The organism is Bordetella sp. 2513F2 (assembly GCF_054642735.1).
Window position 1 is genome coordinate 2664092 of the sequence record NZ_CM137755.1, and the last position, 453206, is coordinate 3117297.

General features: G+C 68.9%; 400 protein-coding genes, 10 tRNA genes, 3 rRNA genes and 4 pseudogenes (2 of these 417 running past the window's edge). 170 read left to right on the top strand and 247 right to left on the bottom strand.

Features of this window, described 5'->3' with window-relative positions:
* From ACYBYQ_RS12690 to metE, 10 genes are all read right to left on the bottom strand, one after another.
* Window positions 1-141 carry the start of a uroporphyrinogen-III C-methyltransferase gene (locus ACYBYQ_RS12690; RefSeq protein WP_459614542.1) on the bottom strand. Its footprint begins 1050 nt before the window's first position, so only the first 141 of its 1191 coding nucleotides appear in the window; it begins with the start codon at window positions 139-141; its stop codon lies beyond the left edge, outside the window.
* Between the two features lie 37 nt (window positions 142-178).
* Window positions 179-967 (bottom strand): uroporphyrinogen-III synthase, encoded by a 789-nt coding sequence (locus tag ACYBYQ_RS12695; protein WP_459614543.1) that lies wholly within the window; start codon window positions 965-967, stop codon window positions 179-181.
* A 15-nt stretch (window positions 968-982) separates the two neighbouring features.
* The gene (hemC, locus tag ACYBYQ_RS12700; protein WP_459614544.1) at window positions 983-1936 is read right to left on the bottom strand and encodes a hydroxymethylbilane synthase; all 954 of its coding nucleotides are present in this window, start codon (window positions 1934-1936) and stop codon (window positions 983-985) included.
* A gap of 5 nt (window positions 1937-1941) precedes the next feature.
* Window positions 1942-2064, bottom strand: a complete 123-nt coding sequence (locus ACYBYQ_RS12705; protein ID WP_459614545.1) for a hypothetical protein — start codon at window positions 2062-2064, stop codon at window positions 1942-1944.
* Window positions 2051-2770 (bottom strand): TerC family protein, encoded by a 720-nt coding sequence (locus ACYBYQ_RS12710; RefSeq protein ID WP_459614546.1) that lies wholly within the window; start codon window positions 2768-2770, stop codon window positions 2051-2053. The genes ACYBYQ_RS12705 and ACYBYQ_RS12710 overlap by 14 nt, the downstream gene beginning before the upstream one ends.
* A 102-nt stretch (window positions 2771-2872) precedes the next feature.
* Window positions 2873-3568 (bottom strand): TerC family protein, encoded by a 696-nt coding sequence (locus ACYBYQ_RS12715; RefSeq protein ID WP_459614547.1) that lies wholly within the window; start codon window positions 3566-3568, stop codon window positions 2873-2875.
* Window positions 3569-3849: 281 nt separating this feature from the next.
* Window positions 3850-4731 carry a succinate--CoA ligase subunit alpha gene (gene sucD, locus ACYBYQ_RS12720; RefSeq protein WP_459614548.1) on the bottom strand — a complete coding sequence of 294 codons (882 nt, stop codon included), beginning with the start codon at window positions 4729-4731 and terminating at the stop codon, window positions 3850-3852.
* A 20-nt stretch (window positions 4732-4751) separates the two neighbouring features.
* Window positions 4752-5912, bottom strand: coding sequence for an ADP-forming succinate--CoA ligase subunit beta (sucC, locus tag ACYBYQ_RS12725; RefSeq protein ID WP_459614549.1), 1161 nt, complete (start codon window positions 5910-5912; stop codon window positions 4752-4754).
* A 10-nt stretch (window positions 5913-5922) separates the two neighbouring features.
* Window positions 5923-6549, bottom strand: coding sequence for a DUF2889 domain-containing protein (locus ACYBYQ_RS12730; RefSeq protein WP_459614550.1), 627 nt, complete (start codon window positions 6547-6549; stop codon window positions 5923-5925).
* Between the two features lie 205 nt (window positions 6550-6754).
* Complete coding sequence (gene metE, locus ACYBYQ_RS12735; RefSeq protein WP_459614551.1) at window positions 6755-9052, bottom strand: 5-methyltetrahydropteroyltriglutamate--homocysteine S-methyltransferase; 2298 nt, start codon at window positions 9050-9052, stop codon at window positions 6755-6757.
* Window positions 9053-9193: 141 nt separating this feature from the next.
* On the opposite strand from metE, the gene ACYBYQ_RS12740 reads away from it, so the two are divergent.
* Window positions 9194-10114, top strand: coding sequence for a LysR family transcriptional regulator (locus tag ACYBYQ_RS12740; protein WP_459614552.1), 921 nt, complete (start codon window positions 9194-9196; stop codon window positions 10112-10114).
* An 85-nt stretch (window positions 10115-10199) separates the two neighbouring features.
* Here the strand turns inward: ACYBYQ_RS12740 and recX are convergent, their stop codons facing one another.
* On the bottom strand, window positions 10200-10727 hold the full coding sequence (recX, locus tag ACYBYQ_RS12745; RefSeq protein WP_459618780.1) for a recombination regulator RecX: 528 nt from the start codon (window positions 10725-10727) through the stop codon (window positions 10200-10202).
* An 87-nt stretch (window positions 10728-10814) separates the two neighbouring features.
* Entirely contained in the window at window positions 10815-11879 is a 1065-nt protein-coding gene (recA, locus tag ACYBYQ_RS12750; RefSeq protein ID WP_459614553.1) for a recombinase RecA, read from the bottom strand.
* Window positions 11880-12174: 295 nt separating this feature from the next.
* Here recA and ACYBYQ_RS12755 point away from each other — a divergent pair, with 295 nt between their 5' ends.
* The 3 genes from ACYBYQ_RS12755 (at window position 12175) to ACYBYQ_RS12765 (ending at window position 16173) form a co-directional block, all read left to right on the top strand.
* Window positions 12175-12864 carry a response regulator transcription factor gene (locus tag ACYBYQ_RS12755; protein ID WP_459614554.1) on the top strand — a complete coding sequence of 230 codons (690 nt, stop codon included), beginning with the start codon at window positions 12175-12177 and terminating at the stop codon, window positions 12862-12864.
* Window positions 12842-14338: a sensor histidine kinase N-terminal domain-containing protein gene (locus tag ACYBYQ_RS12760; RefSeq protein ID WP_510677851.1), complete on the top strand. Its 1497-nt coding sequence runs from the start codon at window positions 12842-12844 to the stop codon at window positions 14336-14338. Before ACYBYQ_RS12755 ends, ACYBYQ_RS12760 begins: the two co-directional genes overlap by 23 nt.
* Window positions 14339-14493: 155 nt before the next feature.
* Entirely contained in the window at window positions 14494-16173 is a 1680-nt protein-coding gene (locus tag ACYBYQ_RS12765) for an MFS transporter (RefSeq protein ID WP_459614555.1), read from the top strand.
* Window positions 16174-16588: 415 nt separating this feature from the next.
* Here ACYBYQ_RS12765 and ACYBYQ_RS12770 read toward each other — a convergent pair whose 3' ends face one another.
* Window positions 16589-16807: a hypothetical protein gene (locus tag ACYBYQ_RS12770; RefSeq protein WP_459614556.1), complete on the bottom strand. Its 219-nt coding sequence runs from the start codon at window positions 16805-16807 to the stop codon at window positions 16589-16591.
* Window positions 16808-16959: 152 nt separating this feature from the next.
* Here ACYBYQ_RS12770 and ACYBYQ_RS12775 point away from each other — a divergent pair, with 152 nt between their 5' ends.
* On the top strand, window positions 16960-17859 hold the full coding sequence (locus ACYBYQ_RS12775; protein WP_459618782.1) for a recombination-associated protein RdgC: 900 nt from the start codon (window positions 16960-16962) through the stop codon (window positions 17857-17859).
* 71 nt (window positions 17860-17930) lie between these two features.
* Here ACYBYQ_RS12775 and ACYBYQ_RS12780 read toward each other — a convergent pair whose 3' ends face one another.
* The 4 genes from ACYBYQ_RS12780 to ACYBYQ_RS12795 form a co-directional block, all read right to left on the bottom strand.
* Window positions 17931-19223, bottom strand: a complete 1293-nt coding sequence (locus ACYBYQ_RS12780) for an aspartate carbamoyltransferase (protein ID WP_459614557.1) — start codon at window positions 19221-19223, stop codon at window positions 17931-17933.
* Between the two features lie 74 nt (window positions 19224-19297).
* Complete coding sequence (locus ACYBYQ_RS12785; protein WP_459614558.1) at window positions 19298-19711, bottom strand: hypothetical protein; 414 nt, start codon at window positions 19709-19711, stop codon at window positions 19298-19300.
* On the bottom strand, window positions 19712-20137 hold the full coding sequence (locus tag ACYBYQ_RS12790) for a BPTD_2524 family lipoprotein (RefSeq protein ID WP_459614559.1): 426 nt from the start codon (window positions 20135-20137) through the stop codon (window positions 19712-19714). It abuts the gene before it with no gap.
* Window positions 20138-20264: 127 nt separating this feature from the next.
* Window positions 20265-20393, bottom strand: coding sequence for an entericidin A/B family lipoprotein (locus tag ACYBYQ_RS12795; protein WP_459614560.1), 129 nt, complete (start codon window positions 20391-20393; stop codon window positions 20265-20267).
* 174 nt (window positions 20394-20567) lie between these two features.
* Here ACYBYQ_RS12795 and ACYBYQ_RS12800 point away from each other — a divergent pair, with 174 nt between their 5' ends.
* The 6 genes from ACYBYQ_RS12800 to ACYBYQ_RS12825 all read left to right on the top strand — a co-directional run bounded on the left by ACYBYQ_RS12800 (window position 20568) and on the right by ACYBYQ_RS12825 (window position 26192).
* Window positions 20568-21323: an endonuclease gene (locus tag ACYBYQ_RS12800; RefSeq protein WP_459614561.1), complete on the top strand. Its 756-nt coding sequence runs from the start codon at window positions 20568-20570 to the stop codon at window positions 21321-21323.
* Between the two features lie 148 nt (window positions 21324-21471).
* A complete protein-coding gene (locus ACYBYQ_RS12805; protein WP_459614562.1) occupies window positions 21472-22302 on the top strand; it encodes an NAD-dependent epimerase/dehydratase family protein in 831 nt (276 codons plus the stop codon).
* Between the two features lie 67 nt (window positions 22303-22369).
* A complete protein-coding gene (locus tag ACYBYQ_RS12810; protein ID WP_459614563.1) occupies window positions 22370-23272 on the top strand; it encodes an SMP-30/gluconolactonase/LRE family protein in 903 nt (300 codons plus the stop codon).
* A 95-nt stretch (window positions 23273-23367) separates the two neighbouring features.
* Window positions 23368-24351, top strand: a complete 984-nt coding sequence (locus ACYBYQ_RS12815; RefSeq protein ID WP_459614564.1) for a TRAP transporter substrate-binding protein — start codon at window positions 23368-23370, stop codon at window positions 24349-24351.
* Window positions 24352-24360: 9 nt separating this feature from the next.
* Window positions 24361-24918 carry a TRAP transporter small permease gene (locus ACYBYQ_RS12820; protein ID WP_459614565.1) on the top strand — a complete coding sequence of 186 codons (558 nt, stop codon included), beginning with the start codon at window positions 24361-24363 and terminating at the stop codon, window positions 24916-24918.
* Complete coding sequence (locus ACYBYQ_RS12825; RefSeq protein ID WP_459614566.1) at window positions 24909-26192, top strand: TRAP transporter large permease; 1284 nt, start codon at window positions 24909-24911, stop codon at window positions 26190-26192. Before ACYBYQ_RS12820 ends, ACYBYQ_RS12825 begins: the two co-directional genes overlap by 10 nt.
* 14 nt (window positions 26193-26206) lie before the next feature.
* Here the strand turns inward: ACYBYQ_RS12825 and ACYBYQ_RS12830 are convergent, their stop codons facing one another.
* The 7 genes from ACYBYQ_RS12830 to ACYBYQ_RS12860 all read right to left on the bottom strand — a co-directional run bounded on the left by ACYBYQ_RS12830 (window position 26207) and on the right by ACYBYQ_RS12860 (window position 32845).
* On the bottom strand, window positions 26207-26965 hold the full coding sequence (locus ACYBYQ_RS12830; protein ID WP_459614567.1) for an SDR family NAD(P)-dependent oxidoreductase: 759 nt from the start codon (window positions 26963-26965) through the stop codon (window positions 26207-26209).
* A 20-nt stretch (window positions 26966-26985) separates the two neighbouring features.
* The gene (locus ACYBYQ_RS12835) at window positions 26986-27969 is read right to left on the bottom strand and encodes an ABC transporter ATP-binding protein (RefSeq protein WP_459614568.1); all 984 of its coding nucleotides are present in this window, start codon (window positions 27967-27969) and stop codon (window positions 26986-26988) included.
* Window positions 27966-28955: an ABC transporter ATP-binding protein gene (locus ACYBYQ_RS12840; protein ID WP_459614569.1), complete on the bottom strand. Its 990-nt coding sequence runs from the start codon at window positions 28953-28955 to the stop codon at window positions 27966-27968. The genes ACYBYQ_RS12835 and ACYBYQ_RS12840 overlap by 4 nt, the downstream gene beginning before the upstream one ends.
* On the bottom strand, window positions 28952-29926 hold the full coding sequence (locus ACYBYQ_RS12845; protein ID WP_459614570.1) for an ABC transporter permease: 975 nt from the start codon (window positions 29924-29926) through the stop codon (window positions 28952-28954). The genes ACYBYQ_RS12840 and ACYBYQ_RS12845 overlap by 4 nt, the downstream gene beginning before the upstream one ends.
* Window positions 29926-30846, bottom strand: coding sequence for an ABC transporter permease (locus tag ACYBYQ_RS12850; protein WP_459614571.1), 921 nt, complete (start codon window positions 30844-30846; stop codon window positions 29926-29928). The genes ACYBYQ_RS12845 and ACYBYQ_RS12850 overlap by 1 nt, the downstream gene beginning before the upstream one ends.
* Window positions 30847-30925: 79 nt before the next feature.
* Entirely contained in the window at window positions 30926-32413 is a 1488-nt protein-coding gene (locus ACYBYQ_RS12855; protein ID WP_459614572.1) for an ABC transporter substrate-binding protein, read from the bottom strand.
* A gap of 355 nt (window positions 32414-32768) precedes the next feature.
* A tRNA-Met gene (locus ACYBYQ_RS12860) sits at window positions 32769-32845 on the bottom strand.
* A gap of 513 nt (window positions 32846-33358) precedes the next feature.
* On the opposite strand from ACYBYQ_RS12860, the gene ACYBYQ_RS12865 reads away from it, so the two are divergent.
* Window positions 33359-34816, top strand: coding sequence for an aminotransferase-like domain-containing protein (locus ACYBYQ_RS12865; protein WP_459614573.1), 1458 nt, complete (start codon window positions 33359-33361; stop codon window positions 34814-34816).
* A gap of 129 nt (window positions 34817-34945) precedes the next feature.
* Here ACYBYQ_RS12865 and ACYBYQ_RS12870 read toward each other — a convergent pair whose 3' ends face one another.
* Window positions 34946-35197: a hypothetical protein gene (locus ACYBYQ_RS12870; RefSeq protein ID WP_459614574.1), complete on the bottom strand. Its 252-nt coding sequence runs from the start codon at window positions 35195-35197 to the stop codon at window positions 34946-34948.
* Window positions 35198-35368: 171 nt separating this feature from the next.
* On the opposite strand from ACYBYQ_RS12870, the gene ACYBYQ_RS12875 reads away from it, so the two are divergent.
* Entirely contained in the window at window positions 35369-35623 is a 255-nt protein-coding gene (locus ACYBYQ_RS12875; RefSeq protein WP_459618783.1) for a hypothetical protein, read from the top strand.
* A 21-nt stretch (window positions 35624-35644) separates the two neighbouring features.
* Here the strand turns inward: ACYBYQ_RS12875 and ACYBYQ_RS12880 are convergent.
* The 4 genes and pseudogenes from ACYBYQ_RS12880 to ACYBYQ_RS12895 form a co-directional block, all read right to left on the bottom strand.
* A pseudogene (locus ACYBYQ_RS12880) lies at window positions 35645-36385 on the bottom strand (YoaK family protein); the annotation flags it as partial.
* A 90-nt stretch (window positions 36386-36475) separates the two neighbouring features.
* Complete coding sequence (locus tag ACYBYQ_RS12885; RefSeq protein WP_459614575.1) at window positions 36476-36667, bottom strand: hypothetical protein; 192 nt, start codon at window positions 36665-36667, stop codon at window positions 36476-36478.
* A 29-nt stretch (window positions 36668-36696) separates the two neighbouring features.
* Window positions 36697-36888, bottom strand: a complete 192-nt coding sequence (locus tag ACYBYQ_RS12890; RefSeq protein ID WP_459614576.1) for a hypothetical protein — start codon at window positions 36886-36888, stop codon at window positions 36697-36699.
* Between the two features lie 55 nt (window positions 36889-36943).
* Window positions 36944-37192: a hypothetical protein gene (locus ACYBYQ_RS12895; protein WP_459614577.1), complete on the bottom strand. Its 249-nt coding sequence runs from the start codon at window positions 37190-37192 to the stop codon at window positions 36944-36946.
* A 253-nt stretch (window positions 37193-37445) separates the two neighbouring features.
* Between ACYBYQ_RS12895 and ACYBYQ_RS12900 the strand changes: the two genes are divergently transcribed.
* Window positions 37446-37649, top strand: coding sequence for a cold-shock protein (locus tag ACYBYQ_RS12900; RefSeq protein WP_459614578.1), 204 nt, complete (start codon window positions 37446-37448; stop codon window positions 37647-37649).
* An 80-nt stretch (window positions 37650-37729) separates the two neighbouring features.
* Here the strand turns inward: ACYBYQ_RS12900 and ACYBYQ_RS12905 are convergent, their stop codons facing one another.
* Window positions 37730-38014, bottom strand: coding sequence for an EamA family transporter (locus tag ACYBYQ_RS12905; protein WP_459614579.1), 285 nt, complete (start codon window positions 38012-38014; stop codon window positions 37730-37732).
* A 384-nt stretch (window positions 38015-38398) separates the two neighbouring features.
* On the opposite strand from ACYBYQ_RS12905, the gene ACYBYQ_RS12910 reads away from it, so the two are divergent.
* The 4 genes from ACYBYQ_RS12910 (at window position 38399) to ACYBYQ_RS12925 (ending at window position 41732) form a co-directional block, all read left to right on the top strand.
* Window positions 38399-40198: an EAL domain-containing protein gene (locus ACYBYQ_RS12910; RefSeq protein WP_459614580.1), complete on the top strand. Its 1800-nt coding sequence runs from the start codon at window positions 38399-38401 to the stop codon at window positions 40196-40198.
* Window positions 40199-40224: 26 nt separating this feature from the next.
* The gene (locus tag ACYBYQ_RS12915; RefSeq protein WP_459614581.1) at window positions 40225-40947 is read left to right on the top strand and encodes a flagellar brake protein; all 723 of its coding nucleotides are present in this window, start codon (window positions 40225-40227) and stop codon (window positions 40945-40947) included.
* A 134-nt stretch (window positions 40948-41081) separates the two neighbouring features.
* Window positions 41082-41255, top strand: coding sequence for a hypothetical protein (locus ACYBYQ_RS12920; RefSeq protein WP_459614582.1), 174 nt, complete (start codon window positions 41082-41084; stop codon window positions 41253-41255).
* A gap of 96 nt (window positions 41256-41351) precedes the next feature.
* Window positions 41352-41732: a hypothetical protein gene (locus ACYBYQ_RS12925; protein ID WP_459614583.1), complete on the top strand. Its 381-nt coding sequence runs from the start codon at window positions 41352-41354 to the stop codon at window positions 41730-41732.
* A gap of 116 nt (window positions 41733-41848) precedes the next feature.
* Here ACYBYQ_RS12925 and ACYBYQ_RS12930 read toward each other — a convergent pair.
* The 20 genes from ACYBYQ_RS12930 to ndk all read right to left on the bottom strand — a co-directional run bounded on the left by ACYBYQ_RS12930 (window position 41849) and on the right by ndk (window position 63328).
* Window positions 41849-41927, bottom strand: a tRNA-Ile gene (locus tag ACYBYQ_RS12930).
* 52 nt (window positions 41928-41979) lie between these two features.
* The gene (gene rpoD, locus ACYBYQ_RS12935) at window positions 41980-44232 is read right to left on the bottom strand and encodes an RNA polymerase sigma factor RpoD (RefSeq protein WP_459614584.1); all 2253 of its coding nucleotides are present in this window, start codon (window positions 44230-44232) and stop codon (window positions 41980-41982) included.
* 612 nt (window positions 44233-44844) lie between these two features.
* Window positions 44845-46875: a DNA primase gene (gene dnaG / locus ACYBYQ_RS12940; protein WP_459614585.1), complete on the bottom strand. Its 2031-nt coding sequence runs from the start codon at window positions 46873-46875 to the stop codon at window positions 44845-44847.
* A 36-nt stretch (window positions 46876-46911) separates the two neighbouring features.
* Window positions 46912-47124, bottom strand: a complete 213-nt coding sequence (rpsU, locus tag ACYBYQ_RS12945) for a 30S ribosomal protein S21 (RefSeq protein WP_006218592.1) — start codon at window positions 47122-47124, stop codon at window positions 46912-46914.
* Window positions 47125-47246: 122 nt separating this feature from the next.
* A complete protein-coding gene (locus ACYBYQ_RS12950) occupies window positions 47247-47783 on the bottom strand; it encodes a phosphoribosyltransferase (RefSeq protein ID WP_459614586.1) in 537 nt (178 codons plus the stop codon).
* Window positions 47784-47885: 102 nt separating this feature from the next.
* Window positions 47886-49181 (bottom strand): adenylosuccinate synthase, encoded by a 1296-nt coding sequence (locus tag ACYBYQ_RS12955; RefSeq protein WP_459614587.1) that lies wholly within the window; start codon window positions 49179-49181, stop codon window positions 47886-47888.
* A 76-nt stretch (window positions 49182-49257) separates the two neighbouring features.
* Window positions 49258-50406, bottom strand: coding sequence for an ATP phosphoribosyltransferase regulatory subunit (locus tag ACYBYQ_RS12960; protein ID WP_459614588.1), 1149 nt, complete (start codon window positions 50404-50406; stop codon window positions 49258-49260).
* A gap of 173 nt (window positions 50407-50579) precedes the next feature.
* Window positions 50580-51482 (bottom strand): protease modulator HflC, encoded by a 903-nt coding sequence (gene hflC / locus ACYBYQ_RS12965; protein ID WP_459614589.1) that lies wholly within the window; start codon window positions 51480-51482, stop codon window positions 50580-50582.
* A 17-nt stretch (window positions 51483-51499) separates the two neighbouring features.
* Window positions 51500-52789 (bottom strand): FtsH protease activity modulator HflK, encoded by a 1290-nt coding sequence (hflK, locus tag ACYBYQ_RS12970; protein ID WP_459614590.1) that lies wholly within the window; start codon window positions 52787-52789, stop codon window positions 51500-51502.
* On the bottom strand, window positions 52755-53861 hold the full coding sequence (hflX, locus tag ACYBYQ_RS12975) for a GTPase HflX (protein WP_459614591.1): 1107 nt from the start codon (window positions 53859-53861) through the stop codon (window positions 52755-52757). Before hflX ends, hflK begins: the two co-directional genes overlap by 35 nt.
* 116 nt (window positions 53862-53977) lie before the next feature.
* Window positions 53978-54214, bottom strand: a complete 237-nt coding sequence (hfq, locus tag ACYBYQ_RS12980; RefSeq protein WP_003810707.1) for an RNA chaperone Hfq — start codon at window positions 54212-54214, stop codon at window positions 53978-53980.
* A gap of 133 nt (window positions 54215-54347) precedes the next feature.
* A complete protein-coding gene (hisC, locus tag ACYBYQ_RS12985) occupies window positions 54348-55421 on the bottom strand; it encodes a histidinol-phosphate transaminase (RefSeq protein ID WP_459614592.1) in 1074 nt (357 codons plus the stop codon).
* A gap of 2 nt (window positions 55422-55423) precedes the next feature.
* Entirely contained in the window at window positions 55424-56779 is a 1356-nt protein-coding gene (der, locus tag ACYBYQ_RS12990) for a ribosome biogenesis GTPase Der (protein WP_459614593.1), read from the bottom strand.
* Window positions 56780-56804: 25 nt separating this feature from the next.
* Complete coding sequence (bamB, locus tag ACYBYQ_RS12995; protein ID WP_459614594.1) at window positions 56805-57962, bottom strand: outer membrane protein assembly factor BamB; 1158 nt, start codon at window positions 57960-57962, stop codon at window positions 56805-56807.
* A 6-nt stretch (window positions 57963-57968) separates the two neighbouring features.
* Complete coding sequence (locus ACYBYQ_RS13000; protein WP_459614595.1) at window positions 57969-58607, bottom strand: YfgM family protein; 639 nt, start codon at window positions 58605-58607, stop codon at window positions 57969-57971.
* 2 nt (window positions 58608-58609) lie between these two features.
* A complete protein-coding gene (hisS, locus tag ACYBYQ_RS13005; protein ID WP_459614596.1) occupies window positions 58610-59905 on the bottom strand; it encodes a histidine--tRNA ligase in 1296 nt (431 codons plus the stop codon).
* 58 nt (window positions 59906-59963) lie between these two features.
* Complete coding sequence (gene ispG / locus ACYBYQ_RS13010; protein ID WP_459614597.1) at window positions 59964-61247, bottom strand: flavodoxin-dependent (E)-4-hydroxy-3-methylbut-2-enyl-diphosphate synthase; 1284 nt, start codon at window positions 61245-61247, stop codon at window positions 59964-59966.
* Between the two features lie 14 nt (window positions 61248-61261).
* Window positions 61262-61756, bottom strand: coding sequence for a helix-turn-helix domain-containing protein (locus tag ACYBYQ_RS13015; protein WP_459614598.1), 495 nt, complete (start codon window positions 61754-61756; stop codon window positions 61262-61264).
* On the bottom strand, window positions 61753-62898 hold the full coding sequence (gene rlmN / locus ACYBYQ_RS13020; protein ID WP_459614599.1) for a dual-specificity RNA methyltransferase RlmN: 1146 nt from the start codon (window positions 62896-62898) through the stop codon (window positions 61753-61755). The genes ACYBYQ_RS13015 and rlmN overlap by 4 nt, the downstream gene beginning before the upstream one ends.
* 4 nt (window positions 62899-62902) lie before the next feature.
* Window positions 62903-63328: a nucleoside-diphosphate kinase gene (gene ndk / locus ACYBYQ_RS13025; protein WP_459614600.1), complete on the bottom strand. Its 426-nt coding sequence runs from the start codon at window positions 63326-63328 to the stop codon at window positions 62903-62905.
* 451 nt (window positions 63329-63779) lie between these two features.
* On the opposite strand from ndk, the gene ACYBYQ_RS13030 reads away from it, so the two are divergent.
* The gene (locus ACYBYQ_RS13030) at window positions 63780-66668 is read left to right on the top strand and encodes a valine--tRNA ligase (protein ID WP_459614601.1); all 2889 of its coding nucleotides are present in this window, start codon (window positions 63780-63782) and stop codon (window positions 66666-66668) included.
* A 38-nt stretch (window positions 66669-66706) separates the two neighbouring features.
* Here ACYBYQ_RS13030 and ACYBYQ_RS13035 read toward each other — a convergent pair whose 3' ends face one another.
* Window positions 66707-67468 carry a MipA/OmpV family protein gene (locus tag ACYBYQ_RS13035; protein ID WP_459614602.1) on the bottom strand — a complete coding sequence of 254 codons (762 nt, stop codon included), beginning with the start codon at window positions 67466-67468 and terminating at the stop codon, window positions 66707-66709.
* A 129-nt stretch (window positions 67469-67597) separates the two neighbouring features.
* On the opposite strand from ACYBYQ_RS13035, the gene ACYBYQ_RS13040 reads away from it, so the two are divergent.
* Together ACYBYQ_RS13040 and ACYBYQ_RS13045 are read left to right on the top strand one after the other, a co-directional pair.
* The gene (locus ACYBYQ_RS13040) at window positions 67598-68266 is read left to right on the top strand and encodes a response regulator transcription factor (protein ID WP_459614603.1); all 669 of its coding nucleotides are present in this window, start codon (window positions 67598-67600) and stop codon (window positions 68264-68266) included.
* Complete coding sequence (locus tag ACYBYQ_RS13045; RefSeq protein ID WP_459614604.1) at window positions 68263-69627, top strand: ATP-binding protein; 1365 nt, start codon at window positions 68263-68265, stop codon at window positions 69625-69627. The genes ACYBYQ_RS13040 and ACYBYQ_RS13045 overlap by 4 nt, the downstream gene beginning before the upstream one ends.
* 52 nt (window positions 69628-69679) lie before the next feature.
* Here the strand turns inward: ACYBYQ_RS13045 and ACYBYQ_RS13050 are convergent, their stop codons facing one another.
* The 18 genes from ACYBYQ_RS13050 to ACYBYQ_RS13135 form a co-directional block, all read right to left on the bottom strand.
* The gene (locus ACYBYQ_RS13050; protein WP_459614605.1) at window positions 69680-70972 is read right to left on the bottom strand and encodes an NAD(P)/FAD-dependent oxidoreductase; all 1293 of its coding nucleotides are present in this window, start codon (window positions 70970-70972) and stop codon (window positions 69680-69682) included.
* A 7-nt stretch (window positions 70973-70979) separates the two neighbouring features.
* Window positions 70980-71711 (bottom strand): amino acid ABC transporter ATP-binding protein, encoded by a 732-nt coding sequence (locus ACYBYQ_RS13055; protein ID WP_459614606.1) that lies wholly within the window; start codon window positions 71709-71711, stop codon window positions 70980-70982.
* On the bottom strand, window positions 71708-72361 hold the full coding sequence (locus tag ACYBYQ_RS13060; protein ID WP_459614607.1) for an amino acid ABC transporter permease: 654 nt from the start codon (window positions 72359-72361) through the stop codon (window positions 71708-71710). Before ACYBYQ_RS13060 ends, ACYBYQ_RS13055 begins: the two co-directional genes overlap by 4 nt.
* A gap of 101 nt (window positions 72362-72462) precedes the next feature.
* A complete protein-coding gene (locus ACYBYQ_RS13065; RefSeq protein ID WP_459614608.1) occupies window positions 72463-73212 on the bottom strand; it encodes an ABC transporter substrate-binding protein in 750 nt (249 codons plus the stop codon).
* Window positions 73213-73293: 81 nt separating this feature from the next.
* Window positions 73294-73887 (bottom strand): helix-turn-helix domain-containing protein, encoded by a 594-nt coding sequence (locus ACYBYQ_RS13070; protein WP_459614609.1) that lies wholly within the window; start codon window positions 73885-73887, stop codon window positions 73294-73296.
* A 147-nt stretch (window positions 73888-74034) separates the two neighbouring features.
* On the bottom strand, window positions 74035-74820 hold the full coding sequence (trmD, locus tag ACYBYQ_RS13075; protein ID WP_459614610.1) for a tRNA (guanosine(37)-N1)-methyltransferase TrmD: 786 nt from the start codon (window positions 74818-74820) through the stop codon (window positions 74035-74037).
* Window positions 74820-75431, bottom strand: a complete 612-nt coding sequence (gene rimM / locus ACYBYQ_RS13080) for a ribosome maturation factor RimM (RefSeq protein WP_459618784.1) — start codon at window positions 75429-75431, stop codon at window positions 74820-74822. Before rimM ends, trmD begins: the two co-directional genes overlap by 1 nt.
* 145 nt (window positions 75432-75576) lie before the next feature.
* Entirely contained in the window at window positions 75577-75837 is a 261-nt protein-coding gene (gene rpsP / locus ACYBYQ_RS13085; RefSeq protein ID WP_459614611.1) for a 30S ribosomal protein S16, read from the bottom strand.
* 74 nt (window positions 75838-75911) lie between these two features.
* Window positions 75912-76187, bottom strand: a complete 276-nt coding sequence (locus ACYBYQ_RS13090; RefSeq protein ID WP_459614612.1) for a sulfurtransferase TusA family protein — start codon at window positions 76185-76187, stop codon at window positions 75912-75914.
* Window positions 76174-78792, bottom strand: coding sequence for an alanine--tRNA ligase (gene alaS, locus ACYBYQ_RS13095; protein WP_459614613.1), 2619 nt, complete (start codon window positions 78790-78792; stop codon window positions 76174-76176). Before alaS ends, ACYBYQ_RS13090 begins: the two co-directional genes overlap by 14 nt.
* Window positions 78793-78869: 77 nt before the next feature.
* The gene (locus tag ACYBYQ_RS13100) at window positions 78870-79904 is read right to left on the bottom strand and encodes a prepilin-type N-terminal cleavage/methylation domain-containing protein (protein ID WP_459614614.1); all 1035 of its coding nucleotides are present in this window, start codon (window positions 79902-79904) and stop codon (window positions 78870-78872) included.
* Window positions 79901-80521: a type 4 pilus major pilin gene (locus ACYBYQ_RS13105; protein WP_459614615.1), complete on the bottom strand. Its 621-nt coding sequence runs from the start codon at window positions 80519-80521 to the stop codon at window positions 79901-79903. The genes ACYBYQ_RS13100 and ACYBYQ_RS13105 overlap by 4 nt, the downstream gene beginning before the upstream one ends.
* Window positions 80522-80585: 64 nt before the next feature.
* Complete coding sequence (locus ACYBYQ_RS13110; RefSeq protein ID WP_459614616.1) at window positions 80586-81731, bottom strand: hypothetical protein; 1146 nt, start codon at window positions 81729-81731, stop codon at window positions 80586-80588.
* A gap of 138 nt (window positions 81732-81869) precedes the next feature.
* The gene (locus ACYBYQ_RS13115; protein ID WP_459614617.1) at window positions 81870-83600 is read right to left on the bottom strand and encodes a GspE/PulE family protein; all 1731 of its coding nucleotides are present in this window, start codon (window positions 83598-83600) and stop codon (window positions 81870-81872) included.
* Window positions 83593-84171: a hypothetical protein gene (locus ACYBYQ_RS13120; protein ID WP_459614618.1), complete on the bottom strand. Its 579-nt coding sequence runs from the start codon at window positions 84169-84171 to the stop codon at window positions 83593-83595. The genes ACYBYQ_RS13115 and ACYBYQ_RS13120 overlap by 8 nt, the downstream gene beginning before the upstream one ends.
* A complete protein-coding gene (locus tag ACYBYQ_RS13125; RefSeq protein ID WP_459614619.1) occupies window positions 84158-85435 on the bottom strand; it encodes a hypothetical protein in 1278 nt (425 codons plus the stop codon). Before ACYBYQ_RS13125 ends, ACYBYQ_RS13120 begins: the two co-directional genes overlap by 14 nt.
* A gap of 9 nt (window positions 85436-85444) precedes the next feature.
* A complete protein-coding gene (locus ACYBYQ_RS13130) occupies window positions 85445-87046 on the bottom strand; it encodes a hypothetical protein (RefSeq protein WP_459614620.1) in 1602 nt (533 codons plus the stop codon).
* Window positions 87043-87843 (bottom strand): TrbG/VirB9 family P-type conjugative transfer protein, encoded by an 801-nt coding sequence (locus ACYBYQ_RS13135; protein WP_459614621.1) that lies wholly within the window; start codon window positions 87841-87843, stop codon window positions 87043-87045. Before ACYBYQ_RS13135 ends, ACYBYQ_RS13130 begins: the two co-directional genes overlap by 4 nt.
* A 435-nt stretch (window positions 87844-88278) precedes the next feature.
* Here ACYBYQ_RS13135 and ACYBYQ_RS13140 point away from each other — a divergent pair, with 435 nt between their 5' ends.
* Window positions 88279-89133 carry a DMT family transporter gene (locus ACYBYQ_RS13140; protein WP_459614622.1) on the top strand — a complete coding sequence of 285 codons (855 nt, stop codon included), beginning with the start codon at window positions 88279-88281 and terminating at the stop codon, window positions 89131-89133.
* Between the two features lie 105 nt (window positions 89134-89238).
* Here the strand turns inward: ACYBYQ_RS13140 and ACYBYQ_RS13145 are convergent, their stop codons facing one another.
* The 3 genes from ACYBYQ_RS13145 to ACYBYQ_RS13155 all read right to left on the bottom strand — a co-directional run bounded on the left by ACYBYQ_RS13145 (window position 89239) and on the right by ACYBYQ_RS13155 (window position 93120).
* Window positions 89239-90570 (bottom strand): extracellular solute-binding protein, encoded by a 1332-nt coding sequence (locus ACYBYQ_RS13145; RefSeq protein ID WP_459614623.1) that lies wholly within the window; start codon window positions 90568-90570, stop codon window positions 89239-89241.
* Between the two features lie 5 nt (window positions 90571-90575).
* On the bottom strand, window positions 90576-91832 hold the full coding sequence (locus ACYBYQ_RS13150) for a D-amino acid dehydrogenase (protein WP_459614624.1): 1257 nt from the start codon (window positions 91830-91832) through the stop codon (window positions 90576-90578).
* Between the two features lie 241 nt (window positions 91833-92073).
* Window positions 92074-93120: a CDP-6-deoxy-delta-3,4-glucoseen reductase gene (locus ACYBYQ_RS13155; RefSeq protein ID WP_459614625.1), complete on the bottom strand. Its 1047-nt coding sequence runs from the start codon at window positions 93118-93120 to the stop codon at window positions 92074-92076.
* Between the two features lie 182 nt (window positions 93121-93302).
* Between ACYBYQ_RS13155 and sugE the strand changes: the two genes are divergently transcribed.
* Window positions 93303-93620, top strand: a complete 318-nt coding sequence (gene sugE, locus ACYBYQ_RS13160) for a quaternary ammonium compound efflux SMR transporter SugE (protein WP_459614626.1) — start codon at window positions 93303-93305, stop codon at window positions 93618-93620.
* Window positions 93621-93639: 19 nt separating this feature from the next.
* Here the strand turns inward: sugE and ACYBYQ_RS13165 are convergent, their stop codons facing one another.
* The 15 genes from ACYBYQ_RS13165 to ACYBYQ_RS13235 all read right to left on the bottom strand — a co-directional run bounded on the left by ACYBYQ_RS13165 (window position 93640) and on the right by ACYBYQ_RS13235 (window position 107648).
* The gene (locus ACYBYQ_RS13165) at window positions 93640-94512 is read right to left on the bottom strand and encodes an MOSC domain-containing protein (protein ID WP_459614627.1); all 873 of its coding nucleotides are present in this window, start codon (window positions 94510-94512) and stop codon (window positions 93640-93642) included.
* Window positions 94513-94576: 64 nt separating this feature from the next.
* Window positions 94577-95464 carry a GntR family transcriptional regulator gene (locus ACYBYQ_RS13170; protein ID WP_459614628.1) on the bottom strand — a complete coding sequence of 296 codons (888 nt, stop codon included), beginning with the start codon at window positions 95462-95464 and terminating at the stop codon, window positions 94577-94579.
* A 5-nt stretch (window positions 95465-95469) separates the two neighbouring features.
* Window positions 95470-96525 (bottom strand): 4-hydroxythreonine-4-phosphate dehydrogenase PdxA, encoded by a 1056-nt coding sequence (gene pdxA, locus ACYBYQ_RS13175; protein ID WP_459614629.1) that lies wholly within the window; start codon window positions 96523-96525, stop codon window positions 95470-95472.
* On the bottom strand, window positions 96522-97739 hold the full coding sequence (gene dtnK / locus ACYBYQ_RS13180; protein ID WP_459614630.1) for a D-threonate kinase: 1218 nt from the start codon (window positions 97737-97739) through the stop codon (window positions 96522-96524). The genes pdxA and dtnK overlap by 4 nt, the downstream gene beginning before the upstream one ends.
* Window positions 97740-98771: a 2-keto-3-deoxygluconate permease gene (locus ACYBYQ_RS13185; protein WP_459614631.1), complete on the bottom strand. Its 1032-nt coding sequence runs from the start codon at window positions 98769-98771 to the stop codon at window positions 97740-97742.
* Window positions 98772-98968: 197 nt separating this feature from the next.
* Window positions 98969-99889, bottom strand: a complete 921-nt coding sequence (gene thpD / locus ACYBYQ_RS13190) for an ectoine hydroxylase (protein WP_459614632.1) — start codon at window positions 99887-99889, stop codon at window positions 98969-98971.
* A 17-nt stretch (window positions 99890-99906) separates the two neighbouring features.
* Complete coding sequence (locus ACYBYQ_RS13195) at window positions 99907-100302, bottom strand: ectoine synthase (protein ID WP_459614633.1); 396 nt, start codon at window positions 100300-100302, stop codon at window positions 99907-99909.
* A complete protein-coding gene (ectB, locus tag ACYBYQ_RS13200; protein WP_459614634.1) occupies window positions 100299-101606 on the bottom strand; it encodes a diaminobutyrate--2-oxoglutarate transaminase in 1308 nt (435 codons plus the stop codon). Before ectB ends, ACYBYQ_RS13195 begins: the two co-directional genes overlap by 4 nt.
* Window positions 101607-101705: 99 nt before the next feature.
* On the bottom strand, window positions 101706-102245 hold the full coding sequence (ectA, locus tag ACYBYQ_RS13205; protein ID WP_459614635.1) for a diaminobutyrate acetyltransferase: 540 nt from the start codon (window positions 102243-102245) through the stop codon (window positions 101706-101708).
* Complete coding sequence (locus ACYBYQ_RS13210) at window positions 102242-102781, bottom strand: MarR family winged helix-turn-helix transcriptional regulator (protein ID WP_459614636.1); 540 nt, start codon at window positions 102779-102781, stop codon at window positions 102242-102244. Before ACYBYQ_RS13210 ends, ectA begins: the two co-directional genes overlap by 4 nt.
* A 197-nt stretch (window positions 102782-102978) precedes the next feature.
* The gene (locus tag ACYBYQ_RS13215) at window positions 102979-104259 is read right to left on the bottom strand and encodes a TRAP transporter large permease (RefSeq protein WP_459614637.1); all 1281 of its coding nucleotides are present in this window, start codon (window positions 104257-104259) and stop codon (window positions 102979-102981) included.
* 10 nt (window positions 104260-104269) lie between these two features.
* Window positions 104270-104752, bottom strand: coding sequence for a TRAP transporter small permease (locus ACYBYQ_RS13220; protein WP_459614638.1), 483 nt, complete (start codon window positions 104750-104752; stop codon window positions 104270-104272).
* A 22-nt stretch (window positions 104753-104774) separates the two neighbouring features.
* Window positions 104775-105764: a C4-dicarboxylate TRAP transporter substrate-binding protein gene (locus ACYBYQ_RS13225; protein ID WP_459614639.1), complete on the bottom strand. Its 990-nt coding sequence runs from the start codon at window positions 105762-105764 to the stop codon at window positions 104775-104777.
* 13 nt (window positions 105765-105777) lie between these two features.
* Window positions 105778-106908, bottom strand: coding sequence for an Ldh family oxidoreductase (locus ACYBYQ_RS13230; protein WP_459614640.1), 1131 nt, complete (start codon window positions 106906-106908; stop codon window positions 105778-105780).
* Window positions 106905-107648 carry an SDR family oxidoreductase gene (locus tag ACYBYQ_RS13235; RefSeq protein ID WP_459614641.1) on the bottom strand — a complete coding sequence of 248 codons (744 nt, stop codon included), beginning with the start codon at window positions 107646-107648 and terminating at the stop codon, window positions 106905-106907. Before ACYBYQ_RS13235 ends, ACYBYQ_RS13230 begins: the two co-directional genes overlap by 4 nt.
* Before the next feature lie 172 nt (window positions 107649-107820).
* Between ACYBYQ_RS13235 and ACYBYQ_RS13240 the strand changes: the two genes are divergently transcribed.
* A complete protein-coding gene (locus ACYBYQ_RS13240) occupies window positions 107821-108798 on the top strand; it encodes a GntR family transcriptional regulator (protein WP_459614642.1) in 978 nt (325 codons plus the stop codon).
* 47 nt (window positions 108799-108845) lie between these two features.
* On the opposite strand, the gene parC is transcribed toward ACYBYQ_RS13240, so the two are convergent.
* From parC to parE, 3 genes are read right to left on the bottom strand one after another with little or no spacing between them, the layout of a single operon-like run.
* A complete protein-coding gene (gene parC / locus ACYBYQ_RS13245; protein WP_459614643.1) occupies window positions 108846-111170 on the bottom strand; it encodes a DNA topoisomerase IV subunit A in 2325 nt (774 codons plus the stop codon).
* A gap of 7 nt (window positions 111171-111177) precedes the next feature.
* Entirely contained in the window at window positions 111178-111786 is a 609-nt protein-coding gene (locus ACYBYQ_RS13250) for a YcxB family protein (RefSeq protein WP_459614644.1), read from the bottom strand.
* Window positions 111786-113747, bottom strand: a complete 1962-nt coding sequence (gene parE / locus ACYBYQ_RS13255; protein ID WP_459614645.1) for a DNA topoisomerase IV subunit B — start codon at window positions 113745-113747, stop codon at window positions 111786-111788. Before parE ends, ACYBYQ_RS13250 begins: the two co-directional genes overlap by 1 nt.
* 402 nt (window positions 113748-114149) lie before the next feature.
* Between parE and trxA the strand changes: the two genes are divergently transcribed.
* Window positions 114150-114476: a thioredoxin TrxA gene (trxA, locus tag ACYBYQ_RS13260; protein WP_459614646.1), complete on the top strand. Its 327-nt coding sequence runs from the start codon at window positions 114150-114152 to the stop codon at window positions 114474-114476.
* A 116-nt stretch (window positions 114477-114592) separates the two neighbouring features.
* Window positions 114593-115849, top strand: a complete 1257-nt coding sequence (gene rho / locus ACYBYQ_RS13265) for a transcription termination factor Rho (RefSeq protein ID WP_459614647.1) — start codon at window positions 114593-114595, stop codon at window positions 115847-115849.
* Window positions 115850-115958: 109 nt separating this feature from the next.
* On the opposite strand, the gene ACYBYQ_RS13270 is transcribed toward rho, so the two are convergent.
* Window positions 115959-119633, bottom strand: a complete 3675-nt coding sequence (locus ACYBYQ_RS13270) for a YhdP family protein (RefSeq protein WP_459614648.1) — start codon at window positions 119631-119633, stop codon at window positions 115959-115961.
* 29 nt (window positions 119634-119662) lie between these two features.
* Here ACYBYQ_RS13270 and glnE point away from each other — a divergent pair, with 29 nt between their 5' ends.
* Both glnE and ACYBYQ_RS13280 read left to right on the top strand, forming a co-directional pair.
* The gene (gene glnE / locus ACYBYQ_RS13275) at window positions 119663-122458 is read left to right on the top strand and encodes a bifunctional [glutamate--ammonia ligase]-adenylyl-L-tyrosine phosphorylase/[glutamate--ammonia-ligase] adenylyltransferase (protein WP_459614649.1); all 2796 of its coding nucleotides are present in this window, start codon (window positions 119663-119665) and stop codon (window positions 122456-122458) included.
* A 50-nt stretch (window positions 122459-122508) separates the two neighbouring features.
* Entirely contained in the window at window positions 122509-123183 is a 675-nt protein-coding gene (locus tag ACYBYQ_RS13280) for an epoxyqueuosine reductase QueH (RefSeq protein ID WP_459614650.1), read from the top strand.
* Window positions 123184-123195: 12 nt separating this feature from the next.
* Here ACYBYQ_RS13280 and ACYBYQ_RS13285 read toward each other — a convergent pair whose 3' ends face one another.
* Window positions 123196-124587 (bottom strand): L-serine ammonia-lyase, encoded by a 1392-nt coding sequence (locus tag ACYBYQ_RS13285; protein WP_459614651.1) that lies wholly within the window; start codon window positions 124585-124587, stop codon window positions 123196-123198.
* A 148-nt stretch (window positions 124588-124735) separates the two neighbouring features.
* Between ACYBYQ_RS13285 and ACYBYQ_RS13290 the strand changes: the two genes are divergently transcribed.
* Entirely contained in the window at window positions 124736-126397 is a 1662-nt protein-coding gene (locus ACYBYQ_RS13290) for a Na/Pi cotransporter family protein (protein ID WP_459614652.1), read from the top strand.
* A gap of 21 nt (window positions 126398-126418) precedes the next feature.
* On the opposite strand, the gene ACYBYQ_RS13295 is transcribed toward ACYBYQ_RS13290, so the two are convergent.
* Window positions 126419-127282 carry a ZIP family metal transporter gene (locus ACYBYQ_RS13295; protein ID WP_459614653.1) on the bottom strand — a complete coding sequence of 288 codons (864 nt, stop codon included), beginning with the start codon at window positions 127280-127282 and terminating at the stop codon, window positions 126419-126421.
* Between the two features lie 154 nt (window positions 127283-127436).
* The gene (polA, locus tag ACYBYQ_RS13300) at window positions 127437-130154 is read right to left on the bottom strand and encodes a DNA polymerase I (protein WP_459614654.1); all 2718 of its coding nucleotides are present in this window, start codon (window positions 130152-130154) and stop codon (window positions 127437-127439) included.
* Between polA and ACYBYQ_RS13305 the strand changes: the two genes are divergently transcribed.
* From ACYBYQ_RS13305 to ACYBYQ_RS13315, 3 genes are all read left to right on the top strand, one after another.
* Window positions 130153-130836 carry an LOG family protein gene (locus ACYBYQ_RS13305; protein WP_459614655.1) on the top strand — a complete coding sequence of 228 codons (684 nt, stop codon included), beginning with the start codon at window positions 130153-130155 and terminating at the stop codon, window positions 130834-130836. The two genes, polA and ACYBYQ_RS13305, sit on opposite strands and share 2 nt — an antisense overlap.
* Before the next feature lie 172 nt (window positions 130837-131008).
* The gene (locus ACYBYQ_RS13310) at window positions 131009-133093 is read left to right on the top strand and encodes a TonB-dependent receptor domain-containing protein (protein ID WP_459614656.1); all 2085 of its coding nucleotides are present in this window, start codon (window positions 131009-131011) and stop codon (window positions 133091-133093) included.
* Entirely contained in the window at window positions 133066-133950 is an 885-nt protein-coding gene (locus tag ACYBYQ_RS13315; protein WP_459614657.1) for an alpha/beta hydrolase, read from the top strand. The genes ACYBYQ_RS13310 and ACYBYQ_RS13315 overlap by 28 nt, the downstream gene beginning before the upstream one ends.
* Window positions 133951-134020: 70 nt before the next feature.
* Here ACYBYQ_RS13315 and typA read toward each other — a convergent pair whose 3' ends face one another.
* The 8 genes from typA to scpB all read right to left on the bottom strand — a co-directional run bounded on the left by typA (window position 134021) and on the right by scpB (window position 145055).
* Window positions 134021-135841, bottom strand: coding sequence for a translational GTPase TypA (gene typA, locus ACYBYQ_RS13320; protein WP_459614658.1), 1821 nt, complete (start codon window positions 135839-135841; stop codon window positions 134021-134023).
* A gap of 13 nt (window positions 135842-135854) precedes the next feature.
* Window positions 135855-136589 carry a tRNA pseudouridine(55) synthase TruB gene (gene truB / locus ACYBYQ_RS13325; protein ID WP_459614659.1) on the bottom strand — a complete coding sequence of 245 codons (735 nt, stop codon included), beginning with the start codon at window positions 136587-136589 and terminating at the stop codon, window positions 135855-135857.
* A gap of 33 nt (window positions 136590-136622) precedes the next feature.
* Window positions 136623-137027, bottom strand: coding sequence for a 30S ribosome-binding factor RbfA (gene rbfA / locus ACYBYQ_RS13330; protein ID WP_459614660.1), 405 nt, complete (start codon window positions 137025-137027; stop codon window positions 136623-136625).
* Window positions 137028-137051: 24 nt separating this feature from the next.
* Complete coding sequence (gene infB, locus ACYBYQ_RS13335; protein ID WP_459614661.1) at window positions 137052-140072, bottom strand: translation initiation factor IF-2; 3021 nt, start codon at window positions 140070-140072, stop codon at window positions 137052-137054.
* 77 nt (window positions 140073-140149) lie between these two features.
* Window positions 140150-141628 (bottom strand): transcription termination factor NusA, encoded by a 1479-nt coding sequence (gene nusA, locus ACYBYQ_RS13340; RefSeq protein WP_459614662.1) that lies wholly within the window; start codon window positions 141626-141628, stop codon window positions 140150-140152.
* A complete protein-coding gene (gene rimP, locus ACYBYQ_RS13345) occupies window positions 141625-142134 on the bottom strand; it encodes a ribosome maturation factor RimP (RefSeq protein WP_459618785.1) in 510 nt (169 codons plus the stop codon). The genes nusA and rimP overlap by 4 nt, the downstream gene beginning before the upstream one ends.
* A 267-nt stretch (window positions 142135-142401) precedes the next feature.
* Window positions 142402-144045 carry a 23S rRNA pseudouridine(2605) synthase RluB gene (gene rluB / locus ACYBYQ_RS13350; RefSeq protein WP_459614663.1) on the bottom strand — a complete coding sequence of 548 codons (1644 nt, stop codon included), beginning with the start codon at window positions 144043-144045 and terminating at the stop codon, window positions 142402-142404.
* Window positions 144046-144080: 35 nt separating this feature from the next.
* Window positions 144081-145055: an SMC-Scp complex subunit ScpB gene (gene scpB / locus ACYBYQ_RS13355; protein WP_459614664.1), complete on the bottom strand. Its 975-nt coding sequence runs from the start codon at window positions 145053-145055 to the stop codon at window positions 144081-144083.
* 71 nt (window positions 145056-145126) lie between these two features.
* On the opposite strand from scpB, the gene ACYBYQ_RS13360 reads away from it, so the two are divergent.
* Window positions 145127-145203 (top strand) — tRNA-Met (locus tag ACYBYQ_RS13360).
* Window positions 145204-146146: 943 nt separating this feature from the next.
* Here the strand turns inward: ACYBYQ_RS13360 and ACYBYQ_RS13365 are convergent.
* The 3 genes from ACYBYQ_RS13365 to ACYBYQ_RS13375 form a co-directional block, all read right to left on the bottom strand.
* On the bottom strand, window positions 146147-147136 hold the full coding sequence (locus ACYBYQ_RS13365; RefSeq protein WP_459614665.1) for a CobW family GTP-binding protein: 990 nt from the start codon (window positions 147134-147136) through the stop codon (window positions 146147-146149).
* Between the two features lie 311 nt (window positions 147137-147447).
* Window positions 147448-147523, bottom strand: a tRNA-Asn gene (locus tag ACYBYQ_RS13370).
* A 98-nt stretch (window positions 147524-147621) separates the two neighbouring features.
* Window positions 147622-149040, bottom strand: a complete 1419-nt coding sequence (locus tag ACYBYQ_RS13375) for a short-chain fatty acid transporter (protein ID WP_459614666.1) — start codon at window positions 149038-149040, stop codon at window positions 147622-147624.
* A 204-nt stretch (window positions 149041-149244) separates the two neighbouring features.
* Here ACYBYQ_RS13375 and ACYBYQ_RS13380 point away from each other — a divergent pair.
* Window positions 149245-149320 (top strand) — tRNA-Thr (locus ACYBYQ_RS13380).
* 87 nt (window positions 149321-149407) lie between these two features.
* Here ACYBYQ_RS13380 and maiA read toward each other — a convergent pair.
* From maiA to ACYBYQ_RS13395, 3 genes are all read right to left on the bottom strand, one after another.
* Window positions 149408-150052 carry a maleylacetoacetate isomerase gene (gene maiA, locus ACYBYQ_RS13385; protein ID WP_459614667.1) on the bottom strand — a complete coding sequence of 215 codons (645 nt, stop codon included), beginning with the start codon at window positions 150050-150052 and terminating at the stop codon, window positions 149408-149410.
* An 86-nt stretch (window positions 150053-150138) separates the two neighbouring features.
* On the bottom strand, window positions 150139-151119 hold the full coding sequence (gene ispH, locus ACYBYQ_RS13390; RefSeq protein WP_459614668.1) for a 4-hydroxy-3-methylbut-2-enyl diphosphate reductase: 981 nt from the start codon (window positions 151117-151119) through the stop codon (window positions 150139-150141).
* Window positions 151119-151595 carry an FKBP-type peptidyl-prolyl cis-trans isomerase gene (locus tag ACYBYQ_RS13395; protein ID WP_459614669.1) on the bottom strand — a complete coding sequence of 159 codons (477 nt, stop codon included), beginning with the start codon at window positions 151593-151595 and terminating at the stop codon, window positions 151119-151121. The genes ispH and ACYBYQ_RS13395 overlap by 1 nt, the downstream gene beginning before the upstream one ends.
* 49 nt (window positions 151596-151644) lie before the next feature.
* Between ACYBYQ_RS13395 and radC the strand changes: the two genes are divergently transcribed.
* From radC to ACYBYQ_RS13430, 7 genes are all read left to right on the top strand, one after another.
* Window positions 151645-152322, top strand: coding sequence for a RadC family protein (gene radC / locus ACYBYQ_RS13400; RefSeq protein ID WP_459614670.1), 678 nt, complete (start codon window positions 151645-151647; stop codon window positions 152320-152322).
* A 53-nt stretch (window positions 152323-152375) separates the two neighbouring features.
* Window positions 152376-153005: an arylformamidase gene (gene kynB, locus ACYBYQ_RS13405; RefSeq protein WP_459614671.1), complete on the top strand. Its 630-nt coding sequence runs from the start codon at window positions 152376-152378 to the stop codon at window positions 153003-153005.
* 30 nt (window positions 153006-153035) lie between these two features.
* Entirely contained in the window at window positions 153036-154292 is a 1257-nt protein-coding gene (kynU, locus tag ACYBYQ_RS13410) for a kynureninase (protein WP_459614672.1), read from the top strand.
* 10 nt (window positions 154293-154302) lie between these two features.
* Window positions 154303-155154 carry a tryptophan 2,3-dioxygenase gene (gene kynA / locus ACYBYQ_RS13415; protein ID WP_459614673.1) on the top strand — a complete coding sequence of 284 codons (852 nt, stop codon included), beginning with the start codon at window positions 154303-154305 and terminating at the stop codon, window positions 155152-155154.
* A 171-nt stretch (window positions 155155-155325) separates the two neighbouring features.
* Window positions 155326-155592: a type B 50S ribosomal protein L31 gene (locus tag ACYBYQ_RS13420; protein WP_459614674.1), complete on the top strand. Its 267-nt coding sequence runs from the start codon at window positions 155326-155328 to the stop codon at window positions 155590-155592.
* Window positions 155593-155789: 197 nt separating this feature from the next.
* A complete protein-coding gene (locus ACYBYQ_RS13425) occupies window positions 155790-157523 on the top strand; it encodes an ArnT family glycosyltransferase (RefSeq protein ID WP_459614675.1) in 1734 nt (577 codons plus the stop codon).
* The gene (locus ACYBYQ_RS13430) at window positions 157520-158932 is read left to right on the top strand and encodes an MATE family efflux transporter (protein ID WP_459614676.1); all 1413 of its coding nucleotides are present in this window, start codon (window positions 157520-157522) and stop codon (window positions 158930-158932) included. Before ACYBYQ_RS13425 ends, ACYBYQ_RS13430 begins: the two co-directional genes overlap by 4 nt.
* A 103-nt stretch (window positions 158933-159035) precedes the next feature.
* On the opposite strand, the gene ACYBYQ_RS13435 is transcribed toward ACYBYQ_RS13430, so the two are convergent.
* The 3 genes from ACYBYQ_RS13435 to radA all read right to left on the bottom strand — a co-directional run bounded on the left by ACYBYQ_RS13435 (window position 159036) and on the right by radA (window position 161543).
* Window positions 159036-159239 (bottom strand): hypothetical protein, encoded by a 204-nt coding sequence (locus tag ACYBYQ_RS13435; RefSeq protein ID WP_459614677.1) that lies wholly within the window; start codon window positions 159237-159239, stop codon window positions 159036-159038.
* Between the two features lie 169 nt (window positions 159240-159408).
* Window positions 159409-160185 (bottom strand): sulfite exporter TauE/SafE family protein, encoded by a 777-nt coding sequence (locus ACYBYQ_RS13440; protein ID WP_459614678.1) that lies wholly within the window; start codon window positions 160183-160185, stop codon window positions 159409-159411.
* A complete protein-coding gene (gene radA, locus ACYBYQ_RS13445) occupies window positions 160182-161543 on the bottom strand; it encodes a DNA repair protein RadA (RefSeq protein ID WP_459614679.1) in 1362 nt (453 codons plus the stop codon). Before radA ends, ACYBYQ_RS13440 begins: the two co-directional genes overlap by 4 nt.
* Window positions 161544-161645: 102 nt before the next feature.
* Between radA and ACYBYQ_RS13450 the strand changes: the two genes are divergently transcribed.
* Window positions 161646-162032 carry a hypothetical protein gene (locus ACYBYQ_RS13450; protein ID WP_459614680.1) on the top strand — a complete coding sequence of 129 codons (387 nt, stop codon included), beginning with the start codon at window positions 161646-161648 and terminating at the stop codon, window positions 162030-162032.
* A gap of 9 nt (window positions 162033-162041) precedes the next feature.
* A complete protein-coding gene (gene hpaI / locus ACYBYQ_RS13455) occupies window positions 162042-162839 on the top strand; it encodes a 4-hydroxy-2-oxoheptanedioate aldolase (protein ID WP_459614681.1) in 798 nt (265 codons plus the stop codon).
* 23 nt (window positions 162840-162862) lie between these two features.
* Here the strand turns inward: hpaI and ACYBYQ_RS13460 are convergent, their stop codons facing one another.
* Together ACYBYQ_RS13460 and alr are read right to left on the bottom strand one after the other, a co-directional pair.
* Window positions 162863-163579 (bottom strand): SDR family oxidoreductase, encoded by a 717-nt coding sequence (locus ACYBYQ_RS13460; RefSeq protein ID WP_459614682.1) that lies wholly within the window; start codon window positions 163577-163579, stop codon window positions 162863-162865.
* A gap of 122 nt (window positions 163580-163701) precedes the next feature.
* Window positions 163702-164826, bottom strand: coding sequence for an alanine racemase (gene alr / locus ACYBYQ_RS13465; protein ID WP_459614683.1), 1125 nt, complete (start codon window positions 164824-164826; stop codon window positions 163702-163704).
* A 144-nt stretch (window positions 164827-164970) separates the two neighbouring features.
* On the opposite strand from alr, the gene hpnC reads away from it, so the two are divergent.
* From hpnC to hpnE, 3 genes are all read left to right on the top strand, one after another.
* Window positions 164971-165798, top strand: a complete 828-nt coding sequence (hpnC, locus tag ACYBYQ_RS13470) for a squalene synthase HpnC (RefSeq protein WP_459614684.1) — start codon at window positions 164971-164973, stop codon at window positions 165796-165798.
* Between the two features lie 69 nt (window positions 165799-165867).
* Entirely contained in the window at window positions 165868-166731 is an 864-nt protein-coding gene (hpnD, locus tag ACYBYQ_RS13475; RefSeq protein ID WP_459614685.1) for a presqualene diphosphate synthase HpnD, read from the top strand.
* Window positions 166728-168047 carry a hydroxysqualene dehydroxylase HpnE gene (gene hpnE, locus ACYBYQ_RS13480; RefSeq protein ID WP_459614686.1) on the top strand — a complete coding sequence of 440 codons (1320 nt, stop codon included), beginning with the start codon at window positions 166728-166730 and terminating at the stop codon, window positions 168045-168047. The genes hpnD and hpnE overlap by 4 nt, the downstream gene beginning before the upstream one ends.
* An 11-nt stretch (window positions 168048-168058) precedes the next feature.
* Here hpnE and crcB read toward each other — a convergent pair whose 3' ends face one another.
* Window positions 168059-168442, bottom strand: a complete 384-nt coding sequence (gene crcB, locus ACYBYQ_RS13485) for a fluoride efflux transporter CrcB (protein ID WP_459614687.1) — start codon at window positions 168440-168442, stop codon at window positions 168059-168061.
* 228 nt (window positions 168443-168670) lie between these two features.
* Between crcB and ACYBYQ_RS13490 the strand changes: the two genes are divergently transcribed.
* From ACYBYQ_RS13490 to ACYBYQ_RS13510, 5 genes and pseudogenes are all read left to right on the top strand, one after another.
* Window positions 168671-169297, top strand: a complete 627-nt coding sequence (locus ACYBYQ_RS13490; protein WP_459614688.1) for a PepSY-associated TM helix domain-containing protein — start codon at window positions 168671-168673, stop codon at window positions 169295-169297.
* A gap of 27 nt (window positions 169298-169324) precedes the next feature.
* A complete protein-coding gene (locus tag ACYBYQ_RS13495) occupies window positions 169325-169840 on the top strand; it encodes a DUF2271 domain-containing protein (protein WP_459614689.1) in 516 nt (171 codons plus the stop codon).
* A gap of 32 nt (window positions 169841-169872) precedes the next feature.
* Window positions 169873-170673, top strand: coding sequence for a DUF4198 domain-containing protein (locus tag ACYBYQ_RS13500; protein WP_459614690.1), 801 nt, complete (start codon window positions 169873-169875; stop codon window positions 170671-170673).
* 4 nt (window positions 170674-170677) lie between these two features.
* On the top strand, window positions 170678-171727 hold the full coding sequence (locus tag ACYBYQ_RS13505) for an FAD:protein FMN transferase (protein ID WP_459614691.1): 1050 nt from the start codon (window positions 170678-170680) through the stop codon (window positions 171725-171727).
* A 4-nt stretch (window positions 171728-171731) separates the two neighbouring features.
* A pseudogene (locus tag ACYBYQ_RS13510) lies at window positions 171732-173102 on the top strand (sulfite reductase subunit alpha).
* Between the two features lie 22 nt (window positions 173103-173124).
* Here the strand turns inward: ACYBYQ_RS13510 and ACYBYQ_RS13515 are convergent.
* From ACYBYQ_RS13515 to ACYBYQ_RS13525, 3 genes are read right to left on the bottom strand one after another with little or no spacing between them, the layout of a single operon-like run.
* Window positions 173125-173568, bottom strand: coding sequence for an SRPBCC family protein (locus tag ACYBYQ_RS13515; protein ID WP_459614692.1), 444 nt, complete (start codon window positions 173566-173568; stop codon window positions 173125-173127).
* A 10-nt stretch (window positions 173569-173578) separates the two neighbouring features.
* On the bottom strand, window positions 173579-174409 hold the full coding sequence (locus tag ACYBYQ_RS13520; RefSeq protein ID WP_459614693.1) for a phosphoenolpyruvate hydrolase family protein: 831 nt from the start codon (window positions 174407-174409) through the stop codon (window positions 173579-173581).
* A gap of 11 nt (window positions 174410-174420) precedes the next feature.
* Window positions 174421-175638 carry a Tm-1-like ATP-binding domain-containing protein gene (locus ACYBYQ_RS13525; RefSeq protein ID WP_459614694.1) on the bottom strand — a complete coding sequence of 406 codons (1218 nt, stop codon included), beginning with the start codon at window positions 175636-175638 and terminating at the stop codon, window positions 174421-174423.
* Window positions 175639-175805: 167 nt separating this feature from the next.
* On the opposite strand from ACYBYQ_RS13525, the gene ACYBYQ_RS13530 reads away from it, so the two are divergent.
* Window positions 175806-176450 carry a TetR/AcrR family transcriptional regulator gene (locus tag ACYBYQ_RS13530; protein ID WP_459618786.1) on the top strand — a complete coding sequence of 215 codons (645 nt, stop codon included), beginning with the start codon at window positions 175806-175808 and terminating at the stop codon, window positions 176448-176450.
* A 69-nt stretch (window positions 176451-176519) separates the two neighbouring features.
* Here the strand turns inward: ACYBYQ_RS13530 and clpB are convergent, their stop codons facing one another.
* Entirely contained in the window at window positions 176520-179120 is a 2601-nt protein-coding gene (clpB, locus tag ACYBYQ_RS13535; RefSeq protein ID WP_459614695.1) for an ATP-dependent chaperone ClpB, read from the bottom strand.
* A 134-nt stretch (window positions 179121-179254) separates the two neighbouring features.
* On the opposite strand from clpB, the gene ACYBYQ_RS13540 reads away from it, so the two are divergent.
* The 4 genes from ACYBYQ_RS13540 (at window position 179255) to ACYBYQ_RS13555 (ending at window position 182807) form a co-directional block, all read left to right on the top strand.
* Window positions 179255-179677 carry a gamma-glutamylcyclotransferase family protein gene (locus tag ACYBYQ_RS13540; protein WP_459614696.1) on the top strand — a complete coding sequence of 141 codons (423 nt, stop codon included), beginning with the start codon at window positions 179255-179257 and terminating at the stop codon, window positions 179675-179677.
* An 18-nt stretch (window positions 179678-179695) separates the two neighbouring features.
* On the top strand, window positions 179696-180871 hold the full coding sequence (locus tag ACYBYQ_RS13545) for an alanine racemase (RefSeq protein ID WP_459614697.1): 1176 nt from the start codon (window positions 179696-179698) through the stop codon (window positions 180869-180871).
* 71 nt (window positions 180872-180942) lie between these two features.
* Window positions 180943-181671, top strand: coding sequence for a helix-turn-helix domain-containing protein (locus tag ACYBYQ_RS13550; RefSeq protein ID WP_459614698.1), 729 nt, complete (start codon window positions 180943-180945; stop codon window positions 181669-181671).
* Entirely contained in the window at window positions 181671-182807 is a 1137-nt protein-coding gene (locus ACYBYQ_RS13555; protein ID WP_459614699.1) for a hypothetical protein, read from the top strand. The genes ACYBYQ_RS13550 and ACYBYQ_RS13555 overlap by 1 nt, the downstream gene beginning before the upstream one ends.
* Here the strand turns inward: ACYBYQ_RS13555 and ACYBYQ_RS13560 are convergent.
* The 3 genes from ACYBYQ_RS13560 to ACYBYQ_RS13570 form a co-directional block, all read right to left on the bottom strand.
* On the bottom strand, window positions 182804-183130 hold the full coding sequence (locus ACYBYQ_RS13560; RefSeq protein ID WP_459614700.1) for a 2Fe-2S iron-sulfur cluster-binding protein: 327 nt from the start codon (window positions 183128-183130) through the stop codon (window positions 182804-182806). The genes ACYBYQ_RS13555 and ACYBYQ_RS13560 overlap by 4 nt on opposite strands.
* 24 nt (window positions 183131-183154) lie before the next feature.
* Entirely contained in the window at window positions 183155-183748 is a 594-nt protein-coding gene (locus ACYBYQ_RS13565; protein ID WP_459614701.1) for an NUDIX domain-containing protein, read from the bottom strand.
* An 86-nt stretch (window positions 183749-183834) separates the two neighbouring features.
* Complete coding sequence (locus ACYBYQ_RS13570; RefSeq protein WP_459614702.1) at window positions 183835-184599, bottom strand: sulfite exporter TauE/SafE family protein; 765 nt, start codon at window positions 184597-184599, stop codon at window positions 183835-183837.
* Window positions 184600-184681: 82 nt separating this feature from the next.
* On the opposite strand from ACYBYQ_RS13570, the gene ACYBYQ_RS13575 reads away from it, so the two are divergent.
* Window positions 184682-185563: a LysR family transcriptional regulator gene (locus ACYBYQ_RS13575; protein ID WP_459614703.1), complete on the top strand. Its 882-nt coding sequence runs from the start codon at window positions 184682-184684 to the stop codon at window positions 185561-185563.
* 10 nt (window positions 185564-185573) lie between these two features.
* On the opposite strand, the gene ACYBYQ_RS13580 is transcribed toward ACYBYQ_RS13575, so the two are convergent.
* Complete coding sequence (locus tag ACYBYQ_RS13580; protein WP_459614704.1) at window positions 185574-185888, bottom strand: hypothetical protein; 315 nt, start codon at window positions 185886-185888, stop codon at window positions 185574-185576.
* Between the two features lie 167 nt (window positions 185889-186055).
* On the opposite strand from ACYBYQ_RS13580, the gene ACYBYQ_RS13585 reads away from it, so the two are divergent.
* The 5 genes from ACYBYQ_RS13585 (at window position 186056) to ACYBYQ_RS13605 (ending at window position 191518) form a co-directional block, all read left to right on the top strand.
* Window positions 186056-187831: a M14 family metallopeptidase gene (locus ACYBYQ_RS13585; RefSeq protein ID WP_459614705.1), complete on the top strand. Its 1776-nt coding sequence runs from the start codon at window positions 186056-186058 to the stop codon at window positions 187829-187831.
* Window positions 187832-187978: 147 nt separating this feature from the next.
* Window positions 187979-190180: an ATP-binding protein gene (locus ACYBYQ_RS13590; protein ID WP_459614706.1), complete on the top strand. Its 2202-nt coding sequence runs from the start codon at window positions 187979-187981 to the stop codon at window positions 190178-190180.
* On the top strand, window positions 190177-190545 hold the full coding sequence (locus ACYBYQ_RS13595; RefSeq protein ID WP_459614707.1) for a response regulator: 369 nt from the start codon (window positions 190177-190179) through the stop codon (window positions 190543-190545). The genes ACYBYQ_RS13590 and ACYBYQ_RS13595 overlap by 4 nt, the downstream gene beginning before the upstream one ends.
* 6 nt (window positions 190546-190551) lie before the next feature.
* Complete coding sequence (locus ACYBYQ_RS13600) at window positions 190552-191190, top strand: hypothetical protein (protein WP_459614708.1); 639 nt, start codon at window positions 190552-190554, stop codon at window positions 191188-191190.
* A 115-nt stretch (window positions 191191-191305) separates the two neighbouring features.
* Window positions 191306-191518: an HP1242/YdcH family protein gene (locus tag ACYBYQ_RS13605; RefSeq protein ID WP_459614709.1), complete on the top strand. Its 213-nt coding sequence runs from the start codon at window positions 191306-191308 to the stop codon at window positions 191516-191518.
* A gap of 107 nt (window positions 191519-191625) precedes the next feature.
* Here ACYBYQ_RS13605 and ACYBYQ_RS13610 read toward each other — a convergent pair whose 3' ends face one another.
* Window positions 191626-192915 (bottom strand): MFS transporter, encoded by a 1290-nt coding sequence (locus ACYBYQ_RS13610; protein WP_459614710.1) that lies wholly within the window; start codon window positions 192913-192915, stop codon window positions 191626-191628.
* A 96-nt stretch (window positions 192916-193011) separates the two neighbouring features.
* Here ACYBYQ_RS13610 and ACYBYQ_RS13615 point away from each other — a divergent pair, with 96 nt between their 5' ends.
* The 4 genes from ACYBYQ_RS13615 to ACYBYQ_RS13630 all read left to right on the top strand — a co-directional run bounded on the left by ACYBYQ_RS13615 (window position 193012) and on the right by ACYBYQ_RS13630 (window position 197042).
* Window positions 193012-193908, top strand: a complete 897-nt coding sequence (locus ACYBYQ_RS13615) for a LysR family transcriptional regulator (protein WP_459614711.1) — start codon at window positions 193012-193014, stop codon at window positions 193906-193908.
* 235 nt (window positions 193909-194143) lie between these two features.
* Window positions 194144-195124: a Bug family tripartite tricarboxylate transporter substrate binding protein gene (locus tag ACYBYQ_RS13620; protein ID WP_459614712.1), complete on the top strand. Its 981-nt coding sequence runs from the start codon at window positions 194144-194146 to the stop codon at window positions 195122-195124.
* An 18-nt stretch (window positions 195125-195142) separates the two neighbouring features.
* Window positions 195143-196171: a LysR substrate-binding domain-containing protein gene (locus ACYBYQ_RS13625; protein WP_459614713.1), complete on the top strand. Its 1029-nt coding sequence runs from the start codon at window positions 195143-195145 to the stop codon at window positions 196169-196171.
* A gap of 64 nt (window positions 196172-196235) precedes the next feature.
* Window positions 196236-197042 (top strand): aspartate dehydrogenase, encoded by an 807-nt coding sequence (locus ACYBYQ_RS13630; protein WP_459614714.1) that lies wholly within the window; start codon window positions 196236-196238, stop codon window positions 197040-197042.
* A gap of 14 nt (window positions 197043-197056) precedes the next feature.
* Here the strand turns inward: ACYBYQ_RS13630 and ACYBYQ_RS13635 are convergent, their stop codons facing one another.
* Window positions 197057-198013: a LysR family transcriptional regulator gene (locus ACYBYQ_RS13635; protein ID WP_459614715.1), complete on the bottom strand. Its 957-nt coding sequence runs from the start codon at window positions 198011-198013 to the stop codon at window positions 197057-197059.
* A 180-nt stretch (window positions 198014-198193) separates the two neighbouring features.
* Between ACYBYQ_RS13635 and ACYBYQ_RS13640 the strand changes: the two genes are divergently transcribed.
* The 10 genes from ACYBYQ_RS13640 to ACYBYQ_RS13685 all read left to right on the top strand — a co-directional run bounded on the left by ACYBYQ_RS13640 (window position 198194) and on the right by ACYBYQ_RS13685 (window position 207853).
* On the top strand, window positions 198194-198913 hold the full coding sequence (locus tag ACYBYQ_RS13640) for an enoyl-CoA hydratase/isomerase family protein (RefSeq protein ID WP_459614716.1): 720 nt from the start codon (window positions 198194-198196) through the stop codon (window positions 198911-198913).
* A gap of 41 nt (window positions 198914-198954) precedes the next feature.
* Entirely contained in the window at window positions 198955-199914 is a 960-nt protein-coding gene (locus tag ACYBYQ_RS13645) for a Bug family tripartite tricarboxylate transporter substrate binding protein (RefSeq protein WP_459614717.1), read from the top strand.
* A complete protein-coding gene (locus tag ACYBYQ_RS13650) occupies window positions 199898-201124 on the top strand; it encodes a CaiB/BaiF CoA transferase family protein (protein WP_459614718.1) in 1227 nt (408 codons plus the stop codon). Before ACYBYQ_RS13645 ends, ACYBYQ_RS13650 begins: the two co-directional genes overlap by 17 nt.
* A 359-nt stretch (window positions 201125-201483) precedes the next feature.
* The gene (locus ACYBYQ_RS13655; protein ID WP_459614719.1) at window positions 201484-202224 is read left to right on the top strand and encodes a GntR family transcriptional regulator; all 741 of its coding nucleotides are present in this window, start codon (window positions 201484-201486) and stop codon (window positions 202222-202224) included.
* Window positions 202221-203015, top strand: a complete 795-nt coding sequence (locus ACYBYQ_RS13660; protein ID WP_459614720.1) for an ABC transporter ATP-binding protein — start codon at window positions 202221-202223, stop codon at window positions 203013-203015. Before ACYBYQ_RS13655 ends, ACYBYQ_RS13660 begins: the two co-directional genes overlap by 4 nt.
* Window positions 203012-203782, top strand: coding sequence for an ABC transporter permease (locus tag ACYBYQ_RS13665; protein WP_459614721.1), 771 nt, complete (start codon window positions 203012-203014; stop codon window positions 203780-203782). The genes ACYBYQ_RS13660 and ACYBYQ_RS13665 overlap by 4 nt, the downstream gene beginning before the upstream one ends.
* A 20-nt stretch (window positions 203783-203802) precedes the next feature.
* A complete protein-coding gene (locus ACYBYQ_RS13670; protein ID WP_459614722.1) occupies window positions 203803-204789 on the top strand; it encodes an ABC transporter substrate-binding protein in 987 nt (328 codons plus the stop codon).
* A 31-nt stretch (window positions 204790-204820) separates the two neighbouring features.
* Window positions 204821-205825, top strand: a complete 1005-nt coding sequence (locus ACYBYQ_RS13675) for a zinc-binding dehydrogenase (RefSeq protein ID WP_459618787.1) — start codon at window positions 204821-204823, stop codon at window positions 205823-205825.
* A gap of 54 nt (window positions 205826-205879) precedes the next feature.
* The gene (locus ACYBYQ_RS13680; RefSeq protein WP_459614723.1) at window positions 205880-206305 is read left to right on the top strand and encodes a PaaI family thioesterase; all 426 of its coding nucleotides are present in this window, start codon (window positions 205880-205882) and stop codon (window positions 206303-206305) included.
* Between the two features lie 36 nt (window positions 206306-206341).
* On the top strand, window positions 206342-207853 hold the full coding sequence (locus ACYBYQ_RS13685) for a class I adenylate-forming enzyme family protein (protein WP_459614724.1): 1512 nt from the start codon (window positions 206342-206344) through the stop codon (window positions 207851-207853).
* Between the two features lie 54 nt (window positions 207854-207907).
* On the opposite strand, the gene ACYBYQ_RS13690 is transcribed toward ACYBYQ_RS13685, so the two are convergent.
* From ACYBYQ_RS13690 to ACYBYQ_RS13700, 3 genes are all read right to left on the bottom strand, one after another.
* A complete protein-coding gene (locus ACYBYQ_RS13690; RefSeq protein ID WP_459614725.1) occupies window positions 207908-209794 on the bottom strand; it encodes an ABC transporter ATP-binding protein/permease in 1887 nt (628 codons plus the stop codon).
* 87 nt (window positions 209795-209881) lie between these two features.
* Window positions 209882-210631 carry a molybdate ABC transporter substrate-binding protein gene (gene modA / locus ACYBYQ_RS13695; RefSeq protein WP_459614726.1) on the bottom strand — a complete coding sequence of 250 codons (750 nt, stop codon included), beginning with the start codon at window positions 210629-210631 and terminating at the stop codon, window positions 209882-209884.
* 80 nt (window positions 210632-210711) lie between these two features.
* Complete coding sequence (locus ACYBYQ_RS13700) at window positions 210712-211680, bottom strand: GlxA family transcriptional regulator (RefSeq protein WP_459614727.1); 969 nt, start codon at window positions 211678-211680, stop codon at window positions 210712-210714.
* 126 nt (window positions 211681-211806) lie between these two features.
* On the opposite strand from ACYBYQ_RS13700, the gene ACYBYQ_RS13705 reads away from it, so the two are divergent.
* The 4 genes from ACYBYQ_RS13705 to ACYBYQ_RS13720 all read left to right on the top strand — a co-directional run bounded on the left by ACYBYQ_RS13705 (window position 211807) and on the right by ACYBYQ_RS13720 (window position 213757).
* Window positions 211807-212160 carry a DUF1428 domain-containing protein gene (locus ACYBYQ_RS13705; protein ID WP_459614728.1) on the top strand — a complete coding sequence of 118 codons (354 nt, stop codon included), beginning with the start codon at window positions 211807-211809 and terminating at the stop codon, window positions 212158-212160.
* Between the two features lie 26 nt (window positions 212161-212186).
* The gene (locus ACYBYQ_RS13710) at window positions 212187-212666 is read left to right on the top strand and encodes a VOC family protein (RefSeq protein ID WP_459614729.1); all 480 of its coding nucleotides are present in this window, start codon (window positions 212187-212189) and stop codon (window positions 212664-212666) included.
* On the top strand, window positions 212663-213154 hold the full coding sequence (locus ACYBYQ_RS13715; RefSeq protein ID WP_459614730.1) for a VOC family protein: 492 nt from the start codon (window positions 212663-212665) through the stop codon (window positions 213152-213154). The genes ACYBYQ_RS13710 and ACYBYQ_RS13715 overlap by 4 nt, the downstream gene beginning before the upstream one ends.
* A 126-nt stretch (window positions 213155-213280) precedes the next feature.
* The gene (locus tag ACYBYQ_RS13720) at window positions 213281-213757 is read left to right on the top strand and encodes a GFA family protein (RefSeq protein ID WP_459614731.1); all 477 of its coding nucleotides are present in this window, start codon (window positions 213281-213283) and stop codon (window positions 213755-213757) included.
* A gap of 11 nt (window positions 213758-213768) precedes the next feature.
* Here ACYBYQ_RS13720 and ACYBYQ_RS13725 read toward each other — a convergent pair whose 3' ends face one another.
* The gene (locus ACYBYQ_RS13725) at window positions 213769-216054 is read right to left on the bottom strand and encodes a molybdopterin-dependent oxidoreductase (protein WP_459614732.1); all 2286 of its coding nucleotides are present in this window, start codon (window positions 216052-216054) and stop codon (window positions 213769-213771) included.
* Window positions 216055-216209: 155 nt separating this feature from the next.
* Here ACYBYQ_RS13725 and ACYBYQ_RS13730 point away from each other — a divergent pair, with 155 nt between their 5' ends.
* The 4 genes from ACYBYQ_RS13730 (at window position 216210) to ACYBYQ_RS13745 (ending at window position 218388) form a co-directional block, all read left to right on the top strand.
* Complete coding sequence (locus ACYBYQ_RS13730) at window positions 216210-216530, top strand: hypothetical protein (RefSeq protein ID WP_459614733.1); 321 nt, start codon at window positions 216210-216212, stop codon at window positions 216528-216530.
* A 57-nt stretch (window positions 216531-216587) separates the two neighbouring features.
* Window positions 216588-217310 (top strand): haloacid dehalogenase type II, encoded by a 723-nt coding sequence (locus tag ACYBYQ_RS13735; RefSeq protein ID WP_459614734.1) that lies wholly within the window; start codon window positions 216588-216590, stop codon window positions 217308-217310.
* 26 nt (window positions 217311-217336) lie between these two features.
* The gene (locus ACYBYQ_RS13740; RefSeq protein ID WP_459614735.1) at window positions 217337-217579 is read left to right on the top strand and encodes a SlyX family protein; all 243 of its coding nucleotides are present in this window, start codon (window positions 217337-217339) and stop codon (window positions 217577-217579) included.
* A 110-nt stretch (window positions 217580-217689) separates the two neighbouring features.
* Window positions 217690-218388 carry a glutathione S-transferase family protein gene (locus tag ACYBYQ_RS13745; RefSeq protein WP_459614736.1) on the top strand — a complete coding sequence of 233 codons (699 nt, stop codon included), beginning with the start codon at window positions 217690-217692 and terminating at the stop codon, window positions 218386-218388.
* Between the two features lie 9 nt (window positions 218389-218397).
* Here the strand turns inward: ACYBYQ_RS13745 and ACYBYQ_RS13750 are convergent, their stop codons facing one another.
* From ACYBYQ_RS13750 to ACYBYQ_RS13765, 4 genes are all read right to left on the bottom strand, one after another.
* Window positions 218398-219159, bottom strand: a complete 762-nt coding sequence (locus tag ACYBYQ_RS13750) for an ABC transporter permease (protein WP_459614737.1) — start codon at window positions 219157-219159, stop codon at window positions 218398-218400.
* Window positions 219156-220085, bottom strand: a complete 930-nt coding sequence (locus ACYBYQ_RS13755; RefSeq protein WP_459614738.1) for an ABC transporter ATP-binding protein — start codon at window positions 220083-220085, stop codon at window positions 219156-219158. Before ACYBYQ_RS13755 ends, ACYBYQ_RS13750 begins: the two co-directional genes overlap by 4 nt.
* Window positions 220086-220215: 130 nt before the next feature.
* Window positions 220216-220641 (bottom strand): organic hydroperoxide resistance protein, encoded by a 426-nt coding sequence (locus ACYBYQ_RS13760; RefSeq protein WP_459614739.1) that lies wholly within the window; start codon window positions 220639-220641, stop codon window positions 220216-220218.
* 92 nt (window positions 220642-220733) lie between these two features.
* The gene (locus tag ACYBYQ_RS13765; protein WP_459614740.1) at window positions 220734-221210 is read right to left on the bottom strand and encodes a MarR family winged helix-turn-helix transcriptional regulator; all 477 of its coding nucleotides are present in this window, start codon (window positions 221208-221210) and stop codon (window positions 220734-220736) included.
* Window positions 221211-221329: 119 nt separating this feature from the next.
* Between ACYBYQ_RS13765 and ACYBYQ_RS13770 the strand changes: the two genes are divergently transcribed.
* Both ACYBYQ_RS13770 and ACYBYQ_RS13775 read left to right on the top strand, forming a co-directional pair.
* Window positions 221330-221680 (top strand): CidA/LrgA family protein, encoded by a 351-nt coding sequence (locus ACYBYQ_RS13770; protein WP_459614741.1) that lies wholly within the window; start codon window positions 221330-221332, stop codon window positions 221678-221680.
* A complete protein-coding gene (locus ACYBYQ_RS13775; protein ID WP_459614742.1) occupies window positions 221673-222410 on the top strand; it encodes an LrgB family protein in 738 nt (245 codons plus the stop codon). The genes ACYBYQ_RS13770 and ACYBYQ_RS13775 overlap by 8 nt, the downstream gene beginning before the upstream one ends.
* 73 nt (window positions 222411-222483) lie before the next feature.
* Here the strand turns inward: ACYBYQ_RS13775 and aceA are convergent, their stop codons facing one another.
* On the bottom strand, window positions 222484-223809 hold the full coding sequence (gene aceA, locus ACYBYQ_RS13780; protein WP_459614743.1) for an isocitrate lyase: 1326 nt from the start codon (window positions 223807-223809) through the stop codon (window positions 222484-222486).
* Window positions 223810-224132: 323 nt separating this feature from the next.
* On the opposite strand from aceA, the gene queF reads away from it, so the two are divergent.
* Window positions 224133-224957 (top strand): NADPH-dependent 7-cyano-7-deazaguanine reductase QueF, encoded by an 825-nt coding sequence (gene queF, locus ACYBYQ_RS13785; RefSeq protein WP_459614744.1) that lies wholly within the window; start codon window positions 224133-224135, stop codon window positions 224955-224957.
* Between the two features lie 21 nt (window positions 224958-224978).
* Here the strand turns inward: queF and ACYBYQ_RS13790 are convergent, their stop codons facing one another.
* The 33 genes from ACYBYQ_RS13790 to ACYBYQ_RS13950 form a co-directional block, all read right to left on the bottom strand.
* Window positions 224979-226259, bottom strand: coding sequence for an MFS transporter (locus ACYBYQ_RS13790; RefSeq protein ID WP_459614745.1), 1281 nt, complete (start codon window positions 226257-226259; stop codon window positions 224979-224981).
* 52 nt (window positions 226260-226311) lie between these two features.
* A complete protein-coding gene (gene pgsA / locus ACYBYQ_RS13795; protein WP_459614746.1) occupies window positions 226312-226884 on the bottom strand; it encodes a CDP-diacylglycerol--glycerol-3-phosphate 3-phosphatidyltransferase in 573 nt (190 codons plus the stop codon).
* A gap of 67 nt (window positions 226885-226951) precedes the next feature.
* A complete protein-coding gene (uvrC, locus tag ACYBYQ_RS13800) occupies window positions 226952-228781 on the bottom strand; it encodes an excinuclease ABC subunit UvrC (RefSeq protein ID WP_459614747.1) in 1830 nt (609 codons plus the stop codon).
* Window positions 228744-229808: a beta-N-acetylhexosaminidase gene (nagZ, locus tag ACYBYQ_RS13805; protein WP_459614748.1), complete on the bottom strand. Its 1065-nt coding sequence runs from the start codon at window positions 229806-229808 to the stop codon at window positions 228744-228746. Before nagZ ends, uvrC begins: the two co-directional genes overlap by 38 nt.
* Window positions 229795-230274, bottom strand: a complete 480-nt coding sequence (gene acpS / locus ACYBYQ_RS13810; protein ID WP_459614749.1) for a holo-ACP synthase — start codon at window positions 230272-230274, stop codon at window positions 229795-229797. The genes nagZ and acpS overlap by 14 nt, the downstream gene beginning before the upstream one ends.
* 104 nt (window positions 230275-230378) lie before the next feature.
* A complete protein-coding gene (locus tag ACYBYQ_RS13815; protein ID WP_459614750.1) occupies window positions 230379-231077 on the bottom strand; it encodes a GntR family transcriptional regulator in 699 nt (232 codons plus the stop codon).
* Between the two features lie 20 nt (window positions 231078-231097).
* A complete protein-coding gene (pdxJ, locus tag ACYBYQ_RS13820; RefSeq protein WP_459614751.1) occupies window positions 231098-231844 on the bottom strand; it encodes a pyridoxine 5'-phosphate synthase in 747 nt (248 codons plus the stop codon).
* Window positions 231841-233352: an efflux transporter outer membrane subunit gene (locus ACYBYQ_RS13825; RefSeq protein ID WP_459614752.1), complete on the bottom strand. Its 1512-nt coding sequence runs from the start codon at window positions 233350-233352 to the stop codon at window positions 231841-231843. Before ACYBYQ_RS13825 ends, pdxJ begins: the two co-directional genes overlap by 4 nt.
* Window positions 233349-236534: a multidrug efflux RND transporter permease subunit gene (locus ACYBYQ_RS13830; RefSeq protein WP_459614753.1), complete on the bottom strand. Its 3186-nt coding sequence runs from the start codon at window positions 236532-236534 to the stop codon at window positions 233349-233351. The genes ACYBYQ_RS13825 and ACYBYQ_RS13830 overlap by 4 nt, the downstream gene beginning before the upstream one ends.
* A gap of 64 nt (window positions 236535-236598) precedes the next feature.
* Window positions 236599-237861, bottom strand: a complete 1263-nt coding sequence (locus ACYBYQ_RS13835) for an efflux RND transporter periplasmic adaptor subunit (protein WP_459614754.1) — start codon at window positions 237859-237861, stop codon at window positions 236599-236601.
* Window positions 237862-238055: 194 nt separating this feature from the next.
* Window positions 238056-239231 carry a DUF3734 domain-containing protein gene (locus ACYBYQ_RS13840; RefSeq protein ID WP_459614755.1) on the bottom strand — a complete coding sequence of 392 codons (1176 nt, stop codon included), beginning with the start codon at window positions 239229-239231 and terminating at the stop codon, window positions 238056-238058.
* A 2-nt stretch (window positions 239232-239233) separates the two neighbouring features.
* A complete protein-coding gene (locus ACYBYQ_RS13845; RefSeq protein WP_459614756.1) occupies window positions 239234-239818 on the bottom strand; it encodes a DUF4136 domain-containing protein in 585 nt (194 codons plus the stop codon).
* Window positions 239819-239898: 80 nt separating this feature from the next.
* Window positions 239899-240549, bottom strand: a complete 651-nt coding sequence (locus ACYBYQ_RS13850) for a GntR family transcriptional regulator (RefSeq protein WP_459614757.1) — start codon at window positions 240547-240549, stop codon at window positions 239899-239901.
* Between the two features lie 122 nt (window positions 240550-240671).
* On the bottom strand, window positions 240672-241991 hold the full coding sequence (locus ACYBYQ_RS13855; RefSeq protein ID WP_459614758.1) for a TRAP transporter large permease: 1320 nt from the start codon (window positions 241989-241991) through the stop codon (window positions 240672-240674).
* Window positions 241988-242506, bottom strand: a complete 519-nt coding sequence (locus ACYBYQ_RS13860) for a TRAP transporter small permease subunit (RefSeq protein WP_459614759.1) — start codon at window positions 242504-242506, stop codon at window positions 241988-241990. The genes ACYBYQ_RS13855 and ACYBYQ_RS13860 overlap by 4 nt, the downstream gene beginning before the upstream one ends.
* Before the next feature lie 20 nt (window positions 242507-242526).
* Complete coding sequence (gene dctP / locus ACYBYQ_RS13865) at window positions 242527-243582, bottom strand: TRAP transporter substrate-binding protein DctP (RefSeq protein ID WP_459614761.1); 1056 nt, start codon at window positions 243580-243582, stop codon at window positions 242527-242529.
* A gap of 82 nt (window positions 243583-243664) precedes the next feature.
* A complete protein-coding gene (locus ACYBYQ_RS13870) occupies window positions 243665-244576 on the bottom strand; it encodes a dihydrodipicolinate synthase family protein (RefSeq protein ID WP_459614762.1) in 912 nt (303 codons plus the stop codon).
* A 183-nt stretch (window positions 244577-244759) separates the two neighbouring features.
* On the bottom strand, window positions 244760-245554 hold the full coding sequence (locus ACYBYQ_RS13875; protein ID WP_459614764.1) for an ABC transporter ATP-binding protein: 795 nt from the start codon (window positions 245552-245554) through the stop codon (window positions 244760-244762).
* 1 nt (window position 245555) lies between these two features.
* Complete coding sequence (locus ACYBYQ_RS13880) at window positions 245556-246446, bottom strand: ABC transporter permease (protein ID WP_459614766.1); 891 nt, start codon at window positions 246444-246446, stop codon at window positions 245556-245558.
* A 103-nt stretch (window positions 246447-246549) separates the two neighbouring features.
* Window positions 246550-247524: an ABC transporter substrate-binding protein gene (locus tag ACYBYQ_RS13885; RefSeq protein WP_459614768.1), complete on the bottom strand. Its 975-nt coding sequence runs from the start codon at window positions 247522-247524 to the stop codon at window positions 246550-246552.
* 212 nt (window positions 247525-247736) lie between these two features.
* Window positions 247737-248255, bottom strand: coding sequence for a superoxide dismutase [Cu-Zn] SodC (sodC, locus tag ACYBYQ_RS13890; RefSeq protein WP_459614770.1), 519 nt, complete (start codon window positions 248253-248255; stop codon window positions 247737-247739).
* Between the two features lie 114 nt (window positions 248256-248369).
* Window positions 248370-249344 carry a Bug family tripartite tricarboxylate transporter substrate binding protein gene (locus ACYBYQ_RS13895; RefSeq protein ID WP_459614771.1) on the bottom strand — a complete coding sequence of 325 codons (975 nt, stop codon included), beginning with the start codon at window positions 249342-249344 and terminating at the stop codon, window positions 248370-248372.
* A 175-nt stretch (window positions 249345-249519) separates the two neighbouring features.
* Entirely contained in the window at window positions 249520-251061 is a 1542-nt protein-coding gene (locus tag ACYBYQ_RS13900) for a malonate--CoA ligase (protein WP_459614772.1), read from the bottom strand.
* A gap of 5 nt (window positions 251062-251066) precedes the next feature.
* On the bottom strand, window positions 251067-251849 hold the full coding sequence (locus ACYBYQ_RS13905) for an enoyl-CoA hydratase/isomerase family protein (protein ID WP_459614773.1): 783 nt from the start codon (window positions 251847-251849) through the stop codon (window positions 251067-251069).
* 10 nt (window positions 251850-251859) lie between these two features.
* Window positions 251860-253161, bottom strand: coding sequence for a malonyl-CoA decarboxylase domain-containing protein (locus ACYBYQ_RS13910; protein WP_459614774.1), 1302 nt, complete (start codon window positions 253159-253161; stop codon window positions 251860-251862).
* Entirely contained in the window at window positions 253112-253873 is a 762-nt protein-coding gene (locus tag ACYBYQ_RS13915) for a GntR family transcriptional regulator (RefSeq protein WP_459614776.1), read from the bottom strand. Before ACYBYQ_RS13915 ends, ACYBYQ_RS13910 begins: the two co-directional genes overlap by 50 nt.
* A 151-nt stretch (window positions 253874-254024) precedes the next feature.
* Window positions 254025-254810 carry a class I SAM-dependent methyltransferase gene (locus ACYBYQ_RS13920; protein WP_459614777.1) on the bottom strand — a complete coding sequence of 262 codons (786 nt, stop codon included), beginning with the start codon at window positions 254808-254810 and terminating at the stop codon, window positions 254025-254027.
* Between the two features lie 36 nt (window positions 254811-254846).
* Window positions 254847-256028, bottom strand: coding sequence for an acetyl-CoA C-acyltransferase family protein (locus ACYBYQ_RS13925; RefSeq protein WP_459614778.1), 1182 nt, complete (start codon window positions 256026-256028; stop codon window positions 254847-254849).
* Window positions 256029-256113: 85 nt separating this feature from the next.
* Window positions 256114-256488, bottom strand: coding sequence for a tautomerase family protein (locus ACYBYQ_RS13930; RefSeq protein WP_459614779.1), 375 nt, complete (start codon window positions 256486-256488; stop codon window positions 256114-256116).
* An 80-nt stretch (window positions 256489-256568) separates the two neighbouring features.
* The gene (locus ACYBYQ_RS13935) at window positions 256569-257792 is read right to left on the bottom strand and encodes a quaternary amine ABC transporter ATP-binding protein (protein WP_459614780.1); all 1224 of its coding nucleotides are present in this window, start codon (window positions 257790-257792) and stop codon (window positions 256569-256571) included.
* Window positions 257789-258646 (bottom strand): ABC transporter permease, encoded by an 858-nt coding sequence (locus ACYBYQ_RS13940; protein WP_459614782.1) that lies wholly within the window; start codon window positions 258644-258646, stop codon window positions 257789-257791. Before ACYBYQ_RS13940 ends, ACYBYQ_RS13935 begins: the two co-directional genes overlap by 4 nt.
* 154 nt (window positions 258647-258800) lie before the next feature.
* A complete protein-coding gene (locus tag ACYBYQ_RS13945) occupies window positions 258801-259802 on the bottom strand; it encodes an ABC transporter substrate-binding protein (RefSeq protein ID WP_459614783.1) in 1002 nt (333 codons plus the stop codon).
* Between the two features lie 428 nt (window positions 259803-260230).
* Window positions 260231-261517 carry a class I SAM-dependent methyltransferase gene (locus ACYBYQ_RS13950; RefSeq protein ID WP_459614784.1) on the bottom strand — a complete coding sequence of 429 codons (1287 nt, stop codon included), beginning with the start codon at window positions 261515-261517 and terminating at the stop codon, window positions 260231-260233.
* A gap of 147 nt (window positions 261518-261664) precedes the next feature.
* Between ACYBYQ_RS13950 and ACYBYQ_RS13955 the strand changes: the two genes are divergently transcribed.
* The 4 genes from ACYBYQ_RS13955 (at window position 261665) to ACYBYQ_RS13970 (ending at window position 265035) form a co-directional block, all read left to right on the top strand.
* Complete coding sequence (locus ACYBYQ_RS13955) at window positions 261665-262882, top strand: Bcr/CflA family multidrug efflux MFS transporter (RefSeq protein ID WP_459614785.1); 1218 nt, start codon at window positions 261665-261667, stop codon at window positions 262880-262882.
* 279 nt (window positions 262883-263161) lie between these two features.
* The gene (gene rpmB, locus ACYBYQ_RS13960; RefSeq protein ID WP_094827437.1) at window positions 263162-263398 is read left to right on the top strand and encodes a 50S ribosomal protein L28; all 237 of its coding nucleotides are present in this window, start codon (window positions 263162-263164) and stop codon (window positions 263396-263398) included.
* Window positions 263399-263454: 56 nt separating this feature from the next.
* On the top strand, window positions 263455-263622 hold the full coding sequence (rpmG, locus tag ACYBYQ_RS13965; RefSeq protein WP_459614787.1) for a 50S ribosomal protein L33: 168 nt from the start codon (window positions 263455-263457) through the stop codon (window positions 263620-263622).
* 135 nt (window positions 263623-263757) lie between these two features.
* A complete protein-coding gene (locus ACYBYQ_RS13970) occupies window positions 263758-265035 on the top strand; it encodes an ABC transporter substrate-binding protein (protein WP_459614788.1) in 1278 nt (425 codons plus the stop codon).
* A gap of 7 nt (window positions 265036-265042) precedes the next feature.
* Here ACYBYQ_RS13970 and ACYBYQ_RS13975 read toward each other — a convergent pair whose 3' ends face one another.
* A complete protein-coding gene (locus tag ACYBYQ_RS13975; protein WP_459618788.1) occupies window positions 265043-266869 on the bottom strand; it encodes a SulP family inorganic anion transporter in 1827 nt (608 codons plus the stop codon).
* A 275-nt stretch (window positions 266870-267144) separates the two neighbouring features.
* On the opposite strand from ACYBYQ_RS13975, the gene ACYBYQ_RS13980 reads away from it, so the two are divergent.
* From ACYBYQ_RS13980 to ACYBYQ_RS14025, 10 genes are all read left to right on the top strand, one after another.
* Window positions 267145-267570, top strand: a complete 426-nt coding sequence (locus ACYBYQ_RS13980; protein WP_459614789.1) for an HU family DNA-binding protein — start codon at window positions 267145-267147, stop codon at window positions 267568-267570.
* 132 nt (window positions 267571-267702) lie between these two features.
* The gene (locus ACYBYQ_RS13985; RefSeq protein ID WP_459618789.1) at window positions 267703-268224 is read left to right on the top strand and encodes a MarR family winged helix-turn-helix transcriptional regulator; all 522 of its coding nucleotides are present in this window, start codon (window positions 267703-267705) and stop codon (window positions 268222-268224) included.
* Window positions 268221-269426 carry an MFS transporter gene (locus ACYBYQ_RS13990; RefSeq protein WP_459614790.1) on the top strand — a complete coding sequence of 402 codons (1206 nt, stop codon included), beginning with the start codon at window positions 268221-268223 and terminating at the stop codon, window positions 269424-269426. Before ACYBYQ_RS13985 ends, ACYBYQ_RS13990 begins: the two co-directional genes overlap by 4 nt.
* An 80-nt stretch (window positions 269427-269506) precedes the next feature.
* Window positions 269507-272164, top strand: a complete 2658-nt coding sequence (gene leuS, locus ACYBYQ_RS13995) for a leucine--tRNA ligase (RefSeq protein WP_459614791.1) — start codon at window positions 269507-269509, stop codon at window positions 272162-272164.
* A gap of 11 nt (window positions 272165-272175) precedes the next feature.
* Window positions 272176-272838: an LPS-assembly lipoprotein LptE gene (locus ACYBYQ_RS14000; RefSeq protein WP_459614792.1), complete on the top strand. Its 663-nt coding sequence runs from the start codon at window positions 272176-272178 to the stop codon at window positions 272836-272838.
* 3 nt (window positions 272839-272841) lie between these two features.
* Window positions 272842-273900: a DNA polymerase III subunit delta gene (gene holA / locus ACYBYQ_RS14005; protein ID WP_459614793.1), complete on the top strand. Its 1059-nt coding sequence runs from the start codon at window positions 272842-272844 to the stop codon at window positions 273898-273900.
* 84 nt (window positions 273901-273984) lie between these two features.
* Window positions 273985-275247: a glutamate-5-semialdehyde dehydrogenase gene (locus tag ACYBYQ_RS14010; protein ID WP_459614794.1), complete on the top strand. Its 1263-nt coding sequence runs from the start codon at window positions 273985-273987 to the stop codon at window positions 275245-275247.
* Complete coding sequence (locus tag ACYBYQ_RS14015) at window positions 275244-275636, top strand: hypothetical protein (RefSeq protein WP_459614796.1); 393 nt, start codon at window positions 275244-275246, stop codon at window positions 275634-275636. Before ACYBYQ_RS14010 ends, ACYBYQ_RS14015 begins: the two co-directional genes overlap by 4 nt.
* A 43-nt stretch (window positions 275637-275679) precedes the next feature.
* Entirely contained in the window at window positions 275680-275952 is a 273-nt protein-coding gene (locus ACYBYQ_RS14020) for a GNAT family N-acetyltransferase (RefSeq protein WP_459614798.1), read from the top strand.
* Window positions 275953-275992: 40 nt separating this feature from the next.
* Window positions 275993-276412, top strand: a complete 420-nt coding sequence (locus tag ACYBYQ_RS14025; protein WP_459614800.1) for a YchJ family protein — start codon at window positions 275993-275995, stop codon at window positions 276410-276412.
* A gap of 18 nt (window positions 276413-276430) precedes the next feature.
* Here the strand turns inward: ACYBYQ_RS14025 and ACYBYQ_RS14030 are convergent, their stop codons facing one another.
* From ACYBYQ_RS14030 to ACYBYQ_RS14055, 6 genes are all read right to left on the bottom strand, one after another.
* Entirely contained in the window at window positions 276431-277324 is an 894-nt protein-coding gene (locus tag ACYBYQ_RS14030; RefSeq protein ID WP_459614801.1) for a glycosyltransferase family 9 protein, read from the bottom strand.
* Window positions 277325-277595: 271 nt separating this feature from the next.
* Window positions 277596-277708: ribosomal RNA gene (gene rrf / locus ACYBYQ_RS14035) — 5S ribosomal RNA — on the bottom strand.
* A gap of 187 nt (window positions 277709-277895) precedes the next feature.
* Window positions 277896-280776: ribosomal RNA gene (locus ACYBYQ_RS14040) — 23S ribosomal RNA — on the bottom strand.
* Window positions 280777-281118: 342 nt separating this feature from the next.
* Window positions 281119-281194 (bottom strand) — tRNA-Ala (locus ACYBYQ_RS14045).
* Between the two features lie 43 nt (window positions 281195-281237).
* A tRNA-Ile gene (locus tag ACYBYQ_RS14050) sits at window positions 281238-281314 on the bottom strand.
* Window positions 281315-281418: 104 nt separating this feature from the next.
* Window positions 281419-282949 (bottom strand): 16S ribosomal RNA (locus ACYBYQ_RS14055).
* Together the 16S, 23S and 5S rRNA genes with 2 tRNA genes alongside form the textbook arrangement of a ribosomal RNA operon.
* 747 nt (window positions 282950-283696) lie before the next feature.
* On the opposite strand from ACYBYQ_RS14055, the gene rng reads away from it, so the two are divergent.
* Window positions 283697-285160 (top strand): ribonuclease G, encoded by a 1464-nt coding sequence (gene rng, locus ACYBYQ_RS14060; RefSeq protein ID WP_459614802.1) that lies wholly within the window; start codon window positions 283697-283699, stop codon window positions 285158-285160.
* Window positions 285161-285221: 61 nt separating this feature from the next.
* On the opposite strand, the gene msbA is transcribed toward rng, so the two are convergent.
* Complete coding sequence (gene msbA / locus ACYBYQ_RS14065; protein WP_459614803.1) at window positions 285222-286997, bottom strand: lipid A export permease/ATP-binding protein MsbA; 1776 nt, start codon at window positions 286995-286997, stop codon at window positions 285222-285224.
* A gap of 116 nt (window positions 286998-287113) precedes the next feature.
* Here msbA and ACYBYQ_RS14070 point away from each other — a divergent pair, with 116 nt between their 5' ends.
* The 3 genes from ACYBYQ_RS14070 to ACYBYQ_RS14080 are packed head-to-tail and all read left to right on the top strand — an operon-like array spanning window position 287114 to window position 289135.
* Window positions 287114-288079 (top strand): glycosyltransferase family 9 protein, encoded by a 966-nt coding sequence (locus ACYBYQ_RS14070; RefSeq protein ID WP_459618790.1) that lies wholly within the window; start codon window positions 287114-287116, stop codon window positions 288077-288079.
* A gap of 13 nt (window positions 288080-288092) precedes the next feature.
* Window positions 288093-288857, top strand: coding sequence for a YdcF family protein (locus ACYBYQ_RS14075; RefSeq protein ID WP_459614804.1), 765 nt, complete (start codon window positions 288093-288095; stop codon window positions 288855-288857).
* A 17-nt stretch (window positions 288858-288874) separates the two neighbouring features.
* Window positions 288875-289135, top strand: a complete 261-nt coding sequence (locus tag ACYBYQ_RS14080; RefSeq protein WP_459618791.1) for a YkgJ family cysteine cluster protein — start codon at window positions 288875-288877, stop codon at window positions 289133-289135.
* A gap of 25 nt (window positions 289136-289160) precedes the next feature.
* On the opposite strand, the gene ACYBYQ_RS14085 is transcribed toward ACYBYQ_RS14080, so the two are convergent.
* From ACYBYQ_RS14085 to ACYBYQ_RS14120, 8 genes are all read right to left on the bottom strand, one after another.
* Window positions 289161-290291: a glycosyltransferase gene (locus ACYBYQ_RS14085; protein ID WP_459614805.1), complete on the bottom strand. Its 1131-nt coding sequence runs from the start codon at window positions 290289-290291 to the stop codon at window positions 289161-289163.
* A gap of 11 nt (window positions 290292-290302) precedes the next feature.
* On the bottom strand, window positions 290303-291055 hold the full coding sequence (locus ACYBYQ_RS14090) for a glycosyltransferase family 2 protein (protein WP_459614806.1): 753 nt from the start codon (window positions 291053-291055) through the stop codon (window positions 290303-290305).
* The gene (locus ACYBYQ_RS14095) at window positions 291052-291903 is read right to left on the bottom strand and encodes a polysaccharide deacetylase family protein (protein ID WP_459614808.1); all 852 of its coding nucleotides are present in this window, start codon (window positions 291901-291903) and stop codon (window positions 291052-291054) included. Before ACYBYQ_RS14095 ends, ACYBYQ_RS14090 begins: the two co-directional genes overlap by 4 nt.
* Window positions 291900-293003: a glycosyltransferase family 4 protein gene (locus ACYBYQ_RS14100; protein ID WP_459614809.1), complete on the bottom strand. Its 1104-nt coding sequence runs from the start codon at window positions 293001-293003 to the stop codon at window positions 291900-291902. Before ACYBYQ_RS14100 ends, ACYBYQ_RS14095 begins: the two co-directional genes overlap by 4 nt.
* Entirely contained in the window at window positions 293003-296494 is a 3492-nt protein-coding gene (dnaE, locus tag ACYBYQ_RS14105; RefSeq protein ID WP_459614811.1) for a DNA polymerase III subunit alpha, read from the bottom strand. Before dnaE ends, ACYBYQ_RS14100 begins: the two co-directional genes overlap by 1 nt.
* A gap of 59 nt (window positions 296495-296553) precedes the next feature.
* Window positions 296554-297051, bottom strand: coding sequence for a GAF domain-containing protein (locus ACYBYQ_RS14110; RefSeq protein ID WP_459614813.1), 498 nt, complete (start codon window positions 297049-297051; stop codon window positions 296554-296556).
* Entirely contained in the window at window positions 297051-297989 is a 939-nt protein-coding gene (locus tag ACYBYQ_RS14115; RefSeq protein ID WP_459618792.1) for a Bug family tripartite tricarboxylate transporter substrate binding protein, read from the bottom strand. Before ACYBYQ_RS14115 ends, ACYBYQ_RS14110 begins: the two co-directional genes overlap by 1 nt.
* 94 nt (window positions 297990-298083) lie before the next feature.
* Window positions 298084-299913 (bottom strand): gamma-glutamyltransferase family protein, encoded by a 1830-nt coding sequence (locus tag ACYBYQ_RS14120; protein ID WP_459614815.1) that lies wholly within the window; start codon window positions 299911-299913, stop codon window positions 298084-298086.
* Between the two features lie 105 nt (window positions 299914-300018).
* Between ACYBYQ_RS14120 and ACYBYQ_RS14125 the strand changes: the two genes are divergently transcribed.
* From ACYBYQ_RS14125 to ACYBYQ_RS14140, 4 genes are read left to right on the top strand one after another with little or no spacing between them, the layout of a single operon-like run.
* On the top strand, window positions 300019-300981 hold the full coding sequence (locus tag ACYBYQ_RS14125) for a LysR family transcriptional regulator (protein WP_459614816.1): 963 nt from the start codon (window positions 300019-300021) through the stop codon (window positions 300979-300981).
* 51 nt (window positions 300982-301032) lie between these two features.
* A complete protein-coding gene (gene lpxO, locus ACYBYQ_RS14130) occupies window positions 301033-301932 on the top strand; it encodes a lipid A hydroxylase LpxO (protein WP_459614818.1) in 900 nt (299 codons plus the stop codon).
* Window positions 301933-301955: 23 nt separating this feature from the next.
* Window positions 301956-302732 carry a hypothetical protein gene (locus tag ACYBYQ_RS14135; protein ID WP_459614819.1) on the top strand — a complete coding sequence of 259 codons (777 nt, stop codon included), beginning with the start codon at window positions 301956-301958 and terminating at the stop codon, window positions 302730-302732.
* 24 nt (window positions 302733-302756) lie between these two features.
* Complete coding sequence (locus ACYBYQ_RS14140) at window positions 302757-303299, top strand: GNAT family N-acetyltransferase (RefSeq protein WP_459614821.1); 543 nt, start codon at window positions 302757-302759, stop codon at window positions 303297-303299.
* A gap of 10 nt (window positions 303300-303309) precedes the next feature.
* Here ACYBYQ_RS14140 and hrpA read toward each other — a convergent pair whose 3' ends face one another.
* The 3 genes from hrpA to ACYBYQ_RS14155 form a co-directional block, all read right to left on the bottom strand.
* Window positions 303310-307191, bottom strand: a complete 3882-nt coding sequence (hrpA, locus tag ACYBYQ_RS14145) for an ATP-dependent RNA helicase HrpA (protein ID WP_459614822.1) — start codon at window positions 307189-307191, stop codon at window positions 303310-303312.
* Between the two features lie 74 nt (window positions 307192-307265).
* Window positions 307266-308675, bottom strand: coding sequence for an FAD-binding oxidoreductase (locus ACYBYQ_RS14150; RefSeq protein ID WP_459614824.1), 1410 nt, complete (start codon window positions 308673-308675; stop codon window positions 307266-307268).
* Complete coding sequence (locus tag ACYBYQ_RS14155; RefSeq protein ID WP_459614825.1) at window positions 308672-309364, bottom strand: aspartate/glutamate racemase family protein; 693 nt, start codon at window positions 309362-309364, stop codon at window positions 308672-308674. The genes ACYBYQ_RS14150 and ACYBYQ_RS14155 overlap by 4 nt, the downstream gene beginning before the upstream one ends.
* A 156-nt stretch (window positions 309365-309520) precedes the next feature.
* Here ACYBYQ_RS14155 and ACYBYQ_RS14160 point away from each other — a divergent pair, with 156 nt between their 5' ends.
* The 11 genes from ACYBYQ_RS14160 (at window position 309521) to ACYBYQ_RS14210 (ending at window position 319653) form a co-directional block, all read left to right on the top strand.
* Window positions 309521-310426, top strand: a complete 906-nt coding sequence (locus ACYBYQ_RS14160) for a LysR substrate-binding domain-containing protein (RefSeq protein WP_459614827.1) — start codon at window positions 309521-309523, stop codon at window positions 310424-310426.
* Between the two features lie 200 nt (window positions 310427-310626).
* Window positions 310627-311562, top strand: a complete 936-nt coding sequence (locus tag ACYBYQ_RS14165) for a dihydrodipicolinate synthase family protein (protein WP_459614828.1) — start codon at window positions 310627-310629, stop codon at window positions 311560-311562.
* Window positions 311563-311578: 16 nt separating this feature from the next.
* Window positions 311579-312358, top strand: coding sequence for an SDR family oxidoreductase (locus ACYBYQ_RS14170; RefSeq protein ID WP_459614830.1), 780 nt, complete (start codon window positions 311579-311581; stop codon window positions 312356-312358).
* An 8-nt stretch (window positions 312359-312366) separates the two neighbouring features.
* Entirely contained in the window at window positions 312367-313836 is a 1470-nt protein-coding gene (gene hydA / locus ACYBYQ_RS14175; RefSeq protein ID WP_459614832.1) for a dihydropyrimidinase, read from the top strand.
* 4 nt (window positions 313837-313840) lie between these two features.
* Window positions 313841-314791, top strand: a complete 951-nt coding sequence (locus ACYBYQ_RS14180) for an N-carbamoyl-D-amino-acid hydrolase (RefSeq protein ID WP_459614834.1) — start codon at window positions 313841-313843, stop codon at window positions 314789-314791.
* Between the two features lie 10 nt (window positions 314792-314801).
* Complete coding sequence (locus ACYBYQ_RS14185; protein ID WP_459614835.1) at window positions 314802-315650, top strand: transporter substrate-binding domain-containing protein; 849 nt, start codon at window positions 314802-314804, stop codon at window positions 315648-315650.
* A 67-nt stretch (window positions 315651-315717) separates the two neighbouring features.
* Window positions 315718-316464, top strand: a complete 747-nt coding sequence (locus ACYBYQ_RS14190) for an amino acid ABC transporter ATP-binding protein (RefSeq protein WP_459614837.1) — start codon at window positions 315718-315720, stop codon at window positions 316462-316464.
* Window positions 316461-317138, top strand: a complete 678-nt coding sequence (locus ACYBYQ_RS14195; protein ID WP_459614839.1) for an amino acid ABC transporter permease — start codon at window positions 316461-316463, stop codon at window positions 317136-317138. The genes ACYBYQ_RS14190 and ACYBYQ_RS14195 overlap by 4 nt, the downstream gene beginning before the upstream one ends.
* A gap of 6 nt (window positions 317139-317144) precedes the next feature.
* Window positions 317145-317819: an amino acid ABC transporter permease gene (locus ACYBYQ_RS14200; protein ID WP_459614841.1), complete on the top strand. Its 675-nt coding sequence runs from the start codon at window positions 317145-317147 to the stop codon at window positions 317817-317819.
* A gap of 159 nt (window positions 317820-317978) precedes the next feature.
* Complete coding sequence (gene argA / locus ACYBYQ_RS14205) at window positions 317979-319334, top strand: amino-acid N-acetyltransferase (RefSeq protein WP_459614843.1); 1356 nt, start codon at window positions 317979-317981, stop codon at window positions 319332-319334.
* A gap of 46 nt (window positions 319335-319380) precedes the next feature.
* A complete protein-coding gene (locus ACYBYQ_RS14210) occupies window positions 319381-319653 on the top strand; it encodes an oxidative damage protection protein (RefSeq protein WP_459614844.1) in 273 nt (90 codons plus the stop codon).
* Window positions 319654-319690: 37 nt separating this feature from the next.
* On the opposite strand, the gene ACYBYQ_RS14215 is transcribed toward ACYBYQ_RS14210, so the two are convergent.
* The 3 genes from ACYBYQ_RS14215 to ACYBYQ_RS14225 all read right to left on the bottom strand — a co-directional run bounded on the left by ACYBYQ_RS14215 (window position 319691) and on the right by ACYBYQ_RS14225 (window position 323016).
* Window positions 319691-320977 (bottom strand): M28 family peptidase, encoded by a 1287-nt coding sequence (locus ACYBYQ_RS14215; protein ID WP_459614846.1) that lies wholly within the window; start codon window positions 320975-320977, stop codon window positions 319691-319693.
* A gap of 38 nt (window positions 320978-321015) precedes the next feature.
* Window positions 321016-321990, bottom strand: coding sequence for a Bug family tripartite tricarboxylate transporter substrate binding protein (locus ACYBYQ_RS14220; protein ID WP_459614847.1), 975 nt, complete (start codon window positions 321988-321990; stop codon window positions 321016-321018).
* A gap of 105 nt (window positions 321991-322095) precedes the next feature.
* Window positions 322096-323016 carry a LysR family transcriptional regulator gene (locus ACYBYQ_RS14225; RefSeq protein ID WP_459614848.1) on the bottom strand — a complete coding sequence of 307 codons (921 nt, stop codon included), beginning with the start codon at window positions 323014-323016 and terminating at the stop codon, window positions 322096-322098.
* A gap of 136 nt (window positions 323017-323152) precedes the next feature.
* Here ACYBYQ_RS14225 and ACYBYQ_RS14230 point away from each other — a divergent pair, with 136 nt between their 5' ends.
* From ACYBYQ_RS14230 to acnA, 3 genes are all read left to right on the top strand, one after another.
* Window positions 323153-323767, top strand: coding sequence for a transglycosylase SLT domain-containing protein (locus ACYBYQ_RS14230; protein ID WP_459618793.1), 615 nt, complete (start codon window positions 323153-323155; stop codon window positions 323765-323767).
* Window positions 323768-323816: 49 nt separating this feature from the next.
* A complete protein-coding gene (locus ACYBYQ_RS14235) occupies window positions 323817-327389 on the top strand; it encodes an ABC transporter ATP-binding protein/permease (RefSeq protein ID WP_459614849.1) in 3573 nt (1190 codons plus the stop codon).
* Between the two features lie 198 nt (window positions 327390-327587).
* Window positions 327588-330293: an aconitate hydratase AcnA gene (acnA, locus tag ACYBYQ_RS14240; protein WP_459614850.1), complete on the top strand. Its 2706-nt coding sequence runs from the start codon at window positions 327588-327590 to the stop codon at window positions 330291-330293.
* Window positions 330294-330359: 66 nt separating this feature from the next.
* Here acnA and ACYBYQ_RS14245 read toward each other — a convergent pair whose 3' ends face one another.
* On the bottom strand, window positions 330360-331232 hold the full coding sequence (locus tag ACYBYQ_RS14245) for a LysR substrate-binding domain-containing protein (protein ID WP_459614851.1): 873 nt from the start codon (window positions 331230-331232) through the stop codon (window positions 330360-330362).
* 152 nt (window positions 331233-331384) lie between these two features.
* On the opposite strand from ACYBYQ_RS14245, the gene ACYBYQ_RS14250 reads away from it, so the two are divergent.
* The 4 genes from ACYBYQ_RS14250 (at window position 331385) to ACYBYQ_RS14265 (ending at window position 335856) form a co-directional block, all read left to right on the top strand.
* A complete protein-coding gene (locus ACYBYQ_RS14250; RefSeq protein WP_459614852.1) occupies window positions 331385-332386 on the top strand; it encodes a Bug family tripartite tricarboxylate transporter substrate binding protein in 1002 nt (333 codons plus the stop codon).
* Window positions 332387-332412: 26 nt separating this feature from the next.
* Window positions 332413-333840: an MmgE/PrpD family protein gene (locus ACYBYQ_RS14255; protein ID WP_459614854.1), complete on the top strand. Its 1428-nt coding sequence runs from the start codon at window positions 332413-332415 to the stop codon at window positions 333838-333840.
* 67 nt (window positions 333841-333907) lie between these two features.
* Window positions 333908-334903 (top strand): Bug family tripartite tricarboxylate transporter substrate binding protein, encoded by a 996-nt coding sequence (locus tag ACYBYQ_RS14260; protein WP_459614856.1) that lies wholly within the window; start codon window positions 333908-333910, stop codon window positions 334901-334903.
* A gap of 44 nt (window positions 334904-334947) precedes the next feature.
* On the top strand, window positions 334948-335856 hold the full coding sequence (locus ACYBYQ_RS14265) for an NAD(P)-dependent oxidoreductase (RefSeq protein WP_459614858.1): 909 nt from the start codon (window positions 334948-334950) through the stop codon (window positions 335854-335856).
* Window positions 335857-335867: 11 nt separating this feature from the next.
* Here the strand turns inward: ACYBYQ_RS14265 and ACYBYQ_RS14270 are convergent, their stop codons facing one another.
* A complete protein-coding gene (locus tag ACYBYQ_RS14270) occupies window positions 335868-336659 on the bottom strand; it encodes a DODA-type extradiol aromatic ring-opening family dioxygenase (RefSeq protein ID WP_459614859.1) in 792 nt (263 codons plus the stop codon).
* 166 nt (window positions 336660-336825) lie between these two features.
* Between ACYBYQ_RS14270 and ACYBYQ_RS14275 the strand changes: the two genes are divergently transcribed.
* From ACYBYQ_RS14275 to ACYBYQ_RS14300, 6 genes are all read left to right on the top strand, one after another.
* A complete protein-coding gene (locus ACYBYQ_RS14275; protein WP_459614861.1) occupies window positions 336826-338028 on the top strand; it encodes a DUF2863 family protein in 1203 nt (400 codons plus the stop codon).
* A gap of 22 nt (window positions 338029-338050) precedes the next feature.
* Window positions 338051-339160, top strand: a complete 1110-nt coding sequence (gene earP, locus ACYBYQ_RS14280) for an elongation factor P maturation arginine rhamnosyltransferase EarP (protein WP_459614862.1) — start codon at window positions 338051-338053, stop codon at window positions 339158-339160.
* A gap of 181 nt (window positions 339161-339341) precedes the next feature.
* A complete protein-coding gene (gene efp, locus ACYBYQ_RS14285; RefSeq protein WP_459614864.1) occupies window positions 339342-339899 on the top strand; it encodes an elongation factor P in 558 nt (185 codons plus the stop codon).
* Window positions 339900-340285: 386 nt separating this feature from the next.
* Entirely contained in the window at window positions 340286-341548 is a 1263-nt protein-coding gene (locus ACYBYQ_RS14290) for a Hint domain-containing protein (RefSeq protein WP_459614865.1), read from the top strand.
* Between the two features lie 128 nt (window positions 341549-341676).
* Window positions 341677-344580 (top strand): tetratricopeptide repeat protein, encoded by a 2904-nt coding sequence (locus tag ACYBYQ_RS14295; protein ID WP_459614866.1) that lies wholly within the window; start codon window positions 341677-341679, stop codon window positions 344578-344580.
* A 477-nt stretch (window positions 344581-345057) separates the two neighbouring features.
* On the top strand, window positions 345058-345660 hold the full coding sequence (locus tag ACYBYQ_RS14300) for a MarR family winged helix-turn-helix transcriptional regulator (RefSeq protein ID WP_459614868.1): 603 nt from the start codon (window positions 345058-345060) through the stop codon (window positions 345658-345660).
* A gap of 12 nt (window positions 345661-345672) precedes the next feature.
* Here ACYBYQ_RS14300 and ACYBYQ_RS14305 read toward each other — a convergent pair whose 3' ends face one another.
* From ACYBYQ_RS14305 to ACYBYQ_RS14385, 17 genes are all read right to left on the bottom strand, one after another.
* The gene (locus ACYBYQ_RS14305; protein WP_459614870.1) at window positions 345673-346125 is read right to left on the bottom strand and encodes a DUF1178 family protein; all 453 of its coding nucleotides are present in this window, start codon (window positions 346123-346125) and stop codon (window positions 345673-345675) included.
* Between the two features lie 64 nt (window positions 346126-346189).
* Window positions 346190-346933: a DUF2968 domain-containing protein gene (locus tag ACYBYQ_RS14310; protein WP_459614871.1), complete on the bottom strand. Its 744-nt coding sequence runs from the start codon at window positions 346931-346933 to the stop codon at window positions 346190-346192.
* 27 nt (window positions 346934-346960) lie between these two features.
* Window positions 346961-348388 carry a sigma 54-interacting transcriptional regulator gene (locus ACYBYQ_RS14315; protein ID WP_459618794.1) on the bottom strand — a complete coding sequence of 476 codons (1428 nt, stop codon included), beginning with the start codon at window positions 348386-348388 and terminating at the stop codon, window positions 346961-346963.
* A 31-nt stretch (window positions 348389-348419) separates the two neighbouring features.
* Entirely contained in the window at window positions 348420-350600 is a 2181-nt protein-coding gene (locus tag ACYBYQ_RS14320; RefSeq protein WP_459614872.1) for a pilus assembly protein TadG-related protein, read from the bottom strand.
* A gap of 12 nt (window positions 350601-350612) precedes the next feature.
* Window positions 350613-351005 (bottom strand): DUF3613 domain-containing protein, encoded by a 393-nt coding sequence (locus tag ACYBYQ_RS14325; RefSeq protein WP_459614874.1) that lies wholly within the window; start codon window positions 351003-351005, stop codon window positions 350613-350615.
* A 28-nt stretch (window positions 351006-351033) separates the two neighbouring features.
* Window positions 351034-351921, bottom strand: a complete 888-nt coding sequence (locus ACYBYQ_RS14330; RefSeq protein WP_459614876.1) for a tetratricopeptide repeat protein — start codon at window positions 351919-351921, stop codon at window positions 351034-351036.
* Window positions 351918-352916: a type II secretion system F family protein gene (locus ACYBYQ_RS14335; RefSeq protein WP_459614877.1), complete on the bottom strand. Its 999-nt coding sequence runs from the start codon at window positions 352914-352916 to the stop codon at window positions 351918-351920. Before ACYBYQ_RS14335 ends, ACYBYQ_RS14330 begins: the two co-directional genes overlap by 4 nt.
* Before the next feature lie 10 nt (window positions 352917-352926).
* Window positions 352927-353847 (bottom strand): type II secretion system F family protein, encoded by a 921-nt coding sequence (locus ACYBYQ_RS14340; RefSeq protein WP_459618795.1) that lies wholly within the window; start codon window positions 353845-353847, stop codon window positions 352927-352929.
* Window positions 353844-355196, bottom strand: coding sequence for a TadA family conjugal transfer-associated ATPase (locus ACYBYQ_RS14345; protein WP_459614878.1), 1353 nt, complete (start codon window positions 355194-355196; stop codon window positions 353844-353846). The genes ACYBYQ_RS14340 and ACYBYQ_RS14345 overlap by 4 nt, the downstream gene beginning before the upstream one ends.
* Window positions 355197-355208: 12 nt before the next feature.
* Window positions 355209-356549, bottom strand: coding sequence for a P-loop NTPase family protein (locus ACYBYQ_RS14350; RefSeq protein WP_459614879.1), 1341 nt, complete (start codon window positions 356547-356549; stop codon window positions 355209-355211).
* On the bottom strand, window positions 356546-357913 hold the full coding sequence (locus ACYBYQ_RS14355) for a type II and III secretion system protein family protein (protein ID WP_459614880.1): 1368 nt from the start codon (window positions 357911-357913) through the stop codon (window positions 356546-356548). Before ACYBYQ_RS14355 ends, ACYBYQ_RS14350 begins: the two co-directional genes overlap by 4 nt.
* A 52-nt stretch (window positions 357914-357965) precedes the next feature.
* A complete protein-coding gene (gene cpaB / locus ACYBYQ_RS14360) occupies window positions 357966-358880 on the bottom strand; it encodes a Flp pilus assembly protein CpaB (RefSeq protein WP_459614881.1) in 915 nt (304 codons plus the stop codon).
* A 23-nt stretch (window positions 358881-358903) separates the two neighbouring features.
* The gene (locus ACYBYQ_RS14365; protein ID WP_459614882.1) at window positions 358904-359398 is read right to left on the bottom strand and encodes a TadE/TadG family type IV pilus assembly protein; all 495 of its coding nucleotides are present in this window, start codon (window positions 359396-359398) and stop codon (window positions 358904-358906) included.
* Between the two features lie 8 nt (window positions 359399-359406).
* The gene (locus tag ACYBYQ_RS14370; RefSeq protein ID WP_459614883.1) at window positions 359407-359853 is read right to left on the bottom strand and encodes a TadE/TadG family type IV pilus assembly protein; all 447 of its coding nucleotides are present in this window, start codon (window positions 359851-359853) and stop codon (window positions 359407-359409) included.
* Window positions 359814-360323, bottom strand: coding sequence for an A24 family peptidase (locus tag ACYBYQ_RS14375; protein ID WP_459614884.1), 510 nt, complete (start codon window positions 360321-360323; stop codon window positions 359814-359816). Before ACYBYQ_RS14375 ends, ACYBYQ_RS14370 begins: the two co-directional genes overlap by 40 nt.
* 19 nt (window positions 360324-360342) lie before the next feature.
* A complete protein-coding gene (locus tag ACYBYQ_RS14380) occupies window positions 360343-360534 on the bottom strand; it encodes a Flp family type IVb pilin (RefSeq protein WP_459614885.1) in 192 nt (63 codons plus the stop codon).
* A gap of 113 nt (window positions 360535-360647) precedes the next feature.
* The gene (locus ACYBYQ_RS14385; RefSeq protein ID WP_459614887.1) at window positions 360648-361454 is read right to left on the bottom strand and encodes an MHYT domain-containing protein; all 807 of its coding nucleotides are present in this window, start codon (window positions 361452-361454) and stop codon (window positions 360648-360650) included.
* 411 nt (window positions 361455-361865) lie between these two features.
* Here ACYBYQ_RS14385 and ACYBYQ_RS14390 point away from each other — a divergent pair, with 411 nt between their 5' ends.
* The 3 genes from ACYBYQ_RS14390 (at window position 361866) to ACYBYQ_RS14400 (ending at window position 366036) form a co-directional block, all read left to right on the top strand.
* Window positions 361866-363578 (top strand): ShlB/FhaC/HecB family hemolysin secretion/activation protein, encoded by a 1713-nt coding sequence (locus ACYBYQ_RS14390; protein ID WP_459614888.1) that lies wholly within the window; start codon window positions 361866-361868, stop codon window positions 363576-363578.
* 335 nt (window positions 363579-363913) lie between these two features.
* Entirely contained in the window at window positions 363914-365464 is a 1551-nt protein-coding gene (locus ACYBYQ_RS14395; protein ID WP_459614890.1) for a collagen-like triple helix repeat-containing protein, read from the top strand.
* A 29-nt stretch (window positions 365465-365493) separates the two neighbouring features.
* Window positions 365494-366036: a MarR family winged helix-turn-helix transcriptional regulator gene (locus ACYBYQ_RS14400; RefSeq protein ID WP_459614891.1), complete on the top strand. Its 543-nt coding sequence runs from the start codon at window positions 365494-365496 to the stop codon at window positions 366034-366036.
* 36 nt (window positions 366037-366072) lie between these two features.
* On the opposite strand, the gene ACYBYQ_RS14405 is transcribed toward ACYBYQ_RS14400, so the two are convergent.
* The 7 genes from ACYBYQ_RS14405 to ACYBYQ_RS14435 form a co-directional block, all read right to left on the bottom strand.
* The gene (locus ACYBYQ_RS14405; RefSeq protein WP_459614892.1) at window positions 366073-367752 is read right to left on the bottom strand and encodes an ABC transporter ATP-binding protein; all 1680 of its coding nucleotides are present in this window, start codon (window positions 367750-367752) and stop codon (window positions 366073-366075) included.
* On the bottom strand, window positions 367749-369194 hold the full coding sequence (locus tag ACYBYQ_RS14410) for an ABC transporter permease (RefSeq protein ID WP_459614893.1): 1446 nt from the start codon (window positions 369192-369194) through the stop codon (window positions 367749-367751). The genes ACYBYQ_RS14405 and ACYBYQ_RS14410 overlap by 4 nt, the downstream gene beginning before the upstream one ends.
* Before the next feature lie 5 nt (window positions 369195-369199).
* A complete protein-coding gene (locus ACYBYQ_RS14415) occupies window positions 369200-370177 on the bottom strand; it encodes an ABC transporter permease (RefSeq protein WP_459614894.1) in 978 nt (325 codons plus the stop codon).
* Entirely contained in the window at window positions 370174-372417 is a 2244-nt protein-coding gene (locus tag ACYBYQ_RS14420) for an ABC transporter substrate-binding protein (RefSeq protein ID WP_459614895.1), read from the bottom strand. The genes ACYBYQ_RS14415 and ACYBYQ_RS14420 overlap by 4 nt, the downstream gene beginning before the upstream one ends.
* A gap of 89 nt (window positions 372418-372506) precedes the next feature.
* Window positions 372507-373199 carry a thermonuclease family protein gene (locus tag ACYBYQ_RS14425; RefSeq protein ID WP_459614896.1) on the bottom strand — a complete coding sequence of 231 codons (693 nt, stop codon included), beginning with the start codon at window positions 373197-373199 and terminating at the stop codon, window positions 372507-372509.
* A gap of 146 nt (window positions 373200-373345) precedes the next feature.
* A complete protein-coding gene (locus tag ACYBYQ_RS14430) occupies window positions 373346-374308 on the bottom strand; it encodes a 2-hydroxyacid dehydrogenase (RefSeq protein WP_459614898.1) in 963 nt (320 codons plus the stop codon).
* A 31-nt stretch (window positions 374309-374339) separates the two neighbouring features.
* A complete protein-coding gene (locus ACYBYQ_RS14435; protein WP_459614899.1) occupies window positions 374340-375332 on the bottom strand; it encodes a Bug family tripartite tricarboxylate transporter substrate binding protein in 993 nt (330 codons plus the stop codon).
* 152 nt (window positions 375333-375484) lie between these two features.
* On the opposite strand from ACYBYQ_RS14435, the gene ACYBYQ_RS14440 reads away from it, so the two are divergent.
* On the top strand, window positions 375485-376414 hold the full coding sequence (locus ACYBYQ_RS14440) for a LysR family transcriptional regulator (RefSeq protein ID WP_459614900.1): 930 nt from the start codon (window positions 375485-375487) through the stop codon (window positions 376412-376414).
* Here the strand turns inward: ACYBYQ_RS14440 and ACYBYQ_RS14445 are convergent.
* From ACYBYQ_RS14445 to ACYBYQ_RS14455, 3 genes are all read right to left on the bottom strand, one after another.
* Complete coding sequence (locus tag ACYBYQ_RS14445) at window positions 376400-377983, bottom strand: aldehyde dehydrogenase (NADP(+)) (protein WP_459614902.1); 1584 nt, start codon at window positions 377981-377983, stop codon at window positions 376400-376402. The genes ACYBYQ_RS14440 and ACYBYQ_RS14445 overlap by 15 nt on opposite strands.
* Window positions 377984-378129: 146 nt before the next feature.
* The gene (locus ACYBYQ_RS14450; RefSeq protein ID WP_459614903.1) at window positions 378130-379125 is read right to left on the bottom strand and encodes a magnesium and cobalt transport protein CorA; all 996 of its coding nucleotides are present in this window, start codon (window positions 379123-379125) and stop codon (window positions 378130-378132) included.
* 222 nt (window positions 379126-379347) lie between these two features.
* Window positions 379348-381438 carry an ATP-dependent helicase gene (locus ACYBYQ_RS14455; RefSeq protein ID WP_459614905.1) on the bottom strand — a complete coding sequence of 697 codons (2091 nt, stop codon included), beginning with the start codon at window positions 381436-381438 and terminating at the stop codon, window positions 379348-379350.
* Between the two features lie 96 nt (window positions 381439-381534).
* Here ACYBYQ_RS14455 and ACYBYQ_RS14460 point away from each other — a divergent pair, with 96 nt between their 5' ends.
* Window positions 381535-382428, top strand: coding sequence for a DUF72 domain-containing protein (locus tag ACYBYQ_RS14460; RefSeq protein ID WP_459614906.1), 894 nt, complete (start codon window positions 381535-381537; stop codon window positions 382426-382428).
* Between the two features lie 51 nt (window positions 382429-382479).
* On the opposite strand, the gene pdxR is transcribed toward ACYBYQ_RS14460, so the two are convergent.
* A complete protein-coding gene (gene pdxR, locus ACYBYQ_RS14465; protein WP_459614908.1) occupies window positions 382480-383979 on the bottom strand; it encodes a MocR-like pyridoxine biosynthesis transcription factor PdxR in 1500 nt (499 codons plus the stop codon).
* Window positions 383980-384120: 141 nt separating this feature from the next.
* Between pdxR and ACYBYQ_RS14470 the strand changes: the two genes are divergently transcribed.
* From ACYBYQ_RS14470 to ACYBYQ_RS14480, 3 genes are all read left to right on the top strand, one after another.
* Window positions 384121-385386, top strand: coding sequence for a 4-aminobutyrate--2-oxoglutarate transaminase (locus ACYBYQ_RS14470; protein WP_459614910.1), 1266 nt, complete (start codon window positions 384121-384123; stop codon window positions 385384-385386).
* 129 nt (window positions 385387-385515) lie between these two features.
* The gene (locus ACYBYQ_RS14475) at window positions 385516-386991 is read left to right on the top strand and encodes an NAD-dependent succinate-semialdehyde dehydrogenase (RefSeq protein WP_459614912.1); all 1476 of its coding nucleotides are present in this window, start codon (window positions 385516-385518) and stop codon (window positions 386989-386991) included.
* Between the two features lie 1061 nt (window positions 386992-388052).
* Window positions 388053-388901 (top strand): inositol monophosphatase family protein, encoded by an 849-nt coding sequence (locus ACYBYQ_RS14480; protein ID WP_459614914.1) that lies wholly within the window; start codon window positions 388053-388055, stop codon window positions 388899-388901.
* 10 nt (window positions 388902-388911) lie between these two features.
* Here the strand turns inward: ACYBYQ_RS14480 and ACYBYQ_RS14485 are convergent, their stop codons facing one another.
* Together ACYBYQ_RS14485 and epsC are read right to left on the bottom strand one after the other, a co-directional pair.
* On the bottom strand, window positions 388912-389760 hold the full coding sequence (locus ACYBYQ_RS14485) for an NAD-dependent protein deacetylase (protein WP_459614916.1): 849 nt from the start codon (window positions 389758-389760) through the stop codon (window positions 388912-388914).
* Complete coding sequence (gene epsC / locus ACYBYQ_RS14490) at window positions 389744-390688, bottom strand: serine O-acetyltransferase EpsC (RefSeq protein ID WP_459614918.1); 945 nt, start codon at window positions 390686-390688, stop codon at window positions 389744-389746. The genes ACYBYQ_RS14485 and epsC overlap by 17 nt, the downstream gene beginning before the upstream one ends.
* Before the next feature lie 321 nt (window positions 390689-391009).
* Here epsC and ACYBYQ_RS14495 point away from each other — a divergent pair, with 321 nt between their 5' ends.
* The 12 genes and pseudogenes from ACYBYQ_RS14495 (at window position 391010) to bcsC (ending at window position 408573) form a co-directional block, all read left to right on the top strand.
* Window positions 391010-392368 (top strand): acetyl-CoA C-acetyltransferase, encoded by a 1359-nt coding sequence (locus ACYBYQ_RS14495; protein ID WP_459614919.1) that lies wholly within the window; start codon window positions 391010-391012, stop codon window positions 392366-392368.
* Entirely contained in the window at window positions 392365-394326 is a 1962-nt protein-coding gene (locus ACYBYQ_RS14500; RefSeq protein ID WP_459614920.1) for a 3-hydroxyacyl-CoA dehydrogenase NAD-binding domain-containing protein, read from the top strand. Before ACYBYQ_RS14495 ends, ACYBYQ_RS14500 begins: the two co-directional genes overlap by 4 nt.
* Before the next feature lie 334 nt (window positions 394327-394660).
* Window positions 394661-396283 (top strand): cellulose biosynthesis protein BcsE, encoded by a 1623-nt coding sequence (gene bcsE / locus ACYBYQ_RS14505; protein WP_459614921.1) that lies wholly within the window; start codon window positions 394661-394663, stop codon window positions 396281-396283.
* Window positions 396280-396474 (top strand): cellulose biosynthesis protein BcsF, encoded by a 195-nt coding sequence (gene bcsF / locus ACYBYQ_RS14510; RefSeq protein WP_459614922.1) that lies wholly within the window; start codon window positions 396280-396282, stop codon window positions 396472-396474. Before bcsE ends, bcsF begins: the two co-directional genes overlap by 4 nt.
* Window positions 396475-396590: 116 nt before the next feature.
* A pseudogene (bcsG, locus tag ACYBYQ_RS14515) lies at window positions 396591-398123 on the top strand (cellulose biosynthesis protein BcsG).
* Window positions 398120-398314: a cellulose biosynthesis protein BcsR gene (gene bcsR, locus ACYBYQ_RS14520; protein WP_459614923.1), complete on the top strand. Its 195-nt coding sequence runs from the start codon at window positions 398120-398122 to the stop codon at window positions 398312-398314. The pseudogene bcsG and the gene bcsR overlap by 4 nt, the downstream one beginning before the upstream one ends.
* Entirely contained in the window at window positions 398307-399014 is a 708-nt protein-coding gene (bcsQ, locus tag ACYBYQ_RS14525; RefSeq protein ID WP_459614924.1) for a cellulose biosynthesis protein BcsQ, read from the top strand. Before bcsR ends, bcsQ begins: the two co-directional genes overlap by 8 nt.
* Window positions 399011-401662 carry a UDP-forming cellulose synthase catalytic subunit gene (bcsA, locus tag ACYBYQ_RS14530; protein ID WP_459614925.1) on the top strand — a complete coding sequence of 884 codons (2652 nt, stop codon included), beginning with the start codon at window positions 399011-399013 and terminating at the stop codon, window positions 401660-401662. Before bcsQ ends, bcsA begins: the two co-directional genes overlap by 4 nt.
* Complete coding sequence (bcsB, locus tag ACYBYQ_RS14535) at window positions 401659-403986, top strand: cellulose biosynthesis cyclic di-GMP-binding regulatory protein BcsB (protein WP_459614926.1); 2328 nt, start codon at window positions 401659-401661, stop codon at window positions 403984-403986. The genes bcsA and bcsB overlap by 4 nt, the downstream gene beginning before the upstream one ends.
* Window positions 403987-403988: 2 nt before the next feature.
* Window positions 403989-404063, top strand: a pseudogene (locus tag ACYBYQ_RS14540) (hypothetical protein); the annotation flags it as partial.
* A gap of 116 nt (window positions 404064-404179) precedes the next feature.
* Entirely contained in the window at window positions 404180-405088 is a 909-nt protein-coding gene (gene bcsZ / locus ACYBYQ_RS14545; protein ID WP_459614927.1) for a cellulose synthase complex periplasmic endoglucanase BcsZ, read from the top strand.
* Window positions 405076-408573 (top strand): cellulose synthase complex outer membrane protein BcsC, encoded by a 3498-nt coding sequence (gene bcsC / locus ACYBYQ_RS14550; protein ID WP_459614928.1) that lies wholly within the window; start codon window positions 405076-405078, stop codon window positions 408571-408573. The genes bcsZ and bcsC overlap by 13 nt, the downstream gene beginning before the upstream one ends.
* Before the next feature lie 6 nt (window positions 408574-408579).
* Here the strand turns inward: bcsC and bglX are convergent, their stop codons facing one another.
* Together bglX and ACYBYQ_RS14560 are read right to left on the bottom strand one after the other, a co-directional pair.
* Window positions 408580-410925: a beta-glucosidase BglX gene (gene bglX, locus ACYBYQ_RS14555; protein WP_459614929.1), complete on the bottom strand. Its 2346-nt coding sequence runs from the start codon at window positions 410923-410925 to the stop codon at window positions 408580-408582.
* Window positions 410926-411128: 203 nt separating this feature from the next.
* Window positions 411129-411205: transfer RNA gene (locus tag ACYBYQ_RS14560), tRNA-Arg, on the bottom strand.
* A gap of 223 nt (window positions 411206-411428) precedes the next feature.
* Between ACYBYQ_RS14560 and ftsH the strand changes: the two genes are divergently transcribed.
* Entirely contained in the window at window positions 411429-413420 is a 1992-nt protein-coding gene (ftsH, locus tag ACYBYQ_RS14565; RefSeq protein ID WP_459614931.1) for an ATP-dependent zinc metalloprotease FtsH, read from the top strand.
* 89 nt (window positions 413421-413509) lie between these two features.
* Here the strand turns inward: ftsH and ACYBYQ_RS14570 are convergent.
* From ACYBYQ_RS14570 to ACYBYQ_RS14585, 4 genes are all read right to left on the bottom strand, one after another.
* Window positions 413510-413586, bottom strand: a tRNA-Arg gene (locus ACYBYQ_RS14570).
* A gap of 88 nt (window positions 413587-413674) precedes the next feature.
* Window positions 413675-414328, bottom strand: coding sequence for a YiaD family glycine zipper/OmpA-like lipoprotein (locus tag ACYBYQ_RS14575; RefSeq protein WP_459614932.1), 654 nt, complete (start codon window positions 414326-414328; stop codon window positions 413675-413677).
* A gap of 211 nt (window positions 414329-414539) precedes the next feature.
* Complete coding sequence (locus ACYBYQ_RS14580) at window positions 414540-415652, bottom strand: alkene reductase (protein WP_459614934.1); 1113 nt, start codon at window positions 415650-415652, stop codon at window positions 414540-414542.
* A 46-nt stretch (window positions 415653-415698) separates the two neighbouring features.
* Window positions 415699-415992 (bottom strand): ArsR/SmtB family transcription factor, encoded by a 294-nt coding sequence (locus tag ACYBYQ_RS14585; RefSeq protein ID WP_459614936.1) that lies wholly within the window; start codon window positions 415990-415992, stop codon window positions 415699-415701.
* Window positions 415993-416146: 154 nt separating this feature from the next.
* Here ACYBYQ_RS14585 and ACYBYQ_RS14590 point away from each other — a divergent pair, with 154 nt between their 5' ends.
* The gene (locus tag ACYBYQ_RS14590; protein WP_459614938.1) at window positions 416147-417196 is read left to right on the top strand and encodes an NADP(H)-dependent aldo-keto reductase; all 1050 of its coding nucleotides are present in this window, start codon (window positions 416147-416149) and stop codon (window positions 417194-417196) included.
* 45 nt (window positions 417197-417241) lie between these two features.
* Here ACYBYQ_RS14590 and ACYBYQ_RS14595 read toward each other — a convergent pair whose 3' ends face one another.
* Complete coding sequence (locus ACYBYQ_RS14595) at window positions 417242-418804, bottom strand: sodium:solute symporter family transporter (RefSeq protein ID WP_459614940.1); 1563 nt, start codon at window positions 418802-418804, stop codon at window positions 417242-417244.
* Window positions 418805-419058: 254 nt separating this feature from the next.
* Here ACYBYQ_RS14595 and ACYBYQ_RS14600 point away from each other — a divergent pair, with 254 nt between their 5' ends.
* From ACYBYQ_RS14600 to ACYBYQ_RS14625, 6 genes are all read left to right on the top strand, one after another.
* Window positions 419059-420108: a LacI family DNA-binding transcriptional regulator gene (locus tag ACYBYQ_RS14600; RefSeq protein WP_459614941.1), complete on the top strand. Its 1050-nt coding sequence runs from the start codon at window positions 419059-419061 to the stop codon at window positions 420106-420108.
* A gap of 93 nt (window positions 420109-420201) precedes the next feature.
* Complete coding sequence (garD, locus tag ACYBYQ_RS14605) at window positions 420202-421782, top strand: galactarate dehydratase (protein ID WP_459614943.1); 1581 nt, start codon at window positions 420202-420204, stop codon at window positions 421780-421782.
* Between the two features lie 85 nt (window positions 421783-421867).
* A complete protein-coding gene (locus ACYBYQ_RS14610; protein ID WP_459614945.1) occupies window positions 421868-423247 on the top strand; it encodes an ethanolamine ammonia-lyase subunit EutB in 1380 nt (459 codons plus the stop codon).
* 4 nt (window positions 423248-423251) lie between these two features.
* Window positions 423252-424037 (top strand): ethanolamine ammonia-lyase subunit EutC, encoded by a 786-nt coding sequence (gene eutC, locus ACYBYQ_RS14615; protein ID WP_459614947.1) that lies wholly within the window; start codon window positions 423252-423254, stop codon window positions 424035-424037.
* A gap of 38 nt (window positions 424038-424075) precedes the next feature.
* Window positions 424076-425026 (top strand): aldo/keto reductase, encoded by a 951-nt coding sequence (locus ACYBYQ_RS14620; RefSeq protein ID WP_459614948.1) that lies wholly within the window; start codon window positions 424076-424078, stop codon window positions 425024-425026.
* Between the two features lie 25 nt (window positions 425027-425051).
* On the top strand, window positions 425052-425495 hold the full coding sequence (locus tag ACYBYQ_RS14625) for an acyl-CoA thioesterase (RefSeq protein ID WP_459614950.1): 444 nt from the start codon (window positions 425052-425054) through the stop codon (window positions 425493-425495).
* Window positions 425496-425503: 8 nt separating this feature from the next.
* On the opposite strand, the gene ACYBYQ_RS14630 is transcribed toward ACYBYQ_RS14625, so the two are convergent.
* On the bottom strand, window positions 425504-426973 hold the full coding sequence (locus tag ACYBYQ_RS14630) for a methyl-accepting chemotaxis protein (RefSeq protein ID WP_459614951.1): 1470 nt from the start codon (window positions 426971-426973) through the stop codon (window positions 425504-425506).
* A 291-nt stretch (window positions 426974-427264) separates the two neighbouring features.
* On the opposite strand from ACYBYQ_RS14630, the gene ACYBYQ_RS14635 reads away from it, so the two are divergent.
* Entirely contained in the window at window positions 427265-428356 is a 1092-nt protein-coding gene (locus ACYBYQ_RS14635) for a permease (protein ID WP_459614952.1), read from the top strand.
* Here ACYBYQ_RS14635 and ACYBYQ_RS14640 read toward each other — a convergent pair.
* The gene (locus ACYBYQ_RS14640) at window positions 428291-428962 is read right to left on the bottom strand and encodes a DUF4232 domain-containing protein (RefSeq protein ID WP_459614953.1); all 672 of its coding nucleotides are present in this window, start codon (window positions 428960-428962) and stop codon (window positions 428291-428293) included. The two genes, ACYBYQ_RS14635 and ACYBYQ_RS14640, sit on opposite strands and share 66 nt — an antisense overlap.
* A gap of 192 nt (window positions 428963-429154) precedes the next feature.
* Here ACYBYQ_RS14640 and ACYBYQ_RS14645 point away from each other — a divergent pair, with 192 nt between their 5' ends.
* The 3 genes from ACYBYQ_RS14645 to ACYBYQ_RS14655 all read left to right on the top strand — a co-directional run bounded on the left by ACYBYQ_RS14645 (window position 429155) and on the right by ACYBYQ_RS14655 (window position 432141).
* On the top strand, window positions 429155-431269 hold the full coding sequence (locus tag ACYBYQ_RS14645) for a TonB-dependent siderophore receptor (protein ID WP_459614955.1): 2115 nt from the start codon (window positions 429155-429157) through the stop codon (window positions 431267-431269).
* A 152-nt stretch (window positions 431270-431421) separates the two neighbouring features.
* Window positions 431422-431694: a DUF4258 domain-containing protein gene (locus ACYBYQ_RS14650; protein WP_459614956.1), complete on the top strand. Its 273-nt coding sequence runs from the start codon at window positions 431422-431424 to the stop codon at window positions 431692-431694.
* 15 nt (window positions 431695-431709) lie between these two features.
* A complete protein-coding gene (locus tag ACYBYQ_RS14655) occupies window positions 431710-432141 on the top strand; it encodes a helix-turn-helix domain-containing protein (RefSeq protein WP_459614957.1) in 432 nt (143 codons plus the stop codon).
* A 199-nt stretch (window positions 432142-432340) separates the two neighbouring features.
* On the opposite strand, the gene ACYBYQ_RS14660 is transcribed toward ACYBYQ_RS14655, so the two are convergent.
* The 6 genes from ACYBYQ_RS14660 to cysS all read right to left on the bottom strand — a co-directional run bounded on the left by ACYBYQ_RS14660 (window position 432341) and on the right by cysS (window position 438070).
* Window positions 432341-432434: transfer RNA gene (locus ACYBYQ_RS14660), tRNA-Ser, on the bottom strand.
* 63 nt (window positions 432435-432497) lie between these two features.
* A complete protein-coding gene (locus tag ACYBYQ_RS14665) occupies window positions 432498-433763 on the bottom strand; it encodes an aspartate kinase (protein ID WP_459614958.1) in 1266 nt (421 codons plus the stop codon).
* Window positions 433764-433856: 93 nt separating this feature from the next.
* Window positions 433857-434888 carry a tRNA lysidine(34) synthetase TilS gene (gene tilS / locus ACYBYQ_RS14670; protein WP_459614959.1) on the bottom strand — a complete coding sequence of 344 codons (1032 nt, stop codon included), beginning with the start codon at window positions 434886-434888 and terminating at the stop codon, window positions 433857-433859.
* Window positions 434889-434946: 58 nt separating this feature from the next.
* Window positions 434947-435912 carry an acetyl-CoA carboxylase carboxyltransferase subunit alpha gene (locus ACYBYQ_RS14675; RefSeq protein WP_459614960.1) on the bottom strand — a complete coding sequence of 322 codons (966 nt, stop codon included), beginning with the start codon at window positions 435910-435912 and terminating at the stop codon, window positions 434947-434949.
* A 41-nt stretch (window positions 435913-435953) separates the two neighbouring features.
* Window positions 435954-436616: a DNA-3-methyladenine glycosylase family protein gene (locus ACYBYQ_RS14680; protein WP_459614961.1), complete on the bottom strand. Its 663-nt coding sequence runs from the start codon at window positions 436614-436616 to the stop codon at window positions 435954-435956.
* Complete coding sequence (gene cysS, locus ACYBYQ_RS14685) at window positions 436613-438070, bottom strand: cysteine--tRNA ligase (RefSeq protein ID WP_459614962.1); 1458 nt, start codon at window positions 438068-438070, stop codon at window positions 436613-436615. The genes ACYBYQ_RS14680 and cysS overlap by 4 nt, the downstream gene beginning before the upstream one ends.
* Before the next feature lie 305 nt (window positions 438071-438375).
* On the opposite strand from cysS, the gene ACYBYQ_RS14690 reads away from it, so the two are divergent.
* The 3 genes from ACYBYQ_RS14690 to ACYBYQ_RS14700 all read left to right on the top strand — a co-directional run bounded on the left by ACYBYQ_RS14690 (window position 438376) and on the right by ACYBYQ_RS14700 (window position 440466).
* Window positions 438376-439059, top strand: a complete 684-nt coding sequence (locus tag ACYBYQ_RS14690) for a tetratricopeptide repeat protein (RefSeq protein ID WP_459614964.1) — start codon at window positions 438376-438378, stop codon at window positions 439057-439059.
* A gap of 131 nt (window positions 439060-439190) precedes the next feature.
* Entirely contained in the window at window positions 439191-439700 is a 510-nt protein-coding gene (locus ACYBYQ_RS14695; protein WP_459618796.1) for a peptidylprolyl isomerase, read from the top strand.
* A complete protein-coding gene (locus ACYBYQ_RS14700) occupies window positions 439693-440466 on the top strand; it encodes a UDP-2,3-diacylglucosamine diphosphatase (RefSeq protein WP_459614966.1) in 774 nt (257 codons plus the stop codon). The genes ACYBYQ_RS14695 and ACYBYQ_RS14700 overlap by 8 nt, the downstream gene beginning before the upstream one ends.
* 50 nt (window positions 440467-440516) lie before the next feature.
* Here ACYBYQ_RS14700 and ACYBYQ_RS14705 read toward each other — a convergent pair whose 3' ends face one another.
* From ACYBYQ_RS14705 to ACYBYQ_RS14750, 10 genes are all read right to left on the bottom strand, one after another.
* Complete coding sequence (locus ACYBYQ_RS14705; protein ID WP_459614967.1) at window positions 440517-441440, bottom strand: LysR family transcriptional regulator; 924 nt, start codon at window positions 441438-441440, stop codon at window positions 440517-440519.
* A gap of 62 nt (window positions 441441-441502) precedes the next feature.
* Window positions 441503-442240, bottom strand: a complete 738-nt coding sequence (locus ACYBYQ_RS14710) for an amino acid ABC transporter ATP-binding protein (protein ID WP_459614969.1) — start codon at window positions 442238-442240, stop codon at window positions 441503-441505.
* Between the two features lie 19 nt (window positions 442241-442259).
* A complete protein-coding gene (locus ACYBYQ_RS14715) occupies window positions 442260-442952 on the bottom strand; it encodes an amino acid ABC transporter permease (protein WP_459614971.1) in 693 nt (230 codons plus the stop codon).
* Complete coding sequence (locus ACYBYQ_RS14720) at window positions 442945-443634, bottom strand: amino acid ABC transporter permease (protein ID WP_459614972.1); 690 nt, start codon at window positions 443632-443634, stop codon at window positions 442945-442947. The genes ACYBYQ_RS14715 and ACYBYQ_RS14720 overlap by 8 nt, the downstream gene beginning before the upstream one ends.
* A gap of 49 nt (window positions 443635-443683) precedes the next feature.
* On the bottom strand, window positions 443684-444490 hold the full coding sequence (locus tag ACYBYQ_RS14725) for an ABC transporter substrate-binding protein (RefSeq protein ID WP_459614974.1): 807 nt from the start codon (window positions 444488-444490) through the stop codon (window positions 443684-443686).
* A 55-nt stretch (window positions 444491-444545) separates the two neighbouring features.
* On the bottom strand, window positions 444546-445748 hold the full coding sequence (locus tag ACYBYQ_RS14730) for an aminotransferase class I/II-fold pyridoxal phosphate-dependent enzyme (protein WP_459614975.1): 1203 nt from the start codon (window positions 445746-445748) through the stop codon (window positions 444546-444548).
* Window positions 445745-446425 carry an RraA family protein gene (locus tag ACYBYQ_RS14735; protein WP_459614976.1) on the bottom strand — a complete coding sequence of 227 codons (681 nt, stop codon included), beginning with the start codon at window positions 446423-446425 and terminating at the stop codon, window positions 445745-445747. The genes ACYBYQ_RS14730 and ACYBYQ_RS14735 overlap by 4 nt, the downstream gene beginning before the upstream one ends.
* 138 nt (window positions 446426-446563) lie before the next feature.
* Complete coding sequence (locus ACYBYQ_RS14740) at window positions 446564-447430, bottom strand: undecaprenyl-diphosphate phosphatase (RefSeq protein ID WP_459614978.1); 867 nt, start codon at window positions 447428-447430, stop codon at window positions 446564-446566.
* An 18-nt stretch (window positions 447431-447448) separates the two neighbouring features.
* The gene (locus tag ACYBYQ_RS14745) at window positions 447449-449041 is read right to left on the bottom strand and encodes a TerC family protein (protein ID WP_459614980.1); all 1593 of its coding nucleotides are present in this window, start codon (window positions 449039-449041) and stop codon (window positions 447449-447451) included.
* 163 nt (window positions 449042-449204) lie between these two features.
* Complete coding sequence (locus ACYBYQ_RS14750; protein ID WP_459614982.1) at window positions 449205-449987, bottom strand: inositol monophosphatase family protein; 783 nt, start codon at window positions 449985-449987, stop codon at window positions 449205-449207.
* Between the two features lie 143 nt (window positions 449988-450130).
* Here ACYBYQ_RS14750 and ACYBYQ_RS14755 point away from each other — a divergent pair, with 143 nt between their 5' ends.
* Window positions 450131-450916 (top strand): RNA methyltransferase, encoded by a 786-nt coding sequence (locus tag ACYBYQ_RS14755; RefSeq protein ID WP_459614984.1) that lies wholly within the window; start codon window positions 450131-450133, stop codon window positions 450914-450916.
* Between the two features lie 64 nt (window positions 450917-450980).
* Here the strand turns inward: ACYBYQ_RS14755 and ACYBYQ_RS14760 are convergent, their stop codons facing one another.
* Window positions 450981-451973 (bottom strand): Bug family tripartite tricarboxylate transporter substrate binding protein, encoded by a 993-nt coding sequence (locus ACYBYQ_RS14760; protein ID WP_459614985.1) that lies wholly within the window; start codon window positions 451971-451973, stop codon window positions 450981-450983.
* A 160-nt stretch (window positions 451974-452133) separates the two neighbouring features.
* Between ACYBYQ_RS14760 and ACYBYQ_RS14765 the strand changes: the two genes are divergently transcribed.
* A complete protein-coding gene (locus ACYBYQ_RS14765; RefSeq protein WP_459614987.1) occupies window positions 452134-452892 on the top strand; it encodes an IclR family transcriptional regulator in 759 nt (252 codons plus the stop codon).
* Between the two features lie 19 nt (window positions 452893-452911).
* Here ACYBYQ_RS14765 and ACYBYQ_RS14770 read toward each other — a convergent pair whose 3' ends face one another.
* Window positions 452912-453206, bottom strand: the end of a protein-coding gene (locus ACYBYQ_RS14770; RefSeq protein ID WP_459614988.1) for a mechanosensitive ion channel family protein. It continues 551 nt past the right edge of the window; the window shows 295 of its 846 coding nt (coding positions 552-846); its start codon lies beyond the right edge, outside the window; its stop codon occupies window positions 452912-452914.

Genomic DNA, 453206 nt, shown 5'->3' on the forward strand with positions numbered 1-453206 from the left:
CAGCACGATGACCAGGATGGGGAGCAGCGAACCGCCACGGCGGCTGCGCGGCGGCGGGGCAGGCGGCTCGGACCGCGCAGCGGCGCTCGAACCGGTGGCCGGCGGGGTGGCCGGCGAAGTATCGGCATGGGTGTCTGTCATGACGCGATTGTATTCGTTGGAAGCTTGCAACGACGATTCAAGCGGCAACCAGGGCCTCGAAGATCGCCTCATCGGCAGGCATGGACTCTTTTACCATTGCCGCCCCGTGCTCGTCACCGAGCGCGGCCTGCAGCAGGCCGCGCAGGCGGGGATGCGTGACCACGAAGCGCCCTTGGCGCCACCATTGCAGCAGCCCCTCGCTGCGCATCTGCGCCGCCACCGCGTCGATGCTTTCGCCGCTGGTGAGCAGCCAGGCGGGCTGCCTGCCCTCCCCGGCCCAGGCATGCAGGCGTGCGCGGGCCTCGGCGGGCCACACGGCGGGGCAGCGGCGGTATGCGGCATGCCGGACGACCTGCGCGCCGGCTTCCTCCAGGCGCTCGGCCAGCCAGTCGCGGCCTTGCGTGCCCCGTACCAGCAGTACCCGCCCCGGCAGGGGCCTGGCGCGCAGCAGCGCCCAGAGCGCTTCGGAATCGTGGGTGGGCGCCGAAGCGGGCGGATGCAGCACTGTTGCATCCATGCCAAACCCCGGCGCCGCCCGCAGCGCCTCGGCAGTGGCCGGCCCCACCGTGGCGGCCTGGGTCCCGGCGGGCCAGCGTGCCCCGGGATCGCTGCGCTGCAGGGCCTCGAGATAGAGGCGCGCGGCATTGCCGCTGACGAATACGACGAGGTCGTAGTCGCGCGGATGCGGCGGCGTCGTGTCGTGCAGCGGCTCGATCGCCAGGGCCGGCAGCGCCAGCACTTCCCAGCCCGCGGCTTGCAGGCGCCGGGCCAGCGCTTCGTTGCGCCCGTCGGGCCGCGTGAGGATGGCCGTGCTGGGCCAGGGCATGGCCTGGATTCCCGGTCAGGCGGGCGATGCGCCCGCCGACGGCGCCTGCAGGGCAGCCAGGATGTCGCGCGCGCCAGCGTCGAGCAGCTGGCGTGCCACCGCGACGCCGACCTGCTCCGCATCGGCAGCCGGGCCACTGTGCGCCGCGCGCACCACCTGCGTGCCATCGGGCGAGGCCACCAGCGCCCGCAGATGCACCGTGCCGGATTCCAGCGTGGCATGGGCTGCCAGGGGCACCTGACAGGAGCCGCCCAGCACGCGGGACACCGCGCGCTCTGCCGTGACGCAGGCGGCCGTGACCGGATCGGCCATCGGCGCCAGCCATGCGCGCATGTCGTGGCGATCGTCGCGGATCTCGATGCCGAGCGCGCCTTGGCCGGCCGCCGGCAGGCTGTCCTGCGGATCGAGCAGGGAACGGATGCGCGCCTGCAGGCCCAGCCGCTGCAGGCCGGCCGCGGCCAGAATGATGGCGTCGTACTCGCCACGATCGAGCTTGGCCAGGCGGGTGTCGAGATTGCCGCGCAGCGGCTTCACCACCAGGTGGGGGTGGCGCTCGCGTATCTGGGATTCGCGCCGCAGGCTGGACGTGCCCACCACCGCCCCGGGCGGCAGCTCGGCCAGCGCGTCGTGGTGCGTGGAGACGAAGGCGTCGCGCGGATCTGCGCGCTCGAGTATGGCGCACAGTTCGAACGGCGCCTGCAGGTCCACGGGCACGTCCTTGAGGGAATGCACGGCGAGGTCGGCCCTGCCGTCGAGCAGCGCGGCCTCGAGCTCTTTCACGAACAAGCCCTTGCCGCCCACCTTGGAGAGCGTGCGGTCCAGGATCTGGTCGCCCCGCGTGGTGAGGGTGAGGAGTTCGACTGCGCACGCGGGATAGCGCGCGCGCAGTCTGTCCCGCACGTGCTCGGCCTGCCAGAGGGCAAGCCGGCTGGCGCGGGTGGCGATGACCAGCCGTTGCGGGTCTGCCACGGGCGTCAGGCGAACTGCGAGAGGACGACCGCGGCGATGGCGCCGAGAATGGCCAGTACGAGCAGCCCCTGCAGCAGGCTCAGGCCCGACCGGGATTGCTCGGGATTGCCAGTCTTACGCAGACTCATGAGATGTTTCCTTGGACACGGTTTTACGCCGGGCCAGCCAACGTCCCACGAGTATGACGATCAGCGCACCGGCGACTTCAGCGGCGATTTTAACCGTGGCCGGCTGCGGGCCGAATTGATTCACCACAAAGACATCGGTGACGACCATGCCGCCAGCGATCCAGCCCAGCAGGCCGGCGCCGAACGTGACGACGAGCGGAAAGCGGTCGATCAGCTTGAGCACCAGGGTGCTGCCCCAGACGATGATGGGAACGCTGATCACCAGGCCGAAGATCACCAGGCCCAGCTGATGACCTTCGTGCGCATTCTGCGCCGCGCCCGCGATGGCGATGACGTTGTCCAGGCTCATGACGAAGTCGGCCACGATGATGGTCTTGATGGCGGCCATGACCGACCCGCCGCCTTCGATCTTGCCATGGGCGTCGTCTTCGGGAACCAGCAGCTTGATGCCGATCCAGAGCAACAGCAGGCCGCCCACGATCTTGAGGAACGGGATGCTCAGGAGGGTGAGCGCGAACGCGATGAGGACCACGCGCAGGAAGATGGCGCCGGCCGTGCCCCACAGAATCCCCTGCATGCGCTGCTTGGGCTGCAGATTGCGGCATGCCAGCGCGATCACGACGGCATTGTCGCCACCCAGAAGGATGTCGATCATGATGATCTGGAAAACCGCTGCCCAACTCAGCGTCTGTAGAAACTCAAGCACGTGGAACCCCCAAGGCGTTATCGAAGAAAATCATGCGGGGCGCCCCCGCCGACCGCGATTCGGCTCTGGGGACACAACCCGCCATTGTAGTTCAGCTTTGCGTCAGGGCCTTTGCCGCGTCACAAAAAATTTGCCCAATGCCAGCACCAGCAAGGCACCCGCAGCCCCCGCCACGAGCGCGAACTGGTGATGCGTCATGCCGAGCGCGACATCGATGCGCTCGATGGGATCGTGCAGCGCGGGATCGCCCACCAGCAGCTCTCCGGCGATGAAGCCCAGCAGCGCGGCGCCCACCCACACGATCACGGGGAAGCGCTCGATCACCTTGAGCAGCAGCGTGCTGCCGAAGATGACCAGCGGGATGCTGATGGCCAGCCCCACCACCAGCAGCGTGGTGTCGCCCATGGCGGCCGCAGCCACGGCCACGACGTTGTCCAGGCTCATGACCAGGTCGGCGATCATGATGGTGCGGATGGCCGAGAGCAAGGTACCGTGCGCCTTGTCGTCGCCGCCCTCCTCGCCCTCGGGCATGAGCAGGGACACGCCGATGTAGACCAGCAGCAGTGCGCCGATCAGCTTGAGCCAGGGCAGCAGCAGCAGCTTGGCCGCCACCAGCGTGAGCACGATGCGCATCACGATGGCCGCCGCCGACCCTATCACGATGGCGCGTTTCTGCTGCTGTGGCGGCAGGGAACGCGCGGCCAGCGCGATCACGACGGCGTTATCGCCCGACAGCAGTATGTTGACCCAAATGATCTGGAGCAAAGCGATCCAGAATGCCGCAGAACTCAGTTCCATTGCCTCTCTTTCCTGGATCCCCGGTGTTGTGGATACGCGCTCGTGCGAAGAATGTGCTGGTGCTCTGCCCGTAGGTTGCCCAGCGATGCGCTAGGCACGCGGGCAGCTTTCGGGACAGGACACGAGGCCGCTTTGCCCCCGGATGGAGCGGCTCTGGTCGTGGCGCACGAGTTGCGCCCGTCATTATAGGGGCAGCCCCTGCCCTGCCCCGCGCGCCGGCGGGAAAACAGAACGGCCCGCTTGCGCGGGCCGTTCGATCTTGCGGCGGAACCTGGAGCGGCTTAGAGAACCGACTTCAGCAGCTTGCCCATTTCGGACGGGTTGCGCGTGGTCTTGATGCCGCAGGCTTCCATGACTTCCAGCTTGGCGTCGGCCGTGTCGGCACCGCCCGAGATCAGCGCGCCGGCGTGGCCCATGCGCTTGCCCGGAGGCGCGGTGACGCCTGCGATGAAGCCCACGACCGGCTTCTTCATGTTGTCCTTGGCCCACTGCGCGGCAGCGACTTCGTCGGGGCCGCCGATCTCGCCGATCATGATGACGGCATCGGTGTCGGGATCGTCATTGAAGAGCTTCAGCACGTCGACGTGCTTCAGGCCGTTGATGGGATCGCCGCCGATGCCGACGGCGCTGGACTGGCCCAGGCCGAGTTCGGTGACCTGCGCGACGGCTTCGTACGTCAGGGTGCCCGAGCGGCTCACGATGCCGATGCGGCCCTTGCGATGGATGTGGCCGGGCATGATGCCGATCTTGATCTCATCGGGGGTGATGAGGCCGGGGCAGTTGGGGCCCAGCAGCAGCGTCTTGCTGTTCTTGGCCTTCATGCGGTTCTTGACTTCCAGCATGTCGCGCACGGGGATGCCTTCGGTGATGCAGACCACCAGGTCGAGCTCGGCCTCGACGGCTTCCCAGATGGCGGCGGCTGCGCCCGCCGGCGGCACGTAGATCACCGAGACCGTTGCGCCGGTGGAGTCCTTGGCATCCTTGACGGAAGCGTAGATGGGGATGCCTTCAAAGTCCTCGCCCGCCTTCTTCGGGTTCACGCCGGCCACGAAGGCGGCCTTGCCATTGGCGTAGTCACGGCACATGCGGGTGTGGAACTGCCCCGTCTTGCCCGTGATGCCCTGGGTGATGACTTTGGTGTCCTTGTTGATCAGAATCGACATTTGTGAATCCTTGGCAATTTTTACTTAGCGGCGGCGACGACCTTGGTCGCGGCTTCGGCCATGGTGTCGGCGCTGATGATGGGCAGGCCGGATTCGGCCAGCATCTTCTTGCCGAGTTCTTCGTTGGTACCCTTCATGCGCACGACCAGCGGCACATTGAGGTTGACGGCCTTGCATGCGGTGATCACGCCTTCGGCGATGACGTCGCAGCGCATGATGCCGCCGAAGATGTTGACCAGGATGGCCTTCACGCCCTTGTTCTTGAGCATGATCTTGAAGGCCTCGGTGACCTTCTCGGCCGTGGCGCCGCCGCCGACGTCCAGGAAGTTGGCCGGCTCGCCGCCGAACAGCTTGATGGTGTCCATGGTGGCCATGGCCAGGCCGGCGCCGTTCACCAGGCAGCCGATGTTGCCGTCGAGCTGGATGTAGGCGAGGTCGAACTTGGAAGCCTCGATCTCGGCCGGATCCTCTTCGTCCAGGTCGCGGTAGGCGACGATTTCCGGATGACGGAACAGGGCATTGGAGTCGAAGTTGAACTTGGCGTCCAGGGCGATGATGTTGCCCTTGCTGTCGCGGTTCAGCGGGTTGATCTCGACCAGCGAAGCGTCGGTGTCCATGTAGCACTGGTAGAGCTTCTTGAACACGTCCACGGCCTGCGCGGTGGAGTCGGCCGGCAGGCCGATCGCGTCGGCGATCTTCTTGGCCTGCTCGTCGCCCAGGCCGGTGAGCGGGTCGATGAATTCGGTGATGATCTTCTCGGGCGAGGAGTGGGCCACTTCCTCGATGTCCATGCCGCCCTCGCTGGACGCGATGAAGGCCACTTTCTGGGTGCCGCGGTCGGTGACCACCGACACGTAGTATTCCTTCTGGATGTCGGCGCCTTCCTCGATGTAGAGGCGGTTGACCTTCTGGCCTTCCGCACCGGTCTGGTGCGTGACCAGCTGCATGCCCAGGATCTGCGAAGCCAGGGTGCGGACTTCGTCGATCGAGCGGGCGAGCTTCACGCCGCCGCCCTTGCCGCGGCCGCCCGCGTGGATCTGCGCCTTGACCACCCAGACCGGTCCACCGAGCTTCTCAGCGGCAGCCACGGCCTCGTCGACGGAAAAAGCGGGAATCCCGCGCGGCACGGGGACGCCAAATTGCTTCAGCAGTTCCTTGCCTTGATACTCGTGGATTTTCATGTGTTACCTGTCAGGACGTATGAGAAAAAGAAGGCGTATTCGTGGCTGCCGGAGCGTCGGCAGGATCGGACGACCCTGCCGGCGTTTCCTTGCGGCTCCCCGTATACCACCTGGGGTAGTGCTCGCGCACCACCGGCCCGTCGGTGCGCAGGGCATGGCAGCCGTCGAGCTGAAACGGACGCTGGTCGGGCGCGGGATTCTGGCGGCGCCGGTTCGCCATGGTCTGCACCGCCGCAGTGGGCAGCACCTGGGAAAGCTCGGTGAGATGGGTGCAGCCCTGGACGCGGCCGAAGCGCTCCTTGACCCGGGCACGGAACCCCTTGAGCAGGTTCATGCCGACCAGGCCAGTATAGGCTTCCTCGATGGCAGTGCAATGGCCGCCGTATGGCGCCGCATCATAGGCGGCCTGCGCGGCGACGATGGTATACGCCTCGTCGATGGTGACGCGCAGGTGCATGTGGTGGATGTGCTGGCCGGCCTTGAAGATCTCGCCGTCGCCGCGGGGGAAGTCGTAGCCCTTGTAGTCGATGAGTTCGGCCTCGACGTCCCAGAGGCCGTCGTCGCGCTCATAGGACTGCACGCGTATGTTACGCGTGTGCAGCGGCTGGCGAGGACGATCCGGCGGTGGCAGGGGCATTGTCGGGTGGCCCCGGAGGGCCTGGCTTCGAACGGCGCGCCCGCCGCGCGGACCGGCGAGCTCCAGCGGGCGGGACGCCCGGGAGAAGCCGGCCTCCGGTGATGGGCGACCCGTTTCAACGATTTTGACGCAAGGCAGCAAAACGGTCGAAGTATAGCGCAGGCCCGGCGCGCCGCCAGCCCGGCCGGCCATCGGCCGGCCGGTTTCAGGCCGCTGCGCGCAGGCGCTGCGCAGCCTGCACCATGCCTGCCAGCGCCGCTTCCGTCTCGGGCCAGCCGCGGGTCTTCAGCCCGCAGTCGGGATTGACCCACAGGCGCTCCCGGGGCAGCCGCGCGGCCGCCCGCTCCATCAGGGCCACCATGGCGTCGACCTCGGGCACGTTGGGCGAGTGGATGTCGTACACGCCCGGGCCGATGTCGTTGGGATAGCGGAACCCCTCGAACGCCGAGAGCAGTTCCATGTTGGAGCGCGAGGTTTCGATGGTGATCACGTCCGCGTCCATGGCGGCGATGGAATCGATGATGTCGTTGAACTCCGAATAGCACATGTGGGTGTGGATCTGGGTCTCGGCACGCACGCCCGAAGTCGCGAGCCGGAAGCAGTCCACGGCCCAGTCCAGGTAGGCCTGCCAGTCGGCCCGGCGCAGCGGCAGGCCTTCTCGGATGGCGGGCTCGTCGATCTGGATCACGCCGATGCCGGCCGCCTCGAGGTCCGTGACCTCGTCGCGCAGCGCCAGGGCAAGTTGCCGGCAGGTCTGCTCGCGCGGCTGGTCGTCCCGCACGAAGGACCACTGCAGGATGGTGACCGGCCCGGTCAGCATGCCCTTCACCGGCTTGTCGGTGAGCGACTGGGCATAGGTGGACCAGGCCACCGTCATGGGCGCCGGGCGGGCCACGTCGCCATAGATGACCGGCGGCTTGACGCAGCGCGAGCCATAGCTCTGGACCCAGCCGTTGCGCGTGAAGGCGAAGCCGGCGAGCAGTTCGCCGAAATACTCCACCATGTCGTTGCGCTCCGGTTCCCCATGCACCAGCACGTCCAGGCCGATACGTTCCTGGAAGCGGATGACGGCCTCGATCTCCTTGCGGATCGCGGCCGTATAGGCGGCGTCGCCCAGCACGCCGGCCTTCCAGTCGCGGCGCAGCGCGCGGATCTCGGGGGTTTGCGGGAATGAACCGATGGTGGTGGTGGGAAACGCGGGCAGGCGCAGCCGCGCCTGCTGGGCGGCGATGCGCCGGGCAAAGGGCTCGCGCTGCCGCGAGGCCTCGGCGATGCGGGCCATGCGGCGTCCCACGGCCGGATTGTGGATGCGCGGCGATGCGCGGCGGGCCTCGAGGGCGGCACGCTGCTGGGCCAGCGCCTGTTGCACCGCGGGCGCGCCGGGCTGGTCCAGCGCCTGGCCCAGCAGCTTGAGTTCACCGAGCTTCTGCACCGCGAAGGAAAGCCAGCTGGCCAGTTCGGCGTCGAGTTCGGTTTCACCGGCCAGGTCCACGGGCACGTGCAGCAGCGAGCAGGACGGCGCCAGCCACAGCCGCTCGCCCAGTGTGTCATGCAGGGGCTGCAGGATCCGCAAGGCGGCGTCCAGGTCCGAACGCCAGATGTTGCGGCCGTCGACCACGCCGGCCGACAGGACCTGGCCTTCGCGCAGGCCGGCGGCCACCGCCTGCAATTGCCCCGGCGCGCGCACCAGGTCCACGTGCAGGCCGGCCACCGGCAGGCCCTGCACGGTGGCCAGATTGTCGTCCAGGCCGCCAAAGTACGTGGCCAGCAGCAGTTTGACGGGCGCCTGGGCCAGGGCCGTGTAGACGTCCCGGAACGCATCGCGCCAAGCTTGCGGCAGATCCAGGACCAGGATGGGCTCGTCGATCTGCACCCACTCCACGCCCTGCTCCGCGAGCCGGCGCAGCACCTCCGCATAGACCGGCAGCAGGGCCTGCAGCTGCTGCAACTTGCCGGCATCCGCGGCCCCGCCGGGATAGGCATCGCCCTTGCCCAGGTAGAGCCAGGTCAGCGGACCGGGGACCACCGGCTTGGGCGCGTAACCCAGCGCCTGGGCCTCGCGCACCTGCTCGAACAGGGATTCGCGGGCGATGCGGTACGCCTGGCCGGGCGCGAGTTCGGGCACGATGTAGTGGTAGTTGGTATCGAACCACTTGGTCATCTCGCAGGCGGCGGCGGGCTTGCCGGTGGGCGCGCGCCCGCGTCCCATGCGGAACAGCGTGTCCAGCGCCACGGCTTCGCCAGCCGGCTGGCCGAAACGCGCCGGTACCGCGCCGATCAGCGTGGTCCATTCCAGGATGTGGTCGTACCAGGCGAAGTCGCCCACGGGCACATAGCGCAATCCGGCGCCGGCCTGGGCCTTCCAGTGCGCCGCACGCAGCTGCCGGCCGGTTTCCAGCAGGCTGTCAAGATCGTCGCGGCCGGCCCAATAGGCCTCCAGCGCCCGCTTGAGTTCGCGCTGCGCGCCAATGCGGGGAAAGCCAAGATTATGAATTATGGTCATGGTGATACCTGTTTGAGCGAATTACATTCAAGCAGGTGTATTCTGAGGCCAGCCCCTCCTGAGTCAAAATCAATCTCTACATCTATTGATTGAGAAATCCTCATATAAACTCGGCGCTTTGTCGCACACGAGGGCCCGCCCATGCTGGAAATCCGCCACCTGGAAACACTGTCGGCCATCCGCGATGGCGGAAGCCTGCAGGAAGCCGCCGAACGGCTGCACCTGACCCAGTCCGCGCTGTCCCACCAGCTGCGCGATCTCGAGACCCGCCTGGGCACCCCGCTGCTCAACCGGCGTACCCGGCCTGCCCGGCTCACCACGGCAGGGTTGCGCGTGCTGGCCTTGGCCGACGACATACTGCCCAAGCTGCGCGCCACGGAGCGGGACCTGCAGCGCCTGGCCGCAGGGCGTACCGGCAGGCTGCATCTCGCCATCGACTGCCATTCGTGCTTCCAGTGGCTGATGCCCGCCCTGGACGCGTTCCGGGCCCAATGGCCGGACGTGGCCCTGGACCTGTCGGCGGCCTTCTCGTTCGCCCCGCTGCCCGCGCTGGTACGCGGCGACCTCGACCTGGTCATCACATCGGACCCCCAGCCGCTGGAAGCGGTGGCCTACCGGCCGCTGTTCAAGTACGAACTCGTGCTGGCCGTGGCGGAATCGAATCCCCTCGCTGCGGAGAAGTACGTGGTGGCGGAACAGCTGATCGACCAGACGCTGATCACCTACCCCGTGGATCGCCAGCGGCTTGATGTCTTCACCGCCTTCCTGGACCCGGCGGATGTGGAGCCGGCCGCCCTGCGCCGCGCCGAACTTACCCCCATCATCGTGCAGCTGGTTGCCAGCAACCGCGGCGTGGCCGCCCTGCCCAACTGGGCCCTGACCGAATACCTGGGCCAGGGATGGCTGAGGGTGTGCCGCCTGGGCCCTCAGGGCGTGTGGCGCACGCTATACGCTGCGGTACGCACCGAAGACAGCGAAACGTCGTATATCGACGAGTTCCTTACCTTGGCGCGCGAAACGTGCTTCAAGACCCTGAGCGGCATCAAGACAGCACGCCAGTAAGACAGCCCTTCCGTAACAGCCCGCCCATGGCAGGGAAGAGAATCGGGAGAGCCGGGCCGCACGGCAGCACGCGGGGCGGTGCGGGTCAGTCGTCGTCGTGTGCGCCGCCCAGGATGCGGCGGATGACGTCGTGGGCGAAGCCGCGGCCGGCCAGGAAGCGGGCCTGCCGGGCATATCCGGTGCGGTCGGCAGGCGGGGCGTCGAAGCGCTTGCGCCAGACTTCCAGCGCACGCTGGTATTCGGTGGCACGCAGGGTATCGCGCAATTCGGACACCTGCTGCTCGTCGAGGCCGTGCTGGCGCAGTTCCTGGACGATGCGCGCCGTACCCTGGCGTGGCGCGCGCCGGTGGGCCAGGCTTTGCGCGAAGCGCGCATTGCTCAGCCAACCCTCGCGCTGCAGGGCATCGAGCACGGATTCGAGCTCGTGCGGGTCGTCGGCATAGGGCCGCAGCTTGCGTGCCAGTTCCGTGCGGGAATGTTCCCGGCGCGAAAGATAGCCTACCGCCCGGGCCTTGAGCGAAGGACCGGTGCGTGGCGTCCGGGTTGGAGCAGCTTCGGACCCGTCATCGGCCGGAGCGGCCGGCGCGAGGGTTTCGAAATCGTCATCGGGCATGCGGCGCGCCCGCCCGCCCTGGCCGCCGGTGCGGCTGGCAGCGCGACTGACACCGTAGGCGGGTTTACGCAGCATGCCCGGCCGCCATCATTCCTCGGTGGCGTCTTCGACTTCGCTGGCGGCGAAGCTGGCGGCACGGCTGACCACGCCCTGGTTCTCGCGCACCCGGTTCTCGATCTCGAAGGCGAGCTCGGGATGTTCCTTGAGGTATTCGCGCGCGTTGTCCTTGCCCTGGCCGATGCGGTTGCCGTTGTAGCTATACCAGGAGCCGGACTTGTCGACCACGCCCGCCTGCACGCCGAGATCGATGATCTCGCCCTCGCGCGAGATGCCCTGGCCGTACATGATGTCGAATTCGGCCTGCTTGAACGGCGGCGAGACCTTGTTCTTGACGACCTTGACGCGGGTTTCGTTGCCGATGACCTCGTCGCCCTTCTTGATGGAGCCGCCACGGCGGATGTCGAGGCGCACCGAGGCATAGAACTTGAGCGCGTTGCCGCCCGTGGTGGTTTCGGGGCTGCCGAACATCACGCCGATCTTCATGCGGATCTGGTTGATGAAGATGACCATGCAGTTGGTGCGCTTGATGGTGGCAGTGAGCTTGCGCAGCGCCTGGCTCATCAGGCGGGCCTGCAGGCCGGGCAGCGAATCGCCCATCTCGCCCTCGATTTCGGCCTTGGGCACGAGCGCGGCCACCGAGTCGATGACGATGAGGTCGACCGAACCCGAGCGCACCAGCGCATCGGTGATCTCGAGGGCCTGCTCGCCCGTGTCGGGTTGGGAAATCAGCAGGTCGGTGAGGTTCACGCCCAGCTTGGACGCGTATTGCACATCGAGGGCGTGCTCGGCGTCGATGAAGGCGCAGGTGCCACCCACCTTCTGCATTTCGGCGATGACCTGCAGGGTGAGCGTGGTCTTGCCGGAGGATTCGGGGCCGTAGATCTCGATCACGCGGCCGCGCGGCAGGCCGCCCACGCCCAGGGCGATGTCGAGCCCGAGGGAGCCCGTGGACACCACCTGGATGTCGTGCTCGACCTCGTTGTCGCCGTAGCGCATGACGGAGCCCTTGCCAAACTGCTTCTCGATCTGCGAGAGCGCCGCGGCCAGTGCCTTGGCTTTTTCCGATGCGGCCTTGCTGGTTTTGTCGTCCATATGGTGTCCTGTGTGGAGCAGGCCGGGCGTGCCGGCCAGGGGTATCGCGGGGTATGGCGCGCTGGATTGAAATACGCTGCGGTGGCCCAGGGCGGCCACCATCACAGCAGACAGCAGCGGCCCGGGTGCCGATTATTGCATTGGATTGTACTGGACAAAAACCCAGTATGCCAAGAATTTCCACGTAATCCCGCAGTAGCAAGCGAGGGGCGGCTGTGACAGAATCCGCCACACGACCGCAGCCAGGCCGTACCGCCGGGGTGCGGTCCGCTTCCGCCACTCCTCACGGCTACGCATGCGCATCCTCATCGCCGAAGACGACAGCATCCTGGCCGACGGGCTGTCCCGCTCGCTGCGCCACAACGGCTACGCCGTCGACACCGTGCGCGACGGCCTGGCAGCCGACTCCGCCCTGTGCGCCCAGCCCTTCGACCTGCTCATCCTGGACCTGGGCCTGCCGCACATGCCCGGGCTGGAGGTGCTGCGGCGCCTGCGCGCGCGCAATTCCGTGCTGCCGGTGCTCATCCTCACCGCGGCCGACAGCGTGGAACAGCGGGTCGAGGGCCTGGACCTCGGCGCCGACGACTACATGGCCAAACCCTTCGCCCTGTCGGAACTCGAGGCCCGGGTGCGCGCCCTCACCCGCCGCGGCGCGGGCGGCGGCGCCACCATGATCCGCCACGGACGGCTGGCGTTCGACCAGACCGGCCGCGTGGCCCTGGTCGACGGCCAGACCCTCGACCTCTCCGCCCGCGAGGTCAGCCTGCTGGAGATCCTCCTGGCGCGCAGCGGCCGCATGGTCAGCAAGACCCAGCTGGTCGACCACCTCTGCGAATGGGGCGAGGAAGTCAGCACCAACGCCATCGAGGTCTACGTGCACCGGCTGCGCAAGAAGCTCGAACCCAGCGGCGTCAAGATCATCACCGTGCGCGGCCTGGGCTATTGCGTGGAACGCGAGCAGGGTGTCCCCTCCTACACCCACTGAAGCGGCTCCCGGCGAACCCCTCAACCAGGAGGCGCTGGACGCCCTGCGCAGCGGTGCGCAGGGGCCGAGCTACGCCCCGCCGCAGCGCTCGCTGCTGGGCGAGATCCTCGACTGGATGCTCGCGCCGCTGTTCCTGCTGTGGCCCATGAGCGTGGCCATCACCTACGTGGTGGCCCAGAACATCGCCGACGTCCCCTACGACCGCGCCCTCGCCAATGCGCTGCACGTGCTCACCCGCCAGGTGCAGGTCGAAGACGGCCGGGCGGTGCTGCGCATGAGCGATGCGGCGCGCGAAGTGCTGCGCGCCGACGAGACCGAAAGCGTGTTCTGGCTGGCGTTGGGCGGAGACGGCGAATACCTGGGCGGAGACCGCGCCCTGCCCCTGCCGGTGCCGCTGGGCGCCCCGCAGCCCGGCGTCGTGCGCTATGCCGACGAGGCCCTGCGCGGCTTCGGCGTACGGCTAGCCTACACCTGGATAGACCTCGACCTGGCCTCCGGCCAGCCGGCCCTGGTGGCCGTGGCCGAGACGGTCGAGAAGCGCGCACAGCTGGCCAACGACATCATCAAGGGCGTCATCATTCCCCAGTTCGTCGTGCTCCCGGTGGCCGTGCTGCTGGTCTGGTTCGGGCTCACGCGCGGCGTCGCCCCCCTCAATGCCCTGCAGCAGCATCTGCGCGCGCGCAGGCCCGACGACCTCTCGCCCATCGACGAGCGGGCGGCCCCTTCAGAAATCGCCCCGCTGGTCGGCGCCATGAACGAGCTGCTCGACCGGCTGGCCGCCAACGTGGAGGCACAGCGCCGTTTCGTGGCCGACGCGGCGCACCAGCTCAAGACGCCGCTGGCCGGGCTGCGCACCCAGGCCGAGCTGGCCCTGCGCGACGCCAGCCCCGACGAGATGCAATCCAGCCTGCGCCAGCTCGTCACCGGTTCCGAACGTGCCACCCGCCTGGTGAACCAGCTGCTGCTGCTGGCTCGGGCCGAGCATCCGGATTCGGCCGGATTGGCGCGCACCGACCTCAATGCCGTGGCACACGAGCAGACCATGCAGTGGGTGCCGCAGGCCCTGAGCCTGAACACCGACCTGGGCTTCGAAGGCGCCGACGGTCCCCTGCCCATCAACGGCAATCCCATCCTCCTGGCTGAACTGCTCAACAACCTGATCGACAACGCGCTGCGTTACACGCCGCGGGGCGGGCACATCACCGTGCGCGTGCGCACCCTCGCCGGCCGCCCCCGCATCGAGGTGGAAGACTCCGGGCCCGGCATCCCGCCGGACGAGCGCAGCCGGGTGTTCGACCGCTTCTATCGCGTGCTGGGCACGCAGTCGGACGGCAGCGGCCTGGGCCTGGCCATCGTCAGGGAAATCGCGCAAAGGCACCAGGCCGAAGTCGGCATCGAGGACAACCCCTCGCCCGGGTCGGACCTTCCGGGCACGCGCATCAGTATCACCTTCCCGCCGGCCAAAGTTACCTAATTTTACAAAATTAAGATTCAAGTCAGGGTTTCGTCAGAACCCCGTCAGTCTCGCTGCCTACCTTTGCGGATAACCCCGGAAGGCCGGTTCCTGCAACCGGGGAACATGCACGGTGGACCGGACCACCGGCCTACATAATCAGTAAAGGAGACATCATGAGCACAACCACCCTGGCGGGGGGCAGCCCCTCGGCAAAACCGCGCCCCATGTCGCGGGAAGAACGCCGTGTCATTTTCGCGTCGTCGCTCGGCACCGTGTTCGAGTGGTACGACTTCTATCTGTACGGTTCGCTGGCTGCGATCATCGCGCAGCACTTCTTTTCCGGCGTCAACCCCACCGCGGCCTTCATCTTCGCCCTGCTGGCCTTCGCCGCAGGCTTCGCGGTGCGGCCCTTCGGCGCGCTGGTGTTTGGCCGCCTGGGCGACCTGGTCGGCCGCAAGTACACCTTCCTGGTCACTATCGTGATCATGGGCCTGTCGACCTTCCTGGTCGGCGTGCTGCCCAGCTATGCCAGCATCGGCATCGCCGCCCCGGCCATCCTCATCGTGCTGCGCCTGGCGCAGGGCCTGGCGCTGGGTGGCGAATACGGCGGCGCAGCCACCTACGTGGCCGAGCATGCGCCCCAGGGCCGGCGCGGCTTCTACACCAGCTGGATCCAGACCACGGCCACGCTGGGCCTGTTCCTGTCGCTGCTGGTGATCCTCGGCATACGCAGCGCCATGGGCGAGGAAGCCTTCCGCGACTGGGGCTGGCGCATCCCGTTCCTGATTTCCGTGATCCTGCTGGGCATCTCGGTATGGATCCGGCTGCAGCTCAACGAATCTCCCACCTTCCAGCGCATGAAGGACGAGGGCAAGGGATCCAAGGCGCCCCTCACCGAATCGTTCGGCCAATGGAAGAACCTCAAGATCGTGCTGCTGGCGCTGCTGGGCCTCACCGCCGGCCAGGCCGTGGTCTGGTACACGGGGCAGTTCTATTCGCTGTTCTTCCTCACCCAGACGCTCAAGGTGGATGCCAACACGGCCAACATCATGATCGCGGTCGCGCTGCTCATCGCCACGCCGTTCTTCGTGATCTTCGGCGGCCTGTCCGACCGCATCGGCCGCAAGCCCATCATCATGGCCGGCTGCCTGATCGCCGCCCTGACCTACTTCCCGATCTTCAAGGCCATCACCCACTACGCGAACCCGGCGCTCGAGCAGGCCCAGGCTTCGGCCCCGGTCACGGTCATCGCCGATCCCGCCACCTGCTCGTTCCAGTTCAACCCCGTGGGAACCGCCGCGTTCACCAGCTCCTGCGACGTGCTCAAGTCGTTCCTGGCACGCAACTCGGTGAATTACGAGAACCAGGCGGCGCCCGCCGGCTCGCTGGCCATGGTGCGCATCGGCAACCAGGAATTCAGCGCGTTCGAGGGCGCCTCGCTGGCGCCGGCGGAGTTCAAGGCGCGCACCGCCGAGCTCGACAAGGCCCTGACCGCCGCCATCCGCGAGCACGGCTATCCCGCCAAGGCCGATCCCGCCCAGATCAACCATGTCATGGTGGTGCTGCTGCTCACCCTGCTGGTCATCTACGTGACCATGGTCTACGGCCCGATCGCTGCCATGCTGGTGGAGATGTTCCCCACGCGCATCCGCTACACCTCCATGAGCCTGCCCTATCACATCGGCAATGGCTGGTTCGGAGGCTTCCTGCCCACGGTGGCCTTCGCCATGGTCGCGGCAACCGGCAACATCTACGACGGCCTGTGGTATCCCATCATCATTGCCGCCATGACGCTGGTAATCGGCACGCTGTTCGTCCGCGAGTCGAAAGACAACGACCTCAACGCCGGCTGAGCGCTTTCCCCCGCCGGGCGGGACCGCTGCGCCTACCCGGCCTTGTACAAGCTCCCCGCGGGGAGCTTTTTTTTATGGATGGCCGGCAAGGCACCCGCTGCATGCCCCGGTTCAGGGTCATGTCAGCCCCATGGACGTAGACTGGCGGCTCAGACGACGGCCCTGCAACACTTCTACTGGCAATCGATCCCCTGTCCGTCGAAGGCAGGGCCAGACTCTGACGCCGACAGCGTGTCCCCCGCGAGCCTTATCGACACGCTGCCGTGTGCCCCGTACAGGCCCGGCGCCCAGGTGCCGGGCCTTTTTTTGCCCATTGTTCACAACGCAACAGCCCCTCCCGGGGCTGTTGCGAGGCGCACCTCACGGGGCGCCGAACGGATCCGCGCCCAAACGCCATGGACGGGCGCGAAGGCGTTCAGCGGCGCATGCCCACGCCTATCACGAGCACGCCGGCCACGATGGCGGCGATGCCGGCCCAGCCGGGTATGGACACGGTCTTTTCCGTTTCGGCGGTGGCCTTCACCGACCCCACCTGCAGCACCGTCTCTTCCGATGTGTAGTTGAAGCCTTTGTAGACCAGTGCCGCCGCACCGATCGCGATCAGCACGGCGCCGACGATAGTCGAACCTTTCATTGTTCTCACCTCTCGAGGTGGTTGAGGATGGGGCGCAAGATACCGGAACGCCTCCAGGCTGTCAGTGACAGAACGTGTCGCGGCAACATCACAGATGCCCGCCCACCTGGCCGCGATGGGCTCGTATAGAATCACCCCTTTTGCCCGACGCCATGTGGTTCAAGAATCTCAAGATATACCGGCTGTCCGCGCCTTGGACTCTCTCGGCGGAACAACTCGAAGACAGCCTCGCCCGCCATGCCTACCAGGCCGGCAACAACCTCGAAATGCAGAGCATGGGCTGGATACCGCCGCGCGAAGGCGGCACGCTCGCCCATACGGTGAACAAGCAGATCCTGCTTACGCTGCGTGCTGAAAAGAAGTTGCTGCCCAGCACCGTCATCAACCAGGTGGCCAAGGCGCGCGCCCAGGAAATCGAGGAGCAGCAGGGCTACAAGCCCGGCCGCAAGCAGATGAAGGAAATCAAGGAGCGCGTCACCGACGAACTGCTGCCCCGCGCCTTCAGCATCTACCGCGACACGCGCGTCTGGATCGACACGGTGAACCACTGGCTGGTGATCGATGCGGCAGCCTCGGCCAAGGCGGACGAAGTCATCGGCCTGCTGGTCAAGAGCATCGATCCGCTGCCCCTGGAAAACCTCTATGTGGCGCAGTCTCCGGCGGCCGCCATGACGGGCTGGCTCGCCGCCGACGAACCGCCGTCCAATTTCACGGTGGACCAGGACACCGAGTTGCGTTCCTCGGGCGAGAGCCGCGCCGCCATCCGCTATGTGAAGCACTCGATCGACGCGGAGGACGTACGCCGCCACATCCAGTCGGGCAAGCAATGCACCCGCCTGGCCATGACGTGGGCCGATCGCGTGTCGTTCGTGCTGACCGAGACGCTGGACGTGAAGCGCTTGGCGCCGCTGGACGTGCTGAAGGAAGGCAACGATACCGTCATGCAGAACGACGACGAGAAGTTCGATTCCGACATGACGTTGATGACGGGCGAGCTGGCCAAGCTGCTGGCCGACCTGGTGGAAGCGCTGGGCGGCGAAAAGCGCGACTGAGCGCAAGCGGCCCTGCGAGCCGGGGCGCCGCCGCGCGCAGCGCCCCGCCGGACTGCCGCCCGGGGCCGGGCTCAGTCCAGTCCGTGGAATACCGAGTCGTCAGGGCCGATGTGCGACGGATGCTTCCAGGTGACGTCGCGCATCGAATGCTGCACCAGCCCTTCCACGCCCAGCAGCACCGCGAAGATCGCCATGCGGATGGGAATGCCGTTGTCGGTCTGGCGGAAGATCGCCAGCCGCGGGTCGTGGTTGAGGTCCACGCTGAGGTCGTTGGCACCCGGACGGCTATCGCGCGGCAAAGGGTGCATCACGATGGTGTCCGGCGAGCAATGGGCATCGATCGTGGCCCGGCTGATCTGGAAATCGGGCGTGTAGCCTTCGCTCTCTTCGGTGGCGAAGCGCTCTTTCTGGACGCGGGTGGCGTAGATCACGTCGGCGCCCGGCAGGCCCTCGGCCAGCGTGGCCTTCTGCTCGATCACATTGCCGTTGCGCGCGGCCTGCTCGATGATGCTGGCCGGCATCTCCAGGCCCGGCGGCGAGATCAGCGTGAACTTCACCCCCTTGTACAGCGCCAGCAGCTTGATCAGCGAATGCACGGTGCGCCCGTACTTGAGATCGCCCACCATGGCGATGTGCGCGCCGTCGAGCAGCTTGCCCAGGCGCGAGAACTCGGTGAGGATGGTGTAGAGATCGAGCAGGGCCTGGCTGGGATGCTCGCCCGGGCCGTCCCCCCCGTTGACCACCGGGATGTTGGTGGCCTGGGCGAACTCGGCCACGGAGCCCTGCTCGGGATGGCGGATCACCATGGCGTCGACATAGCCGCTCATGACACGGCTGGTGTCATAGATGGATTCGCCCTTGGCCATGGAAGAGAAGGTGAAGCCGGTGGTGTCGCACACCGAACCGCCCAGCCGGCAGAAAGCAGCGCCGAAGCTCACCCGCGTACGCGTACTGGCCTCGAAGAACAGGTTGCCCAGCACCGCTCCCTCGAGCACGCGCGAGACCTTCTGGCGCCGGGCGATGGGCTGCATCATGTCGGCCACGCGGAACAGGTCTTCCACCGACTCACGGGTGAACTGGTCCACGGACAGCAATTGCGGCTTGCCATCCACCGCGATACGGTCTCGCAAGGGGCCAGCCTGTACGCTTTGCGTATATTTTTCGAGCAGATATGGATTCTGGACAATTTCGCTGACGAAGCGCTCCACCACTTCCGGCATGGTGCGATATTCCTGGGAGCCTTCGGGAAGGAGCCACGTGTCGAGGGCACGTCGCTTGACGCCGATGCGTGCGGCGAAGACGTCGCGGGTCAGGTTGAGGCGACGCATCGCGTCGCGCAGAAAAGCTTGCTGGGAGATGGACATGAGGGCGCCCCGGTGGATGTTTATATACGCATTGCGCATATTAATTCAGGGCGGCTCGTATCGTCCAGCGTATTCTACGCAGGAGGCGTTCGCGCTGCGCGGCCCTCGATCAGGACGTAGGCAGCCGGCATGGCCGATTCTTCATCGCTTGCCTGCTGTCCCTCGACGAGGCTGATCCAGCAGCCTGCCCCGAATGCCGCCAGCCCGAGCAGGAAGGCCAGCATCGCCAGCAGGAGCACGCCGCGCTGGCCGCCCGACGCGGGCCGGCGTTCCGCAACCGCATGCGCCAGCACGGCAAAGACGGCGGCACAACCGCTGGCGGCCATGCCGGCCAGGTAGCAGACCAGGGCGACCCGCAAATCGGGCGGCGCCACATCGCCGCCCACCACCCCCACCATGAAGGCGGCCAGCATCAGCGCGGCCAGCCCATTGAGCCAGAGGCCCACGCGGGCGAGCGCCGCCAGGGCCGTATACGGGCTACCCGCCATTCAGCGCTCGGCCCGGCACACGGGCGTGGCGGACTGGATGGACTGCCGGGCGGCGTCGATTTCGGCCTGGTCCCACTTGCCCTCGCCCAGCACGGTCACGGTGACGCGCGACGAGGACGGCGTATTGGCGGCCGACTGGATGATGGCGAGGACCTTGGCCGGCTCGGTGGTCTTGTAGATCTGGATCTGGTGAGGCGCGTCGCGCACGCCCAGCTCGCGCCGGGAGGCGTAGGTCGCGCCATACGGATGCGCCCGCTCTTCGTGGCAGATTCGCACGTACTCCCCGGCGCGGCGATACGCAGCCTGGTAGTCGGCGGAGACGTCGAAGGCCTGAGACAGCCCCTGGCGTTCTTTCAGGCCCGTGCTGGCGCAGCCGCCCACGGCTACCGCCGCGGCCAGCAACCCCAGCATTGAACGGATGCGCATTGCGTACTCCTGGCTATGCTTGGCAATGACGCGATTATGCATCAGCCTGCCGGCAGGCCGAGCCGCACGCCCCAGGACACGGCGCGCGGCCCGGGCGCGGGTCGGCCCGGGCCGACGCCGCTAGGGCTCATTGCGTGGAACGCTGGATGGCCTCGCCGCCATGCTCGATATCCTTGCCGGCGCCGGCAACCGTATTGCATCCCGCGGTAATCGCGGCCATGGCGACCAGCATGACGATCAGGGCTTTGTTCCTCATGGCATCTCCTTGCTGTGGGCAGAATGGACTATCGAAAGGCGGCCAGGCCTTGAGGCCCGGACCCAAGCAGATTACCGCAGTCGGCGCCGGCCTGCATCCCCCGCCCCGATGGCGTCGAACAGGCAGGCTGCCCCCGGACATCGCATCACGGCTGCGCCCGTACAATGCGGGCCCATGAAATATGCTGTACTGCTGTCGGCCTGTCTGCTGGCCGCGGCGCCCGCGCTTGCGCGCGACGCCTTTCCGGTCTCTTCCCCCTCCGCCATCGGCCCCCGTACCTACGCCCAGGCCAAGCGCGTGCTGCCCCGCGTGTACCAGGGGCTGGAAGAAGACTTCTATTGCGGCTGCCCCTATCGCGGCAAGCGGGTCGACCTGCAGGCCTGCGGCTATCACGCACGCAAGCAGCCCCGCCGCGCCGAACGCATCGAATGGGAACACGTGGTGCCGGCCTGGACGCTCGGCCACCAGCGCCAGTGCTGGCAACAGCGGATCGACGGCAAACCGGGCGGGCGCAGCCATTGCGCCCGCACCGACCCGCTCTATGCCCAGGCTGAAGGCGACCTGGTCAACCTGGTGCCCGCCATCGGCGAGATCAACGGCGATCGGCAGAATTTCCGCTATGCCGTCTGGGCGGACCGGCCGCCGGCCATGTATGGCCGCTGCGAAAGCGTGATCGACTTCCCGGGCCGGCGCATGCAGCCGCGCAAGGCCGTGCGTGGCCGCATCGCCCGCATCCAGTTCTACATGGCGGAGCGCTACGGCCTGAAACTCGCGCGCAACGACCTGCGCACGCTGTGCGTCTGGGCAGGCGCCTATCCGGTCGACGCCTGGGAGCGCGCCCGCGACGCGCGCATCCGCGCCTTGCAGGGCAGCGGCAATCCGTACGTGAGCGAACCCGGACGGATTGCCGCATTCTGTCGTCCGGCCTGAGCTCGCGCGGGCAGCCGCACCGGGAGCCGCCACCCGGGATATCCCTTCCCTTGCGTGCTTGACGTCGAATTTTCGGGATCCGTATACTGCCTCCGACAGGTTGTACGATAACGTACCTTTCGTTGTTCCTGCTCCTGAAGCCGCCTGCATGCCCCCTACCGGCCAAGTTTCTCCCGACACCCTCCGCTGTCATCGCCTGCTCATCACCGGCGCAGCCGGCGGACTGGGCAGCGTGCTGCGCCAAAGGCTGCGCCCTCATGCCGACATCCTGCGCCTGTCCGACATCGCGCCGCTGTCGCCCCCCGGGCCTGGCGAGGAGCTGCTGCCCTGCGACCTGGCCGACGGTCCGGCCGTCATGGAGCTGGTGCGGGGCACCGATGCCATCGTGCACCTGGGCGGGATCTCGGTCGAGCGCCCTTTCGAGGAGATCCTCCCCGCCAACATCCAGGGCACTTACCACATCTATGAAGCCGCCCGCGTGCATGGCGTGCGGCGCGTGGTGTTCGCCAGTTCGAACCACGTGATCGGCTTCTACCCGCAGGGCCAGGTGCTGGATGCCAACGTGCCGCTGCGGCCCGACGGCTACTACGGCCTGAGCAAGGCCTTCGGCGAGAACCTATCGCGCTTCTATTACGACCGCTACGGCACCGAGACCGTCTGCCTGCGCATCGGCTCATCGTTTCCCGAAGCGCGCGACCGCCGCATGCTGGTCACCTGGCTGAGCTACGACGACCTGACGCAGCTGGTCGTGCGCTCCCTCTTCACCCCCGGGGTCGGCCACACGATCGTCTACGGCGCCTCCGCCAACCGCGACAGCTGGTGGGACAATCGCGAAGCCCGGCACCTGGGCTTCGAGCCCAAGGATTCCTCCGAGCCCTTCCGCGCCGCCGTCGAATCCCAGCCCCAGCCCGACCCCGACGACCCCGCCACCCGCTTCCAGGGCGGCGCCTTCGTCAAGGCAGGACCGTTCCGCCCATGAGCCCGCAGAACCGCTTCAAGGGCGAATTCCCCCTCGGGGGGACGGCGCGCAGCGCCAAGGGGGCGCCATGACCCCGCAGAACCGCTTCAAGGGCGACGTCGAACGCGTCGGCGACATGCTCTGCGAGGTCGGGGAAAGCCCGGTCTGGCATGCCGCCGAACAGGCGCTCTACTGGACCGACATTCCGGCACGCCGTCTGTGGCGTCACGATCCCGCCAGCGGCAGCGCCAGCCACTGGGACCTGCCCGAGATGACGGGCTGCATGGCGAGGCACGGAGCCGGCTGGCTCCTGGCCATGGAAAGCGGCCTGCATGCCCTGCCCCGGCTCGTGCCGGGCCAGCCCGCGCCGGCGCCCACGCTGCTGGCGCCGGTGGCCCATGCGATGCCGCGCATGCGCTTCAACGACGGCCGCTGCGACCGCCAGGGCCGCTTCTGGGCAGGCACGATGGCGCTGGACATGGCCGGCGGCCTGGATGCCGGCCGCCTGTATCGCTATGCCGCAGGCCAGTTCAGCCAGCCCCTGCCGCAGGCCTTCATCGTGCCCAACGGCATGGCCTTCAGCCCTGACGGCCGCGCCATGTACCTGTCGGACTCGCACCCCAGCCGCCAGACCGTATGGGCCTACGATTACGACATCGATACCGGTCTGCCCTACAACCAGCGGGTCTTCATCGCGCGCCTGCCGTCCGGCCGGCCGGACGGCGCCGCCGTGGACCAGGACGGCTGCTACTGGATCTGCGGCAACGACGCAGGCGTGGTGCACCGCTACACCCCCGACGGCAGGCTGGACCGCAGCCTGCCCGTGCCGGCCGCCAAGCCCGCCATGTGCGCCTTCGGCGGACCGGGGCTGGACACCCTGTTCGTCACGACGATCCGGCCGGCGGGCGTGCCCGCCGATGCCCTGGACGGCGCCGTCTTCGCGCTGCGCCCCGGCACCCGCGGACTGGAGGAACCGGCTTATATCGGTTAGCCGCCCCGGGCCACCACCCCCGGCCCATCCTGCAGTGATGCTGAGATTTCCACAAGAGCCTCAAAACGCCGTACTCCCAACCTGGAGGTAGACAAATGCGCATCACCCTCAAGCGCGCCGTGCTTACATTGCCGGCGGCCATGCTGCTGTCCGCGGGGCTGCTTCCCGCAAAGGCCGAGACCCTGCGTTCGGCCGACATCCATCCCGACGACTACCCGACCGTGCAGGCGGTGCGCCACATGGGCGAGCTGGTGCAGCAACGCACCGACGGCCGCATCACCATCAAGGTCTACGCGGGCAGCTCGCTGGGCCGCGAAGAAGACTCCATCGAGCAGGTGAAGATGGGCGCGCTCAGCATGGCCCGCGTCAGCAGCGCCGCCATGCACAACATCTGCCAGGCCACCCGCGTGCCCTCGCTGCCATTCCTGTTCCGGTCGAAGGAGCACCTGCACAAGGTCCTGGACAGCGAGATCGGCGAACAGATCCTCCGCTCGTGCGAAAGCGCAGGCTTCGTGGGCCTGGCGTGGTACGACAGCGGCGCCCGCTCGATGTACACGCGCAACAAGCCCATCAAGACGGTGGAAGACATGCGCGGCATGAAGATCCGCGTACAACAGTCCGACCTGTCGGTGGCCATGGTCGAGGCGCTGGGGGCCAACGCCACGCCCATGTCGATGGGCGAGGTCTATACCGCGCTCAAGACCGGCCTGGTCGATGCGGCCGAGAACAATTTCCCCAGCTACGAAAGCGCGCACCACTACGAGGTGGCCAAGTACTACTCCCTTACCGAGCACACCATGACGCCCGAGATCCTGCTGTTCTCCAAGCGCCAATGGGACAAGCTCCCGGAGGCAGACCGCAAGATCATCCGCGACGCGGCGCGCGAGTCGGTGCCCTACATGCGCAAGCTGTGGGATGAGCGCGAGAACAAGTCGCGCGGCGTGGTCGAGAAGGCGGGATCGCAGATCGCCGAGCCGGAGAAGGCCTCGTTCCAGGCGGTGATGAAGCCGGTATACGACCGCTACGTCACCACGCCCGAGATGAAGGACCTGGTTTCCCGCATCCAGGCCGTCAAGTAGGGCCAGCCCATGTCCGCCCGAGTCATACGATCGTCCGGGGCTGCCGCGCCGGGCGGCGGCGTCGCCCGTGCGCTGGATGGCTACGCGCACGGCTGCGCGCTGCTGGCCCGCCTGTGCATGATGCTCAGCGTTCTCGGCCTGGTCTGCCTGCTCGTCGCAGTCAGCTACCAGATATTCGGCCGCCACGTGCTCAACAGCACGCCCACCTGGGCCGAGAGCCTCTCGCTGCTCCTGGTGCTGTACGTCACCATGATGGGCGCCGCGGTGGGGGTGCGCGAAGCGGGCCACATCGGCTTCGAGTCGCTGGCCGAACTGCTGCCGCCCGCCGGACGCCGCCGGCTGCGGCTGCTCGTGCACCTGCTGGTGCTGCTGTTCGGCGCATTGATGGCATGGCAATGCGGCGGGCTGGCGCAGTCCGTGCTCGACTACAAGATTCCCAACCTGGGCGTGTCGGAGGGCTGGAAATATGCCCCCGCGACGATCTCGGGCGTACTCATCGTGCTGTTCTCGCTCGAGCACATCATCGCGCTGCTGCGCAACCAGGAGGTGGTTCCGGCATGGCACTGACTCTGCTTTCCGTGACGTTCATGGGCTTCCTGGTGATCGGCGTGCCGGTGGCCTTCGCCATCGGGCTCGCCTCGATCTCGGCCATCCTGTACGAAGACCTGCCCATCGCGGTGGCCTTCCAGCAGATGACCTCCGGCATGAACGCCTTCTCGTTCCTGGCCATCCCCTTCTTCATCTTCACCGGCGAACTGATGCTCTACGGCGGCATCGCCGACCGCATCGTGGCCTTCGCCAAATCGGTGGTGGGCCACGTGCGCGGCGGCCTGGGCATGTCCAACGTGCTGGCCTGCACGCTGTTCGGCGGCGTGTCGGGCTCGCCCGTGGCCGACGTGTCGGCGATGGGCTCGGTGATGATCCCGATGATGAAGCGCGAGGGCTACCATGCCGACTACGCCGTCAACGTGACCACCCATGCGGCGCTGGTGGGCGCCCTGATGCCCACCAGCCACAACATCATCATCTATACGCTGGCCGCCGGCGGCAAGGTATCCATTGCGGCGCTCATCGCCGCCTGCATCGTGCCCGCCGCAATCCTCACCCTGTGCAACCTGGCGGCGGCCTACCTGGTGGCCCGCAGGCGGGGCTATCCGGCCGGCACGTTCCCCGGCTGGCACGTGGTGTTCCGGTCGATGGCGGCAGCCATGCCGGGCCTCTTTGTGATCGTGCTCATCATCGCCGGCATCCTCAGCGGCGTGTTCACGGCTACGGAATCCGCCGCCGTGGCCGTGCTGTACGCGCTGGCGCTGACGGTGCTGGTCTACCGCTCCCTGACCCGGGAACAGTTCGTGCGTGCGGCGGCGAAGGCCGTCAAGACCACCGGGGTGGTGCTGCTGCTCATCGGCATATCGGCCACGTTCGGCTACCTGATCGGCTTCTACAGCGTGGCCGAGCGGACCGGCGAGTTCATGGCCGCGATATCGGACGACCCCTGGGCCATCTTCCTGATGGTGAACATCGCACTGTTCGTGCTGGGCACCTTCCTGGACATGGCCGCAACCATCCTGATCTGCACGCCCATCTTCCTGCCCATCTGCATGCAGTACGGCATGAGCCCGGTGCAGTTCGGCGTGGTCATGCTGCTGAACTGCGCGCTGGGCCTGAACACGCCGCCGGTGGGCACGACGCAGTTCGTGGGCTGCGCCATCGGCAAGGTCGCGGTCGGCACCGTGATGCGCACCATATGGCCGTTCTACGGCGCGCTGATCGCGGCGCTGGCGCTGGTCACCTATGTGCCGGCGTTCTCGTCCTGGCTGCCGGACCTGCTGTTCAGGTAGCGGGCGGCGGCCTCTCAGGGCAGCAGCAGCCCGCCGTCGACGTGCACCACCTGGCCGGTTACGTGGCTCGCCGCGGGAGACAGCAGGAACCGCACCATCTCGGCGATGTCCGCAGGTTCGCCCAGGCGGCCGTTGGGAGTGACCGAGCGCGCGCTGTCCATCGCAGCGCTGCTCGTGGCGGCGTGGCCGCCGGCATCCTTGCGCACGAAGCCCGGCGCGATGCAGTTCACCGTGACCCCGTCCGGGCCGAGCTGCACCGCCAGCGACTTCGCCAGCGCCTCGAGCGCCGCCTTGGCCGCGCTGGTGGCCGGGAACAGCATGCCGTTGGTGCCGAAGCCGTGCGCCACGAAGGAACTGATGGCCACCACCCTGCCCTGCTCCGAGCCGCGCAGGTCGTCCAGGGCCGCATCCACCAACCGGAAGAAGGCCATCGGCATCGCGGCGAAGGCCGATTCGAGGTCGTCCGCGGCCATCTCCCCGAAACGCGTCCGCTGCGCGCGCCCGGCATTCGACACGATCTGGTCGACCCGGCCGAAGGCCGCCCGCGCCGCCGCCACCAGGGCGGCCGCTGTGTCCGGCCGGGACAGGTCGCCGAGCTCGGTTGCCACCTCGGCGCCGCCGGCCCGGGCATCCCGCGCTACAGCCTCGAGGCCCGCCGCATTGTGGCCGGTATGCAGCAGCAGCTTGACGCCGGGCGCGGCAAGCCGGCGCGCGGTCGCCGCCCCGATGCCGGTGGCTGCGCCCGTGATCAGAATGGCAGGTGCCGTCGTCATGTTTCCAACTCCGTGATCAGTCATGGATTCCTGTTCCAGCAGGCGGCGAAATGTTCCTCGGCTTTCAGCACCAGGTGCGGGGCCTCGTTGCGGCAGCGCTCGGTCGCCAGCGGGCAGCGCGGGTGGAAGCGGCAGCCCTTGGGCGGATCGGCGATGTCCACGGGTTCGCCGGGATGGACGATGCGCCGCCGCAGCCGCTGTTCGCGCGGATTGGCCACCGGCACGGCGGACAGCAGCGCCTCGGTGTAGGGATGGATGGGCCGCTCGTAGATGGCATCGCGCGGCGCGATCTCGACGATGCGGCCGGCATACATGATGGCCACGCGGTGCGATATGTGCCGGACGATCGCCAGGTCGTGGGCGATGAACAGGAAGGCGATGCCCAGGTCCCGCTGCAGCTCCTGCATCAGGTTGACGACCTGCGCGCGCACCGAGACGTCGAGCGCCGAGACCGGCTCGTCGGCCACGATCAGCGCAGGCTTCAGCGCCAGGGCGCGCGCGATGCCGATGCGCTGGCGCTGGCCGCCCGAGAAGCTGTGCGGGTAGCGATCGGCGGCGTCGGCCGGCATGCCCACCCGGTCCAGCAGTTCGCGCACCGCGGCGCGCGCCTGCTCGCGCGTGGCGACCAGGCCATGCACGATCAGCGGCTCGGCCACGATGTCGGCGATCTGCATGCGCGGATTGAGCGAGGTGTAGGGATCCTGCAGCACGAGCTGCATCCGCGCCCGCAGCTTGCGCAGCGCTTCTCCGCGCATGCGGGTGATGTCCTGCCCCTCGAACACGATACGCCCGGCCGTGGCATCGATGCGCCGCAGGACGGCGCGCCCCACCGTGGTCTTGCCCGAGCCGGACTCGCCCACCAGGCCGAGGGTCTCGCCCGGCGCGATGTCGAAGCCCACGTCGGCCACGGCGTTCACGGCGCGCCGGCGCCGGAACAGCCCGCCCGCCGCGGTTTCGTAGTCCACCGACAGGCCGGCCACCGACAGCGTCTTGACTGCGTTCATGGCGCCGCCTCCGTCCAGGCATCGGTGCCCGCCTTGCGACAGGCCACCATTGCCGCGCCATGGCTGCGCAACACCTGCGCACTGCGGCAGCCTTCGTCCCCGATGGGGCAGCGCGCCAGGAAGGCGCAGCCCTCGGGCGGCTGGCGCAAACCCGGCGGCGCGCCCTGGATCGACACCAGGCGCTCCCCGGATACATCGAGGCGCGGCGTGGACCGGATCAGCCCCTGCGTGTAGGGATGCGCCGGATTCCCGAAGATGGCGTCGACCGGACCGCTCTCGACGATCTGGCCTGCGTACATCACCGCCACCCGGTGGCAAAGCCCGGCGACGATGCCGAGATCATGCGTGATGAGCATGATGGACAGGCCCAGCTGCTGCTGCAGCCCGGCCAGCAGCTCGAGGATCTGTGCCTGGATGGTCACGTCCAGTGCGGTGGTGGGCTCGTCCGCAATCAGCAGCCTGGGCTGGCAGGCGATGGCCATCGCGATCATCACCCGCTGGCGCATGCCGCCCGAGAATTCGTGCGGATAATGGTCCAGCCGGCGCCTGGCTCCGGCGATCCCCACCGCAGCCAGCAGCTCCGCCGCCCGCTCGCGCGCCGCGGCGGCGCCCAGCCCCATGTGCAGGCGGAGCACCTCCGCCAGCTGAGCGCCGATGGTCATCAGGGGATTCAGCGAAGTCATGGGGTTCTGGAAGATCATCGTGACCTCCTTGCCCCAGACGCCGCGCGGGCGAGCCGACACGCCGGCGCCGACCAGCGGCTTGCCGCACCAGCGCACGGCGCCGCCCGCGATGCGGCCGGGCACGTCGATCAGGCCCATGATGGCCTGCGCCGTCACGCTCTTGCCCGAGCCGGACTCGCCCACGAGGCCCAGCGTCTCGCCTCGTTCCAGTGCCAGGCTGACGCCGCGCACGGCATGCACGGTGCCGGCACGCGTGTCGAACGCCACCTGGAGCCCGTCGACCTCGAGCAGCGGCGCGTTCATGCGCTTCTCCCTGGCGCCGCGCGCCGCGCCAGGCGCCGGCGCTGCGCGGCCAGCGTCCGGGCAAAACGCTTCTCGCGCTCCTCGGGATCGGTCGTGACGCGCAGCCAGTTGGCGAACAGGTTGATGGAAAGCACGGTGGCAGCAATGGCGAGCCCGGGGAAGGTCACCAGCCACCAGGCAATGAACAGATAGTCGCGGCCCGACGCGACGTCCAGCCCCCAGGAGGTGTCGGGCGGCTGCACGCCGAAACCGAGGAAAGACACCGCTGCCTCGGCCAGCACGATGTTGGTGAACTCTAGGATCAGCAGCGTCAGCAGCGGCGAGACGAGATTGGGCAGGATGTGCAGGAAGATCACCCGGCGCGGACGGCAGCCGATCACTTCGGCCGCCTCCACGTAGGGCGTCTGGCGGGTGGCCGAGACGATGCCGCGCACCAGGCGTGCATAGACCATCCAGTTCGTCACCGAGAGCACTGCCACCAGCGTCCAGACGCCTGGCCCCAGGACGCCCACGACCAGCAGGATCAGCAGGATGCCCGGGAACGACACCTGGATGTCAACCAGGCGCATCAGCACCGAATCCGTCCGTCCGCCGACGAAGCCCGCCCAGAGCCCCACGGCGGTGCCGATGGCTGCCGCGATCAGGCAGGTGGCCGCGCCTATCGTCAAGGTGGCGCGCGCGCCCCAGACCACGCGCGAGAACACGTCGCGCCCGAGGTTGTCGGTGCCCAGGATGTGCTGCCAGCTGCCGCGCTCCATCCAGACCGGCGGCATCAAACGCCGGGTCAGCGACTGGGCTGCCGGCTCATACGGCGCGATCAGCGGCGCGAAGATCGCCGCCAGCACCACCAGCACGATCACGGCCAGCCCGATGGCCGCTGCCTTGTCCTGCCAGAGTTCGAGGAAAAAACGGCGCACCGCCGCGCGCGCAGCGGTGCGGTCAGGGGAAGCGGGAACGGCGGACGTAGCCATCAATTCAACTCGATCCGGGGATCGACCGCCTTCGACAGGATGTCGAGCACGATGCCGATCAGCACGATCAGCGCGGCGATCACGAAGACGATGGCCTGCATGAGGAAGAGGTCGCCGCGCTTGATCGCCTGCACGGCGGTCATGCCCAGGCCCGGCCAGCTGAAGACGGTCTCGACCACCACCGTGTAGCCGGACAGCGTGGCGATCAGTTCCCAGCCCGATATGGAAAGAAACGGGACCAGGATGTTGCGCAGCGTGTGCACCCGCAGGATGCGCAGCAGCCCCAGCCCCTTCGCCCTGGCGGTCTTTACGTAGGGCTTGTTGAGCTCGTCTATCATCGCGGCGCGGACCATCATGGTGAAGCGTGCCAGCGGCGTGAGCGCCAGCGTGATCGCCGGCAGGACGAGATGGGCGGGTGTGCCGAACCCCGAAGTGGGCAGCCATTTCAGCTTCACGGCGAACACCATGATGGCCATCAGGCCCAGCCAGAACTGCGGCATCGCCAGCCCGAGCAGCCCGGCAGATGTCGTCAGCCGGTCGACCAGCCCGCCGGGACGCAGGGCCGCGACGGCCCCCAGCGGAATCGACAGCACGATGGCTCCGCCCAGGCCGGCCGCGATCAGCAGCGCGGTGTTCGGCAGGCGGTCGAACACCACGTCGATCGCGGGACGCCGCTGCCACAGGCTGTTGCCGAAATCCAGCGTGACGATGTCCTGGACGAAACGCAGGAACTGCACTCCCAGGGGCTGGTCCAGGCCGATCTGGGCTGCGAAGGCGGCGCGCTGCGCCTCGGTGGCGCTGAGCGGCAGCATCAGGGCGACCGGGTCGCCGACGACCCGCGTGACCACGAATACCGTCGCGGTCACCCCGAAGACGACCAGCAGGCCCTGGAACAGGCGGCGGATGATGAAATCGCTCACGAATGGCTTCCCGGCTGTGCAGCCGGGCCGGCCGCGCGGGCCAGCCCGTGCCCCGGAGGCACGCTCCGGGGCGATGCGCCTATTCGGCCACCTTCATTTCGCTGATGATGAGCTTGGCGTCGGTCCGCGGCTGCCACACCATGCGCTGCGACATGCCGTAGATATCCTGGAGGTTGAAGAGCGGCACGGTGTAGTTCAGGTCGTGGCCCTTCTGCTGGATCTCGTCGTACAGCGCCTTGCGCCTGGCCACGTCGGTCTCGACCCGCGCCGCCTCGATCTTCGCCGCCATCTCGGCATCCGAGTTGGAGGCGGCTGCCCCGTCCTTGTGGTAGATGAAAGACATCTCGCGGTCTGCGTCGAGCAACTCGTTGGAGTTGGCGATGAAGATCGCATCGGGGCGCGGCCCGTTGCCCATCAGGCTGTCGAGATACTGCGAGAATTCCTGGATCTCGGTGGTGACGGCCAGCCCGGTTTCGGCCCAGTACGCCGCGACCGCCTCGATCTGCTCGCGGTCTTTCAGCCAGCGGCCCGATTCTCCGATCACCACCAGCGGCTTGCCCTCGGCCCCGGCTTCGCGTATGAGCTCGCGCGCGCGCACCGGATCGTAGCGGTAGGGCTGCAGCTTCTCGTTGAAGCCGAAGGCGGCGGGATTGATGTGCACGCCCTTGGCGATCGTGGCGTAGCCCATGAACAGGTTGTCGACCATGGCCTTGCGGTCGATGGCCAGGTTCAGTGCCTCGCGCACCTTGGGGTTCTTCGTGATCGGGTTATCCGTGCCCAGCACGAATACGGAGGTTTCCAGGCCCGGCACCGCGGCGAACTTGGGCACGCTGGTGGTGAATTCCGGCAGGAGCGCCGTGACGACGTCGAACTCGCCCGCCATCAGCCCGGACAGCCGCGTGCCCGGCTCGGTCACGAAGCGGTACGTCACCTCGTCGATCTGCGGTGCGCCGCCCCAATAGCCGGCATTGGCCACCAGTTTCAGGTCGCTGCCGCGATTCCAGCCGTCGAACTTGTAGGGTCCGGTACCTACCGGTACGGCCGCGAGATCGCCCTTGGCCGCGTGGGCCGGCGGGATCATCTTCATCCAGTACATGCGCGAGGGCAGGATCGGGTCGGGTCCGGTCGTCTGGATGTTCACGGTGAGATCGTCGACCTTCTCGGCGCCCTTGATCGTGCCGAAGTAGGCCATCTGCTCGGAATTGTTGGCCGGGTCGATCACGCGCTTCACGGAGGCCACCACGGAATCGGCATTGAAAGGCTCGCCGTTGTGGAAAGCCACGCCCTGGCGCAGCGTGAACTGCCACGTGGTGGCATCGACCTGCCGCGGCGGGGCGGCGGCGAGCCCGGGAACGAGTTCGCCCTTGGGCGTGCGCGCCATCAAGGCTTCGTAGATGTTGTCGTTGACCTGCCGCTCGCCGCCGTCGTCGCGCAGCTGCGGATCCAGCGTCGAGGGTTCCGAGCCGATCGCGATAGTGATCGACTGTGCCCACACCGGAGCGCCCGCCGCACCCGTGAGCAACAAGGCGGCAAGACCGGCGCTGCGCGCCAGATTTTTGATTTTCATCGTTTCCCCTGTCATGCACGACCTGTGCGCCGTCGCATCACACCCCGTATTGCGGATGCATCGGCCTGGGCCACGCCCGTCTTCGTCGAATCGGCATGATAGCAATAGTCGCGAGCGCGACAACCGTCTGCCGCGCACCGGGCGCAATGGATGTCTCTTTGAGATCACGGCCGGGGCAGCATCGCGGGTTTCCCCGGGTTTTGTTTCTTCGGGTTTTCTCCACCCTTCCGGTTTTTCCGTCTCGCAGCCGCGCCGGCAAGGCAGAGGGTTTCCTGCCCCTTATTTTCCTGACCTTTTTTCCCGTCCCCAAAAGCAAAAACCTCCGCGGCGCGAGCCGAGGAGGTTCTGCAAGATCTGGTTGCGGGGGCAGGATTTGAACCTACGACCTTCGGGTTATGAGCCCGACGAGCTGCCAGACTGCTCCACCCCGCGTCTGGAAGAAATAAGTATAGCGCATTTCCGCAGGGCGTGCATCCCCGCCCGCCCAAGCCGGCGCAGCAGCCCGGCGCGGGCCGGCAGCAGGACCGCCCCTGCGCCGTGGCGGCTGGACAGCGCCAATGGGCCGCTGTCTTCGAGATGCCAGGATTCTCCCGCATGCAGCAAGGCCACGCGCGGACGGGGAACCAGCGCCACGACGCCGTCGGCCAGTGCGGGCAGCGCCAGCTCGAGCGCGCCCTCGGTGCAAACAATGACGGTGCCGGCGTTGCCGTACACCCGGGCGCCCTGCCCGGCCTGCAGGCGCAGGCGCTTGCCGGAAATGGGGTCTTGCATGGGAATTTCCAATGTCGACGCAACAACCCCAGGCTACGCTGCGCCCCGCAGGCACAACAGGCACACGACCCGGCTTTCTGTAGCGCAACAGTTGCTCTCCCGGGCGTCTGTTATGGCCGCTTTTGCCGTAATCTGTGCCTGTACGCCGCCCCTGCACTGAGGCACGATTCCGCCATGGAGCCCCAACCCCTCTACCAGCGCCTGGCCGGCCACTATCGCCGCGCCATCCTCGCCGGCGTGCTGCCTCCGGGCGCACGCATGCCATCGGTACGCGCCCTGATGGCCACGCATCAGGTCAGCCTGTCCACGGCGCTGCAGGCCTGCCGCAGCCTGGAGGAAGAAGGCTTGCTGCAGGCGCGCCCCCGCTCGGGCTATTTCGTGCAGCGGCCGCGGCGCAGCTCCCTGTCTCCCCTGCCCGAGCCCGACGCCGGCGTGCCGCCCGACCCGGCCCAGTACGTCGGCATCCACGATCGCGTGTCGGCGTTCGTGGCGCAGTGCGAGGAGCACCCCGACTGCGTCAACTTCGCCATGGCTGCCCCTCCTGCCGGGTATTTTCCCGTGGCCGACATCCAGCGCGCCATGGCGCGCATGCTGCGGCACCACCCCGAGATGCTGTGCAGCCGCGTGCCGCCGCTGGGCCATCCGGCGCTGCGCACGGTGCTGGCGCGGCGGGCACTGGATATCGGCATCGCGGCACGCCCGGAAGACGTGCTGGTCACCCACGGCTGCATCGAGGCCGTCAATCTGGCGCTGAGGGCGGTGGCCCGCCCCGGCGACACCATTGCCGTGGAATCGCCCACTTATTTCGGACTGCTGCAGATACTCGAGAGCCTGGGCATGCGCGCCCTCGAGATTCCTACCAGCCCGCAGCACGGCCTGTCCGTGGACGCGCTGGACCTGGCGCTGCAGACCTACCCCGACATCCGGGCCGTGGTCACCGTACCCAACCACCACAATCCGCTGGGCTGCGTCATGCCCGATGCGGAGAAGGCCCGGCTCGCGCGGCTGTGCGCGCGCCAGGGCGTGGCATTGATCGAGGACGACACCTACGGCGCCCTGGGCGATGGCGGCGCGCCGCGCGCCGTTAAGGCCTGGGACATGAGCGGCAACGTGATCTATTGCGCTTCGCTGCACAAGACCCTGGCGCCCGGCATGCGGCTGGGCTGGATGCTGGGCGGACGCTGGAGCCGCCGCCTGGAGATGCTGAAGTTCGTGCAGAGCCGGCCAAATGAACCGCTGGCGCAGGCCGCCGCAGCCGATGTGCTCGATGCCCGCGCCTACGACCGGCACCTGGCCCGGCTGCGCCTGCGCCTCAAGGCGCAACGCGAAGACATGGCGGACGCCATCGCGCGCCATTTCCCTGCCGGCACGCGCCTGAACGCGCCGCCAGGCGGCATGCTGCTGTGGGTGGAGCTACCCTCGGGCACTGACGGCCATGATGTGTTCGAGCGCGCCCTGGCCGAGGGCGTACGCGTCGCACCAGGCAGCATCTTCTCGAACTCGGCCCGCTACGACGGCTACCTGCGCGTGAGCTGCGGCGAGGCCTGGAACGACGCCACCGCCGAGGCCGTGCGGCGCCTGGCGCGCGCCGTCATGGCCGCCGCGCCGCCTGCGGCCCGGGCCGCCGCCTGACGCGCCGGGATTGACCACATCCCGCAAGTGCTTGAGCCACAAGGCGATTCGGCAGCTGTTCTACAACTATCCCAAGGCTTGTCCACAGAAGCTGTGAATTACCTGCCCGCCTGCCGCGGCCGATGCGGCCTATTGCTGTTTCAGCGCCGCCACCACGGTATCGCGCACGCTTTCGAAGCCCGCCACATACTGCGGATTTTCCGAGCGCGCGAGCAGGTTGGCATATTGTTGCTCCAGTTGCGCCTCCACGGCCTCGCGCAGCTGCGGCGTGGCTTTGGCCAGATGCAGCATCGACGCCAGCGTGGCATTGAGCGCGTCGATGCGCCCGCCCTGGTGGGAGATCGTGTGCACGATGACGGCTATCTGTTCCTGCATGTCCATGGCTGACCTCGCGATGAATTGGTGCGGGGGCATCCTAGCACGCCGGTCACGGCGCCCGTCTTCCCGCGCGGTTTCGGTAAACTCGGGCTTGTCGATGTCCGGGAACGTATCGTGAAAGCCTTTAGTTTGACACTGCTGCCGCCCGTCCTGCTGCTATGCGCCTGCTCCAGCATGAGCGAGGTCGCGCCGGCGGATGAGGGCCGGTACCGCGTGTCGTACGACGCCGGCATGCGCGCCCAGACCTGGGTCGAGATCAAGAACATCACGCGCGACCGGGCCCGCGCATTCTGCGCCGCCCGCGGCGCACGCATGGTCCAGCCGGAAGTCACGTCCAACCATGCCACCGGGCTCATGCCCAAGAAGGCAACCGTCACGTTTGCCTGCGAGCCCCTGCCCGCCCCTTCCGGACAGCAGCAGCGGCAATAGCAATCAGGCTCGCCCGCGGCCGCGCAGGCGCACGTCGTCCACCAGCGGCACCGCCGCCAGCAGCATCAGCAGCCCGGCCAGCGGCACCGTGGCGACGAAACCGGTATGCGCAAAGCCCAGCGCCCCGGCCACGCCCCCCACGAAGAACAGCGACACCAGCAGCACGAGGATCCTGAGCCGCGCGCGGTTCGCACGCACGAACAGGCGGGGGTCGTCCCGGTCGATGAGGTTCCAGTAGAACAGCTTGCCCAGCTCGATGCCCACGTCGGTCACCATGCCGGTGATGTGGGTGGTGCGTATCTCGGCATTGGAGACCTTGGTGACGATGGCGTTCTGCAGGCCCATGATGAAGCACAGCAGCATCACGGTGGCCGGCACGAACAGCCAGCGCATCTGGCCGAGGTGCCCGCCCAGCAGGCCGAAGCCCATCAGCAGCGCGGCCTCCAGCAGCAACGGCAGCGCGTATTCGCTGCGCAGGTGCGCGCGCCGCGCCATGTTGATGATGATCGCGGCGCAGGCGGATCCCGCAACAAACGATACGAGCGCACCCAGACCCTGCAGGAACAGCGCTGCCGCGCCGAGCGCCAGGTGGTCTGCCATCTCGGACACGATGCCCGACATGTGGGAGGTGTATTGCTGCACCGCCAGGAAGCCCCCGGCATTGGCGGCGCCCGCCACGAACGTCAGGTAGCAGGCCAACTGCCGATTGGCTTCGGGGCAGCGGACGTTGCCGGTGAGACGGCGCAGGTAGGAAACGGGCATGGCGGCTGAGCGGGCGCGAACGGCCCATTCTACGCCCGCTCGCGGCCCGATCGCATCCATCGCCGGCACGCCCCCCCCCCCGGCGGGGCCTCAGGAGTCCCTGAGCGACTCCAGGGCGCGCTGTCCCGCTGCGCGGGCCTCGGCCTCCGTGGCGTAGGCAATGCGCGAGCGGTGCTCGCTCGGCAAGGTGGTCAGCGGCCCTTCCACCGCCGTGATGACCCACTCATACTGGCCGTTGGCATTGCGCTCCACGTTCAGTGCAGCTCTCAACTTGTCCGGCATGTCCATGCCTCCCTTCACTTACCTGCGCATCATTTGCCACGTCGCGAAGAATCGGCCTGCTGTTCCTGCCGGCGCGGGTCTTCGTTCTTGAAGCCGCCGTAGCTGCTCTGGCCGGGATCGTCGCTGCGGCTGCGCAGCGGATCCCCCTGCTTCTTGTCATGCGCGCCGGTATCGGGCCGCGCGAGATGCCGTGGATCGGGTTGCTTGCGGTTTTCGGTCATGGATGCCTCCTGTAAGACGCCACAGCTGGCAGCAAACCCCATGCCCGCACCCCTCTCAGCCCTGCCGGTCCAGGCGCTTGCGGGCCCGCGCCTCCGCGGCCCGGCACGCAGCCTCGATGCCCAGGTGGATGCTCTGGTGATTACGCTCCAGCACGGTCTCCGGCCCCGCGCTACCATCGGCCTGGAGTGGCCGGCACACGATGGTGGCGAGGTAGATGCCGGTGGAACTCTCGGTATCGGCCTCGCGCACGTGCAGCGCGATCTGGCAGTTCCTGTAAGGAAATTCCCAGGTACGTTCCATCATTTCCCCTCGAGTCCGAAGCGCAGATAACGCCCCCATATGAAACAGCATATGTCAAGCTCCCCGGTACAAGGAGCCTGGGCACAAAACCTTTGTTGACATCCACCTGATAAAGGTCCACAGTGGGTGCAGATCTTCAAGTGTTGCGATTCCGTTCGGTTGCGTACCAGCAAAAGTTATACGCCATCATTGCCATGGTCCTACCTTGATCATCTCTGTTCTGGACATGCGTCCACATCTTCATCAAGGAAATATCATGGAAACCGGTATCGTCAAGTGGTTCAACGCCGACAAGGGCTTTGGCTTCATCATGCCCGACAACGGCGGCAAGGATCTGTTCGCCCATTTCTCCGAAATCCAGGGCGACGGCTACAAGTCCCTGCAAGAGAACCAGCGCGTCAGCTACACCGCTGGCCAGGGTGCCAAGGGCCCCCAGGCCACCAAGATCAGCGTGCTGTAACGTCGCTGCCTGCCCTGCGGGGCAGGTTCGATCCCACAAGCCCTCGCCAGAGGGCTTGTTGCTTTTCAGGCCGGTGCCGGCTAGTGATCCGGCCCCACGATGAGGCACACGGCAATGAGGGCCAACCCTAGGCCGGCCCATTGCGGCCGCGACAGACGCTCGCGCAGCCAGAGTACGGCCAGCATTACGGGAACCACGGGATAGAGCGAGGCCAGGACCACCGCCACGGCAAGCGGCATGGTGCGTGTTACCACGAGATACAGGACCAGCGACAGCGACGCCAATATCCCCAGCCCCGCGGCAGGCGGCAGATGCCGACGCGGCGGCCACGTTGCGACGCCCGCGGCGCACGCCCAGCCATCCAACCCCTATCGACGCCAGCCGGTTGACGGCGATGGGCCACATTCCCGCATCGTCGGACGCCTGCGCCAATGCCGCATATTGCAGCGCCACGCCCGACCCGGCATACACCGCACAACGGCCGGCAGGGCCATTGCGGCCGCCGCTTGCCCCCTGGGGCGTGCGCATGATCAGCCAGACTGCGGGCGGCAAAATCCACGAAACCATACAGAATGGCCGAAGCCAATGCGAACAGCGGACCCATGCCACCTCCAGCGCGCCATGCGCAAGAAGCATGCCGCTGCGGCCCGCCGCCTTGTCAAGTTAAGACTAAATTAAACTTTTTATAACAATCATGAAGCAATCCGGGCTCAACATGGCGGGGTCTACGATTCGGTATTCCAACCCCCATGCTCACCGCCCCCGCTTGCGACAATGCCCAGCCGGACCTGGTCCGCATCCTGCAGGAGCATTGGCTGAAGCCCTGGTTCCAGCCGGTTGCCGACCTGTTCCATGGCCAGATATATGGCTATGAAAGCCTGATACGCGGACCGACGGACTGCGCGTTGCACATGCCGTTCGCGCTGTTCCAGGAGGCGCGCCGCTGCAGCATGAGCCAGCAGCTGGAGCTGGCGAGCCTGCGCGCCGGGATGGCAGGATTTCCCGCCCTCGGCGGCGAAGGGAAGCTGTTCCTGAACCTGTCGGGCGGCGTACTGCTGGCCTGCTGGCACAAATGGGCCACCGATCTGCCGGTGCGCCTGCTGGGCGAGGACGGCCCGCCGCTGGAGAACGTCGTGCTGGAGCTCACCGAGCACGATCCGCTGCAAGACGACCTGCCGGAACTGGCGCGGGCGGTGGCCTGCCTGCGCACCCGGGGGGTGCGGATCGCACTGGACGATTACGGGTCGGGCTACAGCAGCCTGAAGGTATGGACGGAGCTGCGCCCGGACATCATCAAGATGGACCGCTATTTCGTGAACGGCATCGGCGCCGACATTACGCGGCAGAAGATGATGCGGGCCATGATCGCCATGGCCAACAGCCTGGATGCCGTCCTGCTGGCCGAAGGCGTGGAAACCGAAGCCGACCTCGCCATGGTGTGCGAGCTCGGCATCCGCTATGCGCAAGGCTGGGTGCTGGGGCGGCCGCAAGCCGAACTCGCCACTGTCTTGCCCGAGAATGCCCTCAAGGCGATCCGGCTGGAGCGGCCGGTTTCGGATTTCTCGGGCGCGGCAGTCAATACGGTGGCTTCGCTGGGGCTGGCAGCCCCGGCGCTGAAACAGGGCGAGCACACGAACGACGATGCCCATGGATTATTCCGCGCCCACCCCGAGCTGCATGCGCTCGCCGTCGTCAATGAGGAGAACCACCCGGTCGGCCTGGTGAACCGCCGCGATTTCCTGGAGCAGTATGCGCGCCCCTACATGCGCGATCTCTACGGACGCCATTCCTGCAGCACCTTCATGAACCCGGCCCCGTTGCTGGTCGACGTGGCGACCACGGTGGACAGGCTCGGGCCGGTGCTCATTTCCGGCGACCAGCGCTACCTGCAGGATGGCTTCATCCTGACCGACGGCGGGCGCTACGCCGGCCTGGGCACGGGCGAATCCCTGGTGCGGGCGGTAACCGAATTGCGCATCGAGGCCGCGCGCTACGCCAATCCCCTGACTGCCCTGCCCGGCAACGTCCCGATCAGCCGGCATATGGACCAGCTGCTGGAAGGGCCTGAGGAATTCACGGTCTGCTACGGCGACCTCGACAACTTCAAGCCCTACAACGACGTCTACGGCTACTGGCGCGGCGACGACATGATTCTGCTGTGCGCGGACGTCCTCAAGCGGCATTGCCAGGCCCAGCGCGACTTCGTGGGACACGTGGGAGGCGACGATTTCGTGTTGCTGCTGCGCAGCGCCGACTGGCGAGCCCGTATCGAGGCAGCCATCCAGGAATTCAACGACCGCGCGCGCGCCATGTACGACGAGGCCGACCGCCTGAAGGGGGGCATCGAGGCCGAGGACCGCTACGGCGTGCCCCGGTTCTTCTCCTTCGTGACGCTCAGCGTGGGCGCCCTGCGCGTGCGGCCGGCGCAATCCCAGCGGATACGCCCGCATGAGATCGCCAGCGCGGCGGCCCGCATCAAGCGCAAGGTCAAGCATGGGTGCTCCCCGCTGATGATAGAAGACTACGCCACGGCTGCAGCCATCTGCTGAGCCCGCGCACGACAATCCGGACTGCCATGAGCGAACGACACGACGACCAATATGCACTGAGCGATCCCCGGGAAATCGCCCATCTGCTGCAGACTGCCCGCGACGGCCGGGTGCTCGTCCTGGTGCGGACGCCGCAGCGCCCCACGACCTGCGTCACCATCATCCTGCACGTCGATGCGGCGCGGGAAGAACTCGTCATCGACGCGGCCCAGGTGCCCAGGCTGAACGAGCTCCTGGCCCAGGAGGAGGCGCTGCTGTTCGATTGCTCGCTGGAGAATGTGCACGTCTCGTTCGAGACCACGCCGCTGCGGCTGGCAACCCATGAGGGCCAGCCGGCCCTCTACGTGCGCCTGCCCGCGGAGGTTTCGCGCCTGCAGCGCCGGGATGCATTTCGTGTCGAGGTACCCGTGCTGGACCCCGCGACCTGCCACGTGCTGCTGTCCGGCCAGAAACGCAGATTCGCGATCCGCGACATCAACGCCAACGGCATCGCCCTGCTGGATCCGGAGAAACTGCTGGAAACCGAGCCGGGCGTGGCCTACCAGGGGTATGTGGACCTGCCCGGCATCGGCTCTTTTCCGCTGGAGCTCGAGGTCGTCCACCACCGCGACGACCTGCTACCCAAGGGCGGGACGGCGCGGCGCGTGGGCTGCAAGTTCGTGCGCATGCCCGGACCTACGCGCATCCGCCTGCAGTCCTATATCAACATGCTGGAGCGCGCCCAGATCGCGCGGCGCCGCGGGCTGTAGGCGGCCGCTTTTACCCGGGGTCAAACCCTCCCGATCTGCCGAAAAACGACACTTTTTATTTCTTGACTCACTTTTTGGAAGATTCGTGATACTGATAGAGGCCTGAGCAATCGCAGTCAATGCCGAGGTCCATCATGCACGGAAAGCTTCCCCAGCCCCTGGCAACTTCGACAACCGGCACCGGCGCCGCGCCTCGCCCGACGCACGACAGCACCGAGCAGCAGCTGCGGGCCTACATGCGCGAACTGCGTACGAGGTCGTATGGCCACGCCCCCGCGGTGCTGGCAGCGCGGCAGGGCCGTTCCTGACCCTCGGTTGCATCAGGCCCGACCCCAGGTCGCCCCGCAGAGGGCGCCGCAGGCATGCGCTTCCGGGCCATGCTTTCATTACTACAGGAGACAAAAATGGCAATCCTCGACAATAGCCAGCCCAGGGCCGCCATCAACATCGAGAGTGGCATGAGCGCAGTCATGCACTCCGACTCCCTCTACGGGTATGACCGGGCAGCCAGCCTGGCCAGTGTCGGCCTGGCAACGGGCGCGCATGATCCCGCAACGGATCCCGAAGTCTCCGGCCTGTTTGCCAGCCTCGACCAGCAGATCATGTCGCTCTCGATCGCCGACGCGAAGCGATTCGAGTTGCTGGCGCTTTCGCGGGAGATGCATCAACAGGTGGGTCAGCCCGGCTTCGCCACGAAGCAGGCGCAATTCATGACCAGCGCCTGCGACCACATCGCGGCGCTGGAACCTGCCCTCTCGCAGATCGCCCGGTTCCTTTCCCGTTAGGAGTGCACGCAAGCCGACGGCCGCTGCGCGACAGGCCGCGGCGGCTCATCGGCACAGAATCCCCACCAAAGAAAAAGCGCGGGTTGCGGAGAGTGTCCGCAACCCGCGCCACGACTTGGTAGCCCCCCTCGGAGTCGAACCGAGCACCAACGGATTATGAGTCCGCTGCTCTAACCAGGCATGAGCTAGAGGGCCGGAAACCTGCTTCGCCCCGGAACCGCACAGGCGGTTCCGCGACAAGCCGATGTCATTGCCCTTCGAGGAAGCTCTTGAGCTTGTCGGCGCGGCTGGGATGACGCAGCTTGCGCAAGGCCTTGGCTTCTATCTGCCGGATGCGCTCGCGCGTGACGTCGAACTGCTTGCCGACCTCTTCCAGCGTCTGGTCCGTGCTCATTTCGATGCCGAAGCGCATGCGCAGGACCTTGGCTTCCCGAGGGGTCAGAGAGTCTAGCACTTCTTTGACCACATCGCGCATGGAACCATGCAAGGCCGCATCGGAAGGCGCCAGCGTGGAGGTGTCCTCGATGAAGTCGCCCAGGTGCGAGTCGTCGTCGTCGCCGATCGGCGTCTCCATGGAGATGGGCTCCTTGGCGATCTTGAGGATCTTGCGGATCTTGTCCTCGGGCATGTCCATCTTCTGCGCCAGGGTCGCGGGATCCGGCTCGGCGCCGGTTTCCTGCAGGATCTGGCGGCTGATCCGGTTCATCTTGTTGATCGTTTCGATCATGTGGACCGGGATGCGGATGGTGCGGGCCTGGTCGGCGATGGAACGCGTGATGGCCTGGCGGATCCACCACGTGGCATACGTGGAGAACTTGTAGCCACGACGATACTCGAACTTGTCCACGGCCTTCATCAGGCCGATGTTGCCTTCCTGGATCAGGTCGAGGAACTGCAGGCCGCGGTTCGTGTACTTCTTGGCGATGGAGATCACCAGGCGCAGGTTGGCCTCGGTCATTTCGCGCTTGGCCTTGCGGGCCTTGGCTTCGCCGGTGGCCATGCGCTTGTTGACGTCCTTCAGGTCCTTCAGGGGCAGCACCACGCGGGTCTGCAGGTCGATGAGCTTCTGCTGCAGTTCCTGCACGGCCGGGATCTGGCGCTCCAGCGTCTCGGAGTACGGATGGCCGGCGGCCACTTCGTCCACGACCCACTGGAGGTTGGTCTCGTTGCCGGGGAAGGACTTGATGAAGTGCAGGCGCGGCATGCCGGCGCGATCCACGCAGGTGTGCAGCACCGCGCGTTCGAGCTGGCGCACTTCCTCGACCTGGTTGCGCAGGGTGTCGGCCAGCTTCTCGACCATCTTGGCCGTGAAGCGGATGCCCATCAGTTCGTTCTGGATGGCTTCCTGGGCGCTGATGTAGGCCTCGGACTTGTAGCCGTTCTTCTCGTACGACTCCCGCATCCTGTCGAACTGGCGCGCGACCTCGTCGAACTTGGCCAGGGCCTTGACGCGCAGATCCTCGAGCTGCTTGCTCGACATGCCGCCGGCCGGACCCTCGTCGTTCTCGTCGTCGTCGTTGCTCACGCCGGCGCCGGCGTATTCGGCGCCATCCTCGGGATCGACCAGGCCGTCGACCACTTCGTCGATCTGCGCCTGTCCCTCACGCACGCGCGCGACGTGCGAGAGGATCTCGTTGATGGTGGTGGGGCATGCCGAGATGGCCATCACCATGTGCTTCAGGCCGTCCTCGATGCGCTTGGCGATCTCGATCTCGCCCTCGCGCGTGAGCAGCTCCACCGAGCCCATCTCGCGCATGTACATGCGCACGGGGTCGGTGGTGCGGCCGAAGTCGGAGTCCACGGTGGTGAGCGCTGCCTCGGCCTCGTCCTCGACGTCGTCGTCGTTGGAGGCGACCGGCGCGTTCTCGCTCATCAGCAGGGTTTCGGCGTCGGGCGCCTGGTCGTAGACCGAGATCCCCATGTCGCTGAAGGTGCTGATGATGCCGTCGATGGCCTCGGCATCGACGAGGTCGTCGGGCAGGTGGTCGTTGATCTCGCCGTAGGTGAGATAGCCGCGATCCTTGCCGAGCTTGATCAGCTGCTTGAGCCGGTTGCGGCGGGCCTCGTATTCCTCGGGCGACACCGGGCCGCGGGCCAGCAGCTCCTTGGGATCACCCTTGCCACGCTTGCCGCCGCGCTTGGCCGGCTTGAAATCGGGCACGACCTCGCCTTCGCCGTCCATGGGATCGTCGAAGCTGTCGTTGTCGTTGTTGGCGTTCTTGGCCGGCCGGCCGGGGCGGCGGCCGGTGGGGCGCGCAGCGCCCACCAGGTCGGCGAGCTTGTCCTCGGCCTTCTTGGCGCGCACGGTCTTCTCGGTCTTGGCGCTTTCGGCCTTGGCGGTGGTCTTCTTGGCCGCCGTCTTGGTTGCCGACTTCGCGACCTTCACCGACGCCTTGGCAGGCGCTTTCTCCGCCGCCATGCTGACGGCGCGCTTGGCCGTCTTGGACTGCGTTTGATCCATATCGATTGCAGAGAGGGGTTTGCCTGTGGATTTGGTCATAGTCGCTTCCGTGGTCGTCGCAACCCGTCTTGGGAGGCGGAGTGCGCCATGCAGGCGTATGGAAACCGGCCCAGCGCCATGCATGGGTAAAACCGGCAGATGTGGCTGAGATCGCGCGTCCGCGTTGGTCGCGGGCTGGCTGCCGCCCCGTCCCGTCTGGCCCGCACCGGGCCCGGGGACATGGGGTCTCGCAATCTCGTCTCGCGGGGCCTTCCGGACATCGGCGAAGCTGTCGTGCCTGCTACAGGCCGGGCAAGCTTGACGGGCATGTCGCCCACAGCCGCTCCACGAAATCCAGCTTCCTGCCTCGATGCCTCGGGCCAGGCCTGCGCGAAAGCGCCCTACCTGCCGTATGGCTATACTGTTTGATACCTACCGCTTACTGTAGATCCATAGCTCCAGATCTGTCACTGATTTAGCCCGCGATCCAGGGCCGGGATTATGTATCCGTTTATTTCCCTGGATGCCGCGGCCTCTGCTCAGGATTCCGTCCGGCTCCTGCCCTCCTGGGCCATGCATCTTGTCGCTCCGTCCGCAGCCATTTCCCACATCGTGCCGCCAGCAGTGGGCGCACGTTCCGGGCATGGGCGAAAACCCTAAATCTTACCTCAATTACCGGAACCCTGTACTCTTTAAGACAGCCATGCGCCGCGCCAGTTCCTGATAGCGGCGCCGCGCTTCGTCGGTGGCCAGGCCCTCGCGCGCCAGCGCCGCCATCTCGCTGCCGGCGGCGTCGTATTCGATGCGGCGCAGGGCGTCGTTCCATTCCTCCTGGGGCGCGGGCAGATCTTCCTGGCTGAGCACGTCGGCGCGCAACCCCTTGAGCACCACCGCAAGGTCGGAATCCGGCTCGGCTGCCTCCAGCAGCGCCCCAACATGGCGCGCGCCGCTGGACTGCGCCAGCACGATCAGATCCCGCACCAGGCCGAGATTCGGGTCGCGGTCGATGACCTCGAGCTGTTCGTCGCCCATGGTGTCGACCAGTTCCGGATGCGCCAGCAGGAGGGACAGAAGCCGCTTGGCAAGCGAAGGCATGACGCGGCGGCCGACATGGCCGGCATCTTCGCGGCGCCGGCCGTCGTCGCGCCCCCGCCCCTTCCAGTCGGAGCGTCCGCCCCCGCGGCGCCATTGCGGCTCGCCCTGCCTGCCGCGCCCCGGCCGGAACGCCTGCCCCTCGCCCGCGGGCTCGTCTCCGGCATGAAAGCCGCCACCCGGCTCATAGGCGTCGTAGGGCTCCAGCGGCTCGCCGTCGAACACGGCCTCGTGCTGCCAGACCGGCGGATCCTGGGCCGCCGGCGCAGCACCTGCCGGCGTGGCGACGCCGCCCCCAGGCGGCTGGGGGGCCCTGGCCTGGTCGCGGACCAATACCTGGGCCATCTCTTCGGGCGTCAGCATGATCTGGCGGGCCAGCTCGCGCTCGATCTGCAGCCGCAGGGCGCATTCCGGCATGGCCGCCAGCAGCGGCCTGGCCTCGTGCAGACAGGCGGCGCGACCCTCGGCCTCGCCCAGGTTGTGCCGCGCCGCCAGTTCGTCGAGCAGGAAGCGCGAAAGGGCCGGCGCCTCCCCCAGGCGGGCGCGGAATGCCTCGGCACCGAGCTCGCGCACGTAGGAGTCGGGATCGTGATCTTCGGGCAGGAACAGGAAGCGGATGCTGATGTCGTCGCGCAGCACCGGCAGGCAGGCCTGCAGCGCGCGCCAGGCAGCGCGCCGCCCGGCGCCATCGCCATCGAAGCTGAACACCACCTTGTCGCTGGCGCGCAACAGCTTTTTCACATGCTCGGGCGTGGTGGAAGTGCCGAGCGTGGCCACGGCGTTGGCGATGCCCTGCTGGGCCAGGCCCACCACGTCCATATAGCCTTCCACCACGATCACCATGCCCTCCTGGCGGATCGCCTGGCGGGCCTCCCACATGCCATAGAGCTCCTGGCCCTTGGAAAATATGGGGGTCTCGGGGGAATTCAGGTATTTGGGCTCGCCCTTGCCTATGACACGCCCGCCGAATCCCACCAGCGAGCCGCGCGCGTTGCGGATCGGGAACATGATCCGCTCGCGAAAGCGGTCGTAGCGCCGGCCATCCTCGGATTCGATGACCAGCCCGGCCTCCACCAGCACCGGATCGTCGTATTTGGGAAAAACCTGCGACAAGCCGTGGCGGTCCGTGCCGGACCAGCCCAGGCCGAAATGCGCCGCGATCGCACCCGTCAGGCCGCGCTGCTTGAGATAGGCGATGGCCTGCGGCGATCCGCGCAGCAGGCGCAGGTAGTGCGCCTGCGCAGCGTCGAGCACCTGGGTGTGGCGCGACACCTCCGCCTTGCGCTTGGCCGACTCGGCCTGCTGCCTGGGACTGCGGGGCTCTTCGGGAACCGTCATGCCCACCGAGGCCGCCAGGCTGCGGACCGCCTCGGGAAAGCTCGTGCCGGTATGCTCCATCAGGAAGGTGATGGCGCTGCCATGCGCACCGCAACCGAAGCAGTGATAGAACTGCTTGGTGGGGCTGACGGTGAAGGAGGGACTTTTCTCGTTGTGGAAGGGGCAAAGGCCAAGCAGATTGGCCCCACCCTTGCGCAGCTGCACATATCGCCCGACTACGTCGACGACGTCGACCCGGGCGAGCAGATCCTGGATGAATGATTCAGGGATCAATCGATTCGAGAACCCGCGATCGGCAGATCGCTGCGATCAGTACAGGCGGGGCGGCAGCTGCTGGCTACGAATCCGCTTGTAGTGGCGCTTCACCGCGGCGGCGTGCTTGCGCTTGCGCTCGGCCGTGGGCTTCTCGTAGAACTCGCGCGAACGCAGTTCGGTGAGCAAGCCGGTTTTTTCGATGGTGCGCTTGAAGCGACGCAGCGCGGCTTCAAACGGTTCGTTTTCCTTCAGTCGAACGATAGGCATATGGTGTCGGGCCCACTTGTAACAGATATACGGAATTGGCAAAAGCAAAGACCCCACAAAGGGTCAGTGATAACCAGCGATTCTAGCACGGATACGCGGAAAAATACCAGGCATGCAACGATTCAGGCCGAGCCCTTGCGTATCCACGCCTCAAGTTGGTGGGGATGCAGCGTATCGTAGTCTTCGAACGGCTGGTGTATCCACGGGTTGGTGGGCAGCTTCTCGACGTAGTAGTCGGGTATGGCCTGGGAATGGCCCTTCCACCACAGCACCGCGCTGCGCAGCTCGGTGATCTCGGGGAACTGCGTCTTGAGGTGTTCGCGCACGCGGTTGAAGGTCAGGCCGGTGTCGACCATGTCGTCCACCAGCAGCACCTTGCCCCGGGGCGCGCCGCGCGTGATGGTGATGAATCGGGCGATGTCCAGGTCGCCCTGCTTGGTGCCCGCCGCCTCGCGGTAGCTGCTGGTGGCCAGGATGCCCAGCGGCACGTCGAAGATGCGCGACAGCACGTCGCCCACCCGGACGCCGCCGCGCGCCAGGCACAGGATCACGTCGAACTTCCAGTCGGACTGGTACACCTGCAGCGCCAGGCGCTCGATCAGGCGGTGGTATTCGTCCCAGTTGACCCAGAGATGGCTGTCGTCGCTGGCGGGGCTCATGTGATTCTCCTCGGGATGCGAAAGGCCGCCCGCGGATCACCGCGGGCGGCCTGGTAGATCATAACCCGGCGGCCGCCGCTGGCGGGCCGCCGGCGGGCGGCCTCAGCCCTTCAGCGGGTGGCGCAGCACGATGGTTTCGTTGCGGTCGGGGCCGGTGGACACGAGGTCGATGGGCACGCCGCAGACTTCGGCCACGCGCTCGAGGTAGCGGCGGGCATTGGCGGGAAGCTTGGCGTATTCGGTGATGCCGACGGTGGATTCGCTCCAGCCGGGCAGCTCCTCGAATACCGGCTGCGCCTGCGCCACGGCGTGGGCGCCGTAGGGCAGCACGTCGCGGAAGTCTTCGCCCACGCGGTAGCCCACGCCGAGGCGGATGGTTTCGAGGCCGTCGAGCACGTCGAGCTTGGTGATGCACAGGCCGGAGATGCCGTTCAGGCGGACCGAACGCTTGAGCGCCGCGCCGTCGAACCAGCCGCAGCGGCGGGGACGGCCGGTGACCGAACCGAATTCCTTGCCGATGGTGGCCAGGCGGGTGCCGATCTCGTCGACCAGTTCGGTGGGGAACGGGCCGGATCCCACGCGCGTGGTGTAGGCCTTGGTGATGCCCAGCACGTAATGCAGCGACTGCGGACCCACGCCGGCGCCGGCCGAGGCGGCGCCCGCCAGGCAATTGCTGCTGGTGACGAACGGGTAGGTGCCGTGGTCCACGTCGAGCAGCGCGCCCTGCGCGCCTTCGAACAGCAGGCTCTTGCCTTCCTGCTGGAGCGCATACAGGTTGCTGGACACGTCCTTGACCATGGGCGCGATGGCCGGCGCCAGCGCCATGGCCTGGTCGCGCACTTCGTTGGCGGACACGGCTTCGGCGCCCAGGTACTGGGTGAGCACGAAGTTGTGGTAGTCGAGCACCTCGGCGAGCTTCTCGTCGAAGAGCTGGGGATTGAAGAGATCCTGGACGCGGATGGCGCGGCGCGCCACCTTGTCTTCGTAGGCCGGGCCGATGCCGCGTCCGGTGGTGCCGATCTTGGCCTCACCCTTGCGGTTCTCGCGCGCCTTGTCCACGGCCACGTGGTACGGCAGGATCAGGGGGCAGACTTCGGAGACCTGCAGGCGCGAACGCACGTCCAGGCCGGCCGCCTCGAGTTCCTCGATTTCCTTGAGCAGCGCCTCGGGCGACAGCACGACGCCGTTGCCGATGTAGCACGTGACGCCCGGATGCATGATGCCCGACGGGATCAGCCGCAGGATGGTTTTCTTGCCGTTGATCCACAGGGTGTGGCCGGCATTGTGGCCACCCTGGAAGCGCACGACGCCCTGTACGGACTCAGCCAGCCAATCGACGATCTTGCCTTTGCCCTCGTCACCCCACTGGGTGCCGATCACGACTACGTTCTTGCTCATTTTCGAATCAAATCTCGAGTTTCTCGGGAAATCCGGAAATCTCCCCGCGGCCCGTCCGTTGCCGGACGGGAGTTAGTCAGATTGGTGTTACTACCCAGGCGCCATCCCGCAGCGCCAGTTCGCGGTCGAACACGAACTCGTCCTGGTCGTGCTCGTGGCCCGGCAGGACCTGCACGACGATCTCGCCCGAGCGGCGCAGCTTGCGCACGGCCTCGGCGAGCGAGGCATCCTGCCCCCAGGGCGCGCGCACGGCGCCCGCGCGCCCGGCCGGCGACAGGCCGGCGGCCAGCTTGCGCAGGTCCAGGCTGAAGCCGGTGGCGGGCCTGGCGCGGCCGAAGGCCCGGCTCACGTCGTCGTACCGGCCGCCGCGCACCAGCGCGTCGTGCCAGCCTTCGGCGTACACCGAAAACGTGACACCCGAATGGTAACCATAGCCGCCCACGTCGGCGAGGTCCACACTGAGCGGCACCTGGGGCAGCGCGTCGACGAGGATCTGCAGCGCGTCGAGCGCCGCGCCCACGCCGGCATGGGCAGACAGCTGCTGGCGGGCCTGGGCGATGATTTCCGGGCCGCCGTAGAGGTCGGGCAAGGCGCGCAGCGCCTGCAGGGTGTCGGCCCGCACGTCTGCGCCCAGCGCGCCCAGGCCGGGGACGTCTTTTTCGCGCAGCAGCATGATGATGTTCTCGGCCTGCGCCGCCGCAGCGGGGTCGGACTCGAGGATGGCCCGCAACACCCCGGGATGGCAGAGGTCGAGCCGGGGTTCGCGCACGCCGGCGATATCGAGGGTTTCGAGCACCAGCTGGACGATCTCGAGGTCGGCCTCGAAGCCGGCGTGCCCGTATATCTCGGCGCCGATCTGCAGCAGCTCGCGGCTGGACAGCAGGTCGGCCGGCCGGGCATGCAGCACATGGCCGCAGTAGCACAGCCGCGTGACGCCGGCGCGATTGAGCAGGTGGGCGTCGATGCGCGTGACCTGCGCCGTCATGTCGGCACGCACGCCCAGCGTGCGGCCGGACAATTGGTCGATCAGCTTGCAGGTGCGCAGGTTCAGGTCGGAGCCGGTGCCGGAGAGCAGCGAGTCGATGTACTCCACCAGCGGCGGCGCGACCAGCTCGAAGCCGTAGGTGCGATACAGGTCGAGCAGCTTGCGGCGCAATTCCTCGATGCGCCGAGCCTCGGCCGGCAGGACGTCGGCAAAGCCTTCGGGCAGCAACCAGTTACCCATGAAATCCACCAGAATAACGCCCGGCACTGGCCGGGCGTTGCCCAAACGAAAAGCGGCCGAGGGGCGTAAGCCCGCTCAGCCGCATGCGGAATGTTTTGTAGCTTACGCGGTATTGTACATGGATCCGGGCGGGGGAGCCTAGGCTGCCCCGCCCGGCCGCCCGGGACGCCGCGTCAGCGTTCGGCGCTGGGCGCCGGGGCGGGCACGCCGCCGCGGGGGTCCTTGAAGTAGTCGAAGAACTCGGAGCTGGGATCCACCACCAGCACGTCGCCAGGCTTGGAGAAGGCGTGGCGGTAGGCCTCCAGGCTCTTGTAGTACTGGTAGAACTCCGGATTCCGGCCGAATGCCTCGGCGTAGATCCGGCTGGCTTCGGCATCGCCCTCGCCCATGGTGGCCTGTGCCTTGGCGTAGGCCTGGGCCACGATCACCTCGCGCTGGCGATCGGCTTCGGCGCGGATCCGCTCGCTTTCGGCCGCGCCGAGCGAACGCAGTTCATTGGCCACCCGGGTGCGCTCGGCCTCCATGCGGCGATACACCGATTCGGAGATCTCGGGCGCAAACTCGATGCGGCGCAGCCGCACGTCGACCACCTGCACGCCCAGGGGCTCGGCGCGCCGCTGCACGTTGGAGAGGATCTCGGTCATGATCTTGTCGCGCTCGAGCGAGACCACGTCCTTGACGGTGCGCACGTTGACCGAGGCGTTGAGGGCGTCGCGGATCTGGGCCTGCAGGCGCTCCTGGGCGGCACGCTCGTTGCCGCCGAAGGTGATGTAGTAGAGCCGCGGATCGGCGATGCGCCACTTGACGTAGGAATCGATCAGCAGGTTCTTCTTCTCGGACGTCTGGATGCGCTCGGCATCGGTGGACTCGATGGTGAGGATGCGCTTGTCGAGCGTGACGATGTTCTGGAACGGCGGCGGAGCCTTGAAGTACAACCCGGGTTCGCTGATGACCTTGCGCACTTCGCCCAGCGAGAACACCAGGGCGTAGTCGCGCTCGCGCACCACGAACACGCAGGAAGACAGAGCGGCCAGGACGATGAGCAGGCCGACCAGGATGGGCATGAGACGTTGCATGATGTGAATTCCTCCGGTTAGCGCGACGAGCGATCGCGGGTCAGCGTGCTGTCGCTGCCGTTCGCGGCGTTCGAGCCCGACGGACGGGCCGGAGGTTGGGGAATGGACGGCTGGCTGGCGCCGGGCAGGCCCAGGCTGCTGCCCGGCTGGGCGGGCCTGGAGGCTTCCCTGGCCGTCTGCTGCATGATCTTGTCGAGCGGCAGGTAGAGCATGTTGTTGTTGCTCTTGGAGTCGACCATGACCTTGCTGGCGTTGGTGAAGATCTCCTGCATGGTTTCGAGGTACATGCGCTCGCGCATGATCTGCGGCGCCTTCTCGTATTCGGCCAGGATGGAGCTGAAGCGCGCGGCGTTACCCTGGGCGTCGCCCACCACCTTGGCCTTGTAGCCTTCGGCCTGCTCGACCATGCGCGACGCCTGGCCGGCTGCCAGCGGCACGACCTGGTTGGCGTAGGCCTCGCCCTCGTTGATCTGGCGCTCGCGGTCCTGGCCGGCCTTGACGGCGTCGTCGAAGGCGGCCTGCACCTGCTCGGGCGGCTGCACGTTCTGGATGGCCACGGTGCTGAGCTGGATGCCCGCCGAATAGCGGTCGAGGATCTGCTGCATGAGCGCCTGCACCTCGGCTGCGACCTCGGTGCGGCCCTCGTAGAGCACGAAGTCCATGGGCTTCCTGCCCACGATCTCGCGCATGGCGGTTTCGGCGGCCTGGCGCACGGCGTCGTCCGGGTCGCGCATCTTGAAGAGGTAGTCGGGCGCGCCGTCGGGGCCCAGGCGATACTGCACCACGAACTGCATGTCGACGATGTTCTCGTCGGTGGTCAGCATCAGCGCCTCGGGCAGCACCTTGTTGCGCGCGTTGCCCCGGAAGCCCACTTCGAAGGTGCGCAGCTGCGAGATGTTGACCATCTCGTGGCTCTGGATGGGATACGGCATGCGCCACTGGAAGCCGGCCGGCGCAGTGGCCTTGTATTTGCCGAACTGGGTGACCACCGCCACCTGGCCTTCCTGGACGATGAAGAAGCCGCTGGCCAGCCACAGCGCCACGGCCACGCCCACGATGAGGCCCAGGCCGATGCGCGCCCCGCGAGGCGACGGCGGAGTGAGGCCGCCGCGGCCGGGACGATTGCCGCCGCCCCCGCCCTTGCGGCCGAACAGCGAGCCTATGCGGTTGTTGAAATCGCGCCAGACCTCGTCGAGATCGGGCGGGCCACCGTCGTTCTTGGGACGTCGTGGCGGTTCGGAACCGTTGCTGTTGCCGCGGCCCCAGCCTGGGTCATTCAGATTGAAGAGTTTGGTGATTCGAGGCATTGTTTCCCACAACCCGACCGATCTCTGCAATTGCCCCGCGCAACGCATCCAGACCGGCGCGCTCGGCAGCGCTGACAAATATTCGCGCAATCGTACCATGTGCATCACGGTCGACCCGGGGGGCAAGACCGGCGCGATCGATCTTGTTGTAAACCAGGATAGTGGGGATGCCGGCAGCACCGATCTCGGCCAGCACCTTGTCGACCTCGGCCACCTGCTCGTCGCGCTGCGGACTGGCGGCATCCACCACGTGCAACAGCAGATCGGCATGCACCGTTTCCTCGAGCGTGGCGCGGAAGGCCGCGATGAGGTTGGGCGGCAGGTCGCGGATGAAGCCCACCGTATCCGACAGCACCACCGAGCCCGCCCCTTCGATCCAGATCCGGCGCGTGGTGGTATCCAGGGTGGCGAACAGCTGGTCGGCAGCGTAGGCGCCCGCGCGAGTCAGCGCATTGAACAGCGTGGACTTGCCGGCGTTGGTATAGCCCACCAGCGAAACTGACAGCGCGCCGCCACGGGCGCGCGCCCTGCGCTGCGTGACCCGCTGGCGCTCGACGCGGTCGAGCCGTTCTCGCAGGATCTTGACCTTGGCGCCGATCATGCGACGGTCCATCTCGAGCTGGGATTCGCCCGGGCCGCGCATGCCGATGCCGCCGCGCTGGCGCTCGAGGTGGGTCCAGAGCCGCGTGAGCCGCGTGGCCAGGTGCTGCAGCTGGGCGAGCTCGACCTGCAGCTTGCCCTCATGGCTCTTGGCCCGCAGGGCGAAGATGTCCAGGATCAGGGCCACGCGATCAACGACGCGCAGGTTGAACTCGCGCTCGAGATTGCGCTGCTGCGCCGGCGAAAGAGGCTGGTCGAACAGCACGATGTCGGCCAGCTGGGCGCCTGCCATGGCCACGCCCTCCTCGACCTTGCCCGAGCCGATGTAGAACTTGGCGTCGGGACGGTCGCGCCGCACTTCCAGCGTGCCCACGATCTCCGCGCCGGCGCCGCGCGCCAGCATGGCGAATTCCTCCGCATGGGCGGCGTGGTCGGGGTTGCCGGAGTCGACGCTGATGATCAGTGCGCGCATGAGTGCACCATTATGGAACCGAGGCTTTTCAATCTGGAGGGTGCCCTGAGGTGAAAATGCCCGCCGGCGCAACGCGCTCGGCGGGCAATAAAGGTACTACGACCGGAGCCTGGTGCTTACTCAGCGGGGACTTCCACCTGGAAATTGACGGCCCGGGCCGGGACGACGGTGGAAATGGCATGCTTGTACACCATCTGGGTGACGGTGTTGCGCAGCAGGACTACATACTGGTCGAACGATTCGATTTGCCCTTGGAGTTTGATGCCGTTCACGAGATAGATGGACACGGGCACATGTTCTTTGCGCAGCGTGTTCAGGAACGGATCTTGCAGAGTTTGCCCTTTATTGCTCATAGGCCAGGCTCCTTTTCTTCTGGTAAATGGTGGCAGACGCCGGAATCAGTACTCTACCGGGTTTTCCCGGCCCGTGCCACTTGGGGCACGGAGCAATATGACACCAGAGTTTTCAATAAGATCCCGGGAAATCTCAGTTTTTCGATAATTCCTGCAAGGCCTGCACCAGCATGTCGCATTGCGTGTCGGTGCCGACGGTTATGCGCAGGAATTGGTCGATGCGCGGCTGGCGGAAATGGCGCACGATGATGCCGCGCTCGCGCAGCCCCGCCGCCAGTCCGGCGGCGTCATGCGCGGGGTGGCGGGCGAAGACGAAATTGGCCGACGACGGCAGCACCTCGAAGCCCAGCGCCTGCAGCGAACGGGACAGCCGTTCGCGGCTGGCCACCACGGCGCCGCGGGTCTGCTCGAAATACGCCGTGTCGCGCATCGCCGCCGCCGCTCCGGCCTCGGCCACGCGGTCGACGGGGTAGGAGTTGAAGCTGTTCTTCACGCGCTGCAGGCCGTCCACCAGCTCGGGCCCGCCTATGGCATAGCCCACCCGCAGCCCGGCGAGCGAGCGCGACTTCGACAGGGTGTGCACCACCAGCAGGTTGCCGTGCTCGGCCACCAGCGGCACGGCCGACTCGGCCCCGAAATCCACGTAGGCCTCGTCGACCACCACCACGGCATCCGGGTTCGCGGCCGCGATGCGGGCCACGTCGCCGCGCGCCAGGGCCCGGCCGGTTGGCGCATTGGGATTGGGGAAGATGATGCCGCCGGCCGGACCGGCCGCGCCGGGCAGGTAGTCGGCCGGATCGATGCGGAAGTCGGCGGTGAGCGGTATGGCCTGGTACGGCACGCCGTACAGGCCGCAGTACACCGGGTAGAAGCTGTAGGTGATGTCGGGAAAGCGCAGCGGCCGCTCTTTCTGGAAGAACGCGTGGAAAACGTGCGCCAGCACCTCGTCGGAGCCATTGCCCACGAACACCTGCCCGGGCGCCACGCCGTAGGTGTCGGCCACGGCTTCGCGCAGCCGGTCGGACGACGGATCGGGATACAGGCGCAGCGCCTCGTCGCAGGCCGAACGCATGGCCTCGAGCGCGCGGGGCGATGGGCCGTACGGATTCTCGTTGGTGTTGAGCTTGACGAGGTTCTGCAGCTTGGGCTGCTCGCCCGGCACATAGGGGCTCAGCGCCCCGACGACGGGGCTCCAGTAGCGGCTCATGGTCAGCTTTCCTGCGTGTACGGATTGCGCGAGGACTTGAATTCGATGCGCAGCGGCGTGCCGGCAAGGTCGAAGGCATTGCGGAAACGCGTCTCGAGGTAGCGCCGATAGGAATCGGGCACCGCATCCAGTGCGTTGCCGTGGATGATCACCAGAGGTGGATTCTGCCCGCCCTGGTGCGCGTAGCGCATCTTGGGCCGGAAGATGCCCTTGCGCGGCGGCGGCTGCTGCTCGACGGCGACGTGCAGTTCGCGCGTCAGGCGCGGCGTGGAGAGCTTGGCGAAGGCCGCTGCATGGGCCGCGTTGACGGACTTGAGCAGCGGCTTGATGCCCTGGCCCTTCAGGGCCGAAATGGTATGCATGCGCGCAAACGACAGGAAGCGCAGCTTGCGCTGGAATTCGCGCTCGATGCGCTCGCGCTGCTCGCTGTCCAGGCCGTCCCATTTGTTGATGGCGACCACGACCGCACGGCCCGTCTCGAGCACGAAGCCGGCAATGTGCGCATCCTGCTCGGAGATCTCGGCCTGGGCGTCGAGCATCAGCAGCACCACGTTGCTGGCCTCGATGGCCTGCAGGGTCTTGATGACCGAGAATTTCTCGACCGCCTCGAACACCTTGCCGCGCTTGCGCAGCCCGGCGGTGTCGATGAGCGTGTACTTGCGGCCGTCGCGTTCGAACTCGATCTCGATGGCGTCGCGCGTGGTGCCGGGCAGGTCGAAGGCAATGACGCGCTCCTCGCCCAGCAGCGTATTGATCAGGGTGGACTTGCCCACGTTCGGCCGGCCCACGATGGCCAGCTTGATGCGATGGTCGGGCGCTTCGCCCTCGCTGGCCTCGGCCAGTTCCTCGACGGGAGGCACCAGGCCGCTGAGCGCGGTCTCGATCAGGTCCACGATGCCGTCGCCGTGGGCGGCCGAGATCGGCTGGGGCTGGCCCAGGCCGAGCTCGTGGAACTCGCCGGTGGCGCTGCCCGTGCCCATGCCTTCGGCCTTGTTGACCGCCAGCACCACGCGCTGCTGCCCGGACTTGCGCAGCAGCCGCGCGATCTCGTGGTCGTGCGCATTGACGCCGGCGCGCGCATCGACGAGGAACACCACCACGTCGGCCTCGGCGATGGCCTGGCGCGTCTGCCGGGCCATTTCCATGAGGATGCCGCTCTTGGCCACGGGCTCGAAACCGCCGGTGTCGACCACGATGAAGGGCGTATCCCCCACCCTGCCCTCGCCGTAGTGCCGGTCGCGCGTGAGGCCGGAATAGTCGGCCACCAGCGCGGCGCGCGAGCGCGTCAGGCGGTTGAAGAGGGTCGACTTGCCCACATTGGGGCGGCCGACCAGGGCTACGACAGGCTTGAAGGACACGGTGTGAGGTTCGTCGTCAGGAGGTTCAATTGTTGCCGACCAGCACCAGGTCGCCGTCGCCGGTCTGCACCAGCACGCCCTGCGACGTGGTCTGCGGCGGCGTCACGATGGCATCGCCGCCGACCGAGAGGCGGGCCAGCAGGCGGCCGTCGTCGCGCGACAGGAAATGCACGTAGCCTTCCAGGTCGCCCACGGCCAGTGCGCCCGACAGCAGGGCCGGCGCGGTGACGTTGCGGTTGCGCAGCGCCGACTGCTTCCAGACGTTGGCGCCGCTGTCGATGGCGAAGGCATTGACCACGCTGTTCTGGTCTGCGGCGTAGACCCGGGCGTCGTCCAGGACCAGGCCGGTGGAGCTGGAGAAGTCGTGGCTCCACAGCGGGCGGCCGCCGGCCGCCACGTCGAAGCACACGATGCGGCCCTGGTAGGCGACGGCACACAGCAGGCGGCCCGCCACGCGCGGCACGCCCACCACGTCGGTGAGCCGCTCGAGGTCGGTGGCGCCGCGCGGCGTGGCCACGGTGCCTTCCCATTGCACGTTGCCGCTGGCCGCGTTGATGGCGAGCAGCTTGCCCCCCGGCAGGCCGGTGATGACCAGGCCTTCGACCATGACCATCTGCGCGACGCTGCGCAGCGCCAGGGCGGGGCCCGGCCGCTGCAGGCTCCAGAGCCGGTCGCCGGTCTGGGCATCGAATGCCTGGATGCGGTAGTCGCCGCTGCGCACCACCACGGCCCCGAACCCCACCACGGGCGGTATCGCCACATCGCTGGTGGCCCGGGCCTTCCACTTGATCTTGCCGGTGTCGTCGAACGCGATGACCTCGCCCGAGGGCGTGGCCACGGCAGTCGTGGTGCCGTCGCTGCCCGCGCCGGCCGACAGGTCGGCGTCGGCCGAGGCCTTCCACAGCGCGCGGCCGCTGAGCAGGTCGAACTTGCCCACCGAACCGTCGGGCGTGGCGGCGTATACCGCATCGCCCAGCACGGTGGGCGCGAAGCCCAGGCCCGAGCCGCTGCCCACTTCGGCCGTCCACAACACGCGCACCGACATGCCCGGAGCGTATTCGGTGAGTTCCGCCGGCGCGTAGCGATCGTCGTCGCCGGAAAACAGGGAGCAGCCGGCAAGGGCAAACAGTGCGCCGGCAAACAGGGCGCCACGCCAAGCGCGGCCGGGACGGGAAATACGCATGGGGAATCAGGCTCCGCTCAGGGCATCGAGTTTGAGTTGCACGACCTGCGTCAGGGGATGGCCGGCACCCAGCGCCTCGAGCGCCTGCTGCCATGCCTTGCGGGCCTCGTCGGCCTTGCCCTGCGCAGCCAGGATGTCGCCGCGGCGGTCGGCGTACAGCGCGGTGAACGCCGCAGGCGGATTGTCGAGCTGCTTGAGCGCCTCGTCGTACTGTTGCTGGTCGAGCAGCAGGCCGGCAAGGCGCAGGCGAGCCACCGGCTGCAGCGCGGGCTGGTTCTTGCGGCCGGCCAGCCATTGCAGTTGCTCGCGCGCGCCGTCGACATCCTTCTGGGCGGCCAGCGCCTCGGCGGCCACCAGGGCCCCGCGGGCGGCATAGCCGGTGCCGGCATAGTCGGTGCGCAGGGTTTCGGCCGCCGCCTTGATGCGCACCGCGGAATCGGCGCCGCCCAGTCGGGCGGCGTCTTCGAGCGCCTCGAAGTAGCCCATGGCCTGGTTGGCGCGATAGTTGTGATAGGCCTTCCAGCCCCACCAGCCGGCCAGGGCCAGGGCCACCACGACCGCCAGCGTGACCACCATGACGCCGTAGCGCGCCCACCACGCCTTGATGGCGTCGAGTTTTTCCTGTTCTTCGAGATCGTATGCCATGCTCAAGCCTTGGTCTTGGTATTCAGGAATGCTGCCAGCTGGTCCAGCGCCACCTGCTGCTGGGCGCCCTCGCCCGCCTGGTCGTCGGCCCGCAGGAACTTGACGCTGGCGCTGCGGCTGGCGACTTCATCGCCGCCAAGAATAACCGCAACGCGCGCGCCGCTGGCGTCAGCCCGCTTGAACTGGGCCTTGAAGCTCGCGGCTCCGGCATGCACGATGACGTCCAGGCCGGCGTCGCGGAGGTCCTCGGCCACGCGGGCGGCCAGGCGCTGGGCCTCTTCGCCCTGGTGCACCATGTAGACCTCGCATTCGGACGGCGATTCCAGCTCGGTGCTCTGCTCCCAGAGGTCGAGCAGCCGCTCCATGCCGATGGCAAAGCCCACCGCGGGCGCCGGCCGGCCGCCGAGCAGCTCGATCAGGCCATCATAGCGGCCGCCGCCGCACACCGTGCCCTGCGCGCCCAGCCGGTCGGTGACCCACTCGAACACGGTGAGGTTGTAGTAGTCGAGGCCGCGCACCAGCCGCGGATTGAGACGGAAGGCGATGCCGGCATCTTCCAGCCTGGCGCACAGGCCGTCGAAATGGGCGCGCGACTCGGCGCCGAGGAAGTCGAACAGGCGCGGGGCGCTGTCGGCCATTTCCTGCATGGCCGGGTTCTTGGTGTCCAGCACGCGCAGCGGATTGGTGTACAGGCGACGCTTGCCGTCCTCGTCGAGGATGTCCTGGTGGCGCTCCAGGTGCTCGATCAGGGCGGCGCGATGTGCGGCGCGTTCGGCGGGCTGGCCCAGCGAATTGAGTTCCAGGCGCACGTCCTGCAGGCCCAGCAGCTTCCACAGCCGCGCCAGCATGAGGATCATCTCGGCGTCCACGTCGGGGCCGGCAAAGCCCAGCGCCTCCACGTCGATCTGGTGGAACTGGCGATAGCGCCCGCGCTGCGGCCGCTCGTGGCGGAACACCGGCCCGATCGAATATACGCGCTGGGGCCGGTCGTAGAGCAGGTTGTGCTCGATGCTGGCGCGCACGATGCCGGCCGTCATCTCGGGCCGCATGGTGAGCGAGTCGCCGTTGAGCGCATCGGTGAACGTATACATTTCCTTCTCGACGATGTCGGTGACCTCGCCGATGCCCCGCGCGAACAGCCGGGTGTGCTCCAGCACGGGCGTGCGCACATTGCGGTAGCCATAGCTGCGCAGCCAGCCGCGCACGATGTCCTCGAACCGTTCCCAGCGCGCGCTGGCGCCGGGCAACACGTCGTTCATGCCGCGGATCGCGGAGACTTTCTGGAATGCTTGCGTCATCTGTGTGGTGCCGCGGGCCGGCGCACGGCGCGGCGCCCGGCGGCGGATTCCTCTGTACTCAATGGGAAGCCTGGGCGCCGTAGCGGCGCGCCACGTAATCCTCGACGATGGCCTGGAACTCTTCGGCGATGCGTTCGCCTTTCAGCGTGACGGTACGCTCGCCATCGATGAAGACGGGCGCGGCGGGCACCTCGCCGGTGCCCGGCAGGCTGATGCCGATGTCGGCGTGGCGGCTCTCGCCGGGGCCGTTGACCACGCAGCCCATGACCGCGACGTTCATGGACTCGACGCCGGGATAGCGGGTGCGCCAGACGGGCATCTGCCGGCGCAGGTAGGACTGGATGCTGTCGGCCAGTTCCTGGAAGTAGGTGCTGCTGGTGCGGCCGCAACCCGGGCAGGCCACCACCATGGGCGTGAAGGCGCGCAGGCCCATGGTCTGCAGGATCTCCTGCGCCACGATGGCCTCGCGCGTGCGGTCGCCGCCCGGCTCGGGGGTGAGCGAGATGCGGATGGTGTCGCCGATGCCTTCCTGCAGCAGCACGGCCAGCGCGGCCGTGGAGGCGACGATGCCCTTGCTGCCCATGCCGGCCTCGGTGAGCCCCAGGTGCAGGGGATAGTCGCAACGCACGGAGAGGTCGCGGTAGACGGCGATGAGGTCCTGCACGTGGCTGACCTTGCACGAGAGGATGATGGCGTCGCCCGGCAGGCCGAGTTCCTCGGCGCGCTGCGCATTGCTGATGGCCGAGACCACCAGCGCATCGCGCATGACGGCCTGGGCTTCCCAAGGCTGGGCCCGGCGGCTGTTCTCGTCCATCTTGCGCGCCATCAGCTCGTGGTCCAGGCTGCCCCAGTTCACGCCGATGCGCACCGGCTTGCCGTGGCGGCAGGCCACCTCGATCATCTGGGCGAAGTTGTCGTCGCGGCGCTTGCCGCCGCCCATGTTGCCGGGGTTGATGCGGTACTTGGACAGGGCCTGGGCGCACTCGGGGAACTGCGTGAGCAGCTTGTGCCCGTTGTAGTGGAAGTCGCCCACCAGCGGCACCGACACGCCCATGCGATCGAGCTGCTCGCGGATCGCGGCCACCTCGCGGGCGGCCTCGGGCGTGTTGACCGTGATGCGCACGACCTCGGAACCGGCCTGGGCCAATTCCTTGACCTGTATGGCGGTGGCGATGGCATCGGCCGTGTCGGTGTTGGTCATGGACTGGACCACCACCGGGGCGCCCCCGCCCACCGTGACCACGCGGTCCTGCCAGCTTATCTTGACGGCGCGCGTAAGGCGGCGGGCCGAAGGGCCGACGGGCGGCGGCGCGACATGGGTAGTGGAAGGCGTAGCTTGCATGAGCGACATCCCGTCTAGTGCGACGCCGGCAGTATCCACTGGAACGCCAGCCATTCCTGGGGCAGCCAGCCCTGCCAGAAGGCATAGCCCACCGCGATGGCCACCACCGCCAGGATGGCCAGCAGCCAGCCCCATGGGCCGCCGCGGTCTTCCTCGACCGGCACCCCGGCCGAGACCGCCGAGCCCAGCGTACGCCGGGGCGCCGCCTGCGTGGCCGCAGGCGCCCTGGCGGGCGCTTCGACGGCGGCGGCGATGGTCTCGCCATCGGCGCCCAGCAATCGCGCATAGTTGCGGATCAGGCCGCGCAGCGGCATGCCGGTAGGCAGGTCGTTCCAGCGCTCTTCTTCCAGCGCCTGGATCTGGCGCGGCGAGAACTTGATGCGGCTGGACACCTCGTCGAGGGACCAGCCCCGGGCGGTGCGCAGGGCGCGCAGCGCGCTGCCCACGGAGGCCGGTTCGTCGGCCGGAGCGGCGGCGGCAGTCATGGGCGTGGTGGAATCCTGCGTCATGCGGACACCTGTGCGATCGGGATGGTGCGGGCCGCGTTGCGGGCCGTGATGCGGGTGCGGTCCTGGACTTCGCCGGCGAGCTGCCCGCAGGCGGCGGCGATGTCGTCGCCGCGCGTCTTGCGCACCGTGGTGATGATGCCCGCGTCCATCAGGCGCTGGGCGAACAGCTTGACGCGCGCGGCGGACGAGCGCTTCAGGCCCGAAGCCGGGAACGGATTGAACGGAATCAGGTTCAGCTTGCAGCGCACCTGGCGGGCAAGCTGGATCAATTCCTGCGCATGCTGGTCGGTATCGTTGATGCCGTCGAGCATGCAGTATTCGAAAGTGATGAAGTCGCGTGGCGCGTAGGCAAGATAGCGTTCGCACGCCGCCAGCAGCTCCTTCAGCGGGTATTTCCTGTTGAGCGGCACCAGCTCGTCGCGCAGGGCGTCGTTGGGCGCATGCAGGGAGACGGCCATCGCCACGGGACAATCCTGCGAAAGGCGATCCATCATGGGCACGACGCCCGAGGTGGACACCGTGACGCGGCGCCGCGACAGGCCGTAGGCATTGTCGTCGAGCATCAGCCTCAGGGCCGGCACGAGCTGGTCGTAGTTGAGCAGCGGTTCGCCCATGCCCATCATGACCACATTGCTGATCACGCGCGCATCTTCGCCGGCCTTGCCGCCGGCGAGCCGCGCAGCGGGCGCATCGGCCTCGAGCACGCGCTTGGCCCACCACAGCTGCCCGATGATCTCGGCGGTGGTGAGATTGCGGTTGAAGCCCTGGTGGCCCGTGGAACAGAAGCGGCAGTTCACCACGCAGCCGGCCTGGCTGGACACGCACAGCGTGCCGCGGTCATCCTCGGGAATGAACACGGTCTCGATGGCGTTGCCCTGCCCCACGTCGAACAGCCACTTGCGCGTGCCGTCGGCCGAACGCTGCTCGGCGCTGACCGGCAGCGCCTGGATGCAGCCGCGCTCGGCCAGCGTGGCGCGGAAATCCCGCGCCAGGTCGGTCATGTCGTCGAACGCGTCGGCGCCGCGCTGGTGTATCCAGCGCTGCAGCTGCCGGGCACGGAACGGCTTGCCGCCCCACTGCCCGACTTGCTCGGACAGCGCGGCGGCATCCAGCCCCAGCAGGTTGATGCGTTCGGTCGTCATGGAATCAACGGCTGTGGATGTTGATCTCGGGGAAGAAGAAGGCGATCTCGGTGGCAGCCGTTTCGGGCGCGTCGGAGCCGTGCACGGCGTTGGCGTCGATGCTGTCGGCGAAATCGGCACGGATGGTGCCCTTCTCGGCCTTCTTGGGATCGGTGGCGCCCATCAGGTCGCGGTTCTTCTGGATGGCGTTCTCGCCTTCGAGCACCTGGACGAACACCGGGCCGGAGACCATGAAGTCGACCAGATCCTTGAAGAAGGGACGCTCCTTGTGCACGGCGTAGAAACGCTCGGCGTCGGTGCGCGACAGCTGCTGCATGCGGGCGGCGATCACCTTCAGCCCGGCTTGTTCGAAGCGGGCCACGATCTGGCCGATGACGTTCTTGGCCACGGCATCGGGCTTGATGATCGAGAGGGTGCGTTGGATGGACATGAAAACTCCAGAACTGAGCGTATCGAAAAAAGTGAGAGGAAAGCGACGCGCGAGCCTTCGGCCCGGCGGGCGTCGCAAGGCGCCTTACTCCCGGTGCTCCGTCGCGCGTGCATCGAAATGCGGCGCGCCGGCGGGTGCTTCCGGTGTGGGCGACTGCTGGGCTGGGCCCGGCCCGGAACTCCCGATCTCGGAACCTGCGATCCTGGAACCTGCGATCTTGGAACTGATCAGGAACCCCTGGCCCGGAACCCGGCCCCCGGGCCGCCTCTACAGCCCGGCACGACATCCCGGCACTGCAAACCCGCTAGATTTCCCAATAAAAACAGATACTTCTAAAAGGTTTACAGTAACCCGGCATTCTAGCACGCCGGCGCGAACAGATTACATCTTAAAATCAACGGTTTTCCCGCCGCCCGTACGGCAGGAATCCCCGTTTGCCGGAACCTGAGCAATGACCCAAGCTGCCGACCCGAAATCCCCCGTTGCCGAAACCCCTGAACTCTCGAAGAGCTTCGAACCCGCCGAGATCGAATCCCGCTGGTACGCCGAATGGGATCGCCGCGGCTACTTCAAGGGCGGACGGCACGTGGAAACCGGGTCGGATCCGCAGCCCTACGTGATCCAGTTCCCGCCGCCGAACGTCACCGGCACGCTGCACATGGGCCACGCCTTCAACCAGACCATCATGGACGGCCTCGTGCGCTATCACCGCATGCGCGGCGACGACACGGTATTCGTGCCCGGCACCGACCACGCGGGCATAGCCACCCAGATCGTGGTGGAACGCCAGCTCGATGCGCAGAAGGTCTCCCGCCACGACCTGGGCCGCGAAAAATTCACGGAGAAGGTCTGGGAGTGGAAGGAGAAGTCCGGCAACACCATCACCAGCCAGGTCCGGCGCCTGGGCGCTTCGGCCGACTGGGCACGCGAATATTTCACCATGGACGAGCGCATGTCGCGCGGCGTGGTGGAGACTTTCGTCCAGCTCTATCGCCAGGGCCTGATCTATCGCGGCAAGCGCCTGGTCAACTGGGACCCCAAGCTGCTGACGGCAGTGTCGGACCTGGAGGTGCAGTCCGAGGAAGTCGACGGCCACATGTGGCACATCCTCTACCCGTTCGTCGACGGGCCCCAGACCATCACCGACAAGGACGGCAACACGGTCACGCTGCGCGGCATGACCATCGCCACCACGCGGCCCGAGACCATGCTGGCCGACGGCGCGCTGTGCGTGCATCCCGACGACCCGCGCTACCGGCACCTGGTGGGCAAGCAGGTAGAGCTGCCGCTGTGCGACCGCAACATCCCGATCATCGCCGACGATTTCGTCGACCCCGAATTCGGCACGGGCTGCGTGAAGATCACGGGCGCCCACGACTTCAACGACTACGCCTGCGCGCAGCGCCACGGCCTGCCGATGATCGTGATCTTCACGCCGGATGCGCACATCAACGAGAACGGCCCCCGGCAGTTCCAGGGCCTGGAGCGCTACGAGGCCCGCAAGGCCGTGGTGGCCGAACTCGAGAACCAGGGCTACCTGGTGAAGGTCGAGCCGCATCGCATGATGCAGCCCAAGGGCGACCGCACGGGCGTCGTGCTCGAGCCCATGCTGACCGACCAGTGGTTCGTGGCCATGAGCAAGCCTGCGCCCGAGGGCACGCTGCATCCGGGCAAGAGCATCACGGAAGCGGCGCTGGAAGCCGTCGCCGACGGCCGCATCCAGTTCTTCCCCGAGAACTGGACCACCATCTACAACCAATGGCTGGAGAACATCCAGGACTGGTGCATCTCGCGCCAGCTGTGGTGGGGCCACCAGATTCCCGCCTGGTATTCCGAGGACGGCCAGGTCTTCGTGGCGCACTCCGAGGAAGAGGCTATCGCCCAGGCGCGCGCGGCCGGCGTCAGCGGCCCCCTGCGCCGCGACGAGGACGTGCTGGACACCTGGTTCTCGTCGGCCCTGGTGCCCTTCACCACCTTCGGCTGGCCCGAGGACACGCCCGACTACCAGCGCTACCTGCCGTCCAGCGTGCTGGTCACGGGATTCGACATCATCTTCTTCTGGGTGGCGCGCATGGTCATGATGACCCTGCACATGACCGGCCGGGTGCCGTTCCGGCACGTGTACGTGCACGGCCTGATCCGCGACGCCGACGGCCAGAAGATGAGCAAGTCCAAGGGCAACACGCTGGATCCGGTGGACCTGATCGACGGCATCGACCTGGAATCGCTGGTTGCCAAGCGCACCTTCGGGCTGATGAATCCCAAGCAGGCGGGCACCATCGAGAAGACCACGCGGCGCCAGTATCCGGACGGCATCCCGGCGTTCGGCACCGACGCGCTGCGCTTCACCATGGCAGCCTACGCCACGCTGGGCCGCAACATCAACTTCGACCTGAAGCGCTGCGAGGGCTACCGCAATTTCTGCAACAAGCTCTGGAATGCCACGCGCTTCGTGCTGATGAATACCGAGGGCCACGCCCTGCACGGTAGCGAGGCTGCCGAGACTTCCTTCGCCGACCGCTGGATCGTCAGCCAGCTGCAGGCCCTGGAGGCCGACGTGGCCAAGGGTTATGCCGACTACCGCTTCGACAACATCGCCAACGCCCTGTATCGCTATGTCTGGGACGAATACTGCGACTGGTACCTCGAACTGGCCAAGGTGCAGATCCAGACGGGCACGCCGGCCCAGCAGCTGGCCACGCGCCGCACGCTGATCCGCGTACTGGAAGCGGTGCTGCGCCTGGCCCACCCGGTGATTCCCTTCATCACAGAGGAACTCTGGCAGAAGGTGTCGGTGGTGGCAGGCAAGCGGGCGCCCGGCGAGGCCGCCAGCGTCAGCGTCCAGCCCTATCCCGAGGCCGACCCCGGCGCCGTCGATCCCGCAGCCGAGGCCGACGTGGCGCAGCTCAAGGCCCAGGTCGAGGCCGTGCGGGCGCTGCGCGGCGAGATGGGCCTGTCGCCGGCCCAGCGCGTGCCGCTCTACGCCGAAGGCAACGCCGCGATGCTGTCGCGCAATGCACCCTACCTCGCCGCCCTGGCCAAGCTGAGCCAGGTGGACGTGGTGGCGGCCCTGCCCGACGCCGGCGCGCCGGTGCAGGTGGTGGGCGACGTGCGGCTGATGCTGCGCGTGGAAATCGACGTGGCTGCGGAATGCGCCCGCCTCGACAAGGAAATCGCCCGCCTCGAGGGCGAGATCGCCAAGGCCAACGGCAAGCTGGGCAATGCCAGCTTCGTGGAGCGCGCCCCGGCGGCCGTGGTGGAACAGGAAAAGCAGAGGCTGGCGCAGTTCGGCGAGACGCTGGAGAAAGTGCGCAGCCAGCGCGCCAAGCTGGGCGCCTAGCCGCGCGATACGGGGCAGGCCGTGCCTGCCCCGGCGCTTCAGAATGCGTAGGTGAACCCCACTCCGCCGTAGACGCTGGTCCTGCGCTCCACGATCGGGCTGTCGCGCGCATCGCCCAGGAGGGTGCGGACGCCGGCGGTCGTGATGACGCTCCAGCGGTCGTCGAGCCGGTGCGCCCAGTTGGCCGACAGCCGCGCGCTCTGGAAGCCGGAGCCGGCATCATAGGATTCCAGGCGGCCGTCGCTGCGGGCCGACTGCGTGGGGGAAACACCGAACCACGTCTGCATCGACGCGCTGTTGGCCCACGTGGTGCTCAGCCCGACGGTGACGACGTCGCGCTGCGCGCGCAACAGCTGGTAGGAAGCGCCCAGCTCCAGCATGCCGCCGTAACCGCTGCGGGCAGCCTGCCGCCATGCTGCCGAGAATTCGTAGCGGCCGGGAGACCACGCCGCGTACACGCCATACAACGCATGGAAATCGATGTCGCCCATCCCGTCCAGGTGGTCGTCGTCGTTTTCGTCGCGGCCCATCTCCATGCCCAGGAACACGCCGGCCGAGACGTCGGTCAGCGGCGAGAATTTGAGGCCCAGGGCCGGCAGGCCGGCACGCGGCGACACGAAGAAGTGCCGGGTTTCGTAGTTGATCAGCGGCACGGGCCGCAACCGGTATTCATCGGAGCCCTCGTAGCGCGGCATCGCCACGCCTGCCACGCCGATGTAGTTCTGCTGCGCCCAGGCCTGCGAAATCCCCATCGCCGCAGGCAACGCAAGGCCCACGGCCAGAGACCGGCATGATTTCATGGCTATTTCCTTTAGAGTGGCACGGGTCGCCGCGCGACCGTCTGCAGCCATTCTGGCGCACGAGGTTTAAATTCTTTTAAATCGCCCGGGGCACAATACCGGCACCGCAACCCTCATAGCGAGAACACGATGCAGATCCTGCTCGTGGAAGACGACCCCATGCTGGGAGACGCCATGCAGGCCGGCCTGGCGCGCGGCCTGCAGGCGCGCGTCGACTGGGCGCGCGACGCCGCGGCCGCACGGCTGCTGCTGGTCGACCATCCCTACCAGGCCGTGCTGCTCGACGTAGGATTGCCCGGCGACTCGGGCCTGAGCGTGCTGCAGGGGATGCGCGGGGCCTACGACCCCACGCCCGTGCTGCTCGTGACGGCGCGCGACCAGCTCAGCGACCGCATCCGGGGGCTGGACGCCGGCGCCGATGACTACATCGTCAAGCCCTTCCAGCTGGAAGAACTGCAGGCCCGGCTGCGCGCCGTGGTCCGCCGCAGCAGCAACCAGGTGACCCCCCTCATCCGGCACGGCGACCTCGCCATCGACCCCGCGCAGCGGCAGGTGCGGCGTGCCGGTGTGCCGGTGACGCTGAGCGCCAGCGAATTCCGCACACTGATGGCGCTGCTGGAGCGGCGCGGACGCCCGGTGACGCGGGAACAGCTCGAGGACGCCGTATACGGCGGCCACGGCACGATAGAGAGCAACACCATCGCCGTCTATGTGCACCAGCTGCGGCGCAAGCTCGGGGATGCCCTGGTCGAGACCGTCCATGGCTACGGCTACCGCATTCCCGAGCCCGCCGCATGAACTCGCTCAAGACGCGCCTGTTTGCGGCGCTGCTGGCCACCGTGCTGCTGAGCTGGATCGGCTGGTTCGGATTGCAGATGGTGGAGATGGGACGCCGCCAGACGGGCCTCTGGGATGCCAAGCTCGAGGATATCGCGCAGAAGACGCTGCTGACCCTGCCCGGGCCCATCACGCCGATGGCAGGCGAGGCCTTCCACCTGCCCAGCCACATGGAGAGGAACGAAGACGGGCAGGCGCTGCAGGTATGGCAGCGCGACGCAGGCCAGTGGCGGCTGGCCCTGCGTTCGCCCGAGGCGCCTGCCACCCCGCTCGACCCGGCCTTCACCGCCGGCTACACCGACGCCGAGCACGGCGGCCAGGCATGGCGGGTGTACACGCTCAACGACCGCGACGCGCGCGTGCTGATACAGGTCGGCCATACCCGCGCGCAGCGCCATGCGCAGTTCCGCGCCTGGCTGGCGGAGAGCCTGAAAGCCACGGCGCTGCTGCTCGCGTTCCTGGTCGTCACGGTGTTCTGCGTCCTCGATCGCGGGCTGAAACGAATAGATCGTGCGCGCGCGCTCATGCAGCAGCGCGACCCTTTCGACCTCGCCCCGCTGCCGATGAACGGCGTGCCCGATGAGCTGCACCCCCTGATGCAGTCCGTGAACCAGCTGCTCGGCCGGCTGGACACCGCGCTTGCCCGCGAGCGGAGGCTGATCGGCGACGCGGCCCACGAGCTGCGCACGCCGCTTGCGGCCATCACGACCCAGGCGGAACTGGCGCGCGGCGCCACGCAACCCGAGGACAGGCAGTCCGCGCTCGACAAGCTGCTGCAGGCGGCACGGCGCGCCACGCGCCTGTCGGAGCAATTGCTGGACCAGGCCCGCCTGGATGCCATGGAGCGATTGCCGACAGCCCTGGTGGAGCTGGCGCCGGTCGTGGCCATGGTGGTCCGGGACTACGAGTCCTATGCACGGGAAAAAGGCCAGCACATCCGCCTGGACGTGCAGCGCTGCCAGGTGCAGGGCGACGTCGATGCGCTCGGCATGCTGGTCCGGAACCTGGTCGACAACGCCGTGCGCTACACGCCCGAGCGGGGGCAGATCACCGTGCGCTGCGGCCCGCAGGGCGACGGACGCGGCGCCGTGCTGACCGTATCGGACGACGGTCCCGGAGTGCCCGACGGCGAGCGCGCGCGGATCTTCGAGCGCTTCTACCGGATCCAGGGCAGCGGCGTGCCGGGCAGCGGCATCGGCCTGTCGCTGGTGTCGCAGATCGCCCGCCTGCACGGGGCATACGTCGCATGCACGCCGGGCGACGGCGGCGACGGTCTGCGCGTCACCGTGCGTTTCGATGCGCCGCCGTCGGAGCAGACCTGAAACCCGCCACGCCCGCCCGGCGGGGCGGGGCCGCGCACAGGCGCATTGTCCGTCACAGCCCGCCGTCGTTCAGACGGTACCAGGTCACGACCGCGTTCACGTAGAGGCGGCGCAACGGATACAGCGGAAACGGCCTGATGGGCGTGACGGGCACGGGCAAGGCGCGGGCATCGCCGGTGGCCACGTATTCGGCCATGGCCTGCCCCATCGCCGTCTGCAGCCCGACGCCGCGGCCCTGGCAGCCCAGGTCCACCAGCAAGCCGGGCTCGGGCTCGTGCAGGTGGGGCAGGTAGTCGCGCGTGACCGCCACGCGGCCGCACCAGCGGTATTCGAACGGTACGCCGGCCGCCTGCGGAAACAGCTTGGCCACCACCCGTTCCAGGTGCGCCCAGTCTTGCGGGCCGCGGGGTTCCCGGAACGGACCGCGCCCGCCCATGAGCAGGCGGCCCTGGTGGTCGAGCCGGAAATACAGCAATAGATTGCGGGTGTCCGAGCAGACGTGGCCCTGCGGCATCAGGGTGTCCCGCAGCGGCTGCGGCAAGGGCTGCGTGGCCACCTGGAACGTCTGGACGTCGATGATGGACTGCCGCAGCCCCGGCCACAGCCCGCCCCCGTATGCATTGGTGCACATGACGACCCGCTCGGCGCGCACGCGCGTGCCGAGCGCGGTGGTGGCCACCCAGCGGCCGTCCTCGCGCGCCAGGCGGGCCACGGGCGTGTCGGTATGGATGCGGGCGCCGGCGTGCAAGGCGGCGCGCGCCAGTCCGCGCGCGTAGCTCAACGGCTGGATGCAGCCGGCCCGCTCGTCCACCCAGCCTCCCAGGTATCGCTGCGTGCCCAGCAGCTCGGCCACTTCGCCGCGATCGAGCTGGCGTACCGCCGCCCCCAGCCGCGCCCATTGCGCGGCGCGCCCGTGTGCGACGGCCAGGGCCGCGGGCGTATGCGCGCCCTGTATCCAGCCGGCGCGCCGGCGCGGCACGTCCATGCCATGGCGCTCGATCAGGCCGAAGACCAGGTCCGCAGTCTGACCGGCAAACCGCACGAGGCGCTCGCCGTGCTCGGCTCCGTACATGCGCATCAATTCGTTCGGGTCGTGCTTGAGGCCGGGTATCACCTGGCCGCCGTTGCGGCCGGATCCGCCGAAACCGATCTCGCGGGCCTCGAGCAGCAGCGGCCGGACGCCCCGCTCTGCCAGGTGCAGCGCGGTGCTCAGGCCGGCGTACCCGCCGCCGATGACGAGCACCTCGGCGTCGACGGATTCAGCCAGGGGCTGCGTATCGGGCGGCGGCGAGGCGGTGGCGGCCCACAGGGAAGGAGACAGCGGGAAAGGCGTGGCTTGCGGCATGAGGGTCCTACACGGGATGGAGTACGCGACGCAGGAAATCCTGGGTACGCGGATGTTGCGGATGATTCAGCAGGTCGCGGGCGGCGCCCTGCTCCACGATCACGCCGCCGTCGATGAACAGCACGCGGTCGGCGACTTCCCGGGCGAACGCCATCTCGTGCGTGACCACGACCATGGTCATGCCATCGTCGGCCAGCTTGCGCATGACGCCGAGTACGTCGCCCACCAGCTCCGGATCCAGGGCCGAGGTAGGTTCGTCGAAGAGGATGGCCTTCGGCTGCATGGCCAGTGCGCGCGCGATCGCCACGCGCTGCTGCTGCCCGCCGGAAAGCTCGGGCGGATGTGCCTGTTCCTTGTCGGCCAGGCCCACGCTGGCCAGCAGTTCGCGGCCGCGCTCCAGCGCCTGGGCACGCGGCTCTTTCTTGACGTAGACCGGCCCCTCCACGACGTTCTCCAGTGCGGTGCGGTGCGGAAAGAGGTTGAAGCGCTGGAACACCATCGCCACCTGCGTGCGGATCGACACGATGGACGCCGCATCGCAATCGACACGCTGGCCGTCGATCGTGATGCTGCCTTCCTCGTAGCGTTCCAGCCCGTTGATGCAGCGCAGGATGGTGGACTTGCCCGAGCCCGAGGGGCCGATCACGCACACCACCTCGCCCTTGCGGACGCTGGCATCGATGCCCTTGAGCACCTCGAGCGCGCCGAAACGCTTGCGTACGCCCTGCAGTTCGATCATTTCCTTGCCCTTTTTTTCTCGAAGTGGCGCACCAGGAGGATCAGCGGCACGCACATCACCAGGTACATCAGGGCGACCAGCGTGAAGACGGTGGCGTTCTTGAAGGTGGAGGTCGCGATCAGCTTGCCCTGCAAGGCAAGCTCGGCCACCGTGATGGTGGAGGCCTGGGATGAATCCTTGAGCATCATGATCATGATGTTGCCGTAGGGCGGCAGCATGATCTTCACGGCCTGCGGCAGCACCACCCGGCGCATGGTCAGGCTCCAGCTCATGCCGATGGCCATGGCCGCCTCGATCTGGCCGCGGTCTATCGCCTCGATGCCGGCCCGGAAGTTCTCGGCCTGGTAGGCGGAGTAGGCGATGCCCAGCCCGATGATGGCCGCCTGCACGGCGGTCATGGCTATCCCGACGTCGGGCATGACGAAATAGATGTAGAACAGCAGCACGATGATGGGAATGCCACGCAGCACGTTGATCAGCGCGGCGCTGAACTTGGCCAGTGCGGGTATGCCCGATACGCGCATCAGCGCCCACACCAGCCCCAGTATCGTGGACAGCAGCAACGAACCCAGGGTGACAACAATGGTGAGCTTGGCACCCTGCATGAGTATCGGCAGGTACTCCGCCGCATCATTGAAGAATTCCGTCATCGGTACTCCGTGGTGAAGCTAGGCGCCGGAGGAACAGGCGGGCCGCGGGACGCGACGCCCGCCGGCCCGGCAGGCGGCCGTCGCGTCGCCCGCGCGCGGGCTCAGGCCAGCCCCCATTTCTTCAGGATGGCGTCGATGGTGCCATCGGACTTGAGCTTGTCCAGCGCCTTGTCGATGCGCCCCAGCAGCTCCGTGTCGTCCTTGCGGGTGGCCAGGCCGAGGCTGCCCATGACGGTAGGCTCGTAGCTCTTGGCCATCTTCAGGTTGGGATAGCTGCCCTGCGAGATGATGTAGGCCGCGATGGGGAAATCCATGAAGCCCGCCTGGATGCGCCCCGCGTTGGCGTCGCGCATCATGTCGGGAGGGTTGTCGTAGATCTTGACTTCCTTGAAGAGCCCGCTCTTCTGCACCGGCTCGACGAACGCCGTGCCGACCTGCACGCCCACGGTCATGCCCTTCATGTCGGCGAAGGACTTGTACGGCTTGTCGTCGCTCTTGGCCACCATCAGGCCCTCGCCGTAGCGGTACACCGGCTGCGAGAAGCTCACGACCTTCTGGCGCTCGGGCGTGATGAACATGGCAGCGGAGATGATGTCGATGCGCTTGGAAGTCAGCGAGCCGATCAGGGCCGAGAAGGCCATGGGCTCGATCCGAACCTCGAAGCCGGCCTCCTTGCCGACTGCCGTCACGATGTCGACCATCACACCCTGGATGGTGTTGGTCTTGGTATCGAGGAACGTGAAGGGGCTGCCCGTGGGCGTGGACCCGACCTTCAGCACGGTCTGCGCATGACCCGGCGCGCTCAGGGCCATGGCGGTGACCAGGGAAACTGCCAGGAAGCTGGATTTCATGGAATTCTCCTGCAAGGTGGCAAAGCGGACGGATCGTCCGGTGGAGGGCGCCCGGGTTCCAATCCGGGGCTGGCAGGCCGTTCACGGCACGCCGCTGGATTGCGGCAGCCGGGCGATGGCCCAGATGACTTCGGTCGTGACGTTGCCGGGATTGCACCAGCGGCGCTGCATATTGCCCGAATAGCAGAAGCTGTCGCCCGTCTCCAGCCGCACGACATGGTTTTCCATCCACAATTCGAGCTCGCCCTGCAGGATCATCCCTACCTGTTCGCCGCTGGAAGTGACGAAGAACTCCTCGCCGGTTGACCCTCCCGGCGCTATCGATGCACGCCACAGGTCCAGCCCCTGGCTGGCGGGCGGCGTGTACATCTCCTTGCGTATGCCTTTCTCGTCCATGCGGATCAGCTTGTGCGTGCCGGCCCGTGCCACCCTGCCCTGGACCTCTCCATCGGCGGGCTCGGCGTTGCGCAGCAGCGAGTCGGCCTGCACGCCGAACTCGCGCGCCAGCCTGTGCAGGCCGGTGACCGACAGCGAACTGAGCCCGCGCTCGACCTGGCTCAGCAGGCCGACCGACATGCCGCAGGCCGCTGCCACGTCGGCCAGCGAACGGCTTTGGCGCTTGCGCAGCTGGCGCAGTTGTTGCCCGAGCCAGAGATCCACGAACGAGCGCGGCACGGCAGGCGATGCCTGGCCCTGTTCAGATCCGGAGTAAGCGGGGCGCCCCTGCATGGACTGAAATTTTCATGAATCTGGAATTTTCAATCGTAGGTGCGCACGTGCCATGGCAACAACCTGGGGCCTACCCTAGCCCGGGTACGGCGCTCAGGCTGTGCGGGAGGGAGGCGCGGAGGGCAGGGATGCCAGGAACCGCTCGTCGGCGTCGGTGAGCCAGCCACGCCGGCGGGCGGCCTCTATCAGGTCGGGGCGGCGCGCGAGTGTGATGCGCAGCGATTGCTCGCGGCGCCAGCGCATGATGTGGGCATGGTGCCCCGACAGCAGCACCGGCGGCACCGGCTGGCCGTCGTGGACCTCCGGCCGCGTGTAGTGGGGGCTGTCAAGCAGGCCCGACAGGGTGGCGTTGAAGGAGTCCTGCAAGGCCGAATCGCCGTCGTTGAGCACGCCGGGAAGCAGGCGCACCACCGCGTCCATGATGGCCAGTGCGCCGATCTCCCCGCCCGAGAGCACGAAGTCGCCCAGGGAGATCTCGTCGGTGACGCGGCGCTCGATGAAGCGTTGATCCACGCCTTCGTAGCGCCCGCAGACCAGCACGGCCCCCGGGCCGGCCGCCATGGACTCGGCCACGCCCTGGTCGAAACGCCGTCCGGTGGGCGACAGCAGGACCACCGGGGCGGGCTGTGTGGATCCCGCCGCCGCGCGCGCGGCCTGGGCGGCGTCCACCGTGGCCTCCAGCGGCTCGGCCATCATGACCATGCCAGGCCCCCCGCCATAGGGCCGGTCATCCACGGTACGGTGCGCGTCATGGGTGTAGTCGCGCGGATTCCAGGCATGCAGCGCCCAGCGCCCATGCGCATGGGCCCGCCCGGTGACGCCCAGGTCGCGCACCACGGAAAACATGTCGGGGAACAGCGTGATGACGTCGAAGCGCATCAGTAGTCGGCCGGCCAGTCGCTGTCGATGCGCCGGGCCGCCAGGTCCACGCCCTGGACGTGGGCGCCGACGAACGGCACCAGGATTTCCTGATCACGGCCCTTGGCGTCGCGCAGCGGCTGGGGCTCGCCGCCTTCGGCGGGCGCCTGAAGGCGCACCACCTTGAGCACGGCATGCGCGCCATTGTCGAAAACCTCGTCGACCCGGCCCAGCAATTGCGCAGGCCCGTCGGCGTTGGTGTAGACCAGGCAGCCGATCAGGTCGACCCAGTAGTACTCATCCTCGGCGGCAGCCGGGAAATCGCGGCGCGAGACCCATACCGTGCAACCGCGCAGCGCTTCCGCCTGGTCGCGGTCGAGGATGCCCTCGAGCTGGGCCACCACCGTGGCGCCCTGCGCACGCGCCTGCAGCACGCGGTATGTGCTGGGCGCAGACGTGACAACGCCCCGGGTCGCGTGCGACACGGGGCGAGCCAGCCACCACGCCTTGACGGCGCGCAGCGTTTCGGCCTGCGCAGAATGCGGCTGGACCTTGACCCAGCCTTTCACGCCGTAGGCCGCCGTGACGCGGCCCAGCTCGACGAGATCCGCCGGCGGCTGGCCTGGGGCCAGGCCCGCTTCCGACGCACCTGCCGCTTTTGGCGTCGCTTTTGGCGCTTCTGCACTCACGCTGCGCACCTGTTTCGATGTCCACCCGGCGCCCTTCCGGACCGGATACCCGGGATCAGGCATGGGCGATCAGGCAAGACGCGCGCAATCAGGCTGCGGCGGAAACCTTGGCCGAGTATTCCTTCACCAGGCGCTCGACGGCGGGCGAGAGCAGCGCGCCATTGCTGGTCCAGTGCTGCACGCGATCGAGCGCAATGCGCAGGTTCTCGGTGCCTTCCGCTGCGACCGGGTTGTAAAAGCCCACGCGTTCGATGAAGCGACCGTCGCGGCGGTTGCGCGAATCGGTAGCCACGAGGTTATAGAACGGACGCTTTTTCGAGCCGCCACGGGCCAGACGAATCACCACCATAGGTAATCCCTTGAATTAGTTGTGAAAAACGGAAGATTGTAGCATTTAAACCAGAACCCAGGCAAGCAGCGCGTTCAGCGCCGGCGCAGGAAGTGCCGTACCCGGCCCTCCTGCTGCAATTGTGCAACCAGGACGTTGCCCGTCTGGCGGGCAAAAGCCTGGAAGTCGCGCACCGCATTGGGGTCGGTGGTGACGACGCGCAGCACCTCCCCGCTGGCCATCTGGGCCAGGGCCTTCTTGGCCTTGAGGATGGGCAGCGGGCAGTTCAAGCCGGCGGCGTCCACCTCATGCTGGAAATCCGGTTCGGCGGCGGCGTCCGCCGGGACGCCTTGCGGTTCAGAGGCGCTCATCGACCCACTTCCGTACGCTGTCTATGGCCGCGGGCAGCGCCTGCACGTCGGTGCCGCCGCCCATGGCCATGTCGGGGCGGCCGCCCCCCTTGCCGCCGACCTGCCCGGCCACGTAGCCGACGAGATCGCCGGCCTTCACGCGGTCGGTGAGATCGGCGGTGACGCCGCCCACCAAGCTGATCTTGTCGCCGGCACCGGCAGCCAGCAGCACCACCGCCGACTTCAGCTTGTCCTTCAGGCTGTCGGCCATGCCGCGCAGCGCCTTGGGATCGACGTCGCCCAGGCTGGCGGCCACCAGCTTGACGCCCTTGACCTCGACGGCATTGCCGGCCAGGTCGTTGCCCGCGCTGGCGGCCAGCTTGCTGCGGGCCTGGGCCAGGTCTTTCTCGAGGGCCTTGACCTGGTCTTGCACCTGCGCGATGCGCTCGGGCAAGTCGGCCACCGTGCTGCGCAGCAGGGCTGCCGAACGCTGCAGCAGCGCATTCTGGTTCTGCACCCAGACCAGGGCGTTGTCGCCCGTGATGGCCTCGATGCGGCGCACGCCGGCCGCCACGCCGCCTTCCGAAACCACCTTGAACAGGCCGATGTCGCCGGTGCGGGCCACATGGGTGCCGCCGCACAGCTCGCGCGAAAAGCCGATGTCGAGGACGCGCACGGTATCGCCGTACTTCTCGCCGAACAGCGCCATGGCGCCGCTCTGCACGGCCTCGTCATAGGCCATGACGCGGGCCTGGGTGGGCTGGTTGGCCAGCACCTCGGCGTTGACGATGGCCTCGACCTGCGCGATCTGCTCGGGCGTCATGGGCGCGTCGTGCGCGAAGTCGAAGCGGGTCTTGTCGGGATCCACCAGGGAGCCGCGCTGCTGGACATGCGCCCCCAGCACCTGGCGCAGCGCCTTGTGCATCAGGTGCGTGGCCGAATGGTTGCGCACGGTGCGCGCGCGGCGCACCGCGTCGACACGCGCGAGCAGCGTATCGCCGACGGCCAGGCTGCCGCTTTCGAGGCGCCCGTGATGGCCGGACACGCCGGCCTGGATCTTGAGGGTATCGGCCACCGCGAAGCGCACGCCATCGGCCTCGAGCAGGCCGGTGTCGCCCACCTGGCCGCCGGACTCGGCGTAGAACGGCGTGGCATCGAGCACCACCACGGCATCCTGGCCCGCCTCGACGCGCTCGACCTGCGTGCCGCCCACGTACAGTGCCACGACCTTCGCGCCGCTGAGCTCGAGGTGCTCGTAGCCTTCGAAACGCGTCTGCGCGCCTTCGTAGCTCAGGCCCTCGGCCATCTTGAACTTGCCCGCCGCGCGGGCCTGCTCGCGCTGGCGCTCCATGGCCGCCTCGAAGCCGGGCATGTCGATTTCCACGCCGCGCTCGCGGCAGATGTCGGCGGTGAGGTCCACCGGGAAACCGTAGGTGTCGTAGAGCGTGAACAGCGTGGTGCCGTCGAGCTGGCCGCCCTCGGGCACGCCCGCCATGGCGGCATCGAGGATCTTCATGCCGTGCTCCAGCGTCTCGCCGAAGCGCTCCTCTTCCTGCCTGAGGACCTGCTCGACCCGGGGCGCGGCCTGCGCCAGCTCGGGATAGGCCTCGCCCATCTCGGCCACGAGGTCCTTGACCAGGCGGTGGAAGAAGGGCTGGGTCTGGCCCAGCTTGTAGCCGTGGCGCAGCGCGCGGCGCACGATGCGGCGCAGCACGTAGCCGCGGCCTTCGTTGCTGGGAATCACGCCGTCGACGATCAGGAAGGAGCAGGCGCGGATGTGGTCCGCGATGACCTTGAGCGAGTTGTCGGCCAGGTCGGAGACGCCCGTTTCGCGGGCCGCGGCGCGGATCAGGTTCTGGAAGAGGTCGATCTCGTAGTTGGAATGCACGTGCTGCAGCACGGCGGCGATGCGCTCCAGGCCCATGCCGGTATCGACACAGGGCTTGGGCAGCGGCGTGAGGTTGCCGGCAGCGTCGCGCTCGAACTGCATGAACACCAGGTTCCAGATCTCGATGTAGCGGTCGCCGTCTTCTTCGGGAGATCCCGGAGGGCCGCCCCAGACCTCGGGGCCGTGGTCGTAGAAGATTTCCGAGCAGGGGCCGCAGGGGCCGGTGTCGGCCATCTGCCAGAAGTTGTCGGACGCATAGCGCGCGCCCTTGTTGTCGCCGATGCGGATGATGCGCTCGGCCGGCACCCCGACTTCCTTGGCCCAGATGTCGTAGGCCTCGTCGTCTTCCTGGTACACCGTGACCCACAGCTTGTCTGCCGGCAGCCGGTAGACCGTGGTGAGGAGCTCCCAGGCGTACTGGATGGCGTCGCGCTTGAAATAATCGCCGAAGCTGAAGTTGCCCAGCATCTCGAAGAAGGTGTGGTGCCGGGCGGTGTAGCCCACGTTCTCCAGGTCGTTGTGCTTGCCGCCTGCGCGCACGCTGCGCTGCGCCGACGTGGCGCGGGTGTAGGCGCGCGATTCCTTGCCGGTGAAGACGTCCTTGAACTGCACCATGCCCGAGTTGGTGAAGAGCAGCGTCGGATCGTTGGCGGGGACCAGCGACGAGGACGGCACGATGGTGTGCCCCTTGGACTGGAAGAACTGCAGGAACTTCTGGCGAATCTCGGAGGATTTCATCGTGGATGAATCGGGGATTTAGGCGAATCTCCCATTATAGGGGCTAGGACCGGGGGCCGACCGCCGCGCCGCCCGGATCAGCGGACGCAGACGTAGCCGGTGGTCCAGCCTTCGGTCTCGGTCCATTTGCCGCCGGCTGACACGATGACTGGCTGGAAGCCCGCCGGGCAGGAGCAGTCGCCGGTGCGGGGGTTGGCCGTGGACTGTCCCGTCCAGTGCCCGCAGCCGTAGCGGTTGTTGGTGGCGTAGGCGCCGCCGAAGCCGCTGTCCGACTCCGTCCAGCGGCCCTCCCTGCAGCTCACCAGGCGCCCGTCGGGCGTGCGGCTGATCTCGCCCACGGAGTCGCAGCCCGCGCCGGGGTTCGCATGGCCGATCAGTTCCAGGTACTCGCCGACGCGCACGCGGCCGGCGGCCGAGACCGTGCCGTTGACGGTCAAGGGCCCGCGCAGCAGCGGATCCCGTCCGTCCTGGCGCCGCACGTAACGGCTCGCGGTGGCCAGATCGTGGCCGGCCCATACCATCGGCGTGCCCGCAGCTAGGCGCGCCATCCCGGGCGCCGCCGGGTTGGGGAAGTCGAACGCCGGGCCGCGCAGCCGATCCTGCGGGCCGGCCGTGGCGTGGCCGCCATGGCCGGCGGCCGCCTCGGCGAATGCCGCCAGCCGCATCAGGTCGGGCGATCCGTCGGCATGGGTCCAGGCGGCACGGAGGTAGGCCAGGCCGTCGAGCCGGCAGGTGTCGTCCGGGCATGCGCCCGAACGCCACAAGCGCAGCGTCGCGGCACCGGCGGGGCCCTCGTCCGGAAAGCCGGAGGGCAGCAGGCCCTGCGCCTTCAGCTCGGCCACCGTGGGCGCCATGGGGTCGGCGTAGAGCATGCCGCCATCCGCGCCGCGCGGCGGCTCGCCGGCAGCCAGGCTGTCGAAATGGCGCTCCATCATGCGCGCCATCGCGTGGCGCAGCTCGAGCAGCCATGCGCCGGCCGCCCGAGCCTGCGCATCGTCGGCGCGTCGCATCAGCGCGGCCGTGCCCCAGACGAGCAGCAGAGTGGCGATCAGCAGCGCGATGGACAGTTCGATGAGGGCGAAGCCGCCGTGGCGGCGCGTGGCGGGCCTCACCGCGTGGTGAACACGAAGGTGTTGTTGTCGCCCGTGGCGCATTGCGCCTCGGCCCGCGTGGCGAGGTACGCCAGGGGCGGCGCGGCGGTGCTGTCCTTCACGACCACCGCCCCGCCCTGCCCCTGCACCGAGATGATGTCGGCCGCCCGCTGCATCACCGAGGCCAGCCCCGGGCAGGCCGCGTGGCTGACGCGGTTCAGCGTCAGGGCGAAGCCCGAGCCCATCGCGCCGGAGGCGAAGGCCACCGGCTCGACCGTGATGGTGCCGTTGCCCGTGGTGCCGTTGCCGCCCAGCCCGTGCACGACCAGCGCCGCGGCGCCGGTGCCCTGCACCGAGACCGCGCTGGCATCGCGCAGCGCGTTGGCCAGCGTCACCGTATCGATGTCGGCATAGGGCGCGGGCCCGCTGCCCTGGGCGTTGGCCTTGATGCGCGCGACGAAACGCTGCAGTTCTTCGCCCACCTTGGGCACGCGGTTCTCGACGACGTAGCTGCCGATGGCCGGAATGCCGACGATGGCCGCCAGCAGCACGATGGCGGTGACGATGGAGACTTCCACCAGGGAAAAGCCGCGCTGGCAGCGCGCTGCCGCAAGGGGCTGGAACAGGGGACGGGACATAGGGGCTCCGTGAAAGGGAAGAGGGGTGCGGCGGGCGGCCCGCGGACAAGGCCCTGAAGCAAATTCAGCGGCTGGCATGGAAGTGCGCCAGCGCACGGCGGAGCTCATCGATGGCGGCGTAGTGCCACAGCGCAAGGCCCAGCACGGCTCCGACCGCCGCCAGCAGCAGGCCCCAGCGCAGCCCCACCGCGTGGCGCCGCACCCGGGCGGCCGTATGGGACTCGATGCGCAGGCGCGCCTGCTGCAGGCCGCCCACCAGCCCGTGTGCCAGCGCCATGTCGGACAGGAACCACCACAGCTCGCGATCGAACAGCCCGGTATCCAGGCTTTCCGGGCCGACGATGCCTTCATCGATGCGCGCCAGCATGGCGGCGACGTGGTGGGCTAGCCAGGGGCGCGCATTCCAGGCCAGCGCAGCGAGGGCCTCGCGCAGCCGCGTATCGATATTGCCCCGCCGGCGCAACAGCACGCACAGCATCGCGAGAAAGCGGATGGCATGGAAATCGCGATACAGCCGCCAGCCGGCGCGCCGGTCCAGCCAGCCCCGGCACCGGCCCACGAAGCGCGGCAAGGCCCACGCCATGGCCGCCAGCGCCGCCGGTACGGCCAGCAGCAGGAACGGCAGGCCTGCCGCCACGGCGTCGGCGAAGGCGTACAGGCTGCGGGCCAGCCGGCCGGTGAACTCGGCAGGCACTTCGTGGAAGACCTGCTGCAGGCGCGGCACGGTGTAGAACGGCACCGCCGCCATCAGGACCAGCGCCACCACCATGGCCGCCAGCCCCGCGGCCGTGGTCATGAGCAGGTCGTCGCGCACCTGGCGCACCAGCCGGGCTGCGTGGGCGAGGTCGAGCAGGACCTCCGGCAGCACGCCCCCGCCAGCCCGCTGCGCGGAGGCCACGAGCATGCATTCATCGTCGGGCAGCGTGCCTTGCCAGGCTTCGGCCAGGTCCCCTCCTCCCTGCTCATAGCGCCGGGCCCAACGCCCCGCCAGCCGCCCGCGCACCGTGGCGGGCCCGTAGCGCAGGGCATCGTCCTCGAAATGGTCGAGCAGGGTCTTGCGCCCCTGCATGGCCTCGAGCAGGCCGGCCAGATAGGCGTAGTAGTCGGCCCTGACGGGGGCGAAACGCCAGCGGTCGAACCTTGCGCCCGCGTCCGCGGCCAGGCCCGACAGCAAGGCGGCCAGCGACGGCCGGGCCTGCAGTTCCCTCATGGCGCCCCCTTGGCGCTGCGCGCCGTCCCCCCGAGGGGGAATTCGCCCTTGAAGCGGTTCTGTGGGCTCATGGCGCCCCCTTGGCGCTGCGCGCCGTCCCCCCGAGGGGGAATTCGCCCTTGAAGCGGTTCTGCGGGCTCATGGCGCCTCCCCGCAGGCCGCGGGCAGCGGCATGGCCGTCGGACACACGCCGAAACGCCGCGCCACGGTGCGCGCGTCGATCTCCCCCTGCAGCGCCTTGTAGAGCGCACACAACGCCACCGGCTTGTCGCGCATGTCAGGGTCGGCCACGCCGGCATGCGGGCGGGCCGACAGGTGGCGCGACAGGGCCGGGTTGTCGCCCCGCCGTATGCAATCGAGCAACACGCCGTCGTCCTCGGGCGCGAGCATTTCCGCCACCACCGTGCGCCCGGTGCAGCCGGCCTGCCACCCCGACCTTTCCGCTGACGCGCCGCCGCAGGCCGGACACCCGGCGGGATTGCGCACGCGCAGGGCGGCCGGATCCACCCCATGGGATCGGCGCAGCGCCTCGGCCCAGGCCTGCCACCCCGCCCCCGGCGCAGCGGCGCCGCCGGCGCGCCACAAGGCCTCGAGCGGCAGGGCGCAATGCCCGCACAGGCGCGGCACCAGCGCCTGGTAGACGAGCAGCTTGAGCACGCCGGGCGTAGCCAGGAAGTCGCGCGAGATACCGATGAAATCGGAAGCCAGCCGTTCCGGGATCATCAGGGCCGAACCGGTGTGCGTGGTGGTGTACACATTCATGCCGCTGCCCGCCAGGTCCATGAAGGCGCGCCCCGTTTCCCGGTCGCGCACCTCGCCGATCAGGAGATCGTTCATGGCCGAGCGCTTGATGGTGCGCAGCTTGGCATCGAAGGGCGTGGCTTCGCCGGTTTCCAGGGCGCGGCCCACGGTATTCTGCAGGGCATTCTCGATCAGGTATTCCACCGGATCCTCCAGCGTGACCACCTTGCGCTGCATCGGGATGCCGCGCATCAGCGTGGCCAGCGTGGTGGACTTCCCGGACCCCACGATGCCCGCCAGCACGATGGCGCCGCCCTCGCGCTCGCGGGCCAGCTCCAGCGCCGCCACCTGCGTGGGCAGGTAGCCCAGGCTCTCCAGCGAGGCACGTTCGGCGCGGGCATCCAGCCGCAGGATGCGCAGGCACACCGACGGCCCGGCATCCGCCGCCAGCGAGGCCCAGCGCAGCATCAGCGGCACGCCGTCGATCTGCATGGCGATGCGCCCCTGCTGTTCGATGCGGGCGTCGAATACCGCACCGTTGCCGCCCCGCACCTCCATCCATGCCACGGCCAGCACCTCGCGCAGCGTGGCCGCGGCGATCCCCGCGAAACACTCGGGCGCCACATAGGCGCCGTGTATGGTGTAGCGCACCTGCGAGCGCTCGCTGCGTTCGTCGACATTGATGTGCAGGTCGCTGGCGCCCGCATGCACGGCCCAACGCACGAACTCGGTGAACATGGCTGCCAGGGCGGAACGATCGGTGCGGCCTGCCTGGCCGCCATCCGGGCGTACCGGGCCGCGCAGCAGCTGGCCCCGCGCCACCGCCAGCAGCAACGCCGAGGGCATGACATAGCGGCCGGGCTCCGCCATGCGGTAGCCGCGCCGACGCAGCAGACGCTCGAGCTCGTCGGCCTGGTCCCCCGCGGCGTACTCGGCCAGCCCGAACACGGCGGCCCGGCCGTCTTCGAACATCACCGGACACAGCCGGCCAGCCATCGCCGCCAGGTCGAACTCGTCGCCCAGGGAACGGGCGAAACGCGGCACCAGCGCGGCGAGATCTTCCGCAGCGTCGAGCCGGGGCAGATTGCGCCTCGGCGGCGCAAGCACCCGCAACAGCGGCTCATTCATGGCCTGCCTCCGCGCGCAGGCAGGCCACGCGCAGCGCCTCCTGCTTGCGCAGGCGCACGCAGGGCAGCACGATGGCCTGCAGTCCGTAGCCCGGATGGCCCTCCACGCCGGCGGTACCCAGCGGCCAGGGGCTGCCCTGCCGATAGCGCCATATGGCGCCATTGACCGAGACGTCGGCGTGCAGGGCGCGGCCCACGCCGTAGATCGCCAGCAGCTCGACCTGCTCGTCGCGCTGCATGGCCGGCATGCCGGCCGCCGGCCCAGCCGCCGGGCCTTGAACGTTTGCCGGCAGCCACGCCGGGGCATGCTGGAAGCGCTGCGCCGCGGCCGCCGCCCGTGCGTCGGCCCGCAACAGATCCAGCACCGTATCGCTTTCGGGCCAGCCTACGGTATTGGCCCGGGCCTCGCCGGCTTCCTGGGCCCAGGCCATGGAGGGCAGAGCCAGGATCAGGTACAGCAGGGCAATTGCGGTGTAACGCAGCATGGCGCGCATCAGGAGGGCCGGCGGCAGGGACGGTGGGTTGGCAGGCTGGTTGGTCGGAGGAAGCCGGCCGGGCTCAATGGGGTTCATAGAGGGTTCCTTCGAGTTGCAGCTGCAGCACGCTGCCGGACAGGGCCGCAGGCCGGCCAGGCGACAGACGCAGCTGCAGGGAAGTCCAGGTGGCCAGGGTCTCGTGCAGGGCCAGCACCGCCAGCGAACGCAGCGGCCCCTCGAGCGTGATGCGGCGAGCCTGCAGCGACGCCGGAGACTGCCCTGGCGGCGGCGCCAGCGGCTGGCCGTCGGATCCGCGTGGCGTGGGCATGGTCAGAGGTTCGGCGGGGCCCAGCCGCAGGTCGGTGAAGGCCTGCGCCACACGCTGCAGGGCGCTGGGGAAATGCGCCTGCGCGGCACCGGCCTGCGCGGGCCCGGGCGCGGCGGCCAGCGTGAGCCCGCGGCCGGGAATCCGCCAATGCAGCACGCTGCGGTCCAGGCCGGTGAACTCGGCATGCCAGCCGGGCGGCACGGCTCGCGCCAGATGCAGGTAGGTGGCAGTGGGCAGGTCGCGCCGGAACTCCGCGGCGCAGCGCCATGCCCCGGCCTCGGACGTGCAGCGCGCCAGCTCCAGCGTCCACCCCTGCACTGCCAGCGGCATGGCATACAGCGACTGGACCACCTGGCGCAGCTCCTCAGGCGGATGGATCCTGATGCCTCGCCGCCATGTGTCGGCCGCAGCCTGCCAGGCCGCCCTGGCCTGCTCCGGATCGGATGCCGCAGGCGGCGCCGCTTGCTTGTGCTGCCATGCCAGCGCGCCTGCAATCGCGGCCCCGCATCCGAGCACCGAAGCGCGCAGGGGCCAGGCCGCTCCGACGGGCTGCAGGCGCGAATGCGCGTCCAGCGCGCCGGCCAGGCGGGCCAGCACCGGGCTGCCGTCGTGCGTGCGCAGCTCCGGCCGCAGCGACTGCAAGGCGTCGAGCGCCTGGACGGCCTGCTCCGCGTTGTCGTAGATGCGGTCACCGCGGGTGATCACGGCGCCGTCCTGGGCCGCCACCAGCCAGTAACGTCCATCCGGCAAGGGCGCGACGCAGGCATAGGCGCCATCGGCATACAGATGGGCATAGGCCTGGGCGGCTGCGTGCAGCGCGCGGCGCCGCTGGCGCCGTTCGATTCGGACACAGCCGCCCGCCGATGCCCGCATGCCCCCGGCCACATAGTGCGATGCGCCGAGCTGCCGGGCGCGGGCCCGAGCCATTGCCGTCACCTGGCTGCCCACCAGCGCGTACCAGCTCAAGCCGAACACCAGGGCGCCGGCGCCGTCCGGGCGAGGCAGTATCAGGATGGGTTGGGTTGCCTGCATGCCGGCTCCTCAGACGCCATCCTCGACCTGCGCCGTGATCATCACGATGGTGGTGAGGCGGTCACGCGCGCTGCGGTCCTGCCCTCCTGCCAGCAGCGGCGCATCGGGCAGGACGCGGCGGCGCTCGTACTCGTCTTGGCGGCGATCGAAGCCGGACAGGATGACCGGCATGCCGGGCTGCAATTCCACCTGCTGCACCGTGCCGTTGCCGTCCAGCTCGATCTGCTGCACCTGCAGCTGATTCCCTGCCTCGCCGAAAGTGACTGACCGGAGCGGCTGCGCCACGGTGTTGTCGTAGGAAACGGAGAGCAGGATGCTGCCGTCATCCTGCGCGTCGGGGACCAGCGTGAGCAGCGTGCCCACGGTTTCCTGCTTCTGCGAGACGGAGACCGAGGGCAAGGCCGCCGAGACGCCGCCCGCCGACGAGGCCACGGCCACGCTCTGCACCTGGTCTATGTAGGAGAAGGTGGAGCGCACTGCATGCGTGACCGGCCTGCGGTTGAGCGTGAGCAGCGGCACGCTGGAATGCCGCAGCACCGCCCCGGTCTGGCTCAGCGCCGAGATCACCGCGCGCGAACCGGCGAACGGCCCGGCGGAAACCGCCACGTCGAGTGCGGCGGCGGACGCGTCGGCCGCGGCGGGCACGGTGAACGCCGCGGCGCTGCGCACGCTGTCGTATACGGCGCCCCAGTCGATGCCGCCTTCCGACGCATCGTTCACCAGCACGGTGATCTCCTCGAACACCAGCCGCACGCGCCGGGTGAGCGTGCGGTTCTCGCGCTCGATGAAGGCCGCGATGCGCGACAGCACCTCGGGCGTGTCGGTGATGACCAGCGACGTTCCACCGCTGTCGATCTCGGCGATGCGGCCGGCCCGGGTGAGGAAGGGTTCGAGGCGGTCGCGCACCGCAGCCAACGGCTGCTGGTCGCCGGACGTGAGCACGGTATTGGAACGGCTTTCGAAGCCGCCGGGCTGCGGGTCGGCCGCCCGCCCCAGCCGCGCCTCGACGCGGCTCGCCAGGGTGAGCGCACGCACGTCGAACACGCGTGTCTGGGTGCGATAGAACTCGATGGCGCCATCGTGGTAGCGCCAATGCACGTACAGGTGGGCAGCCAAGGCGTCGAGGGTGTCGGGCAGCGGCCTCGGGCCGGACCGGACCTCGAGATGCGTGGCCGCCGGCGTGGCCAGCTGTGTTGCGTCCTGCAGGCGCGGCAGGAAATATTCCTGCGGCAGCAGTGCGTCGGGATGCACGCGCACCGGTATGCCCGTGGCGCGCTGCAGGCGTTCCGCGATGCCCGGGAGGTCGGCCCTGCCGGAGAACAGCAGCGTGGTGTCGACGTCGGCGCGCAAGGCGGGCGGCAGCAGCACCTCGCGCGCCAGCGGCTGGGCCGGACCGGCCAGCCAGGGCTTGGCCACATCCTGGGCGGCCCGCCTGGCGCCGGCATCGCCGAGCTGCTGCTTGAAGCCCTGCTGGCGCGCCTGCAGTTCCTGCTGGGCGCCCAGCACCCTGTCGCGCAGGCTGCGCAATTGCTCGGACACCGCGCAGCCCGCCAGCACGCCCGGCAGGGATGCCGCCAGCATGGCGATTGCGCCGGCACGGCGCGCGTTCATGACGACGCTCCGGTGCGCGCCATGGTGCGGTCGCATGCCTGGGTGTGCGGCACCACGCGCAACACGCGGTTGGCATAGAAGCAGGGCTGCACCGGCCTGTCGGTGAGCTCGGTGGAGGACAGCAGCGCGCGCACCGCATCGCGGAATTCGCCGGGGAAATCGGCGCTGCCCGCCAGGGGAATGTCGACGTCCACGCTCCAGTGCTGTGCCTGGAAGGTCCAGCCCGCGGCGCCGGCCCAGCGCGAGAGCACCGCGCGCAGCGTGGTGTCGGGTGGCGCGGCGCGATAGATCGGGGAGGCGGAGTCGGGCGCGGATCCGGCCGGTGAGGCGGCGACCGGCGCAAGCGCCGGGCCCGCCGCCAAGGCTGCCTCGGGAACGAGGCGCGCGTGCCCGGACTGGGGTAGCGGAGCGGACGGCGCCGTCGGGCCGGCCGGCGCGCTCCCGGGCGACACGCCGGCCCGCGTGACCTGGGCGGCGTAGCGTCCGCCGCGCAGCGTCAGGCGGGGCCAGTTGCCCTCGACGATGACATAGGGCTCCTGCCGCCGGTACGACAGCGGGCGGTCGCCCTGCGGCGTGCTGGCGAACAGCGCCGGGATCGGCTGCCCCGCGTCGAACTGGAGCCAGATCTCGCGGTCGGTGCCGAACACCTGCAGCGGCGCGACGGCCGCATCGCCCGACAACTGCCAGTTGAAATCGAATACGCCCGCCGTGGCGCCGCCGCCCCAGGCCGGCCGCCCATGGGACAGGGCGCAACCGGCCAGCGGCAGCACAAGCGAAATACAGATGAACCGCAACATGGACACCCCCGCAACGCAGCAGACTGCGACAGGCATGCATGGTGATCCGCGCGCCGGGAAGCGCCTAGACAGACATGTACGCATGGAACAATCGGTCCATGCGGCCGCGACCGCGCGGCGATCCGGGAAGCCCCGCCGCGTGGTATATTTTTTGCCTTCCGGCAATACGCATACTTCGCAAGCGCCACTCTCCTTCATGAAGCCCGTCGCACACTCCGGCTTGCACGCGCCCGCATCGCGGGTCGCGCACTGGCGTGCGCGCGCGGCGACTCCCCCTCTTTCGTCTGTCTCACCGCCGGTCAACGGCAGCGCGCCGCCGCCGCACGTGGCCGCCGCGGCCTGATCGGGCCGCCTTCCCGACCCCGCTCCCATTCGTGATCGGCGCCCTCGCGCCGGGGATCGGGGTGGTCCAAATCCAGACAGACGAGTTTCGACATGACATTCCGATATGCCTCATGGGCCGCCCATGGCTCCATGACCCTGTTCGTTCTTTTGTGGGGCAGCGCCGCCATCTTCACCCGCTGGGGCCTCGACCACGGCTCCCCCCTGGCCCTGCTCGCCCTGCGCTTCGTGCTGGCCCTGGCCGTCCTGACCGCCGCAGCCTGGCATCGTGGGCGCTGGCTGCCTGCAGCCGGCACGGCCCCGCGGGTGGCCGCGACGGGGCTGCTGCTGATAGGCAGCTACGCGCTCTGCTACTTCCAGGCCATGGCCCATGGCATGACGCCGGGGCTGCTGGCGACCCTGCTGGGCGCGCAGCCCATCCTCACCCTGCTGCTCACTGAACGGCGCTATCCGCTGCACCGGCTGGCCGGCCTGCTGCTGGCCCTGGCCGGACTTGCCCTGGTGGTGTGGCAGAGTCTGGCCATCGCACGGCTGTCTGCGGCCGGCGTGCTCTACGGCGTGGGAGCGCTGGCCTGCATGACGGTGGGTGCGATGATGCAGAAACGGGTGCTGCAGGCGCCGGCCGAAGTCCTGCCCCTGCAGTATGCCGCCAGCCTGGTGCTCTGCCTGCTGTTCGTGCCGTTCCAGCCCTTCACGATCGACTGGAGCTGGGGCTTCGTCATTCCCGTGGTGTGGCTGGGGCTGGTGATTTCGGTCGCGGCGCAGTTGCTGCTGTACCGGATGATCCGCTCGGGCAACCTGGTGAACGTCACCAGCCTGTTCTACCTGGTGCCGGGGGTGACGGCCTTGCTGGACTACCTGGTGCTGGGCAATGCGCTGCCCTACGTGGCCATGGCGGGCATGGCAGCCATACTCGGGGGGCTGGCGCTGGTGTTCCGGCGCCACTGACCAGGCCCGCACGCCCGACGCGGCCAGCAAAAAGCCCGGCAGGGATGCCGGGCTGCATGCGACGCCGGCGCCAGGCGCGCAAGGCGCCGGCGCCGGGGTGCGGGTTCAGCGCTGCTGAGCCAGCGTCTTGGCCTGCGCGGCCGCGTTGTTCAGCGCGGCCATCGGCGGCGTCTGGCCGGCGAGCGCCGCATCGAGCTGGCTGTTGAGCACCGGCGCGATGCGATCGTAGTTGGCCATGCGGAAGCCGCGGTTGTTGGGCGCGGGCTGGCCGCGCATGGACGCGACCACTTGCTGCGCGCCGGGCACGCGGCTGTAGAACGAGACGTCGGAAGCGCGGAACGCCGCTTCGGTGAGCGGCAGGTAGCCGGTGTGCTGGTGCCAGGCCGCGGCGACCACGGGCTTGGACAGCCAGGCCAGGAACTGCACCGTGGCCTTGTCCTGCTCGGCGGGATGGCCCTCCAGCGCCCACAGGGCCGAACCGCTTACGAAGGGCCGGCCGCCGCTGGGGGTGGCCTGGTCGTAGTACGGCAGCGGCGCCACGCCGAAGGACAGCGACTTCGTCGCCATGAACTGGCCCAGCGCGCCTGACCCCGAGGTCAGGACGGCGCACTGCCCCTTGGCGAACAGCGCATCATTGGTGCGGTCGCCGGAGCTGGCCGTGTACAGCAGGGAACGCTTCCAGCTGACCATGAGCGAGAGGTGGCGCATGTACAGCGTGTCGAACTTCATGGTGGGCGCGGTGCGGCCGCCATCCAGGCCATTGTTGTTGGTGGTGTAGGCCTGGTTGTTGATGGGCGCGAGGTTCTCGAGATGCACTGCCACCTGGTCGCTGGAGGCGTACGGGCATTCGATGTTGGCCACGTCGCGCAGCTTCAGGAGGTCGCCCTGCAGGGCAGCCCAGGTGCGCGCCGGCTGGTTCGGGTCGAGCCCGGCCTTCTTGTAGTAGGCGGTGTTGTAGAACATCACCGGGATCTCGGCCATCCACGGGAAGGCCAGCAGCCGGCCGCGGCTGTCGCGGATGAAGCTGGTGGTGGACGGCAGGAACCAGTCGAGGTCCTTGATGGGGTACTTGGCCAGCAGCTGATGCAGCGGCAGCACGGCCTTGTGCTCGGCCACGACTTCGGGCGAGTGGTTGTCGTCGAGCTGCACCAGGTTGGGGGCCTTCTTGGCGCGCACGGCCGCCGTGGCCTCCTGCTGCAACGCCTGCGCGGAGGGGAAGGCGCGCAGCTCGACCTCGACCTCGGCCTGCGACTTGTTGAACTCCTTGGCCAGTTTCTCGAATTCGGCCTTGTTGGCCCCGTCGAGCTTGTGCCAGACCTGGATCTCGACCGGCGCCGCGTGCGCGGCCCCGATGGCCGAAATGGCGACACCGAACAAGCACACGCGCCGGATGGCGCGCATCGCGCGGGGCAGGCCCGCGAGTTGCAGTTTCTTCATGGGTTTCACAAACCAAGAAAAGGAAATTCGGGCTCCGGCCGGCGCCCGCTCAGCAGGTCGGCCAGAGCCCGTCCAGAACCGACCCCCATCGTCCACCCCAGCGTGCCGTGCCCTGTATTGAGATACAGGTTGGATACGCGGGTGCGGCCGATGAGCGGTACGTTCGACGGCGTGGACGGGCGCAGGCCCGACCAGTAGGCGACGCCCTCGAAATCGAGGGCGTCGGGAAAGAGCTCGCGTGCGAGGCGCGTCATGGCTTCGCAGCGCGCGGCGTTGAGGTCGCGCGTATATCCCGACAGCTCGGCGGTGCCGGCCATGCGCAGGCGGTTGCCCAGGCGGGAAAAAACCACCTTGTGGCTGCTGTCGGTAAGGCTGACGCTGGGCGCGCGCTCGGGCGCCAGGATGGGGAACGTGGCCGAATAGCCCTTGGCCGGATACACGTTGCACGGCACGCCCAGCGGACGCACCAGCGCGGGGCTGTAGCTGCCGAGCGCCACCACGTAGGCGTCGGCGACCAGGCGTCCGTAGCTGCCGTCGGGCTGGATCAGCTCGGCGCCCTGCACCTGCCCTCCCACGCTCAAGAGCCGGGTGACCTGGGTGCCGTAGCGGAACTCGACGCCGGCCGTCTCGCAGTGGCGCGCCAGCGCGGCGGCGAAGAGGTGGACGTCGCCGCTCTCGTCTTCCGGCGTGTAGTCGCCGCCCACGATGGTGCCGCGATGGGGGGCCAGCGCGGGCTCTATGGCCACCACCTCGTCCGGCCCGACCACGCGGCGCTCGACGCCGAAGTCGCGCATCACGCCGGCGGCGCGCTGGGAGGCCTCGAATTCGTGCGGGTCGCGGTAGAAATTGAGGATGCCGCGCTCGAGGTGATCGTATTCGATGCCAAGCTCGGCGCGCATGCCGCGCAAGGTGGCGCGGCTGTATTCGGCCAGCCGCACCATGGCGCGGATGTTGGGCGCCAGGCGCGACGGCAGGCATTCACGCAGGAATGCCAGGCCCCAGGCCCACTGGCGCAGGTCGAGCTGCGGCCGGAACAACAGCGGCGCGTCGTCGCGGAACATCCACTTGAGCAGCTTGAGCGGCGCCTGCGGATTGGCCCAGGGTTCGGCATACGAGACGGATATCTGCGCGCCGTTGGCCAGGCTGGTTTCCCGGGCCGGGCCGGCGCACCGGTCGACGACCACGACATCATGGCCGGATTGCCTGAGCCACCACGCCGTGGAAATGCCGATGATGCCGCTGCCCAATACCGCTATCTTCATGCGCGCTGTGCTCCGTGGATGCTGGCTGGTTTCCCGGGGAGGCCGGCCGGGGCCGCCCACCCTCCGGCCATGGCCGCCCGCCCGCCGGCCATGGCCACCCGCCCCATATGGGACCACTTCCCGGGTATTCCCGGGGCCTTGGTCCGGTTCGCGGCAGTGTACCCCGCCGCCGGACCCGCGCCTACGCCACGGATCCCGGCCTGGATCCCCTGCCCTGCGGCAATCCGGGCCATGCCGTTCTTCACGCCGCGGCGGGGGCCAGGTCGGCCTGCGAAGTGAAGGAGTCGGCGTAGAACTCGTCTGCCGGCAGCCCGCATTGCGCACTGAATTCGCGCCGCGCGGCATCCACCATCACCGGCGCGCCGCAGGCGTAGACCTGGTATCCCGAGAGGTCGGGCAGGTCCTGCATGACGGCCTCGTGGACGAAACCGGTGCGTCCCGTCCAGGCATCTTCCTCGAGCGCGTCGGACACCACCGGCACGTAGCGGAAGCCCGGCAGCGCTTCCGTCCAGGAGCGCGCCAGCGCATCGAAATAGAGGTCGCGCGGACGGCGGCCGCCCCAATAGAGCACCGCCGGACGGCGGATCTGCTGGTGGATCATGTGCTCGACGATGGCTTTCACGGGCGCGAAGCCGGTGCCGCTGGCCAGCAGCACGATGGGCTTGTCGCTGTCCTCGCGCAGGAAGAACGAGCCGAACGGCCCCTCCAGGCGCAGGATCTCGCGCTCCTTCATCTGCGTGGCGCCGGCGCCGAACACATGATCGGTGAACACGCCGCCGGGCATGTGCCGGATGTGCAATTCCAGCGGGCTGCCCGTGTGGGGCGCGTTCGCCATCGAATAGCTGCGGCGCTTGCCGTCGCGCAGGATGATTTCGACGTACTGCCCTGCGTAGTAGCGGAACTGTTCGGACGCCGGCAGCTGCAGCCGCAGCACGGCCACGTCGGGCGCCACGCGCTCGATGGCCTGCACGCGCGACGGCAGCTTGCGGATCTGGATGTCGGAAGCGAGCCGCACCTCGGTGGATTCGAGCACCAGGTCGGACTGCGGCCTGGCCTGGCAGAACAGCGTATAGCCCTGCGACAGTTCCTCGGGCGCGAGGATCTGCGCCGGATACGGGCCGGCATCGACCTGGCCGGACACGACCCGGCCCTTGCAGGTGGAGCACGCCCCCGTACGGCAGCTGTAGGGCAGCACGATTCCGGCGGCCAGCGCGGCCTCCAGGACGGTCTGGCCGGACTCGACCTGGAATTGATGCTGGCTGGGCTGGATAGTGACCTGGAAGCTCATGGCGGATATGAAAACGGTATGGAACGACGCGCCGGCGGCCGGACGGCGGCCCGGGCAGCGGACAATTTCCCATTCTATAATTTTTGACGCCCCGGGACGGCCCGGGGCCCGGACTCCGGGCCAGGCAGGGCCGGAGCGGCAACTGAACCCGGGGACGACCCCGAACGCATGGGATCGTCGTCATGACCTGGATACTCCTCATCGTGGCCGGACTGCTCGAAGTCGTCTGGGCCGTCGGACTCAAATACACCCAGGGCTTCACCCGCCTGGTGCCCAGCCTGGTCACGGGGGCCAGCATGGTCGGCAGCTTCTGGCTGTTGTCGCTGGCCATGAAGCAGCTGCCGCTGGGCACGGCCTACGCCGTCTGGGTCGGCATAGGCACGGTGGGCGCCTTCGTGGCCGGCATCGTGCTGTTCGGCGAATCGGCCACGCCGGCGCGCGTGGCCAGCGTGCTGCTCATCGTGGCCGGCCTGGCGGGGCTGAAGCTGTCGGCGGGCTGAGGCCCGCCCGCTGCTCGCTTCAGAAATCCAGCTCGACCTGCACCGGATCGCCCACGCGCAGATGCGCCGAGGCTTCGGCGACGATGGCGTTCTGGCCGAACACGACCCCGATGTCCAGGCTGCGGTAGGCCGCCAGCGTGCGGCCGGGTTCCGTGCCCGGCACGCCGGTGGCCTGGTCGATGTCGGGTATCGTGCAGCGCGTGCAGGGCTTGACGAGCGCCAGCCGCGCGCCGCCGACCGTGATCATGGCGGTATGGTCTTCTTCATAGGCGGCCCAGTCCTCGCCCTGCACCACGATGTTGGGCCGGAAGCGGTCCATCGGCACGGGCGCCACGCCCTTGGCCGCCAGCCTGGCGTTGAGCTCCTCCAGCGAAGCCTGGTTCGCCACCAGCAGCGGAAAGCCGTCGGCGAAGCCGAAATGATGGTCTCCCGCGAAGGGCCCGGCCAGGTCGGGATGGCGTTCGCGCCAGCGGGCCACCCACTCCTGCTTGGCATCGCGCCGCGCCTGCGCGTCGACCTTCAGCAGCCGGCACGGCAGGCCCAGGAACGCGCTGAGCCACGCGGCGGCCCGCGGATGTTCCGCGCGGGCGGGCACCGTGTCGCGCCAGACGCCAACCTGCTCCACATCCCCTGCCAGTTCGCTGCCGTCCAGGGGCACGCGCAGCGGCTCGCGGCCGGGCGCGTCCAGGCGCAGGCAGCCGTCCTCGATGGCCGTGCCGATCCGGGCCATGGCGGCGTGCTGCCGCTGGGTCATGAAGCGCCCTTCCCCGTCGACCAGCATCCAGCGGCGGTCGTGGGCCAGCCCGGCGCGATCGAGCGCCGATTCGGCCAGGTCGATGCCGGCGCAGGATTTGACGGGATAGACGTGCAGGCTGAGAAGGCGGGCGGACATGGGCAGTTGGCGCGTGCATGCGGGGGACGGCCAGCATAGCAGACCGCCGCGCCCGGCGGCGGTCTCAGCCTCGCAGCGCGCGTATCGCGGCCAGGGCCTGCAGCAGGGCCTGTTCCGCATCTTCCAGCGGGGCGCCGGCCGGCTGCGCGTCTGCGGCGGCTGCCGCAGCCCCTGCCTCGACCCGCAGCGAGGCCTGGACGTGCTCGCGCGCCGGCCCCACGTCCACGTCGAAGACCAGGTTCTCCGGGCGATGCCAGGTCGTGAACCATTCCAGCGGCCGCTGCGCCTGGTCCATGCCCTGCCCCTCCAGCATCAGCAACGGGCTGCCCTTGGGCACCTCCAGCAGCTGCGCCAGGCGGGGATCGGCCGCCACCGCGCGGATGCGGTTGCGTCCGCGTCCTGGATGCAGGCCGTAGCGTTCGCCCAGCACCCGGTGCAAGGACGCATCGCGCAGGTGCTCGGCGCGCAGGCCCGGCACCGCCGCATTGGGCAACCAGGTGCGCACATAGGCCAGGAGCTTGCCCTCGACGCTGCGCAGGCGCTCGAGCAGCAGCGCGTCCTCGGTCTGCAGGAACGCCGCCACCTCGGCAGGCGGCCGCGCCGGCGCGCAGACCAGCACTTCCGTGCTCAGCGCCACGCCCAGCTGCGCGAACTGCTCGAACAGGCCGGTGGAGCGCTGCACGAGGCGGCGATGCTCGCGCGGGGCGGTCACCACCGGCGGGCGGCCGGGATCGCGCTGGATCAGCCCCTCGGCCACCAGGGCGGCCAGGGCCTGGCGCACCACGCTGCGCGCCACGCCGAACTGCCGGCACAGCGCCGCCTCGCTGGGCAGCACCGTGCCCGCGGCCAGGCGGCGTCCGCGGATGTCGTCACGCAGGTGGTGGGCCACCTGCACATGCAGCGGGATCGCGCCGGAGCGGTCCAGATCCGCGGCCCCCGCGCTCGGCACCATGGGGCTCAGCCCCCGGTGGTGGTGCGGGCGGTTTCCCATACATGGCCCCAGCCCGGGGCCAGCTGGGCGGCGCGCTCTGCCGCCAGGACCAGGCTGTCCTCGCGGGCGATGCCCTTGCCCGCGATGTCGAAGGCCGTGCCGTGATCCACCGACACGCGCACCACGGGCAGCCCCACGGTGATGTTGACGCCATCGTCGCCGTACACCGACTTGAACGGCGCATGGCCCTGGTCGTGGTAGCAGGCGATCACGAACTTCCACTTGCCGCGCACCGCCTGCGGGAACAGCGCGTCGGCCGGGATGGGGCCCGCGGCCAGGATGCCGGCGGCATTGGCCTCGGCCACGGCTGGCGCCAGGATCTCGGCGTCCTCGGTGCCGAAGATGCCATTCTCGCCCGCATGCGGGTTGAGGCCGGCCACGGCCACGGGCTGGTCGGCGCGGCCCAGGGCCTGGGCGAAGGCGCCGGCCAGGCGCAGCACGGCCCGCATGCGCTGCGGATTCACGTCTTCGATGGCCTGGCGCAGCGATACGTGCGTGGTGGCATGGAAGATGTATAGGTCGCCGGCCGACAGCACCAGCGAGAACGTCTTGACGCCGAACTCATGGGCCAGCAGTTCGGTATGGCCCGGCCACTTGTGGCCGCCCAGGTGCATGGCGGCCTTGTTCAGCGGCGCGGTGACGATGCCGTCAATGCGGCCTTCGCGCGCCAGCGCGCACGCCGTGATCACGAAGCGGGCCGAGCCGGCGCCCGCATCGGCATCGAGTTCGCCCGGCTTCACGTGGGCCAGCGACGGGCCCGCCTGGATCACTTCGATGGTGCCGGGCTCGTTGGTGGCCTCTTCGGGCGAGCCGATGGTGCGCACCTTCGACGCATCGGCGCCCAGGGCCTGGGCGGCTTTCAGCAGCGAGGCGCTGTCGCCGACCACCACGAAGCGGGCGCGCTGGCGCAGATCGTCGTGGCCCAGCAGCATCTTGGCCGTGATCTCGGGGCCGATGCCGGCGGCATCGCCCATGGTGACCGCCAACAGGGGCAGCTTGGGGGAAGTATCAGCTTGCGTCATCGTTTGAATCTCCGTTCCCGGATCGCCTGCGCGGCCCGGATCAATACATCGTCATCGCCGAAGCCGCCTGCCTTGGTGACTATCGGCAGGCCGGCGGCGCGACCGCCGGTGAGCGTACCCAGCGGCACGCCTCCCGTCACTTCGTCGACCAGCGCGATCCCGCTGGCCTGCAGGGCCGTGAGCACCTGGCTGGCGCCATCGCCGCCGGTGGCGATCACGCCCGAGACCGGGCAGCCCAGGATCAGCCGCGACGCCAGCTCGCCCAGACGCTGGGCCACACGATCGGAATCCAGGCCCGCGCGGCGCCCTTCGGGCGCGAGCAGCAGCCAGACTCCCGCGTCCGGCAGCCCCGTGGCCTGGTCGCACACCTGCGCCGACCAGCGCTGCCACTGGCCATCGTCGGCCAGCTCGTCGAGCGTGGGCGCCCAGACCTGCGCGCCGTGGTCGCTCAAGGCGCGGGCCTGGCGGCGCGAGGCGCTGTGCTGCGAGGTGACCACCGCGAGCACCGCGCCGCGCGCGTCGGCGCCGGCCCAGACCCGTGCCAGCGGCTGGGCCAGCCCGCCTGCGCCCACCGGCAGCGCGCGCTCGCCCAGCAGGGCCACGGCCCGGGCCAGGCGCGCCATGTCGGCGTCGGTGGCGGCGTCGACCACCACCACCGGGCCGGCCTCGGCCAGGCGCCGTGCCAGCGCCTCGGGCGCCTCGTCGGCGCCCGGGCTCACCAGCGCGCAGTCCAGCAGCGTGGGCACGTGGCTTTGCGTAACGGGCGTGACCGGATCCGTGGCCGCGGAGGTTTCGGTGACCGGCACGTCGCCCACGTAGAGCACGCCCTGGCGCAGCGTGCGGCCCGTGGCCGGGAACGCCGGGCACACCACGGCCACGGCATCGTCATGCCAGGCCAAGCGCGCCGCCTCGATCTCGGCGCGGAATGCGCCGCGCAGCGTGGAATCCACTTTCTTGTACATCCGCCGCACGCCGGCGGCGCGCAGCAGGCCGACTTCATGGCGCACCACGTCGGCGGCCTGCGCGGCAGCCAGCGGACGGCTGTGCGTGGTGATGGCCAGCACCTCGGCGTCGCGCACGGCGGGATCGGCCAGGGCCTGGGCCGCGCCGCCCACCGACAACTGGGTGGACCAGCCTGCGCGCACGAACTGGACGGCCGTGTCGCCCGACCCGGTGAGGTCGTCGGCGACGATGGCGATGAAGGGCGCGCTCACTCAGACACCCGTTCCACGGGCGGCCTGCAGCGACTCCGCGCCGTCGGGCAGCACGCCCTCTTCCACCGGCTTGAGTTCCCCGGCGCGCTTGAGGAAGTACGACGCCAGCATGGGCGCGAGGATGGAGCTGATCAGCACGCAGGCCGCCACTTGCGCCGTGGCGGTGGCCACGTAGGGCTGGAAGGTCGGGTCGGCCGCCGCCACCACGGCGGGCGTGGCGATGGCGTTGCCCGCGGTGGTGCCGGCCGCGAAACCCAGGCCGCTCTTGCCGCCGCGGCGCAGGATGCAGCGATAGCCCAGGTACACCAGCGCGCCGGTGATGGGGCTGATCAGCAGGCCCAGCACGATGCCCGTCATGCCGCCCGAAACCACGGCGCCCAGGTTGATGCCCGTGCCGAGCGCGAAAGCGAAGAACGGGATGACGATGTTGGGCACGGGCTTGAGCACGTTGCGCCACTGCACGTCGAGGTTGCCCACGATCACGCCCAGGATGAACGGCACCAGCGCCGCCACCAGGGCGATCACCGGGATGTCGGCCAGGCCCGAGCCGCCGAGGAACAGCAGGCTGAAGAACGGACCGTCGTTGACCGCGCTGGCCACATAGGCGCCGCGGTCGCGGCTGTCGCCGTACTGGCCGGTATAGGCCAGCCACAGGCCGCCGTTGCTGTTGTCGAAGGCAGCGAGCATGGCCAGGATGGACACGCCCAGCACGCCGTCGATGCCCACCATGGTGCCCAGCAGGACGATGAGCGTGGCGGGGATCAGCGTCTTGGTCAGCAGGATGGTGCCCGCCGTGGCCAGGATGGGCCCGCCGGTGCGCATGTTGACCTGGGTGCCGGTGGCGAAGATGAGCAGTGCGATGAAGGGCAGCGCGCTGTTCTTGAACAGCGCGGTGGTGAATCCGCCTATGCCGAGCGCATCGGGCGCGAAAGTGCCGATGATGGCCCCCAGGATCAGGGGGATGAGCATGAGGCCGCCGGGCACTTTCATCATCGTGCCGAACATGGGGAAGCGGGAAACTTCGGTTGTCATGGGTGTCTCCAGGGTTTCTGGGTATGGATGTGGAGAAGCGGAGTCCGGCGGCCGGCTCCGGGCGGGAAAACCGCTAGTTTAAACCGATACGTACAGCCTGTACGTACAAGCTCGCCCGAGATGCGTCCCCAGTTGGACAGCGCCATGGCGTAAAAAACCCGGGATGCAATCCCGGGTTCGGTGGCCGCCTGGGCCGCCTACACCAACCTGAGCGTATCCAGCGGCGTGACGGCCTTGAAGGCCTTGCGCGTGGCGATGTGCTCCGGACGGGGATCCAGGCCGTACTTGGGCGCGTTCAGCGTATTCTCCATGCTGTTGTAGACCATGAAGACGTTGGCGCGCGGCCACGGCGAGATGTTGCTGTTGGAGCCGTGCATGGTGTTGCAGTCGAAGAACACCACCGAGCCGGCACGGGCCGTCATGGTGCGGATGCCGCCCTGCTCCGCCAGCAATTGAAGGCTCACCGGGTCGGGCACGCCGTACTCCTGCTTCTTGAGCGACTCCTTGTAGTGCTCCTTGGGCGTCTCGCCCACGCACGAGATGAAGTGGCGATGCGAGCCCGGCACCAGCATCAGCGGGCCGTTGGCCTCGTTGTTGTCGGTCAGCAGCACCGAGCAGCTCAGCGCGCGCATGGACGGCATGCCGTCCTCGACGTGCCAGGTCTCGAAATCGGAATGCCAGTAGAACTCCTTGCCCTTGAAGCCCGGCTTCATGTTGGCACGGGTCTGGTGCAGGTAGACCTCGGAACCCAGGATCTGGCGCGCCACGTTGGCCAGGCGCGGATCGCGCGCCAGGCGCGCCATCACCGGGCTCAGCACGTGCACCATGAAGATCGAGCGCACGGCGTTGCTGCCGCGTTCGGTGATCGCTTCTTCGCGCCGGATGATGGCGGGGTCGCGCGCCATGCGTTCCACTTCGGCCAGCAGCGCTGCCACTTCGGACTCGGAAAACAGGTCTTCGAGCAACAGGAAACCATCGCGCTCGTAGGACGCCAGCTGGTCCGGCGGGAGCGCCTCGACGTACTTGCCGTCGCCATAGACCACGGGGTCCTGGCGGGCGATGATGGCGGCGCCGCGGTCGGTACGCGACGCGTACGGATCCTTTGCAGGACTGATCATGTCATGCCTCCTCGTTTTCAGGCTGCTTCGTCGACCAGGGCGTAGACCCCTTCGGCATCATGCACTTCCTGGCCGGTGAGCGGCGGGTTGAACACGCAGATCACGCGCAGCGGCTCCTTGCCGCCGCACAGCCAATGCTCGTCGTGTTCGTTCAGCGCGTAGACCACGCCCGGGCCGAGCTCGTACGTCTTGCCGTCGGCCACGACCTCGATCGAGCCGTCGCCTTCGATGCACCAGACTGCCTCGAGGTGGTTCTTGTAGTGGATGTGGGTACGGGTGCCGGGAAAGATCGTGGTCTCGTGAAACGAGAAGCCCATGCCGTCCTTCCTGAGCAGCACGCGGCGGCTCATCCAGGTGTCGGTGACGACTTCGTCCTTGGTCCCGATCACATCTTTCACGTTGCGTACGATCATCGGCGTTTACCTCCAAAGTTGAGAACACGGGCAGGCTGGGCATCCTCGGCCAGCACTTCGGCCACGCTGGCCTCGATCGCATCGAGGCCGCGGGTCAGCAGCTCGTCTTCGATGGTGAGCGCAGGCAGCAGCTTGAGGACTTCGTCGTGCGCTCCCGAGGTCTCGATGACCACGCCGCGCTCGAACGCCTTGCGCGCGATGCGGTTGGCCTGTTCGGGATTGCCGGCGGTGACCAGCCCCTGGATCAGCCCGCGGCCGCGCACGGCCAGGCCGGCGTTGGGATAGCTGTGTGCCAGGTTCTCGAGCCAGTCGCGCACCAGGCGCTCCTTGCGCTGCACTTCGTTGGCGAAGGCGTCGCTGGACCAGTAGCTCTCCAGGGCCTGGGTGGCGGTGACGAAGGCCAGGTTGTTGCCGCGGAACGTGCCGCTGTGCGCACCGGGCTTCCAGATGTCGAGTTCGGGCTTCATCAGCACCAGCGACATGGGCAGGCCGTAGCCGGACAGCGACTTGGACAACGTGATGATGTCGGGGCGGATGCCGGCGGACTCGAAGCTGAAGAAGCTGCCGGTGCGGCCGCAGCCCACCTGGATGTCATCGACGATCAGCAGCATGTCGTGGCGGCGGCAGAGCTTCTCGAGTTCCTTCAGCCAGCGCAGCGTGGCGACGTTGACGCCGCCCTCGCCCTGCACGGTCTCGACGATGACGCCGGCGGGCTTGTCCAGGCCGCTGCTGGGATCATCGAGCATGCGTTCCAGGTAGGCGATGGTGTCCACGTCCGGGCCGAAATAACCGTCGTACGGCATGAAGGTGGTATTGCCCAGGGCGTAGCCGGCGGCATCGCGGAACTTCATGTTGGCCGTGGCCGCCAGGGAACCGCCGCTCACGCCGTGGAAACCGTGCGTGAACGAGATGATGTTCGGCCTGTCCTTGACCTGGCGCGCGATCTTCAGCGCGGCTTCCACGGCATTGGTGCCCGTCGGGCCGGTGAACTGCAGCGTGTACTGCCAGTTGCGCGGCTTGAGCAGCACGCGATCCACGGTTTCAAGGAAACGCTTCTTGGCGCTGGTGGCCATGTCCAGGCCGTGCACCACGCCGTCGGATTGCAGGTACTCGACCAGCTTTTCCTTGAAAACGGGATTGTTGTGGCCGTAGTTGAGCGTGCCGGCGCCGCTGAAGAAGTCGATGTACTCGTTATGGTCTTCGTCGATGAGCACGGAGCCGCGGGCCTGGCTGAATATCACCGGAAAAGACCGGATGTAGCCTCGCACCTCCGACTCCATCCGGTCGAAAATTTTCAAGTCCATGGATTTTTCCTCCCTTCTGTTTGGTTGAAAGACGCCTTGCCCCGGCCGGCGTGCGCAAGGCTGCGCCAGCCCGGAACAGGGTCCCGGTTATGAGGGTCCTCAGGCGCGCCCGGCGGGGCGTGCACAGAGCGGACCCATCCTCAACAACATCTCGTCGTCGTGATCCGCGCCGCCGAAAAGCTGCCGGTCGAAGAACGGCTGCTCGGCGATGTGGGCGCCCAGTTCGCCGGCCAGCCCGGCGAACGTGCGGCGCGAAGCCTGGTTGTCAGGCCCCACCGTGGTTTCGAGATGACGAACATGCGCGAGCTCCGGACGTTCGAGGAGTTCTCGCAGCATGGTGCGGCCCAACCGGTGGCCGCGTGCACGGGAATGCACCGCCACCTGCCACACGAAGACCACGTCGGGCCGGTTCGGGGGCAGATAGGCGGAAATGAAACCGTCGATGCGTCCGCCGGGAGATTCGGCGACGACGCAGGTGTCGGCGTAGTGCTCGCACAGCAGCAGATACGCGTACAGGGAATTGAGATCGAGCGGCGGGCACTCGGCGATGAGCCGGTGGATGGCCGCCCCATCGGTGCGCCGCGGCTTGCGCAGCGCATAGGCCGCGGAAACGGGGAGATGGTGTTCGCTGCCCTTCATACGACCAGGCCCGATTCGGGAGGCGCCCCGCCGGTGGGGACCTCGAGGATGGGCGAGGCGACATCGCTGGCCTCGGCGGCGTGACCCTTCTGTTCCATGAGGGCGACGATGCGCTCCAGGGACAGGGTGATGGTGGCCTGCTCGAGTTCCGGCAGTTCGTTGAGCGCATCGGCCAGGTGCTTCTGCAGCGGCGACGGCGCCTCCAGCGCCAGCGCGCGCCCGGCCTCGGTGGCCGACACGAAGACGATGCGGCGATCCTCGCGGCCGCGCTCGCGGCGGATCAGCCCCTTGTCTTCGAGGCGGTCCAGGATGCCTACCACGGTGCTCGGGCTGACATGGATCTCCCGGCTGATGGCGGTGGCCGTCATGGGCCCGCTGGCAATCACCGTGCGCAGGCACAGCAGCTGCGGAGCCGTGATGTGGCTCACCGCTGCCAGCTGGCGCGAATGCAGCGCGATCGAGCGCGTGATGCGGCGCAGGGCCCGCAGGATGCGCAGATCGTATTGCTGCGAGGGATCCGTGGATGAGCTATTCATGAGTGATAGAAAGACTTCAACAAAATTGATTTCTACACAAATGATATGGACTCAGGCAATCCACGTCAAATCCAATTGCCGGCAAGATGTAAAAAAATGGCCGCCTGTTTCCACAAGATGACAAAACATAGCGCGTATCGCCTGGTCCCGCGCGGCGCGGCCAGGAGATACATCCAGTTTCATGAAGGGGCTGCGCCCTAGCGGAACAGCCAGTCCGGTACGAGCAGCACCAGATCGGGCACGAAGATGAGTACCAGGGTGGCCAGCGCCACCGCCACGAGCAGCGGCACGGATTCGCGGGCGTATTCGCCCACCGGGCACTTCAGCACCGAACACACCGCGAACATCGCGGCGCCGACGGGCGGCGTGAAATTGCCGATGGTGGCGGCGATGACGAACACCACGCCGAAATGGACCGGGTCGCCGCCCAGGCTCTCCACCAGCGGCAGGAAGATCGGCGTCAGCATGATGATCAGCACGGTGGCGTCGACGAAGAATCCGCAGACCAGCAGGAAAGCCACGATCAGCGCCATGGTGCCGTTCAGGCTGTCGGTGAGCCCCAGCATCGTGTCGGAAACCAGTTCAGGCACCCGGTCCAGCACGATGCCGTAGCTGAAGACTCCCGACAGCGCGATGAGGAACATGACGGCTCCCACGTCCGCCAGCGTGCCCTGCATGGCCTGCGCGAACGAGCCGCCATCGAGCTTGCGGTAGGCCAGCACGCCGATCACGACGGCGTACGCCACGGCGAAGGCGCCGATCTCCGAAGGCGTGAACACGCCCAGGCGCAGCCCCACCAGCAGGATCACGGGAAACAGCAGGGCCCATATGCCGCCGCGCAGCGCCCGCAGCGTCTCGGGCAGGCCGGCGCGATGCGGCCTCGCCGCAGGGTAGCCGCGCCGCCGGGCGGTGAGGGAGACGGCGGCCGCCAGCACGGCCCACAGCAGCAATGCCGGCAACAGCCCGGCGGCGAACAGGCGCCCTATCGACACCTGGCCTATCGTGCCGTAGATGATGAAGCCCAGGCCCGGAGGGATCACCGGCGTGAGCAGCGAGCCGAACGACAGCACGCCGGCGGTGAATCCCCTGGACATGCCGCGCGACATCATTTCGCTTCCCAGCATGCGGCTCTGCATGGCGGCGTCGGCGATGGCCGATCCGGACACGCCTCCCATCAGCACCGACAGCACCAGCGACACCTGCGCCAGGCCGCCCCGCAGCCGGCCGGCGATCACGGAGGCCAGGTCGAGCAGCCGCCCCGTGATGCCGGATGCGTTCATCAGGTTGCCCGCCATGATGAACAATGGAATGGCCAGCAGCGCAAAATTCTGCGTCTGCGAGACCGTCTGCTGGATCGGGATGGTGGCGGGCAGCTCTGGATGCTGGACGAAGTACAGCGCCCCGGCTATGCCGATGGAGAACGCCACGGGCATGCCCATGAAAAGCAGGATCAGGAAGGCGAGGACGACGAGCAGCATGCGGCATGCCTCATGCGGTGGGTTGGAGCGCGCCCGCGCGCCGCAGGCGGGACAGCTTCACGAGGGTGGTGGCCAGCAGCAGCATCGCCCCCACCGGCAGGCTGGCCGTGACCCAGGAGTAGCTGACGCCGGGTATGCCCTGGAAACTGCGTCCGCGGCTGGTCCATGCAAGGCTGAAGCCTGCATAGACCAGATAGCAGAGAAACGCCAGCAGGATCACATAGTTGCAGGCGAGCAGGATGCGCTGGCCGCGCGGGCCCAGGCGCGCGGTGACCAGGTCGATGGACATGAGCGCGTCGCGCCGCCAGGCGATGTCGGCGCACAGGAAGCAGGCCCATGAGAAAAAGCAGGTGGCCAGGTCCATGGTCCAGTTCAGCGGGTACGCCGCCAGCCTGGCCATGCCCCCCAGCAGTATCAGCAAGACCATGGCGACCAGCAATGCGCCGGCCACCACCGCTTCCCATCGTCCGATCGACTCGTAGATCCTGTGCATCCCGCCCTCCTTCATCAGGTGGCTAGCGGCCCAGGTCGGCCTGCACCTGCTGCCTGGCCTGCGCGAGGCCGAGCGCGTCGTAGGCCTTGGCGCCGGCTTCGCGGAACGCGGCGACGTCGACGTCCTCCACGATCTGCATGCCGCGCTTGCGCAGGTCCTGCTTGATCTTGTCGTTCATCTGCGCCAGGTCTTCGGACGTCTGGCGGCCTACCGCCCGGCACTCTTCCGTGAGCGCGGCCTGGTACGCCTGGGGCAGCTTGTCGAACCATTGCGCGCTGACCACTTCGAAGTTGATCAGCAGGATGTGCGAGGTCTCGTTGGCATACTTCAGCACTTCATAGAACCGCCCACCCGGGATGTTGGCGTACACCAGCTCCACGCCGTCGATGGCGCGCTGCTGCAGGCCGGGGTACATGTCGCCGAAGGCCATGGAGGTGGGCGCAGCGCCCAGCGCGCGGACCGATTCCTGCCAGATGGGGGCCGGCGGGGTGCGGATGCGCAGGCCGCTCAGGTCCGCGGGCTTGCGCACGGGTTTGTTGGTGAAGAAATGCCGGAAACCCTGCACCCAATCGAAGCACACCACCTTGATGCCCTGCTGCTTCGCCAGCTCGTCCAGCCATTTCTGCACCGTGGCGGACTCCGACAGCCGCCAGACATCGTCGAGCGAGGAGACCAGATAAGGCCCGTTCATCACGGCCAGGGGCGCCAGATAGTTGCCCAGGCGCGCCGAGTCGGTGTTCTGGCCGATGTTGGCGCCCTGCCGTATCTGTTCGATGATGTCTTCCTCCACGCCGAGCTGCGCGCTATGGAACACGTCGATCTTCAGGCCTCCCTGGGTGCGCTCCTCGACGCGCCTGGCCCACTCGCGAAAGCCCTTGTGGAACGGTTCGTTCGGACCCAGCACGTGATTGAAGCGCAGGACGTATTTTTCCTGCGCAGCGGCGGGCTGTGCCAGCCCTGCGAGGCCCAGTGCCGCCAGGATTGCTGCAAGGATTCTCGATGGGTGCGCCATGATGTGCTCCTTCCTAGGTTGCGGGCTGCCCGGATGCGGGCCCCGCGGGACGGTCGCCCGGCCGGCCGAACGGCAGGTCCAGGCGATATTGGTCGGCCAGCTGCCTGAACGCCGCCTCGGTATCGGGATCGATCTCCACGCCTTGCGCGTCGCGCTGTCTTGCGACCTCCCACTCGCGGTCGCCGGGCGCCATCACGCGCATGCCGGCCCGCGGCGGCGAAGCGCGCAGGGCCTCGAGGTAATGCCGCATGGCGGCGTCGAAAGCGCCGCGCGGCAGGAATGCCTCGGGCCGCAGCGCCATCACGAAAGCGCCCAGGCCGCGCGGCGTGGAAAAATCCGGGCCAGCCATGGGAGCAAGATCGAAACTGTGCTTCATGCCCGTCAGCGCGGTGCTCAGGATCTCGGCCAGGCCGGCCAGGGCGGCGCCCTTGAAGCCGAACTCCCCGCCGAGCGGCGCCAGCATCTCGACCTGCGCGGCGTCGGTCACGTCCACGCCCGCGGCGTCGGACGCCACGGCGGCGGGCAGCGGCTTGCCCAGGCTCTGGTAGAGCTTGACCCGGTTGTAGGGTATGGCGCTGGTGGCCATGTCGAGCAGCCACGGGTCGCCCCCGGCAACCGGCACCGCGCAGGCGATGGGATTGGTGCCGTGAAAGCGCGCCGCGCCGTCATGCAGGCGCACGAAGCTGTCCGAATTGCAGAACGCCAGCCCGATGCAGCCGCCCTGCGCGGCATGCAGGGCGTAGGCGCCGGCCGGCCCGAAATGCGAGGAATTGCGGATCGCGACGGCGCCCAGGCCGGCCTTGGCCGCCAGGGACATGGCCTCTTCCATCGCGCGGTAGGTGGCCAGGGCGCCATGGCCGTGGTCGGCGTCGAGCGTGGCCACCGCGCTGGCGTTGACCTGGACGGTGATCCGCGGCCGCCCGTTGAGGCGCCCGCCGGCCAGGGCCTTTGCATAGTGCGGCAGCAACCTGACGCCGTGGCTGTCTATGCCCAGCCGCGTGCCATGCATGAGCGCCCGCGCGGCTGCGGCCGCGCTGGCCTGGTCGGCGCCCGCTGCCTGCAGCACGCCCAGGCAGAACCCATGCAGCGCAGGCAGGCCGGCCACCGGCCCGGCGGTTGCGGAACCGTTCGGCGACGGCGTCATAGCGTCTGGCCTCCATCTATCACAAGCACGCTGCCCGTCATGAACGCGGTTTCGTCGCTGGCCAGGTACACGGCAGCGGCCGCCATTTCCTCGGGGGTTCCCAGCCGCCCCATGGGCTGCCGCGCCACGAAGGCGCGGCGCGCCGCTTCGGGGTCTGCGCTGGCCTGGATGCGGGATTCCAGCGACGGCGTGTACGTGGTGCCGGGACACAGCGCATTGCAGCGCACCCCCTGGTCGATCACGTCGCGGGCGATGGCCTTGGTGAGCCCGATGATCGCCGCCTTGCTGGCGCCATAGGCGGCCCGGTTGGCAACGCCCGACACGCTGGACGCCACCGAGGCGACGTTGACGATGGAACCCCGCCGCCGGCGCAGCATGCCCGGCAGCGCCGCCCGCGCCATGAGGAAGACGCCGGTGGCGTTGTGATCCATGCTGCGGCGCCAGTCATGCAGCGTGCACTCGAGTATGGAGCCGTTGAGCACGAGGCCGGCGCAGTTGACGAGCACGTCGAGATCACCCGCCGCCTGCACCGTGCGCGCCACCGCCTGCTCGTCGGTGACATCCAGCGCGCAGGTGTCGATGGACGCGTGCAGCGCGGGAAGATCCGCCAGCTTGGAGGCGGTGCGGCTGGTTGCGAGGACCTGTGCGCCTTCGCGCGCCATGGCCAGCGCGATGGCGCGGCCGATGCCCTGCCCCGCCCCGGTGATCAGGGCGCGTTTGCCGTCGAGACGACCTGACACGTTTGTCTCCTTGGCGCCCTGGCGGGCGCCGGGTGTGTGCGGTGCCGCGTGTTGCGGCGATTCTTGTTGCCACCCAAAACGTATGATGCGTACACTAAACATTAATTCGCAGGAACGCAATCTTTTATTCCAGGGTCCGGGCCCGTGCGCCAGGATCCGGCAAAAGGACGGGATGAGCACAGGAGCGGCGGCACGACTGCACGAAAAGGCATTCGACATCCTGGCGGGCGAGATCCGGTCCGGGGCGCTGTCGTCGGGAACCCGGCTGCTGGAGTCCGCCGTTGCCGCCCGGTTCGGCATCAGCCGCGCGCCGGCGCGCCAGGCGCTGGAATCGCTGCACAGCGAGGGGCTGCTCGAGAAGCTGCCCGGGCGGGGCTACGCGGTGGCCCACGGCGGGGCGCCGCAAGGCCACGCCCGCGCCGGGCGGCAAGGCGCCGCCGAGCCGGCCATGCGGCTGCAGGCCCAGTCCAGCTGGGAAAGAATCTATGCGGAGGTCGAGGCCGAGATCACGGCGCGCACCTCGTTCGCCGGCTGGCAGGTCAACGAGGCGATACTGGCCAGGCACTACCGCGTCAGCCGCACCGTTGCCCGTGACGTGATCGGCCGGCTGCAGCAGCGCGGCCTGGTGCGCAAGGACGAGAGATCACGCTGGCATGCGCCGGCGCTCACCGCGGACCACGTCAGCCAGCTGTACGAGCTGCGCAGCCTGATAGAGCCGGCCGTGCTGCGCAAGGCCTATGAACACCTGCCTCCCGGCCTGCTCGAGGGCATGCGGCAGCGGCTGCAGGCCGCCATTGCCCGCCCCGACACCATCGAGGGGCCCATGCTCGACCAGCTCGAGGAAGAACTGCACGTCACCGTGCTGTCGTATTGCGGCAAGCAGACCATGATGCAGGCCCTGGCCCTGCCCCAGTCGCTGCTGATCGCGCACCGGTTCCTGTACAACTGGATGCCCAGGCTCTATCCCACCGAGCCTTTCCTGGCCGAGCACCTGGAGATCGTGGAATGCCTGCGGGCGCGCCGCCCGAGGGCGGCGGCCCGGCTGCTCGAGGCCCATCTCGACGGCTCGAAGGGCCGAGCCATCCAGCGCATCGAAGCGTTCGCGGGGCAGTTCGAACCGGACGACCTGCCCTACCTGAAGCGGATGTAGGCCCCGGGCGCGCATGGCCCGCCCGGCTTGGGGCCGGACGCGCGCCGTCAGGCCGGGGGCAGCACGGGCGACAGCACCGGCTGCCTGGGCCGCACATCGAGCTGCCGCCCCTTGCGGGCGCGCTTGCCGACGTAGGCGGCCAGGGCCTCGCCCGCCAGGATGTCTTCGGTGGGCTTGTTGCGGTAGATGCCCACCGCGCGTAGTCCGCCCGGGCCCACCGGCACCACCTGGGCCAGCTTGTCGGCAGCGTCCAGCCCCATCAGGATGGTGCCTCGTCCGCCGCCCGACAGCGTCTTGACTTCGTCGAGGCCGAATACCAGGAACTTGCCCTTGGCCGAGAGCAGCGCCAGCTGGGTGGCGCCCGCGAAGAGCGGCACCGGACGCAGCAGTTCGTCGCCCGCTTCCAGCGTGACGAACTGCTTGCCGCCGCGCTGGCGGCTGGTCATGTCGGACAGGCGTGTGGCGAAGCCGAAGCCGCCGCGCGTGGTGAGCAGCCAGCGCGTGTCGGGCGCCGCGGCCAGCATGTGTACGATGCGCGTACCTGGCTCCAGGTCGATCATGGTGGTCACGGGCTGGCCGTCGCCGCGGGCGGACGGCAGCGCGGCCACCGCCACGGAATAGACACGGCCGCTGTCGCCCACGGCGATCAGCGTATCGGTGGTGCGGCACTCGAACGCGCCGTAGAGCTCGTCGCCCTGCTTGAAATTGAACTGGCCGGGATCGTGGCCGTGGCCCTGGCGGGCCCGCAGCCAGCCCTTCTGCGACACGATGACGGTGACGGGTTCGTCGACCACGCGGGTCTCGAGCACGGCGCGCTCGGCCGTCTCGATGAGCGTGCGGCGCTCGTCGCCGTACTGCTTGGCGTCGGCCTCGATCTCCTTGATCAGCAGGCGCTTGAGCGAGGCGGGATTGTCGAGGAGGTCCTGCAGCCGCTCCAGCTCGGCGCGGCGCTCGGACAGCTCCTGCTCGATCTTGATGCCTTCGAGGCGGGCGAGTTGGCGCAGGCGCATCTCGAGGATGTCCTCGGCCTGGCGCTCGCTGAGCCCGAAGCGCGCCATCAGGGCGGGGCGCGGCTCGTCGGACTCGCGGATGGTCTGGATGACCTCGTCCACGTTGAGATAGACCACCATGCGGCCCTCGAGCACATGGATGCGGTCGGTGACCTTGTCCCGGCGATGGCGCGTACGCCGCACCACGGTGTCGGTGCGGAACGCCAGCCATTCCTCGAGGATCTCGCGCAGCCCCTTCTGGCGCGGCCGGCCGTCGGTGCCGATGCACACCAGGTTGACCGGGACGTTGCTCTCCATGCTGGTCTGGGCGAGCAGCGTGTTGACGAACTCGTCGCGATCCACCTTGGACGTCTTGGGCTCGAACACCAGCCGCACGGCGGCATCCTTGCCGGATTCGTCGCGCACGGCATCCAGCAGGCCCAGCATCACGGCCTTGGCCTGCTGCTGTTCGGCGGTGAGGCTCTTCTTGCCTGCCCTGACCTTGGGATTGGTGATCTCCTCGATCTCCTCCAGCACCCTCTGGCAGGACGTGCCCGGGGGCAGCTCGTGCACCACCAGCTGCCACTGCCCGCGCGCGAGTTCCTCGAACTGCCAGCGGGCGCGCGCCTTGAGCGATCCGCGGCCGGTGGCATAAATGCCGGCGATGTCCTGCGGGGCGGTGATGATCTGCCCGCCGCCTGCGAAGTCCGGTCCCGGCACCAGTGCATGGAGTTCCTCGTCGCTCAGCCGGGGCTGCTTGATCAACGCCACGCAGGCCTGGGCCACCTCGCGCAGATTGTGCGACGGGATTTCCGTGGCCATGCCCACGGCAATGCCGGAGGCGCCGTTGAGCAGCATCACCGGCAGGCGCGCAGGCAGCTGCTGCGGCTCCTGCTGGCTGCCGTCGTAGTTGGGCACGAAGTCGACCGTGCCCTCTTCAAGCTCGTCGAGCAGCAGCTTCGCGAAGGGCGTGAGGCGCGCCTCGGTATAGCGCATCGCCGCGGCGTTGTCGCCATCGCGCGAGCCGAAGTTGCCGTGGCCGTCGATGAGCGGGTAGCGCAGCGTGAACTGCTGCGCCATGCGCACCATGGCGTCGTAGGCAGCCTGGTCGCCGTGAGGATGGTACTTGCCCAGCACGTCGCCGACCACGCGGGCCGACTTGACCGGCTTGGCCCCCGCGCCCAGGCCCATGGCCTGCATGGCGTAGAGGATGCGCCGCTGCACCGGCTTCTGGCCGTCGCCCACGTCAGGCAGCGCGCGCCCACGCACCACGGAAACGGCGTAATCGAGATAGGCCTGCTCGGCATAGCGGCCCAGGGTGATGGCCGCATCGTCGTCGGAAGGAGCGCCGTCGAAGAGGCCAGGCTGTTGCGTATCGGTCATGGTGTGTTCAATGCTCGGAATTCGGGTTCGATGCCGACCCGGCGGCAAGGCGCGCGCCGGGCACGTGGGCAGCCAGCACGGCGCGGACGGCGGCCAGGGTGGCGGCAGGCTGGCCGCGCTTGGGTATGACGAGCCCCTGCGTGCTGTCCTGCATCACGTACCAGTGCTGGGCGGTTTCGTCGATGCGGCTGACTGCGTCCCAGGGCAGGCGGCCCGAGGCCTGCCCGGCGGTGTCGGTGATGCCGTCGGGACCGAAATCCAGCCGGTGCCGGCCCAGGAACAGCGGATCCGGATGCCGCTGCAGCATGCGGCGCGTGCTGCGGCGCACCAGCGCTGGCAGAAGGCGCTCGTGCAGCATGGCCAGCCCGGCCAGCGCGGCCAGGCCCAGGAATGCGGATGCGGCGTACACCGGCAGCAGCGCGGCCCAGTCCACGCTGCCGCCATCCCAGGCACGGGCCAGCAGCAGCACCAGCAACCCGAGCAGCAGGATGACGGCGAAGCGCTTGTGGCTGGCCATGCGCCGGCGGCGGGCCTCGGGCTGCACGCAGGCGTGCGCCGTGAAGTCGGCATAGTCGTCGACCTGCAGGTCTATCGTCATGCTCGGGGCCTGGGTCATCAGACGTCGAGCTCCGCGAGGTTGCCCTTTTCCTCGATCCAGGCGCGCCGCTGCGCGGATTCCCCCTTGCCCATGAGCATGTCGAACATGCGCGTGGTGTCCTGCGGGGTGAGGTCGCCATAGCCCACCGGCAGCAGCCGGCGGGTGTCGGGATTCATGGTGGTCTCCCAGAGCTGCTCGGGATTCATCTCGCCCAGGCCCTTGAAGCGGCTGATGCTCCAGGCCCCTTCGCGCACGCCCTCCTTGCGCAGCTTGTCCTGCGCCGCCTCGAGCTCGCCTTCATCGAGGCAATAGAGCTTGCGCGCCGGCCGCTTGCCCTGCGCCGGCACGTCGACGCGGAACAGCGGCGGCCGCGCCACGTAGACGTTGCCCGCCTCGACCAGCTTGGGGAAATGGCGGTAGAACAGCGTCAGCAGCAGCACCTGGATGTGCGAGCCATCGACGTCGGCGTCCGAGAGGATGCAGATGCGGCCGTAGCGCAGGCCGGAGAGGTCCGGCGTGTCGTCCGGGCCATGCGGATCCACGCCGATGGCCACCGAGATGTCGTGGATCTCGTTGTTGGCGAACAGGCGGTCACGCTCGACCTCCCATGCGTTCAGCACCTTGCCGCGCAACGGCAGGATGGCCTGGAATTCCTTGTCCCGCCCCATCTTGGCGGAACCGCCGGCGGAATCGCCCTCGACCAGGAAGATCTCGGTGCGGCTGGCATCGCTGCTTTCGCAGTCCGTGAGCTTGCCGGGCAGCACCGCCACGCCCGAGCTCTTGCGCTTCTCGACTTTCTGCGCCGAGCGCGCACGCGCCTGTGCCTGGCGTATGGCGAGTTCGGCCAGCTTCTTGCCAAACTCCACGTTGCTGTGCAGCCAGAGATCCAGGGCGCCGCGGGCGAACCCGCCCACGAGGCGCACGGCATCGCGGCTGTTCAGGCGCTCCTTGATCTGCCCCTGGAACTGCGGATCCAGCACCTTGGCCGACAGCACGAAGCTGGCCCGGGCAAAGACGTCCTCGGGCAGCAGCTTCACTCCCTTGGGCAGCAGGCCGTGCAGCTCGGCGAAGCTCTTGACGGCGCCGAACAGGCCTTCGCGCAGGCCCGATTCGTGGGTGCCGCCGGCCGGCGTGGGGATCAGGTTGACGTAGGACTCGCGCACCACGTTGCCGTCTTCGGTCCAGGCCACGACCCACTGCGCCCCCTCGCCCTGGGCGAAGGTCTCGTGGTCGGCGCCGGCATACTGTTCGCCCTCGAAGAACGGGATCATCAGCTCGGCATCCCCCAGCGCCTCGGCCAGATAGCCGCGCAGGCCCTCGGCGTACTGCCAGGTCCTGGTGTCGCCGGTCTTTTCGTTGACCAGCGAGACTTTCACGCCCGGCAGCAGCACGGCCTTGCTGCGCAGCAGGTGCGTCAGCTCGCCCATCGGGATATGAGGGCTGTCGAAGTACTTGGGATCGGGCCAGACGCGCACCCGGGTGCCGGCCTTCTTGCGCACGCCCGCGTCGAACGGCGCCAGGGGCTCGGCCACTTCGCCGCCCTTGAACACGAGTCGGTGCACGCCGCCGTCGCGCCACACCACCACCTCGAGCCGCGAGGCCAGCGCGTTGGTGACCGAGACGCCCACGCCGTGCAGGCCGCCGGAGAACGCATAGGCGCCGCCGGCGGCCTTGTCGAACTTGCCGCCGGCATGCAGGCGGGTGAACACCAGTTCGACCACCGGCGCGTGCTCTTCGGGATGCATGCCCACCGGAATGCCGCGGCCGTCGTCCTCCACCGAGATGCTGCCGTCGGCGTGCAGCACCACCTGGATCTGCCGGCCATGGCCGGCCAGGGCTTCGTCGGCCGCGTTGTCGATGACTTCCTGCACGATGTGCAGCGGGTTCTCGGTGCGCGTATACATGCCCGGGCGCTGCCGCACGGGTTCCAGCCCTTTCAGGACTCGGATCGAAGCTTCGGTGTAACGTGGTGTGGCCAAGTTATCCCCAACATCTGTGGAAAAAAACCGACATTTTACGGACAGGCCCTGATTTGGCGCGGCTCCGGGTAGGATGCGCACGCGCTGAGCAGCCGGGAATTCGGTAGGATGACGGATTGCGCGCGGCCTGGGTTTTGTCGATGTCGGCCGTCGCGCCGCAACATCCTACACAAAACCGGGAAACGCTGTCTTTATCGACAGTGGTATGCTTTAATCCTTCCGGAAGCCGCTGACCCGAAATCACAGGCCCGAGGCCATCCGCCCCGGCGCCAGTGGTCCGGCGCCATCGGCGAAGACCCACAAGCGTCATCCCGAACAAGTCCCCGACATACAAGTCATCGACATACCGTCACCGACCGGCTGCCTGGTGCAGCCCGCCGCCGAATCCCGAGAATCATCACCATGAGCGAGCAAATCAAGAACGTCAGCGACGCCAGCTTCGAAGGCGACGTGCTCCAATCCGACCAGCCCGTGCTGGTGGACTACTGGGCAGCCTGGTGTGGACCGTGCAAGATGATCGCCCCCATCCTCGAGGAAGTCGCCACCGAGTATGCGGGCCGTCTTACCGTAGCCAAGCTCAATGTCGACGAAAACCAGGAAACGGCCGCGAAGTACGGCATCCGTGGCATCCCCACGCTGATGCTGTTCAAGAACGGCCAGGCCGCCGCAACCAAGGTGGGCGCCCTGTCGAAGTCGCAATTGACGGCATTCCTGGACAGCGCGTTGTAAACTGGCACCAGCCAGCGCGCCGGCAGTCAGTCGTCCGGCGCGCATCGCGAGTCCCGCGCGGGCGCGTCCGCCGCCCGCCGCCCTAGCCCATCTCTCATCTCCCCCAATTCACCGCGATGCACCTCAATGAACTGAAGGCGCTGCACGTATCGCAGCTGCTGGAAATGGCCGCTGGCCTGGAAATCGAGAACGCCAACCGCCTGCGCAAGCAGGAGCTCATGTTCGCCATCATGAAGCGGCGCGCCAAGCAAGGCGAGCAGATCTTCGGCGACGGCGTGCTGGAAGTCCTGCCCGACGGCTTCGGCTTCCTGCGCTCGCCGGAAACCTCGTACCTCGCCAGTACCGACGACATCTACATCTCGCCGTCGCAGATCCGCCGCTTCAATCTGCACACCGGCGACTCGATCGAGGGCGAAGTGCGCACGCCGAAAGACGGCGAACGCTATTTCGCGCTGGTGAAGGTGGACAAGATCAACGGTGCGCCGCCCGAGGCGGTCAAGCACCGCATCATGTTCGAGAACCTGACGCCGCTGCATCCCGACAAGCCGATGCGCCTCGAGCGTGACATCAAGAGCGAGGAGAACCTCACCGGCCGCATCATGGACATCTTCGCCCCGATCGGCAAGGGCCAGCGCGGCCTGATCGTGGCCCCGCCCAAGTCGGGCAAGACCGTGATGATGCAGCACATCGCGCACGCCATCACCACCAACTACCCCGACGCCGTCATGATCGTGCTGCTGGTCGACGAGCGGCCCGAGGAAGTCACCGAGATGCAGCGCACGGTGCGCGGCGAGGTGGTCGCGTCCACCTTCGACGAGCCGGCCACGCGTCACGTGCAGGTGGCCGAGATGGTGATCGAGAAGGCCAAGCGGCTGGTCGAGATGAAGAAGGACGTCGTGATCCTGCTCGACTCCATCACCCGCCTGGCGCGCGCCTACAACACGGTCGTGCCCGCCTCCGGCAAGGTGCTCACCGGCGGCGTGGACGCCAATGCCCTGCAGCGTCCCAAGCGCTTCTTCGGCGCGGCGCGCAATCTCGAGGAAGGCGGCTCGCTCACCATCCTGGGCACCGCGCTGGTCGAGACCGGCAGCCGCATGGACGAGGTGATCTACGAAGAGTTCAAGGGCACCGGCAACTCCGAAGTCCACCTCGAGCGCCGCCTGGCCGAGAAGCGCGTCTACCCGGCCATCAACCTGAACAAGTCGGGCACCCGCCGCGAAGAGCTGCTGATCCGCCCCGACCTGCTGCAGAAGATCTGGGTGCTGCGCAAGTTCATCCACGACATGGACGAGATCCAGTCGATGGAGTTCATCCTCGACAAGATGCGCGCCACCAAGACCAACGCCGAGTTCTTCGACATGATGAAGAAGTAGGCCTCCCCCGAAGCGCTGCCCGCTTCCCCCGGGGGCGACGCTGCGGACCGGCGGAGCCGGATCCGCGCGTCTCCGGTCGGAGGGATCCCCGTTTGCCCCTCCCGCCGGCTCAATGCTCGATATGCTCCTCGACCGATTTCGGCATGGGCGTGGACTGCGGCTCGACCGGCGCCAGCTTGGGGTCGTCCCATGATCCGGTCACCGTATATTCCATGGTCATGGCGCGGGCCAGCGGCTGCTTGAGCAGCCACTGGGTCAGGAAGGCGCCCAGCCCGATCAGCGGGTTGACGGCCAGCGCGGTGGCCACGGCCGCGCCGCTGGCGTCGAGATTGGGTATCACCACCGCCTGCAGGTCCCAGCGCTCGGCCACGATATCGCTGGTGCCGCCCAGCACGATGGCCGCCACGGGCCCGTTGATCTTGTAGCCATCGGTGCTCACCACGCCTTTGGACACGCTCACGTCGCCGCGCACCGTATCGAAGGGAAAGCCCTCCCGCAGGACACCGGCCGGGTCCATCTCGAGCCTGGCCAGCCGCTGCAGCGACTGCAGCGACAGCAATTCCAGCAGGCGCGCCGTGCGCGAATTCACGTGCACGAAGCGGCCCTTGTCCAGGCTCACCCGGGCATGGCCCTGCAGTTCGGTGAGGTCGCGGCGCCAGGGCAGGTCGCGCCAGCTGAGCTTGCCCCGGACCGTGCCGCTGCCGCCGCTGACGACCTGGCCCAGCCCCATGTCTTCCAGGTAGGCCCCCAGGTCGCGGAAGTCGGCCGAGGCATCCACCGTCAGGCCGCGATCGGCGCCCTTGAGCTTCCAGGTGCCGGTTGCCTGCAGCGTGGCGGCATCGTTGCCCAGGGTGAGCTTGTCCAGCCGCCACAGCCCGCCCCGCTCGAGGTTGGTGCCCAGCAGCTCCAGACGCCCGAGCTCGTGGCCGTACAGGTTGAAGGACTGTGCCTGCAGATCGATGGCGGGGATGTCGGAAAATCCCTCCCCCGCCTGGTCCACAGCCTGGGCGGCAGCCTGGCGCGCATCGTCTTCCTCCGCGCCGATGGCCAGCCGCGACAAGCGGGCCACGACCTTGCCGGCCACCGTGCCGGCGGCCTCGGTCCATTCCAGCGTGCCGGCGGCCTGGCGTGCATCGAGCTGCACCCGCCATTGGGTGGGCGTCGGACGCCGGGCCTGCAGCTTCACCGCATCGAAACGGTGGCCGGCCACGGTGAGTGCCTCGGTGTCCAGGCTGATTTCGTCCAGGCGCGGCAGCACGCTTCCCTCCGCACCGGCCGGGCGCTTGCCTTCCTGCTCGTCTGCGGCAGCAACACCGTCGGCCACCCGTTCCCAGGCATCCAGGTCGAAGGCCGCCACGCTGCCGGCGATGCGCATGCCGCGCAGCGGCAGCGTGGCAGCCCGGCCGGCACCCAGCGCACCGCGCGAGAAAAAAGTGCCGGCCCGATCGTCGGGGTCATGCTCGAGCAGCAGATTGACGTCCGTGCCCAGGCCGCCGGAAAGCCAGCGCCGACCCGGCGTGCCGGCATCGCTGGCCGGCTCCCATTCCAGATGCAGCGGCCGTTCGGTACCGGCAGGCTTGCCCAGCGGCGCGGGCAGGTCCACGGCCAGGCCGGTCAGCGGACTGCGCACGGTGACCGAAAGCGCCTTGCCGCGCCCGTACGACAGGCTTCCCTCGTAGGAGGTCTTGCCGGAGAAGCGCTCCAGCAGTGGAGTGCGCGCCAGTTCCTGCAGGCCTGACGCGGGCAGCGTGCCGGAAAACTGCAGGGCCTGGCCCGAACCGTCGAGCCGCCCCGAGATGCGCGCCGGCCCGCCCAGGAACACGCCCTGGATGTCCTGGGCCTGCAGCCCGGTCTCGGAAAACGCCAGCGTGCCCGACAGGCGGCTCAGGCTGGGCATGCCGTCCGAGAAGCGGAACCGGTTGTCCTGGAATGCGATGCGGCCGTCGACGCGGGCATCGCGCACCCGCATCAGCGGGATCTGCAGCTTCAGCGGCACGCGCCACTGGCCGGAACCTTGCGCATCGGACAGCGCGCCGTGCAGCATCCGGCCCAGCGGTGAATTGCGGACCAGGGCGAGGTAGGCGGACACATCGCCGCTGCTGTCGCCGTCGACCGTGAGCTGGGCGTCGTGCTCCATATCCGGAATGGTCGCCTGCAGCGGCCCCAGGTCGATCCTCTGCTGTGCCCCGGTTTCGATGTAGCCGCCCGCGCTGGTGAGCGCCAGCGCGGTCTTGTCCACCACGAAGCTGCCGGACAGGCCCTGCAGCCGCGGCCAGCCCTGGCGTCCGGGCCGTGCGGGCGCGTAGTCCACGACCCCATCGTCATAGGCGCCGGAAACCCGGAATTCGCCCTGCCTGCCCTGCGTATAGGGGAAATCGGCGAGATCGCCCTTGAGGGTGAGCGCCGCGTCGCGCGCCTCGCCGGCCTGCAGCCCCTGAGCCAGCCAGCGGCGCGCCATCGGGCTCACGACGGCAGGCAGGTAGCGGTGTATGGCGGGCATCGAAGCGCGCGAGAGCGTGCCGCGCAGATCGGCCGTGCCGGCCGCTGTGCGGCCTTCTCCGCGCCAGGCTCCGTACAGCCGCAGGTCCAGGTCGGCATTGCTCAGGTGCAGCTGCCGCAGGTCCAGCGTTGCCGCTTGTCCCTGCGGCCGGCGCAGCCGGCCATCCAGCGTCAGCGCGTCGACCACCAGCTCGGGGGTCTCGAAGAGATGGGGCAACCCGACCTGCAGTCCTGCTGCCTCGCCCGCAAGGCGCAGGCCATGTGCGGCATCGCCCCCGCGCAGCGGCAAGCCGCGCCGCTGCAGCAGATCGCCGGGCTCGCCTTCCAGCCGCGCCCGGGCCGTCGCCACGGCCACCGAGCCGGCGCCGTCGGGCAGGCGCCAGCGCAGTCCGCGCAGCGCCGTATCCAGCGTCAGGTCCTGCACCGCGCCGTCGGCCAGGCGCAGCCAGCCGCGCGCGGCCACCCGGCCCTCCAGTGCGGGCAGCGCCAGCCAGGGCGCCCAGGCGGCCGGCTCGGCATCATCGACCTGCGCATAGAGCTGGCCATTCCAGCGCGACGGGGCCTGCACCGGCGCAAACAGGCCGCGGTCGATCTCGCCCCGCAGTTCGATCCCGGCTGCCAGCGCCGCCGGCGGCCGGGCGCTCAGCGCGAAGCGGTGCGCCAGCGTGCCATTGCGCACCAGCAGGTTCACGTTGGAGAGCACCAGCTCGGGCGCCTGGCGCTGTGCGTCGTGCCAGCGCACGGTGAGGTCGTACAGGCCGATCTGCCGCTGGCGCAACAGCCACGCCAGCCATGGCGAATCGCCTCCCGCGCCGGCCTTGGGGTCGAGCGACCGGCCGGCCACCCGGATCGTGCCGTCCGGATCGCGGCGCACATCGAGATCGGCGCCTTCGATGCGCAGACTCAGGAAACGCGGCGCCAGCCGCAGCACGCTCGACCAGCCCAGCACCGCAGCCACGCGGGGCAGCGTCACCACCGGATCGGACTGGCCGGGCTCGTAGACGTGCACCGTGGACAGGCGCAGGCGCGGGTTGAGGCCGCTCCAGTCGGCGCTCACGGCGCCGATGCGCACCTGGGCGCCCAGGACCTCGCTGGCCTGCCGCTCGATCTGCGGACGCCATTGGTCTATGCGGGGCAGCACCGCATAGCGCAGCCCCAGCACCCCCACGACCACCGCCGCGTAAACAGCCAGGACGCCCCAGTACAGGCAGCGCAGGAACTTGGTGGAAACGGACACGGGCAGATCGGCAGGAAGGGGCGCGTTGATGTATCGTCCCTTATACATGAAACCCGCTTGGACGTGTGTTCCCAGCCATGCCCGAATCCGATCTGCTCTCGCCCGCCCTGGCCTGGTCCGGACACCTGCGCCGCCGCCTCGATGCCCGCCCCGATCTGCGTGCCTGGCTGCAGGATCAGGCGGCCCGCCCCGTGACCGCGCAATCGCTGTCGGACTGGCTGGCCGAACTGGCCGGACCCGACTCCGGCGAGCCCATGCCCGTGGCCCGCTGCCGCAGCGTATTGCGGCGCCTGCGCGAACGCGTGTTCTCCCTGCTCATGGTGCGCGACCTGGGCGGGGTGGCGGACCTCGAGGAAGTGGTGGGGGCCATGACCGCCCTGGCGGACCTCGCCGTGAGCGCCGCCTACCGCAGCGTGACGGCCGAGCTCAACGAGGTGCACGGCATCGCGCGCGACCCGGCCAGCGGGGCGCCCCAGGAGATGCTGATCGTCGGCATGGGAAAGCTGGGCGGATGCGAACTGAATGTGTCGTCCGACATAGACCTGGTGATGCTGTACGGCGAGGAGGGTGAAACCGACGGCCGCCGCAGCATCAGCAACCATGAGTTCTACGGGCGGCTCACGCGCCGCATGATGCCCGTGCTGTCGGAGGTCGATGCCGACGGGCAGGTGTTCCGCACCGACCTGCGGCTGCGCCCCGACGGCGACGCCGGCCCGCTGGCCTGGAGCCTCGATGCGCTGGAGCATTACCTGATCGCGCAGGGCCGCGAATGGGAACGCTACGCCTGGCTCAAGGCGCGCCTCATGCCCGCGCGCGCCCATGCCGACAGCCTGCCCGAGGCGCAGGCCCGCCAGCTCGAGAGCCTGCGCGTGCCCTTCGTCTACCGCAAGTACTTCGACTTCGACGCGCTGGCCGCGTTGCGGGCGCTGCGCGAGCGCATCCGCCAGGACTGGCAGCGGCGCGCCCTGGCGCGCAACGGCATCGACTTTGCCCACAACATCAAGCTGGGCGACGGCGGCATCCGCGAGATCGAATTCATCGTGCAGCTGTCGCAGCTCATCCGCGGCGGCCGCATGCCCGGACTGCAGCGCCGCGGCCTGATCGAGGCGCTGCATGCAGAGCGCGACGCCGGGCTGCTGCCCGCGGACGCCGCCGGGCGCCTGGAACAGGCCTACCGCTTCCTGCGCCGAACCGAGCACGCGCTGCAATACCGGGAAGACGAGCAGACGCACCTGCTTCCCGGCGATCCCGAGCGGCGCGCCGGGCTGGCCGCGGCGCTGGGCTACGACACCGACCGCTTCGAACGCGAGCTGGCCGAGCATCGCGCCTTCGTCGCCGAATCGTTCCGCGACGCCTTCCGGCTGGCCGGCGTGGGCGACATCGATGCCGACGGCGACGGCCGGCCCGACAGCCCCCCGCCCGTGCCCGCGGATGGCGAGACCGCCCTGGCCGCCCAGATCCGCGAGCAATACGGTGAACACGCGGAAGACCTGCTGCGCCGCACCGAGTCGCTGCTGGAGAGCCATCGGGTGCGCAGCCTGCCCGACGGCAGCCGGCGACGGCTGGAAGCGCTGCTGCCCCAGGCCCTGCAGGCCGCCAGCCGGACGCCGGCGCCGCGCGACGCGGCCGTGCGGCTGCTGGATCTCATCGAGACCATCGCCCAGCGCAGCGCCTATCTCGCGCTGCTGGCGGAATATCCCGACACGCTGGCGCGCGTGGCGCGCATGATGGCGGCCAGCCCCTGGGCCGCCCAATACCTCACCCAGCATCCGCTGCTGCTGGACAGCCTGATCGACTGGCGCACGCTGTTCGAGCCGCTGGACTTCGCCCAGATCGGCCGGCAACTGGCCGCCGACCTGGACGCCTGCGTGCTGCCCGACGGCGAACCCGACATCGAGCGGCAGATGAACCTGATGCGCGACGTGCAGCGCCAGGCCAGCTTCCAGCTGCTGGCCCAGGATCTGGAAGGCGAGCTCACCGTGGAGAAGCTCGCCGACCAGTTGTCCGCCCTGGCCGACCTGCTGCTCGCGGAAACCATGCGCCGCGTCTGGCCGCTGGTGAATCGCCAGCCCGGCGCCGAACCGCGCTTCGCCGTGATCGCCTACGGCAAGCTGGGCGGCAAGGAGCTGGGCTACGCCTCCGACCTGGACCTGGTGTACCTGTTCGACGACCCGCGCGAGGATGCCGGCGAAGTCTATGCCAAGCTGGGACGGCGCATGACCTCGTGGCTGTCCACCATGACGTCCTCGGGCCGGCTCTACGACGTGGACCTGCGCCTGCGGCCGGATGGCGATGCCGGACTGCTGGCCGTCAGCGTCGAAGCCTTCGAGGCATACCAGCGCAAGCACGCCTGGCCGTGGGAGCACCAGGCGCTGACCCGCGCCCGGCATGCCGCCGGGGATCCCGCCGTGGGCGCAAGATTCGAGCGCATCCGCGCCGAGATCCTGGTCGCTCCGCGAGACCAGGCCACCCTGCGGGCGCAAGTACTGGCCATGCGCGACAAGATCAGCGCGGGGCATCCGAATTCCAGCGGGCTGTTCGACCTCAAGCACGACCGCGGCGGCATGGTCGACGTGGAATTCGTGACCCAGTACCTGGTGTTGAGCCACGCGGCCGCGCATCCCGCCCTGGTGGCCAACCTGGGGAACATCGCGCTCCTGCGGCTGGCCGGCGAGGCCGGACTGATTCCCGCCGAACTGGCCCGGCGGGCCGGCGACGCCTATCGCACGCTGCGCCGGGCCCAGCACGCGCTGCGCCTGCAAGGGGTCGAGAAGGCGCGCGTGCCCGACGAGCAGCTGCGCGACGAGCGTGCCGCGGTCACCGCCCTGTGGCAGGCCGTGCTGGGCCCTGAAGGCGGCGCAGACCCGCAGTAAAATAGGTTTTTCGCCATTTTCACGTGCGCCTGCGCGGCCACGCCTGTGCCATGTCCGAACTCGTGCGCCCCAAACTCGAACTGCCCGCCGGCCGCCGCAAGGTGCTGCTGCACTCCTGCTGCGCGCCCTGTTCCGGCGAGGTCATGGAAGCCATGACCGCCTCGGGCATCGACTACGCGATCTTCTTCTACAACCCGAACATCCATCCGGTAAAGGAATACGAGATCCGCAAGAACGAGAACATCCGCTTTGCCCGGCAGCACGGCATCGAGTTCATCGATGCCGACTACGACATGGACAACTGGTTCGAGCGGGTCAAGGGCCTGGAGAACGAGCCCGAGCGCGGCGAGCGCTGCACCGTGTGCTTCGACATGCGCTTCGAGCGCACCGCGCTGTATGCCCACGAGCACGGCTTCGACACCATCACGAGCTCGCTGGGCATCTCGCGCTGGAAAGACATGAACCAGATCAATGGCTGCGGCGAACGCGCCGCCGCGCGCTACGACGACCTGGTCTACTGGACTTACAACTGGCGCAAGGGCGGCGGGTCGCAGCGCATGATCGAGATCAGCAAGCGCGAGAACTTCTATCAGCAGGAATACTGCGGCTGCGTGTATTCGCTGCGCGACACCAACCGCCACCGCCGCGCCCAGGGGCGCGACCGCATCCACATCGGCGTGAAGTTCTACGGCAAGGAAGGCCTGCTCAAGGAAGAGAACCTCTGAGTCTGCCGCGCCTCAGCACTCCACGATGTTCACCGCCAGGCCGCCGCGTGCCGTCTCCTTGTATTTGGTCTTCATGTCGGCCCCGGTCTCGCGCATGGTCTTGATCACGGAGTCCAGCGACACATAGTGCTGGCCGTCGCCGCGCAGCGCCATGCGGGCCGCGTTCACCGCCTTCACCGAGGCCATGGCATTGCGCTCGATGCACGGAATCTGCACCAGGCCGCCCACCGGGTCGCAGGTGAGCCCCAGGTTGTGCTCCATGCCTATCTCGGCGGCGTTCTCCACCTGCTCCACCGAGCCGCCCAGCACGGCCGCCAGCGCGCCGGCCGCCATCGAACAGGCCACCCCCACCTCGCCCTGGCACCCGACTTCCGCCCCCGAGATGGAAGCGTTGTATTTGTAGAGCAGGCCGATGGCGCCGGCCGTGAGCAGGAACTCGCGTACGCCCGCCGGGCTGGCCCCGGGCACGAAGCGGTCGTAGTAATGCAGCACCGCCGGGATGATGCCGGCCGCCCCGTTGGTGGGCGCGGTGACCACGCGGCCCCCGGCCGCGTTCTCTTCGTTGACGGCCATGGCGTACAGGTTGACCCAGTCCATGACGGACAGCGGATCCGAAAGGGTGCGTTCGGCGCGCTGCGTGAGGCGGCGATAGAGTTCCGGCGCGCGCCGCCGCACCCGCAGCGGACCGGGCAGGACGCCGTCGGCGTCGGGATGGCCGATGCCGCAGCCCCGCGCCACGCATTCCTGCATGACCTGCCAGATGCGGTCGAGGCCGGACTCGATCTCCTCGCGGCCGCGCCACACGAGCTCATTGTCGAGCATCAGGGCGGCCACCGGCTTGCCCAGCTCGCGGCAACGCTGCACCAGCTCGCGCGCGTGGCGGAAGGGATGGGGCAGTCTGTCGTGCGCGGCCATCACCTGTGTGTTCGCAGCGCCGGCAGTGACCACGAAGCCGCCGCCCACCGACAGGTAGCGCGACTCGCGCAACAACCCGCCCGCCGCATCGTAGGCATGGAATTTCATGCCGTTGGGATGCTCGGCCATGGCCTCGCGGCGATAGAACACCAGGTGGGATTTCTCGATGAACAGCACCGGGTGACGGCCCAGCAGCGGCAGGCGCTGGGCGGCGCGCACGTCTGCCAGCAGGGCATCGATGGCGCCGGGGTCGACCGTGTCCGGCGACTGGCCCATCAGTCCCAGCATCACGCCCTTGTCGGTACCGTGGCCCTTGCCGGTCGCGCCCAGCGAACCGTAGAGCTCGACGCGCAGCTGGGCCACGTGCGGCAGGAGGCCGTCGCGCTCCAGTCCCTGCGCATACAGCAGCGCTGCGCGCATCGGGCCCACGGTATGCGAGCTGGACGGCCCGATGCCGATCTTGAAGAGGTCGAATACGGAAACGGCCACGGCGCGGCTTCCTGTGTCTGCGATTGCGGGCCCCTATCATAGGACAGGACCGGCAGCCGGCCCGTGCGGTTTGACGCCGGCCCCGTACGTGAGATCATGACGTGATTGTTTCACGTCATGGACGGCCTTGCGCCGCACGGGATTCGCCATGTCTGGATTGTTGCTCCTGCTGGACTTCGCCGGCTATGCCGCCCTGCTGCTGTGGGGCGTGCACATGGTGCGCACCGGCGTGCAGCGCGCCTTCGGCGCCGCGCTGGGAGCCGCCCTGGGACGTGCGCTGGGCACACGCCTGCGCGCCTTCGCGGCGGGGCTGGGCATCACGGCCGTCCTGCAGAGCAGCACCGCCACCGGCCTGATGATCACCGGCTTTGCCGCGGGCGGCGTGGTGGCGCTGACCCCCGCGCTCGCGGCCATGCTGGGCGCGAACGTCGGCACTACGCTGATCGTCCAGTTGCTGTCCTTCGACCTCACGGCCCTGGCGCCCATCCTCATCCTGGCCGGCGTATGGATGTTCCGCCGCAACGTGCCGGGCCGCACGCGCGACCTGGGCCGCGTATTCATCGGCCTGGGCCTGCTGCTGCTCTCGCTGCACCAGCTGGTGCAGCTGTTCCAGCCGCTGGAGCACGCCCCGCTGCTGGGGGTTCTGCTGAAGGCACTGGGCTCCCAGCCCGCGGTCGCCATGCTGGTCGCGGCCCTGCTCACCTGGGCGGCCCATTCCAGCGTGGCGGTGGTGGTGCTGCTGATGTCGCTCGTGGGCCACGGACTCGTCACGCCGTCGCTGGCCTACGCCATGGTGCTGGGCGCCAACCTGGGCACCGCGATCAACCCCATGATCGAAGGCGTGACGGGCGACGACCCGGCCGCCCGGCGCCTGCCGCTGGGCAACCTGCTGACGCGCGTGGCGGGCGTGCTGGCCGGGCTGGTAGTGCTGCCCTGGCTGCCCGGATGGCTGGCCCTGCTGGACGACAGCCCGGCCCGCGCCGTGGCGAACTTCCATACGCTCTTCAACGTGGTGGTGGCGCTGGCGTTCCTGCCGGTGCTCGCGCCCTATGCCCGCCTGCTGACGCGCTGGCTGCCCAAGCGCAGCGATCCCAACGACCCGGCACGCCCGCAGTACCTGGACGAATGGGCCCACGACGTGCCTGCCGTGGCGCTGGGCAATGCGGCGCGCGAAGCGCTGCGGATGGCCGACATGCTGCAGACACTGCTGCTCTATGCGCGGGCCGGCTTCCGGCGCGACAACCGGCATCGCATGGTGCACGCCCGCCAGCTCGACAACGCCATGGACAAGCTCGAAGGCGCCATCATCACCTACGTCGCCACGCTGGACCAGGACAACATGACGCGCGAAGACCTGCAGCGGCGCGACGGCATCCTGGCCTTCGCGAGCAACATCGGCCACGCCGGCGACATCGCCTACCACGGCCTCCTGGGACACGCGAACAAGCTGCGCAAGCAGGGGTGGAGCCTCTCGGCCGCGCAGCGCGCCGAACTGGACGAAATGCTGGCCGCCCTGATCGCCAACCAGCGCCAGGCGGCCGCCCTGTTCGTCAATGACGACCTGCGCCAGGCCCGGGCCCTGGCAAACGAAAAAGCACGCTTTCGCCACATGGAGGCGCGCGCATCCGAGACGCACCTGGAGCAGATCAAGGCCGGCGAGATCGACGCCGCCGAAGTGGGCGCGCTCTACCTCGACATCCTGCGCGACATGAAGAGCATCAACTCGCACCTGGTGGGCGCGGCCGCCTATCCGCTGCTGGCCCGCCACGGCGAGCTCCTGCCCAGCCGCCTGCGCGAATCCGCGACCTGAACGCCGGACGGCGCAGCGCGCTCAGTGCGCGTGGCCGTGTTCGCCGTGGTGCCCCGTCTCGTGGGCCGCATGTTCGTGCCCATGCTCGTGCCCATGCCCGTGCTCGTGGCCATGATGCATCATCGTGGTCACGCCATAGATCAGCGCCACGCCCGCGCCCACCAGCGCCAGCTGCGGCACCGCGTCGGCCAGCCGTACGCGCTCGTGCATCTGGGGCATCAGGTCGGCCACCGAGATATACAGGAAGCTGCTGGCGGCGATCACCAGCACATAAGGCACCCAGGCCTGGGCGACATCCAGCACGTAATAGCCCAGCAGGCCGCCCAGCGCGGAACACAGGCTGGAGAACAGGATCAGCGAGAATGCCCTGCGCCGCCCCAGCCCGGCATTGAGCAGCACCACGAAGTCCCCCAGCTTGTGCGGCACCTCGTGCACGATGATGGAGGCCGCGGTGAGCACCCCCAGCAGCGGATCGGCCACGAATGCCGCCGCCACGAGCACGCCGTCGCACAGGTTGTGGAGCGAGCTGCCGATCAGGATGAGCGCGCCGCCGCGGCCCGCCTCGTGCCTGTCGTGCCCTTTGTGATGGTGGTGCCCGTCGCCCTCATGGTGATGGCTGTGGCGCAGCAGCGCGATCTTCTCCAGCACGAAGAACCCGATCAGCGCGGCCAGCATCAGCCCGAACAGCGCATGCGCGTCCGCCACGCCGGTCTCGAAGGCCTCGGGCAGCAGGTGCAGCAGCGCCACCGACAGCAGCACCCCCACCGACAGGCTCACCATGTGGTGCAGGTATTGGGCAAAGACGCGATAGGCCAGCCAGCTGGCGATGACGACGGCAATCAGGCCGCCGGCGACGGTGGCCAGCAGGATCCAGGGTAGCAGCATGTTCGGGAGGGAGACCGGGAAACGGGCAACGAGAAGCGGGAAACGGGAAGCGGCGGCGAACGGCGCGTCGCCGAAAGTTCGAAATATTATATCGTTTCGTCCGCAGCCGGCCGCGGGGGCGGTCCCGGCCGGCATGGCGCCGGCCCGGCCGACCTCAGTGCGCCTGCTCCCAGTTCCGGCCCGCGCCCACTTCGGCCACCAGCGGCACGCGCAGCTCCGCCACGCCGCACATCAACCCGGGCAAGGCCTCGCGCACCGCCTCGACTTCGTCAGCGGGCGCCTCGAGCACGAGCTCGTCGTGCACCTGCATGATCATGCGGGTGCGCATTCCTTCGTCGTCGAGCCAGCGCTGTACCGCCACCATGGCCATCTTGATCAGGTCGGCCGCCGTGCCCTGCATGGGCGCGTTGATGGCGGCGCGCTCGGCGCCCTGGCGCCGCGGACCGGAGCCGGCCTTGATGTCGGGCAGCTGCAGGCGGCGGCCGAACACGGTTTCCACGTAGCCCTGCTGGCGAGCCAGCTGGCGGGTGCTTTCCATGTATTGCGCCACGCCTGGATAACGGGCGAAGTAGCGGTCGATGTAGGCCTGGGCGGCATCGCGCGTGATGCCCAGGTTCGAGGCCAGGCCGAACACCCCCATGCCGTAGATCAGGCCGAAGTTGATGGCCTTGGCGGCGCGCCGCTGTTCGCTGTTGACCTCGGCCAGCGGCACCCCGAAGACCTCCGCGGCGGTGGCGCGATGGATGTCCTCGCCGGCGGAGAAGGCGCGCTGCAGGTTGGCGTCGTCGGACACGTGCGCCATGATGCGCAGTTCGATCTGCGAATAGTCGGCCGACAGCAGCATGCCGTGCTCGGCCACGAAAGCCTCGCGCACCCGCCGGCCGGCTTCGGTGCGCACGGGAATGTTCTGCAGGTTGGGATCCGACGAGGCCAGGCGTCCGGTGATCACCGCGGCTTGCGAATAATGCGTATGCACCCGGCCGGTGTCGGCGTTGATCATGCGCGGCAGCTTGTCGGTATAGGTGGACTTGAGCTTGGACAGGCCGCGGTATTCCAGCAGCACCTGCGGCAAGGGATAGTCCTGCGCCAGCCGGCTCAGCACTTCCTCGTCGGTGGAGGGTGCGCCGCCGGCCGTCTTGCGCACCACCGGCAGCTGCATGCGCCCGAACAGGATCTCGCCCAGTTGCTTCGGCGAGTTCAGGTTGAAGGGCTGCCCGGCCAGCTCGTAGGCCCGCTGCTCCAGGGCCAGCATTTCCTGGCCCAGCTGGTGGCTCTGGCGGGCCAGCTCCGCGGCATCGACCTTGACGCCGTTGCGCTCGATGGTCACGAGCACGCCCGAGACCTGCATCTCCAGCGTGTAGATGCGTTCCAGCCCGGCCTCGGCGGCCACGCGCGGGCGCAGCGCCCGATGCAGCTGCAAGGTGAAATCGGCGTCCTCGCAGGCATAGTGGCCCGCCTTGTCGACGTCCACCTCGTCGAAGCCGATCTGCTTGGCGCCCTTGCCGCACAGTTGCTCGTAGGTGACGCCGCTGCGGCCCAGGTAGCGCTGCGCCAGGTCGTCCAGGCTCACCGCGCGGTGCGACTCCAGCACGTAGGCCTGCAGCATGGTGTCGTCGGTGATGCCGGACAGCCGGATGCCTTCGTTGGCGAACACGTGGGTGTCGTACTTGGCGTGGTGCAGCAGCTTGCAGCGGGAGGCGTCCTCCAGCCAGCCGCGCAGCCGCGCCAGCACTTCGTCCTTGGGCAGTTGCTCGGCCGCGTCGGGCCCCCGGTGCGCCAGGGGGATGTAGCGCGCCACGCCCGGCTCCACCGCCATCGAGATGCCGACCAGCCGCGCATGCATTTCCGACAGCGAGGTGGTCTCGGTGTCCAGCGCCACCAGCTCGGCGGACTGCAGGCGCTGCATCCATTCGTCGAATGCCGGCCAGGACGCGATCACCTGGTAATCGAGCTCGGCCGGCGCGCCCGGCGCTTCGGCCACCACGCGGGCGTCGCCCGCGGGAACGCGCTGCGCATCGCCGGTGAGCTCGCGCAGCCAGCTGCGAAAGCCGTAGTGGTCGTACAGCGCGATCAGGGCCTCGGTATCGGGCTGGCGCGGCGTGAGGTCATCGAGGCCGCGGATGTGCGCGCTGAGGTCGCAATCGCACTTCACGGTGAGCAGCTGGCGCGTGAGCGCGAAGTTGGGGATGGCCTCGCGCAGGTTGCTGCCCGCCACGCCCTTGATCGCGTCGGCGTGGGCCACCAGCGCCTCGATGGAGCCGTACTCGCCCAGCCATTTGGCGGCGGTCTTGGGCCCGACCTTGGTCACGCCGGGCACGTTGTCGACCGCATCGCCCACCAGCATCAGGTAATCGACGATGCGCGCCGGAGGAACGCCGAACTTGGCCTGCACGCCCGCTTCGTCCAGCGTTTCGCCGCTCATGGTGTTGACCAGCGTGACGTGCGGATCGACCAGCTGGGCGAGGTCCTTGTCGCCGGTGGAGACGATGGCGTGTATGCCCTGCTGCGCCGCCTGGCGCGCCAGGGTGCCGATGATATCGTCGGCCTCCACGCCCTCGATGCTGAGCACCGGCCAGCCCAGAGCGCGCACGGTCTGGTGGATGGGCTCGATCTGCGCGGCGAGGTCTTCGGGCATGGGGGGGCGATGCGACTTGTAGTCGGGATACAGGTCGTCGCGAAACGTCTTGCCACGCGCGTCGAAGATGCATGCGGCATACTCTGCCTTATGATCCGACACGAGCTTGCGCAGCATGTTCACCACGCCATAGAGGGCGCCGGTGGGTTCGCCCTGCGCATTGCGCAGATCCGGCATGGCATGGAAGGCGCGATACAGGTAGCTCGACCCATCTACCAGCAACAAGGTTTTTTTCATGGTTACAAAGGCAGCGCAGGAAACCCCGGCCAGCAAGCAAATTCCGGTGATTATCTCAGAGATAGCCACGGCGGCCGAAAAACTGGCCGGCATCGGCCCTGCCGTGAGCGTGTTCGGCAGCGCCCGCATCGCGCCCGACTCGCCCGACTACGCCACGAGCCGCGCCATCGGGGCCGGGCTGGCGCGGGCGGGCTTTGCCGTCATCGCGGGCGGGGGCCCGGGCGTCATGGAGGCGGCCAACCGCGGCGCCTATGAAGCCGGCGGAACCAGCGTGGGGCTCAACATCCGCCTGCCCAACGAAGCGCACAACAACGCCTACCAGACCATCAGCCTGTCGTTCGAGTACTTCTACTCGCGCAAGGCCACGTTCTTCATGCACAGCTTCGCCTACATCTCGCTGCCGGGCGGGTTCGGCACCATGGACGAGCTGTTCGAGGCGCTGACCCTCATCCAGACCGGCAAGGTGCCGCCGGCCCCCATCATCCTGGTGGGCCGCGACTACTGGACGGGCCTGGTGGAATGGATGGCCGGGCAGATGCAGGCCCGGGGCATGATAGGCCCGCTGGACCTGGACCTGTTCCTCATCGAAGACGACCCCGAGCGGGTCGTGCGGCATGTGGTGGAATTCCACAACCGCTTCCAGGACGACGCCGACTTCGTCCCCTCGCTGCCCGCCGACTGAATCCGGGCGCGCCGCAACGCGGCGCCAGCGCCTGCCGATGCGGGCCCCGCGCGCCCATGAGCCCCAAAAAGGTCGGAGCGCAAAAAAAACTCGTGCTGGCGCAAAGCCGGGACGGATGGCTCTGTGCCACCATCAGCTCCCTCCGCCATCTAGTTGGGAATCAGACTCATTCATGGAAGCGACCCGCCAGCCCCTGCGCCACATCCGGCGCCTCACGCCCCTGGTGGCGGCGCTTGCCGCCTGCCAAGGCGCCAGCGCCCAGACCGCCGCCGATTCGGCCGACCGCATCGAGGCCTCCACGCTCAGCGCCATCACCGTGACGGCGACAGGCTATGAGCAGTCGGTGGCCGACGCGCCGGCCAGCGTCACCGTGCTCACGCACGACGAGATCGCGAGCCGGCCCTATGCCAACCTGCAGGATGCGCTGAACGACATCGAGGGCGTCAGCGTGGTGGGCGCCAGCGCCAACAAGCAGGACATCTCCATCCGCGGCATGCCGGGCAAGTACACGCTGATCCTGGTCGACGGCGTGCGCCAGGGCACGCGCGAACTGCTCAACCGGGAAGAACTGGGCATGGTGCAGGGCAGCCAGATCCCGCCGCTGTCGGCCATCGAGCGCATCGAGGTGATCCGCGGCCCGATGTCCTCGCTGTACGGCTCGGACGCGCTGGGCGGCGTGGTCAACGTCATCACGCGCAAGGTGCCGGACAAATGGACCGGCAACGTCAATCTGGGCGCGGAACTGCAGCAGCACAGCGAGCTGGGCAACAGCCGCCAGGCCGACTTCTACCTTGCCGGCCCGATCGCAGACGAGCGCATCGGACTGCAGATCTTCGGCAAGGCGAACAACCATTCCGAAGCCGACGTACAGGACGGCTCGTACGGCATCCGCGACCGCGGCGTGACGGCCCGCCTGAACATCAGGCCCACGGCCAACCAGGACGTGGCCCTGGAGGCCGGCCAGGACGAATACAAGCGCTACGGCACCGTGGGCAAGTCGCTGGCCGACTCCGAAACCGGCGACTACCGCCTGAACACGCGCTATACGCATTTCCGCCTGGGCCATACCGGCCGCTGGGACTGGGGCACCACCGACGTGTCGCTGTCGCGCCAGATCGGCAAGACCAGCAACACCATCGCCGGCGACGACACCACCTCATACCCGGACACGCGCCTGAGCACCACCGTGCTCGACGCCAAGACCACCCTGCCCCTGTCGAACCACATTCTCACCCTGGGCGGGCAATACACCGACAGCCGCCTCACGGGCACGCGCAACGAGGCCGCCTCCACCGGCAGCATGAACACGGTGAGCAAACTGAGCGCCCGCACCTGGGCCCTCTTCGGCGAGGACGAATGGGCCCTCACCGACCAGCTGGCGCTCACCGGCGGCCTGCGCATGGACGACCACGAGCGCTACGGACAGCACTGGAGTCCGCGCGGCTACCTGGTGTATCACCTGAACGACAGCTGGTCGGTCAAGGGCGGCGTGGCGCGCGGCTTCCGCGCCCCCGAACTGCGCCAGTCGTCCGCCGACTACTACCAGGCCACTGGCGGCGCCGTCGGCGCGCCGCGCGGCACCATCGCAGGCAATCCCGACCTCGAGCCCGAGACCAGCACCAACATCGAACTGGGCCTGCACTATGCCGACCCCCAGGGCATGGAAGCCGGGATCACCTACTTCCACAACGATTTCAAGAACAAGATCTACAGCCAGTGCGTGTCCGGCTGCTCGGGCAGCTCCGGCGCCACGTACGAATGGGGCAACATCGGCCGGGCCACGCTGCAGGGCGTGGAGACCACGCTGAGCATCCCCCTCAGCGAAACCGTGGAGCTCAGCGGCAACTACACCTACACCTCGTCCAAGCGCAAGACCGACGACGAGACTGCGTACGACGGCTCGTCGCTCAAGGGCAAGCCGCTGGACCGCACGCCCCGCCACGTGCTGAACGTGCGCGCCGACTGGCAGGCCACGCCGGCGCTGTCGGTCTATGCCGCTGCCCATGTGCAGAGCGAGCAATACTGGGCCAATTACCGCAACGGCTCGACCACCACGCGCCGCCGGCCCGGCGCCACCACCTTCGACCTCGGCGCCAGCTACGAGCTCAACAGGAGCGTCACGCTGCGCCTGGCGATGCTCAACATCACCGACAAGCGCGTTCCGGTGGATTACCGGGGCCGCACCGATGGCCTGGAAGGCAACTGGCTGGTCGACGACGGACGACGCATTTGGCTGAATACCTCCGTCTCGTTCTGAGCGCCGCGGTTCCTGGCGCGGGGGCCGCGCCGCGTGGCGCGGGCCTGCCGCCGCAGCCGGCGGACCTGGCCGTCGGCGTGCCGACCGGGCAGGTCGACTGCTGGCATCTCGAGCGCGAGGGCGGCGCGCCTGCCGACGAGATCCTGGTCTACCGGCCCGCGGAGCCGGCGCCCCCGGCCGGCTATCCGGTGATCTGCATGCTGGATGGCAGGGCCGTGTTCGAGAGCCTGGCGCAGTACGCCCATGCGCGGCCCGCGCCACGCGCGCTGGTGGTGGGCCTGGGCTATGCCGGCCCGGACCGCTACCACGCCGGAGCCCGCTCCTACGACTACACCCCGCCCTCTCCCGGCGATGCGCAGCCGGCGGGCTCGCCGCGCGATCCGGCGGCGCGGGGCTGGGCCCTGCCTGGCGGCGGCGCCGACCGCTTCCTGGAGCGCCTGCAGGAACGCATCCTGCCCTTCATCGCGGGGCGCTATCCGATGGATCCCCACCGGCAGACCCTCTGGGGCCACTCCTACGGGGGCCTGTTCGCCCTGCACGTGGCGCTGACGGCGCCGGGTTCCTTCAGCCGCTACATGGCCGCCAGCCCCTCCCTGTGGTGGAACAGCCACTACCTGTTCGACGAGATTGCCCGCATTGCCGCCGGTGCGGCGGACTGCGCGGCGGACCTCACCATACTGAGCGAAACCCCGGCGCCGGCCGCCGGCCGTCCGGCGGCCCCGCACAGCCTCGATGCCGCCATCGAGCGCCTGGGCGCCATCCCCGGACTGCGCCTGACCGACGTGCGTTATCCGGGGCACAGCCACGGCCAGATGCTCACCATCGCGCTGGCGCATGCCCTCGGCCCGCAGCGGTGAAGCCGGCGCGCAAACCGCTCCCCTGAAAAGCAGGAACCCGGCCGCAGCCGGGTTCCTGTAGGCGAGCCGCTTACGCGTTTTCGCGCGCGGCGCGGCGGCGCTCGTGTTCCTGCAGGTGGCGCTTGCGCAGGCGGATCGACTTGGGCGTGATCTCGACCAGCTCGTCGTCGTCGATGAACTCCACGGCGTACTCCAGCGTGATCTGGATGGGCGGCACCAGGCGCACCGCCTCGTCCGTGCCCGAGGCCCGGACGTTGGTCAGCTGCTTGCCCTTGATGGGATTGACCACGAGGTCGTTGTCACGGCTGTGGATGCCGATGATCATGCCCTCGTACAGCGCCTCGCCGGGGCTGACGAACATGCGGCCGCGGTCCTGCAGCTTCCACAGGGCGTAGGCCACGGCATCGCCGTTGTCCTGGCTGATCAGCACGCCGTTGCGGCGCTCGCCGATGGAGCCTTCGCGCACGGGCGCGTACTCGTGGAAGGTATGGCTCATCAGGCCGGTGCCGCGCGTGAGCGTGAGGAACTCGTTCTGGAAACCGATCAGGCCGCGCGCCGGAATGATGTACTCCAGGCGCGTACGGCCGCGGCCGTCGGGCTGCATGTCCTGCAGGTCGCCCTTGCGGCGGCCCAGCTCTTCCATCACCCCGCCCTGGTGCGCGTCCTCGACGTCGACCGTGAGGGCCTCGAAGGGCTCGCACTTCACGCCGTCGATCTCCTTGAACACCACGCGCGGCCGCGACACGGCCAGCTCATAGCCTTCACGGCGCATGGTCTCGAGCAGGATGGTCAGGTGCAGCTCGCCCCGCCCCGCCACCTCGAACACGGTGTCGTCGCCGGTATCGCGCACGCGCAGCGCCACGTTCGACTTGAGCTCGCGCTCCAGGCGATCGCGCAGCTGGCGGCTGGTGACGAACTTGCCTTCCCGGCCGGCCAGCGGCGAGGTGTTGACCATGAAGTTCATGGTCAGGGTGGGCTCGTCGACACGCAGCATGGGCAGGCCCTCGGGCGTGTCGGTGGCCGTCACGGTGGTGCCGATGTTGAGGTCTTCGATGCCGTTGATGAGCACGATGTCGCCGGCCTGGGCCTCCTCGACCTGCTCGCGCTCCAGGCCCTGGAAGGTCAGCACCTGGTTGATGCGGCCGCGCCGCACGGCGCCGTCAGGGCCGTCGCGGAACGCCACGTCCATGCCGGGGCGCATGCGCCCGCGGTTGATCCGGCCGATGCCGATCTTGCCCACGTAGCTGTTGTAGTCGAGCGAGGTGATCTGCATCTGCAGCGGACCGTCGGGGTCGTCGTTGCGCTGGGGCACGTACTTCAGTATGGCCTCGAACAGCGGCCGCATGTCGCCCTCGCGCACGTCCTCGGTAAGGCCGGCATAGCCCGCCAGGCCCGAGGCATAGACCACCGGGAAATCCAGCTGCTCCTCGGTGGCGCCGAGCTTGTCGAACAGTTCGAAGGTGGCGTTGATGACGAAATCCGGACGCGCGCCGGGGCGGTCGATCTTGTTGACGACCACGATGGGCTTCAGGCCCAGCGCCAGCGCCTTGCGCGTCACGAAGATGGTCTGGGGCATGGGCCCCTCCACCGCGTCCACCAGCAGCAGCACGCCGTCCACCATGGACAGCACGCGCTCGACCTCGCCGCCGAAGTCGGCGTGTCCCGGGGTGTCGACGATGTTGATGTGCGTGCCCTCGTATTCCACGGCACAGTTCTTGGACAGGATGGTGATGCCGCGCTCTTTTTCCAGGTCGTTCGAGTCCATGACCCGTTCGACCATGGCCTGGTTCTCGCGGAAGGTGCCCGACTGGCGCAGCAGTTGGTCGACCAGGGTGGTCTTGCCATGGTCCACGTGGGCGATGATGGCGACGTTGCGCAGGGCGCGGGTCATAACGGAAATCCTCTCAGGTTCGGGCGGGCATCAGGCCCGCCGGCAATTCGTTCAGGTCAAGCAGGGCCTGCTTGGGATCGGACATCGCCTGCAGCGAGTCCAGCGTCGTGGCGCAGTCCAGCGAAAAAGGCCCGACGTGCGTGCGCCGCAGCGCCGCCAGGTGGGCATAACAGCCCAGCGCCCGCCCGATGTCCTGGGCGAGCGTACGTATGTAGGTGCCTTTGCTGCACGCCACGTCGATCTCGGCGCGCGAGCCCTCGCACCACAGCAGCTCGATCCGGTGGATGGTGATCTGCCGCGGCGCCCGCTCGAGCTCGATGCCCTGGCGGGCGTATTCGTACAGCGCCTTGCCGTCGCGCTTGAGCGCGGAGTACATCGGCGGCACCTGCTCGATGGTGCCCTGGAATCGTGACAGCACGTCGCGCAGCGCCGCCGCATCGATCTCGCACGGACCGTCGGCGCGTGCCACCACGTTGCCGGTGAGGTCGCCGCTGTCGGTCTCCTCGCCGAACTGCAGGGTGGCGCGATAGGCCTTGTCGGCATTGAGCATCGCGCCGGATATCTTGGTTGCCCGCCCCAGGCAGCACACCAGCAGGCCCGTGGCGAACGGGTCCAGCGTGCCGGTATGCCCGGCCTTGGCGGCATCCAGCGTGCGCCGCGCACGCTGCAAGGCGTGGTTGCTCGACAACCCCACGGGTTTGTCGAGCAGCAGCACACCGTCGAGCGCAAGCCCGCGTCTCTTGGCCATCGTCGCAATCCGGAAAAAAGTGACGAAGGCCGCTCAGGAGCGGTCGTCGGGCTCGTCGTCGGGTTCGGCCGCAGCCGGGCCGCCGCGGTTGGCGCGGTCGATCAGCGCCGACATCTCGATGCCGCGCTCGATCTGCGGATCATGATAGAAGCGCAGCGTCGGCACGGTATGGATGTGCAGCATCTTGTACAGCTGCGAGTGCAGCCAGCCGGCCTTCTCGTTGAGCACGGCGGCGGCCGCGTCGGGTTCGGCCCCGAGCACGGTGAAATACACCTTCGCGTGCGCGTAGTCGGGCGAGAGCTCGACGCCGGACAGCGTGATCAGCCCCGCGCGCGCGACGTCGATCTCGCGCTGGATCAGGCCGGCCAGATCCTTCTGGATCTGGTCGGCCAGCCGCAGGTTGCGGCCGGGGATGGATTTGGACTTGTGGCGGCTCATGGAATGGGTACTGCCTTGCACGCTTTACAGCGTACGTGCGACTTCCTTGATCTCGAAGACTTCCAGCTGGTCGCCCACCTGGATGTCGTTGTTGCCGCGCAGCGTGAGACCGCAGTCGAAGCCGGCCTTGACCTCCTTGACGTCGTCCTTGAAGCGGCGCAGCGAATCGAGCTGGCCAGTCCATTGGACCACATTGTTGCGCAGCAGGCGCACTTGCGCGTCGCGCTTGACCAGGCCGTCGAGCACCATGCAGCCGGCGATGTTGCCCACGCGGGACACGGTGAAGACTTCGCGGATCTCGACCAGGCCCACGATCTCTTCGCGCTTCTCCGGCGCCAGCATGCCCGACATGGCGGCCTTCACCTCGTCCACGGCGTCGTAGATGATGTTGTAGTAGCGCAGGTCGATGCCATTGGCCTCGGCCAGCTTCTTGGCGCTCTGGTCGGCACGGACGTTGAAGCCGATGACCACCGCGTTGGACGCGATGGCAAGGTTGACGTCGCTTTCCGAGATGCCGCCCACGGCGGCGTGGACCACCTGCACCCGCACCTCGTCGGTGGAGAGCTTGGTGAGCGAGGCCACCAGGGCTTCCTGGGAGCCCTGCACATCGGTCTTGACGATGAGCGGCAGAGTCTGGTGGGCGCCTTCGCCCATGTTCTCGAACATGGACTCGAGCTTGGCCGCCTGCTGGCGGGCCAGCTTGACGTCGCGGAACTTGCCCTGGCGGAACAGCGCGATCTCGCGCGCCTTGCGCTCGTCGGCCAGCACCATGAGCTCGTCGCCCGCGGCCGGGACCTCGGTGAGGCCCTGGATCTCCACGGGGATGGACGGACCGGCGTCCTGGATCTGCTTGCCGTTCTCGTCGAGCATGGCGCGCACGCGGCCATGGCTGGCGCCGGCCAGCACGATGTCGCCCCGATGCAGCGTGCCGCTCTGCACCAGGATGGTGGCAACCGGGCCCCGGCCCTTGTCGAGGCGGGCTTCGATGACCAGGCCCTTGGCCGGCGCATCGACCGCAGCCTTGAGCTCCAGCACTTCGGCCTGCAGCAGCACGTTCTCGAGCAGGTCGTCGATGCCCGCGCCGGTCTTGGCCGACACCGGCACGAACGGCACGTCGCCGCCGTATTCCTCAGGCACGACTTCCTCGGCGACCAGCTCCTGCTTGACCCGGTCGGGGTTGGCATCGGGCTTGTCGATCTTGTTGATCGCCACCACCAGGGGCACGTTGGCCGCCTTCGCATGGTGGATGGCCTCGCGGGTCTGCGGCATGACGCCGTCGTCGGCGGCCACCACCAGGATCACGATGTCGGTGGCCTGGGCGCCGCGCGCACGCATGGCGGTGAAGGCCTCGTGGCCCGGGGTGTCGAGGAAGGTGACCATGCCACGCTCGGTTTCCACGTGGTAGGCGCCGATGTGCTGCGTGATGCCGCCCGCCTCGCCGGCCGCCACCTTGGCGCGCCGGATGTAGTCGAGCAGCGAGGTCTTGCCGTGGTCGACGTGACCCATGACGGTGACCACCGGCGCGCGCGGCAGCTGTTCGGCCTCGGACACCGTGGCGGTTTCGTCGAGGAAGGCTTCCGGATCGTCCAGCTTGGCCGCGATGGCGACGTGGCCGAGCTCCTCGACCACGATCATGGCGGTTTCCTGGTCCAGGACCTGGTTGATGGTGACCATCTGGCCCAGCTTCATCAGCTGCTTGATGACCTCGGCGGCCTTGACCGACATCTTGTGGGCCAGGTCGGCCACGCTGATGGTCTCGGGTACGTGGATCTCGCGGGCGATGAACTCCTGGGCGGCGGGTTCGTTGCGGCGGTCGGCCTGCTGATTGCGGCCGCCCCGGCCGCTCTTGCCGCCCTTGCCGCCGGCGCGCCAGCCGTCGCGCGTGGGCGCGGAGGGCTTGTCGGCCGGCTTCTTGCGCGCGCTGTCGTCGGTCCAGGTGGAGGCCACCTCGGCCGTCTTGATGGTTTTCTTGGTGCCCGGCGCGCCCGGCTTGGCGTCTTTCTTGGGGGCTGCCGCGCCGGGCTTGCCGGCCGGCTTGTGCAGCGTGCCCGACAGGGCGTTGGCGGGCTGCGCCTCGGGCTCGGGAGCGCGCAGCACCTTGCGCGGACGGTTCAGCATCTCGCGCAGGGCGGCCGCCTCGGCCTCGGCGGCCCGGCGGGCTTCTTCACGGGCCTGGTCGGAGGCCGGCGCGGCCGCTGGGGCGGCGCGGCGTATCTCGCCGGGGCGCGCATTGCGGGCGGACGCCGGCTTGCCGGCCGGCGCCGCGGATTTGGCTTCGTTGGAGGACGGGATTTGCGCAACAGGCGCGGACGCCGGCGGAGTCAGTTCTTTCTGGGCTTGCACAACGGGTTCCGGCGCGGCCTTCTTTTCGGCCGTGGGCTCGGTAGCGGGTTCTTGCTGGGCGTCGGTTTTCTCGGCCGGCGTGTCGGCGGGCGCCTGTTCGGGCGCGGGCGTTTCTGCGGCAGGCTCGGCAGCGGCGACAGCAGGCGCCTCGGCCGGGTTCTGGGGTTGCGCAGGCGCTTCCTGCTCGGGCTCGGCCGGCGGCGTCGCCTCCACAACGGGCTCGGCGGGACGCTGCTCCGGGGCCTGCGCGGCAGGCGCCTCGGGCGCGGGCGCAGGGGAAGATGCAGCCACGTCGGCGGCCGGCGTGACGGGAGCCTCGACGGCGGGCGCGGCGGGCGCAGCCTCGAGCGGCGCCTGCGGCGCGTCTTCAGTGGGACGCGTGACGGCTTCGGCGGCCAGCTCGGCGGGATCGCGCTTCACGAAGACACGCTTCTTGCGCACCTCGACCTGGATGGTGCGCGAGCGCCCCGACGCATCGGCCTGGCGGATTTCCGAGGTCTGGCGCCGGGTCAGCGTGATCTTCTTGCCCTCGCTCGCGCCGTGGGCACGACGCAGCGATTCGAGCAATTTCGCCTTGTCGCTGTCGGTGACGGCATCGTCAACCGATTTGAGGTCAACGCCGGCCGCACGCAGCTGCTCCAGCAGTACGTTGGCAGGCATTTTCAGCTCGGTAGCGAACTGGGCGACGGTATTACTCGACATTAGGCTCTCTTCCCTATGCAGCGGTCTATCTCATTCCATGAATCCGAGGCAGCCCCGGCAGGCGCTCCGTTCCATGGCTATTCTTCGTCGAACCAGTGGGCCCGCGCGCGCATGATGAGCTCGCTGGCCTGCTGTTCGTCCAATCCGGCAACGCCGGCCAGCTCATCGGTGGCCAGCTCCGCCAGCTCGTCGCGGGTATGGACCCCGCGCTCGGCCAGCGCGGCTGCCAGCTCGGGGGTCATGCCCTCGAGCTCCAGCAGATCCTGGGCCGTCTCGATGCGCTCTTCCTGGGCGATGGCCTCCGTGAGCAACGCATTGCGCGCACGGGCGCGCAGTTCGTTGATCGTGTCTTCGTCCAGGGCTTCGATCTCCAGCAGCTCCTGCATCGGCACGTAGGCGATTTCCTCGATGCCGGTGAAGCCTTCGTCGATCAGGATGTCGGCGACTTCCTCGTCGACGTCGAGCTTGTTCATGAACGCCTGGCGCAACGCAGTGCGTTCGGCCTCCTGGCGGTTCAGGCTTTCTTCCGGCGTCATGATGTTGATCTGCCAGCCGGTGAGCTCGGAAGCCAGGCGGACGTTCTGCCCCCGGGCGCCGATGGCCTTGGGCAGGTTCTCCTCGTCGACCACGACGTCCATGGCGTGCTTGTCTTCGTCGACCACGATGGATTCGACGTTGGCCGGGGCCAGGGCGCCGATCACGAACTGGGCCGGATCCTCCGACCACAGCACGATGTCGACCTGTTCGCCGCCCAGCTCGTTGCGCACCGCGGTGACGCGCGAACCGCGCATGCCGACGCAGGTGCCGATGGGATCGATACGCTTATCGTAAGCGATCACGGCGATCTTTGCGCGCACGCCCGGATCGCGCGCAGCCGCCTTGATCTCGAGCAGGCCCTGCTCGATCTCGGGCACTTCGTTCTCGAAGAGCTGGCGGATGAACTCGGGCGAGGTGCGCGAGAGGATGACCTGCTGGCCGCGGGCGGCGTGGTCCACGCGCAACACGAAGGCGCGGATGCGGTCGCCGACGCGCAGGTTCTCCTTGGGAATCATCTCGGAGCGCGGCAGGCGGGCCTCGATCTTGCCCGTCTCGATGATCACATCGCCCTTGTCCATGCGCTTGATCGTGCCGGAGACGATGGTTTCACCGCGCTCGAGGAAGTCGTTGAGCACCTGCTCGCGCTCGGCGTCGCGGATCTTCTGCAGGATGGCCTGCTTGGCGGCCTGCGCGCCGATGCGGCCGAACTCGACCGGCTCGAGCGGCTCCTCGATGTAGTCGCCGACCTGGATGTCCGGGTCGATTTCGCGTGCATCCGACAGCAGCTCCTGCTTGTCGGGTTCCTGGAGGCCGGCTTCGTCGGGCACCACCTGCCACCGCCGGAAGCCTTCGTGGCTGCCGGTTTCGCGGTCGATGGAAACGCGGATCTCGGCGTCTTCCTTGAAGCGCTTTTTCATGGCCGAGGCCAACGCGCTCTCGAGCGCGCCGAATACAACGTCGCGCGTGACGTTCTTTTCACGCGCCAGAGCATCGACCAACAGAAGAATTTCGCGACTCATCGCTTTTTGCCCTTGAAATCCAGAACGGGATCCAGCTTGGCACGCTCGACGTCATCGAGCGTGAAGCGCAAGACCTGGATATCGTTCTTCTTTGCCTCAAATTCAAGACCGAACACGGGCCGGTCCGCCCCGGATGCCTGCGCGCCTTCCGGCGCATCCCCGACATCCTCGGGCGCCCGCAGCGTTCCCGAAAAAACCTTGCGCCCGTCCAGGGCCTCGCGCAGCTTGATCTCGATGCGTTCGCCCGCGAAACGGCGGAATTCCGCCTCGTTGCGCAATGGCCGATCCACGCCGGGAGACCCCACCTCGAGCCGCTTGTAGTCGATGTTCTCGACCTCATAGACCCGCGACAGATGCCGCGAGACCTGCTCGCAATCCTCGATGCGCACCCCGCCGACCTTGTCGATCGTGACGCGCAGGAGCCCCATGGCGGCACGCTCGACGTCGACGAGTTCGACGTCCATGCCGGCCAGCGCTTCTTCGGTCAATGCGAATAAATCTGCCATACACTCAAAAAAAATGGGCTGTATGCCCAGCCCACCGTGTCGCTCGAGACCCGGCGCAGGGCACATGAAACGCGCCGGATCCCGGCACGCCAAGCCAACTGCCACCGGGCTCGCGCCCCAAATGAATCTGGCGCCGTGCACACCATCCGCGCACCCGGAGCTCTTCCCCGGACGCACGCCGACACGCCGCGCCATGAAAACCAGTGATTTTACCAGATACTGGTGAAATTTTCCTGATACCTCACGGGTTTACGCACAGGGGCAGATTCACCGCCCGCCCCGTCCGCGGTTGCCGCCCAGGAATCCCAGGCGCGATTCATGCGCGGCAGCGCCCTGCGGCTGCCAGTCGTCCCCGCGCCCGCCCTGGCGACGCGCCTTGGGCTTGGCCGCTGCGGCCTTGGGCTTGGCCGCGGCCTTCTTGGCGGCGGGGTTGCCGTTTGCCGCACGCGGCACGCCATCCTTCTTGGGACGACGCCCCGCCGCCGGCTTGGACGCCCCGCCATTCGGCTTGGAAGCAGCCCCGCCGGGCGCGCCCGCAGCCGCACTCTTGCGGCCGGCGCCGGACGGCCGCGCCTTGCCGGCACCCTTGCCCTTGCCGCCCGGCTTGCCTGCGCCCGGCTTGCCCTTGGCATCCGCGCCCAGCGGATGACCGTTGGCATAGCCACCCGTGAACATCAGCCCGGTGCCGAACGGATCCGAGGGAAAGACCTGACCCGTGACCGCGGACGCGGGGCGACCGCCCTGCAGCTTTCCGCGGCGGCCCATGCGGGCGCCGTTCATGCCGTTGCGCTCGAGCGTGCCGAAGCCGGGAGGCAGGGCGTTCTCGTGGGATTCCGGCTGCTTCGAGCGACGCCGGCCGCCCTCTTCCGGATCGCGCAGCAGGCCCAGCTGCACCATCAGCGCCGAGACCAGGGTGCTGTCGACTTCTTCCCAGCGGCCGCGGCGCAGGTTGCGCGGCAGGACGATATCGCCGAAGCGCGTGCGGATCAGCCGGCTGACCGTGACGCCCACGGCCTCGAACATCCGCCGCACCTCGCGGTTGCGGCCTTCCTGCAGCGTCACGCGGTACCAGCGGTTGCTGCCTTCGCCACCGAGATAATCGAGCGCGCCGAACGCCGCCTTGCCGTCCTCGAGCTCTATGCCCTCGACCAGCGAACGCCGCTGGTCTTCGTCCATCTCGCCCAGGACGCGCACCGCGTACTCGCGCTCGGTACCGTAGCGCGGATGCATGATGCGATTGGCCATGTCTCCGGATGTGGTGAAGATCAGCAGCCCTTCCGTATTCAGGTCGAGACGCCCGACCGAAAGCCACTTGCCCGTGCGCAGCTTGGGCAGCCGCGCAAACACGCTGGCCCGCCCGCCGGGATCATCATGGCTGACGATCTCCCCGGCCGGCTTGTGATACAGGATGACGCGCGGCGGCTTCTTGGCATTGGGCCGCTGGATCGGCTTGCCATTGACCCGCACCTGGTCGTTGGGCCCCACGCGCTGGCCGATATGGGCCGGTTCGCCATTGACCGATACGCGGCCCGCCACGATGAGTTCTTCCATCTCGCGGCGCGAGCCGATGCCTGCGTCCGCCAGCACCTTGTGCAGCTTGGGCATGACCGCCTCGCTGTTCAGGTACTTGCCCAGCCGCTGCTCGGTGCGCTCGCCGGCCTCCAGATAGGCCAGGGCCTGCTCGGCCTCGCGCTCGGCCACCTTCGGGTCTTCATCGGGCAAGGGCGCCGCCTCATCCGCAGGCGCGGCCCCGGCCGCCGCGTCGCCGCGACGGCGCCGGAAAGGCGTGCGCAGCTTGCGGCCGCGAGGACGATTCTCGGTGGATTCGGCGGCATCAGCCCCTTCGGGGCGGGCAACAGCGGGTTCGGCGGCCTCGGCGGCCTGGCCTGCATGAGAAGTGTCTTCCTGCATCGTTGTATTCGTTGTCACTGAGACAGCTCCAGATATCAAACTTGGGACGGCCGGCGTCCGGCAGATTCCTCGTCCTCGCCAGGGCGGGAGGGAACCTCGGGACCCGGGTCGGGCGTGGGTTCGGGCGCCGGCGGAGTGACCCCCGGCTGCGGTTCGGCCGGAACGATCTCCGGTCCGGGTTCGGCCGGAACGATCTCCGGCCCGCGCTCCGGCGGCGCAATCTCGGGTTCGGACGCCGGCGGCGCGATCTCCGGCGTCGTGGACGGCGGCTCGACCTCACCGGGCCCGGGCGGCGGAACATGGTCGCCGGCCGCTACGGCGATGCCGGCAACGGGGACGCCCGCAGGAATGCCGTCGCCCGCCACGGCTTGCGCAATGCCATCCTGTGGCGCCTCGCCGGAGCCGGCGGCGTCGGCCGGGGAGGCTGCGCCCTCGGCAGCCTGGGCCGTCTCGGCGCCGCCCAGGTCCAGGCCTGCCAGCACGGCAGCGGCCTCGGTGGATTCCAGCGGCGGCAATTCATCCAGGGCCCGCAGCCCGAGGTCATCGAGGAACTGGCGCGTCGTGCCGAACAGGGCGGGACGCCCCGGGGCGTCACGGTGGCCGATGACTTCGATCCAGCCGCGGTCCTCCAGCGTCTTGACGATCTGCGACGAGACCGTGACGCCGCGTATGTCTTCGATGTCGCCCCGGGTGACCGGCTGGCGCCATGCAATGATGGCCAGCGTCTCGAGGACGGCGCGCGAATACTTGGGCGGCTTCTCGGGATTGAGCCGCTCGAGGTAGCGCTGCATCTGCGGCCGGCTCTGGAAACGCCAGCCCGAAGCCAGCTGCACCAGCTCCAGCCCGCGGCCGGCCCATTGTTCCTGCAGCCCCGAGAGCCAGCGCTGCAGCGCGGCGGAATCGAGCTCGGGATCCTCGCCGAACAGCTTGCGCAGCTCAGCCGGCGGCAGGGGTTGGGACGCGCACAGCAACGCGGTCTCCAGGACGAGTATTGCCTCGCTGTCGTTCATCTATGGTCGGGATTCCAGGTTACGCAAACTTGCGCAGAAGTCGAAAAAAGTCTATTATTTTTGATTCCAGACGCGGGGTGGAGCAGTCTGGCAGCTCGTCGGGCTCATAACCCGAAGGTCGTAGGTTCAAATCCTGCCCCCGCAACCAGGTTCTGCAAAACCCGATCTTGCAAAACCCGATCGTATAAAACCCCCCTGGCCCGTGCCGCGGGGGTTTTTGCTTTTGGGGCGCCGGCAACGCGGCGAGGAAACGCCGGGCGCGGCCAGGGGCGCGACCGGAACGCCGAGGCCAGGCACGTCCAGGACACCGGGCCTCGTTGTTTGCCAGGGGTGCAGCCGACGCGGATGCCGTTGCAGCGGCCAGCACTACGGCGCGGGCGGCGCGGGCGGCGGTGCCCTGCCCCGGTTCGGGCGTATACATGGACACGCTTGCATGCCGCGCGGCACTGCATGACGTACAGAACGTACTGGACAAACTGTTTCCCGTGTTGAAATTGCCGGAGGACCGGCATCAAGCCTTGCGCAGCCTATGCGCGCCCGTGCAGGCGAATGACGCAACCCCGGCCAGGCCCGAGCCACGCCGGAACACTGAACCGCCGCGTCGCCGGCCCAAGCCGTGAAAACAACGCAAGCCGCGAAACAGCGCCTGAAAGCCAAGCGCTTGCACGAGTTCCGGCCTGAAGGCCGGGCGATTCGTAGAATTATCTGGACGACACTGATCTGGACGACACTGCCGTTGCCCGGAGCCTGGGGCCGGCCAGGCCGCGAGGCCCGGACACGCAGCCCGAAGACGGTACCGGGTCACGGCACAACGCCCACCTGCAGGAGGACGTTTGAAACGCCGGTTTGGGAGTGAACCTGACGACGTCTGGTTTGCTGCCCGGCCGCCTGGGGCGACCGCCATGTTCGATCATGCCGGTTATGCCGCACGGCTTGCCTGCCGGCGCAGCACATTGCCTGCTGCATCGCCTGAGCGTGCCGACGCGTTTGGCTGACACATCTAGGCTGACACATCTGCCATGCACGCAGCCGACCGCGGGCATGAATGAAATTATACGCCCAATGCCTCGCGGTACAAAGCCGGCGTGCAATCAGGCCGAACACTGGCGCAGCGCCTGCCGGATGCCGGCCTGCGCTTCGTCGCGATCCGCCCCACGCAAGATGAACACCAATTGGGAGTCGCGCCGGTCGGTGGGCCATTCGGGCAGGGACTCGAGCGGATACAGCTGCTGGTGAACGCCATGTACGGCGCACGGCAGCGCCTCGCCCTCGAAGCAGATCAGGCCCTTGACCCGCAGCAGCGACTCGCCGTAACGCGACTGCAGCGTATCCATGCCGGCCAGGAACAAGCCGCGGCTGATGGGCGCCGAAAGCGTGACGCCGACCACGCACAGATCCGGATGCGGGACCGCGCTGCGACGGGTATAGGCTCCCAGCCAGTGCTGCACGTCGACGGCGCGTCGCGACGCCCCGCCGGCCAGCAGCGCAGCATCCGTGGGCTGGCCGGGATCCAGCACGAAGACGGGCGCTGCCGGATTCACCTGGAGCAGGCCCTGCCTGGCCTGCTCCAGCACCTGGGGGCTGCACAGGTCGGCCTTGCTCAGTGCCACCACGTCGGCCAGCGCGATCTGCTGCACCGCCTCGGGCTGCGACAGCAGTTGCCGGCCCACGTGCAGGGCATCGGCCACTGCGATGGTGCCCGCATAGCGGAAGCGCTCGGCCAGGAAGGGATCATGGCGCAACGTGAAGAGAATGGGCGCGGGGCTGGCCAGGCCGGAGGTTTCGACCAGCACATGGCCGAACGGGCGGATCTGCCGGCGCAGGGCCAGCATGAAGAGATCGCGCAGCGTCTCGACCAGGCTGCCGCTTGCGGCGCAACAGATGCAGCCGCTCTCGAGCAGCACGATGCGGTCGTCGCCCGCCCGCACCAGATGGTGATCGATCCCGATCTCGCCGAATTCATTGATGATGACCGCAGCATCCGCGTAGTCGGGCAGCCGCACCAGGCGATTGAGCAAGGTGGTCTTGCCGCTGCCCAGGAAGCCGGTGAGCACGGTGAGGGCGATGCGCTTGTCTGTCATGGAGGAGCCATCCGATGCCGCCACGCGTGCAGCGCAGCGCCGCGATCCCCGATCTCCGTGGCGGATCCGTCATTTTTTGAGTTGCAGCGGGTTGACACAACCAGGAGCGCGCCGCCATCTGCCTGCCAGCTGGGCAGCCCCCGCGGAGCGGCCATAGCCGAGCCGCCATAGTATTACAGCCACCGGCATTCCAGCCATCGGAAATGCTGCTGCACGCGGCCGGTGGCAGGGAAAGCACCAAAAGCCTGCGCCAAGAGCCAGTGCCAAAACCAAAAAGCCCGCTCACTGATGACGTGAGCGGGCTGAATTCTTGGCTCCCCGAGCTGGGCTCGAACCAGCGACCTGCGGATTAACAGTCCGTCGCTCTACCGACTGAGCTATCGGGGAAAAGCGAAGAAGTGAGATTATGCATGGTTTTCAGGCACCATGCAAATCCGCACCTCCCCTGCCTGCGCGGGCCGCGGGCTTGCCGCGGCCGGATGCCGTCAGGGCTGGATCGGCGGGAAGTAGGCCAGCGTCTGGCCCAGCGCCCACAGCAGGAACAGCACCAGCGGGATGTGGACGATCAGCTGCACGAAGGTGAAGCCGATCAGGTCGCGCGCCTTCAGGCCCAGCACGCCCAGCAGCGGCAGCATGTAGAAGGGATTGATCAGGTTGGGCAGCGCCTCGGCCGCGTTGTAGATCTGCACGGCCCAGCCCAGGTGGTAATGCAGTTCGTTGGCCACCTGCATCACATAGGGCGCCTCGATGATCCACTTGCCTCCGCCCGACGGGATGAAGAAGCCGAGCACGGCAGAGTACACGCCCATCAGCAGCGCGTAGGTATCGTGCGTGGCGATCTGCATGAAGAACGCGGAGATGTGGTGGGCGATGGTCTCGCCGCCCGAGCCCTGGACCTGCGTCATGATGGCCGCGATCGAGCCATACAGCGGGAACTGGATCAGCACCCCGGTCGTGGTGGGCACGGCGCGCGCCACGGCGTCGAGGAAGCTGCGCGGACGCCAGTGCAGCAGCGCGCCCAACATGATGAAGATCAGGTTGTAGGTGTTCAGGCCCGAGATCGCCAGGATGGCGGGCTTGGTCGAGAATTCCTGGATCAGCCAGCCGGCTGCCAGCGCCACCAGCACCAGGATCAGCAGGGGGCTGTGCTCGAGCCATTCGCCGGGACGCGTGGGTTTGGCCACGGGCGACGCGGTGAAGGCGGGATCGACGCCGCAATCCCTGGCATCGCGCGCAGACGCAGCACCGGGCGCCGTGACGTACGCGATGATCCAGGACACGATCACCAGGACCAGCAGCATCAGGCCCGACTGCCACAGGAAGATGGTTTCGGTGAACGGAATGACGCCCGTGATGGCCAGGATGGACGGGGGCAGGCTGGCCGGGTTGGCCTGCAGCTGCGCAGCCGACGAGGACAGGCCCAGCGCCCACACCGCGCCCAGGCCCAGGTAGGCCGCGGCGCCGGCGGCGCGATAGTCCATCTTCAAGTCGGTGCGGCGCGCCATGGCGCGCACCAGCAGGCCGCCGAACACCAGGCTCAGGCCCCAGTTCAGCAGCGAGGCCGTCATCGAGATCAGCGCCACCCAGCCCACGGCCGAACGGCCGTTCCTGGGCAGCATGGCCAGCCTGTCGATCAGCCTGGACGCGGGACCCGACGTGGCCACCACGTAGCCGCCGATGACCACGAAGGCCATCTGCATGGTGAAGGGAATCAGGCTCCAGAACCCGTCGCCGAATGCCTTGGCCGTGCTGGCGGGACTGGCGCCGATGGCGAGCGCCGCCACGGCGATGATCAGGACGCCAACCGTGGCGAAAACCCAGGAATCCGGAAACCAGCGCTCGGCCCAGGCCGCGCAACGCATGGCGAATCGCGCCGACCGACTTTCTTCCAATGATGCTGCCATATCCTCATGACCTCTGTTCTTTGATTCGATGGAATGCGCGCGCGGGCGCCCATGGCGCCCACGCGAGGCCCGGCGATGGTAGCGTGTAAATGTGAGGGCGTGGAGACCGCCAAGGGAAGAGGAAGACGATTCAGGACGACGCACAAGTCGAGCCGTCCCTGTTTGTATAGCCTGAAGATATCTGCTAATATTTTGGTCTTTGCCGCCGGCATAGCTCAGTTGGTAGAGCAGCGCATTCGTAATGCGAAGGTCGTAGGTTCGACTCCTATTGCCGGCACCACCCGATTCAAGCAAAAGGCCAGCTCCATGGAGCTGGCCTTTTCTTTTTCGGCTGACAAAAACCGATAAAAGGCCGCCAGGATCAGGATCAGGCGGCGTCGGGCTGGCGCTCCGGCGCGGCATCGGCGAAGGCGGGCAGCGCCAGGCAGGCGGCATCGATGCGCACCAGCGTGGGGAATGCCGAGAGGTCGCACTCGAAACGGCGGGCGTTGTAGATCTGGGGCACCAGGCACAGGTCTGCCAGCGTGGGCGCATCCCCATGGCAGTGGCGGCCGGTCTGCGCGTCGGCCGCGAGCATCTGCTCCAGGCTTTCCAGCCCCAGCATGACCCAGTGGCGATACCAGGCATTCTTCGCCTCCTCTTCCACCTTGAGCTCGTGCTTGAGGTACTTGAGCACCCGCAGATTGTTCAGCGGGTGGATGTCGCACGCGATGGCCTGCGCAATGGCGCGCACGCGGGCGCGCCCCGCCGGATCCGCCGGCAGCAGGGCCGGCTCGGGATGGGTTTCATCGAGGTATTCGATGATGGCCATGGACTGGCCCAGCGAGAGGTCGCCGTCGACCAGCGTGGGCACCAGGGCAGCCGGATTGACCCTGCGATAGTCGGGCGCGAGCTGTTGCCCGCCATCCTTGAGGAGGTGCACCGGCACGTACTCGTAGGGCAGGCCTTTCAGGTTGAGCGCGATGCGGACGCGGTAGGCGGCCGAGCTGCGGAAGTAGCTGTACAACTGCATGGTCTCTGTCTCTCCTCGGGGGGCCGGCCTTGCCGGCCGGTGGCGGATGGGAACGGCAATGGCGGGCGGCCGCAGCTGCGGCGCCTTCAGCCCTGCTGGGCGGCGTCGCTGGCCGTCTTGCGCGACAGCCCCTTGGGCAAGGGAAACGCCACGCTTTCTTCCAGCCCCGGCATGGTGCGCACGGACACGGCCCCCAGCGCCTTGACGCGCTCCACCACCTGCTGGACCAGCACCTCGGGCGCAGAGGCGCCGGCGGTGATGCCGATGCGCTGCCGCCCCTGCAGCCAGGCCGGATCGATGGCCGAGGCGCCGTCGACCAGGTAGGCCGGCACGCCCTTGCGCTCGGCCACCTCGCGCAGGCGGTTGGAGTTGGAGCTGTTGGTGCTGCCCACCACCAGGACCAGGTCGCACTCGGGCGCGAGCAGCTTGACCGCGTCCTGGCGGTTCTGCGTGGCGTAGCAGATGTCGCTCTTCTTGGGCTCGACGATGGAAGGGAAGCGCGCCTTCAAGGCGCCCGCCACCGCGGCCGCGTCGTCCACCGACAGCGTGGTCTGGGTGACGTAGGCGAGATTGTCGGGATCGGTGACTTCCAGCGCCGCCACGTCCTCGACGGTTTCCACCAGGTACATGCCGCCTTCGGCCTGGCCCAGGGTGCCTTCCACCTCGGGGTGGCCCTTGTGGCCGATCATGACGATCTCGCGCCCGGCCGCGCGCATGCGCGCCACCTCGACGTGCACCTTGGTGACGAGCGGACACGTGGCGTCGAAGACCTGCAGGCCGCGCGCCTGGGCTTCGGCGCGCACGGCCTTGGGCACGCCATGGGCCGAGAACACCACGATGGCGCCGGCCGGCGCTTCGTGGAGTTCGTCGATGAAGATGGCGCCCTGCTCGCGCAGGTTGGTGACCACGTAGCGGTTGTGCACGATCTCGTGGCGCACATAGATGGGAGCGCCGTGGATCTCGAGGGCGCGCTCGACGATCTCGATGGCGCGGTCCACGCCCGCGCAGAAGCCGCGCGGCTGGGCGAGCACGACCTCTGCGCCGGGTGCGGTGGCGGCCTGGCTCATCAGAGCACCCCCAGGATGGCGACGTCGACCCGCAGCGCCGTGCCGGCCAGCGGGTGGTTGAAGTCGAACAGCGCCCAGTCGTCGTTGATTTCCTTCAGCACGCCGGAATAGCGGCCGCCGTTGGGCGCGGTGAATTCGACCAGGTCGCCCGGGTCGAAGGTGGCATCGCTGCCCGCATGCTCGGCCAGCATGGCGCGCGTGACGCGCTGGATGAGCTCGGGGTTGCGGTCGCCGTAGGCATCGGCGGGAGCCAGCGTGACGCTGAAGCGCTCGCCTTCGGCATGGCCGAGCAGCGCCGCTTCCAGCCCGGGGGCCCACTGGCCCGCCCCCATCTGCAGCGTGGCCGGACGGCCATCGAAGGTATCGGCGAACACCGACCCCTCGGCCGGGCCGGAGGCCAGCACGATGCGGTAGTGCAGGGTCAGGTAGGAGTCCGGACGGACCGGAACATTCACTTCGGGAGTTGGGGCGCTCAAGATCTGCCACCGTAGAGGACGTCGTAAAACCCGATTTTAGAGCCTTCCCATGAAGCTGTCCGAAAGCGTGCCGGAACACGAGCGCCCGCGCGAACGCCTGATGCGCCACGGCGCGGCTTCGCTGCAGGATTCCGAACTGCTGGCGGTGGCGCTGCGCACCGGCACCCGTGGCCAGAATGCCGTCGAGCTCGGCCGCACCCTGATGACACGGTTCGGCGGGCTGCGCGGCCTGTTCGCGGCCGATCCTCAGGTCCTGCGGTCCGTGCCCGGGCTGGGCGCGGCCAAGGCCTGCTCGCTGGCCGCCGTGCTGGAGCTCGCGCGGCGCGCCATCGAAGAAGACATGATCCAGCGCGAAACCCTCGCCCAGGCCGACAGCGTCAAGGCCTATTGCCGCACGGCGCTGTCGCACCGCACGGTGGAGCACTGCCTGGCCCTGTACCTGGACAACCGCCTCAACCTCATCGCCACGGGGGAACTGGCGCGCGGCACGCTCGCCCAGGCCTCGGTCTACCCGCGCGAAGTCGTGCGCGAGGCGCTGCGCCATCACGCGGCGGCCCTGATCCTGGCCCACAACCACCCTTCCGGGCTGGCCCAGGCCAGCGAGGCCGACCGCGAGCTCACCCGCCGCCTCAAGGCAGCCCTGGCCCTGGTCGACATCCGGCTGCTCGACCACATCATCGTGGCCGGCGGACGCGTGCTGTCGATGGCCGAGCTCGGCCTGATGTAGTGTCGCGCGCAACCGACACCACGGCCGCGGGAATTCACCTAGACTGTTTTCCCATGAAGCGTCTCTGGGACATCTCCCCGCCGGTATCGGAAGCCTCGCCCGTGTTCCCGGGCGACACGCCATACCGCCAGCAATGGAAATGGTCGCTGGCGCCCGGCTGCCCCGTCAACGTGAGCGAGATCACGCTGTCGCCGCACGTGGGTGCGCATGCCGACGCGCCGCTGCACTACCGCAACGGCGCGCCGGCGGTGGGCGCGCTGGCGCTGGAACCCTATCTGGGGCCATGCCGCGTGATCCATGCCATCGATTGCGGCCCGCTGATCCAGCCGGAGCACCTGCGCCACGCCGCGGACGGCCTGCCGCCCCGCGTGCTGGTGCGCACCGCCAGGCACGCGGCGCTCGAATGGTGGACCGACGACTTTTCCGCTTACGCGCCCCATACGATCGAATGGCTGGCCGACCGCGGAGTGATGCTGATCGGCCTGGACACGCCCAGCATCGATCCCGCGTCCAGCAAGACCCTGGACAGCCACCACGTCATCCTGCGGCGGGACCTGCGGGTGCTCGAGAACCTGCTGCTCGACGACGTGCCCGAGGGGGACTACGAGCTCATCGCCCTGCCCCTGGCGCTGGCCCAGGCAGACGCCAGCCCGGTGCGCGCCATCCTGCGCGCGCTGGACTGACCTCCACAACCCGGAATAGCGAGACACACCATGCAAGACCGCAACGCCTGCCTGGCGCTGGACGCCCGCGACCCGCTGGCTGCGCTGCGCGACCAGTTCCTGCTCAACGACGGCGAGATCTACCTCGACGGCAATTCGCTGGGCATGCTGCCGCGCGCCACGCCGCAACGGGTGCGGCAAGTGGTCGAGGAGGAATGGGGCCGCGACCTGATCCGCAGCTGGAACACCGCCGGCTGGATCGACATGCCCCAGCGCCTGGGCAACAAGATTGCGCGCCTGGTCGGCGCAGGGGAGGACGAGCTGGTCGTGGCCGACTCCACCTCGGTGAACCTGTACAAGGTGCTGGCCGCCGCGCTGGAGATGGTGCGCGCCGACGCCCCGGAGCGCACCCGCATCGTCAGCGAACGCAGCAACTTCCCCACCGACCTCTACATAGCGGAGGGCCTGGCGCGCCAGTACGGCATGACGCTGGAACTGGTGGAGCCCGACGGGATCGAGGCGGCCTGCGACGAGCGGCTGGCGGTGCTGATGCTCACGCACGTCAACTATCGCACCGGCCGCATGCACGACATGGCGGCGCTGACCCGCACGGCGCACCAGGCCGGCGCCATCGCCATCTGGGACCTGGCCCATTCGGCCGGCGCCGTGCCGGTGGACCTGAGCGGCGCGCAGGCCGACTTTGCGGTCGGCTGCGGCTACAAGTACCTGAACGGCGGGCCCGGTGCGCCCGCCTTCGTGTGGGCCAATCCGGCCCATGCCGGCCGTTCCCGGCAGCCGCTGTCGGGCTGGATGGGCCACGCCGCGCCGTTCCAGTTCACCACCGGCTATACGCCCGCCGCCGGCATCGCCAGCTACCTGTGCGGCACGCCGCCGCTGATTTCGCTGGCCGCCCTGGAATGCGGCGTCGACACGGTGCTGGCAGCCGAGCCGCTGGGCGGGATGGCGGCGCTGCGCGCGAAGTCCGTGGCGCTGACGTCCCTGTTCATCGAGCTGGTGGAAACGCGCTGCGCCGGACACGGCCTGGCCCTCGTCAGCCCCCGCGAGCCCGCCCTGCGCGGCAGCCAGGTATGTTTCGCCCGCGACGAAGGCGCCTACGCCATCGTGCAGGCCCTGATCGCCCGCGGGGTGGTGGGCGATTTCCGCGCCCCCGACGTGCTGCGCTTCGGCTTCACGCCCCTGTACATGCGCTACGTCGACGTCTGGGACGCCGTGGAGCAGCTGGCGCAGGTGCTGGAACGCGGCGAATGGCGCGAGGCACGCTTCCAGCGCCAGGCGGCGGTGACCTGAGGAGCCCGCCATGAACGATCCCGCCAAGCGCCCCGAGGACATCGTGCGTGCCGAGGGCGCCCAGCTCGATTACGCCGGCGACATGAGCTACGGCGACTACCTGCACCTCGACGCGCTGCTGGGCGCCCAGCACCCCCTGTCGCCCGAGCACAACGAGATGCTCTTCATCGTGCAGCACCAGACCAGCGAACTATGGATGAAGCTGATGCTGCACGAGCTGCGGGCGGCGATGGACTGCATCCGCAGCGACCGGCTGCAGCCCGCATTCAAGATGCTGGCCCGCGTGAGCAAGATCATGGAGCAGCTGGTGCAGGCCTGGAGCGTGCTTGCCACCATGACGCCGTCCGAATACTCCGCGCTGCGCCCCTACCTGGCCCGCTCCAGCGGCTTCCAGAGCTACCAGTACCGGCAGATCGAGTTCCTGCTGGGCAACAAGAACGCCGCCATGCTGCGGCCTCACGCCCACCGGCCCGACCTCCTGGCCCAGGTGCGCGCGGCGTATGAAGCGCCGTCGCTGTACGACGAAGCGCTGCGCCTGCTGGCCCGCCAGGGGCTGGCGGTGCCGGCCGGCCACCTGGAGCGCGACTGGACCCGGCCCTACGAAGCCGATCCGGCCGTGGAAGCGGCGTGGCTGGCCGTCTACCGGGACCCGGAAACCCACTGGGACCTCTACCAGCTGGCCGAGAAACTGGTCGACCTGGAAGACGCGTTCCGCCAGTGGCGGTTCCGGCACGTCACCACGGTGGAACGCGTCATCGGCTTCAAGCGCGGCACCGGCGGTACGTCGGGCGTGGACTACCTGCGGCGCATGCTGGAAGTGGTGCTGTTCCCGGAGCTATGGAAGATGCGCACGGACCTGTAGCCGCGACGCTGTCGCGTAGCCGCCTTGCCAGCACAGTCTATGCTTGCTAGAATGCGAGGTTACTTTTTGGATACGTGGCCATCCTGATCGCCGGCATGCCGATTACCAGCATGATTGCCGGAGCAGTATCGATGGCGTGGCTGGCGACCCGGCAACCCCAAGGAAACGACGATGAAAGAAGGCATACACCCCGAATACCGCGAAGTGGTGTTCATGGACCAGCAGACGGGCACCAAGTTCGTCACCCGCTCCACCGTGAACACCCGCGAAACCATCGAACTCGATGGCAAGACCTACCCGCTTTTCAAGTGCGACGTGACGTCGGAATCGCACCCCTTCTATACCGGCGCCCAGACCCGCATCGTGGAAACCGGCCGCGTCGAGAAGTTCCGCGCCCGTTTCGCCCGCACCACGGGTGCCGCCAAGTCGGCCTCCTGATGGCGCGGCTTCCGGCCGCAAGGCTGGAAGCGAACGCAGCAAACCCAGCAGCCCTGTAGCCCGGGGCTGCTTTTTTTTCCCCGTGCAGGGGCTCCGTCCCCGGAACCTTTGCCGCGCCGCGGGTTCCGCCCTCGATGCACGCATCGAGTCCGTCCCGGTTTCATACCCGCCTGCGCGGGGTCGGTTACATTAGCGCCGTGTCATCCTCAACGCGATCCACACCGGCCCGGCTCACTGTCCTGGCCACAGCGAAACTCCCCCGGCTGGCCCTGCTGGGACTGGCGCTCGCCTATATCCTGGCCGGGCTCTTCATGCGCGACCCCTGGAAGACCGACGACGTCGTGGGCCTCGCCACCATGGTCACCGCGCTGCGCGAAGGCGGCTGGACATGGCTGCTGCCGCAGGTGGGGTACCTGGCACACGCCCAGGAAGGCCCGCTCATCACCTGGGTGGGCGGCCTGTCGATGTGGCTCTTCGGCCCGTGGATGGGCGACATCACGGCCGGGCGCCTGCCCAACCTGCTGTGGTTCGGCATGACCGCGGCCAGCGTCTGGTACGGCACCTACCTGCTCGGGCGCCGTCCCGAATCCCAGCCCCTGGCGCTGCCGTTCGGCGGCGAGCCCCATCCGCGGGACTACGGCCGCATGCTGGCCGACGCTGCCCTGCTGCTGCTGATCGCAACGGTCGGCATCCTGCAGCGCACCCACGAGACCTCCATCGTGCCGGCCATCATGGCGTGGCAGGCGCTCGCCTTCTATTCGCTGGCGCGCACGCTCGACCGCCCGCTGCTGGGCGCCATCACGCTCGGCGTGTCGGTGGCGGGCTGCTTCCTCACGCGCGGCTGGGTGGGCAGCGCGCCCGTCATGCTGGCCGCGCTGCTTGCCTTCCATCCGCGCAGCGCGCTGTGGCAGCAGGTGCGCTGGCTGCCCTGCGCCATCGTGGTGGCCGCGGCGCTGATCCTGGCCTGGTGGATCCCGGCGTCGCAGGGCAGCGAATACTGGATCCGCAACTGGAAGGTCTGGAATCTCCGCTCGTTCGACTGGCCGGCGCTGGGGCTGTCGGCGCGCACCCTGCGCGACCTGCCCTGGTACCTGTGGCCTACCTGGCCGCTGGCGCTGGTGGCCATCTGGCGCTGGCGCAACTGGCTGTTCTCGCCGCACATCTGGCTGTCGGTGGTGCTGGCCGGCTGCGCGATGTTGCTGCTCTTCTTCCTCGACGAGCCGAACGACGCCGAATACATCATGCTGGCCGTGCCCTGCGCCGTGCTGGGCGCCTTCTCGCTGCCCACGCTGCGGCGCGGGGTGGTCAATACACTCGACTGGTTCGCCGTGATGTGCTTTTCGCTCACGGTGGCCACGGCCTGGCTGGGCTGGGTGGCGCTGCACTTCGGCTGGCCGCCGAAGATCGCCAACAACATTGCCCGCCAGACCACCGGATACGAGCCGCAGCTGTCCTGGATCGCCGTGCTGCTGTCGCTGGCAGTCACCGCCGCCTGGGTGCTGCTGGTGATATGGCGGCTGCGCGTGCGGCCGGCGGCCTTGTGGCGCGGCACCGTGCTGTCGGCCAGCGGACTGACGGCCACGTGGCTCCTGCTGGTATTGCTGTGGCAGCCCGCCGTGGACTACGCCCGCAGCTATCGCACCGTGTCCGGCGAATTGGCGGCCGCCCTGGCGGCGCACCGCCAGCCGGGCGAGTGCGCCCGCGGGCTGAGCCTGGGGGCCGGCCAGCGCGCCTCGTTCCTGGTGTTCGACAACCTCAGCTTCAGCTACGACGCCAAATGCACGCTGGTACTGCAGCAGACCACCCGCAGCAGCCTGCGCGACGGCACCGCGGCCTATAGCGACGAGGGCGTGGAAGAACTGTGGCGCGGCGGCCGGCGCGCCGACCGCCACGAAGTGTTCCGGCTGCTGCGCGTCCCGTCCACCCGATGAATCGCGCTGCCTCCAGCCCCGCCCCCGGTCTGGCCGCGGCGATGGGCGGCATCGTGCGCCAGGCCTGGCCCGTGCTGGTCAGCCAGTGGGCCGGCATCGCCTTCGGCGTGCTCGACACAGCCATGACGGGCCATGCCAGCGCCCGCGACCTCGCCGCCATGTCGCTGGCGGCTTCGGTGTACATCACCGTATTCGTGGGGCTGATGGGCGTGGTGCATGCGCTCATACCCATCCTGGCGCAGCATTTCGGCGCCCGCCGCCACGAGGCCGTGGGCGAGACCTGGGGCCAGGGCGTATGGCTGGCGCTGGGCCTGGCGGTGGTCGGCGCGACGCTGATGCTGTTCCCGGATGCCTGGCTGTCGATGTCGGGCCCGGTGGCGCCGGAAGTGCGCGACCGCGTGGCCGCCTATCTCCGCGCACTGGCGGTGGCCATTCCCGCGGCCCTGGTGTTCCGCACCCTCTACGCGTTCGGCGCGGCGGTATCGCGGCCCAAGACCGTGATGGCCATCAACCTGGCCGCGGTAGGCCTGAAGGCCCTGTTCAACTGGATCCTGATCTACGGCAAGTTCGGCCTGCCCGCGATGGGCGCCACCGGCGCCGGCATGTCCACTGCCCTGGTTTCGTGGATCAGCCTTGCGGCCGGCGCATGGGTCATCACCCATGACCGCTATTACCGCCAGTTCCGCCCGCGCATCGGCCGGCCCCGCTGGCCGGCGCTGAAGGAACTGCTGCGGCTGGGCCTGCCCATGGGCGGCTCGTACCTGGTCGAAGTCTCGGCATTCACGTTCATGGCCCTGCTGGTTGCCCGCGAGGGCACGTACGTGTCGGCGGGACACCAGATCATGTCCAACCTGGCGGCGCTGTGCTACATGATGCCCATGGCGCTGGGCGTGGCCACGGCTGCCGTCACGGCGCAGTCCATCGGCGCGGGCGACCTGGCCCAGGCCCGGCGCACGGGCAATGCCGGGCTGGCGCTGGGCCTGGCGGGCGCGCTGCTCACCTCGGCGGTGCTGCTCATCGGCCGCCCGGCCATTCTTGCCGCCTATACCGACGATGCCCAGGTGGCTGCCGTGGCGGCGAGCCTGATGGCCATGATCCCGCTGTTCCATCTCTGCGACTCGATGCAGTGCATCAACTCCTACCTGCTGCGCGCATACAAGGTGGCGGTGATGCCGCTGGTGCTGCAGACGGTGGCATTGGCCGGCGTAGGCCTGCTGGGCGGCTGGTGGCTGGGGTTCGGGCCGGGCCGCGGCAGCCTGGACGAGGTGCGCGAGGCGGTGATGCCCGGGTCGCCGCAGGGCGCGGGCACCATGTGGCTCATGGCCATGCTGGGCCTGGCGCTGTCTTCGCTGCTGCTGCACGCCTGGTACCGGCGCACGCTCCGGCGCGCAGCGGCCGCCGCGGCCTGAGCAAAAAAACGGCGGGGCGGCGCCATGTGGCGTCGCCCCGCTCTGGATGCCTGCCGCACCGGCTCCCGCCCCGCGCAGGATCCGGCCGCGGCGATGGACGGTGTTATTTTGCGGCGGTTCCGGCAGCCGGCGCAGGGCTGGCGGCGTGGGTCGCTTTCGCGTTCGCCTTGTGCTTGGACGCGTGCGTCTTGACACTGCCCTTGCCGGAAGCCTGCGTCTGCGAGGCGAAGGCTGCAGGCGCGGCCACCAGGCCGAAGCACAGGGCCGAGGTGGAAAGGAACGCAGCAATACGAGCTTGAGTCGTCATGAGTACTCCTAGTCTGGCGCATCGGGGCGCCGATGGCACACGAGGCTCCGGCGACCATCGCCGGGCGGCCCGTGTATGGCATTGGAGCAGCCGGCCTCGCATAGGTTCACGCGGCGCGAGGTTTTTTCGAGGCAGCACGAGCTCTGCCCGGCCTTGAAACAAGCTGTCTTCAGGCTTCGAAGACCAGCAGGGCCACCGTGGCGAACAGCAGCACCGCAAAGGCCGCGCGCAGGCGCCGCTCGGGCAGCCGGTGCGCCAGCCGCACGCCCAGCGGCACGCACGCGAGGCTGCCCAGGGCAAGCGGCACGCCCACGTGCCAGTCGGCCTGGCCGGCCCAGGTATAGGTGAGCAGCGCGATCGTGGAGCCGGGGATGATCATGGACAGCGCCAGGGCCTGCGCCGTGGTCTGCGGCAGGCGGAACACCGAGGTGATCACCGGCACCGCGAGCACGGCCCCGCCCACGCCGAAGAAGCCGCCGAGTATTCCGCAGACCACGCCCAGCATGGCCGCGCGCGGCGGGGTGAAGCGAGGCGCGGGCCGCGCGGATTCCTGCGGCGCCGGGCCGGGACGGCGCCGGCCGAAGGTCTGGTATACGTAGAAGATCGCCACCAGGAAGAGGAACAGCGCGAACCCCAGCCGGAGATCGCGCGATGGTATGCCCAGCGCCAGGCGCGCGCCGACCCAGGTGGAGGCCACGGCCCCCAGCGCCCCCGCGCCGGCGGCGCGCAGGTCGAAGCGCGCGTGCTGGTGATACTTGCGCACGGCCACCATGATGGTGGGCAGCACCATGATGAGCGCGGTGCCCTGCGCCAGCTGCTGCGACATGCCCAGCAGCAGCGCCAGGGAAGGAATGGCGATCATGCCGCCCCCGATGCCGAGCACCCCGCCGAGGAACCCGATGGCCGCGCCGCTGAACAGGCAGGCCGCGACAACCGCCAGGCTCACCGCAGCCGCTCCAGCGCGGCGTCCAGGCGATCCACCGCCCAGATCTCCAGGCCCTCGATGGGCTGGCGCGGCGCATTGGACTTGGGAATGAGCGCGATGCTGAAGCCCAGCTTGGCGGCTTCGCGCAGGCGTTCCTGGCCGCGCGGCGCCGGGCGGATCTCGCCGGCCAGGCCGACTTCGCCGAACGCCACCAGCCCGCGCGGCAGCGGCCTGTCGCGCAGCGAGGACATGATGGCCAGCAGCACCGGCAGGTCGGCCGCCGGCTCCGTGATGCGCACACCGCCCACGGCGTTGACGAACACGTCCTGGTCGTAGGTGGTGACGCCGGCATGGCGATGCAGGACGGCCAGCAGCATGGCCAGCCGGTTGCCTTCCAGGCCCACGGTGAGCCGGCGCGGGTTGGGCGCATGCGAGGAGTCGACCAGGGCCTGCACCTCCACCAGCAGCGGCCGCGTGCCTTCCTGGGTGGCCATCACGCACGAACCGGCCACCTGCTGCTGGTGCTGCGACAGGAACAGGGCCGAGGGGTTGGCCACGCCGCGCAGGCCGCGGTCGGTCATGGCGAAGACGCCCAGTTCGTTGACGGCGCCGAAGCGGTTCTTGAAGGCGCGCACCAGGCGGAACGAGGAATGCGTGTCGCCCTCGAAGTACAGCACCGTGTCGACGATGTGCTCGAGCACGCGCGGGCCGGCCAGCGCGCCGTCCTTGGTGACGTGCCCGATCATGACGATGGTGATGCCGGTCTGCTTGGCGAGCCGGGTGAGCTGCGCGGCGCATTCGCGCACCTGCGAGACCGATCCGGGCGCGGCGGTGAGCTCGCCGCTGTAGAGCGTCTGGATGGAGTCGATCACGGCGACCGCGGGCTTCTGCTCGGCCACGGCCGCCTGGATGGCCTCGAGGCGGATCTCGGCCAGCAGGTTGACGTTGCCGGTCTGGAGGTCCAGGCGGCGCGCCCGCAGCGCGACCTGCTCTGCGGACTCCTCGCCAGTGACATAGAGCACGCGCGTGGTGGCAGAGAGCGCCGCCAGCGCCTGCAGCAGCAGCGTGGACTTGCCTATGCCCGGATCGCCGCCGATCAGCACCACGGCGCCTGCGACCAGCCCGCCGCCGAGCACGCGATCGAATTCGTCCAGGCCCGTGGGCACGCGCGGCGTTTCGCGGGCCTCGATGTCGGCCAGGCTGCGCACCGGGCTGCTGGAGGCCAGCGGCGCATAACGGTGCGGGGCGCCGCCGGCGGCCGGCGACTCCACGGTTTCCTCGAGGGAATTCCAGGCGTTGCAGTGCGGGCACTTGCCCTGCCATTTGGGGGAAGTTCCGCCGCATTCGGCGCAGACATAGACGGTACGGGGCTTGGCCATGGCAGGAGTTTACCGGCAACCGCGCCCCGCCATGCCGGGTCTGCGGCAATCAGGGCGCGGGCGTCATGCGCACGGCGCGGCGAGGCGATACACTGCGACGCCATGGACGCCAACTTTGCAGCAGGGGCCGGCTCGGCCCGCAACGATGCGCACCGCTTGCCTGCCCGGCATGCCGTGCGTCCGCCCGGCGCGCTGCGCCGCCAACGCGCAGGCCGCGCCATCGCCGTCCTGGCACTGGCTGGCGCCGCCCTGCTGGCGAAGGCGCAGGAACTGCCGGCCCCTCCGGTGGACGAACGCCTGGCGGAACCGCCCTCGCTGGAGCAGCTGGTGCCCGCCCCGGCGCCCGCCCTCCCTGCGCCGCTGCGCCGGCCCGCTCCTGCAGCGGACCCGGCCCCGGCGGCGCCGACCGCAAGCCACCCTGCCGCCGCCCTGCCCGGCCTGCCGCCGCGGCCGCCGGCAGGCGGCAACCCACCTCCTTCCCGACCCTAGCCCCCCGCCATGGACATCCTGCACAACTGGTTCAAGCAAGCCCTGCAAGCGCGCCAGCCCCAGATCGGCCTGTGGGCGGGCCTGGCGCATCCCTACACTGCCGAGATCTGCGCCGGCGCGGGCTTCGACTGGCTGGTGATCGACGGCGAGCATTCGCCCAATACGCTGCAGTCCATCCTGGCCCAGCTGCAGGCGGTCGCGCCGTACCGCGTGATGCCCGTGGTGCGGCCGGCATGGAACGATGCCGTCATGCTCAAGCAGATCCTGGACGTGGGCGCGCAGACCGTGCTGGTGCCCATGGTGCAGTCGGCCGACGAGGCGCGCGCCGCAGTCGCCGCGGTGCGCTATCCGCCGCAGGGCATACGCGGCGTGGGCAACGCCCTGGCCCGCGCCGCCCGCTGGAACCGCGTGCCCGATTACCTGGCGCGCGCCAACGCGCAGATGTGCGTGCTGGTGCAGATCGAGACGCAGGCCGGCCTGGACGCGCTGGAAGAGATCGCCGCTGTCGAGGGCGTGGACGGCCTGTTCATCGGACCGGCGGACCTGGCCGCCAGCCTGGGCTACCTGAGCGAGCCCGACCATCCCGACATGCTGCAGACCCTGGACGAAACCATCGGGCGCATCGTGCGCACGAGCAAGGCGGCAGGCATCCTGCATGGCAATCCGGCGCTGGCGCGCCGCTTCCTGCAGGCCGGGGCCACCTTCGTTGCGGTGGGCGCCGACACGGCGCTGCTGACGCGCGCAACCGACCAGCTGGCGCGCGAATTCAAGGGCGGGAAGGCCGCCCCCGCGAGCGGCCCTTACTGAATGAACGCTGCCGGGCGCGCCGCTCAGCGACCGCCCAGGCTGCCGCCGCCGTCCACGCCCAGCACCTGGCCGGTGATGTAGCCGGCGTCGTCGGAAAGGAAGAAGGCCACGGCGGCCGCCACTTCGGCAGGCGCGGCCAGCCTCCTCATGGGGATGGAGGCCAGGGCGCGCTTCTCGGGCTCGCTGCCGGCGGGATGGTTTTCGCGGAACAGCTCCGTCTCGACGGGGCCGGGCGCCACGGCATTGACCGTGATGCCGTATTCGGCCAGTTCCAGCGCCCAGGTGCGGGTGCACCCCACCAGCGCGCTCTTGGCCGCGGAATAGCTGGTGCGCTCGTAGCCGCCCTCGATGACGCGGCTGCAGATGTTCACGATGCGTCCGGTGCGGCGCACTTTCATGGATTCGACGAAGGCCTGGGTGACCTGCACCGCGGCGCGCACGTTCAGGTCCAGCACGCGGTACAGCGTGGCCAGGTCGATCTCGCCCATGCGCTGCGGCGAGACCAGCCCCACGTTGTTGACCACGGCATCGACCGGGAATTTCTCGCGGATCTCGCGCAGCACCTCCTCGGTGCGGCCTGCATCGGCCAGGTCACAGGCATACAGGTAGCCCGGAAAGTCCACGTCGTCGGTATTGCGGGCAATGCCGACGACGTGGCAGCCGAGGTCGGTGAGCCGCTGCGTGAGCGCCCAGCCTATTCCTTTGGTGGCGCCGGTGACCAGTACGCATTTGTCTTTCATGGGAACACCCTTGCGGTAATTGCATATCGGCCCGGACGCATGTTCAGGGCCGGGGGAAATCAAGTAGACACCATGCCGCAGTCTGTGTCATGCCCGGGCGCGCGGCAAGGACACACCCGCGGTCAGGCCGCCGTGGCCACCGGGACGCGCGGAGCCAGGGCGCACAGCAATTCGTAGCCTATGGTACCTGCGGCGCGCGCCACCTCGTCGACCGAAGGGCCGCCCTCGCCCCAGAGCACCACCGGCGTGCCCACGCCGGCCTCGGGCACGGGGCCCAGGTCGACCATGAGCATGTCCATGGAGACGCGGCCCAGCACGTGCGTGCGCACGCCGCCCACGACGACGGGCGTGCCGGTGCCGGCATGGCGCGGATAGCCGTCGGCATAGCCGCAGGCGACCACCCCGATGCGCATGGGCCCGGGCGCGGTGTAGGTGGCGCCGTAGCCCACCGAGGCGCCGGCCGGCAGCGACTGTACTGCAATCAGTTCGGAGCGCAGCGTCATGGCAGGCTGCAGGCCGAATGCGCCGGCCTCCGCGTCGTCGAAGGGGCTGGCGCCATACAGGCAGATGCCCGGCCGCACCCAGTGCGTGGGGCCGGCGCCGCAGGCGAGCTGCGGATAGCGCAGGGTGGCGGCGGAATTGCATACGCTGACCGGGCCCGGCAGCCCGAGCGTGGCGGCCTCGAACACTTCCATCTGGCCCGCCACGCCCTGCGGCCCGTCGGCGCAGGCAAAGTGCGTCATGTTGCCCACGGCACCCAGCACGCCCTGGCGCTGCAGCAGCATGGCGCGCTCGTGGGCGGCGGCGTAGGCGTGCTGCGCAAACCCCAGGCGGTTCATGCCGCTGTTGAGCTTGAGCATGACGTCGACGCGGCGCGACAGCGAGGCCGCGGCCAGCATGTCGAGCTGCCCGGCGTGATGCACGGTGGTGGTGAGATGGTAGCGGTCGACGATCTCGAGATCGGCCGGGCGGAAGAAGCCTTCGAGGAGCAGGATGGGGCCGCCCCAGCCTGCCTCGCGGCAGCGCACCGCCTCGTCGAGGTCCAGCATGGCCAGGCCCTGGGCCGCCGAGAACCCCGTGACGGCGCGCTCGATGCCGTGACCGTAGGCATTGGCCTTGATCACCGCCCAGATCGACGCCGGCGGCGTGGCGGCGGCCTGTGCCGCCCGGTCAAGGTGTTGTCTTACCGCGGCAAGATTGTGTCGCAACGCGGAGAGGGAAATCGAGGCAGAGATCGGGCGCGGCATGATGGGATTCCTGTGGCGGTAGTCTACCCGATCGCCCGCCGACCGCATCCGCCCGCGGGCGCCGGGCGGCGCCCGCCGCGTTTCCTTAAAATGACAGGGTCCGCGCCGCGGGCACACGCCCGCTTCCGGTTCCCTTTTCCATCCATGGCCGTCGATCACTACGAGAATTTTCCCGTCGCTTCCCTGCTGCTGCCGCGGCACCTGCGCCGCGCCGTCACCGACATCTACCGCTATGCGCGCGCGGCCGACGACGTGGCCGACGAAGGCGGCGCGAGCGACCAGGCCCGCCTGGAAGAGCTCGCGGCGTACCGCGCCGAGCTGCACCGCATCGGCGTGGAGCCGGCGCGCCGCGAACCGGGCCAGGCGCGCCTGGCGCCCATCTTCGGGCCGCTGGCCGAGACCATCGCGCGCCACCAGTTGCCGATCACGCCCTTCCTCGACCTGCTCTCGGCCTTCGAGCAGGACGTCACCGTGCACCGCTATGCCGATCATGCCGCGCTGCTCGACTACTGCGCCCGCTCCGCGAACCCGGTGGGGCGCCTGATGCTGTGCCTGTACGGCGCCTCCACGCCGGACAACCAGCGTGATGCCGATGCCATCTGCACCGGCCTGCAGCTGGTGAATTTCTGGCAGGACGTGCGCCCGGACTGGCGCAAGCAGCGCGTGTACATCCCGCAGGAAGACCTGCAGCGCTTCGGCGTATCGGAAGACGACCTCGCGGCCTGCCGGCTCACGCCCGCCTGGCGTGCGCTGATGGCCTTCGAGGTGGAGCGCACGCGCGCGCTGCTACACTCAGGCGCTGCGCTGACGCGGCGGCTTCCGGGCCGCATCGGCCTGGAGCTGCGGCTCGTGGTGCAGGGCGGGCTGCGCATCCTGCAGCGCATCGAGCTCGCAGACTACGACGTATTCATGAAACGCCCCGAACTGGGCCCCCGCGACTGGGCCCTCATGCTGTGGCGTGCGATAAGCTGAAATGACACCAATCCCAGATTCCCGTGCCGCCGCCGGCGGCGCGCCGTGTTCCCAGCCGAGGCGGCGCGCATGACGCCAGACGAATACTGCCAGGACAAGGCGGCACGCAGCGGCTCGAGCTTCTACTACGCCTTCCTGTTCCTGCCGCCGGACCGCCGGCGCGCGATCACCGCGCTGTACGCCTTCTGCCGCGAGGTCGACGATGTGGTCGACGAGGCGCGCGACGAATCCGTGGCGCGCATCAAGCTGGCCTGGTGGCGCACGCAGATCGACCAGATGCTGGAGGGCACGCCGGAGCATCCCGTCACGCGCGCGCTGGCGCCCCACCTGCAGGCCTGCGGCATCACGCGCGAGCGCCTGCTGGCCGTGATCGACGGCATGCAGATGGACCTGGACCAGAGCCGCTACCTCGACTGGCCCGGCCTGCGCAAATACTGCTGGCACGTCGCAGGCGTGGTGGGGGAGCTGTCCGCGGGGGTGTTCGGCTACACCGATCCGCGCACGCTGGAATATGCCGGCAAGCTGGGGCTGGCCTTCCAGCTCACCAACATCATCCGCGACGTGGGCGACGACGCGCGCCGCGGCCGCATCTATCTGCCGGTCGACGAGCTGCAGCGCTTCGACGTGAAGGCGGCGGAAATCCTCGGGGGCCAGTATTCCGAGCGCTTCAGCGCGCTGATGCGCTTCCAGGCCGACCGCGCCCGCCAGCTGTACCGCGAGGCCATGGCCGCCCTGCCCGAGGCCGACCGCCGCGCCCAGCGGCCCGGACTGATGATGGCGGCCATCTATCATGCGCTGCTCGATGAAATCGAACGGGACGACTGGCAGGTGCTGCACCAGCGCATTTCGCTCACGCCGGTGCGCAAGCTGTGGCTGGCCTGGAAGACCTGGGTGGGCGGAGGACGCGGCGTGGTGCGCCGCCTGTCGCGATGAAGGTCGCGGTCATCGGGGCCGGCTGGGCCGGGCTGGCGGCGGCCACGGCGCTGCACGAAGCCGATGCCCACGTCACCGTGTTCGAGGCGGGCCGCACGCCGGGCGGCCGCGCACGGCGCGTGGTGCACCCGGGATTCGGCGACGGCCTGGACAACGGCCAGCACATCCTGCTGGGAAGCTATACCGAGACCCTCGCGCTGATGCGGCGCCTGGGCCGCAATCCCGATGCCCTGCTGATGCGGCGGCCGCTGCGGCTGGCCAGCCTGGATGGGCGGCTGCGCATCTCCGCGCCGCCGCTGCCCGCGCCGTGGCATGCCGCCGCTGCGCTGCTGGGCGCCCGCGGACTGAGCGGCGCCGAGCGGCTGGCCGCAGTGCGCCTGGTACAGGGGCTGCGCGGCTGCGAATGGGCCCCGCCGCCGGCATGGACGGTGCGCCAGCTGCTGGACCAGCACGGCCAGCCCGAGGGCGTGGTGCGGCAGCTGTGGGGGCCGCTGTGCCTGGCGGCGCTGAACACGCCGCTGGAACAGGCCTCCGCCCGGCTGTTCGCCGTGGTGCTGCGCGACAGCCTCACCGGTGCGCGCCGCAACAGCGACATGCTGCTGCCCTGCGTGGATCTTTCCGCGCTGTGGCCGGACGTCGCCGCCCGCCAGGTCACCACGCGCTACGGCCGCACCGTGCGCCAGCTGCGGCCCGCCGAGCGCTGGATAGACGTGAACGACGAACGCTTCGACGCGGCCGTGCTGGCCGTGCCGCCTCCGGCTGCCGCGCGGCTGCTCGGCAATGACCTGCGCGAGTGCGGCTCGCCGGGCCTGCTGAAGGCGCTGCAGGCCTTCGACTACATGCCGATCGCCACGCTCAACCTGCTGCTGGCCCAGCCCTGGCCGCTGCCCGAACCGATGATGATGCTGCGCGAGGATGCGGCGCGCGGCCACCTCGGGCAATGGGTGTTCGACCGGGCCCGCCTCACGGGCCGCGCCGCGCAGGGCGAGCTGGCCGTGGTGGTGAGCGCCGCGGTCGACGTGGCCGAGGGCGAGCGCGAAGCGATCATCGCCGCGCTGGTGGAACAGGTGCGCGAGCAGGCCGCGCGCCACCCCGCGGGCCTGGCGCCCATGCCTGCCGTGCGGCTGGCCGAACTGTTCATCGAGAAGCGCGCCACCTTCGCGGCCCGGCCGGAACGCGTGCGGCCGCTCAACCATACGCCCTGGCGCACCCTGGCGCTGGCCGGCGACTGGACCGACACGGGCTATCCCGGCGTGCTGGAAGGCGCGGTGCGCAGCGGCCTGCAGGCGGCCCGCATCGTGCTGCGCGGCGCCTGAGCCCAGGCGGCTCAGCGCAGGGCCTGCACCGTGGCCAGGCCCAATGCCGTGAGGCACAGCGAGCCGGCCAGGCTCGCCCCCATGTAGCCCAGGCCGGCGAGATAGGCTCCCCGGCCGAACATCTGCACCGTCTCGGCCGAGAATGTCGAGAAGGTGGTGAGCCCGCCCATGAAACCGGTGACCAGCGCCAGTCGCACCCAGCCCGGCCACTCCGGATGGGCGGCCACCGCCGCGAGCGCCAGCCCCACCAGATAGCCGCCGGCGAGATTGGCCGCCAGCGTGCCCCAGGGCCAGCGCGGGCCGTTCAGGTACAGGCCGAGCAGCCAGCGCGCCCAGGCGCCGGCCGCGGCGCCCGCGCCCACGGCGAGGAAATTGAGCGGAATCAGGGTAGGCATGGGCAGGTCTCTACGGGGCAACGGTATGCGGCGCCAGGGCGCGATGCCGCCAGGCGTGATGCGAGGCCCGATCGTATCGGCTGGTGCGGGGCTTGTCACCCTGCCGCCGCGGCATGCGGCCATGGCCGGCGCAGTCGGCTCGTACGTGCCGGGAAAACCCAGGTATGCCATTCATGAGATTGATTCTCATTGAGTGCTAGAATCCCTGCCCATCCCACCGTGAACCCCATGCCTTCCGCCCCTCCCCGCCCGCGCCGCGCCTATTGGTTGAAGACCCTGCACCAGTGGCACTGGATCAGCGCCGCCCTGTGCCTGGTCGGCATGCTGGGATTCGCGATCACTGGCCTCACGCTGAACAACGCCTCCCACATCGATGCCGACCCCAGCGTGCACACGCGGCAGGCGCGCCTGCCGGAGGCGCTGCGCGCCGCGGCGGCGCAGGCGGCCGCCGGCAAACCCGCGCAGATACCCGGGGACCTGGCCCGATGGCTGGCCGACGAACTCGGCATCGACGCGCAGGGACGTAGCCCCGAATGGTCGCCCGACGAACTCTATGTTTCGCTGCCGCGGCCCGGCGGCGACGCCTGGGTCGCCCTGGACCTGCAATCCGGCGACGTGGAATACGAAATCACCGACCGCGGCTGGGTGGCCTACCTGAACGACCTGCACAAGGGACGCCATACCGGCACGGCCTGGAGCTGGTTCCTGGACATCTTCGCCGTCGCCTGCCTGGTCTTTTCGCTGACCGGGCTGGTGCTGCTGAAGATGCACGCCGCCAACCGCAGCGCGACCTGGCCCATGGTGGGGCTGGGCATCGTGATGCCCGTCGTCCTGGTGCTGCTCTGCATCCACTGATTCCTTCGATCCGACCCTGGAGACTCCATGCGCAAACTGCTGTTGTCGGCCCTGCTGGCCGGCGCGATCGCCCGAACGGCCCATGCGGCGGACATCGGCCTGTCCATCGAGGTGCCGCGCCTGGACGTGGCCGAATACCACCGTCCGTACGTGGCCGTCTGGATCGAGAATCCCGACCAGAGCGCGGTTGCCGACCTGGCCGTCTGGTATGACGTGGCCAAGAAAAACAACGAAGGCGCCGAATGGCTCAAGGACATGCGCCAATGGTGGCGCCGCAGCGGCCGCAACCAGCAGTTCCCGGTGGATGGCGTCAGCGGCGCGACCAAACCCGTGGGCACGCACACGCTGAGCTTCGACGCGGCCAGCAAGCCCCTGTCGCAGCTCGAGCCCGGCCAATACGCCGTCGTGGTGGAAGCGGCCCGGGAAATCGGCGGCCGCGAGCTGCTGCGGATCCCCTTCCAGTGGCCGCCGCAGCAGGCTGAACGACTCGCGGCGCACGGCGAACACGAACTGGGCGCCGTCGCGCTCGACCTCAAACCCTGATGCTCCACGCCATGCCCCCAAGGAACGCAACCATGAAATCCGCCGCCAAACTGGCCGCCGCCCTGGCGCTGTGCCTGCCCTTCGCCGCCCACGCGCATGATGTGTGGATCGTGCCGTCCTCGACCGTGCTGTCCGGCACCGACGGCTGGATCACCGTCGACGCCGCCGTCGGCAACGACAAGTTCTATTTCAACCACGCGCCGCTGCGCCTGGATGGCCTGGCCGTGGTCGCGCCGGACGGCAGCGCCGCCGCAGCCGAGAACCTGAACCGCGGCAAGCTGCGCAGCACGTTCGACCTGCAGCTCAAGCAGAGCGGCACGTACCGCGTAGCGGTGGTCAACGACGGTGTGTTCGCGCGCTGGAAGGAAGACGGCAAGAACAAGCGCTACTTCGGCAAGGCGGAAGGCCTGGCCCAGGCGGTGCCCGCCACGGCGGAAGAACTGGAAGTCTCGCAAAGCCTGGGCCGCGTCGAAACCTTCGTGACGGCGGGCAAGCCGACCGCCGTCACGCCCGTGGGCCGCGGCCTGGAGCTCGCGCCCGTCACGCATCCCAACGACCTGTTCACGGACGAAGCCGCCACCTTCCGGATGCTGGTCGACGGCAAGCCCGCCGCCGGCCTGGAAGTCAACGTCGTTCCCGGCGGCAGCCGCTATCGCGACAAGGTCGACGAGATCAAGCTCACCACCGACAAGGACGGCAGGTTCTCGGTGAAGTGGCCGCAGCCCGGCCTGTACTGGATCGAGGCGGGGCTGGAAGACGCCAACGTCAGCGTGCCGCAGGCGAAGCAGCGCCGCCTGTCCTACGCCGGCACGGTCGAAGTGCTGCAACCCTGAGCCCATGGGCGATCGCGTGCCGGCTGCCCCGTCCTACGCGCCCCGCGGCGCGGCAACCACCGTGGTCCGCGCGGCCTACGGCGCCATGCCGGCGCGGCTGCCGGAGCACTTGCCGGCGCCGGCTGCGCTGGCGGGCCGGACCATGGGCACCACCTGGTCCGCGCGCATGGCCTTGCCCGCCGGCTGCCGCGACGAGACGGCGCGGCATGCGATCCAGGCCGCGCTGGACGAAGTCGTGGCGCAGATGAGCACCTGGGAGCCGACATCCGACATCACGCGCTTCAACCTGGCGGCGCCCGGCTGGCATGAACTGCCGGATCGCTTCTTCCACGTGCTGAGCCACGCCCTGGCGCTGGCCCGGGACAGCGGCGGCGCCTACGACCCCACGGTAGGGCCGCTGGTCAATGCCTGGGGCTTCGGGCCGCACCAGCGCGCCTTCGAACCGCCCTCGCCTGCCGTCATCGACGCCGCCCGTGCCCGTTGCGGCTGGCAGCGCGTGCGGCTCGATGCCGCGCGGCAGGCGGCATACCAGCCGGGCGGTGCCTGCCTGGACCTGTCATCCATCGCCAAGGGCCATGGGGTGGACCGCGCCGCGTCGGCGCTGGACGCGCTGGGCATCACGCAATACCTGGTCGAGGTGGGCGGAGAACTGCGCGCGCGCGGCAGGCGGCCGGACGGCCAGCCGTGGCGGGTGGCGGTCGAGGTGCCCGACGCCAGCGGCGACCACACCCTGGCCTTGCCGCTGGAAGCGTGCAGCATCGCCACGTCCGGCGACTACCGGCGGCATGCCGGCAGCGGCGACGCGCGCTACGCCCACACGATCGACCCGCGCACCGGGCAGCCGGTACGCAACCGCGTGGCCTCGGTTTCCGTGCTGCATCGCGAATGCATGCAGGCCGACGCGCTGGCCACCGTGCTGACGGTGCTGGGCGAGGCCGAAGGCCTGGCCTACGCTCGCCGCCACGACCTCGCGGCCCTCTTCATCCTGCGCGACGCCCGGGACTACCGGGTCGTCGCCACCCCGGCGTTCCAGGCGCTGGCGTCGTCGCGCTGAAGCCATGACCCACCTCCGGTTGACCGCCGCAGCGTGCGTGGTGGGGCTGTGGCTGCTGCTGTGCCTGTGGGCATGGCGCCGCGCCAGGCGGCGCGAAGCCCGGCAGGCGCAGGCGCTGCAGGCCCTGGACGCCCCCGCGGCGGACGATACCTTGCTGGTGGCGTATGCAACGCAGACGGGCCATGCGGAATCCCTGGCGGTGCAGACGGCCGAATCGCTGCGTGCGGGTGGCCTGGCCGTGCGCGTGGCCCCGCTCGGCCAGCTGGACCCGGCACGCCTGTCCGGCTACCGCCGCATGCTGTTCGTGGCCAGCACCTATGGCGAAGGCGATCCGCCCGACGCGGCCGCCGCGTTTGCCGGCCACATGCAGGCCCCGCACGCCGGGCTGGCCGGCGCGCAGTACGCCGTGCTGGCGCTGGGCGACAGCGGCTACGCGAACTTCTGCGGCTTCGGCCACCGGCTCGATGACTGGCTGCATGCGCAGGGCGCGACGCCCCTGTTCGACCTGGTGGAGGTGGACGACGGCGACCCCGCCGCCCTGCGCCATTGGCAGCACCACCTGGGCCTGCTGGCCGGCCGCCATGATCTCCCCGACTGGCAGGCCCCGGTCTACGAACCCTGGCGCCTGGCTGCGCGGACGCTGCTCAATCCCGGCAGCCAGGGCGGACCATGCTACCTGCTGAGGCTGACGCCGCCGGCGGGCCGGCGGCCGCGCTGGCTGGCCGGCGATATTGCGGAGGTGGGCCCGCGCCTGGAACGTGGCGGCCCCCTGTAGGCTCACCGCGAATACTCCATCGCGTCGCTGCCGGAGGATGGCGCCATCGAACTGCTGGTACGCCAGATGCGCGGCGCCGACGGCTCCCTGGGACTGGGCAGCGGCTGGCTGACGCACACGGCGCGCGTCGGCGACCCGATCGACCTGCGCGTCCGCACCAATCGCAGTTTCCATGCGCCCGAGGACGGCTGTCCGATGATCCTGGTGGGCAACGGCACCGGGCTGGCCGGCCTGCGCGCCCTGATCAAGGCGCGCCGCGCCGCGGGCCACCGGCGCAACTGGCTGGTCTTCGGGGAGCGCAACGCCGCGCATGACGATTTCTGCAGCGGCGACATCGCCGCCTGGCGCAGCGACGGCACACTGGAGCGCGCGGATCTCGTCTACTCGCGCGACCAGCCCCAGCGCCGCTATGTGCAGCACCTGCTGCGCGAAGAAGCCGATGCGCTGCGCGCCTGGGTGGCAGCCGGCGCCGCCATCTACGTCTGCGGCAGCCTGCCCGGCATGGCGGCCGGCGTGGACGCCGCGCTGCGGGACATCCTCGGTGCGGCCGCCTTGCAGGAACTGCTGCACACCGGCCGATACCGGCGCGACGTGTACTGAGCTGACCGCTGTCGGCGGGCCTTCAGCCCGCGCGCAGCCGCTCGTCCAACGCCGCGAGGCCGGCTGCGAACACGCCTTGCCCGACAGCCTCCACCACGTCGTCCAGCGCCGCGCCCTCCACACGAAAGTCGGCCCACCACTCCACCAACGTGCCGCCGCTTTCCGTGACGGGACGCAGGCACACGCCGGCGACATAGTCGCGCATGGGCAGGTCGGTCTCGATGATGGAATAGCGCAGCGCCGTGCCCGGATCATCCAACATGAGCAATTGTTCGCGCACGAAGCCGGACGGCTTGAGCGTCAAGTGCCGCACGCTGCCCACGGCGTCATGGCGGCCGCCCGGCTCCAGCCGGCTCTGCGCGATCCCGGGATGCCAGGCAGCCAGGCCATCGAAATCGCGGAACAGCGGCCAGACCTTGTCCAGCCCCGCATGGATGACGGCACTGACATATACAGTGTGCGGCATGGCAGCCCCTTCAGAAGGTCAGGTTCTTGAATTCACGCGTGGTGGCGGTCAGGGCCTCTTCGGTGGGCAGGCGCTCCATCGAGCTGGCGCCGTAGAAGCCGTGGCAATGCCTGCAGGCACGCAGCACGTGTGCCGCGTCCTGGGGCGTGGCGATAGGACCGCCATGGCACAGGACGATGATGTCCGGCCGCACCGCCAGCGCCGCTTCGGCGATGCGGTCGATGGCGGCCACGCAGCCGTCCAGCGTCTGTGCGGTTTCGGCGCCGATGGAGCCGCCCGTGGTGAGGCCCATGTGGGCGACGATGATGTCGGCGCCCGCGCGGGCCATGGCCACCGCGTCGTCCTCGTTGAACACGTACGGCGTGGTGAGCAGGCCCTTCTCGTGCGCCAGGCGGATCATGTCGACCTCCAGCGCGTAGCCCATGCTGGTTTCTTCCAGGTTGGCGCGGAAAGTCCCGTCGATAAGCCCCACGGTGGGGAAGTTCTGGACGCCGGCAAAGCCCTGGCGCTTCAGGTCGTCGAGGAACAGGTCGAAATCGCAGAACGGATCGGTGCCGTTCACGCCGGCCAGCACTGGCGTCTTCTTCACCACAGGCAACACTTCCCGCCCCATGTCGACGACGATCTCGTTGGCGTTGCCGTAGGCCAGCAGCCCGGCCAGCGAGCCACGGCCCGCCATGCGGTAGCGGCCGGAGTTGTAGATCACGATCAGATCGATGCCGCCCGCTTCCTCGCACTTGGCCGACAGCCCCGTGCCTGCGCCGCCGCCCACGATAGGCTTGCGCGAGCGCACCATGGCACGAAACTTCTCCAGCAGTTCATTACGGTCGAAACGCGGCATGACGGCAGTCCTCAGTGTGTAGCGATCTCAAGAAAGTGTTCGACCGCCGTCCTGGCGAACAGCGGATCATTGATATGGCACGGCACCCGCACCAGGCGGCGGTCGGCCGTCTGCACCAGATGGGCATCCAGCGCCGCGAACAGGGCGGCGTCGGCCTCAGGATCCCAGAACGCCTGGCCAGGCGCATCCAGCGCGGATACGCCGCCTTCCGGAATGAGAAAGCGCACCGGTCCATCGCACCGGTTCAGTTTGGCTGCGATCCATTCGCCCTGGCGGGCGTTCTCCTCTGCCGTGGTGCGCATCAGCGTCACTTGCGGGTTGTGCGGATAGAACCTGCGGCCGTGATAGCGTTCAGGGACGGTATCCATGCTACCGAAGTTGACCATGTCGAGCGCACCGCAGGATCCCACATACGGGGCGCCGGTGCGCGCGACAGCACCGAAGCGGTCTTCGGTGCAGGCCAGCACGCCGCCGAACAGGAAATCGCATACTTCGGTGGTGGTCAGGTCCAGCACGCCGCCCAGCAGGCGGCTGTCGAGCAGCTTCTCCATCGACTGGCCGCCCGTGCCCGTGGCATGAAACACCAGACAGTCGGCGCGGGACTCGAGGAGCGACATCACTTGCTGCACGCAGGGGGTGGTCACGCCGAACATGGTGATGCCCACGGCGGGCATGCCGTCGTCCACGTCGGTGGCCGCCGCACGCGCCATGCGATACGCCCCTGCGACGGCGCCAGCGGCATTGGCCAGCACCCGGCGCGAAATCCGGTTCAGGCCCGCCACGTCCGTCACGGAATACATCATGGCGATATCCGACGGCCCCACATACGGCGCGACATTTCCCGAAGCCATCGTCGATACCATCAGCTTCGGTGTACCGATAGGCAGCGCACGCATCGCGGGCGTGATCAATGCGGTGCCGCCGGAGCCACCCAGCCCCAGCATGGCGCCGATGTCGGCATTGCCACCGGCGTAGCGCTCGAAGGCCAGCGCCATCGCGGCAATGGCGGTGCCTCGGTCGCCGGTGAAGACGGCGTCGGCGCCCCCGGGGTGGCTGGCCGCCACGTCGCGCGCCTGCACCAGGGCGGCGCTGGCGGCGCCCGAGGTGGACACATCCACCGACACCACATCGAGTCCTTCGCGCTTGAGCAGGTCGACCACGTACTCGGCTTCGTGGCCCTTGGTGTCATATGTGGCGGCGACATAGACCCGCCGGTTCGAATGCGTCATGGCTCCTCCGCGGGCGGCTACACTCGGTGCGCGCCTCGATATGGGTGGCCGCAAGGCCTGTATGTAGAATCCGGCAAATGAGACGAAAGAATCATACTGAGACACCTGTCTCAGGTCAAACTTCCGCTGCGGCTCCGCGCCGCGCGGCTCAGGGGGCCACGGCCCGACTGATCGGCCCCGCCAGTCCGCAGGCCGCAGCCAGCGGCGAACCGCCGCATGGCCCACGCGCGCGCATGCGCAAGACCCTGCTGGATGCGGCACAACAGCTCATGGCCCGCGGCATCACGCCGTCGGTGGCGGAACTGGCGGAACACGCCCGAGTGTCGCGCGCCACGGCGTATCGCTACTTCCCCAGCCAAAGCGCATTGATCGCGGCGGTGGTGGACGAAAGCCTGGGCCCCATCCTGGCCTGGGACTCCACTGCGCCCGACGCCGCCACCCGCGTGGACGAGCTGCTGCGGTTCGCCTACCCGCGGCTGGAATCGCACGAAGCCCCTTTGCGCGCTGCCATCATGGTGTCACTGCAGCAGTACGCCGAGGCCAGCGCCGGCAAGGCCGGCGCCGAACCCCGGCTGGTGCGCGGCCACCGGGTCGACATCCTCAAGCGCGCCATTGCACCGCTGGCAGACGACCTGACGCCGGCCCAGCAGGACCGCCTGGCCCAGGCGCTGTCGCTGGTCTATGGCACCGAAGTATTCCTGGTGCTGAAAGACATCTGGCATCTGGATCTGCCCGCCGTCACGGAGGTGGTGCGCTGGACGGCCAACGCCCTCATCACGCAGGCGCTGGCCGAAAGCCGCGCGCGCACCTGAGTCTGCCTCCCTCGCGCACGGACGGCCGGCGCGCCATGAAAACAGCCCGGCGCGAGCCGGGCTGTCTGCTTACTGCAAGGTGCGGGTGAAGACGAACTTACCGTCCTGCCAGTCGACGGGCACCACGTCGCGAGGCCCGAACCTGCCTTCCAGGATCAGGCGCGCCACCGGGTTCTCGACCTGCTGCTGGATCGCACGCTTGAGCGGCCGCGCGCCGAACACCGGGTCGAAGCCGGCCCGCGCGAGTTCGGCCAGCGCAGCGTCGGTGACCTCCAGCCGCATCTCCTGCTTCTCGAGCCGGTCGGCCAGCCGCTTCAGCTGGATGCGGGCAATGGCCTCGATGTGCTGCGCTTCCAGGCCGTGGAACACCACCACTTCGTCGATGCGGTTCAGGAACTCCGGCCGCAGCGTCTGCTTGAGCTCGTCCCACACCACTTCCTTGATGACCTCGTAGGGCTTGCCGGCCATGCTCTGGATGTGCTGGGAGCCCAGGTTGGACGTCATGACGATGACCGTGTTGCGGAAATCCACGGTGCGGCCCTGGCCGTCGGTGAGACGGCCGTCGTCCAGCACCTGCAGCAGCACGTTGAACACGTCGGGATGTGCCTTCTCGACCTCGTCGAGCAGCACCACGCTGTACGGCTTGCGCCGCACGGCCTCGGTGAGGTAGCCGCCCTCTTCGTAGCCCACGTATCCCGGCGGCGCGCCGATCAGGCGGGCCACCGAGTGCTTCTCCATGAATTCGCTCATGTCGATGCGCACCATGTGCTCTTCGGAATCGAACAGGAAGTCGGCCAGCGCGCGCGTGAGCTCGGTCTTGCCCACGCCGGTGGGGCCCAGGAACAGGAACGAGCCATACGGCCGCGCCGGATCGGCCAGCCCGGCGCGCGAGCGCCGGATGGCGTCGGACACCAGGCGCACGGCCTCGTCCTGGCCCACCACGCGGCGGTGCAGGAAGTCTTCCATCTTGAGCAGCTTGTCGCGCTCGCCCTGCATCATCTTGGACACCGGAATGCCGGTGGCGCGCGAGACCACCTCGGCGATCTCCTCCGCCCCCACCTGCGTGCGCAACAGGCGCGGACGGCCCGTATCGGCGGGAGCCCCGCCCTGCTGCTCGGCCTTGTCGGCGGCCTTCAGGCGCGCCTCGAGTTCGGGCAGCCTGCCGTACTGCAGCTCGGCCAGCTTGTCGAACTGGCCCTTGCGCTGCAGCTCGGCCATTTCGGCGCGGACGCGGTCGATCTCTTCCTTGATGGTCTGGGTGCCCTGCACCGAGGCCTTCTCGGCCTTCCAGATCTCTTCGTAGTCGTTGTACTCGCGCTGCAGCTTCTCGAGCTCTTCCTCGATGACGGCCAGCCGGCGCTTGGAGGCGTCGTCGGTCTCTTTCTTGACGGCCTCGCGCTCGATCTTGAGCTGGATGATGCGCCGGTCGAGCTTGTCCATCACCTCGGGCTTGGAATCGATCTCCATGCGGATGCGCGCCGCGGCCTCGTCGATCAGGTCGATGGCCTTGTCGGGCAGGAAGCGATCCGTGATGTAGCGGTGCGAGAGCTCGGCCGCGGCCACGATGGCCGGGTCGGTGATCTCCACGCCATGGTGGATCTCGTAGCGCTCCTGCAGCCCCCGCAGGATAGCAATGGTGGATTCCACGTCGGGCTCGTCCACGAGCACCTTCTGGAAGCGGCGCTCGAGCGCAGCGTCCTTCTCGATGTATTTGCGGTATTCGTCGAGCGTGGTGGCGCCGATGCAGTGCAGCTCGCCGCGCGCCAGCGCGGGCTTGAGCATGTTGCCGGCGTCCATGGCGCCCTCGGCCTTGCCGGCGCCCACCATGGTGTGGAGCTCGTCGATGAACACGATGTTCTGGCCGTCGTCCTGGGCCAGCTCCTTCAGCACTGCCTTCAGGCGCTCCTCGAACTCGCCGCGGAACTTGGCGCCGGCCAGCAGCGCGGCCAGGTCCAGCGACAGCACGCGCTTGCCGCGCAGGGTCTCGGGCACTTCGTCGTTGACGATGCGCTGCGCCAGGCCTTCGACGATGGCGGTCTTGCCCACGCCCGGCTCGCCGATGAGCACCGGGTTGTTCTTGGTGCGGCGCTGCAGGATCTGGATGGTGCGCCGGATCTCGTCGTCGCGGCCGATCACCGGGTCCAGCTTGCCCTGCCGGGCGCGTTCGGTGAGGTCCAGCGTGTACTTGGCCAGGGCCTCGCGGTTGGACTCGCCCTCGGCGGCCGAGACATTCTCGCCGCCGCGCACCGCGTCGATGGCCGCCTCCAGCGGCTTGCGCTGCAGCCCGGCGTCGCGCAGGATGCGGCCCGCCTCGCCCTTGTCGTCGACCAGAGCCAGCAGGAACAATTCGCTGGCGATGTAGCTGTCGCCGCGGCGCGCGGCTTCCTTGTCGGTGCGGGTCAGCACGGCCTGCAGCTCGCGGCCCACCTGCACGTTGTCGTTGCCCTGCACCCGCGGCAGGTTGCGCAGCGCCGCCTCGAGCGCCGGCTGCACCCGGTTGACCGCCACGCCGGCGCGCGCCAGCAGCGCCGAAGCGCCGCTGTCGGGATCGCCGAGCAGCGCGGCCAGCACGTGCACCGGCTCGATGTAGGGATGGTCGTTGCGGGCGGCGAGGCTTTGCGCATCGGCCAGGGCCTGCTGGAACTTGGTGGTAAGTTTGTCGAATCGCATGATCGTCGGTTGGCAGATTGGGGAGCCTTCCGCCGTCTGCGGGTGGCTCGATGACCTTTATGTGCGGCCCGCCCCCGGGATTTCAAGACCGCAACGCCGTCCGGGATATTTCCCGTGCAATCCACGACACTCACATGAGCATATACGTATTCGTCTACGGCACGCTACGCAGCGGCGAGATCAACGACCTCGCGCAGGCCGCCGCCGCCCGGGGGCTGCCTGCGCCGCGGCTGGCCGGCACGGCCCGCGTACCGGGCCGGCTGGTCGATTTCGGCGACTGGCCCGGCCTGCTGCCCACGCAGGACGGCAGCACCGTGCAGGGCGAGATCTACGAGGTGGACCCGGCCCTGGTCGAACTGATGGACGAGATCGAGGAATACACGCCCGGGCGGCCGTGCTGCTTCGTGCGCCGCGACGTCGTGGCCCAGGGGACCGCCGGGGCGGTGGCCTGCCAGTACTATCCCATCGATCCGGCGTTCCGGGCACAGGCCCGCGACATCGGCGCCGACGACTGGGTAAGCTATCGCCGAAGCCGCGACGCCGGCCGTCTTTCCTGAATCCCCGAGGAGCCCCGAATGCGCAACTCCGACGCCCCGGCTTCCGCCGCGGCCAGCCTCACCGCCCTCGAAACGCCGGCGCTGGTCCTGGATGCCGGCCGCATGCAGGCCAACGCCGACATGATGCTCGCCCGCGCCGCCGGGCTGGGCGTGACGCTGCGCCCGCACGTCAAGACCGCCAAGTGTCCGGAAGTGGCGCTGGCGGCCTGCGGCGGCCGGCCCGGCCCCATCACCGTCTCCACGCTGAAGGAAGCCGAGCGCTTCTACGCCGCGGGCCACCGCGACATCCTCTACGCCGTCGGCATCGCCCCCGGCAAGCTGCCCCATGCCGCCCGCCTGCGCCGCGCCGGCTGCGATCTCAAGCTGGTGCTCGACAACGAAGCCCAGGCCCGTGCCGTGGTGCAGGCGCGCGCCACCGAGGCGGTGGACCTGCCCTGCCTGCTGGAGATCGACACGGACGGCCACCGCAGCGGGCTGCAGCCCGACGATGCGCGGCTGGTTGCCATTGCCGACCTGCTGCGCCGGGGCGGCGTGAGCGTGGCCGGCGTCCTGACCCATGCCGGCGAATCGTATCGCTGCGCCAGCCTGGCCGACATCGCGGCCATGGCCGAGCGCGAGCGGGCAGGCTGCGTGGCCGCCGCCGGGCAGCTGCGCGCCGCCGGCCATCCCTGCCCCATCGTCAGCGTGGGCTCCACGCCCACTGCGCGCTACGCCCGCAGCCTGGAGGGCGTCACCGAGCTGCGGGCCGGCGTCTACATCTTCTTCGACCTGGTCATGGCCGGCATCGGCGTCTGCACGCTGGACGAGATCGCCCTGTCGGTGCTCGTGACCGTGCTCGGCCACCAGCCCGAGCGCGGGTGGATCCTCACGGACGGCGGCTGGATGGCGCTGAGCCGCGACCGCGGCACGGCCTCCCAGGCCGTCGACCAGGGCTACGGACTGGTGTGCGACCTGTCCGGGCAGCCCATCGCCGGCCTGCGCATGACCGACGCCAACCAGGAGCACGGCATCCTGGCCTACGGTCCGGATGGCGCGCCGCCCGCCGACCTGGAGCGCGCCTTCCCGGTGGGGACGCTCCTGCGCATCCTGCCCAACCATGCCTGCGCCACCGCCGCCCAGCATGCGGCCTATCACGTGGTGCGCGGCGGCTCGACGCACGTCGACGCCGTGTGGGCGCGCTTCGGCGGCTGGTAGCCCGGCCGCCGCGGCGGGCGCCGGACTCGCGAACTACAATGGCGCCTGCGCAGCCAGATCCCATGAGTGTCATGCAGAAGCGTCTCCCCATCTCGCCCGAGGCGGCCCATTGCTCCGCCTGCATGCTGGGCCACGTGTGCGTGCCCATCGGCATGGCCGCGGCCGAGGTGGCGCGGCTCGACGAACTGGTGCGCGAACGCGTGCGCCTGGCGCGCGGACAGCTGCTGTACCAGCTGGGCGATGCGCTGGATGCGGTGTACGGCGTGCGCTATGGATCGCTCAAGACGCAGCTGGAAAACCGCTCCGGGCAATTGCACATCACCGGATTCCACCTGCCCGGGGAGATCGTCGGGCTGGACGGCATGCACGAGAACCGGCACGTGTCGAACGCGGTGGCGCTCGAAGACGCCGAAGTCTGCGTGATCCGGCTGTCCGAGATCGACCGCCTGGCGGCCCAGCTGCCGTCGCTGCAGCAGCAGTTCCGCCGGCTCATGAGCCGGGAGATCACCCGCTCGCACTCCATGCTGGCCACGCTGGGCGGCATGCGTTCCGAGCAGCGGCTTGCGGCCTTCCTGATCAACCTCGCGCAACGCTACGCCGCGCTGGGCTATTCCTCCTCGGAATTCGTGCTGCGCATGAGCCGCGAGGAAATCGGCAACTACCTCGGGCTCACGCTGGAAACCGTCAGCCGGCTGTTCTCGCGCTTTGCGCGCGAAGGACTGATCGCGGTCCACCAGCGCGACGTGCGCCTGGCGGACCCCGACGGGCTCCGGCTGCTCCTGGGGCAGGAAGACTGCTGATGCGGCGCCGGGGCATCCTGGCCGCCTGCCTGCACACGGGGCTGTTCCTGGCCGCCGGCTTTCCCGCTGGGGCCCAGCCCTGGGCCCACGACCGCGATCCCTACATCGAGCACCTGCCCGCGCCGCCCGCGCCGCCCCCGCCCGCCTGGCAGCATCTGCAGCTGGGGCCGGCGCAACAGCGCTACCGCTTCCCGGTCTATGCCTCGCAACAGCTCGACAAACCGGCCGCGCTGGCAGGCATACGCCGCGTCGTCATTGCGCTGCACGGCGCACGCCGCGACGCCCGCCAGGCCTACGACGCCGTCACCGCCCTGTATGGCCGCAACCGCGACCGGGCCGACGACACGCTGGTGATGGCCCCCCGCTACCCCACGCCCGTCGAAGCCGGCTTCGCAGGCATGCCCGCCTGGCGCCGCGGAGGGTGGGCCGACGGCGAACCCAGCATGGCCGCCTCCGGCCGCCCGCCGCCCGTGGGCGCCTACCAGGTACTGGACGACCTGCTCCGCGAACTGGCGCTCTCCGGGCGCATGCCGCTGCTGCGCGACGTGGTGCTGGCAGGCCACGGCGCCGGCGGCCAGATGGTGCAGCGCTATGCGGTGCTCAACCCGCTGGACGAGGCCCTGCGCGCCCGGGGCGTGGCCACGACCTACGTGGTTGCCAATGCAGACTCCTATCTGTATCTCGGGCAGCAGCGTCCCCGCAGCGACGGCCGGGGCTTCGCCCGCTACGAACGCGGCATCTGCCCGACCTACAACCGCTATCCCTATGGCCTGGACCAGCTCCCGCCGGACCTGGCCCCGGCTCGGCAGGATCAGCTGGCGGAACGCTACGGCCGGCGCCAGGTCGTCTACCTGCTCGGCAGCGCCGACAACAACCCCGAGCAGCGCGGACTGGACAAGAGCTGCGGCGCCGAGGCGCAGGGCGCCACCCGGCTGGCCCGCGGCACGGAATACTGGCGCCATGAGGCGCACCGGCGCGGCGGCGGGGCGCCTCCGGCGCACCAGGCGCACGTGGTGCAGGACGTGGGCCACGCCGTGGCGGCCATGTACGGTTCGGAATGCGGCGCGCCGGCCTTGCTGGGGCCCGGGGCCGTGGCCGCCGCCGACGGCGCGGCCTGCGAGACGCCCCTACCCTAGCAGCGCCGCGCCCCGGTGCCGCCGTGCGCCAGGGCGCGCACCTCGCGCGGCGCCGCACCGGGCGCATCCAGCCTGAGGTCGGTGCGGGCCCGGGCCACGCAGGGCAGGATCCAGCCTGCTTCCTTCTCGTCGGCGCTCAGGCCCGGCCACGGCACGGCGTAGTCCACCTCGCCCTCCAGCAGGCGGCACATGCAGGCACGGCAAGTGCCATTGCGGCACGAGGCCGGCAGCCGTATGCCGGCACGCGCGGCTTCGGCCAGCACGGGCGCACCCGCGGCGCTGTCATAGCTCCAACCCGACGGCTCCAGGACGACGCGCGGCATGGGGGTGGCGCCTCGCGGCCGCCCTCAGGCCGCGTCGACCCAGTCGAGCTGCCAATCGCCGCGCAGCACGTTCTGCAGCCACAGCATGCAGGTCAGCGTCTTGGCATCGGTGACGCGGCCCTGCCGGCAGGCCTCCAGCAGCGCGTCCACCGGCATCGTCTCCACGTCGAGGAATTCGTCTTCGTCGAGCTGGCGCGCTCCGGCGCGCAGACCGCGCGCGAAGTAGATGTGGATGATCTCGGTGGAATAGGCGATGGCCAGGTGCAGCGCGCCGGCCCGCGCCCATTGGGCCGCGGTGTAGCCGGTTTCCTCGAGCAGCTCGCGCCGGGCGCAGACCAGCGGGTCTTCGCCCGGATCGAGCTTGCCCGCGGGGAATTCGGTCATGACCTGGCCCACCGGATAGCGGAACTGGCGCTCCACCAGCACGCGGCCATCGTCCAGCAGCGGGATGACGACTACCGCGCCGGGATGGACCACGTACTCGCGGGTGGCACTGCGGCCGCTGGGCAGCTGCACGGTATCGCGGCGGATTTTCAGGAAGCTGCCTTCGTACGGCGCTTCGCTCTGCAGGCGGGTCTCGATCAGGTGGGCGTCGTCCCGGGATGCGTCGGCGGTCATGGTGGAAGGTCGGGGATGGCGAAGTCGATGAGCTTACCACCGCACCGGCGACAGGCCGCGCATCGGCAGGCGCAGTCTGCCGGACCCTAGCCCTTGTAGAGCAGATGCGCCCCCAGCAGGGCCAGCGACACGAAGAATGCCCGCTTGAAGGCGCGTTCGCTCACGCGATGGCGCAGCCACTGGCCCAGCATCATGCCCGCCAGGGCGGGCAGCAGGGCCAGCACCGAGGCGCCCGCCTCGCGCCCGCCCAGCGCGCCGCCCCAGAGCAGTCCGCCGGCCAGCGCCAGCGTGGCGGCCGTGAAGCAGATGCCCATGCCCTGCACCAGCTGGTTGCGGTCCAGGCCCAGCGACTGCAGGTAGGGCACCATGGGCACCACGAACACGCCCGTGCCGGACGTGAGCACCCCGGTGAGCAGGCCCGCCAGCGGCCCGGCCCAGGGTTCCGCGCGCGGCGGGACCTGCATGCGCACTGCGGCCAGGCCGAGCACTGCATAGACCAGCAGCGTGCCGCCCAGCACGCGCGTGGCGTATGTGGCGTCGGTCGCGGCCAGCCATTGCGTGCCGGCCCACACGCCGACGCCGATCCCGGCCATGAGCGGCGCCAGGCGCCGCGTGAGCGCCAGGAAGTGGCCGCCGGCGGAGACCTGCCAGAAATTCGTGATCAGCGTGGGGACGACCAGCAGCGCGGCTGCCTGCGCCGGCGCCATGGCCAGCCCCAGCAGGCCCACGGTGACGGTGGGCATGCCCAGGCCGATGCAGCCCTTGACGAGCCCGGCCAGCAGGAACGTCCCCATGACGAGGGCCGTCAGCCCCCAGCCGCCTTGCAGGTAGAAACCGGTGAATGTGTCCATGGCGGGCCATGATGAGGCAAGGGTGCCGGGTTGAAAATGTGGAATACACTGACCCAGCCTTCGGATCCGCCATAGGCTGGCCATGCATTTCGATCTCACCGACCTGCGTCTTTTCCTGCACGCCTGCGATTCGGGCAGCATCACGGCCGGGGCCGAACGCAGCCATCTGGCGCTCGCCTCGGCCAGCGCCCGGCTGCGCGCCATGGAAACCTCGCTGGGCACGCCGCTGCTGGTGCGCGGCCGCCGCGGCGTCACGCCGACCCCTGCCGGCGTGGCGCTCTCGCACCATGCCCGCGCGCTGATCCAGCAGGTCAACCGCATGCAGGAGGACCTGGGCGAATATGCCCATGGGTTCCGCGGCCAGATCCGGCTGCTGTGCAACACGGCCGTCATCTCGGAGTTCCTCGCCGAACCGCTCTCGGCCTTCCTGCTGGCCCATCCCAACGTGGACGTGGCAGTGCAGGAAGAGCCCAGCTACCGCATCGTGCCCGCGGTCGTCCAGGGCGCCGCCGACGTGGGCATCGTCTCGGACGCGGTGGACCTGAGCGAACTCGACACCCTGCCGTTCCGCCGCGACAGGCTGGTGCTCATCGCACCCGATGGCCACCCCTTGGCGCGGCATGCCAGGGCGCGCTATGCCGATGCGCTGGATCACGACTTCGTGGGACTGGAGGCAGGCAGCGCGCTGGCGCTGCACCTGGACGACCTGGCCGCCCGGGCCGGGCGGCGGATGCGCACGCGGGTACGGCTGCGCACCTTCGAGGCCGTGGGCCGCATGGTGGCGCGCGGCATCGGCGTGGCCATCGTGCCGCAGTCTGCGGCCGACCGCATGCGCGGGCGCGGCGGCGTACGCCGCGTGGCCCTGGCCGAAGAGTGGGCGGACCGCCGTCTCATGCTGTGCATGCGCCAGATGGACGGCCAGCCCGGCTACGTGCGAGCGCTCGTGTCGGCGCTGCGCGCGTGAGATCGCGGCGTCACTGCCCCTGCTGGCGGCGCGCTTCCAGTTCGCGCAGGCATTGCTCGGCGCCCTGGCGCATCTGCTCGCGCGACACCGCGGCACGGTCGGACACGATGCGGCATTGCTCGTAGGTGCGCAGGCTTTCCGGCGTATCGCGCACCGGCTGGCCGCTGCCCGGGATCGGGCTTTCGCTGATGCGCAGCGTGGACGGCGGCGAGTAGCTGCCGGGCGCAGCGGGATACTGGAACTGCTGCGCGGGCTGCTGGGCCCAGGCGGCCGGCATGGCGGCGGCCAGGGTGATGGCGGCGAACAGGGAATATGGCTTCTTCATGGAGTTTCCTCATCGTGTTCGGGCCCGTCCCGGGGCGGACGGCCGCGCGGCTATGGTAGTGCGCACGACGTGTCCGTTCAGTTGCAACCGGCAACTGCGGGCCCGCGGGCATGCCTCATGTTACAAGGCTTGCGAGGCCGGCGTCACGCCGGCGCATGGAGAACGGCATGCTCCTGCTCGAGCGCACATTCGAGCGCACCCTGGATGCCTGGGTGCGCACCTATTCCGACGCGGCCTGGCGCGGCTGCCGGCTGGAGGGCTGGCTGTTCGAGGATCGGGCGGCGCGCCGGCAGGCCGAAGCGGCGCTGGCGCGGGCGGGCGTCGATGCCCGCCTGCGCAGCGCCTACAAGCCGCTGCTGCACTACTTTCTCGAAGAAGCCGACCTGGAGGGCCTGGTGGAGGTGGTCGTGCGCCATCCCGTGCATCCCGCCGCCGCGCCCAATCGCTATACGCTGGAGGCCTATCCCCTGGCGGCACTGCTCCAGCATGCGGCGTTGCACTTCGAGCCCGGCGGCGAGGATCTGCTCTCTCCCCTGCCCTGCCATCACGTCAGCTTGCGCTACGCCGACGGGCGCACGCATGGCGCAGTCGTGCAGGCGCCGAACCGGCTGGAGCACGGCCCGGAGGGCGCTGTGCTCGCGCCCGCGGGCTGGCTGCGCATCCACGACGCGCAGGGCAATCCCGTGCGCGACGACGCCTGCCGCACGGAGTTCGAAGCCGTGTTCGAGTGCGCCATGCAGGCGGTGCGCGCGCACGACTGGGGCCGCACCGAACCTTATTTCGAGCGCCTGGTGCTGCGCGCCGACATCCCGGCCATCGAGTTCGCGCTGCCGGTGGACGAGGCGCTGGTGAGCACCTGCGAAGCGCTGCACGAAGACCTGTATTTTTCCCTGCTCGAGCATTTCCAGCGCCTGTCGGGCCGCGCGCCCGGAGACCGCGGCCTGCAGCCCGGCCAGATCGTGCCCGACGTGCGCCCGCATGCCGGTCCGGCACGGCTGCGGATGGCCACGCAGCGCTACCCTGCTGCAGTCGTCGAGCCGGCGTGTGCGCTGGACTGCGCGCTGGAAGCGGTGCAGGCCCCCTTGTCGCCCGGCGAAATCGCCGGACAGATGGCGGCCCTGGGCGGCGAGGCGCTGCAGGCCCGTTCACGCCAGGGCCGGCCCGTGCTGGGCGCCTACTTCGCCGGCCCGGGCCCGGCGCTGCTGGTGTCGGCCGGACAGCACGCCAATGAGACCTCGGGCGTGGTGGGCGCGCTGCGTGCGGCGCATGTGCTCAAGGCCCAGGGCACGCACTTCGCGCTGATTGCCGCCGAGAACCCCGACGGCTATGCATTGCATCGCGATTACTGCGCGGTGCATCCGCGGCACATGCATCACGCCGCGCGCTACAGCGCGCTGGGCGACGACGTGGCGTACCGCGAACGGGCGCCGCGCTACGAGCAGCAGTTGCGCATCGACGCGCTCGCGCGCAGCGCAGCGCAACTGCACGTCAACCTGCACGGGTATCCGGCGCACGAATGGACCCGCCCGCTCACAGGCTATCTGCCACGCCATTTCGAACAGTGGACCCTACCCCGGGGATTCTTCCTGGTGATGCGCCACCACGCGGGATGGCAGGCCCGCGCCGAGCGGCTGGTGGAAGCGGTGACTGCCCAGCTGGCGCAGTTGCCCGGACTGCTGGCATTCAACGCGCGGCAGCAGTCGCTGTTCGAGGCCCACGCCCGCGAGCGCGGCTTCGACACCGTCAATGGCATCCCCGTGCTGGTGGCGCAGAGCGACCGCGAACTCGCGCCGCTGGCGCTGCTTACCGAGTTCCCCGATGAAACCGTGTACGGCGAACGCTTCCGCTATGCCCATACCGTGCAGTGCGCCGCCGTGCTCGCGGCGGCCGCGCACCACTGCGGCCGGGACCAGGCCAGTGCGTGGATTGCGCCCGGACGATAAGCCGCATTCCGCCCGGATGAAAAAATATTGCATGGGCTTTTGCGCTCCTCTCCCCTGATACGCCGCTGCACATCGTGAAGTTTTGACATAATTGCCGTAGCTTGATCCTCACCCCCTCAAGCCCGCAGACCGTGTCGCAGCCGTGTCATGAACACACCGCCTTCTTCAAAACCGCCCGACGAACCCGCGAGCCCCGACGGCGAGCCCTATCCGACTACGGAGACGATCCAGCCTCACGGCGTGCTGCTGGCATTCGATGCGCAGGGCACGCTGCGCCACTTCAGCGCCAACCTGCAGCGGGTGCCGGGCCTGCCCGCTCCGCATCGCTGCACCTGGAACGATCTCCCTGCCGGACTGGGCGAACGCATCTCGCTGCGCCTGCGGTCCGGGCACGAGGAACCGGCCACGATCGAACTGGACGGGACGCCTTACGAGGCCATCGCGCACCAGACCGAGCAGGGTCACCACGTGCTCGAACTGGAACGCTGCGAAGATGCGCCCACCTCGCCGCACGCGGCGCTGCACCGCATATACCGCAGCGTGGAGCCGCTGCGCCGCCAGCGCACCATTCCGGACCTGCTGGCCACCGTCGTCCAGGAAGTGCAGCGCGCCACCGGCTTCGAGCGCGTCATGGCCTATCGCTTCCACCCCGACGCCAGCGGCGAGGTGGTCTGCGAGGCTCGCCGGGCCGGCCTGGAAGACTGGGAAGGCTGGCGTTATCCGCAGGATCGCACGCCTTTCCTCGCGCCGCGCGAGCGCGCCGCCGGCGCCCTGCACTTCATTGCCGACACGGCCGCCCGCCCCGTGCCCCTGCATGGGGTGCAGGCAGGGCTGGCGCCGCCGGACCTGCGCCACAGTGTGCTGCGCGGCACGGCGCCCTCGCATCTCGAAAGCCTGGCCGGCCTCGGCCTGCGCGCCACCATGGAGCTGCCGCTGGTGATCGACGGCCGGCCCTGGGGCGTGATCGTGTGCCTGCATGGTTCGCCGCATCGCGCGCCCCATGGCGTGCGCATGGCCTGCGACGTGCTGGCCCAGGTGACGGCCGCATCCATCGCCGGCATCCAGGCTGCGTCCCGCACGGCAACCGCACGCCGCAACGCTGCGCTGATCAGCCACCTGAGCGGCCGGGCATCGGCCCAGGACGACATGCGCCTGGCGCTGTCCAGCGGACCCGAAACGCCCGCCCAGCTGGTTCCCGCCGATGCCTCGCTGTGCCTGTGGGCCAACGGCATCACCGTCTTCGGGGGCGAGCCCCCGCAGGGGCAGCTTGCCGACATACTTGCCGGCCTCGACCGGACCGGGCAGCGGCTGATCCACACCGCCAGCATCCGGCGCGACTTTCCCGTGCTGCAGTCGCATCTCCAGCCCTATGCGGGCCTGCTGGCATGCAAGTTCGACCCCATGTACAACGGCTGGCTGATCTGGTTGCGCAAGCAGCAGGCCGACGCCGTGGCCTGGCGCGGCGAACCCGGGAGCAGCCCTGCCGATGCCGCGGCGCCCCTCACGTGGCAAGGTGCCAACCAGGCCTGGCGAGAGGCCGTGCGCCACACCAGCATCCCGTGGCGCAGCGCCGAGGTCGAGGCCGCCGACAGCCTGCGCGACGAGCTCTCGCACATCGCCACCACCCGTGCCGTGGATACCGACCGGGCCCGTACCGCCCTGCTGGCCATGCTGGGCCACGATCTGCGCGATCCCCTGCAATCCATCTCCATGGCTGCCACGCTGCTGTCGCGCACCGACGGGGGAGCCAGGATGGGCGAACGCATCCGCTATTCCAGCGGACGGATGCAGCGCCTCATCTCGCAGGTGCTGGACCTCTCGCGGCTGCAGGGCGGCCTGGGGCTGGGCATGGAACCGCGCGACTGCAACCTGTCGGCCCTGCTGTTCGATCTCATCGAAGAGAAGCGGCAAGCCTTTCCGGGCCTGCCGCTGGAGCCGCAGATCGAGCCCGACCTGCGCCTGCAGGCCGACCCCGACCGCATCGCGCAGGTGATCACCAATCTGCTCAGCAACGCGCGCCACCATGGCGCGCCCCGGCAGCCGATCCGCATCACGGCGCGGCGCCAGGCATCGCAGGTGCTGCTCCAGGTCACCAACCACGGCGACCCCATACCGCCCGAAATGCTGCCGCACCTGTTCTCGCCGTTCAAGCCTGAATCCGTGGGCCAGCGCCGCAACCGCACGGGCCTGGGCCTGGGGTTGTATATTGCGTATCAGGTCGTGAACGGACATGGCGGCACGCTCGGCGTGCAATGCCGCGAAGGCCTGGTCATCTTCACCGTCACGCTGCCCGCTGGCCCGGCACCTGCTCAGGGCCCGCTGCGGCAGCCCAACAGGAGCACCGATTGACCCAAACACGCGCGCTACGAGTCCTGCTGGTCGATGACAACGACATGGCTTCCGAACTGCTGGCCGAGTTCCTCACACTCTCCGGCATCGAAGTCAGGATCGCCGCCACGGGGGCCGAGGCATTGGCCCGCAGCGCAGAGTTCCAACCCGATGCCGTCATCCTCGACATCCTCCTGCCCGACACCGACGGCTACGCGCTCGCCGGACAACTGCGCGCACAGCACGCCGGACATGCTCCCCGGCTGATCGCCCTCAGCGGCTTGCCACGCGACGGACAGCGCGGCGATGCCGACGTATTCGACATCTGGGTCGAAAAGCCGGCGGATCCGGACTCGCTGGTGGCGCTGGTCACGCGCAACGAGTGAGGCCGCATGGCTGCGTCCGTCGATCCCGCCGCCAGGCTCGCGCCCGCCACGCAGTTCAAGGTATTGGCGCAGGTGTTCCCGGTGCTGCGCCATGAAGTGCTGCGCCCCGTATCCAACGCCTCGCTGGCCGTGGCCATGCTGCAGCACGTGCCCGGCCCTGACGTGCCGCAGGCGGGCGCCGGACGACGCGACGAACTGCTGGCCGACCTCGAGATCCTGCTGGGAGACAGTGTCCAGGAATTGCGCCGCCTCGGCGGCTGGCTGGAGGATGGCGGCGCCACCACCACGCTGGGCGAGCTGCTGGTGTCGTGCCGCCGCCTGGTGTTCACGCAGTTGCTGCGCAGCCGCAAGCAGATCGTGCTGCCCGACAGCCCGGCCCCCACGCCGCTGCGCGAATACTCGGCGCGCTACGTGCTGCTGGCCTGGCTGCTGGGCCTGCTCGAAACCCTCCCCGAAGGCGCCCGGCTGTGCATCGACATCCACCACGGCCGGGAACTGCGCGCCCGCGGCGGCGATCCAGGCTGCAACTGCCTCCAGGCCCCCACCATCTCCGTCGACGAATGCCACGTCCTTGCGCGCCACTACGGCTGGCAGGCAGAGCGCGACGGCCCGTGGTGGATACTGCGCGCGCCTTCCGAGGCCTGAGCGGCCCGGCAGCCCGTGCCGCTATACTGGCCCGGACGATCCAGGAAACCGGCGCACGAGAAATCCGCCCGGGCCGCTTGCGTGCAGCCGGGCCTTTTCCCTCGAGGAGGTGTACATGTTCCCTGAGTTCCATGAGCAGATTTCCCGGCTCAAGCACGACAACCCCCACTTCGAGCGGATGTACCAGAAACATGCCGATCTCGACCACCGCATCCAGGACATCGAGGCCGGCCGGGCCCCCGGCACGACGCTGGACGTGGAAAAGCTCAAGAAAGAAAAACTCCACCTCAAGGACCAGATCTACGCGATGCTGAAGCAGGCCGCCTGATTCCGGCCCCGCAGGTTTGCTGCCCGCGTGCGCAGCGATGGCGCTGCGCATCGCCCTACACTTGCGGGGCGGAACACCAGGGCCGTGCTGCGGCGCCGGGCGCGTAGTCAGGGCGTGGAGCCGCCAGGCACGCCGCGCGCGAGCCGCCGCGCGGCGCCGCCCCAGGCCAGCCAGAGGCTCGTGCCCAGCGCGAGCGCCAGCAGGCCGCCCGCCAGCTCGGCCACGCCGGCCCAGCCGCCCGCCGACCAGCTCCAGCCGCCCACCGCGCCCAGCACGCTGGACCCGAGGTAGTACGACAGCAGGTACAGCGACGCGGCCTGGGCCTTGTAGCCCTGCGCCATCTGGCCCACCCACCCGCTGGCCACGGCATGCGAGGCGAAGAAGCCGAAGGTGAACACCACGATGCCGGCCACCAGCACCGTCAGGTCAGCCGACAGCGTGAGCAGCAGGCCGGCGAGCGTCAGGGTGGTTCCCAGCGCCAGCATGGGCCCGCGGCCATGGCGATCGGCCAGCCGGCCGAAGAACGTGGAGGCGAAGATGCCCACCAGGTAGACCACGAAGATGGCGCCGATGAGGGCCTGGCTGAGCGAGAACGGCGGCAGCAGCAGCCGGAAGCCCACGTAGTTGTAGACCGTGACGAACGCGCCCATCAGCAGGCCGCCCATGGCCACCAGGCCCAGCAGCGGGCCGTTGTGCAGGTGCAGGGCCAGCCCCTCGCGCACAGCCGCCAGCCCGTTGCCGCGCCGCGGCACGAAGCGCCGCGACGCAGGCAGCAGCCATATGAAGAGCAGGGCCCCCGCCAGCCCCACCAGGCCCGGCGCTGCGAGCGCATGGCGCCAGCCCAGCAGGTCGGACACCACGCCGCTGACCACGCGGCCCGAAAGCCCGCCGAAGGCGCTGCCGCTGATGTACAGCCCCATCACGAAACCCAGGGTGCGGGGTTCCACCTCCTCGGCCAGATAGGCCATGGCGACGGCCGGCACGCCGCCCATGGCCACGCCCTGCAGCGCGCGCAGCACCAGCAGCGTCTCCCAGTCGGGCGCCAGCGAAGCTGCCAGCCCCAGCATGGCCGAGGCCAGCAGCGAGACGGCCATCAGCGGCTTGCGCGGCAGCGCCTGCGACCACAGCCCGACCAGGAATATCGCCAGCGACAGCAGGCCTGTGGCCATGGACAGCGACAGGCTGCTCTGGGCAGGCGAAATGTGGAACGCCTGCGTGAACATCGGCATCAGCGGCTGCACGCAGTACAGCATGGAGAACGTGGAAAAGCCCGCGGCGAACAGCGCCCATTGCGCGCGCCGCAAGGCTGGCGAGCCCCGTGTCAGGTAGCCGCCCCCGGAACCGGCTCCCGCGGGCTGCTCGGGGCGGGAGATGGCGTCGGAGGACGGGCGGGACATGATGCAGGCTCGAAGTGAATGACGATGCCGCTACGGTAGACTTCCGCTCCGTATTTGTCCAATATATGACACCCTAGTTATCCATTCATATAAAAAATGGAACTCCGGCATCTACGTTATTTCGTCGCCGTCGCCGAAGAACTGCACTTCACGCGCGCAGCCGCCCGCCTGGGCATAGGGCAGCCGCCGCTCAGCCTGCAGATCCAGCAGCTCGAGCGCGAGCTCGGCACCCCGCTGCTGCTGCGCTTGCCGCGCGGCATCGCGCTCACCGAAGCCGGCGCGCAGTTCCTCGACGACGCACGCCAGATCCTGGCCAACGCGGAACGCGCCATCGACACCGCGCGCCGCCTCGGGCGGGGCGAACGCGGATTCATCACCATAGGATTCACCGCCTCGGCCGTGTTCCACCCGTACCTGCCCCGCGCCATCCGCGCCTATCGCGACCGCTATCCCGAGGTGCGCATCCAGCTCACCGAAAGCACCACGCAATCCCTGGTGTCGGGCCTGCGGTCCGGCGAAGTGGACGTGGCCTTCGTGCGCCCGCCCTACCCGCTCGATCCCGGCCATGCGGCCGAGCGCGTGCTCGACGCCCCGATGCTGGCGGCGCTGCCGCCCGGCCATCGTCTCTGCCGCAAGCGGGCCGTGGCGATGCGCGACCTGGCCGACGAGGATTTCGTGCTGTATCCCAGGCCCGTGGGCGCGGGCCTGTACGACGCCATCCTCGGCGCCTGCCAGCGCGCGGGCTTCGTCCCGCGCGTCAGCCAGGAAGCGCCGCAGATGGCCTCCATCATCAGCCTGGTCGCGGCCGGCGTGGGCATAGCCCTGGTGCCTGCGGCCATGCGCCACATGGGCGCCGAGGGCATCGAATACCGCCCCGTGCGGGGCGATGCCCCCCACGCCATGCTGGACATGGCCTACCGCGTGCACGAGCGTTCGCAGGCGGCGCGCAACGCTGTCGCCCTGATGCGCGACCTGGCGCATCCCGACGACTGAACCCTGCCTGCCCCGGGATGGTGACACGCGGCAATGCCCGCAGGCGCCACGCCCCCGCGTAGCCTCGGGGCGTGGCGCAGCCTATGCATCAAAGCGGTGCAAGACGCCATTCCGGTGCATGAGTCCTGCTTATGCGTCGTCCACAATTAATCGTTTGCGGGCGCGCCTGCGGCCTCCTAGACTCGCCGGGAATGCCACCCATCCCGGCACGTTCCCGTCTCCGGAGTTCCGTTCCATGCGCCTGTCCCGCCGTATCCCGTTCAGTCTTGCCGCCCTGTTGTGCGCGCTTTCGCCCTTGTCGCCCGCCGCTGCCCAGGATGCCTATCCCGCCCGCGAGATCCGCGCCGTGGTGCCCTTCCCGGCCGGCGGCATCAACGACACCATCGGCCGCCTCCTCTTCAAGACCCTGTCGGACAAGCTGGGCGCGTCCATCGTGGTGGAGAACAAGCCCGGCGCCGGCGGCACCATCGGCACGCAGGCCGCCGCCAAGAGCCCGGCCGACGGCTATACGGTGCTGCTGGGCGCGGCCAGCACCATCGCCGTGGCGCCCAACCTGTACAAGAACGTGGGCTATTCCGTCTCGCGCGATTTCACCGCGATCGGCGGCATCGCCTCGGTGCCCAGCGTGATCATCGTGGCCGCGCAATCGCCATACCGGCAATGGCCGGATCTGGTGGCGGCCGAGCGCGCCCGCCCGGGCATGCTCACCTACGGCTCGGCAGGCTCGGGCACCAGCCATCACGTCCAGGCGGAGCTGCTCAACATCCGCGCCCAGACACGCTTCATGCACGTGCCCTACCGCGGCGGCGCACCCGCCATGACCGACCTGATCGGCGGCCAGATCGACCTCATGGTGGACCCGCTGCCCACCACCCTGGCCAATGCGCAGGCCCAGCGCGTGCGGCCGCTGGCCATCACCACCGAGACGCGCTCGCCGCTGCTGCCCGACGTGCCGACGCTGAAGGAACTGGGCCTGGACTACAATGCCAGCACGTGGTTCGGCCTGTTCGCGCCGGCCGGCACGCCCGCACCGGTCGTGGCCAAACTCGGCGCAGCGCTGCAGGCGGCGCTGCAGGATCCCGCCTTGTCGGAAGCCTTCAAGACGCGCGGCATCGAGCCGCTGCCGCTGGCACGCCAGGATTTCGACAACTACGTCCAATCAGAGAATGCCACCTGGGCCGAGGTCATCCAGAAGGCCGGCATCGAGGTGCAATAACCCGGAGTTCTTTCCCCCATGGCTGTCTCGCGCAACCTGCCGCCCCTTCCGTCGGTCCGTTCGTTCGAGGCAGCCGCCCGCCACCGCTCCTTCACGCTGGCGGCCGAGGAACTCGCCGTCACCCAGGGCGCCGTCAGCCTGCAGGTGCGCAAGCTCGAGACCTACCTCGGCAAGAAGCTGTTCATCCGCCAGGCGCGCAAGGTCGAGCTCACCCACGCCGGGATGCAGTACTACGAAGCCTGCCGGCGCGTCCTGGCCGAACTCGAACACGCTACCAGCCGCCTGCTGAGCCGCGACCGCAACGAAGTCCTCATCGTCAACACGCTGCCCGCCATCGGCCAGCTGTGGCTGATGCCGCGGCTGGCATCCTTCTCGGCGGCGCACCGCCACATCGAAGTGCGCGTAGTGTCGGACATCCGCCCGCTGGACATGCAGGCCGACGGCGTCGACGCGGCCATACGTGTCGGCCCCCTGGCCGGGCGCCACTATGCGCGCAACCTGCCCGGCATCGACCTCACCCTGGTGCAGCGCTGGGACGGCGTATGCGCCGACTACCTGTTCGACGACGTGCTGGTGCCCGTGATGTCGCGCCGGCTGCTCGAGCAGGGCGGACCTGTCGAATCCCTGAAGGACCTGCTCTCCTTCCCGCTCATCCACACCGCCAGCCGCCCGCATGCCTGGCGCGACTGGCTGCAGGCGCAGGGCAGCAGCCTGCCCACCCAGCGCAGCGGCCTGGACTACGGCCATTTCTACATCGCCCTGCGCGCCGCGCAGGAACACAAGGGCATCGCCCTGATCCCCGAGGTGCTGCTGGACGGCTACCCCGGCTGCAGCGAACTCGCCGTGCCCTGGCGCCCGCGGACGGCGCTGCGCAGCGCCGGCGAGTACTACCTGCTGACGCACGGCGCCGGGCGCGAGCGCGAAGCCATCGCCATCTTCCGCGACTGGGTGCTGCGCGAGGCCCGCGCCACGCGCGAGCCATGCATTAGCGCAGATCATGGGAACCCCCAGAACGAATCGTTTGTCGCCGAGCCCGCCTTACCCTAGCATCGGAAACGATCGCCGCGCCTGTCGGCTGCGGCCCTTCCCTACCACTCAGGACGAACGCAGCATGAACAATCTTCGAGTCGGCATCGCCGGATTCGGCGCCATCGGCCAGGCCGTGGCGCGTGCCCTGGACGCCGGGATTCCCGGCCTAACGCTGGCGGCCGTCGCCGTGCGCGACCCGCAGCGCCCGCGTGGCGACGTCGCCTGGCGCGCGGCCGCGCCTGCCTACACCACGCTGGCAGGCCTGGCCGCGCAATGCGATGTGGTGGTCGAGTGCGCCCCCGCCGCGGTATTCCGCGAACTGGCCGAGCCCGTGATCGCGGCGGGCAGCAAGCTGGTGGTGCTCAGCTCCGGCGCCCTGCTCCAGCATGCCGACCTGATCGATGCCGCGCGCGCGAGCGGCGCGCAGATCATCGTGCCGTCCGGCGCCATCCTGGGCCTGGACGCCCTCACGGCCGCCGCCGAAGGCACCATCCATTCGGTCACCATGATCACCCGCAAGCCGCCGCGCGGCCTCAAGGGCGCCCCCTATCTCGAGACGCATGGCATCGACGTCGACGGCATCACCGAACCCACCTGCATCTTCCGCGGCTCGCCCCGCGAAGCCGCCGTGGGCTTCCCGGCCAATCTCAACGTGGCCGTGAGCGTGTCGCTGGCCGGCATCGGCCCCGACCGCACCACGCTGGAGATCTGGGCCGATCCGGGCGTCACGCGCAACATGCACCGCGTCGAAGTCGATGCCGACTCCGCCAGCTTCTCCATGGAAATCCAGAACATCCCCTCGGACAACCCCAAGACCGGCCGCATCACCGCCCTGAGCGTCCTGGCGGCCCTGCGCAAGCTCACCGGCGCGCTGCGCGTGGGCACCTGAGGCCAGCTACACCACTACAGGCCCACGGGCGCGGCCCGGGGCAGGCGGTCTGCCAGACCGTCGTCCGGGCCGCTGCGCAGCGGTATCTCGTGGTGAACCGCCGAGCGCCAGGCGAGGAGCGCCGGATCGTCGGCATTCTCGTCCAGCCAGACGCCGCTCACCACCGACTCCACGCTGTGCCGGGGAATCCGGATGAAGCGGATGCCCGGCAGGTTCACGCGGGTCAGGCTGTGCGGCACCAGCGTGACGCCCATGCCCCGGGCCACGCAGGCGAGCACGGTCAGCCAGTGGCGCGCCTCGTGCCTGATCTTCGGATAGAAGCCCGCGGCAAGGCACACCGACACGACCTGGTCGTAGTAGATGGGCGAAAAGGCCCGCGAGAACAGCACGAACGACTCCTCGGCGAACCCGGCCAGCTCGGCCACCTCCGCCCGCGCTGCGTGGCCCTGCGGCACGCAGAGCACGAAGGGCTCGCGCGTCAGCGACTCGGCCATGAGACCCGCAGGCAGCACGTTGCCGTGTATGAAGCCGTAGTGGATCTGCTTGCGCAGCAGCGCCGGTATCTGGTCGGCGGTACTGAGCTCCACCAGCTGCAACTCCACTTCGGGATTGTGCGCGGCAAAGCGCTGGACGGCGGCATCGAGCCGGCGGTAGAGCATGGACGCAAAGAAGCCCACCCGCACCACCCCCTGCAAGCCGCTCTCCACGCGCCGGGCCACATGCTCGGCGTGGCCCACCTGGGCCAGCACCTTGTTCGCCTCTTCGTAGTAGGCGGCCCCTGCAGGCGTCAGCCGCACCCCGCCGGCCGTCCGTTCCACCAGGGCAAAGCCCAGGTGGTGCTCGAGCTGGCGTATCGAAACGCTGAAAGGGGGCTGGGAGACATGGCAGCGCGCGGCCGCGCGGCCGAAATGCAGTTCTTCGGCCAGGGCTATGAAATTGCGCAGATGCCTGAGCTCTATTCCGGCGCTCATATTCCGAACGAATCGCCTCTATCGTGAAGAGTATTGGACGGGGGCAGCCTGGTTGCCACAGACTGATACAAAGCCGCGCCACACATAGTACACGCGGCATTCCAACGATTCGGAACCTGGGGGCAGAGCATGAGGGAGCTTGTCGGATACGCGGTGCGGGACGGCGTAGCGGAAATCACGATGAACCGCGGGCCGGTCAATGCCATCGACCTGGATCTCGCACACGGCGTCATCGACGCCTACAGGCGCGCGCGCGAAGACGGGTCCGCGCGCGCCGTGATCCTCACGAGCGCCCTGCCCACCGTTTTCTCGGCCGGCGTGGACCTCAAGATCGTGCGGGACTACGACGGCCACGCCATGCGCCGGTTCATGGAGGTTTTCTACTACGAGATGCACGAGGCGCTCTACAGGCTGGGCAAGCCCGTGATCGCGGCGGTCAATGGCCATGCGCGCGCAGCGGGCGTCACCTGGGCGGTTTCCTGCGACATGGTGATCGCTGCGGAAGAAGCCGAGATGGGCTATCCGGAAATCGACGTGGGCCTGCTTCCCGCCATGCATCTGGTGCACCTGCCCCGGCAGGCCGGCCGGCACAGGGCGGCCAGGCTGCTGTTCACCGGCGACATCGTGAGCGCGCGCGAGATGCAGCAGCTCGGTGTGGTCAACGACGTCGTGCCCCGCGCCGAGGTCCTGGACCGCGCCCGCGAACTGGCCCGCCGCCTTGCCGCCAAGCCGCCGCTGGCCATGAAGCTGCTGCGCGACGCCTACATGCGGGCCAATGACCTGGATTATCGTCGGGCCATGGAATCCGTGGTCGAAACGATGTGCTCGCTGAAAGACACCGCCGAATCACGCGAGGCCCTGCTGGCATTCACGGAGAAGCGCAAGCCGGTATTCGGATGAATCCGGACGCGCGCACATAAGCACAACGAGAGGAGACAGGCATGATCAAAGGCACGCTGCATGGCGTCGTCGCGGCATTCGCATTGCTGCTGGGTTCGTCGGCGCAGGCCGGGTTCCCCGAAAAACCCATCAAGATCGTCGTTCCCTTCACGGCGGGCACGGCCACGGACACGATGTCGCGCATCGTGGCGCAGGCTTACTCGGCCAGGCTGGGCCAGCCGGTGATCGTGGAGAACCGCCCGGGCGCGGACGGCGCCATAGGCGCGGTCGCGATGGCCCGGGCCGAGCCCGACGGCTACACCCTGCTCATGTCGACCAACGGCTTCTCCGCCGTTCCGGCCATGCGCAAGACGCCCCCCTACGATCCGCTGACAGACTTCACCCCGATATCCATGGTGGGGCGCTACTCGTTCTTCCTGTTCGTCAACAGCCAGGTCCCTGTCCGCACCATGCAGGAGCTCATCGACCATGCCCGAGCCAATCCGGGCAAGCTCAACTACGGCACGGGCAATCCCACCGGCATCGTCGCCATGGGCCAGATACTGGCCCTCACGGGCGCGGAAATGCGGCACATCCCGTACAAGGGCGAGCCCGCAGCCATGACCGACCTGGTCGCGAACCGGGTGCAGGTTCTCATCGCCACGCCCACGACGGGCGGCGTCTATGCGCAGGAAGGCAAGCTGCGGATGCTGGCCACCACCCTGCCCGAACGCAGCCCCGCGTTTCCGGACGTGCCCACGATGGAGGAAGCCGGAATCCGGGGGTTCGCGGTGCCCTCGTGGGCCGCGCTGCAGGGGCCCAAGGGCATGCCGAGGGACGTGGTGGACCGCCTGGCCAAGGAGCTGGCTGCGGTGCTCGAGGATCCGGCGATCCGCGAGCAGTTCGCCCAGCAGAAATTCCTCCCCGCCTCGTCCAGCCCCGAAGCGCTGCGGACCTTCGTGGAAAACCAGATCGATCTCTACACGAAAACCCTGAGGCAAGCCGGTGTCGAACCTGAATAGCCCTTCCGAAGGCCCGCTGGCCGGCATCGTCGTGCTCGACATGACGAGGATACTCGCAGGCCCGTGGTGCACCCAGATGCTGGCCGACTTCGGAGCCGAGGTCATCAAGATCGAGCGGCCCGGCAGCGGCGACGACACCCGCTCCTGGGGCCCGCCATGGATGCCGGACGCCGCGGATGCCGCGCCGGGATCGGCTTCCCATGCCGCCTATTTCGCCGCGGCCAACCGCAACAAGAAGTCCGTCGAACTCGACATTTCCAGTCCCGCCGGGCAGGACGCCGTGCGCCGCCTGGCGGCGCAGGCCGACGTATTCGTCGAGAACTACAAGGTGGGCGACCTGGCGCGGTACGGGCTGGACTACGAGTCGCTGCGCCGCGTCAACCCCCGGCTCATCTATTGCTCGATCACGGGCTATGGCCAGACCGGCCCGTATGCGCACCGGCCCGGATACGACTTCATCTTCCAGGGCGAGGCCGGCCTGATGAGCGTGACCGGCGAACCCGATGGCAAGCCCGGCGCGGGGCCGCAGAAAGTGGGCGTGGCAGTGGCCGATCTCGTGACCGGCATGTACGCCAGTTCGGCCATACTGGCTGCCCTCCAGGGCCGGCATCTCACCGGCGCAGGCCAATGGATAGATCTCGCCCTGTTCGACGCCACGCTGGCCTTCGGCGCGAACCTGGCCTTCAACCAGGCGGCCCTGGGCCTGGCGCCCCGGCGGTACGGCAACGCGCACCCCGTGCTCGTGCCCTACCAGGTGCTGAAGACCCGTGACGGCCACCTCATCGTCGCCGCAGGCAACGACGGCCAATGGCAGCGCTTCTGCCTGGCCATCCAGCGGCCCGACCTGGCAGACGACGAGCGCTACCGCACCGGCACCGGGCGCATCCGGAACCGTGACTCGTTGATGCGCGAACTCGAGCGCATCTTCCTCGAACAGGACACCGGGGAATGGCTGCGGCGGCTCGAGGCGCACGACATCCCCCACGGGCGCATCAACAGCTACGAGCAGGCGCTCCAGCATCCCCAGGCCGTGCATCGCGGCATGCGCGCGATGTCGAACGCCAACGGCAGGCCCGTATGCGTGGGCGTGGCCAACCCCGTGCGGTTCTCCGCAACGCCCGTGAGCTACCGGGCGCCGGCTCCCAGGCTGGGCGAGCACACGGCCGAGGTCCTCGGGAGCCGGCTGGGCGTCGAACCGTCCGACCGCTGAGGCCGACAAGCGGCCGCGCCACGCGGCCACGCTTCGCGTGTGGTCCAGCCCGCTTCGGCAAGCCCGCGCTTCCGCAAGCCCGTTTTTCCGCGTCAGGATTTTCCCTAGGTGCGGCACCGCACAAATTGCGATGCCGGCCCAGTCTCGCGCGCGCGTGGCGCGCACGTCTAACTTAATAGCGCAGGCCTGGGCTGCTCACGTGAGCAGCCCACAAAGGCCTGATTCGTCTCGTGTTTTCGCATATGCAAAGCACGAATTTGTGCTTTCCGTATGACAGGCACATGCATAGAATCCCCAGATGTAGGCGCACTTCATGAGTTCTGTGAGCTGCTCATAAACGTCTGGAGAAGCGAAAATTCATGCCCCTGTCCGCTGCTTTTTCCGCACTCGCACATAACGCCGAGCCGCCCCTCAGCTTCGGGGACGACGCCTATCTGCGCATGCGCCGCGACATTCTTTCCTGCCGGCTCGAGCCGGGCGCATTCGTCACCGAGCCCGAGCTGATGGAGCGCTACGACATCCGCAAGAGCAGCTGCCGGATTGCGCTGGTGCGGCTTGCGCACGAAGGCCTGGTCAGGTCCCGCCCGCGCAAGGGCTACCAGGTTGCTCCCATCACGCTGCGCGACGTCGAGGAAGTCTTCACGCTGCGGGTGCAGCTCGAGCCGCTGGCCGCGCGGCTGGCCGTGGGCCGTGTCGACATCGCGGAACTGCGCGAGCTCGAGGCGGCCTGCCGGGTGCAGCATCCGGTGATGCGGCTCGACGAACAAATCGACGTATTCATGGATGCGAACAAGGCCTTCCACCTGGCCATTTCCGCCGCCTGCGGCAACGAGCGGCTGCATCGCACGCTCTCGGCCCTGCTCGACGAAATGTCGCGCCTGGTGGCGCTGGGGTTCGGCGTGCAGAAGACCAAACCCGAGATCAAGCACGACCACAACGCCCTGATCGAGGCCTTCGCGGAACAGGACGGCAGGCGCGCCGAACTGATCGCCCGCCGGCACATCGAGACCTTCCAGGCCATGACCATGGAAAAGCTCTATGCCAGCCTGGCCGAGACCGGGGCCGCCGTGCCCATCACCGGCCCCGGAGGCTGGCGATGAGCGCACAGCCCCACACCGTGCTGCCGCACGCGCAAGCCGCCATGGACACGTCCGCATCGATGATCCGCGTAACCGGAATCAGCAAGTTCTACGGCAGCCTCCAGGCGCTGCGCGAGGTCTCGTTCGACGTGAAGCAGGGCGAGATCGTGGCCCTGCTGGGCGCCTCGGGCTGCGGCAAGAGCACCCTGCTGAACATCGTGGCCGGCCTGGACACCTTCGACGCCGGCGAGCTCTGCATCGAAGGCCAGCCCGCCGCCAGCTTCCGGCAATGGCACAGGCTGGCCTACCTCTTCCAGGAAGACCGCCTGCTGCCGTGGCGCAGCGTCCGCGACAACGTCGCCTTCGGGCTCGAAACCCGGCCCATGCTGAGCTCCGACCGACGCAGGCTGGCCGAGCGCGCGCTGCGCACCGTGGGCCTGGCCGACTTCGCGAAGGCGTGGCCGCACCAGCTCTCCGGCGGCATGCGCAGCCGCGTGGCCCTGGCGCGCAGCCTGGTCGTGGAGCCCTCCATCCTCCTCATGGACGAACCCTTCTCCAAGCTCGACCCGCACACGCGCGGCCAGATGCACCAGGAACTGCTGCGCATCCAGGCCGAGACCGGCGCGACCATCCTGTTCGTCACGCACGACGTGGAAGAAGCCGTCATCCTGGCCGATCGCATCGTGCTGCTGCAGCCGCGTCCCGGCCGGGTGAAGGAGATCGTCGACGTGCCGCTGGACCGTCCGCGCCTGCCCACCGACCGCGACACCGCGGAACTCACGCGCCAGCTGCGCCTGAAGGTGACGCCATGAACCGACGCATCTGGCATTCCGCGTGGGGGCTGCTGGGACAGCGCCTGCTGCTGGTGGTGGTATTCCTCGCCCTGTGGACGCTGGCCGCTTCCAGGATGCCGGCCTTCGTGCTGCCCGACCCGCTCAAGGTCTGGAACGCCATGCTGGGGCTCTTTGCCAGTTCGAGCTTCCTGCACGACGTGGGCATGACGCTGTACCGCGTGGCCATGGGTTTCCTGCTGGCCACCGTGGTGGGCACGCCGCTGGGCCTGGCCCTGGGCTCCAGCAGGGCCCTGGCGCAGTTCTGCGAGCCGCTGCTCTCCGTCACCAACACGGTGTCGTCGGCCATCTGGGCGGTGTTCGCCATCATCTGGTTCGGCATCTCGAACGCCACCACGATCTTCGTGGTCTTCATGACGGCCATGCCGCTGATCCTCACCAACGTCTGGCAGGGCGCGAAGAACGTCGACAAGCAGCACGTGGACCTGGCCCGCAGCTTCCGCATGGCGCGCACGCAGATCCTGCGCAAGATCTACCTGCCCACGATCCTGCCCTACTTCTTCTCGGGCGCGCGCCTCGCATTCGGCTTCGGCTGGCGCGTGTCGCTGGTGGCCGAGACGCTGGGATCGTCCGATGGCATCGGCTACCGGCTGCGCCAGGCGGCCGACCTGGTGCAGACCGACCAGGTCTTCGCCTGGACCCTCATGCTGGTCATGCTGATGCTGCTCCTCGAAGGCGGGCTCCTGAAGCCCCTGGAACGCCGCCTATTCCGCTGGAAACCCGTCTAGACGCTTACTGGAGTCTACTCATGGAACTGAAGAAATACCTGCCCGCCGCGCTGGCGGCGGTGGCCCTGCTCGTCTCCGCAGGCGCGCATGCCGCGGACAAGGTCCGTATCGGCTACTGGAGCAGCGGCGTCAGCCTGGGCTACGGCGCCGTGCTCGAATCCACGGAATTCCTCAAGCAACAGGGGCTGGACGTGGAGTTCGTGCGCTTCCCGGACGTGAATGCGCCGCTGCGCGCCCTGGCCTCCGATTCCATCGACCTGGCCTTCGGCGCGCCTGCCGCCGGCGTGTTCAGCAGCGCGGCGGAAGGCGTGCCCGTCAAGATCTTCGCTGCCACGCAGCCTGCCGACGTGCAGTTCGTGGCGCCGGAAGATTCGCCGATCACCTCGCTCGAGCAGCTGCGCGGCAAGAAGGTCGGCATGTCGCCCGCCGGCAGTTCGGTGGCCGTGATCGCGGGCGCCGTGCTGGCCGGCAACTACGGCATCAAGTCCGGCGAGTTCTCGCTGGTGGGCGGCAACGAATCCCGGCTGGCGCAGTTCCTGGCGCAGAAGCAGGTCGATGCGTCGGCGCTGCGCTCCGTGACCATAGACCAGCTCACCGAGCTCAAGGTGAAGCGGCTCGGCTCCTTCGCCGACGAATGGAAGAAGCTCACCAAGTCCGACTCGGTGCCGTACATCGGCATCGGCGCGGTGCGCAGCGAATTCATCGCCGCGCATCCCGACGTGGTGGCGCGCGTGCTGGCCGGCCTGCGCAATACCCTGGCCTGGGGCGCCGCGCACCGCGACGAGGTCGTAGCCATCCTGCAGAAATCGGCCAACCTGCCCGAGGACGACGCCCGCGTCTACGCCGGGCGCTGGTCGGACATGAACCGCGTGGCCTTCGAGCCGGCGGACATCGAAACCCTGAAGCTGCAGCACAAGGTCTTCAGCGAGAGCGGCATGATCAAGGGCGCACTCAAGGACGACGTGTTCGTCACCGGCCCCTACCAGCAATCCAAGTCCATCAAGTAAACACAGCGAGGAAACAAACATGAGCAAGACCATGAAAGCCCTGGTGCTCGGCGCCCACGGCGACCTGGACCAGCTGCAGGTCGTCACCGACAAGCCGGTGCCGCAGGCCGAGCCGGGCCACGTCGTCATCCGCGTCGGCGCCTCGTCGTTCAACTATCACGACGTGTTCACCGTGCGCGGCATGCCCGGCATCAAGGTCCCGCTGCCGGTGGTCATCGGCCTGGACATGGCCGGCGAGATCGTCGAAGCGGGGCCCGGCGTCTCGGGCTGGAAGGCGGGCGACCGGGTCCTGGTGAACCCCCTGAACCGGGCCAAGGGCCTGATGGGCGAGATGCTCGACGGCGGCATGGCCGAGTACTGCCTGGTTTCGGAACAGCAGCTCATCGCGCTGCCCGACCAGGTGAGCTACGAAGACGCCGCCGCGCTGCCCGTGGCCTACGGCACGGCCCACCGCATGCTGATCACGCACGGCACGGTGAAGGCCGGCGACCGCGTGGTGGTGCTGGGCGCCAGCGGCGGCGTGGGAACCGCCTGCGTGATCCTGGCCAAGCTGCTGGGCGCCGAAGTCATTGCCTGCGCCGGCAGCGATGCGAAGGGCGAGCAGTTGCTCAAGATCGGCGCGGACCACGTCATCAACTACCGCGAGACGGACTTCTCGAAGTGGGCCATCGCCCAATACGGCAAGCCGCAGCGCCGCTCCAACGAGGGCGGCGTGGACGTGGTGATCAACTTCACCGGCGGCGATACCTGGGTGCCTTCGCTGAAGTGCCTGAAGCGCGGCGGCACCCTGCTGGTGTGCGGCGCCACCGCCGGCCACGACCCCAAGGAAGACTTGCGCTACGTATGGAGCTTCGAACTGAACATCAAGGGTTCGAACAGCTTCTACGACGACAACCTCAAGGCCCTGCTCGACATGGTGGCCGACGGCAGCATCAAGCCCGTCATCGACCGCGTGGTGCCGCTGGAGGAAGCGGCCGCGGGCCTGGCCCTGATCCGCGACCGCGAAGTGCTGGGCAAGGTCGTCGTCACGCCCTGAAGCCCAGGTGCCCACCCCATACCGACTCCCGCATCCCACAACCCCGCACACATCATGACTGAAACCACGCTCCCCACGAAAGAAGAAGTGCAGGCCCGCCTGCGCCGCGGCCCCTACCATGAATGGCTGGGCATCGAAGTGCTGTCCGTCGCCGAGGGCGAGATCGAGCTCAGCGCGAAATGGCGGGAAGAATGGGTGGTGAACCCGGATGGCCGCTATACGCATGGCGGCATCCTGGCCGCGCTGGTGGACCTCACCGCCGACTGGGCCCTGGTTTCCCAGACCGGCCGCGGGGTTCCCACCATAGACCTGCGGGTCGACTATCACCGCGCCGCCATGCCCGGCGACCTGCGCGCCAAGGGCAAGGTCGTGAAGTTCGGCTCCCAGGTCTCGGTGGCCGAAGCACACGTCTACGACGCGGACGGCAAGCTGCTGGCCAGCGGCCGCGGCGCCTATTCCACCGCCAAGCCCAAGGCCTGACCCGGCTCCCCCATCCAGCCACGACGCCACTGCCTCATGAGCACTCTCCGCAACCTGGGCGACCTGATCGACGCCGGCGCCGATCCGCAGCAGATCGCACTGATAGGGCTGGACGCGCCCGGATCCGCCGCGCAATACCGCTACGGCGAGGTCGACCGGATGGCGCATGGCGTGGCGCAGGCGATGCGCCTGCGCGGCTACCGGCCCGGCGAGCGCATCGCCGTGCTGGCGGCCAACTCGGTGCCGTACATTGCCGCGGTGCTGGGCATCATGCGCGCGGGGCTGGTCGCCGTACCGGTGAATTTCAAGTTCCCGCCCGCGTTGATCGAGTACGTGCTGCAGGACTCCGGCGCGCGCCTGGTGCTGCACGACAGCGCGCGCACGGCCGGCATCCCCGCGGACATCGAGCGCCTGCCGCTCGATGCCCCGGCGCAATGGCTGGGCGACGGCGCGCAGGCATCCCATGTGCCGGGGGACGACGATACGGCCATCATGCTCTACACCTCGGGCTCCACCGGCAAACCCAAGGGCGTGAAGCTGTCGCACGCCGGCCAATGGTGGACCGTGCAGACGCGCCTCGCAGCCACGCCGCTGTCGTCCGAGCGGGCCCTGATCGCCGCGCCGCTCTACCACATGAACGCCCTGGCGCTGGCGTTTCTTTCCCTGGCCAGCCACGCCACCACGGTGCTGCTGCCCCAGTTCAACGCCGCGGCCTATATCGACGCCATCGGCAGATACCGCTGCACCTGGCTCACCGCGGTGCCGCCCATGATCGCCATGATGCTGCGCGAGCGGGCGCTGCTGGAGCGCACCGACCTCTCCTCGGTGAAGGTGATACGCATGGGGTCGGCGCCCGTCAGTGCCAGCCTCTTGAAGCAGATCCATGCCATGTTCCCGGCCGCGCGCGTGATCAACGCATACGGCACCACCGAAGGCGGCCCCGTGGTGTTCGGCCCGCATCCCGAGGGCCTGCCCACGCCGGACATGTCGGTGGGGTACCCGCACCCCCAGGTACAGGTGCGGCTGGAGCGCGGCCCCGAAGACGGTCCGGACCAGGGCGTGCTGGCCCTGCGCAGCCCCGGGCTGATGCAGGGATACCACCAGCGCCCCGACCTGAAGCCGCCCTTCACCGAAGACGGCTACTACCTCACCGGCGATGTGTTCCGGCGCGACGCGCAGGGCTTCTATACCTTCGTCGGCAGGCGCGACGACATGTTCGTCAGCGGCGGCGAGAACATCTATCCGGGCGAGGTGGAGAAGATGCTGGAACAGCATCCCGCCATCCAGCAGGCCTGCGTGGTGCCCGTCGAGGACGAGATCAAGGGCACCAAGCCGGTGGCCTTCGTCGTGCTGCGCCCCGGCCACGCCGCCGGCGCGGAGGAAATCCGGCAATACGCGCTGCAGCACGCCCCCGCCTACCAGCACCCCCGCCAGGTCTGGTTCATCGAGGCCCTGCCGCTGGCGTCCACCAACAAGATCGACCGTAACCAGCTGCGCGGCGAGGCTGCCCGGCGCCTGGGCCTGGAGCCCGCACTGCCCGCCGGCTAGCACTTGCCCTGAGCCGTGCCGATGCGCGCCTTCATCGGCCTGGCCGGATCAGGGTCATGCGTGCCGCGCGTCAGCGGACGGCGTTGCCGAAGGGCCGCTGACGGCCGGCCCGCCCGAGGGTCTGCCCATGGGCCCGCCCGCGGACCCGCCCATGGGCTCGAAACGCCAGCCGCCTGCGCCATCCAGGCGCAGCACATGCGTATGGAATGCATCCAGCGTGCTGCGATGGCCGATGCTCACCAGGATGCAGCGCGGCAGCCGGTTCAGGACCAGCGTGTACAGCGCATGCTCCAGCCCCTCGTCGGTTGCCGAGGTGGCCTCGTCCAGGAACACCACGTCCGGCCGGTTGTACAGCACGCGCGCGAAGGCCACGCGCTGCTGCTCGCCCAGCGACAGGATGCGGGACCAGTCCGCCACCACGTCGAGCCGGTCGGCCAGGTGGCCCAGGCTCACCAGCCGCAGCGCCTCCTGCAGGCGGCGCGCGTCTTCCGGCATGGCCAGGCCGGGATAGGCGATCGCCGCGCGCAGGTCGCCCAGCGGCAGGTACGGCCGCTGCGACAGGAACAGGGCATGCTCGCCCCCCGGGCGCGCCACGACGCCCGATGCATAGGGCCACAGGCCCGCGACCGCGCGCAGCAGCGTGGTCTTGCCGGCGCCCGACGGCCCCTTGATGAGCAGGGCCTGGCCGGGCGCCAGGCACAGCTCCAGCCCTTGCAGCAGCACCTGCCCGTCGGGCTTGCGCACCGTGAGGTCGTGCGCGCGCAGCCCGCCGCCCAGTACGCGGGTCTGCACCGCCGGCAGCGCGCGCGCCTGCGCGTTGGCGTCGAGGAAGCCGTCCAGGCGCTCCAGCGTGGCCCGGTACTGGGCGAAGGTGTCATAGGAAGTGCGGAAGAACGACAGCGCGTCCTGCACCTGCCCGAAGGCCTGCGCGGTCTGCATCACGTCGCCCAGCTTGATGGCCCCGCTGAAGAACCGCGGCGCCTGCAGGATGAAGGGAAACACCACCGCGATCTGGCTGACCGTGAGATTGAAACCGTCGAACTTGAGCCCCCGGAACACCAGCGCCCAGAGGTTGGCGATGTAGGCCGAGAAGCGGGTCCAGAGCGTGCCGCGCTCCACCGCCTCGCCCTGATAGAAGGCCACGTTCTCCGCGTTCTCGCGCAGCCGCACCAGTGCATAGCGGAAGTTGGCCGTGAGCCGCTCCGCCAGGAAATTCAGGCCGATCAGCGGGCGGCCGATGCGAAAGGCCAGCGCCGTGGCCACGATCACGTACAGGTACACGATGAACACCATGGCGCGCGGCAGCTCGACGCCCGCCACCTGCAGCGGGCCGGACAGGCCCCACAGGATGGCGGTGAACGCCACCAGCGACACCATGGCGCTGATCGCTCCGATCGCCAGCGTGCGCGTGCCCGACACGAAAGCCGAGATGTCGAGCTCGATGCGCTGGTCGGGGTTGTCGACCGGCTCGTCGACGAACTGGCCGCGGTAGTAGGCCCTGCCGTCCAGCCAGTCCTGCGTGAGGCGCGCATTCAGCCAGCTGCGCCAGCGGATGTCGAACGCCTGGCCCACGTAGCTCTCGACCAGCGTGCGCAGCACGTGGACGGCCGCCAGCACGGCGAAGATGCCCAGGTAGAGCCAGAACGCCCCGGCGTCCAGCGCCTGCAGCGCGCTGTAGAAGCCGTTGTACCAGAAGGAGAACAACACCGTCATGCGCACGCCGGCCAGCGCCAGCAGCAACAGCAGGCACAGCGCGAGCAAGGGGCGCCAGCTGCGGCGCGGCGTGAGGTAGGGCCAGGCCAGGCGCCAGAATTGCCTGCCCCAGCGTGTGCTGCGCACCAGGAGGACCGCAAGCGCGGCCGTAGCCGCGGCGGCGATGAGAAAAGCCTGCAGCAGCCACAGCAGGCTGCCGCCCAATTGCGTATGCCAGTCCAAATCCACGACCCAAGCCCAGCACGGTCCTTATTGTTCGTTGTCTGGATTAGATGGAATCGGGCGGATTAGTTCCGCGGCGGCCGGACGGCCCGTTCAGCGCGCAAAGCCGTAGGACCGCAGCACGCCGGCCGCCTTCGGCCCCTTCAGGTAGAAAAGGAATGCGCGCGCGGCAGGATTGCCCCGCCCTTCGTTCAGGATGACGGCGTCCTGGGGGATGGGATCGTACATGGACGTGGGCACGCGCCATACCGAACCGCGGATCTCGCCGCCATGCGCATAGAGCTGGGACAGGGTCACGAAGCCGAGGTCGGGCTCGCCCGAGGCCAGGAAGCGGCTGGTATCGTCCAGCGTGCGCCGCTCCACGACCTTGGGCAGGACCTGCTGGGCCACGCCCAGGCGTTCGAGCACCTGCATCGCCGACGGCCCGTAGGCCGTCTGCGTGGGGCTCGCCATCGAAAGCCCGGAGAACCGGTTCTGGCGCAGCACATTGCCCTGGTCGTCGACATAGCCGGGCCGCGGCGACCACAGTGCCAGCAGGCTGCGCGCATAGGTGTAGCGCGTGCCCTCCACCGCCATGCGCTCTGCCACCAGCTCCGCCGGCACCTGGCTGTTGCCGGCCACCAGCACCTCGTAGCCCACGCCCTGGCGGATCTCGTTCTGGAGCCTGCTGGTGGCGGCGAAGGTGGACACGACCTTGATGCCGGTGGCCCGCTCGAAATCCTGGGCGATGATGCGCAGCGGCGTGGCCACGCCCGACGCCACCGCCACCCGCACTTCGCCGGCGGCTGCCGGGAAGCAGCACAGGACGAGAACCCACAACGCAAGGGTAACGGGAAGTTTCATGGGAGGCGACGGTAGCATGCGTATTCCGGCACGGGCAATAGGGAATCGGAGGATCGCGCCGAGCCTCCGCCGGCAGCGCCCTATGCCGCGAGGTAGCGGTCGCGGTAGCCCACGGGCGACATGCCGCTGTACTTGGCGAAAAGCTCGCGAAAAGCCTTGGTGTCGCTGTAGCCCACGTCGTACATGACTTCCGCCACGCTCTTGCGGGTGGTCTCGAGCTGGGTCTTGGCCGCTTCCACCCGGATGCGCTGCAGATATTCCAGGATGCTGTAGCCGGTGGCCTGGCGGAAGCGCCGCTCCAGCGTGCGCCGCCCCAGCGCATGGCGGTCCGCCAGGCCTTCCACGGTGATGCGCTCCGCATAGCGGCGTTCGATCTCGTCCTGCACCGCGCGCACGATGGCGTCGTTGTGGGCCTTCTGCCCCATGAACACTGCGAATGGCAACTGGCTGCGGCGCCCCCAGTCCAGCTGGAAGAACTTGGCGCACCAGATGGCGGTGGCCCGGTCGGTGTACTTCTCGATGAGGTGCAGCACAAGATGGGCGGCCGAAAGGGCGCCGCCGCTGGTGTAGATCCTGTTGTCGTACATGAGCACGCGATCGCTCACCCAGCGCACCGCGGGAAACAGGCTGGCGTACTGGTTGTGCGCCACCCAGTGGACCACCGCGTGCTTGCCGTCGAGCAGGCCGCCCGCGGCCAGCAGGGCCGCGCCCACGCACAGGCTCGCCACCTCGCCGCCGGCTCGGTAGTGCCGCCCGATCCAGTCGATGATCTCGGCATTGTTCAGCACCGCATCGGATACCGAGCCCAGCAGCGGCGGGACCACGCATACGTCGGGCGTACCGGCGTCGGCCAGCAGGCCGTCCGCCACCACGCGGATGCGGCCGCTGTCCAGCAGCACCTCGGGCCGGGCCCCCAGCGTGCGCACCTCGAAGCATGGCGGCAGGCCCTGTGCCTGCCGGTACTCGTTGGCCGCCAGGAAGCCGTGCCGAGCCGTTTCCAGCGAGGCGATGTTGGCGCCTTCGGGGAGCAGGAATGCGATGGTTTTCATGGCGCCAGCATAGCGCCTGGGCGTGTCGCAATCCACCCCGAAGATTGTCGCATCCGCCTATCGCGGACCGGTCGCGCTCCCGATACAGTGCAGCCATGGCAATCATGCCATCCAAAGGAGACGACCATGGAGCAATACATAGACGGCTTTCTGCTGGCCGTGCCGAAGGCCAAGATGGACCAGTACCGGGCCATGGCCCAGACCGCAGGCCAGGTGTGGAAGGAACTCGGCGCGCTGGACTACCGGGAGTGCGTGGAGGACGACATCGACAGCCCTAACTTCAGCTCGTTCCGGGCAGCCGCCGGCGCCCAGGAAGGCGAAGTGGTGGTGTTCTCGTGGATCCTCTACGCCAGCAAGGCCGACCGCGACCACATCAACGCGGCCATCATGGAGGATCCGCGCCTGAAGGACATGCCGCAGGACGTATTCGACTGCAAGCGCATGACCTACGGCGGCTTCACCACCCTGGTCCTGGCCTGACCCACCCGGACGACACGGAGACGATCATGAACACACCCGCAACCCGCCCCATTCCCGAGGGCATGCACAGCCTCACCCCCCACCTGGTCTGCGAGGGCGCCGAGGCGGCCATCGCCTTCTACCGCGAGGCCTTCGGCGCCGTCGAACAGGGCAAGCTGGCCGGCCCGGACGGCAAGATCATGCACGCCATGCTGCGCATCGGCGACTCGCCGCTGATGCTGGTGGACGACTATCCCGAGTGGGGCTCGCTGGGCCCCAAGGCGCTGAAAGGCTCGCCGGTGGTGCTGCATCTCTACGTGGAGGACGTCGACGCCACCGTGGCCCGGGCCGTGGCGGCCGGCGCCAAGGTCACCATGCCCGTGGCCGACATGTTCTGGGGAGACCGCTACGGCCAGTTGGTGGACCCGTTCGGCCACCGCTGGTCGGTGGCCACCCACCAGCGCGACCTCAGCTCGGCCGAGATCGAGGAAGCCATGCGCAACGCCCCGCCCTGCGGATCGCCATGATGCCGGCCAGCCATGCCGTGCCCGCCATCAGCCCCTGTCTATGGTTCGACGGGCAGGCCGAGGAAGCCGCGCGCTTCTACGTCTCGGTGTTCCCGGGAGCGCGGCTGGGGGCCATCACCCGCTATCCCGAGGGAGGCCCCGCCCCGGCGGGCAGCGTCATGACGGTGGAATTCGCGCTGCAGGAACAGACCTTCATCGCATTGAATGGCGGCCCCGCCTTCCGCTTCACGCCGGCCGTGTCGCTCACCATCCATTGCCGGGATCAGGAAGAGGTGGACTACTACTGGGAGCGCCTGTCCACCGGCGGCCCGTATGAGCAATGCGGGTGGGTCCAGGACAAATACGGCCTGTCCTGGCAGATCGTGCCGGATGTCCTGCGTACCATGATGCAGGACCCCGATCCGCTGCGTACCGCGCGCGTCATGGCCGCCGTGCTGGGCATGCGCAAACTGGATGTCTCGGCGCTGGAGCGCGCCTGCCGCGGCTGAATCTCCACGCCCGGGCCGGGCCGCACCCCATTCCGCGGCCCGGCCCGCCTCTCCCCTCTCGCCGGCTCCCCAAACCCGTCCGGATGCGGGACAATGGCCGCACAAGACCAAGGAGAGGGAGACACCATGTCGAATCGCTACGAGGGGGGCTGTACCTGCCGGGCCGTGCGTTTCCGGCTCACCAGCGAGCCCATGTTCGTGCACTGCTGCCACTGCCACGAATGCCAGCGGCTGTCCGGCAGCGCCTTCGCGATCAAGGCCCCCATCGAGGCCGACCGCGTGCACCTGCTGCGAGGCACGCCGCGGCCCCACGTGGTGCCCAGCGAGGAAGGCTGCGTACAGACGGTGGTCCGCTGCCCCGACTGCGGCGTGGCGCTGTGGAGCCACCACCCCGACCTGGGCGAGCAGGTGGCGCTGGTCTACCTGGGCACGCTGGATCCCGGCCACGGGCTGGCGCCGCAGGCGCATTGCTTCACGCGGTCGCGCCAGCCATGGGTGCGGATCCCGCCGGACGTGCACACGGCCGAGGCCCACTACGCGCTGGAAGACTGCTGGCCGGCCGAAAGCCTGCAGCGGCTCGATGCCGCCATGGAGCAAGGCTAGCGCAACGCCCGTCAGGCCGTCCGGCGCCCCTCGGGCGCATGCCACTTCTCGGCTTGCACCAGGCAGCTCATCGCGTTGGGCCCTTGCGTGAGGGCCGAGGTGCCGATGTCGAGCGTGAGCACGTTGGCGGCGCCGGCGCGTTCGGGCATGCCGGCGCGTCCGTCGGGTGCATACCAGGCGCCGGTGGACATCACCACCGTGCCGGGCAGCACGCCGTCGTCGAGCTGCGCGCCGGCGAGGCAGGCGCCCCGGTCGTTGTACAGCCTGACGACCTCGCCCGCGCCGATGCCCCTGGCCCGCGCATCGTCGGGATGCATGCGCAGCGCCTCGTGCCCGGCCACCTTGTTCGACTGCGCCAGCGGCGCGGCGTCGAGCTGGCTGTGCAGCCGGTCGGCGGGCTGCACCGTGATGAGATGCAGCGGATGGCGCCGCACGTCGGCCGCGCCCAGCCATTCGCGCGGCGGGATCCAGCGCGGATGCGGGCCGCAGTCGGCATAGCCGTAGCCGGCGATGGTCTCGGAGTACAGCTCGATGCGGCCGCTGGGCGTGTGCAGCGGATGGCGCTGCGGGTCGCGGCGGAAGTCTTCGAAGAGGACGAGTTCCTCGCGCGGCGCGGGCAGCTCCACGTGGCCCCGCTCCCAGAACGCATCGAAATCCGGCATCTCCACGCCCACGTGGCGCTGCGCGTGGGCGAACTGCGCGTAGATGTGGCGTATCCAGTCCATCTCGCCGCGGCCCCCTGTGTAGGCGTCGCGGTAGCCCAGCCGCGCCGCGAGATCGGCGAACACGTCGAAATCGTTGCGCGCCCCGCCTACCGGTTGGATGGCCTGGTGCATCGCCAGCGCAAAGGGGTCGCGCGAGCAGCCTCCGATGTCGTTGCGCTCGAGCGAGGTGGTGATGGGCAGCACGATGTCGGCCAGCTGCGCCGGCGGCGTCCACCAGATGTCGTTGACCACGATGGTGCGCGGCTTGCTGCGCCAGGCCTGCAGCAGCCGGTCGAGCTGCTGGTGGTGATGGAACGGATTGCCGCCGGCCCAGTGGATGAACCGGACGTCCGGATAGCGGCGCGTTTCGCCCCTGAACGGATAGGCCTGGCCCGGCCGTTCCAGCATTTCCGTGAGGCGCGCCACGGGGATGGAGAGTTCGGCCGGGTTGCGGCCCACGGGCATGTCGGGCGCCGGCGTGGCGATGCGCGGATTGCCCACGCCGTTCATGGAGCCATGGCCGAAGCCGAAGCCCCCGCCGGGCAGGCCGATCTGCCCCAGCATGGCCGCCAGGGCGATCGCCATCCAGTACGGCTGCTCGCCATGCTGCGCGCGCTGCACGGCGTAGGCGCATGTCAGGTAGCTGCGGCGCCCGCGCAGCGCCGCCGCCAGCTCGCGGATGCGCGGCGCGGGAATGCCGGTGATCGCCTCGGCCCAGGCCGGGTCCTTGGGCACGCCGTCGGCCCGGCCGGTGAAGTAGGCCTCCAGGGCCTCGTAGCCGACGCAATGGCTGGCCAGGAAGGCCGTGTCGTGCGCGCCCATCCGGTGCAGTTCATGCGCCAGCGCCAGCATCAGCGCGACATCCGTGTTGGGCCGGATGGGAATCCAGTCGGCCTGCAGGAACGCCGGGCAGTCGTCGCGCGTGGGGCTCACGTTGATGACCCTGGCGCCGCTGCGGGCAAGCTGGCGCAGCCAATGTTCCTGCGTGTGCCGGCCGGCCCCGCCGGAGGAGATCTGGCCGTTCTTCAAGGCCAGCCCGCCGAAGGCCAGGAACACCTCGGTGTGCGCGATGATGCTGGGCCAGGTGGTCAGGCGCCCCGTGAGCGGCTGGTAGGTGCCTATCACGTAGGGCAGGAGGAACTGCGCGGTGCCCCAGCTGTAGTTGCCCACCTGGTCCACGCCGCCGCCGCCGGCGAAATAGAAGCGCCGCAACAGCGAGCGCGCATGATGCAGGCGGCCCGCCGACGACCAGCCGTAGGAGCCGCAGAACAGCCCCTCGGGGCCATGCTCGGCGCGGGTGCGGGCGATTTCGCCGGCCACGAGATCCAGGGCCTCGTCCCAGCCGACCTCGACGAACTCGTCCCGGCCGCGCAGGTCGCCGCCCTGCCCGCCCCGCGAAGCCAGCCAGCCCTTGCGCACCGCAGGCCGTGCGATGCGCTGCGGCGAATAGACCATGGGCACGATGGATTCGAGCATGCGCGACGGCGCCGGGTCCGGCCCGAAGGGCTCGCAGGCCACCAGCCTGCCGTCGCGCACCACGGCGGTGTATGCGCCCCAGTGGGCCAGTTGCGGGTAGCGGCGCTCCGCCGTCATGGGCGGTTCCTGTGGTGTCGGATCATGGATGGGCTCCTGCATCGAGTGGCCGGCCGGCCCGCTGGCCCGCCGCGCTCCATTTTGCCGCGTCCTGGCGGACCGCGCAGCAGGTTATGCTGGACAGTCCCGCACCAGTGCATTCATGAGGGGCTCGCATGCCGGCTTGGATACCCATACTCAAGGCCTCGCTGCCTTATCTCACGCAGATCGTCACCACCGCCCTGCCCGTCTTCACCCGGCCCGCCAAGGCCGACGACGTGATCGGCAAGCAGATCGCGGAACTCCAGACCGCCGTGACGCAGAACGCCGAGTCGCTGCATGTCATGGCCAGCAAGCTGCAGGAGACCATACAGGGCATCGACATGGCGGCCCAGAGCCTGCAGGCGCAGATGGCGGGCCTGAAGCGGCTGGCCGGCGCCGCGATGGTCGTGGCGCTGCTCGCGCTGGGCGTGGCGGTGTGGGCGGTGGCCCGCTGACGCCACCGCGCCGCGCGCCGTGGTAGATTGACGCGACGCAACACCAAGGAGCGGAACATGGCATTCGAATCCGTGCAGGCCCTGGTCTTCGACGTATTCGGCACGGTGGTCGACTGGCGCAGCGGCGTGGCGCGCGAAGCGCGCCATTTCCTGGCGCAGCACGGCGCGTCGCACGTCGACCCCCATGCCTTCGCCGACGCCTGGCGCCGACGCTATGGGCCGTCGATGGAACCCGTGCGCACCGGACGCCGGCCCTACACCCGGCTCGACGTGCTGCACCGCGAAAGCCTGCTGGCCGTGCTCCCGGAATTCGGCATCGACCCCTCCGGCGTCCCGGCCCAGGACATCGATGCGCTCAACCTGGCCTGGCACCGGCTCGACCCCTGGCCCGACGTCGTGGGCGGCCTGGCGCGGCTGAAGGCCCGCTACATCATCGCGCCGCTGTCCAACGGCAACATCCGCCTCATGCTGGACATCGCCAGGCGCGCCGGCCTGCCCTGGGACGCCATCCTGGGCGCCGAGATCGCACAGGCCTACAAGCCCGCGCCGGCCGTCTACCTGCGCACGGCCGAAGTGCTGGACCTCGCGCCGGAACAGATCTGCCTGGTGGCCGCCCACAACAGCGACCTGGCCGCCGCGCGGCGCTGCGGCCTGCGCACCGCCTTCGTGCCGCGCCCGCGCGAGCACGGTCCCGGCCAGGCCTCAGACCTGGCCCCCGAAGACGACTGGGACCTCGTGGCCGCCGACTTCGCCGACCTGGCCACGCAGGCGGGCGCCTGAACGGCAAAACCGGCGAAAATGCCGCCATGCCCACTCCTGCCGACACCGCACCCATGGATTCCGAACCCGACCTCGCCCGCCGCGTCACCGAGCTCGAGATCAAGGCCGGCTACGCCGACGACCTGCTCGACCAGCTGAACCAGGCCGTCTATCGCCAGCAGCTGCTCATCGAGCAGCTGGCCCGCGAGCTGGTGGAACTGAAGCGCCAGGCGCCGGCGCCCGCTGCAGCGCCCGGCAGCCTGCGCGACGAGATCCCGCCGCATTATTGAAGCCCGACCCTGAAGCCCGAGCCTGATGCCCGGCACATGCCCTGCACCGGCAGGGCGCCCTGGCCCCGACCACCTGCGCGATGGCGCCCGACACTTCCCGAGGAAAACCCATGTCCGATGCACCGATGCTCTACGAACTGGCCGGGGCCGACCCGCAGCTGCGCTTCAGTCCGTACTGCTGGAAGATCCGGCTGGCCGCGGCCCACAAGGGCGTGGCCCTGCGGGGCGAGCCCTGGCGCTTCACCGAGAAGGAGCGCATCGCTTTCTCGGGCCAGGGCCTGGTGCCGGTGCTGGTCGATGGCGAGACCTGCGTGCACGATTCCTGGCGCATCGCCGAGCACCTGGAAGCCGCGCATCCTGAAGCCCCGTCCCTGTTCGGGGGCCCGCAGGGCAAGGCCCTGGCGCGCTTTGCCAACAGCTGGGCCGACACGGTGCTGGCTCCCGCGATCGCGCGCGTGGTGCTGCCCGACATCCCCGCGATCCTGCATCCCGCGGATCTCGAGTATTTCGTGCAGTCGCGCGAACAGCGCTACGGCAGCCTGGACGCGCTGCGCGCCGCCCGCCCGGAGAATCTCGAGGCGCTGCGCAAGAGCCTGCAGCCCTTGCGGCACACGCTGCGCAGCCAGCCCTACCTGTGCGGCGACGCGCCCGCCTATGGCGATTACGCGGTATTCGGCATGTTCATGTGGGCACGGTGCGTGTCGCCGCTGGAACTGCTGGCCCCCGACGACGCCCCCGTGCTGGAATGGCGCGACCGCCTGCTCGACGCACACGGCGGCCTGGCACGCAGCGCCCGGCTGGCCGCCTAGGGCCGGCCTTCATTGCTTCATGCGATAGCCGGTGCGGAAGATCCACCGCACCGCGATCATGCAGGCGAGCAGGAAGGCCAGGGTCATGCCCACGCTCACTTCCACGCCGACGTCGGCGCTGCCGTAGAAGCTCCATCGGAATCCGCTGACCAGGTAGACCACCGGGTTGAACAGCGTCACGGTGCGCCAGAACGGCGGCAGCATGTCGATGGAGTAGAACGTGCCCCCCAGGAAGGTGAGCGGCGTCACGATCATCAGGGGGATGATCTGCAGTTTCTCGAAGCCGTCGGCCCAGATGCCGATGATGAAGCCGAACAGGCTGAACGTGACGGCGGTCAGCACCAGGAACGAAAACATCCAGAACGGATGCAGGATCTCGAAGGACACGAACAGGCGCGCCGTGGCCAGCATGATCAGGCCCAGGATGATGGACTTGCTGGCGGCCGCCCCGACGTAGCCCAGCACGATCTCGACATAGGACACCGGCGCCGAATGGATCTCGTAGATGGTGCCCGAGAAGCGCGGCATGTAGATGCCGAACGACGCGTTGGCGATGCTCTGCGTGAGCAGCGACAGCATGATCATGCCGGGCACGATGAAGGCGCCGTAGCTCACGCCGTCGATCTCCACCATGTGCGAGCCGATGGCCGAACCGAACACCACGAAATACAGCGCCGTGGAGATCACGGGCGAGGCCACGCTCTGGGCCAGCGTGCGCCAGGCGCGCGCCATTTCGAACAGATAGATTGCGCGTATGCCGTACCAGTTCATGATTCCCTGCTCACCAGGCTGACGAAGATTTCTTCCAGCGAGCTTTCCTTCGACTGGAGATCGGTATAGAGGACGCCGGCCTGGTCCAGCCGGCGCAGCACCTCGGCGATGCCGCCGCCATCGGCGCGGTTGTAGTCGTACGTATAGATGATCTGGCGCTGATCCTCCGACAGCTCCAGCGCGATGTCGCGCAGCGCAGCGGGCAGGCTGTCCAGCGGCTCGGCCAGCGACAGGATCAGCTGCTTCTTGCCGAGCTTGCGCATCAGCGCATGGGTTTCCTCCACGAGGATGATCTCGCCGCGGCGGATCACGCCGATGCGGTCGGCCATCTCCTGGGCCTCCTCGATATAGTGCGTGGTGAGGATGATGGTCACGCCGCGGTCGCGCAGTTCGCGCACCATGTCCCACATGCCGCGGCGCAGTTCCACGTCGACCCCGGCGGTGGGCTCGTCCAGGAACAGGATCTTGGGCTCGTGCGACAGCGCCTTGGCGATCAGCACGCGGCGCTTCATGCCGCCCGACAGCGCCATGATGCGGGTGTCCTTCTTTTCCCAGAGGGAGAGGTCGCGCAGGATCTTCTCGATGTACGCGGGATTGGCCGGCATGCCGAACAGCCCGCGGCTGAAGGTGACGGTGTTCCACACCGTCTCGAAGGCGTCGGTGGTGAGCTCCTGCGGAACCAGCCCGATCTTGGCCCGCGCCGCGCGATATTCGCCGACGATGTCATGGCCGTCGGCCAGCACGCGGCCGGCGCTGGCATTGACGATGCCGCAGACGATGCTGATCAGTGTGGTCTTGCCCGCGCCATTGGGGCCCAGCAAGGCGAAGATCTCGCCCGGCATGATGTCGAGATCGATGTTCTTCAGTGCCTGGTGGCCCGAGGCGTAGGTCTTGGACAGGCCCTGTACGGAAATGACTGGCTGCACGCAAACCTCGATGTGGCGATGAATCCGAGATTCTACTTGCAGCATGCTGACGATTGTGCGTATGGGTCGACGGCAGTGTTCTGCGCCGACGGGCACGGAGCCAGCCCGGCCCCGCGCCCGCCCGCGACGCTCAGACGATGCTGAGGGTGACGTCGATGTTGCCGCGCGTGGCGTTGGAATAGGGGCACACGATGTGGGCCTTGTCTACCAGAGCCTGGGCGGCCGCCCGGTCCATGCCCGGCAGCGAAATCTGCAGCGCCACCTCGATGCCGAAGCCGGTGGGAATGGGGCCTATGCCCACCGCGCCCTGGACCGACACGTCGGACGGGATGGCGATCTTGTCGCGGGCAGCGACGAATTTCATGGCGCCGAGGAAGCAGGCCGAATATCCCGCAGCGAAGAGCTGCTCGGGATTGGTGCCTTCGCCGCCCGCCCCGCCCAGCTCACGGGGCGTGACGAGCCGGATGTCCAGCGCCTTGTCGGACGAGACGGCACGGCCGTCGCGGCCGCCGGTGGCCTGGGCATGGGCGCGGTACAGGACTTTTTCGAGAGACATGGTGTAGCTCCTTGATTCCGGATCAGTAGTTGAATAGCTGTCGATTAGATAGTGCACTACATATTTGCGATGCTGCCGGGGCACAATGCCCCTCACTCCTGCATGCCGGCCTGGCCCTCGTAGCGGCCCAGGCTGGCGCGCAATGCTTCGAGCTGCCCCTTGAGGCGGGCCAGTTCTTCCGTGGAACACGCCGTGGCGCAGTACACCTGCGGCGGCACCTCGGCCGCCCGCCGGCGCAGCGCCCGCCCCTCGGCCGTGAGCCGGATGATGACCTGGCGCTCGTCCTGCAGGGCGCGCTCGCGGCTGATCAGGCCGGCCGTTTCCAGGCGCTTGAGCAGCGGCGTGAGCGTGGCCGAATCCAGGAACAGCCGCCTGCCGATGTCGGACAGCGTGAGTTCGTCCTGCTCCCACAGCACCAGCATGACCAGGTATTGCGGGTACGTGAGCCCGAGATGGCCCAGCAGCTTGCGGTAGACCTTGTGCATGGCCAGCGCCGTGGAGTGCAGCGCGAAGCAGAACTGGTTGTCTAGCCGCAGCGATTCGGCGGCGGGGTCGGGCTTGCGGGTCATGCAGCGAATAATAAATAGCGCACGATTAAATAGCAAGATATATTTTCCCGGGCATGGCGCTCCCCGTTGCCTGCCAGGCCTACAATCGCGGCGTCTGTCGCAATTCCGTCCCGTCGTCCATGACTCCCCTGATCGGTTTCACTTGGCTGCTCGTCCTCCAGGCATTGGGCGTGGCCGTGTCGCACCTCCTCGCCCTGCCCTTCCCCGGCCCCGTGGTCGGCATGGTGCTGCTGCTGGGCCTGCTGCGCTGGCCGCTGGTGCGGCGCCCGGTGTCGCAGGCGGCGCAATGGCTGCTGTCCCACCTGTCGCTGCTCTTCGTGCCGGTGGGCGTGGGGGTGATCACGCACCTGGGCGCGCTGTCGCAGTATGGCGTGCGCATTCTGGTGGTGATCGTCGTGTCCACCCTCGCGGGCATGACGGCCACGTTGTGGGTGCTGCGCGCCGGCCGCCGGAGCAACGACGATGCCTGATTTCGTCGAACTCTGGGTCTACCTCGCCTCCACCCCGCTCTTCGGCCTGACGGCCACGCTGGCGGTCTACCTGTGCGCCCAGGGGGCCTACGTCCGCCTGGGGCAGACTCCACTGGCCAACCCCGTGCTGTGGAGCATCGTGGTGCTGGGAGGCGGACTGGTGCTGACCGACGTCCCCTACCCCACGTACTTCGCGGGCGCCCAGTTCATCCATTTCCTGCTGGGCCCTGCCGTGGTGGCGCTGGCCTGGCCGCTCTGGACGCGGCGGACGGAATTGCGCGCGCGCTGGGCCCGGCTGCTGGGCGCCGCACTGGCTGGCGGCGCAGTGGCCGGCGCCAGCGCCGTGGCGCTGGCCTGGGCGCTGGGGCTGCCGCGCGAACTGGTCCTGTCGCTGGCGCCCAAGTCGGTGACCGCGCCCGTGGCCATGGGGATTTCCGAGGCCATAGGCGGCATTCCCGCGCTGTCGGCGGTATTCGCCGTGCTCACCGGGCTGGTGGGCGCCCTGACGGGCAGGTATGTGTTCGACCTGCTGCGCATTCCCAAGGATGCGGAGGGCTGGTCCCATCGCGGCTACGCCCTCGGCACGGTGTCGCACGGCATCGGCGCGGCGCGGGCCATCCAGGTGGACGCCGACGCCGGCGCCTATGCCGGCCTGGCGCTGGGGCTGCAGGTGCTGCTGACCACGCTGCTGATCCCGCTGGCCTTCCGCCTGGCCAGCTGGTTGGGCTGAAGGGGCCATCCGGCGGGCAGGACCGCCGGGCGCATGCCGGAAGGCCCTGCGCCCGGCGCCGGCCCCGCGGCCGTCAGGCGACGGCGCTTTCCGCCGGCTCGCTGGCGTGGAACTGCGCCTCCTCGGTCGAGCCCGTGAGCGCCGTGGTGGACGACTGCCCGCCCTCGATGGCCTGGGTCACGGCGTCGAAGTAGCCGGTGCCCACCTCGCGCTGGTGCTTGACCGCGGTAAAGCCCAGCTCGGCCGCCGCGAACTCCTTCTGCTGCAGTTCGACGAAGGCGCTCATCTGGCGGCGGGCGTAGCCGTGCGCCAGCTCGAACATGCCGTAGTTCAGCGCGTGGAAGCCGGCCAGCGTGATGAACTGGAACTTGTAGCCCATGGCGCCGATCTCGCGCTGGAACTTCGCGATCGTGTCGTCGTCGAGGTTCTTCTTCCAGTTGAACGAGGGCGAGCAGTTGTAGGCCAGCAGCTTGCCGGGGAATTGGCGATGGATCGCCTCGGCGAACTTGCGCGCATAGTCCAGGTTCGGCGTGGAGGTCTCGCACCAGATCAGGTCGGCGTACGGTGCATAGGCCAGCCCGCGGGCGATGGCCTGGTCGATTCCCGCGCGCGTGCGGAAGAAGCCTTCCACCGTGCGCTCGCCGGTGATGAACGGCCGGTCGTTCTCATCGACGTCGCTGGTCACGAGGTCTGCGGCGTCCGCGTCGGTGCGCGCCAGCAGCAGCGTGGGCGTGCCCATCACGTCGGCAGCCAGGCGGGCGGCGATCAGCTTGGACACCGCCTCGCGCGTGGGCACGAGCACCTTCCCGCCCATGTGGCCGCACTTCTTCACCGAGGCCAGCTGATCCTCGAAATGCACACCGGCCGCCCCCGCATCGATCATGGCCTTCATCAGCTCATAGGCATTGAGCACCCCGCCGAAGCCGGCCTCGGCATCCGCCACGATGGGCGCGAAGTAATCGATATAGCCTTCGTCTCCCGGGTTCCTGCCTTCCATCCACTGGATCTGGTCGCAACGCGACAGGGCCGCATTGATGCGCCGGACCACCTGCGGCACCGAATTGGCGGGATACAGCGACTGGTCGGGATACATCTCGCCGGCCAGGTTGGCGTCGCCCGCCACCTGCCAGCCCGACAGGTAGATGGCCTTGAGTCCGGCCTTCACCTGCTGCATGGCCTGGTTGCCTGTCAAGGCGCCCAGGGAATTGACGAAGGGTTCGCTGTGCAGCAGCTCCCAGAGGCGGGTGGCGCCGCGGTGGGCCAGCGTATGCGCCACGGGCAGCGAGCCGCGCAGGCGCACGACTTCATCGGCGCCGTAGGCGCGCTTGATGCCGGCCCAGCGGGGATTCTCGGCCCAGTCCTTCTGCAGGTTGCGGATTTCGGTTTCGCGATGGCTCATGGTCGTGCTCCTTTGAGTAGAGAGGGGTACTGCGGAACCGGTGCCGCGCAAAGCGCGGGGAGTTGGATAAAGTCTAGGCCGGTTGCTGCGGAGCAACGAGGTTCGAACCTCGCCCATGAGGAAGTTTTTTTATACGGGAAATCAACATGTTACTTGAACCATCCCGCATTACGGAACAAATTCGCCTGCTGTGAAATGCTGTCGCGCTGCCATGCAGCATGCGCTTTCGCATGCCGCAGCCAGCGTTTCACCATACGGAAATCGACATCGTGCCGGCGGCCTACAATGCAGGCTTGTCCCATACCCGACGCCCGCGCCGTTCCATGTCGCTTTCCGAGGCCCCGCTGGGCCATTCCGTCAGCTACCCCAGCCAGTACGACCCCGCCGTCCTGTTCCCGATCGCACGCGCGCAGAATCGCGCCTCGCTGGACCTGGCTTCCTGCCCGCCGTTCCGCGGCGCCGACATCTGGACCGCTTATGAGGTGTCCTGGCTGGACCCCAAGGGCAAGCCGCAGGTCGCCATGGCCCGCTTCACCGTGCCCGCCGACAGCCCCAACCTGGTCGAATCCAAGTCGTTCAAGCTCTACCTGAATTCCTACAACCAGACCCGCCTGCCGGACACGGCCGTGGTGCGCGAGCGCCTGGCGCGCGATCTCGGCGCCGCGGCCGGCGCCCCGGTGGAAGTGGAACTGCTGCTGCCGGCGGAGTTTCCCGGGCAGCAGATCGCCGAGCTCGACGGCATCGACCTGGATGCGCTGGACGTGGCCATCGACACCTACACGCCCGCCCCCGGCCTGCTGCATAGCCTGGACGACGAAGTGCGCGAGGAAACCCTGTGCACGCGCCTGCTGAAATCGAATTGCCCGGTCACGGGCCAGCCCGACTGGGGCAGCCTGCAGGTCCGCTATCGCGGACGGCCCATCGCCCGCGACGCGCTGCTCAAGTATGTGGTGTCGTTCCGCGAGCATGCCGAATTCCACGAACATTGCGTGGAACGCATCTATGCGGACATCATGCGCGCCTGCGCGCCGGAATGGCTGACGGTGTATGCGCGCTATACGCGGCGGGGCGGCCTGGACATCAATCCGTGGCGCACCAATGCGCCGGATGGGTTCGCCCCGGCGCTGGCGCGCACCGCGCGCCAGTAGGCCGGAGCGGCAGATATCGGGTCAGGCGCCGGCCTTGCGCGCCTGCACGCCGATCCACTGCGCCAGCAGCGCGGCTGCAGCGAAGGCCACGGCGGCCCCTATCCAGGGGCCGTGCGCCATGCCGGCATCGAGCAGCAGGCCGAAAGCCAATGGCCCCAGGGCCGAGCCCACGTCCATGCCGGAATACACCAGGCCGTAGACGGAACCCGTGGCGCCCCGCGGCGTGACGCGTCGGATGAGCATGTCGCGCGAGGGAGCCGCCACGCCGGAGCAGAATCCGGCCAGCGCCACCACGGGTGCGGCCAGGAAGGCCGGCACCCACCCCATGGCCAGGGCGACCAGCGTGAGGCCGGCCAGCATCAGCGCCGCCATGACGGTGCGCTCGCTGCGCGGCGTGGCCGACACCAGGAACCCGCCTGCGGCCATGCCCGCGGCGGAGGCCAGCATGTAGCCCGACAGGGCGGAACTGGCGCTGACAGTGGACAGGCCGTACAGCTGCCCCAGCAGCGGGATGGTGTAGTTCTGCACCGAAGACAGGGCCATGGCGGCGCACGCGAAGAACAGGAAGGCGCCCCATAGCGCCGGCCGCGCGGCCAGCGCGCGCAAGGTCCCCAGGACGCTCTCGCGCGGAGCCTCTGCCTCTGCCGCTGCCGTCCCGCCCTGCCCGGCGCCGTCGGCCGGCTGCGGCTCGAGCTCGCCGCCCAGCAGGTCGCGCCCCAGGACGGTCAGCGCCAGCACCGCGGCCACCAGCGCCGCCGCGCCGAAGGCCGCCACGCGCCAGTCGGCCAGCAGCGTCAGGGTGGTGATGAATACCGGAGCCAGGGCCCAGCCGAGGTTGCCGGTGAGGCCGTGGGTGCTGTAGGCCAGCCCCAGCCGCGGCGGGCTGACCCGGTGGTTGATGATGGCATAGTCGGCCGGATGGAACACGGCGTTGCCTGCGCCCCCGACGGCGGCCGCCGCCAGCAGCATGGCATAGCCGCTGGAAGCGCCGATCAGCACGGCCGATGCCACGAAGCAGCCCAGGCCGAACCACAACACCGGGCGTGCGCCGATGCGATCCACCACGAAGCCCGACGAAGCCTGCCCCAGGCCCGAGACGACGTAGAACACCGACATCAGCAGCCCGAGCGCCGCGAAGTCCAGGCCGAAGGCCTGGCCCAGCGACACGTACAGCGAAGGCAGCACGAGCTGGAAGAAGTGCGAGCAGGAATGGGCGGCCCCGACCAGCAGAATGATGCGCCAGTCGCGGCGGCGCAGGGACGGGGCATCGACGAAGAGCGGAGGCTGGACGGCGGTGTTCATGGAAACGGGATTGTGCCGCGGCCGCCGGACCGGCCGGCTGCGGACAGGGCTGCTAGAGGGATTTCTCGCGGATGGCGGGCCAGGCGCGGCGCAGGTAATAGCACATCGACCAGACCGTGAGCACGGCAGCCACCACGATGAGCCAGCTGCCCACCTGGTGCACGTTGACGCCCATCACGGGGCGGTCGTAGAGCAGGCAGGGAATGGCCACCATCTGCGCGGCGGTCTTGAACTTGCCCAGGCGGTGCACCGCCACGCTCGCGGAAGCGCCGATCTTGGCCATCCATTCGCGCAGCGCCGAGATCGTGATTTCGCGGCCGATGATGATCAGCGAGACGAACGCGTCGACCCGGTTCAGGTCCAGCAGCACCAGCAGCGCCGCGCAGACCATGAGCTTGTCGGCCACCGGATCGAGGAAGGCGCCGAAGGCCGAGGTCTGGTTCCAGCGGCGCGCCAGCCAGCCGTCGAACCAGTCGGTGAGCGCCGCGACGATGAAAGCCAATGCCGCCAGCGTATCGCGCGTGGGCATCGCCAACCAGCTCTCGGGGACATAGAACAGGCCCACCACCAACGGGATCATGGCGATGCGCAGCCAGGTGAGGATGATCGGGATGTTTATCGGCATAGTGGACGTATGCTACTTGATATCGTGTGTCGCCAGAAAGCAGGCGCTCCCGGCGGGCCCGGCCGCCTCACCCGTGCAGCGCGTCGTAGATGCGCTCCGCCAGTTCCTGGGAGATGCCGTCCACCGAGGCCAGGTCGGCCACGCTGGCCCGGCTCACGCCGGCCAGCCCGCCGAAGCGCGCCAGCAGCCGCTGGCGCCTGCGCGCGCCCACCCCCTCGATCTCCTCCAGGCGCGACACGTTGCGGGTCTTGGCGCGGCGCGCGCGCATGCCGGTGATGGCGAAGCGGTGCGCCTCGTCGCGCACCTGCGCGATCAGCATCAGCGCGGCCGATTCCCTGCCCAGGGCCACGGGCGCACGCCCATCGGCGAAGACCAGGGTTTCCAGCCCGACCTTGCGCCCTTCCCCCTTGGCCACGCCGACCAGTGCCTGCACGTCCAGTCCCAGCTCGACGAAAACCTGCCGCGCCACCTCGACCTGGCCCTTGCCGCCGTCGATCAGGACCAGCCCCGGCATGGCCGCTTCGCCGTCGGCCACCTTGCCGAAGCGCCGGGTCAGTACCTGGCGCATGGCGGCGTAGTCGTCGCCGGGCGTGATGCCGACGATGTTGTACCGCCGGTACAGCGAAGACTGCATTTCGTGATGCTGGTACACCACGCAGGAAGCCTGGGTGGCCTCGCCGGCGGTATGGCTGATGTCGAAGCATTCGATGCGCAGGGCGTCCAGGGCGGCCTCGTCCGTGTCCAGGTCCAGCACCTCCGCCAGCGCCAGGGTGCGCGCCGCCCGCGCGCCCGACTCCGTGAGGACACGGGCCAGCGCCAGCTCGGCGTTCTTCGTGGCCTGCTCCAGCCAGGCGCGGCGCATGGCCTGCGGCCGGGTCAGCACGCGCGGCGGGCGCGTCCCGGCCTGTTCGGCCAGCAGTTCCACCAGGCCGGCGTCGGGCAGCGCATGCGTACAGACCAGCACGGGAGGCAGCGCGCTCTCGGTGTAGTGCTGCGCGATGAAGGCCTCCAGCACCTGTTCGGGCGGCTCGCCATCGGCATGCGCGGGAAAGAAGGGCTTGTCGCCCAGGTGGCGCCCGCCCCGCACCATGGCCAGATTCACGCAGACCTTGCCGCCGGCCGCCGCCACGGCGATCACGTCGGTGTCCTCGCCGCCCACGCTCTCCATGGTCTGCTGGTGCAGCACGCGCGCCAGCGAACCCATCTGGTCGCGCAGCGCCGCCGCCTCCTCGAAGCGCAGCTCGCCGGACGCCTGCAGCATGCGCGCCTCGATCTCGTCCAGCACCTCCTTGGCATGGCCATTGAGAAAGCGCACGGCGCGCTGCACGTCGGCAGCGTAGTCCTGCTGCCCGATGGCCCCCACGCAGGGCGCGGAACAGCGCCCGATCTGGTGCAGCAGGCAGGGCCGGGAACGGTTGGCATATACCGTGTCCTCGCAGCTGCGCAGGCGGAACACCTTCTGCAATATCTGCATCGTCTCGCGCACCGCCCAGGAATTGGGGTACGGGCCGAAGTACTGCCCTGCCCGGCTGGTGGAACCGCGGTAGTAGGCAATGCGGGGGTATTCGTGCGCCGTGATGAGCAGGTACGGGTACGACTTGTCGTCCCGGAACAGGATGTTGTAGCGCGGGCGCAGCCGCTTGATGAGGTTGTTCTCCAGCAGCAGCGCCTCGGCTTCCGAACGGGTCACCGTGACTTCGACGCTGGCCACCTTGGCCACCATCTGCGCGATCCGCGGGCTGGCCAGGGTCTTCTGGAAATACGACGAGACGCGCTTCTTCAGGTCGCGCGCCTTGCCCACGTACATGACTTGGCCTTCCGCGTCCAGGTGCCGGTACACGCCCGGCAGGTGCGGCAGGTCAGCGAGAAATGATTTGAGATTGAATGCTTCGGGCATGCTGATAGCGGCTGTCTGCCTGCAGGGCCTCCCAGTCGGGCGCGGGAACGCGCGGCATCAGGCGGCGCAGGCGCCCGACCGCCTCCGGGGAGGGCGACGCGCGCAGGCGCGCCAGCAGGTCGTCGGCCATGTCGGGGCGGTTGCACACCAGCACCATGTCGCAGCCGGCCCCCAGCGCCGCCTCGGCGCGCGCCAGGATGTCGCCCGCGACCGCGGCGCCTTCCATGGTGAGGTCGTCGGAGAACACCACGCCATCGTAGCCCAGCCGGCCCCGCAGGATCTCCTGCACCCAGCGGCGCGAAAAGCCGGCCGGCCTGGCATCGACCTTGGGATAGATGACATGCGCCGGCATCACGGCCGGCAGGATGGCATTGCCCATCCACAGGTACGGCGCGGCGTCTTCCTTGAGGATGCGCGAGAGCGGCCGGCGGTCGACCGGGATCTCGTGATGCGAATCGGCCTCCACGGCGCCGTGCCCCGGGAAATGCTTGCCGCAGGCGCCCATGCCCGCCAGCGCCAGCCCCTGCACCAGGGCGCGCGCCAGCATGGCCACCACCCGCGGATCGCGATGGAACGCCCGCGTGCCCACCACCTTGCTCACGCCGTAGTCCAGGTCCAGGACCGGCGCAAAGCTGAAGTCCACGCCACAGGCCCGCAGCTCGGCGGCCAGCACGTAGCCCGTGTCGGTGGCCGCGCGCATCGCCGCCAGCGGGTCGCGGTCCCAGAGCCGGCCCAGTGCCTGCATGGGCGGCAGCGGCGTGAAGCCGTCGTCGCGGAAGCGCTGCACGCGTCCGCCTTCCTGGTCCACGGCAACCAGCAGAGGTTCGCGCCGGGCCGCGTGGATGGCGCGCGTGAGCGCCGTCAGCTGGGCGCGGCTCTCGAAGTTGCGCGCGAACAGGATCACGCCCCCGACCAACGGGTGGCGCAGGCGCTGGCGCTCGGCGCGCGTGAGGGTGGTGCCGGCCACGTCGACCATGACCGGACCGGGCGGCAGCACGGGGGCCGTGCCGGACTTACTGCTGACCATCGGATCGTCCTTCTGCTTCTGGAGTATGCCGGCCCGGGGCCGGACGCGCATGCTCGACCAGCACATAGGCCGCCGCCATGTCGGATTCGTCGGTGATCGACACGTGTGCCGCGCCGAAGCGGGCCGCATACCAGCCCTGCAGCTCGGGCGCGATGACCAGCACCGGACGCCCGCCCGGGGCATTGAGCGTCTGCACCCGCCGCCAGGCCATGGGCATGCGCATGCCCAGGCCTATGGCCTTGGAGAAGGCCTCCTTGGCGGCGAAACGGGTGGCCAGGAAGCGCACGCCCCGGGCCGGATCGCGCGCGCGGCGGGCATGGAACTTGCGAAGTTCGTCGGCGCCGAGGACCTTCTCGGCGAAGCGGTCGCCATGCCGGGCCAGCGCCTGCTCGATGCGCGCGATGCGGATCAGGTCCATGCCTATGCCGGCGATGCAGCCTGGGGCGGAGGAATGTGTGTCGGACATGGGAAGAATGATACGCGAGCGGGGCAGGCTGTCGCCGGAGGGCGGCCTGGGGGGCCGACATGCGGGGCCGGCATGCGGGGCCGGCATGCACTAGCCGGCTCCGGCTAGCCCGCCTCGTAGAGGTGCCGGTTCAGCGCCAGGTAGGCGTCGCGCGACGGCACCAGGTGATCGCGGCAGAGATGGATGAGCGCGTCGCGGCGACCTTCACGCAGGGCCTCGATCATCGCCCAATGCTCCTGGCGCGCGCGTTCGCGGTAGCGGGCATCGACCAGCGAACCGAAACGGATGGGATGGGTCTGGCGGGCGTACTCGCGGATGGCCCGCTGCAGCACGCTGTTCTCGCAACATGAGAACAGCGCCTCGTGGAAGCGCTGGTTGCTGCGGAACACGCCGCGAGGGTCCAGCGCCGCCACGGCGGCGTCGTGCTCGCGCTGGATGGCGATGAGAGCCTGCAGCGGCTCTTCGGGCAAGGGGCACGGCAGCAGCCGCGCCGCCTCGCCTTCCAGCAGCGCACGCACCTGGTACAGCTCGGCCACTTCGCGCGGCGAGAACGCGCGCACCACGCAGCCGGCGTTCTTGCGGCGCTCCACCAGCCCCATGCGGGCCAGCTCGGCCAGCACCTCGCGCACCGCGTGCCGCTTGAAGCCGAAGCGGCGGATGAGGTCGTCCTCGATGAGGCGTTCACGCGGATGCAGCCGGCCGAGCACGATGTCTTCCTCGAGCGCGCGCACCGCCACGGCCACGTCGGCGGTGGCCGATGCCGTGGCATCCGGGGTAGCAGAGGCAGCCGGGGTGCGCGCCATGTCGGAGGCAGAGCAGGCGGTCAGGCGCGGCCGCGCTCGGCCTGCAGCCGCGCCTGCACCATCAGCGCCTTCATGTCGCGCACGGCCTTGTCCCAGCCGTCGAACACGGCCTGGGCAACGATGGCGTGGCCGATGTTGAGTTCGGAGATGCCGGGCAGCGCTGCAATGGGCCCGACGTTGCCATAGTGCAGGCCATGGCCCGCGTTCACCCGCAGCCCGTGGCGCAGGCCATGCGCCACAGCGGCACGAACCCGCTCCAGCTCGGCCTGGACCTGTGCCGGCCCGGCGGCTTCGGCATAGGCGCCGGTGTGCAGCTCGATCACCGGGGCGCCTGCCCGCACCGCCGCGTCGATCTGCGACGGCTCGGGATCGATGAAGAGGGAGACGCGGATGCCCGCCTCCGACAGGCGCGCCACCGCGTCGGCGACCGCCTCCAGCGCGCCGGCCACGTCCAGCCCGCCCTCGGTGGTGAGCTCGCTGCGCTTCTCCGGCACCAGGCAGACGTCGTGCGGCCGGATCTCGCAGGCAATGGCCAGCATTTCGGGCGTGACCGCGCACTCGAGGTTCATGCGCGTGCGCAGCTGCGGGCGGATCGCCCGCACGTCGGCATCCTGGATGTGACGGCGGTCTTCGCGCAGGTGCAGCGTGATCAGGTCGGCCCCGGCCTCCTCGGCGCGCAGCGCTGCCGCGACGGGATCGGGATAGGCAGTGTGGCGCTGCTGGCGCAGCGTGGCCACGTGGTCGATGTTGACACCAAGTTCTATCATTGCTGCAAGGGCGTGGCGGCGATCGGCTGCGGCGCCACGGTGGATTCGTGCCAGCCGCCGCCGAGCGCCTTGTAGAGTTCGACGCGGTTCACCAGTGCTTCCAGGCCTGCCTGGACGAGGGACAGCTGGGCCGCGTAGAAATCCACCTGCGCGTTCTGCACCTGCAGATAGCTGTCGACGCCACCACGGTAGCGCATGTCGGACAGCTCCAGCGTCCGTGCCGAGGAGGCCTGCAGGGCCCGCAGCGCATCGAGTTCGGCACCGTAGGTGGCCTCGCCCGCCAACGCGTCGGCCACCTCGCGGAAAGCCTGCTGTATGGCCTGCTCGTACTGGGAAACAGCGATATTATCGCGCGCTTTGGCCAGGTTCAGGCCTTCGCGTATGCTGCCGCCCGCGAACAGCGGCGTGGTGATCGACGGCGAGAAGCTCCAGTAGCCGTTGCCGCCCGAGAACAGGTCGTCCAGCGAAGGGCTGGCCACGCCCAGCAGGCCGGTCAGCGAGATGGTCGGGAAGAAGGCCGCACGGGCGGCGCCGATGTTGGCCTTGGCCGCGCGCAGCTGGTTCTCGGCAGCGAGAATGTCGGGACGCCGCTCCAGCAGATCCGACGGCAGGCCCGCGGGCACCGAGGCCAGCAGCTGGTCGCGGCCGAACTCCGCCGGCGGCGGCAGATCGGCCGGCAGCTGCGGCACGCCTACCAGCACCTGCAGGGCATTGGCCGCCTGGGCCCGCACGCGCACCAGCTGCGCCTGGTCGGCCAGGGCCGAGTCGAGCAGGGACTTCGACTGGTTGAGGTCCAGCTCGGAGGCCACCCCGCCTTCGAACCGCATCCTGACCAGGTCGTAGGAAGCCTGGCGCGACGCCAGCGTCCTGCGCGTCAGGTCGAGCTGCGCTTCGGCCGCGCGCAGGTTGAAATAGGCCTCGGCCACCGCCCCGACCAGCGTGATGTGCACGCTGCGCTGCGACTGCTCGGTCGACAGGTACTGCTGCAGTGCCGCCTCGGACAGGCTGCGCAGGCGTCCGAAGAGGTCGATCTCGAAGGTGGTCAGGCCCACGCCGGCCTGGTACTGGCTGCTGATGGACGAGGAATCCGGCCCGCCCGGGCGCAGGTCGCGCGGCAGGCGCTGACGCTGGCCCTGCACGCCCGCGCCGATGGCGGGCCATTGCTCGCCGCGCTGCACGCCATACTGCGCACGCGCCTCCTCGACCCGCTGCACCGCCACCCGCAGGTCGCGGTTGTTCTGCAGGGCCAGGCTGATCAGGGCCTGCAGCCGTGCGTCCCGGAAGAACGCGCGCCAGCCGATGTCGGCGGCCGGCACCGCGCCGGCAGGCGCAACGGCCGAGGCCGGCTGCACCGCGTCGTCCCTGCCGTCGCCGGACACGCGGGGCAGCGTGGGCCAGTCTGCCTGCACCGGCATGGCCGGGCGCTGGTACTCGGGGGCCAGCGAGCAGCCCGCCAGCAGCGCCGACAGCAGCAGCGCCAGCGCACGGGAATGATTACGGGCCATCATTGCCTGCCCTCCTCGTCTTGAGCCGGGCCTGTGCCGGGAGACGGCGTGGCCGGGGCGGCGGCCGCCTCCGCGCCCAGTAGCCTCGGACGTGTCTTGAACAGGCCCAGCACCACCACGAAGAACGTGGGCACGAAGATCACCGCGAACGGCGTGGCCGCCAGCATGCCGCCCAGCACGCCGATGCCGACCGCGCGCTGGCTGGCCGCGCCGGCGCCGGTTGCCAGCGCCAGCGGGATCACGCCCAGGATGAAGGCCAGCGAAGTCATCAGGATGGGACGGAAACGCAGTCGCGCCGCCTCCACCGCCGACTCGAACAGGCCCTTGCCGCGCGCGTATTCGTCCTTGGCGAATTCCACGATCAGGATCGCATTCTTGGCGGCCAGGCCTATCACCGTGACCATGCCGACCTGGAAGTACACGTCGTTCGACATGCCCATCGCCGACACCAGCGCCACCGCGCCCAGCATGCCCAGCGGCACCACCAGCATCACCGACAGCGGAATGGCCCAGCTTTCGTACAGCGCCGCCAGCACCATGAAGACGACCAGCAGCGCCAGGCCCATCAGGATGGGCGCCTGGTTGCCGGCCTGGCGCTCCTGGTACGAGAGCCCGTTCCATTCGTAGCCGAAGCCTTGCGGCAGCTGCGCGACGAGGCGCTCCATCTCGGCCATCGCCTCGCCGGTGGTGTGCCCGGGCGCGGCATCGCCGCCGATGCGTATGGACTCGTAGCTGTTGTAGCGCACCACCTGCACCGGCCCCTGGGCCCACTTGGCGGTGACGAACGTGGACAGGGGCACCATGCCGCCCTGGTTGTTGCGGGCGTTGAGCCGCAGCAGGTCCTCGACCTGCATGCGGTATTTCTCGTCGGCCTGCACCCATACGTTCTGCATGCGCCCCATGTTGGGGAACTTGTTGATGTAGGCCGAACCCAGCGCCGTGGATATCAGCGTCGCAGCCTCGGCGAAGTCCACCCCCAGGGCAGCCGCCTTGTCGCGGTCTATGTTCAGCGACAGCTGCGCCCCCGGCCCCAGGCCGGTGATGCGCACCTGCGACAGCACCGGGCTCTGCATGGCCATGCCCATGAGCTGGGCCGTGGCGGCCGCCAGCGCGTCGCTGCCCGCCCCGGCCCGGTCCTGGAGGCGGAAGTCGAAACCCGTGGCGGTGCCCAGCGACGAGATGGCCGGCGGCACCAGCGTGAACACCTGTGCGTCGGGGATGCCCATCAGCAGCTTCTGGAAAGCGCCGAATGCGATGGCTCCCGCGGATTGGCCCGGCCCGGTGCGCTCGGAGAAGTCCTTCAGGGTCGTGAATGCGATGGCGGCGTTCAGGCCATTGCCGTTGAAGCTGAAACCCTGCACGGCGATGACGTTCTCCACCTCTTCCAGGCCCATGAAGTATTTCTCCACCTGCTCGATCACCTCCACCGTGCGGTTGGCCGACGCCCCCGAAGGCAGCTCGATGTTGCTGATCACGTAGCCCTGGTCTTCTTCCGGCAGGAAAGACGACGGCATGCGCAGGTACAGCCAGCCCAGCAGCACCACCAGCAGCGCGAAGATGAGCATCATGCGCCCGCTCTTGTGCAGGATGCGGGCCACCCAGGTCTGGTAGCCGTGGGTGGTGGCGTCGAACTTGCGGTTGAACCAGCCGAAGAAGCCCCGCTTCTCCTGGTGGTGCCCCTTGGGGATCGGTTTCAGGATGGTGGCGCACAGCGCCGGCGTGAAGCTCAGGGCCAGGAAGGCCGAGAAGAAGATCGACACCGCCATGGCGATGGAGAACTGGCGATAGATCACGCCCACCGAGCCGCTCATGAAGGCCAGGGGCAGGAATACCGCCACCAGCACCAGGGTGATGCCCACGATGGCGCCGCTGATCTGGGGCATGGCCTTCTTGGTGGCCTCCCTGGGCGGCAGGCCTTCCGTGGCCATGATGCGTTCCACGTTCTCGACCACCACGATGGCGTCGTCGACGAGGATGCCGATGGCCAGCACCATCGCGAACATTGTGAGCACGTTGATGGAGAAGCCCAGGGCCAGCATCACCGCGAAGGCGCCCAGCATGGCCACCGGCACCACCAGCGCCGGGATCAGGGTGTAGCGGACGTTCTGCAGGAACAGGAACATCACCAGGAACACCAGCACCATGGCCTCGGCCAGGGTGTGCAGCACCTGCTCGATGGACACCTTGACGTAGGGCGCGGTGTCGTAGGGGATGTCGTAGTGCACGTTGCCCGGGAAGAAGCGCGACAGCGATTCCATCTCCGCCCTCACGCCTTCGGCGGTGGCGAGCGCGTTGGCGTCGGGCGACAGCACGATGGCGAAGGCAGCCGTGGGCTGGCCATTCAGGCGGGCGCCGAACTGGTAGTTGTCGGCCCCCACCTCCACGCGCGCCACGTCGCGCAGCAGCACCTTCGATCCGTCGGGATTGGCTCGCAGCACGATGCCGCCGAAGCCTTCCACCGTGGCCAGCTGGCCGTTGGCCACGACCGTGGCGGTCGAGCGCTGCGACGCGGGATTGGGCGGCGCGCCCACGCTGCCGGCCGAGATCAGCACGTTCTGCTGGCTGATGGCCTGGTTCACCTCGGCCATGCTGAGCTGGTAGCCCACCAGCTTGGCGGGGTCGACCCAGATCCGCATGGCGCGCGGCGCCGCGAACAGCTGGAACTGGCCCACGCCGGGCACCCGCGAGACCGGGTTCTGCACGTTGCGGCGGATGTAGTCGGCCAGCGCGGTCTGGTCCATCGAGCCGTCGGAGGACGACAGCGTCACGATCATCAGGAAGCCGGCGCTGGTCTGCTCGTAGTTCAGGCCCTGCTGGGTAACGGCCGTGGGCAACTGGGCCGACACGTTGGATACCCGGTTCTGCACGTCCACCTGGGCGAGGTCCGGGTCCGTGCCGGGCGCGAAAGTGACGGTGATCTCGGCCTGCCCGTAGTTGTCGCTCACGGACTCGTAGTACAGCAGTCCCTTGGCGCCGTTGAGCTGGTCCTCGATGATGCTGGTGACCGACTCGGCCACTTCCTTGGCGGAGGCGCCCGGATAGGTGGCCGTGATCGTGATGGCCGGCGGCGCCACGTCGGGGTACTGGGCCACCGGCATGTTGGAGATGGCCAGCAGGCCCGCCAGGAGGATGAACAGGGACACCACCCAGGCGAAGATGGGTCTATCGATGAAGAATTGCGGCATGTGGGCTGACTCGTTTAGCGATGCTCACGCAGAAGCAGCGCGGCGCCATGGCGCCGCGCGCCGCTCAGGACGCCTGGCCGTTGCCGGCGGGCGCTTGCTGGCCAGGCTGCTGGCCGGGCTGCTGGCCCTGCCCGGGCTGGGCACCCTGGCCGGGCGCCGGCTGCCCCGGTGCCGACGGGCCCGATGCCGGCTTGCCGGCGGTCCAGGGCGAAGCCTGCACGGGCACGCCCGGACGAATCTTCTGGAACCCCTCGACCACGACCTCGTCGCCGGGCTGCAGGCCGCTGGTGATGATCCACTGGTTGTCGACCACGCCTCCGGAGGTCACGGCCACCTGCTGGATCTTGCCTTCACGCACCAGCATCAGGCTCTGCAGGCCGTCCGGCGTGCGCTGCAGCGCCTGCTGCGGCACCCGCAGCGCGCGCTCGTCCACGCCCTGCTCCAGCCGTACCCGCACGTACATGCCCGGCAGCAGCTCGTGATCGGGATTGGGCACCTCGGCCCGCAGGTTCACCTGGCCGGTGGAAGGATCGACGGTGATGCCAGCAAACAGCAGCTTGCCCGGATGGGGATATGGGCTGCCGTCTTCCTGGAGCACGGTGACGCGGGCGCTGTTGGCGTCCACGCGCTGCAGCCTGCCGTCGGCGAAGGCCTTGCGCAGTTCGGCAAGTTCGGAGGTGGACTGGTTGAAATCCACATAGATCGGATCGAGCTGCTGCACCAGGGCCATCTGGGTGGCCGACCCCGACTCCACCAGCGCGCCCTCGGTGACCATGGCCTCGCCGATGCGGCCGTCGATGGGCGACGTGACGTCGGTATAGCCCAGGTTGATGCGTGCCGAGGCCAGGCTCGCCCGCGCGGCGGCCACTGCCGCCTCGGCCTGGCGGTTCCCCGCCACGGCATTGTCGTATTCCTGGCGGCTCACTGCGTTGGCCTTGACCAGCGGCGCATAGCGTTCGGCCAGTATCTTGGCGCTGTAGAGGTCGGCCTGGGCCTGCTTGAGCTGGGCTTCGGCCTGGTCGTAGGCCGCCTGGTATGGCGCCGGGTCGATCTTGAACAGCAACTGGCCCTGCTTGACGTCGCTGCCCTGGTCGAAGGCGATCTTCTGCACGATGCCGGTGACGCGGGCGCGGATCTGCGCGTCGCGCACGGCGTCCACGCGGCCCGGAAGCTCGGACACGATGGACGTGCGCTGCGGCTGCACCGTGATCACGCTGACCTGCGGCATGCCGGGGTTCATCTGGGGCGCCTCCCCGCATGCCGGCAATACGGAAACCAGCACGGCTGCGGCACCCAGCGCAGACAAACGCTTGGACGGAAAACCCATGACTCCCTCACGACGATGGTGGGCGCAACCCCATGGCCGTACGACGTGACGCAGCGTCATGGATTCGTACAAAACCCGCTGGAGCGGCCTGCTTTTTGATTATCGGGCTGCGTAATTCTTGATTCTTATCCGGGAGCGCATACGCCCCCCCGATCATGCTGCGGCATCGTAGCATGCCAGCCATGAAGGCAGCATTAAGAAGGTGAGGGTTCGCGATGCACGTCGTGGGTCACGAAACCCACCTCTTTGCGAGGATGGGCCAGCACCCCGGGACGGCTCAGCGTACGGCGGATGTCGGCCAGCCCGAACTGCCAGTGCTCGCGCACGGCCTGCGTGCTGAACTCGTAGTCCTTGGAGTGGCGCTCGTACTGCTTGGCCTCGTAGATCAGGTTGATCACGTTGACGCGGGCGGTGCTGGCCAGGGCCCGGATCTCAGCCAGCTCGGGGGCGGCGCGCTGTGCAGGCGGCAGGCGTTCGAGCAGTTGCTGCAGCGCACGGCGCAGCTTGAGCGTGCGGCGGTAGTTGTCGGTGACCGTACGCGTGCGGCTGGAATACTGGATGTCTTTCTGGCGCTCGGCCACTTCCTCCATGTTGGTGGGCAGCGGGCCGCGCGCAGGCCAGAGGTCGACCTGGAACGCCAGGGTGTCGCGCATGGGATGCGTGGACAGCACCTTGGCGAGCGGGGTGTTCGATACCAGGCCGCCGTCCCAGTAGTGTTCGCCGTCGACCTCCACCGCCGGGAAACCGGGCGGCAGCGCGCCGGAGGCCATGACGTGCTCGGGCCCCAGCGCCGCCTCGGCGCTGTCGAAATAGGCGAAATTGCCCGTGCGCACGTTTACCGCGCCCAGGCTCACGCGCATCGCGCCGGCATTGAGCAACCCGAAGTCGACGTAACGGCGCAGCGTGGCCGCGAGCGGCGAGGTGTCGTAGAAACTGGTGGAGGCCGCGCCCGCGCCGCGCAACAGGTAGGGGGAAGGAAAGCGCGGCGTGAAGAAGCCGGGCTGCCCATGCAGCAGCGCCTGGTAGGCCGCCTGCTGGCCGTTCATCGCAGGCGAGCCCACTCCGAAGGGCAGGCCCTCGAACATGCCCGCGAGCGTCTCGCCCCAGCCCCAGGGCAGGCCGGCAAAACCCGCCGGCCGGCTGATGCTTTCCCAGAAGCCGCGCAGGCGCTCGACGCGTTCGTCTTCGGGCGAGCCGGCGATGATGGCGGCATTGATGGCGCCGATCGAAATGCCCGCCACCCAGTTGGGCCGGATGCCTGCTTCGTGCAGGCCCTCGTAGACCCCGGCCTGGTAGGCCCCCAGCGCGCCCCCGCCCTGCAACACCAGGGCCACGGTATCGTAGGCCGGCACAGGCCTGCGGCCGGCCATCGCTATTTGACGGCAGGAAGTTGGGGAGCCGCCATGCCGGCACGGAAGGGATACCGCGAGTAGATGCGTGCCACTGCGGACTCCAGTGCGGCCGGCTCCGAAACATGGGCCGGATCGTCTACCTCGCTGGTCATGACGCCCTCCCATACGAGCTGCTTGCGACGCGCGTCGACCAGGTCGATGCTCAGCGTGCCTTCGTGGTAGGTGTAGACGTCCGTTCCCGGATAGCCGGGCCAGCCGCCGTAATAGCCCAGGCGGTAGCCGTAGAAAGGCGGAAACGGCGGGGCCGGCGCGACCTCGGTGCGGCGCTCCAGCCGCGCGCCGAAATTCACGAGCAAGTCGGGGTCCTGCTCGGCATACACATACCCGCGCATTTCCATCTGCCCGCGCGCAGCCGTCTTGAGCCTGTCGCTGATCAGCGTGCCGTAGCCTGCGTGGTCGGTGCCCAGCGGCGACATGAAGCCGAACGTGCGGTAGCGGCCGAAGTCGGCCTGGTGATCGTAGTCGGTGTGCAGGATGGGGCCGGAGGCGCAGCCGCCCAGTGCAGCGGCGGCGATGGCGACGAGGAGCAGGCGCAGCAGTTTCATGGGCGGGATCCGTGACGTGGCTGCCCATGATGCCCGCGGGGCGGGGAAGTTGCAACCATCCCGGGCCCTGTGGGCATGCCTTAGGAAATGATCTTGCGGGTAAAGGCCACTAGGTAGTCCATGAGGGCCTCCGCGCCGCCCGCGGCGCGCTGCGCATCGCCCGCGGCGATGCCTTCGGCGAGTTCCAGGTGGCAGGCCGCCCCCTGCTGCAGATCGCCCTCGTACTGGAAGGCGTACCAGAAGCGGCGGCACTGCACGATCATGGGCACGATGGCGTGCACAGCATAGGGATTTCGACAGGCCTCATGGTTGACGTGGTCGAGCATCTGGTCGCTGTGCATGTAGCCCCGCAGGTCGCCGCGCGCAGCCGCATCCACCATGCTACGCGCGTGCGCGACGATCTGGCTGCGCTGTACCGGCGTAGCGTGGCGGGCGGAGCCCACAGCGATCAGCCGCTCGAGGACGCGGCGCGTGTCGATCAGCACCAGATGCTCGGCGACCCGGATCTCGCTGACGCGCAGGCCGCGGCGCGGCTGCTGCTCGATCAGCCCGCTGGCAACCAGGCGCATTAGCGCTTCGCGCACGGGGGTACGTCCAATGCCGGTGGCCTCGACCAGGTCGTTCTCGACGATGGGCTGGCCCGGCTGCAGCTGCAGCGTGGCAATCATGCTCTCGATGGCGTCGTAGGCCGCCTCGGTTACCCGCGCCTTGGCGGCAGGCGGTTTTCTCATGGAAGCTCGTCTCTCGTGTTGCTTATAGGATGCGCGGCCCTGTCCCTGCCCCGCTGCGCCCCGCCCCGGGCACGTCCGTTATTATCCTGGAAACGCCGCCGGCATCCCTGCCGGCGGTTGGTTCAAAAACCCACGATCTCGCCCGGCAGCCAGGTCACCAGCGCCGGGAATGCCGCCACCAGCAGCAGGGTCAACAGCTGCAGCGCGATGAAAGGCACCACCCCGCGGCACATCTGGCCGTAGGTCATGGTCGGTGGCGCGATGGACCGTAGATAGAAGATGGACGAGGCCATCGGCGGGGTGAGATAGCTGGTCTGCAGCACGATGATCACCATGGTGGCAAACCAGATCGGGTCTATGCCGGCGGCACGGATGAAGGGCGTGAACAAGGGCACGCAGATCAGCACGTTGGCGGTCCAGTCCAGTACGAAGCCCAACAGGAACACAATCACCAGGAACAAGATGATGGTGCCGGCTGTACCCAGCCCCAGCTCCGCGGTGAACGACTGGAGCAGCCGCCCGCCGCCGTTGGCGGCGAACACCCCCATGAACATCGTGCCCGCGGCAACGATGAGCAGGATCATGGACGATATGCGCACCGTGATGGCCAGGGATTCCCGCAGCACGCGTGCGCTGAACTGCCCATAGGCCACGCACAGCAACAGCGCCCCCGCGGCCCCCACCGCGGCAGCCTCGGTGGGCGACGCAATGCCCGCCAGCAGGGATCCCAGCACGGCCACGATCAGCGCCATCGCGGGCAGGAGCGCCGAGCAGGTCTGGCGCAGCTTGACGCCCAGGGGCAAGTCGACCTCCTCTCCCGCAACCGGGGGGCCGTCCTGCGGCCGCAGCAGGCAGCGCACCAGGATGTAGAACACGAACAGCCCCACCATCAGCACTCCGGGCAGCAGCATGCCGGCCAGCAGCTCACCTATGGAAATCTGGGCCAGCGAGGCATACATCACGGCGATCACCGAGGGCGGAATCATGGTGCCGAGCGAGCCGCCGGCGCAGATCGTGCCTGCGGCAAGCCGGTTGTCATAGCCGTATTTCTGCATGGCCGGTATGGCCATCAGCCCTATCATGACCTCGACTGCGCCAACCACCCCCGCAGCGGCGGCGAACACCGCGCCCATGGCGATGGTGGCCAGCGCCAGCCCGCCCGGCAGGCGCCCGAGCCACAGCTGCATGGTGCGGAACAATCGGCCGGCGATGCCCGAGCGCTCCAGGATCGCCCCCATCAGCACGAACATGGGAATGGCCGACAGAATGAAATTGGTAGCGGCTGTATACACCCCGCCGTAGAGCTGCTCGAACAGGCCCGGTCCGAACGCGAACCAGCCGCCGGCAGCCGCCACAATAGTGAGGGCGAAGGCGATGGGAACGCCGGCCAGCACCAGGGCAAACAGCAAAGGGAACATCAGCACGGCGACGGTGGGATTCATGCCCGCTCCTGCATTGCGGCGGCCTCGCGGCAGCTGCAGAAGGCACGCACGCCCTCTGCGGCGAGCTGCAGTGCGAGCAGGCCCAGGCCCAGTGCCAGCGATGCATAGAAGGGCCACATCAACGGCGCCCATGGACTGACCATTTCCACTTCCTGCCGGACCCAGGCGTCCCAGGTGCGGCGCACCGCCACCCAGGCAATGGCAGCCACGATGGGGCACAGCACCAGCAGGAAGGCCACTCCCTCCACGCAGCGGCGTACGGGGGGAGGAAAGCGGCTGCTCAGCACATCGATGCGCACATGCGCATCCTCGCGCAGCGCCCATGCCGTACCCAACACGAACATGGCGCCGGTGCACATATACGAAATGTCGAACGCCCAGATCGTGGGTGACTCGAAGAAGTAGCGCGCGGCGACCTCGAAGATCATGGCAGCCACCAGTACCACCACCACGGCCCGGGCCAGCCAGGAGGCGAGCCGCGAAAGCGTGTCGATGCAGGCAAGCAGACGGTTCATGGCATCACCTCCGTGTCGGCTCAGTCGCGCATCAGGTAGCTGCTCTCCGCCTTCCAGCGCGCCTGGTAGGCCCCGTAGTCAGCCAGCACCTCGGCCATCATGGGCTTGCCCTGGTCCTTCTGGGCCTGCGCGGTCTTGGCGACCCAGTCCTGCCCGGCCTTGGCAAGCTGGTCGACGAAGGCCGGCTCCAGCGTGATGATCTCGTTCCTGCCCTTGCGGTACTGTTCCATGGCCTTCATGTCGGCGTCATAGAAGTGCACCAGGCTTTCGTAGGTGGTCAGGCGCGCTGCAGCCTCCAGCAGCGGCTTCAGGTCGTTGGGCAGCTTGTCCCAGGTCTCCTGCCGGGTCACGACTTCCCATAGGAACGTGGGCTGGTGCACGCCGGGCACGACGATGTAGCGCGCCGCCTGGTGAAAGCCTTCGGGCATGTTGGCCGAAGGCGGCGCCCATTCCACGGCGTCCACGCCCTTGCGCTGCAGCAGCGTGTAGGTTTCGCCCGGCGGCACCACCGTCGGGACGGCGCCGAAGTACTCGCGCATCACTTCCGCCCATGGCCCGGATGTGCGGTACTTCAGCCCCTTCAGGTCTTCGGCGTTGCGTATGGGCTTGTTGGCGTGGGCCATGATCTCGGTGGAGCCTATTCCCACCACCATCGTCTTCAGGCCCTGGGCCGCGCGCAGCTTCTCCAGGCGCTCCTTGCCCCCGCCTTCGTAGATCCAGGAAATGTAGGCTTCGGGCCCCATGCCGCCGGGGAAGCCGGCGAAGATGCCATTGACCGGATCTTGGTTGACCAGGTAGCTGGGCGTGGAATGCCCGGCCTCCACCACGCCCTTCTGCACGGCATCGTAGACCTGCAGCGCCGGGACGATGACGCCTGCTCCGAACGGCTGGATCTCGACCCGGCCTGCGGTGAGCGTCTTCGCATGCCCAGCGAAGCGCTCGAGAAAATTGACGTAAAACGGCGACCCTTCCGGAACGGAAGTTGGCACGCGCCAGGTGACTTCAGCGGCGGATGCCGAGACGGCGGCGCAGGCCAGCACGGCGCTGGCCGCCAGACGAGTGACATGCTTGAACATGGTCTTTCCCCTTGCTATTGAAGAAGGCATTGATCGTTGCACTGCCCGTAATGCGCGCCGCGCACGGCGGCGCGCGCACTGCTCAAAGCCAGGCCGACACGTCGGGCCGGCTGTCCAGCCCCTTCTGGATGATGGCGGCCACGCGTTCGCGCTCGGCGCCCTGCAGCGGCTGGCGCGGCAGCCGCACGTACTCGTTGCCGACGCCGGCCATGGCTTCAGCCAGCTTGATGTTCTGCACCAGCTTGGTAGAGACGTCCAGGTGCAGCAGCGGCGTGAACCATTGGTAGAGCTTCAGGGCTTCCTGCCACTGCCCCCGGCGCATGAGGTTGTAGAGCGCCACCGTCTCGCGCGGGAATGCCGTGACCAGGCCGGCGAGCAGGCCGTCGGCGCCCAGCGCCAGACCCTCGAACGACAGGTCGTCCACGCCCAGGAAGATCTGGTAGCGGTCGCCCAGGACATTGCGCAGGTCAGTGACGCGGCGCACGTTGTCGGTAGATTCCTTGATGGCCACCACCAGCTCGCAGTCGGCCAGCTCGATGAAGTCCTCGGGCTTCAGGTCCACCCGGTACGCCACCGGGTTGTTGTAGACCATGACCGGCAGCCCGCCGGCGCGCGCGATGGTCAGCACGTTGTCGCGAGCTTCCCTGGCATCGGCCACGTAAATGACCGAGGGCATGACCATGAAGCCCTGCACGCCGGCTGCAGCCGCCGCCTCGACAAAACGGCAGGCATCTCGGGTGCGGGTGTCGGACACATTGGCCAGCACGGGTACGCGCCCGCCCGCCACACGCACCGCTGTCCTAGCGATTTCGAGCCGCTCCTCCAGCGACAGAGTGCTGGCCTCCCCCAGCGAGCCGCCGGTGACGATGCCGTGTATGCCTCCCTCGATCAGGAAGGCAAAGTGCTTTTCCATGGCGGCGATGTCCAGGGCCTCGTCGGCCGTGAACTTGGTGGTGACGGCGGGGTACACGCCCTGCCAGCGGGGGTTCTGCATGTGCTTCTCCTGGAGCGTAGGGACCGGCCGGCAGCCGATGGACGGGCTGTCGGCCGGCGGATCAAACCAATAAATACACAATAAATATATTTGCTGTGCATTTAAATCAGGGTTATTCCGAAGCTGCCGTTGCCGTGGCGGCCGGTCTGCGCAGCGGCGGCCGCGCATCCGCCGCCGCTCCCCTCAGCCCAGCAGCAGGGCGTCGTCGGCCAGCTGTTCGCCGCGCACCCGCTCGAACATGGCGAGCAGGTCGGCAACGCCCATGCCCTTGCGGGCCTCGCCCGAGACGTCCAGCACCACCTGCCCCTGGTGCAGCATCACGGTGCGGTCGCCCACGTCGAGCGCCTGGCGCATGCTGTGCGTGACCATCATGGTGGTGAGACGATTCTCCGCCACGATACGGGCAGTGAGCTGCAGCACGAAGTCGGCGGTGCGCGGGTCCAGCGCCGCGGTGTGCTCGTCCAGCAGCAGGATGCGCGAGGGCTGCAGCGCCGCCATCAGCAGGCTCACTGCCTGGCGCTGTCCACCCGAGAGCAGGCCGATGCGGTCGGAGAGGCGATTCTCCAGCCCCAGCCCCAACGTGGCCAGCCGGGCGCGGAACGCTTCGCGCATGGCGGGCGTCACGGCGCCGCCCAGCCCGCGCCGGGCGCCGCGCATCTGCGCCAGCGCCATGTTCTCCTCGATGGTGAGGTCTTCGCAGGTGCCGGCCAGCGGATCCTGGAACACGCGGGCGACCAGCGCCGCGCGGCGCCAGACCGGAGCCCGCGTGACGTCGGTGCCGTTGATGCAGACGGTGCCGCTGTCCACGGGCAGGTCGCCCGAGACCGCGTTCAGGAACGTGGACTTGCCTGCCCCGTTGGATCCGATCACGGTGACGAACTGTCCGGTGGGTATGTCCAGCGACATGCCGCGCAGCGCGCGCGTCTCGATCGGCGTGCCGGGATTGAAGGTGATGTGCAGGTCTTTGGCGCTCAGCATGTCAGGCCCCCTTCTTGCCGGCGAGGCGGCGCTTGATCATCGGTATCACCAGCGCGATCGTGACGAGCACCGCGGTGACGAGATTGAGGTCCTGCGCCTGCAGGCCGATGAAGTCGCTGTTCAGCGCCAGCGCGATGAAAAAGCGGTAGACGATGGCGCCCAGGATCACGGCCAGCGTGGTCATGACCAGCCGGCGCGACGGCAGGATGCTCTCCCCCACGATGACCGCGGCCAGGCCGATCACGATGGTGCCGATGCCCATGGAAATGTCCGCGCCGCCCTGCGTCTGCGCGAACAGCGCCCCCGCCAGCGCAACCAGCGCATTGGACAGCGCCATGCCGGCCAGGATCATGGCGCCGGTATTGACGCCCTGCGCCCGCGCCATGCGGCCGTTGGAACCGGTGGCGCGCATCGCCAGGCCTGTCTGCGTGGCGAAGAACCAGTCGAGGACGAGCTTGGCGGCCAGCACCACCCCCACCAGGATCAGCGGCCGGGCCACGTAGTCGCTCAGCCAGCCGGGCTGCAGCACGGTGAATACGGTGGGCTCCATGATCAGCGGCACGTTGGGCCGCCCCATGATGCGCAGGTTGATGGAGTACAGCGCGATCATCATCAGGATGCTGGCCAGCAGATCCATGATGCGCAGCCGCACATTGAGCCACCCCGTGACCATGCCGGCGGCAGCGCCGGCCGCAGTGGCTGCGATGGTGGACACGAACGGGTCGGCGCCGACCGAAATCAGCGTGGCGGCGACGGCGCCGCCCAGCGGGAAGCTGCCGTCGACCGTCAGGTCGGGAAAGCGCAGCAGGCGAAACGAGATGAATACGCCCAGCGCAACGAGCGCGAAGATCAGGCCGATCTCGAAAGCGCCGAGCAGAGAGAACAGGGACATGGTGCAAACGGGCCGGACGCGTCTCGTGAACGCGCCGGCACTTCCTTCTTGGGATGATCGGATGGGCGCCGCGTGCGGCCGCCAGGGCCGCCGCGCGGTGCGCCTACTGGATGACCTGGGCGGCCGACTTCAGCACGGCCTCGGACAGGGTGACGCCCTGCTTCTGCGCCGCCGCCGGATTGACGTGCAGCTCGAGCTTGCTGCTGGTCTCGGAAGCGATGGAACCGGGCTTTTCGCCCTTGAGGATGCGTACCACGATGCGGCCGGTCTGCAGGCCCAGGTCGCGGTAATTGATGCCCAGCGCCGCAATGGCGCCCCGCTTGACGCTGTCGGTATCCGAGGCGATGAGCGGGATCTTGGCGTCGTTGCCCACCTTCACCAGCGATTCGTAGGCCGACACCACGTTATTGTCGGTATTGGTGTAGATCACGTCGACCTTGCCGATGAGGCTGCGCGCCGCCGAGGCCACGTCCACGGTGCGCGGCGCCGCCGCCTCCACCAGGCTCAGGCCAGACTTGGGCAAGAGCTCCTGGAGCTGCTTGACCACCACCACGGAATTGGCCTCGCCGGGGTTATACACGATGCCCACCCGCTTGGCGCCGGGCACCACCTGCTTGATCAGCTCGACCTGCTTGTCCAGCGCCAGCAGGTCGGACACGCCGGTCACGTTGGTGCCGGACGCCTCCATGCCGGGAACCAGCTGCGCGGCCACCGGATCCGTGACCGCCGAATACACCACCGGCACGTCGCGCGTGGCGGCCACCACGGCCTGGGCCGAGGGCGTGGCGATGGCCACGATGGCGTCCGGGCGGTCGCCCACGAACTTGCGCGCGATCTGCGCCGCCGTGCCGCTGTTGCCCTGGGCGCTCTGGTATTGCCACTTGAGGTTCTTGCCCTGCACGTAGCCGGCCTGCTTGAGGGCCTCCTGGACGCCGTCGCGCACGGAATCCAGCGCGGGATGTTCCACGATGGCGGTCACGGCCACCGACTTCTGCTGCGCCGCGGCCGGCGCGGCATGGATCGCCGCGGCCAGCGCCAGCGCGCCTACCGTCAGAAAATGTTTCTTCCCGATCAGCATCGTCTACTCCTTGCACCCTGTGGGGTCGAATTGATGGCCTGTACCGGGCGGAAACGGCCGTCCGGCGGCGTGAGACGCGTAGTCTAACGTGCGCCGGCGAGACGTGGCGTCGGGGGAAATCCCTGAAATGGTGCATGGACGCGCGGGCGTGCAGCCGCCCCCGCGCATGCGCGGGCCGGCGGCCACCGCCGCCGACGGTGCCGCGCCGGCAATTACCTCACGACGCCGCAGGCGATGCGCGCGCCGCCGCCCCCCAGCCGCTGGGGATGGTCGCTGTGGTTGTCGCCGCCCGCATGCACCATGAGGGCGTGGCCCTTGAACTCCGCGGCCTTCAGGCGCGGCGCCAGCACGGGATAGGCTGCCTTGCCGTCGCTGCCGACGTACAGCGCCGGCAGGTCTCCCTTGTGGCCGGTGTCGTCGTACGGCCCTTTGTGGACGCCGGTCTTGTCCGGGTCCCAGTGGCCGCCCGCAGCCCCGCCGGCCGCGGTCTTGCCGTCGACGGGCCCCGGATCGCAGGACGCCTGGGCATGCAGATGGAATCCGTGGATGCCGGGCGGCAGCCCGAACAGGTCGGGCGTGAGCAGCGCGCCGTACTTGGTGTCGTCGATCTTGACCTTGCCGGCCGGCTGCCCGGTGCCGGCGTCGCTCACGAAATGCAGTTCCACGGTGGTCTGGGCTGCCGCCGAGGCGCCGGCCAGGAACAGGACGCCAGTCGCCAGGATCTTGTGCATCGTCGGTCTCCTCGGGTTGCGCCGGCGCGGCGAGCGCCGGCAGGCCTGTCCGGGCAGTGTATCGGCGCCCCGGGACCGCAGGCAATTAACAGTCGGTAAGCGCCGGTACCGGCCTCATTCCAGCGTCACGCCCGAGTCCTTCACCACCTTGGCCCAGCGCGCCACTTCGCTGTCGACGAAACGGCCGAATTCCGCGCCGGTCATGTCCGGAATGGTGGAGCCGTTGGCTGCCCACGCCTCGCGGATCTTGTCGCTGCCCAGGGCCTTGACCACGGCTGCCGTCATCTTGTCCACGGCTTCCTTCGGCGTGCCGGCCGGCGCCCACAGCGCGTACCAGGTGGAGACTTCGTAGCCGGGCATGCCCGCCTCGGCCGCCGTGGGCACGTCGGGGAAGGATGGCGAGCGCTGCGCCGCAGCCACCGCGATCGGCTTGATGCTGCCGGCGCGGATATGCCCTGCGGAGGACCCCAGGCCGTCGAAGGCGAGGTCCACCTGCCCGCCGATCAGGGCCGACAGCATGGGGCCGGCGCCCTGGTACGGCACGTCGACCAGGTCCAGCTTGCCCTGCATGGCGAACAGTTCGCCGGCCAGGTGGTGCGTGCTGCCCTTGCCCGCCGTGCCGAAGTTGATCTGGCCGGGGCGCTGGCGCACGTACTCGACCAGCGACTTGAGGTCATTGACGGGGAGCCGCGATGCGTTGACCACGATCACCTGCGGCGGCTGGGCCAGCAGCGCAACGGGCACGAAATCCTTCTGGATGTCGTAGCTCAGGCTCTTGTAGAGCGAGGGCGCCAGCGCATGGTGGGCGCCCCCCATGAAGAAGGTGTAGCCGTCGGGCTTGGCCTTGGCCGCCACCGAGGCGCCCACGGTGCCGCCGGCGCCGCCGCGGTTGTCGATCACGACGCTCTGGCCGAGCAGCATGCCGAGCTGCTGGGCCAGGGGCCGCGCGAAGGTGTCGGTGCCGCCGCCTGCCGGGAACGGCACGATGACGGTGACCGGGCGCTCGGGCCATTCGGCGGCGGCGGGAGCCGCCAGCGAGACGGCGCAGGCCGCGAATGCCGCGGCCATGGCGATGCGTTTCAGGTTCATGATGTCTCCTCTTGCTTTGGTACAGCGCAGGACGGGCGTGGCGCCCGTCGTTTATGTGTGCCGGTCCGCACATGCGCGGCCGGCTGGTATGTGCTGCTGACGCGTCCAAATCTCCGGTGGCTGTATCGGGGTGGCGTGGGTCTCCTTCCGGTTGATGGCGGGTTGGGGGCAGAGTTCAGCCCTGCGCGTAGGTGTCGCGCAGCACGTTCTTCTGCACCTTACCCATGGTGTTGCGCGGCAGTTGCTCCACCACGTGGATGCGCTTGGGCACCTTGAAATTGGCGATGCGTGCCTTGAGCTCGGCCTGCATGGCGGAGGCATCCAGCGTCTGTCCCGCCCGCGGCACCACGACCGCCACCACCGCTTCGCCGAAGTCGGGATGCGGCACGCCGATGACGGCCGACTCCTCCACGCCCGGCAGTTCATCGATGACCGTCTCGATTTCCTTGGGATAGACGTTGTAGCCGCCCGAGATGATCAGATCCTTGCTGCGGCCCACGATGGACAGGTAGTCGTCGGGCACGCGGCGCCCGCCCGCCTCGCCGCCCCAGCGGCCCACGTCGCCGGTCTTGAACCAGCCGCCGCCGGCAAACTCCTCGCGCGTCTTTTCCGGCATGCGCCAATAGCCCGAGAAAACGTTGGGGCCGCGCACCTGCACGTTGCCGATCTCTCCGGGCGGCAGCGGCTGCCCGGCATCGTCCACCACGCGCACCTCCACGCCGGGCAGGGGCCTGCCCACCGTACCGCCCAGCCGCTCGCCGTCCCGTTCGTGATAGGGATTGGACGTGAGCATGATGGTTTCGCTCATGCCATAGCGCTCGAGAATGGTATGGCCGGTACGCTCGCGGAACGCATGGAACGTCTCCATCAGCAGCGGCGCCGAACCGGAGATGAAGAGCCGCATGTTCGCGCAGCACGCGCGGTCGAAGCGCGGCTCGGCCAGCAGGCGCACGTAGTAGGTGGGCACGCCCATCATCACGGTGCTGCGCGGAAGGTAATGCAGCGCGCGCTCCACGTCGAGCCTCGGCAGCCAGATCATCCGCGCGCCGGCCAGCAGCGCCCCGTGCGATGCGACGAAGAGGCCATGCACGTGGAAGATGGGCAGCATGTGCAACAGCACGTCGTCGGCGCGCCAGCCCCAGTACTCATGGAGCACCCGCGCATTGGATGCGAGATTGCCGTGCGACAGCATGGCGCCCTTGCTGCGCCCGGTGGTGCCCGAGGTGTAGAGGATGGCGGCCAGGTCGTCGGGCTTGCGCTGCACGGTGCGGAACGTCTGCGGCATGCCCGCGGCGGCCGCCAGCAGCGTGCCGCCGCGATGCTCGTCCAGCGTATAGACATGCCGCGTGCCGGCGCCTTCGGCGGCACGCCGCACCCATTCCAGGTTGCCGGGCGAGCACACCACCAGCGCGGGCTCCGCGTTGCCCAGGAAATAGGCTATCTCGGACTCACGGTATGCCGTGTTCAACGGCAGGTAGACCAGCCCGGCGCGCAGCGTGGCCAGGTACAGCAGCAGGGCCTCGGGCGACTTTTCCACCTGGACCGCCACCCGCGCGCCCTCCGGCAGCTGCAGCGCGACCAGGAAATTCGCCAGGCAGGCGCTGGCCCGGTCGATGTCGTCCCAGCTGTACTGCAGCTCGGGCGTCTCGATGGCGATGCGGCTGCGGTCGGCCGGAAAGCCGCCTTCCAGTACTGCGTAGAGATTGGCGTTGCTCACCTTGTCTAGTCTCCTGTGAATGTCGGGGTATCGCCCGCGAGAAAGGCCCTCACCCCCTCGCGATGGTCGCGGCTCTCCGCGTAGGAAAAAGCATCGTCGTATTCGGCCTCGGTGAGCGGCTCGGGCTGCGCCAGCCGCCGTACGTAGCGCTTGTTCAGTCGCGCGGCCGCCGGCGCGCCCTGCAGGATGCGCGCCACACAGCGGTCGGCCGCCTCGGACAGCTCCCCGTCGGCCACCACTCGCGTGAGCAAGCCCAGCCGCAGCGCCTCTGCAGCGGGGAACACGCTGCCCTCCAGCAGGATGGCCAGCGTCGCAGCGCGTCCGGCCAGCGCCAGCAGCCCCTGCATCTCGTCGGGCGCCATGGGAAAGCCCAGGCGGTTGATGGGCACGCCGAAGCGCGCCGAGGCGCCCGCCAGCCGCAGGTCGCATTGGCAGGCGATCTCCAGACCGCCGCCCACGCAGACGCCCTCGATGACAGCCACCACGGGATGCGGACAGGCGGCGATGGCCCGCAGCGCCGGCGCCAGCACCTCGCGGTGATAGCGGCGCACGCCCCCGGCATCGGCGCGCTCGCGCGGGAACTCCCGGATGTCGGCGCCTGCGGCGAAATTGCCGCCCTCGCCCGCCAGCAGCACGCAGCGTACGGAATCGTCGGCGGCGAGCGTCTCGAAGGTGCTGCGCAAGGCCTGCCACATCGCCACGGTGATGGCATTCAGGCGGCCGGGGTGCGACAGCGTCACCCGCGCGATGCCGCCGTCGCGCGCCAGGAGGATCCGGCCGGCGTCCATGTGCGGCGGTTCAGGCAAGCAGCCGGGCGAACCCGCGGCTGACCGGTGGCCGGCCCTGGCCCAGCTGCGCCAGGTTGTCGTCGAGCCGCTCGAGTTCGTACAGGTAATTGACCATCATCCCGCACGACTGCTCCAGGCCCTTGGCGGACACGTCGGCAGCCCAGTTCAGGCGCTCGATGCGGGCGCCGTTGCCCAGGTGGAAGCGCGCGACGGGATCTATGGGCTGGTCCTGTTTCATCGTGCTCACGTAGCGCGCCGCCAGGCGCAGGCCGGCACGCCGCAACGCCTCCGAAGGCTTGCCGGTGGCGGCCCGCGCCAGCCGCATCGCCCAGCGCGAGCCGTCCGGCGCACCGGTGCGCGCCTTGCCCTTCTCCCGCACGATGTCCTCGACTTCCCGGGGATCGAGCCGGGCCAGCCAGTCGCGGAAGCCCGGCATGGGCGAGAGCGTGGCGAAGGACTTGAGCCGCGGCAGCTCCTCGAGCAGGCATTCGATGACCCGCTTGAGCAGGAAATTGCCGAAGCTGATGCCGCGCAAGCCGGCCTGGGTGTTCGAAATGGAATAGAAGATGGCCCAGCGGGCCTTGCCGAGGTCCTGGGCCGGCGCCTGGGTGTCGAGCAGGGCCTGGACGTTGTCGGCCATTTCCTCGGCGAAGGCGACTTCCACGAAGATCAGCGGCGTGTCCGGCATCTGCGGATGGAAATAGGCGTAGCAGCGGCGATCGCCCGCCACGCGGTGGCGCAGGTCGTCCCAGGAACGGATTTCGTGCACGGCCTCGTAGACGATGAGCTTTTCCAGCAGCGAAGCGGGCGAGTCCCAGTTGAGCGGCCGCAGCTCCAGCAGGCCCACGTCGAACCAGGCCGACAGCAGGCCTTCCAGGTCCCGGTCGAGGGCCTGCAGGCCTGCCACCTGCTTGCGCCAACGCAGCATGTCGGCGCGCAGCGCGACCAGGAAGCGCAGGCCGTCGGGCAATGCGTTGAAGCGCTTGAACAGGCGCACGCCGGACTCCCCGCGGGCGCGCACGGTATCGCCCACCTGGGCCAGCGTGGCCAGCAGCGCGCGCCGCCGCTTGCCGTCGGCGGCGGTGTACGCGGCGCACCACTGGCGCGCCAGCTTGTTGGCGGCCACGTCGGTGAGGCGGGCCTCGAAGAGCGGCAGCACCTCGGCTGCCTCGGGCAGCCGGTCGCGCTCGAGCAGACGCCCCAGCCGGGCCATGATGCCTGCGCCGCCGGCCTCTTCGGTGGCCTGGGGCGCGTCGTCGGGCTCAGGCGTACGTGCGCCGCGCGCGCGTGCGAGTGTTTCGTGGGCGGGCATGGGCGTCGGTCTCCGTTGTAGGGGTTGCGCCGGAGCGGATGGCGGGGACTCCCGCCGCATCCTGGCCGGCCAGGATGCGCAGGGCGTCGAGCTGGCGCATCAGGTGCTGGCGCGTGAGGGCTTCCGCGCTTTCGGGATCGCGGGCCCGCAGCGCGGCGTAGATGGCCAGGTGCTCTGCGCAGGATTGGGCGATGCGGCCCGGCAGCACCAGGCTCTTGTGGCGGAACAGGCTGAGCACCTTGCGCAGGCCGTCCACCATATCGGAGAGCCAGCGGTTGTCGGCCAGCACCTGCACGGTTTCGTGGATGCGTGCGTTGGTCTCGTAATAGGCGTCGATGCGGCCGGCCCGCGCGTGCGCCTGCAGCGCGCGATGCCAGGGCTCCATGGCGCGCAGGTCGGCCGCGCTGGCCTTGAGCGCGGCTTCGTACGCGCAGCGCCCCTCCAGCATCGCCATCAGGGGAAAGATCTGTTCGAGATCGGCAACGGTGAGTTCGCTGACGAAGCAGCCCCGGCCAGGCTCCAGCCGCACCAGCCCTTCGGTGGCCAGGACCTTGAGCGCCTCGCGCAGCGGCGTGCGTGAAATGCCCAGTTGCGCGGTGAGGGCGGCCTCGTCGATCCAGGCGCCGGCGCCCAGCGCATGCGAACGGATCATGCCGCGCAGCCGGTCGGCGACCTCCAGGTACAGCGCTTGCCGGACGATGGGTGCGGTCATGGGCTTCCGTGGATTCGGGTGGACATTCCGTAATTCATAATTATGGAATACGACCCATCGTAGCCCAGCCCCGGCATGCCGTCACCTGCCATTCACCTAGGGTTTTCCAGCAGCCCCCTGTACCGGAGGGCGGGCCGCACCCAGGGCCGCATCAGGCCCGCAGCACCCCGCCCTCGGCCTGGCGCATCAAGGCGCGCGCCCAGCGGCGCGCCGGCAGGCCATAGCGCGCCTCCACATCCTCGGCGCGCGCCATCAACTGCGCGGCCGGCACCGCCAGCGGCGGACCCGTGAAGGCCAGCACGATCTGGTTGCCGGCGTCGATCTCGGGCAGGCGCAGCAGCCGGCCCTCGAAGGCCCGTTCCAGGTTGGCAATGTTGCGCGCATAGCTTTCGTGCCGGCCGAACAGATTGACCGACAGCACGCCGACCTCTCCCAGCACCTGGCGGCAGCCCCGATAGAACGCCACGGAATCCCGCACCGGGCCGCGCGCCTCGGCATCATAGAGATCGACCATCAGCACCGGACAGGTACCCGCATGGGCAGGATCCTGGACCCAATCGCCGGCGTCTGCATGGTGCACGGCCAGGCGCCGGGGCGCCGGCAGCCGGAAGAACATGCGGCAGACGGCCGTGACCTGCGGGTTCCACTCGACCACCACCACCTCGCTGCGCGTGTGCTTGAGGCAGTAGCGCGCCAGCGATCCGGCGCCCAGCCCCAGCATGCCCACTGCGCCTTCGCGCGGCGGATCCAGGAACAGCAGCCACGCCATCATCTGGGCCGTGTACTCGAGCACCAGTTCGGCCGGCTCCGCCATGCGCATGGCGCCCTGCACCCACTCCGAGCCGAAGTGCAGGTAGCGGATCCCGTCGGATTCGGAGAGCGTGGGGGTGTCGGCGGCGGCCGCTGCGCCGCCCCGCGTGGAGATGAGTCTGGGCATGGCCGCGATTGTAGCCATGCCGCCGGCAGGGCCTGCCTACACCCGCTCGAATATCGCAGCGATGCCCTGCCCGCCGCCGATGCACATGGTGACCAGGGCATAGCGCCCGCCGATGCGCTGCAGTTCGTACAGGGCCTTGACGGTGATGACCGCGCCCGTGGCGCCGATCGGGTGGCCCAGGCTGATGCCGCTGCCATTGCGGTTCACCTTGGCGGGGTCCAGGCCCAGTTCGCGCGACACCGCGCAGGCCTGGGCTGCGAAAGCCTCGTTGGCTTCGATCACGTCCATCTGGTCCACGCTGAGGCCCGCGCGCTTGAGCACGGCCTGGGTGGCAGGCACCGGGCCTATGCCCATGATCTCGGGATCGACCCCGGCATGCGCGTAGGCCACCAGACGCGCCATCGGCTTGACGCCGCGCCGGCTTGCCGCCTCGGCGCTCATCAGCACCACGGCCGCCGCGCCGTCGTTGAGCCCCGACGCATTGCCCGCCGTGACGGTGCCCGCATCCTTCTTGAACACCGGCTTGAGCTTGGCGAGGCCTTCCAGGGTCACGTCGTGGCGCACGTGCTCGTCGGTGTCGAACACGACGTCGCCCTTGCGCGTGGGGACGGTGATGGGCAGGATCTGCTCGCGGAAGCGCCCTTCCGCGATGGCCGCCGCAGCGCGCCGATGCGACTCCAGGGCCAGCGCATCCTGCTCGGCACGGCTGATGTTGAAGCGCTGCGCCACGTTCTCCGCCGTCACGCCCATGTGCATGCGGCCGAACGGATCCGACAGGGCGCCCACCATCATGTCGACCATGGCGGAATCGCCCATGCGCGCGCCCCAGCGCTGCGCCGGGGCGATATAGGGGGCGCGGCTCATGCTTTCGGCACCCGCGCCCACGGCGATCTCGACGTCGCCCAGCGCGATGGCCTGCGCCGCCGACACGATGGCCTGCAGGCCCGAGCCGCACAGGCGGTTGACGTTGAAGGCCGGCGTCTCGCGGCCGATGCCCGCCTGGATGGCTGCCACCCGCGACAGGTACATGTCTCGCGGCTCGGTGTTGATCACGTGGCCCATGACCACGTGCCCGACCTCGGCGCCGTCGACGGCGGCGCGCCCCAGCGCCTCGCGGATGACGGCCGCGCCGAGATCGGCGGGCGGGACGTCCTTCAGCCCGCCTCCGAAAGCGCCGACGGCAGTGCGTACGCCGGCGGCGACGATGACTTCATTCATGATGCTCCTCCTGGTCCGCATGGCGGTATCGATGTATCCATCATACCGGCTCGGGAATCCAGGCGCCGCTTCCGCCGGCAGGCCGCTAGCGGCCTGCCGCCTTCGCGCTGATGCCGCCGGCCACGCCCATGTCGGTGGTGGGCACGTCGTGCAGCACCACCCGCACGGCCTGGTCGGAGATGCCGATGCTGCGGCTCACCGCGGCATTGACGGCGGCCAGCAGCGCCGCCTTCTGCGCCTCCGTGCGTCCGTGCAGCAGGGCGATGTCGACGCGCGCCATGGGCGCGCCGACCTGTCCGGCCACGATCACGTCTTCCGGCCCCACTTCCTGCAGCACGGCGCGGACGCTGGCGACGGGCGCACCGATGCTGTCGACGATGGACTGGCTCAGCGCCTGCAGCAGGGCAGTCTTTTGGGCGGCGGTATGGCCTTGCATGATCTGGACATTGCATAGCGGCATGGATGGACTCCTGGAACGAAAAAGACGCTCCGCGGGCCTGCGAGCCCGCGGAGCGCCTTGCATCATACGCCCGACGGACGCTAGGGATTCGCTGCGGGCGGCTCCGCCGGCACGGCCGGCTCGCTCTCCGGCGCCGGCGGCGTCACCAGGTCCACCACTTTCTTGCGCGAGAGCATGCCGATGAATTCGTCGCCCTCGCCCGTCACGGCCACCGGCTGGTCGCTGTGCACCAGCTGCGCCAGCACCTGGTCCAGGCCGGCGGTGGCGGGCACCGAGGTGAGGTCCTCGACCAGCGGGGAGATGTCGCGCAGGCCCTGCTCGATGGCACGCGCTGCGGATTCGGCCGTGAGCACGCCGGCCAGGCGCTTGCCGTCGAGCACCGGCGCATATTCGTAGCTGAGCGCCTGCATGCGCTCGCGCGCATGGGCGGGGCGCGAGCGCATGGTCAGCGTGAGCCGGGGCGGGTTCACCGCGTGCGCCGCATTCAGCACCTTGGTGCGGTTGACGTCCTGCAGGAACGACTGCACATAATCGTTCGACGGATTCAGCAGGATGTCCTCGGGCGTGCCCTCCTGCACCAATTCGCCGTCCTTCAGGATGGCGATGCGGTTGCCCAGGCGCAGGGCCTCGTCCAGATCGTGCGTGATGAACACGATGGTCTTGTTCAGCCTGGCCTGCAGCTGCAGCAGGTGATCCTGCATCTCGCGGCGGATCAAGGGGTCCAGCGCCGAGAATGCCTCGTCCATCAGCAGGATCTCGGCGTCGGTGGCCAGCGCGCGAGCCAGCCCCACGCGCTGCTGCATGCCTCCCGAGAGCTGGTGCGGATGCTGGCGCTCGAATCCCGAAAGCCCCACCTGCTCCAGCCAGTGCATGGCGCGCCGTTCGCGTTCTGCCTTCGAAACGCCCTGGACAGCCAGCCCGTAGGCGGCGTTCTCCAGCACCGTGCGGTGCGGAAACAGGCCGAAGCGCTGGAACACCATGCTCATCTTCTTCTGGCGGAAGATCTCGAGTTCGCGCTTGTTCAGGCTGGTGACGTCGACCCCATCGACCAGGATATGCCCGGCGCTGGGTTCGATCAGCCGGTTGAAGTGGCGGATGAGCGTCGATTTGCCGGAGCCCGACAGCCCCATGATCACGTAGATGCTGCCTTCTTCGATCGACAGGCTGATGTCGCGCAACCCGAGCGTATGGCCGCTGCGCGCCAGCAGGTCTTCCTTGCTGATGCCCTCCTGGGCGGCCTGCAGCCACTTCCCGGGATGCGGACCGAAGATCTTGTAGATGTTCTGGACTTCGATCTTGCTCATCGCTGGCCTCCCTTGCGCATGCGTTGTCCGTACGACTGGGTGATGCGGTCGAACAGCACGGCCAGCACCACGATGCCCAGCCCGGCCAGCAGCCCGCGGCCCACTTCCAGGCGGTTGATGCCGAGCAGCACCTCATAGCCCAGGCCGCGCGCGCCGATCATGGAGGCGATCACCACCATCGACAGGGCCATCATCGTAGTCTGGTTGATCCCCGCCATGATGTTGGGCAGGGCCAGCGGCAGCTGGACGCCGAAGAGCTGCTGTCGCGGGTTGGCGCCGAAGGCGCGCGCGGCTTCCAGCACCTCGCGGTCGACGAGCCGGATGCCGAGGTCCGTGAGGCGGATCAGCGGCGGCACGGCGTAGATCACGGTGGCGATGATGGCGGGGATCTTGCCCAGGCCGAACAGCATCACCACGGGTATCAGGTAGACGAAGCTGGGCATGGTCTGCATGATGTCCAGCACGGGCAGCATGGCCGAGCGCAGCCAGTTGACGCGCGCCATCAGCACGCCCAGCGGTATGCCGATCACCACCGACAGCGTCGCGGCCATGATCATCAGCGCCAGCGTCTGCATGCCGGCGTCCCATAGGCCGAGCACGCCGATCACGCACAGCAGCGCGCCCATGGCCACGCTCAGGACGATGCGGCGGCTCACTGCCCAGGCGATGAGCACCGTCGCCAGCACCACCGCCCACCAGGGGGAATTGCGCAGCACCTGCTCTATCCATACCAGGACATGCAGGAACGGCCGCGACATCGCCTCGAGGCTGTCGCCATAACGAGTGACGAGATGATCGACGAATGTATCGATCGCACCGCGCACGTCGCGCGCGGGAATGACTTCCGGAAACATGGGGAACTCTCCAAATGCGGCCGGAGCGCCGGCCGGCAGGCCGGGCCCGGACCCGGCAGATACGGCAGGCGCCGCCATCCGGGCGCCCGCGCGCGTATTCCAGGGTGGCGGGCGCGGCCATGCGGCGGCCGGCCGTCACCCCGATGCAGCCGGGTTACAGCGCAGCCTGCACGCGCTCGGCCACGTCGGCAGGCACCCAGGCCTTCCAGACATCGGGCTTGTTCTGCAGGAACCATTGGGCCACCGCGCGTGCGTCGTCGCCCGACTCTTCCATATGGGCCAGGGTCTGGTCCACCTCGGGCAAGGGGATCGAGACTTTGGACAGGAATTCAGTGAGCTTGGGCGCCTTCTGCGAGAACTCGGTGTTGACGGCGGTGAACACGGGGTTGTCGGGGTAGGCGCTGGGCTGCGGATCCTTGCACGAGGGCGAGGTCAGGCACTTGTGCTTCTCGGCATCGTACGGCGGCAGCTCGAGCTTCACCAGGTCCAGCGCGCCCACCAGCGGCGTGGGATACCAGTAGTAGAACACCACGTCCTGCTTGCGTTTGTAGGCGGACATCAGGGCCGCCTTCTGCGCCGCGCCCGTGCCGGGCGAATACAGGGTGTAGGTGTCTTCCAGCTTGAGGGCATGGAACAGGTTGTTGCTGGTGACCTCGCAGCCCCATCCAGCGGGGCAACCGTAGAAGCGGCCCTTGGACGGCTCTTCCGGGTCTTCGAATTCATTCTTGAACTTCGGCAGGTCGGCGGCCGATTTCAGCTCGGGAAGCCGCTCGGCGGTATAGCGCGGGATGAACCAGGCTTCGCCGCCCATGTAGACGTCGCCGATGCGCTTGACCTTGCCGCTCTTCTCCGCCTTGTCCCAGGGGGCGGCCACGCTGTTCAGCCAGATTTCCGAATTGACGTCCAGGTCGCCGCGCTCGAGCGCGGCCAGAGCCGGCAGGGTTTCGGTGGGCAGGACCTCGGTATCGCAGCCGTAGCCCTTTTCGACGATGAAGCGCTCGAGCTCCACGACCACCAGGTTGGACTCCCAGTTCATGCCGCCGAAATTGACGGGTCGTTCGATCTCGCACTGGGGCGCGTCGGCCGCCTGGGCGGCTCCGCCGAATGCGAACAGGACCGCAGCAGCGGCGAGGGTCTTGACGGGGAAATGACTCATTGGCTTTTGCCTCCATAGGTTCAAGGACACAAAACCGGCGGAATTGCCGGCTCATGCCGTGGCGCTAAGGGGGTTGTGCGGAAGACGGGCAGAACCGCCAATACAAACCGACACCAGCAGCAGGGCGCACTCCCGGAGGGACGCGCCTGCAAGACAGCGTGGAGGGCCATGGGGCCGTTTACTCCAACGCAGGAAATTGAATGAAACTGAATGAAGAAGACAGCATGTTAGCCGAATTTGATGCGAAAGCCAAATCTGGCCGATACATCCTGGCACATTTGGACCCTGTGGCGGAGGATCTGCACCGGACGCCAGAGGGCGCTGGCCGGGTTTCGTCGCCACATTTTGCAACATTCCACGCCGCGCCGGCGTTGCAATTTGTTGAGGTCTGGCACAGTCCCGCCGGCGCAAGCCGGTGGGACTGGCGTTCACGCCGCCTTGGATGCGGAGAGCACGGGCTTGGGCTCGTACATGTAGTCGCGCCGCCACGGATAGGCCAGGTCGGCCGGCAGGTCGAGTTCGTCGGAACGGCCGGTGGCCAGCGTGGTGACCAGCACCTGGTGCAGCGAGATCCACCCATGCTCGAACCCCATGGCGCAGCCCGCCAGGTAGAGGCGATAGGCGCGCAGCGAACGGGCGCCCTGCTCTCCCGTCAGGATGCGCGACGCCTCGTCCAGCCGCGCCTCGAGCGCGTCGCTCCAGGCCCATAGCGTACGGGCGTAGTGCGGCCGCAGGTTCTCCACGTCGACCGTCTCCAGGCCGCCGTTGGTGACCGCCTCGAGCACGCTGCTCACGTGCGTGAGCTCCCCGCCGGGAAAGATGTACTTCTCGATGAACTCGCCCATGCCGCTGCCCAGCTCGGCGTTGTAGACGCCGCCCGCGGTGATGCCATGGTTCATGATCAGGCCGCCCGGCTTGACCAGGCGGCGCAGCTTCGCGAAATAGTCGGGCAACTGGGCCCGCCCCACGTGCTCGAACATCCCGACCGAGGCGATCTTGTCATAGGGACGGCTCTCGTCGAGCTTGCGATAGTCGAGCAGTACCATCCGGACCCGGCCCGAGAGCCCCTTTTCCTCGATCAGGCGGTTCACGTGCGCATGCTGGTTGCGCGAGAGCGTGATGCCCGTGGCATCGACGCCGTAGTTCTCGGCGGCCCACAGCAGCAGGCCGCCCCAGCCCGCGCCCACGTCCAGGAAGCGCTCGCCGGGCTGCAGCCGCAGCTTGCGGCAGATGTGATCGAGCTTGGCTTCCTGGGCCTGGGCCAGGGTTGCGTCGGGCGTGCGGAAGTAGGCGCACGAATAGACCCGCCGCGGGTCCAGCCACAGTGCGTAGAAGTCGTCGGACAGATCGTAGTGGAACTCGATCTGCCGCGCGTCGCGCTCCACCGAATGGCGCCAGACCGACGTGAGCCGGCGTATGAGCTCCGTCAGCCAGCCGCCGCGCGCCGCGTCCACCGGCGACCCCGGCAGCAGGGCGGCGGCCGCGGCCATCACATCCCGCATGGAGCCCTGGATGTCGACGCGGCCCTCGACGTAGTCCTGGCCCAGCACTCCCACCGCGCCCTTGGCCAGATGGGTGAGCGCGACGTTGTCGCGCGCCACGAACGTGACCCGCGCGTCGGCAGGTCCGATCGTGGTCCCATCCGGCAAGGTGAGCCGTACCGGAACGGACAGGTTGTCCAGCTTGCGTTGCACTACAGACAGCAAAGGATTCACGAGGTCCTCTCCCCTGAATGTATGTTCGGACCAAGGGGACTTTATCGGAAAACGGCTTACATTTGCACGTAAGCGTGTGCGTGATACATTTCGAGGCTTGACGCTGCGCCTGCAAAGGGCCGCGTCTACTTCCTCACTCCCGCCTCCATGCCCCGCGAATCCCTGTCCCGCAGCCTGCCCGGCTGGCTCGTCCTCATGGGCGCGCTGACCGCCATCGGTCCTTTTTCCATCGACATGTACCTCCCGGCGTTCCCCACGATCGCGTCCAGCCTGGACGTGACGCGAGGAGAAGTCGAGCGCACCCTGGCCGCCTACTTGATCGGCATGGCCATGGCGCAGATCGTCTACGGCCCGCTGGCCGACCGCTACGGCCGCAAGCTGCCGATGATGGCTGGCCTGACGCTCTACGCGATCGCTTCGCTGGGCTGCGCGCTGGCAGGCAGCGTCGAAACCCTCACGCTCTGCCGGGTGCTGCAGGCGCTGGGCGGCGCAGCGGGCGTGGTGATTCCGCGGGCCGTGATCCGCGACCACTACGAAACCCAGGATGCCGCGCGGGCGCTGTCGCTGCTCATGCTGATCATGGGCGTGGCGCCCATCCTGGCGCCGCTCATCGGCGGCCAGCTGCTCGAATTCGTGGGCTGGCGCAGCCTGTTCTGGCTGATGGTGCTGCTCGGCCTGGGCCTGCTGGCCGCGGTGGCCCTCATCATGCGCGAATCGCTGGCGCCAGAACGCATGGTGCCGCTCAGCTGGCGCACCATTTTCCAGAACTATCGCGGCCTGCTCGGCCATCGCGGCTTCATGGCGCACAGCCTGGCAGGCGGGCTGGGCCAGGCCGGCATGTTCTCGTACATCATCGGCTCGCCGCGGCTCTTCATCGAGCTGTATGGCGTCACCCCGCAGCACTACGGCGTGTTGTTCGGGGCCAACGCCGCGGCGCTCATCATCGGCTCGCAGGTCAGCGCCCGCCTGCTGCGCAAGCATCAGCCTCAGTTCCTGCAGCGCCGTGCGCTCACCGCCCTGGCCATCGCCAGCCTGGCCGGCATCGCGCTCACCCTGGCCGGCCTGATGGCGCTCCCCGTGCTCATGGTGTGCCTGATGGGCTACATGTTCAGCCAGGGCTTCGTCAATCCGAACTCCGCTGCGCTCGCCCTGTCGGAGCAGGGCAAGCGGCTGGGCGCGGCCTCGGCCATGCTCGGCACCCTGCAGCTGTCCTGCGGCGCGCTGGCCGGCCTGGCCGTGAGCGTCTGGCAAACCGAGAGCCCCCTGCCCCTGACCACGGTGCTGGCCTGCTGCGCCTGCCTGTCGTGGCTGTGCGGATGGATTGCGCGGCGCCCGACCTTGACCTCCCCACCGGCTTCGTACTAGAATAGCCGACTAAACACGAATTTCCCGTGCGCAGCCACTATGCTTTGTGGCCGCAGCACTCGACGAATTCCTACCCAATCAGTCCAATTAACCCGTTTGGGCAAGGAACGCAGTCGGCGGGTATAAGCACTGGGCAGTAAGGCCCTGCACCACGCAGCCCTTACTGCCCTCATCCAAGAAACTGGGTGGCTGGGCCGGGCCTTATCACAAGAACCCGAATCCGGCGGCTGGCCTGCCCTGTGTGACCTTTGCCCGGCAAGCAAACCCTAGAGGTGAACCATGGCACGCGTCTGCCAAGTAACCGGCAAAGGCCCGATGGTGGGCAACAACGTTTCGCACGCCAACAACAAGACCAAGCGTCGCTTCCTGCCCAACCTGCAATCGCGCCGGTTCTGGGTGGAAAGCGAGAACCGCTGGGTGCGCCTGCGTGTTTCGGCCAAGGCCATCCGCACGATCGACAAGAACGGCATCGACGCCGTGCTGGCCGATCTGCGCGCCCGCGGCGAAGCGGTCTGAGCCGGCTCTCCGTCCGCACCGCTTAGCCCCGCTTACACACATACCAGGAGCACGACATGGCCAAAGGCATCCGTGAAAAGATCAAGCTCGAGTCGACCGCCGGCACGGGCCACTTCTACACCACCACCAAGAACAAGCGCAACACCCCCGAGAAAATGCTGATCAAGAAGTACGATCCGGTGGCGCGCAAGCACGTCGACTACAAGGAAACCAAGCTGAAGTGATTCAGCGGTTCCGGTGTCGCATGAAGGCCCTGCCATTGCAGGGCCTTTTTGTTGCCTCCGACTGTTGCCTGATTGTTTGCTCGATTGTTGCCTGATCCCGCCCCAGGATCGGCCGCCACGGCGCCTGCCCCGACCATGTCCACACACCCCGCCTCATTGCCGCGCCGCCGCCTGCTGCGCGGCACCGGCGCCTTCGCCCTGCTCTCCATGTCCTGCATGGCGCCAGCCCGGCAGGCCGCGCCGCCGCTGCGCCTGGGCGAGATCAACAGCTACGGCACCCATCCTGCAGTGCTCGCCGGCTACCGCAAGGGCTGGCAGCTTGCGATGGACCAGATCAACGCCCGTGGCGGCGTGCGCGGCCGGCCGCTGCAGGTGGTTTCGCGCGACGACGGCGGCACGCCGGCAGGAGCCTGGAATGCCGCCCTGCAGTTGTTGGCCGGCGGGCGCATCGACATCCTGTTCGGCGGCCTGCATTCCGCCAACGGCCTTGCGCTGGCCGACGTGGCCGCGCAGAACCGGGCCTTCTATCTCGCCACCCGCCCGCCGGCCGACGCGCTGGTCTGGAGCCAGGGCAATCGCTACACCTGGCGCCTGGGCCCTTCGAGCCGCATGCACGCGGCCGCCCTGGCCCCGCGCGCCCTGGGCCTGCGCCGCCGCCGCTGGGCCCTCGTCTATTCCGACGACATCTACGGCCGTGGAATCGCCGCCACCTTCCGGGCCATGATGCAGGCGTTCCAGCCGCGCATCGCCTTCGTCGCCGAGCTTCCCGTGGCACCGGGGCGCGTGGACGCCGCCGCGATGGCCCGGCGCCTGGCCCAGGCGCAGCCCGACGCCGTCTTCAACACACTGCTCGGCACGGACCTGGCCGCATTGCTGCAAGCCTCGCGCCAGCATGGCCTGTTCGAAGGCCGCGCAGTGGTCGCGCCGCTGGCCGGGGATCCGGAGCAGCTCGCGGCCCTGGGCAAGGACGCGCCGCAGGGCTGGGTCGTCAGCGGCTATCCCGTGCAGGCCATCGACACCCCCGAACATCGCGCCTTTGCGCAAGCCTATCGCGAGCGCAACGGCGCCGCACCGCAGGCCGGCTCGCTGTTGGGATACACCGCGATGCAGGCGCTGGCGGCCGGCCTCGAAAAAGCCGACGACATGCGCGCCGAGGCATTGGTGGAGGCGTTCGCCAATCTCGAGCTGCCGTCGCCCTGCGGACCCATACGGTTCCGCGGGCTGGACCACCAGTCCACGCTGGGGGTGTACACCGGCATCACGGCGCTGCAGCAGGAACAGGTCGAGATGACGCAGGTGATCCATACCGACGGCGCACGCCTGCAGCCGCCCGACACGGAAGTCCGCCGGCTGCGGCCGGCCGATCCGCCGGCCACGACGTCGGCCACCCCATCTGCCACCACGGCGGGCTAGGAGCTGCTCACTGCGGCGGCGCTTCGCCGGCCTCCAGGTTGGCTGCGCCCGCCTGCCCCGCATGACCGTATGGCCCGCATTCGCGGAAGATGCGGGCCGTGCAGCGGGCACAGATGCCCGGATCCAGTCGCGCGTAGATGTCGCTGATGGCCGTGCTCTTGTCGGGAAACAGGTGGTCTTCCCCCAGGCGCTGCAGGAACCCCGTGCGACGCCACGTCTGCATCACCTCGGGCCGCGGACGGTGGAAGTACAGGTCTCCGCCTGCCAGCCGGCGCTTGCGCAGCTCGTCTTCCCAGACCTCCGCGCCCGCGTGGTCCACGAAATTCATGCTCTTGCTCATCACCAGCAGGTGCCTGGGCGCATCGGGCGCGGCGCGCAGCGCCTGCAGCCTGTCGGCCACGTGCGCCGCCGCACCGAAATACACCGATCCCTCCATGCGGAGCAGCTTCAGCTGCGGACATTCCGGCAATTCGTTGTCGCGCCCCTCCAGCACCACGAACGGGCGATTCGGCTCGCGGCTGTCGAAGCCCATGGTCCGCATGGCGGGCCGCGCCGTGCGCTGCAGATAGGCCAGCAACGACAACAGCGTGCCGAGCAGGATGGCGATCTCCATGCGGATCAGCACGGTCGCGGCCAGCGTGGCGCCGGCGATGGCGGCCTCGCGGCGATCCACCGCAAGCAGCTGGCGCCAGCGCGGCAGCTCCAGCAAGGTCCAGGCAACCATCAGCAGCAGCCCGGCGATGCCGGCCTGGGGGATGTGGGCCAGCAGCGGCGCCGTGGCCAGCACCAGCACAATCAGCAGCGCCGCCGAGAACACTGCCGCCAGCGGCGTACGCGCTCCGGCCTCGAAATTGGGCACAGAGCGGTTCAGCGAGCCGCATGAAAGATACGAGGAGAACAGCCCGCCCACGGCATTGGATAGGCCCTGGCCGATGAACTCGCGGTTGGCATCGATGGCCTGCCCGGCACGCGCGCCCACGGCCTTGGCGATGGAAATGGATTGCGCCAGCGCCACGATGGTCAGCGGCACAGCCAGCCCCACCAGGTCGGGCAGCAGGCGCCAGTCGATGGCGGGCACATGGAACGGCGGCCATGGCTGCGCCACCGGCCCCAGGACGGCCACGGAAATGCCCGGCACCAGCCGCGACAGCGCGGCGGCCAGCAGCGTGCCCGCGGCCAGGCCCACCAGCATATAGGGCTTGCGCCGATCCCAGCGGCGCACCACCAGGGCCGTCCCTATCGTGGCCAGGGCGATGACGACGGCGGGCCATTGCATCTGCCGCGCCTGCGCCGCCAGTCCGCCGAGCACGTCCATGGCTCCGTGCCCGGCGATGTCGAGGCCAAGAACATCCTTCAATGCATGCAGGGCAATCAGCACCGCGGCGCCGCTGGTAAAGCCGAACAGCGCGGCAGGAGAGATGAAGTTCGCCAGCGCGCCCAGCCGCAGCAGTCCCACTGCAAGCTGGAACAGCCCCACGAGCACCGTGATCGCGAGCGCCAGCTCCACATAGGTCGGAGTACCTGCCGCCGCAAGCGGAGCCAGCACCGCATAGAGCGCCAGCGAGTTGGCATTGGTGGGCCCGGACATGACGTGCCGGCTGGATCCGAACAGCGCGGCCAGCACACAGGGCACGATGGCCGAGTACAGCCCGTACTCGGGCGGCAATCCCGCCAGCGTCGCGAAGGCCACGCCCTGCGGCAGCACGAGCAGCGCACCCAGCAGTCCGGCCAGCGCATCGGCGCGCAGCGTGGCCGGCCCCACCTCGCGGACCCAGCTGCCGAACACCTGCGCCAGGCCCTCGCGCCAGGCGGCACCACGCCCATCCCGCTCCATCGTCTGCATTCCTTCTTTGCGACCGCGCGCACTCGCGTGCCGGCCATGCCGGCATTGCATTGTCAGGGCGCTAGCGTAAACGCAGGCAGCAACGGCTGCAAACCGCGCCAGAGCCCATGTGCCATGCGCTTCGCTGCGTGGAAAACAACACAATACGCCGCATTGCGCCGCAAGAATGCCCGCAGCGCCAGCCAGTTCCGCTATCATCGGGCGCGAGGCGCGATGCGCCCGTGCGGCAATGCGCCGTCTCGATCGTCAACATACGGATCCCGACCATGGCTACCAAAGCAAAAGCTCCTGCCAAGAAAGTCAGCAAGACTGCCGTCAAGGCGCCTGCCAAGAAGGCTCCCGCCAAGACGGCGGTGAAGAAAACGGCCGCCACCGTGCGCCCCATCAAGGAAGCGATGAACAAGTCCCAGCTCGTCGCCTACCTGACCGAAACCTCCGGTGTGGAAGCCAAGTCGGTCAAGGCCGTGCTGGCCGCCCTCGAAGGCTCGGTGCTCGGCTCGGTCGACAAGAAGGGCGCCGGCGAATTCACCCTGCCCGGCCTCTTCAAGGTCACGGTGCAGAAGGTGCCGGCCAAGGCCAAGCGCTTCGGCAAGGATCCGTTCACCGGCCAGGAACGCTGGTTCCCGGCCAAGCCGGCTTCGGTGAAGGTCAAGCTGCGCGCCCTCAAGAAGCTGAAAGACGCCGCGCAGTAAGCCGCGCTGCAGGCCCGGCCTGCACAGCACGACCCGCCGTTCACGGCGGGTTTTTTATTGCATGCCGGAACGGCGTGTCCGTGGCAAAATATCTCGATATCAAAATTCTTGATTTCGAAAATCCTTGCCGCCATGGCCGACCACGTCGATTTCGTCCTTTCTCAATGGGCCCGCCAGCATCCGGAGCTGGATGTCTCGCCCATGGCTGTCGTCAGCCGCCTGTTCCGCCTCGGCACGTTCGCCACGCGCGAAGTCGAGCTGGGCTTTCGCGAGCACGGCCTGAACCAGGGCGAGTTCGACGTGCTGGCCACGCTGTACCGGGCGGGTCCGCCGCATGCCCTCAGCCCGCAGCAGCTGGTGCACGCCCTGCTGCTGTCCTCGGGCGCCATGACGCACCGGCTCGACCAGCTGGAGGCAGCCGGGCTGTTGACCCGCCGCGGCAATCCGCAAGACCGCCGCAGCGTGCTGGTCTCGCTCACGCCGCAGGGCCGCCATACCGTGCGCCAGGCCCTGGAAGACTATCTGGCGCGGATCGGCGCGCTGCTGGACCCGCTTTCGCAAGCCGACCGCAGCCGGCTCGCGGGCCTGCTGCGCAAGCTCCTCGCCGCGCACGACTCGCCTTCCGCAGACAGCCCGCGCAAGGAGCAGGCATGAGCCCCGCCCAGTCCCGCCTGGCCACGCCCATGGTGCTGCTGATGGCTGCGGCCACCGGCCTGGCCGTGGCGGGCAATTACTACGCGCAGCCCCTGCTGCACCGCATCGGCGCCGAATTCGGGCTGTCCACGGCCAGCGCGGGCGCGATCGTCACCACGGCGCAGCTGAGCTATGCCGTGGGCCTCATCCTGCTGGTGCCGCTGGGCGACATGCTCGAGCGACGCGCCCTGATCGCCGGCATGATGGCGCTCAGCGCCCTGGGACTGCTGGTTTCGGCCAGCGCGTCCAGCGCGGCGATGCTGCTGGCGGGCACCGCCGCCAGCGGGCTGCTCTCGGTCGTCGCCCAGGTGCTGGTGCCCTATGCCGCCACCCTGGCTTCGCCCCAGGAGCGCGGCAAGGTGGTCGGAACCGTCATGAGCGGCCTGCTGCTCGGCATCCTGCTGGCGCGCACCGCGGCCGGCGCCCTCGCCGACCTGGGCAGCTGGCGCACGGTCTACTGGATCTCGGCGCTTCTCATGCTGGCCACCGCCGCACTGTTGTGGCGGGTCCTGCCGCGCTACCGGCAACCGGCAGGGCTGAGCTACCCGCGCCTGATCGCCTCCATCTTCGCCCTGTATGCGCGGGAGCCGCTGTTCCGTGCCCGGTCGCTGCTGGGTGCGCTGCTGTTCGCCTCGTTCAGCATGCTCTGGACACCCCTGACCTTCCTGCTCTCCGGACCGGACTACGGCTATTCCACCACCGCCATCGGCATGTTCGGCCTGGCAGGCGCCGTCGGCGCCTACGCCGCGAACCGCTTCGGCCGCCTCAACGACCGGGGCCTGGGGAACCGCGCCACGCTGATAGGCCTGGTGCTGCTGGCGGGATCCTGGGCGCTGGTGGGGCCGGGCGGCGGAGGCGGTCACTGGGTGTGGGCGCTGCTGGCGGGCATCCTGGTGCAGGACCTGGCGATACAGGGCGTGCACGTCACCAACCAGAGCGCCATCTACCGGCTGCGCCCCGAGTGGCGCAGCCGGCTCACCGCAGGCTACATGACCGCCTACTTCGTGGGCGGGGCCAGCGGGTCGCTGGCCTCGGCCTGGATCTACACCCATGCAGGCTGGGCCGGCGTCAGCGCCACCGGCGCGCTGCTCGGCCTGGCCGCGCTGGCCTACGCCCGGCTTGCGCCCGGCGCCCGCATCCCACCCATACCGCCGGCCGGCTGACCTGGCCGGCCGCCTTCTATAATCCATGGTTTTGGCCGCGCGCCCGGCGCCACGGCCCTCCCATTTGCCAACACGAGCCCATGCAGGAACGCTACCATCCCTCCCAGGTCGAAGCCGCCGCCCAGCAGGACTGGCAGGCCCGCGACGCCTACCTCGTCCACGAGCACGCCACGAACCCCGACGGCTCCGAGAAGCCCAAGTTCTACGCCTGCTCGATGCTGCCCTACCCCAGCGGCAAGCTGCACATGGGCCATGTGCGCAACTACACCATCAACGACATGATGACCCGGCAGCTGCGCATGCGCGGCTACAACGTGCTCATGCCCATGGGCTGGGACGCCTTCGGCATGCCGGCCGAGAACGCCGCCATCAAGTCCAAGGTGCCGCCGGCCAAATGGACCTACGACAACATCGCCTACATGAAGAAGCAGATGAAGGCGATGGGGCTGGCGATCGACTGGTCGCGCGAGATGTGCGCCTGCGATCCGGCCTATTACAAATGGAACCAGTGGCTGTTCCTGAAGATGCTGGAAAAAGGCATCGCGTATCGCAAGACGCAGGTCGTCAACTGGGATCCGGTCGACCAGACCGTGCTGGCCAACGAGCAGGTGATAGACGGCCGCGGCTGGCGCTCCGGCGCGCTGGTCGAGAAGCGCGAGATCCCCGGCTACTACCTGCGGATCAGCGACTACGCGCCGGAGCTGCTGGAGCAGGTCCAGAACGGTCTGCCCGGCTGGCCGGAGCGCGTGCGCGTCATGCAGGAGAACTGGATCGGCAAGTCCGAAGGCGTGCGCTTCGCCTTCCCGCACCAGATCGCCGGCGCCGACGGCAAGCTCATCCAGGACGGCCGCCTGTACGTCTTCACCACGCGGGCCGACACCATCATGGGCGTGACGTTCTGCGCGGTGGCGCCCGAGCATCCGCTCGCCGCGCATGCCGCCCAGGGCAATCCCGCGCTGGCCGCCTTCATCGAGCAGTGCAAGCTGGGCGGCACCACCGAAGCCGAGCTGGCCACGCGCGAGAAGGAAGGCATGCCCACCGGCCTCTACGTCACGCACCCGCTGTCCGGCGAACAGGTCGAAGTGTGGGTGGGCAACTACGTGCTCATGAGCTACGGCGACGGCGCCGTGATGGGCGTGCCGGCCCACGACGAGCGTGATTTCGCCTTCGCGCGCAAGTACGGCCTGCCCATCAGGCAGGTGGTGGCGGTGGAAGGCAGGGAATACACCACCGACGCATGGCAGGAATGGTATGGCGACAAGCAGGCCGGCCGCACCGTCAATTCCGGCAAATACGACGGGCTCCCGTACAAGGACGCCGTCGACGCCATCGCGGCAGATCTCGGCGCCAAGGGCCTGGGCGAGAAGCAGACCACCTGGCGCCTGCGCGACTGGGGCATCTCGCGCCAGCGCTACTGGGGCACGCCCATCCCCATCATCCACTGCGCCGATTGCGGCCCGGTTCCCGTGCCCGAGCAGGACCTTCCCGTGGTGCTGCCCGAAGACCTGATCCCGGACGGCAGCGGCAACCCCCTGGCCAAGCACGAGGCCTTCCTGTCGTGCCAGTGCCCGCGCTGCGGCAAGCCCGCGCGCCGCGAGACGGACACCATGGACACCTTCGTGGATTCGGCCTGGTACTTCATGCGCTATACCTCGCCGGGCAACGACCAGGCCATGGTCGACGGGCGCAACGATTACTGGATGCCCATGGACCAGTACATCGGCGGCATCGAGCATGCGGTCCTGCACCTGCTGTACGCGCGGTTCTGGACCAAGGTCATGCGCGACCTGGGCCTGGTCAAATTCGACGAGCCCTTCGTCAGGCTGCTGTGCCAGGGCATGGTGCTCAACCATATCTATTCGCGCCGCACTGCCCAGGGCGGCCTGGAATATTTCTGGCCCGAAGAAGTCGAGAACGAATACGACGCCAAGGGCGCCATCGTGGGCGCCCGCCTGAAGGCCGACGGTTCGCCGGTGGACTACGGCGGCGTGGGCACCATGTCCAAATCCAAGAACAACGGTGTCGATCCGCAGTCGCTGATCGACACCCAGGGCGCCGACACGGCCCGGCTGTTCGTCATGTTCGCCAGCCCGCCGGAGCAGACGCTGGAGTGGTCCGACTCCGGCGTGGAGGGCGCCAACCGCTTCCTGCGCCGGCTCTGGGCCCTGTGCGCCGGCCGGCGCGAGGCCGTCGCACGCGGCCTGGCCGCCACCGCAGACTTCGCGCAGGCGCCGGCCCCCGTCAAGGACCTGCGCCGCGAGATCCACACCCTGCTCAAGCAGGCCGACTACGATTACCAGCGCATCCAGTACAACACCGTGGTGTCGGCGTGCATGAAAATGCTCAACGCCATCGACTCGGCCTCCCTGCCCGAGGGCCCGAGCGCCGACGCCGCCCTGGCCGAGACGCTGGGCGTGCTGCTGCGCGTGCTGTATCCCGTCGTGCCGCACATCACCTGGCAGCTGTGGCGCGACCTCGGCTACGCGGGTAAGCTTGGCGACCTGCTCGACGCGCCATGGCCCGAGGTCGACGAGGCCGCGCTGCAGGCCGACGAGCTCGAGCTGGTGCTGCAGGTCAACGGCAAGCTGCGCGGCGCCATCCGCGTTCCGGCCGGCGCAGCCAGGGAAGACATCGAGCGCGTCGCCGTGGCGCAGGACGAGGTGGCCCGCTTCCTCGAAGGCCGCCCGCCCAAGCGCGTCATCGTCGTGCCCGGCAAGCTGGTCAACGTCGTCGGTTGAGAGGTAAACGCATGCATCAAGCCAGGATCGTCCCGTCCCGCTTCCGACAACCGCTGGCACGCGGCGCGATCCTGGCGCTCGTCATGCTGCTGGCGGCATGCGGTTTCCAGATGCGCGGGGTGACGCCGCTGCCCTTCGACTCCATGTACGTCGGCATTCCCGACAACACGCGCTTCGGGGCCGACCTGCGGCGCGCGTTGCATGCCGCCTCGCCGAACACGCGCCTGGTGGACACCCCCGGCGAAGCCCAGGCCATCCTGCAGCAGATCGGCAACCAGCGCACCCTGCGCGACGTCGCCCTCAACGCCCAGGGCCGGGTCGAGGAATACGAACTGGGCCTGAACTTCACGTTCCGCCTCATCGACGCCAAGGGCAATGCCATCATCCCCGACACCACCCTGTCCACCTATCGCCAGATGCCCTACGACGATCAGGTCGTGCAGTCCAAGCAGACCCAGATCGAGACGCTCTACGAGTCGATGCAGGAGTCGCTCATCGCGCGCCTGCTGCGGCGCCTGACCGCCCCGGACGTGCGCGAGACCACCGATGCGCTGCGCCGAGGCGAGGTAGATCCGCAAGCCCCCGTATACGATCCCGGACAGAAGGATCCGGACGAGGACATCCCGGATACCTGGAAGTCGCCTTCGGTCAATCCCGGCATGAGCGGATACTGACGCATGGCGGCATCGGCCCTGGACGCGAACGGCCTGGCCGAACACCTGGGGCGGGCCGGCGCCCGCCTGGCTCCGCTGTACACGGTGTCGGGCGACGAGCCCCTGCTCGTCACGGAAGCCGTCGATGCGCTGCGCGCCGCGGCACGTGCGGCCGGCTACACCGAGCGCACCTCGCTCGTCATGGACGCGCGCAGCGACTGGAGCGCCGTGGCCGCGGCAACCCAGAGCGTGTCGCTGTTCGGCGACCGCCGCCTGCTCGAAATCAAGATCCCCACGGGCAAGCCCGGCAAGACGGGCGGCGACACGCTCGCCCGCCTCGCCGAACAGGCCCGCAAGCAGCCCGATCCCGACACCCTGGTGGTCGTGTCGCTGCCGCGCCTGGACAAGGCCACGCGGGACAGCAAGTGGGCGTCCGCCCTGGCCCAGGGAGGCATCCTGGCCGATATCGCCTCGATCGACCGCGGCCGGCTGCCGGCCTGGATCGGATCCCGGCTGGCCCGGCAGAACCAGCGCGCCGATGCCGCTACCCTCGAATGGATGGCCGACAAGGTCGAAGGGAACCTGCTGGCGGCCCACCAGGAGATCCAGAAGCTCGGCCTGCTCTACCCCGAAGGCGAACTGGCCGCGGCCGACGTCGAGCGCGCGGTGCTGAACGTGGCGCGCTACGACGTCTTCGGACTGCGGGACGCCATGCTCGCGGGCGACAGCGCGCGCACGCTGCGCATGCTGGAAGGCCTGAAGGCCGAGGGCGAAGCCCTGCCCCTGGTGCTGTGGGCCGTGGGCGAGGAAATCCGCCTGCTGGCGAGGCTGGCGGAGGCCCGCAGACAGGGCCAGGATCTCGGCGGCCTGATGCGGCGCCTGCGCGTCTACGGCACCCACGAACGGCTTGCCCAGCAGGCCCTGGCCCGGGTGCCGCCGCAGGCCTGGCCCGCCGCCGTCCAGCACGCGCACGACGTCGACCGGCTCATCAAGGGCCTGCAGGTACCCGGGCGGCTGTCCGACCCCTGGGAAGAAATGGCCCGGCTGGCGCTGCGCGTGGCGGCCGCCGGCCGCCGCCCGTGAGCCTGCGCCTGGGCCCGGTGCGCGCGGCCCGCTAAACTTGAGGTCTGTCGCGGCACGCCGCCCATTCATTTTCCGGTAACACCCATGTCGTCTCCCATCGAAGCCACCATGCTCAAGCTCGGCGAGCAGGCCCGGCAGGCTGCGCGCACCATGATGACCGCCGCCAGCAACCAGAAGAACCAGGCCCTGCTGGCCATGGCCGACGCCCTCGACGCGCAGCGCGACGCCCTCAAGGCGGCCAATGCGCAAGACGTCGAGGAAGCGCGCGGCAACGGCCTCGAAGCCGCCCTGCTCGATCGCCTGTCGCTGTCCGACCGCGGCATCGACCTGATGCAGGCGGGCCTGCGCCAGATCGCCGCCCTGCCCGACCCCGTCGGCAGCATCACCGCCACCACCGTCCGGCCCAACGGCATGCGCGTGGCCCAGATGCGCGTGCCGCTGGGCGTGATCGGCATCATTTACGAGTCCCGGCCCAACGTCACCATCGATGCCGCCGCGCTGTGCCTGAAATCCGGCAACGCCGCCATCCTGCGCGGCGGGCGCGAGGCCCTGCGCTCGAACGTGGCCCTGGGCCGCATCGTGCACGCCGGCCTGCAGGCCGCGGCGCTGCCGGCAGAGGCGGTGCAGGTGGTCGACACGCCCGACCGCGCGGCGGTGGGCAAGCTCGTCACCATGACCGAACACATCGACGTCATCGTGCCCCGCGGCGGCAAGGGCCTGATCGCTCGGCTCTCGCAGGAGGCCCGGGTGCCGCTGATCAAGCACCTGGACGGCAATTGCCACGTGTATATCGACGCGGCTGCCGATCCGGCCAAGGCCCATGCCATCGCCTTCAACGCCAAGACCTACCGCTACGGCATCTGCGGCGCCATGGAGACGCTGCTGGTGCACGTCGACGCAGCGCCGGCCGTATTGCCCGGGCTCGGACGCGCGCTGCACGAGCACGGCGTCGCGCTGCGCGCCTGCCCGCGGGCCGGCCAGTGGCTGCCCCAATCGGTGCCGGCCACCGACGAAGACTGGGCCACCGAGTATCTCGCGCCCATTCTTGCGGTGCGCGTCGTCGACAGCCTCGACGAAGCAATCGCCCACATCGCGCGGTGGGGCTCGGGCCACACCGACGCCATCGTCACCGAACGACTCTCGGCCGCGCAGCGCTTCCAGCGCGAAGTCGATTCCAGTTCCGTCTACGTGAACCTGCCCACCTGCTTTGCCGACGGCTACGAATACGGCCTGGGCGCAGAGATCGGCATTTCCACCAACCGCCTGCATGCCCGCGGCCCCGTGGGCCTGGAAGGCCTCACCACCCTGAAATGGGTGCTCACCGGCGAAGGACAACTCCGAGGATGAACAACCCAGTTTTTGCCCAGACGGCCAGTATCGCATTCAGTGTGCTCACGGCCTGCCTCCTCGTCAGCGCAGTGAGCGGCCTGGTGCTGTTCTTCCTGCGTCCGGGGCGCATCAATACCGTGCTCAAGCATCCCTATCTCGAGCACCGCCCCTTCTCGCAATACCCGTTTGCGATACGTGCGGCGATTTCCCTGGATTACTTCTTCCGGCTCGTCTTCCCGCGCATCCAGTTCTGGCTCATCGGGCACGCCAATCGCCAGCTGCAGCATGTGGAGCCGAAGCGTGTGCCGCTGGACGTCAAATTGCCGGTGATCGGCTTCTGGGGCGGCTGCTGGGTCGGCCTGGCGGCCATGGTAGTACTCTGGACAGTACTGCTGCTGTCGGCCTGATCCGGGCCCGGCGCGCAGCCACCCCGATCTACTGGAGGCACCCATGCAAGGCATCATCCACGACGAATCACGCGACCGTTTCGAAACCACGGTGGATGGCCATGTCTGCGAACTCGACTATCAGCTCGAGGGCGACACCATGGTCATCCTGCATACCGGCGTGCCGGCTGCCGTGGGTGGACGCGGCATCGCCGCGGCGCTCACCGAAATGGCGCTGAACACCGCGCGCGAACGCGGCTGGCGCGTGCGGCCGCTGTGTTCCTATGCCGTCGTCTATCTGCGCCGTCATCCGGAATACGCCGACCTGGTCCGCTGAGCGGAACGGGCGATCCGGCCCTCACACTCTGACCTGCGTCATGAATACATACGGAAAACCCGCGTCCGTCCGCAGCATCTGCCCTTGCGGCAGCGGCCTGGGCTACGAAGCCTGTTGCGGGCGCTGGCACCATGGTGAAACGGCCTTGCAGGCGCCCGACGCGCATACACTGATGCGCTCGCGGTATACCGCCTACGTCCTCGACGAACTCGACTATCTGCGGGAAACGTGGCATCCCGACACGCGGCCCGCCCGGCTGGAGCCCAATGCGCCCAATCTCAAATGGCTGGGGCTGGAGATACGCCGATACGAGCAGGCCGATGCGGACCATGCCACCGTGGAGTTCATCGCCCGCTATCGTCAGGCGGGCCGCGCCGTGCGGCTGCATGAAACCAGCCGCTTCATGCGTGTGCAGGGCCGCTGGCTGTATGTCGACGGCGACATGCACGACGTCGCCTGATCCCGTACGCCGCGCGCGTCAGCCCGTATGCGCAGCGGCAGACAGTACGCGCAGGCAGCTGGCCAGCACCTGCTCCGGCGTATTCGCCTGGATGTCCTCCACGCCGCCCCTGGGCACCACCGCGTCGGTGTACGGACGAGCCCAGAACCATTCCGGATTGGGCGCGTTGAAGATGCCGACATAAGGCACGCAGGCGGCCTGCGCCAGATGGGAGGGCCCGCAGTCATTCGCCACGACCAGCCGCGCGCGCAGCATCAGGCCTGCGAGCGCGGGTATCTGGGCGCAATACACCAGCCGGAAATCGGTACGGCCCAGCGCCTGCAGGCGCTGGTGCTCCGCCGCTTCGCTCGGGCCCAGCACGAAGGTATAGCGGGCCTGCGGCCCCAGCCTGTCCGTCAGCAGATCCGCCAGCGCGACATACTTGTCGATGTGCCAGCGCTTGAACGCACCATCGCCGCCGCCGGGAATGAAGACGATATCCGGCGCAGCCAGCTGCTGCGTTGCCTGCCGGGCGATCTCCTCGATGCAACGCCGCGCGGCCGCCTCCGGCTGAACCGAACGGTACGTGCCCAGCAGGTTCAGGTTGGCCAGGCCTATGTATTCCTCGATATTCTTGTCCCAGGCATGCGTCCATGCGAAATCGAGCAGGCGGCGATTGCGGAATCCCAGCCGTACGCCGGCGCCGGCCAACAGGTTCAGCAGCCCATATCGTTCGCTGCTGTGGTGCAGATTCACCGCCAGGTCTGCGCGCCGCTGTACGGCCCGCAGGCCCGAGAAGAAATCCGGCGCGCATATGAAATTGTCGACCCACGGCAGCCAATCGTAATAATGCTGCACCGGGTGCTGGGCGATGACGTGCAGCGTCGCTCCGGGCCACCACTGCTTGAGCTGGTACAGCGCCGGATAGGTCACTATCTGGTCGCCGAATTTACGGCGGCTGCGCAGGAATACGGCAATCGTGCGGATTACACGCGCAGAGGATTGGTCAATTTTTGCTGCACCAAAAGAAAAACCCCGCCGACTCGCGTCGGCGGGGTTTTCTTGAACGGCGGGGAGGCCGGACTCGCGTCGGCGAGTAAGCGGCTCGAAGAGATGTCGCATTACCAACCCATACGTTTCGTCAATTTCGAAGTTTCAAAAGCAAAACCCCCGCCGGTTGATGGCGGGGGTTTTGGGGATAAGAGCCTGACGATGACCTACTTTCACAGACGTACGTCCACTATCATCGGCGCGAAGGCGTTTCACTGTCCTGTTCGGGATGGGAAGGAGTGGGGCCACCTTGCTATGGTCGTCAGGCGTAACCGGGTAAGCGGTTGACGCGGGAGTCAACGGCTTGGAACTGGAAGAAGCGACAACGGTGGCGATGCGCGCGCGGGGTGCGCGGTGTGCGCACGGCGGGGCAACGCGGGTTGCGTGTGATTTCGTATTGAACGGCTTGCGCTGTGGGTACAGCGGCCTATGTGTGTTAAGACTTGAGAGTTATAGGATCAAGCCTCACGGGCAATTAGTATCGGTTAGCTTAACGCATTACTGCGCTTGCACACCCGACCTATCAACGTCCTGGTCTCGAACGACCCTTCAGGGGGGTCTAGCCCCCAGGGATACCTAATCTTCAGACGAGTTTCCCGCTTAGATGCCTTCAGCGGTTATCTCTTCCGTACTTAGCTACCCGGCAATGCCATTGGCATGACAACCGGTACACCAGAGGTACGTCCACTCCGGTCCTCTCGTACTAGGAGCAGGCTCCGTCAAGTATCCAACGCCCACGGCAGATAGGGACCAAACTGTCTCACGACGTTTTAAACCCAGCTCACGTACCTCTTTAAATGGCGAACAGCCATACCCTTGGGACCGGCTACAGCCCCAGGATGAGATGAGCCGACATCGAGGTGCCAAACACCGCCGTCGATATGAACTCTTGGGCGGTATCAGCCTGTTATCCCCAGAGTACCTTTTATCCGTTGAGCGATGGCCCTTCCATTCAGAACCACCGGATCACTATGTCCTGCTTTCGCACCTGTTCGACTTGTCAGTCTCACAGTCAAGCACGCTTATGCCATTGCACTATCAGCACGATTTCCGACCGTACCTAGCGTACCTTCGAACTCCTCCGTTACGCTTTGGGAGGAGACCGCCCCAGTCAAACTGCCCACCATGCACTGTCCCCGATCCGGATAACGGACCTAGGTTAGAACCGCAAACAAACCAGGGTGGTATTTCAAGGTCGGCTCCACCGAATCTGGCGACTCGGTTTCTGCGCCTCCCACCTATCCTACACAGGCCGGTTCACAGTCCAATGCAAAGCTGCAGTAAAGGTTCATGGGGTCTTTCCGTCTAGCCGCGGGTAGATTGCATCATCACAAACACTTCAACTTCGCTGAGTCTCAGGAGGAGACAGTGTGGCCATCGTTACGCCATTCGTGCAGGTCGGAACTTACCCGACAAGGAATTTCGCTACCTTAGGACCGTTATAGTTACGGCCGCCGTTTACCGGGGCTTCGATCAAGAGCTTGCACCCCATCACTTAACCTTCCGGCACCGGGCAGGCGTCACACCCTATACGTCGACTTTCGTCTTTGCAGAGTGCTGTGTTTTTAATAAACAGTCGCAGCCACCGATTCTCTGCGACCCCATCAGGCTCAGCGCGCAGGCGCATCACCCTACCGGGGCATACCTTCTCCCGAAGTTACGGTATCAATTTGCCGAGTTCCTTCTCCTGAGTTCTCTCAAGCGCCTTGGAATATTCATCCCGTCCACCTGTGTCGGTTTGCGGTACGGTCTCGTACAGCTGAAGCTTAGAGGCTTTTCTTGGAACCACTTCCAATCACTTCGCAGAACATGTCTGCTCGTGCCACACCCTTGATTTACGCGCCCGGATTTGCCTAAGCGCCATCTTCAATGCAGCAACAGGGACTTCCAACACCCTGATGACCTTCCGCGATCCGTCCCCCCATCGCACTGTACGACGGTGCTGGAATATTAACCAGCTTCCCATCAGCTACGCATCTCTGCCTCGCCTTAGGGGCCGACTCACCCTGCGCCGATGAACGTTGCGCAGGAAACCTTGGACTTACGGCGAGGGGGCTTTTCACCCCCTTTATCGCTACTCATGTCAGCATTCGCACTTCCGATACCTCCAGCAGCCTTTACAAGCCACCTTCGCAGGCTTACGGAACGCTCTCCTACCGCGTGTACATAGTACACACCCGCAGCTTCGGTTTATCGCTTAGCCCCGTTACATCTTCCGCGCAGGACGACTCGATCAGTGAGCTATTACGCTTTCTTTAAAGGGTGGCTGCTTCTAAGCCAACCTCCTGACTGTCTATGCCTTCCCACTTCGTTTCCCACTTAGCGATAATTCGGGACCTTAGCTGGCGGTCTGGGTTGTTTCCCTCTTGAGTCCGGACGTTAGCACCCGGTGCTCTGTCTCCCAAGCTGTACTTGCAGGTATTCGGAGTTTGCCATGGTTTGGTAAGTCGCCATGACCCCCTAGCCATAACAGTGCTCTACCCCCTGCAGTAATACTTGAGGCACTACCTAAATAGTTTTCGGAGAGAACCAGCTATTTCCAGATTTGTTTAGCCTTTCACCCCTATCCACAGCTCATCCCCTAGTTTTTCAACACTAGTGGGTTCGGTCCTCCAGCACGTGTTACCGTGCCTTCAACCTGGCCATGGGTAGATCATCTGGTTTCGGGTCTACACCCAGCGACTAGACGCCCTATTCGGACTCGCTTTCGCTACGCCTTCCCTATCCGGTTAAGCTCGCCACTGAATGTAAGTCGCTGACCCATTATACAAAAGGTACGCCGTCACCCCTTAAAGAGGCTCCGACTGTTTGTATGCATACGGTTTCAGGATCTATTTCACTCCCCTTCCGGGGTTCTTTTCGCCTTTCCCTCACGGTACTGGTTCACTATCGGTCGATCACGAGTATTTAGCCTTGGAGGATGGTCCCCCCATCTTCAGACAGGATTTCACGTGTCCCGCCCTACTTCTCTTACGCCTAGTTCCACCTACAACTTTTCGCCTACAGGGCTATCACCTGCTACGGCCGGACTTTCCATTCCGTTCGGCTAAGTTATAAGCTAAATCGTAAAGGCTGTTCCGATTTCGCTCGCCACTACTTTCGGAATCTCGGTTGATTTCTTTTCCTCGAGCTACTGAGATGTTTCAGTTCACCCGGTTCGCCTCCACTGGCCTATGTATTCAGCCAGGGATACTGCTTGCGCAGTGGGTTTCCCCATTCGGACATCTGCGGATCAATGCTTGTTTGCCAGCTCCCCGCAGCTTTTCGCAGGCTACCACGTCCTTCTTCGCCTGTGATCGCCAAGGCATCCACCATATGCACTTAGTCGCTTGATCCTATAACACTTAAGTCTTATAGGTGCTGTTCATTCGCGCTTGTGCCGTTCATAAGTTCAAAGCATCTGGCAAAGCTTTCACTTAACCAGTCTTGAGACTTGGAACAAAATCATGCAATCACAACCCGTATCCATCTCCACCGGCTCGCGCCGATGTTCGATGAACACTTTACGTTGTGCTTCTTCCAGATTGTTAAAGAACGATATATAGCTTCATTGGGCAAAACCCAACGATCAACACTGCCTCGCAGCATTCATCGTTATGCTCTGCCTGATACACCCAACCCACAACACCCAACCGACGACAACCACCGCTCTCTCGCCCGCACCCACCGCCAAGAACTGGTGGAGGTGAACGGGTTCGAACCGATGACCCCCTGCTTGCAAAGCAGGTGCTCTCCCAGCTGAGCTACACCCCCATATCCCCGACAGCCTCAACCAACCCCAGACCCCGGCAATACTTGGTGGGTCTGGTTGGATTCGAACCAACGACCCCCGCCTTATCAAGACGGTGCTCTAACCGACTGAGCTACAGACCCCAGACTCTTCGAACTCTCGGATCAACTTGTCGATCCAGCAGCCATATACCTTCAACAAACAACCGATAAGCGTGGACGCTTCAACACGCAGACGCTTCGCTCTTAAAGGAGGTGATCCAGCCGCACCTTCCGATACGGCTACCTTGTTACGACTTCACCCCAGTCATGAATCCTACCGTGGTAATCGCCCTCCTTGCGGTTAGGCTAACTACTTCTGGTAAAACCCACTCCCATGGTGTGACGGGCGGTGTGTACAAGACCCGGGAACGTATTCACCGCGACATGCTGATCCGCGATTACTAGCGATTCCGACTTCACGCAGTCGAGTTGCAGACTGCGATCCGGACTACGATCGGGTTTCTGGGATTGGCTCCCCCTCGCGGGTTGGCGACCCTCTGTCCCGACCATTGTATGACGTGTGAAGCCCTACCCATAAGGGCCATGAGGACTTGACGTCATCCCCACCTTCCTCCGGTTTGTCACCGGCAGTCTCATTAGAGTGCCCTTTCGTAGCAACTAATGACAAGGGTTGCGCTCGTTGCGGGACTTAACCCAACATCTCACGACACGAGCTGACGACAGCCATGCAGCACCTGTGTTCCGGTTCTCTTGCGAGCACTCCCAGGTCTCCCCAGGATTCCAGACATGTCAAGGGTAGGTAAGGTTTTTCGCGTTGCATCGAATTAATCCACATCATCCACCGCTTGTGCGGGTCCCCGTCAATTCCTTTGAGTTTTAATCTTGCGACCGTACTCCCCAGGCGGTCAACTTCACGCGTTAGCTGCGCTACCAAGGGCCGAAGCCCCCAACAGCTAGTTGACATCGTTTAGGGCGTGGACTACCAGGGTATCTAATCCTGTTTGCTCCCCACGCTTTCGTGCATGAGCGTCAGTGTTATCCCAGGAGGCTGCCTTCGCCATCGGTGTTCCTCCGCATCTCTACGCATTTCACTGCTACACGCGGAATTCCACCTCCCTCTGACACACTCTAGCCCGGTAGTTAAAAATGCAGTTCCAAGGTTAAGCCCTGGGATTTCACATCTTTCTTTCCGAACCGCCTGCGCACGCTTTACGCCCAGTAATTCCGATTAACGCTTGCACCCTACGTATTACCGCGGCTGCTGGCACGTAGTTAGCCGGTGCTTATTCTGCAGGTACCGTCAGTTGCCCCAGGTATTAGCCAGAGCCGTTTCTTTCCTGCCAAAAGTGCTTTACAACCCGAAGGCCTTCATCGCACACGCGGGATGGCTGGATCAGGGTTGCCCCCATTGTCCAAAATTCCCCACTGCTGCCTCCCGTAGGAGTCTGGGCCGTGTCTCAGTCCCAGTGTGGCTGGTCGTCCTCTCAAACCAGCTACGGATCGTCGCCTTGGTGAGCCGTTACCTCACCAACTAGCTAATCCGATATCGGCCGCTCCAATAGTGCGAGGCCCGAAGGTCCCCCGCTTTCCCCCGTAGGGCGTATGCGGTATTAGCTACGCTTTCGCGTAGTTATCCCCCGCTACTGGGCACGTTCCGATACATTACTCACCCGTTCGCCACTCGCCACCAGGCCGAAGCCCGTGCTGCCGTCCGACTTGCATGTGTAAAGCATCCCGCCAGCGTTCAATCTGAGCCAGGATCAAACTCTTCAGTTCAATCTCTGTTTAATTCACGCAGCACATAAATGCGCCGCGCTTCGCATGACTCAAAGGAAGCAGGGCTCGCGATCCCCGATAAATCGGAAACCTCAAACCTTACTTCTCTGTGAGCTCTTGATACTTGCGCGTTCGGATCCATGAACAACCTAGATCCTGAGATCCAGACCACCCATCGACCCGTGCGGCTGCGCATCAAGCGCCCACACTTATCGGTTGTTTCGTTGTTAAAGAACGGGGTACTGCCTACTGCTGTATTCGCTTCCCCACTTCCACCGCACCGCTTGTTGTTGCAGCGCTGTGTCAGTAGCGAAGAAGCGAGATTATGAAGACATTTTTTCAGGCTGTCAAATCATCGTGGGCCGCAACATTCACTCACCGCCCGCGCCGATCTGCCCGCCCGGGCTTGCGCCCTGCCTTGCATAACCGCCTTGCCTCGACCACCTCGCCACCCCAGGAACCTGACCGCATAGGCCTAAGGGTTTACCCTGTGTTCGACTCAACCGCCGAGCCCGAAACTATAGCACAGATCTTTTGGACTTCGCAAACAGGGCCGTATCAACCCCGCTGCATCCAACCCGTGCCTAAACCACCTCCGGGCCCCGCTCGCCAACCCTGAAAACTCCGGGCTCGCTGCGAAGGGGGCGAACTATAGCACAGGTGCGCGCAGCCCACATGCCGCCCGCCTGCATGCTGGTACGCTACGCCTAGCCGAGCCACACGGGCGGGCATTGGACCAAGACCACCATGACAGAAGACATCCTGATCAACGTTACACCGTTCGAGACCCGCGTTGCCCTGGTGGAGCAAGGCGCCGTGCAGGAACTCCACGTGGAGCGCAGCATCCAGCGCGGCCAGGTGGGCAACATCTACCTGGGACGTGTCGTGCGGGTGCTGCCTGGCATGCAGAGCGCCTTCATCGACGTGGGGCTGGAGCGGGCCGCCTTCATCCACATCGCCGACCTGCGCGAGAACCGTGCGGAACGCAGCCAGGGGCATACGCCCACGCCCATCGAAAAGCTGCTGTTCGAGGGGCAGACCCTGATGGTGCAGGTCATCAAGGATCCGCTGGGCACCAAGGGCGCCCGGCTCTCCACGCAGATCAGCATAGCGGGGCGCATGCTGGTGCACCTGCCGCACGACCCGCACATCGGAATTTCGCAGAAGATCGATTCCGAAGCCGAGCGTGCCCAGTTGCGCGAGCGGCTGCACGCACTGGTGCCGCCCGAAGAAAAAGGCGGATTCATCGTGCGCACGCAGGCCGAGGGCGCCACCGACGAGGAACTGGCTGCAGACCTCGAGTATCTGCGCAAGCTGTGGGCCAGCGTGCAGGCCGCGGCGCGCAGCAATCCCGCACCCGCCCTGCTGCACCAGGACCTCACCCTGGCGCAGCGCGTGCTGCGCGACATGGTCGGGCCGAACACGGGCAGCATCCTGGTGGACTCGCGCAGCACCACGCTGGCCATGCAGGAGTGGGCGCGCCTGTATACGCCTTCGGTGGCCGATCGCATCCGCCACTACAGCGGGGACCGCCCGCTGTTCGATACCGCGAACGTGGACGAGGAAATCGCCCGGGCGCTGTCGCGCCGGGTCGACCTGAAGTCGGGCGGCTATCTCATCATCGACCAGACCGAGGCGCTGACCACGGTGGACGTGAACACCGGCGGCTTCGTGGGCGGGCGCAACTTCGACGACACCATCTTCAAGACCAATCTCGAGGCGGCGCAGGCCATCGCCCGGCAGCTTCGGCTGCGCAACCTGGGCGGCATCGTCATCCTGGACTTCATCGACATGGAAGACCCGGAACACCGCGAAACCGTGCTGGCCGAACTGAAGAAGGCGCTCTCGCGCGACCGGACCCGCATGACGGTGAACGGCTTCACCCAGCTGGGCCTGGTGGAAATGACGCGCAAGCGTACCCGGGATTCGCTGGCGCATCAGTTGTGCGAGCCCTGCCCCATGTGCCAGGCGCGCGGCACGGTGCGCACCCCGCGCACCGTGTGCTATGAGATCCTGCGAGAGATCTTGCGCGAGGGGCGCCAGTTCAATCCCAAGGAGTTCCGCATCCTGGCCTCGCAGCAGGTGGTGGACCTCTTCCTGGAAGAGGAAAGCCAGCACCTGGCCATGCTGGGCGACTTCGTGGGCAAGCCCATCTCGCTGGAGGTGGAGGCCGCGTACAACCAGGAACAGTACGACATCATACTGATGTGACGGCTGCAGCTGCCGCATGCGGCCATGCCGATGCCGCCCGCCGGGCTGGCCCTGGCCGGGCTCAGTCTTCCCGGAACTGCATGTTGTAGAGCGAGGCGTACAGGCCGTTGGCAGCCAGCAGCTCGGCGTGGGCGCCCTGCTCCACGATGCGGCCGGCATCGAGCACGATGATGCGGTCGGCATTCTGCACCGTGGACAGGCGATGGGCGATGACGAGCGTGGTGCGGCCGTTCATGAGACGCTCCAGCGAGGCCTGGACCTGGCGCTCGGATTCGTTGTCGAGCGCCGAGGTGGCTTCGTCGAGGATGAGCACCGGCGCGTTCTTGATGAGCGCGCGCGCGATGGCCAGCCGCTGGCGCTGCCCGCCCGACAGCCGCGCTGCATTCTCGCCCACCGGCGTGTGGATGCCTTGCGGCAGGGCCTCGACGAATTCCAGCAGGTTGGCCGCGGCCAGGGCGTCGCGCACGGCGGCGTCGTCGGAGCGGCCCGCGGCACCGTAGCCCACATTGGCGGCAATGGTGTCGTCGAACAGGACCACGTCCTGGCTCACCAGCGAGATATGCGAGCGCAGGCTACGCAGGCTCAGCTCGCCTATGGGCACGTCGTCGAACAGGATGGCTCCGGATTGCGGCACCACGAAACGCGGCAGCATGTTCGCGAGCGTGGTCTTGCCGCTGCCCGAGCGGCCGACCAGGGCCACGGTCTGGCCGGGCTCGATGCAGAACGAGATCTCGCTGAGCGTATCGCGCTCGGCGTCGGGGAAGCGGTGCGTGACGCCGCGGAATTCGATCTTGCCGCGCACCGGCTCGGCCAGGGCCCGCGTGCCGGTGTCGGGCTCCACCGGCTGATCGATGAGGGTGAAGACGCTTTCGGCGGCCACCAGCATGCGCTGCATCCGCGAGGCGATATTGGTGAGCCGCTTGATGGGGTCGAAGATCTGGGCCAGCGCCGCCATGAAGGAGGCGAAGCTGCCCACCGTGAGCGTGCCGTTGTTGGCCTGGCCCAGGGCCACGGCAATCACGGCGGCCACCGAGATGGAGATGCAGATCTGGGTGAGCGGGGTGAGCGCGGCGTCTGCGGTGGCGGTGCGCATCGCGAAGCGGCGCAGGCGCCCGTTGACGAACTGGAAGCGGCTGCGCTCGGCCTCGTAACCGTCGAACAGCTTGATCACGCGCTGGCCGTCGATGCCCTCGCTGACCACGCGGGTGAGTTCGGCGTTCATGTTGACCGTATCGCGATTGATCTTGCGCAGCCGGCGGATGAACACCCGGGCGATCAGCACCGACACGGGCAGCATGACCAGGATGATCAGGGTCAGCGCCCACGACATGTACAGCAGCACGCAGATCAGGGCCACCACCACGAGCGACTCGCGCACCAGCACGGTGAGCACGCCGGTGGCGTAGCCCGTGACGTTGCCGGCGTCGATGGTGAAGCGGTTGAGCAGGCGGCCGGTTTCGCCCAGCTTGAAATCGGCGTCCGGCAACCCGAGCAGCCGTTCGAACATGTCGCGCCGCATCCCCAGCAGCACGTTGTTGGCCACCCAGGCCAGCAGGTAGTCGCTGCAGAAATTGCAGATGCCGCGCAGCACGATGAGGCCGACCACCGCCAGGGGGATGGCCCAGACGTAATAGGGCTTGGTGCCGGAGAAGCCCTCGTCCAGCAGCGGCTTCATGATCACGGCCAGGGTGGGCTGGGTTGCGGCCGCACCTGCCATCAGGAGTATCGCCAGGAGCAGGACTTTCCAGTAGGAACCGACCCGGCCGTAGATGCGTTTCCAGAGCTCGGAACGCACGGGATGGGAGCCGGCGGGCGTTTGGCGCGACGCTGAATTCAAGAGAACTCTCGCTTTAATACAATCGTGCGGGGATTGTACCGTCGGGCGCCAGGCCGGCGGCGGCCCCGCTCCTGCCACTTTGGAATGCCTGCGCCCGCGCGCCCGGGCACAGCATGATGAACGCGACTTCCCGCATCTACGTACGATTGCCCAATTGGGTGGGCGATGTCTGCATGAGCCTGCCCAGCCTGCATGTGCTGGCCGACACCGGCGTCCCGCTGGTCCTGTGCGCCCGCGCCTGGGCGCGCGACCTGCTCTGCGGCCTGCCCGCGCACGACTTCCTGCCCATGCGGGGCAGGCTGCTCGAAGACCGGGCGGCGGTGCGCGCGCACCTGCGTGCGTCGGGGACCGCACGGAACGCCCGCGGCCTGCTGCTGCCGGATTCGCTGTCCAGTGCCGCCGTGTTCCGGCTGGCCGGCCTGGCCAGCGCCGGCTATCGCGACGACGGCCGCAGCCTGCTGCTGCGCTGGCCCGTGGCCAAGCCCGCGGAGCCGCTGCACGCGGTGCAGTCGTGGTATGGCCTGACGCGCACCGCGCTGGCGCAATGGGGCCTGCCTGCCGGCCCCGCCGCTCCCGCCCGCAGCCTGGACCTGCCCCTCACCGATGCGCATCGCGCCGCGGCCGACGAGGCGCTGCGGGCGCACGGCCTGGCGACGCGCCCGCCTGTCCTGATCGCGCCTACGGCCACCGGACTGCATAAGGGCCGCGTCAAGGTCTGGCCGGAATTCGACGGGCTGACGCGCGCCCTGCAGGCCGAAGGCCATGTGGTGGCGATGTGCCCGCCGCCCGGGGAGGTCGAGCAGGCCCGGCGCAACGCACCCACCGCCCTGTTGCTTCCGGCCCTGCCGCTCGGGGCGTTCGCGGCGCTGGCGCAGCGCGCCCGTCTGGTGGTCTGCAACGATTCCGGCGTATCCCACATTGCCGCAGCCGTGAATGCGCGCCAGCTGACGCTCTTCGGCGTGACGAATCCGGCACGCACCGGCCCGTGGTCGCCACAGGCCCAGGGCGTGGGCGGCGAGGACGGCTGGCCCGACCTGGACACGGTGCGGGCACGCGTCGCCGCCCTGCTTGCGGCCGGGTAGAATCGCAGCACACATGGCTATATCCAGTTATCTCACCAACCTCATCATCCCGCTGAATCTCTGCGTGACCCTGGTCGTGCTCGGCCTGGTGCTGGGGCTGTTCCGCCTGCGCCGCACGGGCGCTGCGCTGGCACTGGCCGGCATCGCGTGGGCCGCGGCCTGGTCGCTGCCCGCCACCTCGCTGTGGCTGGGCGGCGCGCTGGAGCAGCGCTATGCCCACCTCGCGCCGGCGAACTCGCCCACCGCCGATGCCATCGTGGTGCTCGGCGGCAATACGGCCAATGGACGCGCGAACTGGTTCCTGCCATACGATCCCCGCACGGCGGTGGTTCGCGTGGACATGGCGCTGGAACTGTATCGCGCGCAGCGCGCGCCGCGCATCGTGCTTTCCGGCGGCGCGCTGGAAGGCGAAGTGAGCGAGGCCATGGGCATGGCGCACCGCCTGCGCCTGCAGGGCGTGCCAGAGGAGGCCCTGATCCTGGAAAATGCCAGCCGCACCACCTATGAGAACGCCACGCTGACGGAGGAAACCCTGTCGGAACACGGCATACGCAAGGTGCTGCTGGTGACCTCGGCGCTGCACATGCCCCGCGCCATGGCGGCGTTCGCCAAGCAGGGCGTGGAAGCCGTCGCCGCCCCCGCGCCGCCGCAGATCACGCTGCCCGCCGACGGCGGCGTGCAGGCCTGGGTGCCGAACCGGCGCGCCTTCGACGCCAGCCGCTCCATCATCAAGGAATACGCGGGCCTCTTCGTGTACTGGCTGCGGGGCTGGGTGTGAACAGGGTCGCTGCCACCATGGACTGCCGCCCGGGCTGCGGCGCGTGCTGCATCGCACCCTCGATAACCCGGCCGATACCCGGGATGCCCGACGGCAAGCCCGCCGGCGTGCCGTGCGTGCAGCTGCTGCCGGACATGCGCTGCGCGCTGTTCGGCCATCCTTCCCGGCCGGCGTTCTGCGGCGGGCTCCAGCCCCAGGCGGAGATGTGCGGACCGGACCGCGGGCATGCGCTGGCCTGGCTCGCCCGCCTCGAGACCGAGACGGCGCCGGTCGCCTGAGCGCAACGCGGACGGCGTATCCGGGCTAGGCTCGCGCAAGGCGCGCGAGCCCCAGGTAGACCTGCTCCGTCTGGCTGGCAAAACCCGCGAGGCTGAACGCGGCCAGGCTCCTGGCGCGCGCTGCCGCGCCCATGCCCGGCAGGCGGCCGGTGTCGCGCAGCACGGTCTCCAGCACCCCGGCCACCGCGTCGGGCCGGCGGCGCGGCACGATCCAGCCATCCTCGCCGGGCGTGATGTTCTCCGGCAGCCCGCCCTGGTCGGACACGATGACGGGCAGCCCCATGGCCATCATCTCGCGACACGCGAACGAGATGGTCTCCACCCGGTACGACAGGACGAAACCGAGGTCCAGCGCGGCCAGGAAAGGCCGGACGTCGTCCAGCGGGCCGGCGAACACCACCCGGTCGGCCAGGCCCGTGGCCTCGAGCTCCCGCAACTGCGCGGGATCGGGATCGGCGCCGGCCAGGGCGACGTAGACACCCTCGGCCCGCTCGCCCAGCAGGGCCAGCGCGCGCACCATGTCGATCCAGCCCTTGTAGGAATTGGTGCCTGCGTTGCTGCCCACCAGCAGCCTGCAACGCCCGGCGCGGTCCCCGAGCAGCGCGCGGCGGGCCGCCTGCGCCTGCCCGGAGGGCCAGGGACTGAAGCGCTCGGTATCCACGCCGTTGGCGATGATGGAAATCGGCCGCAAGGCATAGGGCGAAGCCCGCAACATCCCCTCGACGTAGCGGCACACGCCGATGACGTGATCGGTGCCCAGCCGCGCGCGCAGCGCAGCGCCGGCATACGAGATGGGGATGTCGTTGTGCTTGGTGAAGACGATGCGGGGTTTGCGTGCGCCCAGGCCCAGGCATGCGAGCATCACCGTGCGGTGGTCAGACGAGCCGTTGACGTGGACCACATCGATGCGCCGCTCCAGGATCACGCGGCGCAAGCGCCGCGCGGCCGCGAAGCGCGCGCCCAGCTTGCTGGGGTAGTCCTGGGCCACGACGTGTACCCCAGGCATCGCGCCGGCCAGGCGGTACAGGCCGCTGCCCTGCGGCACCGCCACGGTGATTGCGTGGCGCCCGCAGAGCGCGCGCACCAGCGAAGCGATGTAGACGGTATGCCCGCCTATGCCCGGCGCGCTGTGGAAATTGGTGTAGAGAAGGTTCATGGCACGCGCGGTCAGCGCTCCTGCTCGCCCCGGAACATCAGCTTGGCATAGCGGAAGAAGCTTCCCGCAGAAGCGGTGACGGCCAGCACGAGCCCGTGCCTGCCGTCGAGGAAACCGCGGCGCAGGAGATAGATGCGCACGAAGGTCCAGAAGGCATGCCCGAGCGCGCCGAATACGCCGGTGCGCTTGCCGCGGGCATGCATCATGGCAGCCGCGTCGGAGGAATACCGGTTGATCTTGGCGACCAGGCTGTCCAGGTCGTCGTAGGGATAATGCAGGAAATGGGCCTGCAGCCGGCCCACCGGCCCGGGCTCGGGAACCACCCGCTCGTGCACGGCCGCGTCGGTGAAGCGCGCGGTGCCGCGCCGGAACAGGCGCAGCACCGGGTCCGGCCACCATCCGCTGTGGCGGATGAAGCGGCCGCAGAAATTCGACAGCCGCGGGATCTCGTACGCCGCTGCCGTGGGCGCCGCCATCACGGCCTGGATTTCGCGCGCGAGCTCCGGCGTGACCCGCTCGTCGGCGTCGATGGACAGCACCCAGTCGCAGGTGGCGAGATCCAGCGCCCGGTTCTTCTGCGGGCCGAAGCCCGGCCAATCGGCCGTGACTTCCACGCGGGCGCCGAAGCCGCGCGCCAGCGCCACGGTGTTGTCGGTGCTGCCGGAATCCACCACGATGAACTCGTCGGCAAAGGCCACCGACTCCAGGCAGCCCAGGATGTGCGCGGCCTCGTTCTTGGTGATGAGGATGACCGACAGCGTCATGCGCGGCCCCGCAGGCGCCGCTTCCAGGCCTTCCAGGCATGGAAGCGCGGCCCGACGAGAGGATGGCGGCCCAGCCATACGCGCCGGTTCAGCCAGCCGCCGGCCCGGTTGCGCACGGCGAACCGGTAGATATGGGAGGAATCCCCGCCCGGCCGGTTCTGGCCCAGGGCGTCGGTGGTGTAGAGATGGCGAAAGCCGGCCGCATGCGCCTCGGCGACGTAGTCGGCGTCGAAGTAGCCCTGCGGCCAGCACAGGTGATCGCTGGCCTCGCCGAGCTGATGGGCCAGGGCTGCCCGCGAAGCGGCCAGGTCCTGAGCCAGGCGCGCACGCTTGGCGGCGGCGTCGGCGCCGCACACGCGATCCCAGCGGGTGTGCGTATGCGTATGGCTGTGCAGTTCGAACGTGCCCGCCTGCAGCATGGCCCGGACTTCGCTCCAGCGCAGCATGACTTCGTCGTGCCTGCCTGCGCCGATGCGCCGCTTGCATTCGTCGTGGTCGGGACATTCGGGCAACGCGCGCCCTTGTCCGGCGTGCGCACGCACGTCGCCCTCGCCCAGCCAGCCGGTGACGAGGAACAGCACCGCATGCATGCCGTAGCGTTGCAGAATGGGGTGGGCATGCACCCAATTGTTGAGATAACCGTCGTCGAACGTGATGAGCACGGACTTCTCGGGCACCGGCTCGCCGTCGAGATAGGCGGCGAATTGCGCGGCGGTGAGCGAGACATAGCCTGCACGCGCGAGCCCGGCGATCTGGGCCTCGAACACCTCGGGCGTGACGGCGATCATGCCGCCGGCCGGGGTGACGTGGTGGTACATGAGTACCGGTACGTTGGGCGCGTTGCTCATCGGTCGGAGCGCTCCGCCAGCCATTTGCGGTAGACGGCCTCGGTGTTCTCGGCGAGGCGTTCGGGCGAGAAACGCGCTTCTTCCCAGACCATGCTGCGCCCTGCCTCGCCCATGCGGCGGCGCAGTTCCGGATCGTCGACGAGCCGCCGCAGGGCTTCGGTGAGCGCGGGCTGGTCTTTCACGGGCACGAGGATGCCGGTCACGCCGTCGCGCATCATTTCAGGCACGCCGCCGACCTGGGTGCCGATGACGGGCAGGCCGGCAGCCTGCGCCTCCACGTATACCGTGCCGGAGGCTTCCTGCTGCGTGGCCAGGGCGAACAGGTCGAAACCCGCCAGCAGATTGGGCACGTCGCGCCGGGTTCCCATCAGGTGGATGCGCCCCTGCAGGCCGAGTTCGTGTATGTACGCCTGGACCTGCTCGAAAGTGGGCGAGCCGCTGCCCACGAATACCATGTGCAGCCGCGGCCGGGTCTCCATCAGAGGGCGGATGGCGTCCACCAGGTCTTTGTGGCCCTTGGGCGCGCGCATCACCGCCACGCAGCCGACCACGATGTCGTCCGGGGCCAGCCCCAGCTCGGCGCGCAGGGTGGAGTGCTCCACCGGCGGAGGCAGCACGATGGGCGAATACAGCGTGGCGATGCGGTCCGGGGGCACCCCGCGGCTGATGAGATAGCGGCGCACGTAGTCGCTCACGGTGGTGACACGGTGGGGCAGCCAGGTATAGGACAGCATCGAGCCCACCTTGTTGGCCAGGTGGCGGGTGCGCACGATCAGGGGCGTGCCCGCCAGCCGCCCCGCCGTGCCGGCGATCAGGGTGTCGATGCGGCTGTGCGTGTTGACCACGTCGTAGCGGCCGGCGCGCAGCAGCCGCCGCATCGCGGTCACGCCCCGGAGATAGTTGCCCAGCCCGCCCATCGGCAGGGTATGCACCGTGAAGCCCGCGTCGCGCAGGCGCGGCACCAGCTGCGCCTGCGGCTGGCACACCGCCTCGAGATGATGGCCGCGCTCGCGCATGGCGTGCATCTCTTTATAGATGCGATGCTCCTGGCCGCCGAAGGCGACGGCAGCTTCCGTATGGAGGATGCGCAGCGGCTGCATCAGTAGGCGACCTCGACGCCGTCGGGGCGGGCCCAGTCTGAGAGGTTCGCCAGCAGGGTATCTGCCATGCGCACCCGCCACTCCTCGCCCAACCGCACCGTGCAGGTGAAGTTGCTCTTCTGGTAGACGATGTCCACCGGCACGCCGCGTATGCCGTTCTCCGGCTCGGCGCGGAACGGATTGAGCAGCTGGCGCAGCCGGGCGGCGTCGGCCTGCCCGTTGAGGCGCACGCGCAGCGCACGGGCGCGCGCCTCGCGCGCGAGCTGCAGGTCGTAGAGCTGCTCGGCCACGATGCGCATGCCGCCGGAGTATTCATCGTTGCTGACCTTGCCCTGCACGATCAGGAGCTGGTCTTCCTTGAGCCGGTTGCGGTGCTTTTCGTAGAGCTCGTTGAAGACGGACACCTCGACCTGCGCGGTGCCGTCGTCCAGCACCGCGAACACCATCTTGCCGCGCCGGGTCATCATGACGCGCACGCCGGCCAGCACGCCGCACATCCATTGCAGGTCGCGCTGCGGCTCGAGGCGAGCCAGCTGCATCGGCACGATGCGCCGCACCTCGTCGCGCCAGTGGTCGAACAGGTGGCCGCTGAAGTAATACCCCAGCGCCGCCTTTTCCTCGGTGAGCTTGGTGTGGAGATCCCAGGGCGGGACCTTGGCGAGTTCGCTGGCAACCACTTCGCTGCTGTCGTCGCCGAACAGCGATGCCTGGTTGGCACTGCGCGCGGCCTGCTCGGCAGCCTCCATCGCGGTGCCCACCGACGCGAGCAGGGCCGCCCGGTTGGGCTCGATGGTGTCGAACGCGCCCGCGCGGATCAATGCCTCGATGGTGCGGCGGTTGACGGCATGCTTGTCGACCCGGCGGCAGAAATCGGCCAGGCTGGTGAACGGCCCGCCTTCGGCGCGGGCGCGCAGGATCTCCTCGACGGCGCCCTGCCCCGTGCCCTTGACTGCGCCCAACCCGTAGCGCATGGTGCGCGGCGGCTTGCCCTGGGCCGCATGCGCGTCGGCCACGGGCTCGAAGCGATAGCCGGAGGCATTGACGTCGGGCGGCAGGACTTCCACGCCGTTGGCCTGCGCATCGCGCACGAAGATCTGCACCTTGTCGGTGTCGTCCATGTCCGACGACAGCGTGGCGGCGAGGAATTCGGCGGGATGGTAGGCCTTGAGCCAGGCGGTCTGGTAGGCAATCAGCGCGTAGGCGGCCGAGTGCGACTTGTTGAAGCCGTAGCCCGCGAACTTCTCCATCAGGTCGAACAGCTTCACCGCCAGGTCGGGGTCGTAGCCTTTCTCGCGCGCGCCCTTCTCGAACAGTTCGCGGTGCTTGGCCATTTCCTCGGGCTTCTTCTTGCCCATGGCCCGGCGCAGCAGGTCGGCGCCGCCCAGCGAGTAGCCGCCGATGATCTGCGAGATCAGCATCACCTGTTCCTGGTAGACGATGACCCCGTAGGTGCTCTTCAGGGTGGCTTCCAGGTCGGGATGGAAATAGTCGACCTGGGCGCGGCCGTGCTTGCGGTTGACGAAGTCGTCGACCATGCCGGATTCGAGCGGCCCCGGACGATACAGGGCCAGCATGGCGATGATGTCTTCGAAGTTGCTGGGCCGCAGCTTCTTGAGCAGCTCTTTCATGCCGCGCGATTCGAGCTGGAATACTGCCGTGGTGTTGGCGTCGCACAGCACCTTGTAGGCGGCCGGGTCGTCGAGCCCCAGCGCCATGATGTCGAAATCGCGCTTGTCTTGATTGAACTGGCGCACATAACGCACGGCCCAATCGAGGATGGTGAGGTTGCGCAGCCCGAGGAAGTCGAACTTGACCAGGCCCGCGGCCTCCACGTCGTCCTTGTCGAACTGCGAGACCGCGCTGTTCTCCTGCCCCGGCTGGCAATACAGCGGGCAGAAGTCGGTGAGCTTGCCGGGCGCGATCAGCACGCCGCCGGCGTGCATGCCGATGTTGCGCGTGAGGCCTTCGAGCGGCTGGGCCAGGTCGACCAGGCCGCGCACCTCCTCTTCCTGCTCGTAGCGCTCGCGGAACGCCGGCTCTTCCTTGAGGGTGCGCTCCAGCGACCACGGGTCGGCAGGATTGAACGGGATGAGCTTGGAGAGGCCGTCGCAGAACATGTAGGGCATGTCCAGCACGCGCCCCGCATCGCGCACCACCGCCTTGGCGCCCAGGGTGCCGAAGGTGGCGATCTGGCTCACGGCGTCGCGGCCGTATTTCTCCTTGACGTAGTCGATGACGCGTTCGCGGTTGTCCTGGCAGAAATCGATGTCGAAGTCGGGCATGGACACCCGCTCGGGGTTCAGGAAGCGCTCGAACAGCAGGTCGTAGCGGATCGGGTCCAGGTCCGTGATGCCCAGCGCATAGGCCACCAGCGAGCCGGCGCCCGAGCCCCGCCCCGGCCCCACCGGAACGCCGTTCTGCTTGCCCCAGTTGATGAAGTCCTGGACGATGAGGAAGTAGCCCGGGAAGCCCATCTGGATGATGGTCTTGCATTCGCGCTGCAGCCGCTCTTCATAGACGCCGCGCCTGGCGGCGCGCTCGGCCTCGTCGGGGAACAGGAATTCCAGCCGCTTCTCCAGGCCTTCCTCCGACAGCTGCACCAGGTAGTCGTCGAGCGACACGCCGTCGGGCGTGGGGAAGTCGGGCAGCCGCGGCTTGCCCAGCACCAGGGTCAGGTTGCAACGGCGCGCGATTTCCACGGTATTGGCCAGGGCCGACGGCACGTCGGCGAACTTCCGGGCCATTTCCTCGGAACTCTGCAGATACTGCTCGGGCGTGAAGCGGCGCACCCGGCGCGGATTGGCGAGGATCTCGCCCTCGGCGATGCAGACGCGGGCCTCGTGGGCCTGGAATTCGTCGCGGTCGAGGAACTGCACCGGATGGGTGGCCACCACGGGCAGGCCGGCCTCCGCGGCCAGGCGCATGGCGGCCTGGGTATAGGCTTCGTCGCCGTCGAAACCGGCGCGCTGCAGTTCGATGTAATAGGCGCCCGGGAAGAGCTGGCCCCATTGCCGCGCCATGGCGAGCGCGGCGGCGGCGTTGCCGGCCTCCAGCGCCTGCCCGACGTCGCCCGCGCGCGCGCCGGACAGCACGATCAGGCCTTCCCGGCCCTGCAGCCATTCACGCCGGATCTCGGCGCGGCCCTTGTACTGGTTGGTGAGGAACGACTGGGTGATGAGCTCGCACAGATTCAGGTAGCCCTTCTGGCTGCGCACCAGCAGCAGCAGCCTGTGGGGCTTGTCGCGGTCTTCGTCGTTGGTGAGCCAGACGTCGCAGCCGGCAACGGGCTTGATGCCCGCGCCACGCGCGCTCTTGTAGAACTTGATCAGCCCGAAGAGGTTGGAGAGGTCGGTGAGCGCCACGGCCGGCTGGCCCAGCTTGGCGACCCGCTTGACCAGGTCGGGAATGCGTACGATGCCGTCCACCACCGAGAACTCGGAGTGCACGCGCAAATGGACGAACGGGGGGTGGGACTGGACGGCTTCGGACATGGCGGGATTGTACCCAGTTGGCGGCCCGCCGGAGGGGCCGCCGGGTACGCCGCGCCAGGTCAGGAGCAGGCCATCAGGCCGGGCAGCACGAACTGGCCGGCCAGGCGCGCGCAGGCCACCTTGAAGGCGCCCACGGCCGGGTCCGGCATGAGGAAATTGAGGGTGCCGAGGCACTGCCCGCGCACCACCAGCGGCACGTTGATCACGGACCGCAGGCCGAGGGCGACGATGGCCTGGTGGTCGTCGAACGAGGCGCGGATGGCATCCTCGCCCTCGCCCACGTACACCCGCTGCTCCAGCAGCACGTGGCGCCCCCAGGGCATGCCGCGCTTGTCCTTGGTGCCCCCCGGCGGGTAGGAAACCGGGTCCGAGCTGTACAGGCGTTGCAGCGTCATGCGCTCCGGATCGAAGCGGTTGATGGTGCACAAGGTGTGGGCCAGGCCCTCGCGGGCCCAGGCATCCACTTCGGCATACAGCGCCGTGGCATCCGATCCTGCGCAAGCCGCCGCGAGGCGCTCCGCGTCCGGCAGCGCGATGGGAAGGGAAGCCGCCTGCATCAGTCCACCGTCACGCCGAGGTCGCGCACGATCTTGTCGTACTTGGCCGCATCGCGTTCCAGGGTCTGGGCGAACGCCTCGGGCGTGGACTTGCGCACTTCCACGCCGATGTCGGCCATCTTCTTCACGACCTCGGGCTTGGCCAGGATCGTGTTGATCTCGCGGTTCAGGCGCGCCACCAGGGCCGGATCCATGCCCGCAGGACCGAAGGCGCCGTACCACACGGCCATTTCATAGCCGGGCACGGTCTCGGCCACGGTGGGCACCTGGGGCAGCAGCGGCGAGCGGCTGGCCTCAGTGACGGCCAGCAGCTTCAGCTTGCCGCTCTGCACGTGCGGCAGGGTCTGGGTGCCGGCGCTGAAGAGGACCTGGGTACGGTTGGCCACGGTGTCCAGCACGGCGGGCGCGCCGCCGCGGTAGGGCACGTGCACCATTTCCACGCCGGTGGCCTTCTCGAACATGGCGGCGCTCAGGTGGTTGGTGGAACCGGCACCCGCCGAGGCGTAGGCGATGTCGCCCGGACGGGCCTTGGCATATTCGATGAACTCGGCCACGCTGTTCACGGGCAGTTCGGCGTTGACCACCATGGTGTTGGTGACCAGCGCCAGTTCGGCGATGGGCGTGAAATCCTTCACGCCGTCGAAGGGCATGCTCTGGTAGAGCGCCTGGTTCATGGTGTGGGTGCTCATGGAACCCACCAGCAGCGTGTAGCCGTCGGGCTTGGCCCGGGCCACGAAAGCCGAGCCGATGTTGCCCGAAGCGCCCGAGCGGTTCTCCACCACCACGGGCTGGCCCAGGCTGGCGGACAGGTGCTCGGACAGCACCCGCGCGAGTATGTCGGTGGAGCCGCCCGCCGCCCACGGCACGATGAGCGTGACGGCCTTTTCAGGCCAGTCGGCATGGGCAAGGCCCGGCACGGCGGCCGTGGCGGAAAGCATGACGGTTGCCAGGAAACGGCGCAAAGAGAAAGCCATGGATGTGAACCCCTTGTATGTTCAGGCTGTTGAATGAAAAGTGGAGTGCCGCTGTGGTTCAGCGGCCCAGTGCGTAGCCCTGCATGCCACGCGGGTTGGCCGCCGCCCGCAGCAGCAGCCCGCCGCCGCCCGCGGGTTCGCGCGTGCAGGCGCTGATGCGGCCTTCCGACCAGGGCGCGCCGACCTTGACCTCGTGGCCCGCCTCGCGCAGCGCCTGTACGGTGGCTTCGGGCATCTGCCCTTCGACGGTGAGGCGGTTCAGCGTGGTGCTGCGCGGCCAGAACGAGCCCGGGAAATGGTCGATGTGCCATGACGGCGCCTCGATGGCCTCCTGCAGGTTCAGGCCCATGACCGCATGGCGCAGGAAGAAGGCCACGGTCCATTGGTCCTGCTGGTCTCCGCCGGGCGTGCCGAAGGCCATGTAGGGCTCCCCGTCGCGCAGGGCCAGGCCGGGGGAAAGCGTGGTGACGGGCCTGCGCCCGGGGCGCAGTGCGCCGGGGACGCCCTCGTCCAGCCACGTCATCTGCAGGCGGGTGGACACGGCAAAGCCCAGGCCCGGCACCACGGGGCTGGACGACAGCCAGCCGCCGGAGGGCGTGGCCGCCACCATGTTGCCATGCCGGTCGATGACGTCGATGTGGCAGGTGTCGCCCACGAAGATCTCGCGCTCGGCCCATTTGTCCACGGGCGGCAGCGCCGCGAAAGTCGGTTCGCCCACGCCGTAGCGCGTATCGGCCTGCGCCAGGGCGCGCCGTGCCGCCTGCAGGTCGGGCAGCACGGGCGCACGGCCGTCGGGGCTGCCAGGCTGCAATTGCATGCTGGCCTGCGCACCCACCAGCGCAGCGCGCTGGCGTGCGTAGTCGTCGCCGAGCAGCGCCGCCAGCGGCACATCGACCGCATCCGGATCCCCGTACCAGGCCAGGCGGTCAGCGAAGGCCAGCTTGGCGGCCTCGGCCACGCGGTGCACGAATGCCGGGCTGTCGGGCGCCAGACCGTCGAGCCCCAGATGGCGCAACAGTGCCAGCTGCTGCAGGAATACCGGCCCCTGCGACCACGGGCCGCACTTGGCGACGGTATAGCGTCCGTATTCCAGCGTGGCGGGATCGTCGTAGCGCGCCGTCCAGGCGGCCAGGTCGTCGTAGCGCAGCAGGCCGCGATTGCGTTCGCCGCTGCAGTCGCGCACCTCGGCGTTGCGGTAGTAGTCGTCGATGGCCCGGGCCACGAAGCCGCGATACCAGAGGTCTATGGCCGCGTCGATGCGCGCCGCGCGGTCGGTGCCGCGTGCCTCGGCCAGCAGGCGTTCGTACGTGGCGGCCACCGCGGGGGTGCGGAACAGGGCCTCGGGATGCGGCACGCGCCCGCCGGGCAGCCAGACCTCGGCCGAACTGGTCCATTCGCTGCGGAAGAGGTCCTGCACCGCCACGATGGCCTGCACCACGCGCGGCACCAGCGGAAAACCGCGGCGTGCGTAGTCGATGGCCGGCTGCAGCACGTCGGCGAGGTCCCAGGTGCCGTAGTCGCGCAGCAGCGTGAGCCAGGCGCCGAAGGCGCCCGGCACGACTGCCGGCAGCAGGCCGATGCCCGGCACCAGGTGGTGGCCCTGGGCGCGGAACCAGGCCGGCGTGGCGAGGGCCGGCGCGGTGCCCTGCCCGCACAGTGCGCGCATGCGGCGCTCGGACTCGCTCCAGAACAGGATGGGCACTTCGCCGCCGGGTCCGTTGAGATGCGGCTCGACGATCTGCAGCACGAAGCCGCCGGCCACCGCCGCGTCGAAGGCATTGCCGCCGCGCTCCAGCACGCTCATGGCGACCTGGGAAGCCAGCCAATGGGTGGACGAGGCCACGCCGAAGGTGCCACGGATCTCGGGACGGGTCGTAAAGCCTGACATGGTCGCAATACCGGAGGGAATTGAAAGCCGGAGTATAGAAACAATGAATAACCATATTCGGTTTTTTTGTGATATATCGATAACCATCTAGTTATTCGACAAATCATGTCAGCCCCCTACCTGCCTGGCCGCCTGGCCGCGCGCCTGAAGCCGCGGCACCTCAATTTGCTGGATGCACTGCGCCGCCACGGCTCGCTCACACGGGTGGCGGCCGAGCTGGGCGTGAGCCAGCCGGCCATCACCAAGTCGCTCACCGAGATCGAGGAACTGTTCGGCGCGCCCCTCTTCGTACGGACCCGCCGCGGCCTGCAGCCCACCCCGCTGGGCGACCTGGTCCTGGTGCGGGCCGACCAGCTGCTGCACGACCTGGCCCAATGGGAGCGCGAGGTGGGCGCGGTGCGGGCCGGCCATACCGGGCACCTCAACATCGGCGCGATCCCCTATGTATCGAGTCCGCTGCTGGTACGCGCCATCACGCTGCTGCAGACGCGCCATGGCGTCACCGTGTCGCTGCAGCGCGCCACCACCGGCCAGCTGCTGCAGCTGCTGCGCAGCCACGAGCTCGATTGCGCCATCGGCCGGGCCACGGCTGCCGCCTCCGGCGAGCTGCGCCACGAAATCCTGTACCCCCAGCGTCCGGCGCTGATCGCCCATCCCCACCGGGTGCGCCAGCTGCTGCGCGGCCGGCCCGACTGGGCCGAGCTGGCCGCCATGCGCTGGATCCTGCCGTCGCCCGCCACCCCGATCGGCAACATGATCGTGGCGCTCTTCGTGCAGGCGCAGGTCCAGCCGCCCGTCCCGGTGGTGGAGACCTATTCGCTGGACGTCATGGAAGGCCTGATCGCGAACGACGACACGCTGGTGTCCATCGTGCCGGAGGACGTGGCGCGCGACCTGGCGCGCCAGGGACGCGTGGCGATGGCGTCGTGGCGGTTCGACTGGAACCTGCCTCCGATGAGCCTGATACGGCGCTCCCGCGAAACGCCGCTGAAGGCGGAACTGCAATTCAGCGCCATCCTGCACGAGCTGTGCGCCGACATGGCAAGCAGCATGGCGCCGGACATGTAAAAATAAGCGCCTGCTTACTGACTCGTCACCGCCAGGGGCGGCGCATCCACCATGAAATGGCTGATTCCGGGGCTATGGCTGGCCTCGATACTCTTCGCGCATTTCCGCGGCCGCGTGCGGCTGCGCCTGTCGCGGCAGTTCCTCGACCATTCGGCGCTGCTCGCGCCGATCAACGCCTTCATGGTGCTGGCTTCCCGGGTGCCCACCACCCCCTACATCACCACGCGCGAGATCCCGGAACTCCAGGTGCTGGACGACAACTGGGAAACCATCCGCGACGAAGCGCTGCACATGGCCGAGATGCGCCAGATCAAGGCAGCGGAGAAGCACGACGACATCGGCTTCAATTCGTTCTTCAAGTATGGCTGGAAACGCTTCTACCTGAAGTGGTATGACGCGCGCCATCCCTCGGCCGAGGCCCTGTGCCCCAAGACGGTGGCCATCCTCAGGACGCTGCCGAAGGTGAAGGCGGCCATGTTCGCCGAGCTGCCCCCGGGCGGCACGCTGCACAGGCACCGCGATCCGTTTTCGGGCTCCCTGCGCTATCACCTGGGGCTGGCCACGCCCAACGACGACCGCTGCTACATCGACGTGGACGGCGAGCGCTACAGCTGGCGCGACGGCGAAAGCGTGGTGTTCGACGAAACCTACGTGCACGAGGCCTACAACCGTTCGGAGTCCAACCGCATCATCCTGTTCTGCGACGTCGAGCGGCCGCTGCGCTGGCGCTGGGCCGAGGCTTTCAACCGCTGGTTCGGCCGGGTGGTCATGTCGGCCGCGAGCTCGCCCAACGACGCCGGCGACCAGACCGGCGCCATCAACCGGCTCACCCACGCGCACTGGGTGCTGGACCAGAAGCGCAAGCAGTTCAAGGCCTGGAACCGCACGGTATACAAGCTCACCAAGTATGCGCTGATCGCGCTGGTCGTCATCGGCTTCCTGATGATTTAGCCCCGGCAGGATCTGACCGCGCCATGCGACTGTTCCCCCGCAACCTCGCGTTCGCCGTCCTTGCCATGGCCTGCACCCAGCAGGCCTGCCTGGCGGCCGCACCCAGCGATCCCATCCAGAAATTCAGGCAGGAGATGCTGGCGAGGGCCGAATACGTTCCCGGGAACCTCGTGGCCATCACCGTAAGGAAGCACACCGACCGGCTGCTGGCGACGCCGGCATTCCTGTCCTACCTGATGATCCACGCGCCGGGCACCCAATTCCCGTCGGAACTGGCGGACCGCCTCAGGTCATCGGGCCTGTGGCGCCTTTACGCCCTCGAGCTGGAGCGCTATGTAGCGCTCATCGAGAAGGCGATGCGCGCCTCAGATGACCGGGCGTGCGCGATGATGAGCGCCGCGTTGTTCGCGCAGGAAGACACCCCGGTCTATGTGCCGCTGCATGCGCTCGTGTCGCTGTCGGCACAGGAGATCACGGAACTGTTCGACATCTGGTACCAGGCCACCATGCTCGGCATTCAGCCGCGGCAGGCTGCACAACCGGACGACAGGCAATTCAGGGATGCGCTGCTGCCCGTGCTGCAGGGAATGCAGCCCGCCGACCGTGCGCTCATCCAGCGTGTCGCCGGGAATCCGGCGGCAGCGTCCGACAGGGCAAAGTGCGATGCGGCGATATTGTTGTGGCACCACATGCTGCGCGCCGATCCTGTCGACCGCCCGGTACTGTTCCGCTACCTGCTGCACACTTCACCCCTCCCCGCCGGCAGCCCAATCGCTGCGGGCAGGCGCGGCCCGCCCTGACTCCACCATAGGTCTGATGCCACCATGCCTGATATCCCGTTCGAGATCGAAACATTGCCCCCGGGCGGCCTCGCCGCTGCCGTGCCCGAGCTGGCCGAGGTGCTGCAGGCCTGCGTGGCGGCCGGCGCAAGCGTAGGATTCGTGCTGCCCTTCGACCTCGCGGCAGCCGCTGCCTTCTGGCGCGGGCTGGTGCCCTCGGCCGAGGAAGGCGAGCGCCGGGTGCTGGTGGCGCGGCGCGGCCCGCGCATCGTGGGCACGGCGCAGCTGCTGCCCTCGCACATGCCCAACGGCCGCCACCGCGCGGAAGTGGCCAAGGTGCTGGTGCATCCGCAGGCGCGGCGCCTGGGCATCGCCACCGCGCTGATGCGCGCCGTGGAGCGCCTGGCGGTGGCTGACGGGCGCAGCCTGCTGGTGCTGGACACCGTGCCCGGCACCCCGGCCGAAGCGCTTTACCGCTCGCTGGGCTACCGGCCTGCCGGCATCATCCCGGCCTATGCCGAAGCGGCCGAGGGCGGCAGGCTGGACCCCACCTGCATCCTGTACAAGACGCTCCCGGAAACGGCCTGAGCGCCGCGGCTCAGCGCCGCAGCGCTTCCCAGGCCTTCATCAGGCGCTTCACCGACACCGGCATGGGCGTGCGCAGTTCCTGGGCGAACAAGGCCACGCGCAGCTCCTCGAGCATCCAGCGGAATTCGTCCAGCGCCGGGTCGGGCGCGCCCTTGAGCGCGGCGCGGGCACGCTGGTATTGCGTCAGCAGCGGCGCCATCTCGCCCATCAGCCGGGCGTCGCGCGACGGATCGGCGCGCAGCTTGTCGATGCGCGCCGCCGCGGCCTTCAGATAGCGCGGGTAGTGCGCCAGCTGCGCCGATGGCGTGTCGCGGATGAAGCGCTTGGGCATGAGCGCGCCCAGCTGCTGCTGCAGGTCGGCATGAGCCGCGGCATGCACCTTGGCCTGCGGCAGCTTGCGCTGCACGGCGGCATATTCGGAAAGAATGGCCAGCGCCAGTCGCGCGGCCTCCTGGGCAAGCAGGCCCAGGCGCCCCTTGCCCTCGTTGCGCCGGGCCTCGAAACCCGCCTGGTCCACCGGCCAGGGCTCGGCCAGGCAGGCCTGCGCCACGGCGCAGTCTATGATCTGGTCGCGCAGCTCTTCCTGGGTGCCCAGCGGCATGTAGAACATGCTCATCCTGGTGAGGTCGGGCAGGTTCTTCTCGAGGAACTTCACCTGCTCCCGCAGCCCGATCCGGAAGAGCCGCAGCAGGCCGGCCCGATGGTGGCGCCGCGCCTCGTCCGGATCGTCGAACACGTCGAGATCGCAGTGCGTGGCGCGGTCGACCAGCGCCGGGTAGCCGATCACGGACTGGCCGCCGCGCCGGATCTCCATGATCTCGGGCAGCGGCCCGAAGCTCCAGGACGTGAGGTTCTCGTGGGCCAGCGCCTGGGCCACCTCGGTGTCGCGCGCGGCGAACTGCTGGAAGGTGGCCTGCGCCTGCTTGCCCAGCTCGGCCTTAAGTTGCGCAAGGTTGCGCCCGGAGGCCAGCATGCGGCCGTGCTCGTCCACCACCTTGAAATTCATGAAGAGATGGGCGGGCAGCGTCTCCAGCTTGAAGTCGGCGGGCGTGGGCCGCACCTGCACCTGGGCCCACATGTCGGCAATCAGGGCATCGACCAGGCCCTGCTGCGGGTCGCCGAGGCGCTCGAACCAGCGCTCGTAGAATCCTGCCGCGTACTCGGGCAGCGGCACGCAGTGGCGGCGCAATTTCTGCGGCAGCGACTTGAGCAGCAGGTGGACCTTTTCCTTGAGCATGCCCGGCACCAGCCATTCGCAACGCTGCGGGTCGAGCTGGTTCAGCGCAAAGAGCGGCACCGACAGCGTCACGCCGTCGCGCGGCGAACCCGGCTCGAAATGGTAGTCCAGCGGCATGGACACGCCCTGCCACTCCAGTTTCTTGGGGAACACCTCGGTGGTGACGCCGGCCGCCTCGTGCCGCATCAGTTCGTCGCGCGTGAGCAGCAGACGCTTCGCGGCCTCCGCATCCAGCCCATGCACCCACTTCTCAAGCGTGGCGGTCTGGGAGATGCCCGCCGGCAGCTGCTTGTCGTAGAAGGCGTAGATGAGCTCGTCGTCGACCAGGATGTCGGGCCGCCGCGTCTGGTGCTCGAGCTTCTCGATGCTGGCGATGAGCTTGCGGTTGTGCGCCAGGAAGGGCAGGCGCGTGTCGATCTCGCCCGGCACCAGCGCGTCGCGGATGAAGATCTCGCGCGCGTGCTCGGGGTTGATGCGGCCGTAGTGCACGCGCCGACCCGCATAGACGGTAAGGCCGTACAGGGTGGCGCGCTCGTTCGCCACCACCTGGCCCGCCTTCTTCTCCCAGCGCGGATCCGACCAGTTGCGGCGCAGCAGGTGCCCGGCCACGCGCTCCAGCCACACCGGTTCGATGCGGGCCACGCAGCGCGCATACAGCCGCGTGGTCTCGACCAACTCGGCCGCCACGATCCAGCGGCCGGCCTTCTTCACCAGGCGCGAACCCGGATGGATGTGGAAGCGGATCTCCCGCGCGCCCTGGTAATGGCCGCCGTCCTCGCTTCTGCAGCCTATGTTGCCCAGCAGCCCGGACAGCAGCGCCAGATGCAGCTGTTCGTAGGTGGCCTCGGCCGTATTCAGGCGCCACCCCTGCTCGCCTACCAGCGAAGCCAGCTGGCTGTGCACGTCGTGCCACTCGCGCAGCCGGATGGGCGAGAGATAGTTCTGCCGCAACAGCGCCACCAGCTTGCGCTGCGAATGCTTGTGCTGCACCTGCTCGCCGTACCAGCGCCACAGCTTCAGGAAGGAAAGGAATTCGGACTTGTCATCGGCGAACTTGGCGTGCGCCGCCTCGGCCGCGTCGCGCTCCTGCATGGGACGGTCGCGCGGGTCCTGCACCGAGAGCGCCGCGGCGATGATCAGCATCTCCGCGAGGCACTGGTGTTCGCGGGCTGCCAGGATCATGCGGCCGATGCGCGGGTCCACGGGCAGCCGGGCCAGCTCCTGGCCGGTGCGCGTGAGCGCATAGCCCGAGCCGCCGGCGCTGCCCTGCGCATCGGCCTCGCCGCGCGCAACCGGCGCGATCGCCCCCAGCTCCTGCAGCAGGTGATAGCCGTCGGCCACGGCGCGCCCGGGCGGCGCCTCGACGAAGGGAAACTGCTCGATGTCGTCGAGCTTGAGCGACTTCATGCGCAGGATGACCGAGGCCAGCGATGAGCGCAGCACCTCGGGATCGGTGAATGCCGCGCGCGCATTGAAATCGGCCTCGTCGTACAGCCGTATGCAGACGCCGGGCCCCACGCGGCCGCAGCGGCCGGCGCGCTGGTTGGCCGAGGCGCGGCTGATGGGCTCTATGCGCAGCTGCTCGACCTTGTTGCGCCACGAGTAGCGCTTGATGCGCGCCAGGCCGCTGTCGACCACGAACCGTATGCCGGGCACGGTGAGCGAGGTCTCGGCCACGTTGGTGGCCAGCACGATGCGCCGCGCGTTGCCGCGCGGATGGAAGATGCGCTCCTGCTCCGCCTGCGACAGGCGCGCATAGAGCGGCAGCACCTCGGTGCCCGCGGGATGGCGCTTGCGCAGGGCTTCGGCCGCCTCGCGGATCTCCCGCTCTCCCGGCAGGAACACCAGCACGTCGCCCGGCCCGTGGCGCGCGCACTCGTCCACCGCGTCGACGATGGCGTCGATGAGATCGCGCTCCTCGTCGCCGTTGAGGCGCTCGCGCCCGCCCTTGCCGGCGGCGCTGGCCTGCGCGTCGTCCAGCGCCTGCGCCACCGGACGGTAGCGCACCTCCACCGGGTACAGCCGGCCCGACACCTCGATCACCGGCGCAGGCCGGCCGGCGGCGTCGGAGAAGTGCGTGGCGAAGCGCCCGGCATCGATGGTCGCCGAGGTGATCACCACCTTGAGATCGGGTCGCCGCGGCAGCAGCTGCCTGAGATAGCCCAGCAGGAAATCGATGTTCAGGCTGCGCTCGTGCGCCTCGTCGATGATGATGGTGTCGTAGCGGCGCAGCAGCGGGTCGCGCTGGGTCTCGGCCAGCAGGATGCCGTCGGTCATCAGCTTGACGGCCGCGTTGGGACCGGTGCGGTCGTTGAACCGCACCTGGTAGCCCACCACCTCGCCCAGGGGGGTGGCGAGTTCCTCGGCAATGCGCTTGGCCACCGAGGTCGCGGCCAGCCGCCGCGGCTGCGTGTGCGCGATCATGCGCTGGCGGCCCCGGCCGAGCTCCAGGCAGATCTTGGGCAGCTGGGTGGTCTTGCCCGATCCGGTCTCGCCGCTGACGATCACGACCTGGTGGCCGGCCACGGCGCGCGCAATCTCGGCACGCCGCGCGCTGACGGGCAGGTCTTCGGGATAGGTGATGGGAGGGATGGAACGCTCCGGACGCGGCGCCGGTGCGGCGCCGCGTCCGGCCGTACGTACGGCTTCGGGCATGGGCAGGATTCAGGAGATCAGCCTGCCATTATAAATTTCCCGCCCGCCGCTGCCCGGCGGGACGGCCGGCACGCTCAGAGCAGCTTGCCCGGATTCATCAGCTGGTTGGGATCCAGCGCGCGCTTGACCAGCAGCATCAGGTCCATTTCCACCGCCGATTTGTAGCGGCGCAGCTCTTCGCGGCGCAGCTGCCCCACCCCATGCTCGGCGCTGATGCTGCCGCCGCGCTGCGCCACCAGGTCATGCACGCGGCGGTTGAGGGCCGCGGCCAGTCGGGCGTACTCGGCGGCGCCGGTGTTCGGCGGCAGCAGCACGTTGTAGTGCAGGTTGCCGTCGCCGACGTGGCCGAAATTGACGATGGGCAGGCCGGGGAAATCGGAGGTGAGCGCGAGGTCGGCCTCTTCGACGAAGGCAGCCAGCCGCGAGATGGGCAGCGCGATATCGTGCTTGACCGCCTTGCCTGCGCGCACCTGCGCCTGCGAGATGCCTTCGCGCAGCTTCCACATGGCCTGGCTCTGGGCCTCGCTGCCCGCCACCGCGCCGTCGGCGATGAGGCCGTCGTCGAGGGCGGCGCCCAGCACGCGCTCCAGACGTTCGGCCAGGCCGCCGGGCTCGGTGTCGGACAGCTCCACCAGGGCATGGTAGGGATGGCGCCCACGCAGCGGGCTGGCCGCGCCGCTTACGTGCCCGAGCACCAGGTCCAGGCAGGTGGCCGACATCATCTCGAATGCGGTGAGCCGTTCGCCGCAGCCCGCCTGCAGGCGCCCCAGCAGGGACACGACCTGGACGGGCGACTCGGCCCCGACCCAGGCCGTGAGCCGGCCCGCCGGCGGCGGGTAGAGCTTGAGCACCGCGCCGGTGATGACGCCCAGCGTGCCCTCGGAGCCGATGAACAGGCTCTTGAGGTCGTAGCCGGTATTGTCCTTGCGCAGGCCGCGCAACCCGTTCCAGACGCGGCCGTCGGGCAGCACGACCTCCAGGCCCAGCGCCAGGTCGCGCGTGTTGCCATAGCGCAGCACGCCGGTGCCGCCGGCGTTGGTGGCCAGGTTGCCCCCTATGGTGCAGCTGCCTTCGGCGCCCAGGCTCAAGGGGAAATAGCGTCCGGCGCGAAGCGCGGCGGCCTGCACCTCGGCCAGCAGCACGCCGGCGTCGGCCGTGAGGGTGTTGTTGACGGGATCGACCTCCCGGATGCGCCGCATGCGGTTCAGGCTGAGGATGACCTGCGCCCCGCTGGCATCGGGCGTGGCCCCCCCGCTCATGCTGGTATTGCCGCCCTGCGGCACCACCGGCGTGCGTGTCTGGTGGCACAGGCGCATGACCGCCGATACTTCGGTGGCATTGCGCGGCCGCACCACCACGGGCGTGCGTCCCTGCCACTTGCCCAGCCAGTCGCGCACGTAAGGTTCCTGGTCGGACGGATCCAGCACCAGCCCGCCCTCGCCCACCACGTGGGCAAGGCGCTCGATCAGTTCGCGTCCGCTCATGCCCGCCCCGTGCCCGTCGGCCAGCCCAGCAGCACGCGGCCCAGCGCCATGGCGGCAGCGGCCTGCACGGGTTCGACCACCGGCACGCCCAGTTCTCCCTGCAGCCATTCCCGGTGGGCCGCCATCCCCGCACAACCCAGCACCAGCACATCGGCCTGCAAATCGTCGCGCAGGCGCGCGCCCACCTCCGACAGGCGCGCACGCGTGCGCGCGGCGTCGGCCAGCTCCACCACGCCCATGTCCAGCGGCAATTCGCCGGCCAGCCGGCCGGCCAGGCCCGCGGCGCCGAACATGCGGGCGTGCCGCGCCAGCGACTGGCGCAGGATGGCGATCACCCCCACGCGCTGGCCCAGCGTGAGCGCCGTGAGCATGCCGCATTCGCTGATGCCCAGCACCGGCTTGGCGGTGGCTTCGCGCACGGCATGCAGGCCGGGATCGCTGAAACAGGCCAGGACATAGGCGGCGGCCGACGCGCCGTGCTCGCGGTCCAGCGCCTGCACCTGCTCGACCAGCGGCAGCGTGACGCGCTCCACGTCGAGCTGGCTCTGGATGCCGGGCGGCCCTGCGCGCAGGGTAAGGCTGCGTATGGCCGGCCCGCCCGCCATGCGCAGCGGTTCCAGCGCGGCGTCGAAGGCGTCGGTCACCGCCTGGGTGGAATTGGGGTTGATGACGAAGATGGTCCGGTCCATGCAGCCTCCTGGAAACCCGGCAGGCTGTCTGCCGGCACGGGGAACGCGGGATCACGCGGGGAGTCTAGCAGTGCGGCCTCATCAGCCACATTGTCAATTTGTGCGCCTGCATTAACACTTTGTTATGCTCGATCTCCCCCTACGGAGTCGCCCGCCATGCAGCTGAACTTGCGCCAGATCGAGGTCTTCCGGGCCGTGATGACCACCGGCACCATCAGCGGGGCGGCCAAGCTGCTGTATGTGTCCCAGCCGGCGGTCAGCCGCCTGCTCTCGCACACCGAGCAGCGCCTCGGCTTCCCCCTGTTCGAACGCATCAAGGGCCGGCTGTTTCCCACGCCGGAAGCCCGCCAGCTGTTCCGGGAAGTGGAGACCGTCTACGCGGGCGTGCGGCGCGTGAGCGAGCTGGCCGGCGAGCTGGCAGAGAAGCGCAGCGGGATCCTGCACCTGGTGTCCAGCCCCAGCATCGGGCACATGCTGATCCCGCTGTCGATCGCGCGCTTCCGCCAGTCGCATCCGGAGGTGAAGGTCACCTTCCAGCCACTGACGTTCCGGCCGCTGACCCAGATGCTGCTGGAGAACCGCGCCGAACTCGGCGTGGTGATCCTGCCCACCCAGCACCCCAACCTGCTGTCGCAGCCGCTGGGCAACGGCCGGCTGGTCTGCATCTGCCCCTACAACCACCCGCTGGCGCACCGCTCCCTGCTCGGCATCCGGGACCTCCAGCCCTATCCGCTGATCTCCTACAGCACCGAGACGCCGTTCGGCTCGCTGATCGAGCAGATGTACCAGGAAGCCGGGGAAACGCGGCGGGTGGCCATCGAGGTCAGCTCGCCGCAGCACGCCTGCTCGCTGGTGCAGGCCGGCGCGGGCATCGCCATCGTCGACGAGTTCTCGGTGAAGAGCCGCACCTCCGGCGACTTCGTGGTGCGGCCCGTGGCCCAGGCCAAGACGCTCACCGCAAACCTGGTGCAGTCGCGCTTCGAACCGCTGTCGCAACTGGCCCAGGCCTATGTGGACGTGCTGCGCGAAACCATGCAGGAACAGGGTTTTCCGCTGGGCTGAGCGCCGGACGCGGGTGCTCGCCATGCCGTGCGCAAACCGCCCGACGCTGCCCCGCGCCGCGCGGATCCGGGTAAACCATCAATTAACACACCGTTATAGCGGATCAATAAAAAAGCAAGTGGAGTTCAGTGGGTTCCGCATTAGGATGACAGGCATCCCGGCCCTCCCGGGCCTGTCCGCAGCCATGAGACGGAGACAGCATGACCGCCCCTCCCGACGCCAAAGGCGTCTTCACCATCTGCCCCACCCCCTTCGACGACGCCCTGCAGGTTGACGCCGGCAGCATCCGCACGCTGGTCGATTTCCTGCTCGAGACGGGCGTCACCGGTCTGGCCATCCTGGGCTTCCTGGGCGAGCTGCACAAGCTCTCCAATGCCGAGCGCCGGCTGGTGCTGCAGACCTTCGTCGAACACACAGCCGGCCGCGTGCCGGTGTGGGTGGGCGTGCGGGCCCACGGCATCGCCGGCGCCATCGAGCAGGCGCAAGAGGCCCAGGAGATGGGCGCCGACGCGGTGTTCGCGGCGCCGCTCGACGGCGCCAGCGACGCGCTGCTGTTCGACTACTACAAGGCGGTGGCCGATGCCGTGCGCATCCCCGTCGTGATCCACGACTTCCCCGACTCCTTCGGCACCGAGATCCGCCCCGAAGTCGTGGCGCGCCTGGGCCGCGAGGGCGGCGTGCACATGATCAAGATGGAAGAGCCTCCGGTGGGCCAGAAGATCAGCCGCATCCGCGAGCTGGCCGGCGACGAGGCGATGAAGATCTTCGGCGGCCTGGGCGGGGTGTATTTCCTGGAAGAGCTGCAGCGCGGCGCCGTGGGCACCATGACCGGTTTCGCGTTCCCCGAGATACTGGTGGCCATCTACGAACGCTACGCCGCCGGCGACACGCAGGGCGCGGCCGCCATCTTCGACCGCTACTGCCCCCTGATCCGCTACGAGTTCCAGCCCAAGATAGGCCTGGCGCTGCGCAAGTACGTCTACCAGCGCCGCGGCGCCATCCGCAGCCATGCCTTGCGTTCGCCCGGCATGCGCATCGACGCGCTCACCGCTGCCGAGCTCGAAGCCACGGTGCGGCGCGTGGGCCTCTCGCTCGACACCGCCGGCGCCCAGCCGGTGCAGGCCCCGGGCGCGTAGGCAGGGACACGCGACCATGGACCTGGGCATACGTGGCCGGCGCGCGCTGGTGTGCGCGTCGAGCAAGGGACTGGGCTACGCCTGCGCAATGGCGCTGGCGCGCGAAGGCGCCGTCCTTACCATGGCGGCGCGCGGCGAGGCCGCGCTGCAGGCCGCGGCAGAATCCATACGCGCCCAGACCGGCGCGCAGGTCACGGCGGTGGTGGCCGACGTCGCCACCGAAGCGGGACGGGCTCGCCTGCTGGCCGCCTGTCCGGAACCCGACATCCTCGTCAACAACGCGGGCGGGCCCAGGCCCGGCGACTTCCGCGAATGGTCGCGCGACGACTGGATCGCGGCGCTGGATGCCAACATGCTGGCGCCCATCGCGCTGATCCGCGGCGTGATCGACGCCATGATCGCGCGCCGCTTCGGGCGCATCGTCAACATCACGTCGGCAACCGTGAAGATGCCCATGGACATCCTCGGCCTGTCGAACGGCGCCCGCGCCGGCCTCACCGGCTTCGTGGCCGGCCTGGCGCGCCAGGTGGCCGCGCACAACGTCACGATCAACAACCTGCTGCCCGGCCCCTTCGCCACCGACCGCCTGCTTGAGACTGCCGCGCGCACCGCCAGCGACAGCGGCCGCAGCATCGAGGAAGTCATGGCGGCGCGCCAGGCCGGCATCCCGGCCCGCCGCTATGGCGACCCGGCGGAGCTCGGCGAGGCCTGCGCCTTCCTGTGCGGCGCGCGCTCAGGTTTCATGACGGGCCAGAACCTGGTCCTCGACGGCGGCATCTATCCCGGCACACTGTGAACCCAGCCATGGACTTCGACCTCACCCTGCGCAACGGCCGCATTTCCACCGCCAGCGACACCTTCCATGCAGACATCGGCATACGCGACGGCGTGATCGCCGCGATCGCACAAGGCCTGCCGGCCGGTGCGCGCGACATCGACGCGGCCGGCCGGTGGATCCTCCCCGGCGGCATCGACAGCCACTGCCACGTGGAGCAGCTCTCGGGCATGGGCATCATGTGCGCCGACGACTTCTACAGCGCCACGGTATCGGCCGTATATGGCGGCACGACCACCATCATTCCGTTCGCCGCCCAGCACCGCGGCAACGCCCTGCCCGACGTCGTGGCCGACTATCACCGGCGCGCCGCCGAAAAAGCGGTGATCGACTACGGCTTCCATCTCATCGTCTCGGATCCCACCGAACAGGCGCTCAGGCATGACCTGCCGGCGCTGATCCGCGACGGCATCACCTCGTTCAAGGTCTTCATGACCTACGACCGCATGAAGCTCGACGACTACCAGCTGCTCGACGTGCTGGAAGTGGCCGACCGCGAGGGCGCGCTGGTGATGGTGCACGCCGAGAACAACGACATGATCCGCTGGGTGGCGCGGCGCCTGGTCGAGCGCGGCCTGACGGCGCCCAAGTACCACGCGGTGGCGCATACCCCCCTGGCCGAAAGCGAGGCCACCCACCGCGCCGTCACGCTGGCGCGCCTGATGGACGTGCCCCTGCTCATCGTGCACGTGGCCGGCCTGGAGGCCGTGCGCGTGGTGCATTCGGCCCAGGCCCTGGGGCTGCCGATCCATGCCGAGAGCTGCCCGCAATACCTGTTCCTTACCGCCGAGGACCTGGACCTGCCCGGCCTGGAGGGCGCCAAGTTCTGCTGCAGTCCGCCACCGCGCGACCCGGCCTCCCAGGAAGCCGTATGGCAGGGCCTGCAGGACGGCACGCTGCAGATCTACTCGTCCGATCACGCGCCCTATCGGTTCGACGCCAGCGGCAAGCTGCCCAAGGGCGACGCCACGACCTTCAAGGACATGGCGAACGGACTGCCGGGGCTGGAGGTGCGCATGCCGCTGCTGTTTTCCGAAGGCGTGCTGAAGGGCCGGCTGAGCATCGAGCGCTTCGTGGCCCTGACCTCCACCAACCACGCCCGCACCTACGGGCTGTATCCGCGCAAGGGCACCGTGGCGGTGGGGGCCGATGCAGACCTGGCCATCTGGAATCCGGAGCGGGAAGTCACGCTGTCGGCGGCCATGCTGCATGACAACGTGGGCTATACGCCCTACGAAGGCCGCCGCGTGCGCGGCTGGCCCGAAACCGTGATCAGCCGCGGCCGCGTGGCCGTAGAAGGCGGCAGGCTGCACCTGGAACGCGGCAGCGGCCGCTTCCTGAAGCGCGGCACGCCCGAGCCGGTGCAGCGCCAGCGGCTGTGCGGCAATCCCAACGCCCTGGTACGCAAATACTTCGCCACCGACACGCAGCAAGGATGAACCCATGAGCATGAAAAGACCATTCGGACTGGCCGTGGCCCAGATGGGCCCCGTGCAACCCCAGGACACGCGCCCCCAGGTGGTGGCGCGCCTGGTGGAGATGATGCGCGAGGCCAAGGCCCGCGGCGCCCGCCTGGTGGTGTTTCCGGAACTGGCGCTGACGACCTTCTTCCCGCGCTACTGGATGACGGAAGAAGAAGCCATGCAGCGCTACTTCGAGAAGCAGATGCCGGGGCCCGACACGCGGGTGCTGTTCGACACCGCGCGCGAGCTGGAGATCGGCTTCTACCTGGGCTATGCCGAGATCTCCAACGAGGGCCGCCGCTTCAACACCTGCATCATGGTCGATACGCACGGACGCATCGTGGGCCGCTACCGCAAGATCCACCTGCCCGGCCACAGCGACCACAAGCCGCAGGCCCCGTTCCAGCATCTCGAGAAGAAATTCTTCGACGTGGGCAACGAGGGCTTCAAGGTCTGGGAAACCATGGCCGCGCGCATCGGCATGTGCCTGTGCAACGACCGCCGCTGGACCGAGACCTGGCGCGTGATGGCGCTGCAGGGCGCCGACATCGTGGCGCTGGGCTACAACACGCCGTCGCACAACATCCACTGGAACGAGCCGGTGCACCTGCGCATGTTCCATCACCTGCTGTGCCTGCAGGCCGCCGCCTACCAGAACGCGGTATGGGTGGCGGCGGCGGGCAAGGGCGGCATCGAAGACGGCAGCCACCTGATCGCGGGGTCGGCCATCGTGGCCCCGACGGGCGAGATCGTCGCGCAGGCCCAGGGAGAGGAGGACGAGGTGATCTACTGCCAGGCCGACCTGGCGCTGGCAGACACGTTCAAGCAGCACGTCTTCAACTTCGCTGCCCACAGGCGGCCCGAGCACTACGGCCTCATCCTCGAGCGCGTGGGCACCGGACCGGCCCTGGGCCAGACCCCGCTACCCTGAAGGAATCGCCATGACCCGCCTCTCCCTGCTCCTGAGCCGCGCCGCCGGCACCCTGCTCCTGGCTTCTGCCTGCGTGGCCCCCGCCCTGGCCGACAAACCGTTGGTCACCGGGGTGGACGCCACCTTCGCGCCGCACGCCATGCCCAAGCTCGGCGGCGGGCTCGACGGCTTCAACATCGAGCTGGGCCACGCACTGGCCCGCAAGCTCGGCACGACCATCGAGATCGAAGGCACCGAGTATGCCGCGCTCATCCCCGGCCTGAACGCCGGCAAGTACGACTTCGTGCTGGCCCCCACCACCGTCACCGCCGAACGCGCCAAGGCCCTGCTGTTCTCCGAGGGCTACCTGAACACCGACTACACCTTCGTGGTGGCCAGGAAGTCGCCCGACATCGGCTCGCTGGAGGATCTCAAGGGCAAGACGCTGGCGGTGAACAAGGGCTCGGCCTACGAGAACTGGGCGCGCGACAACATGGCCAGGTACGGCTTCAAGTACGACGTCTACGCCACCAACGCCGACGCCATCCAGGCAGTGCAGTCGGGGCGCGCCGACGCCAACCTGGCGGGCAACACGGTTTCCGCCTGGGCCGCCAAGCAGAATCCCGCGGTACGCACCACATACACGGTGTCGACGGGGCTGGTGTGGGCGCTGGCCTTCCGCCACGACGACAAGGCCGGGCGCGACCGCGTATCCAACGCCCTGAAATGCCTGAAGCAGGACGGCACGGTGGCCAAGCTGGCACAGAAATGGTTCAGCTTCACCCCGGGTCCCGATTCCGCCGCGGTGAAGGTGGCGCCGGGCCAGGGCGTGCCCGACATGCCCGGCTACGACCCCACCCCCGTCACGCCCAGCTGCTGAGCCTTTCCTGCGGCCGGCCGGCACGCCCGCGGGCGCCGGCCGGCCGCCGACCTTCCTGGATCGCGACATGGACCAACCGATTCTGCAGATATCCGGCCTGCACAAATCCTACGGCGCCAACGCCGTGCTGCGCGGCATCGACCTGGACGTGCGCCGCGGCGAGCTGGTCTTCATGATAGGCCCGTCCGGCTCGGGCAAGAGCAGCCTGCTGCGCTGCTGCAACCGTCTCGAGGAACCCAGCGCCGGCACCATCCGCATCGACGGCATGGAGATCACCGCGCGCAACGCAGACCTGAACCGCATCCGGCAGGACATCGGCATGGTGTTCCAGCACTTCAATCTCTATCGGCACATGCCGGTGCTGGGCAACGTCACGCTGGCCCTGCGCAAGGTGCAGAAGCTGGGGCGCGACGAGGCCCGGCGGCGCGGCATGGAGGCCCTGGAACGCGTGGGGCTGGCGGACAAGGCCGGGGCCTACCCCGACCAGCTCTCGGGCGGGCAGCAGCAGCGCGTGGGCATCGCCCGCTCGCTGGCGCTGCGGCCCAAGGTGGTGCTGTTCGACGAGCCCACCAGCGCGCTGGACCCGGAGCTGGTGGGCAGCGTGCTGAAGGTGATGCGCGAGCTCAAGCAGGAAGGCATGACGATGGTTGTGGTCAGCCATGAAATGGGTTTCGCGCGCGCGGCCGCCGACCGGGTGGTGTTCATGGACGGCGGCCTGATCGTCGAAGAGGGCCCGCCCTCGGCGGTATTCGGCGCGCCGCGGCAGCCGCGCACCCGGGCCTTTCTTTCCCGCCTGGCCGAACACGCCTCATGAAGCTCGACGCGCTGGCCCATTCCTTCTTCAACGCCGACGTGGCGTGGCGCTACCTGCCCGACATCCTGGCCGGCATGTGGGTCACGGTGCAGCTGGGCCTGGCCGTGGCGACGTCGGGGGTGGCGCTCGGACTCGCGCTGGCCCTGTTGCGGGCGCTGCGGGTATGGCCGCTCACGCTGGCGGTGGTCTGCTTCGCCGACATCCTGCGCGCGCTGCCGCCGCTGGTGGTGATCATGGTGCTGTTCTTCGCCTTCCCGTACATCGACCTCTCCATGTCGGCCTTCACGGCCACCTGGCTGTCGCTGTCGCTGGTGCTGGCGGCGTTCGCCGAGGAAATCTTCTGGGCCGGCATCCTGTCGGTGCCGCGCGGGCAGGCCGAAGCCGCCCGCTCCACCGGCCTGGGCTGGCTGCAGACCATGGTGTACGTGGTGCTGCCGCAGGCGCTGCGCCTCACCGTGGCCCCGCTCACCAACCGCGTGATCGCCATCACCAAGAGCACGGCGCTGGGCTCCGTGGTGGGCCTGAGCGAAGTGCTCAACAACGCCCAGTCGGCCAGCAGCAACGCCGGCAATCCCACGCCGCTGACCCTGGCGGCGATCGCCTGCCTGCTGATCTTCGTGCCGGTGGTGCTGCTGGGCCGCTGGACGGAAACCCGGTTCAAGTGGAAAGCCTGACCCGCCATGCAAGAGATCCTGCACAACTTCTTCAACATCGAGGTCTACCGCATGGTGGCGCCCCACCTGCTGCAGGGGCTGCTCCAGACCCTGCTGCTGTCGGCGCTGGTGATCCCGGTGGGCCTGGCGAGCGGCCTGTGCGTGGGCGTGCTGTCGATCACGTTGCGGCAGCGCTGGGCGCGCTTCCTCCTGGCCGCCTACATCGACCTCTTCCGCGCCCTGCCGCCGCTGGTGCTGCTGATCTTCATCTACTTCGGCACGCCGTTCCTCGGGATCGAGCTGCCCAAGCTGCTGGCGGTGGCCGTCGGCTTCATGCTGAACAACTCGTCCTACTACGGTGAAGTGTTCCGTGCCGGCCTCGAGAGCGTGCCGCGCGGCCAGATCGAGGCCGCGCGCTCCACCGGCCTGAGCGCCGCCCAGACCCTGTGGCACGTGCAGATCCCCCAGGCCACGCGCAACGTGCTGCCCGACCTCATCAGCAACACGCTGGAGGTGGTGAAGCTCACCACCCTCGCCAGCGCGGTTGCGCTGCCGGAGCTGCTGCGTGTGGCGCGCGACGCGCAGTCGCTGGTCTACAGCCCCTCGCCCATCGTGCTGGCGGCCCTGTTCTACCTGGCGCTGCTGTGGCCCGTGGTGCGGCTGCTCAGCCGCCTGGAACATCGCCACATCGCCTCGCGCTGACCCGCCCGGAGGCGCGATATCGCGCCACGAAACCGGCCTGTTCCCGGCGGCGCGGCATGCCGTGCGCACCCTATAATTCGGCGCAACGCCGCCCCCGGCGGCGTCCGCCCGCGGAGCGCGCCCGCCCCGCCCCTTGCTACCAGGACAACGCTGGCCATCATGTCCGACCACGAAGCCGATACCTTCTCCGCCCTCGAAGCCCCCGAATTCGCCCCCGCCCAGTTCGTGCGATGGTTCCGCGAAGTCGCGCCCTACGTGCATTCGTTCCGGGGGAAGACCTTCGTGGTGGCCTTCGGCGGGGAGCTGGTGCAGGCCGGCGCGCTCAATGCGCTGATCCAGGATCTCTCCCTGCTGTCGGCGCTGGGCGTGCGCCTGGTGCTGGTCCATGGATCGCGCCCGCAGGTCAACGAGCAGTTGCGCCTGAAGGGCTATACGCAGCAGTTCGGCCGGGGCCTGGCGCCCACCGATACTGCCGCCCTGGAGTGCGCCAAGGAGGCGGCCGGCGAGATCCGCCTGGACATCGAGGCGGCATTCAGCCAGGGCCTGCCCAATACGCCCATGTCGGGCTCGCACATCCGGGTGATCTCGGGCAATTTCGTCACGGCCCGCCCCGCCGGCGTGATCGACGGCGTCGACTACCAGCACACCGGCCAGGTCCGCAAGATCGATGTGGACGCCCTGAAATTCGCCATCGAGCGCGGCTCCGTGGTGCTGCTTTCGCCGCTGGGCTTTTCGCCCACCGGCGATGCCTTCAACCTCGCCATGGAAGAGCTGGCCACCAGCGTGGCGGTGGCGCTGCGCGCCGAGAAGCTGATCTTCCTGTCGGGATCGCAGGGCGTGCTCAATCCCGACGGTTCGGTCGACACCGAGCTGGCCCGGGCCGACGCCGACGCGCTGCTGCGCGCCGGCAACCTCGACGAGGACACCCAGTCGTTCCTGCAGTATGCGTCGCTGGCCGTAAAGCGCGGCGTGGCCCGCGCCCACCTGGTGCCGTATGCGCTCGACGGCAGCGTGCTGCTGGAGATCTTCACCCACGACGGCGTCGGCACCATGGTGGTCGAGGACACGCTGGACGACCTGCGGCCGGCCACCATCGACGACGTGGGCGCCATCCTGAGCCTGATCGAGCCGCTGGAAGCCGACGGCACGCTGGTGCCGCGTCCGCGCAGCGTGATCGAGCGCGACGTCGACCGCTTCACCGTGCTGGAGCACGACGGCGTGATCTACGGCTGCGCCGCGCTCTACCCCTATCCCGAAGAGCAGATGGCCGAGATGGCCTGCCTGATCGTGCATCCCGACTGGCAGAGCTCGGGCGAGGGCGAGCTGCTGCTGCGCCACCTGGAGTCGCGCGCGCGGGCCATGGGCGCGCGCCGCCTGTTCGCGCTCACCACGCGCACCTCGCACTGGTTCATGAAGCGCGGCTTCGTGCCGGGCAGCGTGTCCGACCTGCCGCGCGACAAGCAGAACAACTACAACCGCTCGCGCAACAGCCTGGTCTTCATCAAGAAGCTGTAGGGCCGGCTAAAATCATCCGGTCTACAACCTCAGCGGCAGCAAAACCATGGCCCGTATCATCAACTGTGTGAAACTCAAGCGCGAAGCCGAAGGGCTGGACTACCCGCCCTATCCCGGCGAGCTGGGCACCCGCATCTGGCAGCAGGTATCCAAGGAGGCCTGGGAAGAGTGGAAGCAGGTGCAGACCCGGCTCGTGAACGAGAACCGCCTGAACCTTGCGGACGCCCGCGCCCGCAAGTACCTGCAGCAGCAGATGGAGCGCTTCCTGTTCGAGGACGGCACCGTCGAGGCGCAGGGCTACGTTCCGCCCTCCGCCTGATCGCCACGCCGGGGCCGACCGGCCCCGGAAGCCCTGCTCAGGCCGCCGTGCGCGCGGCCAGGGCGTCGAGCTCGGCCTCGCCCATGGCCAGCGCGCGGGCGCCCAGCGCCGCCGTCACGGCCAGGGCGCGGCGCAGTTCCGTTTCCTGCACGATGCCCGGCAGGTCGCCGGCCGACAGGATGTGGTTCACCCGTGATTGCGGCCGGCCGAAACCGGCCACCAGGCGCAGCGCCGGAATGCCATGGCGCGCAAAATTGGCGTGATCCGAATTGGGCATCAGCGGCAGGAAGGTGCCCACCGGCACGCCGGCGTCTTCGGCTGCCGCGCCCACCACGGTCTGCAGCCCGGGGAAGTCGCTGATCAGCGCCGTCAGCGTGTCGTCGCCGGCCACCGTGTCCAGATTGATGTCGAACTTGAGCCGCGCACGCTCCGGCTCCGGCATGTCGGCGAGGTAGCGGGCCGAACCGGCAAGGGCCCATTCTTCGGCGCAGAAGAAACAGATGCGCAGGCCCGGCGTCCCGGGTCCCACCCGCGGGGCCAGCAGCCGCGCGGCGGCGAGGGCCACCGCCACGCCGGTGGCATTGTCCAGCGCGCTGCAGCCCAGCTCGTGGCCGTCCATGTGCGCGCTGATGACGATGCGGCTGTCGCGCCCGCCGGGAATGTCGAGTATGCCGACGGCCGCCTGCGCGCCCTCCAGTTCCTCGCCCTCGATGCACAGGCGCACGCGCGCCGGCCGGCCGGCCGCCGGCGCCAGGCGGGCCGCCGCCTCGGCGTCGATGTAGGCCGCCGGAATGCCGTCGCCGCCCCGGGGCCGGCCGGAAGACCCGGACAGCACCCCGGCGCCAGGCAGGGGATTGGCGATGAGGAAGCCCGCCGCGCCCGCGGCGACCGCCATGTCGTATTTGCGCCGGCGGTGCACGTGGTCGGGCGTGAACGGGTATTCGTGGCGCACCAGCACGATGCGGCCGCGCACGGCCCCGGCGGCGCGCGCGAAGTCGTCGACGCGTCCGGGGCCCAGGTCCAGCACCTCGGCCTGCAGTCCGTCGGCCGGCGTGGACGCCGAGCGCAGCAGCGCGTGGCAGGCCAGCGGCTGCTCGCCGTCGGCCTCGAGCAAGGCCAGGCTGGCGCGGCGGCATGTCCAGCCGTCATAGGGCACGGCCAGCCGCCGTACCCCGGGGGCCACGGCGCGCAGGCGCTCCAGTGCCCAGTCCATCGCGGCCTCGTCCTGCCCGGAGCCGGAGCGGCGCCCGCCGAAACCGCAGATCGCGAGGAAATCGTCCATCAGCGCCGCATCGGCGGCGGCCTCTTGCAACCAGTTCGTCATGTCTCTCGCGGGCGGGGCTTGCGCCCGCCCCTTCGTCGTTATTCGAATTTGATCCCGGCGCGCTGCACCACGTCCTGCCAGCGGGCGAAATCGGTGGTGAGGTAGTCCTGCAGCGCGCGGGCGCCGGTTTCCTGTGGCAGGCTCACGCCCACGCTGGACAGGCGCTCCTTGACCGAATCGGCCTGCATCACCTTGGCCATGGCCTGTTCCAGGCGCTGCATCACCGGCTGCGGCGTGCCGGCCGGCGCCATCAGGCCCCACCAGCTCTGCACGGTGAGATCGGGCAGGCCCATTTCCTTGAAGGTGGGGACGTCGGGCGTGTCGGCCTGGCGCTCGGGTGAGGACACGGCAATGGGCTTGAGCTTGCCCGCCTGGTACAGGGCCGCGGCGGTGGGCATGGTGGTGAAGCTGCTTTCGATCTGGCCGCCGGCCAGGTCGCTCACCGAGGCCGAAGCGCCCTTGTAGGGAACGTGGACCAGGCTGGTGCCGGTCTTGAGCATGAAGAGCTCGGCCATCAGGTGCGTGAACGAGCCATTGCCGCCCGAGCCCATGGAGATCAGGCCGGGCCTGGCCTTGGCCTGGGCCACCAGCGCCTCGACGGTCTGGGCATCGAAGCCCGGGTTCACGAACAGGTACATGGGCGACACGCCCAGCAGCGCCACCGGGGCGAAGTCCTTGCGCGCGTCGTAGCGCACGCGTTCCTTGTAGAGGGCCGGCACGATGGTGAACGGCACGTCGGCCAGCAGCAGCGTGTAGCCGTCCGGCGCCTCGCTGGCCACATAGGCCGTGCCTATCATGGAACCGGCTCCGGCCCGATTCTCCACCACCACCGGCTGGCCCAGCTCGGCGCTCAGCACGTCGCTGATGCCGCGCGCGATCACGTCGGAACTGCCGCCGGCGGCGTACGGCACGACCACCTTGACCGGCTTGTCGGGATACGCGGCCTGGGCCGCGTGGGCTGCAAAGAACAGAGGCAGGGCGGCGGCGCCCAGCAGTTTTTTCCACTTGTGCATGATGTGTTCTGGAATCCGGGTTGAATAGCCCCCGCATTCTGTGCCCGGGCGCGCCGGCAGGCAAAGGAAGTATGTGCATGCGCTATTCCATTGTGGAATAGCGCATCAGCGGCCGGCGAGCTTCCCGGCCTGGCGATTCAGGCCCGCCGTGCGCTCCACCAGCCAGGCGCACAGCGCGTCGGCATACGGCCCGCCGACGTTGGGCCGCGGCTGCAGCAGGTAATAGCCGTAGCGGCCTTCCACCACCTCGCCGAGCGGGCGCACCAGCTGACCCGTGCGCAGCGGCTCCAGCACCATGCACAGCGGCACGATGGCCACGCCCAGGCCATTGAGCACGGCCGGCATCAGCACGGAAAAGCCCTCGTACTCCGGCGCCGTGGCGGACGGCCCCGGCCACAGCGGCGCCACGTCTGCCCGCCATTCGTCCCAGCCGTAGCCGCGCTGGGCCCGCTTGAGTAGCGGCACGCGGTCCAGGTCTTCGAGGGCGCGCACCGGCGTGCGCGCCAGCAGCGCGGGCGCGGCCACCAGCGTCATTTCGCGGCCGCACAGATACTGCGCCGACATGCCCGACACCTGGCCGGTATGGAGCTGGATCTCGGCGTCGAAGCGCTCGGCCCGGTCGCGGCCGTGGAGCAGCCGCGGCCTCACGTTGAGCCGCACCTCGGGATGCCGGTCGAAGAACTCCCGCAGTCCGGGAATGAGGCAGAACTGGGCAAACGAAGGCGAGACGGCGAGGTTCAGGGCCACCCGCGAGTCGGGCTGGGCCACCAGTGCATCGGCCTCGTCCAGCAGCCGCAGGGCGGCCGCCACCTTCTCCAGGTACAGCGCGCCGGCGTGGGTCAGGCGCAGTCCGGTGGGCAGGCGCTTGAACAGCGCACAGCCCAGCCGCGCCTCCAGGGCGCCGACGTGCTTGCTGACCGCGCTCTGCGTGAGATTGAGCAATTCGGCCGCGCGGCTGAAGTTGAGCGTCCGGGCGGCCGTGGCGAAGATGCGCAGCGAGGTGAGGGAGTTGCGTGAGCCTTTCATGAGCGGGCATGCCGGGCGCGGCGTATCGGGCGCCCGTCCGCATTGTAGGCCGGGTGGGCGTCATGCCGGATGCCGCCCGCTGCGCTTAGAATGCGGCATGCCGATCAGCCGCCCCGGGCCCTGGGGCATCCTGGCCATGACACTGCCGCGACCGCTGCTGCCCCTCCTCCTGCTTCCCGCGCTGCTCGCCGGCTGCGCCACCACACCGCCCGCCAACCCGGAAGACCTTTGCGCCATCTTCCGCGAGAAGCCCGACTGGCACGACGCCGCCTTGCGCGTGCGCCAGAAATGGGGGGTGCCGGTGCAGGTGCCGTTCGCCATGATGTACCAGGAATCCAGCTTCCGGCACGACGCCCTGCCCCCGCGCTATTACTTCCTGGGCTTCATCCCGTGGGGCCGGGTGAGTTCGGCCTACGGCTATGCGCAGGCCAAGGACGAGACCTGGGCCGACTACCGGCGCGAGGCGGGCGGCTGGTTCCGCAGCCGCGACGACTTCGGCGACGCGCTCGACTTCATGGGCTGGTACATCAGCAAGACCCAGCAGATCAACGGCGTGTCCAAATGGGACGCCTATGGGCAATACCTGAACTACCACGAGGGCTGGACCGGCTATCGCAAGCGCAGCTACGACGGCAAGGCCTGGCTCAAGCGGGTGGCGTCGCTGGTGCAGGCCCGCGCCGAGCGCTTCGGCGCGCAGTATCGGGGGTGCGAGAAGGAACTCGGCCGCGGCGGCCTCTTCGGCCTCTTCTGATCGCGCATCGTGCCTGCGCTATCCTGGCGCCCACGGCAAGGGATACACCATGTACTTCGATTCCACACTCTGGGCCATGACCCGCGGCGTGCGGGCGCGCATGCTGCTGTGCGGCCTGCTGGGGCTGCTGGGCCTGGCCGCCGGCATTGCGCGCTTCGCGCTGCTGGGCCAGTTCCTGGCGCGGCTCTTTGCCGGCATGGACGGCCCGGCGCTGTGGTGGCCGCTGGCGGGCGCGGCTGCGGCCATCGTGCTGCGCGGCGGCCTCGAGCACGGATTGAACCGGCTGGCCAATGCCAATGCGGCACGGATCCAGGACGCCCTGCGCGCGCGGCTCCACGACAAGATCGTGGAGCTGGGGCCGGCCTGGTTCGGCGGCCAGCGCACGGGCGGCGTCATGCTGGCCGTGATCGACGGCGTGGAACAGCTGCAGAGCTTCTTCGGGCGCTATCTGCCCCAGTTGTTCATCGCCGCCTGCGCCCCCGTCATGATCTTCGCCTTCATCGCCTGGTGGGACTGGCCGGTGGCCCTGGTCCTGCTGGCGGCGGCGCTCGTCACGCTGGTCCTGCCGCTGGTCGCGCACCGCAGCCACAAGGACGCGTCCCGCCGCCGCGCCCAGGCCTTCAAGGCGTTCGGCGAAGAGTTCCTGGACGCCGTGCAGGGCCTGCCCACGCTGAAGGCCTTCGGGCAGAGCCGCGCCTGGGGCGAACGCCTGGCGCAGCGCGCACGCGCCCTGTCGGACAACACGTTCAAGGTGCTGGGCCGCGAAGTATCGGCCCGCTTCGCCACCGACATCGGCATCACCGTCGGTGCGGCGGCCGCCCTGGCGCTGGGCGCCTGGCGGGTATCGGAGGGGCGCATGAGCCTGGCTGCCCTGCTGGTGGTGCTGATGGCAGGCACGGAGATCTTCCGGCCGCTGCGCGACCTGCGCTCGGTGCTGCACCAGGGGCTGATGGGGCAGTCCGCGGCTGCCAGCGTGCGCGCCCTGCTGGACGCCACCACGCCCTCCCCGCAAGGCGGAGGCACGGCGCCGGCCGCCGCGCGGGGCGGCCTGTCGATCGCGTTCAGGAACGTCGTGTTCGCCTACCCCGGCGGCCGCCAGGTCACGCACCAGGGCATGGATTTCGAGATCCGGGCCGGCGAGCGTGTGGGCATCGTGGGACCCAGCGGCTCGGGCAAGTCCACCCTGGTGCGCCTGCTGCTGCGCCTGCATGATCCACAGTCGGGCGTCATCGAGTTCGGCGGCAGCGACCTGCGCACGCTGGACCCCGAAGCCGTGCGCGCGCGCATCTCGGTGGTGGCGCAGGACAGCATCCTGTTCCATGGCACGGTGGAGGAGAACCTGCTGCTGGCCCGGCCTGACGCCACGCCCGGACAGCTGCGCGCGGCGGCGGCCGCAGCCAACGCCCACGACTTCATCACGGCCCTGCCCCAGGGCTACCAGACCGTGCTGGGCGAACGCGGCACGCAATTGTCGGGAGGCCAGCGGCAGCGCCTGGCGATCGCGCGCGCCCTGTTGCGCGATACGCCGGTGCTGGTGCTGGACGAAGCCCTGTCGTCGGTGGACGCGGAGAACGAAGCCGGGATACAGCAGGCGCTGGACCGGCTCAGCCGGGGCCGCACGACCCTGGTGCTGGCGCACCGGCTGTCCAGCGTGATCAACGCCGACCGCATCCTGGTGCTGGACCGGGGCCGCATCGTCGAGACCGGCACGCACCGCACGCTCATGGCCGGCGATACGCTGTACCGGCGGCTGATGGGCGCCCAGCAGGGTCCGGCCCAGGCATCGGCGCTGCCTGCAGCCGCAGACGGGACGACGCCCGGCGCCGCGGCCGCCGACGCCGGTCGGCCTGCCCCCGTTCCCCTCGAGGCCGAGGCCAGGCAGGTGGGCACGCGCCAGGCGGTGCAGACGCTGATGCAGATCATCGGACCCTGGAGGCGCCGCTTCGCCGCCACCGTCGCCAGCGGCATAGGGCGCGTGGCGGCCTTCATCGGCGTATCCGTCCTGGGTGCGCTGGTCATAGCCCGACTCAAGGACGGCGAGCCCTTCGGCGGCCTCCTGGCCGGCCTGTTCGCGGCGGCCGTGGCCGCAGCCGTCCTGCATTGGATCGAATCCTGGCTGGCCCATGCCATCGCCTATGAACTGCTGGCGGAAATGCGCATCGCGCTGTACCGGAAGCTGGAAGCCCTGGCGCCGGCCTACCTGCTGCGGCGGCGCGCCGGCGACCTGGTCGGCCTGGCCACCCAGGACGTGGAGACGGTCGAGTACTTCTACGCCCACACGGTGGCGCCCGCCTTCGTGGCAGTGCTGGTGCCCGCGGTGGTGCTGGCCGTGCTGGGCCTGGCCGCATGGCCGCTGATGCTGGCGCTGCTGCCCTTCCTGCTGTGGGCCGGCCTGGCGCCCTGGCTGAACCGGGCGCGCGTCGACGCGCAGGGCAACCGGGCCCGGCAGGCGCTGGGCCTGCTCGGCGCGCACCTGTCGGAAACCATCCAGGGCCTGTCCGACCTCGTGGCCTTCTCGGCCACGGGGCGGCGGCGCGCGGCGTTCCTGGCCATTGCAGCCGACTACCAGCGGGTGCGCCTGGCGCTGCTGGCCGACCTGTCGCGGCAAAGCGCCCTGCTGGAAATCGCCACCGGCATGGGCGGGCTGGCGGTGGCGGCGGCAGGCGCCTGGTGGGTGGCGCAGGGCGCGCTGTCGGCCAGCCTGCTGCCTCTGCTGATGCTGCTCTCGGTGGCGGCCTTCCTGCCGGTATCGGAAATCGCCCAGGTGAGCCGCCAGCTGGCGGACACCCTGGCCTCCGCCCGCCGCCTGCGCGCCATCCATGACGAGCCCGTGCTGATCAAGGACGGTACGCTGGCTCCGCCATTGGCCCCGGCCGGACTGCCGCTGGCCTTCGAAGGCGTGGGCTTCACCTACCCCGGCCGGCATCGCCCCGCGCTGCGCGACGTGACGCTGTCGCTGCCTGCCGGGGCAACGCTGGCGCTGGTCGGCCCTTCCGGCGCAGGCAAGAGCACGCTGGCCAGCCTGCTGCTGCGCTTCTGGGATCCACAGCAGGGCAGCGTGCGCATCGACGGCGTCGCGCTGCCCGACCTCACGCTGGACGCCCTCTACCGCCGCATCGCGCTGGTGGCGCAGGACACCTGGCTGCTCAACGGCACGCTGGAAGAGAACATCCGGCTGGCCCGCCCCGATGCCGGCGCGGCCGACGTGGCGCTGGCGGTCGAGCGCGCCGCCCTGGCCGATTTCGTGGCCGGCCTGCCCGAGGGGCTGCAGACCCGGGTGGGCGAACGCGGGGTGGCCCTGTCGGGCGGCCAGCGGCAGCGCATCGCGATCGCCCGGGCATTCCTGCGCGACGCGCCCATCCTGGTCCTGGACGAGGCCACGTCGCACCTGGACGCGATCAGCGAGGCCCAGGTCCACCAGGCGCTGGCCGAGCTGATGCGCCACCGCACCACGCTCATCATCGCGCACCGCCTGTCCACCATCCGCCAGGCCGACACCATCGCGGTGGTGGACGGCGGCCGCATCGTGGAATCGGGCACCCACGAGGCGCTGTTGCGCCGCGGCGGCGCCTACGCCCACCTGGTGCAGCGGCAGCTCGCGGCGGCCCGGCAGGCAGCGTGAGACAGGGCCGGCGCGGCCACCGCGCCGGCCTGCGCGGAACTTTGACGGCCGCCCCAAGTCTTATATAAGATATAAGACCTATGCTGCTGCCGGGCCACATCGGTCCGCCCCAGGGCCTGTTAACGCCCTAGAATGACAAGCGCGCCAAAACGCCACAAAATGGCGTCTTCACGCGGTCAAACACCCACGGAGTCCATCATGCCGCACAACACGCTCGATACGCTCAAGACTTTCAAGATCGGCAAGAAAACCTGTCAGTTCTATTCGCTGCCAGCCCTGGGCAAATCCCTGGGCGTGGACGTGCAGCGCCTGCCCGTCTCCCTCCGCATCGTGCTGGAGTCGGTGCTGCGCAACTGCGACGGCCAGAAGGTCACCGAGGAACACGTGCGGCAGCTGGCGGCCTGGCAGCCCAACGCCAGGCGCGAAGACGAGATCCCGTTCGTGGTGGCCCGCGTGGTACTGCAGGACTTCACCGGCGTGCCGCTGCTGGCCGACATCGCCGCCATGCGCTCGGTGGCCGCCAAGATGGGCAAGAACCCCAAGCGCATCGAACCGCTGGTTCCGGTGGACCTCGTGGTCGACCACTCCGTGATGATCGACTACTTCGGCACGAAGAATGCGCTCGACCTCAACATGAAACTGGAATTCCAGCGCAACAAGGAACGCTACCAGTTCATGAAATGGGGCATGCAGGCCTTCGACACCTTCGGCGTCGTGCCGCCGGGATTCGGCATCGTGCACCAGGTGAACCTGGAATACCTGGCCCGCGGCGTGCACCACGACAAGAAAACCGACGTGTACTACCCCGACTCGCTGGTCGGCACCGACAGCCACACCACCATGATCAACGGCATCGGCGTGGTCGGCTGGGGCGTGGGCGGCATCGAGGCCGAGGCCGGCATGCTCGGCCAGCCCGTCTACTTCCTCACGCCCGACGTGGTGGGCGTGGAACTCAAGGGCCAGCTGCGCGGCGGCGTCACCGCCACCGACCTGGTGCTCACGATCACCGAGATGCTGCGCCGCGAGAAGGTGGTGGGCAAGTTCGTGGAATTCTGCGGCGAAGGCACGGCCAGCCTGAGCGTCACCGACCGCGCCACCATCGGCAACATGGCGCCCGAATACGGCGCCACCATGGGCTTCTTCCCGGTCGACGAACGCACCATCGACTATTTCCGCGGCACCGGCCGCACCGACGAGGAAATCGCCGCGCTGGAGGCCTATTTCAAGGCGCAGGACATGTTCGGCGTGCCCGCGGCCCAGGACATCAACTACACCAAGCTGCTCACGCTGGATCTGTCCACGGTGGCGCCCTCGCTGGCCGGCCCCAAGCGGCCCCAGGACCGCATCGAGATCGGCAACGTCAAGAACACCTTCATCGACCTCTACTCCAAGCCGGTGGCCCAGAACGGCTTCAACCAGCCGGCAGAGAAGCTGGAGCAGACCTTCACCACCAGCGCAGGCACCAAACTGAAGAACGGCGACATCCTCATCGCCGCGATCACGTCCTGCACCAACACATCGAACCCCAGCGTGATGCTGGCGGCGGGCCTGCTGGCCAAGAAAGCCTATGAAGCCGGCCTCAAGGTGCCCAAGCACATGAAGACCTCGCTGGCCCCCGGCTCGCGCGTGGTCACCGAATACCTCACCAAGACGGGCCTGCTGCCCTACCTCGAGAAGCTGGGCTTCGACGTGGCGGCCTACGGCTGCACCACCTGCATCGGCAACGCCGGCGACCTCGCGCCCGACCTCAACGAGGCCATCGTCTCCAACGACCTGGTCTGCGCCGCGGTGCTGTCGGGCAACCGCAACTTCGAGGCGCGCATCCATCCCAACATCAAGGCCAATTTCCTGGCCTCGCCGCCGCTGGTGGTGGCCTACGCGCTGGCCGGCACCATCACGCGCGACCTCATGACCGAGCCGGTGGGCCGCGGCAAGAACGGCGACGTATGGCTGGGCGACATCTGGCCGAGCTCCGAAGAGATCGACGAGCTGATGAAGTTCGCCATGAACGCCGACAGCTTCAAGAAGAACTACAGCCAGGTCAAGAACAACCCGGGCAAGCTCTGGGAGAACATCAAGGGCGTCACCGGCGACACCTACGACTGGCCCGAGTCCACCTACATCGCCGAGCCGCCCTTCTTCCAGGGCTTCGACATGACGCCGGGCGCGCTGCCCGTGGTCAAGGGCGCCCGCGCGCTGGGCATCTTCGGGGACTCCGTCACCACCGACCACATCTCGCCGGCGGGCTCGATCAAGGAAACCTCGCCGGCCGGCAAGTGGCTGAAGGAGCACGGCGTGATGAAGGCCGACTTCAACAGCTACGGTTCGCGCCGCGGCAACCACGAGATCATGATGCGCGGCACCTTCGCGAACGTGCGCATCAAGAACCTCATGATCCCGCCGCTGCCGGACGGCAGCCGCGTCGAGGGCGGCGAGACGCTGTTCCAGCCGGGCGGCGAACAGATGTCCATCTACGACGCCGCCATGAAGTACGTTGCCCAGGGCACGCCCACCGTGGTGTTCGGCGGAGAGGAATACGGCACCGGCTCGTCGCGCGACTGGGCCGCCAAGGGCACCCAGCTGCTGGGCGTGAAGGCCGTGGTGGCCCGCAGCTTCGAACGCATCCACCGCAACAACCTCGTGGGCATGGGCGTGCTGCCCCTGCAGTTCAAGGGCGGCGACAGCGTCGAGAGCCTGGGCATCACCGGCCGCGAGACCTACGACATCTCCGGCCTGGAAGACGGCATCAAGCCCATGCAGGACGTCACCCTCACCATACACCGCGAGGACGGCAGCACCCAGGACGTCACGCTGATGCTGCGCATCGACACGCCGATCGAGGTCGAGTACTACAAGCACGGCGGCATCCTGCCCTTCGTGCTGCGGCAGCTGCTCGCGGCTTGATCCGCCGGGCAGGCGCAGGCAGACGGCCGCAGCGTGCGGCCCTCTGCCTGCATGGCGCGCCGGCGCTCATTTCTGGCCCAGCATCCATCCGGCGAAGAGGCTGAACGGTGCGCCGGCAGACCGCACCGGATCGCTCACCAGGAAATAGCCCTCGCCGCTCAGCGCCGCGTGCGCGAGCGGCTGCACCAGCATGCCGGTGGCGAATTCGTGCTCCAGGTAGGCCCGCTGCGTCACCGCCACGCCCACGCCTTCGGCGGCCGCCTGCAGGCACAGCACGGCGTTGGCCAGCGGGATGAAGCGCGTGGCGGGGCCGGGCGCCAGCCCGGCCGACCGCAGCCAGCGGTCCCAGCTGTCGGGCGCGATCATCGACTTCAGCAGCGTTTCCTCCAGCACGTCCGCCGGCGTGCGCAGGCGCTGCGCCACCGCGGGCGCACACGCCAGCACCAGTTCGTCGGAGAACAGCAGGTCGGCCCGCAGGCCGGGCCAGTCGCCGAGCCCGCGGCGCACGACGAAATCGGCGTTGTGCAGGCCGGTGTCGTCGGCCCGCGCGACGGTGGCGACTTCGATATCGATGTCGCGGTGCCGTTCGTACAGCGAGCCCAGCCTCGGCATGAGCCACTTGATGGCAAAGCTCGGGATCACCTTGACCCGGATGCGGCGCGTGGCGCCTGCCTCGGCCGTGCGGGCCAGCAGCGATTCCAGCCGGTCGAACAGGCCCGCTGCCTGGGCCGCCAGTTCGGCGCCGGCTTCGGTGAAGGCGAGGTCGCGGCCGTCCTTGCAGACCAGCTGCACGCCCAGGTCGGACTCCAGCTTGCGCAACTGGTGGCTTACCGCGCCGGGCGTGATGTGCAGCACCTCGGCGGCACGCCCCACCCCGCCGCAGCGACGCACGGCATCGAGCACGCGCAACGATCCGAGCTGGTTCCTGAGTTTGTGCATTGATTGAATCCAGCTCAATTGTCGAGCAATAACTTTCGACAGACGCACGGAGAAAACGCGCCTACAGTCTGCCTAGCATCACAATCCAAATCAAGTTTCGGGGCCATCGGCGCCATACCGGCGCACGAGGCACCCGGGCGGAGGAGACTCTCATGACCACCAAGCACTGGCGGCGCTGGGCGTATGCCCTGGCGCTGGCACCCTTGTCTTGCCTGGCGGCGCAGGCGGCCCATGCCCAGGCGGCCTATCCCGACCGCCCCATCCGGCTCATCGTGCCGTTCGCCGCGGGCAGCGCCGCCGACACGCTGTCGCGGCTGGTGGCGTCGGAACTGGCCACCCGGCTCGGCCAGCCGATGGTCGTGGAAAACAAGGGCGGCGCCGGCGGCACCATCGGCACCGCGGACATCGCGCGCGCCAGGCCGGACGGCTACACCCTGGGCATCGCGGCACAGGGCACCTTCGTGAACAACCAGGTGCTGTATGCCGAGCCCGGCTACGACTCCATCAAGGACTTCTCGTTCGTGAGCGAGATCGCCGACGTCCAGAACCTGCTGGTCGTGGCCGAAAAATCGCCCTACGACAACGTGGCTGCGCTGCTCGCCGCCATCAAGGAAAAGCCGCCGGAAACCTTCCGCTATTCCTCGAGCGGCGTGGGCACCAGCCACCACATCGCCGGCGCGACCCTCGCGCAGCGCCTGGACAAGCGGCTGCTGCACGTGCCCTACACCGGCGCGCCGCAGGGCCTCGCGGCCATCATCAGCGGCGACGTGGACATGGGCCTGTACAACCTGCCGGCCGCGATCGGACTGGTCCGGGGCGGCAAGCTGAGGCCGCTCGCCGTCACGGGCCCCAAGCGCTCCACCCTGCTGCCCGACGTGCCCACCCTGGACGAGAGCGGCCTCGCGGGCTATTCGGTCACGCTCTGGTGGGGCCTGGTGGGGCCCGCGGGGCTGCCGGCGGAGGTGACGGCGCGCCTGCATGCCGCGCTCGACCAGGTGATGAGCCAGCCCGGCGTGCGGGACAAGCTGCTGGGCCAGGGCTTCACGCTGCCGGAACAGCCGCTGCCGCCGCCGTCCGGATTCGAGGCCCTGGTGCGCCGGGATCTCGCCACCTGGGTGCCGCTGCTCAAGCAGCTCGGCGCCACGGCCAACTGACGGGCGCCCGTGCCGCCTGCGTCCACATGAAGGAACCCCTTACCGTGCAGTCCTCTCCCTCGAGCGCGCCCGGCGCCGCGCCGCGTCCCCTGGCGCGCATCCTGGCCGACCTCGTGCTGGCCACGCCTGCCGATGCCCTGCCGGGCCTGGCGCTGGAGCACGCCAAGATGAGCCTGGCCAGCACCCTGGCAAGCGCGGCCATGGGCTACACCATCGAGTCGGCGCGCATCCTGCGCGACATCGCGCTGGCCGACGGCGGCACGCCGGCGGCCGCCGTCTGGTTCGACGCCGCGCGGCTGCCGCTGGCCAGCGCCGCCAGCGTGAATGCGGCGGCCAGCGATGCCGCGGCCTCGGACGACAGCGACATGCGCAGCATCGCCCACATCGGCACCATCGTTTCCGCCACGGCACTGGCCGTGGGCGAACGCGAGGCTGCCGGCGGCAGGGACGTCCTGGCGGCCATGGCGCTGGGCTATGAAGTGGCGGGGCGGATCGACGAATCCCTGACGCCGGGCCGCATGCAGCGCGGCTTCCACGGTTCGTACTCGACCGTGTTCGGCGCCTGCGTGACTGCCGGCCTGCTGCTGCGGCTGGACGCGGACAGGCTCACGCATGCCATCGCGCTGTCGGCCACCTCCATAGGCGGCATGGCCATTGCGGCGGACACCAGCTGCGCCCGTGAATACCATGCCGGGCTCGCCGCGGGCGCTGGCGTGCGCGCGGCACTGGCGGCACAGCGCGGCTTCCGGGGCGAGCCGGGCGTGCTGGAGCAGCCGCGCGGCTTCCTGCATGCGCTGGGCGGCCAGGACCTGCAGGACATCACGCGCGACTGGGGCGCGTCCTGGGACATCGTGACCGACATGGCGATCAAGCTCATGCCCGGCGCCCATCCCTTCCACGCCACGGCCGAGGCGGCCGCCGATGCCGCCGCCGCGGCGGCCGGCGCGGGCCGCCTGCGGCCCGAGGACATCGAGCGCGTGGTCATTTCAGCTGCGGTGCAATGGACGCACTTCAAGGGCGAGCCGCACCCGCGCAACCTGGTCGACGCGGCGCACAGCCTGGTGTATTTCGTGGCTGCCGCCATCGTGGACGGCGCCTTCGGCTGGGAGCACATGGACCCGGCCAAGATGGCGGACCCGGCGATCGCCGCGCTGCAGGACAAGGTGGAGTTCGACCCCGCCCCACCGCCGCTGCCGGACCGCTTCCCGCACCGGCACGGCGGATCGGTGGCCATCCACATGAAGAACGGCGCCGTGCACCGCGGCACCTGCAGGATGCCGCGTGGCTCCGGCGCGCGCGGCATCGAATGGCGCGACGTGGAAGCCAAGTTCCGGCGCCTGTTCCCGCTGGCAGGCCTGCCGGAATCCGCCACGACGGCATGCCTGGAAGCCATAGGCGGGCTGGACCGCGCCGCCTCCGTCGCGCCGTTGGCGCGATTGCTGGCCAGGCGCTGAACCGGCTGGTCGACGCCGGCCTCCCCGCTGCACCCGCAGCTCACCGAGACGAGACAAGGAGACCACCATGAACCGCTACCTCGGGCGACTGCTTGCCTGCCTGGTCCTGTGCCTCGGCCTGGGCTCGCCCGCCTCGGCGCTGGCGTTCCCGGACCGTCCCGTCACCATCCTGCTGGGCGTCGCGCCCGGCGGGAGCCTGGATGCCCTGGCCCGGCTGCTCGGCAACGCGCTATCGGCCGTCATCGGGCAGCCCGTCATCGTGGAGAACGTGGCGGGGGTGGGCGGGCTGCTGGCGTTCCAGCGGCTCACCCGGTCGGCGCCGGACGGCTACACGCTGATGTTCAGCAACAATTCCATGGTGCTGATCCCGCTGCTGCAGCCCCAGTCCGGCATCGACGTGGTGGCCGATACCACGGCCATCGGCACGGTCGCGAATGTGCCCATGGTGCTGAGCGTCAGCAACCAGAGCGGCATCCCGGACCTGCCGACCCTGCTGGCGCGCATGCGCAGCGGCGCGCTGCGGCCCAACCTGGGCTCGGGCGGGCCGGGCACCACCGCCCACCTGGCCGAAGCCATGTTCCTGCGCATGGCCAGCGGCAACGGCGAGCTGGTGCAGTACCGCGGCTCCGGCCCGGCGCTCACCGACCTCATGGGCGGCACCATCGACGCGGTGATCGACCAGACGGTGACCATGATTCCCCTGCACCGGGACAAGCGGGTCAAGGCGATCGCCGTGGCGTCGCCCGGACGCCTGCCGCAGCTGGCAGACGTGCCCACCTTCGCCGAGGGCGGATTGCCGCAGTTCGACCTGCAGATCTGGAACGGCCTGGTGGCGCCCAAGGGAACGCCGAAGCCGGTCATCGACTCGCTGGCGCGGGCGCTGTCGCAGGCGGTCGAATCGCCCGGGTTCCGCACGCGCATCGAGCAACTGGCGGCCCAGATCCCGTCGGTCGAGGCGCGCAGCCCCGAGGGCTTCACCCGCATGCTGCAACGCGACCAGCAGCAGCTGGCCGCACTGGCCCGCGAAATCGGGCTGCAACCCCGCGGGCCGCAGCCCCGCTAGGCGCACTGCCGCCTGCCTTACTGTCAACTTGAGAGGACACGCACATGGACAAGACCGTCTACGGATTCATCGGCCTGGGCAATATGGGCGGCCCGATGGCGAACCGCCTGCTCGACGCCGGCCATGCGCTGCACGTGATGGACCGCGATGCCGCGGCCGTGCGGCGCGTGGCCGGTCGCGGCGCGACGGCCCACGCCACCGCCCGGGAGGTGGGCGACGCGGCCGATGTGGTGTTCCTCAGCCTGCCGGACGGCAAAGTCGTGGAGGACGTCCTGTCGGCAGACCAGGGGCTTGCCCGCGCCGGGCGCGCGAAGGTCGTCGTGGACCTGTCGACCATCGGCCCGAAGGCGGCTCGCCGGGCGTTCGAACTGCTTGCGCAACAGGGCATGGACTACGTCGACGCGCCGGTCAGCGGCGGCACGGCGGGAGCCGAACGCGGCACGCTGGCCGTCATGGCCGCGTGCCCGCCTGCTCTCTATGAAAGGCTGGAGCCGGTGCTGGGCCATTTCGGAAAACCGTTCTACCTGGGACGCGAGGCCGGCCAGGCCCAGGTCATGAAGCTGGCCAACAACCTGCTGTCGGCCACCGCCGTCGCCATCACCTCCGAAGCCATGGCGCTGGGCGTGAAGGCGGGGCTGGACCCCAGCACGATGATAGACGTCATCAATGCAGGCTCGGGCCGCAACTCCGCCACGGTCGACAAGTTCCCGAAGGCCGTGCTCACCGGCACCTTCAATGTGGGTTTCGCCGCGCGCCTGGCCCACAAGGACGTGCGGCTCTGCCTGGAGGAAGCCGAACACCACGGCGTACCCATGATGGTGGGCTCGGCCGTACGCGAGCTGCTGGTGATCACCAACGCCGTCTGCGGCGCCGATGCCGATTACTCCGACGTGGCCCGCGTGCTGGAAGACTGGGCCGGCGTGCAGGTGCGCGCCGGCCGCAAGGCGGACTGAGCCCCGCGGGATCAGCGCCCCTGGGGCTGCTCGCCGAACGCATAGGCGTCCATCGCCAGGGCCGCGTAGCTGATCTCGTCGACCAGCCGCCGCGCCGGCAGCCCGCCCGCCCCCAGCGCCACGTAGAGCGGCATCAGGTGTTCGTCGGTGGGATGCGCCTGGTCGGCCGCGGGCGCCTGGCGCTGCCAGTCCAGCAGCGCGTCGAGCCGGCCCTCGGCCAGCTGCTGCGCGTACCAGGCCTGGAACGCCGGCACATAGGCGGAGGGGGGAGCGTCGTGCGGCATGCGCATATGGCGCAGGTTGTGCGTGAGCGAGCCCGAGCCGATCACCAGCACGCCCTCGTCGCGCAGCGGCGCCAGCGCCTGGCCGAGCTCGTACTGGCCGCGGGCATCGCGGGCGGCATCGAGCGACAGCTGCACCACCGGCACGTCGGCCTGCGGATACAGGTAGCGCAGCGGCACCCAGGCGCCGTGGTCCAGGGGCCGGGCAGGGTCGCTCGCCACCGCGATGCCGCGATCGCGCAGCACGTCCACCACGCGCGACGCGACCGCGGGCGAGCCGGGCGCCGCATAGTCGAGCTGGTACAAGGGCTCGGGAAAGCCCCCGAAGTCGTGCCAGGCGACCTGGCGGTCGCGCGTGGACACAGCCATGCCATGGCCCCGCCAGTGCGGCGACACCACCAGCACGGCCGTCGGCCGCGCGGCCTGGGCGGCGGCCCAGCCCGCCAGCGCGGGGCCGGTGCGGCCGGGCTCGACCGCCAGCATCGGCGATCCGTGGGAAACGAACAGGGCGGGCCAGCGCATGATGAATCTCTGCAGGAGGGAATACCCGTCATTGTCGCCGGGCCTGCCGCGCGCGATAAGCACCGGTTTGCGGGATGCACCGTTGCCCGGACGGCACCAATCCAGCCGCCCGCCGGGCGGGGGTAAAATCACGGGTTCCCCATTCAAGATAGCGCCCAGAGACTTCATGGCCCGTTCCCGTCAACGCACTGCCACACGCCTGACCCGCGAAGCCGCCCGCCTGGTCGCGCTTTCCCAGGCCCTGAACCACTCCGGCAGCCGTGTCGAAGACCGCTACTGGGAGGCGCGCCTGGCCGAAGTCGTGACACGCCAGCTGCGGCTCGGCCACGACGCCCCGCTGGAATCCGCGCTGGACCACCTGGCGCAGAACGACACCGGCGCCTACGAGGCGCTCATCGAGCAGGCCGAGACCCTGTCGGAGTCCATGCAGATCGAAAAGAACGGCGTGCGCTACGACGTGCTGCTCGTCATCGCGCCGATCGCCGCCTGGACGCGCTACACCATCCCCACGGGCCCGATCCCGCCGGCGGCGCGCGAGGCGCTGCTCGCGCAACTGCACGGCCACGTCCTGGCCTCCGGCACGCGGGTCGCGCTGCTGCCGCACCTGGTCAGCATCGACCAGATGCCGCGCACCTTCTCGGAAACGTGGCAGTGGCTGCACCGGCTGGGCACGCAGGCGCTGGGCGCCGAGACCACCAAGCCGGCCGTGAACGCCGAGGTCGAGACCGCCAACATGCTGGCCGACACGCGCTACCTGGTGGCGGCCGTGGCCGCAGAGGAGAACGCCCCGATCTTCCGCTGGCAGGAACATCCCGAAGACCCTGCCTCCAGCCGGCAGGCCTGCCTGGAGCAATGGGTGGCGCAGGCCCAGCCCACCCTGGCCACGCTGCTGCCCGGCTGCGGCATCGAGTGCCTGCTGCCCGACGCCTACTACGTCAGCAATCGCGACGCCGACCGCCAGGTGCGACCGCTGGCGCTGCGAGCCGCCGTCACCTGGCTGGAAGGCGCGGTGGGCCTGGCGCCCGCCCAGCTGCGTGCGGTGGTGGCGGGCTGCGGCGAATCGCAGATCGAGGAATACCGCATCGGCTTCACGGCGCGCAACAGCAACGACGTGTACTACGGCTGCGTGTGGCCGCTGTATGGCCGCGAAGACGATCCTCCCGCCGACGACACGCAGCCCGATGCAGTGGACCAGATCGCCGCGCAGCTCAAGGAGTACGGCGTGGCCGAAGTGCGCCGCATCCCGGGCGTGCTGCCGCTGGACTACTGCGAAGACTGCGGCGCGCCGCAATTCCCCAATCCGCTGGGCGAACTCGTGCATGCCGAACTGCCCGAAGACGCCGAAGCCGCCCCCACGCATTTCCACTGAACGCCCGCGGCAAGGCTTCCCCATGCGCGCCGATCTGTTCTGCCGTGTGATCGACAACTACGGCGACATCGGCGTCTGCTGGCGCCTGGCACGGCGCCTGGCCCATGGCCACGGCTGGCGGCTGCGGCTGTGGGTCGACGACCTCGCCAGCTTCGCACGCATCCAGCCCGGCGTGCAGCCAGGCCTGCCGCGGCAGGCCGTGGACGGCGTGGAGATCCTGCACTGGACGCCAGAAACCCCGCTACCCGAACCCGGCGACGTGGTGATCGAAGCCTTTGCCTGCGACCCGCCCGCGCAGTTCGTGGCGTCGATGCGGCAGCGCCGGCCGCTGTGGATCAACCTGGAATACCTGAGCGCCGAAGCCTGGGTCGAATCCTGCCATGGCCTGCCTTCGCAACGCGCCGACGGACTGGTCAAGTATTTCTTCTTCCCGGGCTACACGTCCGGCACGGGCGGCCTGCTGCGCGAGCCGGGCCTGTCGGCCGAGCGCGATGCGCTGCAGGCCAGCCCCGCCGCCCGCCGGACATGGCTGCAACGGCTGGGCCTCACGCCGGCCCAGCTGGCGCCGCTGGACGCGGGCGCACGGCTGGTCAGCCTGTTCTGCTACCCCCATGCGCCCTGGGTCGAGCTGGCGGCAGCGCTGGCCGCCGGCCCCCGCCCGACCTTGCTGCTGGCCCCCTCGGGCATCGCGCCGGGCCTGGAGGCGGCCTGCCCCCCGGACAGCGCGCTTACGCTGGCGCGCGTGCCGTTCGTTGCACAGCCCGACTACGACAGGCTGCTGTGGTGCTGCGACCTGAATTTCGTGCGCGGCGAGGACTCCCTGGTGCGCGCAGGCTGGGCGGCCCGGCCGCTGGTATGGCAGATCTACCCGCAGGACGAAGATGCCCACCTGCCCAAGCTGGAAGCCTGGCTGGAACGCTATGGCGCGCCCCCCGCGGCCGAGGCGTTGATACGGGCCTGGAACCGCAGCGGCGACGCGCCGCTCGGCACCGCCCTGGCCCAGGCGCTGCACGAGCCTGCCTGGGGACGCTGGGCCGCCCATGCGCGCGCCTGGGACGCCGAGCTGGCCGGCCGCCCCGACCTGGCCGACCGCCTGGTGGCGTTTTGTACGGCCCGCCCAAATCCGGGTTAGAATAGAGAGCTTTACAAGGCATGCTCGGCTGGGTAGGGTAGCCTGCGCCCGATCCGGGTTCAGGGCATGCACTGCAACCCGCACTGCAACCAACAGTAGTACAACTACGGCCTCCCGGGGCGCGGAACGTCTTTCGCGCAAGCACGGCGAGTGCGCACCATCCTCCCCGGAGTTTTAATCGATGAAAACCGCTCAGGAATTGCGAGTCGGCAACGTGGTCATGGTCGGCAAGGACCCCCTCGTGGTCCAGAAGGCCGAATACAACAAGTCCGGCCGCAACGCCGCTGTCGTGAAGCTGAAGTTCAAGAACCTGCTCAACGGCTCGAACAGCGAGTCGGTGTACAAGGCCGACGAGAAGTTCGACGTGGTCGTGCTCGAGCGCAAGGAGTGCACTTACTCCTACTTCGCCGACCCCATGTACGTGTTCATGGACGAAGAGTACAACCAGTACGAGATCGAGGCCGAGAGCATGGGCGACGCCCTGCACTATCTCGAGGAAGGCATGCCCGTCGAGGTGGTGTTCTACGAAGGCCGCGCCATTTCGGTCGAACTGCCCACCATCCTGGTGCGCGAAATCACCTACACCGAGCCCGCCGTGCGCGGCGACACCTCGGGCAAGGTGCTCAAGCCCGCCAAGATCAACACCGGCTTCGAACTGAACGTGCCGCTCTTCTGCGCCATCGGCGACAAGATCGAGATCGACACCCGTACGCACGAGTACCGCAGCCGCGTGAATTGATCACCCGCTGCTGACCTCGCGTCGGGTCGCAATCCGCCATGCGGATGCGGCCGGCGCCATGCAGCAACCGGACCCCGGGCCGGGACGATGCGTCGTCCCGGCCCGGGGTTTTTTGTTTTGCCCCAGGCCTGCATGACGCGGCAAGCGAAGTCTGAAAGAAAGTGACGGAATGCCCTACACAGCGAGCAAACCGCTACAACATTTTTCAGCTTGCCGAAAGCTGCCACGCTTTAATGAACCGCACAGATTTCCGAATATGTCGAGATGTCTTAAGAACCTTATGGGCTTGAGGCCGCGTGCGGCATCACGGAACTGTGCCATGACGAGGTGCGACCCACGAATGTAACAGTACCTTCAATTCTCGACCAACCATCAAGGTGAGAGATATGGCGCTTATCGATGTAGATCTCGGCGGTACCCAGACGGTCATCATCAACGAGGACACCGCGGATGATGGCGATTTCCTCAATATCACGGGGCTCGGCAATTCGGAGCTGATCGTCGACGGGGTGAGCGTCGAAACCCAGTCCATCGCAGGGATCGAAGCCGGCTCTTCGTCGACCTTCACCGTGCAGAACGGCGGTGCGCTTACCGTCAACCAGGGCCTGCTGAACGTCAGCGCCCTGAGCGAGGTCAATTTCAACATCGTCGGCGCCAGCCAGATGACGCTCGACGCCTCCAGCGTCAGCGCCCTGAACGGCCTGAGCAGCTACAACGTCACGTTCTCGGGCGAGGAGCCGGGCACTTTCACCTTCGACAAGCCCGACCTCAGCCTGCTCGACAGCTACAACTTCAATTTCAGCGGCATGCAGGCCGGCGACCAGATCATCCTGGACGGCGAATGGAACCTTGCCACCCAGGGCGGCACCATCTTCGATCCGGCCGATCCCGAAAGCGCCTACTACGACGGCGCGCTGCACCTGGTGCAGGGCAATCCCCTGCTGGGCGGCGCGGTGACGGCCTCGATCGAGATGTCGCAGGAAGACGCAGACCTGTTCTTCTCGGATCCGGACGCATATCTCGCGGGCGGCAGCTTCACCACGCCGGGCGAGGTGATCTGCTTCGCTGCCGGAACCCTGATCGCCACGCCCGCCGGCGAGGTGGCCGTCGAGACCTTGAAGATCGGCGACCTGGTGACCACGGCCGAGGGCAAGCACGTCCCGGTGAAATGGGTCGGCCGCCAGACCGTCCGCAACCTCTATTCCGCAGTCAAGCTGCAGCCGGTGCGCGTCAGCGCAGGCGCGCTCGGAGCCGGCAAGCCCAGCCGCGACCTGGTCCTCACAGCCAGCCACGGCCTGATCATCGACGGCCTCGTGATCAATGCGGGCGCCCTGGTGAACGGCAGCTCGATCGACTTCGTATCGTGGAAGGAGCTGCCCGATACCGTGACCTACTATCACGTCGAGACCGAGAACCACGAGGTGATCCTGGCCAACGGCACCGAGGCCGAGACCTACATCGACTACATCGAGCGCAAGGCATTCAATAACTACGACGAATATGTCGCGCTCTACGGCGCCGAAACGCGGATCGCGGAAATGCCGCGCGTCCGCATCTCGGCCCGCCGCCTGCTGCCGTTTGCGCTGCGCCGGCGCCTCGGCATCCAGGATGCGCCCGCCTATGCGGCGCTCGAAGCCAAGGCTGCCTGAGCAGCGGTAGCACAACCACGGTTCGGGGTATGGATCTGGAACGGGCATTGCGCCCGCTCCAGCGGGCTTTCTTTCGCCTTTGAATACGGCAATGCCCAGCCCCGGGCCTGATCTCGAAGGGGCAGTCCATGGCGGATGGAACCGTGCAGCGCCTCCCCGGCACACCCGGGGCAGGCAGCGCAAAACAGATCCTCGATCAGGCGGTGCAGGCCATGGCCGCCGGCGAGCCGCAGCTGGCCGAGGCATTGACGGACGCGGCGGTGCTGTCGGGCAGTACCCACCCCGGCCTGATGCGCATATGGATCCAGTCGGCGTGGCGCCAGGACAAGATCGCCGTGGCGCGCGAACGGGCGGAAAAGACCATTGCGGCACATCCGCGCAATCCCGAATTCAATCTTCTGGCCGCCCGGCTCCAGATCGCCGCCGGCGAACCGCATGCAGCGCTGGCCCGCCTGGAGCAGGCTGTTGCCGCCTGGCCGGACCACGTGGGCCTGCGGCTGCAACTGCTCCAGTTGCTGAAGGATCTCGGGCGCAGGGGGCCGGCGCTGCGCGTGCTGGGCGGACTGCGCCGCAACTGGCCCGACCATGCGGAGGTATTGCTCGCCGCCTCCCAGCTGTACCGGACCCGCGGCCGGACGCGCGCGGCCGACGCCCTGTTGGAGCGCCTGCTGGCGCGCCACCCCGAACATCGGCAGGCGCGCGTGCTGCTGCAGCTCGAACAGGCCAGGCAGGCCCTGGCCGCCGGCGACCTGGACGGCGCCGAGGCCCTGGCCAGCGCAGCCGTGCAGTCCGGCAGCAACCACCCTGGGGTGCTGCGCATAGGGATCCACGCCGCGTCGCGGCAAGGCCATGTCGCGACGGCCCGGGCCCGGGCGGAGCAGGCCATCGCGGCGCATCCCCGCAACCCCGACTTCCGCATTCTGGCTGCCAGGCTGGAGGCCGCTGCCGGCGAGCCGCGCCAGGCGCTGGCGCGCCTGGAGGCCGCCCTGGCCCAATGGCCCGACAACCTCGGCCTGAATCTGTACCTGTTCGAGCTGCTGCAGGAGCTCGGCAGCACGCGGCAGGCGCTGCGCGTCCTGCGCGACCTGCGCCGCCGCTGGCCCGATCAGGCCGACGTGCTGCTGGCCGCCGCCCGGATGTACCACGAGCATGGCAAGACCCGGGCAGCCCGGGCCGTGCTGGACCGCCTGCTGGCGCGCGACCCCGCCCATGCCCAGGCCCGGCTGGCGCGGCTCGATCTCGCCAGCGCCGCGGCCGCAAGCGAGGCACCTTCGCCGCTTCCCGCCCTGCTGGAGGAGGCGCGCAGCCAGCCTGCGCCTAGCACCGCGGAAGTCGCCCTGCTGCTGAAGACGATAGAGCAGGCGACGGCGCCCGAACTCGCCGCCGTACGCGAGGCAGCCATCGACTTCCTGGGCAGCATGTCCGGCCGGCTTGCCGGGCAGCACAATCTGGCGCTCTTCAATCTGGCGGAACGGTTCGGCCGCGCCGAGGCGGCACGCCAGGCGCTGGCCCGGCTGCTGGATGAGGGGCCGCGCAGTGTGCAGGTAGCCCGTACGCTGTTTCGCAAGGCCATGGATTCGGTCGGTCCCCACCAGGCCGATTGCGTGATCTCCCGTTTGCTCCGCCATATCCCGGCCGCCCAGCAGGCCACGCTGGCCGCGGACTTCGCCCTGCACCTGGACGGGCCCGAGGCTGCCCTGGAGCGGCTGCGCCGCGACCGGCGCCGCAATCGCGCTCCGGGCGAGGCGCTCAATCTCGTCCGCCTGCTGAAGTTCGCCGGCCGCTACGCCCTGGGGCTGCGCTACCTGCAGTTCTGCCGGCGCCGCTGGCCGGACAATGCCGAAATCCGGCTGAACCAGGCCACGCTCCTGATGGAGGCCGGCCGCCCAGACCTGGCGCTGGCCGGCCTGGACGAGCCCGTCGCGGTGTCACGGCGCAAGCAGGCCCAGTTCGCGCGGATCCGCGCCCACGCCCTGCTCGAGACCGGACAATGGCACGCCGCCCTGGCAGAGCTGGACAAGGCAGCGGCATCCAGGCTGGACCATGGCGTGGCCGCCACCCGGCTGCGTGTGCTGCTGATGCTGGGGCGGGAAGAGGAGGCAGCGGCCCAGCTCCGGGAAGCCCGCCGGCGCGGCGTGCAGGACCGCATCTCGTCCGAGCATTTCTCGCTTTCCCTCTATGGGACGCTGATGGGCGATCTTGCGCTGTTCCGCGCAGAAAGCGCCTCGCTTCCGCCCGGCGATCACAGCGGCTACCTGGCCGCCCGCTACATCTGCGCAGCCAGCCAGATCATCGAACGCCACGCCGGAAACGCGGATGACCACGTCCGGAATGCAGCCCATGACGGCGCACCGGCCATTCCGCGGCGGATTTTCCAATACTGGAACCTGCGCGTCCCGCCGGAGAGCGTGGCCGAGATAATGCGCTCCTGGTCGCGCCTGCCGGACTTGGAATATGTGCGATTCGATCGCGCGGCGGCGCGCAGGTTTTTGCGGGAAACCTACGGCCCGGATTATGAACTGGCCTTCAGGCTGGCCAACAATATCGCCGAGGAAGCCGATTTCCTGCGGCTTTGCTATCTGCGCCACCACGGCGGAATCTATGCCGATGCCGACGACCGGCTTTATGGCACGCTGGCGGAACTGGTGCCCGCCGGCGCCGGGCTGGTGTGCTTTCGCGAACCTTTCGGCATCCTGGCCAATAACTGCATCGCCGCGCGCCCCGGACATCCCGCCATCGTCCGGGCATCCGAGATGGCCGCCGAGGCACTGCTCTCGCGCGACAACGACAGCACCTGGAGCAAGACGGGCCCGGGCCTGCTCTCCCGGGCGGTGGCCAGCTACCTCGCGGCGGCGCGGCCTGCGGAGCCGGGGGACCGCGTGGTGATCAGGCCCAACCACGTGCTGCGCCGGCAGGTGCAGATCCACATACAGCTGCCGCACAAGAAAACCCGCAAATACTGGAATGCCGCCAATACCACGGGGATCGACATGAAGCCGTTTTTCATGCCGCCCTGCCGCAAGGTGGCATGAGTGTCTTTATATATCTTTGCGTTTATTGGGATTAATCCAGAAGCGCTCGTAAATGTACGCAGGTCAATATCGTTCAGTTTCAAAAAATAATCGGATTCCTGCCATGGATAGGGAAAAACCCGCATGGCCGATGATTCGGCATCCAGCAGACTTTGAATGCATTGCACGCGATTTGATTTGATTTGATTCTGGCTCGAGATATCTGTGCGTACTGCAGTTGCCGGCCACATGCGGGATATTTTTCCGGATGGCGGGGCAGGCAGGATTTTCTATCCGCATACGTGGCGGAATCGACAGCCACGGCGGCCTCAGGAGACACGCGTGTATAGGTGTGCCCTACAGGAGCGGCATCTCGAATCTGTTCCCGGTTGCATGGTCCATGGCCGAAACGGTGCCCTGGCGCTCTCGTTTTCCGCTCCTGTGCGCCGGCCGCCCCGCACCCCGAACCATTCCCGCGCGACATAGGGACGGGACGACGTGCGACCCGCCAAGTCGTCCCTGCCTGCTGCACCATCCGGCGGCATTCCGGCTACGGCTGCCGCCCGCCGGTACGCCGCGCCATCGGGCAGCGTCCAGACGGAAGAGCAGACGGAAGACCAGACCGCGCCAGTCGAGGACATCGCCGCACTCGTCTGCGACAAGCTCGCCGCCTATCTGTCCGTCTGGCAGGCGGCGCTGGCGGCCAGGCTGGGGCTGACGCTCGTGGAAATCAAGGCCCTGCTGCTGATCCAGGAACTGGACGGCCTGCCCGTCGGGCAGCTGGGCCAGCTGCTGTGCCTGAGTTCCGGCGGCACGACGGCGCTGCTCAACCGGCTGGAGGCCGCAGGCTTCATCCGGCGCCGGCCGCACCCCCTGGACCGGCGTGCGATCGTGATCCAGGCCGTGCCCGAAAAGTGCCAGGAACTTGCGCACGGCCGCGCGGCGCTGGCCGAGGAAGTGGCGTTCGTCAGCCGCCAGTTCGACGCCCGCCAGCTGCAGACGGTGCATGCGTTCCTGGAACAGTGTGCCCGCGCCTTCCGCCACGAGACACTGGCCCGGCTGCAATCGCGGCATGGGCCGGCGCAGCATGGGCACAGCTAGGGCCGTGCTGCGCTACTGCAACCGCTCGTCGTCGAGGAACGCCGGCAGCGCCAGGACGTCGATGCCCTCCTCGGCGAGCGCCGCGCGCTCTTCGGGTGTGGCAGTGCCGCGGATGGGACGTTCGTCGACCTCGCCCTCGTGGATGCGGCGGGCTTCCTCGGCAAAGCGCGGGCCCACGTTCTCGGTGCGGCGGATGATCTCGCGTATGTGCTGCAGCACCCGGGCCTGCAGCGCCGCCATGGAAACGGGCCCGTGCGCGGCGGCCTGCGGCGCCGACGCCGGCTGCTGCAGGTGGGCCACGTTCAGGTGCGGCGCCGACAGGCGCTTGGTGATCTGGCGGGAATCGCACACAGGACAGGTCACCAGCCCGCGTTCACGCTGGGAATCATAATCGTCGTGCGAGCCGAACCAGCCCTCGAACACGTGGCCGTGGTCGCACTCAAGGTCGAATACTTTCAGAGCCATGGCAGCTATATGGGAGCGACCCGCAAGAATACAAGATCGGCTCCCGCGGCGCACACGGGCCCGGCTAGCGCGCGGCGCGCCGGCCGCCGGATGCCGTCTGCCCCTTGCCGATGCGTGCCTGCTCGGCTTCCAGCGCCTCGATCTGCCGCTGCAGCGCGCGCAGCTGCTTGCTCACGTCCTGCCGCTGTTCGGCGAGGGCGTCGGTTTCCTCGCGCAGCTGGGCCTGGCGTGCGGCCACCTGCTGCTCCTGCTGCACGCGCAGGCTCTGGTCGGCCTGCAGGGTGTTGAGCTGGGCGGTACGCGCGGCCAGCTGGCGCTCGGCGTGGGCGTACTCGGCCTGCAGGCGGATGCGGGAAATGTCAACCTCGGCCAGCTCCGCAGACTGGGCGGCGAAGGCCTGGTAGGTGCTTTCCGCCTGCTTGGCAGAGTGGGTCTTCACCACGCGCCAGAAGTCGCTCTGCTGGAACAGCGCCACGTAATACGCGAGATCGTCGGCCTTGAACAGCAGGCTGGCGCCGTACGAGCCGTTGTAGGTGGTGCGCAGCTCGGCCACCTCGCGATTCTTGATGAGCGCCTGCAGCTCCGCCACGGTGGACAGGGGCCGCGCAGGTTCGGGGACCGCCGGCGCAGGCGGCGGCGTCACGGCGGCCGCCGCGGGCTCGGCCTCCACCTGCCGGACCACCGGATCCGGCGCCTTGGCGGACGGCAGGCCGGCGCAGGCGGCAAGCCCGGCGGCCAGGAGCACCACGCCGGCCGCGCGCATGCACAGGCCAGGCCGCAAGCAGGAAGCGATTCGATGAATCTTCATGTCACTCTCTTGGAAACAATATTTCAACTATAGCAACTTATCGATGCGAAACGCGTCGGTTCCGCCTGTTCCGGCGCCGCTCTCGCAACCGGCGGCGGCCTCGGCCAGATCGGGCTGCCCTTCCCCGATGCGCAGCTTGCGCATCTTTTCCCAAAGCACTTTCCGGCTGATCCCGAGCTGATGCGCCGTGTCCTGCCGGCGCCAGCCGTTGGCTTCCAGCGCCGCCAGTATGCGCAGGCGCTCGGCGCGCTCGGCACCGGACAGCGGCGCAGCCGCGGGCTCTGCCGAGGATGCAGGAAACGCGCGCTGATGGCGCTCCAGCAGGGCCTCCAGACGGTCGCGGTCCCAGCTTCCCGACTGGCGGCGCAGGATGGCCACCCGCTCGGCCAGATTGGCCAGCTCGCGCACATTGCCGGGAAAGCGCATGCGGGCCACGCGCTGCAGGAGCCAGGCCGGCACGGACCCTGCCTCCTCATCGTGACGGGCCAGCAGCGCGGAGAAGATCGCGCTCTTCTCCTCCGCGCCTCGTGCCTCCAGGTTCGGCACGTGCAGCTCGATCACGGCAAGGCGGTAATACAGATCGGCACGGAACGTCCCCTGCGCCACCAGCGCGCGCAGGTCCTTGTTGGTGGCTGCCACCAGCCGGAACGACACGGGGACCTCCACGGTGGAACCCAGCCGCGTCACCGTGTTCTGCTCCAGGACGCGCAGCAGCTTGACCTGCTGGTAAAGCGGCAGATCGCCGATCTCGTCCAGGAACAGCGTGCCGCCGCTGGCCTGTTCGAAATACCCTTTGTGCGCGCCCACGGCGCCGGTGAAGGCGCCCTTGGCATGCCCGAAGAAATGCGCCTCGAACAGGCCTTCGGGCACCGCCCCGCAGTTCACGGCGACGAAAGGCCCACGCGCCCAAGGCGACTCGTCGTGCAGCAGGCGGGCCATGCGCTCCTTGCCCACGCCGGTCTCGCCATGCACCAGCACATTGGCCCGGCAATCGGCATACATCCGCACTTCGTCCAGCAGGTCGCGCATCATGGGAGACTGCGCCACCATCGCCACGGCGGTGCGCGCATCCTCGGCGCGGGCCGCCTGCGACATGCCGGCCAGGCGGAACAGCAACCGGCGCAACTCGGCGCCCGTGAAATGCAGGGGCAACGTGTACGAATAGGTGGGGCCATAGAAGCGCGGATCCTGCGGGCGCTCTTCGGCGGCCACCCAGACTACCGGAATGCCCTGCCTGGCCAGCCAGTCGAAGCCGGCGAAGCGCGCCTCGCCCATCACCGACACCGACACCAGGGCCACCGCCGGCCGCGCCACGTCGCGCGGCGGCGGCGGCACCGTGGCAGCCGTGTCCACGTACACGATGGCGGCGTCGTATCCGGCAAGCAGGCGCTCGGCGCGGAACGCGATGTCCGAACACCCTTCCCAGATGTAGACGTCCACGGTGTCGCAGGCCATGGCTTCCTGCGCAGTCTCGTCCACGCGCCGCTCAATAGACAAGCCGTACTCCTTTCCCGTCACAATCCAGGGACATCAGATTGACGTCGGTCTGCCCCAGCTGCAGCCCCACCACCTGCTCCACCACAGGCTTGAGCACCCGTTCGCCGATGCCGTCGAGCAGCGGCCGGAGCGCCTCCAGCAGCGCTCCGGCGAGCACGATGACCGCATTGGACTGGTGCGCCGAGGGTGCACGGTCCTGCAGCAGGCTGGTCAGCTTGTTCATGCAGCCGGCCTCAGATCCTCCCGGCATGGGCGCTCCCAGCAGCCTGGGCGTGCACGGGTCGGTGGGCAGCAGAACCCCCAGCAGGTCGCCCACCGTTCCGAGCAGGCCGCGCACCACCTCGCCCACATTGTTCAACGCACCCAGGATGTCGAGCGTCAGCAGATTGCCCACGAGGTCGAGCGTGCCGCGCGACAAGCCGCCCACGAAACCCTGCAGCCCGCGCGCCATGTCCTCGACCTGCGCCACGCTGGCCGTCCAGAGCGCGTTGCGGCAGGCATGCCCGGCGGGGTCGCAGCCGTTCTGCGCCCGGGCGTCCGCCCATATCCGCGCAGCGAGCGCCTGCGGCACGGCGGTCCCATTCAGGCTGTCGCCGTCCTCCATCGCACCGCCCAGCAGGGACGCCAGCAACGCATCGGTGAGATGCTTCACCGTCTGGCCCAGCAGGAGCGGGTTGGCCGACGCCGGCATCGGCAGCGACTGTCCCGCATGGAAGTCCGCCACATCGCCGGCGGGCAAGGCGTCGGTCGTGATCCGGGTATTCAGCGATGCCAGGTTCATGCCCAGCACGTCGAGCCGCAGCAGTTGCCTGGGCGCAAGCCCCTGGTCGCAGCTCTCCGAGCCCGAGAAAGGCCAGCCGGCATCGGCGCCGGCGGGGGGACCGCCTATGCACAGCTTGAGGATGGACGACTGCGCGCCCAGCGTGGCGAGATCCCGGCCGGAGGCATCGCGCGCCTCGCACAGGCGCTCGACGCTGGCCTTGCCATCGACCAGGTCCACCGTGATGGGCAGGTCCACCCGCAGGTTGGCCAGGCCGCCCAGCAGCGGCAGGCCCGGCGCCGAAATGGGCAGATGTACGCGGATCTGCGAGGTGTAGGCCGTGGCCCCCACCCCGCCGATGGCAATGGCGGGCGGCTCCGTCACGCTGAAGCGCGGCGTGACCTGCAGCAGGCCCAGGTCCACGCCTGCGGTCGCCTGGATCGCGTGCCCGCCGGTGGCCACGCCGATGGCCGTGGCCAGCACCTGCAGCGCATCCAGCTCCACGCCCAGCGCGGAAGCCGGATCGGTGGACTGGATCAGCGCGAACAGGCCGGTCGCGCGCTCCGCCGTGTCGGAGCCCAGCCGCAGCGCCAGATCGTCGATCCCCAGCCGCGCCCGTATCGCCTGCAGCAGTCCCACATTGGCAGCCAGCAGGCTTTCCTGGCCGGCGAGGGACACCACGGCGTCCAGCACCTCGCCCAGCCCGAGCGTGCGCGCCGCGAGCAGTGTATTGAGCTGGCCCAGGGACACGTCCGCAGGCACGGCGATGCCCAGCGCCTGCAGCAGGCCGCGCGGCGTGATCTTCACGCCGGCCAGGCCGGCGTCGTAGCCCAGCAGCGCCGTCCCGTCCAGGTCCAGGCCCACGCCGCGCAGCAGGTTGACGAGCGCGCCGGGCTGCACGGCGGCCAGCCGCGTGCCCACGCTGAACGCGGCCACGGGATCGCCCTCGCTGACCGCCACCGCCTCCGCGCTCAGCGTGCCGCCGCCGGTTCCGGGGATCAGCGCCGCATACGGCATCGCGAGCAGCACCTGCACCGCGTTGCGGCGCTCCTCCGGCTGCGGATCCCGGACATAGCGCGGCGCCAGCGCGGCGTCGGCGCCGTCCCAGCGCCAGCAGCGCGCGCTGAACGAAAAGGCGTCGTCATCCGCGGCGCCCAGGTTGGCCTGCACGTTGGCCCGGGCCGCGGCGATCGCGGCAGCGCATCCGGCCTCGTCGCCACGCCCCAGCACCTGCCCCGCAGTCAGGGCGGACAGGTCGGCGGCCTTCTGCAACTCGCGCTTGGCGTAATAGGCATAGCCCAGCTGCACGCCCCACAGCAGCGTCAGGGCGAGCACGATGACGAGCGCGGCCGGCACGAGGATGGAACCCCGCTGGCCGTGCGCGGCGCGATGGACGGAATCCGGGGACATTGGCGGCAGGCCCTACCGTGCCGACGCGGACGAGGGCGACTGCACGCGCTCGCCGAACCATTGCGGAATGGGATGTTCGAAGCTGTCCATGTAGCGACGCCAGGCGGCGGACGCCACCGCCCCCTGCAGGGGCAGGCCGGGGCCGGCGCGCAACCCGCCCGCCTGCATGCCGAGCAGGCCGCGCGTGAGGTCGCCGAACTGCTCCTTGCGTACCGCCGGCGGTGATGCGCTTGCGGAGGCCGGCGCACCCGGCGCCGCGTCCTGTGGCGCGGGCACCGCGCGCACCACGGGCCGCGCCACGGGCGCATCCGCCGCGACAACAGGCGCAGCCGCGGCTGCGCCGGTGACCCGCGGATGGGTCTGCGCGGCTGCGGGCGCGGCCAGCGCCAGCCCCGTCGCGATCATGAAACACCGTAGACCTGCATGCATCCTGCTACTCCTTCGTGTCCTGGTTCTGCCGCATGGGCGGGTTCCCGAAACGGTCCATCACCGGCGCCTGCCCGGGCAGCGACGGCATCACGGTGCGCGCCTGCACATCGCCGACCTGCACCGCGCCCGCAGTGCGGCCGGGCCCGCCGGGCCGCGCCGCCATGCGTACCTGCTGCGCCAGCTGCTGCACCTGCTGGCGCGCTTCGGCGCCCAGATCGGCGCGGTCCATGACTTCGCCCGCGCCGCGCGCATCGCCTTCGGCCAGCAGCAGCAAGGCGAGATTGGCCAGGATCCTGGCGTTGCCCGGTTCCAGTTCGGCGGCCTGCCCGAGCGGCACGCGCGCGGCCTGGATACTGCCGCCGCGCAGCAAGGCGTAACCCAGGTCGTTCAGCATCTGTGCATCGGTGGGACGCAGGCGTGCGGCCTGGCCCAGATAATCCGCGGCCTGCTCGAAATCGCCCTGCCCGCCGGCCAGCAGGCCCAGCCCATGAAAGGCGTACGCCGCCTGCGGTCCGCCCAGCAGCGCCCGGTAGGCGTCGGCACTGGCCTGCACCTGGCCTGTCCTGCGCAGGGCATTGGCCCGCAGCACCTGGACTTCCGGCGTATCGCCGTAGGCCTGCCGGTACGCATCCACATAGGCAAGCGAGGCGAAATAGCGCCCCTCGGACTGCGCCTGGCGTATGAGCGACAGCGCCACCTTGGGACGCGCCTGGCCCTGCGGCGCGCGGGCCTGCTCTTCCTGGCGCGCCAGGGCCTGCTCGCGGTCCTGCTGCTGCATCAGCTGCCAGGCCGTCTCGGCCCGGTTCGCCTGGCAGCCGGCCAGCAGCAGCGGCACCGCCAGGGCCGCCGCGGCAATGCCGCGTGCGCGGCCACGGGAAACAAGCACCATCATGAACCTCCGCCCACGCGCGACAGGCCGCGCAACAAGGCAATGAATCCGGAGCCGCCGGTCACGATGAGCAGCGCCGGCAACAGCGTCAGCACCATCACGCCGGTCATCTTGACCGTGAGCCGCGCCACGCGGGCTTTCAGCTCGAGCCTGCGGCGCTCGCGCAGGCGCTCCGCAAAACGGGCCAGCGGTTCCTGGACCGCACCGCCATGCCGGTCGACCTGCACGATCAGCCGGCAGACCGCGGCCAGGTCATCGTTGCCGTAGCCCTGCGCCAGCCGCGCGAGGGATTGTTCCCGCGTGCGTCCGCGGGCATACAGGTCGATGGACAGGCGCAGCTCCTGGCCCAGCACGGGCATCACGCTGCGGAAATCGGTGACCAGCACGTGCAGGCTCTGGTCGATGGACAGCCCCACGCCCTGCAGCAGCCGCAGCAGATCCAGCAGCAGGGGAAGCTCCTCCCCGGCCCGGGCCTTGCGACGCGCGACGCGGCGCTGCAGCACCCACTTGGGCAGCATCCAGCCCAGCGCAAAGCCCGCGAACAGCGCCGCCGGCCAGCTCCAGGCCGCCACGCCGATGGCGCAGCCGTGCAGCACCAGCCACACGAGCAGCGGCAGACCGATGGCCAGCCCCAGGCGTGCCAGTGCGAACCAGGCGCGGGCACGCGAAGCATGGTCGAAACCGGCCATGTCCACCAGCCGGCGGTCCTCCCCGGCCAGCAGCACCCCGCCCAGCCGGCCGCTGTCCAGCCGCTCGCCCGCCTGTTCGGCGCCGCGCGCCACGGCCGCCACCCGCCCGCCCGCGGGCGCCTCGGCCAGGACGTCGGCGTGGCGGCCGTCGCGCGCCGCCAGCGCTCTTTCCACGACTTCGAGGCTGCGTCCCTGGCGCATTGCGCGCGCCACGATGGCGGCGGCCAGCGCCAGCATGGCGGCCATGACGCCGCACAGGCAGGCGATCAGCAGCAGGCGCACGGGGGGCAGTTCCAGCATGGCATCCATGGCGTCCGCCCTACACCGCGCGGGCCATGCGGTACAGCCAGTATGAGCCGCCTGCCTGCAATGCCGCAGCCGCCACAAGCAGGCGGAAGCCGACGGGGTCGTTCCACATGCCCATGAACAGGCTGTTGTTGAATACGATGATGAAGAGCGCCAGGCCCATCGGCAGCAGCGCCAGTATCCAGGCCGACAGCCGCACCTCGGCGGACATGGCGGACAGTTCGTTGCGGGCGTGCTCGAGATCGCGCATGAACGCTGCCATGCGCTCGAGCACCTGGTCGCTGCGCCCGCCGAAACGCAGGGCCAGCGAGATCACCGCCGAAACCAGGTACAGCTCGCGCAGCCCGTACAGCCGCGACACGTGCAACAGCGCAGCATCCAGGTCCTTGCCGGAGCGCGCCAGGGCATCGGCGCGCTGCAGCACCTCCAGCAAGGGCGAAGCCACGCCGGACAGCCCGCCCTGGAAGGCCGACTGCACGCTGTTGCCGATGGTGATCAGCCGGACCACGGCGTCCAGGAAGGCAGGCAGCTGGTCCACCATGCGACGGCGGCGCCGGTCGGCCAGGTACCAGATGCGGAAGCAGGAGAGCAGCGCCGTCAGCAGCAGGGCGGCGCCTGCGGAGAAGGGTCCGCCGAGCCAGGCGGCGAGCAGGGGCAGCACGACCAGCGGAGCGGCCAGCAGCGTGTAGAAGCGCGCCGTGGGAGCGATGCCGGCGCGCAGCAGCACCCTTCCCCAGGCGCCCCCGGGCATCGCCGCCGGACGCGCCGAGAAATCCGCCGCCGCCTCGCGCGTGGTGATCCGCTCGAGCTGCCGGGCGAGGTGCGCGGACGAGGCGGCATGCCGCTCCCGTGCTCCCGCGTACTGCCACAAGAGCAGCGCGCCGACCAGCAACAGGGCGGCCAGCAGGGCCAGGGCCGTGGCCGCCTGCATCAGCGCCTCCTGCTCCAGAAGCCGCCGCCTTCCGGCGCCGCCGGCTCGGCAGCAGCGCTGCGCAACGCATCGCGGGCACGCGCCAGCTTGGGGGTATGCGGCACGATGCCCAGGCTCGCCCAGCTGTCCCGCTCCTCGCCGTCGGGCGTGACATGCGGCTCGTAGCGAAACAGTTCCTGGGTGGCGATGATCCCGTCGCCCATGCCCGTGACTTCCGTGACGGACAAAACGCGCCGCCTGCCGTTGGGCAGCCGCCCGATCTGCACGATGAAATCCAGCGCGCTGGCGATCTGGCGGCGCAGGCTGTCCTCGCTGCCCTGGAATCCGGCGAAGCCGGCCAGCATCTCGATGCGATACAGGCATTCGCGCGGCGAATTGGCGTGAATGGTGGCCATGGAACCCTCATGCCCGGTATTCATGGCCTGCAGCATGTCCATGACTTCCGCGCCGCGCACCTCGCCCACCACCACGCGGTCTGGACGCATGCGCAGGCTGTTGCGGATCAGGTCGCGGATGGAGACGCTGCCGGCGCCGTCGAAGCCGCCCTGGCGCGATTCCAGCCGCACCACATGGGGATGGTTCAGCGACAGCTCGGCCGTGTCCTCCACCGTCACGACGCGCTCGTTGGCGGGAATGAAGAAGGCCAGCGCATTGAGCAGCGAGGTCTTGCCCGAGCTGGTGCCGCCCGACACCAGCACGTTGCAGCGATTGGCCACGGCGGCGTTGAGCAGCCGGAACACTTCCTCGTTGAAAGTGCCCAGCGCCAGCAGGTCGTTGGGCTTGAGCGGGTCCTGGCGGAACTTGCGGATCGAGACCATCGGGCCGTCCACGGCCAGCGGTTCGATCACCACGTTCAGCCTGCCGCCGTCGGGCAGGCGCGCGTCGACCATGGGGCTGGATTCATCCAGCCGCCGCCCCAGCGGGGCCAGGATGCGGCGCACGATGCGCAGCACGTGCTGGTTGTCGGAGAAACGCAGATTCTCGCGTGCCAGCACCCCGCGGCGCGACACGAACACGTTGTCGTAGCCGTTGATGAGTATGTCTTCGACCGTGGGATCGGCCAGCAGGTCTTCCAGCGGCCCCAGCCCGGCGAGCTCCTTGGTGAGCGCCGCCGCAACGTGCTCCATCTCGCTCTGGTTGATGGCGACCCGCCGCAGGCGCACGAAGCCCGCAACCTCGATGTCGACGAATTCGCGTATGGCGGCGCGCGTCCAGCGGCCGAACTCCGCGCCCAGTTCCTCGATGCGCGACAGCAGGTGCTCGTAGGCCAGGTTCTTCACGTCCTGGAACCGCTGGCTGGCCGCGAAGTCGGCGCCCTGGGGTTCCGATCCGAATTCCATGGTGGGAATCATGGTCCGGTCTCCCTAGATGATCATCATGCGCTTGTGCACGCCCGGCAGCCAGTTGGCCAGCCAGCTGCCCGCGCTCCGGCTGCCTGGCGCGACGCGCTCGGCCATGACGCAGTCCACCAGATGCTGCACCGCGCGCACGTAGATGTCGCGCTCGGCCTGCTCGTGCAGCAGCCTGCCCTGGTTGGTGGCCACCATCAGCGGCAGCGTGCGGTCAGGCAGCGTGCCCGCCAGCGGGACGCCGAAGCGGTCGGAGATCTGCGCAGCCGTCATGCCGTAGCGCTCGTCGTAGCGATTGACCACCAGCCGCAAAACCTGCCTGTCGACGTGCTGCTGCTCCAGATCCTGCAGTACGCCGGCCAGCGAGACCAGCGCGCTGACGCTCTGGTCGGCGACCAGCCATACCTCGCTGGAAGCGCGCGCCAGCTTGGCCACGAATTCGGGATTGGAGCAGCCTCCCGCGTCGGTCAGCAGCATGCCGCAGTGCTGCCGCAGCCGCTCGTACAGCATCAGCGAGTCCGCGGGCGAGACGCCGCGCATGAGCGACACATCGCGCGGCAGCGACATCGCGCTGATGCCCGAAGCGGTGCGCGCCATCGCAGCGTTGAGCAGGGTGCCGTCGAGCCGCTCGAGGTTCTTCACGCCTTCCAGGAAATCGAAGTCGCTGGCAATGTTGAGATAGAGCAGGCAGTCGCCCACCGGATAGCCGAGATCCAGCAACCCCACGCGCTCCGACAGCGGCAGTTGCGCCGCCATGAACTCGCCCGGCCTGCCGGGCCTGGCCGTGCTGCGCTGCCGGGCCAGCGCAGCCTGCGCCAGGCGCTCCTGCGCCACGCCGGCCGCATGCACGGCCAGGGTGGTGCTGCCCACGCCGGGCCGCGCGCCCACCACCAGCACGCTGCGGCACACGCCTGCGCCCGGTTTGTCGCGCCGCGCGGAGATCAGGCGCTGGATGACGCCACGCACTTCCTCCGGCGAGACCGAGGGATCGACGAAATCGCTCACGCCGGCGCGCAAGGCGGCAATGGCGCCGTCCGGCTGCGACAGATAGCCCACCGCCACGCGCGGCACGGAGGGCGCGATGCGGGCCAGCACCCGGGCCAGGTCCGCGGAGGCGAGCAGCTTGCCGGGCTCCGACGGGCCATGCGTGAAGTCCAGGAACACCACCTGCGGGTCTATCTCGGCAATGCGGCGGGCCAGGTCGTCGGGCGCCGGCACTTCCTGCGTCAGCAGGCCCAGGTCGCCTATGGCCTGCCCCAGCTGCTGCGCCACGCTGCCTTCTCTGGAGCAGAAAAGGAAGCAGGTGCTCTTGTCCAGGGCGGCCCATTCTCGGGCATGTGTCTTCATGGGAATCACTGAGAAAAGCCGGGCATCTGCTGGCCTGCCACCGGGCCCAGCAGGTAATAGCCCCAGGCATTGAACCCGCCGTCGGCGGCTTCCTGCCGCCCGCCGGGCAAAGGCAGCGACACGCCGCGGGCGATGGGCCGGACCAGGCGCGGCGTCACGACGATCACCAGTTCGCGGTCTTCCTGCGAATACTGGATGTTGCGGAAGAACGCGCCGATCACGGGCAGGTCGCCCAGCAGGGGAATCTTGTGGACGCTGGCGCGCGTCTGGCGCGAGACCAGGCCGCTGATGATGTAGCTCTCGCCGTCGCCGAGTTCCACGGTGGTGTCGGCCTTGCGCGTGCGCAGCGCCGGGATCACCGAGACTCCGCCGTCGCTGGTGTGCAGGCTGATGCCGTTGCCGTAGTCGAGTTCGCTGGCCTCGGGCGCCACCTTGAGCGCGATGCGGTCGCGGGAGATCACCGTGGGGGCCACGGTGAGCCCGATGCCGAACGGCTTGTACACCACGTTCTGCGTGCCCAGCCCGCCGGACTCCGGGACCGGGATTTCGCCGCCCGCCAGGAAGCTCGCGCTCTGGCCGGACAGCGCCACGAGCGTGGGTTCGGCCAGGATGCGGGCCATGCCATTGGTCTGCAGCAACTGCAGGGAGGCGGCGAAATCCCGGCTCTGGTAGGACACCAGGCCGAAGAAGCCCCCCGCCACCAGGTCCGGCGCAAGCTGCACACCGCCCGACCACGGTCCGTTGTCGGCGTTGAAGTTCAGGCCTATGTCTTTCATCACCGAGCGCGAGAGCTCCACGACCTTGACTTCGACCTGCACCACGCCGCTGGTGCCGATCTGCGAGAGGTCCACGACCTTGCCGGCATCGCCGGCGGCGGCCAGGGCGGCGGCAACGGCGCCGCGATGCACGTCGGCCGACGGCGCCGTGCCGGTCAGCACGCCATAGCCGCCCGCCGCATCGACGGCGGCGCCTACCCCCACGCCCCGCCGCGCCAGCGCGGCCTGGACGTCGGAAACCACGCGCGCGATCCACAGCTGGGGTTCGCGCGCACCCCGCGTCCAGATGCGGACTTCGGTCGTGCCGGCCTTGCGACCCACGACCAGCACCTCGCCCGGACGGCCCGCGCCCGGCGGCAGCACCTTCACATCGGCGACCTGCGGATCCGCCACCGCGACGCGCGTGGGCGTGGCCGACAGCGGCAGCACCTCCTGGCCCTTGACGGCCAACACCAGTTCGCGCGCCGCCGGCGCGGACGTCCCCGCGGCCGGCGCCGCGCCGGAAGCCTGCTGCGCCGCTGCCGGCCCGCAGGCCAGCGCGCAAACCGCCGCGGCGGACGGGACCCACCACCAGATGCCGAGTTGAGCGCGTTTCATGAAAACCTGTGCATGGCGAAAGAAAATCGAAGTCATGGCGTGTCGGGCGGGGTCAGTAGCGCACCTGCTGCACGGCGTCGCCGCGCACCACCTCGACGCTGCGGCCCGTGCCCGCCGGGGAAGCCGGACGGGGCCTGGCTTCCTGTACCGGCGCAGGCCCGGCCAGTTGCGGCAAGGCCTCGCCGGCATATGCCTGGTTCACCGGATCGCGGACCCGCGCCTGCTGCTCGGGCGTCAGCCCGGGACGCGCCGCGAGCACCGGCAGGCGTGGCGGGAACAGCGCGGGGTCAGGTTGCGCCGCATCCTCCGGCGCGCGCAGGGCCATCTGCAGCCGCCCCGACCTGGACGCCAGCAGCAGCTCGTTCACGCGTTCCACGGGCACGGCAAGCACCGCGTTGCGTGCCGCAGGCGAGCCCCGCTGGCCGGCCGCAGGCTTGTCCTCGGAGGCCGATGGACCGTCCACCGAGTTCATGCCATAGGCCAGGACCTTCACCGCGGACTGCAGCAGCCGCGTCTGCGTACCGGCGACCTCGATGCCGCGCTCCACCACGTAGAAAAGGTCGACGCGATCGCCCGGCTGCACGCGGTTCTGCACCCCGCTCAGATCGTCGACCGGAATCGTCACCGCCCGCTCGCCGGGCTGGAGATAGCGGGCCAGCCCGCGCACCAGCAAGGCCTGGGTCACCGGCTGGCCGGCCGCGATGTCGAGGCGGGCAGTCTCGCCCACCAGCCCGTCGACTGCAGGCAGCGCCGCGGCGGGCAGGGTCGGCCATCGCTCGATCTCGAGCGCGGCCGCATCGATGCGCTCGCCCGCGGCAATGGGTCTGGCAGCCACCACCACCGGATAGGTGCGCGGCGGTGGCGCAACCTGCTCCACTGCCGTGACGGGCGGGGGCAGCGGCGCCGGCCGTACCGCGAGACGATAGGCCAGATAACCCAGCACGAGCGCCAGCAGCACGAGTGCCATGGCGGAGATTCTGGCGAGACGACTCATAAGGAAGATTCCTGATTGATCTGTACCGTGGCATGGGCTGCCAGCCGCTGGGGAAACCAGGCGGCGCCCCCGGGAAACAGGGCGGCCGCCTGCTGCGCCAGCGCCAGCAAGGGCCAGCCGCCGGTGTCGTAGGCCACCCGGACCTGGACGCACAGTGGCTGCCCGCCCCACGCATCGCGCCAGGCGCACGACGCGAAAACCGGCGTGCAGCCGATGGCCTGCGGGCCATGGACCTGCGCGAGCAGGCCCGCTTCCTGGCGCACGCCCAGGCAGGCCAGCTGGCCCAGGCGCACCGGGTCGCTTTCGCCGAGCACGCTGGCATGGACGGCGGCCTGCGCACCCTCGCCCGCCGCCTTGGCGAGTTTCTGCTGCGCCCAGAACATGGCGCCGAAGCCGACCAGCCCCACAGCCAGCATCAGCAGCAGCATCACGACGAAGGCGAACTCGATGGCAGCCGCTCCCTGCTGGCGGCTTGCGCCTACACGCTGCATGGGCCGCATCATGCCGCTCCGGGATCCGGCGCGGCGCCGGGCGACGGGCCGCCCAGGCGCACCGAGGCCCGGGCCGACAGCGTGTCGGGCACCAGGCGGGCCATGCCGGGCAGCAGAGGCAGCAGCGGGGTCCGCCTGTAGCCGTAGCGCACGAGCACCTCGATCTGGTCGCCGGCCAGGGGCAGCCCGCTGCATTGGCCATTGCCCTGCAGCACGCCGGACGGGCCGCAGACCGTGACGGCGACGGCGCCCTGCCCCATGCGTCCGATCCACGCGCTCAGGCGCTGGGCCTCGCGCCGCGCGCCCTCTGCCCGCTGCGCCGCGGCACCGGTGCCCGGCCAGCGCAAGGCATGGCGGGCGCCCTCGTCGGCCGCGAGATTCAGCGACTGCTGCGCGGTGAAAATGAATCCGTAAGTCAAAAGGCCGTAGACCACGAGGAAGAACACCAGGAACACCAGGGCGAACTCGACGGCATAAGCGCCAAGCTGGCGGCGGCCAGCGCCAGGCAGCCGGCATAGGGCACCCCGCGCAACGGCGAGCCGGGACGGCGCCAGCGCAGCCACAGCAGCGCCAGGGCGCAGGCGCCGCTGGCCAGCGTGCCCAGCAGCAGCACCCAAAGCCAGGGCACCACGCCGACGGCCAGGCCCAGCACGGCCAGATACTTCACATCGCCGGCGCCCATCACGCGCCGGTTCCACAACGGCAGGAACGCCAGCCCCAGAAGGAAGCCGCCCAGCGCGTCCATGCCCCCCTGCGCGCCCGCCGGCGCCGCGCCCCCGCGCGAGAACGCGAACAGCCATGCGAGCTGCCCCGCGGCGGCCCACACCAGCAGGCGGTTGGGTACGCGGCGCATGCGCAGGTCGCAGGCGGCGACGGCCGCACTGAAGGCGAGGAACGCTATCCACCAGACTTCCTCTTTCGGCAAGGCGCGGCTCCGATGTCGATCACGAGGTCGTGTCGTCGCCGCCCGCTGCGGGCAGCGCGTCGCTGATCGTCTGGAACAGGCCGTCGAGCTGGCCCCCCAGGGTACCCAGCACGGTGACGATCGCGACCGCGATCAGGCCCGCAATCAGCCCGTATTCGATGGCCGTCGCACCGTCTTCGTCGTTCCAGAATTGCTTCAGTTGCGCGTACATAGGACACCTCATTCAAAAGGACAAAAGACGCCGGCCCGAAGGAACCGGCTGGCAGGACCGCCGCAACGGCAGCCCTATCCGTTCGCATGCGCGAACAGGAATCCGGTGATCGCCTACGGCGAGGACACCCCCCGGCGCACCGCGGCATCGATGAGGCCGTCCACGCGCACGGCCAGGCGGGCCCGATAGCGCCGCTGGCTGCGATAAAGCAGCCAGCGCATGGCCGCCAGCACGCCCGCCGCGCCGATGAACGCCGCGTATGGCAGGGCAGTCCCGCCGACCTGCAGATCGTCGTAGGCGCGCGGCGCGGTGCACACCACGATGCCCGCCGCCGCGCCCGTGTAGTGCATGCCGCAAACCGCCACGGCCATCACGCCTGCGGCCAGAAGCCGCTGCCATTCGCGCTGCACGTTGAAAGCCAGCCAGAGCGCCGCAGTGGCGGCAACCACGGCGATGCCCACGGACGCGGCCACCAGGGGCACACGCCATTGGAAGACGGCCGGCATGCGCATGGCGCCGATGCCGATGTAATGCATGATGGCCACGGCCAACCCCGCGAACAGACCGCCGACCAGGCAGCGCGCCAGGGAAAACGGCGCCCTGCCCACATACCAGAAGGCGAATCCGGAGAAAGCGACCGCCATGGCCAGGCTCAGGAGCGTGGGCCAAAGGCCGTAACCCACCTCGAAGGGCATGCGCTGCGCCTGCATGCCGATGAAATGCATGCCCCAGATGCCGACGCCGCCCATGGAGATGGCCGCGATCGCGACATATCCGCCCCAGTTCTCGCCATTGCCTGCGCTGGCGCGAATGCGCGCCACCGCGATCAGTGCGACATAGGCGCCCAGGAAGGCAATGAGGAATGACAGCAGGACCAGGACCTGCCTGAATGCGGGTACGACGATGTCTCCAGGGGCCACGACGGCACGCTCCTGCTTTATCTCCGGTCGGGTATCCGGCATGCGCCGGCACCCGGCCAGGGAAATGCTTTGCCTCGGCATTCAGCGCCAGACTAAATGCAAACGTTTGTTTTGAAATGAGTACAGAGTCTTATCTATTTACACTTGTCTGCCATCAGGGTTTTCCCCGGATTTTCCGGAACAATGCCGGCAAAAATGCAACGCAATATCGTGATTGTGTCGATATCTCCAACGCATTCTTACATAAAAGTGAAATATGAAAGACCGGACTTTTCTATTATTAACATTTATCCATTTTCTGATCAATCAGAAAACAGCGAATAAATAACAAATTGTCGGATCCGGCTATTGCTGGCAATATGCGGCCCACATTAATTCAGGCCGGCAGCACGCAGCCCGGAGACCGCACCCATGACCCCCATACGCCCGAACGCCGCTCCGCGTGCCATGCTGGTGGCCGCGCTGTTCTCCTGTACCGCGGCCTATGCCGACGGGCCGCTGCGCGGCAATCCCGTGGACGCCCTCCCGCCGATCGAGCCGCCGACCGAGTCCCGACCGCCCGCGCCGGCCCTGCAGGTTCTCCCCACTCCGGAACAGCGGGCGCTGCAGGCCCGGCTGGCGCAGACCATCGTGCCGCGCCACTTCGACGTATCCGGCGTCAGGGCAATCCCCTTCGAAGAGGTGGCCGCCTACCTCGGTCCGCTGGCGGGAAAGGAAATCCGCATCGCCGACCTGGTACGGGAAGTCGACAAGATCACCCTGCTTTATCGTGAGCGCGGCTATCCCCTCTCCTTCGCGCTGCTGCAGAACCAGTCGTTCGAGGACGGCCTGGTGGTGGTGACCGTGGTGGAAGGCCACGTCGCCAAGGTGAGCGTCCAGGGCGACATCGGCAATGCGGCGGCCCGGCTGCAGGCGCTGTCCGAGCCGCTCGTCCAGGAAAAGCCGCTGACGCGCGCCACGCTGGAGCGCGTGCTCAACCTCATGCGCACCGTGCCCGGCGTCACGATCGAGCCGGCGCTGGATCTGCCGCGCCGCGCCGACGGCGCCACCGAGCTGGTGCTGCAGGCCAGCCGCAATGCGGTGCGTGCCAACGCCGGGCTGGTGGATCTGGGCAAGGGCATGCAGCCGCTGGTCAACGTCTCGTCCAACAGCCTCACGCCGCTGGGCGAACAGGTCAGGCTCACCAGCAGCGTGCCGCTCAATACCGACGACGTGCGCTATTACGCGGCCGAAGCCCGCGTACCGCTGGGCCGTGACGGGCTGGCACTCAAGGTGGACGGCTATCACTACCGCTCGGAGCCGGAAGACGATGCGCTCGAGTATCTGGGATTCGACCGCAAGGTCGCGAACGACCGCATCGGCGCGGGCCTCAGCTACCCCTTCGTCCTCGACAACCGCCGTTCCCTGACCGGCACGCTGGGCCTGTACGCCGTCAATGGCAAGGACCGCTACACGCTGCGCGACAGCGACCGCTGGCTGCAGCAGAACACCCGGGTCAGGGCCGCCACTGCCGAGCTGCGCTACATCGATGCCCTGCCCACGCGCAGCACCGACATCACGCTGAGCGTATCCAAGGGTTTCGACGCGGCCGGCGCACAGAAGAGCATAGAAAGCAACTACGGGTATTCGGCCACGCCCGACATAGACCTGGATTTCACGCGTTTCAATCTCTCGGCGCGGCAGTCCTTCACCTTGCCGGCCGGCCTGGGCCTGGTGCTGGCCGCCAGCGGCCAGTACAGCGCCGACCGGCTGCCGAGCTCGGAACAGGTGTCGTACGGCAGCTGGCGCTACGCCATGGGCTACCCCCAGGGAGACCAGAGCGGCGACAAGGGCCTCGGCGCCTCGATGGAACTGAACCGGCGCGTCGCCACCGGATGGCGCTACGTGGCCGCCGTGCAGCCGTATGCGCTCGTGGACTACGCGCGCACCTGGTACAACGACCCGGCGCTGCAGGCCCTCAACCGGAGGCACCTGTCTTCGGTGGCGCTGGGGCTGCGGTTCACCGACGACAAGTACTACCTGTTCGACTTCAACATGGCGCAACCCGTGGGATCGCGCCCCTACGACGCCGACCGCGGCCTGCGCTTCAACGCCAACTACTCGGTTTTCTACGACGCGCTCTGAGCATGTCTGCGGGGCGCGCCGGCGCGGTGGGCGCCGTCGTCCCCATCCGCCCACGTAACGTTACATCGGGGTAACGTTACCCGTAACACGCGGGCGATATTCGCAGAAAAATCACATTCGGCAGGGCGGATCTATCGTCCGGATGGGGAATTTGCGCACTTGGCGATTCCTGGCATTTGCCGACAAGCCCCTGATATTCCTGGATTTTTACCCGGCTCCTGACACGCAGGGTGCCCGCCGGCGGCATGGCGGCCGCGAAGTTGGCACGGATTGTGCATGAGTGGGCTGCAACAGGCCGCCAGGACGGCCTGAAATACAACTCACAGGAGCTCGCCATGTTCGACCACACCCAACCCCGTAATGCTTCTCGCCGCCGCGTCGCGCCGCTGACCGCCCTGCTGCTGGCAGCCGCGCTGGCCGGCTGTGGCGGCGGGGGCGGCAGCAGCAGGGTCGCCGGGGGAGACCCGGTCCTGCCGGGCAATCCGCCCGTGATTCCGGTCGATCCGGGCACGCCCGTCAATCCTGGCGATCCGGGCAATCCGGTGAACCCGGAAACCCCCACCGCCGCCGGACCGCTCGAGACCACGCTGGGCAATGCCGGCAATGCCGCGGACAACCTGGTTCCGGCCGGCCTGGGCGATGCGCTGGGCGGCGTGGGTGCGGCGCTGGATCCGAGCGTGGCGCCCGTGGTCGACGCCGTGACCGGCCTGACGCAACAGGTGGGCGCGGCCACCGGCATAGGCGCCCCGGCGGACGGACTGCTGCAGGAGGTCGGCGGCACCGTGGGCAACCTGGGCGACACGCTGGTCGGCACCGGCCTGCCGGGCGGACTGTCGTCCGGCGTGGGGGGATTGGTCGGCGGCGTGGGCGATACGGTGGCCAGCGTGGGCGGCCTGCTCAACGCCGACCCCGCCAACCCCCAGCCGCTGACGCGGGTGCTGGACAACGCCACCGGCGCCGTCGGCGCACTGACTGCGGGCCTGGCCGGCGAAGGCGGCCTGCTGCAGCCGGTCAACCAGCTCGCCGGCAGCCTGACGGGCCAACTGCTGAGTGGCCCCAGCCAGCCCATCCTGGAGCCCGCACTGGGCAATACGGGCGCCGCGCTCGACAACGTGGCCGGCCTGGGCCTGGCCGCGCCGCTGGGCGGCGTCGGAGCCGCGCTCGATCCGGTAGTGAGCCCGGTGGCGGGCTCGGTCACCGACCTCACCCAGAGCGTGGGTGCCCAGACCCGCCTGGGCGAACCCGTCTCGGGCCTGCTTTCCAGCGTCGGCGGTGCGCTGTCCCAGGCCGGCACCCGCCTGCCGGGCAATGACGCGCTGGGCGTAGGCGGCCTGCTTGGAGGCGTCGGCGACGCCGTGACCCATGCAGGCGGCCTGCTGCATGCCGATCCGGCCAACGCCAATCCGCTGGGCGCCGTGCTGGGCAGCGCCACGTCCGGCGTGGCGGCGCTCACCGGCGGGCTGGCAGGGGAAGGCAGCCTGCTGAGCCCCATCACGGGGAACCTGCTTGGCGGCCTCACCGGAGGCGCAGCCGAAGGCGGCCTGCTGGCTCCGGTGGCCGGCCTGCTGGGCGGCGTGGCCGGCGGTGCGCCTCAGGCCGGGACCGGCGCAGCCGGCGGACTCCTGGGCGGCCTGTTGAGCGGCGTCACCGGCACGCTGGGAGGCGCCACGGGCGGATCGACGGGCGGCAACACGGGCGGCACCACGGGTGGCACTACGGGCTCGGCCGGCGGTTCCGGCGGCGCGGCCCAAGGCGGGCTGCTCGGCGGGCTGCTCGGTGGCGTCACCGGCGCCCTCGCCCTGGGCGGCAACGAAGGCACCGGCACCGGAACGGGCGGCGGCCTGCTCGGCGGCTTGCTGGGCGGCCTGACCGGTGGCCTCAGGTAATCGGTTCCCCCATGGCACGGAGCAACTCCATGTTTGAATCCGACCCCATTCCCCTCTGCGATCCCGGGCCCGAGAGGGGTAGCGACGTCCATGCCGGCACCACGCCGATCGCCGACATTTCGGGCCTGATCTGCCGGACCCTGTCGGTGTACCTCTCGGCCAATCAGGCCGCGATGTCGGAAAAGCTCGGCCTCACGCTGGCCGAACTCAAGGCGCTGGAGATCGTGCAGGAATTCGATGCCCTGCCCACCGGGCAACTGGCCCAGCTGCTGGGCATCAGCTGGGGTGGCACGACCGCGCTCATCAACCGGCTGGAAGCGACCGGCTACGTCGAGCGCAGCCGGCATCCGCTGGACCGGCGCGTCATCGTGATACGGCCCGTGGCGGCGCGCTGCGCCGCCCTGGAACGCGAACGCCGGGCGCTGGCCGAAGAGGTCGCGTTCGTGGGCCGCCAGTTCGATGCGCAGCAGCTGCGCGTGGTGCAGTCGTTCCTGGACCAGTGCGCGCGGGCGTTCCGCCACGACACGCAGGCATGGCTGCAGTCGCGCCACGCGCTGGACCTCGACAACTGAAGCCCGGGCGCGCCATCTCCCTGGCGCGCCCCGCACTCATGACTGCGGCGGCTTGCCGAAATCCAGCCGCGGCACCGAGGCCAGCAGGCGCCGGGTCATTTCGTGGCGGGGCTGGGTAAGCACCTCGTGCGCCGGGCCCGACTCGACGATGCGGCCGCCGTGCATCACGGCGATACGGTCGGCGAGGTATTCGACCACCCCGAAATTGTGGGTGATGAACAGGTAGGCGATGCCCAGCTCGGCCTGCAGCTCGCGCAGCAGGTCGAGTATCTGCGCCTGGACCGAGACGTCCAGCGCGGAAGTGGGCTCGTCGCATACCAGCACCCGCGGCTCCACCGCCAGGGCGCGCGCGATGGCGATGCGCTGGCGCTGGCCGCCGGAGAATTCGTGCGGATAGCGCGTGGCGGTGTCGGCCGGCAGGCCGACGCGCTCCAGCAGGTAGCGCACCCGCTCCTGGCGCTGCGTGAGCGACATGCCGGGCCGCAGCGCCGCGATTCCTTCGTCCAGTATCTCGCCCACGCGCATGCGCGGATCGAGCGAGGCGTACGGGTCCTGGAACACGATCTGGATGTGCTGGCGCAGCCGCTGGAGTTCCGACCGCGGCGCCGTCAACAGGTCGCGGCCGTCCAGCAGCGCGCGCCCCGACACCTGCGCGCCTTCGGCCAGGCGCAGCAGGGCCTTGCCCGTGGTGGTCTTGCCGCAACCCGACTCGCCCAGCAGGGCCAGGGTCTCGCCGGCACGCAGCGTGAAGTCCAGGCCGTCGACCGCCCTGACCCAGCTGCGTACCCGGCGCAGCAGGCCGCTGCGCACCGGATAATGCACGCGCAGGTCGCTCACCTCCAGCACCACCGGCCCCGGCTCGGGCGAGGCCACGACGGGCGCCGGGCCGTCGCCGGCCGACAGCCGGCGCCCGCGCTTGGCATAGGTGGGGATGGCCGCGAACAATTCGCGCGCATAGGGATGGCGCGGCGCCTCGAAGAACGCCTGCGCCGGGGCGCTCTCCACGATTTCGCCGGCGCGCATCAGCGCCACGTGATGCGCCACGTTGCGCACCACGGCCAGGTCGTGGGTGATGAGCAGGATGGCCATGCGCAGCTCGCGCTGGATGTCGGCCAGCAGGTCCAGCACCTGGGCCTGCACCGTGACGTCGAGCGCAGTGGTCGGCTCGTCGGCGATGAGCAGGTCCGGCTCGGCGGCCAGCGCGATGGCAATCATCACGCGCTGTTTCTGCCCTCCGGAAAACTGGAAGGGATAGTCGTCGATGCGTCGCGCCGCCTCGTGGATGCCGACCCGCTCCAGCCACTGCACCGCCCGCGCCCGGGCCCGGGCGCCGCGCAGCGGCGTATGCGCGGTGATGGTCTCGACGATCTGGTCGCCCACGCGCATCACGGGATTGAGGCTGGTGGAGGGCTCCTGGAAGATGATGCCGATCCGCCCTCCCCGCACGCCGCGCATCGCGCTTTCGGGCAGCCGGTTCAGGTCGTTGCCGTCCAGGCGCAGCTGCCCGGCAACGATGCGGCCGGCGTCGGGCAGCAGGCGCATCAGCGCCAGCGCCGTCATGCTCTTGCCGCAGCCCGATTCGCCCACCAGCGCGAAGGTCTGGCCCTGCTCGATGGCCAGCCGCAGGCCCTTGACCGCCCGGGTGAAGCCGGACTCGCCGGCCACGTCGACGCTCAGGCCGTCGATCTCCAGCAAGGCGGCGGGATCGCGGCTCATGGCGTGGCTCCGGTGAGCGGCGCGGTGCGCCGCAGGCGACGGGCGCGCGGATCGAAGGCGGCCCGCACCGCATCCGCATACAGGTTGGCCGCCAGCACCAGGGCCAGCATGAACACGAAGGCGGCCAGCAGGTTCCACCAGACCATGGGGTCGCGCGACATCTCGAGCCGGGCCCTGTCGATCATGGAGCCGAAGGAATTCATGCTGGGGTCCACGCCGATGCCCAGGTACGACAGCACGGCCTCGTAGAGCACCAGGCCGGAGAACTCCAGCACCACGGTGATCAGCACGATGTGCATGACGTTGGGCAGAAGGTGCCGGCCCATGATGCGCCAATGCGAGACGCCGAAGGCGCGCGCCGCCTGCACGTACTCGAGCTCGCGCAGCTTGAGCGTCTCGGCGCGCAGCAGCCGGCACAGCCCGGCCCAGCCGGTGAGCCCCAGGATCATGCACAGCAGGAACAGCCGCAGGTCGGCGCGCGCCGCCGACGTGTCGAACAGGTCGGGGTGGGTGTCGATGTAGACCTGCATCATGAGCGCGCAGGCGGCAACCAGCAGCACGCCGGGAATGGAGGTGAGCGTGGTGTAGACATACTGGATCACGTCGTCGACCCGGCCCTTGAAATAGCCCGACGCAATGCCGAAGACGATGGCCGGCGGCAGCATGGCCACGGTGGTGAGGCTGCCGATGACCAGCGCCGTGCGCACGCTCTTGAGCGACTGCCAGAGCACGTCATTGCCCGTGCGGTCGGTGCCCAGGACGTGGTAGCCGCTGGCGAGCCCGGCCACCGCCCCCGCCAGCAGGCACAGCACGGCCACGGTGATCAGCACGGCGCGCCACGGCAGCTCGGTGCGGTCGCGCAGCAGGTCAGCGGCCGCCTTGCGCCAGGAACCGCGCCGCCGGGCGAGCGCCGCGGCCAGCAGCGCGGCAGCCGCCAGTGAGGCCGCGGCGCCTGCGGCCAGCCCGGCAGCCAGCCGGCGCAGGATGTCGCGCGGCGCGTCGGCGGGATCGGCGAGATGCGCGCCCCCACTGCGCAGGCGCGGGAAGTCGCGCACCGGCTTGCCGTCGATCAGCATGGATTCCTTGGTGAACTGGTGCGTGGCCAGCGGTGCGGAGTAAGTCTTTTCGGGACGCGTGAGCACGGTGGCGTCCAGCATCGCATCCAGCGCCGAGCGCACGGCCGGAGCATAGGCCACCGGCGCATCGGCAGGAGCGCCAGGCGCCGCCGGCAGGCGGGGCCGATAGTGCACGGAATCCAGCAGCGCCACCGCCACGAAGGCCAGCAGCACCACGGCGGAGCTCATGGCGGGCGCATCGCGGGCCACCCGGGCCCAGGTGGCCCGCAGCGCAGGGCTGCGGCGCACGTGCCAGGCATAGGCCAGCGCGGCTGCCACCAGCAGGAACAGGGCGACGTCGGTCCAGAGAAACACGAACATGGGCATGGCGGTTACTCGAAGCGCACGCGCGGGTCGACCAGCGTGTACGAAATATCGGCCAGGATCAGGCCCACGATGTAGAGCGCGGAGCCCAGGAACACCATGGCGCGCACGACGGAGAAGTCCTGTGCGTTGATGGCGTCTATGGTGTAGCTGCCCAGGCCCGGGATGCCGAAGAACGATTCCGCGATCAGGCTGCCCATGAACAGCAGCGGGATGGCCGACACGGTGCCGGTGAGTATGGGCAGCATGGCGTTGCGCAGCACGTGGCGGAACAGCACCACGCGCTCCGTGAGCCCCTTGGACCTGGCGGTGCGCACGTAATCCTTGCCGATCTCCTCGAGGAACAGCGTGCGGTAGAAGCGCGCCTCCGGACCGAGCCGCGAGACGATGGCCACCAGCACCGGCAGGGCCAGGAATTTCACCACGTCGAGCCCGCCGGCGTAGCCGGAATAAGGCACCAGGCGCAGCAGCTTGGAAAACAGCCACTGCCCCGCGATGATGTAGAAGAGGCCGGAGATCGACAGCATCACCACGCACAGCACCACGCCCCAGAAATCGAGCCGCGTTGCGCGGAAATACACCAGCACCAGGGCAAAGGCCACGCTGGCAAAGAGGCCCAGCACGAACGTCGGCAGCGCCAGCGCCAGGCTCGGGCCCATGCGGCTGCGGATTTCGCGCCCGATGTCGCGCCCGCCGTCGGAGGCGCCGAACTCCATGACCAGCAGCGGCGCGGAACGCTGGTAGAACACGGTGTCGGTGACGCGCTGCAGGCCCTGCGCCTGTGCGTTGTAGAACAAGGGCTTGTCGTAGCCCCGCTCGACCTTCCAGCGTTCGATCGCTTCCTGGCTGGTGCGCTGGCCGCCGATGGCCAGGCGCGCCATGTCGTCGGGCGTATTGACTGCGAAGAACAGCACGAACGTGAACAGGTTGACCCCGATCAGGATCAGCACGCCGTACAGCAGGCGGCGGACGATATAGGCCGTCATGGACGGGACTCCCCGGAAAGGGCCTGCGCGGCGGACAGGGCAGTCTGCCGTTCGCGGCGGCGCAGCGCCACCACCGAGGGCCAGACGGCAAGCGCCAGCAGCAGGGCCAGCAGCGGCAGCGGCCACCAGACCGGATGGTTCCAGCTGCGCACCTTCTCGACCCGCAGGGCAGGGTCGATCTTCATGTACTGCAGCGTGTTGCGCACCATCTGGGTGGGCTTGGCGTTGCCCACCCATTGCTGGTAGGCGCCGCCCGACAGCGGGAAATAGCCGAACATCCAGGGCGCGTCGCGCTGCACCAGCTCGACCATGCGGGAGATGAGGCGGGTCTTTTCGGGGCCGTCGTCGAGGAACTTCATCTGCTGGAACAGCGCGTCGAACTCGGGGTTGGCGTAGTTGGCCGCGTTCTCCCCGCCGTCGGAAGCCTTGGCGTTGGGGCCGTACAGCAGGAACAGGAAATTCTCGGCGTCGGGATAGTCGGCATTCCAGCCCCACATGAACATCTGCGCCGTGCCGCGCCGCATCTTGTCCTGGAAGCGGTTGTAGTCGGTGGAGCGCACGTCCATCTGGATTCCCAGCTTGGCCAGCTGGCGCCGCATCCAGTCGAACTGGGGGCTGCCTCCTGCGCCGGACATCGCATCGTAGTACAGCACCAGGGGCGCGCCGGTCTGCGCGTTCCTGCCGTGCGGATAGCCGGCCTCGGCCAGCAGGCGGCGGGCTTCGTCCAGGGACTTGCGCACCGGCCTGCCGTCGACCAGGTCGTAGACCGCCGGGTTGTAGCCCTGCGGCGGCGGCGTGTAGCCGGCGATGCCGGGGGGCACGGGCCCGTGCGCCACCTCGGCCTGGCTGTCCTCGAACACCGCCACGTATTCTTCCCAGTCGAAGGCGATGCTGATGGCCTGGCGCAGCTTGCGGTTGCGCTCCTGCTGCGCCGGCGTATCGCCGCGCCCCACCACCGGGTCCAGCCAGTTGAAGCCCAGGTACCAGATCGAGGCCTCCACCGTGGCGGGCAGCTGGATGCCGTGCTCGCGGTAGAGCGAGGCCTTCTCGGCGGAATCTCCTGCCGCCACGCGCATGGCCACGCCGTATTCGCCGCGCTCCACCTGGGGAATGTCGTAGTAGCCCTGGATGAACTTGCCGGACAGCGGCACGGCCTCCTTCTCGATGCTGAAGACCACCTTGTCGATGAAAGGCGTGGGCTTGCCGCAGTCGGCCAGCAGCCCGGCCTCGCGGTCGCCGGGCTCGCCCTCGCAGGGATACGGCTCGCCGTGATAGTTGGGATTGCGTGCCAGCACATGGCGCCGGTTCGGCAGCGACTCGACCAGCATGTAGGGGCCGGTGCCCACCGGCCAGGTATTGAGCGAGAGATCGTGCGCGGCCATGCCGGGCTGGCTGTAGAAGCGGTCGGCCTCCCAGGGCACCGGCGCGGTGAAGGTCATGGCCAGCCAGTACCGGAACTGCGGATACTTGCCGCGCACGCGGATGCGCAGGGTGTGGGCGTCGAGCGCCTGTATGCCGTCGAAGCCGTCGTCCTGGCGCAGGTCCAGCCAGGGCAGGTCGCGCGTGCCGGGCGGCAGGCCCTGGCGCAGGGCCTGGTCGCGCTGGCGCAGCGCATCGCCGTAGGCCTGCATGCCCACGATGTAGTTGGCCATCAGGCCATAGACCGGGGAGACCACGCGCGGGCTCGCCAGGCGGCGCAAGCCGTAGACGTAGTCGTGCGCCGTCAGCTCGCGCGTGCCGGTCTCGGGGAAGTCGGGGATGTAGAAGCGGTCGCGCAGCCCGTCCGGCCCCAGCGGGAAGTACACGTAGCTGCCGTCGGCGCGGCGGGCGAAGGCCGGATGGGGCTGGAAGCGGATGCCGGGGCGGATGCGGATGTCGTAGACGCTCTCGGCCACCTGCTCGCCCGGCGCGTCGGCCGGCAACTCCCTGCCCTGGGCATCGTAGTAGCGCGGCGGATCGATGGCGGAAGCCGTGCGCGGCACCAGCTCGTAGGGCCGCTTCAGGTAGTGATAACCGTAGAGCGGTTCGTAGATGCTGTAGGTGTACGGGGTTTCGTCGCTGGAATAGGAGCTGGCCGGGTCCAGGTACTTCGGCGAACGGCCGGTGAAGGCCGTGTACAGCGTATTCTCGGCCATGGCGCCCGAGGGGTACGGGCTGTTGATGGGGCTCTCGCGGCTGCAGCCGGCTGCCATCAGCAATAGCAGTACCGCCGCCAGATATCTCCGCAAGCCACCGATCATGTAGTTCCCCGTATGTGTGCTGCCGTATGCTGCCGCAAAGCATAGCAAAGGGCGGCTGCCGCCCGAACCCGGGCAAGCCCGGGCGGGCCTCAGTCGCACCGGCGCTGGCGCCAGCAGTCGTAGCGCCACTTCCAGGGTTCGACGGCGCCCGGCTGCGCCCACAGGCCCCGGCCGGCCTCCCGCGCCTGCCTCTGCAGCGCCGGCATGGCCTGGTCGCGCAGATAATCGCCGCGCCGCGCGGTATAGGCCCAGGCGTAGCCCGCCTCCACCTGGGCCCGGTTCGCCGAACTGCCGTCATCCAGCATCAGGGCGCAGACATGGCGTTCGTATTGATCGGTTTCATAGCACCAGGCCGTGACCCGCCTGCCTTCCACCAGCGCGGAAAGATTCCGGCGCGCGGCGGCCGAATGCGGCTGCCCCGGCTGGGCCGAGCCGCTGCCCACCTCGGGCGCATCGATGCTGTCGAGGCGGATGCGGCGATTGCCCTCGGCGGTGCGCAGCGTCACGGTATCGCCGTCGGGCACCTGCGTGACCGTGCCCGCCAGGGTGTAGACGGCGGCCGGCACGCCGCCCCGGGCCTGCGCCGCGCCGGCCGGCGACCCCGTGGCGGCGGGCCGGGAAGCCGGCGCCGCGGATTCGCCCGACGGGCCGCCGGAAGGAAAGTAGCGATGGGCCAGCGCGCCGGCCACGGCGAGCACCAGGGCGCCCAGCGCGCCCCCGGCGCGCCGGACCAGGCGATTGCGCGGCGAACGGCCGCGCGCGGTATGGAAGAGTCCAGGCAAGTACACGTCCCTCGTATGCATGGCAGACCAGGGGCGCAGTTTGCCACAGCAGCGGGTCGGCGCCGGGCCCGGCGTGCGGACGATGTCGCAGGCCGGCGCCTCGGCCGGTGCCGCGCCCGCCAGGGCGCCGCGCCGGCCTCGTCATGTCAGGCCACGGGGGTCAGCACCTGGCGCCGGCTGAACCAGCCGTCCAGGTTGGCCAGCACCAGGTCGGCCATGGCCTGCCGGGTCTCGACGGTGCCGCTGGCGATGTGCGGCAGCAGCACCACCTGGTCCATCGCCAGCAGCTCCGGCGGCACCTGCGGCTCATGCTCGAAGACGTCCAGGCCCGCACCCGCGATGGCGCCTTGCTGCAGCGCCCGCACCAGCGCCGCCTCGTCCACCACCGAACCGCGCGCCACGTTGATCAGGCAGCCGTCGGGCCCCAGCGCCTCGAGCACGCGGCCGTCCACCAGGTGGCGCGTCTGCACTCCGCCGGGCACGGCCAGCACCAGGTAATCGCTGTCGCGCGCCAGTTCGACGATGTCGGGGTAATAGCGGTAGTCGGCCGGCACGTCCTGGCGGGCGCGCCGGTTGTAGTAGCCGATCTGCATGTCGAAGGCCTGGGCGCGGACGGCGATCTGGCGGCCTATGTTGCCCAGCCCCACGATGCCGCAGCGCTTGCCGCTGGTCTTGCGCGCCAGCGGGAAGGCCTCCTCCGGCCAGCGGCCGGCCCGCACGAACCGGTCGGCCTCGCAGACGCGCCTCGAGACGGCCAGGATCAGGGCCAGCGCGGTATCGGCCACGCACGCGTCCAGCACCCCGGGCGTGTTGGTGACCACCACGCCGCGCGCGGTGGCCGCGCTCACGTCGATGGGGTCGTAGCCCACGCCCTGGCTGATGATGGCCTCGAGACTGGGTAGGCTTTCGATCAATTCGCGCGTCGCGCCATAGCGCCCGCTGGTCACGATGGCGCGCACGGCGCGCCCCCGATCCTGCAGAAAGGCCTGGCGGTCCTCGATCTCCCACCAGCGGTGCAGGCGATAGCGGCGGTCGATGTCGTCGATCACCGCGGGCGGAAGCGGTCCGACCATGAGGAGATCGACGTGGCGGGTAGAGGCGTTCGTCATGGCTGGCCTGTAACGGTAGAGGAGCGGCGGCTTACTTCACCTGCAGATTGCGGGCCTTGATGATTTTTCCGTAGCGTTCACGCTCGCTCGCGGCCAGCCCGCTCAATTCCTGCGGCGTGGAGCCATGCGCCACCGCGCCTTGCACGATCAGCTTCTGCCTGATGTCTTCCTCGGCAGCGATCTCGCGGATCACGCGCGACAGCTTCTCGACCACGGGCCCGGGCGTGCCGGCGGGCGCCAGCACCGCAGTCCAGGAGCCGCCCTGCGCATTGCGCACGCCGGCCTCGTCGATGGTGGGCACATCGGGCATGGCGGGCGAGCGCGCCGCGCCGGTCACGGCCAGCGCCCGCAGCTTGCCCGCCTGCACGAAGGACACCGTCTCGAGGATGGAGGCGAACAGCATGTCGACGCGCCCGGCCATCAGGTCGGCCATGGCCGGGCCGCCGCCCTTGTAGGGCACATGCAGCAGCTCCACGCCCGTGGCCTGCTGGAATATCTCGCCGGTCAGGTGCGGCGCGCCGCCCGTGCCTGAGCTGGCGAAGGTGTGCTGGCCCGGCGCTGCTTTGGCCATGGCCACCAGCTCCTGCACGTTGCGGGCCGACACCTTGGGCGAGACCACCAGCACGAATGGCAGGTCGGAGAACAGCGAGACCGGCGCGAAAGCCCGCGCCGGATCGTTCTTCAGGTCATACAGCCAGGGATTGATGGACAACATGCCGGAATTGGCGAACAGCAGCGTATGGCCGTCGGGCTCGGCGCGCGCCACCATGTCGGCCGCGATCTGGCCGGCCGCGCCGGCGCGGTTGTCCACGACCACCGACTGCCCGAGCCGCTGCCCCAGGCGCTCGGCCAGGATGCGCGCGGAGATGTCCGTGCCGCCTCCCGGCGAGAACGGCACCACCAGCGTGACCGGATGCCGCGGGTAGTCGTCCTGGGCCTGGCCGGCCAGGGGCAGGCAGGCCGCCATGACGGCCATCGCCGCGCACAGGCGCACGCGGATGCGGGATCGCTTTTTCGTCTCCATGTCGTCTCCATAATGCTTCTTGGTATGAATGCGGCACCGCTCACGGCAATGCTGGAGTCGCCGCGGGGGCATGGCGACCGAGTATAGGGAGGAAAGCACATCCATACCCGTTCGAGCTATAAATAACATTGCCCAATATAGGAATTGAATCGATGGAACTGCGTCAGCTCGAGTGTTTCGTGGCCGTGGCCGAGGCGCTGCACTTCGGGCGCGCCGCGGCGCGGCTGCGCATGACGCAGCCGCCGCTGAGCCGCCAGATCCAGCTGCTGGAGCAGGAGCTGGGCGTGGTGCTGCTGGAGCGCCACAGCCGCGTGGTAAAGCTCACGGCCGCCGGGCATCGCCTGCTGCGCGACGCGCGCCACCTGCTGGATTTCTCGGCGCGCGCCGCGCTGGTGGCCCGCCGCACTTCCGACGGCGAGATGGGCCATCTCACGCTAGGTTTCACCGCGGTGGCGGCCTACCGGCTGATGCCGACGCTGCTCATGCAGGCGCGCCGCGTCCTGCCGGACGTGGCCATACAGCTGCGCGAGATGGTGTCGGTGGATCTGGGCAGGCTGTTGCTGGCGGGCGAGCTCGATGTGGTCCTGGCTCGCCACGTGCCGCTGCACCAGGGGCTGGAAATGCGGCTCATCGAGCGCGAGCCGCTGATCCTGGCGCTGCCTTCCGGCGCGCCGCTGTGCGACTTCGACACCGTGCCGCTGCGGGCGCTGCACCAGCAGCCTCTGGTGCTGTATGCGCCCAACGAGGGCCAGTACTTCTACGATCGCATCGTGGGCGCGCTGGGGCTGGCAAACGTGTCGCCGCACTATGTGCAGCGCGCCAGCCAGACCCACACACTGCTGGCACTGGTGCGCGCCGGCCTGGGCTACGGCATCGTGCCGGACTCCGCCCGGGAACTGCGCTTCGAGGGCGTGGAATTCCGCCCGATCGCCCAGAAGAACCTGTACGCCGACATCTACCTGGCCTGGCGCAGCCGGCACGACAATCCGGCGCTGGACGCTTTCCTGAACCGCGTGGCCGGGCGCGCGGGCGCGGACGACCCGGCGTTCGCGTCGCCCGGCGCCGCCTCAGGCTTGCCGTAGGCTGCCGTCCACGAGACGCCAGAGCCCCAAGGGGTTGGCCTGCTGCACCGCCGGCGGCAGCAGGGCATCCGGCATGTCCTGGTAGCACACCGGACGCAGGAAGCGGTCGATGGCGGTGGCGCCCACGGAGGTGTACATGGCGTTGGAGGTGGACGGGAACGGCCCCCCGTGCACCATGGCATAGGTCACTTCCACCCCGGTGGGAAAGCCGTTGGCGAGGATGCGTCCGGCCTTGCGTTCCAGCACCGGCAGCAGGCTGCGCGCCGCCTCGTGGTCCTCCGGTTCGATCTGCAGCGTGGCGGTCAGCTGTCCCTCCAGGTGCTCGGCCACCTCGTGCATCTCGGCCGCGTCGCGGGCGCGCACCAGCAGCGAAGCCGGCCCGAAGACCTCCTCTTCCAGTTCCGCCGCCTGCAGCAGCCGCCGCGCGTCCGTGGAATAGAACGCGGCCTGCGCGGCATGGACGCTGCCTGCGGCATCCTGGCCCTGCGCCACCCGCCGCACGCCCTCTGCGCTGTCCAGCCGGGCAATGCCCGCTTTGTAGGCTTCGCAGATGCCCGGCGTGAGCATGGTGCCGGCAGGCTTGGCCTGCAGCGCCTCGGCCACGGCGCGCTCGAAGCGATCGAGGTCCGGCCCGTCGAGGGCCACGAGCAGTCCGGGATTGGTGCACAGCTGGCCCACGCCACCGGTGAGCGATTCGACGAATCCCTGGGCGATGGCTTCGGCGCGCGCCGACAGCGCCCCCGGGAACACGAACACCGGGTTGATGCTGCTCATTTCCGCATAGACGGGAATGGGCTCGGGACGCGCATTAGCGATGCGCACCAGGGCCAGCCCGCCCTGCCGCGAACCGGTGAAACCCACTGCCTTGATGGCGGGATGGGCCACCAGCGCCTCGCCCAGCTTGCGGCCGGCGCCGAAGAGCAGCGAGAACACGCCCTCGGGCAGGCCGCTGGCGCCCACGGCCTGCTGGATGGCGCGGCCCACCAGTTCGGACAGGCCGGGGTGGCCGCTGTGGGCCTTGACGATGACCGGGCAGCCGGCAGCCAGCGCCGAGGCCGTGTCGCCGCCTGCCACCGAGAAGGCCAGCGGGAAATTGCTGGCGCCGAACACGGCCACTGGCCCGAGCGGCATGCGGGCCAGCCGCAGGTCGGCGCGCGGCATGGGCTTGCGCTCGGGCTGAGCCGGATCGATCGTGGCATTCAGGAACAGGCCGTCGCGTACCACCTTGGCGAACAGGCGCAGCTGGCCCACCGTGCGGGCGCGCTCGCCCTCCAGCCGCGCCTGCGGCAAGCCGGTTTCGGCCATGCCGCGGACGACCAGCTCGTCTCCCAGCGCCATGATGTTGTCGGCAATGCTTTCGAGCAGTGCGGCACGCTGCTCCAGCGGCGCGGCGCGATACGGATCGAAGGCGGCCTGCGCCAGCGCGCAGGCGCGATCCACTTCCTCCTGGCCGCCCAGGCCGAACTCGGGCTCGATGGCCTGGTTGCGGGCCGGGTCGAAAGCGCGCTGGGTGCCGAGCTGGCCGCGGACGGCGCTCGCGCCGATGAGCATTTCACCGGTAATGGGCATGGCAGTCTCCTGGTCTGTGGACGCCCCGGCCGCGCAGGGCCCAGGCGGTTCCTGTGGGCACGTCAGTATAGGAATGAACGCGGTGACTGATTCGTTCCAGCCAGAAATAACATGGATCGATACAAGACCGGCATCGACCCGGCGCGCTACAGCCAGCCGGACTTTCGGAAGCGCCAGTACAGGATGCCGCAGGCGGCCGCGATGCCCGCCAGCGTGACCGGGTAGCCCCAGCGCGAGTGCAGCTCGGGCATGTATTCGAAATTCATGCCATAGATGCCGGCCACCGCCGTGGGCACGGCCAGGATGGCGGCCCAGGACGCCAGGCGCCGCGTCGTTTCGTTCTGCTGGGCCTGGGCGATCATCTGGCTGGCCTCGAAGGCGAAGGCCAGCGCCTCGCGCAAGGCGTTGATGAGCTCGTCGACACGCTGCACGCGGTCGGCCACCTCGCCGAAGTAGGGCCGGGCATGGCCGTCGATGGCCGCCATCTCGACGCGCGCGAGGCGCCGGCAGATCTCGGCCATCGGCGAGATGGCGGTGTGGATGCGCAGCAGGTCGCGGCGCTGGCGATACAGGCGGCGGATGTCGGCGTCCTTGGCGCCGCGTATCAGCAGCTTCTGCTCGGCGCCCTCCACCAGCGCTTCCAGGCGGCCTGCCGCCACCACGTAGCGGTCCACGACGAGGTCCAGCAGCTCGGCTGCCACGTGGTCGCTGCCGCGCGCCAGCAGTTCGGGCACGTCTTCCAGATGATTGCGCAGCACGGCATAGGTGGACGAGGCGCCGCGCCGCACCGTGACCAGGAAGCCCTGGCCGATGAGCAGCTGCGTTTCCCCGAACGCGGGCCGCTCGCCTTCGACCTCGACCGTGATCACCACCACGAGCACCACGTTGCCGTAGTCGACGATCTTGGCGCGCCGGTGCGGCGACAGCATTTCGTCGCGCGCCTTCTCGCTGGCGCCCAGTCCGGCGGCCACCTGCGACAGCAGCTCGGGAGCCGGGTTGCGCAGGCCTATCCAGAGCATGCGCTCGGTCTGCCCGGCATACGACGGTATATCTTCGAGCGGCACATCGCAGTGCTTGCGCCCGGCGGCATAGGCCACCGAAGCGATGATGCCGGACTCGCCGGCGTGGGCGTCATGCGTCATGGGGGACTCCGGAGCAGGCGCAAGCGGGATGATAGCGCAGGGGAGTCGGGAGGTCGGGGAGAGAGCATCGTAAGGCCGGGCCGCGGGCAGCGGCCAAGTCGTCGGGCTCGGGCGCGCCATCAGGCGCCCTCGGCCCCCTGCGGGGGCTTCCCCTCCTCCAATTGGCCGCTGCCCGCGGCCCGGCCCCACGATGCGCATGCCACCCGCACGTCCCGGACCGGATCAGGAGAACATGCCGCGCACGCGTTGCGCGACGTCGATGCGCGGGCCTTCGGGCAGCGCGCGCGTGCCGCGGTCGAACGGCAGGTCGGCCGGCCTGGGCAGGTGCTCGAACAGCGGCATGAAGGATTGCGGGATGAACCGGGTGCGCGAGCCGTAGACGTGGCGGTCGCCGAGCCCGGTCTGCTGGTGCACGTAGAAACGCTGCGGCACGATGATCTGCAGGCGTTCGCGCGCGCGGGTCATGGCCACGTAGAGCAGCCGGCGCTCTTCCTCGATCTCGTCCGCAGTGCCGGTGGCCATGTCGGACGGGATGCAGCCATCGACCGCATTGAGCACGTAGACCGCGCGCCACTCCTGGCCCTTGGCCGAATGGATGGTGGACAGGATCATGTAGTCCTCGTCGCGCAGGGGCGCGCCCGATTCCGCGCTGGTGGCGTCCGGCGGATCCAGCGCGAGCTCCGTGAGGAAGCGCTCGCGCGTGGGATAGCCGCTGGCGATGCGGCACAACTGGTCGAGATCCGCCTTGCGCACGCGCGCATCGTCGTACAGGCGCTCGAGCTGGGGCGCATACCAGCGCAGCGCCAGGTCGATGTCGGCCGGCCAGCGCGACTGCGTGGCCCGCAGCGACGCGTAGGTCTGCACCAGCGCGCTCCAGTCTTCGCGCGCGGCGGAGCCGGGCGAGAACTCGCGCAGGGCCGCCAGCGGATCGGCCGCGGCGTCGAGCTGGTCCATCAGCCGGCCTGCCGTGGCCGGCCCGATGCCGGCCACGAGCTGGGCCACGCGAAAGCCCGCCAGGCGCGAGCGCGGGTTCTCGGCCCAGCGCAGCAGCGAGAGCAGGTCTTTCACGTGGGCCGCCTCGAGGAAACGCAGGCCGCCGAACTTGACGAAGGGGATGTTGCGCCGCGTGAGTTCGAGCTCCAGGGCCGCGCTGTGGCTGGATGCGCGGAAGAGCGCTGCCTGCGACTTCAGCGTGGCGCCGGCCTCGCGCTGCGCCAGCACCTGGTCTGCCACCCAGCGCGCCTGGCCCGCCTCGTCGCTGACGGTGACGAGCTCGGGCAGCTGGCTGGAGGCCCGGTCGGTCCAGAGCGCCTTGGCGTGGCGCTCGCGCGCCAGGCCGATCACCGCGTTCGACGCGTCGAGGATGGGCTGGGTGGAGCGGTAGTTGCGCTCCAGCGTTATCACGCGCGCGCCGCCTGCGAACTGGCCGGGGAAATCGAGTATGTTGCGCACGGTGGCGGCGCGGAACGAATAGATGGCCTGCGCGTCGTCGCCCACCACGGTGAGCCCGCGGCCATCGGGCTTCATGGCCAGCAGGATGCTGGCCTGCAGCCGGTTGGTGTCCTGGTATTCGTCGACCAGCACGTGTTCGAAACGGCCGCCGAGGTCGCGGGCGATGCCTGCGTCCTGCATCATCTCGGCCCAATACAGCAGCAGATCGTCGTAGTCGAGCACGTTCTGGTCCTGCTTGGCGGCCACATAGGCGCGGAACAGCTGCCTGAGTTCCGGCTCCCAGTCGGCGCACCAGGGGAAGGACTGGGCCAGGACCTCGCCCAGCGGCGCCTGGCTGTTCACCACCCGCGAATAGATCGCCAGGCAGGTGCCCTTGAGCGGGAAGCGCTTCTGCGTGGCCGAATAGCCCAGCTCGTGGCGCACCATGCCCATCAGGTCTTCGGCGTCGCCGCGGTCGTGCACGGTGAAGGTGTCGGACAGGCCGATGCGGCCCGCGCAATCGCGCAGCAGGCGCGCCCCGATGCTGTGGAACGTGCCGCTCCAGGGCAGCGAAGGCGGGGCGTGGCCCGCCCCGAGATTCATGGTCCGGCGCAGCACCTCGCCCACGCGCCGGTCCATTTCCTGGGCGGCCCGCCGCGAGAACGTGAGCAGCAGCAGGCGTTGCGGGTCGGCCCCGTTGAGGATGAGGTGGGCCACGCGATGCGCCAGCGTGCTGGTCTTGCCCGAACCCGCGCCGGCGATCACCAGCAGTGCCTGTTCGGGGCCCTGCGGGCCGGCGCCGTATTCGGCGGCCTGGCGCTGTTCGGGATTGAGGTCGGCCAGCAGGTCGGCAGGCGGGGAAGGCGCGTCGTGTGGGGGCATGGGTACGGCAGGAGAAGCAGGCGGAAAGGGAATCACGCTACTGTATATTTATACAGAATTTCCCGGCATCGCGCCGCGTCTTCTCCTGTTTTCGCTATGCCCATCCTCACCGGCACGGCCTCCTGGACCGACCCCACCCTGCTGGCCTGCGGCCGCTTCTATCCGCCCCAGGCGCGCGACGCCGAATCGCGCCTGCGCCACTACGCCAGCTGCTTCCCCATGGTGGAGGTCGATTCCAGCTACTACGCCCTGCCCGACCCGCACACGGCCCATCTGTGGGCGCAGCGCACCCCGCCCGGCTTCGTGTTCAACGTGAAGGCCTTCCGCGCCTTCACCGGCCACCGCGTGCCGCGCGATGCCTTGCCGCCGGACCTGGGGCGCGACTGGCCGGACGCGCCGGCAATGATGTATGGCGACGATCTCCCGGGCCCCTGGCGCGACGAGCTCTGGCGACGCTTCGTGATCGCCCTGGAGCCGCTGCGCATGGCCGGCAAGCTGGGCGCCGTGCAGCTGCAGTTCGCCCCATGGGTACGCCGCGACGCGCGCGGACTGGCGCGGCTAGACGACTGCGCCGGACGCCTGGAGGGCCTGACCGCGGCGGTCGAGTTCCGCCACCGCAGCTGGTTCGACGGCCAGCCGGCCGCAGCCGGCACCCTGGCCCGGCTGCGCGAACTGGGGCTGGCGCATACCATCGTCGACGCCCCGCAGGGAAGCGAGAACACCGTGCCCGCGGTATGGGAAACCACGCATCCGGACCTGGCGGTGGTGCGCCTGCATGGCCGCAACGCCGCCACCTGGAACGCCACCGGCCCGGCATCGTCCTCGCGGTTCCAGTACATATATACCCCCGAGGAGCTGGCAGAACTCGCGCAACGCGTGCGCCGCCTGGCGCAGCGCGTGCAGCAGACCCACGCGGTGTTCAACACCAACCACGAGGATGACGGCATGCGCAACGCAGCCGGCCTCGCCGCCGCTTTGCGCGCGGCCTGAACCGGGCAGGAACGGGATGGCGTCAGGCACCTGCGTGTCCGGCACCCCGCCTCAACCCGCCTTGCGGCGGGTCCGCGCGACGTGGGCCAGGCTGTCGAGCAGCACTTCGAACTTGCGCGCGATGTCGTGCTCGGGCACGCAGGCGTAGCCCAGCAGCAGCCCCTGGCGGGGCGTCTGCCCGCCCGTGTAGTAGCGCGACAGGCCGCGCGTGAGCACGCCGCGCTCGTGGGCCGCCTGCACCACCCGCGCATCGGGCAGGTCTTCAGGCAGGTTCAGCACCAGGTGCAGGCCGGCGTCGCTGGAATCGCGATGCAGCCATTCGGGGCCCAGCCGCCGGTCTATCAGGTTCACCAGGATGGCGCGGCGCCGCCCGTAGAGCATGCGCATGCGGCGCACGTGCGCCGCATAGTGACCGTCGGCGATGAAGGCGGCCACGGCCGCCTGGGTCATCTGGTGTCCCTCGCGGTACAGCTCGGCGTGGGCCGCCTGGAACGCCGGAGCCAGCGCCTTGGGCAGCACCAGATAGCCCAGCCGCAGCCCCGGATACAGCGTCTTGCTGAACGTGCCGAGGTAGATCACCGGGGCGTCAGGCTCCAGGCCCTGCAGCGACGGGATGGGACGCCCCGTGAAGCGGAACTCGCTGTCGTAGTCGTCCTCGATGATCCAGCTGCCCCAGCCGCGCGCCAGCGCCAGCAGCTGCCGCCGGCGGGCCAGCGACATGACCGAGCCCAGCGGATACTGGTGCGAAGGCGTGACCACCAGGAACCGCGGCGGCGCCTCCACCGGCCCGGCCGGCAGCCGCATGCCTTCCTCGTCCACCGGCTGCGGCTGCACCCGGATCCCGTTGGCCGACAGTACGCTGCGGGCTCCCCAGTAGCCCGGGTCCTCGATCCAGGCCACGTCGCCCGCGCCGCCCAGAATGCGGGTGGCCAGGTCGATGGCCTGGTGCGAGCCCTCGGTGATGAGGATCTGCTCGGGATCGCAGTCCACCGAGCGCGTCAGCGCCAGGTATTGCGCCAGCGACTCGCGCAGGGCCGGCAGCCCGCCGCCGTATGAATAGGTGAGCAGCTCCGGCGCGGGGTTGCGCCACAGCGCGCTGAAGATGCGGCCGAATTTGCGGTGCGGGAATTCGGTGACGTCCGGCACCCCGGGCATGAATGCCCCCCACTGGAACGGCGAGGCCGAGACGCGGTCGACGATCTCCGCGCCGCGCGCCGACAGGGCGGGACGCGCCGGGTTGGCGGCATGCCGGCGCATGCTGCGGCCGCTTGCCAGATAGGTGTCGGGCAGGGTGTCGGTGACGAAGGTGCCGTTGCCCTGGCGGCTGCGCGTATAGCCTTCGGCCTGCAGCTGGCCGTACACGTGCACCACCGTGTTGCGCGCGATGCCGAGTTCGGCCGCCAGGTCGCGCGTGGCGGGCAGGCGCGTGTCGGCCGGGACGGTGCCGTCGAGGATGGCCTCGCGCAGCGCGCGGTAGAGACGCTGGTTCATCGGCCCTTCGGACGCGTCGCCCAGGCGCAGGAGCAGGAGATCGCCGACGATGGACCGCAATTGGTTCTACCCGTTTTGCAAAAGTGGTTCTTACAAATGGGGCCATCTTAGCATTAAATATCCTGCAGTCCGACCGCGCCTGCGGCCGTCCCCGTTCAATGCCGCGTCGCGGCACAAACTGCCCTTCCTCGAGACCAGACCATGAAGAACCGAGACCTGAACAACCGCCGTGCGCTCGCCACGCCCCGCGGCGTCGGCGTGATGTGCGACTTCTACGCCGTGCGCGCCGAGAACGCCACGCTGTGGGACGCCGATGGCAAGGAATACATCGACTTCGCAGGCGGCATCGCCGTGCTCAACACCGGCCACCTGCACCCCAAGGTGAAGGCCGCCGTGGCCGCGCAGCTCGACAACTTCACGCACACCGCCTACCAGATCGTGCCCTACGAGGGCTATGTATCCCTGGCCGAGCGCATCAACGCCCTGGCTCCCATCGACGGCCTGAAGAAGACCGCCTTCTTCACCACCGGCGTCGAAGCCGTGGAGAACGCCATCAAGATCGCCCGCTCGTACACGGGCCGCTCGGGCGTCATCGCCTTCTCCGGCTCGTTCCACGGCCGCACCATGCTCGGCATGGCGCTCACCGGCAAGGTCGCGCCGTACAAGCTGTCGTTCGGCCCGATGCCCGGCGACATCTACCACGTGCCGTTCCCGAATGCCACGCAGGACATCAGCGTGGCCGACTCACTCAAGGCGCTCGACCTGCTGTTCAAGGTCGACATCGATCCCAAGCGCGTGGCCGCCATCATCATCGAACCCGTGCAGGGCGAAGGCGGCTTCAACATCACGCCGCTCGAGCTGATGGTCGCGCTGCGCAAGCTGTGCGACGAGCACGGCATCATGCTGATCGCCGACGAAGTGCAAACCGGCTTCGCCCGCACCGGCAAGCTTTACGCCATGGAGCACCACAGCGTGCAGGCCGATCTGATCACCATGGCCAAGAGCCTGGGCGGCGGCTTCCCGATCTCCGGCGTGGTGGGCCGCGCCGAAGTGATGGACGGCCCGGCCGCCGGCGGCCTGGGCGGCACGTATGCCGGCAATCCGCTGGCCGTGGCCGCGGCCCATGCCGTGCTGGACGTGATCGCCGAGGAGCAGCTGTGCGAGCGCTCCGCACGCCTGGGCAAGCAGCTGATGGAAAGGCTGGAAAGCCTGCGCGCCAGCGTTCCGGCCATCGCCGAAGTGCGCGGCCTGGGCTCCATGGTGGCAGCCGAGCTGAAGGATCCTGCCACCGGCAAGCCCGACGCCGCGGCCGTGCAGAAGGTGCAGGCCAAGGCCCTCGAACAGGGCCTGATCCTGCTGAGCTGCGGCGTGTACGGCAACGTGCTGCGCTTCCTGTATCCCCTCACCATCCCCGACGCGCAGTTCGCCCGCGCGCTCGACATCCTGGCCGACGCGCTGTCGGCCTGAACGGGCCAGCCGCCATGCTGAACGGGCCCTGCTGGGCCCGTTTTCAGTTTCGCAACGAACCGGGGATCGCGGTAGGATGAACTTTCCAGTCCGCCTCCCCGTCATCAACGACTTCCGAAGGAAAGCGTCATGTCGCAACTGCCCCAGTCCCTCAAGCGCGCCGAACTGCTGCGCGACGCCTGCTACATCGACGGAAAATGGGTGCCGGCCGGCAACGGCCCCACCATTGCCGTGAACAACCCCTCCACCGGCAAGGTCATCGTCTCCGTGCCCCAGTTCGGCCGCAAGGAAACCGAGCAGGCCATCGCCGGCGCCCAGGCCGCGCTGCCCGGTTGGGCGGCACGCACCGGCAAGGAACGCGCCGCCATCCTGCGCAAATGGTCCGACCTGATGCTGGCCAACCAGCAGGACATCGCGGCGCTCATGACCGCCGAGCAGGGCAAGCCCCTGGCCGAGGCCGCCGGCGAAGTGGCGTACGCCGCCTCGTTCCTGGAATGGTTCGCCGAAGAAGCCAAGCGCGTCGACGGCGACGTGCTGCAAAGCCCCAAGGCCGGCCAGCGCCTGATGGCGCTCAAGCAGCCCATCGGCGTCACCGCGGCCATCACGCCGTGGAACTTCCCCGCCGCGATGATCACGCGCAAGGTGGGCCCGGCGCTGGCCGCCGGCTGCACCATGATCGTCAAGCCCGCCGAGCAGACGCCGCTCACCGCCCTGGCGCTGGCCGTCCTGGCCGAAGAGGCCGGCGTGCCCCCGGGCGTGTTCCAGGTCATCACCGGCAGCGCGCCCGACATCGGCGGCGCACTGTGCGAGAGCGACGTCGTGCGCAAGCTGAGCTTCACGGGCTCCACCGAAGTGGGCCGCATCCTCATGAAGCAGTGCGCCCCCACCATCAAGAAGCTGTCGCTGGAACTGGGCGGCAACGCGCCGTTCCTGGTGTTCGACGATGCCGACCTCGATGCCGCCGTCGACGGCATCCTGGCCTCCAAGTACCGCAACGCCGGCCAGACCTGCGTCTGCGCCAACCGCATCTACGTGCAGTCCGGCGTCTATGACGAGATCGTCAAGCGGCTGGTCGAGAAGGTCGGCACGCTGAAGGTGGGCGACGGCTTCGAGGCCGGCGTGACCCAGGGCCCCCTGATCGACGAGGATGCCATCGCCAAGGTGCGCCAGCACATCGAGGATGCCACCGCCAAGGGCGCGAAGATCGTGGTGGGCGGCAAGTCGCACGCGCTGGGCGGCACCTTCTTCGAGCCCACGGTGCTGCGCGACGTGACGCAATCCATGCGCGTGGCCACCGAGGAAACCTTCGGCCCCGTCGCGCCGCTGTTCCGCTTCGAAACGGAAGAAGAAGGCGTGCGCATGGCCAACGACACCATCTTCGGCCTGGCCGCGTACTTCTACACCCGCGACTACGCCCGCGTATGGCGCGTGTCGGAAGCGCTGGAATACGGGATCGTCGGGATCAATACCGGGATCATCTCCAACGAAGTCGGTCCGTTCGGCGGCGTGAAGCAATCCGGCCTGGGCCGCGAAGGGTCGAAGTACGGGATCGAGGAGTATCTCGAGATCAAGTATCTGTGCCTGGATCTCGGTGCGGGGAAGTGACCGGAGGGGGTGGCCTGGTCGGTGTCTGGGTTCTCGTATCTGGGTTCGTGTCTGGGTTCTTTACCCGCCTGCGAGGGGCGGGTAGCGGCCCGGCCACGGCGCTCGGCTCGGGCGCGCCATAAGGCGCCCTCGGCCTCCGGCTTCCCTCCCGCCTGACTGGCCGGCCCGCTACCCGCCCCTCGCAGGCTGGCGTGAGGAGCCGTACGTCACAGGTCCCTGCATGCGCCGGGGCTGGGAGCCATGGCAGGTTCCCGCCAGGTTCGGCGTGCTTGCCGTCGTGTTTCTGTTTCGCGCAGGTCTCGGCGAGGTGGGAAGATGCTGCGAGCCGCGGCGGGCGGGGTGGACGTGAGGATCCACACGTCGCAGGTCCCTGCATGCGCAGGGGCTGGGCTCCATGGCAGGTTCCCCCCAGGTCCGGCGTGCTTGCCGTCCTGTTCGGCGAAGGCCTCGTCCTCGCCGAGGCGGGAAGATGCTGCGAGCCGCGGTGGGCGGGGGTGCGTGGCGCCGGCCTTGGGCGGCGGGGTAGCCGAAGGCCGAGGGCGCCTGATGGCGCGCCCGAGCCCGGCGCCCCAGCCGGCGCCGCGCACCCCCGCCCGCCGCGGCGCCTCAAGAACCTGCCAGCAACGAACCCGCCCCCGATCTGAGCCGCCTGTGCGGGGCTGGCGTGAGGATCCATGCGTCGCATGGGTCCCTACATGCGCCGGGGCTGGGATCCATGGCAGGTTCCCGCCAGGTCCGGCGTGCTCGCCGTCCTGTTCCGCGACGTGCTCGCCGAGGCGGGAAGATGCTGCGAGCCGCGGTGGGCGGGGGTGTGCGGCGCCGGCCTTGGGCGGCGGGGTAGCCGAAGGCCGAGGGCGCCTGATGGCGCGCCCGAGCCCGGCGCCCCGGCCGACGCCGTGCACCCCCGCCCGCCGCGGCGCCTCAAGAACCCGCCAGCAACGAACCCGCCGCCGATACAGCCGCCACTGCTGAAACCGCTACCCATGGCCCCCCATCCCCCTTCAGCCACATGACGGCTCCCCCATGCTAGATTGGCATCTCCCCATACCGACTTCCGAATCATGAGCCGCACCTTCTCGCGCGACGAAACCCGCCGGCTGGCAGCCGTCCTCGCCGATGCCGCCCAGGCCGAAGTGCTGCCAAGATTCCGCAACCTGGCGCCCGAGGCCGTGCGCACCAAGACCTCGATACACGACCTCGTCACCGATGCGGACGAGGCTGCCGAGCGCTACATCGCGGCGCGCCTGTCCAAGCTCTATCCGGGTTCGGTGCTCATCGGGGAAGAAGCTTCCGCGCTCAACCCCGCCCTGCTCAACATGCTGGTCGACGCCGACCTGGCCTTCCTGGTGGACCCGATCGATGGCACCCGCAATTTCGTGGCGGGCCTGCCGCTCTTCGGCATGATGGTGGCCGCCTGCCATCGCGGCGACGTGATCGCCGCGGCCATCTACGACCCCATGAGCCGCGATGCCGCGCTGGCGGTGCGCGGCGAAGGGGCCTGGGTCGAACGCGAAGGCATGCCGCCGCAGCCGCTGCGCGTGGCCGCGCCCGTGGCGCCGGCCGACATGCAGATCATGGTGTCGGACACCGCGCTGCCGCCGGCGCAGCGCGCCATCCTGCACGCCAACCTGGCGCACATGGGCAACTCGGCCTCGCTGCGCTGCGCCGCCCACGAATACCGCATGGCCGCCAGCGGCCATTGCCATGCCCTCTTCTACAGCAGCCTCATGCCCTGGGACCATGCCGCCGGCTGGCTGCTGCACCGCGAGGCGGGCGGCTACGGCGCGCACTTCGACGGCAGCCCCTACAAGCCCACGCATCGCGACGGCGGGCTGCTGCTGGCGCCCGACGCGGGCAGCTGGCACGCGCTGCGGCGCGCCCTGCTCGACGAACCGTCCTCCGCCGCCTGAAGCGCCGGCCTCAGGCAGCCGGCCCCAGCGCCTCCAGCACCGGGGCACAGGGGCGGCTCACTTTCAGCGCGAGCAGGTCGTCGGCCCGCGTGCGCCCCAGGTTGATGGCGGCCACGGGCAATCCCCGCCCGCTGGCCTCGCGCACGTAGCGATAGCCCGAATGCACCATCAGCGACGAGCCCACGACCAGCACCGCGTCGGCCTCGTCGAGGCCGGCGAGCACCTGGCGCACGCGCTCCCCGGGCACGGTCTCGCCGAAGAACACCACGTCGGGCTTCACGATGCCGCCGCAGCGCGGACAGGGCGGCACGTCGAAGCGCGAGAAGTCCACGTCATCGAGGTCGGCGTCGCCGTCCGGCGCATCCGAGGCGTCGAATTGCAGCCAGCCGGGATTGCGCGCCTCGAGCTGGTCCTGCCAGCCCTGGCGCGGGCCGTACCAGCCGCACTGCGTGCAGTGCACGCCGTCGAGCCGCCCGTGCAGATCCACCACCTTGCGGCTGCCGGCGGCCTGGTGCAGGCCATCGACGTTCTGCGTGACCAGCAGGGCGATGCGTCCCGCGGCCTCCATGTCGGCCAGCGCGCGGTGCGCCGCGTTGGGCGCCGCCTTGCCGAAGCGGCGCCAGCCCACCATGCTGCGCGCCCAGTAGCGGGCCCGCGCCGGCTCCCCGCCCATGAAGGTCTGGAAGTCGATGGGCGGCTTGCGCTTCCACATGCCCGCGCCATCGCGATAGTCGGGTATGCCGGAATCGGTGCTGCAGCCGGCGCCCGTGAGCACGAACAGCTGCCGGTGGCAGTCGAGGAAAGCGCGCAGCGCCGCCAGGTCCTGGGCGGCGGCCGCGGTATCAGCCGCCCAGTCCACAGTCCGGCATGTCGCTGACCAGGCTCGCCTGCGTCACGTTGCTGCCCGGCGGCACGCTGCGCGTGAGCCACACGTTGCCGCCGATGGTCGATCCCTTGCCGATGGTGATGCGGCCGAGGATGGTGGCGCCGGCGTAGATCACCACGTCGTCCTCGATGATGGGATGGCGCGCCAGCCCCTTCTTGAGTTCGCCGTTCTCGCCCGGCGGGAAGCGCTTGGCGCCCAGCGTGACCATCTGGTAGAGGCGCACGCGGTCGCCGATGATGGCGGTCTCGCCGATGACCACGCCGGTGCCGTGGTCGATGAAGAAGCTGCGTCCGATGGTGGCGCCGGGATGGATGTCGATGCCCGTGTCGGCGTGCGCGATCTCGGCCACGATGCGCGCCAGCATGGGCGCGCCCAGCCGGTTCAGCACGTGGGCGAGCCGGTGATGGATCATGGCCGACACGCCCGGGTAGCACAGCAGCACCTCGTCGACGCTGTGGGCGGCCGGGTCTCCCTGGAAGGCGGCGATCACGTCCAGGTCCAGCGCCTGGCGTACCTCGGGAAGCGCTGCGCCGAAGGCCTGCACGATCTCGATGGCGCGATCCCGCGTCTGCTCGTAAGGCACGGGATGGTTGCGGTCCTGGTACTGCAGTTCGAGCCGGACCTGGTGCAGCAAGGCATCCAGCGCCGCGCCGATGGTGTGGCCGACGTAGAAGTCCTCGGCCTCCTCGCGCAGGTCGATGGGGCCCAGGCGCATCGGGAAGAGCGCGCCGCGCAGCCCCTCGATGATCTGGCGCACGCTGTCGCGCGAAGGGAATTCGCGCGTGCCGGCATCCTGCCGCAGGCGGCCGCGCGGTTCGCGCCAGGCCACGCGGGCCGCGCGCAATCCGGAAACGATGCGATCCAGGTTCCACTGGGCCGCAGGCGTAACGTTGTGAGACATGACAGAAACCTCGTCGATATTGCGCGCGCCATGCCAGACACCGGCACGCGCTGCGCAGATTCCGTCAACTGTAACCGCTGCGGGAAAAAATCGCGGCGGCGCCCGATACGGCGCCGGGGTTATGTCGGGCCCCCGCGGCATGGCTGCCCAGGGCGTCCATGGCTACCTATAATGGACCGACACCGATGGACCGACACCGCCGCACCAAGACGGCCACGGCGCCCCGCGCCACGCACCAGGAAGCCGGAGACAGACCATGCCCGCCCTACCCTGCGCTCGCGTATCCCGACCCCGCACGCCCGCGCGCGGCCGGAGCCGCGCATGAACGATGCGCCGGTCTATGTGGTCGACGGGGCGCGCACGCCGTTCCTGAAGGCGCGCAAGGGCCCGGGGCCGTGGGCCGCGGCCGACCTGGCGGTGCAGGCGGGCCGCAGCCTGCTGTTGCGCCAGCCTTTCGATCCCGCCGACCTGGATGAAGTGGTGCTGGGCTGCGCCGCACCGGCCGCCGACGAAGCCAACATCGCGCGCGTGGTGGCGCTGCGCCTGGGCTGCGGCCCGCGCGTGCCGGCCTGGACGGTGATGCGCAACTGCGCCTCGGGCATGCAGGCGCTGGATTGCGGCATGTCGGCCATCCGCCTGGGCCGCGCCGACCTCGTGCTGGCCGGCGGAACGGACGCGCTGTCGCGCGCGCCGGTGCTGCTGTCCGACGGCATGGTGCGCTGGCTGGCGCGCTGGACCGCCAGCCGCGGCCTGCGCGGCCGGCTCGCAGCACTGGCTGCCTTCCGGCCGCGCGACCTCGCTCCGGTCATCGGCCTGCTGAAGGGCCTCACCGATCCGGTGGCCGGCGTGTCCATGGGCCAGACGGCGGAACACCTGGCCACGCGCTTCGGCGTCGACCGCGCCGCCATGGACGCCTATTCGGCGCAGAGCCACCGCCGCGCGCGGGCAGCGCAGGACGCCGGCCGGCTGGATGCCGAGCTGGCGCCGCTGGTGGGTCCGGACGGCACGCTGCACCTACGCGACGACGGCGTGCGCGACGACGCCACGCCCGAGCGGCTGGCCCGCCTGCGGCCGGCTTTCGACCTGCCCTGGGGCCGCGTCACGGCAGGCAACAGCTCGCAGGTCACCGACGGCGCAGCCCTGCTGCTGCTCGCATCGGAAGCCGCGGTGCGGCGCTGGAACCTGCAGCCGCTGGGATGCCTGGTCGACAGCCATTGGGCCGCGCTGGATCCCATCGACATGGGCCTGGGGCCGGTGCATGCCGCCACGCCGCTGCTGCGCCGGCATGGACTGGCCCTGCACGATCCCGACCTCTGGGAGATCAACGAAGCGTTCGCGGCCCAGCTGCTGGCCTGCCTGGCGGCGTGGCGCGACCCGGACTATTGCCGTGCGGAGCTGGACGGCATGCCCGCCGGGACGCTGGACCCGGCGCGGCTCAATGTGGACGGCGGCGCCATCGCGCTGGGCCATCCCGTGGGCGCCTCGGGCGCACGCCTGGTGCTGCACCTGCTGCACGCCCTGCGGCAGCGCGGGCTGCGCCGCGGCATGGCGGCCCTGTGCATCGGCGGCGGCCAGGGCGGGGCCATGCTGGTCGAAGCGCAGCCGGCGAGCCCGCCCGGCGGCCCTGCCGGCCAGCCGTCCCGGGAACCGTCGCGCGCAGACGGGAGCAAAACCGAATGAACACGCCCGCGCCCGCCACCCTGCGCCACTGGACCCTGGTGCGCGATGCCGACGACCTGGCCTGGCTGGCGCTCGATTGCGCAGACCGGCGCGTCAATGTCCTGTCGGCCGAGGTCATGACCGAGCTCGGCCTGGCGCTGGACGCGCTGTCCGGCCAGCCGCCGCGCGGACTGGTGATCCGCTCGGGCAAGCCCGGCCATTTCATGGCCGGCGCCGACATCGAGGAGTTCGCCGGACTGACCGATGCCGAGTCGGTGCGCCGCTTCGTGGGACGCGGGTGGGACCTGCACGCCCGCGTGGCGGCCCTGCCCTATCCCACGCTGGCCCTGATCCGCGGCGCATGCCTGGGCGGCGGCCTCGAACTGGCGCTGGCCTGCCGCCACCGGCTGGCCTGCGACGACGCCGACACCGTGCTGGGCCTGCCCGAAGTCATGCTGGGCATCGTGCCGGGCTGGGGCGGCATGCTGCGCCTGCCCGCGCTGGTGGGCGCGCCCGCGGCCCTCGATCTCATGCTCGGCGGCAGGCCGGTGGATGCGCGCCGGGCCGCCGCGCTGGGGCTGGTCGATGCGCGCGTGCCGCCGCGCCTGCTCGATGAAGCGGCACGGCGCATCCTGCTGGAACGCCGTCCGCGCCATCGTGCTTCGTTGCCCGGCATGCTGACCAACCGCGGGCCGCTCAAGGCGCTCATTGCGGCCGGGGCGCGCCGGCGCGTCGCAGGCCGCGATCCCCGGGGCCACTATCCCGCGCCGCGCGCCATCATCGACATCTGGCAGCGCCACGGCGGCGATCCGCGGCGCGCGCCGGCGCTGCTGCAGGCGCTGCTGGACGCCGACACCACGCACAGCCTGTTGCGGGTATTCCGCCTGCGCGAGCGTCTGCAGGCCTTTGCGCGGGCCGGGGCGACGGAGGAGGACGTGGCGCACGTGCACGTGGTGGGCGCCGGCGTGATGGGCGGCGACATCGCCGCCTGGTGTGCGCTGCGGGGCCTGCAGGTGACCCTGCAGGACCAGGACATGGCGCGCGTGGCGCAGGCGGTCGGGCGCGCGGCCCAGCAGTATGCGCGTCGCCTGCCCGACTCGCGCGACGTCCGCGCCGCGCTCGACCGCCTGATCCCGGACGCGCACGGCCACGGCGTGGCGCGGGCCGACGTCGTGATCGAGGCCATCGTGGAAGACGCCGACGCCAAGCGCGCGCTCTATGCCCGGCTCGAGCCCCGGCTGCGGCCGGATGCGCTGCTGGCCACCAACACTTCCAGCCTGTCGCTGGCCTCACTGCGTGCTGGCCTGGCCCGTCCCGAACGGCTGGTGGGCCTGCATTTCTTCAACCCCGTATCGCGCATGCCGCTGGTCGAGGTGGTCGGCGCGGACGGAGACCCGCCCGCGCTGGGCGCCCGTGCCTGCGCCTTCGCGGGCCGCCTCGGCAAGCTTCCGCTGCCGGTGCGCGATGCGCCGGGGTTCCTGGTCAATGCCGTGCTGGCGCCTTACTTGCTGGCAGCCATGCAGGCCGTGGACCAGGGCCTGGCGCCCGAGACGGTGGACGCCGCCCTGCGCGACTACGGCATGGCCATGGGCCCGCTGGAACTCGCCGACACGATAGGCCTGGACATCGCCCTGGCGGCAGGCCGGCAGCTGGCGGACGCCGCGCAGCCGCCCGCCTGCCTGGCCCGCCACGTGGCGCGCGGCGAACTTGGCCGCAAGAGCGGGCGCGGCTTCTACGACTGGCAGGACGGCAAGCCCGTGCGGCGCCGCACCGAGCCGCCGCCGGCCGGGCTGGCCGAACGCCTGCTGCAACCCTTGGTGGAACGCGCGCGACGCCAGGTCGCGGCCGGCGTGGTCGACGACGCAGACCTGGCCGACGCCGGGCTCGTCTTCGGCGCAGGCTATGCGCCGGCAACCGGCGGCCCGCTGCATCGACACCGGAACCTCCCTCCCGCCGCCTCCCCGCCGCAGGCCGCATGAATGCCCGGGACATGAACCCTCGCAACCCGGCCCGCCATGACCGGCGGCCGCTACGGCATGGCAACGCCATGCGCAGGCACGGGCATGGGGCCGCAGGAATTTTTGAAATTCTTTAACTTGTCGATACAGTTTGGCAGATAGAATTCGGCCCCTGCAGCCCCGACCGAAGGCGCGGCAGCAGCGGCAACAGGCAGGCCCGCGCGATCCTGCATGCGGTCGTGCAAAACGGGTTGTACAAAACCGCAGCCAAATGCAAGAATCGACACAGCCGCGTCGCACGCCCGGATGCGCGCCCTGTAACGACTCACGCAACCTTCCCCTGCACAGAAAGGTGATGCAAAGCAGCGCGAACAGGATTGCCCGCGGCAAGGCCGCGCTCCCCCCGGCTTCCGGCTACACGCTCGGCATACCGCGGTTGCGGCAGGAAGCGGCGCAGATGCGCACGGGCGGCATCTACTGGATCGGCTGCGAATCACTCCGCGATGCGGACGCCTGGTCGCGCCAGGTGCTGGGCGCCATGCCGTACCCGTCCCGAGCCGTGCTGGTGGCCTGCGGGCGCTCCGCCCTCCACGTGCTCGACGGCCTGCCCGACGACGCCGGCCCGCGCGAACTGCGCCTGTACAGCGCCACGCCGGGCACGGCGCGCGGCGGCCACCCCATGCAGGCCCTGGGCTACGACATGCACCGCAAGGCACGGCCCTGGCAGGAATTCGTGCTGCTCAGCGTCGCGGCCGACGCCTGGCGCGACCTGGACGACGCCGCCCTGGCCCGTTGGTGCGAACGTTGGCGCAGCTGGCTGCGCACGGCGCGCAGCACCCTGCTGGTGGTGGCCCATGGCGAATCCGCCGCGGGCCTGGTGGCTCGCCTCCATCCCTGCAACGAAGCCCTTTCGGGGCTGGCGCTGCTGTACCGCCGCGACGGCGCACCGCAATACCTGGTGCGCCACTGGCGCAACCACAGCGGCGCGGTGGCCGGCCTGGAGGTCGCGCTGTGCCATGACGAAGCCACGGGATATGCGCCCGCCCCGGAACAACCGCCGGCAATCCTGCCGGACGGCAACGATGCCGAACGCTATCTCGTGCAGGCCGACGTGCTCGAAGGAGCGCCGCCCCTGTCGGAATTCTGGGAAACCTTCGCCGATGGCGAGACGCTGTTCCAGCGCGCCATGCAGGCGCAATCGGCCACGGTGGTCTACAGCGTGCGCGCCAACGCCGAGGTCGCGCCGCTTGCGCGGTCGCTGCATCGGCTGCGCCTGCAGCGCGGCCGCGCGCTGAAGCTGGTGGTGCGCGAAATGACCTCCTGCCTGCGGCACACCGACGAACATGTGCTGCTGGCCTGCGGCGCCAACCTCATCGCCCCGGCCGGCACAACGCTGGCGCGCTTTCTCACCATGCTGGAGAGCGTGCAGGGCCAGACCTATCCTCGCGACCTGCCCGCCGATCCCGAACAGCTGCTGCGCCGCACGCAGCCGCCCGACGTGCGCGGCGCCGTCTCCGTGTCCGATTTCGTCGCCCACCTGCGCGCCATGCTGAAGAACGACAGCCGCGACAGCGTCGGCGGCGTGCTGGTGGTGCTGCAGCCCGTGCCCAGCGTCAGCCTGGGCCAGGCCCTGGGGCAATGCCGGCTCAATCGCCGGGGTGACTTCGCCTGTGCGGCCGACGGCCAGGTGTTCCTGTTCCTCTTCGCCTGCCAGCCCAACAGCGTGGAGACGGCCCTGCGCAATGTCTTCCGCATTCCATACCGCGAGCTTTTCCAGAGCCGCAGCGTGTACGACAGCCACGAGCAGATGCTGGCCCAGGTGGCCGACCTGCTGGCGAACGTGCCGGAAGCCCAGGCTTCCGCGCCCCCTGCACCGGAACCGGAGCCGCCCGTGCGCGCCGCGCCGGATCCGCAGGCGCCGCCTCCGGCCCTGAGGCCCGTGGCCGAACCCCTGCCCCTGTCCGGAGTCCGTCCATGAATTACGTCGACGCGCTGATGCTCGTCCTGCTGACCTGCCTCGTCGCGCTGCCGGCCGGCTACCTCCTGCGCGACCTGACGCGCTGGGCATGGCGGATGGCCGAGTCGTACCTGATCCCCGCCCCCAACCTGCGGTACGAAGGCGTGCGCCGCAGAGCGCGCCCGCCGGCGAAACCGGAAGCGGACGCCTGAACATGCCTGCAGCCGGCACCATCCTCGTCACACCGCGCGGCACCAGCGCCTGGCGCGGCCTGGGCGCCTGGAACCTGTATTTCCTGGCGAAGTTCGGGCTGCACTGGTCCGGCGCCATGAAATTCGACCTGCTGCTCAACGCGGTCTTCGCGGCATTCCTGCTGATGCCGCTGCCCCCGCTGTAGCTGCACCGGCTGCGCCACATCGTCGCGATCCCGGTGGGCGTGGTCCTGTTCTACCACGACACCTGGTTCCCGCCGTTCGCCCGCCTGCTGGAACAGCGCGACATCTGGAACTTCTCGCCGGACTACCTGATCGAGCTCGTGGGGCGGCTGATCAACTGGAACTACGTCGGCGCGGCCCTGGTGCTGATCGTGGCCTATCTGTTCGTGTCGCAGTGGCTGCGGCTCACGACCATCACCGTGGCGGTGCTCGCCTGCATGGCGATCGGCGGCCTGCCGATGCCGTCCTTCCTCATCGCCCCTCCCGCGGTGGTGGCGGGCAGCGCCCCGCCCGCCGGCCCGGCCGCAACCTCCGCGCAGCCGGCCGCCGCACAGCAGGCTGCGGGGCCGCCCAACAACGCCACGCTGGACGCCTACCTCGACGCCTTCCACAAGAGCGAAGCGCAGCGCTCGGTGCAGATCCCGCCCCTGCCGGCCGATGCCGAGCCGTTCGACATGCTGATCATGAACGTCTGCTCGATGTCCTGGGCCGACCTCGAAACCGTGGGCCTGCGCGACCATCCCGTCTTCGGCCAGATGGACGTGATCTTCGACGACTTCAACTCGGCCACGTCCTATAGCGGCCCGGCGGCGATCCGCCTGCTGCGCGCCACCTGCGGCCAGGAGTCGCACACTGCCCTCTACGACAGCATCCCCGAACAGTGCTACCTGTTCGAGAACCTCAACAAGCTGGGCTTCATCTCCGAGATGGCGCTGAACCACGACGGCCAGTTCCAGAGCTACCTGAGCCGCGTGCGCACGCAGGGCAAGCTGCCGCCGCCCGTGCCGCAGCCCGATCCCTCCCAGCGGGCCCTCACCGGCTTCGACGGCGGTCCCATCTGGCGCGACCTCGACGTCCTGCAGACCTGGTGGAAGCAGCGCCAGCAGCTCGACTCCCCGCGCATCGTCACCTTCTACAACACCATCACCCTGCATGACGGCAACCGTCTGCCGGGAGGCAAGGGAACCGCGGACTACAAGCTGCGCGCGCAGCACCTGCTGGACGACATCAGCACCTTCATCGGCCAGGTCGAGCGCAGCGGCCGGCGCGTACTGCTGGTCATCGCGCCCGAGCACGGCGCCTCGCTGCATGGCGACCGCATGCAGATCGCCGGGATGCGCGAGATACCCAGCCCCTCGATCACCCATGTGCCGGTGGGCCTGAAGCTGATCAACGCCAAGGCGCGCCGCGAAGGCGGCCCGGTGCACGTCACCACGCCCTCGAGCTAGCTGGCACTGGCCGAACTGGTGTCGCGGCTGCGCGACGGCAAGGCCTTCAGCGCCGAGACGGTGGACTGGGCAGCGCTGACGGCCGACCTGCCGGAAACTGCCAAGGTCTCGGAAAACGAGGCCTCCGTGGTGCTGCAGTACCAGGGTTCCCCATTCATCCGCATCAAGGGCCAGGACTGGCTCCCCTACCCGCAATGAGCGCCTACGGAACCCCGGCCATCGAGCCCGGCGCCCCCACGCCGGAAGACGACATTGCGTCGCTCAAGGCGCATCTCGGCCTGCAGGCCTTCCCGTACGTCGACATCGCCGCGCAGCGCGAGCTCGAGGACGCCTATGCGCGCTGGCCGCTGCTGCGCGAGCTGCGGCCGGTGGAGCGCTCCCATGAGTAGCGTGGCCCTGCACGGCCTGCGTGGCGGCGTGGGCGCCACCTCGGCAGCGGCGGCGCTGGCCTACGCCATGCACAGCCTGGGCCAGCGCGTGGTGGCGCTGGATCTCTCTGCGCAGGACTTGCTGCGGCTGCACTTCAATGTTTCCTGGGCGGACGCCCGCGGCTGGGCCAGCGCCGCGGCGGCGGGCCGGCCATGGCATGCCGATGCCTACACCGTGCTGCCGGGTCTGCACCTGCTGCCTCATGGCAGTCCGCCGGATACGGCGGACCCGGCTCCCGACCCCGCCACCTGGCGCGCGCGCCTGGGGGAGCTGTCGGCGCATTACGACTGGGTCGTGCTGGACCTGCCGGCAGGCCCGCAGGGCGCGGCGCTGCTCGGCCTGGCCGACCTGGACCTGTGCCTGGCCGAGGCCGACCCGGCCTGCGCCGCACTGCTCGCCCGGCGCAGCGCGCGCGAAGCGCCGCACCTGCTCATCAGCCGCTACGATCCCGCCAGCCCGCTGCAACGCGACATCCGGCTGGTCTGGCAGCACGAATACGAGCGGCTGGTGCCGTCTGTGCTGCACCGCGACGAGTCCGTGCTCGAGGCCCTGGCCCACAAGATGCCGGTGGGCCAGTATCGCCTGGGCAGCCAGGGCGCACAGGATGCGCTCTCGCTCGCCGCCTGGTGCCAGGCCCGGGCGGGGAGGCCTGCACCATGAGAGGCCTGGCCCAGTCCCTGCTCCTCACTCCCCGGGCCGGCGCGGCGCTGGGCGAGCGCTACCGGTACTATCGCGGCGAGCGCCGCGCGAGCCGCCCGGTGGCCCTGGCTGCATGCCTGCTGTACGTGCTGGGCTGGTGCCTGTTCCGCCTGGAGTCCCCCGCATGGCAGGCCGTGCGCGCCAACTGGCCGCGCTGGTATGCCCACATCGCCTCCCGGCCGCTGAAGGCCGGCGACGCACTGCGCTACGTCATCCAGACCCTATACCTGCTGCTGGTGCCGCCCATCCGGCCCCCGGCAGCCGACCGCCGTCCAGGCCTCGGCGCCCGGACGGCCACGGGAGCCAGGCGCCTGTGGTCAGCCGTGCGGCGCGGCAACGATGCCGTGCTCCAGGCACTGGACAGGCTCCCCGCCACCGTGCGGCGCAGCGCCTGGCTGCAGCATGCGGGAGAAACCGTGCGCGGGCTGAGCCGCGGCGCGCGGCTCTCCCTCTATGCCGGCCTCATCCTGGTGGCCACGCTGCTGGCGACGATCAGCATCACCGAGCCGTTCGGCTGGACTTCCCAGTTCGTGTTCGTGGTGCTGCTCTGGTGCATCGCCATGGTGGTGCGCCGCATCCCGGGCCGGCTGTCGTCGCTGATGTTGATCGTGCTGTCGCTCACCGTATCGGGCCGCTACATGTGGTGGCGCTACACCGCCACGCTGAACTGGGACGACGGCCTGGACCTCACTCTCGGGCTGATCCTGCTCGCGGCCGAGACCTACTCCTGGATCGTGCTGGTGCTGGGCTACATCCAGACCATCTGGCCGCTGCACCGCAAGCCGGCGCCGCTGCCGCGCGACACGGCCGCCTGGCCCACCGTGGACCTGTACATCCCCACCTACAGCGAAGACCTCAGCGTGGTGCGGCCCACGGTCTATGCCGCCATGGGCATCGACTGGCCGCAGGACAAGCTGCGCATCTACATCCTGGACGACGGCACGCGCGAGGAGTTCCGCGAATTCGCCGCCCAGGCGGGCGTGGGCTACATCGTGCGCAAGGAACACAAGCACGCCAAGGCCGGCAACCTGAACCATGCGCTCACGCTCACCGATGGCGAACTCATCGCCATCTTCGACTGCGACCACATCCCCACGCGGTCGTTCCTGCAGCTCACCGTGGGCTGGTTCCTGCGCGACGAGAAGCTGGCGCTGGTGCAGACGCCGCACCACTTCTTCTCGCCCGATCCCTTCGAGCGCAACCTGGGCGTGTTCCGTACCAAGCCCAACGAAAACACCCTGTTCTACGGCCTGATCCAGGACGGCAACGACATGTGGGACTCGGCGTTCTTCTGCGGCTCGTGCGCGGTGCTGCGCCGCGCGGCGGTCGAGCACATCGGCGGCTTCGCCACGCAGACCGTCACCGAGGACGCACACACTTCGCTGCGCCTGCATCGCGCGGGCTATACCTCGGCCTACATCCGCATCCCGCAGGCGGCGGGCCTGGCCACCGAGAGCCTCTCGGCGCACGTGGGCCAGCGCATCCGCTGGGCGCGCGGCATGATCCAGATCTTCCGCACCGACAACCCGCTGCTGGGCAAGGGGCTGTCGGTGCTGCAGCGCCTGTGCTACCTGAACGCGATGATGCACTTCCTGTCGGGCCTGCCCCGGCTGGTGTTCCTGACGGCGCCGCTGGCCTTCCTGATCCTGCACGCATACATCATCTATGCGCCGGCCATCGCCATCATGCTGTACGTGATCCCGCACATGACGCATGCCAGCCTCACCAACTCGCACATCCAGGGCCGGTACCGGCATACTTTCTGGGGCGAGGTCTATGAAACCGTGCTGGCCTGGTACATCGCCCGCCCCACCACCATGGCGCTGATCAACCCGTCCAAGGGCAAGTTCAACGTCACGTCCAAGGGCGGGCTGGTAGGCACCGATTATTTCGACTGGACCATCTCGCGCCCCTACCTGCTGCTGGCGCTGTTGAACGTGGCCGGCCTGGGCTTCGGCATCTGGCGCCTGGCCTACGGGCCCGCCACCGAAATCTACACCGTGATCGGCAGCCTGGCCTGGGTGCTGTACAACCTGATCGTGCTGGGCGGCGCCGTGGCCGTGGCGGCCGAAGTGCGCCAGGTGCGCCAGGCCCACCGGGTGGCCACCGCGCTGCCGGCGCGCTTGCGGCTGGCCGACGGCAGCATGTACCCCTGCACGCTGCAGGACTACGCCGAAAGCGGCGTGGGCCTGCATATCGGCCAGCCCGGCCTGGCGCAGGCAGGAGACCGCGTCACCCTGTTCCTGCGCCGGGGCGAGCGCGAGATCGATTTCCCGGCAACCGTCACGCGCGCCCTGGAGCACAGCGTGGGCCTGCACTTTCCCTCGCTCTCGGTACGCCAGCAGATCGACTTCGTGCAATGCACCTTCGCACGGGCCGACGCCTGGCTCACCTGGGGCTCTTCCTTCAGCGGCGACCGGCCCATGAGCAGCATGTTCGAGGTCGTCGAGATGGGGCTGCGCGGCTACCGCCACCTGGCGGAATACGCGCCCTGGCCGCTGCGCAGCGTGATGCGGCCGGCCACCCGCGGGCTGCTCTGGCTGTTCAGCTTCGCCCCGCACCCGGTACGCATGCCTTCTTCCCTTTCCCGCCCCCGACCGTCACCATGAGCGCCGCTACGATGAAGCACTGGCTGACCTCCCTGATCCTGACCTGCGCCGTGGCGGGCGTGGCTCATGCACAAACATCCGCGCCCCCGCAGCCTGCCCGGGCCCCCGCGCCCCTGCAGCCGCCCGGGCCCATCGCCGAGCCGGCGCCGCCCCCGGTGGCCTCGCCGGCAGCGCCGCCGGTGCACGAGGCCTACACGCTGGAACAGCTGGGCCGCCGCGAGACCATGCAGCTCGAGGGCATACGGAACACGGAATACATCGAATTCACGTTGCCGCGCGACCGCATCGCCACGCAGTCCACGCTGGAGCTGGTGTACACGCCCTCTCCCGCGCTGCTGCCGACCATGTCGCACCTGCGGGTCTACCTCAACGACGAGCTGATGTCGGTGGTGCCCATCACCCAGGAGCAGGTCGGCAAGCAGACGCGCCAGCAGGTGCCGCTCGACGCCCGGCTGCTGCGCGACTACAACCGCCTGCGCCTGGAGTTCATCGGCCACTACACCGACATCTGCGAAGACCTGGCCAACAGCGTGCTGTGGGTGGACATCAACCGGCAGAGCCGCATTGTGCTGGACGGCCAGCTGCTGCTTGCCGACAACGATCTCTCGCGCTTTCCCGAACCTTTCTTCGACAGCCGCAACAACCGGCCGCTGGAGCTGCCCATGGTGTTCGCGGACGCGCCGGCCGGCGAGATGCAGCGCGCCGCCGCCATCCTGGCCTCCTACTTCGGCGCGCGGGCGGCATGGCGCGGCGCGCGCTTCCCGGCGCACTACAACGTGCTGCCCACCGACCGCAACAGCATCGTCTTCGCCACCAACGACAGGCGCCCCGCCTTCCTGCGCGACTACCCTGCCGTGCAGGCGCCCGTGGTCGAAATGATCAGCCACCCCGACAACCCCTACACCAAGGTACTGCTGGTGCTGGGCCGCAACGACGCGGACCTCGTCCAGGCCGCCACGGCACTGGCCGTGGGCAACACGCTGTTCCGCGGCAGCAGCGTCACCGTCAACGCCGTGCAGCAGCTGGCGCCGCGCGTGCCCTACGACGCGCCCAACTGGACGCCCACCGACCGTCCCGTCACTTTCGCCGAGCTGCGCGACTACCCCGAGCAGCTGCAGGTCAGCGGCCTGCGGCCGCGGCCCATCGACCTCAACGTGAACCTGCCGCCGGACCTGTTCGTATGGCGCCACGCCGGCATCCCCATGAAGCTGAAGTACCGCTACACGCCGCCGCCTGTGCGCGACGAGTCGCGCCTGAACGTGAGCGTCAACGGCCGCTTCATCCGCAGCTACGCGCTGCGGGCGGAGGGCGGCGGCACCATGGAACAGATGCGCCTGCCCGTGCTGGCCGAAGGCCTGTTCGGCACCGACGAAAAGCTCACCATCCCGGCCCTGCAGGTGGGCGACCGCAACGTGCTGCGGTTCCACTTCTCGTTCGCCAGCGTGGTGGGCAGCGCGCAGAAGCAGACCTGCCAGACCACGCTGCAGCCCGACGTGCGCGCGGCCATGAGCGACGACTCCACCATCGACTTCTCCGGCTTCCCGCACTACATCGCCATGCCCGACCTGCGGGCATACGCCACGTCGGGCTTTCCCTTCAGCCGCATGGCCGACCTCTCCGAAACCGTGGCGGTGATGCCGGCCCGGCCCACGGAGGCGCAGCTCGGCACGCTGCTGGACGCCGCCGGCATCCTCGGGATGGGCACCGGCATGGCCGGCTATGGCTTGCGGGTGGTCGATGACTGGAGCGCCGCGGCCGGGCTCGATGCCGACGTGCTGCTGCTGGGTCCGCTGCCCGACGCGCTGCGCGAACGCCCAGACGCCTATCTGCTGCTGGACCAGACCCGCGACTGGCTGCGCCAGGCGCGCGCCGCGATCAAGCCCGACGCGGCGCGCATCCTGGGCCCTCAGGACCCGGCCCGCCAGCCCACCACCGGCGTCGACGTCTCGGCCGAGGCGCCCATGGCAGCCATCGTGGGCATGCAGTCGCCCGAGCACCCGCAGCGCAGCATCGTGGCGCTGCTGGGCAAGAACGACGACGACTACACGCTGCTGCGCGACGCCCTGGGCGACAGCGGCAAGCGCGGCTTCATCGCCGGTTCGGTGAGCATCGTGCGCGAGTCCGGGGTATCCGGCGAATTCGTGGGCGAGCCCTACTACGTGGGCCAACTGCCCTGGTGGCAACTGCTGTGGTTCCACCTCTCCGAACACCCCGTCGTCCTGGCGATCGTCGCGGCCTTCACGGTGGTGCTCATCGCAGCCCTGCTCTGGCGCCTGCTGCGCATGCTGGCGCGCCGCCGCCTGCGCGGCGACACGGAAACCTGAACATGCTCGCACGCCTGCTCCTGCCCGCTCTGCTGCTGCCCCTCGGGGCGGCACAGGCGGCCTGCGACTGGCCCGCCTGGGAGCGCTACAAGCAGGCGCTGGTCACCGCGGAAGGGCGCGTGGTGGACCCTTCCCAGCCCCCCCCGGCATCACCACCTCGGAAGGCCAGAGCTACGCGCTGTTCTTCGCGCTCGTGGCCGACGACCGGCAGACGTTCCGGCGCCTGGTGCGCTGGACGGAGGCCAACCTGGCGCAGGGCGACCTGGGCGCGCACCTGCCGGCCTGGCTCTGGGGCCGCGCCCCGGACGGCCAATGGCGGGTGCTGGACGCCAACAGCGCCTCGGATGCCGACCTCTGGATCGCCTACGCCCTGCTGGAAGCCGGCCGCATCTGGGGCGTGCATGGCTACGCGGGCCTGGGCACGCGGCTGGCCCAGCGCATCGCGCGCGACGAAGTGCAGGACATCCCCGGACTGGGCCCCATGCTGCTGCCCGGCAAGACCGGTTTCGTCGACACGCGGGCGCAGCGCTGGCGCCTCAACCCCAGCTATGTTCCGCTGCAGATCCTGGCGCGCCTGTCGGCGCTTGCGGGCCCCTGGCGCGCCATGGCCGACGGCACGCTGCGCATGCTGGAAGAGGCCGCGCCGCACGGTTACGCGCCCGACTGGGTGGCCTGGCAGGCGGGCCAGGGCTGGCAACCGGATCCGCAGCACGGCAGCCTGGGCGACTACGATGCCATCCGCGTCTACCTGTGGGCCGGCATGCTGGCCGACGACGCGCCGCAGAAGGCGCGCCTGCTGGCCCATTATGCCCCGATGGCGCGCGCCACCGCCGAACGCGGCACGCCGCCCGAAGCCGCCGACGCCGCCACGGGGCGGCTGCAGGGCAGCGGGCCGGCGGGTTTCTCCGCCGCCCTGCTGCCCCTGCTGGCCGGCCAGCCCGGCCATGCCGCGCAGCGCCGGCGGCTGCAAGAGGCGCCCCCCGCAGCGGATGCCTATTACGGCCAGTCGCTGGCCCTGTTCGGCCAGGGCTGGGATGATGGACGCTATCGCTTCGACCGGGAGGGCCGGCTCGTTCCGGCGGCATCGGCATGCGCAAACTGACCCGCTCCGCACTGATCGCCTGCGCCGCGCTCTGGTGCGGCGGCCTGGCCGCGCAGCCCGCCGGGGTCGAACCCAGGGCCTGGCTGCTGCAGCAGATCCGCCTGGGCGAAGCGCTGCACCGCGACGACCTCGTCAACGACTCGCTGGCCCGCCTCTATCGCATCTCGCCCAACGATCCGCGCGGTCTCGCGGCAGAACTGCGCATGGCCATCCGGCTGAACGACACCGCGCGCGCGGGCCGGCTGGTGCAGCAGATCCGTGGCGGCGCGCCGGATCCCCAGACGCTGCGCGAAGTCCAGATGCTGGAAAGGCTCTCCCAGCCCGACGGGCGCCGCGCCTTGCAGCAGGCCCGGCTGTACGCCACGGCGGGACGCCTGGACGAGGCGCGCAAGGCCTTCGACGACCTGCTCCAGGGCGTCTTCCCCTCGTTCGACCTGGCGCTGGAATACTGGCAGCTGCGCGCGCGCATGCCCGACAGCCGCGAGGAGGCCCTGCAGCGGCTGCAGGCCCTGGACCGCGAATACCCGGGCAGCGTGCCGCTGCGCCAGACGCTCGCCAACCTGCTCTTCGGCGCAGGCCGCAACGACGAAGCGCTGGCCGTGCTGCGCAGCCTGGCCAAGGACCCGGCCGCCCGCCAGGCCACGGCCCAGCGCGAATACGATTTCCTGATGCGCCAGCCCGGCACCCGCCAGACGCTGGAACGCTGGGAGAGCTTCCGGCTGCTCTACGACGGCACGACCGTGGCAGCTTCGGCCCGCAAGCATGTGCAGGATCTGCGGGCGCTGCTGGACGACCCGGCCTGGCAGGCGGGCCAGCAGGGCCTGGCCCTGCTGGAGGGCGGGCGCCACGGGCAGGCCGCGGCCACCCTGCGCCAGGCCGTGAACCGCTATCCCGACGACGCCGAGCTGCAGGGCTCTCTGGGCCTGGCCTACATGCGGGCAGGCCAGCGCGAGGCCGCCGCGCGCCATTTCGATGCCGCGGTCAGGCTCAGCGCCGGCGGCCGCGGCAACGCCAAATGGGTGGCGCTGGCCAACAGCAACCGCTACTGGCTGGTGCTGGGCCAGGCCGACGATGCGCTGGAAGCCGGCCGGCTCGACCGCGCCGCCTCGCTCTACCAGCAGGCGCATCGCATGGAGCCGGGCAATGCCCATGCGCTGGTCGGGCTCGGGCACATCGCCATCGAGCGCAAGGACGAGGCCGCCGCCGAACGCTACTACCTGCAGGCGCGCCGCCTCGACCGCAACAACGCCAGCGCGCTGCGCGGCCTGGTGCGCATCTACCAGAACCAGTCCGACGACAAGGCCCTGGCCTACATCCGCAGCCTGCCTGCCGCCGAGCAGCGGCGGTTCGCCGATGTCGTGCACGGCATCGAGCTCGAGCGCCTCCAGGCCCAGGCCGAGGCCGCACGGCAGGCCGGCGACTGGCCCCGTGCGGCCAGCCTGCTGGAACAGGTGCAGCGCGAACGGCCCGACGACCCCTGGCTGGCCTACCGCCTGGCCGGCGCCTGGCAGGAGCAGGGCCGGCCCGACCGTGCCGACGCCGCCTTCGCCGGCGTGCTGGCGCGCCGCGGCGCCGAGCCGCAGGTGCGCTATGCCCATGCCCTGTTCCTCTCCTCGCGCGACCAGCTCGCCCAGGCGCGCGACAGCCTGGCCCGGGTGCCGCGCGGCCAATGGACGGACGACATGCAGACGCTGGACGCGCGGCTCGGCCGCCGGCAGGTCATGGCGCAGGCCACGCGGCTGCGCGATGCCGGCCGGGAAGACGAGGCCATCGCCTATCTGCGCGGGCTGCCGCCCGACGACGACATCGACCTGGCGCTGGCGGAATGGGCGGCGGCGCGCGATGACCATGCGGAGGCGCTGCGCCGCTACGAGGCCGTGCTGGCGCGCAGCCCGGACAACCGCAGTGCGGCCCTGGGCCGCATCGAGACCTGGCTGGACGCCGGCCAGACGGCGCGCGCGCGCCAGGCGCTGCAGACGGCGCCGCCCCGGCTGCAGGACGACGACGTCAACGGCCACCGGCGCCTGGCCAACGCCTGGGCCGCCGCGGGCGACACCGCCCAGGCCCAGCGCATCATGACGGCGCTGCTGGCGCGCCAGAGCGGCCCGGACGCCCTGCTCTACCGCGATGCCGCGCGCCTGCAGCGCCGCGACGCGCCGCAGCAGGCGCTGGACCTCTACGCACGCGCCATGCAGGACGCCGGGCTGCTCGCGCCCTCCCAGGTGCAGCCCCGCGACGACGTGGCCTATACCCGCGCCATGCAGCCCGACGATGCCGACGACTGGCTGCGGCGCAGCCTGCGCAGCGATGCCGACGCGCTGTACCGCCGGCAGACCCCCACCCTCACGCTGCAGCACGACTTCGCGTGGCGCAACGACGGCAGCCCGGGCTTCTCGCGCGTGCACAACCACACCACCATGCTGCACGCCGACCTGCCGCTGGCCGGCGGCCAGGCCTTCGTGCGCGCCGAGCAGGTGTTCCTGGATGCCGGCACCTTCGAGACCGACGCCGCCGGCCGGCACCGCGAATCCTTCGGCTATTGCGCGGCCGTGCGCGACGGCTGCGGCAGCGACCTGCGCCAGCGCGCCCACGGCACCGGCCTGGCGGTGGGCTGGCGCGACGATACCTGGGCGATGGACATCGGCACCTCGCCGCTGGGCTTCGAGCGCACAAACATACTGGGCGGCATCACCTACGACGGCGACTGGGGGCCCGTGGGCTGGTCGCTCACCGCATCGCGGCGCCCGCTCACCAATTCGCTGCTGTCGTATGCGGGCGCCGTCGATCCGGTCACGGGCAAGACCTGGGGCGGCGTCACGGCCAACGGCTTCACGCTGGGGCTGAGCTGGGACCGCGGCGGCCCCAACGGCGTGTGGGCCAACCTGGGCTACCACTGGCTGCGCGGCCACAACGTGGCAGACAACACGCGCGCGCGCCTCATGGCCGGCTACTACCGCAAGCTGATCAACCGCGCCAACGAGCGGCTCACGATCGGCGTCAACAGCATGCTGTGGCACTACGACAAGGACCTGGGCGACTACACCTACGGACAGGGCGGCTACTACAGCCCGCAGCGCTACTTCTCGCTGTCCCTGCCGGTGGGCTATGCGCGGCGCGGCCAGAACTGGTCGTTCGCGGTGCGGGGCTCGGTGGGCTGGTCGACCTCGCGCACCGACAGCAGCCGCGCCTATCCGCTCGGAGACCCGGCGGCCCTGGCCGGCATCGTGCCCGCGTCGGCGCTGAATCCCAACGCCACGCTGTCCCATGGCCCGGGCAGCGGCAGCGGCGTGGGCTACAGCGCCAGCGCCTTCGTCGAGCGCCGCGTGTCGAACCACCTGGTGCTGGGCGCGGGTTTCGACATCCAGAAGTCCGAAGACTACACGCCCAGCCGCGCCATGCTGTACCTGCGCTACAGCCTGGCGCCATGGCGCGGCCCGCTGCCCATGGGGCCCGAGCCCCTCACGCCGTACGGCGAGTTCCGCTAGGCGGGCTCACTCCAGCCGGAACGACCGCGTCTGCACCTCGCGCGCATCGAGGCCCACCTGCACGCGGAACTCGCCGGGTTCCACCACCCGCTGCACCCCGGCATCGTAGAAGGCCAGGTCGTCGCGGCGGATGGGAAACTCCACGCGCCGCGACTCGCCCGGCTGCAGCATCACCTTGCGGAAGCCGCGCAGCAACTGCACGGGCTGGCTCACGGAGGCCGTCACGTCGCGCAGGTAGAGCTGCACCACGGTCGCCCCCGCGCGCGCGCCCTGGTTGGACACCGTCACGCCGGCCGTGAGCGTCTCGTCGCCGCGCATCGTCGGCTGCGACAGCGTGAAATCGGTGAGCGCGAAGCGGGTGTAGCTCAGGCCGTAGCCGAACGGGAACAGCGGGCCGAAATCCACGTCGTAGTAGCGCGAGGTGTACTTGTCGGGATGGTCAGGATCGAATGGCCGGCCGGTATTGAGCTGGCTGTAGTACACCGGGATCTGGCCCACCGCCCGCGGGAAGCTCATGGGCAGCTTGCCCGAGGGGTTGTGGTCGCCGAACAGCACGTCGGCGATGGCGTTGCCGCCCTCGGTGCCGGGAAACCATGCCTCCAGCAGAGCGTCGGCATGCTCGGCTTCCCACTCGAGCGTGAGCGGCCGGCCGTTCATCAGCACCACCACCAGGGGCTTGCCGGAGGCCTTGAGCGCGCGCAGCAGGCGCCGCTGGCTCTCGGGTATGCGGATGTCGGTGCGGCTCGAGGCCTCGTGCGCCATGCCCTGCGCCTCGCCCACCACGGCCACCACCACGTCGGCCTGGCCTGCGGCGTCCAGCGCGTCCTGGATCATGGCCTGGGGCGACGCGCGCGTGATTTCCACGTCCTCGGCATAGAGATTGAGGAACGCCTGCTCCTCCGGATCGTCGGTGACGTTGGCGCCCTTGGCGTAGAGGATGCGCGCCTGGCCGCCCGCGGCGGCAACCAGCCCGTCGTACACCGTGACGGCCTGCCGTGCCTTGCCCGCCGCCGACCAGCTGCCCATGACGTCGCGCTGGCTGCGCGCCAGCGGGCCCACCACGGCAATGGTGCCGCGGCGCGCCAGGGGCAGCGTGGCGCCGGCGTTCTTGAGCAGCACCAGGCTGTCCCGCGCCACCTCGCGCGCCGCCTTGCGATGCAGGCGGCTCTCGGCGTCGGTGTCGGCGGGATCGTCGCGGGCCTGGCCCACGCGCAGGTAGGGATCGCCGAACAGTCCCATGTCGTACTTGGCTTCCAGCACCCGCCGCACGGCCGCATCGACCCGCGCCATGGGCACCAGCCCGTCATGCACCAGCCCGGCGAGCTCGGCGCCGAAGATGGCGTCGTTCATGCTCATGTCCACGCCCGACTGGATGGCCACCCGGGCGGCGTCGCGCGCATCCGACGCCACGCCGTGGCGCACCAGCTCGCCGATGGCGCCGTGGTCGCTGATGACCAGGCCCTCGAACCCCCACTGGCGCCGCAGCACGTCCTCGAGCAGCCAGCGGTTGGCCGTGGCGGGCACGCCATTGACGGTGCTCAGCGACACCATCACGGCGCCGGCCCCCGCGTCCACCCCCGCCTTGTAGGGCGGCAGGTAGTCCTGGAACATGCGCTGCGGGCTCATGTCCACCGTGTTGTACTCGCGCCCGCCCTCCACCGCGCCATACAGCGCGTAGTGCTTGACGGTTGCCGTGATGTTCCCGCTGCCGTCGCGCCCCTGCCCCTGGAAGCCGCGCACCATGGCCGCCCCCATCTGCGCCGTGAGATAGGTGTCCTCGCCGAAGCCCTCGGACACCCGCCCCCAGCGCGGGTCGCGGGAAACGTCGACCATGGGGGCGAAGGTCATGTCCAGGCCGTCGGCGCTGGCTTCGCGCGCGGCCACGCGGGCGCTGCGCTCGACGGCGTCGAGGTCCCAGGAAGAGGCGAGCCCCAGGCTGATGGGAAACACCGTGCGGTGGCCGTGCGCCACGTCGTAGGCGAAGAACAGGGGGATCTTCAGCCGGCTTGCCAGCGCCGCGTCCTGCAGGCCGCGTATGTCGGGCCGCACCACGGTATTGAAGATGCCGCCCACCCGTCCCTGGCCCGCCTCGCGCAGCACCTTCTCGCGCGGGAAGTCCCCGCCGCCCCAGGTGATACTGATGAGGCGCAGCTGGCCGATCTTCTCGTCCAGCGTCATGCGGGCCATCAGCCCGTCGATGAAGGTCTTGCGCGCCTGGGCCGGCAACTGTGCTGCGCCTGCCGTTGCCTCCGCCGCGACAGCCCCCGCTGCCGTGGCGGCCCCGGCCACGGCCGGCGCTGCCGACATCACTCCCAACAGGCACGTGAGCGCCCACCGCCGGATTCCCGCCATCGTTCTTCTCCCCTTGCTGATGCGCCGGAATCCCCATGCCGGCACGACACACGAAACCGCGACGCTACCACGACATCGGCGGCGGCGGAAAATGCGCGCCGGCGGCCGCAGCACAAAGCAGACAGACACAAAAAAGCGGCTTTCGCATGACGAAAGCCGCTTCGGGTAGATTCCGGCGGCATGGCCGCCGGACATCGAAATAATGGCGCGCCCGGCAGGATTCGAACCCACGACCCCTTGGTTCGTAGCCAAGTACTCTATCCAACTGAGCTACGGGCGCTTTGTAAAGAGGCAGAATTATATCGATGGTTTTCGCGCTTGTCCAACGCCATCCCAGCCCAGGCAGCGTCGGGCGGGGATGGCGGCAGGCCCGCCCATCACGCCCTCCTGCAGCGCCGACGGGCCGCGGGATCCGGCCCTTTCACAAAGCGCGGGCTCGCCTTACCATCATCCGGGCGAGGCTGCCGCTGCCGGCGGCCCCACGATCCAGGAAGGAGTCCAACGTGCCCGCGCCGTACAGCAAGCCTCCCGGAAAGCCCACGGGGTCGCTCCCGCCCCTGCCCTCGATCCCTCCCGGCCGCACCTGGCTGGTCTTCCTGCTGCTGCTGCTCTTCAACTACCTGGTCGTAAGCTATTTCATGCCGGGCACGAGCGCGCCGGCGCCGATCTCGTACACGCTGTTCCGCGCGGAACTGGCCAAGGACAACGTCGTGGCCATCCACACGCAGGGGCAGACCATCGAGGGTGAATTCAAGGCCGCCATAGACTGGACGCCACCCCAGGCGCAGGGCCGGCAGGCCGAGCCGCGCAAGGTGCAGCACTTCACCACCATCCTGCCCAGCTTCGTGGATCCGGGCCTCGAATCCGAACTCATCCGCCGCGGCGTGGACATCCGCGCCACGCCGATCCAGCAGGGCACCAGCATGCTCACGCTGCTGCTCTGGAGCTTCGGCCCCACTCTGCTCATCATCGCCCTGTATGTGTGGCTGTTCCGCCGCGCCATGAAACAGGGCGGCGGCATGCTGGGTGGCCTGGGCGGCATAGGCAAGAGCCGCGCCAAGCGCTTCGACAAGGAAACCGACACCCGGGTCAGCTTCGAGGACGTGGCCGGCATCGAGGAGGCCGAGCAGGAGCTGGTGGAGATCGTCGATTTCCTGAAGGATCCCGGCAAGTACACGCGGCTGGGCGGCTCGGCGCCCAAGGGCGTGCTGCTGGTGGGCGCGCCGGGCACCGGCAAGACGCTGCTGGCCCGGGCCGTGGCCGGGGAAGCCGGGGTGCCCTTCTTCTCGATGAGCGGCTCGGAATTCGTGGAGATGATCGTGGGCGTGGGGGCCGCGCGCGTGCGCGACCTCTTCGCCGAGGCGCGCAAGAACGCGCCGGCCATCATCTTCATCGACGAGATCGACTCCATCGGGCGCGCGCGGGGCCAGGCCGCGCTCGGGGGGTCCAGCGAGCAGGAGCAGACGCTCAACCAGATACTGACGGAGATGGACGGCTTTTCAAGCCGCGAAGGCGTCATCGTGCTGGCGGCCACCAACCAGCCGGACGTGCTCGACAAGGCGCTGCTGCGGCCCGGCCGCTTCGACCGCCGCGTGGTGGTGAACCTGCCCGACAAGGCCGGCCGCGAGGCCATCCTGAAGGTGCACACGCGCAAGGTGCCCCTGGATGACGACGTGGATCTCGCCGGGATAGCGCAGACCACCCCGGGCCTGTCGGGCGCGGACATCCGCAACCTCGTCAACGAGGCGGCGCTGCTCGCTGCCCGGCGCGACCAGGAGCGCGTGCGCCACAAAGATTTCATCGACGCGCTGGAGAAGATCGTGCTGGGCCCGGCGCGGCCCATCATCCTGAGCGATGCCGACCGCGAGCGCATCGCCTACCACGAAGGCGGCCACGCCATCCTCGGCCTGGTCGTGCCGGGCGCCGACCCTGTCCATCGGGTCACCATCGTGCCGCGCGGCCAGGCGCTGGGCGTCACCTACCAGCGCCCCGAGACCGACCGCTACAACTATCCCGAAGCCTACCTGCGGGCCAAGATCATCGGCATGCTGGGCGGGCGGGCGGCGGAGGAAGTGGTCTATGGCACCCGCACCACGGGCGCCGAAAGCGACATCGAGCAGGCCACGCAGATCGCGCGCCAGATGGTCACGCGCTGGGGCATGAGCGACGCCCTGGGCATGGTGCAGCTGGCCCCCAGGCAGAATGCCTGGGTGGGCATGCCGGGTCTGGGCGCCAGCAAGCCGTACAGCGACGAAACCGCACGCCTCATCGATGCCGAGGTCTCCCGCATCATCAACGAATGCCACGAAGAAGCCCAGCAGCTGCTGCGCGAACGCCGGCGCGAACTCGACGCCCTGGTCGCGGCCCTGATGCAGCGCGAATCGCTGGACGAGCAGGAAATCCTCGAGGTAACGGGCCTGCCGCCGGCCCCGCCCCTGCCCGACCGGCCGGTGGGCCGCAACGACGGGGCGGCGGACGGAAGCCGCAGTTCATGACAACCGCAGTTCATGACACCGCAGTTCATGACACCGCGGCACGACGCATAAAGCAAAACGCCACCCGAAGGTGGCGTTTTCCCGAAGCTTGGCGCGCCCGGCAGGATTCGAACCCACGACCCCTTGGTTCGTAGCCAAGTACTCTATCCAACTGAGCTACGGGCGCTAAAGAAGAAAGAGTATAGCAGGATTTGCCAAGGCCGTGTCAAACAGCGCACAGGCCGGCCGTCCCACGGGATGGCCGGCCGGCCCCGCTACGACTTCACGGCGTACAGGTAGACCTCCACGCGGCGGTTGGCGGCCCGGCCTTCGGCCGTGGCGTTGTCGGCGATCGGGTCGCGCGCGGCGCGGCCCTCGATCGACATGCGCGATGGCGCCACCACCCCATCCTTGGCCAGGTAGGTCGTGACGGCGCTGGCGCGCTGTTCCGAGAGTTTCTGGTTGAGCGCGTCGGAACCCGTGCTGTCGGTATGGCCCACCGCCTTCAGGCGCAGCTCGGGATGCTGGCTGAGGGCACGGCCGACGCTGTCGAGCACCGGCAGCAGGGCCGGCTTGAGCACGGCCTTGCCGGTGTCGAACGACACGTTGCTGGGGATGTTCACCTTGAGGCTGCCGTCGGGCATCTCGACCACGTCGATGCCCAGCGACGAGGCGCCCGACTTCTCGACGTCGCCCTTGATGGCGGACCAGTTGTAGCCGACCAGGCCGCCGGCGACGGCGCCGATGCCCGCGCCGATGGCCGCGCCCCTGCCGTCCCCAAAGATTGCGCCCAGACCCGCGCCCAGGCCCGCGCCAGCGCCGGCGCCGACCGCGGTATTGGTCTGTTGCTGGGTGGCGCAGCCGGCGGCGAACGCCATCATGGTGCCGATCACGGCGACCCGCAGGGATGTTCTTGTTGCTTCTTTCATCTGGATTCTCCTGACTTGGGTAGGGCGGCGGCATGCTGCCGCCCCGGAGCTGCCGGCAACTGCCCTGCCGACGCGCAACATCCTAAGCAGGCAGCAACCCGTCACTGCTACTGTTTGTAGCCAATTTGTAGCCAAACACAGGAAAACCCGCGACGCATCATTCCGCTGCCGCGGGCCGGGCGCATCGGTGCGCCCGGCGCCACGCGCGCGCTCAGTCGAGCGTGGGATAGTCGGTGTAGCCGTGCTCGCCGCCGCCGTAGAAGGTGGCCTGGTCGGCGGGGTTCAGCGGTGCGTGCTCGCGCAGGCGGCGCACCAGGTCGGGATTGGAGATGAACGGCTTGCCGAAGGCCACGAGATCGGCGCGGCCGCTGGCCACGGCTTCTGCGGCCATGGCGCCGTCGTAACCATTGTTCACCATCCAGGCGCCCTTGCCGCCGGCCTCGTGGTAGGCGGCCTTCAAGGCAGCGTAGTCGAACGGCGCCGGCCCCTGCTGGTAGTCGCGCGGGCCGCCGGTGGCGCCCTCGATCACGTGCACGTACGCCAGGTCGTGAGCGGCCAGTTTCTGCACCACGTGGGTGAAGAGCGGCTGGGGCGAGTCGTCCTGCGCGTCATTGGCAGGCGTGACCGGCGAGATCCGGATGCCGGTGCGGTCCGCGCCGATCTCGGCCACGATGGCGTCCAGCACCTCGCCCAGCAGCCGTGCGCGGTTCTCGATGGTGCCGCCATAGGCGTCGGTGCGCTGGTTCGAGCCGCTGCGCAGGAACTGGTCGATCAGGTAGCCGTTGGCAGCATGCAGCTCCACCCCGTCGAACCCGGCCTCGATGGCGGCGCGCGCGGCCTTGCGGTAGTCCTGCACGATGCCGGGCAGCTCTTCCAGCGCCAGGGCGCGGGGTTCGGAAGTCTCGGCGAAGCTGCCGGTGCCGTCGGGATTGACGAGGTAGGTCTTGGCCTTGGCGCGGATGGCCGAGGGCGCCACCGGGGCGCCGCCGTCCGGCTGCAGCGAAGTATGCGAGATGCGGCCCACGTGCCACAGCTGCACCACCACGCGCCCGCCCGCGGCATGCACCGCCTCGGTCACGCGCTTCCAGCCCGTGATCTGCTCGGGCGCATACAGGCCGGGCACGTCGGCATAGCCCTGGCCCTGGTGCGAGATGGCCGTGGCCTCCGTGATCAGCAGGCCGGCCGTGGCGCGCTGGGCGTAGTAGGTGGCGGTGATGGGCTGGGGCACGGCACGCGGCGAGCGGTTGCGCGTCAGCGGCGCCATGACGATGCGGTTGGGCAGCGCCAGGGCACCGACGGTGAGGGGATCGAAAAGCGTGGGCATGGGTTCCTCGGATGAAGAGCGCCCGGCACAGCGGCGCGGACGCGGATTACAGCTCTCGGGACAAGTGCTTCAGGAAAGCCGCGATGAGGTCTTCGTCGCGGCGGTAGAAAACCCACTGCCCCACCCGCCGGGCGGACACCAGCCCGGCCCGCTGCAGGATGGCCAGATGGGTGGACACCGTGGACTGCGACAGGCCGCAGCGTTCGAACATGCCGGCGCACACGCCGAGTTCGAGCGGATGCTGCTGCCCGGCGAAATGCTGCTCGGGCTCGCGCAGCCAGTTCAGCATCTCGCGCCGAACCGGATGGGCGAGCGCCTTGTGGATGGCGTCGGTGTCCATGGCGGATGAGGAGGAGGGTGTCGCCCCGTATATCGGGATTTCCCGAAGTTTATATCGCTAAAATTCGATATACAACCCGCAGCATGCCGGTAGTACCATCAGCCGTGCCGCACGGGGCACAGGCTCTTCCCTAGCATCTTTCCGGAGTACGCACTTGAAATACCGCAAACTAGGCCGCACCGACCTGGAAGTCAGCCTGATCGGGCTGGGCACCATGACGTGGGGCGAGCAGAACACCGAGGCCGAGGCGCACGAGCAGCTCGACTACGCGCTGGCGCAGGGCGTCAACCTGGTGGACGCCGCCGAGATGTATCCGGTGCCGCCCAAGCCGGAAACCCAGGGCCTCACCGAACGCTACATCGGCACCTGGCTGGCCCGCACGGGCCGGCGCCACGAGATCGTGCTGGCCAGCAAGGTGGCCGGCCCGGTGCGCGATCCCAAGCGGCCCGGCCACATCCGCGACGGCAAGACCTTCCTCGACCGCAAGAACCTCACCGAGGCGCTGGACGCCAGCCTGAAGCGGCTGCAGACCGACTATCTCGATCTCTACCAGCTGCATTGGCCCGACCGCACCACCGCCACCTTCGGCAAGCTGGAATATCCCTGGGTCGAGGATGCGCACACCGTGCCCATCGAGGAAACGCTGGCCGTGCTGCAGGATTTCGTCCGCGCCGGCAAGGTGCGCCATGTGGGCGTGTCCAATGAAACCCCATGGGGCGTGGCGCAGTTCCTGAAGGCGTCGGAAAACCTGGGCCTGCCGCGCATCGCCACCATCCAGAATCCGTACAGCCTGCTCAACCGGGTGTTCGAGATCGGCCTGTCCGAATTCACGCACCACGAACAGGTGGGGCTGCTGGCGTATTCGCCGCTGGCCATGGGCGTGCTGTCGGGCAAGTACCTGGACGGCGCGCGCCCGGAAAAAGCGCGGCTCACGCTCTACACGCGCTTCGATCGCTACAGCAGTCCGCAGACCGAGGCCGCCACGCAGGCGTACGTGGCCCTGGCGCGCCAGCATGGCCTCTCGCCCGCCCAGCTGGCCCTGGCGTGGGTCAACCAGCGCCCGTTCGTCACCAGCAACCTGATCGGCGCAACCACCATCGCGCAGCTCAAGGAAAACATCGAGAGCGTGGACGTCACGCTTTCCGATGAAGTGCTGGCCGGCATCGAGGCCATCCACAAGCGCCATCCCAACCCTGCGCCCTGATTGCGGCCGGCCCTGCGGCGGCGCATCGCGCGCCCGCCGCAGGCATCAGCGCAGCGCCCAGACGATGGCTGCCGTGAGGCCCAGCACCGCCACGCAGCCCAGCAGCACGTCTCGGCCCATGTGGGCCAGGCCGGGACGGGCCTGCGCCAGCACTTCGCGGCCGCCGGCGTCGGGCGCGTCCTGCGCGCCCAGCCTGCGCATCCAGGCCCAGGTGCACAGGCCGGTGGCCACGAACAGCACGCCGCCCAGGATCGTGAAATGCACCGGCAGCGCGCCGGACTCGTAGAGGACGAACGCCACCGCGCTCAACGCGTGGCCGCACGCCAGGCCGCGCAAGGCGGCGCCGGGCCCCAGGCGCGCCACCCAGAGGCCCATCAGGAAGGTGGCCACCAGCGGCGAGGCCACGAAGGCGAACACCTGCTGCAGGTAGCCCCAGAGCCCCGAAAAATGCTGGATCATGGGCGCCCATGCTGCCGCCGCCACGGCGATCAGCAGCGTTGCGGCACGTCCCGTCCAGGCCAGTGCGCGCGGCGACATCGCGGGCCGCCACGGCTGCACGAAATCCAGCGTGATCAGCGTGGCCGCCGAATTCAGCGTGGCCGACACCGTGGACATCAGGGCCGCCATCAGGCCGGCCAGGATCAGGCCGCGCACGCCCACCGGCGCGAAGGTGGAGACCATCGCCGGGAACACCTGGTCGGGATGTTCCAGGCCGGGCAGCAGCACAGTCGCCATGGCGCCGGGCAGCGTCATCAGGAAGATCGGCAGCAGCTTCAGCATGGCGGCAATGATGGCCGCCCGGCTGGCCGCCGTGACGTCGCGCGCGCCGAGCACCCGCTGGACCACGTACTGGTTCATGGTCCAGTAATAGAAGCCCACGATGGGCAGCCCGGTGAGCAGGCCCAGCCACGGCACGCCCGGATCATCCAGCGGACGTATCAGCGACAGCCTGTCGGGATCGACCTGCGCGGTGACCTGCGCCCAGCTGTAGTCGAACTTGCCGAACACGATGACGGACAGGCAGGCCGCGCCGCCCAGCAGCACCAGCGCCTGCATCACGTCCGTGTACACCACCGCGCGCAGGCCGCCGCTGGCGGTATAGAGCGCGGTGAAGAGCGCGATGATGGCGCACACTTCCGCCAGCGTGAAGCCCGGCAGGAAGGCCGACACCACCAGGCCGCCCGCATACAGGGTGCCGGCTGTGTCAAGCACGATGGACAGGAACAGCGTGATCACCGACAGGTACTTGCGCAGCCGGCCGTCGAAACGCCGCTCCATGAGCTCCGGCATGGTGGCCACGCGCGTGCGCATGAGCACCGGCAGCACGAAGATGGCCGTGAAGACCAGCACCACCCCGGCCATCCACTCGTAGTTGGCCGCCGAGATGCCATGGCGATAGGCTGCGCCCGGCAGGCCCACCAGGGTATCGGAAGAAATGTTGGAAGCGAACAGCGAGAACCCCACCGCCAGCGGCCCGAGGCTGCGCCCGGCCAGGAAGAGGTCGTCCGAGGAGGCGCGCCGCCGCGTCGCCGCGAATCCGATCAGCGCCGTCAGGCCGAAGTATCCCGCAATGATCCAGTAGTCCAGGTGGGTGACGTGCGCCGTCATCCCTGCGCCGCTCCCGGCAGGCGTGCGAAGAGCCGGCGCCCGGCGCCGCGGGTGCGGCCGATCCCGGGTTCCTGCGCGCAGCGGATGGCTTCCTGCGTGGCGGCTTGCTGCATGGCGATACACTCCCCCTGACATTGCGTTGGTCGTGACGCAAGCCGGCAGGCAGCGCGCAAGGGCTGGCGGGCTCGAGCCCTCCTCTCCGGCGTAGCGGTCATGCCGCATGATAAACCCAGGAAATCGGCCCTCATCCCACCATGCGCGACAAGCCCCCCGCCTCATCCGCCTCCCGGCGCAGCCGCGGCGGCGTGACGCTCACCGACGTCGCGCGCCAGGCGGGAGTCTCCGTGATGACCGCCTCGCGCGCGCTCAACCAGCCGCAGCTCGTATCCGACGACACCCGGCGCCTGGTGCTCGAAGCGGTGGCGCGCAGCGGCTACGTGCCCAACCTCCATGCAGCCGGCCTGCGCGCGCAGCGCACGCGCATGATTGCGCTGATGGTGCCCTCCATCGCGTCGGGTTCGGCCTTCCTGCTCGCCGTGCACGCCATGACGGAGATGTTCGTCGCCGCCGGCTACCAGGTCATGCTCAGCGAGCGCGGCTACGACCGCTCGCGCGACGACACCGTGCTCGACGCCGTCATCGCCCGGCGGCCCGACGGCATCGTGCTCACGGGGCTGATGCAGGCGCCGCTTGCGCGGCAGCGCCTGCAGGCCTCGGGCATCCCCGTGGTCGAGACCTGGGAAATGACGGACGACCCGATCGACATGCTGGTCGGCTTCTCGCACTACGAAGTGGGCCGCGCCATCGCGCGCTATTTCCATGCAAGCGGCAGGCGCCGCGTGGCCTCCATTGCCGCCACCGAGGCGCGCACCGCGGCGCGCTTCCATGGTTTCGCCGACGAAGCGCGCCGCCTGGGCATTGCCGGCCGCCACCTGCAGGCCGGCACCTCGCTGGTCATGGAGCCGCCCAGCCAGCTGGGCCACGGACGCGCGGGCCTGGCGCGCGCCCTGGAGGGCGATCCGGATGTCGACGCCATCTTCTCCTCCACCGACATGGTGGCGCTCGGCACGTTGATGGAAGCCCAGGTGCGCGGCCTGCGCGTGCCCGACGACCTGGCCGTGATGGGCTTCGGCGATTTCGATTTCGCGTGCAACGTCACCCCGGCGCTGACCACCGTGCGGGTGGATCCGGAAGAAATCGGCAGGCGCACCGCCACGGCGCTGATCGGGCGCATCGAGGGCAAGCCGGCAGGCGACCGCGTCCAGGACGTGGGCTTCGAACTGATCCGGCGCGAGAGCGCCTGAGCCCGTGCCGGGCCAGCCGGCGCCGATTGACTCGACTTCTGCGGTAACGTTAACATCATCGCTGTTAACGTTAACAAACCCAATATTCCTGCCATGCCTGTGCCCCGCCCCGACAGCCCGCGTGCCATCCGCATGCACCCCGACGACAACGTTGCCATCGTGGCCAACCAGGGTGGCCTGGCGGCCGGCGCCGTGCTGCCCGACGGCACGCAGCTGCGCGAGCGCGTGCCCCAGGGCCACAAGGTGGCCCTGGCCGACATCGCCGCAGGCGCCGCGGTGCGACGCTACAACGTGGTCATCGGCCGTGCCGCCCGCGACCTGCCCGCGGGCAGCTGGGTCAACGAGAATGTGCTGGTCATGCCGCCGGCCCGCGGCCTGGACGACCTGCCCATGGCCACCGACGCCCCCGCCCCCCAGCCCCCGCTCGAGGGCTACACCTTCGAGGGCTACCGCAATGCGGATGGCAGCGTGGGCACGCGCAACCTGCTGGCCATCACCACCACCGTGCAATGCGTGGCCGGCGTGGTCGAGCACGCATTGCAGCGCATCCGCGCCGAGCTGCTGCCGCGCTATCCCAACGTCGACGGCGCGGTGGCGCTGGAGCACGGCTACGGCTGCGGCGTGGCCATCGATGCGCCCGATGCCGGCATTCCCATCCGCACGCTGCGCAACATCAGCCGCAATCCGAATTTCGGCGGCGAGGTCATGGTGGTGAGCCTGGGCTGCGAGAAGCTGCAGCCCGAGCGCCTGATGCCGGCCGACGCCATTCCCATCCAGGCCGACGGCTCCATGAGCCCGGGCCTGGACGTGATGCGGCTGCAGGACGAGCAGCACGTCGGCTTCCAGGCCATGGTGGACGCCATCGTCGCCCAGGCCGTGCCCCACCTCGAGCGGCTGAACCGCCGCCGTCGCGTCACCTGTCCGGCCTCCGACCTGGTGGTGGGCGTGCAATGCGGCGGCAGCGACGCCTTCTCCGGCGTCACGGCCAACCCGGCCGTGGGCTTCTGCAGCGACCTGCTGGTGCGCGCCGGCGCCACGGTGATGTTCTCCGAGACCACCGAAGTGCGCGACTGCGTGGCGCAGCTCACGGCCCGCGCCGAGACCCCGCAGGTGGCCGAGGCCATCGTGCGCGAAATGGACTGGTACGACGCCTACCTGCGGCGCGGCCACGCCGACCGCAGCGCCAACACCTCGCCCGGCAACAAGAAGGGCGGCCTCTCGAACATCGTCGAGAAGGCCATGGGCTCGGTGATCAAGTCGGGCTCGTCGGCCATCAACGGCGTGCTCAGCCCGGGCGAGCGGCTGCGCGACCGCGGCATCGAGCGCGGCCTGGTCTACGCGGCCACGCCCGCCAGCGACTTCATCTGCGGCGCCCTGCAATTGGCCGCCGGCATGAACCTGCACATCTTCACGACCGGGCGCGGCACCCCCTACGGGCTGGCCGAGGTGCCCGTGGTCAAGGTGGCCACGCGCACCGACCTGGCGCGCCGCTGGCACGATCTCATGGACGTGAACGCCGGACGCATCGCCGACGGCGAGGCGAGCATCGAGGAACTGGGCTGGGAGCTGTTCCACCTGCTGCTCGACGTGGCGAGCGGACGCAGGCAGACCTGGGCCGAGCGCTGGAAGCTGCACAACGCGCTGGTGCTCTTCAACCCGGGCCCGGTGACCTGAGCGCAGGGGTGTCCCGCAAGCCGCCGGACGGCGTTTGGGTTTACGCTAGGGCCTGTGCAGGCAAACCCCCTGGCGTACCGATCCCATGTACCGCATCCTGGCCGGCGGCCATACGCACGTCTACCCTGATCTCGCCACGCTGCTGGCGCGGGCCACGCCCCTGCGCAGCGGCGACGTGCTGGCCGGCATCGCTGCCGCGTCGGCCGAGGCGCGCGTGGCGGCCCAGCATGCCTTGGCCGACGTGCCGCTGCGCGATTTCCTGCAGCATCCCGTCGTGCCCTACGAAACCGACGAGGTCACGCGGCTGATCCTCGACACGCACGACGCCGCGGCCTTCGCCCCTGTCGCACACCTCACGGTGGGCGGCCTGCGCGACTGGCTGCTCTCCGACGAGGCCGACACGGCGGCGCTGCAGGCGCTGGCGCCCGGCCTCACGCCCGAGATGGCGGCCGCCGTCAGCAAGCTGATGCGGCTGCAGGATCTGATGCGGGTGGGGGCCAAGTGCAGCGTGGTCACGCGGTTCCGCACCACCGTGGGCCTGCCCGGCCGGCTGTCGGTGCGGCTGCAGCCCAACCACCCCACCGACGACCCGCGCGGCATCGCCGCCAGCATCCTCGACGGCCTGCTGCTGGGCGCGGGCGACGCGCTGATCGGCATCAATCCCGCCTCCGACAGCCCGGCGCGCGCCCACGCGCTGCTCTGCCTGCTGGACGAGATCCGGCAGAAGCTGGGCATTCCCACGCAGAGCTGCGTACTGGCGCACGTCACCACCACGCTGGACCTCATCGGGCGCGGTGCGCCGGTAGACCTGGTGTTCCAGTCCATCGCCGGCACCGAGGCGGCCAACCGCGGCTTCGGCATCTCGCTGGCCCTGCTCGACGAAGCCTGCGCTGCCGCGCGCGCGCTGCAGCGCGGCACGGTGGGCAACGAGGTCATGTACTTCGAGACCGGCCAGGGCAGCGCGCTGTCGGCCGGCGCGCATCATGGCGTGGACCAGCAGACCCTGGAAGCGCGCGCATACGGGGTCGCGCGACGCTACCAGCCTTTCCTGGTCAACACCGTGGTGGGCTTCATCGGCCCGGAATACCTCTACGACGGCAAGCAGATCACCCGTGCCGCGCTCGAAGACCACTTCTGCGGCAAGCTCCTGGGCGTGCCGATGGGCTGCGACGTCTGCCACACCAACCACACCGACGCCGACCAGGACGACATGGACGCGCTGCTCGCGCTGCTGGTCGCCAGCGGCGTGAACTACGTGATGGGCGTGCCCGGCGCAGACGACATCATGCTCGGCTACCAGAGCACCTCGTTCCACGACGCCCTGGCCATGCGCGAACTGCTGGGCCGCGGCGCCGCGCCCGAATTCGAGGCCTGGCTGGATGCGCAGGGCCTGCGCGACCGCCACGGCCGCGTCCGCCCCGCCGCGCTGCCGGGCGACTTCCATGCCCTGCTGCCCGCCGCCTGAGCCCATGAAACCGCCCGTACCCGACCACGCTCCCCAGGACCTCCAGGCCATGTGGCAGACCCTGCGCACGCTCACCGATGCGCGCATCGGGCTGGCGCGCACCGGCGCCTCGCTGGCCACCTCCGCCCTGCTCGACTTCCGCCTGGCCCATGCCCGCGCGCGCGACGCCGTGGCCGCCCGGCTCGATCCGGATGCGCTGGATGCCGCGCTGCGCGAACTGGGCCTGCAGACCTGGCAATGCCGCTCGGCGGCGCCCGATGCGCGCGCCTACCTGCTGCGCCCGGACCTCGGGCGCCGGCTGGACCCGGACGACGCCGCCCGCCTGTCTGCCTGCCGCCCGCCCGCGGACCTCGCGTTCGTGCTGGCCGACGGCCTGTCGGCACGGGCCGTGCAATCGCACGGCCCGGCACTGCTGCGCGTGCTGCTGCCGCAGCTGGCTGCCGCCGGCTGGCGCCTCGCGCCCGCGGCACTGGTGCGCCATGGGCGCGTCGCCATCGGCGACGAGATCGGCCAGCGCCTGGCCGCCCGCTGCGTGGCCGTGCTGATCGGCGAGCGCCCGGGGCTGTCGTCGCCCGACAGCATGAGCGCCTACATCACCTGGGGGCCTCGCGTCGGATGCACCGATGCGCAGCGCAACTGCGTATCCAACATCCGCCCCGCGGGGCTGGCCCCCGTCGACGCCGCCGCCAAGATCCTGTACCTGCTGCAGCGCATGCGCGCCGAAGGCCTGTCTGGCGTGGCGCTGAAAGACGACATGGAACCTGCCCGGCCGCCGGCTGTCAGCCCTTGAGGGCGGCACACGGCCCCGGCGTCTCAGGAGGAATCGACATGGAAAATCGCGCACTCGGCCGCACCGGCCTGTCCATCGGCCCCATCGTGTTCGGCGGCAACGTCTTCGGCTGGACCATCGACGAACGCACCAGCTTCGAGGTGCTCGACGCCTTCGTGCACCATGGCTTCAATGCCATCGACACGGCGGACGTCTATTCCGCCTGGGCACCCGGCAACCGCGGCGGCGAATCCGAGACCATCATCGGCAACTGGCTCCGCGCCCGGCCCGGCATGCGGAACAAGGTGGTGATCTTCACCAAGGTCGGCTCCGACCTGGGGCAGCCCGGCCAGAAGGGGCTGTCGGAAAAGTGGATCATGCAGGCCGTGGAGGGTTCGCTCTCGCGCCTGGGCGTGGAGGCCATCGACCTGTATTTCTCGCACTGGCCGGATCCCGACACGCCCTACGACGAAACCCTGGCTGCCTACGACAAACTGCGCAAGGCCGGCAAGATCAAGGCCATCGGCGCCTCGAACCTCGACGCGGCGCAGCTGGGCGATGCGCTGGACGTCGCCCGGCGCGACGGCCTGCCCCCCTACCAGGTGCTGCAGCCCGAATACAACCTGTACGACCGCGCATCCTACGACGGCGCCCTGCGCGAACTGTGCATGCGCGAAGGCCTGGGCGTGGTCACCTACTACAGCCTGGCATCGGGCTTCCTGTCGGGCAAGTACCGCAGCGAGCGCGACCTCGACAAATCCCGGCGCGGCCAGGGCGTGGGCAAGTACCTCACCCCGCGCGGCATGGCCATACTCAAGGCGCTGGACGAAGTGGCCGCGCGCCACCGCGCCACGCCCGCCGAAGTGGCGCTTGCCTGGCTGATCGCGCGGCCCGGCGTGACGGCGCCCATAGCCAGCGCCACCAGGGTCGGGCACGTGGAGAGCTTCGCCCGCGCCGCGCAGCTCGCGCTGCTGCCCGAAGACATCATCCTGCTCGAGGACACCGCCTGAGCCCGGCCCCCCAGCCCCGCATGCCATGAACACGTCCTTGCGATCCGAAACCCGCGGGAACTTCCCGCACCTGGCCACCATCCCCACCCGCTGGATGGACAACGATGTCTACGGGCACGTCAACAACGTCACCTACTACAGTTATTTCGACACGGCGGTGAACCAGTTCCTGGTCGGGCACGGCGTGCTCGACATCGCGCAGTCCCCCGTCATCGGCCTGGTTGCCGAGACGGGATGCACCTACTTCCAGCCCATCGCCTTTCCGGACGTCGTCGAAGTCGGCCTGCGCGTGGCGCACCTGGGCAGGTCCAGCGTGCGCTATGAGATCGCCCTGTTCAGGCAGGGCGATCCTGCCGTGCGGGCGGCCGGCCATTTCGTGCACGTCTACGTGGACCGCGCCACCGGCAGGCCCGTGCCCATGCCCGAGGCGGTGCGGGCGCTGCTGGGCACGATCGCGGTGCCGGCCTGAGGCGCGGGTCAGCGCAGCACGAACCGCCGCACCACCGTGTCCAGCCGCTGTGCCTGGCCCTGCAGCTCGGCGGCATAGGAGGCCAGTTCGCCGATGAATACGCTGCTCTGGCGGGTGACGCCGTCGAGTTCGGCGACCACGGTGCCGGTCTGGCCCACGATGTCGGTCTGCCGCGAGGCCGCGGCAGAGATTTCCTCGATCAGCAGCGTCACGCGGCGCGTCTGGTCCACGATGCCTTCCATTCCGGCCTGGGCGTCCGCCACCCGGCGCAGCCCTGCGTCCACGGTGGCGCTGCTCTCGCCGATGAGCCCGTGGATCTCCTTGGCGGCAGCCGCCACGCGCAGGGCGAGCTGGCGCACTTCGGACGCCACCACGGCGAAACCGCGGCCGTGCTCGCCCGCGCGCGCCGCCTCCACCGACGCATTGAGCGCCAGGATATTGGTCTGGAAGGCAATGCCGTCGATCACCGAGGTCACGTCCGCGATGCGCGCCGACGACTTGGAGATGTCGCCCATCGTCGCCACCATGCCGTGCACGGCGGCACTGCCGGCAGCCGCCGCGGCGCACGCCTCGCGCGCCAGGCTGCTGGCCTGTTCTGCGGTATGGGCCGTGTCCCGGACCATGCGGGTGATTTCGTCCATGGAGGCCACCGTCTGCTGCAGGTCGGCCGCATGCCGGCTGCGCTCGCCCAATGCATGGCTGCCGCCCACGATCTGCACGGTGGCCTGGCCGACCTGGCTGGCGGCGTCGCTGACCTCCTGCAGGGCATCGCGCATCTTGGCGATGGCCTGCTTCAGCGACACGGCCGTGGGCTCGCCCACGGCCACCCGTTCGACGTCCAGGCCGATGGCCGCGCCCCGGTCGATGCGCGCGACGATGCGCAGCAGTTCGTCGGCCTCGGCCGCCGCATGGCGCAGCCGCACGGCCAGGAAGATCTCGATGCCGGTCTGCACCACCACGTAGGCGGCATGCATCACGATCAGCGCCAGGTTCGGCGCGGGCGTGCAGTACACCGCGAAGTTCAGCGCCTGCAGGCGGTCGAATACCACGTGGTGCACGGCGAACAGCGCCGCCGCGAACACCAGCACCCGCCAGTCGCGATAGACCAGCAGCAGGCCGAGCAGCACGAACACGCCGAAGTGGAATTCGATCTGGCCGTGGGCCACCTGGATGTGCAGCGCCACACAGGCCGCGTTGCAGGCCGTCAGGACGTAGGAGGAGAGCCGCGAGCCCCGCGCCAGGAAGAAGGCCGCGCCGCCCGCTCCCACCAGGATCGCCGAGGCGGCCAGTGCCAGGGCCGTCTCGTAATAGAAGCGGCTGATGACGAGCGCGGCCAGTGCGGAAGCGACCAGGGTGCCGAACATGACCAGGTCGGCCAGCCTGGCATTGCGTTCAAGCAGGCCGCCCTGCCGCCGCCCGGGAGAGCGGAACGCGGACGCGACAGGAATACCGGGATGGGGGATGGCAATCGATGTCATGGCGCTCCGCAGGAGGAAGGAGATGTCGTTCGATCCTGGAGACGCCGGCTCTTCGGCTGCTGCCCGGGCCATGCTGTTGCGCACGATGTTCGTCTCCGGCGCCAATTCTGAATCATTTTTGGTCAAGAAGTGACAAGATCGGACAATAAGGGCGGTTCCGTTGCAACACGTCCTCAACAGCCGGCGCCTGCACGGTTTTTTCCGCAGCCAATCGGCCCGTGCCGGCCGGCCACGGGCCGAGTCATTAAAATACCGGCGGCCCGGCTCCTGCCGGCCACACTCTTCTTTCCTATGCAGGCCCCCATGAACAACACGCCAGCCACGCCGCGCTCCCCGCATCCCGCGCTGGGCATCGCCGTTTTCCTGCTGATCGCGGTGATCGGCCTCTTCTACGTGAAGTGGTCACCCTATTACGACCGCGCCTTCGTCGCCGCCGAGACCCACTCCATCGGCAAGTCCATCCTCATGGGCACCGAGGCCAGCCCGCCGGCGCCCTCGCTGGGCGCCGCGCTCGACTACGCACTGGCCTACGGCAAGGCGATCTGGCAGGCCATGGTGCTGGGCCTGCTGCTGGGTTCGGCCGTGCAGGCCCTGCTGCCGCGCCGGTGGATCCTGCGCGCCCTCGGCGGCACGGGCCTGCGCAGCGTGGTGGCGGGCGGCCTGCTGTCCCTGCCCGCCATGATGTGCACCTGCTGCGCCGCCCCGGTGGTCGCGGGGCTGCGCAAATGCCAGGCGGCGCCGGGCAGCGCCGTCGCGTTCTGGCTGGGCAATACCGTACTCAATCCGGCCACGCTGATTTTCATGGGTTTCGTGCTGGGCTGGAACTGGGCGGGCCTGCGGCTGGCCCTAGGCATCGTGATGGTGTTCGGGCTGGGCTGGCTGCTGAACCGCATGAGCCAGGGCCGCCAGCGCACGTTCGAGGCCGGCCAGATCGACGCCATGCAATCCCGGGCCGACGCGGCCGATGTCGAGGAGCCCAATCCGTTCAAGCGCTGGATGCGCATCTGTGCCCGCATGACGCTGCGACTGGTGCCGGAATACATCGTGCTGGTGCTGCTGCTCGGCGCCGCGCGCGCCTGGCTGTTCCCTGAAGTCGGCGCTGGCGTCGACAACGATTTCCTGTGGATCCTGGGCCTGGCGCTGGCCGGGGCGCTGTTCGTCATTCCCACGGCGGGCGAAGTGCCCATCGTCCAGGCCATGCTGTCGCTGGGCATGGCCGCCGGCCCCGCGGCCGCGCTGATCATGACGCTGCCGCCCATCAGCCTGCCCTCGCTGGCCATGGTGGCCAAATCGTTCCGGCCCGCCGAACTGGCGGTGCTATTCGGTGGCGTGGTCGCACTCGGCCTGGCGGCCGGGGGCCTGGCGATCGCCTTCGGATTCTAGGGCCTGTAACGCTGCGCCGTACGCGCCGGCCGGCGCGCCGCCTTGCGCCGGCACATAGGCCGGGTCGCGCCGCAACGGCGTGGCCGTATAGCCGGGCGGTTCCCCGCCCGGGCCGCACAGGCGCCGGCCAAACGCCTGCCATAGGGTATGCGTGCCTGCGGTGAAGCCGATGTAGGCGGGCGCCACGCAATTGCCATCGCCGTAGGCGTCGCCCGACACCCAGCGCAGCCTGCTGGTGACCTCTGCCTCGGCGGGGATGGCCACCGTTTCGTTCCCGGCCCGCGCCGACCCATCGTCTTCATGGCGCATCCGCAGCCGTATCGGCTGCCGCTGGCCGTCCTGGAACTCCAGCACCGGCTGCGCCGGCACGCTGCAGGCCTGCGGGCCCAGGTTGCGCAGCACCAGCAGGGTGCCGGAGTGCGACATCCCGTTGAACCAGCCCCCCATGTCGTCCAGCCCCACGGAAAGCTGGGCGGCCAGGCAGGCACGGGGCGCCTGCGCCGCGCCGGAAGCGCCGGCCGGCGCATGCAGCAGCGCCCATGCCGCCATGGCGCCGAGTACGGCGCAGGCGCGCCAGCCGCCTGCCGCCCATGACCGGGAATTCACGCGTCTCGTCCTTTGCAGGCAAACCGTGCCTGCCTTCTATGCCCGAGGATACCGTGCCGCCGGACCGCTACGCCAGGGCGCTGCCCGGGCACGCGGCGACGCCTTGACAGTTCCTGACCGATACGGTTCACTAGCACCCGACGAACAATAACGATAATGAGACCAATTAACATTCAAACACAAAGAGGGATCATGCCACGCCCGACCCTGCCTCGCCTGAGCCTGGCCGTCGTCCTGGGAAGCCTGCCGGCCGCCACGCTCGCGCAGGCGCAGCCCGCGGTCACCACCCTGCCGGAAATCACGATCCAGTCGGAGGCCGTCGACGAGACTGCCACCGGCCCGGTATACGGCTACGCCGCCCGCCGCTCGGCCACCGCCACCAAGACCGACACGCCGCTGCTCGAGACGCCGCAATCCGTCACGGTGGTCACGCGCGACCAGATGGTCGACCAGGGCGCCACCAGCGTCCAGGAGGCGTTGGGCTACGCCGCCGGCGTGCGTTCGGACGCATACGGCCTGGACTCGCGCACCGATTCCGTGCGGGTGCGCGGCGCCTCGCCCGACACCTACCTCGACGGGCTGCGCCAGGCATTCGACTACTACACCAGCACCACGCGCACCGAACCCTATACGCTGGAGCGGCTGGAAGTGCTGCGCGGCCCCTCGGCCATGCTGTACGGCCAGGGCAGCACCGCCGGCATCGTCAACATGGTCAGCAAGCGCCCGCAGGACACCTTCCAGGGAGAGGTCGGCGTGCAGCTCGGCAACCACGATCGCAAGCAGATCCAGGCCGACCTGACAGGACCGCTCGATGCCGAGGGCAAGTGGCTGTATCGCATCGTCGCGCTCAAGCGCGACGCCGGCACGCAGGTGGACTATGTGGACGACGACCGCCTGGTGGTTGCGCCGTCCCTCACCTGGCGGCCCAGCGCCGCCACGCGGCTCACGCTGCAGGCCCTGTGGCAGGACGACGAATCGGGCTCGACCTCGCAGTTCCTGCCCTGGTCCGGCATGCGTACCTCCAATCCCAACGGACGCATCCCCACGCGCCGCTTCATCGGCGAGCCCGATCACGACCGCTACGACTCCGAGCGCCGCAGCTTCGGCTGGCTGTTCGAGCACGACTTCAACGACGACTGGTCGTTCCACCAGGGCTATCGGCACGCGCGCAACAAGGTCGACTACTTCTCGCACTACGCCGACTCGTTCACCCTGCCCGGCGGCTGGGCGGAAGACCCCATCGGCCAGCGCATCATCGGCCGCTACCAGGACAACAGCGTCACCGAAGTGCGCATGGACACGCTGGACCAGAACCTGCAGGGCAGGCTGCGCACGGGCAGCGTGACGCATGACCTGCTGCTGGGCCTGGACTGGTCGCACTACCGCCGCGAACGCGCCAGCGGCTTCGGCTACGACACCATCGATGCCTACGATCCGGTCTACGGCAACTACACGCCGGTCGAGCTGTCAGACGAGCCGCGCTTCCGGCTCCGGCAGACCGGCGTCTACCTGCAGGACCAGATGCGCATCGGCGACAGCTGGATCGTCACCGCGGGGCTGCGCCACGACCGCGCGCGCAGCAAGCTCGATGGCGGCCCCACCGAAAAAGCCCAGGCCACCACCCGGCGCCTGGGCGTCATGTACCTGGCCGGCAACGGCTGGGCGCCCTACGTCAGCTACAGCGAATCCTTCACGCCGGTGGCCAGCACCACCCGCAGCACGCCGCAGGGCGACGTGATCGAACTGTACGAGCCGCTGCGCGGCGAGCAATGGGAACTGGGCGTGAAGCACCAGTCGGACGACGGGCAGCGCCTTTTCACGGGCTCCGTCTACTACCTGAAGGAAGAGAACCGGCTGGTGCCCGACCCGAGCGGCGCGCTGAACAACATCCAGGCAGGCAAGACCCGCACCAAGGGCCTGGAGCTCGAATGGCGCGGCGCCCTCACCCCCACGGTGGACCTGATCGCGCACTACAACTACATCGACCTCGACCAGGAACTGGAAGGCATACCCCGCCACCAGGCCGCCGTCTGGGGCAAGTGGCGCTTCGCCGTGGGCAATGTGCACGGCTTCGCCCTGGGCACCGGCGTGCGCTGGATGAGCTCGTTCAAGGACGGCAACGCGCCCACCACCCGGGCCGTGGCCCTCTGGGATGGCATGCTCTCCTACGAGACCAGCCACTGGCGCTACGCGCTGAACGTGAACAACATCACCGACAAGGAATACGTCGCCACCTGCCTGTCGCGCGGCGACTGCTGGTACGGCCCGCGGCGCAGCGTGGTTGCGAGCGTGACGTACAAGTTCTAGCGCGGTTTTTTCATTACTGCTGGGACAGCACAACACTGCCATCCGGGCGCGGGATATCCGGCTACCTACGTGGAGCCTTGTAATTTTTTGCGTGACCCATAATAATTATGGGTATGCCGGATCGGCTCCCGATTCCTTTGAATGATGCCAACATGCTGCGCATCGTTCGCGATATTGCCCGGAACACTTCGAACGTGTTCATCACCGGGCACGCTAAACGACGAATGAAGGAGCGCCGCATTACGAGGACGCAGGTCTACGCCTGCCTGCGCCAGGGAACCGTCAGCGAGCCTGCTCATGAGGACATCGCGGGAGACTGGAAATGCACATTAGTGCACCGACACGCAGGCGATGAGGTGCACGTCGCTGCGGCTGTGAGAAAGGATGAAAACGGCGACTGGATTGCGGTTGTCACCGTGTTTTAACTGGAGGTGATGGCTATGTATCACTACACGGAATGCGGGCTCCGGAATGTATGGCTGGCCAACGGCTACACCGTTCGCGAGTTCGATGGCGAAGAAGCCATCTCGATCGATGATGCGGATGAGCTTCATCGGGTAATCGGTCGTTCGCTAGCATGCAAGCCGCGCCTCACTGGTTTGGAATTGCGGTTTCTGCGCAAGGAACTGGGGCTATCTCAGCGTCGGCTGGCCGAAATGCTGGGTACGACTGAGCAAACCGTTTCCCTTTGGGAGCGCAGGGGCCGCATGCCGACCGGCCTGGACCGCCTGTTTCGGGCACTGTATCTCGAGCATTTGGACGGAAACGTGAAAATCCAAGCAATGATCGATCGGCTCATAGAGCTAGATCGCCAGGAAGACGAACGCTTGGTGTTTGAGGATACGGCAGGCGGCTGGAAGAAGGCCGCCTGATACGACCGGTTCACAGATCGCAGGGATGCCCTCCAGTCGCCGCAACGCTTACGGGGCGTTCGGCTGGCTTGGGCGGTATCGGCCGGGACTATGCGGCCCGATTATGCACTGGCTGCCCTGTGAAAAAAGCCCCGCTGCATGCTGCGCGGGGCTTTTCTGGGGTTTTTCTGGGTTTTTCTGTTACTGCTGGAATAGCTCTTGGCGGAGACGGAGGGATTCGAACCCTCGATGCAGGTTTTTGCCCACATGCTCCCTTAGCAGGGGAGTACCTTCAACCACTCGGCCACGTCTCCGAAGAATCCAGGATTCTATCAGAAAATTCCGGCTTCATCGTGAAAGCCGGAATCCGGAACTGCTCAGGCCTTGGCGCCGGGCGCCTGGTCCAGGCCGAAGGCCTTGTGCAGGGCGCGCACCGCCAGTTCCATGTATTTGTCGTCGATGATCACCGAGGTCTTGATCTCGCTGGTGCTGATCATCTGGATGTTGATGCCTTCCTGCGACAGGGTCTGGAACATCAGGCTGGCCACGCCCACGTGCGAGCGCATGCCGATGCCGACGATGGAAACCTTGGCGACCTTCTCGTCGGTAACGAGTTCGCGGGCGCCCACGGCGGGCACGACCTCGCGCTTGAGCACGTCGACGGTGCGCTGGTATTCGTTGCGATTCACCGTGAACGAGAAGTCGGTGGTGCCGGCCACGGACTGGTTCTGCACGATCATGTCGACGTCGATGTTGGCCGCGGCCACGGGGCCGAGGATGGAGTAGGCGATGCCGGGCTTGTCGGGCACGGCCAGCAGGGTGATCTTGGCTTCGTCGCGGCTGAAGGCGATGCCGGAGACAACGGCGGCTTCCATTTTTTCGTCTTCCTCAAAAGTGATCAGGGTGCCCGAACGCATTTCCTCTTCGAGCGGCATGAGCGGGTCGGTGAGCGAGGACAGCACGCGGGTGGGCACGCGGTACTTGCCGGCGAACTCCACCGAGCGGATCTGCAGCACCTTGGAGCCCAGCGAAGCCATTTCGAGCATCTCTTCGAACGAGATCACCGACATGCGGCGTGCCTCGGGCACCACGCGCGGATCGGTGGTGTAGACGCCGTCGACGTCGGTGTAGATCAGGCATTCGTCGGCGCCGATGGCCGCCGCCACGGCCACGGCCGACGTGTCGGAGCCGCCGCGCCCCAACGTGGTGATGTGGCCGTCGTCGTCCATGCCCTGGAAGCCCGTGACCACGACCACGCGCCCGGCGTCGAGGTCGGCGCGGATGCGGGCGTCGTCGATGGAAGTGATGCGGGCCTTGGTGTAGGCGGAATCGGTGCGCACGGGCACCTGCCAGCCGGCATAGCTGCGCGCGGCCACGCCTTCGGCCTGCAGCGCCAGCGCCAGCAGGCCGCTGCTGGCCTGCTCGCCGGTGGCGGCGATCATGTCGAGCTCGCGGCCGTCGGGCTGCGGCGAGATCTCGCGCGCCAGGCCCAGGAGCCGGTTGGTTTCGCCTGCCATGGCCGACGGGACGACCACGACCTGGTGGCCGGCGGCGTGCCACTTTGCGACGCGGCGCGCCACGTTCTTGATGCGCTCGATCGAGCCCATCGAGGTACCGCCATATTTGTGAACGATGAGGGACATCTCGTACTCTGGCTGGACACCCGCCGCCATACCGGGACGGGCAAAGCTCACCATTTTAGCGCGATGCCGTCAGTTTGCCCTGGAACCGCCCTGTCAGCCCCCCTGCCCGGCCTCTTCCAGGCAGATCCGGCCCCGCACGCAGCGCACGAGATGACCGGCGTGGCGCAGGCACAGCGCGCGGTCATGCCCCAGCTGGTGCACCTGGCGCAATTGCCGCAGCAGTTCGCCCAGGCGGGCCTCGGTCGGCATGGGCACGCCCTGCACCGCCAGCCAATGGCGCAGCACCTGCGCCTGGCGCGGCGGCGACAGCTGCCGCCAGGCGGCAAGCGACAGGCTGCGGCCCGTTTCGTCCGGGTCCAGGCCCTGCAGGTCGGCGGCGGCCACCTCGTCCAGGATCTGTGCGGCCTCGGCCATCTGCCGGGCGTGGCGGGCAACGATGGCCTGCCAGCCGGGCCAGCGCGCGTCCAGCACCGGCGCGAGCTGCGTGCGCACGGCAGCGCGGGTGTAGCGGGGATCGGCGTTGGTGGGGTCGTCCGCCGCCTGCCAGCCGGTGGACTCGGCATGGGCCCGGGCGGCCTGCCGTATGGCCTGGCGCGGCAGGTCCAGCCAGGGCCGCAGGTATTGCACCCCGCCGCGCGCCATGGCGGGGGCCATGGCGGCCATGCCGTGCGGGCCGCTGCCGCGCAGCAGGCGCAGCAGCACGGTCTCGGCCTGGTCGTCGCGATGATGGGCCAGCAGCACGTGCGCCACGCCATGCCTTGCGGCCAGCGCGCCCAGGGCATGGTAGCGGGCATCGCGCGCCGCCGCCTCGATGCCCTTGCCCGTGCCCGCGGGCACGTCCACGCGCGCCACGTGCACCGCGGCGCCGAGCTGCCCGCCCAGCACCACCACCTGGGCGGCCCAGTGGTCCGCCATGGCCTGCAGGCCATGGTGCACGTGGAACAGCAGCAGCTCGCCAGCGCGTTCGCGCAGCGCATGCGCCGCGGCCAGCGCCAGCATGGCCGAGTCGGCCCCGCCGCTGGCGGCCACCGCCACGCGCCCGGGGATGCCGCGCAGCACGGGCCGCAGCGGCGCGATCAGCGCCGGCGGGCAGGCAGGCAAGGCGGGCGTGGAGGGCTGGGACATGGCGGCTGGGGGAGACGAGCGCGCCGGGCAAGGGGCGGCGCCGGCCGCCCCCGCAGGGTCAGGCGCGGACTTCCTGGAAGCGGCCGTACGACATCAGGCGCTGCAGGCGCTGCTCGACGAGCTGCTCGGGCGTCATGCCCTGCAGCTGGCGCAGGGCATCGCCCAGGGCGCGGCGCAGCAGGCGGGCCATGACGCGCGGATCGCGGTGGGCGCCGCCCACCGGCTCGTTGACCACGCGGTCGACCAGCCCGAGGTCCTTGAGGCGCGGCGCCGTGATGGCCAGCGCCTCGGCGGCGTCGGGCGCCTTGTCGGCGCTGCGCCACAGGATGGAGGCGCAGCCCTCGGGCGAGATCACGGAATAGGTGGCGTACTGCAGCATCAGCACGGCATTGCCCACGGCGATGGCCAGCGCCCCGCCCGAACCGCCTTCTCCGATCACGGTGCAGATCATCGGCACCTTGAGCTCGGCCATCACGTACAGGTTGTGCCCGATGGCCTCGGACTGGCCGCGCTCTTCGGCGCCGATGCCGGGATAGGCGCCCGGCGTATCGACGAAGGTGAAGATGGGCATGCCGAATTTCTCGGCCAGGCGCATCAGGCGCATCGCCTTGCGATAGCCCTCGGGCCGAGGCATGCCGAAGTTGCGCGCGGCGCGCTCCTTGGTGTCGCGGCCCTTCTGGTGGCCGATGACCATGCACGGCGTGCCGTTGAAGCGCGCCAGCCCGCCCACGATGGACTGGTCGTCGGCATACATGCGGTCGCCGTGCAGTTCGTGGAAGTCGGTGAAGATCTCGCGCACGTAGTCCAGCGTGTAGGGGCGCTGGGGATGCCGGGCCACCAGCGCGGTCTGCCACGGCGTGAGCTTGGCGTAGATCTCCTTGGCCAGCGTCTGGCTCTTCTGCTGCAGACGTCCGATCTCGTCGGAGATGTCCACGGCGGAGTCGGCCTGCACGTAGCGCAGCTGCTCGATCTTGTTCTCAAGCTCGGCCAGCGGTTGTTCGAATTCCAGGAAAGTATTGCGCATGTAGTGTGGTTCCGTTGAGGGACAACCGGCAATGGCGGGGGTCAGTACTGGACCGGGGTCGGTTCCAGGCTGCGCCACAGGTACCAGGTTGCCACGGTACGCCAGGGTTGCCAGGCCAGCGAGACCTCGCGGGCCTCGAAGCGCGAGACCGGCTCGCCGCTGAAATAGTGTAGCGAGATGGCCTTGAGCAACCCGAGGTCGTCCAGCGGCAGGACGTCCGGCCGCTGCAGATTGAAAATCAAAAACATCTCGGCTGTCCAGCGGCCGATGCCGCGGATCGCCACCAGCTCGGAGATGACGCTCTCGTCGTCCATGGCGGCCCACTTCTCGGGGCGCACCTTGCGCTGGCCGAAATGGACGGCGAGGTCCTGCACGTATTCGGCCTTGCGTTGCGACAGGCCGGCCTGCCTGAGGCCGTCGACGCCCACCTTGAGCACGGTGGCCGGGGTGGGCCGCTTGCCCACCGCGCCCAGGAACTTGCCCCACACCGCCTCGGCGGCCTTGGTGGAGATCTGCTGGCCGACGATGGCCCGCGCCAGGGTCACGAAGGGCGTCCCGCGCGACGTGAGCCATACCTCCTTGTGCAGCGGAATCAGCTTCTTCAGGATACGGTCGCGGCGCATCAGCTGGCCGACGGCTTCGTCCCAGTATTCAGGCTTGGCCACGACGAGATCGGCGTCCGGCGCCACGGCGGGCGGGGTCATGCGCGGCGCCATTGGGTCACGCCGCCCGGCTTGTCGTCGAGCTCGATGCCGGCCTCGCGCAGTTCGCCACGGATGCGATCCGCCTCGGCATAGTCGCGCGCCTGCTTGGCTGCCGCGCGCGCGGCGATGCGCGCCTCGATGGCAGCCGCGTCCAGGACGTGCGCGGGCGCGCCGTCCTGCCGGGCCGCGCCGGAATAGCGGGTGGGCGACTGGAAATAGGCCACCGGATCCTGCTGCAGCAGGCCCAGCAACCCGCCCAGCGCCTTCAGCTGGCCCGCGGCGCGCGCGCTGCCGCTGCGGTTGGCTTCGGTGGCCAGCTCGAACAGCGCCGCCACGGCGCCGGAGCTGTTGAAGTCGTCGTCCATGGCAGCCTTGAACGCCTGCGCCTGGGGCTCCGACCACTCGATACCCTGCGCATCGGCGGCCGTGTTCTGCAGCGCCTGGTACAGGCGGTCGAGCGCGTTCTGCGCATCGAGCAGATTGTCTGGCGTGTAGTTCTGGGGGCTGCGATAGTGATTGCGCACGATGAAGAACCGCAGCATCTCGGCCTCGCGCGGATTCGCCTGGTACGCAGCCTGCGCGTCCGCCGGGCTGCCCTGGGCAATCGTCTGGCGTATGGTGCGGAAGTTGCCCAGCGACTTCGACATCTTGTCGGCGTCCACCATCAGCGGGCCGCAGTGCATCCAGACGTTGGCCAGGCTGCCGCCGTAGGCGCCCTCGCTCTGGGCGATCTCGTTCTCGTGGTGCGGGAATTTCAGGTCGGGGCCGCCGCCGTGGATGTCCAGCGGCAGGCCCAGCAGCGCGCGGCTCATGGCCGAGCACTCGATGTGCCAGCCCGGCCGGCCCAGGCCATAGGGCGACTCCCACTTCGTGTCTTCGGGCTCTTCGGGCTTGGCCGATTTCCACAGCACGAAGTCCAGCGGATCGCGCTTGGCCGATCCCACCGCCACGCGCTCGCCGGCCCGCAGGTCGTCCAGCGACTTGCCCGACAGCTTGCCGTAGCCGGGAAAGCCCCGCACGGCGTAGTTCACGTCGCCGTCGTCGGCGCGGTAGGCCAGGCCCTTGCGCTCGAGCTGGCCGATGATGTCGACCATCTCGCCCACGTACTGGGTGGCGCGCGGCTCGTGGTCGGGCGGCTGCACGCCCAGCGCGCGCTCGTCGGCATGCATGGCGTCGATGTAGTAGGACGTGACCTCGCCGATGCGCCGGCCGGACTCCACCGCGCGGCGGATGATCTTGTCGTCGATGTCGGTGATGTTGCGCACGTACTCGACCTGCAGCCCGCTGGCGCGCAGCCAGCGCTGCACCACGTCGAAGGCCACCAGCATGCGGGCGTGGCCGAGATGGCAGTAGTCGTAGACCGTCATGCCGCACACGTACATGCGCACCCGCCCGGCTTCGGCCGGCTTGAAGGGTTCCTTGGTACGCGATAACGTGTTGTAGATGTGCAGCATGAAGCAGCTCGTCGGAAAGCTCGTTGCAGGGCTGTTTGCCCGGATCGCGGCGATGCCCGGCCGGCGCGGGCATGGCTCAGGGCGGGCCACCGGTGTCGCCCAGGGCCTGCCCTGGCGAATCTCCAGGCAAAACCCCGGCGGGATTCAGGGACGCGGGACTCGGAACGCCTGCGGCAGGCGCCCTGCATCCCGACTGATCGAGCCTGAAACGCAACCGGGGCTAAAATGGCGATCGACAAGTATAGCAAGCGGCCCGCTACGCGCAGCGTTCCCCGGAGGCCGACTTTCTTCCTACGGATGCCTTCGTGACCAACCTGCCGACTTTCCGCGCCGCCCTGCTGCTCCTGGCCCTGGCCGCCACGCCGGCCACCGCGCCGGCCCAATCCGTGGGCGCGGAATCGTCCTCGCCCAACCCGCACGCCAATACCACCAAGCTCGACCCCATCCCGCCCGAACGCGGCTGGAAGGGGCTGGCGAACCTGCTCGAAGCGCTCAAGCCCGGCGTGGACACGCGGCTGGACCCGACCCCGTCCCAGATCACCGACCATATCGAGGCCCGGCTCAACCGCGGCGACGCCGAGGGCGCACTGGCCATGATCGAACAGCGGCTGGCCGAACGGCAGGGCCAGCCCGGCACCGACGTCCAGCTGATGTTCCAGCATGCGCGCGCGCTGGCCGCACTGGGCCGCACCGAGGAAGCCATCGCCCTCTACACCGAAATGACCACGCGCTTTCCAGAACTCCCCGAGCCGTGGAACAATCTGGCCGCCCTGCATGCCGCGCGCGGCGAACTGGACCTCGCCCACGAGGCCCTGCGCATGGCGCTGCAGGCCAATCCCGACTACGCCGACGCGCGGGCCAACCTCGGAGACCTGCAACTCCTGATGGCCCTGCGCACGTACCGCCAGGCCAGCGACCACGGCGTGCCCGGCACGGGAGCGAAGGCCGAAGAAATCGAGAACCTGTTGAAGGAAAAATCGCCACGATGAGTCTGTTCCGCTCCCCCGCACAGATGCTGCGCCTGATGGCGTGCACGCTTGCGCTGGCCGCCGTGCTGCCGGTTTCCGCCGGCGCCCGGTCCGCACCCTCCTCCACCTCCACCACAGAAGGCACCTCCCACATGAGCACCGAACCCCGCGTCAAGCTGCAGACCAACTACGGCGAAATCGTCATCACCCTGGATGCCGAGAAGGCCCCCAAGACCGTCGAGAACTTCCTCGGCTACGTGAAGTCCGGCTTCTATGACGGCACCGTCTTCCATCGCGTGATCGACGGCTTCATGATCCAGGGCGGCGGCTTCGAACCGGGCATGAAGCAGAAGCCCACCCAGGCTCCCATCGAGAACGAAGCCAACAACGGCCTGAAGAACGACAAGTACACGCTCGCCATGGCGCGCACCAGCGATCCCCATTCCGCCACCGCGCAGTTCTTCATCAACGTGGCCGACAACGACTTCCTGAACTTCACCGCGCCCACGCCCAACGGCTGGGGCTACGCCGTGTTCGGCAAGGTCACCGGCGGCACCGACACGGTCGACAAGATCAAGGCCGTGAAGACCGGCAACAGCGGCTTCCACCAGAACGTCCCCGCCGAGGACGTGGTCATCGAGAAGGCCGAAGTCCTTGAATAAGCTTGTCCTGCCGGGGCCGCTGTGGCTGGCCTCCGACATGCACCTGGGGCCGGCCGTGCCGGCCACCCAGGAGGCCTTCGAGGCCTTCCTGCAAGCGGCGGCCGACGAGGCTGCGGCCCTGCTGCTGCCGGGCGACATCTTCGACGCCTGGATCGGCGACGACGTGATCCGCGCCGCGCCGCCGTGGCTGGCCCGGGCGCTCGCCGCGCTCAGGCAGGCCGCCTCCCGCATACCCGTGTACCTGGGGCGCGGGAACCGCGATTTCCTGATGGGCGAGGAGCTGGCACAGGCAGTGGGGGCACGGCTGCTGCCGGAACCCGTCCTGCTGGAAACCGACGCCGGCACGGTGCTGCTGTCCCACGGCGACGAATACTGCACCGACGACACGGCCTACCAGCAGTTCCGCGCCATGGTGCGCGATCCGCGCTGGCAGGCGGAGTTCCTGGCCCGCAGCATTCCCGAGCGTCTGCAGATGGCGCAGCAGGCACGCGGCGAGAGCCAGGCAGCCAACCAGGACAAATCCATGGAGATCATGGACGTCAATGCCGATGCCATCGCGGCAGCCTTCCGCGACAGCGGCGTGTCGCTCATGGTGCACGGCCATACCCATCGCCCCGGACGCCACGTGCTCGCGATCGATGGCCGCAAATGCGAGCGCTGGGTCCTGCCCGACTGGGAATGCGACCACGCCCGGCCCCCGCGCGGCGGCTGGCTGGCCATCGACCGCGACGGGCTGCAGTTCTATGACCTGGACGCCGCCGAGTAAGGCAGGCAATGGCAGCACCGGGGACGGCCGCATACGCGGCCGTTTCCCATTCAGCGCGGCGGTACGTGCGGCAGGAACGCCCCGGCCACTTCGAAATTGCAGGTTTCGCGCGCGATATCGATCACCGTGCTGAGCACCGGATTGATCACGCTTTTCTTGTAGACCGCATAGTAATTGATCGTCGGCAGGTCGGGCTGCACCTCCAGCTGTCGCAGGGCGCCTCGCGCCACCAGCGGCGCGAAATATGCCCCAGGCAGATAGCTGATGCCCAGGCCGAGCATGGCCAGCTGCGCCATCATCGCCAGGCTGTTGCAGGTGAGCACCCGCTTGACCGACAGGCCCTGTTCGGCGAACCAGGCGTCGTACAGATGCGAAAGCGCGGAGTTCGAGGGCTGGCTGATGACCGGGAAAGGCGCGAGGTCATGTGCGGAGAGCGGCTGGCCCGCCGGCAGGTCCAGGCGGGGGCTTGCCATCCAGACGTTGACCACCGCCCCCAACGGCACGCAGTCGTATTCGTAGCTCCAGAAGGGCCCCGGCATGATGGCCAGGTCCAGCTCGTCGCGCTCCAGGCGTTGGTACAGGGTAATGCCGCCGTCGATCTCCGGAAGCAGCTGCACCTTGGGATAGCGCTGGTTCAGATGGCCGATCATGCCCGCCAACGAAGTCAGCGCCACCAGCTCGGTCACGCCCAGCCGCACGCTGCCCTCGAAGCGCCCGGGATCGGCCATCTCGAGCACCATGCGGCTGTTGAGCTCGAGCATTTCGCGCGCACGCTCGAACAGCTTGCGACCATGCTGGGTCAGCACCAGCGACTTGGCGCGCCGTTCGAACAGCGGCGTCCCGGAGAAAGCCTCCAGCTCGCCTACCCGCTTGGCCACGGCAGACTGCGTGGCATGCAGTTTGCGCGACGATGCGCTGAAGCTGCCCAAGACTGCGCTCCAGTAGAACGCCTCGAGTTGCTTCAGGGTATACATGGCCGAATGGGACCTTTCGGAAAGCCCTACCATACCACTGGCCCCGGCCATGTGGGCGGGGCTCATGCGCCGTGATGCGCGATGATGTCCGCCAGGAAGCGCTGGGCGCGGGGATGCTGCGGAGCCGTGAAGAAGCGTTCCGGCGAAGCGATCTCGAGGACCTCGCCGGCGTCCATGAAGATGATGCGGTCGCTCACCTCGCGCGCGAAGCCCATTTCGTGCGTGACGCAGACCATGGTCATGCCGTCACGGGCCAGCGACTTCATCACCTGGAGCACCTCGCCGACCATTTCAGGGTCCAGCGCACTGGTGGGCTCGTCGAACAGCATGACCGGAGGCTTGAGCGCCAAGGCCCGCGCAATTGCCACACGCTGCTGTTGCCCGCCCGACAGCGCGCCGGGATAGGCCTCCGCCTTGTGCGCCATGCCGACGCGTTCGAGCAGCTCGCGCGCCGTTTTCTCGGCCTCGCGCCGTGGCGCCTTGAGGATCTGCACCGGCGCGTAGGTCACGTTGTCCAGCACGCTCATGTGGGGAAACAGATTGAACTGCTGGAACACGAATCCGATGCCGCGCCGCAGATGATTGATGTTGACGTTTCTGGCGTATATATCCTGGCCGTCGACGCGGATCGTGCCCTTGCCGATCGGCTCCAACCGGTTGATCGTCCGGATCAGCGTGGACTTGCCCGACCCCGACGGGCCGCAGACCACCAGCACTTCGCCGCGAGCGACCTCCAGATCGATATTCTTCAGCACATGATGTGCGCCATACCACTTGTTGACGCCTTCCAGTTTGATCATGATGGGACTCCTCGTTACGTCAGGCGGCCATGCTGCGGCTGCGACGTACCCAGCTCTCCAGCCAGGCCACGCTGCGGCTCAGGCTGAAGCAGACCAGGAAATAGATGATGGCCAGGATGCCGAAGACCTGCAACGGCTGCGTCAGCACCAGGTTGTTGACCTGGTTTGCGGCGAAAGTCAGTTCGTTGACGCTGATCACATAGCCCAGCGACGTTTCCTTGATCGTCGATACGAACTGGCTGGTCATGCTCGGCAGCACATTGAACAGGGCCTGGGGCAGCACCACCTTGCGCATGGTGGTCCAGTAGCCCACGCCCAGCGAGCGCGAGGCTTCGATCTGGCCTTTCGGAATGGCCTCGATGCCGGAGCGGATCACCTCGGAAAGATACGCGCTCTCGTATATGACCAACGCGCAGACCAGGGTCCAGAATCCGCTGATGGCCTCGCCCGTGAGCTTCGGCACGGCGAAATAGGCCCAGAAGATGAGCATCAGCAGCGGCATGCCGCGCACGGTGTTGACCAGCAGGCGGCTTGCCTGCGCGACCCAGCGATAGGGACTGACGCGCGCGATGGCGATCATGAGCGCCAGCGGCAGCGACAGCGCCAGGCCGAGCAGGGCCAGCAGCAGCGTAAGGGCCAGCCCGCCAAGGGGGCCGTTGGGATACTGTCCAACCAGCAACATTGGCCAGTATTCATTGAGGATATCAAGCACCGCGGCCTCCCTTGCCCAGGTTGTAGCGGGCATAGACGCGCGATCCGATGAACATCAGCAGAAACGACCCCAACAGGTACATGATGGTGGCGGCCCCGAAAGTCGCGAAGGTGCGGTAGGTTTCGTTCTCGATCTCGCGGGCCTGGTAGGTCAGCTCCACCACGCCGATCGCCATGGCCACGCTGGTGTTCTTGAACAGCAGCAGGGCCCGGCCGACCAGCGGCGGAATGGAAATGCGCAGGGCCTGCGGCACGATCACATGGCGCATGCACTGCAGGTAGGAGGAGCCGAGGGCGCGGGCCGCTTCGAACTGCGTGGCCGGAATGGCTCGCAGGCCGCTGCGTATGTCCTCGGCGATGTAGGCAGCCGACCCCAGTGCGAGCGCGATCGCGGCCAGGGACATCTCGGCGTCGTGTTCATACAGCCAGCCGCGCACGCCTTCGGGCAGCAGCTCGGGCATGCCGAAGTACCAGAACAGCACCTGCACCAGCAAGGGCACATTGCGGTGGTACTCGACATAGGCATCGACGAACCAGCGGCACGGCGCCACATTGGTACTGCGGATGACCACCAGCAGCACGGCCAGGCTGAAGGCCATCACCCAGGAAACCAGGAACAGCTGCACCGTGGTCAGCATGCCGTCGGCAAGCTGCAAAAGATAGTTTGCTTCTAGCAGAAACACGCGAAAACTCCGATATCGGCGCCGCTGGCCGCGGCGCCGGGATCCCGCCTCAGCCGGCGATGGGCGCGATCTTGAACGAGCGCTGCAGCTTGTAGGGCGTATCGGCGCCGAACCACTTCTCGAACAAGGCAACGGCTTCGCCCGAGGTCTCCGCCTCGTCCAGGATCCGGTTCACCGCCTCGATGAAACGGGGCTCGGACTTGCGCATGCCCAGCCCCCACGACTCGTCGAAGACCGACTTTCCGATGATGCTCACCGGCGCCGTGGGCGGGCTTTGCAGCTGCAGGCGCACCAGGACCAGTTCGGAAGCAAATTGCGCATCGACTTTCTTCTGCTGCAGGGCCAGGTACGCGGCCGAGCTGTCGGCAAAACCGAGCACCCTGGACTTGTCGAGGATGCGCTTGATCTCGCGCTCGGAGCTGGAGCCCTTGGTCGCGGCCACGCGGCGTCCATTTACCGATTCGATGGTGGTCAGGCCCGAATCCTTGCGTACCAGGAGCTTCTGCGGACTGACGTAGTAGGCGTGGCTGAAGGCGATCTGCTGCGCGCGCTCCGGTGAGTAGCCGAGGTTGGCCGCCAGAATGTCGACCCGGCCCTCGTTCAGCTCGGGCACCCGCGCAGCCACCGACAGCAGCTTGTAATTGACCTTCACACCCAGCTTGTCGGCGACCAGCTTGCACATGTCTACGTCATAGCCCACCACCGTGCGCGTGGCAGCATCCTGGAAGCTGAATGGCTGGGACGTGCCCAGGGTGCCGCAGACGAGCTCGCCGCGCGCCTTGATGTCGTCGAGCTGGTCGGCATGCGCCACGGTACCCAGCAGTCCGAGAGTGAGAATGGCCAGCAGTTTCATCATGAATCCCCTGTAGGTTGTAGAAGCGGCGGGCGGCGCCCGCCTGCGTTGCTCGCGCTCAGGCCAGGCGTTCGCACGCCGCGCGGATGGCCGCACAGCCTTGCCGGATGTCGTCCAGCGCAGCCGCAAAGGAAAGACGGAAGGTGCCCGGCACGCCATAGGGCGTGCCGTCGATGACGGCGACCCCGGCTTCGCGCAGGAGGTAATGCACGAAGTCCGTATCGGTCTCCACCACCGTGCCCTGTGGTGTGCGCTTGCCCAGCAGCCCCGAACAATCCGGAAACACGTAGAAGGCCCCTTCGGGCACCACCACCGACAGGCCGGGCGCGTCCTGCAGAGCGGCCACCGCGGCATCGCGGCGCGCCTTGTAGGTCCTGGCGAACTCTTCCACGCAATCCTGCGGCCCCGCCAGGGCCGCGGCGGCAGCAGCCTGGCTGATCGAGCTCGCGCCCGACGTGCTCTGCGATTGCAGGATCGCCATAGCCTTGATCAATTCGTCCGGGCCCGCGCCGTAGCCGATGCGCCAGCCGGTCATGGCATAGGCCTTGGACACACCATTGACCACGAGGGTGCGCGCGGCCAGTTCGGGAGCGATCTGCAACGGATGCACTGTCGGCGCATCGGTGAAGTTCAGCCGCGCGTAGATATCGTCGGTCATCAGCCAGACATGAGGATGGCGTTGCAGCACCGCGATCAGGCTGCGCCATTCATCCGCAGTGTAGATTGCGCCCGTGGGATTGCTTGGCGCGTTCATCAGGAGCCATTTGCTGCGCGGCGTGATGGCCGCCTCGAGCGCCTCGGGCGTGAGCTTGTACTGCGTGGCAGGCGTGGCCGCCACGGCCACCGGCACGCCACCGTTGACCAGCACCATGTCGGGATAGGAAACCCAGTACGGGGCGGGAATGATGACCTCGTCGCCCTCGTTCAGGGTGGCCGCCAGGCCGTTGTAGAGCACCTGCTTGGCACCGGTGCCCACGATGATGCGCGATTCGGGATAATCGACGCCGGTTTCCTCGCGCAGCCGGGAGCGGGCCGCGCGGCGCAGCGCCTGCGTTCCCTGCGCGGGGGGATACTTGGTCTCGCCGCGCTGCATCGCGGCTGCGGCAGCCTCGCAGATATGCGCCGGCGTGGCAAAGTCGGGTTCTCCGACCGTCAGGTCGATGATGCGGCGGCCTTCTTCGCGCAGCTGTGCGACGATGGCCCTGGTGGCGACGCTGGGCGAAAGCTTGATGCGCTTGATCTTGTCGGCGACGATGCTCATTGCGCGCCCCCGGTCTTCTCGGCGATCGTCCGGTCGACCCATGGCTTGGCATAGGTACCGGCGCGCAGTTGTTCCTTGGTCGACTGCTCCGCGGCCTCCTTGCCTCGCGCCGCGGCCAGGATAGCGGCGGCGTCGGCTGCCGGCACGGCCACCACGCCATCGGCATCGCCGACGATGACGTCGCCGGCGCAGACCACCTGGCCACCGATGCTCACCGGCACATTGATCTCGCCCGGACCGTCCTTGTAGGGCCCTTTGTGCGCCACGCCGCGGGCAAAGCAACCGAAATTGCCTTGCTGGAAGACATCCACGTCGCGCACGGCGCCGTCGATCACGAAGGCCAGCACGCCGCGCGACTCGGCATCCATGGCCATCAGCTCGCCGACCAGGGCATTGGTCGTGTCGCCGGCGCCGTCGACGACAATGATGTCGCCCGGCCCCGCCAGCGAAATCGCCTTGTGGATCATGAGATTGTCGCCAGGGCGCGTCTTGACGGTGACCGCGCGACCGGCGATGCGGGCCGCGCCCGCATGCAGGGCGCGCAATCCGCTGGCGCCATAGAGGCGGCCCATGCAGTCGCTGATCTGGGCCGTGCCGATCTCGGCGAATCCGGCGACGATCTCAGCCGCCACGGCAGGCTGAGGCAAGGGAAGAATACGAAAACCGATGGAACTCATGGGAATGGACACACGCCGTGCATGGAACAGGCGTGCATTACAAGGCCAGAGCCCCCGATCCTCAAAACGATATAAATTCGGACTCGTTCAGGAAAAAAATTCGTGCATCAATACGCCTAGGGTAAACCCTGATTCGTATCAGGCCCTGGCATACAGCCAGACGGCCACCAGGATGCCCAGCGCGATCCGGTACCAAGCAAATACGCGGTACGTGTGGTTGGCGACGAAGCGCAGCACGGCGCGCACCACCACCAGCGCGCTCAGGAACGCGGCCACGAAGCCCACGGCGATCCCGGAAAGATCTTGCCGGGTGAGCAGGTCGATGTTGCGGTACATGTCGTAGACCGCCGCGCCCAGCATGGTGGGCATGGCCAGGAAGAACGAGAATTCCGTGGCGGTCTTGCGCTGGATGCCGGCGATCATGCCGCCGATGATGGTGGCCCCCGAGCGCGAAGTGCCGGGGATCATGGCCACGCACTGGGCCACGCCCACGCCCAGCGCCTGCTTCCAGCTGATCTGCTCCAGTGTGTGCGCCGTGGCGCGCTGCTCGGACGCCGAATCATCGGCCGCGCCGGGCGCATCGCCGGGCGTGAGATGCGTGCGCCGCTCCACCCACAGCATGATCAGCCCTCCCAGCACCAGCGTCGTGGCCACCACGCCGGGATGGTAGAAAAGCTGCTTGATGGCGGAGATGAAGATCGCCCCGATCACGGCCGCCGGCAGGAAGGCCAGCAGCAGGTTGCGGGTGAACATCACCTCCTGGCGCACGCCGGTGAGCGTGCCGTGGATCAGTTGCCAGAGCCGGGCGCGGAAGATCCACATGACCGCCAGGATGGATCCCAGCTGGATCACCACCTCGAACACCTTGCCGGTGCCGGATTCGAAGCTGATCCAGTCGCCCACCAGGATGAGGTGGCCCGTGCTGGAAACCGGGATGAACTCGGTAAGCCCTTCGAGGATGCCGAGAAAAAAGGCCTTGATGAGGTATACGGTGCTGTCTGTCACGTTGAGGCTGGCAGGGGGTTATTCGGCATCGGTGCCGGCGCCGGCATTCTCGTCCGGCTCTTCGAAGGGGCGCTGCTCCACCCGGACCGAGGCGATGCGCCGGCCGTCCAGCTCGAGGACCTCGAAGCGGAAGCGCGCATGGGGCGCCTCGAACTCGCAGGCATCGCCGGGCTTGGGCAGGTGGCCGAAGCGCGCCAGGAGGTAGCCGGCCAGCGTGGAGTAGTCCTGGGATTCGTCGATCAGGCCTTCGATCTCCAGCACCTGCTCCACGTGGTGGAGGTCGGCGGCGCCGTCGATGCGCCATACGCCCTCGCGCTCGGGCACGATGTCGGGCAGCTCGTCCTCGTCGGGGAATTCGCCCGCGATGGCTTCGAACACGTCGATCGGCGTGACCAGGCCCTCGATGGCGCCGAATTCGTCGGCCACCAGCACCAGCTGGCCGCGCGAACGCTTGAGCGTGTCCATCAGGCGCAGGATGCCGATGGACTCGTGCACGATGATGGGATCGCGCAGCCTGCTGCGGCGGATGCGGCCCTCGGTGATGAGGTCGGAGATGAGGTCCTTGGCGCGGCCTATGCCCACGATCTCGTCGAGCGAGCCGCTGCAGACCGGAAAGAAACTGTGCGGGGCCGAGATGAGCTGCTCGCGGATGGTGTCGGCGTCGTCGTCGATATTGACCCACGACACATCGGTGCGCGGCGTCATGATCGAGCGGATGTTGCGCTCGGCCAGCGTCAGCACGCCGCTCACCATGTTGCGCTCTTCCACCCCGAACGCCTGCACCGCCGGCTCCTCGGCGGCCGGCAGGTCGGGTTCGTCGCCGGCCGGCGGGCGCTTGCCCAGCATGCGCAGCACGGCGGTGGCCGTGCGTTCGCGCATGGGGCGGCGGGCATCCAGCTTGAGCAGGTTGCGCCGCGCCACCTGGTTCAGGGCCTCGATGGCCACGGAGAAGCCGATGGCCGCGTACAGGTAGCCCTTGGGCACCTTGAAGCCGAAGGCCTCGGCCAGCAGCGAGAAGCCGATCATGAGCAGGAAGCCCAGGCACAGCACCACCACCGTGGGATGGGCATTGACGAAGCGCGTGAGGGGCTTGGAGGCCAGCAGCATGATACCGATGGCGATGACCACTGCGATCATCATGATGGCCAGGTGATCCACCATGCCCACGGCCGTGATGACCGAATCGAGCGAGAACACGGCGTCCAGCACGACGATCTGCGTGACGATCACCCAGAAGCTGGCATAGACCCGCGAACCGCTGGTGCCGACCTGCTGCCCGCCCTCGAGGCGCTCGTGCAGCTCCATCGTGCCCTTGAACAGCAGGAACAGTCCGCCCAGCATGAGGATCAGGTCGCGCCCGGAGAACGAGGCCGGGCCTATCGAGAACAGGGGCTCGGTGAGCGTCACGAGCCACGACATGACGGACAGCAGGCCCAGCCGCATCACCAGGGCCAGGCTCAGGCCCACGATGCGCGCGCGATCGCGCTGCGCGGGGGGCAGCTTGTCTGCAAGAATCGCAATGAAGATGAGGTTGTCGATGCCCAGGACGATCTCGAGCACGACAAGCGTAAGCAGGCCGACCCACGCAGCGGGGTCAAGCATCCACTCCATCAGGAGCTCCGGTAGTTGTGGAACCGACAATCGTACAGGAAATTACATTGCAGCCCGGCCGCAGAACCCCGTGAAATCCCGCGCAATCGCGGCAAAATCCGGCCCCATGCGTGCAAAAGCCGGCCACGCGGACCGGCTCGGGAAACCGACGGGCGGGGCGCCGTCAGGCCGGCCTGGCCTGCAGGCTGCCCAGCATCTGGGTGAACACCTTGGGGCTGGCGGCCAGCACGTTGCCCGATTGCATCCAGCCCTGCTCGCCCTCGAAATCGGCCACCAGGCCGCCTGCCTCCAGGACCAGCAGGCTGCCCGCGGCCACGTCCCAGGCCTTGAGCCCCACGCCGCAGAATCCGTCGAGGCGGCCCGCAGCCACATAGGCCAGGTCCAGCACCGTGGAGCCCTGGCGGCGCAGCCCGGCGCTGCCCTCGGCCATGGCACGGAAACGCGGGGCGCCCGCCTGCGGCTCGGCCGAGCCGGGCCAGTGCGCGCCCAGCAGCGCCTCGTGATAGCGCGACCGGCCCGACACGCGCACCCGGCGGTCGTTCAGGAAGGTGCCGCTGCCGCGGCTGGCGGTGAAGAGCTCGTTGCGGGCCGGGTCGTACACCACGGCCTGCGTGACCTGGCCGCGATGCAGCAGCGCGATGGACACCGCATAGGTGGGCAGGCCATGTATGAAGTTGGTGGTGCCGTCGAGCGGGTCGACGATCCACTGGAACTCGGCCTGGTCCGGGCCCTGCAGGCCGAGCTCCTCGCCCAGCACGGCGTGGTCGGGATAGGCCGTGCGCAGCGCCTCGACGATGGCCTCCTCGGAGGCGCGGTCGACTTCCGTGACATAATCTCGCGGCCCCTTGCGCGCCACATTGAGGCGTTCGAGGTCGAGACTGGCGCGGTTGATGATGGTGCCGGCACGCCGGGCCGCCTTGATGGCGGTATTGAGCATCGGATGCATAGAATTCCGTACGGAGCAGTAAGGGGCCGTGGCCTGGAGAACCTGCCGGAACCCGCCGGTGTCAGACACCGCCGCGCTCGCGAAAGTGCCTCGCACAGACGGGCGGCAACCAGGAAAGCACTAAGCCAAACATGGCATTTTAAATGACTCAGGCATTTTCACGCGTGCGCTTCATCATGGTCCAGCCCAGCCACCCCGGAAACGTGGGTTCGGCGGCGCGGGCGATCAAGACCATGGGTTTCGCCGAACTGGTGCTGGTGGAGCCCCGCCAGCCCGACATGACGGCCCAGCCGGAGGCCGTGGCGCTGGCAAGCGGCGCCGTCGACGTGCTGGAGCGCGCCCAGGTATGCGCCACGCTGGAAGAGGCGCTGGCGCCCGTCACCCTGGCCTTCGCGCTCACGGCACGCGTGCGCGATCTCGGCCCCCCGCCCTGCGACATCCGCGAGGCCGCCGAACTCGCCGCGGGCCATCTCGACGCCGCCGGCCATGGCTGCGTGGCGGTCGTGCTGGGCACCGAACGCGCCGGCCTCACGAACGCGCACATCTCGCTGTGCCATCGCATCTGCCATATTCCGGCCAACCCGGAATACAGCTCGCTGAACGTGGCCCAGGCGCTGCAGCTGGCGGCCTGGGAGCTGCGCTACGCGCTGCTGCGCGCCAGCGCCACGCCCCTGCTGCCGCCCACCCTGCCCGGCTCCGCGGATCCGGGCGCGGAACCGGCGCCCGCACAGGCCGTGCAGGCACTGCTGGCGCACTGGGAAGAGGCCCTGGTGGCGGTGAAATTCCTGGATCCGGCCCATCCCAAGAAACTGATGCCGCGCATGCGGCATCTGTTCAATCGCCAGGCCCTGACGCGCGACGAGGTCGACATGCTGCGCGGCGTGTGCACCGCCATGCTGGCCACGGCGCGCCGCCGCACAGGCGAGTGAGCTTCCGGCGGCGAGCCGCCTTGCGGCGCCCCGGGGGCTGCCGCAAGGCGCCATCGCACGACCGTCAGTCGACCGTTGCGCCCGAGGCCTTGACCACGGGAGCCCAGGTCTCGACTTCCGACTTGATGAAGGCGCCGAATTCGGCGGGCGTGGTCTTCTGCCCCACGGCGCCCAGCTTCTCGTAGGCTGTCTTGACCTCGGGCTGGTCCAGCGCCTTGTTCATGGCGGCATTGAGCTTCTGGATCACTTCCGGCGGCGTGCCGGCCGGCGCAAGCATGCCGAACCACGAAGACACGTCGAACTTGTCGTAGCCCAGTTCCTGCATGGTGGGCAGGTCGGGCGCGCTGGGCGAGCGCTGCGACGTGGTGACCGCCAGGGCACGCAGCTTGCCGCTCTGCGCATGGGGCCAGGCCGACGGCATGTTGTCGAACATGAACTGCACCTGGCCGCCGATCAGGTCGGTGATGGCCGGGGCGCTGCCCTTGTACGGCACGTGCAGCACGTCGATGCCGGTGCGCATCTTGAACAGCTCGCCCGCCATGTGGATGGACGTGCCGCTGCCCGACGAGGCGAACGCCAGCTTGCCCGGATTGGACTTGGCGTACGCCACCAGTTCCTGCACCGACTTGGCCGGCACCTGGGGATTGAGCACCAGGATGTTGGGCACCTTGGCACCCAGCGCCACGGGCGCGAAATCCTTGACCAGGTCGAAGTTGATGTTCTTGTACAGCGTCTGGTTGATCGCGCTGGTGACCGCGACGAACAGCATCGTGTAGCCGTCGGGTTCGGCGCGCGCGACCAGGTCGGTGGCGATGTTGCTGCCGGCGCCCGGGCGGTTCTCGACCACGAACGACTGGCCCAGCTCCTGGGTGAGCTCCTTGGCCATGATGCGCGCGATCACGTCGGTGGTGCCGCCGGCGGAGAAGCCGACGACGATGCGCACCGGTTTGTCGGGGTAGGCGGCGCTGGCGGGGGCCAGGAAGGCGAAGGTGGTGCAGAGGCCGGCGATCAGGCCGGCGACGACGCGACCGAGACGAGGCTGGTGACCCAGTGTCATGGGATTGTCTCCGTAGGAAATGTCCGTAGAATGGACGTCTAAAAATGGTTTTCCGTGATTGTGGACGAGTTGTATCCAACCTGTAAATCAGGAGTCCGCAGCATGGACACTTCAAGGTTGCTTCCCTTCCACTCCCTTACCGCACCCGAGGCCTTCCTTCATGCCAGAAAACGACCGCGCGGCCGCCGGGCCGCGTACGCTGAGGCGCGGGCTCACGGTGCTTGCCACCCTGCGCGACTGCGGCCCCGCCGGGCTGAGCGTCACCGACATCGCCCGCACCACGGGCATCCAGCGGCCCACGATCTACCGGCTGCTTGCGGCCCTGCTCGACGCGGGCCTGGTATCGCCGGTGGAAGGCTCGAAGCGCTACCGCGCCCAGCTGTCGGCCGAAGCCGACCTGACCCCGCCGGATCCGCGCGTGCGGCAGATGCTGCCGATGCTGCGGCGCCTGGCGGAACGCACCGGCGACGCGGTCTTCCTCGTGGTGCGCGATGGCGACGAATCCGTCAGCCTGCACCGGGAGATCGGCGGCTACCCCGTGCAGATCCTCGCCACCTATGCCGGCAAGCGGCAGCCCCTGGGCGTGGGCTCGGGCGGCATGGCGCTGCTGGCCGCCCTGCCCGACGAAGAGGCGCACGGCATCGTGGAGCGCAATGCGGCGCGCCTCGACGAATTCGGGGGGATGACGCCGCACGAAATGCTGCGGCTGATCGACAACACGCGGGCGCGGGGCTATTCGGTGGTGGGCAACCACGCCGTGCGCGGCGCCCTGGGCGTGGGCTGCGCCCTGCTCGACGCCGCAGGGGCGCCCGTGCTGGCGGTCAGCGTCACGGCCATCATCGACCGCATGCCGGCGCAGCGCCAGCGCGAGATCGCCGGCTGGATCAAGGCGGAGCTGGCCGGACTGGCGCCGCGCTGAAGCGCGGCACGGCAACGCATCAGCCGACGTTGGCCGACTTCGGCGCCACGGTCACGTTCTGCACCTCGCGCACCTGCACGGGCGCCTTGAAGCCCGCCTCGTCCAGCGTCTTGCGGATGCGCTGCATCAGGTCCCAGCGCAGGTCCCAGTAGTCGGCCGACTGCGCCCACACGCGCACATTGACCACGGTGCCGTTGTCCTTGTATTCCATGGCCATCACCTCGGGCTTGGGGCTGGCCTCCACCTTCGGATGCTCGGCAACCAGCTTGCGCAAGGCCGCCAGCGCCGTATCCAGGTCGTCGCCATAGTGCACG

Bases quoted from the DNA above. Each gene is read 5' to 3' on its own strand.
- ACYBYQ_RS13590 (WP_459614706.1), top strand. From the start codon at position 187,979: ATGAACACACCGCCTTCTTCAAAACCGCCCGACGAACCCGCGAGCCCC.
- ACYBYQ_RS13765 (WP_459614740.1), bottom strand. From the start codon at position 221,210: ATGACCCGCAAGCCCGACCCCGCCGCCGAATCGCTGCGGCTAGACAAC.
- ACYBYQ_RS14275 (WP_459614861.1), top strand. From the start codon at position 336,826: ATGGCCCGTTCCCGTCAACGCACTGCCACACGCCTGACCCGCGAAGCC.
- ACYBYQ_RS13030 (WP_459614601.1), top strand. From the start codon at position 63,780: ATGACCCAAGCTGCCGACCCGAAATCCCCCGTTGCCGAAACCCCTGAA.
- holA (WP_459614793.1), top strand. From the start codon at position 272,842: ATGGCGGCATCGGCCCTGGACGCGAACGGCCTGGCCGAACACCTGGGG.
- ACYBYQ_RS13225 (WP_459614639.1), bottom strand. From the start codon at position 105,764: ATGGCGCACCCATCGAGAATCCTTGCAGCAATCCTGGCGGCACTGGGC.
- ACYBYQ_RS14025 (WP_459614800.1), top strand. From the start codon at position 275,993: ATGAATACATACGGAAAACCCGCGTCCGTCCGCAGCATCTGCCCTTGC.
- ACYBYQ_RS12715 (WP_459614547.1), bottom strand. From the start codon at position 3,568: ATGGAACTGAGTTCTGCGGCATTCTGGATCGCTTTGCTCCAGATCATT.
- lpxO (WP_459614818.1), top strand. From the start codon at position 301,033: ATGAAATGGCTGATTCCGGGGCTATGGCTGGCCTCGATACTCTTCGCG.
- ACYBYQ_RS14320 (WP_459614872.1), bottom strand. From the start codon at position 350,600: ATGTCCCCGGATTCCGTCCATCGCGCCGCGCACGGCCAGCGGGGTTCC.
- ACYBYQ_RS13185 (WP_459614631.1), bottom strand. From the start codon at position 98,771: ATGACAACCGAAGTTTCCCGCTTCCCCATGTTCGGCACGATGATGAAA.
- ACYBYQ_RS14185 (WP_459614835.1), top strand. From the start codon at position 314,802: ATGACCCGCCTCTCCCTGCTCCTGAGCCGCGCCGCCGGCACCCTGCTC.
- bcsE (WP_459614921.1), top strand. From the start codon at position 394,661: ATGCAAAGCAGCGCGAACAGGATTGCCCGCGGCAAGGCCGCGCTCCCC.
- ACYBYQ_RS14325 (WP_459614874.1), bottom strand. From the start codon at position 351,005: ATGATCGCGACGGGGCTGGCGCTGGCCGCGCCCGCAGCCGCGCAGACC.
- hpnD (WP_459614685.1), top strand. From the start codon at position 165,868: ATGACGCCAGACGAATACTGCCAGGACAAGGCGGCACGCAGCGGCTCG.
- ACYBYQ_RS14650 (WP_459614956.1), top strand. From the start codon at position 431,422: ATGCTGCGCATCGTTCGCGATATTGCCCGGAACACTTCGAACGTGTTC.
- ACYBYQ_RS13630 (WP_459614714.1), top strand. From the start codon at position 196,236: ATGAACAATCTTCGAGTCGGCATCGCCGGATTCGGCGCCATCGGCCAG.
- ACYBYQ_RS13835 (WP_459614754.1), bottom strand. From the start codon at position 237,861: ATGGGTTTTCCGTCCAAGCGTTTGTCTGCGCTGGGTGCCGCAGCCGTG.
- ACYBYQ_RS13495 (WP_459614689.1), top strand. From the start codon at position 169,325: ATGCGCAAACTGCTGTTGTCGGCCCTGCTGGCCGGCGCGATCGCCCGA.
- ACYBYQ_RS14410 (WP_459614893.1), bottom strand. From the start codon at position 369,194: ATGCCCATGTTCGTGTTTCTCTGGACCGACGTCGCCCTGTTCCTGCTG.
- sucC (WP_459614549.1), bottom strand. From the start codon at position 5,912: ATGAAAATCCACGAGTATCAAGGCAAGGAACTGCTGAAGCAATTTGGC.
- pgsA (WP_459614746.1), bottom strand. From the start codon at position 226,884: ATGCCGATAAACATCCCGATCATCCTCACCTGGCTGCGCATCGCCATG.
- queF (WP_459614744.1), top strand. From the start codon at position 224,133: ATGTCGCTTTCCGAGGCCCCGCTGGGCCATTCCGTCAGCTACCCCAGC.
- sodC (WP_459614770.1), bottom strand. From the start codon at position 248,255: ATGCACAAGATCCTGGCGACTGGCGTCCTGTTCCTGGCCGGCGCCTCG.
- hflC (WP_459614589.1), bottom strand. From the start codon at position 51,482: ATGCAACGTCTCATGCCCATCCTGGTCGGCCTGCTCATCGTCCTGGCC.
- ACYBYQ_RS13875 (WP_459614764.1), bottom strand. From the start codon at position 245,554: ATGCTGAGCGCCAAAGACCTGCACATCACCTTCAATCCCGGCACGCCG.
- ACYBYQ_RS14585 (WP_459614936.1), bottom strand. From the start codon at position 415,992: ATGGACACCGACGCCATCCACAAGGCGCTCGCCCATCCGGTTCGGCGC.
- ACYBYQ_RS13195 (WP_459614633.1), bottom strand. From the start codon at position 100,302: ATGATCGTACGCAACGTGAAAGATGTGATCGGGACCAAGGACGAAGTC.
- ACYBYQ_RS14085 (WP_459614805.1), bottom strand. From the start codon at position 290,291: ATGAACCTTCTCTACACCAATTTCCACAGCGCGCCGGGCATAGGCGGG.
- ACYBYQ_RS13505 (WP_459614691.1), top strand. From the start codon at position 170,678: ATGGGCGATCGCGTGCCGGCTGCCCCGTCCTACGCGCCCCGCGGCGCG.
- rng (WP_459614802.1), top strand. From the start codon at position 283,697: ATGACAGAAGACATCCTGATCAACGTTACACCGTTCGAGACCCGCGTT.
- eutC (WP_459614947.1), top strand. From the start codon at position 423,252: ATGAAACCGCCCGTACCCGACCACGCTCCCCAGGACCTCCAGGCCATG.
- ACYBYQ_RS14215 (WP_459614846.1), bottom strand. From the start codon at position 320,977: ATGACGAACTGGTTGCAAGAGGCCGCCGCCGATGCGGCGCTGATGGAC.
- ectA (WP_459614635.1), bottom strand. From the start codon at position 102,245: ATGAAGGGCAGCGAACACCATCTCCCCGTTTCCGCGGCCTATGCGCTG.
- ACYBYQ_RS14730 (WP_459614975.1), bottom strand. From the start codon at position 445,748: ATGAGCATCGTCGCCGACAAGATCAAGCGCATCAAGCTTTCGCCCAGC.
- ACYBYQ_RS12795 (WP_459614560.1), bottom strand. From the start codon at position 20,393: ATGAGGAACAAAGCCCTGATCGTCATGCTGGTCGCCATGGCCGCGATT.
- truB (WP_459614659.1), bottom strand. From the start codon at position 136,589: ATGGCCAAGAGACGCGGGCTTGCGCTCGACGGTGTGCTGCTGCTCGAC.
- ACYBYQ_RS14390 (WP_459614888.1), top strand. From the start codon at position 361,866: ATGACCCCCATACGCCCGAACGCCGCTCCGCGTGCCATGCTGGTGGCC.
- ACYBYQ_RS13830 (WP_459614753.1), bottom strand. From the start codon at position 236,534: ATGCCGCAATTCTTCATCGATAGACCCATCTTCGCCTGGGTGGTGTCC.
- ACYBYQ_RS13660 (WP_459614720.1), top strand. From the start codon at position 202,221: ATGAGCGCACAGCCCCACACCGTGCTGCCGCACGCGCAAGCCGCCATG.
- alr (WP_459614683.1), bottom strand. From the start codon at position 164,826: ATGCCGCGCCCGATCTCTGCCTCGATTTCCCTCTCCGCGTTGCGACAC.
- ACYBYQ_RS13560 (WP_459614700.1), bottom strand. From the start codon at position 183,130: ATGCCGCGCGTCGTCCTGGAGCCGTCGGGTTGGAGCTATGACAGCGCC.
- ACYBYQ_RS14665 (WP_459614958.1), bottom strand. From the start codon at position 433,763: ATGTCCCTCATCGTTCACAAATATGGCGGTACCTCGATGGGCTCGATC.
- ACYBYQ_RS12835 (WP_459614568.1), bottom strand. From the start codon at position 27,969: ATGAACGCAGTCAAGACGCTGTCGGTGGCCGGCCTGTCGGTGGACTAC.
- ACYBYQ_RS14380 (WP_459614885.1), bottom strand. From the start codon at position 360,534: ATGTACGCGCAACTGAAGCAATTCTGGAACGACGAAGACGGTGCGACG.
- ACYBYQ_RS14575 (WP_459614932.1), bottom strand. From the start codon at position 414,328: ATGAAAGAAGCAACAAGAACATCCCTGCGGGTCGCCGTGATCGGCACC.
- ACYBYQ_RS13855 (WP_459614758.1), bottom strand. From the start codon at position 241,991: ATGAATCCCACCGTCGCCGTGCTGATGTTCCCTTTGCTGTTTGCCCTG.
- ACYBYQ_RS14110 (WP_459614813.1), bottom strand. From the start codon at position 297,051: ATGCAGGCGGCTTCCCTTCCCATCGCGCTGCCGGACGCGGAGCGCCTC.
- ACYBYQ_RS13645 (WP_459614717.1), top strand. From the start codon at position 198,955: ATGATCAAAGGCACGCTGCATGGCGTCGTCGCGGCATTCGCATTGCTG.
- hisS (WP_459614596.1), bottom strand. From the start codon at position 59,905: ATGACGCAAGCATTCCAGAAAGTCTCCGCGATCCGCGGCATGAACGAC.
- aceA (WP_459614743.1), bottom strand. From the start codon at position 223,809: ATGAGCCATCGCGAAACCGAAATCCGCAACCTGCAGAAGGACTGGGCC.
- ACYBYQ_RS13280 (WP_459614650.1), top strand. From the start codon at position 122,509: ATGTCCGAACTCGTGCGCCCCAAACTCGAACTGCCCGCCGGCCGCCGC.
- ACYBYQ_RS14165 (WP_459614828.1), top strand. From the start codon at position 310,627: ATGACCGCCCCTCCCGACGCCAAAGGCGTCTTCACCATCTGCCCCACC.
- ACYBYQ_RS14455 (WP_459614905.1), bottom strand. From the start codon at position 381,438: ATGCCCCCACACGACGCGCCTTCCCCGCCTGCCGACCTGCTGGCCGAC.
- ACYBYQ_RS12765 (WP_459614555.1), top strand. From the start codon at position 14,494: ATGAGCACAACCACCCTGGCGGGGGGCAGCCCCTCGGCAAAACCGCGC.
- rpsP (WP_459614611.1), bottom strand. From the start codon at position 75,837: ATGGTGGTGATTCGTCTGGCCCGTGGCGGCTCGAAAAAGCGTCCGTTC.
- ACYBYQ_RS13935 (WP_459614780.1), bottom strand. From the start codon at position 257,792: ATGAGCAAGATCGAAGTCCAGAACATCTACAAGATCTTCGGTCCGCAT.
- rimP (WP_459618785.1), bottom strand. From the start codon at position 142,134: ATGGCAGATTTATTCGCATTGACCGAAGAAGCGCTGGCCGGCATGGAC.
- hfq (WP_003810707.1), bottom strand. From the start codon at position 54,214: ATGAGCAATAAAGGGCAAACTCTGCAAGATCCGTTCCTGAACACGCTG.
- bamB (WP_459614594.1), bottom strand. From the start codon at position 57,962: ATGCGTATTTCCCGTCCCGGCCGCGCTTGGCGTGGCGCCCTGTTTGCC.
- ACYBYQ_RS13920 (WP_459614777.1), bottom strand. From the start codon at position 254,810: ATGCCCAGACTCATCTCCACGCGGGGCGGCGCAGCGGCCGCCGCCGAC.
- ACYBYQ_RS13115 (WP_459614617.1), bottom strand. From the start codon at position 83,600: ATGAATGAGCCGCTGTTGCGGGTGCTTGCGCCGCCGAGGCGCAATCTG.
- ACYBYQ_RS13575 (WP_459614703.1), top strand. From the start codon at position 184,682: ATGCATTTCGATCTCACCGACCTGCGTCTTTTCCTGCACGCCTGCGAT.
- leuS (WP_459614791.1), top strand. From the start codon at position 269,507: ATGCAGGAACGCTACCATCCCTCCCAGGTCGAAGCCGCCGCCCAGCAG.
- ACYBYQ_RS12800 (WP_459614561.1), top strand. From the start codon at position 20,568: ATGAAATATGCTGTACTGCTGTCGGCCTGTCTGCTGGCCGCGGCGCCC.
- ACYBYQ_RS13750 (WP_459614737.1), bottom strand. From the start codon at position 219,159: ATGAACTGGTACGGCATACGCGCAATCTATCTGTTCGAAATGGCGCGC.
- tilS (WP_459614959.1), bottom strand. From the start codon at position 434,888: ATGTCCCAGCCCTCCACGCCCGCCTTGCCTGCCTGCCCGCCGGCGCTG.
- ACYBYQ_RS12855 (WP_459614572.1), bottom strand. From the start codon at position 32,413: ATGAAAATCAAAAATCTGGCGCGCAGCGCCGGTCTTGCCGCCTTGTTG.
- ACYBYQ_RS14760 (WP_459614985.1), bottom strand. From the start codon at position 451,973: ATGACACTGGGTCACCAGCCTCGTCTCGGTCGCGTCGTCGCCGGCCTG.
- ACYBYQ_RS13620 (WP_459614712.1), top strand. From the start codon at position 194,144: ATGCGCCTGTCCCGCCGTATCCCGTTCAGTCTTGCCGCCCTGTTGTGC.
- ACYBYQ_RS13850 (WP_459614757.1), bottom strand. From the start codon at position 240,549: ATGAGAAAACCGCCTGCCGCCAAGGCGCGGGTAACCGAGGCGGCCTAC.
- acnA (WP_459614850.1), top strand. From the start codon at position 327,588: ATGCCGCACAACACGCTCGATACGCTCAAGACTTTCAAGATCGGCAAG.
- ACYBYQ_RS13515 (WP_459614692.1), bottom strand. From the start codon at position 173,568: ATGCCGCACACTGTATATGTCAGTGCCGTCATCCATGCGGGGCTGGAC.
- ACYBYQ_RS14710 (WP_459614969.1), bottom strand. From the start codon at position 442,240: ATGATCAAACTGGAAGGCGTCAACAAGTGGTATGGCGCACATCATGTG.
- trxA (WP_459614646.1), top strand. From the start codon at position 114,150: ATGAGCGAGCAAATCAAGAACGTCAGCGACGCCAGCTTCGAAGGCGAC.
- ACYBYQ_RS14245 (WP_459614851.1), bottom strand. From the start codon at position 331,232: ATGCACAAACTCAGGAACCAGCTCGGATCGTTGCGCGTGCTCGATGCC.
- ACYBYQ_RS12755 (WP_459614554.1), top strand. From the start codon at position 12,175: ATGCGCATCCTCATCGCCGAAGACGACAGCATCCTGGCCGACGGGCTG.
- ACYBYQ_RS14600 (WP_459614941.1), top strand. From the start codon at position 419,059: ATGCGCGACAAGCCCCCCGCCTCATCCGCCTCCCGGCGCAGCCGCGGC.
- ACYBYQ_RS14645 (WP_459614955.1), top strand. From the start codon at position 429,155: ATGCCACGCCCGACCCTGCCTCGCCTGAGCCTGGCCGTCGTCCTGGGA.
- ACYBYQ_RS13815 (WP_459614750.1), bottom strand. From the start codon at position 231,077: ATGGCGCGCACCCCGGCTGCCTCTGCTACCCCGGATGCCACGGCATCG.
- maiA (WP_459614667.1), bottom strand. From the start codon at position 150,052: ATGCAGTTGTACAGCTACTTCCGCAGCTCGGCCGCCTACCGCGTCCGC.
- radA (WP_459614679.1), bottom strand. From the start codon at position 161,543: ATGGCCAAGCCCCGTACCGTCTATGTCTGCGCCGAATGCGGCGGAACT.
- ACYBYQ_RS13240 (WP_459614642.1), top strand. From the start codon at position 107,821: ATGAGCACAGGAGCGGCGGCACGACTGCACGAAAAGGCATTCGACATC.
- clpB (WP_459614695.1), bottom strand. From the start codon at position 179,120: ATGCGATTCGACAAACTTACCACCAAGTTCCAGCAGGCCCTGGCCGAT.
- ACYBYQ_RS12890 (WP_459614576.1), bottom strand. From the start codon at position 36,888: ATGACCGAAAACCGCAAGCAACCCGATCCACGGCATCTCGCGCGGCCC.
- ACYBYQ_RS12895 (WP_459614577.1), bottom strand. From the start codon at position 37,192: ATGATGGAACGTACCTGGGAATTTCCTTACAGGAACTGCCAGATCGCG.
- ACYBYQ_RS13310 (WP_459614656.1), top strand. From the start codon at position 131,009: ATGGAAGCGACCCGCCAGCCCCTGCGCCACATCCGGCGCCTCACGCCC.
- rlmN (WP_459614599.1), bottom strand. From the start codon at position 62,898: ATGACGACCGAACGCATCAACCTGCTGGGGCTGGATGCCGCCGCGCTG.
- radC (WP_459614670.1), top strand. From the start codon at position 151,645: ATGAAGCTGTCCGAAAGCGTGCCGGAACACGAGCGCCCGCGCGAACGC.
- ACYBYQ_RS13980 (WP_459614789.1), top strand. From the start codon at position 267,145: ATGGCTACCAAAGCAAAAGCTCCTGCCAAGAAAGTCAGCAAGACTGCC.
- ACYBYQ_RS13705 (WP_459614728.1), top strand. From the start codon at position 211,807: ATGGAGCAATACATAGACGGCTTTCTGCTGGCCGTGCCGAAGGCCAAG.
- ACYBYQ_RS13680 (WP_459614723.1), top strand. From the start codon at position 205,880: ATGACTGAAACCACGCTCCCCACGAAAGAAGAAGTGCAGGCCCGCCTG.
- ACYBYQ_RS13555 (WP_459614699.1), top strand. From the start codon at position 181,671: ATGCGGCGCCGGGGCATCCTGGCCGCCTGCCTGCACACGGGGCTGTTC.
- sugE (WP_459614626.1), top strand. From the start codon at position 93,303: ATGACCTGGATACTCCTCATCGTGGCCGGACTGCTCGAAGTCGTCTGG.
- ACYBYQ_RS14265 (WP_459614858.1), top strand. From the start codon at position 334,948: ATGGACAAGACCGTCTACGGATTCATCGGCCTGGGCAATATGGGCGGC.
- ACYBYQ_RS13295 (WP_459614653.1), bottom strand. From the start codon at position 127,282: ATGCTGCTACCCTGGATCCTGCTGGCCACCGTCGCCGGCGGCCTGATT.
- parC (WP_459614643.1), bottom strand. From the start codon at position 111,170: ATGACCGATACGCAACAGCCTGGCCTCTTCGACGGCGCTCCTTCCGAC.
- ACYBYQ_RS13615 (WP_459614711.1), top strand. From the start codon at position 193,012: ATGGAACTCCGGCATCTACGTTATTTCGTCGCCGTCGCCGAAGAACTG.
- ACYBYQ_RS12840 (WP_459614569.1), bottom strand. From the start codon at position 28,955: ATGAACGCGCCGCTGCTCGAGGTCGACGGGCTCCAGGTGGCGTTCGAC.
- ACYBYQ_RS13435 (WP_459614677.1), bottom strand. From the start codon at position 159,239: ATGACGACTCAAGCTCGTATTGCTGCGTTCCTTTCCACCTCGGCCCTG.
- ACYBYQ_RS14075 (WP_459614804.1), top strand. From the start codon at position 288,093: ATGGCTATATCCAGTTATCTCACCAACCTCATCATCCCGCTGAATCTC.
- ACYBYQ_RS13640 (WP_459614716.1), top strand. From the start codon at position 198,194: ATGAACCGCGGGCCGGTCAATGCCATCGACCTGGATCTCGCACACGGC.
- ACYBYQ_RS13670 (WP_459614722.1), top strand. From the start codon at position 203,803: ATGGAACTGAAGAAATACCTGCCCGCCGCGCTGGCGGCGGTGGCCCTG.
- ACYBYQ_RS14595 (WP_459614940.1), bottom strand. From the start codon at position 418,804: ATGACGGCGCACGTCACCCACCTGGACTACTGGATCATTGCGGGATAC.
- ACYBYQ_RS13720 (WP_459614731.1), top strand. From the start codon at position 213,281: ATGTCGAATCGCTACGAGGGGGGCTGTACCTGCCGGGCCGTGCGTTTC.
- dctP (WP_459614761.1), bottom strand. From the start codon at position 243,582: ATGTTCAAGCATGTCACTCGTCTGGCGGCCAGCGCCGTGCTGGCCTGC.
- ACYBYQ_RS13545 (WP_459614697.1), top strand. From the start codon at position 179,696: ATGCGCAACTCCGACGCCCCGGCTTCCGCCGCGGCCAGCCTCACCGCC.
- hpnE (WP_459614686.1), top strand. From the start codon at position 166,728: ATGAAGGTCGCGGTCATCGGGGCCGGCTGGGCCGGGCTGGCGGCGGCC.
- ACYBYQ_RS14580 (WP_459614934.1), bottom strand. From the start codon at position 415,652: ATGCCCACGCTTTTCGATCCCCTCACCGTCGGTGCCCTGGCGCTGCCC.
- hflK (WP_459614590.1), bottom strand. From the start codon at position 52,789: ATGCCTCGAATCACCAAACTCTTCAATCTGAATGACCCAGGCTGGGGC.
- ACYBYQ_RS14675 (WP_459614960.1), bottom strand. From the start codon at position 435,912: ATGCGCAATACTTTCCTGGAATTCGAACAACCGCTGGCCGAGCTTGAG.
- ACYBYQ_RS14170 (WP_459614830.1), top strand. From the start codon at position 311,579: ATGGACCTGGGCATACGTGGCCGGCGCGCGCTGGTGTGCGCGTCGAGC.
- hydA (WP_459614832.1), top strand. From the start codon at position 312,367: ATGGACTTCGACCTCACCCTGCGCAACGGCCGCATTTCCACCGCCAGC.
- ACYBYQ_RS13520 (WP_459614693.1), bottom strand. From the start codon at position 174,409: ATGCCGCGTTTCGACCGTAATGAACTGCTGGAGAAGTTTCGTGCCATG.
- ACYBYQ_RS14755 (WP_459614984.1), top strand. From the start codon at position 450,131: ATGACTCAGGCATTTTCACGCGTGCGCTTCATCATGGTCCAGCCCAGC.
- ACYBYQ_RS14620 (WP_459614948.1), top strand. From the start codon at position 424,076: ATGGAAAATCGCGCACTCGGCCGCACCGGCCTGTCCATCGGCCCCATC.
- bglX (WP_459614929.1), bottom strand. From the start codon at position 410,925: ATGGCGGGAATCCGGCGGTGGGCGCTCACGTGCCTGTTGGGAGTGATG.
- ACYBYQ_RS13105 (WP_459614615.1), bottom strand. From the start codon at position 80,521: ATGTCCCGTCCCCTGTTCCAGCCCCTTGCGGCAGCGCGCTGCCAGCGC.
- ACYBYQ_RS13910 (WP_459614774.1), bottom strand. From the start codon at position 253,161: ATGCCCGCCCACGAAACACTCGCACGCGCGCGCGGCGCACGTACGCCT.
- ACYBYQ_RS12820 (WP_459614565.1), top strand. From the start codon at position 24,361: ATGTCCGCCCGAGTCATACGATCGTCCGGGGCTGCCGCGCCGGGCGGC.
- ACYBYQ_RS12695 (WP_459614543.1), bottom strand. From the start codon at position 967: ATGCCCTGGCCCAGCACGGCCATCCTCACGCGGCCCGACGGGCGCAAC.
- ACYBYQ_RS13000 (WP_459614595.1), bottom strand. From the start codon at position 58,607: ATGGCATACGATCTCGAAGAACAGGAAAAACTCGACGCCATCAAGGCG.
- ACYBYQ_RS14010 (WP_459614794.1), top strand. From the start codon at position 273,985: ATGTCGTCTCCCATCGAAGCCACCATGCTCAAGCTCGGCGAGCAGGCC.
- ACYBYQ_RS12885 (WP_459614575.1), bottom strand. From the start codon at position 36,667: ATGCCGGACAAGTTGAGAGCTGCACTGAACGTGGAGCGCAATGCCAAC.
- ACYBYQ_RS13605 (WP_459614709.1), top strand. From the start codon at position 191,306: ATGTTCCCTGAGTTCCATGAGCAGATTTCCCGGCTCAAGCACGACAAC.
- ACYBYQ_RS13735 (WP_459614734.1), top strand. From the start codon at position 216,588: ATGGCATTCGAATCCGTGCAGGCCCTGGTCTTCGACGTATTCGGCACG.
- ACYBYQ_RS13725 (WP_459614732.1), bottom strand. From the start codon at position 216,054: ATGACGGCGGAGCGCCGCTACCCGCAACTGGCCCACTGGGGCGCATAC.
- ACYBYQ_RS13860 (WP_459614759.1), bottom strand. From the start codon at position 242,506: ATGAACCGTCTGCTTGCCTGCATCGACACGCTTTCGCGGCTCGCCTCC.
- metE (WP_459614551.1), bottom strand. From the start codon at position 9,052: ATGACCATAATTCATAATCTTGGCTTTCCCCGCATTGGCGCGCAGCGC.
- ACYBYQ_RS13215 (WP_459614637.1), bottom strand. From the start codon at position 104,259: ATGCTGCTCGTCGTCCTCGCCTTCCTGATCCTGCTTTTCATGGGCATG.
- ACYBYQ_RS13740 (WP_459614735.1), top strand. From the start codon at position 217,337: ATGCCCACTCCTGCCGACACCGCACCCATGGATTCCGAACCCGACCTC.
- ACYBYQ_RS14420 (WP_459614895.1), bottom strand. From the start codon at position 372,417: ATGATCGGTGGCTTGCGGAGATATCTGGCGGCGGTACTGCTATTGCTG.
- rpoD (WP_459614584.1), bottom strand. From the start codon at position 44,232: ATGACCAAATCCACAGGCAAACCCCTCTCTGCAATCGATATGGATCAA.
- bcsF (WP_459614922.1), top strand. From the start codon at position 396,280: ATGAATTACGTCGACGCGCTGATGCTCGTCCTGCTGACCTGCCTCGTC.
- ACYBYQ_RS13610 (WP_459614710.1), bottom strand. From the start codon at position 192,915: ATGTCCCGCCCGTCCTCCGACGCCATCTCCCGCCCCGAGCAGCCCGCG.
- pdxA (WP_459614629.1), bottom strand. From the start codon at position 96,525: ATGACGCAAGCTGATACTTCCCCCAAGCTGCCCCTGTTGGCGGTCACC.
- ACYBYQ_RS14450 (WP_459614903.1), bottom strand. From the start codon at position 379,125: ATGACGCATGACGCCCACGCCGGCGAGTCCGGCATCATCGCTTCGGTG.
- ACYBYQ_RS14160 (WP_459614827.1), top strand. From the start codon at position 309,521: ATGCAGCTGAACTTGCGCCAGATCGAGGTCTTCCGGGCCGTGATGACC.
- earP (WP_459614862.1), top strand. From the start codon at position 338,051: ATGCGCGCCGATCTGTTCTGCCGTGTGATCGACAACTACGGCGACATC.
- ACYBYQ_RS13040 (WP_459614603.1), top strand. From the start codon at position 67,598: ATGCAGATCCTGCTCGTGGAAGACGACCCCATGCTGGGAGACGCCATG.
- ACYBYQ_RS13600 (WP_459614708.1), top strand. From the start codon at position 190,552: ATGGCTGCGTCCGTCGATCCCGCCGCCAGGCTCGCGCCCGCCACGCAG.
- ACYBYQ_RS13825 (WP_459614752.1), bottom strand. From the start codon at position 233,352: ATGATGGCCCGTAATCATTCCCGTGCGCTGGCGCTGCTGCTGTCGGCG.
- ACYBYQ_RS14070 (WP_459618790.1), top strand. From the start codon at position 287,114: ATGAACGCGACTTCCCGCATCTACGTACGATTGCCCAATTGGGTGGGC.
- ACYBYQ_RS13745 (WP_459614736.1), top strand. From the start codon at position 217,690: ATGTCCGATGCACCGATGCTCTACGAACTGGCCGGGGCCGACCCGCAG.
- ACYBYQ_RS13305 (WP_459614655.1), top strand. From the start codon at position 130,153: ATGGTTACAAAGGCAGCGCAGGAAACCCCGGCCAGCAAGCAAATTCCG.
- dnaE (WP_459614811.1), bottom strand. From the start codon at position 296,494: ATGTCCGAAGCCGTCCAGTCCCACCCCCCGTTCGTCCATTTGCGCGTG.
- ndk (WP_459614600.1), bottom strand. From the start codon at position 63,328: ATGTCCATCCAACGCACCCTCTCGATCATCAAGCCCGATGCCGTGGCC.
- ACYBYQ_RS14695 (WP_459618796.1), top strand. From the start codon at position 439,191: ATGAGCACCGAACCCCGCGTCAAGCTGCAGACCAACTACGGCGAAATC.
- ACYBYQ_RS14630 (WP_459614951.1), bottom strand. From the start codon at position 426,973: ATGACATCGATTGCCATCCCCCATCCCGGTATTCCTGTCGCGTCCGCG.
- ACYBYQ_RS13770 (WP_459614741.1), top strand. From the start codon at position 221,330: ATGACTCCCCTGATCGGTTTCACTTGGCTGCTCGTCCTCCAGGCATTG.
- ACYBYQ_RS14260 (WP_459614856.1), top strand. From the start codon at position 333,908: ATGAACCGCTACCTCGGGCGACTGCTTGCCTGCCTGGTCCTGTGCCTC.
- efp (WP_459614864.1), top strand. From the start codon at position 339,342: ATGAAAACCGCTCAGGAATTGCGAGTCGGCAACGTGGTCATGGTCGGC.
- ACYBYQ_RS12920 (WP_459614582.1), top strand. From the start codon at position 41,082: ATGCACGGAAAGCTTCCCCAGCCCCTGGCAACTTCGACAACCGGCACC.
- ACYBYQ_RS13110 (WP_459614616.1), bottom strand. From the start codon at position 81,731: ATGAGGGAACTGCAGGCCCGGCCGTCGCTGGCCGCCTTGCTGTCGGGC.
- bcsA (WP_459614925.1), top strand. From the start codon at position 399,011: ATGAGAGGCCTGGCCCAGTCCCTGCTCCTCACTCCCCGGGCCGGCGCG.
- nusA (WP_459614662.1), bottom strand. From the start codon at position 141,628: ATGAGTCGCGAAATTCTTCTGTTGGTCGATGCTCTGGCGCGTGAAAAG.
- recX (WP_459618780.1), bottom strand. From the start codon at position 10,727: ATGCCCGATGACGATTTCGAAACCCTCGCGCCGGCCGCTCCGGCCGAT.
- ACYBYQ_RS14430 (WP_459614898.1), bottom strand. From the start codon at position 374,308: ATGACGAACGCCTCTACCCGCCACGTCGATCTCCTCATGGTCGGACCG.
- ACYBYQ_RS12925 (WP_459614583.1), top strand. From the start codon at position 41,352: ATGGCAATCCTCGACAATAGCCAGCCCAGGGCCGCCATCAACATCGAG.
- ACYBYQ_RS13895 (WP_459614771.1), bottom strand. From the start codon at position 249,344: ATGAACCTGAAACGCATCGCCATGGCCGCGGCATTCGCGGCCTGCGCC.
- ACYBYQ_RS12770 (WP_459614556.1), bottom strand. From the start codon at position 16,807: ATGAAAGGTTCGACTATCGTCGGCGCCGTGCTGATCGCGATCGGTGCG.
- ACYBYQ_RS14315 (WP_459618794.1), bottom strand. From the start codon at position 348,388: ATGGCCTGCGACACCGTGGACGTCTACATCTGGGAAGGGTGTTCGGAC.
- ectB (WP_459614634.1), bottom strand. From the start codon at position 101,606: ATGGACTTGAAAATTTTCGACCGGATGGAGTCGGAGGTGCGAGGCTAC.
- ACYBYQ_RS13760 (WP_459614739.1), bottom strand. From the start codon at position 220,641: ATGTCTCTCGAAAAAGTCCTGTACCGCGCCCATGCCCAGGCCACCGGC.
- ACYBYQ_RS14225 (WP_459614848.1), bottom strand. From the start codon at position 323,016: ATGAAAGGCTCACGCAACTCCCTCACCTCGCTGCGCATCTTCGCCACG.
- ACYBYQ_RS14445 (WP_459614902.1), bottom strand. From the start codon at position 377,983: ATGCCCATTACCGGTGAAATGCTCATCGGCGCGAGCGCCGTCCGCGGC.
- ispG (WP_459614597.1), bottom strand. From the start codon at position 61,247: ATGCAAGCTACGCCTTCCACTACCCATGTCGCGCCGCCGCCCGTCGGC.
- ACYBYQ_RS14500 (WP_459614920.1), top strand. From the start codon at position 392,365: ATGAACACGCCCGCGCCCGCCACCCTGCGCCACTGGACCCTGGTGCGC.
- bcsC (WP_459614928.1), top strand. From the start codon at position 405,076: ATGCGCAAACTGACCCGCTCCGCACTGATCGCCTGCGCCGCGCTCTGG.
- glnE (WP_459614649.1), top strand. From the start codon at position 119,663: ATGCCCGAATCCGATCTGCTCTCGCCCGCCCTGGCCTGGTCCGGACAC.
- ACYBYQ_RS13145 (WP_459614623.1), bottom strand. From the start codon at position 90,570: ATGAAGAAACTGCAACTCGCGGGCCTGCCCCGCGCGATGCGCGCCATC.
- cpaB (WP_459614881.1), bottom strand. From the start codon at position 358,880: ATGGCACTCGTGCTGCTGGCGCTCGTGCTGGGTTATCTGGCCTATCGT.
- ACYBYQ_RS14330 (WP_459614876.1), bottom strand. From the start codon at position 351,921: ATGATGGTGCTTGTTTCCCGTGGCCGCGCACGCGGCATTGCCGCGGCG.
- ACYBYQ_RS13135 (WP_459614621.1), bottom strand. From the start codon at position 87,843: ATGTTGCGGTTCATCTGTATTTCGCTTGTGCTGCCGCTGGCCGGTTGC.
- ACYBYQ_RS12875 (WP_459618783.1), top strand. From the start codon at position 35,369: ATGAGCGAGGTCGCGCCGGCGGATGAGGGCCGGTACCGCGTGTCGTAC.
- ACYBYQ_RS12955 (WP_459614587.1), bottom strand. From the start codon at position 49,181: ATGAGCAAGAACGTAGTCGTGATCGGCACCCAGTGGGGTGACGAGGGC.
- ACYBYQ_RS13675 (WP_459618787.1), top strand. From the start codon at position 204,821: ATGAAAGCCCTGGTGCTCGGCGCCCACGGCGACCTGGACCAGCTGCAG.
- ACYBYQ_RS14235 (WP_459614849.1), top strand. From the start codon at position 323,817: ATGTACTTCGATTCCACACTCTGGGCCATGACCCGCGGCGTGCGGGCG.
- ACYBYQ_RS13450 (WP_459614680.1), top strand. From the start codon at position 161,646: ATGGACGCCAACTTTGCAGCAGGGGCCGGCTCGGCCCGCAACGATGCG.
- ACYBYQ_RS13365 (WP_459614665.1), bottom strand. From the start codon at position 147,136: ATGACAGACAAGCGCATCGCCCTCACCGTGCTCACCGGCTTCCTGGGC.
- polA (WP_459614654.1), bottom strand. From the start codon at position 130,154: ATGAAAAAAACCTTGTTGCTGGTAGATGGGTCGAGCTACCTGTATCGC.
- ACYBYQ_RS14150 (WP_459614824.1), bottom strand. From the start codon at position 308,675: ATGAGCGGACGCGAACTGATCGAGCGCCTTGCCCACGTGGTGGGCGAG.
- ACYBYQ_RS13925 (WP_459614778.1), bottom strand. From the start codon at position 256,028: ATGAATGAAGTCATCGTCGCCGCCGGCGTACGCACTGCCGTCGGCGCT.
- ACYBYQ_RS13170 (WP_459614628.1), bottom strand. From the start codon at position 95,464: ATGGTGCCGAGCGCGGGGGCCGCGGATCTGGACCGCTCCGGCGCGATC.
- ACYBYQ_RS14355 (WP_459614880.1), bottom strand. From the start codon at position 357,913: ATGAAACGCGCTCAACTCGGCATCTGGTGGTGGGTCCCGTCCGCCGCG.
- ACYBYQ_RS13565 (WP_459614701.1), bottom strand. From the start codon at position 183,748: ATGACCGCCGACGCATCCCGGGACGACGCCCACCTGATCGAGACCCGC.
- ACYBYQ_RS12815 (WP_459614564.1), top strand. From the start codon at position 23,368: ATGCGCATCACCCTCAAGCGCGCCGTGCTTACATTGCCGGCGGCCATG.
- acpS (WP_459614749.1), bottom strand. From the start codon at position 230,274: ATGTCCGACACACATTCCTCCGCCCCAGGCTGCATCGCCGGCATAGGC.
- ACYBYQ_RS13990 (WP_459614790.1), top strand. From the start codon at position 268,221: ATGAGCCCCGCCCAGTCCCGCCTGGCCACGCCCATGGTGCTGCTGATG.
- ACYBYQ_RS14705 (WP_459614967.1), bottom strand. From the start codon at position 441,440: ATGTATACCCTGAAGCAACTCGAGGCGTTCTACTGGAGCGCAGTCTTG.
- ACYBYQ_RS13090 (WP_459614612.1), bottom strand. From the start codon at position 76,187: ATGAGCGCCTCTGAACCGCAAGGCGTCCCGGCGGACGCCGCCGCCGAA.
- ACYBYQ_RS13870 (WP_459614762.1), bottom strand. From the start codon at position 244,576: ATGCAGAACCCCCGCTGGCAGGGCGTGTACCCCGCCGTCACCACCAAG.
- ACYBYQ_RS14250 (WP_459614852.1), top strand. From the start codon at position 331,385: ATGACCACCAAGCACTGGCGGCGCTGGGCGTATGCCCTGGCGCTGGCA.
- uvrC (WP_459614747.1), bottom strand. From the start codon at position 228,781: ATGCCCGAAGCATTCAATCTCAAATCATTTCTCGCTGACCTGCCGCAC.
- ACYBYQ_RS12865 (WP_459614573.1), top strand. From the start codon at position 33,359: ATGGAGCCCCAACCCCTCTACCAGCGCCTGGCCGGCCACTATCGCCGC.
- ACYBYQ_RS13525 (WP_459614694.1), bottom strand. From the start codon at position 175,638: ATGACGCATTCGAACCGGCGGGTCTATGTCGCCGCCACATATGACACC.
- ACYBYQ_RS14470 (WP_459614910.1), top strand. From the start codon at position 384,121: ATGAAGAACCGAGACCTGAACAACCGCCGTGCGCTCGCCACGCCCCGC.
- hpaI (WP_459614681.1), top strand. From the start codon at position 162,042: ATGGACATCCTGCACAACTGGTTCAAGCAAGCCCTGCAAGCGCGCCAG.
- ACYBYQ_RS13845 (WP_459614756.1), bottom strand. From the start codon at position 239,818: ATGAAACTGCTGCGCCTGCTCCTCGTCGCCATCGCCGCCGCTGCACTG.
- ACYBYQ_RS14120 (WP_459614815.1), bottom strand. From the start codon at position 299,913: ATGTCAGGCTTTACGACCCGTCCCGAGATCCGTGGCACCTTCGGCGTG.
- ACYBYQ_RS13540 (WP_459614696.1), top strand. From the start codon at position 179,255: ATGAGCATATACGTATTCGTCTACGGCACGCTACGCAGCGGCGAGATC.
- ACYBYQ_RS14725 (WP_459614974.1), bottom strand. From the start codon at position 444,490: ATGATGAAACTGCTGGCCATTCTCACTCTCGGACTGCTGGGTACCGTG.
- ACYBYQ_RS14195 (WP_459614839.1), top strand. From the start codon at position 316,461: ATGAAGCTCGACGCGCTGGCCCATTCCTTCTTCAACGCCGACGTGGCG.
- ACYBYQ_RS12830 (WP_459614567.1), bottom strand. From the start codon at position 26,965: ATGACGACGGCACCTGCCATTCTGATCACGGGCGCAGCCACCGGCATC.
- ACYBYQ_RS14115 (WP_459618792.1), bottom strand. From the start codon at position 297,989: ATGCTTTCCGCCACGGCCGCCGTGCCGGGCCTTGCCCATGCCGACTGG.
- ACYBYQ_RS14190 (WP_459614837.1), top strand. From the start codon at position 315,718: ATGGACCAACCGATTCTGCAGATATCCGGCCTGCACAAATCCTACGGC.
- ACYBYQ_RS13155 (WP_459614625.1), bottom strand. From the start codon at position 93,120: ATGAGCTTCCAGGTCACTATCCAGCCCAGCCAGCATCAATTCCAGGTC.
- hisC (WP_459614592.1), bottom strand. From the start codon at position 55,421: ATGAGCCGCTACTGGAGCCCCGTCGTCGGGGCGCTGAGCCCCTATGTG.
- ACYBYQ_RS14295 (WP_459614866.1), top strand. From the start codon at position 341,677: ATGGCGGATGGAACCGTGCAGCGCCTCCCCGGCACACCCGGGGCAGGC.
- bcsB (WP_459614926.1), top strand. From the start codon at position 401,659: ATGAGCGCCGCTACGATGAAGCACTGGCTGACCTCCCTGATCCTGACC.
- ACYBYQ_RS14440 (WP_459614900.1), top strand. From the start codon at position 375,485: ATGGAACTGCGTCAGCTCGAGTGTTTCGTGGCCGTGGCCGAGGCGCTG.
- ACYBYQ_RS12960 (WP_459614588.1), bottom strand. From the start codon at position 50,406: ATGGGTAACTGGTTGCTGCCCGAAGGCTTTGCCGACGTCCTGCCGGCC.
- ACYBYQ_RS13715 (WP_459614730.1), top strand. From the start codon at position 212,663: ATGATGCCGGCCAGCCATGCCGTGCCCGCCATCAGCCCCTGTCTATGG.
- ACYBYQ_RS13730 (WP_459614733.1), top strand. From the start codon at position 216,210: ATGCCGGCTTGGATACCCATACTCAAGGCCTCGCTGCCTTATCTCACG.
- rpmG (WP_459614787.1), top strand. From the start codon at position 263,455: ATGGCCAAAGGCATCCGTGAAAAGATCAAGCTCGAGTCGACCGCCGGC.
- ACYBYQ_RS14080 (WP_459618791.1), top strand. From the start codon at position 288,875: ATGGACTGCCGCCCGGGCTGCGGCGCGTGCTGCATCGCACCCTCGATA.
- ACYBYQ_RS14395 (WP_459614890.1), top strand. From the start codon at position 363,914: ATGTTCGACCACACCCAACCCCGTAATGCTTCTCGCCGCCGCGTCGCG.
- ACYBYQ_RS14305 (WP_459614870.1), bottom strand. From the start codon at position 346,125: ATGGCTCTGAAAGTATTCGACCTTGAGTGCGACCACGGCCACGTGTTC.
- ACYBYQ_RS14495 (WP_459614919.1), top strand. From the start codon at position 391,010: ATGAACGATGCGCCGGTCTATGTGGTCGACGGGGCGCGCACGCCGTTC.
- rbfA (WP_459614660.1), bottom strand. From the start codon at position 137,027: ATGAGCCGCCACAAGTCCAAATCCATCCCCGGCCGCAACCTGCGGCTG.
- ACYBYQ_RS13905 (WP_459614773.1), bottom strand. From the start codon at position 251,849: ATGGACGCCGGCCGGATCCTCCTGGCGCGCGACGGCGGCATCGCGCGG.
- ACYBYQ_RS14745 (WP_459614980.1), bottom strand. From the start codon at position 449,041: ATGGAGTGGATGCTTGACCCCGCTGCGTGGGTCGGCCTGCTTACGCTT.
- ACYBYQ_RS13125 (WP_459614619.1), bottom strand. From the start codon at position 85,435: ATGCAGGCAACCCAACCCATCCTGATACTGCCTCGCCCGGACGGCGCC.
- ACYBYQ_RS14270 (WP_459614859.1), bottom strand. From the start codon at position 336,659: ATGCGCTGGCCCGCCCTGTTCGTTTCCCACGGATCGCCGATGCTGGCG.
- typA (WP_459614658.1), bottom strand. From the start codon at position 135,841: ATGACCCGCGCCCTGCGCAACGTCGCCATCATCGCCCACGTGGACCAT.
- ACYBYQ_RS13685 (WP_459614724.1), top strand. From the start codon at position 206,342: ATGAGCACTCTCCGCAACCTGGGCGACCTGATCGACGCCGGCGCCGAT.
- ACYBYQ_RS13700 (WP_459614727.1), bottom strand. From the start codon at position 211,680: ATGAAAACCATCGCATTCCTGCTCCCCGAAGGCGCCAACATCGCCTCG.
- ACYBYQ_RS13045 (WP_459614604.1), top strand. From the start codon at position 68,263: ATGAACTCGCTCAAGACGCGCCTGTTTGCGGCGCTGCTGGCCACCGTG.
- ACYBYQ_RS14155 (WP_459614825.1), bottom strand. From the start codon at position 309,364: ATGGACCGGACCATCTTCGTCATCAACCCCAATTCCACCCAGGCGGTG.
- ACYBYQ_RS13220 (WP_459614638.1), bottom strand. From the start codon at position 104,752: ATGCACAGGATCTACGAGTCGATCGGACGATGGGAAGCGGTGGTGGCC.
- ACYBYQ_RS13060 (WP_459614607.1), bottom strand. From the start codon at position 72,361: ATGACGGAATTCTTCAATGATGCGGCGGAGTACCTGCCGATACTCATG.
- ACYBYQ_RS14210 (WP_459614844.1), top strand. From the start codon at position 319,381: ATGGCCCGTATCATCAACTGTGTGAAACTCAAGCGCGAAGCCGAAGGG.
- epsC (WP_459614918.1), bottom strand. From the start codon at position 390,688: ATGTCTCACAACGTTACGCCTGCGGCCCAGTGGAACCTGGATCGCATC.
- argA (WP_459614843.1), top strand. From the start codon at position 317,979: ATGTCCGACCACGAAGCCGATACCTTCTCCGCCCTCGAAGCCCCCGAA.
- ispH (WP_459614668.1), bottom strand. From the start codon at position 151,119: ATGAGCCAGGCCGCCACCGCACCCGGCGCAGAGGTCGTGCTCGCCCAG.
- ACYBYQ_RS13885 (WP_459614768.1), bottom strand. From the start codon at position 247,524: ATGCTGATCGGGAAGAAACATTTTCTGACGGTAGGCGCGCTGGCGCTG.
- ACYBYQ_RS13930 (WP_459614779.1), bottom strand. From the start codon at position 256,488: ATGCCGCTATGCAATGTCCAGATCATGCAAGGCCATACCGCCGCCCAA.
- ACYBYQ_RS12805 (WP_459614562.1), top strand. From the start codon at position 21,472: ATGCCCCCTACCGGCCAAGTTTCTCCCGACACCCTCCGCTGTCATCGC.
- ACYBYQ_RS13165 (WP_459614627.1), bottom strand. From the start codon at position 94,512: ATGTCCGCCCGCCTTCTCAGCCTGCACGTCTATCCCGTCAAATCCTGC.
- ACYBYQ_RS13570 (WP_459614702.1), bottom strand. From the start codon at position 184,599: ATGGACACATTCACCGGTTTCTACCTGCAAGGCGGCTGGGGGCTGACG.
- ACYBYQ_RS14405 (WP_459614892.1), bottom strand. From the start codon at position 367,752: ATGAGCCGCGATCCCGCCGCCTTGCTGGAGATCGACGGCCTGAGCGTC.
- ACYBYQ_RS13375 (WP_459614666.1), bottom strand. From the start codon at position 149,040: ATGGCAGCATCATTGGAAGAAAGTCGGTCGGCGCGATTCGCCATGCGT.
- thpD (WP_459614632.1), bottom strand. From the start codon at position 99,889: ATGATCAGTCCTGCAAAGGATCCGTACGCGTCGCGTACCGACCGCGGC.
- ACYBYQ_RS13430 (WP_459614676.1), top strand. From the start codon at position 157,520: ATGAATCGCGCTGCCTCCAGCCCCGCCCCCGGTCTGGCCGCGGCGATG.
- ACYBYQ_RS13270 (WP_459614648.1), bottom strand. From the start codon at position 119,633: ATGTATAAGGGACGATACATCAACGCGCCCCTTCCTGCCGATCTGCCC.
- ACYBYQ_RS13230 (WP_459614640.1), bottom strand. From the start codon at position 106,908: ATGACGCCGTCGCCGAACGGTTCCGCAACCGCCGGGCCGGTGGCCGGC.
- ACYBYQ_RS13580 (WP_459614704.1), bottom strand. From the start codon at position 185,888: ATGAAGAAGCCATATTCCCTGTTCGCCGCCATCACCCTGGCCGCCGCC.
- ACYBYQ_RS13625 (WP_459614713.1), top strand. From the start codon at position 195,143: ATGGCTGTCTCGCGCAACCTGCCGCCCCTTCCGTCGGTCCGTTCGTTC.
- ACYBYQ_RS13840 (WP_459614755.1), bottom strand. From the start codon at position 239,231: ATGGCCGGCCGCAGGCCTGTGCCGGCCTACGATACCGTGGCCCTGGTG.
- ACYBYQ_RS14480 (WP_459614914.1), top strand. From the start codon at position 388,053: ATGAGCCGCACCTTCTCGCGCGACGAAACCCGCCGGCTGGCAGCCGTC.
- kynB (WP_459614671.1), top strand. From the start codon at position 152,376: ATGAAGCGTCTCTGGGACATCTCCCCGCCGGTATCGGAAGCCTCGCCC.
- ACYBYQ_RS12845 (WP_459614570.1), bottom strand. From the start codon at position 29,926: ATGGCTACGTCCGCCGTTCCCGCTTCCCCTGACCGCACCGCTGCGCGC.
- pdxJ (WP_459614751.1), bottom strand. From the start codon at position 231,844: ATGATAGAACTTGGTGTCAACATCGACCACGTGGCCACGCTGCGCCAG.
- ACYBYQ_RS12900 (WP_459614578.1), top strand. From the start codon at position 37,446: ATGGAAACCGGTATCGTCAAGTGGTTCAACGCCGACAAGGGCTTTGGC.
- ACYBYQ_RS13050 (WP_459614605.1), bottom strand. From the start codon at position 70,972: ATGCCGCAAGCCACGCCTTTCCCGCTGTCTCCTTCCCTGTGGGCCGCC.
- ACYBYQ_RS12785 (WP_459614558.1), bottom strand. From the start codon at position 19,711: ATGGCGGGTAGCCCGTATACGGCCCTGGCGGCGCTCGCCCGCGTGGGC.
- rpsU (WP_006218592.1), bottom strand. From the start codon at position 47,124: ATGCCTATCGTTCGACTGAAGGAAAACGAACCGTTTGAAGCCGCGCTG.
- hrpA (WP_459614822.1), bottom strand. From the start codon at position 307,191: ATGCCCGAAGCCGTACGTACGGCCGGACGCGGCGCCGCACCGGCGCCG.
- ACYBYQ_RS12730 (WP_459614550.1), bottom strand. From the start codon at position 6,549: ATGCCCCTGCCACCGCCGGATCGTCCTCGCCAGCCGCTGCACACGCGT.
- ACYBYQ_RS14435 (WP_459614899.1), bottom strand. From the start codon at position 375,332: ATGGAGACGAAAAAGCGATCCCGCATCCGCGTGCGCCTGTGCGCGGCG.
- ACYBYQ_RS14310 (WP_459614871.1), bottom strand. From the start codon at position 346,933: ATGAAGATTCATCGAATCGCTTCCTGCTTGCGGCCTGGCCTGTGCATG.
- ACYBYQ_RS13460 (WP_459614682.1), bottom strand. From the start codon at position 163,579: ATGAAAGACAAATGCGTACTGGTCACCGGCGCCACCAAAGGAATAGGC.
- ACYBYQ_RS12810 (WP_459614563.1), top strand. From the start codon at position 22,370: ATGACCCCGCAGAACCGCTTCAAGGGCGACGTCGAACGCGTCGGCGAC.
- ACYBYQ_RS13665 (WP_459614721.1), top strand. From the start codon at position 203,012: ATGAACCGACGCATCTGGCATTCCGCGTGGGGGCTGCTGGGACAGCGC.
- ACYBYQ_RS14635 (WP_459614952.1), top strand. From the start codon at position 427,265: ATGCAGGCCCCCATGAACAACACGCCAGCCACGCCGCGCTCCCCGCAT.
- ACYBYQ_RS12910 (WP_459614580.1), top strand. From the start codon at position 38,399: ATGCTCACCGCCCCCGCTTGCGACAATGCCCAGCCGGACCTGGTCCGC.
- ACYBYQ_RS13150 (WP_459614624.1), bottom strand. From the start codon at position 91,832: ATGAAGATAGCGGTATTGGGCAGCGGCATCATCGGCATTTCCACGGCG.
- ACYBYQ_RS13490 (WP_459614688.1), top strand. From the start codon at position 168,671: ATGCCTTCCGCCCCTCCCCGCCCGCGCCGCGCCTATTGGTTGAAGACC.
- ACYBYQ_RS14625 (WP_459614950.1), top strand. From the start codon at position 425,052: ATGAACACGTCCTTGCGATCCGAAACCCGCGGGAACTTCCCGCACCTG.
- ACYBYQ_RS14750 (WP_459614982.1), bottom strand. From the start codon at position 449,987: ATGCATCCGATGCTCAATACCGCCATCAAGGCGGCCCGGCGTGCCGGC.
- ACYBYQ_RS14400 (WP_459614891.1), top strand. From the start codon at position 365,494: ATGTTTGAATCCGACCCCATTCCCCTCTGCGATCCCGGGCCCGAGAGG.
- ACYBYQ_RS13635 (WP_459614715.1), bottom strand. From the start codon at position 198,013: ATGAGCGCCGGAATAGAGCTCAGGCATCTGCGCAATTTCATAGCCCTG.
- ACYBYQ_RS13655 (WP_459614719.1), top strand. From the start codon at position 201,484: ATGCCCCTGTCCGCTGCTTTTTCCGCACTCGCACATAACGCCGAGCCG.
- hflX (WP_459614591.1), bottom strand. From the start codon at position 53,861: ATGCGCGCACTGATCATCAGCGTCGACTCCGGCAACCCCGACCACGCC.
- ACYBYQ_RS13585 (WP_459614705.1), top strand. From the start codon at position 186,056: ATGCTCCTGCTCGAGCGCACATTCGAGCGCACCCTGGATGCCTGGGTG.
- garD (WP_459614943.1), top strand. From the start codon at position 420,202: ATGCCTGTGCCCCGCCCCGACAGCCCGCGTGCCATCCGCATGCACCCC.
- ACYBYQ_RS13250 (WP_459614644.1), bottom strand. From the start codon at position 111,786: ATGACCCAGGCCCCGAGCATGACGATAGACCTGCAGGTCGACGACTAT.
- bcsR (WP_459614923.1), top strand. From the start codon at position 398,120: ATGAGCGCCTACGGAACCCCGGCCATCGAGCCCGGCGCCCCCACGCCG.
- ACYBYQ_RS13940 (WP_459614782.1), bottom strand. From the start codon at position 258,646: ATGTTTCCGGAAGTCATTCCCGCGCGCGACGTGCGCGGTGCGATCGAT.
- ACYBYQ_RS12870 (WP_459614574.1), bottom strand. From the start codon at position 35,197: ATGGACATGCAGGAACAGATAGCCGTCATCGTGCACACGATCTCCCAC.
- ACYBYQ_RS14475 (WP_459614912.1), top strand. From the start codon at position 385,516: ATGTCGCAACTGCCCCAGTCCCTCAAGCGCGCCGAACTGCTGCGCGAC.
- ACYBYQ_RS14095 (WP_459614808.1), bottom strand. From the start codon at position 291,903: ATGAGCAACGCGCCCAACGTACCGGTACTCATGTACCACCACGTCACC.
- ACYBYQ_RS14090 (WP_459614806.1), bottom strand. From the start codon at position 291,055: ATGACGCTGTCGGTCATCCTCATCACCAAGAACGAGGCCGCGCACATC.
- ACYBYQ_RS13015 (WP_459614598.1), bottom strand. From the start codon at position 61,756: ATGACGCAGGATTCCACCACGCCCATGACTGCCGCCGCCGCTCCGGCC.
- ACYBYQ_RS12705 (WP_459614545.1), bottom strand. From the start codon at position 2,064: ATGAGTCTGCGTAAGACTGGCAATCCCGAGCAATCCCGGTCGGGCCTG.
- ACYBYQ_RS14015 (WP_459614796.1), top strand. From the start codon at position 275,244: ATGAACAACCCAGTTTTTGCCCAGACGGCCAGTATCGCATTCAGTGTG.
- alaS (WP_459614613.1), bottom strand. From the start codon at position 78,792: ATGAAATCCTCCGAGATTCGCCAGAAGTTCCTGCAGTTCTTCCAGTCC.
- ACYBYQ_RS14220 (WP_459614847.1), bottom strand. From the start codon at position 321,990: ATGCACAAGTGGAAAAAACTGCTGGGCGCCGCCGCCCTGCCTCTGTTC.
- ACYBYQ_RS13790 (WP_459614745.1), bottom strand. From the start codon at position 226,259: ATGAACACCGCCGTCCAGCCTCCGCTCTTCGTCGATGCCCCGTCCCTG.
- rpmB (WP_094827437.1), top strand. From the start codon at position 263,162: ATGGCACGCGTCTGCCAAGTAACCGGCAAAGGCCCGATGGTGGGCAAC.
- ACYBYQ_RS14415 (WP_459614894.1), bottom strand. From the start codon at position 370,177: ATGACGGCCTATATCGTCCGCCGCCTGCTGTACGGCGTGCTGATCCTG.
- ACYBYQ_RS13210 (WP_459614636.1), bottom strand. From the start codon at position 102,781: ATGAATAGCTCATCCACGGATCCCTCGCAGCAATACGATCTGCGCATC.
- ACYBYQ_RS13420 (WP_459614674.1), top strand. From the start codon at position 155,326: ATGAAAGAAGGCATACACCCCGAATACCGCGAAGTGGTGTTCATGGAC.
- ACYBYQ_RS13955 (WP_459614785.1), top strand. From the start codon at position 261,665: ATGCCCCGCGAATCCCTGTCCCGCAGCCTGCCCGGCTGGCTCGTCCTC.
- ACYBYQ_RS14610 (WP_459614945.1), top strand. From the start codon at position 421,868: ATGTACCGCATCCTGGCCGGCGGCCATACGCACGTCTACCCTGATCTC.
- ACYBYQ_RS13775 (WP_459614742.1), top strand. From the start codon at position 221,673: ATGCCTGATTTCGTCGAACTCTGGGTCTACCTCGCCTCCACCCCGCTC.
- ACYBYQ_RS14180 (WP_459614834.1), top strand. From the start codon at position 313,841: ATGAGCATGAAAAGACCATTCGGACTGGCCGTGGCCCAGATGGGCCCC.
- scpB (WP_459614664.1), bottom strand. From the start codon at position 145,055: ATGAACGACAGCGAGGCAATACTCGTCCTGGAGACCGCGTTGCTGTGC.
- ACYBYQ_RS12825 (WP_459614566.1), top strand. From the start codon at position 24,909: ATGGCACTGACTCTGCTTTCCGTGACGTTCATGGGCTTCCTGGTGATC.
- ACYBYQ_RS12790 (WP_459614559.1), bottom strand. From the start codon at position 20,137: ATGCGCATCCGTTCAATGCTGGGGTTGCTGGCCGCGGCGGTAGCCGTG.
- ACYBYQ_RS13915 (WP_459614776.1), bottom strand. From the start codon at position 253,873: ATGACCGCACCCATCGTCCGGCAAGCGCTGTACCTGGAGGTCGCCGAC.
- cysS (WP_459614962.1), bottom strand. From the start codon at position 438,070: ATGCTGCACATCTACAACACGTTATCGCGTACCAAGGAACCCTTCAAG.
- ACYBYQ_RS14765 (WP_459614987.1), top strand. From the start codon at position 452,134: ATGCCAGAAAACGACCGCGCGGCCGCCGGGCCGCGTACGCTGAGGCGC.
- crcB (WP_459614687.1), bottom strand. From the start codon at position 168,442: ATGCCTACCCTGATTCCGCTCAATTTCCTCGCCGTGGGCGCGGGCGCC.
- ACYBYQ_RS13120 (WP_459614618.1), bottom strand. From the start codon at position 84,171: ATGAACCCCATTGAGCCCGGCCGGCTTCCTCCGACCAACCAGCCTGCC.
- recA (WP_459614553.1), bottom strand. From the start codon at position 11,879: ATGGACGACAAAACCAGCAAGGCCGCATCGGAAAAAGCCAAGGCACTG.
- ACYBYQ_RS13710 (WP_459614729.1), top strand. From the start codon at position 212,187: ATGAACACACCCGCAACCCGCCCCATTCCCGAGGGCATGCACAGCCTC.
- ACYBYQ_RS13065 (WP_459614608.1), bottom strand. From the start codon at position 73,212: ATGAAATCCAGCTTCCTGGCAGTTTCCCTGGTCACCGCCATGGCCCTG.
- bcsQ (WP_459614924.1), top strand. From the start codon at position 398,307: ATGAGTAGCGTGGCCCTGCACGGCCTGCGTGGCGGCGTGGGCGCCACC.
- ACYBYQ_RS13985 (WP_459618789.1), top strand. From the start codon at position 267,703: ATGGCCGACCACGTCGATTTCGTCCTTTCTCAATGGGCCCGCCAGCAT.
- ACYBYQ_RS14460 (WP_459614906.1), top strand. From the start codon at position 381,535: ATGCCCATCCTCACCGGCACGGCCTCCTGGACCGACCCCACCCTGCTG.
- modA (WP_459614726.1), bottom strand. From the start codon at position 210,631: ATGAAACTTCCCGTTACCCTTGCGTTGTGGGTTCTCGTCCTGTGCTGC.
- ACYBYQ_RS12950 (WP_459614586.1), bottom strand. From the start codon at position 47,783: ATGAGCCCCGCCAGCGACGACAGCCATCTCTGGGTCAACTGGGACGAA.
- ACYBYQ_RS14100 (WP_459614809.1), bottom strand. From the start codon at position 293,003: ATGCAGCCGCTGCGCATCCTCCATACGGAAGCTGCCGTCGCCTTCGGC.
- ACYBYQ_RS13975 (WP_459618788.1), bottom strand. From the start codon at position 266,869: ATGGAGCGGGATGGGCGTGGTGCCGCCTGGCGCGAGGGCCTGGCGCAG.
- ACYBYQ_RS14735 (WP_459614976.1), bottom strand. From the start codon at position 446,425: ATGAGTTCCATCGGTTTTCGTATTCTTCCCTTGCCTCAGCCTGCCGTG.
- ACYBYQ_RS14335 (WP_459614877.1), bottom strand. From the start codon at position 352,916: ATGGATGCCATGCTGGAACTGCCCCCCGTGCGCCTGCTGCTGATCGCC.
- kynU (WP_459614672.1), top strand. From the start codon at position 153,036: ATGCAAGACCGCAACGCCTGCCTGGCGCTGGACGCCCGCGACCCGCTG.
- hpnC (WP_459614684.1), top strand. From the start codon at position 164,971: ATGGCCGTCGATCACTACGAGAATTTTCCCGTCGCTTCCCTGCTGCTG.
- ACYBYQ_RS12775 (WP_459618782.1), top strand. From the start codon at position 16,960: ATGTGGTTCAAGAATCTCAAGATATACCGGCTGTCCGCGCCTTGGACT.
- ACYBYQ_RS12780 (WP_459614557.1), bottom strand. From the start codon at position 19,223: ATGTCCATCTCCCAGCAAGCTTTTCTGCGCGACGCGATGCGTCGCCTC.
- rho (WP_459614647.1), top strand. From the start codon at position 114,593: ATGCACCTCAATGAACTGAAGGCGCTGCACGTATCGCAGCTGCTGGAA.
- kynA (WP_459614673.1), top strand. From the start codon at position 154,303: ATGAACGATCCCGCCAAGCGCCCCGAGGACATCGTGCGTGCCGAGGGC.
- ACYBYQ_RS14255 (WP_459614854.1), top strand. From the start codon at position 332,413: ATGAAGGAACCCCTTACCGTGCAGTCCTCTCCCTCGAGCGCGCCCGGC.
- ACYBYQ_RS13130 (WP_459614620.1), bottom strand. From the start codon at position 87,046: ATGAACGCGCGCCGTGCCGGCGCAATCGCCATGCTGGCGGCATCCCTG.
- ACYBYQ_RS14125 (WP_459614816.1), top strand. From the start codon at position 300,019: ATGTCAGCCCCCTACCTGCCTGGCCGCCTGGCCGCGCGCCTGAAGCCG.
- ACYBYQ_RS13140 (WP_459614622.1), top strand. From the start codon at position 88,279: ATGACATTCCGATATGCCTCATGGGCCGCCCATGGCTCCATGACCCTG.
- ACYBYQ_RS14200 (WP_459614841.1), top strand. From the start codon at position 317,145: ATGCAAGAGATCCTGCACAACTTCTTCAACATCGAGGTCTACCGCATG.
- ACYBYQ_RS13880 (WP_459614766.1), bottom strand. From the start codon at position 246,446: ATGTCCCTGTTCTCTCTGCTCGGCGCTTTCGAGATCGGCCTGATCTTC.
- ACYBYQ_RS13035 (WP_459614602.1), bottom strand. From the start codon at position 67,468: ATGAAATCATGCCGGTCTCTGGCCGTGGGCCTTGCGTTGCCTGCGGCG.
- ACYBYQ_RS13055 (WP_459614606.1), bottom strand. From the start codon at position 71,711: ATGATCGAACTGCAGGGCGTACGCAAGCGTTTCGGCGCGCTCGAGGTG.
- rluB (WP_459614663.1), bottom strand. From the start codon at position 144,045: ATGCAGGAAGACACTTCTCATGCAGGCCAGGCCGCCGAGGCCGCCGAA.
- ACYBYQ_RS13500 (WP_459614690.1), top strand. From the start codon at position 169,873: ATGAAATCCGCCGCCAAACTGGCCGCCGCCCTGGCGCTGTGCCTGCCC.
- ACYBYQ_RS14000 (WP_459614792.1), top strand. From the start codon at position 272,176: ATGCATCAAGCCAGGATCGTCCCGTCCCGCTTCCGACAACCGCTGGCA.
- ACYBYQ_RS14140 (WP_459614821.1), top strand. From the start codon at position 302,757: ATGCCTGATATCCCGTTCGAGATCGAAACATTGCCCCCGGGCGGCCTC.
- nagZ (WP_459614748.1), bottom strand. From the start codon at position 229,808: ATGGTCAGCAGTAAGTCCGGCACGGCCCCCGTGCTGCCGCCCGGTCCG.
- ACYBYQ_RS13550 (WP_459614698.1), top strand. From the start codon at position 180,943: ATGCAGAAGCGTCTCCCCATCTCGCCCGAGGCGGCCCATTGCTCCGCC.
- ACYBYQ_RS14230 (WP_459618793.1), top strand. From the start codon at position 323,153: ATGACACTGCCGCGACCGCTGCTGCCCCTCCTCCTGCTTCCCGCGCTG.
- ACYBYQ_RS14345 (WP_459614878.1), bottom strand. From the start codon at position 355,196: ATGATTCCCACCATGGAATTCGGATCGGAACCCCAGGGCGCCGACTTC.
- sucD (WP_459614548.1), bottom strand. From the start codon at position 4,731: ATGTCGATTCTGATCAACAAGGACACCAAAGTCATCACCCAGGGCATC.
- infB (WP_459614661.1), bottom strand. From the start codon at position 140,072: ATGTCGAGTAATACCGTCGCCCAGTTCGCTACCGAGCTGAAAATGCCT.
- ACYBYQ_RS14680 (WP_459614961.1), bottom strand. From the start codon at position 436,616: ATGACCCCGCCCGCCGTGGCGCCGGACGCCGATCTCGTCGTGGCCAAG.
- ACYBYQ_RS13970 (WP_459614788.1), top strand. From the start codon at position 263,758: ATGTCCACACACCCCGCCTCATTGCCGCGCCGCCGCCTGCTGCGCGGC.
- ACYBYQ_RS14020 (WP_459614798.1), top strand. From the start codon at position 275,680: ATGCAAGGCATCATCCACGACGAATCACGCGACCGTTTCGAAACCACG.
- trmD (WP_459614610.1), bottom strand. From the start codon at position 74,820: ATGCGCTTCGACGTCATCACGCTGTTCCCCGACATGTTTTCCGTGGTG.
- ACYBYQ_RS14655 (WP_459614957.1), top strand. From the start codon at position 431,710: ATGTATCACTACACGGAATGCGGGCTCCGGAATGTATGGCTGGCCAAC.
- ACYBYQ_RS13945 (WP_459614783.1), bottom strand. From the start codon at position 259,802: ATGAGTCATTTCCCCGTCAAGACCCTCGCCGCTGCTGCGGTCCTGTTC.
- ACYBYQ_RS12740 (WP_459614552.1), top strand. From the start codon at position 9,194: ATGCTGGAAATCCGCCACCTGGAAACACTGTCGGCCATCCGCGATGGC.
- ACYBYQ_RS12915 (WP_459614581.1), top strand. From the start codon at position 40,225: ATGAGCGAACGACACGACGACCAATATGCACTGAGCGATCCCCGGGAA.
- ACYBYQ_RS13290 (WP_459614652.1), top strand. From the start codon at position 124,736: ATGTCTGGATTGTTGCTCCTGCTGGACTTCGCCGGCTATGCCGCCCTG.
- ACYBYQ_RS14290 (WP_459614865.1), top strand. From the start codon at position 340,286: ATGGCGCTTATCGATGTAGATCTCGGCGGTACCCAGACGGTCATCATC.
- ACYBYQ_RS14135 (WP_459614819.1), top strand. From the start codon at position 301,956: ATGCGACTGTTCCCCCGCAACCTCGCGTTCGCCGTCCTTGCCATGGCC.
- ACYBYQ_RS14365 (WP_459614882.1), bottom strand. From the start codon at position 359,398: ATGCAGCGTGTAGGCGCAAGCCGCCAGCAGGGAGCGGCTGCCATCGAG.